The following is a 461,373-nucleotide window of genomic DNA, read 5'->3' as shown; positions in this document are numbered from 1 at the left end:
CGACACGCCACCATCAATATAATGTTGATGAGCCAGTTCCACTTCATGAGGATACAAACGTGGGATTGCACAAGTCGCAATCAGCACGTTGCGCCAGTCCGGGCCAAGAATCGGAAAATAGAAATCGCTCAATGTTCGGGTCGAGGTCACCGCTGCAAACGCTTTTCGCTGACCAAGCACCTGACGGCCCATGTCCAAATCCAATCGATACGGATAATCACAAATCTTATCCAGTGCCCAGTCGAGATTTAAATACTGCTTACGCCGAATGTAACTAAACAGGTGGAAAAACTGCGGGTCAGTGGTTAAGTCGACAATAAAAGACTTACCCAACTCAGGTTGACGACACAAAAACGAGCTGATGTTCAGCGCGCCCGCTGACGTGCCAAAGAATTCTTCGAATGGATCGAAATTGGACATCATAAAGGCATCAAACACACCGGCGGTAAAAATCCCTCGCTGCCCGCCACCTTGAGCGACCAACGCGTTTTTTCCGCCGATAAATTTGGAGAGTCGAGTTAAATCGACCCGAGAGTCCAATTCAGAAACAGTTCCACTATTAATCATAAGCAGAACCCTTATTGCTTAACTTGTAATGGCGATGAGTCCAAAGCCAATCAATACTGCAAACACGGTCACAACGACGCAAAGTGCAAATTTGAAATCGCGTTCCATACACCACCTCCTTCGTGATATCGAAGTAATAACAGTGGTGCGACCCATGTTCAAGAATTGCTGGTTTTTCGTGCACGATTATGAAGTTACTATCACAATTACTCAACTAGCCCAGAAAAATTTCGAGGTTTGTCATGCGTAATCGCTATTTTGTGCTTGTTGCTCTGTCGCTCGTTGCTCCAGTGAAAGCCGCCGTCTACCTTACACCGTTTGTTGGTTATACCGTCGGCGGCGAAGTGGAAGACAGCCAGGGCAATGCCTATGACGTTAAACCTTCGGCAAGCTTCGCGCTGGCAGCTGAGATCCCCTATCAAACGGGTCGTTTCGGCCTGCTTTATGCCACGCAGCAGACCGACATTGACAACATCAACCACAGCGCTGCGATGCACTACCTGCAATTTCAAAGCAGTTTGTACTACCCGATCGACGAGGCATTCTCGAGCTATCTGGGCTTAGGGGTTGGCGCATCGTATGCCGATGTCGACTGGGCAGAGAATAAATACGGATTTTCAGCCAGCATTTTTACCGGACTGGAATATCGCTTCACCTCCAACATTGCTCTCAACACTCAACTGCGCTGGTTGGGGACGGTTGTCGACAACGATACGAGTGCTGTCTGCACTTCGGGTGACTCCACCAGCAAATGTCTAATTCACTTTAAATCTGACTGGATGAATCAGTTTTCTGCCAATCTTGGGATGACGATTCACTTCTGATGACATTGCGCGAGGAAGGTCAAAAATTGGAGAGATTCACTGAGGAGTGTATATTTTTCAGTCATACGCACTTTCATTAAATACAGTTATATCAATTGCATTAAGAGTTCTGACCAGTCGATTAATTTATTGATTTAATAATTTAACAAACATATAACTAATTAAAGAGCAAAAAAACAACAAAGAGGCCAACAACGCAGAACAAAATCACGTTTACAATCTATTGCCTTGTGCGAAAGATCTCTGTAGTCTCGAAACCAATGCGTAGCTGATTATTTCAGATTTCGCAAACACACATCGTAAAACTAAGAACAATATTCTGAGTTTTCTGTCAGCTAATAATATTTAAAACTAACTTTTTGCTGATTCATGGATGATAGAGCAAATTTATAACAATCAGACCACATTCTGATTGGTTATCACCTATCAATATGAAATAAGCAGCATAAGCTACAGAAAAGCTTCATACCTCAGGGAGTTGTAAAGGAGTAATCTATGAAGCGAGAACAATGGGGATCCCGTGCCGGATTTATTCTGGCAGCAGTCGGATCTGCGATCGGTTTGGGTAACATCTGGCGTTTCCCATACATGGCCTACGAGAACGGCGGCGGCGCCTTTTTCATCCCTTACCTGTTTGCCATGATCACGGCAGGTATCCCGTTCATGATCCTAGAATTTTCTATGGGTCAGAAAAACCGCGGTTCTGCACCAGCCACTCTGGCACGCATCAATTCCAAGTTCGAATGGCTGGGTTGGTTCCAAGTTGGTGTTGCAGCGGTGATCGCCGTTTACTACGTGGCGGTTATCGGTTGGGCAATCTCTTATTTCGGCATGTCTTTCGATCAAAGCTGGGGTACAGACACTAATGCTTTCTTCTTTAGTGATTATCTGGGTCTGGGTGACAACTCACCAACGAATCTGGGTGGCATTCAGTGGAAAATTGCGATTGCGATGACCATTGCTTGGGCAATCACTTATGCTGCTATCGTCGGCGGCGTGAAGTCCGGTATTGAGCGTGCATCGAAAATCATGATGCCAATCCTGTTCGTGATGGTTCTTCTTCTGATCGCTCGTATGATTTTCCTACCAGGTGCTCTGGATGGTGTGAACTACATGTTCGAACCTGATTTCAGCAAAATCTGGGATGTGAAAGTTTGGGCAGCGGCATACGGCCAGATCTTCTTTACCCTGAGTATCGGTTTCGCGATCATGCTGGCTTACTCTAGCTACCTGCCAGAGAAATCAGACATCACCAATAACGCGTTCATGACGGTACTGATCAACTGTGGCTTCTCAATTCTGGCCGGTATCATGATCTTCTCGGTTCTGGGCTACATGGCACAAGAACAGGGCAAGCCATTGACTGAAGTTGTATCTGCAGGTGTTGGTCTGGCGTTTGTGACTCTGCCAGCAGCAATCAACTTGTTGCCAGCGCCATACATCCTTGGCCCACTATTCTTCCTGGCACTAGTGGTTGCCGGCCTGAGCTCGCACATCTCTATCATGGAAGCGGTAACCTCTGCGGTTATCGACAAACTGGGTTGGAGCCGTAAGAAAGCTGCGAACATCGTGATTGGCGTAGGTTTCATCGTCTCAATGGCGTTTGCAACCAACGGCGGCCTGCTGCTGCTTGACTTGGTTGACCACTTCGCCAACAACGTGGGCATCATGGCAAGTTGTCTGGTTGAACTGGTTCTGATGACTTGGCTGATGAAGATCTCTGATGCACGTAAATACGTGAACTCCATTTCTGACTTCAGTGTGGGTGTGTGGTTCGATATCTGTCTGCGCTTTATCTCTCCGGTGATTCTGGCGATCATCGTGGCAACCAAACTAAGAACGCTATTGACTGAAGGCTACGGTGGCTACGACCTGACTCTGGGTTGGGTCATGATTGCAGCTCTGTTCGTCATTGGTGTGGCGATCAACCTAACCAGCCGTAAGGAGAACTACTAATGACGACTAGTGCTATCGTAATGATGATTATCGGTTTAGGCATTACTTGGGGTGGCGCAGCCATCTGTATCAAGAAAGCAATGAATAAACAGTAATTCCTGAAAAGGAGTAAAAAAGCCGGCACGTATGCCGGCTTTTTTGTGTTCTGCGATTAGAAACGGTAGGTAATACCCAGCGCCGCTCCCAGTTGCAATTCTGGACCTGAGTGCAAGTTGAGCTCAGGGTGCACCTGACCATACAGATTGAAGTTTTGGTTGATCTGCCAGTCCAAACCAAGTGGAACGCGCACACCAAAGTCATCATCCCATTCAGCCCAGCCGCCCGCGCCAACATACCAATCAAAAGGTACATTCGGGTTATTAAAGCTGCCGCGTTGAATAATGTAATCAAACGCTGCGCCATCATTTCCCAGAGTAAAACGGTATTGGTTGTTCACTTCCAGAACTGCGCTCAGTTGTTGGTCCACTGCCATGCCGACTTTCAGGCTGTTACCCTGCTGCGCAAAAGCCGTCAGCGGCAATCCCAAAAGCAGTGCCGTCATCCCTAATGTCTTCATATATTCATTTCCTGTATAGGTTTTGATGTCGGAACAAACTTTAGCCGAATGGCGTGGTTCCTATGTCAATCCAGAGTAAGGGGAAATCAAAGCTATTGTTGAAATGGCCAGACTTGACGGCCCGACACCAGAAAAAATAAAAGGAGACTACAGAGTCTCCTTTTACTTGAGAATAATGAAAGAGTCGTGATTAACCGTGGTTACGGATCCACTCATCCATTTCGGTTTTCAGATTATCGGACTTAGTACCAAAAATAGCCTGTACGCCTCCTGAAACTACAACCACACCTGCGGCGCCGAGCTTTTTCAGTTTGTCCTGATCAACTTGCTCGGTATCGGCAACGGATACGCGCAGGCGAGTGATACAGGCATCCAGGTTAGTAATGTTGGCTTTACCACCGAATGCCGCCACCAACTCACCAGCCAGCTCCGTGCCTTGCGCGGAAGATTCATCTGCCGCTTCATCTTCACGACCCGGCGTTTTCAGATCCAACGCTCGAATAACAAAAGTAAACACCACGTAGTACAGCACAGCATAGGCAACACCCAAACCCACCAACATTGGCATGTTCTCGGCGCGTGGCGACTGAACAACAAAGTCAATGAAACCGTTCGAGAAGGTATGACCATGTACCACACCCAGCGAATTGGTCAGCACATAAGCCAGACCAGCCAACACCGCGTGAATACCGTACAGAACCGGCGCGATGAACAGGAACGAAAACTCGATAGGTTCAGTAATACCAGTTAGGAATGAAGTCAGCGCCGCTGATGCCATGATCCCCATCACTTTGGCGCGGTTCTCAGGTTTGGCACAGTGCGCAATAGCAAACGCGGCAGCCGGCAAACCAAACATTTTGAACAGATAACCACCCGCAAGCTGACCAAAACCATTCCCCGCAGCGCGAGATGCATCGTCCGCCGTCAGGAAACACGTCATGATGCCGTGTACGGTTTCACCTGCACCGTTGACACACGTGCCCGCTTCGTAGAAGAAAGGAACATTCCAGATGTGGTGGAGACCAAATGGGATAAGAGAACGTTCAACCACACCGTAAATACCAAACGCCAGAACCGGGTTCTGATGTGCAGCCCAATCTGAGAATGTCGCGATAGCAGCGCCGATAGGTGGCCAGATAAAAGAAAGAATGACACCCAGAACAATCGACAGGAAACCCGTAATAATCGGCACGGCGCGTTTACCTGCGAAGAAACCGAGATACTCGGGTAATTGAATTTTATAGAAACGGTTAAATGCCCAGGCAGCGACGCCACCAGCAAGGATACCGCCCAGCACACCCGTATCGATTTTCTCGACACCCATCGCCATCGCCATCACTTTCAGTGTCGCGACCATGATGCCGTAACCTACGATGGCGGAAAGTCCGGATACACCGTCGTTATTGGTGAAACCTAATGCTACACCGACGGCAAACAGCAATGCCATCTGCCCAAATACCGAGCCGCCCGCTTGCTCCATCAAATTCGAAACAATGTCCGGCAGCCAGCTGAAATTGGCAGCACCGACCCCAAGCAAAATACCCGCAACTGGGAGCACCGATACTGGAAGCATCAGCGCCTTACCCACTTTTTGCAGGTTAGCAAAAGCGTTCTTAAACATGTTTATGCTCCTGATTAACTTATTGGAATAAATGGGTTCTAACGGCATACCCCCGTAGCCTAAATGTTAGCACCCAATAGAAATGTAACCACTCGGGGATTATATTTTTCGTCTCTAAATATAGTTTGATAACACTCAAACTTTATTCACTATGCCGAGCATTTGTTACAGAAATCTCTACCAGGTCTATTTAGGCGACGATATTAGGTTTAAAAGATGCGGAATAAGGACAATGGAATACAGGGGACATTCCTATTTAGGAACGAGAGTAGCAGGGGCATAAAAAAGCCCGCATAAAATGCGGGCTTTTCATTCATTAGTGCTCTAGCCTTGTTCGTGCTCGGGTTTCATGCAGAGGCTCAACGTCATACATGTAGAGTTGAATGGCCGAATAGGCCGCATACAAACCCAGTGTGGCACAGAAAAAAACAATCTTCTCTTTTTCGCGAGATAGGTAAGTCGACAAATCCTTAGGCTTTATCCACTGACCACTGTCGACTCGCAGCAGATATTTTCCCAGAGACTTCCCTATCAGGTTAAAACAGATAGCACCGAAACCGAGATATATGCCGATAAAGACCAACAGCATCAGCAGTACAATCAGTAACAGGACAGGCAACGCCATCGTATCGTTTAGCGATAAACCTCCAGTTTTTTCACTGAAGAACCCTGTTACGACTGCCAGCAGAACCGTCACCACCACCTGAGTGAACATCTTCGCCACCATGGCATCGATGATAAAGGCACCGGTTCTTCTGAATTTGTCACCAATACTCATTACTTACCAAGCAGAGAGTTGATTTGAGCTTTGTAACCTGCAGCTTCAGCGCCGTAGATTGCCTGGATACCAGTGTCGCCAACTTTAACCAGACCGCGAGCACCCAGCTCTTGAGTCCAGTAATCGTTACCTTTCACTTGTGCACCATCTTTAACAGTGATACGCAGACGAGTGATACATGCATCTACATCAACGATGTTTTCTGCGCCACCCAGAGCTTCGATCATGTCTTTTGCTTTCTGGTTGTCACCTGCTGAACCGCTTTTCGCTGCGTGGTAATCTTTCTTAGATACTACCGCTACTGCGCTGCCTTTACGACCTGGAGTTTTCACGTCGAACTTGATGATGAACCAACGGAATACGAAGAAGTAAATGAATGCGTAAGCGATACCCACTAGAGGGATGAAGTACCAGTGGTTTTCAACACCAGTTAGGCCTGGAAGCATGCCGAACAGGGTAAAGTCGATGAAACCGCCACTGAATGTCATACCAACTTTAACGTTCAGCATATCCATCAGCATGAATGACAGACCAGCTAGAGGAACGTGAATCGCGTAGTACAGTGCTGGAGCCAGGAACAGGAATGTGAATTCGATTGGCTCAGTAATACCAGTCAGGAATGCAGTCAGAGCAACAGAGAACAACAGGCCACCTGCCGCTTTCTTGTTCTCATCATCAGCCAGTGTGTACATCGCGTACGCAGCTGCTGGCAGACCGAACATCATGAATGGGAATTTACCAGTCATGAAGTTAGTTGAAGTGAATTGCGAGAAGTCACCCGTTGCCAGAGAAGCAAAGAAGATGTTCTGAGTACCTTTAACCACTTCACCAGCGATTTGAGCAGTACCACCGATCTCTGTCTGCCATAGTGGCAGGTAGAATACGTGGTGCAGACCAACAGGAATCAGAGAACGTTCGATGATACCGAAGATCAGAGACGCAATGTAACCGTGACCAGATGCAGTCATTTCACCCAGAGCAGCACCGATTGCACCGAATGCAGCACCGAAGAAAGGCCAGATGAAAGTCAGTACGATACCGTAGAACAGCGCAGCAAATGCACTGATGATCGGAACGAAACGCGCGCCACCAAAGAAGCCTAGGTAATCAGGCAGTTTTGCATCGTGGTATTTGTTGTGAAGAACAACAGTAACTGCACCTGCAATCAGACCACCAAATACACCCATACTCAGAGTGTTAGAGATACCCAGCATATCTGCCAGTACGCCCGGGTATTCGCTACCCATCAGTACTACAGTGTTGGTATCCAGGTTGATCATGCTTGCTACAACCAGAGTCTTAGCAATCGCCACGTTCATTACTAGGTAAGAAATCAGCGCTGCCAGTGCCGCAGCACCTTTCTCTGCACGAGCGAAACCTACAGCAATCGCCAGAGCGAACATAACAGGAAGGTTAGCGAATACGATACCGCCCGCTGCTGTCATAATTTGTAGGAAGCTGTTCAGAACAGTTCCGTCTTGAAGCACACCGATGTTGTACGCTTCGATCATTGTAGGGTTGGTAAAGCTCCCCCCGATACCCAGCATGATACCCGCTGCAGGCAGCAGTGCGATGGGTAACATAATGGATTGTGAAAGTTTACTAAAGAAACCTTTCATACATTTATGCTCCTGATAAAGTTATTAGAATTGTTGAGTTCTGACGGCACACCCCCGTAGCCATAGTGTCAGTGCTCAATGAAAATGTAACACAATATGCATTATATTTTTCGGCTCTAAATATATATTGATGCCCCTCAAGCTTTCTAGTTTGGAATGAAATTTAGTTTCAAAGTAATAGACAGATCACAATCCCCCGGCTCCTTTGAAATCCTTTACATTTCATCTATCTATCTGTTTTTATTGATATAAAAATTACTAAACATTAATTTTGCTTAGTGAATAAATTCGATCGCATTGTTATTTTTCGTAACAAAATTACATAAGGGTGAATTTGAGCCACATTTTCAACATTTTTCGTAAACAAGCGCAATTTTTAACTTACTCAGAATAAATAATAGAAAAAAAGAGAGCTCACGCTCTCTTTTTAGTCAAAGTTTTCTTTCTATCGCAAAAAAAGATTGTGGTAGTTTTGGGTGGTTTTTTCAGCAACTTCGCTTAATGAAACCCCTTTCAGTTGCGATATATATGCAGCAACCTCGACCACATAGGCTGGCTGATTCTGTTTTCCTCGGTGCGGAACCGGGGCAAGATACGGAGAATCCGTTTCGATCAACAGGCGATCCAACGGCAGTTGTTTCACCACGTCTTTCAGCTCTGTGGCTTGACGAAACGTCACGATCCCGGAGATCGAGATGTAAAAGCCGAGATCCATCGCCGCTTGTGCAAAAGGCAGATCTTCCGTAAAACAGTGAATCACGCCACCACATTGATCCGCACCACCTCTACGCAACATGTCCAGGGTATCCTGACGCGCATTACGGGTATGGATAATCAATGGTTTGTTGAGTGCAACCGCGGTGTCTATCTGCTGAGAAAAACGCAGCTTCTGAAGTTCTGCCGTTTCCGGTTGGTAGTGGTAGTCCAAGCCGGTTTCACCAATCGCGACTACTTTCGGGTGCTTGGCGTACTCGTGAAAACGATCCAGTTCAAAATCGCTCTCCACATCCAGCGGATGCACGCCACAAGAAGCGTGAACATTATCAAACGGAGTGATCATCTCCAGCATGTCCGGGAATGAGTCTAACGTCACACCCACTGACAGCAGCTGCTTCACGTTAGCCTGACGTGCTTTTTCAATCACATCTTCAATGCCGTTGTGTAAATCCTGATAATCGAGTTTGTCCAGGTGACAGTGTGAATCTACAAACATGCTTCCTCATTAAATTTCAGTAACCAATCGGTGATCATCAGCTCGCCATTCAGTCCGCTGAAAACGCGCAGTTGTTCAGACAGTTTAGCCAATGCTTCGGTCTGCTGCTGCAAAAGCGCGAAGCTGCAAGCCTTGGCGACGGCCAGGCAACCTGGCGTCATATGGTTTTGTGCCAGACTAAAGTGCGCTTTCTGGGCATCCGTCATCAGATACCACAACCAGTTTAAGCGGCTCTGCGGCTCACTGGCCGCGAGTTTGGCACATTCTAGTTGGCTGAGTATGTCGCCTTGAATTGCCTGAATAAACCTCGCTTCCAGTTCCTGATATTGTTTCATACCACCGGACGCAATGAATTCTCGGGTCAGCAGCGGCGCATTGCCATGAATGTGTGAAGCAAACGCGGGCACATCCTGTTGCAGTTCTCCCGCCAACCACTCCGCTACCAACGATGCAGACGGTTCTGCCACTGTGATTTGCTGGCAGCGGCTGACAATCGTCGGCAACAAATGATTGATACGTGAGGTCAGCAGCACAAAAACACACTTTTCTGCCGGCTCTTCCAATGTTTTCAGCAATGCGTTCGCCGCCGATTCATTCATCGCTTCAGCGGGCTCAATCACAATCAGGCGATAACCTGACAACTGTGAGGATTCCTGCGCCAAGCGATTACATTGACGAATCTGGTCAACACTGATGGTTCGCCCCTCTTTTTCCGGGCGAACAAGATGATAGTCAGGATGACTCCCCGACTGCATCAGATCGCAGCCGTGACAAAAGCCGCAGGGCTCACTGCTGTGGGTCTGACACATCAGTGCGCGGGCAAATTGCTCCGCCATTTGAAATGTGCCAAGTCCGGCTGGCGCTGAAATCAGAGTGGCCGAAGCAAAGCTCTGCTCATCCAGACGCTGCTTCCAGCTTTGCCAAGCGTCCGCCAACCAAGGATAGATGTGTTGCATGGTGATTCCTTAAGCGCTCTGCAACCAGTTTTCCAGAGCATGCTTGATATCGTGCGTAACCTGCTCAATGGTCTGCTCTGCATTGATGGTCACCACGGAGTCATCAGCGGCGGCCAATTCCAAATAACGCTCACGAGTACGCTCAAAAAAACTGATGTCCATCTTTTCGATGCGATCGAGTTCACCACGGCCACGGGCACGTTCCAAGCCGACTTTCGGATCGATATCCAGATAGAGTGTAAAATCGGGCTTAAATGCGCCGAGTGTGGTTTGTTTGAGGCTTTGCATGGTTTCACGTGCGATCTGGCGACCACCGCCTTGATAAGCCTGAGAAGACATGTCATGGCGGTCACCCACCACCCACTGTCCTTGTTTTAACGCAGGTTTTATCACGTTCTCGACCAATTGAACGCGCGCCGCATACATCAGCAGCAGTTCGGTCATATCCTGCAGAACTTCACCTTCATGCTCTTCTTTCACCAGCGCGCGCATTTTTTCTGCCAGCACTGTGCCGCCCGGCTCACGCGTGCGTGTGATGTTCTCAATGCCATGGGCATGGAGTGTCTCAACGACCGCTTGAATAGCCGTACTCTTACCTGCGCCCTCAAGGCCTTCTACTACGATATATTTTGAATTCATTACTGTTGTCTGAGCTGTTTTAAGTAAGCGCGTACCGCGCGGTTATGTTCTGTAAGATTCTTTGAAAACACATGACCACCGTTTCCACTGGCGACGAAATAAAGATACGCGCTCTGCTCTGGGTTCAATGCGGCGCGAATCGACGCTTCGCCAGGCATCGCAATCGGCGTTGGCGGCAATCCATTGATCACGTAGGTGTTGTACGGTGTTGGTGCACGCAGATCCTTTTTACGAATGTTGCCGTCGTAATTATCGCCCATACCGTAAATCACAGTTGGGTCTGTCTGCAGGCGCATTCTTTTATTGAGGCGATTGACAAACACCGACGCAATGCGTTCACGCTCCGATTCCACCGCGGTCTCTTTCTCAATAATTGAAGCCAGAATCAGTGCTTGGTATGGGGACGTCAACGGCAGGTTTTCCTGACGGGTTTCCCAAGCACTATTGAGAATGCCTTCCAACTTGCGGTGGGCACGCTTGAGAATATCGAGATCGCTGACCCCTTTAGTGAAATGATAGGTTTCCGCCAGAAACAGCCCTTCGAGTTTTGACTGCTCGATGCCCAATTGTTTGGCAATGTCCGCTTCCGAACTTTCGGTTAACGTATGCTTGAGCTGTTCATTTTGTTCAAGGATCGCCATCCATTCGCTAAAGCGGCTGCCTTCTACAAACGTAATCGCGAACTGATGCTCTTTGCCCGAAACCAACAATTTCAGCGCTTGTGCCAGCTTCATATCAGGCATCAGCTGATAAGTACCCGCTTTAATCTGTGTCAGTTCCGGATGGAAACGACGAACCAGTTTTTCAGCAAACTGAGAGTCTATCCAGCCATGTTTGGTCATGAGGGACAGTGCGCCATTGAGGCTAGTGCCTGACGGGATCGTCACCAGTTGTTCGCTTTGAATATCGAGAGGTTGTGACAAGTAAACATCCACTTGTTTAGTCACATAGAAGTACCCCACGGCTGCCAGAGCCAATAAGGTAAATAGCAGTGAAACGAGTTTTTTAATCACGAATTAAAGCTCTCCTGAAATCGTCGTGTGTAAAAACCGATGGAATAGTGCTGCCCGGCAAGCGCCGTTACCGGTGCGACTTCCATAATCGCATTAGAAATAAATACTTCGTCGGCATTGTCGAGATGGTCGAGCTCAAACTCACCAATCACCACTTTCAAACCGAACTTCGGAGCATCCTGAATAATAAGCCGCCGCGCAATACCAGACACGCCGGCATTATCGAGACTCGGCGTATACAACGTTTCCCCTTTTATCCAGAACAAGTTTGCCATGGTGGTTTCCACCAGATGGCCGTGAATATCCAGACAAACACCATCAGCAAACCCTGCTCTGTCCATTTCCCCTTTCAACAATACCTGCTCCAGACGGTTGTTGTGTTTGTGTCCGGCCAATAATGGATTGATACCCATACGATGGTGACACACGCCAAGGTGAAGTCCGTGTTGCTGCCAATCAGCATAGTGACCAGGGAAAGCAAAGTTGCTAATAGTAACATTGGGCTGAGTTAAATGCGCGGGACTGTAACCACGTCCGCCTTCACCTCGGCTGATGTGTAATTTAAGACCGGCTCTTTCGTCACCCAGGGTTGCAGCGTCCAACCAGGAACGAATTTGTGCCCAATCAGGCAGAGGAATGTCTAACAAATTCAGGCAGGCTTCCATGCGCTCAATATGATATGGCCAATGCTGAATGTCGCCCTGCTTAGTTAGGATGGTGGTAAAGCAACCATCACCATATTGGAAAGAGCGGTCTGCGATTGCGACCGTGTCACGGGGTTCACCGTTGTGCCAGAACATTTTTCTTCTCCCTGAAAAAAGAAACGGCTTAATGCTAAGCATCAAGCCGTTTCAACTCAAGTAAAGTTCAATGAAAATGCGGTGATTATACGCGCTTGAAGATCAGTGAACCGTTTGTGCCACCAAAGCCAAACGAGTTACACATCGCGTATTCCATGCCTTCAACTTTACGTGCTGTGTGCGGAACCAGATCCACGCCCAGACCTTCTTCTGGATTATCCAGGTTGATGGTTGGCGGAACGATTTGGTCGACCAGCGACAACACCGTAATGATAGCTTCAACCGAACCGGCGGCACCCAATAGGTGACCCGTCATTGATTTGGTAGAAGAGATCAGTACTTGTTTTGCACCGTCTTCGCCCAGAGCGCGTTTGATACCTTTCACTTCCGCTACGTCACCCGCTGGAGTAGACGTACCGTGCGCGTTCACGTAGCCGATTTGAGTACCTACTACTGCTGCATCACGCATCGCTGCTTCCATTGCCAGTGCGCCACCCGAACCATCTTCACTTGGTGAAGTCATGTGGTAAGCGTCGCCAGACATACCAAAGCCTACGATTTCTGCGTAGATTTTCGCGCCACGCGCTTTCGCGTGTTCGTATTCTTCCAGAACCATCACGCCTGCACCGTCACCCAAAACAAAACCATCACGGTCCTTGTCCCATGGACGAGAAGCTTTTGTTGGTTCATCATTGCGTGTAGACAGTGCTTTCGCCGCACCAAAGCCAGCCATACCCAGAGGGGTTGACGCTTTTTCGCTACCGCCTGCAACCATCGCTTCCGCATCACCGTATGCAATCATACGAGCTGCGTGACCGATGTTGTGTAAACCTGTAGTACATGCAGTTGAAATCGCGATGTTAGGACCACGAAGACCACGCATGATAGATAGGTTACCCGCAACCATGTTCACGATGGTTGAAGGTACGAAGAACGGGCTCACTTTACGTGGACCTTTCTCCATAAGCGCCTGATGACCTGTTTCGATCAAATCAAGACCACCGATACCAGAGCCGATTGCAACACCGACGCGTGGAGCGTTTTCTTCAGTGATTACCAGACCAGAATCGTCTAGCGCTTGGATACCCGCCGCAATACCGTACTGGATAAACAAATCCATTTTACGGGCATCTTTTTTAGACATGTACTCTTCGCAGTTAAAATCTTTTACCAGACCTGCGAAACGAGTTGAGAAATTTGTTGTATCAAAGTGTTCGATATTCACGATACCACTTTGACCAGCTAGCAGGGCTTTCCAAGAAGATTCTACAGTGTTGCCTACCGGTGACAACATACCCATGCCAGTGACAACGACACGACGCTTGGACACGATCATATTCTCCGGAAATGAAAATTCTATGAGAGATTATAGATGAGTGAGAAAAACTCAGGCGGCCAGAGGGCCGCCTGGGGAGAGACATTACTGAGCGCTGTTTACGTAATCGATCGCAGCTTGAACAGTAGTGATTTTCTCTGCTTCTTCATCAGGAATCTCAGTGTCGAATTCTTCTTCCAGAGCCATAACAAGCTCAACAGTGTCCAGAGAATCCGCACCTAGGTCTTCAACGAAAGAAGCTTCGTTTTTAACTTCTGCTTCGTCTACGCCTAGCTGTTCAACGATGATTTTCTTTACGCGTTCTTCGATGTTGCTCATTTTTCTTTTCCTTTACAGATTTCGCCTAATGCGATGATTCCGTAGTTTATTCGAACTAGTGAAAGTTGCAAGGGGGACCTTGCTGGTCAAACCACAAATTTGGCGATTTTAACCGAAATTCACACCATTTTTGACATATATCATGCACAAATCTTGCGCATTTCACTGACAAGTTTTGGACGAAGTCAACATTTTACTAAACCAGTTTCGTTCATTTCGCCCCAAACTTGGCCTTAAACCATGTACATTCCGCCGTTAACGTGCAGAGTTTCACCAGTAATGTACGCTGCTTCCGGAGATGCCAGGAATGCAACCGCGGATGCGATTTCACGTGGATCCCCCAAACGACCTGCTGGCACTTGTGCTAGTGTAGCAGTACGTTGGTCGTCATTCAGCGCTTTTGTCATATCCGTTTCGATGAAACCTGGTGCAACTGTGTTCACAGTCACGCCACGAGATGCAACTTCACGCGCCATTGACTTGGTAAAGCCAATTACGCCCGCTTTTGCTGCTGCGTAGTTCGTTTGGCCAGCGTTGCCCATTGTACCGACAACAGAACCAACGTTGATGATACGACCTTGACGTTTTTTCATCATGCCACGTAGTACAGCTTTAGACAGACGGAAGATAGACGTCAAGTTAGTATCCAGGATATCGGTCCATTCGTCATCTTTCATGCGCATTAACAGGTTATCACGAGTGATACCTGCGTTGTTCACCAGAATATCGATGCCGCCAAATTCGTCGTTGATGCTTTTCAACACAGACTCGATAGAGTCTACGTCTGTCACGTTCAACGCCAAACCTTTACCGTTATCGCCCAGATACGCGCTGATTGCATCTGCACCGCTTTCACTGGTTGCCGTACCGATTACTGTGGCACCACGTTCAACCAATAGTTCCGCGATCGCTTTACCGATACCACGGCTTGCGCCAGTTACCAGGGCAACTTTGCCTTCCAGATTCATGAAATTACTCATGTTTATTTCCTATTCTTACTTAACCGCTTCCAGTGAAGCGATGTCGTTCACTGCAGCTGCGTCTAGCGTTTTCACAATACGTTTAGTCAGACCAGTCAACACCTTGCCTGGGCCAACTTCAATCAGTTTTTCAATGCCTTGTTCTGCCATCTTTTCAACGCCTTCGGTCCAGCGAACTGGGCTGTGCAATTGACGAACCAACGCATCTTTGATTTTCGCTGGATCAGTTTCAGCGACTACATCAACGTTGTTGATAACAGGAATTTGTGGAGTGTTGAATGTCAGCGCTTCTAGCGCAACAGCCAATTTTTCAGCCGCTGGTTTCATCAGAGCACAATGTGAAGGTACAGAAACTGGCAGAGGCAGAGCACGTTTAGCGCCCGCTTCTTTACACAGTGCGCCAGCGCGTTCTACCGCATCTTTCTGGCCTGCGATCACCACCTGACCTGGTGAGTTAAAGTTCACAGGAGACACTACATCACCTTGCGCGGCTTCTTCACACGCTTTGGCAATAGCCGCATCATCCAGACCAATGATCGCGTACATTGCGCCTGTACCTGCTGGCACGGCTTCTTGCATCAGTTGACCACGCAGTTCAACCAGTTTGATCGCAGCTTTAAAATCAATCACACCAGCACAAACCAGTGCTGAGTATTCACCCAGGCTGTGGCCTGCCAGCACTTCTGGCTGCTCCAGGCCCAGCTCCTGCCATACACGCCAGATAGCAACAGAAGACGCCAGCAGTGCAGGTTGAGTACGGAAAGTCTGGTTGAGATCTTCTGCAGGACCGTTCTGAACCAGAGCCCAAAGGTCGTAACCCAGTGCATCAGACGCTTCTGCAAAAGTTTGTTTAACTACATCATACTGTTCGCCAAGCTCGGCAAGCATACCAACTGCCTGAGAACCCTGACCTGGAAATACGATAGCAAACTTGCTCATTGTTTTTTTCCTTAACTAAGAATGAATAAGGAGTCTCGCGACTCCTTAAAGTCTAATTTATTATTGAGCGGGCGTTAGAACTTGACTAACGCAGAACCCCAGGTGAAACCACCACCAAAGGCTTCTAAAAGCAGAGTCTGACCACGTTTGATACGACCATCACGTACCGCTTCATCCAGTGCCGTTGGCACCGTCGCAGCGGAAGTATTACCATGACGGTCAAGCGTGATCACCACTTGATCCAGCGACATTGATAGCTTTTTCGCTGTCGCAGAAATAATTCGGTAGTTCGCCTGATGTGGCACCAACCAGTCTAGTTCAGACTTATGCATGTTGTTGGCAGCCAGAGTGTCTTTGACCAGTTTTGAAAGCTGAGTCACAGCTACTTTGAATACTTCGTTGCCTGCCATGTACAACCATTTGTCGACATCACCACCGCGCTCTGGCACTTCCAGGCTCAGTAGATCGCCGAATTCACCATCGGCGTAAATGTGGGTCGACAAAATACCTGGCTCTTCACTGGCACCAACCACCACGGCACCCGCACCATCACCAAAAAGAATGATAGTGGAACGATCCGTCGGGTCACAGGTTTTTGACAACGCATCAGAACCAATTACCAGCACGTTTTTGCACATGCCGGATTTGATATGCTGATCAGCCACCGACAAACCGTACATAAAGCCGGAACATGCCGCTGCAAGATCAAACGCCGGACAGCCTTTGATGCCCAGTTTCGCTTGAACCTGACAGGCTGAAGATGGAAACGTATGGCTGCTACTGGTTGTGGCAAGAATGATTAAGTCGATGTCGTTTTTATCAATGCCCGCCATTTCAATGGCGTTTTGCGCAGCATAAAAGCCCATATCGGCTACGGTTTCATTTTCTGCGGCAATACGACGCTCACGAATACCGGTGCGCGTGACAATCCACTCATCACTTGTATCTACCATTTTCTCCAAATCTGCGTTAGTACGCACCTGAGATGGCAGGTAGCTGCCTGTACCTAAAATTTTGCTATACATGAAGACTAATAATGCCTCTCGAGTAAAACCGCTTCCAAACGATCGCTTATACGGCTGGGTACTTGTCGTTTCACTTCATGTACCGCTTCTGAAATTGCATTCACGACAGCGGATACATCAGCACTTCCATGACTTTTAATGACAATGCCGCGCAATCCTAGCAAACTTGCGCCGTTATACTGGTCGGGGTTCAATGTTTTTAGTTCAGTAAATAGCTCAGAAAACAGTTTTCTGGCAATCCAACCCTTTATGGATGAGGCTAAAAACTTACTTTTTAACTTATCGATAAAGAGTTGCGCAGTTCCTTCACACGTTTTCAGACATACGTTGCCGACAAAACCGTCACACACCACGACATCGGCGGTGTCTAACAGCAGTTGGTTACCTTCAATATAACCAATAAAATTCACGGCTTGGGTCTGATGGAGCATTTCTGCACAACGTTTGACAAGATCATTGCCTTTTATTTCCTCAGCACCGATATTGAGAATCGCAACTCGTGGCGGACGAGACAAATGCTGTTCTGCCAAAGCTGAGCCCATGACAGCAAACTGAAACAGCGAATCTGCATCACTGGAAACATTCGCACCGAGGTCCAACATCCAGGTTCTGCCGCCGAACGCAGTAGGCAGCGCAGAAACTAACGCTGGTCTGTCGATACCTGGTAATAATTTAAGACGGAAACGAGAAAGCGCCATCAAGGCACCGGTATTGCCGGCGCTGACACAAGCATCAGCTTGCCCTTCTGCAACCAAATCGATCGCCATGCCCATAGAGCTGCCATGACTGTTGCGAAGCGCGAGAGAGGGTTTCTCTGAGTTAGAAATAACTCGGTCACTGTGCAAAATACTCAAACGAGTGTTTGCTTCGTAACCTAGAAGTGAAAGTTGACGGGCGATCATGGCCTGATCACCAACGAGGGTCACTTTTAGCTCTGGGAAATGCGACAGTGCCTGCACGGCGGCAGGCACTGTGACGCGAGGACCGAAATCCCCGCCCATTGCATCAAGTGCAACGGTTAAATTATGCAAAGGTCAACCTTACTTGTTGATAACCTTTTTGCCACGGTAGTAACCGTCAGCAGTCACGTTGTGACGTAGGTGAGTTTCACCTGAAGTCGCATCTACAGATAGAGCAGCTGTAGTAAGCGCATCGTGTGAACGACGCATACCACGGCGTGAACGTGTTTTACGGTTTTGTTGTACGGCCATTGACCCTACTCCTATGTTATTGCTTAAAGATTTACTTCTTTAAACTTTTTAAAACATCGAATGGATTCGGCTTGTCTTCCAACACTTCGTCTGGAAGTTCACCAAACACCATATTGTCTGAATTAACGCTACAATCCGCTTCGTCATGCATTGCTACCTGAGGCAGATTAATGATGAACTCGTCTTCAACTAGCTGAATCAGGTCAACCTCACCAAACTCGTTCAGATCTACCAAATCGTACTCGTCCGGGGCGTCTTCTTCACTTTTCGGCCCGAAATACGGGGTGTAAGTGAATTCGACCTCACACTCGTGTGTGAAAACCTCATTACAGCGTTGACACTCTAAATCGACTTCGATGTTAGCTTTACCAGAGATAACAACGAGTCGCTGTTCATCAAGCCCAAATGACAATGAAACTTGTGCGTCGCGTTTAACGCCTGCAGTTGATTCCTCTAGGCGCTTAAAAAGACTCATTTGGATGATGCCATCGTAGTCAAGTCGTTTTGAAGCTGCTTTCGCCGGATCAACTGATCGCGGTATTTTTACCTTTTGCATAGGGCGCGAATATTATCTTCCAAAATAGGTTTAGTCAAAGAAAAAGGCAAAAAAGTTAGTTTTTTTTCCCTTTCCGCTGAGAGCATTATGAACAGCCAGTTTACTTGAGATATGCTGCTGCCAAACTCGCGATAATTGTAAATTAAAATGCAAAATTACCAACTAGTTTTAGCGTCCACATCCCCATTTCGTCAGCAACTTCTGAGCAAACTACATCTGCCCTTTTCCACAGCGACACCAGATTGCGATGAAACTCCGCACGTCGGGGAATCCCCTCAGCGACTGGTGCAACGTCTGGCAGAAGAAAAAGCCCGTTCATGCTCTGTAACTGCACCGAGTTTAGTGATTGGCTCTGACCAGGTTTGCGTGATCAACGGTCAAATCGTCGGCAAGCCACACACTCGAGAAAAAGCGATTGAACAACTGCTCAGCCAGAGTGGTCAGGCGATCACTTTTTACACCGGATTAGCACTGTACAACACTGAAACCGATCAAGCACAGGTTGTACTCGATACCTTTACTGTGCATTTTCGTCAGCTAAGCCGCGAAATGGCGACTCACTACGTCGATAGAGAACAACCTCTCAACTGTGCGGGCAGTTTTAAAAGCGAGGGACTGGGTATCGCTTTATTCGAGCGTTTGGAGGGCGATGACCCCAATACACTGGTTGGGCTTCCGCTGATCCAATTAGTCAAATTGCTGGAGAACGAATCCGTCTACGTATTGTAAACACGCTTCAGACTAAAAGGCTTGTCGTGAGACAAGCCTTTTAGTTCATCCCGCCTGACGCATTTTCGCCAGTGCTTTTTCCAACTTGGCGTCGAGCGGTGCATTGATTTCCATCTTCTCACCGCTGGCAGGGTGAACAAACTGAATATTGGCCGCATGCAGAAATAAACGGTCTATGCCGAATTGCGCTGTGTAAGCATCAAAGCGGCGGTCACCATAACGGTCATCCCACGCAATCGGATGGCCAACATATTGAGTGTGAACACGAATCTGGTGGGTTCGGCCAGTGATTGGGCTTGCCTGGATCAGCGTTGCCTGAGGGAACTTTTCCAGAATTTTGAAGCGGGTTTCCGACGGTTTTCCATTCGGGTTGACGCGCACAATACTGTTGACTTCATTCTTCAGCAGCGGAGCGTTGACCACTTTGCAGCTGTTTTTCCACTCGCCCATCACGAGTGCGAAGTAATACTTCTGTACGGTTTTCTCTCGAAACTGGCTCTGTAACTGACGCAGTGCTGAACGCTTTTTGGCAATCAACAGAATGCCGGACGTATCGCGGTCAATGCGATGCACCAGTTCAAGAAAACGCGCTTGCGGACGCAGAGCTCGCATTGCTTCAATCGCGCCAAATTTCAACCCGCTGCCGCCATGCACCGCAGTGCCTGACGGTTTGTTCAGTACCAACATATGGTCATCTTCATAGAGGATGCAATGCTCGAGCTCCGCAACTTTATTAAGCTTGGTGCTCGGTGCTGGTGCTTCGTCCTCTTTGATTTCCATCGTCACTGGTGGAACGCGTACGACATCGCCCGCTTCGAGTTTGTATTCCGCTTTGACGCGCTTTTTGTTCACGCGTACTTCGCCCTTGCGCAGAATTCGATAAACCACGCTTTTCGGGATAGTTTTTAATTGGTTGCGCAAAAAGTTATCAATGCGCTGACCAGCCATGTCTTCATCGATATCGATGAACTGGACTTCTGTTCTCATTTCGCTCATGGCGGCTATTCTAACCGTTATAGGATGAAATTCACATTTTTCTTCGTAACAGAAAAACGGCGTTTCAGCTTAAAATTCGCTCTAAATTGTTGAAAGTCACACCAATAGCACGCTTTGCACCGACAAATCGGCGTTGTTTTACTGATAGATTTCAAAACTTGTTTGCAATTTTCTCTGCGAATAATCAGCGTTCACTGACATTTTTTGTACAGAGTCTTAAAATTTTAAGCGCTTTCTAATAAAGCCGATTGCTGAGTTTACCAGTCGCTGCTATAGTTCACAGCTGCAATAATCGAACAGGTGATAAATTATTTTAACCGTTCTTTTGGCGCAGTTTTATGAGTAGTCGGCCGAACATCAATGTGCAGCACGTGGCGTAAGACACCATTGGTTGAGGCTTTCTTGTTGCTCTACTCATCGTCATTTCATGTTGAGTACTCTCCGCCTCTATGCGGATCACAGGCGTGTTGCATGCTTGTGATGACTGTCGTGCCCTCAGAGCATCCCCTCCAGCCGGGAGGCTGTAACGAATAAGCCATGGGATCAGGCACCGTGAAAACGAAACAAACGCAGCAAGAACAATAATCAAAATGAAAGAAAGAAAACGAGATTTTTAAATGAAAAGAATGTTAATTAACGCAACTCAGAAAGAAGAGTTGCGTGTCGCATTGGTGGATGGCCAGCGACTTTTCGATTTGGATATCGAAAGTCCTGGACATGAATCCAAAAAAGCAAATATCTACAAAGGTCGCATCACCCGCATTGAACCAAGTCTGGAAGCAGCATTCGTCGATTACGGCGCAGAAAGACACGGTTTCCTCCCTCTCAAAGAAATTGCCCGCGAATACTTCCCTGAAGGTTACAGTTACCAAGGCCGTCCAAGCATTAAAGAAGTGCTGACCGAAGGCCAGGAAGTGATCGTGCAAGTTGAGAAAGAGGAACGCGGTAGCAAAGGCGCAGCCCTGACCACTTTTATCTCCCTTGCAGGTAGCTACCTGGTTCTGATGCCTAACAACCCTCGTGCTGGCGGTATTTCTCGCCGCATCGAAGGTGACGAGCGCACTGAACTTAAGTCGGCGTTAAGCACGTTGGAACTGCCTCAGGGCATGGGCCTTATCGTGCGTACCGCTGGTGTAGGTAAAAGCGGTGAAGAGCTGGAGTGGGACCTGAATGTTCTGTTGAACCATTGGAGTGCGATCAAGCAAGCGTCGGATTCAAATCCTGCGCCATTCCTGATCCACCAGGAAAGTAACGTTATCGTGCGTGCGATTCGTGACTACCTGCGCCGTGACATCGGTGAAATCCTGATCGACAGCAACACCATCTACGAACGTGCGCTTGAGCACATCCGTTTGGTGCGTCCTGATTTCGTTAATCGCGTGAAGAAGTATGACGGTGAAGTTCCACTGTTCAGCCACTTCCAGATTGAAAGCCAAATCGAATCTGCATTCCAACGTGAAGTTCGTCTGCCATCTGGTGGTTCGATTGTTATCGACCCAACCGAAGCACTGACCTCTATCGATATCAACTCCGCCCGTGCAACCAAAGGTGGCGATATCGAAGAAACCGCTCTGAACACGAACCTGGAAGCAGCTGACGAAATCGCTCGCCAACTTCGTCTGCGTGACCTTGGTGGTTTGGTCGTCATCGACTTTATCGATATGACGCCAGTTCGCCATCAACGTGAAGTGGAAAACCGTCTGCGTGAAGCGGTACGTGTTGACCGAGCTCGCGTTCAAATTGGCCGTATTTCACGCTTTGGTCTGCTGGAAATGTCGCGTCAGCGTCTGAGCCCATCACTGGCTGAAGCAAGCCACCACATCTGTCCTCGTTGTACTGGTACAGGTGTCATTCGTGACAACGAATCTCTGGCTCTGTCTGTTCTGCGTTTGATCGAAGAAGAAGCCCTGAAAGACAACACCTCTCAGGTGCTGGCTGTCGTACCGGTTTCTATCGCATCTTACCTGTTGAACGAGAAGCGTCGTTCAGTGAACCACATTGAGCGCATTCAGGAAGTGAAAATCACGGTTGTGCCTAACTCAGATATGGAAACACCTCATTTTGAAGTGATTCGTGTCCGTGAAGGCGAAGAACAGAATATTCTGTCTTACCTGATTCCTCGCAAACTGGAAGCAATGAAAGAAGCTGAAGGTAAAGAGCCATCAGAATCTGAGATCAAACCAAAACGTATCGAAGAACCGGTACTGAAAGGTTTTGCTGCTCCAGCTCAAGCGGTTCCGGCACCTGCACCATCTCCGAAACCTCAGGTTGAAAAACCACAGGAAGTTAAGGAAGAAAAACCAGGTCTGTTCAGCCGCTTCTTGAAAGCCCTGTCGGGACTGTTCGCAGCACCAGCACAAGAGCCGAAGAAAGAAGAGCAAGACAAACCTAAAGCGAAAGGCAACGATGACCGTAACAAGTCTTCTCAGCCACGTCGTGACCGTAATGATCGCCGTCGTAACTCACGAGATAAGAACAAGCGTAAGCCAAACGACGAAACGAAAGATAAAGCTGGCGAGAACAAAGCGTTCGAAGATAAAGATACGCAGACGACCCGCAAGCAAGAGCGTAAGCCAAAGCAAGATCGCAATGACCGTGGTGAACGCGGTGAGCGTAATGACCGAGGCGAGCGCAACGAGCGTAGTGATCGTAACGAGCCACGTCGCAACAAGCGTGACGATGCAAAATCAGCCAAGCTGATGGAGCAAGGTCGTCAGCTGGCCGCGGATGCTCAACAAGAGCCGACGGATGCTCCTCGCAACGAAGCGAAGGAAGAAAAAGCAGCCGTAGTGAAAGAGCGTCGTCAACGTCGCAAACTGACTAAGCAGATTCGCGTTAAAGATCAGCAGGCTGCCGAGGAAGAGATCCTCAATGATACAACTCCAGTGGTAGATGCTGCGGTTGAGTCTGTGAAAGAGATCAACACCGAAGTTGCTGACACCGAAGGTCAAGAAGGCGATAACGATCAGAAACAGCGTCGTAACCGTCGTTCACCTCGCCACCTGCGTGCAAGTGGTCAGCGCCGCCGTCGCGGACGTGATCGCCGCCCTAATCCATTCCGCCTGCGTAAAGGCGGAGTTGCCTCTCCTGAGATGGCAATGGGTAAAGTCATGCCACGTTACGATTTGGCCAAACCTGCGCCAAAAGCACCGAAAGTTGAAGAGACTCCGGTAGCAGAAGTAAGCGTTGCTCTGGGTGGTGTTGCTTGTCCGGAAATGGCAATGGGTAAAGTGATCATTCGCCGTGAAACACCTGCTGTAGTCGCAGAAGCACCGATGGAAACACCTGTTGTTGAAGCGGTCGCGGAAATCGTGGCTCAACCTGAAGTGGTTGAAACAGTAGTCGCTCCGGTTGTCGTTGAAGCGCCAAGCGAAGAACCCGTTGCAGAACCAGAAGTGGTTGTTGAAGTTGCGGTAGCGGAACCAGTAGCTGCACCGATCGTCGAAGAAGCTCCGATTGTCGTCAGCAAACCAGTGGCTAAACCTGCTGTAACGTCTGGTCGCGCCTCGGCGCCAATGGCGAAAGCGCCTGGTACCAACGAACTGAAGGAAATCACTGTACTCGCAGCACCGTTCCGCAGTGAACGTTACCAATCTCGCGGTGCAGGTAGCCAAGCTGCCAGCAACCAAGCGAGCGCTACAATGACTAAGCCTCAGTTCTAACACCATCACGGTTAGATAATAAAAGCCCACCTCACGGTGGGCTTTTTATTGCTCAGAATGCATAATTCAAACTCAGCGTGCTGTAGATTTCATCGTGGCTCTTACCTGCCGCGACCTGCGAGTTGTAGATGTACTCAGTATCGAGCACCAACGCTAATTTCTCCGCTAGCTTGTTTTTCAAAAAGGCATTCGCAGTTGTCGTGGTATTCGAATCGCCATAGTCGACCCGCAACCCACCGCCAACATTCATTGCCGCTGTTAGTTGGGTATTACCGTTGACGAATGCGTTCGCAATCACATCGTCCTGACTCTCGTTCGGGCGAGTTTTATCGTAAGACTGGCGCTTGGAATAACGAAAACCAGGGCCGGCACCCATCTCAAGTTTTGATGTCTCATCGTCAATCAACGTCTTGCCTAAACCGGCCACAATCAGCGCTTGGTGACGGTAAGTCGCAAACTGATCGTGCTCGTATTTAGCGTTACTAAACCAAAACATATCGTCCGTCACGCTGTGTTTGATGTCGTAAATAATCCGATATTTGTTGGTCCCGTCGTCATCTGACTGATGAGAATAGTAAGTGGCTAATGATAACTGCTGCTTACGCTGCGCTTCATCGTACTTCAATGTCGCTCCCGAATTGACGGACATCGATGTGCTGTCGGTTTTAGAGAAAATAAAGCCTAACTTGGCATCGCCGCTCAATTTACTTGTTGATTTGCCACTGTCTGACTCTTGTGGTGCAGAAAAAGCGCCTGTTGAACCTACACAAAATAGCACCATCGCCGCAACAGTGTTTCCTTTGGCTGACATAACCTATCTCCAACTGAAAAAGCATAAAGCGGCCACTATATGACACCTAACACACTGCAACGTTAACTGACCGTCAAAAAAGGCAGAGGTAGGCCTGAAACACAGCCCGTTATCGGTTTACGTTATTACAGCTAGCGGGATATTTACCCGGTTAATTGTTGAACTTAATCACACTATTCAGTACCATCGCCGACTGAAAAACTGACACCCTTCTGCTGCTATTCTTTTTTTGTCACAATTTTGGCCTGTCGTCGGTGACTCATGTCATCGCACTTGCATTGGGCTTAGCGTCAGCACAGAGCATGTGTCTCCACTCATTTAACGACAGCGAAAAACTGAATACTCATGTTTGAATTCCCACAATTTTCTAAGCATTCGGTAAAAAATGACGTGCTATCGGGCTTAACCGTAGCGCTGGCATTGGTTCCCGAAGCCGTCGCATTTGCCTTCGTGGCGGGTGTGGATCCCATGGTTGGTCTTTACGCCGCCTTTATTGTCGGTCTGGTTACCTCAATTTTTGGCGGTCGTCCGGGCATGATCTCTGGCGCCACGGGTGCAATGGCCGTCGTCATGGTGAGTCTGGTCGCTTCACATGGCGTTCAGTACCTGTTTGCTGCCATCTTGTTTGCTGGCATGCTGCAGATTGCCGCAGGTCTGTTTAAGCTCGGTAAATTCATTCGTATGGTGCCGCATCCGGTGATGATCGGTTTCGTTAACGGTCTGGCGATTGTGATTTTCCTCGCCCAACTTGGTCAGTTCAAAGCGCCAGATATTAACGGCATGCTGACCTGGTTACCACAAGACCAAATGATGCTGATGCTGGGTTTGGTTGCTCTGACGATGGCCATCATTTACTTCCTGCCTAAAATCACCACGGCCGTGCCATCTTCGCTGGCGGCGATCGTAACGATTACGCTCCTCGTTCAGGGATTGGGGCTGGAAACTCGCACAGTAGTGGATTTCCTGCGTGCGATGTCGGGCAATGAGGCGGCAACGCTGGCGGGCAACCTGCCAAGCTTCTCGATTCCGAGTGTGCCAATGACACTGGAAACGCTGCAAATCATTCTGCCTTATTCTGTAATTCTGGCTGCGATCGGCCTGATTGAATCACTGCTGACCCTGACGGTGCTCGATGAGATGACCAACACGCGTGGTCAGTCTAACCGCGAGTGTATGGGCCAGGGTCTGGCAAACATCACGTGTTCAATGTTCGGTGCCATGGGCGGTTGTGCGATGATTGGTCAGTCGATGATCAACGTGAACTCAGGTGGTCGTGGTCGCCTTTCGGGTATTGTTGCCGCGGTAATGCTGCTGGTCTTTATTCTGTTTGCATCTTCTCTGATTGAGATGATCCCTCTAGCCGCACTGGTTGGCGTGATGTTTATGGTGGTAATTGGGACCTTTGAATGGGCAACATTCAAACTGGCACGCCGCGTACCAAAGCAAGACTTCTTTGTGATAGTGCTGGTTACCGTCGTGACGGTATTTACCGATCTGGCGATTGCGGTCGCGGTTGGCGTGATTGCTTCAGCGTTGATGTTTGCCTGGGAACACGCGAAACACATCTACGCCAGCAGCTACATCAATGAAGAAGGCTCAAAGGTTTACCAGATCAACGGTCCGATTTTCTTTGGCTCTGCAGCCAACTTCCTCGAACTGTTCGACGCACAGAGCGATCCACAAGATGTGATTGTTGATTTCGCCCAGTCGCGTGTTGCCGATCACTCCGCCATTGAGGCGATTGAAACCATTGCTGAACGTTACGCCAGTGTCGGCAAAACTCTTCATCTTCGCCATCTGAGTCAGGATTGTCGCGCCCTGCTACAAAAAGCAGGCAGCCTGGTTGAAATTAACGTTAAAGAAGACCCAAGCTACAAAGTGGCGACCGATGTGCTGGCTGGTTAAGCTGAGCATCAACAATTATCTGCGTCCCAAAGCCTCTCTCCTGAGAGGCTTTTTGTTTTTGCTGCTTTATTACCCATGAATTAACTTGCTGATACTCCATAGCTTTCATAGCATAGTGCCCTCGCTCTTTTCTCGGATACTTCATCATGACATGGATCTTCTTCACCTTTCTTGCCGCCTTCATGCAATCCTGGCGAAACGCCTTTCAAAGCCGTCTCTCCGGCGATGTGAAGACCGCAGGCGTTACTTTGGCACGCTTTCTCTGGGCTGGTCCTTTAGCGGCGCTTTATCTTGCCGTGCTCTATCAAGTTGAACCGATAGCCTTACCCACGTTTAACTCCTTGCTCGTTATCTTCATCGTGGGGGCATCATTGATGCAAATTCTCGCCACGGCATTGATGGTGAAACTGTTTAAATTCAATAATTACGCGGTCGGCGCCGGACTGGCCAAGAGCGAAGCGCTCGTGGCCGCTATTCTGGGGATGCTCTTCTTTGGGACCCACCTGAGCTTCCTTGGTTGGATCGGTGTACTGCTGGGTGGCATAGGCGTATTTATGTTGAGTGCTCAAGGTGGCTTTCGCCAACTGTCTCTGCCCACCATTGTGCTTGGCTTAGGAAGTGGCAGCGCGTTCGCCCTTACGTCGCTTTGGGTTCGTGAAGCTAGCCTCGCCCTTGGTCTGCCTTTTCCTCATAGTGCGGCCTGGGTGTTGCTGCTGGTGATTTCGCTACAAACCGTCCTCTTGGTCGGCTACTTGCTGGTGCGTGATATCCACACTCTCAAAGTCCTGTGGTCTAAGCCCAAACTGACGGCTCTTACCAGCGTCAGCAGTTGTGTGGGTTCCATTGGCTGGTTCAGCGCCATGTCATTGCAGGCGGTGCCTTACGTTAAAACTCTCGGGCAGGTCGAAATATTTTTTACTATGTTAATTTCCGTATTCTGGCTCAAACAGCGGGTACGGATTAAAGATGGTTTGGGTCTGATTCTGGTGGCCTTAGCCGCAGTCATGGTGATGTGGACTTAGTCATCCCCTCAAAGCGAAAAAGCCCCACCAAACGGTGGGGCTTGTCTTTTTCCCGATTATAAGTTTCGTGCTAGCGAAAACTTATCTCATTACGCTTCAGCTTTGTCTTTCTTCGCTTTAGGCGCAACTTTTGCTGCTTCTTGGTCTGCTTTTTTCTTGATTACAGTTGTACCTTCGAAAGTTTCACCTTCAACGAATGGTTTACCGTAGTAAGAAGCCAACAGTACTTCTTTCAGCTCGCTGATTAGAGGGTAACGTGGGTTCGCACCAGTACATTGGTCATCGAACGCTTCTACCGCTAGCTCATCAACTTTCGCCAGGAAGTCCGCTTCGTTCACACCTGCAGCCTGAATAGACGCTGGAATATCCAGAGCCAGTTTCAGCTCTTCCAACCAACCTAGCAGACGCTCAATTTTCTGAGCAGTGCGGTCGCCTGGTTGAGACAGCCCCAAGTGGTCAGCCACTTCAGCATAACGACGACGAGCTTGTGGACGGTCGTACTGAGAGAATGCAGTTTGTTTAGTTGGGTTGTCATTCGCGTTGTAACGAACTACGTTTGCCATCAGCAGTGAGTTTGCCAGACCGTGAGGTAGGTGGAACTCAGCACCGATTTTGTGCGCCATTGAGTGACATACACCCAGGAACGCGTTGGCAAATGCCACACCAGCAATAGTAGCTGCGTTGTGTACTTTCTCACGAGCGATTGGATCTTTCGCGCCGTTTGCGTAGCTTGAAGGCAGGTATTCTTTCAGCAGTTTAAGTGCTTGCAGAGCCTGACCGTCAGAGTATTCGTTCGCCAGTACAGATACGTAAGCTTCCAGTGCGTGAACTACTGCATCGTAACCACCGAAGGCAGTCAGAGACTTAGGCATGTTCATGACCAGGTTCGCGTCTACGATCGCCATGTTTGGAGTCAGTTCGTAGTCAGCCAGTGGGTATTTCGCACCAGTCTGATCGTCTGTCACTACCGCGAATGGCGTTACTTCTGAACCAGTACCTGAAGTGGTTGTGATACAAACCAGCTCAGCTTTTTGACCCATTTTAGGGAACTTGTAGATACGTTTACGGATGTCCATAAAGCGCATGGCCAGTTCTTCGAAGTGAGTTTCTGGGTGCTCGTACATTACCCACATGATCTTCGCTGCATCCATTGGTGAACCACCGCCCAGAGCCAGAATAACGTCTGGTTGGAAGCTACGCATTTGCTCTGCACCTTTCTTAACGATAGACAGAGTTGGATCCGCTTCTACTTCGTAGAATGTAGTCACTTCCATGCCTTGAGCTTTCAGCAGGCTCACTACTTCATCTGCGTAACCGTTATTGAATAGGAAACGGTCAGTTACCAGGAACGCGCGTTTCTTACCTTCTAGGTCGCCCAGAGCGACTGGAAGGCTACCACGACGGAAGTAGATTGATTTAGGTAGTTTGTGCCACAACATGTTTTCAGCTCGCTTCGCAACAATTTTCTTGTTGATTAGGTGTTTAGGACCTACGTTCTCAGAGATAGAGTTACCACCCCAAGAACCACAACCTAGCGTCAGAGATGGCGCAACGTTGAAGTTGTACAGGTCACCGATACCACCGTGAGTAGTAGGGATGTTCACCAGAATGCGAGCTGTTTTCAGACGGTCGCCGAAGTAACGGATACGGTCTGCGTTCACGTCTTGGTCAGTGTATAGGCCTGAAGTATGACCGATACCGCCGATTTCAACCATTTTCACTGCTTGGTCAACCGCATTTTCGAAAGAAGAAGCACGGAACATACCCAGTGTTGGAGACAGTTTCTCATGAGCGAATTCATCGTCGTAAGACACTTCACCGATACCTTCACCCACTAGGATCTTAGTATCCGCTGGTACTTTAACGCCGGCCATTTCAGCAATCTTAGTTGCAGGCTGACCTACGATTTTCGCGTTCAGAGCACCATCAATCAGAAGCACTTTACGCACTTTGTCTGCGTCTGCTTTGCTCAGTACGTGCGCTTTGTGAGTCGCGAAACGCTCTTTCACTTCGTCGTACACTTCGTCCATAACGATCACAGCCTGCTCAGAAGCACACACTACGCCGTTGTCGAAAGTTTTAGACATCAGAACTGATGCTACCGCACGCTTGATGTCAGCAGTTTCGTCGATAACTACAGGCACGTTACCCGCACCTACGCCGATCGCTGGTTTACCTGAAGAGTATGCCGCTTTCACCATGCCTGGACCGCCAGTTGCAAGGATCAGTGCAATACCTTCATGCTTCATCAGTGCGTTAGACAGTTCTACAGATGGTTGGTCAATCCAACCGATGATGTCTTTTGGAGCACCAGCAGCAACCGCTGCATCCAGAACCAGTTTCGCCGCATCGTTAGTTGAGTTCTTCGCACGTGGGTGTGGTGAGAAGATGATACCGTTACGAGTTTTCAGAGAAATCAGTGATTTGAAAATCGCAGTTGAAGTTGGGTTGGTGGTTGGGACAATACCACAGATGATACCTACAGGCTCAGCGATGGTCATGGTGCCCATGCTGTCGTCTTCTTCAAGAATGCCGCAAGTTTTTTCATCTTTGTACTTGTTGTAGATGTACTCAGATGCAAAGTGGTTCTTGATTACTTTATCCTCAACGATACCCATGCCTGATTCTGCTACCGCTTGTTGCGCTAGAGGAATACGAGCTTGGTTAGCTGCTAGAGATGCTGCACGGAAGATTTTGTCTACTTGCTCTTGAGAGTAAGTAGCAAATTCAGCTTGTGCTGCTTTTACGCGAGCCACAAGAGCATCAAGTTCAGCCAGGTTAGTTACAGGCATAATGAATCTCCTAAAATAGAAAAACGTTAAAAACTCTTTATTAAGTATGCGTCCTTGAGTTTTTTCTCATTTGGTCAACGATTTATCTAACGACAGACTTAGTAAATTGCTTTCATGGCTGAGTATAATATTTCAGTGTGTGAAAAAAATTGACTCAGATCAGTAATGAAAAAGTAATTACCCCTCAAGGGGTATAAGCCTATAGAAAAAATACCTAAGCGACTGATAATTATAACAAATAAAAACCATCACCCGGTGATAAAAAACTTCACCCTTGGGCCAAAAAAACTAAAAAAACTACAATACTTTGTAAAAAAGTTTCATTTTTAAACAACAACGCTACGTGTAACCGACGTTTAATGTGCTACTAAGAGTATATCTTGCTCCGTATCCCCCTCCACCACCACCCACTTTTTTTACAAAAAATGTGCTGATGTTAACAAACTGCGCGGAACACATACGCAATAAACACAATAGTGAAACAAAGCCTTTGCAACATTTGACCATAATTAGTTTTTTTTAATCATCAGACCAAAAACGCGATACTTTTTTTCATTCGTCCTTTTGCTATCTTTGACTTACATTACGCTTGCTTCATTTCAATCCCGTGATCGCCAAGAGACCCCTTAATGCATTTTGAGTTTGCTATCTTTCTACAGTTCTTTTTAGGTCTGGTTGCTGCTGTTAACCCGGTCGGTATCATGCCGATTTTCGTTTCTCTCACCGGTCACATGACGCCGGATGAAAAGAAAAAGACCGCGCGCACCGCTAACGTAGCCGTCGCTGTGATTCTGATTACCGCACTTCTGGGTGGTCAGATGCTGCTGGATATGTTCAGTATTTCTCTGGACTCATTTCGCGTAGCAGGTGGTCTGCTGTTACTGAGTATCGCCTTTTCGATGATGAGCGGTAAGCTGGGTGAAGATAAGCAAAACAAACAGGAAAAATCGGAATACATCAGCCGCGAGCAAATTGGCGTCGTGCCCCTTGCCATGCCTTTAATGGCTGGCCCTGGTGCCATCAGTTCGACTATTGTTTACGGATCACGTTATCCGGCTATGATGGATACCGCAGGCATCATTCTGACTATTTTGGTGTTCAGTGTAGCGTCCTGGCTGCTGTTTCGCTCTGCGCCATACATCGTCCGCCTGCTGGGTCAAACGGGCATCAACGTTATTACTCGTATTATGGGCCTGATCCTTGGTGCACTGGGTATCGAATTCATTACCAATGGTTTGCGCAGCCTGTTCCCAGGGTTAGCGTAAACGCTGGCGAGACGTTATGATATTGCAACGGATGAAACAGGTTGCAATATCATGCCCAACAACACACTCAGACATCAGCTTTACGTCATCATTTTCGGCACTCATACACGTGCCGGTCGACTGTTCGACATTGCTCTGATTGTCGCCATTCTGACTTCTATTTTTACCCTGATTCTGGAGTCGATTCCTGAAGTTTCAGCAGTATGGAAAACTGAAATTCGTTATATCGAATATTTCTTTACCGCTCTGTTTACTATCGAATATTTGCTGCGCCTTTACTGCTCGCCAAAGCCAACGGCTTACGCGAAAAGCTTTTATGGTGTGATTGATTTGTTGTCGATCCTCCCCACCTATTTCGCCCTGCTGTTCCCATCAGCCACATTCATGGGCGCGATTCGCCTGCTAAGGGTGATGCGGATCTTCCGAATCCTCAAGCTGGTGCGCTACCTGCAAGACTCCAACATTTTGATGCGTTCGTTACTTGGTGCCCGGCGCAAAGTCCTAATTTTCTTTAGCACAGTAGCGGTGTTGGTCACGATCTTTGGCTCGTTGGTGTATGTCATTGAAGGGCCGGAAAACGGTTTTACCAGCATTCCACAAAGTATTTACTGGGCGATTGTGACCATTACGACGGTCGGTTATGGCGACGTGGCGCCGCAAACGCCACTGGGAAAAGCCGTCGCTTCGCTCACCATGTTGCTGGGCTATTCGATTCTGGCGGTGCCTACCGGGATCATCACCGCCGAACTGAATCAGGAAATGAGCTCCCATCGCTCCTTGGTCAAATGTCCGAACTGTTCGTTGTCGGGACACGAATCTGACGCGTTGTATTGCAAACATTGTGGCAGCGAGCTGGCCGACCCGGATAAGCGGGTGGTGCCGGTATTGAGTGGGCACGATGAATATGAGGAGTTTGATAAAAATAAAGCGCCATAAAGGCGCTTTATTTTTTAGGAGAGAGTGCTTACTGTTTTTCAGCCAGAATGATGCGCAGTGTACGACGCAGAGGTTCTGCTGCGCCCCATAATAACTGGTCACCCACAGTGAAGGCGTTCAGGAAGTCATCGCCCATAGACATCTTACGCAGACGGCCTACTGGCACAGACAGAGTACCTGTGACTTTCGCTGGGCTCAATTCACGAGCGGTGATGTCGCGCTCGTTCGGGATAACTTTTACCCAATCGTTGTGCGTTGCGATCATCTCTTCAATTTCGTCCAGCGGTACATTCTGTTTCAGCTTGATGGTCAGCGCCTGAGAGTGGCAGCGCATCGCACCGATACGGACACAGGTACCGTCGATTGGTACTGGAGAGTTTTGCAGGCCCAGAATCTTGTTCGCTTCTACGCCAGCTTTCCACTCTTCTTTGCTCTGACCGTTGTCGCGTTTCACGTCGATCCAAGGGATCAGAGACCCTGCTAGCGGTACGCCAAACTGGTCTGTCGGGAAGCTTGAAGAGCGCATGGTTTCTGCCACTTTCTGGTCGATATCCAGAATAGAGCTTGATGGGTTTGCCAGCTCAGAGCTTACGGCATCATTGATCACGCCCATTTGCGAAATGAGTTCGCGCATGTTTTGTGCACCCGCGCCAGAAGCGGCTTGGTAGGTCATCGCGCTCATCCATTCCACCAGACCACGCTCAAACAGACCACCCAGGCCCATCAGCATCAGGCTAACGGTACAGTTACCGCCAACGAAAGTGTTGGTTCCACCGTGAATGCCTTGTTGGATTTGAGTCAGGTTGACTGGATCCAGAGTAATAATGGAGTCTTTGTCCATGCGAAGTGTAGACGCTGCATCAATCCAGTAGCCTTTCCAGCCTGCCTGGCGAAGTGCCGGGTACACTTTCTCAGTGTAGCTGCCGCCCTGACATGTAATAACCGCATCCAACTGCTTCAGGCTATCAATATCAAACGCATCTTGAAGTAAACCTGCTTCTTTGCCGAAGTTTGGCGCAGGGATACCGATTTGTGACGTACTGTAGAAAACGGGCTCAATCAGGTCAAAATCACGTTCTTCAACCATACGTTGCATGAGTACAGAACCAACCATGCCACGCCAACCCACTAAACCTACTCTCATCGCACTAACTCTCCGTGTATTCCAGTTAAAAATTCAATCCACCATCTATAAGTGGTTCAGGATAAAATCTCAAGCCTTTCTTCAGAAAAGTCGTAACTTTTTCTTTCGTAGCCCCTGTATTTACGGTCGTTTAGCTTTCAAGCCGTTAAAACCATTATATTTCTCAATTGTTCAGCGTTTGGTAATCAAATTTTCACTTAATTACCGAGCTTTTGTTACACGTATTTTTCACATTACAAATTATTTTGTTTCAAATAGTTTTCTCAATAACAACATTTAATCTCATCGGTTAACGGCCATAACGACACAAATCACACCAATTGAGTTTAATGTCGATATATTATTCCAACTCATGTACAGTTCCGCCGAATTCGTAAGGATGTTTACCTCTCCTTAGTATAACTACCCGATAAGAGGTTCCAATAATGACTCAAGCCCCCAAACGCTTACCTAGTCTGTTACAAGTGATTGTATCGCTGGGTCTGTTTTTACTCCTGGCTTTTTCGTTTACTGCTAAGCTCGATCTGCCTATTCAACTGGCTTTGTACATTGGCTGGTTCATCATTATTACGCTGGGCATCCGCCTTGGTCACAAGTACCAAGATTTGGAAAAAGCAGCACTCAGCGGCATTTCTAACGGTTTAGGTGCTGTTTTAATACTTTTAGCGGTTGGCGCGCTGGTCGGCACCTGGATTTCCGGCGGTATTGTACCAACAATCATTTACTACGGTCTGAAAGCTATCCATCCTTCCATCTTTTTGCTGGCGACCATGGTGATCTGTTCTCTGACGGCGCTGGCAACCGGCACCTCTTGGGGCGCAGCAGGCACAGCAGGTATTGCGATGATGGGTATCGGCCAGGGTCTCGGCGTTCCGGCACCAATCACCGCAGGCGCGGTGCTGTCCGGCTGTTACTTTGGTGACAAAATGTCCCCACTGTCTGACTCCGTGATTCTGGCATCTTCGATGTCTAACGTTGAGGTTGTGGAACACATCAAAGGCATGCTGCCGATCGCACTGATCAGCTACGTAATTACCGGCATCATGTTTACCTTGTTCGGCTTCCACTACGCGGGCAACGTGGACATGTCACAGGTTCAATCTGTGATTAATGCGATGGAAACACAATTCTACATTACGCCTTACTCGTTCATTCCGGTGTTGATCGTACTGGGGCTGCTGGCGATGCGTATGCCTTCATTCCCCGTGATCAGTTTTGGTTCTCTGCTTGGTATTATCTGGGCGGTGATGATTCAGGATGTCGACTTCCTGCAAGCATTCAATACTGCATGGGCACCGTTCAGCATCCAGTCAGGTGTCGATTTCATTGACGCAATTCTCAACCGCGGTGGTATGTCTTCCATGCTGGGTTCTGTCGCGGTTATCGTGTTCGGCCTGGGCTTTGGTGGACTGCTGGACAAAGTGGGGGTGCTGGAAACCATCGCCAAACTGTTTGAGCGTCGCGTCACCAGTCCTGGCTCGCTAGCGACCAGCACCATCGGAACAGCATTCATGGGCAACGTGTTTGGTTCTGCGATGTACGTCTCTCTGATCCTGACACCGAAAATCTGCGCCAAAAACTACGACCGTCTGGGGTACAAGCGTAAAAACCTGTCTCGCAATGCCGAGTTTGGCGGCACGCTGACATCAGGTATGGTGCCTTGGAGTGACAACGGTATCTACATGGCGAGTATTCTTGGTGTGGCAACGCTATCGTATGCACCGTTCATGTGGCTGAGCTTCGTGTGTATCCTTGTGACAATTTTCACCTCTTACATGGGTTGGTTTGTTGACAAGTGCGAGCCCACCGCCGAAGTGGCAGATGAAGCCGAACCGGAAGCGGTGCTGCAAAAGCAGTCTGCTTAACGCAAAAAAGAGCGCGATATTCGCGCTCTTTTTTTATCCGTTGTTGTCTGATTTCAACTGGCCCGCTTATTGAGAAAATAACGGGCACTTTCAATGGCCAGTTTGAGCTGAGATGTCAGTTGCTGTAGTTCAGGCTCAGAAGGCATGGTGTCCTGCTTTAGTTTCATTTCTATCGCCATGGCAATTTCACGCAGTCCATCAGCCCCTAAATTTCCAGCCACACCTTTCAGACTGTGTGCTTTGCGCAGCGCAGCTTGCGGATCGGTAGTTAACAATTGCCGTAAACTCTGGTCATCGTTGCGATGATCTTCAACAAACACTTCAAGCAACATATTCACCGAATCATGATCATCATTGAGCGATGACAGCATGCGCGCAATGTCGATGGCCGTCCCTTCTTCCGGCTGGGGAATCGGCTGAGGCTTAGTCATTATCGGCGTGACAATGTTGTGTTCCTTTTCCACCATTGTGACTACAGCGCTCGTTTCTTTGGCCGCCTCTTTTTTGCCCGCAGAATCGGCGGTGCGACCGCTGCGCATCATCAAGCCAACCAACAGTAACATTGCGATGGCGCTGCCGCCCATGCTCACAATCGTCAGGGTTTTAAACCGATCCTCATACTGAGCATTCACCGACATGATTTCATTGTGCACCCGATGACGCAGCAGCTTATCTACCAGATTGTCACCTTCGGCATAATGGCTGAGCAGCGTCGAGACCTTCGCAAGCGTATGTTGCAGATCATTTTTCGCGTCTTGTGGCAATGTCTCGGACAATTTCAATAAGGCATCAAAGGTACGATAGAGCTCAGGACTGCGCGCGCCCTCTGTGTAGAGCGCCTGCAACACATAAGCGCCAATCTTGAGATAATCCGCCTGAATATCCGGCTGTGATGCGTAACGCTCGCGCAAAGTCTGCAACCGCTCAACCAAATCGTTCACCGACAGTTCCACCGCCAGAAAACTTTGTGTTTGTTCGATAAAGCGGTCTGTTACGTAGAGAGTTTGCGTTAAATCGGGTTGAAACCAGTCGGAGGTCGAGTCTGCTTCCAATTGCAGCCGTAAGGAGTAGATCAACTGAATGTTGAGCGCCAAATCGTTGGCTCGCGTGGTTCGATAGGGCGCACTGAAATAGATGGTATTGCGCAGACCTTCAACGCTGTTTTCCAGTTCGTTGAGATTACGGCTGGTGGTTTCCAGAGCGCGGTATTGCAGCAAAACGAACAGCATCACCGCTCCCCATACGGCAATAACGGCGAGATACGACTTGTCCTTGAATAGCCCACTAACGCTGTTTGCTCTCATCCCTGCTCTCTGCATTACGATTTATTATTAAATACAAGCATATACTGAAATACAAAACCTGTCGTGACGCCACCAAAAAAGCCGAAAAAAAGAGCGCGATTGCGCTCTCTTTGATTTACTGCTTACGAGTCAGTTGATCACGTAAGTTTGGCGGTGTGCCTTTAATGGTCAGCGTGTCCGTTTCTGGATCGTAGAATACACGCTCACCCATCAACAGGCTGTCAAAGCTGATATTGAGGCCGCCACCAGCCCCCACGTATTTGGTCAGCTTGCGCACGGTGCTGCGATCACCCGGGAAACTTTCTTCCAGCTCATAGCCATGTTCGCGTGTGAAATCGAAGAAGCTGGTGCCATCAGTACTGGCTGGCAACTCGCCCGACAGTTCCTGAATCTGTACCTCTTCGCCCGCTTTAATCTGGTCGCTACAGTAATCGTAAACCTGCTTTTTGTAGCTGATCGCTTCGTCTTTTTCGAGCTTAGAATCGGTACAGAAATCTTCCACCGCCTGCATCAGCAGCTGGTTTTGCTGTTTTGGATCCAAACCGATATCCGCTTGTAGGAAGTCGAGGAAGAAATCCGCCACTTTACGCCCCACGCGGCCTTTAATGTAAGACAGGTAACGGTTGGAATCGCGATCCGTCTCGTAGCTCGACAAATCGATACGCGCGGCGATATCCATCTTGTTAATGTCGAGGTAATCGGTCGCGCTGATGTCGAGACCTTCAGTCACTTTCAGGCTTTGGTTCATCGGCAAAATACCGATAAACAGATAATCAGTAGCCAGCGACTGATATTCCGCCATCACCAGAATGCCTTCATCAGCAAACGGGTATTTCGCCAATTCATCTTTCAGACGCTGTGCGCTCAGTTGCGAAAATTCGTAAAAGTTTCGCTCACCTTTACGTAATTCCTGCAACCAGCTTTGAAAATCACTGTCAGACTTAAACGAACCGAACCCCTTACCCGCTTTCGCGTTGAACACGCGATGCAGTTCGGCCACTAGGTTTTCGGTTGAAGTATCATTATCGAGAGACTGAGCGCGGTAGTTAACCATCAACTCGTCATTATCGTTTTTGCGCAGTTGATGCAAAATGACATTGGAAAGGTGCAAACTCATAGTGAAATAATCATCGTACTGGTTTCAGTTGTAAGGCATAGTAGGTTATCATAAGCCGCTTTTACTATCATCATTAGAGTCTTTATGCCAATTACATCGAAATACAGTGACGAAAAAGTTGAAACTATCCTGACTGAAATCGCTGCCGTTCTTGATAAACATGATGCTTCTCCAGAGCTTACCCTGATGATTGCAGGAAACGTGGCGACCAACGTGTTGAACCAAAACGTTGCCTCAGCACAGCGCAAAGCGATTGCGGAGAAGTTTGCTCAAGCGTTAATGTCTTCGTTACAAGACTAATTTCATAGACAACACCGGATAAATAGAAAAATACATGGTAGATAGCGGAAACACATACGGCGAACGTGTGTCTCGTCTGGTTGGGTGGGGGCATTGGTTTGCCTTCTTCAACATTATCGCAGCAATGCTTATTGGCACACGCTACATCGCTCAGTCGCCGTGGCCGGATACGTTTCTGGGCCAATTTTACCTGACAATGTCCTGGGTCGGTCATTTCGGCTTCCTGGTTTTTGCCATCTATCTGTTAATTCTGTTTCCTCTCACGTTCCTGATACCGTCACGAACGTTGTTTCGGTTTATTGCCGTCTGTTTCGCCACATTCGGCTTAACCGTTCTGCTGATTGATACGCAGACCTATCAAACGATTAATCTTCACCTCACCCCGGTGGTGTGGGAATTGTTATTCAGCGACGACAGCAATGTCAGCGCCGATTTGCAACATCTGTTCGTGGTGCTGCCCCTGATTTTCTTGTTACAGCTCGGACTGTCGGAATGGGTCTGGCGCAAACAGCGTAAATTGTCACATAAGCGCATCGGCCGCCCGATGGCCGCCGTGTTCTTCATCAGTTTCATTGGTAGTCACCTGATTTATGTCTGGTCAGATGCGTACCTTTACACGCCGGTAACCAGCCAGAAGTCGAACTTCCCGCTCTCCTACCCGATGACTGCGAAGTCCTTCATGGAAAAACATGGCTTGTTGGATCGTGAGGAATACCTCAAGCGTCTGGAAGAGAAGAACCGCAGCAACGTGGATCTGGTCAGCTACCCGCTGGAAAAAATTCAGTTCGGCCGCCGCGCGAACAATCTCAACATTCTGATCGTGAGTGTGGATAATCTGCGTGCAGACGTGCTCACTAAAGACATGATGCCGAACATGACTCAGTTTGCGGAAAACAACCTGAACTTCACCAACCATTACAGCTCAAGCAACGATGCGTTTGGTATGTTCGGCCTGTTTTATGGCTTACCGAGCAGCTATGCCAGCAGCATCACAGTGCAAGGTACCGCACCTGTACTGGTGGATGTGCTCAAATCGCAGTCCTACCAGTTTGGCCTGTTCAGCGGTGATAACTTCAGTGACAGCCTTTACCAGGAAACCATTTTCCGCGGTATGCCGCTGTCTAAAGCACCGTTCGACCCTGACACCACATCTGACGAACAGACCATTCAACGCTGGGCCAACTGGGTCAGCGATAAAAGTGGCTCGCCATGGTTTGGCTTCCTGGAGCTCACGACCGTCGATAATTTCAGTAACTACGCAGACAGCAATTCCAAAGCCTCAGCGACCGAAAAGCTACGTAATAACTATCACCATTCAGTGAATGTCGCAGACCAGGAACTCGGGTTGCTGTTTGCCAAATTGCAAGAGATGGAACTGCTGGATAAAACCGTGGTGGTAATTACGTCTAATCACGGGACTGAATTCAACGAAACCAAAACCAACAGCTGGGGCGCGAACAGCAACTACAGCCGTTACCAGTTACAGGTGCCAATGGTGATTCACTGGCCGGGTAAAATTGCGGCGACCTTTACGCATCGCTCCAGCCATCTCGATCTGAGTGTGACGCTGTTGCAGGATCTATTGGGCGTTTCATCGAATCCGAATGATTTCAGCAGCGGCCGTAACCTGTTTAATGAAAATAAAAGAAAATGGATTCTGGCTGGCGATTCTCGTGAGCTGGCATTAATTACCGATAAAGACACCACGGTGATCGATAAGTTTGGTAACTTCAAACTGTTCGACGACAATTACCAACGTTTGAAAGACGCCAACCCAACTCTGCCAATTCTGATGCAAGGCCTGACCGAGTTGCAGCGTTTTTATTCAAAGGATAATTAAATCAGCGCGTTATCCAGCTTTCCAGTTGACGCACGGAATGAAAATGATTAGATTAATCCCATCGGACTGTAGCGCAGCTTGGTAGCGCACCGTCATGGGGTGTCGGGGGTCGGAGGTTCAAATCCTCTCAGTCCGACCATACACCTAGAGGGGAGTTTCCACATGGAAACTCCCCTTTTTCGTGTCACAAACTCCCAGAAATCCTACTCAGAACAACTTTTTGCGCTTAAACGCGCACAAATGCAGCAAACAGTTCAATTGGGGCTTTACAAGGTTTCCAGAGGCCGATAATATGCGCTTCAACAACGGAGAGATGGCTGAGTGGTTGAAAGCACCGGTCTTGAAAACCGGCGTACGTTAATAGCGTACCTAGGGTTCAAATCCCTATCTCTCCGCCACATTCGAAAAAGCCGCTGAGTCATCAGCGGCTTTTTTCATTTCTGCTTTGCCATTCTTTTCGTATCAATGCACTGAGCATTGCCGTTACCAATTCTCCGCGATACAAAGCTCATATCGCTGGCGAACTTCTCTTCACAACAAAAAACACTCACCGCGCAGTTGAGAGTTGACGTCACAATCCTGTTGGTGTCATTGTCGGTCATCGGGCTGCATGACCTCGGCCTGTTTATTTTTGTCGAACTGATGCGGAACCTGATTTACACCTTCAAACGCAGCTCAGACAGTTATCAGGTCAAATACAATAAGGAGAAAATACTGTGCTCAACCACGTTACTGCCTACGCCGGAGACCCTATCCTCTCGTTGATGGAAAAATTCATGGCGGACAGCCGCGAAGATAAAGTCAATCTGAGCATCGGCCTGTATTACGATGAAAACGGCAAGATTCCCACTCTGGACTCGGTGGCTGCCTCGCAGGAAAAACTGACTCAGGCAGAGAAGCAACCGTGCGTGTATCTGCCCATGGAAGGTCTGGCACCTTATCGTGCTGCCGTGCAATCGCTGGTATTTGGCACTCACCATCCGGCCCTGGAAACCCAGCGCGTTGCCACCATTCAGACTTTAGGCGGCTCAGGGGCACTGATGATTGGCGCAGATTTCCTCCATCACTACTTTCCACAATCGAAAGTATGGGTCAGCAACCCGACGTGGGAAAACCACAACGCAATTTTCGCCGGGGCCGGTTTCAACGTCGGCACTTACCCTTACTTCAACCCACAAACCAAAATGCTCGATTTCGACGGCATGATTGCCGCGCTGCGCCAACTGCCTGCACAAGACATCGTGCTGCTTCACCCCTGCTGCCATAACCCAACGGGCGTAGATCTGACCACAGCGCAATGGGACGAAGTGATTGACGTCATCAAGCAGCAGCAGTTGATCCCGTTCTTTGATATGGCTTATCAGGGTTACGGCGAAAGCATGGCCGACGATGCGTATGTGATTCGTAGGATTGCCCATGAAGAAGGCGTGGTGAGTTTTGTCTCCAACTCGTTCTCGAAGATTTTCTCACTCTACGGCGAACGTGTCGGTGGTTTGTCTGTGGTGTGTGGCAATGCTGAAGAAGCCTCGCGCGTTTTGGGTCAGCTAAAAGCGACTGTGCGCCGCAACTACTCCAGCCCGGCTAAATACGGCGCGACGGTGGTCTCTGGCGTGCTGTGCAGTGAAGCACTCAAAGCGCAATGGCTGAATGAAGTGGAAGGCATGCGCAGCCGCATTCTGACCATGCGTGAAGCATTGCACGACAAACTGAAGCAACTGCGCCCGGATCAAGATTTCAGCTTCCTGATTAAACAAAAAGGCATGTTCAGCTACACAGGCTTTAGTTCGGCGCAAGTCGATACGTTGCGCGAAACCCACGGCATCTACCTGATTGCGAGCGGCCGTATGTGTCTGGCAGGCTTAAATGCCGCGAACGTAGACAAAGTCGCCGCCGCGTTTGCTGCGCTGTAAGCACAACATCATCTCTGATCGGGCACGTCTGATCAGAGATGATTCACCTCTTCAGCATTACCCTGAATGTAACTGCCAAGGTGCGTGCTGAACCGCCCCTGTTGCACCAGTTCAATCAGTGGGCCTTGCAGCTCTTTAGGGTACATACGCATGGTCGGCAGCTTATCCAGCGGCACCCACTCCACCGACTGAATCGCTTCTTCATCATTCAATCCTTTGAGATTTTCGATGTGCGGCGTGCCCCGGTAACTATCGATGACATAGAAAAACTCGGCATGATAACGCTGCGGGTTGTGTTCAAGAAACTCGCGCACGCAAATCAGCTCACCCACTTCAACATCAATACCCGCTTCCTCACGAAACTCACGCTGAACACACGCTTTGGTGCTGCGGTCACCCACTTCAAACCCACCGCCGGGTGGAATCCAATATTCACCGGTAAAATCATGAATTTTCACCAACAAAATGGCGTCGTTTTCAATTAACAGGCCCGCGCCGCGAATACGATGTTCCATGGGTTACTCCTTGTGAACGTGAAATGCGGCTTTAAAAAGCTGCATGTGAATCGGCACCAGTGTCTGATGGTCGCTGCGATAGCCACCGCCAACCACACACGCCATCGGCAATTGATGCTGTCTGCCAAGGCGCATCATAAAGCAGTCGCGCTGAAAAATAGCATTGGTGGACACATTAAAGTAACCCAGTTCGTCATCCTGATGAATGTCGATGCCGGCGTCATAAATAATGAGGTCGGGGCGATGCAGATTGACGGCCATCTCCACTACCGCTTGAAAATGGCTTAGGAACTCGTCATCGTCCGCTTCACGGCTTAGCGCAATATCGATGTCGGATTCGGGCTTGCGCGCCGGAAAGTTTTTGTCGCAATGAAACGACAGCGTAATGATGTCGTCGCGCGCCGCACATAACGTCGCGGTGCCGTCGCCATGGTGCACATCACTGTCAACGATCAACACTTTGTCAATTCCGTCCAGCATCAAGGCCTGATGCGCTGCCAAGACCAAATCGTTGTACAGGCAAAAGCCGCTACCAAAATCGCGGTGCGCATGGTGATAACCGCCGCTAAGGTGAATCGCCACGCCATGTTCCACGGCCAGTTTAGCCGTCAGACAAGTGCCGCCCGCTGAAGTCAGCGTACGTTCAATCAGTGTTTCACTCCACGGAAAGCCGATACGGCGCATTTTCGCCGCAGGCAGCGAGCCGGAAGTCAGCGCATCGACGTATTCGCTGTCGTGAACCTGTTTGATCTCCTCGCACGTCAGCGCAGTGGGCGAGAAAAATTCAAAAGCGTGCGACCAGTCCGAGTCAGCCTGCATGCCGAGCAGTGCTTCATACAACAGGCGGTACTTGTTTATCGGATAGCGATGCCCTTGCGGCAGAGGCAACTGAGAATAAATAGAATGGTAGACCAGAGGGATCATAGCCGTGCCAGTACAATTTCGAATAAGCGAATGTTAACAGCTTGCGGCTAAAAAATCACAGCCCCCCTTTCCAGGTAGCGTTACGCCGCAGCCAGCCACCAGTGCGCAATACTCAGCATCAACGGAATGGTCACCAGTGATGCAGCCGTCGTGGTCAGTTGCGCTGTCGCGCAGAAGGCGCGCCGACCATACAGCTCACCCACAATCGCGTAGATACTCATCATCGGTACGGCAGTGATCACCACTAGCGTCATGGTCAATTCCGGTTCACCGGGCAGCAACCAACTCATCAACATCAGCGCCACCAAAGGGTGGATAATCAGTTTGCCAAGCATGGTCAGCGACAACGGTACCCAGCGGGTTTGTTTCATCATCACTCCGGCTAACGAGCCGCCGATAACAAACAGCGCAACCGATACGGCCGACGGTGCCAGCAGCGTCAGCGTCTGACGAATTACATCCGGGATCGGCACGGACAACACATTCCCACACACACCAACCACAATGGCGATCAGCAACGGGTTTTTCACCGTACGCCTGGCGACGCCAAGCAAGCGCTGACGCAATCCGGTTTGGGTGGTAATCGAGTGATAATCCATCAGCACAAAACAGACGGGCATGATGCACAGGTTCTCAATAATCAGCGCCATCGCAAAGCCGCTTACTGGTGGCGTATCCATCAATTGCAGCATGATGGGATAACCAACGAACGCACTGTTGGGGACCACCATGCCCGTCATCATCACCGCACTGTCGAGTTTGCTCTGCGCACCAGCTTTATTCAGCAGCCAATAGCCAAGTACCATTACGCTGACAGAGGTCAGCAGATACGCGAGCAGATAACGCAGATTGAACAGGTCATCCAAAGGCAGATCAATCAGGGTTTTGACGATGACCGCCGGCAGCGCAAGATACATAACATAGCGCCCCATCTCGGCAACAGATGTCGCAGAAATCAAGCGGCGGCGAACACATAAATAGCCAAGGAAGATGACCAGAAAGATGGGAAACACGACCGACAAAACGTTCAAAACAGCTTTCCTTATCGTTATAGAAACCTAGCGCGATGACGCGACACTGACCGAACTGACAGCGCAAAGACGCAGAGGGTGACACCGTGCGGCATCACCCTCAATTCATGATCACATTGCGTGGGCGAACGCTTAGTTACTGCGTTGTTGCTCGCGAGCCTGAGCAGCTAAGCGAATATGCGCATTGGGCTCACCATAGCCCTCATAATTTACCCGTTGCACCACTTCAAAGAACACACCGAAATGCTCTTTGGTGTAGAAGTGGAAAAAATGGCCATCGTCATTTTCATCGTACAGCACATTGTACTCCTGCATCGTGGTTAATAATTCAGGGTCAAGCTGAAAACGCGCATCCAAATCACGATAGTAGTTCGCCGGGATCGGCAAAATGCACTCTCTGGCGACCTTTTTCACCGTAGCAAAAATGTCTTCGCAGTTGAATGCGATTTGCTGTACGCCCGCTCCCTGCGAACGGTTAACAAATCGTTGCGCTGCGGAGTTACGTGCCGATGACGAGTTGAACGGAATGCGTATTTTTCCGTCCGGACTTTTCGCGACACGACTAGTGACCAGACCATTAATGTCGGTCAGATCCTGACTTGGTTCGATATCAAAGCCAAACAATGCCTTAAAGAAGAAGGTCGCTGAAAGCATATCGGTATCGAGAACCGTCTGGCCAACATGGTCGAATGCCTGCAAGCCGACCTGTTCGGTTTGCTCCTGATCGTGAGCCACCGGCACAAAATCGATATCAAAGAACTCCGGTTGCGATTGGCTGTCGACAAAGTAAATCAGTTGATCGCCGACACCTTTGATAGCCGGAATATTGAGCTCACCCGGCCCGGCCTGATTGTTAAAACGCGCGCAGCCGTAGTGCTTGGTGCGTTTGATCATCTGCGCGACGCTGCTGGTCCCTAATCCGAGAGCACACACCGAAACACCGTGAGACAAAAAGTACTGGTGCGCCTGACTCTTCGGCTCATGATTGAGTACCAAATTAATGTTGCCTTGGCGCATCAAATCGACATTTTTAGAGCGGTGACGATGAGTGACCGAAAAACCAAGCTGTTTAAACAAATCCACCAGTTGCTGGCCATCTTCCCCTTCAATTGCAAACTCGATAAACGCCAGTTCATCAATGGTCGGTTTAGGCACTTCCGGCTCTTTGAGCTGCTCACCAAGCCAAATCAGCGAACGCATGCCATCAATCGCTTTTTCAGTCGCCTGCGATGCGCGAAAGCCATCGTTAAAAATCTCATGCGAGATATAGTCGTGATAGCCTTTTTCCTTCAGACACTGCATGAACTCCAGAATCGGCATATCGCCCTGCCCCGGAAAACAACGGAAATGGCGGCTAAAATTGAGCACATCCATTTGCAGACTTGGCGCATCCGCCAGTTGCACCAACGCGATTTTGTCGGCGGTGATTTCGTTGCGCAGCGTATCGAGCGTGTTGTTGCGCGCGTACATATGGAAAGTATCGAGCAGAATACCCAAGTGGCTGTGGTCTGTTCGCTTGACGATGTCCCATGCCTGGTCGTAATCGTGCACGAAGCGTCCCCACGCCAGCGCTTCATAGCCAATCATGAAGTGCTCTTTTTGCGCCAGTTCGGCCAGTTCATGTAAATCCGCCGCGGCACGGGCAGGATCGTCAATCACGTGTGGCGAGACGTTAGAACAGATCATCAGTTTCGACGTGCCCAGCTCATGCATCAGCTCGAACTTTTTCCGTGCCTGATAGAAGTTCTGCTTACGCAGCGGTTCCGGCATGGCCTCAAAATTACGCAGCGGTTGCAGGGCAATGATTTCAAGCCCGAGACTTTCCGCCAACTGTCTGACCTGACGCGGCGTGAGCTCTGATTGCGTCAAATCGTTTTCGAAAATTTCCACGCCATCAAAGCCGGCATTCGCCGCCGCGTGCAGCTTCTCCACCAGCGAACCGGAAATACTGACCGTTGCAATTCCTGTTTTCATTTCTTTATCCTTAATTGGCGAGCCTGAAGGTATTACTCGGCGCTGATTTCACCACGTAGCGTATCGCTATCGACCGGACAGTCAGCAAAACACTCATACGCATCCACGCCTTGGTGGATAAAGAGTTCAAAGCCGCTGATCACACTCATGCCTTGTTGCTGAGCCAGCGCGATAAACTCGGTTCTGACCGGGGTATACACCGCATCAAACACCCAGCGTTGCGACTGAACCTGCTCCTCAGTAAACGCTGCGCCCGGCGTGGTGTAGTGCCCCACCGGCGTCGCATTCACTAAGCCATCACACTCCAACGCGCAGGCAGTCAGTGCATCGCGGCTCACGGCGCTGCACGAAATACCCGCCTGCTGCAAATCATCGATCAGTGCCTGCAAACTGGTGGGTTGTTCGTCGTAAATGTAAAGATGTTCCACCGCAAGCTGACCTAAACCAAAAGCAATCGCGCGGCCGACACCGCCGGCACCTTTCATCAGCACTTTGCCAGGGCTCTGCTCCGGGCACTCTTTGCGGTAAGAGCGGACAAAACCGCTGCAGTCAGTATTGGTGCCACGCAGCGTGTCGCCATCGATCAACAGCGTATTCAGCGCCCCCAGACGCTCACTGGTTTTGAATTTGCTTTGCACGATATTCCACGCCCACACTTTATAGGGATGAGTGATATTCACTCCCCGGTAGCCGCGCTGCTTGAGATCATTCAGCAACGCAAACAGCGCTTGCTCGTTTTCCAGTTCGCAGTCAAACAGTTCATACGTGGTGTTAATGTTGAGTTTTTTACCCAGTAATTCATGAAGTTGAGGGGACTTACTTTTTTGAATGTGTTGACCAATGAGTCCGAGTTTCATACGACGTTCCTCTTCTGTTTTCTCTGACACGCGGCAGCAGCTACCCGCAGCACGGCCACATAAGGGCTGTGCTGGGGTCATTACCGTTGTCTTAATAATGTATTCGGCGACGAGTTAGGTTATTTGGCGACGGATTTGCTATACAGGCATCGCCCTTTGTATTTCTTCCAAATCGGAGTTTGCGACAGATAGATGAGGGCAATCATCACCGCCAGCACGCTTGAAATCGGGCTGGTGAAAATTCCCTGAATCAAACCAATCACACTGTCCTGCTCCGCCAGCATGGCACGGCGCCAGTTCTGATCCATCAAGCTACTGAGGATCACGCCGAGAATGACGGGAGCAATCGGGTAATTGTACTGACGCATGAAGTAGCCCAGAATCCCGAAGGCCATCATCCACCACACATCCGTGATCGAGTTGTTGATGGCGTACGCCCCGACCACCGACAACACCACAATCAGCGGCATCAGGATGCCTTTCGGGCAACTGACCAGTTTGCTGAACACCTTGATGCCCGTCAGGCCAAAAATCAGCACGAAGATATTGGCCAGCGTCAGGTTACCGACGGTAAACCAGAAGATGCTTGGGTTCTCAGCCAGCAACAGCGGGCCAGGGTTCAGACCATGGATAAACAGCGCGCCGATAAAGACCGCCGTCACCGCATCGCCCGGAATACCCAGCGTCAGCATCGGAATGTAAGCGCCGCCGACGGCCGCGTTGTTGGCAGACTCCGGTGCCACCAGACCTTCCTTCGCGCCCTGACCAAACGGCACTTCCGGATTTTTGGTGGTACGTTTTGCGTAGTCGTAGGCCATCAGCGAAGCAATGTCCCCACCGGTGCCCGGCAGTGCGCCGACAATCACCCCCATCAGGGACGATTTGATACTCAGTGGCAGATAACGACGCACGTCCATCCAACCGGGAATGATTTTAGTCAGCTTCTGTTTAATCACGGTTTTATCGATGTTGTGCAGTTGGCTCAGCACTTCCGACAAACCGAACATGCCGATCATCACCGCAATCGGGTTGATGCCATCCCACAACTCGACAATACCGAACGTGAAGCGCTCTTCCGCCGTCATCGGGTCAAGACCAACCGTCCCGACCAGGATCCCCAGCGCGCCAGTAAACATGCCTTTAGCGAAGCTGCCGTTGGAGAGCGAACTGATGAGCATAATGCCCAGCATGCCGATCATCAGGTAATCACGTGGCTGAAACTGAATGGCAAACGTGCTGACCAGCGGCGCGGCAAACGAGAGCACCAGAATGCCGACGAAGCCGCCAATCACCGACATAATGGTGGTCAGGCCGATTGCGCGTCCGGCTTCGCCTTTTTCCGCCAGCGGATAGCCGTCCAGTGCAGTCGCAATCGCAGATGGCGCGCCCGGAATATTAAGCAGGATTGCCGTTCGCGACCCGCCGTACACACCGCCCATGTATACGCCCACCATCAGGCACAGCGCGTTATTAAGATCCCACGGGAAGGTAAACGAAATCAGGATCGAGACGGCCATGGTCACTGACAGTCCCGGAATCGCGCCGATATAAATGCCGAGAAACGTACCGAGCGCGGTGAGCGCCAGTAAGTTGAACGATGTCCAGGACATCAAGAAATAGTTGAGAGATTCCAACATGTTATGCGCCTCCCTTCATCAGTTGTGACAGATAAGAAAGCAGTTCTGCTTCAGGGAAAACCCCTTCTGGCAGAATAACCAGAAACACTAAACGGAAGACGATGTAGATCACCACCAACGCGACCAATGCCATACCGATGGCACTGGTTAAGCGGCGCTTATGCAGGAAATAGAGCGCGACAGTGAGAAAAATCAGCGCTGAAACAATAAAGCCGACGCTCTCAAGGCAGAGTGAAAATACCCCGATCAGCGCCATCATAAAGACGACATTACCCGGTAAGACATGTTTGAAAAACTGCGTCACCGCGGCTGGAACCGCCGCCTTCTTCCAGCTTTCCCACAGCGTGAGCGCTGAAAACACTAACATGATTGCAGCCGCACTCAGCGGAAATGAACCCGGTGAACTGAGTGTGTACAAATCAGAAATAAAAAAGGCTTGATACAGCAACACAAGGCTCAATACGACCATTAACGCGTTAAATACCAATTCACCCGGCTTTCTGGATTTAACATCCATGGCAAATCTCCTCGATAGTCCTTTTTATAAAGTGTGCGAAGCCACTGGCATGCTCCGGCATGCCAGGGTCGCAGTAACACTGTTACTTGCTGATCTTTTTAATATTGAATTCTTCAGGCGAGTGTTTGGCGATGCCAGAATCGTAGACAATCCACGAAGCGACAGAGCGGAACCGTTCCAGATAGTCGTTCGCCGCGTCTCCGGACAGCCCCAGGAAGGTAAAACCACGTTTCGTGACCAGATCTTTAAATTCTGCGCTGGCCGCAGATTGGTTGAAGGCTTGCGACAGCTTTTGCACAGCCTCATCCGGCGTGCCTTTTTTCACAAAGATGCCAAAGAATGAACTGTATGGTAGCTGCGAGGCGAGTTCCGGATAGAAGTCCGTCACCGGCTTAACCCCCGGCAGTTCCGGATTAGCGGTTTTGTCCATCAGACCGATGATCTTCATCTGCCCCGCACGCAGGTACTCTTTCGCCGGGCCATAAGAGGTCGGCATCACATCAATGGCGTTGCCCAGCAGCGCCGTCATCCCCGGACCATCGCCGTTGTATGGAATATTGGTGACTTCAAAGTGTTCCTGGTTTTGCAGAATCGCCAACAGAATCGATGGCAGACCGCCCGGCCCGGTTGAACCGACTTTGATCTCTTTCGGATGCGCTTTCGCGTAGTCGATGAACTCTTTCACGTTGTCGTAAGGCGCATCATTGCGCGCCACGATAATCGAAATACCCTGAGCCAGAATCGAAATCGGCACCATATCGCTGTAGTCGATATCAGCCAGTCCCATCACTTTATACAGCTGAGGGTTTTCAGCGCCCATCAGCAGTGTGTAGCCATCGGCGCCACGCGCGTTAACGTATTTGGTCGCAATCGCCCCGACCCCGCCGCTGCGGTTGGTCAGAATCACATCGGTACCCAGCAGCTTTTCTGCTTCCGGCGTCACCGAGCGCATGATGCTGTCCGTTGCACCGCCTGCGCCCCATTGAATGATGCCCTGAATGTTCTTGTTCGGGTAATCCGCGGCCATCGCCAGCGTCGACCCCATCATCATCGCGCCAACGGCAAGGCACTTGAAGTAAGAGTGTTTCATAATCTCGTCCTGTATTTATATTTTAATGAAATTAATGATTTAACTACTCAAGTAACAACAATCCGGCTCCCGTGTTGGAAATCGGTATATGGTAGTTGCTGTGTTTCACGGTCAGCTGCGGGTTGAGCACGCCGCGCATTCCGAGCCACATGATCAGCTCAGGTCCCTGAGAACCGGCCTGTTCAACCAAATCACGAATGGTCAGTTTGGTTAACGCTTCGGGTTCGTTAACAATCTTATCCATGCAATAAAGGTCAAATTCCTTGTTGATGAAGCCGGCACGCTCGCCATCCAGCTGATGCGATAAACCGCCGGTACCCAGCACCACCACTTTCAGATCTTTGTCGAAGCTGCGAATCGCATCGCCCATCGCTTTGCCAAGGTCGTAGCAACGTTTTGGCGAAGGCATCGGATGTTGTTCAACGTTGATGCACACCGGAATCACTTTGATGTGGTCGTATTGGTAACCGGGCCACATCAGTTGCATCGGTACCGTCAGACCATGATCGACTTTCATCTCCTGACAGATAGTGATGTCAAATTCCTTATCGACCAGTTCATTACAGATGTGCCACGCCAGTTCCGATTCACCACGAATGGTCGGAATCGGCTTTATCCCCCAGCCTTCATCCGCATTGTGGTACTCTTCCGCCACGCCGATAGCAAACGTCGGTTTACGGTCAATGAAAAATTCCAGACCGTGGTCGTTATAAAAAATCACTGCGACATCCGGTTGCTTTTCTGCCAGCCATTCACGCACGGGTGGATAAGCAGCAAAAAATGATTTCCAGTAGGGCGTGTCTTGCAGGCCTTCATCGATCGCTTTGCCGATTGCCGGAATATGTGATGTGGTGATCCCACCTAAAACTTGAGCCATCTGCTTATCTCCCTGCATCCACCAGCTTCTGTTTAAACGCTTCGACACTCATGCCTGTCTGCAATGCGCCGATATCCTGCATGTTCATGCCCAACGCTCCGGCGAACTTCGCCAGATAGTAAATGTTGCCACCCAGCTCAATCATGCGCAGCAGGTCGCGCTCGCGAACCGCCTGCTTCTGCTCGTCAGTCAGACCAAAGCGGTCGCAATAAGCCATTTCATCGCTGAAAAACGCTTCACGCGCAGACGCTTCGTTGAGCGAGTAACACATTTTGTTGAGGCCATAGCCCTTGCGCGCCATGTGACCATCGAAAAACGTGGTACCAAAAATGGGCACTTCATTTTTTACATACGCCATGCTCAGTTCCTCATTTCCAGTACAGTTTCATCGGGTTGGTCACCAGCAACGTTTGTTGCAGCGCTTCGGTTGGGGCAATGCGCGGAATCACATCCACCAGATGGCCATCATCCGGCATGTGCGATTTCATGTTCGGATGCGGCCAGTCAGTGCCCCACAACACTTGATTAGGGAAGTGTTCCACCAGATAGCGGGCAAATGGCACCACATCGCTGTAATCCGGCGGCGTTTGTGTCAGGCGCTCTGGGCAGCTCACTTTGGTCCAGATCTGTGGATTGTCTGCCAACAGCTGGGCGAATTTCTGGAAGTTCGGATGATCGACACCCAGTGCAACGTCCGGGCGGCCCATGTGGTCGATGACGATTTGTGTGTCCAGCTCAAGCAGGAATGGGGCGATGTCGTCAAAATCCTGCGCTTCGAAATAGACCACAATGTGCCAGCCAAACGGGCGGATTTTTTCTGCGATACCGAGGAACACCTCTTTAGGCGTCGCATCGACCAGACGTTTCACAAAATTAAAGCGTACGCCGCGCACGCCCAGATCATGCATGTGTTGCAGCTCTTGTTCGGTGATGTCGGGAGAAACCACCGCCACCCCACGCGCTAAATCCCCCGCGGTTTCGAGCGCGTCCAGCAGTGCGGCGTTATCGGTGCCATGGCATGACGCCTGCACAATCACATTGCGTGCAAAACCGAGATGATCGCGCAGTGCAAACAGCTGTTCTTTGGACGCATCACACGGCGTGTATTTACGCTTCGGCGAATACGGGAACTGATCGCCCGGGCCAAACACGTGGCAATGCGCGTCGACCGCCCCGGCTGGCGCGACGTATTGCGGCTTACTTGGGCTGGGATGAAAGGGTAAGTAGTCTTTATCCATGTTTCTCGTCCTTATTATTCTAATCTTTCGTCAGTTTCACGCGGGTGTGGGGGTTAACGGCCAAACACCACACCATCAAACAGTTTGCGAGCGGTTCGCAGAATGGCAGCGCTCTTGACGTTGTCGTTTCCATCCAGTGTCACCACCACACTGAGCTCTCCGCTCGGATGCTCAATGCTGAGAGTCATACGCTCACTCTTGTGTACCTTAGCGACTCGGGCCGCAGGCGACCCCGGCAGCAAACACGCGGTGGCCATGCTCACCGCTCCCAGGACACCAATCGCGTCATGGCAGCGGTGAGGAATAAAAGTGCGAGTATTGATGGCGCCGCCCGCTGAAGGCGCGCTCACGATACTCATTTTGGGCACGGACAATTCCGTCACATCACCCAGATTCATCATGGATCCGGCTTTGATCCGCAGCTGTTCCAGTTGTTGGCGCAGCTCTTGATTGCTTTCCAGCTCCTGCGGCGTTTCGCAGCCTGATAAGCCGAGTTCTTCGGCCAGCACCACCACCACCGGCATGCCGTTGTCGATCAGGGTGACCTGCAGCCCGTTGATCTCATCGACCGGATTGCCCGTTGGCAGCAGCGCGCCACAACTTGAACCTGCGGTGTCCTGAAACTCAATCTCAACAGGGCTTGCCATACCGGGAACGCCATCAATACGGGCTTCTCCCCGGTAACTTACCTGACCTTGCGGAGTTGGAATACGGCATACGGCAATTTGCTCCGTGTTTTCCATAAACACAGTGACATCCGTCACTCCGTCTTGCGCGGCGACCAGACCATGCTCAATGGCAAACGGTCCAACACCCGCCAGAATGTTGCCGCAGTTCTGCTTATCGGTGACCAGAGCCTGGTCAACGAACACTTGCAGAAACAGGTAATCCACATCCACGCCGGTACGTTCAGAAGGCTTTACCACCGCCACTTTCGAGGTCAGTGGATTCGCGCCGCCCATGCCGTCGATCTGTTTGGCATCCGGAGAACCCATGACATCCAGCAGAAAGGCGTCACGCGCTACGCGCTCCTGCGGCAGATCCGACGCAAGAAAATAGCCGCCTTTTGACGTTCCGCCGCGCATCCACATGCAGGGTGCACAAAGTGGCTGCTCAGACATACTTGAGGCCTTCTTTTTCCAAGCGGCCGCGCATCTCATAGATATCCAGCCCCAGTTCGCCATTGGCTAAACGCACGCGTTTGGCTTCTTCACGCGCTTCACGGGCACGGGCTTCTTCCAGAACCCAGGCCGCTTCTTCGCGGCGCACCACACAGACGCCATCGTCATCGGCAACAATCACATCGCCCGGGTTGATCACTTCATCGGCACACACAATCGGTACGTTGACCGACCCCAGAGTGGCTTTGATGGTGCCCTGCGCGAAAATATGTTTTGACCACACCGGGAAATTCATCTGCTTGAGTGTGCGGACATCGCGCACACCGCCATCAATAATGAGGCCAACCACGCCACGCGACTGCGCAGAGGTTGCCAGCAAGTCACCAAAGAAACCGTGGTTAGACGGCGACGTGGGCGCAAACACCAGAATGTCACCGGCCTTGGCTTGTTCCATGGCCACGTGCATCATCCAGTTGTCCCCTGCCGCGCCGGAGATAGTCAGTGCCGAGCCTGCCACTGAGACATCGCTGTAGATTGGGCGCATATAATCGGCCAGCAGGCCTTTGCGGCCCTGCGCTTCATGCACCGTTGCCACACCACATTTCGCCAGCCCGGCAATGATCTCCGGGTCAACACGTTCAATATTCTGCACTACGACGTTATTACTCATCGTTCTTACTCCTTGGTTACGCTTTGCTTAGCTGCGCGTCTAAGCGGCTGAAAACACGGCGCGCGTTGCCTTCGAAAATCTGCGATTTCTCTTCGGCACTCAGCTTGGTGTTGGCGTCGATATAACGTTTGGTGTCATCGAAGTAGTAGCCAGTTTCCGGGTCGATACCACGCACGGCACCAATCATTTCTGAGGCAAACAGAATGTTTTTGGTCGGGATCAGATCCAGCAGCAGGTCGATGCCTTTCTGGTGATAGACACAGGTATCGAAATAGATGTTGTTCAATACCGACTCTTCCAGCGGTGGCAGGCCCATGTCCTGCGCGATACCGCGGAAACGCCCCCAGTGGTAAGGCACGGCGCCACCGCCATGAGGAATGATGATTTTGAGTTCCGGGAAATCTTTGAAGACATCCGACATCAGCAGTTGGCTGAATGCGGTGGTATCGGCACCCAGATAGTGTGAACTGGTGGTGTGGAAACAGTGGTTACAGGCGGCACTGACGTGAATCATGGCCGGCACATCCAGCTCGACTAATTTCTCATAAAGCGGGTAAAAGCTGCGGTCAGCCAGTGAGGCATCTTGCCAGAAGCCGCCCGTGGTGTCGGGGTTGAGGTTACAGCCGATAAATCCCATCTCCTCCACACAACGCACCAGCTCAGGAATCGATTTGCTTGGCGTCACACCCGGTGATTGTGGCAACTGTGCGACCGGCGCAAAGTTTGCCGGGTAAAGGTCACAGACACGGCGAATCAGGTCATTCTGATGCTCGGTCCAGTAACGGCTGGTGTATTCATTACCGATGTGGTGTCCCATCCAGCTGGCGCGAGGCGAGAAAATCGTTAAATCGGTACCGCGCTCACGCTGCAGACGCAGCTGGTTGTTCTCGATACTTTCACGAATCTCATCATCGCTGATGTGAATGGCCCCTTTCTCGCCACGATAGGCCGGGTCTTGTTTCAGCGCCGCCTTTTGCGACTCACGGTAATCCGCCACCTGAGGCGGCGTGGTGGTGTAATGTCCATGACAATCAATGATCATACTTAGTCTGCTCCCTGGTCACTAAGCACTTGGGCTTACTCAATGCGTGGATCACAGTATTTACATCTTGATTACCTTTTGCCATTTCAATTTACACCAACGGTATTGGTTTTTGATATAGTGAGTTCATACAGGATAAAAACATTACGCATGATATGGACAAGATTCCCAACCTACGACACCTGGTCGCGTTTGTGGCGGTGGTCAAACATGGCAGCATCAGCAAAGCCTCGGAAAGCATCTTTCTCTCCCAGCCCGCCATCACCCAGGCACTGGCCAAAATTGAGAAGGAGCTCAAAGCTTCGTTGTTTGAAAGAAAGACGGATGGCATGAATCTCACGCCGGAGGGAGAACTGTTCAGCTTTCGAATTGAACGCGCGTTGGAAATGCTCAATCAGGCGATCAAAAAGAACTATCGGCTGGATAAAACCTCCGGCAGCCCCGGTTCTCCAAGCCTGTTTGCCGTCACCACCACTCAGCTTCGGGCGCTGGTTGCGGTCTCAGAAGCGCAGAACTACTCGGCCGCCGGACGCAATATTGGCGTATCGCAATCGTCACTCTATCGGGCGTGTAAAGATCTGGAAGAGTACATGGGCACCGTGCTGTTTGAAAAAACCAGCCTTGGCGTCAGCCCGAGTAAAGCGGCACAAAGCCTCAGCCGTGCTATCAAGCTGGCTTTTAACGAGATTAATCAGGGCATTGCCGAGATTGATGCCAACAACAACATCAGCTCCGGCAGCATCATCGTTGGTAGTCTTCCGCTGGCCAGAACCTGTATTTTGCCCAATGCAATCAATGAGTTTACTGAGATTCGTCCAGATTTTAACGTCAGTGTGCTCGATGGTTTGTACGAAGACTTACTTGAGCATTTACGCCGCGGCGAACTGGACGTTATCGTCGGCGCGCTGCGCTTTCCGATGCCCTCTTATGACGTGCACCAAGAGACGCTGTTTTTCACCTCGAACGTCATTCTGGCACGCAAAGGCCATCCGCTTGGCCAGCTGAAAAAGCCCGTGACACTGGATGATTTGTGCCGTTACGGCTGGGTGGTATCACGCAAAAACACCCCTGGCAGAACCATGTTCGAACAACTCTTTACCACTAAGGAGCACGTGCTGCCGCAGCAAATCATTGAAGCCAGTTCGCAGATGCTGGTGCGCGAAATTGTGGTCGGCAGCGACAAACTGACCATGCTGCCCAAGCATCAGGTGCACCGTGAACTGAGCGACGGTGCGTTTGAAATCATCCCGTATGATACCGAGCAGCAAAAGCGCGCCATCGGCATCACGATTCGTAAAAGCTGGCGCGGCACGACAGCGCAAGAAGCCTTCATTGATACCATTCGGAAAATCGGTCTTTCCCTGATCAAGCTATAAGAAATTGATATAGGCTATCCACTATTGGCTATTCAAAATTTGAATAGCCAATACTAAATTCTAATTATCCCCCTTCTTAACAGTTTGCTAACTTTTCTATCAACGAAAAGTTTTCAATACACTCCATTAACATAATTTTGATTCAAGGACTGTGTATGCCAAAGATATCGCGACTGGCCTTCATCGGTTTTGGTCACACCGCAGAACGCATGCTGAAGCTTGGGCTCAATCGCCCCGACCGCATCATTACCGCCTTCGACCCGAATGCGTTGCAGGACGACACCTGCAAAGCCCAGTTGGAACGGTTTATTTTCTGTGGCGTCCAGGGCTGCTTTTCTGTCGCGGATGCCATGCACAGCGCCCATCTGGTGCTGCTTTCAGACAGTGAACAAGACTTATCGCCTTGGCTGAAGGAGCTGAAAAGCCACATTCAACCCGGTCAGATCGTCGCGGATTTACGCACTCACGGCGACGACAAATCTCAGCTCAAACAAGGGGTCGAGGATTCGCAGGCCATTTACCTCGACGGCCAGCTGCAAGTCGATGGCAGTGAACTGGCGATTGCCAGCACTCAGACCGAAGCGATGCTGGATATGCTGAAATCACTGGAAGTCTCACCCCATCAGATTGCGGTCAGCCGCCGTGTTTAAACCACATTATAAAAAGGAAGAAGTATGAATATTTGTGTCGTTGGTGCCTCTGGAGCTTTTGGAACCAAACACCTTGAAGCACTCAGCCAGATTGATGATGTTCAGGTCACCGCGCTGGTGGGTAGCGAAGTCGATAAAATGACGGCGTTCGGCAAACAATATCCACACGCGGTGATCAGCGACAGCCTGAGCGAAGCACTGAAACTCGACAATGTGGATGCGGTGATTCTGGCAACGCCAACCCATCTGCATGCCAGTCAGGCGATTGAATGTCTCGAAGCAGGCAAACACGTACTGGTTGAGATTCCGATGGCCGACAACATCGAAGATGCACGCCGTTTGGTGGAAACTCAGCAGCGCACCGGTCTGGTGGCCGTGGCCGGTCACACTCGCCGCTTCAATCCGAGCCATCAGTGGATTCACAATAAAATTGCCGCGGGTGAACTGCACATTCAGCAAATGGATGTTCAGACTTATTTCTTCCGCCGCACCAACACCAACGCCAAAGGCGAAGCGCGTACCTGGACGGATCACCTGCTGTGGCACCACGCTTGCCATACGGTCGACCTGTTCCAGTATCAGACCGGCGAATCTGCCAGCCAGCTACAAGCCATGCAGGGACCGATTCATCCGCAACTCGGTATCGCGATGGACATGAGCATCGGCATGAAAGTGCCATCCGGCGCGTTGTGTACGCTGTCGCTGTCGTTCAACAACGACGGCCCGTTCGGCACGTTCTTCCGCTACATCTGTGAAGAAGGCACCTATCTGGCGCGCTACGACGACCTGTATGACGGCTACGAAAACCCGATTGACCTGTCAGGCGTTGCGGTATCCAACAACGGTATCGAACTGATTGACCGTGAATTCATCGCCGCCATCCGTGAAAAGCGCGAGCCAAACTCGTCCGTGCTGCAATGCCTGAGCGCGATGGAGACGCTGCACAAACTCGAACAGCTGCTGGAAAACAACGGGTAAGGTTATGAAACGCATCGGACAACTCACCAGTCGCGCCGTCGGATTAGGCTGTATGAATCTCTCACATGCCTACGGTCCGGCGACACCGGAAAAACAGGCAGCACAGCTTCTTAATCAGGCGCTGGATTTAGGGTACGACCATCTCGATACCGCGACGTTGTACGGTGCGGGAGCCAACGAGTCGTTGCTTGGCCGCGCAGTCATGCACCGTCGCCGCGAGTTTCTGCTCGCCAGTAAGTGCGGCATGTATATGGATGCACAGGGCAAAAAACGCATCAGCGGCGATCCGGCGCTAATTCGCCAGCAGTGTGAAGCGAGCTTACGCCGCCTCAACACCGATGTGATCGATCTGTACTACCTGCACCGCTGGGACAAAGTGATTCCGATTGAAGAGACCGTCGGTGAGCTGAGTCGCTTGGTGGACGAAGGTAAGATTCGCGAAATCGGTCTGTCTGAAGTCTCAGCGCAGACGCTGCGCAAAGCGCACTCGGTGCATCCGATTGCCGCGGTGCAGTCCGAATACTCACTCTGGACGCGCAATCCGGAAATTGCCCTGCTTGATGCCTGCCGCGAACTCGACACCACACTGGTGGCGTTCAGCCCGCTTGGCCGCGGCATGCTCACCGGCACGCTGAAAAGCACCGACGCGTTCACAGAGAAAGACATTCGCCGCGCTATGCCACGCTTTGATGAGAGCAATTTTGCTCACAACCTGGCACTGATTGAAGGACTGCAAGCGCAACTTGAGGAGTGGCAACAGGCCGGTTTATTGGAGATGAACCTGGCCCAGTTGTCACTGAGCTGGCTGAACAGCCAGCCCGTGGAACTGGTTTCGATTCCGGGCACCACCAATCTGGCGCATCTGGCTGAGAACATCGCGGCCAGCGAGCAGTCGCTCAGCGCAGAGATTGTATCGGCGCTGAGCGAGATGATTCACTCCGCCAATGTTGCCGGCCCACGTTACAACGCCGCGACACAAAAGGAAATTGATACCGAAGAATTCTGAGTAATACAGAACACTCGCAAGGAGGCGAACGACGGACATTCTGTCAGTCCGTCGGTGCCCGTCACCACGCCTGCTGCGAATCACCGGATTTACCACCGGACAAACGTGAAAACAAACAAAAGTATGGATGCGAATAATGAAAAAGATAACAACTCTTACCTACGCTTGTGCACTGGGCACTCTTATCGCTGCTTCATCCGCTCAGGCTGCTGACGTTACGCTGCGCTTTGGTCATTTCTGGCCTGCCGTCTCGGCGGCGCAGAAAGACATCTTTCAGGCTTGGGCGGATCAGGTGAAACAAGATTCCGACGGTCGCATCAAAGTCGATATCTATGCCAGCTCCATGCTTGCCAAGCCGCCTGCACAGTACGATGCCGTAAGTCACCAAATCATCGATGTGACGGCAACCGTTCAGGGCTACACAGCAAACCGTTTCCCGCTGACCCAAGTAGTGGAACTACCGGGCGTGGTCAAAACCGCAGTGCAGGGTTCGTGTGTGATTCAGAGTTTGTATAACGAAGGTTTGATCGCCTCAGAATACAAAGACACCAAGCCTCTGTTCCTGTTTACGCACGGTCCGGGCATGCTGCATACCAAAGATAAGAAGGTCGAAAAACCGGAAGATCTGGCTAACCTGCGCATCCGCCGCCCAACCTCCGTGGTGGCCAGTTTCCTGGAAAAAGTCAAAGCGCTGCCGGTCGGCATGCCTGCCCCAGACTCTTACCAATCGCTGCAACGCGGCGTGATTGACGGTGTGGCGCTGCCTTGGGAAGGCGCGACAGTATTCAAAATCAATGAACTGGCGAACAACCACACCGACATCGGTGGTCTCTACTCGCTGGCGTTTATCGTCACCATGAACAAAGACGTCTACAACCGCCTCGACCCGCAACTGAAAGCGGTGATCGACAAAAACTCCGGCATGTCCTGGTCACTGAAATCCGGCGAATCATTTGATGCACTGGACAGCAAGGGGATGGCGGAAGCGAAGAAGATGGGTGACAACATTTACACCGTGAGCGACAGCGACATGCAGAGCGAATGGAAACCGGTACTCGATTCCGTGACTCAGGATTACCTCGACGCTCTGGAAGCCAAAGGTCTGCCAGCGAAAGCGGTCTACAAACGTGCGATGGAACTGTCTTCGGGCAGCTGTGCGAATCCGGCCTGATGGCCGGACTCCGGGAGTTATCTCATGACTGTACTCAAGAATTTTATTAACCGGGTGTCCCAAGTGATGCATGTGTTCAGCGGCGTGTTCCTGATCGGAATGATGCTGGTAACGCTGCTCGATGTGGTGACACGCACGCTTTACGGTTTGAGTGATGGCGGTATCGAGTTGACCTTCGTCGGTGGTGTGGAACTGATTAAATACGGCTTGCTGTTTACCGTGCTGTTTACGCTGCCACAGTCGGTGGGTGACTCTCAGGTGGTAGTCGACCTGTTTACTGAGCAGATGTCTGACCGCAGCAAAACGTATCTGGAATCTTTCTATCTGCTTGGTTTTGCCCTGTTGGGGGCCGGTATGACCTACCGCTTCTATTTAGCAATTGAAGGCGCGGTGATGAGCGGCGAAACAACTCAGGATCTGATGATTCCGATGCCGTGGATCTACCGCATCGTGGTGTTCGCAACGACTGTGTTGACCCTGCGCTGCCTGATCCTGACCTGGGACATGATTCGTCATCATCAACCTAAACAGACCAGCGGAGAGCCGCAGTCGTCTTCGGCTTCACACTCCAATCATCAGCATAAAGAGGTGTTGTAATGGATGCGTCAATGATAGGTTTTATCTGCATCGCAATCATGCTGATTATGATCGCTTTTCGTGCCCCCATCGCGCTGTCGATGGCGGTGACCGGCTTCGTCGGCTTCGCGTCCATCGTCGCGTTTCAGCCAGCGGTGGCGATACTCGACAGCGCGCCGTTTGATGCGCTCTCGAACTACAGCTTCAGCCCGATTCCGATGTTCATTCTGATGGGAGTCTTTGCCTCTAAAGCCCGCATGTCGCAAGAGCTGTTCAATGGCGCAAAAACGCTGTTCGGTTCGTGGCGCGGCGGTATGGCACTGGCGGCCGTCACTTCGTGCGGTATCTTCTCGGCAATTTCCGGGTCTTCGCTCGCAACCGCGGCCAGTATGTCGCGCGTCGCACTGCCGGAAATGAAACGCAACGGCTACTCAGTCTCACTGGCGACGGGCACACTGGCCGCCGGCGGCACACTGGGCATCATGATCCCACCGTCGATCGCGCTGCTGCTGTACGCGCTGATCACCGAACAATCGGTCGGTGACATGTTCATCGCAGGCGTGATTCCAGGTCTGCTGGGTTTGGCGCTCTATTGCCTGGCCGTTGCTGTCACGGTGTGGATTTTCCCGAACCTGGCGACGCCGGGCGAGAAAACCACATTGATGCAGAAGATCATCGGTCTGAAAGGTCTGCTGCCGTTTACCGCCATCTTTGCGTTTATCATTGCCGGTATCTACGCAGGTTTCTTTACGCCGACCGAAGCGGCGGCCATTGGTGCTGCGCTGACACTGGTCATCGCGTTGATTCGCGGCATGACCTGGGCGATGTTCCTCGAAGCAGTGAATGAAACGCTGTCTATTTCGGCGATGATTTTCTTCATGATCATCGGCGCAGAAATCTTCGGTTTCTTCCTGTCGGTGTCACGTATCTCCTACTCACTGGTCGACTATGTACAGAGCCTCAATCTGTCACCTTACATGGTGCTGTTTGCCGTGCTGATGCTGTTCATTCTGCTGGGTTGTGTGATGGACAGTATTGCAATGCTGCTGCTTACCGTGCCAGTCGTTTTTCCGCTGATTCAAGCGGCAGGTTTTGACCCTATCTGGTTCGGTATCGTCGCAGTCATTACGGTGGAGGTAGGCCTCATAACCCCCCCGGTCGGCATGAACGTGTTTGTCATCAAATCGCTCGATAAAGACCTCAACATCACCGACATCTTTAAAGGCGTGATTCCGTTTGTCCTCTCCGACGTGGTTCGTCTCGGATTACTGATCGTGTTTCCATCACTGGCACTGGCGCTGTTACCTCATTAAAGGAGCTGAAAATGAAAACCTTAAAGACTCAAGTTGCCATTATCGGCTCCGGACCATCGGGGTTGCTGCTTGGCCAGTTGCTCAATAAACAAGGCATTGACAATATCATCGTTGAACGCAGCTCTGCGCCGCATGTGCTGGGTCGTATTCGCGCCGGCATTCTCGAACAGGGCTTTGTCGACCTTTTGCGTGAAGCGGACTGTCACCAGCGATTGGATGAAGAGGGCCTCGTTCATCATGGTTTCTTCATCAGTGTGGAAGGCAGAAAGCAGCACGTTGACCTCACTCGCCTGACGCAAGGCAAAGTGGTGACCTGTTACGGCCAGACCGAAGTCACCCGCGATCTGATGCAGGCGCGCGAGCAATCCGGCCAACGCAGTTTTTATTCCTCGCCGGTGACCAAGCTGCACAACCCGGAACACGGCCTCGCCAGCGTCGAGTTTGAAGCGGACGGCGAAACCTATCAGATCGAATGTGATTTTATTGCGGGCTGTGACGGCTACCACGGCATCTCCCGCCCGAGCATCCCCGATGAAATTCGTACTGAGTACGAGCGCATCTATCCGTTCGGCTGGCTTGGCCTGCTGACTGATACACCGCCGGTGTGCGACGAGCTGATTTACTGCAAACATTCACGTGGCTTTGCACTAGCGAGTCAGCGTTCTGAAACCCGCTCACGCTACTACCTGCAGGTGCCCAACAGCGAGAAAGTGGAAGACTGGAGCGATGAGCGTTTCTGGGAAGAGCTGAAACGCCGCCTGCCCGCCGCAGAAGCAGAGAAACTGCAGACCGGGCCGAGCATTGAAAAAAGCATCGCGCCGCTGCGCTCATTTGTGTGTGAACCGATGCAGCACCGTAATCTGTTTCTGGTCGGCGATGCTGCGCATATCGTGCCGCCAACGGGCGCGAAAGGCCTGAACCTTGCCGCTTCCGATGTCGCTGCGCTTTATCAGGTGCTGAGCGCTTACTACGCCGGTGAACCGCGCAAGGTCGTCGAGCAATATTCGGATGTGTGCCTGCGCCGCGTGTGGAACGCCGAACGCTTCTCCTGGTGGATGACCAGCATGTTGCATCATTTTGACAGTGAGTTGCAGGACCAACGCTCATTCGTCGAGAAGATGGCTGATTGTGAACTGGAATTTTACTTACACAGCGAAGCTGGCATGAAGCTCATCGCTGAACAGTACGTCGGTTTACCGTATGAACAGATTCAGCACTGCGACACAAAAAAGCCTCAGGCTGAGGCAGTCTGCAACTCTCGCTAACACTGATTACAAGGAAAAGACAACATGGCCAGAATTATTGGCGGTATTGGCGCCTCTCATTCACCGACCATTGGTTATGCAAAAGACACCAACAAGGACAACGATCCGGGTTGGAAGCCCATTTTCACTGGCTTCAAAGTGGTGCAGGAATGGGTAGAGCAACAGCAAATCGATGTGCTGTTCATGATTTTCAATGACCACATTACGTCATTCTTTTTCGACCATTACTCCCCGTTTGCGCTGGGGGTCGACGATGAGTACCGCACCGCGGACGAGGGCGGCGGCGCACGCCAATACCCGGCCGTCAAAGGCCATCTGGAACTGTCGCGTCACATCGCAAACTCACTGGTCGCAGATGAGTTCGATCTGTCTGTGTTTCAGAAAAAGCCGCTCGACCATGGCTGCTTTTCACCGCTGTCGATGATTTCGCCGCAGGCCAGTGGTTGGTCAGGCACCATCGTGCCGCTTCAGGTGGGCGTTTTGCAGTTCCCCATTCCGAACGCCAAACGCTGTTATAAGCTGGGTAAGAGCCTGCGCAAAGCGATTGAGAGTTTTCCGGATCCCGATCTGCGCGTAGCCATCGTTGCGACAGGCGGCCTGTCGCATCAGGTGCATGGCGAGCGCTGCGGATTCAACAACACCGATTGGGATCAGCGTTTTCTGGATATGCTGGAAGAGACGCCAGAAGCATTAGCCGACATTCGTCTGGCGGAATACGCCGAACTGGGTGGTATGGAAGGCGCAGAAGTCATTATGTGGCTCATCATGCGTGGCGCACTGTCCGACAAGGTAAAGAAGGCGCACAGCGCTACCTATCTGCCTTCGATGACCAACATCGCCACGGTGATCTTTGAAGATCTCGGCAACAGTTTTGACGACGCGCAGGCCGAGCAATACCGTCAGCACATTCAACATGAAATTGCGGGGGTAGAAAAACTGCCCGGCACCTACCCGTTTGGGCTGGAGAGTGCACATCGCGCCTATCGTCTGAATGACTTTCTGCATCGCCTGATTGAGCCTGCACACCGCGAGCGCTTTAAACAAGAACCCAAAGCTCTGTTTACAGAATTCGGTTTAACCAAACAGGAACAGACCATGGTGGCGGAAAAACAGTGGATTGACATGATTCGCTACGGCGTGAGTTTCTTCCTGCTGGAGAAACTGGGCGCAGTGGTGGGCGTGCCGAATCCGCATATCTACGCGTCTATGCGCGGCGAGGACATCGACACATTCCAGAAATCGCGTAACGTGTCGATGAACTACTCCGTCTCGGGCGGCAAATAATTTGCTCAAGGCTCACTCGACTCTCCCCTGAGTGGGCCTTTCTTCATCTCTTATCGTCACGCTAGGTGCGACTTTGTCCTTTCGGCTGACTTCGGTTGCTGCCGGGACGGCGTTTACGCTTAAACGCAGGACGTTCTACTTTCGGCAGTGAACGCAGTGATTCCGGTACTGGCCCTGTTTTGACCTGCGCCATCAGTTGATCAATACGTTGTTGTAGCGCCTGCATAAACGGCTGATAGGCCTGACCACGTTCGGCCATGGCTTGCAACTGATGCTCCCAGTGCGCCGTCATATCCGGATAGGTCGCATCCGATGGTAGCGCATGAATCAGGCCACGTCCGGCCGCCGAACTTTTAATCAGCTTACCTTCGCGTATGAGTAGCTGACGCTTGAACAGCGTATCGAGAATGCCCGCTCGGGTTGCTTCCGTCCCCAAACCATCGGTTTCGCGCAGAATTTTTTTCAGCTCTTTGTCTGCCACAAAACGGGCAATGCCCGTCATCGCCTGAAGTAACGTTGCCTCAGTAAAATGACGCGGCGGCTCGGTTTTGCGATCTTTGATTTCACCTTCACGGCACGTCAGCACCGTTCCTACCGGTAGCGGCGGTACGGTATCCACACCCTCTTCCTGTTCTTCTTTCTGACCCGTCAGGGTTTTCCAGCCAGCCGACAGCAGCTGGCGCCCTTTAGCGACAAACGTGCCGCCAGCGATGTCAAACACCAACTTGGCTTCGGCATACACCGCTGGCGGATAAAACTGCATCAGATACTGACGAGCAATCAGCTGATACACCTTCATTTCATAGCTGGAAAGCGCATTGACCGAGGCCTGCTTGGGCGTGGGAATAATGGCATGATGCGCGTCGACTTTGGCATCGTTCCACGCTTTGGATTTACGCAACAAATCGGCGTTAGCCACTGCGCTTGCCAGTTCGTTGGCATTATTGGCGATGGCCGCCGTCACGGAAGGCGCCTGCGCGAAATGTTCTTTGGGCAGGTAACGACAATCGGAACGCGGATAGGTAATCAGTTTGTGTTTTTCATACAGCGACTGACAGGTATCGAGCACTTGTTGCGCACTCATGTTAAAACGCTTCGCCGCATCGATCTGCAACGCCGACAATGAATAGGGCAGCGGCGCAGACTGCTTGGTCTGGTTCTGCTCCGACTCCACCACTTTGGCGGGTTGTCCGGCGATGCGACTGGCCACATTCTCGACCAGTTTACGGTTGAGCACGCGGCCCTCTTCATCCTGCCAGGGCTTGCAGGCGTCACTGGGCTTCCAGCGCGCGCGAATATCAAATGCGCCATTGGCATCCTGATAAGGAATCAGCGCATCCAGCGTGAAGTAATCGCGTGGCACGAAGTTTTCGATCTCTTCATCACGGCGCACCACCAACCCCAGCACCGGTGTCTGCACACGCCCGACCGAGAGCACACCCTGATAACCCGCTTTCTGGCCGAGCAACGTGTAAGCGCGCGACATGTTCATGCCATACAGCCAATCGGCCCGTGAGCGTGCCAGTGCAGACACAGAGAGCGGAATAAAATCGCGGTTGCTACGCATCGAGGTTAATGCACGCTTCACCGCTGGCAAGTTCAAGTCACTGATCAGCAGCCGCTCCATCGACTCTTTTTTGCTTTTGGCCACTTTGCAGTAGTCAATCACTTCATCCACCAGCAGTTGCCCTTCACGATCCGGGTCTCCGGCGTGGACAATTTGACTGGCTTCTTTCAGCAGTTTGCGCACCACGCTGAGCTGCTTACTGGCCGATTTGCGTGCACGCAGTTGCCACTGCTCGGGCACAATAGGTAGGTCTGACAGATTCCACTTTTTGTAACGCTCGTCGTAAGCATCCGGTTCCACCTGCTCAAGCAGATGACCGATGCACCACGTCACCACGTCACCATTGGCGCAGCGGATAAATCCTTGATCTTTCTTGTGCGGTTTTGGTAACGCATCGGCAATCGCGCGGCCAAGGCTGGGTTTTTCTGCAATGAAGAGACGAGTCATAGCGTTCAGTGTCTGACGACCAAAAAATTAAGGCCACATTATCGAATGTGGCCTTAATAAATCAAGTAAAACTGTGATTTTATACAGTATCTTTACTGCTCAGAATCACTCTTCGCTGCTTGCTGCGCGAGCGGCGGCTTCTTTGATCAGTGTCTGAAGTTCGCCTTTTTGGAACATCTCGATGATGATGTCACAACCGCCAATCAGTTCACCTTCAACCCAAAGTTGTGGGAACGTTGGCCATTGAGCGTACACTGGCAGTTCAGCACGGATATCCGGGTTTTGCAGGATATCAACGTAAGCAAATTTTTCACCACAAGCCATCAGTGCTTGTGAAGCTTGAGAAGAGAAACCACAGCTAGGCAGTTTTGGTGAGCCTTTCATGTACAGAAGGATCGCGTTCTCTTCAATTTGCTGTTTGATTTTGTCGATGGTTTCCATTGCTTCCTCTTAATGGATTTCAAGTTTCATGGCGCCCATTCTAAATCATTAGTAGAGAATAAAAAGCACATTATCATTATGGTTATAGCATCCGTTTCGCGGAATCGGCAAATTTACACAGTGCGCCTTGCCTTTCGCTTCTCATCGGCCTACTTTGCCTAGAGTCGCTTTCACTATCTTCGGATGGATAAACGATTTTTCTCAAGATTGGGGTTTTAATAAAGTAAAAACTTGCTAAAATAGATCGCAAGTCAGTCGTATCGACGAATATAAAATAACACTGGAAGCAATCGAAAGAGGTAACTCTTTCATCTATATGGAGAATCGAGCAATGGCATTTGAATTACCAGCTCTTCCTTACGCTAAAGACGCACTGGAACCACACATCTCTGCAGAGACTCTTGATTACCACCACGGTAAGCACCACAACACTTACGTTGTTAAGCTGAACGGTCTGATCCCTGGTACTGAGTTTGAAGGTAAAACTCTGGAAGAGATCATCAAGACTTCAACTGGCGGTGTATTCAACAACGCAGCGCAAATCTGGAACCACACGTTCTACTGGCACTGTCTGTCTCCAAACGGCGGCGGCGAACCAACTGGCGCAGTAGCGGATGCAATCAACGCAGCATTCGGTTCTTTCGAAGAGTTCAAAGCAAAATTCACTGACTCAGCAATCAACAACTTCGGTTCATCTTGGACTTGGCTTGTGAAGAAAGCGGATGGCTCTCTGGCTATCACTAACACTTCTAACGCAGGTACTCCACTGACTGAAGAAGGCGTCACTCCACTGCTGACTGTTGACCTGTGGGAACACGCGTACTACATCGATTACCGTAACGTACGTCCAGATTACATGAACGGTTTCTGGGCTCTGGTTAACTGGGAATTCGTTGCAGCTAACCTGGCTAAATAATCCTGTATAGGATAAAAAAGCAATCGATACTAAGCCTGCAATTTTGCAGGCTTTTTTTATTACTTTTCTCCGTCAACGCCCTAAAGCTTTCGCCACTTTGGCCGTTAAAGGGACATCAAACGGAGAACACCATGCAAGTACACACTTTAGATAAAGCTGGCCTGATTAACGAACTGCAGATCGGCACTGGCATCAGCCAGGCTGTTTTGCATGGGCGTCGTGCCGACTTTTCTTTATTGCTGGCTCTGTTCTCTAACGACGTACGTGATACCACTCCGGTTGAACACATCGAGCAAGTCGACACTACGGATTCACTGCTGCGCCAGCGTTTTGAACTGCAAGAGCCGCAGGCATTGCGTAATGACCAAAGTTCCTACCAGATTTCAGCTCGTCAGGCTGACTTGTTTCATCAGGGTGGATTGGCGAGCGCCAAACTGTCTCACTACCTCAAACCTGAAGCTCTGACCTATCTCCCTGAAGATACTCAAGATTTTCCAGAAGAGATCTATCTCAATCTATCAGGTCATGATCGCCGCCATCTGGCACAGAAAACACCGAAAACCCTGTTGCCATCAGACTTATACCCGCAACTGAACATGGCTTGGCGTCACGATCAACTGCGCGCACAAGCCTAGTCGCTCATCTTTGCAATTGTTTTCTCTGACTTTGCGTCAGAGTGTGAATGAGTGCAAAAAATCGTCACCCTTCCGCCAGTCAGACCAAGTTATTTGAAGTTATTCACATCGTACTCACAGCTATTCAACCATCCTATCCTGACCTGTTTCATAACGAAACAAGAGAGAAACATGGAAAAGGTGGGCACAAAATGAATATAGAAAGTGCACTGGTTCTGATTACTTCAGCAAGCTCATTGCTCGGTAGTACACTGGCCATCCATTTTGCGCGACTGGGTGCAAGAGTCATACTGTGTGACACCAACCAGCAAGGATTGCTCGAGACCTTTAAACGTTGCCGGGATATCTCCCATGAGGTCGAGCAGTACCATTTAGCCGATTACTCATTACACAGCATTCACAATATGCTCGATCACATTGAGCATACCTACCAGAGTGTGCCCGACGTACTGATCAATAACTGGCCCAATGCCCCGTTACCTTCCGTTGTGGATGAACATCCGGCTGAGCTGTTTATTCAGAAGTTGGCGTTGATGGCCTCATCGCTGTTTACCTTTGGTCAAGCCTGCTCAGAACGCATGCGTCATCGCTCCGCTAAAGGTGTGATTGTCAATGTACTGTCTTACAACTCACCGCAGGATATGCCGGGCATTGAAAATGCGACATCCATGGTTTCCGGCTTTACCCAAAGCTGGGCCAAAGAGTTGACGCCATTCAACATTCGAGTAGGTGGTGTGGTTCCGATGATTTCCGCTAATGACGAGAGCGTGCACTGGGCAGCGGTGAATGATGAGTTGATTCGCAACACCGAATACATTGTTGCCAATGAATACTTCAGTGGACGGGTGATGTCGGCTTAACCGCTATGGGTTAAGCCGGCTATCCATTAGAAATTTTCTTCCATATAGCTGTCGAGGTAATCTTCCTCAGCATCGTTGTAATCGTTTTTCTCTATCTCAGCGGTAAAATCACGGTGCTGCAGATAGACTTCACGAGTCAACGCGTAAGGATCTGGCGAATTGTCGAGCATCGCCTCTTGCGACACTAACGACGCACGGGTTTCCATGCCTTCCAATGCCCACTTACCGATGCTGGCCCATATGTTGAGATACGACAGTGGTACATACAAACCATCGACGACATCGGTAGTTTCACGCACGGTAAACGGCCCGTAACCCGGCACCATCACGTATGGCCCGTTGCCTACCCCATAATGCCCTGCAGCATCACTGAACGCTTTTTCATCGTGTTTGGTAATGCCCGCTTCCGATGCAATATCAATAAGACCCAAAAGACCAAAAGTGCTGTTAATCCAGAAACGGTTGAAGTGGTCGAGAGCTTTAGTGCCATTGCCCATCAGCAGGTTGTTCACCATGCTGGAAGGTTCATCCAGGTTCGCCAGGAAGTTGGCGATGCCATGACGTATCGGTTGCGGTACGTAGTCGACGTAAGCCAGTGAGACAGGACGCACCAGATACGGGTCGAGATAATCATAGTTAACGGTCCACATGGCACGGTTAAAACCTTCCAGTGGATCGTTCGAAGTAGTATCACTCGATGTGGTATTGGGTGTTGAGCTACAACCGACTAATACCAACATCAATATTGGGGATAGAATCCGTGCTAAGCGGCTAATCATTATTATTATCCATGCGTAAAGGCCGATGCATTCATCGGCCTTTATTTTAATTTAAAACAAACAGCTAGCGCTAATTAATACTGTTTATTAATCACAACTTCAACCGGTTCGCCCAAATTCACTGGCTGACTTTCACCAAACCAGTCGCCGTCTTTAGTCGACACGTTGCCATCAGTATCAATACGAACGCGTACCATGAGTGTAGACAGATCTGACAGTTTACGCCCTTGCATCATGCTGTTGTTATCGTCCAATACCACCGTACGCGGGAAGTTGCTCAACGGATAACGGGCAGCCGCAATCGGCATTGGCGCGCCATCGGCGCTGTGCACAGAGACGATAAGTACCGCGTTTTGTGGCAGGACAACATTGTCAGCCAGAGAAATGGTCACGGAGACCGATTTACCCTCGACAACGCCTTCACCCATTTTACGTTTGGCACTGTCAATACTGCGCGTCAGCATTTCGTAACGACTGTCATTCGGGCCAATCATTTTTTGCATCAGGCCCCAATATTGAATGGCTGACGGGTAATCGGCACGTTCGAACGCATCAAAGGCAAGCAGTGAGTAGACACGCAGGTCGACGTAATCGCGTTTAGCGAGACGTTGCAGAATCGAGCGAGCCTGAGTCTGGTCCATCTCATCATCTGACAACATCAGCGCCTGAGCGTACCCCAACTGAATGTCACCATCCTGAGGCTCCAGCGCATAGGCGTGTTTCATTGCGCCAATTGCGGTCTGCATGTCACGGTTTGCCATCGCAATACGCCCTAGCAACAGCCAGCCTGTCGAGTCTTCCGGTTGGTAATACAAGCGCGTGCGCAGAGAGAGCGTCAAGTCTTCCATTTCCTGATCCGTTAGCTCAACACCCTGACCTTGCGGCGCCATTAGCTTACGAGTCAGCAGCGGTAAGTCGGCACTCACTTGTTGCCAGTGCTCCACTTTATCGTAGTTACCAAATTTGGCGTACATTCCGTAGCTGAGCAGCACGACCAGCAAGACTGACGGCACCAGTACTGCTAACGTCGAGACCTGGCTCTGCTGCGTCGCCTGCTTATCGGCCGGAATATCGTCCAGCAGAGATTGTTTCAGGTCGGCAATCAGGTCCTGTTGGTTGTCCACCAGGCCCTCTGCCGTCTCTTCCTGCAGCTCATTTAAGCGGTCTTTATAGAAAGCTTTGTTGAGCTCATCGCGCAGTACGGTGTCGTTGTTGGCCTTTTTCTGAATCAGCGGAATGGCAATGAAGACGCAGGCAATAGCCACCAGGATAAGCGTCGAAATCCAAAATAACGTCATTATTGCTTATCTCCGTCTTTATCTTCTTCCAGCAGCGCCTTCAGACGTGCTTCTTTGTCCTTATCCCATTGAGCGTTGTTGCTTGTTGCAGCCGCTTTGCTGCGACGGCTGCGAATGACAATCACGCCAAAACCGATCAACAGCACAGATACCGGTCCGAGCCACAAAATCGCCGTACTGAGTGTAAACGGTGGGTTATACGTGACGAAGTTACCGTAGCGGGCAATCATGTAATCGACGATTTCGTCTTTAGATTTGCCCTCTTTTGTCATTTCATACACTTTATGACGCAGATCTTTCGCGAGTTCAGCGTTGGAATCCGCGATTGAGTTGTTCTGACATTTCGGACAGCGCAGCGTATTGCTCAACTCCTGAAACTGAGTTTCCTGCTCCGGCGTATCGAAATCGTACACATCAATCGCGGCCAGCGCAGTTAAGGAAACCATTAGTGCTGCCGCAGCAGCAAGTATCCAACGTTTCATCATTTGGCCTCCTGCAACAACTGGTTGTACATCGGTTCCAGCGTCTCTTTCCAGTTGCGAGGATTCACATCCCCCACATGGCGATAACGGATGACGCCATTAGCATCAATCAGGAAGGTCTCCGGCGCGCCATAAACGCCTAAATCAAGCCCCAGCATGCCATTGCCGTCAAACAAGCTAATCAGATAAGGATTGCCAAGATCGTTCAGCCATTTCACGGCTTTATCACGCTGATCTTTGTAGTTCATACCGATGATTTTTACGCCTTTACCTGCCAACTGGTTGAGGTATTGGTGTTCGGCATAACAGGTGGGACACCACGTGGCCCACACGTTGAGCAGTAACGGCTCACCTTTGAAAATCGATTGGTCATAAAGTTTGCCGGGTTCGACCAAATCTTCCAGACGAAACTGCGGCACAGCCTGCCCCACCAGCACTGATTCCAGTTTGGTTGGATCATCACCTTCGGAGTTTTTAACCAGTTGGGTAGCGAACACTGCAACTAACGCCAGAAATGCTGCCAGCGGAATAAACAAAATCTTCTTATTCATCAATCAAGCCTCCTGCTGAGCGTTTTTTCTGAAACGGTAGCGTTTGTCACTGATGGCCAACGCACCACCCAGTGCCATCAGCAAAGCACCAGCCCAAATCCAGCGAACAAATGGTTTGTAGTAAATTCGTACTGCCCATGCGTTGTTGTCATCCAGACGCTCGCCCATTGCGATATAGAGATCGCGGGTCAGACCGCGGTCAATGGCCGCCTCCGTCATCATCGAACGCGCAGTGCGGTAGAAACGTTTCTCAGCATGCAATGTATTAAGGTATTTACCATTTTGAGTGATTTCAAAATCGGCAATGTAACCGTCGTAGTTCGGACCATCTTTATCACGCAGGCCTTTGAAGAAGAACTCATACTCTTGCAGTTTGAAATGCTCGCCAGGAGCCAGACGGACATCACGTTCGATACTGTAGTTCTGGACCATCGCGATACCGATGATGGTCACAGCAAGACCAAGGTGACCCAGCATCATCGACCAGTGACTGCGTTGCAGTTTACCGATACCCGCCAGGAAGGTGTGACGATGCGTCGCACGCTCATACAGTTCTACTGCGTGCAGGCACACAATCCACAGCGCCATCACCCAACCCATGAAGGCCATTGAGCTGAAGTGTTCTGTCGTCAGTTGCACGATCAACGCGCCGAACAGCAGCGCAATGACGCCGGAAATCAGCATCGGTTTAATCAGTTTCGACAGGTTGTCACGCTTCCAGCGAATGAGAGGGCCGATCCCCAGCAGGAAGGCAAACGGCACCATCAGCCAGGCGAACAAAGTGTTGAAGAACGGTGCACCAATCGATACCGAGCCTAAACCCAACTGTTTATGCACCAGCGGTAACAGCGTACCAATCAGCACGACAACCAGCGCAGCGATCAACAACACGTTGTTAGCCAACAGAGCGTTTTCACGCGACACCAGCTCGAAATTACCACGCACACGTACCGATGAGCCTTTCAGCGCGAACAGCAACAGCGAACCGCCGATGACGAACACCAGGAAGCCAAGAATGAACATGCCGCGCGCCGGATCGGACGCAAATGCGTGTACCGAAACCAGAATACCAGAGCGCACCAGGAAGGTACCCAACAGGCTGAGCGAAAACGCGGAGATAGCCAGCAGCACAGTCCACGCTTTAAAGGTGCCACGTTTTTCGGTAACCGCCAGCGAATGCATCAGCGCGGTACCGGCCAGCCAAGGCATGAATGACGCGTTTTCCACCGGATCCCAGAACCACCAGCCACCCCAGCCAAGTTCGTAGTATGCCCACCAGGAACCGAGCGCAATACCTACGGTCAGAAACAGCCACGCAGCGGTTGTCCACGGACGTGACCAACGAGCCCAAGCGGTATCTAAGCGGCCGGTCATCAGAGACGCAATCGCAAATGAGAACGCGACCGAAAATCCCACATAACCCATGTAGAGCATTGGCGGGTGAATGATCAGACCTGGGTCCTGCAACAGCGGATTGAGGTCACGACCATCAATCGGAAAATGCGGTAAGGTGCGGGTGAACGGGTTCGATGTCACGATGATAAACAGCAGGAAACCGACACTGATCAAGCCCATCACGGCCAATACCCTTGCCACCGACTCCTGAGGCATACCGCGGCTCAACGTCGCCACCGCAAGCGTCCAGCCAGCCTGGATCAGCACCCACAGCAACAGCGAACCTTCATGCGCGCCCCACACCGCCGTCAGACGGTAATACCACGGCAATTGGCTGTTGGAGTTGCTGGCTACGTACTGCAACGTGAAATCGTTGGTGTAGAACGCCCACAACAGAATGCCGAACGACAACGCCAGCATCATAAACATGCCAATCGACAGCGGTCGCGCCGCATTCATCAGCACATGGTTGTTTTTGGACGCTCCGACCAGAGGAAGTACGCTGAGCAGCACGGCTAACGCCAGTGCCAGAATCAGCGCAAAGTGACCGATTTCCGCAATCATTTGGTACTTCCTTGCATTTGATCTTGTGAGTAGCTCATTGGCGAATGGTTTTTCTGCATCGCTTCGGCAATTTCAGGTGGCATGTACTCTTCGTCGTGCTTAGCCAGCACTTCGAAGGCTTCTACGGTCGTTGCGTCTTTCAGCACGCCCTGAGCCACAATACCCTGACCTTCACGGAACAGGTCTGGCAGGATACCTTCGTAGATCACTGTCACTGAAGGGCCTTTGTCATGCAGCAAAAAGCTCACTTTAAGAGAGCTAGGATCGCGTTTCACAGACCCGACTTCGACCATTCCACCGATGCGCAGGCGCTGGCCCACTTCCGGCTTTTTGCCATCTTTACCGTTCACCAGTTCACTCGGGGTGTAAAACAGGTCCATATTTTGATTCAGTGCGTACAGAACGAGACCGATGGTGGCACCTAAACCGATGAAAATCGCCAGCACAATACCGAGGCGCTTTTTGCGTCTTGGATTCATAGTGTGTTCTCCATATTTTTCGCTGCATCGATTCGTGCCTGACGCGCTACTTTAGCCTGGACTTCATTCAGTAGCGTTTGACCGCGGCGAACACTCGCCACCCACAAAATCAACATTGATAAGAAAGTAATACCAAAGGAACTCCACACGTAAGCCGCGTAGCCTCCCATTGCCCAGAAATCGCTCATAGATTCAAAGTGCATCTTATTTCCCTCTCTGTGACTGCGTTGCGGCCAGTTGAATCACCCACGGGCGGTGACTCTCTTTGCTGATGATTTCATTGCGCAGGCGAATCATCGCCAACGCGCCGAAGAAGAACGCGAAGCCGAATATGTTCAGCAGCAGCGGCCACAGCATATCGCTCGAAATCGAAGGTTTATCGAATTTGGTGATGGTGGCCCCCTGATGCAGGGTATTCCACCACTCCACGGAATAGTGAATGATTGGCAGGTTGATCACACCGACAATCGCCAGAATACCCGCCGCTTTGGCTGCGGTTTTCTGATCATCAAACGCGTGATAAAGCGCAATCACACCGAGATAGAGAAACAGAAGAATAAGTTCTGAGGTCAGACGTGCGTCCCACACCCACCAGGTACCCCACATCGGCTTACCCCACACAGCGCCCGTAATCAGTGCGATGAAGGTGTAGACTGCGCCGATGGGTGCCATCGCGGATGCAGCCATGTCCGACAGTTTTACCTGCCACACAATGCCGATAAAGGCAGCAATCGCCATCGACATGTAAACGCCCATCGACCAAATAGCAGCAGGCACGTGGATATAAATGATACGAAAACTGTCTCCCTGCTGATAATCAGAAGGCGCGTAGGCCAGTCCCCAGACTGTACCTGCGGATAAACACAACAGAGCTAAAATCGCAAACCAAGGTAGAAACTTACCGCACAGGCGATAGGCCGACTCTGGTTTGGCGTAGGGATGTAGCCATTTCCACATTGTTTACTCTCACTTTTACTTCAAGTACCGAATCTGAATTGTTCGGTTTGCAATTTATCTAACGGGAATTTTTCGTGCTTGATCGAGAACAACTAATTGACACTTACTCGCAACGCAGCACTGATCGCAAACGGTGTCAGGGTCAATGCGCCCATAAACATCGCCGCCAGAATCGCCAATTGTCCGTTGTACGCCATTCCCAGTGACGCCGCATCTATGGCTGATGTGGCGAAGATCAAAATTGGGATGTAGAGCGGTAAAACCAGCAAACTGAGCAGCACGCCGCCTTTTTGCAGCCCGACCGTCAAAGCCACACCGATTGCACCAATAAAACTGAGGGTTGGCGTTCCGAGCAGTAACGTCAGCACCACTGAAAACCAAGTATTCATATCCAATGACAACAGAATGGCCAGCAGCGGACTGATTAAAATCAACGGCACCCCCGTCAGCAGCCAGTGTGCCAATACTTTTGAAATCACCACCACAGGTAATGGGACTGGCATCAGCATCATTTGTTCCAGTGAGCCGTCCTGATAATCATCGCGAAACAGGCGCTCAAGCGAAAGTAATGCCGACAGCAATGCGGCAACCCAAACGATGCCAGGCGCAATACGGGACAATAAACTTGGATCAGGGCCAATGCTGAGAGGGAACAGCGTAATCACGATGATGAAAAACCACAGCGGGTTGAAAATGTCGGCCTGACGACGAAACGCGATCAGCAGTTCACGACGAATGATGGTGGTCATGGTCGATAGCATCAGGCGTCTCCTAACTTAATTTTGCGCAGTTTCGGATTGTCGGCGAACATATCCTGGTGGGTGGTCAGCACCACGATCCCACCTTGTTCGGCATGCTGCAAAAAGAGGGCTTCCAATACTTTCACCCCTTGTTTATCAATCGCCGTCAGAGGTTCATCAAGGATCCACAACTTCTGGCGGCTGAGCCACAAGCGAGCCAACGCCACGCGGCGCTGCTGCCCGGCAGACAGCTGTGCCACTGGCACATCTTCACGCCCGGCAAGCCCAACCTGAGTCAGCGCCTGGTACAAATCCTCTTCCTGCGTGCCAACGGCGTGTACCGCTTGATAAAAACGCAGGTTTTCTAATGCGGTCAGCTCTCGTTTTACACCCGTTTGATGGCCAAGAAACAGCAGCTCCTGATGGTAGCTGTCTCGATCCGCTTCGATGTTGACGTTATTCCAATGGATCTCGCCATCATCGCGGTCACCCAAGCCAGTCACAATGCGTAGCAACGTCGTTTTGCCAGTGCCATTACGGCCTTCAATTTGGACCAATTCGCCAGATTGAATGGTGAAAGACAAGCCTTCAAACAGCACTCTTTCATCACGAATCGCAGTGAGATTTTTTACTTCCAGCATGGGCTTCTGAATCAATAAATTGGGGCGCCCATATTACCACACCACGGAAGAGACTAAATAGAGTAAGGGTATTACGAGTCACGAAACTAAGTAAGAAACTGTTAATTTTTAATTATTTTCTGAAGCAATTAACCCTTTTTGGTTACATGCTTTCATAAATCCCAGCCAACAAAAAAGGAAGTCTCACGACTTCCTTTTTATCTGTTCACATCAGGCTAACGAGAAGGTTTGCGTGCCGGTCTTTTTTCTCCCGGCGCAGCCACCTTTCTTTCCGGATGACTGGTCAGCGGCGGTATCGCCTCTTTACCGGAGAGTTTCTTCTGTAACGAGAGCATCAGCTCCGCTTCGGCTTTTGGCAGTTCGCACTCTTCGATCAGCTCATTGATATCAGCACCCAACTTGACCATCTTCGATGCGCGGGTGTACAAACGGCCATCCGTGTCGGCGTTTTCCAGCTCTTTGAGGCGTTCATTGAGATGCAAGATAATGTCCTGCTGTTCTGAGACTTTCTGCCCCAGCCCGACCATCACTGAGCGCACTTCCAGAACCTGCTTATTGGATTTCTGAAGCTCTTTATCCAGATGGCGTAACTGTTGGCGGAAATAGTCCGCCTGTTTTGACGAACTTCGGCGCAGGCGAAACAGTGCCAAGAGCAGCAGCAAAACAATCAGTACACTGCCTCCTGCAATAACAGGAGGCGTTAACCAAGCCAGATCAGCCATTACAGATGAGCCATTTCATCCCATTCTTCATCGGTAAGCAGCTTGTTCAGGTCTACCAGGATCAGTAGTTTACCGTCACGGTTGCTTACACCCTGAATGAATTTCGAGCTTTCATCGGTGCCAACGCTTGGTGTGGTGTCAATTTCAGAAGAACGCAGGTAAACCACTTCGGCCACGCTGTCGACCAGAATACCAATCACTTGGCGCTCAGATTCGATGACGATGATACGGGTGTTATCGGTGATCTCACCTTGCATCAAACCAAAACGAGAACGAGTGTCGATAACGGTTACCACGTTACCACGCAGGTTAATGATACCCAGCACGTAATCTGGTGCACCGGGTACTGGCGCGATTTCGGTATAACGCAGCACTTCACGTACTTGCATTACATTGATGCCGTACGTTTCTTCTTCTAGCTGGAACGTCACCCACTGCAGCACTTCGTCGTTAGAGTGTTCTTTTCTCACTTCAACTTCGTTAGTTTGAGACATACCTTTTCCTCTCTAAGTCGTTTCCGACAAAAATGTATTATTTATCGAGTGCTTTTACATCAAGTCCTGCATTAAGCATAGCGATCAATGCTTCAACATGAACCAGAGCACACATTTTTTCTTTAACCATTCCAGCAAGCCAAGGGCGCTTACCCACTTGTTCCCGCCAGCGAACTTTTTCACTATTCAGCAGCTCGGTGCCTAATAGTTTAGTGCATGCCAACCCCCACATACTTTCGCCGAGCATGACGATGTACTGGTAGTCCGCTTTATAACTATCATCGCGTAGCTTTTCCGCCATCACCCACTTCGCCGTATCCACCACGTCCAGCTGTGCATCACGGTTAGTTTGCAGGCCAAGATACCAGCCCGGACGACCAATCAGGTGATTGAGAGAGCCTTTACGGTGAATACCTCCCAGCTCATCCAGCGGTACAGCAAAAGTCACCCCGTTGACGTCGAAGTAGAGTACTTGAAAGTTGTCGGCACGTACGGCGTTATCCCAACGACTGAGATCAAAACGGCCTGCCTCAGTTTGGGGTGTTTCATCAACCTCAATCTCAGCAGTCAGCTCTTGTTCTAAGCTGGTGCCGTTCAGCGCTTCGACTTCTACCAACGTTTCGACGTCAGGTTCCGCCACCAACACCTGAGGCTCAACAACGACCTCGGGTTCGATGTTCCATTCCTGAATCTCTTCCACCACAGCAGGCGCTTCAGCCTGAGCGATCTGAATGGTGTTCTGCTCCATCACCTCTTCAAGATCCAGCTCAGCAACCGGGTTGCTGTTTTCTAACTGGCTCAGCAGGCGCTGGACATCATCCAGGTTGGGCAAATCAATTTCTTCGAGCTCTTCTTCGAAGTAACTCTTTTCCGCCACCGATTGCATCATCGGCTCTAATGCGGGTTCTGGCTCAGGCTGACTCTGCGGCGCAAGATCCTGTTCACCCAGCTCTTCATCTAGCAGAGCAGTGAAGTAATCATCCAGCGCTTGTTCACTCGACAGCAACGGGCTACTCATTGATAGACAGCCTCTCTAAAAACAGAAGTAATTGCTTGTACGCAAAAACACCCCGGCTGCCTTCAGCAAAATGGGATGCCGGTAAACGTTTCAGGCTGGCATCGCGGAACTTGGTGTCAATAGGTACCGCCGACGTCCATACCTGATCCGGGTAATCTTTCTTGAGCTGGTTCAGTGTCTGCAATGAGGCGCGCGTACGTTTGTCGTACATGGTTGGCACGATGGTGACCTTAAACTCACGATTGCGCGACTTTTGCATAATTGCCAGCGTACGCACCATGCGCTCCAAGCCCTTCATCGCCAGAAACTCTGTCTGTACCGGGATCAAAATACGATCGCTGGCCGCCAGTGCATTAACCATCATCACGCCAAGAATGGGCGGACAGTCGATCAACACATAGTCATAACGTTGACGCAGCGCCAGCAAGGCACGTTTGAGAATCAACCCCATGCCACTGCGGTTTCCCATCACCCGATCCAGTGTCGCCAGCGACATGTGTGCCGGGATCAGGTCTATTCCTTCCACATCGGTACGCAGAATCAGAGGCTCAACCGTATGCTCGGTGTACTCGCGCAGCTGAAACAGGTCAAACAGGCTGGCCGGAACACCATCAGAGTCATAACCCAGATAAGTCGTCAGTGAAGCGTGCGGGTCCGTATCGACCAGCAAAACACGCTTACCTTGCTTGCTCAGCAAGCCAGCAAGCGTGATGGTTGTGGTCGTTTTACCGACGCCACCTTTTTGGTTTGCAACACTCCAAACAATCATTGCGCTTCCTTAGGCCAAACCGACTTCGACCAGCATGCGCTCTGCAATGCGATCCAGAGGTAAATCTTCACTCGAAATACCGGCTTTTGCGACGGCTTGCGGCATGCCATACACCACGCAACTCTCTTCATCCTGTGCCCAGATAGTCGCGCCTGCATTCTTGAGCATACGCGCACCTTCGCGGCCATCAGCGCCCATTCCGGTCAGTACCATCGACAACACTTTATCGCCGTAAACTTTGGACGCTGAACCAAAGGTGACATCTACACACGGCTTATAATTCATGCGCTCACCGCCATCAATAATGCGCAGCTTAGCCGCGCCAGGACGCCCTTCCAGCATCATTTGTTTACCGCCCGGCGCCAGATAAGCGACACCAGGACGCAGCACATCACCATCTTCCGCTTCTTTCACTTCAATCTTGCATAATGAGTTCAGACGACTGGCGAATGCGGCGGTAAAGGTCGCAGGCATGTGCTGAATCAACACAATCGGATGCGGATAATTTGCAGGTAGCTTGGTGAGAATCTTTTGCAATGCGACCGGACCACCCGTCGAAGTACCGATAGCTGTAAGCTGATATTTCTTACCGGAGGCTTTGAAACGCGTTGCCGCCGCAACGGGTCTGCTTGGACTCAATGACGGAGTCGTTGGCTGAGTCCGGTTAAGCAAACTTGAGCCAGAAGTTGGCGCAGGTGATGACACAGCCGGACGAGATACGACCGGGCGGCGCATAAACGCTTTCTTCGCGGCAATTTGCAACACGCGTTGTTGCAGCAGCGCAACCGCTTCGTCACGGTTACGCGCGATATCTTCAAATTTCTTCGGTAAGAAATCCAGCGCACCGGCATCCAGCGCATCCAGCGTCGCTTTCGCACCATCGTGCGTCAGCGATGAAAACATCAGAATTGGCGTCGGATTGGATGCCATGATCTCACGGACGGCAGTGATACCGTCCATGACTGGCATTTCAATATCCATCGTAATGACATCGGGTTTGAGACGCTGTGCTTTGTCCACCGCCTCTCTGCCGTTAGTCGCGACATCAATCACTTCTAAGCGCGATTCGGAGTTGATGATTTCACTCACACGACGTCGGAAGAAGCTTGAATCATCAACAACTAATACTCTAATCGCCATAGTTATCCTTATCTTAGGTGGTCAACTAGATTCGAGAAGCAGCAGCGTACTGTTTCAACAAATCCGGCACATCAAGAATGAGTGCGATATGACCATCACTGGTGATGGTTGCGCCCGCCATACCCGGCGTACCTTGCAGCAGTTTGTCCAGTGGCTTGATCACCACTTCTTCCTGCCCAATCAGAGCGTCAACCACGAAACCAACGCGTTGGCTGCCAATCTGGACGATCACTACATGGCCATGCCCTTTACGAGCTTGCACTTTACCTGCTTTTGGCGCCAGCCAGTTTTGCAGATAGAACAGTGGAATCGATTTATCACGAACGATGATGGTTAGCTGCCCATCAACCACGTTGGTGCGACTTAAATCCAGATGGAAAATTTCATTGACGCTCGCCAATGGCAGCGCGAATGGGTGACCGGCAACACCAACCATCAGCGTTGGAAGAATCGCCAGAGTCAGCGGCACTTTAATCGTGATCTTGGTGCCTTTGCCCATCTCAGAATCGATATCAATCGAACCGTTCAGTGTGTTGATGGCGGTTTTCACCACATCCATTCCTACGCCACGACCCGAGATATCCGAAATTTGCTCTTTACTTGAGAAGCCCGGCATAAAGATCAGGTTGAAACACTCTTTGTCGGACAGACGCGAAGCCGCATCTTCGTCCATCATGCCGCGCTTCACTGCGATACTGCGCAGTTTATTCGGATCCATACCGCCGCCGTCGTCGACGATCGCCAGCTCAATATGGTCCCCTTCCTGCGACGCAGAAAGAATCACTTTACCGGTACGTGGTTTACCCGCTTTAACACGAGCGTTCGGCATTTCGATACCGTGGTCAACCGAGTTGCGCACCAAGTGAATCAGTGGATCCGCCAGCGCTTCAACCAGGTTTTTATCCAGATCGGTCTCTTCACCGCGCATCTCCAGCACGATGTCTTTATTTAGGTTACGCGCCAAATCACGCACAACGCGAGGGAAGCGGCCAAAGACTTTCTTGATTGGCTGCATGCGGGTTTTCATCACCGCGCCTTGCAAGTCAGCAGTCACGACATCCAGGTTTGCGACCGCTTTCGACATCTCTTCGTCGTTGCTGTTGAGGCCTAGGCTCAGCAGACGGTTACGAACCAGTACCAGTTCACCAACCATGTTCATGATGGTATCCAGCGTTGACGTATCCACCCGAACTGTGGCTTCTGCCTGAGCTTTCTTCGCGCCACCCGCAGCGACTTCGCGTTTCTCGCTTGAATCATCAATCACTTTTGGTGCAGGTGCCGCTTTGGCCGCAGCCACTTTCGGTGTTGTCTGAGCCGCCGCCGGTGCTGGTTTCGCGGCTGGAGCTTTAGGCGCTGGCGTAGGTGCAGGCTTTGGATTTTCGCTTACCGGGCGAGTCGCCATCTCCAGCTCTTCGATAGAAGGGCCTTTACCCACACCGTGCAATTCATCCAGCAGCTTTTCAAACTCTTCGTCTGTCATCAAGTCGCTGTCTGAAGGCGACTTAGGCGCTGACGCTTTAGCCGTTGGCGCAGGTGCTTTTGGCTTTTCAGGTTCTGCCGGAGTATTGACAGACGGGCCTTTACCTTTGCCGTGCAGTTCATCCAGAAGACGTTCGAACTCGTCATCGGTGATATCGCCACCGGCATCACTACTGGCAGGCGTCGGCGCTGGCGTTTTGGGTGCCTGAGCGACAGGTTCAGCTTGTTGAGTGTCAGCACCTGGCGCACGGCCTTTGCCATGCAACTCGTCCAACAATTTCTCAAATTCGTCTTCTGTGATGTCGTCGATAGAATCAGCCGCAACGGCGCTCACCGGAGTACTGGCAACAACTTCAGGTTCAACAATCTCTTCGACCACATCTTCGATTACTGGCTCTTCAACCTCTGCATGAGCTTCATCTTCAGACTCAGGACGGCACAAGTGGTGCAGCTCGTCGAGCAGTTGCGGATCGGCAGGTTCAAGAGGTTCATGATCTTGCACAGCACGGAACTGTTCGTTAACGGTGTCCAGCGCGCGCAACATGGTATCCATCAGGCTCGGTGACACACTGCGCTGACCGTTTCGAAGAATATCGAACACGTTTTCAGCACCGTGACACGTTTCAACCAGTTCGGTCAGGGATAAGAAACCCGCACCGCCTTTTACGGTATGAAAGCCGCGGAAAATAGCGTTTAAAAGATCTCGGTCTTCCGGATTGTTCTCTAGCTCAACCAGCTGTTCTGAGAGCAATTCGAGAATCTCACCCGCTTCAACCAAAAAGTCCTGAAGAATATCTTCGTCTAAATCGTAGCTCATACGTTACCCCTAAAATCCAAGACTCGATAGCAAGTCGTCTACTTCGTCTTGAGATGAAACCGCGTCACTGCGTTCGTGAGGGTTGAGAATTGGTCCCTCAGGCTCAGTTGATGCTTTCTTGGCTTTATCTTGTTGTTCTATTTGATTGGTACCAAAGACTGTCAAAATATCGACCAGACGTTTTTCAACTTCATTCACCAGCGTGATCACGCGACGAATGATTTGTCCGGTTAGGTCCTGGAAGTCTTGAGCCATCAGAATTTCGGTTAATTGACCACGTAGCTCACTACTGTCACCTTCGATTTGGGAGAGAATATTATCGATACGGTGACACAGGGCTTTGAACTCACTCAGTTCAATTTTGCCATGCATCAGTTCGTTCCACTGAGGGCGAACCAACAGTAAGCTTTCGTGCAAACTGTCTGCAATCGGCATACAACGATCCACGGCATCCATGGTTTTGTTCGCTGCGACTTCGGTTTTTTCAATGACGTAATGCAATCTGTCTCGGGCATCAGGAATTTCGTCATTGGCTATCTGACTCATTCGCTCATCGATATGGAATTGATTCAGGGAATCGTGCAGATCGCGCGTCAAGGCGCCGATCTCTTGCAACATTGGGTTGCGTTCCGATTCATACAGCTGCTTAACCAGAAGGTTCGCGCTGTCCTGCTGTCCATTCTCAAGCAATTGAACGAGTTCTTTGGCTTGTTCTAATGAAATCATCCTGTAATTAGCCTTTCACGCGTTTGAATAGAGCAAACTTTTGTCTAAACGAAAGTTTTAGAGACGCTCGAAGATTTTTTCTAGTTTTTCTTTCAGAGTCGCCGCTCGCTGTGAATGGCTTAACGATGTAACCGTTAACGCCCGCTTGAGCTGCTTCGATGATCTGCTCACGTTTTGCTTCAGCTGTGATCATCAGGACAGGAAGATGTTTCAACTCTTCATCCGCACGAATGTTTCTCAGAAGATCAATGCCTTGCATACCAGGCATATTCCAATCTGTCACCACGAAATCAAATTCACCCTTTTTAAGCATAGGCAAAGCCGTCAAGCCATCGTCCGCTTCCTGAGTGTTGTTGAAACCCAGGTCACGAAGAAGGTTTTTTACAATACGGCGCATTGTTGAAAAATCGTCAACAATAAGGATTTTCATGTTTTTATTCAAAATTGCCTCCACTGAGTTCGAAATCAGTGATATTTAGTCGTTTTGTGTCCAGGAACTCAACTTGGTTCGCAGACGTTGCATTGCTTGGCTCAGTATTTGGCTCACGCGGGACTCACTCACGCCAAGTACTTCCCCAATTTCTTTCAAGTTTAGTTCTTCATCATAATAGAGCGAAAGTACTAAGGCTTCACGCTCAGGAAGCGATTTTATTGACTCAACCAATGCTTTACGGAACGATTCGTCGGCAACCCCTTTGAAAGGAGAGTTGTCTTCATCATCGTCCACAGGCGAAATGGCGTCATCCGTCACTCCCAGATCTTCAATTCCGACAATTCGCGAACAGTTTATGTCGGTTAACACGCTATGGTATTGATCTAACGACATACCCAGGTGTTTTGCGACTTCTGTATCGGACGGGTCACGATTTAGGATCCCTTCCAGTTCTGCAATTGCCTGACTGATTTCCCGGTTATGTTTGTGTACCGAGCGTGGCACCCAGTCGCCCCGCCGAATATCGTCGAGCATCGCGCCTCGAATACGAATACCAGCGTAGGTTTCAAAACTCGCACCTTTACTTCCGTCGTAGTTCTTTTGCGCTTCAAGTAAGCCGACCATGCCGGCTTGTATTAAATCTTCAATGAGTACACTAGGAGGTAAACGCCCGATTAAGTGATGAGCTATACGCTTAACCAATACGGAATATTTTTCCAGAAACAATTTCTGGCTATTGATATTGCCGTATTGATCATAAGTAAGCGCTTTATTCACCGAATGGTTCCCCTACTATTTCTGACCGGTTAAGCAGCCTTTCGACGAAAAATTCCAGATGCCCACTCGGGGTTCTCGGGATCGGCCAGGTTAAGGCCTTGTTCGCCAAAGAGCTGATCGCCAGCGATGCGGGTGAACGCGGATAAGCATCCACCACGATTTTCTGTCTTTTTACTGCCTGACGCACGTTGTCGTCCAGAGGAATACAGGCGACAAGTTCAAGGCTTACATTCAAGAAGCGCTCGGTGACCAGTGTCAGTTTCGCGAACAACTCTCGTCCTTCACGATAGCTTCTGACCATGTTGGCAACAATCTTAAATCGCTGAACCTGATGTTCTCTGCTCAAAAGTTTGATCAGTGCATATGCATCTGTGATAGAAGTGGGTTCATCACACACCACCAGCACAACATCTTGCGCAGCACGCGAGAAGCTGACCACCATGTCGGAGATACCTGCTGCAGTATCCACCAACAGAATGTCCATCTCATCTTCCAACGAACCGAAGGCACGAATCAACCCCACGTGCTGAGCGTGTGACAGCTCAGTCATGGATTGCGTACCAGAAGTCGCCGGGATGATTTTAATCCCATGTGGTCCTTCTACGATAGCATCTTTCAGCTCACATTCACCGGCCAACACATGGCCTAAGTTGCGCTTAGGACGAATGCCGAGCATCACGTCCACGTTCGCTAATCCCAGGTCAGCATCCAGCACCATGACTTTTTTGCCCTGGCGTGCCATGCAAATGGCCATACCCAGAGTCACATTTGATTTGCCCACACCGCCTTTACCACCAGTCACCGCGATGACTTTGGTTACAGAGGGTTGGGTTAAACGACGTAAGCCGCTTGCTTGGTCATATATCATTTTGTTTGTCATATCTGTCCGCCGCCTAGAATCTTTCTGAATCACTGTTCCAGTAGTGAGGTTCATTCTCTGTCGACTTCTCTAGCAACTCGTTTGCTTTCGCAACCATATATTTGGGCTGAGCAATCACTATATCTTCGGGTACACGCTGACCATTGGCGATGTACGCCACAGGCAACGAATTTTGAACTACAACACTAACAAATTCACCTAAGCTCAGGCATTCGTCGAGCTTGGTCATAATGCACCCTGAAAGAGGAATTCTTCTAAAGTGCTCAATGGTTTCCTGCAACACTTTGCGTTGCGCCGTGGCAGGTAACACCAGATAACTGTGGATGACTTCTCCACTCTCTTGCATGAGGGTATCGAGTTGCTCAGACAGGCGCACATCGCGCTGTCCCATGCCTGCTGTATCCACCAAAATTAGGCGACGATTGCGTAGCTGATATATTACATCGGCTAACTCTTTGGAATCTTTAGCAACTCTTACAGGACAACCCATAATTCTTCCATAAATGGATAATTGCTCATGGGCGCCGATACGGTAAGTGTCGGTTGTCACCAGGGCAACGTTGTCCGAACCGTATTCCATCGCCGCGCGTGCCGCCAGCTTCGCCACCGTGGTCGTTTTACCAACACCGGTAGGTCCAAGCAGCGCCACCACGCCGCCACGTTTGAGAATATCTTGCTTCACCACTGGAATCTGGTCTGAAACCAGACCCAGCAGTGCTTTCCACGCTTTTTGCGGTTGCGTATCTTCCGGAATGTAACAGGCCAGCTGGTCGGCCAGGTCCAGAGAGACACCCATACGTTCCAGACGTTTAATCAACATGGCACGCAGCGGTTCGCGACGTTCCACTTCCTGCCACATCAACCCAGAAACCTGATGTTCCAACAGGCGGCGAATAGAGGTCATCTCTTCACGCATATTTTCCAGCTCGTTGGCTGCCATTGGCGTGTCTTCTTCGCGCTGACGTTCGTAGCGCGACGGATCCAAACGCGGACGAGCCCGAGCCTCGGAACGTTCTTCAGCAATCAGTTTCGCCAGCGGAGAATCGCTGTTGAGCTGGCGGGCCAGCGAAGAGCGGCTCTCTGTCGTGCGAGTGTCAGTCTGACGCTTAAGCAAAGCCGACAGCGAGTCTTCATTCTCGGCGCGATACTGCGACTCTTCCTCATGCGCACCATTACTGTACTGCTTTAGCATGTTGGCAAAACGCTGAGTCATTGATGCGCCGTTGCTTGAACCATTGTTCAGGCTTACCCGGTCATCTTGCAGTTCGCGTCGGGAAGGCGTGCTTTGGAGCTTCGGTGACGCCTGAGTGCCGATGTGTCTTGGTTGTGAACCGTACTGTTTCGTCACCGCCGGAGCAACGGAGGTTGTTTCTCCATCCACCGCCGCCACGATTTCGACGCCACCCGCGACTTTTTTGTTTGACATGATCACCGCCTCCGCGCCCAGTTCTTCTTTAACCTGAAGCAGCGCTGTTCTCATGTCTTTGGCAAAAAATCGTTTAATTTTCAAAGCAGCTATCCATTATTTATGTGAGAAGGTTAGTTACCAACCGCCTGCACAATGCGAATTTGTTTTTCGTCTGGTATCTCTTGATACGACAGCACTCTCAGGTTTGGAATGGTGTTCTTGACGAACTTGGCCAATGTCGAGCGCAGCACACCGGATGTCAGCAGTACCGCAGGTTCGCCTTTCAGCTCTTGCTCCTGCGTTGCCTGACTCAATGCCATCTGCAGCCGCTCCGCCAATCCAGGCTCAATACCTGCCGATTCTCCCCCTGAAGCTTGCATGGTCTGATGCAAAATTTGTTCCAGCTCAGGGATCAGGGTAATCACCGGCAGCTCAGGCTCTATACCATTGATTTCTTGGACGATTAGACGTTTCAACGCAATCCGTACCGCGGCCGTCAGAATGTCGGGTTCTTGACTCTTACTGGAATACTCAGACAGGGTTTGCACAATGGTTCGAATATCGCGAATCGGAATGGCTTCGTGCAACAGGTTCTGCAGTACTTTAACGACCACACCCAACGCCAGTTGATCCGGAACAAAACCATCCACCAGACGCGGCGCAGAACGGCTCAGCATTTCAAGCAGATTCTGCACTTCTTCATGACCAATCAGCTGGGCAGCATTGTTGGTCAGCAGTTGACTCAAATGAGTCGCCAGCACGGTTGACGAGTCAACTACGGTGTATCCGAGCGCTTGCGCATGTTCACGTTGCTCTTCACGAATCCACACCGCTTCCAGCCCAAATGCCGGGTCATAGGTGTGTTCACCGTCAATCATGCCGTATACCTGGCCCGGGTTAATCGCCAGTTCCTGATCCGGGCGAATCTCCGCTTCACCCACGGCAACCCCCATCAAGGTGATGCGGTAACTGTTCGGCGTGAGTTCGAGGTTGTCACGAATGTGAACCGGCGGAATGAGGAAACCAAAATCTTGTGACAACTTCTTGCGCACGCCTTTTACCCGCTCAAGCAGTTCCCCGCCCTGATCGCGATCCACCAGCGGAATCAAACGATAACCCACTTCCAGACCAATCACATCGACAGGCTGCACATCATCCCACGACAACTCGCGTGGTGTTGGCGCTTCACCTTCAATTTTCGCGGGCAGTTTGGCATCGCTTTCGGCTTGTTTCTGTTTGCGCTGAATCATGTAGGCACTGCCCCCCGCCAAAATAGCCAGGGTCAGAAACGAAAAATGCGGCATGCCAGGTACAATCCCCATCACGCCAAGAATGGCTGAGGTAATCATCAGCGCTTTCGGATTGTCGAACAGCTGGAAAATGACCTGCTGTCCCATGTCTTCATCGGTATTTTGACGCGTTACCATGATCGCGGCACCGATGGAGAGCAGCAGCGACGGGATCTGAGCAACCAGACCGTCACCGATGGTCAGCAAGGTATAGATTTGAATCGCTTCGCCAAAGCCAAGACCATATTGAATCATCCCGATAGTAAGGCCACCGATAATGTTGATAAACAGGATCAGAATACCGGCTATCGCGTCCCCTTTGACGAACTTGGACGCACCATCCATCGAACCGTAAAAGTCCGCTTCTTTGGTGACTTCAAAACGGCGAGTACGCGCTTGCTCTTGATCAATCAGACCAGCGTTGAGATCCGCATCAATCGCCATCTGTTTACCCGGCAAGGCATCCAATGTAAAGCGAGCGCTTACCTCAGAAATCCGGCCCGCACCTTTGGTGACCACCATAAAGTTGATGATCATCAGGATTAAGAACACCACCAGACCGACAGCGTAGTTGCCGCCAATCACTACGTTACCAAACGCTTCAATCACGTTACCCGCAGCTCCCGGGCCTTCATGACCATAGAGCAACACCACCCGAGTTGAGGCGACGTTGAGCGCCAGACGTAGCAAGGTTGCAATCAGCAGTACGGTCGGGAATGCAGCGAAATCAAGTGGTCTGCGTGTGTAAACCGTTACCAGCAGCACCACCATCGATAAGGCAATATTGAAGGTAAAAAAGAGGTCGAGCAGAAATGCGGGCATCGGCAACACCACCATCGCCAACGTCGCCAGTACCATAACTGGCGCACCGATGGCAGGCATGCTGCGTTGAGGAATGTTGGGCAATTTGTCCGCAAATGGCAGTGTAAACTTCATAGGCCTGCAAGCTATTAGTGGTTGAGAATTCAGCGACGCAACAAGGCGTTAGCGCGATGATGCAATTTTTAGTCCATGAGAAACTGTCAAAAACTTGGCTGAGGGATAAATCTAAGGCCAGCGACCAATAAAAAAGGCTGCCCGCAGACAACCTTTTCTTTTCGCACCGTGCAAATTACGGGTGCACGTTCCAGGCGACTTTGCCCTGGCGCGATTGAGGGTCAAACTCAATGCACATCAAGCCCGAGGTCGGGAACATCGGCGGCACCATATCTGCTACAAATTCGGACGCCAGATAACCCACCAGCGGCAGGTGCGATACCAGCAGCAGCGTGTCTAATGCTTCCAGTTCAACCAGTGCCGAGACATAGTCAAACACCTCATCGGCCGAACCATACGGCGTGATGTCCTCGCATACCTGCACTTGTCTTGCCGCAAAATAGCGAGAGATTTCCTGCCAGGTTTGCTGAGCACGTAGATAAGGGCTGACCAGAACTTTATCGAAATGATGTAGGTCTTGCTGCTCAATACAGGCGCGGGCAACCGCGACCGATTCATTCCGACCTCGCTCCGTTAAAGCTCGCTCTGCATCACTGGCTGCATAGTGATGGGCCTCACCGTGACGCATGATAAAAATTTTCATTATGTATACCTATTTGCTCTTATACACAGGCAGTCTGAGGCTGCTTTGCCGCTGATTATAACAGCACCGTTCGTAAAGACTTAGACCGGGGTAACAGTCTATTAAAAAGTCATCTTTGGGACTAGAATGACATTCTGCTCAAAAAATCACAGACTTGAATTTGCGCCGTATCGTTTCAACGCCATACTTAAATCAAAGCCCTACCGGAGAACTTCTGTGCACATTAGCCCAAATGATTCAAATAGCTACCGACATCTGACCCTGTCCAATTCGTTGCGTGTGCTGTTGATCCACAATGAAAGTGCCCAGAAATCTGCAGCAGCCTTAGCGGTCAAAGTTGGCCATTTTGACGATCCGACGGACCGTGAAGGTTTGGCACATTACCTTGAACACATGCTGTTTTTAGGCACGCGAAAATACCCTAAAGTGGGCGAATTTCAAAGCGTAATTAATCAGCACGGTGGTACCAATAATGCGTGGACAGGGACAGAACATACGTGCTTCTTCTTTGATGTCTCGCCGAACGTGTTTGAAAAGGCACTCGATCGCTTCAGTCAGTTCTTTACCGCGCCGCTGTTTAATGCTGAGGCTCTGGACAAGGAGCGTCAGGCGGTCGACTCCGAATACAAACTGAAACTGAACGACGATTCTCGCCGCTTGTATCAGGTACAGAAAGCCACCATCAACCCGCAGCACCCGTTTGCGAAGTTTTCGGTCGGTAATTTGGAAACATTGGGCGATCGTGAAGGCAGCAATATTCGCGACGAAATCATCGCGTTCCATGAGCAACATTATTCGTCTGACCTGATGACGTTAGTGATAATGGGCCCGCAAAGCCTCGATGAATTGGCTCAATGGGCGAACGACAAATTTGCCGCCATTCCCAATCGCCATCTGGCGAACAAGACCATTACCGAACCGTTTGTGACTCCGGAACAAACCGGCGTGATGATTCATGTCGAACCACTCAAAGAGATTCGCAAACTCATCCTGAGCTTTCCGATGCCCAGCACCGACGCGTATTACCAGCGTAAGCCACTCTCCTATTTTGCCCATCTGATCGGCTATGAAGGTGAAGGCAGCCTGCTGCTGGCCTTGAAAGATAAAGGCTGGATTACCTCGTTGTCTGCCGGCGGCGGCGCCAGCGGCAGCAACTACCGTGAGTTTTCCATCAGTTGTACGCTCACTCCCCTCGGTCTGGAACATGTTGATGACATCATTCAAGCCATGTTTGAGACCTTAACGCTGATTCGTGAAAACGGCTTAGACGAATGGCGCTACATGGAAAAACGTGCGGTGTTGGAATCGGCATTTCGGTTTCAGGAAACCTCGCGCCCACTCGACATTGTCAGTCATCTGGTGATCAATATGCAGCATTACGCTGCGGAAGACACCATTTATGGCGACTACATGATGCAAGCGTACGATGACGCTTTACTCAACGAAATTCTGAGCTATCTGGTGCCAGAAAATCTGCGCGCGACCCTGATCACGCAAGGACAGGATTACAACAGCGAAGCCGACTGGTATTTCACCCCATACTCTGTGCACCCGTTCAGCCCGGAGCAGATGGCGAAATTTAATCAGCAGAGTGCATCTCTGCCGTTGCTATTGCCACCAGAAAACCCGTTCATCTGCGATCAGCTCGACCCTCGGCCGCTGGAAAACGAACAAGAAACGCTACCGAAAATATTACAGGATCTGCCAGGTTTCCGTTTGTGGCACCTGCAAGATACCGAGTTTCGCGTCCCTAAGGGCGTGATTTATATTGCCATTGATAGCCCACATTCCGTCGCCAGCACTCGCAACATCGTCATCACTCGTTTGTGTGTCGAAATGTTCCTCGACACGCTGGCCAAAGAAACTTATCAGGCTGAAATTGCGGGTATGGGCTACAACATGTATGCCCATCAAGGCGGTGTCACGCTGACTATCTCGGGCTTCAGTCAGAAGCAGCCTCAGCTGATGAAGATGATTCTCGACAAATTTGCCCGTCGCGAGTTCAGCGAGAAGCGCTTCGAAACCATCAAGCAACAACTGCTACGTAACTGGCGCAACGCCGCCCACGACCGGCCGATTTCACAGCTTTTCAACGCCATGACTGGCCTGCTGCAGCCCAATAACCCGCCATACGGCCAGTTGCTGGACGCGTTGGAAACGATTGAAGTCAGTGAACTGGCCGAGTTCGTTGAGAAGATCATCGCTCAATTGCACATCGAGATGTTTGTTTACGGTGACTGGCAGAAGCAGGACGCTCATGCCATGGCCGAAGTACTAAAAGACGCGCTGCGCGTCAAGAATCAAACCTATGAAGAGTCACTACGTCCGCTGGTGATGCTGGGCCACAATGGTACCTTTCAGCGCGAAGTCAGTTGCGATCAGGACGACTCGGCGATTGTGGTGTATTACCAGTCCAAAGACACCGAGCCGCGCAGTATTGCGCTCTACTCACTGGCAAATCACCTGATGTCGGCCACCTTCTTCCACGAAATCCGCACTAAGCAGCAACTGGGTTACATGGTTGGCACAGGTAATATGCCGCTCAACCGTCATCCGGGTATGGTGCTGTATGTGCAGTCGCCGAATGCTGCCCCCGCCGATCTGATTCGTTCCATCGACGAATTCCTCAATGCTTTTTACATGGTGTTGCTGGAGCTTAACGAATATCAATGGCACAGCAGTAAACGCGGTTTGTGGAATCAGATAGCGACACCGGACCCGACGCTGCGCACACGGGCTCAACGTCTGTGGGTTGCCATCGGCAATAAAGACTGGACGTTCGATCAACGGGAAGTGGTATTAGAAGAGCTGAAGCAGCTCAGCCGCTCCGACATGATTCGCTTTGTGGTTAACGAGCTTAAACCGCGGACCGCCAACCGTCTTATTATGCATACTCAGGGCAATGCTCACGAAGAGGCAGAGCCGCTGAGTCTGGGACAGGAAATCGGGTCGATTGAAGAGTTTCAGTTGCGCCCGAAAGCCTACGATCTCGGTTAACGTTCTGATTCAACAATGGCTTTGAGGGTATAGGGGTGCAGTTTAATACACACGCCCTGCCATTTGAACGCCACCGTTGGGTTGTTCAAGCGTTCACCCTCACCTTTCGGGCTCGAGAGTTTGGTTTTCACACCAAGTTCAGCCAACTGTGACCACTGCTGCGCCAGAGCGGGAAACTGCTGGTGTAGGTCAGCCAGAAAGTCATCCGCGGTCTGCGCTTCAGACGGCACCACAAACTCCACATGTTCCCAGCTCTGATCCGGATAAGTTTTCCCCGGTGCCGGATAAGGCAGTTCCAGGCATTCAATCGTCCATTGCGCCGCAGCCAATGGCTGGTCAAACGCAATGACAATGATTGGACGGCCGTTAATCTGCGCGCAGGAGATTTCCTCGCCCTCTTTTAGCCATTCCAGATGCGCCGCTTTGGCAAGATGCATTTCGTTGATTCTGAGTGCAATGTGGTCCAGCGTGTGGTTTGACAAATCGATATGCAAAAGCTCGGATAATTGCTGCATTTTATGCATGAATTCAGCGAGTTTGTCTTTCATTTGAACAGGATGAAGACCTGATTCCATCAGCGACTGAAGCATTTTAACTACCCAAAATAATGATTTGTCGTCGATGTTACCAAGATTCAATCGAAAAGTAGAAAATTTCGTAATTTTGTCCCTATAAGCCCAGTAATAAAATTGCTATCATGTGCGCCAATTTATGAACAAAATCGAGATATGCATTCACTACTGCCCAGTGAATAAAATGCATACCCAACCAATTCCCAGAATTGAAGGACACGCGTGTGAATATCCAAGCACTGATTAATGACAAAGTATCTCAGGCTCTTGAAGCCGCTGGCGCACCTGCAGGCAGCCCTGCAGCTGTTCGCCAATCCGCAAAACCACAGTTTGGTGATTATCAGGCCAACGGCGTAATGGGCGTTGCAAAACAGTTAGGTACTAATCCGCGAGAATTCGCGCAAAAAGTCATCGACGTGCTTGATTTAGACGGTATCGCGAGCAAAACCGAAATCGCGGGCCCAGGTTTCATCAACATTTTCCTGAGTGAAGAGTTCCTGGCTAAACAAGCCGATGCGGCCCTTGCTGATGAGCGTCTGGGTGTAGCGCAAGAAGCACAACAAACTATCGTGGCTGACTACTCAGCGCCGAACGTAGCCAAAGAAATGCACGTAGGTCACCTGCGTTCAACCATCATCGGTGACGCGGTGGTTCGTACCCTGGAATTCCTGGGCCACAAAGTCATTCGCGCTAACCACATCGGCGACTGGGGCACTCAGTTCGGCATGCTGATCGCAAACCTTGAGCGTGTGCAGCAAGAGTCTGGCGAAGTGTCGATGGAACTGTCTGACCTGGAAGCCTTCTACCGTGAATCGAAAAAGCTGTACGACGAAGATGCAGAGTTTGCGGAAAGAGCACGTAACTACGTAGTGAAACTGCAAGGCGGTGACGCATTCTGTCTCGACATGTGGAAGAAACTGGTCGACGTGACCATGATTCAAAACCAACGCAACTACGATCGTCTGAACGTATCATTGACTCGTGATGACGTCATGGGCGAAAGCATGTACAACGACATGCTTCCAGGCATCGTGGCTGACCTCAAACAAAAAGGTCTGGCCCAAGAAGATGACGGCGCGCAAGTGGTCTTCCTCGAAGAGTTCAAAAACAAAGACGGCGAGCCTATGGGTGTGATCATACAGAAGCGCGATGGCGGCTTCCTTTACACCACAACAGACATCGCCTGTGCGAAATACCGTTACGAAACGCTGGGCGCGGATCGTGTGCTGTACTTCATCGACTCTCGTCAGCACCAGCACCTGATGCAAGCGTGGACTATCGTGCGTAAAGCCGGTTACGTGCCTGAAGCCGTGACTCTGGAACATCACGCATTCGGTATGATGCTGGGCAAAGATGGGCGCCCATTCAAGACACGTGCTGGCGGCACGGTTCGTCTGGCAGATCTGCTCGATGAAGCCGAAGAACGTGCAAAAGCGCTGATCGAATCGAAAAACCCGGATTTAGACGCAGACGAGAAAGCAGAGATCGCCACCACGGTCGCGATGGCTGCAGTGAAATACGCAGACCTGTCTAAACACCGTACCACTGACTACGTGTTTGACTGGGACAACATGCTGGCGTTCGAAGGTAACACCGCGCCATACATGCAGTACGCGTACACACGTGTCGCGTCTATCTTCGCAAAAGCAGGCGTTTCACCAGACAACCTGACGGGTGACATCAAGATCACTGAAGAGAAAGAGAAAGCACTGATCGCCAAACTGCTGCAATTTGAAGAAGCGGTACAATCTATATCTCGTGAAGGTCAGCCGCACATTCTGTGTAGCTACCTGTTCGAACTGGCGGGTCAATTCTCTAGCTTCTACGAAGCTTGCCCGATCCTGATTGCCGAAGATGAGAGCCTGAAACAGAGCCGCCTGAAACTGGCTGCGCTGACCGCGAAGACCATCAAGCAAGGCCTGTCTCTACTGGGGATCAACACCCTAGAACGCATGTAATTGCAAAATTGAGAATATTCAAAGGCTGGCACATAGTGTCAGCCTTTTTTATTGGCGTATAATGGCCACTTCTGTCGCACTCCGACGGCATCAACCATTAACGGATCATCACCATGAGTTTCGAACTTCATCCTCAGTTAGCAAAAGATACCGATGTCATTGGCCATTTCCCTTTGTGTGTCGCTCTGCTGCATAAAGACGCAGCGGTGCCTTGGGTCATTCTGGTTCCGAAAAAGGCGAATCTGAAAGAGCTGCATCACTTACCGATGCATGAACAGCAGCAATTCCTGTTAGAGTCGCAAGCGGTGAACCAAGCGCTCGAAGCGCTGTTTCAGCCGGACAAACTCAATCTGGGTGCGCTGGGTAACATGGTTCCACAACTGCATATCCACCACATCGCCCGCTTCCAGGATGACATTGCCTGGCCAGGCCCAGTGTGGGGCAACACCAAAGGTGAACGTCGCAGTGAAGCAGAACAAGACTTGATGCTGACTAAACTGCGTAACGTGCTCTCGTTGAGCTCACTGTTCGTCAACGTTTAATAGCCATAAAAAAGCCGCGCGAAGCGGCTTTGTTCTTATCAACTACATGGTCACAGTTACGGATAAGCCCTGAGCCTGATTGAGCGAATATCGAATCCGGGTAACCTTCTGCGCGGCATTGGTGTCAATAAAACGAGAAATGACACCTTTTTTGATCCACACCGCGAGCATCGCGTCCACACCGTCTTCACTGAGCGCAAAACGTTTCGCGAGCTCTTTGCGCGAAATACCGCTCTGCGCCTCAATCGCTTGTTTTAGCTCAGTCAAAATCATGCCATCTGTACCTCAAGACGTTGCTGTTTACGTCCAGCCCGTTTAAGCAGGCTGTAAACCAGTGCACACCCCAGTAAAATACCGCCAATCCAGCTGGCACTGGTGACTGGCGATTCACTAAAGTGAGCAGCCTGGTTAAACAGCGCTGCGGATGCGTAAGCCAGCCCCATCGTCCACACCGCAATAAAGCGCGCATATCGCGTACCAAACTCACGCACATAAGCCCCCATCGCCGCCACACAAGGCGTGTAAAGCAGAATAAAGATCAGGTACGAGAACGCTGCATAGCCAGTGACAAAATGGTTGTTCAAGTTACCGAAGATGGAAGCATCCACTTCCTGATCTTGAGCCACCGATGCGCTGTCTGATAAATCACCGACTTCAATGCCTAATGGATCAGAGAAGTTCAGACCCATCAAGTTTTCAGGGATCGACATGACCGCATCTTGCAGGCTGCCTATCAGATCGTACTCGGCATCATCGCCTTGTGCTGAGGTGTAAAGGTTGTTCAGCGTCCCCACCACCGCTTCTTTGGCAAAAATGCCAGTAATGATACCCACAGTTGCCTGCCAGTTATCATGATTGATGCCAATCGGTTCGAACACCGGCGTCACCACTTGCGCCGCTTTAGAAAGCACAGAGTTGTCACTGTCTTCGTTGCCAAATGAGCCGTCGGTACCTACCGAGTTCAAAAAGCTCAGAATCGCCACCACAATCACGATGGTTTTACCTGCGCCAAGAACAAAACGTTTCAGCTTCTGCCAGGTTTTGATCAGCACGTTTTGCAGCGTAGGCACTTCGTAATCCGGCATCTCCATCACCAGATTGTCACTCGACCCCGGGAACAACGTTTTCTTCAGTACCCAACCAGTAAAGACTGCCGCAACAATACCCAGCAAGTACAAGGCAAACACGACATTCTGGCCGCTTTCCGGGAAGAACGCTGCGGCAAAGAGTGCGTATACCGGCAGACGCGCACCACACGACATAAACGGAGCCATAGATGCGGCTAACTTGCGTTCACGCTCTTGATCAAGCGTTCGCGTTGCCATGATCGCAGGCACGTTACAGCCAAAGCTGAGTACCAGCGGGACAAATGCTTTGCCCGGCAGGCCGATTTTCTGCATCACTTTATCCAGCACAAACGCCGCGCGCGACATGTAACCTGAACTTTCTAACACCGCCAGGAACAGATACAAACAGGCGATCACCGGAATAAAGGTTGCCACGGTTTGAATACCACCGCCGATACCATCAGCCAGAATGGTGACCAGCCAGACCGGCAGATGCCCATCCAACAGATAGTGACCACCATCCACCAGCAACGCACCAACCCCGATATCGAAGAAGTCGATAAAAGCACTGCCAATATTGATGGAGAACATAAACATCAGGTACATAACCACGAAGAAGAATGGCACACCAATCCACTTATTGAGGACAAAGCGATCCGCTTTTTCCGTAAAGCTGTGGCTCAATTTACCTTCGCTGCGACGCACTTTCTGGCAGAGTTGATGTAGATAGGTGTATTTACAATCGGCGACATGAAGGTCGATATCCATCGCACAAAGGCGTTGTTCGTTAGCGATCTGCTCGCGGTAAGTTTGCTCGAGGCTGTTGATCACCAACAGATCGTTTTCCAGTGAGCGAATCGCCAGAGCGCGAGCAGAAACTTCCTGATCCGAAAACAGCGGAGCGAGGCGAGCGATTGACGCTTCAAAGTCATCACCGTAATTTAAATCCAGCTGTTCAAGGGCAATGCCCTGCACCACAACTTTGTGAAGTTTCTCTTTAAATTGACGAACCTGACCTTTGTTATTGGCAGACAGTGTGAACACCGGACAACCAATCGCTTTCTCGAGCTTTTTCACATCAATGGTCTGACGCTCACGCTTGAGCGCATCCATTTTGTTCAGTACCACCACCATCGGGCGGCCAAGCTCACGCAGTTGTAATGTCATATAAAGGCTGCGTTCCAGACAAGTCACATCAACCACGTTGATAATCAGGTCGGCTGGATGGGTGAGCACCGCGCGTGACGCAATGGACTCATCAATGCTGTTGCTGTCATTGCCACTGTCGAGTGCATAAATGCCCGGAAGATCGGTGAGCCGGAACTCATCACCAGAATGCTGGTAACGACCCGTCTTTTTTTCCACCGTCACACCAGCCCAGTTTCCGACTTGCTGCTTAGCGCCAGTCAGACCATTAAACAGGGTGGTTTTGCCACTGTTCGGGTTACCAACGGTTAAAACGTTATACTGCATCACGCTTTCTCCACATCAATCGCTGCGGCAATACTTTCACGTACCGCAATGGACACACCGCGCACTTCAACCTGTAATGGGTCACCCATCGGAGCGCGGCGAATCAGTGTCACCTGAGTGTTTGGCAACAATCCCATCACCATGAGTTTTTTTCGTACATCGGTAGAAAGCCCATTGAGCGCCAGAATAAGGCCGGACTCTCCCGCATTTAAATCAGACAATTTCATCGTAGCCACACGCAATCGTATTGTTAATGAGAAATATTTTTATTAATGATGCGAATCATACGCCGCGAACTTACGTCTGTAATTGTGTGAAATCAAAGATTGCACGGATTGAACCGTTATTTTTGTTAATTACCTCTCGTCAAAAACGTCAATCTTGTCTTCTACATTGACTCAGTCTCGTCTTGATGTGATCACCATCAAATCACACAGAAAGAATTATTCATAAAAATCAATAATTTAAATATAAAACAGAAATTGGCGGTTTTCTCCGGTCACGCTGGCGTTAATTTTATAAGTAAAAAAAGTCCAGGTGGTTATAGTGACTCTCGTCGACAGGGAATTGTCCCTGAGATAGAAATTCCAGAGGTGATATGGCTTAGACCATATCACTCCGGCAGCAAGCGAAGGTGTCGTTGACACCCGTGGTATAGTCCCCCCGGCTATACCACGACATTTTTTTTCTTATCTTTTCACCCCGTCAGTTCAAGACTTTCTCACTCCCGCAATACCCAATGTGCAACATCTGGATACCCTGAACCTTCGTACACAAACTGTCTCTGTTCACGTGTGTTTGAGCGTAACTAAGAATCGTCGTTGAGGGAAATGCGGTTAGGAACAGCTTGAGCTACCCGTTTACCGCTCCAGTAACGGATAGCCTTTATCAGGAAGGTGAGTAGAAGCTAGTCTCAAACCAGCTCTTTATCCTCAATAAACTGCGTCGGCGATAAACCAAAATGATGTTTAAAACGCTGGCTGAAATAGGAAGGGTCATTGAATCCACAGTCAAAAGCCACTTGCGATACTTTCGCGCCCTCCAACAGAAACTGACAGGCTCTCTCCAAGCGATATTCTGTCAGGTATTCCTTAAAAGTTTTGTCTGTCACGGTTTTAAAGCGGCGCTGTAAGCTGCGTTCTGAGACAAACAACTGCTTGGCGGCTTCGGAGGTACTAAATTCAGCATCGGCATAATGCTTCGCGATCAACATGTCGACTTTAGCCAGCCACTGTTTGTCTTCCAAGTCTGAACTTGTCACTGCACTGAGCGCACTCTGCTCGGTTTGTTCTTCATCACAAGCCTGAGGCCAGGATAATTCCACCAGATTGCGTTCAGAAGAAGAAAAGACCACCAACTCCCCTCCGGAGACTTCTACCAACTGATTCAGAGAGACCGTCTGGTTGTCGCCAGATGCCACCATGAGAGATGACAAATCAGCGCCAGCGTCACCGCAATCAATCAAAGCGATAACGATGCGTTGCTCTCTGACTCGGCATTGAATTGTCAGAGTCTGATTGCGATACAAGCGCTTAATGGCATGAGCAAAAAGCGTGTTGAATATAATGTCCACGCCCCAATGCTTGAGCGCGGCAGCGGGAAGAGCTTCTGTGCAGTGGCGTTCAACTTTAATACCCGCCGCGGCAAACTCAGTCACCCATCCGGCCAACACCGTGTCAATCACATCCAGCATGTCGTGTTGCGCCAATTGAGGATGGTCATCTTTACCCAACACATGCAGCTGCTCAAAATCAGCCAGCAACGTCTCTGCAGTCAGCTTAAGTTCCTGCACCTGACCAGATTGCGCCTGACGAATCAATGCCATTAACGAAGGCTTCATTCCACGCAGCAATTTCTCCAGCCATAAATGGCGAACTTGGATCTGCTTGCGCAGCTGCTGATTGTTGCTTAATACCGCTTTGCTTTGGTGACGCATTTGGTTGGTTTTCAGCACCACCTGCTCTTTTAGCTCCCGGTTCATGGACGAAATGATACGTGAACGCCACCAGCTGAACAGAATCACGATCGCAATAAAGCCCACTGCATAAATGGTAATAGCAAGATTCGACAGGTACCAAGGTTTAAGTACTGTGAACGAAAGGCTGTCGCTCTGAGGCGGCATAAGATAGGCGTTCGCACTGCGTATGGATAACAGGTACTCACCAGGCATCAGTTGATCGAGTGCCAACTGTGTACCTTCTAAAGGCTGCCACTGCTCATTGTTCAGGCGAAACTCCAGCATTTGACTGCGCGCCTCAGGCAAAGCACCAAACTGAAAACTGACCGGACTGCCATAAGTCAACGCGATTTGTTCGGCGTTGCGGCTTCCCACCCGCAATGGACGATAGTCGACACTGATCTGACTGAAAATAAGCGGCGATGGTGGCAGCGTCGACTCGGCTAGCTCTTTGGCAGAGGCCTTGACTAAACCAAGCGTCGATGAAAACAGTAACGTTTCACTGACTGATGAACGGCCGGAAGTGCACACCCCGGTACGCAGCTCATTGCTCACCAACCCATAAGGTGTCCCGAAATGTTTTTTGATCGCCCCATTGGGGTCGTAAAGCGTAATCCCTTTGGACGAGCCTAACCACATGCCTTCACTGGTTTTAAGAATACATTTCAGACGGATGTTGTCATCAATCAGCGGCAGCGGTTCAATACCCGTCTCCGGATGAAGGAAATGACGTCGAAACGCGCCGTAAGTGCTGATAAACCACACCTCCCCACTCGCGCTCTCTTCGATGTCGATATTGGCGCCGTAAGCCGCACTCGCTTTGTCATAGCTGATTTGCTGGTTTGCCAGCGTATAAATGCCGTGATCCGTGCCGATGAGTAAGCCTGAGCTTTTCGTCGCCTTCAACGCGGTTACCTTGGACGTTTTGGCTGCTGCGGACATCCAGTCTGAGCCATAATCGGTCACTTCTCCACTCTTCAAATTCAACGACCACAGCGAGCTGTCGCTGCTTCCCCAAAGGACACTGTTGCTATCGAGTTCCAGATGCTGAATAGGTTTACGCAACAGGTCATTTGAATTAACGGCAACCGCCCCTTCCGACCGATTGAGGATGTATGAGTAAAGTCCTTGATTGGTCGCCAACCACAATTGTTCCCCCGTTTGGACCAAGTCATTGACACCATCCGGGTATATTCTCTGCTTGCGAAACCCTTTGAGGAAGTGAATCAGATACAGGCCATCTGAACGACTCATCAAAAACTGCCGCCCCTGATTGATCGAAAACAGATGCTTTATCTCTGTTTCCAAACTCGGCGCATCAATATCACGATTCAAAACACGGGTAAATTTCTGACTAAAACGAGAGAAATAGCGGATGCCTTTATCCGTCGCAATCCAGATCCCCCCTTGCTTGTCGTTGACTAACGAGTAAATTCGCCCGCTCGATAAGCCGTAGTCGTCTGCATTGTTGCCTTCCAATTTAACTGTGTTGCCCGTTTCAACGGAGTGGACCAAGAGACCGTTGTCGGTGCCAATCCAATATTCACTCTCAGTTTCAACGATAGAAAATACCGGAGCATTCCCGACTTTTTGCGGCTCTTGTTCCGGATGATTAATATCGATTAGCAATGCGCCATCGTCGGTTCCGACAACAAGCTGATCACGCCGGCGAGACATAAACATAGTCTCGACATAATCTTTTCCCGAACGTTGAACATGGGAAAAACTTTGCCCATTGGAAAGATAAACCCCGGCATTGGTCGCCAGTACCCATTTGGTGTAAATCATCTGCGCATCATTCACGACCACTTTACTGGCCTGATTGAGCTGAAAAAGCGTCATCAGAGAATAGGTTTGAAATTCCCCGGTTGCGATGTGGTAAGTGTAGAAATGGGTTTCGTCCGTGAGCCAGATGTAGCCTGCCGATGCCCCAATCTTTTCGATTGTTATCCCCGGCGTGAGGCTGAATACCAATTCGGGTTCACCAGGAGGGACGGTGCGATAGAGTTCATTATCCATGAACGTCCAAAATGCATTCTGCGCATAGGCGAGTTGTTGTGGATTACCGGCAAGCAGAGAACCTCGACGTGGCAGTACATTCTGGCCGTCATAGAAGACAACCCGGCCGTGCACGTCGTGAATCCAGATTCCACCCTCATCACCCAGGAACAGATCCTGAGCAATAAACACCTTGCCTTGCGACAACGTCGGCAACGGATAAAAGATAGATGGGCTTTTATCCTGCGCATTGATAGCGAATGTGAAGAGCGCTGACAGCAGGCTCAGGAGGAGCAATAATCGGGACAAAGCGGTTCCTTCAGCAACAAAAAGAAATGCCTGACGCCTTATTATTGAATAGTTAATTTGCGGCGCTAATTATAGCGTATTCTAGCCTTTCAGCGCCGCATGTGTACTTTCGTATTCATTAAATCTTGGTTTTTCTAGCTTGGATCACAGGAACAGATCACAAAAAAACCTTTCTTCTATCCTCTACTGTGACAAGCATTGAGCGTAACTGTCACTCAGTTGGTGCAGGAACGCAAAATAGCTTCCGGCTTTCACCGGAACTTGAGTGCCGAGCGGATCCAGCACACCGATGTGCGCGTGACTGCCTCGCACAACCGTTTCAATCACAGCAGGTTGAAACTGAGGTTCAGAGAAGACACATTTTGCCTGATTCTCAGCCAGAGATTTGCGGATCGCTATCAGTGTTTTAGCACCCGGTTTGCGATCCGGGCTAACGGTAAAGTGGCCCAAATTATTCAGGCCATAACGTTGCTCGAAATAGTCATACGCATCGTGAAATACGTAGTACGGCACCGACTTAACGTCAGCAAGTTGAGTACGTATCGCGCTGTCGGTTTCATCTGCTTGCTGAAGAAAGCGCTCTAAGTTGCTCGCATATTGCTTGGCATGTTCTGGATCCGTTTCACTCAGACGCTGCGCGATCGCGGCCGCCACCTGTTTAGCTTGTTCAATCCCCAGCCAGAAGTGCGGATCATGTGTGCCATGATGATGGTGGCCATCATCGTGCCCATGTTCGAGTTCTTCTGCACTGTAGGCGCGCAGATTGAGATCCGGAATACTGCTTAAGGTCAGCACGTTTGGATGACTACTCAACACTTTTTCCAGAAAAGGCTCTAAGTCCGGGCCAAACCAGATAACCAGCGAAGCCTGATGAATACGCTTTACATCTGATGGGCGAAGCGCATAATCATGCGGCGAAGCATTCGCAGACAACAACACATCAGGCTCAGACACTTCTGCCGTTAACTCATGGGTAATCATCTGAATTGGTTTTATGCTCGTGAGAATATCACTTGCCCAGGCCGAGCATGACGCGGTGACAAGTACAGTTAGTAAAGCAAATCTGGTTAGCATGATGGAGTTTTCTCAAGCTGTAGCGTTCATCGTTCCGAAATGTTACATTATAACATTACTAAAATGCAAATGAGTTCCTTTCATGTCACCGCTTATTGAATTGCAAGATATCTGTGTTGAGTTTGATCAACGCAGAGTTCTGGATAATGTCAGCTTGTCGATTGATCGAGGCAAGATAACAACGCTGATTGGCCCCAATGGAGCGGGTAAGTCTACGCTGGTTCGTGTATTACTGGGTCTGCATAGTCAGGATTCCGGCACGATTACCCGTGCGAAAAATCTCAAAATTGGTTACGTGCCGCAGAAGCTCAAGCTTAACGATACTTTACCGCTGACGGTAAAACGTTTTTTGCAGCTTGCCGGCAAATACAGCAAGCAGGAACTTAACGATGCCCTGCGTCTGGTTGGTGCTGAACATCTGCTCAACTTCGACATGCACAAGTTATCGGGTGGTGAAAACCAACGCATTCTTATTGCGCGCGCACTGTTACAACGCCCTGATCTGCTGGTGCTCGACGAACCCGCGCAAGGCGTGGATGTGCAGGGTCAAATCGACCTGTACGATTTAATCAACACCATTCGTCTGCGTTTTGGTTGCGCGGTCTTCATGGTGTCGCACGATTTGCACCTGGTGATGGCAAAAACAGACGATGTTATCTGTCTGCATCACCATATTTGCTGTTCAGGCGCGCCCGCCGATATTACGCAGCACCCAAGTTACATCGCCCTGTTTGGTCATCGTAGTCGAGAGACGCTGGCGTTTTATCATCATCATCACGATCACCATCATCATGATCTTGCGGGTCAACCAGTCAAAGGTGACGCGCAACAATGTTCCCATCATTCACATGGTCACCATCAACATGATTGAGTTTTTGCTTCCTTCGGTGCTGGCTGGCATCGGTATTGCCTTAATTGCAGGGCCACTGGGTTCGTTTGTCGTCTGGCGTCGTATGGCCTATTTTGGCGACACGCTAGCTCACGCTTCTCTTTTAGGATTGGCATTGGGCTTTCTGCTCGACATTAACCTTTATCTGGCAATGCTGGTCTGCTGTTTGGGCTTGGCTGTCATTCTGGTCACAATGCAGCGCCAACAACTGGTGGCAACCGACACTCTGCTGGGTATTCTGGCCCACAGTTCGTTATCTCTCGGCCTGATTGCGGTGAGTTTTCTCGACAATGTCCGTATCGACCTGATGAGCTACTTGTTTGGTGACTTACTGGCGGTGAGCCCTAGCGATTTAATCTTTATCTGGAGTGGGGTTATCGCTGTCGGTATCGCCGTCTATCTTTTTTGGCGCCCTTTACTTTCGACCAGTGTTAACGAAGAGTTGGCACAAGTGGAAGGCATCAATACGGATTTAATGCGTCTGATTTTGATGCTGCTGATCGGTTTGGTGATTGCCGTAGGCATGAAATTTGTCGGAGCACTGATCATGACTTCGCTGATGATTATCCCGGCAGCAACCGCTCGCCGTTTAGCCAGGACGCCAGAACAAATGGCGCTGTTTGCTTCCAGCATCGGTATTTTCTGTGTGCTGTCAGGCCTGACGCTGTCTTGGCAATTCGACACTCCGGCCGGGCCTTCGGTTGTCGTCAGCGCTACAGCGATGTTTATGCTCAGTCACTTCTTTAAACGCACTTAACCGTCATTTCTGCTGATTCGCAGACAATAAAAAACCCGGGTTAAGCCCGGGTTTTTCTATCAAGCAGTCTTACTTACCAGCCCGTCACTTCACGCAGTGCTTTGCCGATGTCTGCCAGACTTTTTACAGTTTTCACGCCAGCTGATTCCAGCGCAGCAAATTTCTCATCTGCTGTACCTTTACCGCCAGAAATGATTGCGCCAGCGTGGCCCATGCGTTTACCTGGAGGAGCAGTTACACCTGCGATGTAAGAAACCACTGGTTTAGTTACGTTCGCTTTGATGAATGCCGCCGCTTCTTCTTCCGCAGTACCACCGATTTCGCCAATCATAACGATTGCTTCAGTTTCTGGGTCTTCCTGGAACAGTTTCAGGATATCGATGAAGTTTGAACCTGGGATTGGGTCGCCACCGATACCAACACATGTTGACTGGCCAAAGCCTTCGTCAGTGGTCTGTTTCACCGCTTCGTACGTCAGAGTACCAGAGCGAGAAACGATACCGACTTTACCTTTCTTGTGAATGTGACCAGGCATGATACCGATCTTACATTCATCAGGCGTAATCACACCCGGACAGTTAGGACCGATCATGCGAACGCCGGTTTCTTCCAGCTTCACTTTCACATCGATCATATCAGTCGTAGGAATACCTTCAGTGATTGTGACGATCAGTTGAATACCTGCATCGATCGCTTCCAGAATCGCATCTTTACAGAATGGTGCCGGAACGTAGATTACCGTTGCTGTCGCGCCAGTCGCTTCTACCGCTTCACGTACGGTATTGAATACTGGTAGGCCCAGGTGAGTTTGACCACCTTTACCAGGAGAAACGCCACCAACCATTTGCGTGCCGTAAGCGATCGCTTGCTCAGAGTGGAATGTGCCTTGACCACCGGTGAAACCTTGACAGATTACTTTGGTGTCTTTGTTAATTAGTACAGACATTATTTGCCCTCCGCAGCAGCAACAACTTTCTGAGCTGCGTCAGTTAGCGACTCAGCTGCAATGATATCCAGACCTGACTTAGCCAGTACATCGCGACCCAAGTCAGCGTTAGTACCTTCAAGACGAACAACAACTGGTACAGTTACACCGACTTCTTTTACTGCGCCGATGATACCTTCTGCGATCATGTCACAACGTACAATACCGCCGAAGATGTTAACCAATACCGCTTTCACGTTGTCATCAGACAGGATGATCTTGAATGCTTCTGCAACGCGCTCTTTCGTTGCGCCGCCGCCTACATCCAGGAAGTTTGCAGGTTTGCCGCCGTGCAGGTTAACAATGTCCATGGTACCCATTGCCAGACCAGCACCGTTGACCATACAACCAACGTTGCCATCGAGTGCTACGTAGTTCAGTTCCCACTGAGCCGCGTGCGCTTCACGAGCATCTTCTTGTGAAGGATCGTGCATTTCACGCAGTTTTGGCTGACGGTACATCGCGTTTGAGTCGATGTTAATCTTACCATCCAGACACAGTAGGTTGCCTTCTGCGGTGATCACCAGTGGGTTGATTTCCAACAGTGCCAAGTCGTATTGAGCAAACATTTGGCCCAGACCCATGAAGATTTTCACGAACTGTTTGATCTGGTCGCCTTCAAGGCCCAGTTTGAAAGCCAGTTCACGGCCTTGGTATGCCTGAGGCCCTACCAGTGGATCGATCGCTGCTTTGTGAATCAGTTCTGGCGTCTCTTCTGCCACTTTCTCGATTTCCACACCACCTTCAGTTGATGCCATGAAAACGATACGGCGAGTTGCACGGTCTACAACCGCACCTAGGTACAGTTCGTTCGCGATGTTTGATGCTTCTTCAACCAGAATTTTTGCTACAGGTTGACCGTTAGCATCTGTTTGGTATGTAACCAGGTTTTTACCCAGCCATTTTTGAGCAAACTCTTTAACACCTTCTTTGGTGTCGTGCAGTTCTACGCCGCCCGCTTTACCGCGGCCACCAGCGTGAACCTGACACTTTACAACTTTCTTAGCAGTGCTGATGCGGCCAGCAGCTTCGAAAGCTTCTTGTGGAGTATCACATGCGTAGCCTTCTGGTACAGGCAAACCGAATTCTGCAAACAGCTGTTTGGCTTGGTATTCATGCAAATTCATTGTTTTATTCCGTTTGTATATTTTTATTCCATAGAGCCCATTGAATGGCTGAGCTTTACGTATGTAGGGTTACTCTTGAGCGAGCAGCCAATTGGCCTAAACCGGGCCGGATGTTGAGCGAATCCGGCCCTTTAGCCTCAACGCTTAGTTCACGAAGCGCCTCAGCATTACACGTCTAACAGCAGACGTGTTGGATCTTCCAGCAGCTCTTTCACTGTCACCAGGAAGCCTACAGACTCACGGCCGTCAATCAGGCGGTGGTCGTAAGACAGTGCTAGGTACATCATCGGCAGAATTTCAATCTTACCGTCAACAACCATCGCGCGATCCTGGATCTTGTGCATACCAAGAATAGCTGCTTGAGGTGGGTTGATGATTGGCGTTGACATCAGTGAGCCAAACACACCACCGTTAGTGATAGTGAAGTTACCACCAGTCAGTTCTTCAACCGTCAGTTTACCGTCGCGACCTTTGATCGCCAGATCCTTGATACCTTTTTCAATCTGAGCCATACCCAGCGTATCGGAATCTTTCAGTACCGGCGTGACCAGACCACGTGGCGTTGATACCGCGATGCTGATATCAAAGAAGTTGTGGTAGACGATGTCGCTGCCGTCGATAGACGCGTTGACTTCAGGGTAACGTTTCAGCGCTTCGGTGACCGCTTTCACGTAGAAAGACATGAAACCAAGGCGGATACCGTGTTTTTTCTCAAACACATCCTGGTACTGCTTACGCAGATCCATGATTGGCTTCATGTTCACTTCGTTGAATGTCGTCAGCATTGCCGTGCTGTTCTTCGCTTCCAACAGACGTTCAGCAACACGTTTACGCAGACGAGTCATCGGTACACGTTTTTCGCTGCGAGCAGCTACAGGAGCTGGCGCTGCAACTTCTTGTGCTGCCGCTGGCGCTGATTTATCAGCAGCCAGGTAAGCTTCGATGTCTTCACGAGTAATGCGACCACCAACACCCGTGCCCTTCACTTGACCCGCTTCCAGATTGTGCTCAGCCAGCAGACGGCGAACCGCTGGGCTTAGTGCATCGCTGGTTTCTTCAGTCAATGTCGCTTTGTGGCGTTTGTCTGGAGAAGATTCGGTTGCGCTTGTCGTGTCAGTCGTTGGTTCACCAGCTACCGCACCAGGTTTCAGGCGAGCCAGTAGCTGTTTAGACAGTACGGTCGCGCCTTCTTCTTCCAGAATCGCTTCCAGTACACCCGCTTCCGGTGCTGGAACTTCCAGAACTACTTTGTCGGTTTCGATTTCAACGATTACTTCGTCACGTGCAACAACGTCACCTGGTTGTTTATGCCATGTCGCTACGGTTGCGTCTGCTACTGATTCAGGTAAATCTGGAACCAGAATTTCAACTGTCATATCTGTGTCTTCCTTTTAGTTCTAGTTCTTAAGCTAGGGTCAGAGCGTCTTCAACCAACGCTTTCTGTTGTTTCAAGTGTACCGACATATAACCGACTGCTGGTGAAGCAGAAGCCGGGCGGCCCGCATATTTCAGTTCTGCACCCGCTGGGATAGCGGCACGGAAATTATGTTGGCTACAGTACCAGGCGCCTTGGTTTTGAGGCTCTTCCTGACACCAAACGTAATCAACAGCATTCGTGTATTGTGCAATCGCAGCCTGTACTTCATCCATTGGGAATGGGTACAACTGTTCAACACGGACAATCGCGACATCGTCTTGCTCGTTGCTGCGGCGTTGTTCCAGCAGGTCGTAGTAAACCTTACCTGAACAGAATACAACACGTTTCACTTTCGCCGGGTCTAGGTTATCCACTTCTGGAATCGCTGGCAGGAAGGTACCTTCAGCCAGATCTTCAAGCGTTGAAACACACAGAGGATGACGAAGCAGTGATTTTGGCGACATCACGATCAGTGGGCGACGCATCTTACGCACAACCTGACGACGCAGCATGTGGTAAACCTGCGCTGGCGTCGATGGAACGATAACTTGCATGTTTTGCTCTGCGCAAAGTTGCAGGTAACGCTCAAGACGTGCCGATGAGTGCTCTGGACCTTGACCTTCGTAACCATGAGGTAACAGCATCGTCAGGCCACACAGACGTGCCCATTTTTGCTCACCAGAAGAGATGAACTGGTCAATAACAACCTGAGCGCCGTTGGCAAAATCGCCAAACTGAGCTTCCCAAATTGTCAGACCACCTGGCTCCGCAGTCGCGTAGCCGTATTCAAATGCCAGTACTGCTTCTTCAGACAGTACAGAGTCGATCACTTCAAATGGACCCTGATTGTCATGAATGTTGCTCAGAGGGACATAAGTGCTCGCATCACTCTGATTATGCAGTACTGAATGACGGTGGAAGAACGTACCACGGCCAGAATCCTGACCTGAAATACGAATGCGCTTGCTGTCATCAACCAGCGTCGCATACGCCAACGTTTCCGCCATACCCCAGTCAAGGAGCTTCTCGCCAGATACCATCGCAACGCGATCGTTGTAGATTTTCTCTACGCGGCTTTGTAGCTTGTGACTTTCAGGGTACTGGCACAGACGTTGGCCCAATTCTTTCAGGCGCTCAATTGGGTATTGGCTCTGCCAGTCTTCATTCCAGTCATGGCCAAGGTAAGGTGACCAGTCAACAGAATGCATCGCCATAGGACGCCACTCTTTCACCACGACTTCGCCGCGATCCAGTGCGTCACGATATTCGTTCACCAACTGAGTGGCGGTTTCGATATCGCTTTCTTGACGATCAATCAGAACATCTGCATACAACTTACGAGGGGTTGGATGCTTTTTAATTTTCTGATACATCAGAGGCTGAGTTGCGTTTGGCTCATCCGCTTCGTTGTGACCATGACGGCGGTAACAAACCAGGTCAATCACAACATCGCGTTTAAATTCGTTGCGGTAATCCAACGCCAGACGAGTAACGAAAGCTACAGCTTCCGGATCATCGGAATTAACGTGGAAAATCGGAGCCTGAACCATTTTCGCAATGTCAGTACAGTACATGGTTGAACGTGTATCACGTGGGTTAGATGTCGTAAAGCCAACTTGGTTGTTGACTACGATACGCACCGTACCACCAACGCAGTATCCACGAGCCAGAGACATGTTGAATGTCTCAGCAACCACACCCTGACCTGCCACAGCCGAGTCACCGTGAATAGTGATAGGCAGTACTTTGCTACCGTCATCATCGCCCAGGCGATCCTGACGAGCACGTACCGAGCCCATAACTACCGGGTTAACGATTTCCAGGTGAGATGGGTTGAATGCCAGTGCTAAATGCACATCACCACCGGGAGTTGCGAAATCAGCTGAGAAGCCTTGGTGATATTTAACGTCACCCGTACCCCACGTTTCGTCGTGCTTGCCGGCAAATTCGTCAAACAGGTCTTGTGGTTTCTTACCGAGAACGTTAACCAACATGTTCAGACGACCGCGGTGAGCCATACCGATTACGACTTCACGCATGCCCGTTTTACCAGCATGACGAATCAGCTCTTTGGTCATTGGAACCATGGCGTCGCCACCTTCCAGAGAGAAGCGTTTTGCGCCTGGGAATTTCGCGCCAAGGTAGCGCTCAAGACCTTCTGCAGCAGTCAGTTCTTCGAGGAAAGTGCGTTTTTCATCTAGGGTAAAGGATGGCTGGCCTACTACTGGCTCCAGACGTTGTTGAATCCAACGTTTTTGCTCAGTGTCAGTCATGTGCATGTACTCTGCACCGATCGATCCGCAATAGATTTTATTGAGGGATTGATAGATGTCTTTCAACTTCATGGTTTCTTTGCCAATAGCAAACGAACCTACGTTGAAAGTCTCTTCCATGTCATCTTCGGTGAGATTGTGGAATGAAGGGTCCAATTCCGCCACGGTCGGGCGTTTCCACAAACCTAGAGGGTCCAATTGCGCAGCTTCGTGACCGCGGAAGCGGTACGCGTTGATAAGCTGCAGTACTTTTACTTGTTTTGCATCGACTTCAGGATCACTAACTTGGACATTGTAATGCTTTGTCTCTTGAGCGAGTCGTCGGAAGTAGTCACGGACACGTGAGTGCGGTTGTTCAACCACATTGTCGGGTTGCGCAGGCAGCCCTTCAAAAACACGTTTCCACTCCTCACTTACCAGATCGGGATCACTTAGATACAGTTCGTAGAGATCTTCTACATAAGTTGCATTGGCGCCAGCCAAGTGTGAAGACTCGAGCCATGCCTTCATCACGCCGTTGTGCATTATTTTCCCTTAACCAGTAGTTTTCACGTTTGCTTCGGTCTACGCCGAGCTATTAAAGGCAGGCCCGAAGGCCTGCAATTTTTTATCTATTAAACCGAGCGATTAACCAGCATCGACTTGATGTGACCGATAGCTTTCGTAGGGTTTAATCCTTTAGGACAAACACTTACACAATTCATGATGCCATGGCAACGAAAAACGCTAAATGCGTCATCAAGATTTGATAAGCGCTCATCTGTTGCGGTATCGCGGCTATCAATTAGCCAACGGTAAGCCGCAAGCAGACCTGCAGGACCGATAAATTTGTCTGGGTTCCACCAGAACGATGGACAAGACGTTGTACAACATGCACACATGATACATTCGTACAAGCCATCCAGATGCGCTCGTTCTTCAGGAGACTGCAGATTCTCGCGTGATGGTGGCAATGCATCATCGGCGATCAGGAACGGTTTTACTTTGGCGTAGTTGTCGTAGAACTGAGTCATGTCGACGATCAGGTCACGAACTACAGGCAGACCAGGCAGAGGACGAATCACAATTTTGCCGCCTTTCAGAGCAGACAACGGAGTGATACACGCCAGGCCATTTTTACCGTTCATGTTCAAGCCATCCGAACCACACACACCTTCACGGCATGAGCGGCGGAACGCGATGGTAGGATCCTGCTCTTTCAGAAGAATCAGAGCGTCAAGGACCATCATATCTGAGCCTTCTTCCACTTCAAGCACATAGTCTTTCATGTAAGGCTTTTTATCTACATCCGGATTGTAGCGGTACAGAGAGAAATTCAATTTCATCGTTCAGTCCTCCCTTAGTACGTACGTACTTTTGGTGGGAATGCTTCGCGGTGAACCGGTGACATGTTAACGTCACGCTTGCTCATCTGCTCAGTTTCCGGGTTGTAGATTGAGTGGCACAGCCAGTTTGCATCGTCACGTTCAGGGAAGTCGAAACGAGCATGCGCGCCACGGCTTTCTGTACGGTAGTTCGCCGCCACAGCAGTAGAGAATGCAGTTTCCATCAGGTTGTCCAGTTCCAGACATTCCACACGTTGCGTGTTGAATTCCTGAGACTTGTCAGCCAGATGTGCATCTTTCAGACGCTCACGAATCACTCGCAGTTCTTCCAGACCAGTTGCCATTGCGTCACCTTCACGGAATACCGAGAAGCTGTTTTGCATACAGCGTTGTAGGTCTTTACGGATTTGAACCGGATCTTCGCCGCCTTTACTGTTTTCCCAGCGCATGGTACGAGCCAGAGACGCTTCGATGTCAGATGCCGTTGCAGGACGAGCCTCTGCTTGTGCAGCCAGAGTTTCACCCAGATGCAGACCTGTTGCACGACCAAATACCACCAAGTCTAGCAGCGAGTTACCGCCCAGACGGTTAGCACCGTGTACAGATACTGATGCAATTTCACCACAAGCGAACAGACCTTGAACGTCTGCTTCACTGCCGTCAGCCAGTTGCTTAATTGCCTGACCAGAAACCTGAGTCGGAACACCGCCCATCATGTAGTGACAGGTTGGAATTACAGGGATAGGTTCTTTCACTGGGTCAACGTGTGCAAACGTACGAGACAGTTCACAGATACCAGGCAGACGTGATTCAAGAACGTCTTTGCCCAGGTGATCCAGTTTCAGTTTGATGTGTGGACCCCATGGGCCATCACAGCCACGGCCTTCACGAATTTCAATCATCATTGAACGCGCAACCACGTCACGACCCGCCAGGTCTTTCGCGTTTGGCGCGTAACGTTCCATGAAACGCTCGCCGTCTTTATTTAGTAGGTAACCACCTTCGCCACGACAGCCTTCTGTTACCAGAACACCTGCACCTGCGATACCCGTTGGGTGGAACTGCCACATTTCCATATCTTGCATCGGAACGCCTGCACGCAGCGCCATACCAACACCGTCACCGGTGTTGATATGCGCGTTAGTAGTTGAGGCATAGATACGGCCTGCACCGCCTGTTGCCAGTACAGTTGCTTTTGCTTTGAAGTAGCAGATTTCGCCAGTTTCCATGCAAAGCGCGGTACAACCCAGAATCGCGCCGTCTTGGTTCTTCACCAAATCCAGTGCGTACCATTCAGAGAAGATCGTGGTTTTGTGTTTTACGTTCTGTTGGTAAAGCGTATGCAGCAGAGCGTGACCGGTACGGTCAGCGGCTGCCGCAGTACGTGCAGCCTGCTCACCACCAAACTCTTTAGACTGACCACCAAATGGGCGTTGGTAAATAGTACCGTTATCGAAGCGAGAGAATGGCAGACCCATTTTCTCCAGTTCGATAACAGACTCAGGGCCATTCTTACACATGTATTCAATCGCGTTTTGGTCACCGATGTAGTCTGAACCTTTTACGGTATCGTACATGTGCCATTGCCAGTCATCTTTATGAGAGTTACCCAGAGCAACGGTGATGCCGCCCTGCGCTGACACGGTGTGCGAACGAGTAGGAAAAACTTTAGAAAGCAGAGCACAAGACAGGCCTTGCTCAGAGATTTGCAGTGCAGCACGCATGCCTGCACCACCAGCACCGATTACTACGGCGTCAAATTCACGAACTGGAATAGTCACTTACGCACCCCACAATACAAATAGGCCAGAGAAGAAGTATCCGAACAGCACTGCAACCACGACAAGCTGCAGCCCGCCACGCAGTTTTGAACACTTAACGTAGTCAGTCAGTACTTGCCACAGGCCGATCCAGCCGTGGATCAGTACGCACACTAACGCCAGCATTGTGAAGACTTTGGTAAACGTTCCACCAAAGAATTGAGTCCATGAAACGTAAGAGATATCAGTGAATGCACAGAAACTTACAATATAGATGGTGTAAAGAGTCATGATGATCGCACTGGCGCGAATTAATAGGAAATCATGAACCCCATTACGACCAAATGAGGAAACGTTCTTTACCATACCAAAACCCCCGCCAATAGAGATAGAACCGCTGTTGCACCGAAAGCAACTTTTGCACTCATTGCACCCGTGTCCAGCTCCTCAAAGTGGCCAAGGTCCATAAGTAAATGACGAATACCACCAGCAATGTGGTATGACAGCGCGGTCAGAATGCCCCACAGGATAAATTTCACGAAGAAGCCATTGACGATGTCACTCGCTTCCATGAAACCTACTGGAGAGGATAATGAGATGGATAGTAACCAAAGCAAAATACCGACCGCTACAAACGTAATAACCCCCGCCACGCGGTGAAGGATAGAAGCGATTGCTGTGATCGGAAAGCTAATGGTCTGCAGATCTAAATTAACAGGTCTTGACTTTCTTTCTTTCACGGGCTTGCTCACTCAGCTCCATTGAGCATTTATAGTTATGGATGAAATTTGGCCGCAAACCTACAAAAGTTAACATTTATTCAACAAATTCCCTGCGATTACTGGAACAAAATTGTAAAATAATTGTTAACAACAAGAATGGAAACATCACCTCACTTTTATTTCCAGCCTTGAATTTATAAGGTTTTCACCAAAATTTGCTACGCCAATATACGGCTGGCAACATTCTACAACAATTGATGTAACAATTTTTGCTACACAGAACAGATTTTTAACTTTATATGTATAAAAAATCAAAGTAAGTGCACACATCAGAGGAGAAAAATTGACTTTGATTAAGATCGGACGTACAAGAATGGCACACAAACATCCTGGACGGATTAAATAATAAACAAAGGAGATTGTTATGGCAGATAAGAAAGCGACCCTTCATATCGAAGGCAAAGCGCCAATCGAACTGCCGATTATGGACGGGACTATTGGCCCTCAAGTAATCGACGTTCGTAAATTAGGCTCAAACGGATACTTTACTTTTGACCCTGGTTTTCTTGCCACTGCATCTTGTGAATCTCAAATCACTTACATCGACGGCGCCAAAGGTGTTCTGCTACACCGCGGTTTCCCAATCGATCAATTAGCCAATAACGCCGATTACTTGGAAGTGTGTTACATCCTACTTTACGGTGAAGCCCCTAATCGCAAACAGTATGAAGAGTTTAAAAAGACTGTAACTCGTCACACTATGGTTCATGAGCAAATCGCGAGCTTCTTCCACGGTTTCCGTCGTGATGCTCACCCAATGGCTGTAATGTGTGGTGTAGTAGGTGCTCTCGCGGCCTTCTACCACGATTCACTCGACATTAATAACGACACTCACCGCGAAATCGCGGCGTATCGTCTGCTATCAAAAATGCCAACACTGGCAGCAATGTGTTACAAATACTCGGTTGGTCAACCGTTTATTTACCCTCGCAACGATCTGAGCTACGCAGAAAACTTCCTGCACATGATGTTTGCAACACCATGTGAAGAATACGAAGTAAACCCTGTGGTTGCTCGTGCGATGGATAAGATTTTCACTCTGCACGCAGACCACGAACAGAATGCGTCAACGTCAACAGTACGTCTGGCAGGTTCGTCTGGTGCTAACCCGTTCGCATGTATCGCTGCTGGTATCGCTTCTCTGTGGGGCCCGGCGCACGGTGGTGCAAACGAAGCATGTCTACGCATGCTGGAAGAAATCGGCAGTGTCGATAAGATTCCAGAGTTCGTTGAGCGTGCTAAAGATAAAGATGATCCATTCCGCCTGATGGGCTTTGGTCACCGCGTTTACAAAAACTACGACCCACGTGCAACCGTGATGCGTGAAGCGTGTCATGAAGTATTGAAAGAACTGAGCATTCAGGATCCACTGCTGGACGTTGCAATGGAACTGGAACGCATCGCTCTGTCTGACGACTACTTCATCGAGAAGAAACTGTACCCGAACGTAGACTTCTACTCAGGCATCATCCTGAAAGCGATCGGTATTCCGGTCTCTATGTTCACCGTTATCTTCGCGATGTCTCGTACTATCGGTTGGATTGCTCACTGGAATGAAATGCACAGTGATCCAAGCAACCGTATCGGTCGTCCTCGTCAGCTTTACACTGGTGAGAAGATGCGTGATTTCGTGCCACTTTACGAGCGCGAATAACAGCCCAGATGTTTTGTGTATAACGAAAAAGAGCGAGGGGAAACCTCGCTCTTTTTTTATTCTGTTTTTATTTGAATTACACCGGGTTATCGATATCGATAAACTCGACGTCAAACCCGTGCTCTGCGGCCAACCACTCCCCCAGCGCTTTCACACCATAACGTTCTGTCGCATGGTGACCTGCCGAGAAGTAATGAATGTTCAGCTCACGGGCAGAATACGTCGTACGTTCCGAAATTTCACCCGAGATAAAGGCATCCATCCCCTGCGCAGCAGCAAGTTCAATGTAATCCTGACCACCACCTGTACACCAGCCAACTTTCTTAATCAGCTTGTCCTTCAATTCAGGCGCGATATGCAAAGGTTGACGCTGCAGAGTATTTGCGATTCGCTGTGCTAAGGCTTCGCCTGTGATGGCTTGTTCAAAGCAACCAAACATCGCAACCGATTGAGGATGACCTTCTAAGCCACCTTCCACCTGAATACCCAGCAATTTAGCCAGTTGAGCGTTGTTTCCGAGTTCAGAATGAATATCGAGCGGAAGATGGTAGGCCAGCAAATTGATGTCATGTTTAATCAGCTGGCGAATGCGGTCGCCTTTCATTCCACGAATGGCTTCATGTTCACCTTTCCAGAAGTAACCGTGATGGACTAACAATGCGTCAGCCTTGAGTTCGATTGCTTTGTTAATCAGTGCTTTAGAAGCCGTCACACCCGTGACAATTTTTTTAATCTCTCGTCGGCCTTCCACCTGAAGGCCATTCGGACAGTAGTCTTTAATCTGTTGCGGAGACAATGTTTCATTGAGCAATGCTTCAAGCTGCAAATTATTCATCTTCTGTTCCATTGCATAATAGTAATGGCGAGGTTATAACAATTTCAGACCAAAATGTCGAAAACGATGCAGGCGGAATGATAAAAATATGGACTTAAAACAGCTGACGGAATGGGTTGCCACGACACCACCACTTTTCGAACCGTCTCCTCCCATTGTTGGGAAAACACCCTTTATTCGAAATCTCCACGCTGAATGGCCCGCTTATCAGGGCAATCAACGTCTCGGCTTCCTCTACCAGTATTTATGCCAACAACTGTTTACTGCTACTCCACGCTACAATGCCGTATCGGAAGAGATTCAGCTCAACGATGAAGGACGAACTCTGGGGTCGATTGATTTCATTGTCAAAAATCGCAAGACCGAGCAGTACGAACACTGGGAAGTCGCCGTTAAGTTCTATCTACTCCATCAGGGATTGTGGTATGGGCCCAACGCGCAAGACCGTTTAGATCTGAAACTGGCGCACATGCTTGAGCACCAACTGCCTCTTTCTGCCAGTGACGCCTTTATTGATGCCTACCCTTTGTGGGCGCATGCCGAACAAAACCTGCTCATGCAGGGACGTCTCTACATCAACCCCTTTGAACCGGAAACGGTACCATCGGATTGCCTTGGATTTGCACTCAATTCTTCGCAAATCAACGGCTACTGGTGCTATCAGGATCAACAAGACCAGATTGACGAACCACTCTATGCACTCACTAAAGCGCAGTGGCTGACTGGCTGCAGCGATGATTCAGAGCCATACCTTGGTGGTGACGAAGGATTTGTGCACTGCCAAACGCCATCCGGACGTTTCTGGTTTATTGTGCCAAGAAGCTGGCCGCTTGCAGAGCATGAGTTGATAGAATCCGCGTAAAGAAAAAGGCGACCACAAGGTCGCCTTTGTTATTTGCATTAACAATACTTACAGTCCGGCGTCTTTAAACACCTGATTGACGATTTCCTGCGCTTCCGCTTCGATCTGTTTCAGATGTTGCTCGCCTTTGAAGCTTTCGCAGTAAATCTTGTAGATATCTTCAGTACCAGACGGACGAGCTGCAAACCAGCCGTAATCCGTGGTCACTTTCAGGCCACCGATTGCAGCGCCGTTACCCGGAGCATGCGTCAAACGCGCGGTAATCGGGTCACCTGCCAAAGTCTGAGCAGAAACCATCTCAGCTGAGAGCTTTTTCAGCACCTCTTTTTGCGGGCCATTCGCGACAGCCTGAATACGGTTGTACTGCGATTCGCCGTGCTTTGCGGCCAGTTCATCGTAGTATTGTTGTGGGTTCTTACCCGTCACAGCGGTGATTTCCGCCGCAAGCAGACACAAGATGATGCCGTCTTTGTCCGTTGACCAAGGCGTACCATCTTTGCGCAGGAACGATGCTCCGGCGCTTTCCTCACCACCAAAACCGAATTTGCCACTGTACAGGCCATCAACAAACCATTTAAAGCCCACTGGCACTTCGCACAGTTCACGGCCAAGATCGGCCACCACTTTATCAATCATCGCGCTTGATACCAGCGTCTTACCAACCGCGACATCTTTACCCCATCCGTCACGGTGACGGTAGAGATAATCGATACACACCGCCAGGAAGTGGTTTGGGTTCATCAGACCTTTTGGTGTCACGATGCCATGACGGTCATAGTCCGGGTCGTTACCAAATGCCAGATCGTATTCATCTTTCAGCGCCAGTAGGCCTGCCATCGCGTAAGGCGACGAGCAGTCCATACGCACCACACCGTCTTTATCCAGCGACATAAACTGGAAGGTTGGATCAATCGCTTCACTCACTAAAGTGAGGTTCAGATTGTACGCCTGACCGATTTGACGCCAGTAATCAATACCGCTGCCGCCGAGCGGATCCACGCCCAGCTTCAGATTGGCTTTTTGAATCGCAGCCATATCAACCACGTTGACCAGATCGTTAATGTAAGGCTTCACCAAATCAACTTGTTTAAACAGCGGTGAGGCTTTAGCGTCGGTGATCGACACACGTTTTACGCCGCTCAAGCCTTCGGCAATCAGTTGGTTGGCGCGGTTTTCAATCGCCTGAGTCAGTTCACCTTCCGCCGGACCACCGTGCGTCGGGTTATATTTGATGCCACCGTCTTGCGGTGGGTTATGTGATGGCGTGATCACGATGCCGTCGGCTTTTTCAGCATGTTTCAGGTTGTGGGTCAGAATCGCATGTGAAATACCCGGCGTTGGCGTGTAACCATTATCTTGCTGCACAATCACTTCGATGCCATTGGCGACCAACACTTCAATCACGCTGCTGAATGCCGGTTCAGACAGGGCATGAGTATCTTTGCCGACATAGATTGGGCCGGCAGTACCTTGAGCGGCACGCACTTCAACCACCGCCTGCGCGATGGCCAGAATATGATTTTCGTTAAAGGTGGTTTTGTCTGCGCTGCCACGATGGCCAGAAGTACCGAACTCTACTTTATGTTTCGGATTGCTTGGGTCTGGCTGAAGAAGGTAGTAGTTTGCAACAAGTGCAGGAATATTATGCAGGTCTTGCTGTTGGGCTTTTTGTCCTGCACGCGGGTGCATTGCCATAAAGACATCCTTTCAAAATATAACGACAAATAAAAAACCTCATAATACGCAGTTTGGTTTGCATATTATGAGGTTTCAATCAGACTTTTCGTGCTCGATTGGTACAAATCAAATCGATTGGGTCACTTTCTCAATAATGTCTGCCGGGAAGTTCATGCGAATCATGACTTGCTCAATCATCTGCTGTTTGCGGCTGGTGTTATTGTTGGTGATGACCCAAAACGGTGTGTTTGGAATCGCTTTAGGTTTAGTCGTTTGACCACTTGCCAGCAGGGTTTGCTCGTTATCAGCAAAGTAAACGCGCTTACGGCCTTTCACCAGCGTCGCTTCAGAAAAAGCAGCAGCATCGATGCGATGAAGAGTAGAAAGAACCAGCATAAAACGATCAACCGCTTTTTTCAGACCGGCAAATTCGTCTGAAATCAAAAGAGAGCGCATTTCTTTTACGCCATCCAGTTTCGTTTCCTGACCAGCATCTTTACTCACCACTATACCTTTAGGCACCGCTGATGCCTTAGGAGCAACAGATGCGCTTTGGCCATCCACGTTCAACAGGCGGCGCAGAATATCCGATGCGCTCTCACCAATGTGAAGGGTTTGACCTGCAATGTAACGGTATAGATCCTCATCAACCTCAATTGTTTTCATTCGCTTTTCACAATCTCAATGTTTAAACTCTGGGGGATTATAGCGAGATCTTTGCCGAGACTCTACGTTAAACCCATTACTAATAAGATAAAATGTCAGCACTTCTGAATTACAAACTTGAAGGTGAGGGTCACACCGTTGTTTTGATCCACGGTCTGTTTGGCAGTCTGGACAACCTCGGGCTACTGGCTCGCGACCTGAAAAACGATCACCAGGTCCTGAGTATCGACCTGCGTAATCACGGTCAGTCATTTCATTCGGATGAACATAATTACGCACTGATGGCCGCCGACGTGGATCAATTGTTGACCGATCTGAACGTTCAACAAGCGACCATCATCGGCCATTCCATGGGTGGCAAAGTCGCAATGAAACTGGCTGACATCGCCGACGACAAAGTCGCCCAATTAGTCATTCTGGATATGGCGCCAGTCGCCTACACCGAACGACGCCACGAAAATGTGATTGCCGGACTTGAAGCCGTGTTGGAACAAAAGCCTTCATCACGCAGCGAAGCCATGGCGATTTTAGCCAAACATGTTGAAATTGATGGTGTGCGCCAGTTTTTGGGTAAATCGATGATGAATCAGGACAGTGTGATGGTGTGGCGTTTTAACGTCGCCGCGCTTAAAGCCAATTACGCCTATATTATGGGCTGGGAGCCTATCGCACGCTGTGACACCCCAACCTTATTTATTAAAGGCGGCGACTCCAACTATCTGACCGCCGAACATCAGCCACAAGTGCAGGCACAGTTCAGCCAAGCCAAAGCGCATGTCATTGCCAATACGGGTCACTGGTTACATGCTGAAAAGCCGACTGAAGTGCTGCGCGCGATTCGCAAATTTATCCTGTGAGGCAGCCCGCCTCACAGAGCAACCAGAGCGATTTTCTCTTCAAACAAGTGTGAAATCGGTTCTCATCCGCGCATTAACTTTGCCGTTTAACAATGGTATAGTGCGCGCAAGCAAATTGGCATAAAGGATAACCATGCTGTACGACTACATGAACATGCTCGAGTCCATCGGACTTGATCTGCTTTTTGCGTCTATTTTCTTCCTTATCGGGATGGCAATTAAAGACGTGTTAAAACAAGGTAATGTTCCGGCATTTGGCCGTCGTATTGTATGGCTTGTTCTGTTTTTAGGTTGTGCTGGCTTTATTGCCAAAGGCATTATCCAACTTAGTTGGGAAGGGACTGGCTTGGGCTGATGCCTGAGCGTTCAACCACCCGCCAACCCATTACAATTTAAAGGTAAAGACTCTATGGCAAGTGTAGGTATCTTTTTTGGTAGCGATACAGGTAACACCGAAGCTATTGCAAAGATGATTCAAAAACAACTCGGTAAAAAACTTGTTCACGTTCAAGATATCGCAAAAAGCAGCAAAGAAGACATCGACAACTTCGATCTGCTGCTGCTTGGTATCCCGACTTGGTATTACGGTGAAGCGCAATGTGACTGGGATGACTTTTTCCCAGAACTAGAAGCGATTGACTTCTCAACCAAGCTGGTTGCTATCTTTGGTTGTGGTGACCAAGAAGATTATGCAGAGTACTTCTGTGACGCGATGGGCACGGTACGTGACATCGTAGAAGCGAAAGGCGCAACGGTGGTTGGTCACTGGCCAACAGAAGGCTACGAGTTTGAAGCATCAAAAGCGCTGGTTGATGAGAACCACTTCGTGGGTCTGTGTATCGATGAAGACCGCCAGCCAGAACTGACTGAAGAGCGCGTAACCAAATGGGTTAAACAAGTTTACGAAGAGATGTGTCTGGCTGAACTTGAAGACTGATTAACGAAAAACCCCCGGCTATGGCTGGGGGTTTTGCTTTCTGGACTACCAGAGAATCCTGCCAATCAGTGGCGCAATCAGTACAGTCACCATACCCGCAATCATCATCACCACACTCGATACCACCCCTTCCGAATTACCAATCTGATACGCTTTGGCGGTTCCCGCACCGTGAGCAGAAGCCCCCAAACTGGCGCCTTTACCAAGGCGGGAGCGAATCGACAGCACGGTGAGAACGACTTCGCCCACCGCCATACCAATCACCCCAGTCAGCACCACAAACAGCGCCGTCAGATCGCTCTGACCACCAATCGATTTGGTCGCTTCAACGGCAAAAGGCGTGGTAATCGAGCGCATGGCCAAGCTCCGCTGCAACAATTCCGGTAGCTCTAGCCAACGGGCGAGTAATACGGTCGAGCCGACCGCCACGACCACAGAAACCATCACCCCAACAGAAAGTGACAACCAGTGGCGTTGAATCAAATAGCGGTTGTCGTACACCGGAATTGCAAATGCCACCGTTGCCGGACCAAGCATCCACAACAGCCAATGAGATTCCGCCATATAATCCTGATACGGAATGTGAAATCCCATCACCACCACCACCAGCAGCAACGGCGCCAACAGCAACGGCATCAGAAAAATCGTGCGTTTGCGACGATAGAGCAACTTGCTGCCATAATAGAACAGTAATGTCAGCAGCAGACACAGCACACTTAACAGCGAGGAATTCATACTCATCAACTACATACTCCGCAAATGGTTGCTTTTACGACGCGCCATTTTCAGCTCGAAGCGATAGAGTTTATCGACCACCCAGGCCGTTGAACCAATCACCGCGATCGTGCTTAAAATCAGCACCACCATGATTCTCAACCCTTCTTGCTTCATCAGATCCTGATAGTTCACCACAGCGACCACCGCTGGCACGAAAAACAACAGCATCTCAGCCAGCAACCAGGTTGCTCCTTTACGTAACCAATCCACATTCACGACGTGGGTGAATACTAACGCCAGCAGCAACAACATCCCCGTCAGATTAGCCGGGATCGGCAAATGAAACTCCTTAACCAGAAAATCTGCGATAAACCAAATCAACGCCAGCACCGCAATCTGGCTCAGCGTCATCAGGCTGTTTCCTACCCGTTTCATTTTTGCCCTTCGCTTGTTTTGTGAAATTAGTCACAGTATAAGCAAGCTTAAAACCGTCATAAAATGACTTTTTATTATCAAATTCATGCCAAAATGGAATGAACCTACTTACGGATATCGACGATGGACATCAAAGCACTGCGTTATTTTGTGGAACTGGTCAATGAACAAAGCTTTACTCGCGCATCAGAAAAGCTGTTTGTCACTCAACCGACCATCAGCAAGATGATTCGCAGCCTGGAACAGGAAGTAGGCCAACCGCTGCTGCACCGTGAAGGTCGCCGCTTCTGGCTGACCGATGCCGGAGACATCGTCTTTCAACGTGCGCAAGAAATTCTGGCACATATGTCGCAGCTCGAAGCGGAGCTGGTTGATCTGAATGAATTGCAGCGCGGACATCTACGCCTCGGGATCCCGCCCATGGTAGGACATTTGTATGCAGGACTGATCCGTCAGTACCGTCAGACCTATCCAGATGTCGAAATGACGATCGTCGAATATGGCGGACGCAAAATAGAACAAGCTGTTTCAGAGGGTGACCTCGATGTGGCCGTGACTATGTTGTCTCTCAATGCAGCGCAAAACCTCAACACATTGGAGCTCGACAGCTACCCAATTTGCGCCGTGCTTCCCGACTCAGCACCTTGGCGGGATATCGAAACCGTACATTGGCAGGATCTGAAAGAAGAACCGTTTTACATCTATACCCATGAATTTACTCTGAGCGAATACATCGACAAGTTATGTCAGGAGCAAGGATTCGTTCCACAGGTGGCGGCGCGCAGCAGTCAGTGGGATTTTCTGGTTGCGTTGGTGAAGAGTGGCGTCGGCGTCGCGTTTCTTCCCGAGCCTCTGTGTCATCGAATTCAGGGGGAAGGTGTGGTTGTCAAAAGAATGACGCCTTCCATTGACTGGCAACTTGGCGTCATCTGGCACTCTGATCGTTACGTATCGCGTACCGCAGATGCCTGGATCAGCTTGTGCCGCGGCTATCGCGATCGCAAATCACCAACGGCATAAATTCCAGCAATTCAGGACATCGACTGAGAGTCAACCAGTTCACTGCCCTCTGCGCTGTCGTCAGCTTCACGAAACTTCGGTTTCTTGCGCACATACAGCTTGCGATGTACTTCAGACACCACTTCACCATGGGCATTTTTCACATGGATGATGAACTCTGGGAAACATTTATCCCCGCAAGCGGTGGCGCTCAGAATCGCGTCCAACTGCTGCTGAGGAATCAGAAACTCAGCATATAAATCGGTGTGGCCGGGTTTGATAAAGTTAATGCTGGCCTCTTTGTCCCACACATAGTATTGCTCGCCTAAAATGCCCATGAGCATCAACGAGTAAACCGGGTCAGTCAGAGAGAAAATGCTGCCGCCATATTGCGAGCGGTTCGCATTTTTATTCCACCAGCGCAACTTGAGGCGCATGCGCGCTTCACGAAAATCTTCACTGATGGATTCAATCTTAATCCCCGCCCCCCAGAACGGCGGCCAGCTATTCAGCGCCCACTTCACAATATTTGGTTTATATAGCTTTGCCAGAGTTTTATTCATGCTTTCCGTGCCTTAGACTCTATCTCATTACGCTACGCCTCGACTCAAATGGATTGGGTCAATCAGCAAGGACGTAGACTTAACATCCGGTTAATGTTAAACAATTGTAACTGGTCAGAGCTCGTATCGCAGTGATATCGCGCGGCTTTACGAAAAATAATAGTAACCCCTTGAACTTCGTGGTTTATTGTTCGCTGTGACTAACCTATAATGTTGGACAACATTGACTTCTGTTAACTACCGCAGATCATCAACGGGAAAGTATATGTCAGACAATAACCAAGCGCTAAAGGATGCTGGTCTTAAAGTTACCCTTCCACGGCTAAAGATTTTAGAAGTATTACAGCAGCCTGAGTGCCAACATATTAGTGCTGAAGAGCTGTACAAAAAGCTGATTGATCTCGGTGAAGAGATTGGCCTTGCGACAGTTTATCGAGTCCTAAACCAATTTGATGATGCCGGTATCGTGACACGCCATCACTTTGAAGGCGGCAAATCAGTATTCGAACTGTCGACTCAGCATCACCATGATCACCTGGTGTGCCTCGACTGTGGTGAAGTGATTGAATTCTCAGATGACCTGATCGAACAGCGTCAAAAAGAGATTGCTTCACAATACAACGTACAACTGACCAACCACAGTTTGTACCTGTACGGCAAATGCGCGGACGGCAGTTGTAAAGACAACCCAGACGCTCATAAGTCGAAGAAATAACTATAAAAAAACCACCGCTAGCGGTGGTTTTTTTCATTCTGGCTGAAAGCCATTAGAAGTAATCACGAATCAACACTTCGGCAATCTGCACCGCGTTAGTCGCAGCGCCTTTGCGAACGTTATCCGCCACAACCCACATGTTGATACCGCTATGGTGGCTGATGTCGTTACGGATACGGCCAACCATTACATGATCTTTACCACCAGCATCACGTACCTGAGTCGGGAAATCTTCACCTTGGAACACTTCTACACCTTCCGTTTGTGACAGCAGTTCAATCACCTGTTCGGCATCAATCGGAGAGCTGGTTTCAACATGCAGCGCTTCCGCGTGACCAAAGAACACTGGCACACGCACACACGTTGGGTTGACCATAATTGAAGGATCGTTGAAGATTTTTTGAGTTTCCCAAACCATCTTCATCTCTTCTTTGGTGTAACCGTTATCCATAAACACATCGATTTGTGGAATACAGTTAAACGCAATTTGCTGACTGAAGGCTTTATTCTCTGCTGGGATACCGTTAAGTAGCTTCGCCGTCTGGCCAGCCAGCTCATCAATACCCGCTTTACCTGCGCCCGACACCGACTGGTAAGTCGTCACGTTGATACGCTCAATGCCTACCGCATCGTAAATCGGTTTCAATGCGACCAACATCTGAATGGTCGAACAATTCGGGTTAGCAATGATATTGCGGTTACGGAACTCAGCAATGGCTTCAGGGTTCACTTCAGGCACAACCAGAGGAATATCGTAGTCGTAACGGAAGTGCGACGTGTTGTCGATCACCACTACACCCGCATCAGCGGCAATTGGCGCCCACTGTGCAGACAAGTCACCACCAGCTGAAAACAACGCGATGTGTGCCTGTGACCAATCAAACTCTTCCACGTTTTGCACACGGACCGTTTTACCGTTGAAACGGTAAGTTTTACCTTCGCTGCGCTCACTCGCCAGCAGGTATAATTCACCGACAGGAAACTTACGCTCCTGCAGCACTTCCAACATCGTTTCACCGACGGCACCTGTTGCACCGAAGATTGCAACATTAAATACTTGGCTCATTCGTTACCTCAATTTTAAAACCTAATTTCGCCAGCGGCTCCAGATTACAGGTCGCATCGCCAACGAGTGTGATCGCGCTATACTCACGTCTGTCCCAATATTGTTTACGCATTTGGTCAAACGCGCCAGGTTTGTGTATTTCGCGACGGAACAGAGCGTCATCACGACGCACATCATAAATCAGTTGCGTTAAACTCAGCAGCGTTGCTTCATCCCAGGCTCTGTCCAGGGTCACTTCCGGCACAGGAGCCACCGGCAACAATGCTGACGGATTTGCCCACAGTGAATTTCCTAAGAATTCGCAATAGCTGTTAAAAATCATGGTGGTTCCGCGCGCTTTGCCTTCCAAGCCATAACCCGCAACATGCGGAGTGGCAAACGCCAACAGCGGCAGCAGTTCCATATCCACCTGCGGTTCAAACTCAAACACATCCAAAGCCGCAGTGAAGCCATCAGCTTTCTGCAGACGGGCTTTCAGCGCATCGTTGTCGACAATCGGACCACGAGCGGCGTTAATCAGAATTTGGTCACTACGCAGATTGTTCAGCACAGTGCTGTCAATCAGATGATGAGTTGGCCACTCACCTTCGCGGGTGATTGGCGTGTGCAGTGTGATCACATCGGACTCACTCAACAGGACATCCAACGGCGTAAATTCACGGCTGTCGCCTTGCGCTTGCTTGGGTGGATCGTTGAGCAACACATTGATGCCCATCCCGGTCAGGCACTCTGACAAGTAAGTCCCCACCTGCCCGGCGCCAATGATACCAACGGTTTTATCAAATACCGAGAAGCCCTGCTGCTGAGAAAGCACCATCAGCACGCTGAACACGTACTCCGCCACGCCGACTTTGTTGCAGCCCGGTGCAGCCGTAAAGAAAATACCACGCTCTTCCAGCAACGCCTGGTCAACATGATCCATACCTGCAGTGGCAGTGCCGACGAATTTCAGTTTGTTGGCTTTGCTAATCAGCGCCTCGTTCACTTTGGTTACAGAACGAATCATCAGCGCATCCACATCCACCAAGTCGTCTGCCGTTAAGGTTCGGCCCGGTTTCAGTACCACCTCACCCAGTTGGCTGAACAGCTCAACGGCATAAGGCATGTTTTCGTCGATCACAATTTTCATAACGGAGTTCACACTATTTGTATTGACAAGTTGTTGTGTTAGCGAGTTTGCAAGGCATTGTGCAGAAAAGCACTCCCGGTGTCGAGAGTTAAACGAGAGGAAATAAAAATGCCCGATGGCAATCTCGCCACCGGGCAATATCCAGAACAAAAGGATCCTATCCCGCTCTCCATGGGACAGAGTCTGCGTCTGTTCGACCAGCTAAGCTGATCAGTTCTGGAAACCTTTTACCTAAGGGTATGAGGTTATTAACCTTGGTACTTTTTGATCACTAGCGTTGCGTTAGTGCCACCAAAACCAAAGCTATTCGACATGACTGTCGTTAACTCTTGCTCACGCATTTCTGTCACGATATCCAGACCTTGCGCTGCGTCATCCAGGTTTTCAACGTTGATGCTTGGTGCAATAAAGCCGTGATGCAGCATCAGAGTTGAGTAAATGGCTTCGTGTACACCCGCCGCACCCAGAGCGTGACCTGTCATCGCCTTAGTTGCAGAGATTGCAGGGCTGTTGCCGCCGAATACTTGTTGAATCGCGCCAAGCTCTTTCACGTCACCTACTGGAGTAGAAGTACCGTGCGTATTCACGTAATCCACACCGTCAACGTGTTGCATTGCCATCTGCATACAACGCACTGCACCTTCACCAGAAGGAGCAACCATGTCGTAGCCGTCAGATGTCGCGCCGTAACCTACGATTTCACCGTAGATTTTCGCACCACGAGCCAGAGCGTGTTCCAGTTCCTCAACCACGACCATACCGCCGCCGCCAGAGATAACGAAACCATCGCGGTCTGCATCGTAAGTACGAGACGCTTTTTGTGGCATGTCGTTGTATTTCGTTGACAGAGCGCCCATCGCGTCGAACATCATGGTCAGTGACCAATCCAGCTCTTCACCGCCGCCTGCAAAAACGATGTCTTGTTTGCCCAGTTGGATCAGCTCCATCGCGTTACCGATACAGTGCGCAGAAGTGGCACATGCAGAGCTGATTGAGTAGTTCACACCACGGATTTTAAATGGAGTCGCCAGACACGCTGAAACGGTCGAAGACATTGTACGAGGTACCATGTAAGGACCAACACGCTTCACGCCTTTCTCACGCAGAGTATCCACCGCGACCACCTGGTTCATAGAAGACGCACCGCCTGAGCCGGCGATGATACCAGTACGATCGTTTGATACTTGCTCTGGAGTCAGGCCCGCATCCGCGATAGCTTGTTCCATAGATAGGTATGCGTACGCCGCAGCATCACCCATAAAACGCATCTGTTTACGGTCAATGTGCTCAGCAGGATTGATCTTCAGGTCGCCCCACACTTGAGAACGTAGGCCTTGCTCTTTGAACTGCTCAGAGGCATTGATACCTGATTTACCCGCTTTTAGAGACGCTAAAACTTCTTCGACGTTGTTACCGATACTTGAAACAATACCCATACCGGTGATTACGACTCGTTTCATGTGACATTCCTATAATTCAAAATTTCGCTAAATGATAACGAAGAAGAACAACAAAAGTGGTCAGCTTTCCCATAAATCCGTACAATCTCGGCCCATATTTCCGCCAGATATCATGGAATTCATCGATTATGACATCCATTACACACGCGCAGCTCGGCTGGAACGAAGTCGGCACCCCGGTTTCAGACCAGTTTGACGATGTTTATTTCTCCAACGTCAATGGGTTGGAAGAGACCCGCTATGTGTTTCTGACTCAGAATCATCTCCCGCAAAGATGGCATGAATATGACCAGCGCCGTTTTGTTGTCGCAGAGACAGGTTTTGGAACCGGCCTCAACTTCCTCGCCTTATGGCAATGGTTCGACAAGTTTAGACAGCAAAACCCGCAAGCGACACTGAAATCGTTACATTTCATCAGTTTTGAGAAATACCCGCTCAGCAAAAGCGATCTCATCAAAGCTCATGAGTCCTGGCCGGAACTGGCTGACTATGCCAAACAACTGCACGAGCACTACCCGATTGCCGTCCCTGAGTGTCACCGCATCGTGCTGGCAGACGGCGCTGTCACTCTCGATCTCTGGTTTGGTGATATCAAAGACTGCATGCCGAAAGTGCCAGTGCCTGATCACGGTATCGTTGATGCCTGGTTCCTGGATGGGTTTGCGCCGAGCAAAAACCCGGAAATGTGGAATCAGAACCTGTTCAACGGCATGGCTAAAATGGCCAAACAGGATTGTACCTGCGCCACCTTTACCTCGGCGGGTTTCGTCCGCCGCGGCTTAATCGAAGCTGGCTTTGCGATGAAAAAAGTCAAAGGTTTCGGCACCAAACGGGAAATGATTGCTGGCGCTCTGACCGAGAAACGGCCCGACAGTAACATTAAACCCTGGTATAAGCTCAATAGCTTAACTGACGTTAATGATGTCGCGATTATTGGTGGTGGCATTGCCAGTGCTGCGTTGGCCAAAGCACTCAGCGAACGCGGCATTCACGTCACCTTGTATTGCGAAGACAGTGAACCGGCGCAAGGCGCGTCAGGCAATCGTCAGGGCGCAGTGTACCCGCTGCTGAACGGAGAGCACCAAGGCGTCTCGCGCATCTTCGCTCCAGCGTTTCTTTACTCCCGTCAATTCGCGGAGAAAGCGGCGCAGCACATTCAATTTGATCATGACTGGTGCGGCGTCACCCAATTGATGTGGGATGACAAATCAGCAGTCAAACTCAACAAAATGCTCAACGGTGAATTTTCGGCAGAGTTAGTGACCAAACTCGACGCGAAGCAAACTTCAGCGATGATGGGGTTGCCTGTCTCGGTTGAGAGCGTTCATTATCCGTTAGGTGGCTGGTTGTGCCCAGCTCAGTTAACACAAGGTTTGTTAGCGAAGCTGAGCGAGGAAGGAAAATTAACCGCCTATTTCAATCACCGCGTGACTGCGCTGAATTGGGATACGAAGCTACGCTTGTGGCAGTTACAATTTGCCGAACATCAGGTTGCGCATCAGTGTGTGATTTTGGCCAATGGCCATCAGTTTGATGGCTTTGCACAAACTCAATCCCTGCCGCTGGGTAAAGTCAAAGGTCAGGTCAGCCACATTCCGACCAACGATACGCTTAAGCAACTCAAAACCGTATTGTGCTACGACGGCTATATGACGCCGCACAACCCGGCTTCCGGGACACATTGCATTGGCGCCAGCTACGATCGTGATCACCTCGATTGCGAATTTGACGCCGCTGCGCAAATCGAAAATGGCGCACGTTTAAGCCACTGTGTCACCGACCAGGCTTGGCCGGCACAGGTCGACACATCAGGTAACGAATCCCGTCAGGGCATTCGTTGTGTCAGCCGCGATCATCTGCCATTTGTCGGCAGTATTGGTGATATGGAAGCGATCCTCAACCAGTATCAGGATCTGGTAAAACAAAGCGAACAGGATGCCGAACCGGTTGCGAACTATCCGCAACTGTACGGCTTGCTGGGACTCGGCTCTCGCGGCCTGAGCTCCGCACCATTGCTGGCCGAAGTTCTGGCCTCCATCATTTGCGGTGACCCATTACCACTGCCTGTCGATGTGATGGAGACACTGCACCCAAGCCGCATGTGGGTACGACGTCTGCGCAAAGGCAAAGCCATCAGCGAAAAATAACCGCCGTCAGACAGCAAAAAGCCTCGCTACCGCGAGGCTTTTTCATATTCAATTCGAAGGGCTCACTTATGCCAGCTTCGCGACCGCTTGTTTCAGTTCGGCATTCACGGCTTCATCCGTTATTTTACCTGCTTCTAGATCAAAGACGTTATAGAAGTTGGGTACTGACACTGACGCTTTCACGTTGCCCGCAAAGAAAGGGGCTGAACCTACTGCTGCGGCCAAGACAGATTGCGCACCACCTGGGCCCGGTGACGTTGCCAGATAAACGGCAGGTTTGTTCTTGAACACTTCGCGATCGATACGGGTTGCCCAGTCAAACAGGTTTTTGTACGCCGCAGGGTAGTGGCCATTGTGCTCGGCGAAAGAAATCACAAACGCATCAGCCTGAGACAAATCGCGCAGGAAGCCCTGTGCGCCTTCAGCATGACCGATCTCTTTTTCCAGATCTTCACTGAACATCGGAACGTTGTAGTTGTTGATATCCAGAACCTGAACTTCAGCTCCGTCGATGAGATTGGCTGCATATGTTGCCAAAGCTTTGTTGATTGATGTTGAGCTAGTGCTAGCTCCAAATGCGATAACTTTCATGATGATAACCCTCAGTGCTCGTTTGATGTTGTTAGATTAAACATTCGCCACCAAGGTAACAATCGCAAAAATTATAAGGAGTCATTCAAATAAATTGAATGACTCCTTATAGGCAACCTTTAAGACTCGAATCAGGCCTGAGCGGCCAGTTCACGCCACAGATCAGAAACAATGACACGATCAGCCGGATTCAGTTCAGAGCGCGCCGCTTCCAGGCTCTGCTCAATGCGGTTTTTCAACTCTTCCACGTCCTGCACGCCGTCGTCTTCACACGCCGCTGCCGATAACGAGATATGACCACGCAGATAGCCACCAGCAAACAGTTCATCGTCTGATGCTGTTGCAATTCGGGTATCAATCAGCTCAAGGAGTTTTTCTTCAAATTCAATAATCATGCTTATCTCGTTACTTCACAATAAATTGGTCTGGAGCCAGTGGGGCAATGTGGTAGAAAGCACGCAGTGCGTTCGACAGCATGCTCACCCGCTGTGGTAGTCCTGCGTCTAAAATACTCAGTACTTCTTGATGTACCTTGCGCATAAACGCCAGTCGGTCAGGCTCAAAATCGCCGTTAAGGTTGTCACAACTGACCGTAAAAGGAAAGCCTGCACTCAGCGACAAAATCCACTCATACGCCTGCGGGCGAACTTCCACTTTCTCAAACTGCGCCTGAACCGCTTCGGTGCGGCCATCCGGCTCATACCAGTAGCCAAAATCTTCCAGCAGGCGCCGCTGTGGTCCGGCGACACACCAGTGAGCAATCTCATGCAACGCCGAAGCGTAAAACCCGCGTGCGAAAACGATACGGTGATGCGGCACTGTCTCATCGGCAGGCAGATAAATAGGCTCATCGCCCCCCAGTTCTAACTTAGTGTTGAACGGGGCAAAGAAAGTATCGTTAAAAATGGTGATTAAATCTGTGTAGTGGTGAGTCATAACATTACGGCTAAAGGTCGTCGACGCGGTGCATTCTCGCGATTTTTTCGTCCCGGGTAAAGGATTGCAACTAGGTTCATTAGTTTTAGTAATCCAGCAAACGGTTTCTTTGCACAAAATCTCATTCGTCAATCGCCCCCTTTCCCTCTACACTTGCGCCTTTTGCGGCGCACACGATTCATAGGGTCTTTTTCGATGCTTTTGAGTGTTTTATATATTATCGGGATTACCGCGGAAGCCATGACAGGCGCATTAAGCGCAGGCCGACGCAAAATGGATTGGTTTGGAGTCATGCTGGTTGCCAGCGCTACCGCGATTGGCGGTGGCACCGTTAGGGATATTTTGCTGGGTCACTATCCGCTCGGTTGGGTTAAGAATCCGGAGTTTCTGGCGATCACGTGTATCGCTGGTGTCCTGACCACCGGGATCTACAAATGGGTCATAAAACTCAAAGGATTGTTTATTCGTTTGGATGCGCTGGGGCTGATCGTGTTTAGTATCATCGGCACAAAAATCGCCATGGGGATGGGGCATCACGCGATGATCTGTATGGTTTCCGCGCTGGTGACGGGTGTGTTTGGTGGCCTGCTGCGCGATTTAATCTGTCGTCAACAACCGCTGGTGCTGCACGATGAGTTGTACGCCTCGGTGACACTGGTTGCCTCTGGCCTGTATCTGGCGATGTTGGAACTGGGCGTCAATGATGTTACCAGCACCATCGTGACCTTGGTGGTCGGCTATACGCTGCGCATGGCTGCCGTGCGTTTCAAATGGCGTTTGCCATCGTTCCATCTGGAAACGGAAAACTCACTGCACTGAGTTTATGCTGAACGATAAAAACGCCCTCATTTGAGGGCGTTTTATTTACAGATTCATTCCGGCATCAATCAGCAGTTTAGCATGGCGCATACCCAGTGAACCGTCATTGAGTAAAAAGCGAATCGACGGCACGATATCTTCCGGCATCAAGATACGCCCTAGCGGCGTCGATGCCATCCACTGATGCAATTCGGCAATTTGTGTATCGTCCATCCCCGATTTACCTTGAATTTCGGTGGCTGTCACTCCCGGTTGTACCGAGTTGATGCGAATCCCTCTGTCTGCCAGATCGAGGCTCATTCCGGCCATCAAGCCTTCGAGTGCCGATTTGCTGGCCATATAAAAACTGGAGTGCGCAAACGCTTTTTCCACCACCAGACTTGAGATCACCACCAGGCTCGCGCCACGGCTTAATACAGGCAGCAGCGCCTGTATCGTAAAGAAAGTCCCTTTGACGTTGATATCAAAGGTGTGATCAAACGCTTCTTCGCTGGATTCGCCGATGATGTTGGGCTGATACACACCAGCATTTAATACCGCGCCATCCAGTTGCCAGCTTTCTCGTTGCAACATGTCACCCAGAGCCTGAATATCAGACAGTTGACCGTTGTCTGCGACCACCCAGTGCAAATCTCCGGAGAGTGACTGGGCTACCTCAGCCAACTTTTCTGCACTTCTTCCCGTAATAATGACGCGATCTCCCTGCTCCAGGAGCGATCGGGTTGTCGCTAAGCCAATTCCGGCGCTACCACCGGTAACCAAATACGTTTTCTGTTTCATAAGCTCTCCTTAGTGGACAGCGACTAGAATATGCGCTTTTATACATTCCAATAAGGCACCAATAATTCAACTCAAAGTTTCCAAATGAGAACTTATGAACATCAACCAACGTATTCTGAATCTGCTTCCTTTGTTACATCAGGTGATTGAGCAAGGCAGCTTTCAACGAGCGGCTCAGCAATTACGCCTTCCGCGTTCGTCAGTCAGCAAGAAAATCGTCCAACTCGAAGAGCTGTTAGGCCAACCAGTGCTGCATCGGACGACGCGGCAATTGCGTCTCACCGAACTCGGCCAAGAATTGCTGGCGCTCAGCCATGGGTTACCCTCCTTGCTTGGAGACATTGACGCTCTGATTGACAGCGCCAGCTCTGCCCCATCGGGCACGGTAAAAATCAGTTGTGCGACCCTGTTTGGCCAGCAAGTGGTCATTCCTGAGATTCATGCGCTGCGCCAGTTGTATCCCAACATTACGCTTGAACTGAGTTTCGACGACAACTTTACCGATCTGATTGACCAACAAATCGATATCGCCATTCGCGTCGGACACCTGCCGGATTCACAACAGGTCGCCAAGAAAATAGGACACAAGCGACGTTGTTTCGCCGCCAGCCCCGGCTATCTCAGCCGCTTTGGTGTACCAACTCATCCTGAACAACTGACGAAGCATCAATGTCTTGTTTTTAAACCACGTAGTGGTGCTCACGACCACTGGTCGTTTCAGGAAAAAGGTGAGGATACGGTGGTTTCTGTTGCCGTACCTGCAAGTCTGGCGACGGATGACGTACGAAGTTTGATCGATCTCGCCATGCTGGATAACGGGGTTATCTATGCCGATCTGACGTTGTTACAGCCGTGGCTGGCAAAGGGAGATTTGGTTGAAGTGCTTAAGGAGTTTGTGCCTGCGGAACAAGAGCCGATTCAACTGCTCTGCATTGGGCGCTCCAGTCGTAGCCGGGCGGCAACGACAATCTGGGAGGAGCTGGCTAAGCGGCTACCTCCCAAATTAAACAGTAATGATTAAATCACTGGTGTTTCGGTGTGTACGCCGTGGTTCTGGCCACGGTGACGCAGCAGATGATCCAGCAGTACGATCGCCAGCATCGCTTCAGCGATGGGCACCGCACGAATACCCACACAAGGATCATGACGACCTTTGGTGATCAACTGAGTCGCTTCACCGGTGCGAGTAATTGTATCACCGGGAACCGTGATGCTTGATGTTGGTTTAAGGGCAATGTTTGCCACAACATCCTGACCCGTTGAAATACCGCCAAGAATGCCGCCGGCATGATTGCTGGCAAAGCCTTCCGGGGTCAGAGGATCACGATGTTGGCTACCTTTCTGATTCACCACATCAAAACCATCACCGATTTCTACGCCTTTTACCGCGTTGATGCTCATCAGTGCGTGAGCGATATCGGCATCCAGGCGATCAAACACTGGCTCACCGAGACCCACAGGCACATTAGTTGCCACAACCTGAATCTTGGCACCAATCGAATCACCTTCTTTTTTCAGGTCACGAATCAGTTGGTCAAACGCGTCAACTTTATCTACATCCGGACAGAAGAACGCGTTGTTGTCGATTTCATTCCAGTCCACTTTGTCGATCGACACATCGCCCATCTGTGACAGATAAGCGCGAATCTCAACGCCGAATTCCTGCTTGAGGTATTTCTTGGCAATGCCGCCAGCCGCTACGCGCATCGCAGTTTCACGCGCCGACGAACGGCCGCCGCCACGGTAATCACGAATGCCGTATTTCTGATGGTAGGTATAGTCCGCATGACCCGGACGGAACTTGTCTTTAATGTCGGAATAATCTTTGGAGCGTTGATCGGTGTTTTCAATCAGCAGACCAATTGACGTGCCTGTGGTTTTGCCTTCAAACACACCCGATAGGATTTTCACTTCATCCGGCTCACGACGCTGTGTGGTATAGCGTGACGTGCCAGGACGGCGGCGATCCAAATCCACCTGCAAATCTGCTTCACTGATCTCTAAGCCCGGAGGGCAACCGTCAACGATACATCCCAGTGCGATACCGTGACTTTCTCCGAATGTCGTCACTCGGAAATGTTGTCCGATACTGTTTCCTGCCATTACTTCCTCAAATTAGGTTTCCGCAAGCCTGAACGTTTGGCTCACGGTACACATTACAATTCTTCGTGGATTCATAGTCGCTTTATTACGAAATGATGTAAAGCCCCAAAATCGAACAATTTCGCGAGGTACAAAAAAGCCGGCGCAGTGGCCGGCTTTACCGTCTGTTTGCTTAGTCGCGGTAGAGCGAGAAATCGCTCGCACACTCAACCAGCTGTTCGCGGGTCAGCAGGAACACGCCGTGACCGCCGTTCTCGAACTCCAGCCAGGTAAATGGAATATGCGGGTATTGATCCATCAGGTGAATCATTGAGTTACCCACTTCACACACCAGAATACCTTTTTCAGTCAGATAGTGTGGCGCGTTCGCCAGAATGCGTCGCACCAGTTTCAGGCCGTCAGTACCCGCAGCCAGACCCAGTTCAGGCTCATGCTTGAACTCATCCGGCAGGCTGTTCATGTCTTCCTGATCCACATACGGCGGGTTCGTCACGATGATGTCGTACTGCTCTTTAGGCAGATCACGGAACAGATCCGAACGAATCGGGAAGACTTGCTGCTCCAGACCATGGTCCTGAATGTTCTGCTCTGCGACCTGCAGCGCGTCGGCTGAGATATCAATCGCGTCGACTTCCGCATCCGGGAAAGCGTGCGCACACGCAATCGCGATACAGCCACTTCCGGTACACAGGTCCATGATGCGGGTAGGTTCATTCACCAGCCAAGGTTCAAACTGAGCTTGAATCAGTTCGCCAATCGGTGAACGCGGCACCAGCACACGCTCATCAACGAAGAATTCCAGGCCACAGAACCAAGCTTTGTTCGTCAGGTAAGCCACTGGTGTGCGGTCTTTGATTCGCTTAATGACACGTTCAACCACGCGCAGGCGTTCGCTGCTGGTCAAACGAGAGTTCAACACATGAGGAGGCACGTCAATCGGCAAATACAGAGTTGGCAGGATCAGTTGAACCGCTTCATCCCATGCGTTATCGGTGCCGTGACCGTAAAATAAATTCGCAGCATTAAAGCGGCTAACCGTCCAACGAATCATATCTTGAAGCGTATGCAGCTCAGAAACCGCTTCATCTACAAAAATCTTATCCAAAATTGCCTCCGAAAAGCGCTACAATACTGCCAATTCCGATTAACAACAGAATATCTATTCCCTAATGAGCAAAAAAGACACCGATTTCAACGACGATCATGAATTCGATGCTGATGACGATTTCGCTTTATTTCAGGATGCAGTAAAGGGCGTTAAAAAGTTTTCGCAGGATACCATAATCCAGCAGCCAAACAGAAACCCCAAACAAAAAGAAATCCGCCGTAGCGCACGTGAAGCGAGCGACAACGACTTCTATTTTTCAGATGAGTTTGTTCCGGTATTGAGCGATGAAGGGCCGACACGCTATGCGCGCGGAGATGTATCGAAGTATGAAGTAAAAAGATTACGTCGTGGCGTGTACGTGCCGGACGTATTCCTTGATATGCACGGCATGACGCAACAGGAAGCCAAACGTGAACTGGGCGCGATGATCGCCTACTGCATTAAAGAAGGCGTGCATTGTGCCTGCGTGCAGCACGGCATCGGCAAGCACATTCTTAAACAGAAAGTGCCGCTTTGGCTGGCGCAGCATCCGGATGTGCTGGCATTCCACCAAGCTCCACTCGAGTTTGGCGGTGATGGTGCCCTGCTGGTGCTGCTGTCGATCCCGGAGAAATAACACAACGCCCCAAGTTTGGGGCGTTGTCGTTGATGGCGTTAGTAGCGCATATCCGGCGGAATCGGCATATTCTCTTCTTTGAGATGCGGACGCTGACCACCTTTACGGCGGTATTGTTTCAACTGGAACACGTACGCCAGCACCTGAGCCACCGCGACAAACAATCCGTCCGGAATTTCCTGCTCCAGTTCGGTGGTGTGATACAGCGCGCGAGCGAGCGGCGGTGCGGGGACAATCATGATTTCGTGCTCGCGGGCCACTTCGCGAATCTTCAGTGCCAGATGGTCTATACCTTTGGCCACAACGACCGGCGCTCTGTCGCTATTTTGTTTGTAGCGCAAGGCGACCGAGAAATGATCCGGGTTGGTAATGATGACATCGGCCTGCGGCACATCCGCCATCATACGACGCTGCGCCGCTTCTCGTTGCAGCATACGAATCCGGCCTTTGACTTCCGGCTTACCTTCGGTGTCTTTGTATTCGTCTTTCACTTCCTGTTTGGTCATTTTCAGTTGGTTGGCGTGTTGCCAGATCTGAAACGGCACGTCGATCGCCACCACCACCAACAGTGAGCAGCTAATCAGCAAGACGAAGTTAAGCAGGATATCCAGCGCGTGAAAGATGTTTTGCGGGAAGATATCTAGACTGAGCTGAAACAGATCTTCCTTTGACGCTTCAATCAGATAAAACGCCACGCCCGCCACCAGCAGTACTTTGAGAATGGATTTCAGCAGTTCCACCCAGCTTTGTAAGCCGAACATTCGCTTAAGGCCGCTGAGCGGGTTCATTTTCGACAGCTTGGGCATCGCCGCTTCCGCAGAGAAACTGACGCCGCCCACCCCTGCCGCACCAATCAGCGCCGCAATAAACAGGGTAATCAGAATCAGCAGCAGCGGCAGCAGTAAATTCACCATCGCACCGGAGACGATATCGAACAGCTTGTTGACGTCGAAAATCTCTTCGCGACTCAGGTTGAACAGGCGGCCCATGGCCGAATACAGCCCGCGCGCCAGTGCGTCACCAAACCACATCAGTGACAATGCGCCCACCACCAATACTGAGACCGACGCCAACTCCTTCGAACGCGCAACCTGGCCCTTTTCCCGAGCCTGTTGCAACCTTCGGGGCGTGGCCTCTTCGGTCCTTTCTTGTCCGTCTGATTCTGCCAATTCAGCCTCCTAAACGCGTCAACAATCGAGACGTATCAGGCGGCACACTTGCTGCTCGCCCTCTGTCCAGAATAGCTCATAGTGCGTATAGAGTCCGCTGATGATGTACCAACACAACAGCAGGCCAACCAGCAGCGCAAACGCAAAACCCAGTGAGAAGATGTTCAATTGCGGCGCAGCACGCGTCATCACACCAAACGACAAGTTCACGGTGAGCAGCGCGACAATGCCCGACAGCGACATACTCAGCGCGACCTTAAACATGATACCGAGCCACAAGGAGAGCTCGCGAAAATCGACTGCCGTCAGCGTTCCGGTACCAATCGGCAAGCTCTTGAAGCTCAGCACCAGAAGATGAATCATCTTAAGGTGACCATCACTGGCAAGGAAAAACAACGTGGCCAGAAACATAAACAACTGGCCCAGCAGCGGCGTGTTTTGTCCGTTGGCCGGGTCAACCATGGACGCAAAACCCAGGCTCGACTGCATACCCAGAATCTGACCAAGCATAACGAAGGTTTGAATCATAAACTGCGTCACCATGCCCATCGCTACTCCGATGATGAGCTGATTGAGCGTGGTCAGGAAACCGTTAAACGACAGCAGTTCAAGATCTTCAGGCACTTGCGGAATCGCAGGCATCACAGCCAGCGTGATCGCCAACCCCAGATAGAGGCGGATGCGGGTAGAGACAAAGCGTGCACCGGTGACCGACATCACCATCAACATGGCGGAGATGCGGGCATAAGGCCAGAAGTAGTTGGCGATGAAGTCGAGGACGACGCTGGTTGGGTACTCCATAAGCCGCCCTAATACAGCACCTGAGGTATACGCTCGACCATGGAGAAGAAGAATTCCATCATCATCTGCGTCATCCAGTGGGCAAACAGCATGAGCGCCAACAGTGTGACAATCAGACGTGGCAGAAAGCTCAGCGTCTGTTCGTTGATTGAAGTTGCCGCCTGAAACACCGCCACCACCAAACCAATCAACAAGCTTGGAACGATAATGGCACACACCATGATCAGCACCATCCACAGTGCATTACGGAACAGTTCAACAAAGACTTCAGGGGTCATGTGCTTCTCCCGCTACATGGCAAAACTGCCGGCCAGGGTCGAAAGGATGAGGTTCCATCCATCCACCAGCACAAACAGCATCAGCTTAAATGGCAATGAGACAATCATCGGCGAGAGCATCATCATACCCATCGCCATCAACACCGAGGCAACCACCAGGTCGATAATCAAAAACGGCAGGAACAACATAAAACCAATCTGGAACGCCGTTTTCAGCTCCGACGTAATGAAGGCCGGAATCAGGACCGCCATCGAAACATCTTCCGGGTTCTTCACATCAGAACCGGAAATGTTAACGAACGTCTCGAGATCTTTCACTCGCGTCTGCTTAAGCATGAACGCTTTCATTGGTTCCTGAGCAAGGTCAAAGGCCTGACGAGCAGAGATCTGCTCATTGAGATACGGCTGAATCGCCTGATCATTAATCTTATTCAGCACTGGCGACATAATGAAAAAGGTCAGGAATATCGCGATACCGATAATAACCTGGTTGGATGGCGTCTGCTGCAAACCCATCGCCTGACGCAGAATCGACATCACCACCACAATGCGGGTAAACGACGTCATCAGAATGACCATGGCCGGCAGGAAGCCCAGCATGGTCATCAACGCGAGAATTTGCAGGTTTACCGAATAGTCTTGGCCGCCATTTGGGTTGGTGGTCATGGTAAAGGCCGGAATACCGCCTCCGCCACTGCTGCTCCCCAATGCCATGGTGCGTGAATTACCCTGCTCTTTTTCCATCGCAGAGACCGTCATGTTTTCTGCACTGGCGGCGGTAGCCGGGATCGGCGTTTCCAGTTCCTGCTGCGCACTGGCCAGCGGCGCAAACAGCAGCGCGCTCAGCCACATCACTATCGCCAAGCGGTGCGTCAACACCGACAGCGCATTACTCAGACGTTTTTTTATCATGCTTTTTCAGTAGCTGAGCCAATTGATTTGAGAAAGGCGTTGACTCCAGCTCCTCCTGCTTGAGTGGCGTTTCCAGTTTTGAGATAAGTTGAATGGACTGCGAGGTCACACCAATCAGAAATTGTTCTTCTCCGGCCTGAACGATCATAACGCGTTCTTTGGTGCCAACTGGTAACTGACGAACCACGTTCAATCCCTTTTGATGACCAAAGGCCGGAACTCGCATCCGCTTGAGTAACCAGGCCATAAAAAGGATGAGCGCAATAACGAACAAAAGCGACCCGAATGTGGTCGCTAAGTCCAACTGTGAATTTTCCACCGCCAACGCTGGCGTGGAAACCAGAGCTAAGCCTATGAACTTATTCATAAGCTATCTCAGTTTCTTAATGCGTTCAGTCTGGCTGATAACGTCAGTGAGACGAATACCAAATTTATCGTTGACCACCACCACTTCGCCGTGAGCAATCAAGGTACCGTTAACCATCACGTCCAGCGATTCGCCCGCAATGCGATCCAACTCCACCACCGACCCCTGGTTCAATTGCAGCAGGTTACGGATACTGATTTTCGAGCGACCCACTTCCATGGAAATGGTAACCGGAATATCCATAATGGTATCGAGTTTACGGCGCTCATCATCTGAGATGGGTTTCGTGGTGTCTTTCAGTTCATCCAGTGGTGCGGCCAGAACTTCATCGACATCGATGTCCGGTGCATTGGGGTCTTCACCCAGCGCCGCTGCCCACTCGTCTGCAAGCCTTTGATCATCTGATTTTGACATCTTTGCTACCTATAGTTTTTTATTCTACCGTTTCTTCGTCTTCATCCTCGTCGTTGTCCAGTTCGGCAATTATGTCTTTGCCAAGGAACGCGAGGTCGGTTTTCACCACATCAGGGCGTCTGATTTTTTCGGAGACCTGAACCGCCAGTTTTTCTCCGGAACGTCCCATTTTTACGCGGAACGTCGGTAATTCTTCAACGAACATGGTGGCATGTTCGGGCATTTTAATTGGAATGATGTCGCCGACTTGCAGCTCCATCAGGTCACGCAACGCGAGATCCTGTTCCAACAGGTTAACGCGGAAGTTGACCGGCACATCCATGATCTCTTCACGCAGCGCCGAGCTCCAGCGCACGTCGGTTTCCATCTTGTCCGACTGAACACCCGCATCGAGCAGTTCACGGATCGGTTCAACCATGGAATACGGCATGACGATGTGGAAATCACCACCGCCACCGTCCACTTCAATATGGAACGAACTGACCACGATCACTTCGGTCGGACTGACGATGTTCGCCATGCTCGGGTTCACTTCCGAATCGAGGTACTCAAATTCGACCCCCATCACCGGCGCCCAAGCGTCTTTGTAGTCGCCAAACACAATCTTCAGCAGCAACTGAATCACGCGGCGTTCGGTTGGCGTGAATTCGCGCCCTTCAATCCGAGCGTGGTAGCGACCATCGCCACCAAAAAAGTTTTCCACCAAAATGAACACCAGACGCGCTTCCATCGTCACCAGCGCGGTGCCTTTCAGCGGACGGAAACGCACCATGTTCAAGCTGGTTGGAACGTACAGCGTGTTCTGATATTCACCGAACTTCATCATCTGTACGCCGTTGATCGACACTTCAGCGGTTTTGCGCAGCATGTTGAACAGGCTGATACGCATGTGCCGGGCAAAACGTTCGTTTATCAGCTCCAGGGTCGGCATTCGACCACGGACGATCCGATCCTGCGACGAGAAGTCAAACGAGACGGCACTGGTGTCTGAAGTATCTAACTCTTCTTCGGCTTCATCGACGCTGTCTACCCCGTGGAGCAGCGCGTCGATTTCGTCTTGGCTTAATAAATCAGTCACGTTTCACCTATTGCATTACAAAATCGGTAAACAACACCCGTTCAATCACAGGCTGCCCCACGACTTTGGTCATCGCCGCCTTAATGTCGTCAGTGGCTTTATCGCGCAATTCAATACGGCCTGTGGTGCTGCGCAGTTGCTCGACCGTTGCTGAAGCAAACGTCCCCAACAAAGTACTTTCAACCAATGGCGAATGGTAACGAGCTAAATCTTCATTTTTGCTGCCACGTACCATGAGTTGCACTTTAATCTGAACCATCCGATCGCGAGTATCACCACTGACATTAAAGACAAACGGCTGGGCAATGTTGACGTAAGACACCGGATCAACCGGCACTGCCGCTTCCTGAGCCGCTTCCGCCGGAGCATTTTCACTGCTGTCTGAGCCCATCAGAAAGAATGCAGCGCCGCCTCCGCCAAGCAATAACACCACGGCTGCGATGATAATAACCAACAGCTTCTTTTTGCTCTTCGGGGCTTCTTGTGGGAGTTCTTCAACAGCCATAACTTACTCTATGTCGTTATTTTCTATTTAGTTTAAGCGTAATAACTGATTCCATCACGCTTTGATGCCACATTCAAATCAAGTTTGACGTCTGTATCAAGATTTTCTTCACCGCCAAAGTGTTCATTGCCTGCGGTTTGACCACTCTGACCTCCGCCACCTGCGGCGTAGCGCTGTTGCTGTCCCGAGTTCTGCTGTTGAACAGAGGTATCCGCCAGCTGTACGCCTTGTTGGGCGAGCATCTCTCTCAGCCTTGGCATCGAGTGTTCCAGCGCATCACGCGCCTGCTGGTTGGATACGGTAAACTGCACGCTGGCACCATCACCATGCATGTTCATGCGAATGTGTAAACGACCGAGTTCAGGCGGATCCAAGCGAATATCCACATGCTTAAGGTTTTTCGACATCATGACCTGAACGCGCTCTGCCATATCATCGGCGCTCATCTCCTTGCTGAGATGCAAAGGAGCCGATTGCTGAGGCTGCATCTGGTCGGCACGCAAGGTTTGAGTCGCGCTCAGGCCTTGCTGACCCGCAGCCGCCGCCACCTGATGCGCCAATTGGCCATCACTGCCGTGTGCTCCACGCAGATCTTCGATGCCACCCAAACCTTTGGCACCTAACGCGGCTTTCAATGCTGCCGGGTTGAAGGCTTCGGTTTTGGCCATCATCTCCGGCGTCAACATCGGGTTAAATTGTGCCGCCGCTGGATTAAGCGGGGAAGCATTCTGCGCCTGATTTAAAGGTTGTCCCGCAAGATCCGCGCTGACTGCTGATTGCGCTTGAGTGACCGCTTGTTGAGCTGGCTGTAGTTGATGCAGAGGCTGCTGCGCAGTCGCCCCATGTTGAGTGGCCATGGCTATCTGCGCCTGTAATGCCGGTTTTGCTTTGGCGGCGAGATCGGTATCAGTAAAATCGGCCGACAGCGGTCCACCCGGCATGCTTGCCTGAGCTTGATCTACGTTGGCTTTGGCCCATGGCACCGCTGCCGCTTCCATCGGTGATAACGGCATCGCATCAGTATCCGTCAAGGGTGCGGTTTGCGAAGCTGGTGTGCTGGCAGGCTGCGCAGCCATCATTGCAGCAAGTTCGCTGTCACTGATGGCGTGCACGTTTTTGTCGACTTTCGCCTGTTGATCCACAGAAGGAGCCAAGGTGTCATCATCTAGGGCAGTACCAGAGGCTACCATGGTGCCAGATAAAGGTTTCGCGGCCGGAGGCAACTGTACCTCAACGTCCATATCTTTGGTGACGTCTGCCTCTTGGGCAGATTTTGCTGCCACAAACTGAGGGTTGGATAACTGAGCAGAGAAAGGCAGATCAGAGGTCTCGCTTGAATCGACAGGCGCCGCTTTAGCTGCAGCAGAGTGCTTTGTTTGCGTCGTCAACTCAACACTTTGTTCCTCGGCAGCCGTCGCCTCATGAGGCAAAGTCTTGCCGTTATGTTTGGCCAGTGCCTGATTCGCTTTCTGCAAGCGTCCGAGCAGTTCATCACCATCACTCATCGCCTGAGCCGTTTTTGTCTGAACATCCTGCTCAGTGGCGTTGGCATCTTTGGCAATAAAAGGTTTTAAATTCTCTGGAATTTCAGCAACTTCGGCCGCCGATTGTTCACCATCAGCGGAGGCAGAGCTTGCTTTGGTGTCGGATTCGCTGTTGCCTTGTTGCAGGACGGCATCGGCGCTTTTAGCTGCATTTTCGGCCTCAACCGCCTTACCAGCTTGGCCTGATTTGCTGTTCGCTGCCACAGATTCGCCGTCACTCCCCTCTGCACTCGATTTTGAGCCGAACAGTAAAGCAGACAGTTTACTCAGGAACCCGCTGTTATCTCCGGCTTCGCCCTCTGTAACACTTTGTCCTGCGGCACCTTTAGCCACACTGGTGACTTTGGTGTTATCGACTGAAGAGGTTGAATTGACATTCATATTCACTAGCTCGCATTTCGTACTGCACAGAACGCTACCGCAACACAGACTGCCAGTAGCACAGAGTTTTCAAACTTACTGCTTGTACTTTTGCAAAAAGCACGCCAATACAAATTAATCCCAACGGGAATCAGCGAAAGTTGGAACCAGTGCGACGTCGGTTGAAGCTGAGCGTCGAAAATTCGTCCATCAGTTTCTGCTCACGTTTTTCCTGCAGGCGGGCTTTCTCTGTCTGCTTTTTCTCGATGAGCCACTCGTAGGAGCGGCGCTGCTTACGTACGGCCATCCAGTGCTGCTCACAATTCTCAACCTGAGTCTTGAAGTGCTGCTCCGCATTGCGCTGCTTCGCCAGTGTTTCATCGAGCTGAGTCAGAAATCGGTTGAGGTGACCGTACTGGCTGGCCGTGAGCCCCGCCTGACCACGTTCAACCAGTTGCTGGCAGTACTCAAGGCGATACTGCTCAATCTGTTTAAGCTGGTGATAGTAGCCGTCGAGCTCGCTGCGCGCTTTGCTCAGAGCCATCACCGCTTTATCTTCATTATCCCGAGCCTGGTCGAGCAGGAATTCCAACGCGTTGTCCATTCAGTTACCCCACACTGAGCACATTTTTAAGCATGCTGATGCACATCTCGTACGGCACCGAATCTTTCATGCCTTGCTGCAGATAGTTATCCAGTTTAGGTTTGAGAGTAAACGCGCTGTCAATCGCCTTATCAGTGCCCGGTTTATAAGCACCGATCGAGACCAAATCCTGATTTTTACGGCAGATAGACAGAATTTGTCGTACCGCCTTTGACATCAGAACGTGTTCATCGGTGGTGATTTGCGGCATCACCCGGCTGACGGATTTCTCCACGTCAATGGCTGGATAGTGGCCAGCATCGGCCATTTCACGCGACAACACGATGTGACCATCGAGGATCGCTCGCGAGGCATCGGCAATCGGATCCTGCAAATCATCGCCTTCGGTCAGTACGGTAAAGAATGCCGTAATCGAGCCTTGATGTGGACCGCCGTTACCAGCTCGCTCCACCAGCGCTGGCAGTTTCGCAAACACCGATGGCGGGTAACCTTTGGTCGCTGGTGGCTCCCCCACCGAGAGCGCGATTTCACGCTGTGCCTGAGCAAAACGAGTCAGCGAGTCCATCAGCAACAGCACATCCAAGCCCTGGTCACGGAAATACTCGGCAATCGTCAATGCCGTCTGACACCCTTTCAGGCGCATCAGCGGCGAGGCATCAGCAGGTGCTGCGACCACAACGGAGCGTTGGCGGCCATCGACACCCAAAATTTCTTCAATAAATTCTTTAACTTCTCGGCCCCGTTCACCAATCAGCCCGACCACCACCACCTGTGCGGTGGTGCCGCGGGTCATCATGCCGAGCGTGACCGATTTACCCACACCAGAGCCGGCAAACAAGCCGATACGCTGACCTTTGCCCACCGTGAGCAAACCGTTAATGGCTTTAATCCCTACATCGAGCGGTTCACTGATCGGCTTACGTGCCAGCGGGTTAATCGGTTGAGCATTGAACGATGCGCGTTGGTCGGTATAAATCGGCCCCAATCCATCGAGGGGGTTGCCCACCCCGTCAATCACGCGGCCAAGCAGTTCCATCCCGACGGGCAGTCCCGCCTCTTCCGTCAACGGCGTGACTTTGGCCCCCGGCAGCACACCTGTGATTTGCTCGCTCGGCATCAGAAACAGGCTGTCTCCGGAGAAACCCACCACTTCGGCTTCCATTTCACCGGACATAGTCTGCACCCGGCACAACGAGCCAATTGGCGCGCGGCAGCCAGTCGCTTCCAGTGTCAAGCCGACGACGCGAATCAGTTTGCCCGAGGCAATCGGACGGCTGGTCAGCCCTTCGGTTTTGTACTGTGCTAAACGGTCAGCCAATGACAGCATTATTCATTACCCTGTTGATGACGATTGGTGCCACAGAAACTGTGCAAAACATTGCGAATGCGATCTTCCATTCGGTAATTAACACTCGACTCACCCGCTTCAATCTGAACATCGCCACGATTGAGCGCTGGCTCACTGACCAGCGTCCAGTTGCGCAGATCGAGTTCCTGTTCGCCGTAAGCCTGTCGAATGATGGCGCAATCTTCCGGATTGAGTTTGAGTGTAATGGCGTGACCGGAAATAGGCAGCGCCTCGACCGATGCTTTGACCGTATCGAGGATCACCTGAGGATTGGTTTGCACCTCGACATGCACCACTTCTTTGACCAGCGTGAGCACCATGTCGACCAACTGCTTTTCAACCTGAGCATTCATCAGCTCCAGTGGTTGGGCAAACTGGTTCGCCAGGCCGATAAAGGTTTGCACGTGCTCTTCAATCACTGACTGACCCGCTTGCAGACCTTCTTCTTTGCCCGCCGCCAAGCCTTCTTCGTGACCCGCCTGAAAACCGGCGTCTTTGCCTTGCTCAAAACCTTGTTGATAACCTTCAGCCTGACCTTGTTCGATACCTTCCTGATAAGCAACCTGCTTGATCAGTTCGATGTCTTGTTCTGTTAGCTGAACTGGCTCTTCGTTTTCCGGTTCATCGAAACTCGGCATCCAGCTCGGGTCGTAGTTCATTGCCGTTTCACGGGCTTGCTTGTGCGTTTCCGCGCCATAGTCCGGCAGGCCCCACTTTTTCGGAGGCTCCACTGTGTTATCCGAACCGAGACGAATAAAACCGCGTTTTCTTTCACCTGACATGGTACATCCTACCCAAAGATAAAAAGGGCCTGCTGATTAAGCGGGCCCTTGGCATTACAAGAATTCGTCTGCCCCGCCAGACAACATGATTTCTCCGTTGTCGGCCATACGGCGGGCAATCGCCAAAATTTCTTTCTGTGCGGCTTCCACATCCGAGACCTTGATTGGCGGCATCGCCTCCAGGTCGTCTTTCATCAGTTCAGCAGCACGTTTCGACATGTTCTTAAAGATCTTGTCACGCAGCGCATCGTCGGCACCTTTGAGTGCTTTTTGCAGCACATCTTGCGGAACGTCGCGCAGCAGTTTCTGAATACCCTGATCGTCGACTTCGACCAGGTTTTCGAACACAAACATCAGATCCTGAATCTGCGTTGCCAGGTCTTCGTCCTGATCGCGCATCTGGTCCATCAACACGCCTTCGATATTGTTGTCCAGATAGTTCATGATGTCGGCTGCCGCTTTCAGACCACCAATCTTCGCCGCTTGCGCGCCCGCTTGACCGGCAAACTGTTTCTCCATGATTTCGTTCAACTCGGCCAGTGCCGATGGTTGAACTTCTTCCAGGTTAGCAATACGCATCATCAGATCGAGGCGGTCACGTTCGGAGAACTGCGCCAGAATTTCCGCAGACTGATCCGGGTCGAGATACGACAGAACGATGGTTTGAATTTGCGGGTGTTCGTTAACAATAATGCTGGCGACCTGACGTGGGTCCATCCATTTCAGTGAATCCAGACCTTTCGAGCCGGTACCCAACAGAATTTGATCCACCAGGTTGTTCGCTTTGTCTTCACCCAGAGCAGCAATCAGCGCGTTACGCATAAAGTCTTCGCTGCCCATACCAATATTGGTGTATTTCTGAATGTCTTCCAGGAAGGCACGGTGCACCGCACTCACTTTGTCCTGACTCAGATCTTTCGCTCGCGCCATGGCACTACCCACGCGCTGAACCTGCTTCGGTTCTAAATGGCGAATAATCCCGGCGGCGTCTTCTTCATTGAGACTGAGCAGCAGAATCGCCGCTCGCTCTTCACCGGGAATACTCGAGATGTCTACAGATGATTCGACCACTTCTCCACCATCTTTCTTTACAATTTCGTTAGGCATTTTGCATCCAGTTCTTCACAACTTGAGCCGCAAGTTCAGGCTCGTTGGCCACCAGAGCACGTACTGCTTTGAGTACATCCTCGTCCTTGTGCAGATTTGGCAGGTCAATACCTGAACCAAACTCGAACAGTTCTCCACCTTCAATATCACTGCCGATTAAGCTGGTTTCACCACCCATCCCCATAGGCAAGCCATCCGGACCGTACAGCTGCTCGTCGTCTTCTGCTGCCGGGTTGAGCAGTTTCTTCATCGCCGGACGCACCAGCACCAGAACCACCACGATGATCACCAGTGCACTTGCCAGCCAACGAATCCAGTCGCTGAAGTTCGGGTTGTCCCAAATCGGCACATCAGCCATTTGTTCAACTTCCGGCTCAGCAAACTGCATGCTCAATACGTTCAGCAAGTCACCACGGTTTTCGTTGTAACCCACGGTACCAATCAGTACCTGACGGATGGAACTGAGTTCGCTTTCGCTCAGCGGCGTATACGTAATTTCACCCGTGTCCGGATTCACGTTGGCGCGGTTTTTCACCGCAACCGCAACGGTTTGACGGTTGATCACGCCCGTTTGCTTACGCTCGTGGCTGATGGTGGTGTCGAGCTCAAAGTTGCGCGTCGCTTCTTTATGCACCGAGCCCTGACCCATGACTGAACCGTCTTTCATCTGTGCCACGTCTTGTGGGATCGAGGCATCGGCTGGTGGCTGGTTGCTCAGTGCACCTGGCACACCTGCCACTACGTTGCCGTTGTTGTAATCTTCCAGCGTGTATTCACTGCGGGTCGATGGCGTGTTGGGGTCAAAACGTTTACGAGTCTGTTCAATGGCGCTGAAGTCGAGTTCAATATCAACCTGTGCGGTGTAGTTGCCAAGACCCAGAATCGGAATCAACACGGAGTCGATTTTGTCACGCAGGTTTTGCTCCTGCTTGCGCTCCATCTCCTGCTCTTTACGACGTGCAGAAGAGACCGGATCCTGAGAACCCGAGCTGAGTAGTCGACCATGTTGATCGGTCACGGTCACGCGGGTCGGGGTCATGCCCGGAACCGCACTGGCGACCATATCGACAATTGAGTCCACTTCTTCTTGTTTGAGGTTGGTGCCTGTACGCAATGTCAGAAAGACCGATGCCGACGCTTCCTGATTGTGACGGACAAATACGCTTTGCTTTGGCAGCGCCAAAAGTACGCGAGCTTTGTTGACCTGACGCATCTCTTCAATGGCTTTACCGAGCTGACGTTCACGACTCAGCTTAAGGCGTTCCTGTTCAAGACGTTGAGAAACACCAAAGCCCATGTCTTGCAGCAGAATGTCATCACCGGCTTGGCGGGACTGATTGAGTCCGGCACGCACCATGTTCAGTTTGAGGCTGTTGTAGTCGCTGTTCGGCACCAGAATGGTGTTGCCATCCAGCTTGTATTCTTGTTTCTGCTGATCCAGATAATCCAGTACCGGAATCAGTTCTTCCGTCTCATAAGCACCGAGTGGACGCATTTCCGGCTCTTTGACCCAGAAAAACAGCATCACAATCAAAGCAACACAGATAGAGATCGACAGCACCAGCACAATCTGACGCAACAGGTCGAGATCGCCCATTGCGAAATCAAGTTTGGAGGAGCTCTTTTCGTCCATATCCGGGTTTTGTACGCCGCCGTCCAGATCAGTGCTGGACAGCAGTGAATGGTCACCACCGTTGGACAATGCCAGATCCGTTGTTTGCTTATCTTCAGCCACAGTTCACACCCTACACTTACACTGGCATGTTCATCAGTTCTTTATACGCATCAACAAGTTTGTTGCGTACCTGAATCGTGGCTTCAAAGGCCACACTCGACTTATTACGCGCAATCATAACGTCCGACAGCGACACACCTTCGTCACCACGGTCAAATCGCATCTGTAAATCGCTGGAAGTTTTCTGCAATCCGTTCACATTATTGATGGCCTGAGTGAGCATATCGCCAAAGTCAGCGCCAACTTTTTGTCCTGTTGCTGCCGGACGGCTGTTGGCAGCTTCTACCATCATCGCCTGCATTTCGCTTTGTAAGCCGTCTAGTCTCATCATTACCTCTGATGCCAATTCTTTGACTCAAACCAATCTCTGGTTACTATTGCAGCAATTAATGTGCCACTCTCCGTACGGGACTCCGTTAACCGGGAATATCAATGCCTGCATCGCGCATTTTAGCCAGTTTATAGCGTAATGTGCGAGGACTAATCCCAAGCTTTTCAGCCATTTCTTTGCGCCGACCGTGACATTCCACCAGAGTTTCCATGATGATGGCGTATTCCTGATCGCGCAGCTCACCGCCCAGACCCGCGCCGCTGCTGATTGCTTTGGCAAAATCCACTTCAGCGACCGGTTTGATTTCCGGTGTGGCCACTTCTCCGCTCTCGACAACCTGTTGCAAGCTCGACGCATCCTGCCAATCAAGGCCTTCCAGCAGAATGTGCTCCTGATCGATGTTGTCTTGCTCGCTCAAAATCAGCGCGCGCTGAATGACGTTGTCGAGTTCCCGTACGTTACCCGGCCAGTTGTAGGCAAGCAGCTTGCCAATCGCCGCGGACGAGACTTTCGGGACCGCCAGACCGAGCTTTTTACAATGCCGCTCAACCAGATGATTGGCCAGCGGCTCAATGTCACCTTTACGCTCGCACAGCGCAGGCCAGGCGATTGGGAACACGTTCAGGCGGTAGTACAGGTCTTCACGGAATTTTTTCTCTTGAACATACGACTTAAGATCACGGTTACTGGTTGCCAGCACGCGCACATCAAGTTTGACGCTCTTGCGGCTGCCAAGACGCTCCACCTCACGTTCTTGCAGCACACGCAGCAGTTTCGCTTGCAGGTTGAGATCCATTTCGCTGATTTCATCCAGCAGAATCGTTCCGCCCTGAGCCTGTTCAAACTTACCCGGACAGGCCTGAACTGCGCCAGTAAACGCACCTTTTTCGTAGCCAAACAGGGTGGCTTCCAACATGTTGTCCGGAATCGCCGCACAGTTGATCGCGACAAACGGACCATCTTTGCGCGGTGACGCGTTGTGAATGTAACGCGACATCACTTCTTTACCCGAACCACTAGGGCCCAGAACCATCACGTTGGCATCCGTTTTAGCCACTTTCTCTGCTAAGGCCAGTAGTTTCAGGCTCTTCTCATCCGCGACCACCGCATCACCGTTATCGTCAGATTTAACGGGTGCATATCGGCTCACCATGTTCAGCAGCACTTCCGGCGCAAAAGGTTTCGCCATGTAGTCAATCGCGCCTTCTTTCATCGCCGAGACTGCATCTTCGATGTTGGCGTATGCCGTCATCAGCAGCACAGGCAAGTTCGGCCAATGTTGTTTAATGTTACGCAGCAGCGCCAGACCACCCATGCCTGCCATCTGCACATCAGACACTACGATATCCACCGGATAGGTTTTCAGTTTGACCAAAGCGTCCTCGGCGCAATCGGCCTCCAGCCATTCGTAGCCAGCCAGAGCCAGGGTGTCTACCAGGGCTTCGCGTAGACCTTCGTCATCTTCAACGATTAAGACTTTGCTTTGAGCCATCATCATTCTCCAGTGTCTGATTGAGAAATTGGTGGTTGACGATCCAGAGGCAGGCACATGGTAAAACACGCACCATCCCCCGGTTCAGAAATCAACTCGAGTCGGCCGTCGTGAGCACGACAGACCATTTGTACAACCGCAAGACCCAGGCCCGTGCCCTGAGAGCGGGTAGTAAAGAAAGGCTCCATGATTTTTTGCTGCAGCTCTTTCGCAACTCCCGGACCATTGTCCTGCACAGAAATTTTTAGCTCGCCGTTTACCGGACGGAAAAAGACATCGATTTGCGCGCCTTTGCCAACAATCTGAATCGCGTTCATGACCAGATTACTCAGCGCTGATGCAATCGCATTGACGTTGCCCAGCAAGATCGTCTCTTCCTGCTCGACTTCCTGACCGTAATCGATGCCATTATTTTTGACCGCCGTTTCGATCATCGGCATAAATTCGGTCACCAGTTCCGCCAGCGAGAACGGCTTAATCACTTTGTTATCGCCACCTTTGGCGAACAGCAACATATCGTTGACCTGCTTTTCCAGATCGTGCAGACGATCGAGCAGTTTCGTCTGAAAACGCTCGCGGGTCGGCTGCGGTAAATTCGGTGCTGACAGATTGGCAGCATAAAGCATGGCACTCGACAAAGGCGTGCGGACCTGATGCGCCAGCGAGGCCACCATACGCCCGAGCGATGACAGACGCTGCAGGTCACTGATACGCGACTGCAACAAACGCGTCTCGGTCAGGTCGGTAATCAGGATCAACTGGCCCGTTGCCGATGCGGAAATCGCCAGACGTACTTTGCGTCCGTTCCGCAGTGAAATCTCATGGCCGTCATCTTCACGCGGCGCAAACGCAGTATGAATCACGGTATACCAGCGCTCGCCCACCAGCGGGACTTCTAACAAGCGGCGCGCTTCCGGATTGGCTTCACGAACAATACCCTGGGTATCAAGCAAAATAACGCCGGCTGGCATCACATCCAGCACCTGTTGGTAACGCTCGACCTGATGTTCCAGAGAGTCTAAATGTGAATGCTGTTCTTGCGCTGCGTCGTCCATCGTCGAAAATCTGCCTTTAAATACAACAATAGCCTGACACGCAAGATACATGCCAGGCTATTTACATTTATTTTCAATAACTTACTGCAATGACAATAAATTGACTCACCAATTATGAGGTTTAAGATCAACGTTGCATATTGTACTTGCGCATCTTTTCAACCAGTGTAGTACGACGCATACCCAGCATATCCGCGGCGCGAGCGACGACTCCACCCTGCGCTTCCAGCGCCTGGTTGATCAGGTTCACCTCAAGGTCGGCCAGTAACTCTTTAAGGTTGACCCCTTCCGGTGGCAACGATTGCGGCGCATCCATACGGCCATTGAGTTCTTCTTCCGGCTCGAAACTGAAATCTTCTGAGAAAATCTCTGCCAGCACATCACGCTCCTGCTCTTCCACCGAGCTGAAACGGCTCGGCTCAGGCTGGAATTCGGGAATATCACTGTAACGATATTTAGTCGGCAAATGGTTCACATCCACCAGACTATTCGGATAGAGGATAACCATTCGTTCCACGAGGTTAGCCAGCTCGCGCACATTGCCTGGCCAGTCGTGTTCCATCAATGAGTTGATTGAACGCGGCGTAAAGCAAATCGGCATGCCCCCTTCCGCTTCGAGACGAGTCATCAATTCCTGCAGTAAAAGCGGGATATCTTCTTTCCGCTCTTTTAATGCCGGCATCTCGATTGGGAACACATTGAGGCGATAGTAGAGATCTTCGCGGAAACGCTGGTCTTCAATCATCGATTCCAAGTCGCGATGCGTCGCCGCAATCACACGAACATTGGCTTTAATCGTGGAGTTGCCTCCTACGCGCTCGAAACAGCGTTCCTGCAATACGCGCAGCAGTTTGACCTGCATGCTCATCGGCATGTCGCCAATTTCGTCCAGGAACAGCGTGCCACCTTCAGCCAGTTCAAAACGGCCTTTACGAGCGGTTATTGCTCCGGTAAACGCGCCTTTTTCGTGACCAAACAGTTCGCTTTCCAGCAATTCAGCGGGAATCGCGCCACAGTTGATTGGCACAAATGGACCACCGCGACGGGAAGAATGATAGTGAATATTGCGGGCAACCACTTCTTTACCCGTGCCCGATTCGCCGAGGATAAGCACATTGGCTTCGGTACCGGACACCTGTTCAATCAGATGGCGGACTTCCTGAATGCCATGGCTCTGGCCAACCAAGCTGCGGAACAGGGTATTTTTACGCGCTGTCGCCAGCACCTGAATACCTTTGCGTCCAAGGAACTCTTTGCAGTGTCTGAGCGCTTCGCTCAACTGAGGATAATTTAACGGAAATTCTAGCTCACCCACGAATTGCGGGAACTCTTCCAGAGAGTATGGCTGCTTATTAGCTACCAATAGAGGGATATGATTGGCTTTTGAAAGCGTTTCGGACAGAGACTCAGATAACGTTTGAGCACTGATCGAACCAAGAATGCAACCAGCCCAAACAGCAGACCAGTCAATCTGATCCAACTGTGAAGACTCAATCACCTCACATTGTTCCCCTACAAATTCTAATATGGTACTGAGACTCAGACGAATAGACGGATCGTCCTCGATCACAAGTAGTTTTGCTAAACCTTGCATAGGTGAGAATATTTGCCTTAATTCTGGGATGTTGTGGTTGTACCGTTGAAAATCATCGGCAGGCTTTTTAAATTTTAGTATTTGCCTGACTAAACGATAGACAATTTATGGAATTCAGCAACAAAAAAAAGCCACTTGGCTAGTTAGTGGCTTCTATTCTATTTAATTAAAAAAATAAGGCAACCAAGCAATTAGCTGGTGTGATGTCAGTTGAAAGTTTCAGAAATAACTCACAGTCCCACTTCTGAAGCAGTCAAATTGTGATATTCCGCAGGGATTTGGTCCCACGCTGACTTGATCTCACGAATAATGTCGATTACGTCATCCAGTGGCTGAGGATCGTTTTGATGGTTCGCCGCCGTGATTTGGGTGATCATGAACTCGTACAGCTGATCCAGATTCTGTGCGATATCGCCACCGTCATCCATTGAAAGACAGCTGCGCAGGCTGATGATGATGTCTAACGCCTTACCAAGACGTTCGCCTTTCACCGGAATGTTGCCCTGAGCCATTGCTGCTTTGCCCTGAATCAGGCGTTCGATGGCACCGGCCATCAGCATTTGTACGATTTTATGCGGTGAGGCCGCACTTAGCTGGCTATCCACTGATACTTTTTTGTACGCCTGTAAAGAACCACGCATAGTCTTCCTCTTTATAAAAACTTTTTGTATTGCTGAACCGATTTATTGCCGTGGCGATATTTATGGAGCGTTTTGCCTATCGCGGCGGTTTTTGACTGCATCAATTCAACAAGGAGTTGTGTATCTCGTACGGCACTACGCCATTCATCTGAACGAGCGAAGTCCGGGTTGTCTGACACGTAGGTCAGTAAGTCATGCAATAACTGTTCTCTGTTATCGACCAGCGCTGTGATTTCTTCAGTATTAATGTCGTCGACTGCAAGCTTATCTTTTAATTGGTGATTTAAATCACACAACGCTTGAAGTGTACCTTTCATATTACTGTCCTAGCGCATTCATCATGCTGGCAAGCTGCGATTGCATTTTGCCGGTGGCATCCTGCATGGCCGAAAACTTAGAATGAGTCCGTTTCTCTAAACTGTCCATGCGGCGATCCAGTGCAGACTGATCGTCAGACAAACGACGCGTCTGCTCACCGAGGCTCTTCTCGCGGGTACGAATTGAACCCGTCACACCGGTCATGCTTTGAATGGCATCTTCTACCCGTTTTGCAAAACCACGGTTGCCACCAAAAAAATCCCCCAGCTTAGTGAAATTGTTATTCAACTGGCGGTTGAGCATATCATAGTTGATTTCCAGCGTCCCTTGACGCGTGGTGGTGATACCAAATTCCGTCAGGCTTTTGAGCTCGTCCGGTGCCTGGTCAATCGATGACGAGAACACCGACTTGAGACGTGAGTCCGCACTGCGCACAATACTGTCGCCCGCGAGCGGGCCGGCTTGTCCGGTGCGAGGGTCAACACTGCTCAGTTCCTTACTGACCTGAAAGAACTGGTTATAGGCCGCAACGAATTGTTCAATATCACCGCGCACACTGTCGCGGTCATACTCAATGCCGATTTCCGCGGGCTGTTCAACGTTGTTGGTTTTGCCTTTTAAGGTCAGATCCACGCCGTCAATCGCATCTTCAATCACGTTGTTGTGGCTGGACAGCTTGGCCACACCATCCAGCAGCACCAGCGAATCCTGACCCGCTTGTACCTGACTCATCCCTTTGTAGGCATCGAATGCTTCTTGCGCCGCTTTAAGTTCAGACTGCACTTGCTCGGCTTTTTCGAGCGCTTCACGCTCTTCAGGTGCCATCTTCGCGCGCTCAGCCTGCTTAGCTTGCTCCGGCGTCATTTTGCCGCTTTTGACCGCAGCATCAATCGCCGCCTGCTCTTTAGCCAGTTTAGCATCCAGTCTTGCTTGCGCTTCTTTCGGAGTCACATAAGAGGCGGTCAGTGTCCCTGAAGCGGTGTTGCTCCACCCCGGCACATCCGGTGCTTTCTCTAGCGCTTTGTCATCAAGTTCCGGTTCAGGTTCAGAATAAGAGTCCAACAACGTCCCGGACGCCGTTTCAGTCCAACCCGGAATGCGATCTTCTGGTTTGAGATATTTGTTAACTTGACTGCCTGCGGCCGCGGCCGCTTTTAACGCCGAGTCCGGCAACTCGCCCGGGCTGCCATCCGGTTTTGGTTGACCGTTAGCGGCGGTTTGCGCCACGTTATCGATCTGCTCGGCGACGGATTTATCCACTTCACGTGCGGCATCACCAATTTTTTCTGCCACTTTAGCGGCAATTTTTTGCTGCTCTGGTGTCAAAGGGGCAAGGAGTTGCTGCGCCTGAGCACGGGCTTTTTCCAGATCTTTGACCCGATCTTCTAACGTTTTGTATTCGAGATGTTTGAGCGCATCGCCTGCTTGCGCGTCTGCGCGGATACTGATGCGATGATCTTTACCTGAGACATTGGAAGCCACGATCAGGCGAGGGCCGTCAACGTCATTGATGACGGAAGCACGAACACCTGGGTTGGCTTTTTCGCCGTTGATACCACGAACGATATCAATCAGCTTGGAATCGGAGCGTACATCGACGCTGAAAGATTTGTCGCCAAGCGAAATATGCAGCTTACCCGGACCAAACTTTGCGTCTTCCGGTAATACGTCGGACGCCAGTTTATGGCTTTGAGCAAGCTGCAACACATCGACTGCGTATTTGCCTGCGATTGCATCTGTGGTTGCGGTCGCTGAGACGACCTTGTCGTCAGAAGTATCGACTTTACGCACCGCGAAAGCCTTCTCCTGACGAAAGTTCGTCATTAGATTCTTCATCGTATCCAGCGACTCTCTGAGTCTGCCGTAGGCACTGATGCTCGAATCAATTTCGGTTCGCTTATTGTCAATGCTTTGCTGCTTAGGCACGCGCTCCGCATTCACAATTTTGCTGACCATTGAATTGATATCAAAGCCAGTGTTCATCCCCATTGGGCCTAAACTCATCCAATCACCTCAAAAAATACGATTACGCCTTCACCACTAACAGGCCCGATTTATGGTTCTGTTCCTTGGCTAGACGCCGCAATACTTCAAGCATTTCCTCTTCTGGGATTTGACGAATAATGTCGCCGGTTTTAGCTTCATAAATCGTCACCACTTCCCGTCCGGATTCTTCATCCACTCTGAACGCCAGTCCCTTGTTGATTGAAGTCACGAAGTCATTCATTCGTTCAACCATTTTTGCCCGTTGCTCTTCGTTAAGACGTTCCCGTTCCCGGGATTGTTCAACGGCGGCTTCCAGCGTCTGGTCCTGGCTGCGTTTCAGCTGTTCAGTAATGTGCTCCGAGACTTTTTCAGTCCGTCGCACTGAACGGTAGTCTTCCTTCGAATCGGAAGCGCTTTTCACGCTCTCATTTTCTGAAGCAAGTTTAATGCCACTTTGCGAGCCGTAAGGCTGGATGTTCGACGTGTATGATGATACTTCCATAACAATCTCCCCTCCACCTTATAGGTAGCACTAATACCACTACCCATTAAGCTCTTTTAACCGTATGGAATTACCCTAACAGGCTAAGAGCTGCAGATGGTGACTGCTTCGCTTGTGCCAGTACAGAAGTACTCGCTTGTTGCAGAATCTGCGACTTAGTCATCGCTGTGGTTTCACGGGCGTAGTCAGTATCTTTGATACGGCTGCGAGACGCGTTCACGTTTTCGTTGATGTTATCTAAGTTGCTGATTGCGTGGCCAAAACGGTTCTGGAACGCACCCAGAGACGCACGCTGGCTGTCCACAGACTTCAGAGCGCCATCCAATACGGCTACTGCTTCCTGAGAACCGGCAACGCTGGTCACATCGATATCTTTAACGGTCACGTCCTGCGCAGCACCAAAGCCGATTTCAGAACCCAGATCGCCGCCGATAGTCACATCGCCAGTCACTTTTTGTGAAGATGCGAACAGTTGCAGTTTGCCGTCTTCACCGACCGATGCTTTTACGTCATCGCTCTGACCGTTGATGTACGTTGCCACTTCTTCCAGATCATCACCTTTTTTCGCAGTGATGGTCAGTTCGCGGGCTTCGCCTTGTTTGTCAGTATAATTCAGAGTCAGGTCTTTCGCGTCGCCGACTGTCCAGTCTGCCGCTTTGCCTTCCTGTGCACGGTAAGATTTACCGCCCATCGCCGCGTTGTCTGAACGCAGGTTACCCATAGTCAGGTTCACTGCTTCGCCAGAGTCTGCGCCGATTTGGAATGATTTGCTGCCGAATGTGCCGTTCAGCAGTTTGTTACCACCGAAAGAGGTTGTTTCTGCAATACGGTTCAGCTCATCGTTCAGGGCTGAAACTTCTTCCTGAATCGCTTTACGTTCAGAACTTGAGTTCGAGCCGTTAGACGATTGCAGCGCCAGGTCACGCATACGTTGCAGAATGTTGGTGCTCTCATTCATTGCACCCTCAGCGGTTTGTGCAATAGAGATACCATCATTGGCGTTACGTACAGCCATGTCCAAACCACGACTTTGAGAAGATAAGCGGTTTGAAATCTGTAAGCCTGCAGCGTCGTCTTTCGCGCTGTTAATGCGGTAGCCCGAAGACAGACGTTCCATAGACTTCTGTACGCCGTCAGCTGCACCGTTTAGGTAACGCTGGGCGGTCATCGCCGAAACGTTAGTATTTACGTTGATTGCCATATTGTTGATCTCCTTAGGCGGATAGTTAGCGTGCCTTCGAGTCTCTCACCTCTCGTCGGCACACCTCATTTCTCTCGTATCCTTTAACGGCGAGAGATTCATATCCTTTAGGAAAAAAATTGGCTTTTTTTTAATTAATTTCGATTTGAACGAAAAACGTGATGGCAAACACAAAATTTCAGGCATAAAAAAATCCAGCCGAAGCTGGATTTTTCTGTTTAGTGTTGGGGATTAACCCAGCAGGCTCAGTGCTGCTTGTGGCGCTTGTTTTGCTTGAGCAAGAACAGAGCTTGATGCCTGAGAAAGAATCTGAGACTTGGTCAGTGCCGTTGTTTCTTTCGCGAAATCAGTATCTTTGATACGGCTCTTAGACGCATTCACGTTTTCGTTAATGTTGTCCAAGTTGCTGATCGCGTGGTTGAAACGGTTCTGGAACGCACCCAGTTCTGCACGGTGGCTGTCTACATATTTCAGCGCGGCATCCACAATCGCAACTGACTCTTGAGCACCACCAACGCTGGTCACGTCAATGTTGTCGACTGTCACTTGCTTGCCTTCTTTCATGCCCAGCTCACCAGCCAGACCGCCGCTGAACGATACGTCGCCAGAAACTTTGTTGTTACCTGCGAAGACTTGTAGTTGGCCTTTTTCGTTCACAGACGCTTTTACCATGTCTGTCTGACCGTTGATGTAAGTCGCCAGCTCTTCGATGTCATCGCCCGCTTTCGCGTTGATGTTGATCGACTGCTCGTTACCTTTGTCATCGTTCAGAGTGATGGTCAGGTCGTTTTTACCTTGCTCAACGATCCAGTTTTTGTCTTTCGCGTTTTCAGCCTGGTAGCTTGTACCACCCATCATACGGTTGTCGCTGCGCATGTCTTTCAGAGACAGCATCACGGCTTCACCGTTGTCCGCACCAATCTGGAAAGATTTGGTTTGGAATGTGCCGTTCAGCAGCTTGTTACCACCGAATGAAGTGGTTTCTGCGATACGGTTCAGTTCGTCGTTCAGTGCAGTTACTTCTTCCTGAATCGCTACGCGCTCTGATTTAGAGTTTGAGCCGTTAGATGATTGCAGAGACAGGTCACGCATACGTTGCAGGATGTTGGTGGTTTCGTTCATCGCACCTTCTGCAGTTTGCGCAATTGAAATACCGTCATTCGCGTTACGTACTGCTACATCCAGACCGCGGCTTTGTACGTTCAAGCGGTTAGAAATTTGCAGACCTGCAGCGTCATCTTTTGCGCTGTTGATTTTAAAGCCAGAAGACAGACGTTCCATTGACGTTTGCTGAGCGCTGCTTGCGCTGTTCAGGTAACGTTGTGCTGTCATTGCTGATACGTTGGTATTTACATTCACTGCCATGGTGATTTCTCCAATTGATTTTCCGATGTTTCCGGTTTCCGACGTCTCGGAAAACCAAGTAGTTCTCTCAAAGTTACTTTCTTTAACGGCTCGGCCTGAAAAACCTTTAGGAAATTTTTAAGATTTTTTTGAAAAAACTTCCATTGGCAGAGCAAACGTGATGAAAGAAAGAAAATAGGTAAAAAAGTCATTTTTATTGCTAAAGCTTTTACAAAGCGCGTCGATACAACTCAGTTTCACTTAGCCGCTAAGCAGCGTCAGCGCTACGTTTGGTTGATTTTTCGCCTGCGCCAATATTGATGTCCCCACTTGTTGCAGAATCTGTTGCTTGATCATTTGCGTGGTTTCTTTGGCGTAATCGGCATCTTTGATTCGGCTGTTCGATGCAGCGAGGTTTTCATGCACGTTGTCCAGGTTGCTGACCGCATGTCCAAAGCGGTTTTGCAGCGCTCCCAGCTCCGCACGATGGCTGTCGACATACTTCATTGCCGTATCCAGCACTGAGACTGCGCGCTGGGCACCGCCAACAGAGGTAATGTCGAGGTTATCGACGGCTTCATAGCCTTTAAGGTTCATCTGCAATTCGTCCGCTAGACTGCCGCTGAAAGACAAGGTGCCTGCGGTTTCTTTGCCTGCCATATAGATTTGCAGCTGGCCTTTCTCATTAACCGATGCAGACACTTTATCCGTCTGTCCGTTGATGTAAGTGGCTAACTGTTCTATATCGTCTCCCTGCTTGGCGTGAATGTGAATTTGCTCATCCTCACCCCGCGCATTGACATACGAAATGGTTAATTGGTTACGCCCTTGCCCCACCTGCCATTGGCTGTCGGCCTCGCCGGCAGCCACATAACTAAATCCGCCCATATTGAGGTCATCAGAGCGCATGTTCTTGAGCGACACCTGCACCGCTTCTCCGGATGATGCGCCAATTTGGAATGAGGTTTGACCAAACGAACCGTTGAGCAATTTTCGACCACCAAAAGAGGTTGTTTCGGCGATTCGGTTCATTTCATCGTTCAAAGCCCCCATTTCTTCCTGTAATGCTACGCGCTCCGCTTTACTGTTCGAGCCATTGGCCGACTGTAATGAGAGATCTCGCATGCGTTGCAGTAAGTTGGTGGTTTCTTGCATCGCGCCTTCAGCGGTTTGCATGATGGAAATGCCATCGTTGGCATTGCGTACAGCCACATCAAGGCCGCGCATCTGGGATTCAAGGCGATTGGAAATTTGCAGCCCTGCCGCATCGTCTTTGGCGCTGTTGATCCGTTTACCGGAAGACAACCGCTCCAACGACTGATTGAGCAAATCGGTCGCGGTGTTTAAATGCCGCTGCGCGACCAGCGCTGAGACATTAGTGTTTACCGTGATAGCCATGTGCGTGACAGAGTCCTTGGGGTTATTTCTCTTCTAGCAGGACTATCGGCCGGGAATGGGGAATCTTTAGAACAAAAAAGCCAGGCTGTGAGCCTGGCTTTGGGAGTCTGAACGCCAACTACGCTTTGAGGCTGAGTGCTTGCAGCATCTCTTGTGATGGCGCAAAGAAGTATGCCCCCGTCACCGCCTGCGTAAAACGCAGCAGTTGGTCAGTTTTACCATCGGTCACGCCGTACATACTTTCCATCATGGTTTTGATGTTGTGCAGTGTGTGGCAGTAGGCAATAAACAGCAGGCCATGATCGCCACTGGCGCTGCCATACGGCAGACTGTGGCGCAGAATTTTCAGCCCTTTACCTTCTTCTTTAATATCGACGCGGCCAACGTGTGACGCAGCGGGAACATTGTCCAGTTCCACCGAATCCGGTTTAGTACGGCCAATCACTTTTTCCTGCGCAGAGACGTTGAGGCGGCTCCACGCTGGCAGATTGTGCACAAAGCGCTGCACCATCACATAGCTGCCGCCAGCGAACTCACCGTCCGCCACAATCGCGACTTCACGACGTTTTTCCTCTTTCGGGTTTTCAGTGCCATCGATAAAGCCCGTCATGTCACGGGCGTCCAGATAGCGGAAACCGTAGGTTTCATCAACGACATCAACATCTTCAGCGATTTCGGTCAGACATTTACGCATGACATAAAACAGCAGGTCGTGGCGCTTTGAGTGGCAATGGATCAGTACGTCGACATCGGTACTCGGTGCCATAGTGCTGCCTTCGCCCAACACCGGGAAATCGATCAGCTCTTCTGGCATCGGGGCTTCAAAGCGTTGCCAGAAAGCTTTGGTGAAGGCGACAGAGAGCGTCAGTTCTGCGCCCGGTTGATTGGCATTCACTTCATCCACCAGAGCAGGCAGTGCTTGCAACTGAGCAAGAACCTGTGCGTGGTTGCGTTTAATTTTTAATATGCTGTACAGAGCAAATGGCTCCGCTTCTGGCAAAATAGCCGACTGTGGCGTTGACATGTTAAGTCCTCACTTTTTCTTTTTTGCTCAGTGTGTACCCGATACGACAAAGGGTATGCTTCAAATTCATTCTACGTCTTGATACCGATCATGGCTTAGCCATCAGCGGCGACAAAAAACAGTCACGCACACTGCGGCTGCGATAAACGTATAAAATTAACCATAATAAAATCAACAAGGTAAGCGCATTCGCCCAATGAAAAGCTCCGTGTTGCAGGTAGACATGGTAGCCCGTCTGAATAAACTGCACGCTCGCTGTCAGCAGCGTCAGCCAGCGCCCGGTTCGAAACAACGCATTAATCCAACGCCGCTCCGGATGACGCAGACTGATCAGCCACATTAGTGCAATCCCCGGCACGCCCGCCACCAGCCCGATGTAAAGCGCCGCATTACCGGGATAAACGAAACTCAGAATCTGCGAACCACTGTCGCGGCTCACGCCTGCAACCACGAACACAATCCAGGCTCGCGCCAGAAACAGCCATCCCAGCCACAACCAGGTTGGAGCCTTGAGATATCCGTGGGTATCATATTGTTCGATGGTGTAACGCACGTTGTTCTTTCGCTGTTGGTTATTGCCTTCCACTTTAGCGCAATGATTTCAAATAGCTATACGTGAGTATGAGATTTTGGTGACAAACTGCGACCGTGATACTCTAGGCAAAACTTAAGGGACACCAAGCATGACCAATAAAATTGTTCCATCGCCACAAACCCAACAAGAAGCGATGAAAGTAGCGAAGGCGACTCAAAAGCCGGGCCAGACCAAAGAGCAGACCAAGCTGATTGCACAAGGCATTGAAAAAGGCATTGCGCTGTATAAAAAACAGCAAAAAGAAAAACACCGCCAGGCCGATCGCGCTCGTAAAAAAGCACTGAGAACCAAACAACCTGCCATACACGAAGACATTGATTCCGAGATTGGTTACGAAGACGAAGTAACGCTATCCAAAAACCTGCAATGGCTGCCGTGGGGGCTGCTTATCGCCAGTTGGGTCGGTTTCATTCTGTTCTGGATGCAAAACAGCGCGCAATAGTGCTCCGGCAAAGCAAGCACACTCTCCCTCCGTTTCCAGAGTTGTTACCTGACGCACGTGACACGTCACTGGAAACGATTACAATAAGACCAACTCTAGCGATAACGTGCTTTGCATGAAGGCGTTCTGCGTTGAAAACTCGCAGTGAATCTCATTTATCGCCCAGAAACCATTCATTGTTTGCGGTCCGCCAGAAGAACAGTGTTTAATTTACCTAATGCATTGATAAAGGTTGAATTTCCATGGCTACCATTAAGGATGTCGCGAAAGCGGCTGGTGTATCCGTTGCTACCGTTTCCCGTGTCATCAATAAATCGCCGAAAGCCAGTCAGGCGTCAATTGATTCCGTGACCAAGGCGATGCAAGAACTGGGTTATCGCCCCAATGCTGCTGCGCGAGCACTGGTTAGCCAAAGCACCAATACGATGGGCGTGCTGGTTTCTGATGTGTCAGACCCATTTTTCGGCACCTTAGTCAAAGCCGTCGATACTGTCGCTCGTCAGAATGGTAAACATCTGTTGGTGGGTAACGGTTATCACAAGGAAGAGGATGAACGCCGCTCGATTGAGCTGCTGATCAATAACCGTTGTGATGCACTGGTGATTCATTCCAAAGCCTTGTCGGATGAAGAGCTGATTGCGTTCGCCAAAGAGGCGAAAGGGATGGTAGTGATCAACCGTCACATTCCTGGCATGGAAGATCGCTGTATTTCCCTCGACAACCATAAAGGGGCGTTTCTCGCGACCGAGTTTCTGATTCGTCAGGGCCATAAGAAAATTGCCTGCATCGCGTCCAGTCACTCGATTGCCGATGCCAATGAACGGGTTACTGGTTATCTGGATGCGCTCACAGCCAATCATCTCGATTTACCTGAGACCTACATCGAGTACGGTGAACCGAGCAGTGAAGGCGGAGAACAAGCCATGCTGTACCTGTTGACCAAAGGTATCGATATCACAGCGATCGTCGCTTACAACGACAACATGGCCGCTGGCGCCCTATCGGTCATGGAAGAAAACGGCATCGAATCGCCAGGGCAGATTTCGATTGTCGGTTTCGATGACGGCTTGATTGCCCGCTACGTAAAACCGCGCCTGACCACCGTGCGTTACCCGATTCAGATGATGGCGGAAAATGCCGCTCAATTAGCGCTGCAACTGGCCAAAGATGAAAGCCTGGTCGATGACAGTCCGAAACGCTATTCGCCAACCATGGTAAAACGCGACTCGGTTAAATCACTCAACGACTAAGCGGAAATCGAAGAAAAACAAAAGGCTTACCCAAAAGGTAAGCCTTTTTCTCTCCCATCGCATTATCCCTGAATTGCAGGGAAAAGATCCCCATAGGCAAAACGTAAGCTGTGCCGATTTACCACTCCCCCAAGCGTAAATCCGCCTGAGCACGCTGATGGAGTCCTGACCAGCGGCTCACCTCTGAAGCTCCCGTTTGCCATGGGAAAATGACTTCGTGAACACAGGCATCAACCGACACCCGCTCGAACGCCACGATAGCAATTCAAGTGACGATCACTCGAATTCTTTTACCAGGCCAGCACCTTCTTTGGCCTGACACACATAAATGGTTTCTTTCAAGCCAGTTGCGGCCTGATATTGCTGCTCGATAGCGACTTTGACATCGTTGACCAACGCAGGTGGTACCAGCGCTACCACGCACCCACCGAAGCCGCCTCCAGTCATACGTACGCCGCCTTGCTCACCGATCACGGCTTTGACAATCTCAACCAGGGTATCGACCTCTTTGACGGTAATTTCAAAATCATCACGCATGGACGCATGTGATGCAGCCATCAGTTGGCCCATGGTTGCCATGTCGTTGGCACGCAGTGCATCCGCCGCGGCTAACGTGCGATCATTTTCCGTAATGATGTGACGCGCGCGCTTAGCCACCACTTCGCTCAACTCACCCTGACGACGCGTAAACTCTTCAATCGTTACATCACGCAATGCTTTCACGCCAAAAATACACGCCGCTTCTTCGCACTGCTGGCGACGGGTGTTGTATTCACTGTCAACCAGGCCACGCTGCTTATTGGAGTTGATAATCACAATCGCCATATCTTCCGGCATCGATACCGCTTGCGTCTCCAAACTGCGGCAGTCGATCAGCAGCGCATGATTCTCCCGCCCTTCGGCAGAAATCAGCTGATCCATGATGCCGCAATTGCAGCCGACGAACTGGTTCTCGGCCTGCTGGCCATTGAGTGCCACCTCGGCTTGCGAGATATCCAGCGCAAACAGCTCTTTAAACGTCTGACCGATGACCACTTCCAACGCCGCTGAGGAGCTTAACCCCGCGCCTTGCGGCACGTTACCGCTCACTGCGATGTCGGCGCCGCCGAGGGCATAACCACGTTCAAGCAGAAATTTCACCACGCCGCGAATGTAGTTGGCCCACATTTTTTCCGCTTGAAATTCAATTGGCGCGTCGAGCGCAAACTCATCCTGCGCATTGGCATAATCGACCGCAATGATGCGTACGCGGTTATCATCACGCTTGGATGCCGCCACCACGGTTTGGTAGTTAATCGCACATGGCAACACAAAACCGTCGTTGTAATCGGTGTGCTCACCAATCAGGTTAACCCGGCCCGGCGCCTGAATAACATGGCTCGGCGCAAAACCCAGGACGTGTTCGAAAGAGCGAATCACGTTTTGAATCAGTTCAGACATAGGACTTTCCACAATTCTCTTCACGAGTACCACCACGGGGTACTCTGGTGTTTATTCGTTATTAAGGCTGTTCTTTGTAGTGAACATCGCTCAGTTCACGCAGGCGCTGCGCGGCCTGTTCCGGAGTTAAATCTCGCTGAGTTTCTGCCAGCATTTCATAGCCCACCATAAACTTACGCACGCTCGCGCTGCGCAGCAGCGGCGGATAGAACAGTGCGTGTAACTGCCAGTGTTCTATCTCACTGCCGTCGTCAAAAAACGGCGCATAATGCCAGCCCATTGAGTACGGGAATGAGCACTGGAACAGGTTGTCATAGCGACTGGTCAGTTTTTTTATCGCCAGGGCTAAATCGTCGCGCTGATCATCGTTCAGTTCACTCATGCGGCGAACGTGGGTTTTCGGCAGCAGCATGGTTTCAAATGGCCACGCAGCCCAATATGGGACCACTGCCAGCCAGTGCTCGGTTTCCACCACAGTACGTGAACCATCGGCCAATTCCGCTTGCACATAATCCACCAGCAGATTGCTGCCCTGCTGATCGAAGTAGGCTTTCAGGTGTTGGTTTTTACGCTCAATTTCATTCGGCAGAAAGCTGTTGGCCCAGATCTGGCCATGCGGGTGCGGCTGAGAACACCCCATCGTCTCGCCTTTGTTTTCGAATGCTTGTACCCAGACATACTCTTTACCAAGTGCTTCAATCTGCTCGTTCCAGGTATCAATCACACCGCGAATCTGCGCCAATGGCAGCTCAGGTAGCGTTTTGCTGTGATCCGGTGAAAAGCAGATCACGCGGCTCAGCCCACGCACCCCTTGAATTTTAAACAACGGACTGCGGGATGGCGGTGCGTCCGGCGAATCTGTCATCAGCGCGGCAAAATCATTGTTGAAGACGTACGTACCGGTGTAAGCCGGGTTCACGTCGCCCGACACACGCGTATTTCCCGGGCACAAGAAACAGTGATGATCGTAGCTTGGCAGCTCTGCAGTTGACGGTTTTTCATCCTGACCGCTCCAAGGGCGTTTCGCGCGATGCGGAGAAACCAACACCCATTGCCCGCTCAACGGGTTATAACGGCGGTGTGGGTGATCCACCGGATTGAATTCTATCGTCGACATTTGTGTCATGACCTCTGTTTAAACGTCGTATCCCTGAGGATTATTTGATTGCCAGCGCCAGGTATCCGCCGTCATGTCTGCCAAGCTCAGTTTCGCCTGCCAGCCCAGTTCACGCTGCGCCTTTTCAGTACTGGCCCAACACTCGGCAATATCGCCCGGACGACGCGGACAAATTTCATAAGGCACCGCCTTGCCACACGCCTGGCTGAAGGCATTGACCATATCCAGTACGCTGGAGCCTTTACCCGTACCCAGGTTATAAATATGCAGACCGGCTTGTGTGCCGACCGCCTGCAACGCGGCGATGTGACCATCGGCCAGATCCATCACATGAATATAGTCGCGAATGCCAGTGCCATCCGGTGTCGCGTAATCATTGCCAAACACCGCCAGTTTTTCACGACGCCCCACGGCAACCTGAGCAATAAACGGCATCAGGTTATTCGGAATGCCTTGGGGGTCTTCCCCCATGGTGCCTGACGGATGCGCGCCAACCGGATTAAAGTAACGCAGCAGAGTGATGCTCCACTCGGGTTCAGCAACCACTAAATCTGCCAAGCACTGCTCCACCATGTACTTGCTGCGGCCATACGGGTTGGTGGTCGCGCCTGTTGGAGAAGTTTCGGTGATAGGTACAATTTGTGGGTCGCCATAAACGGTCGCCGACGAACTGAACACCAGACTTTTCACGCCCGCTTTGCGCATGCTGCGCACCAGAACTAACGTGCCGTTGACGTTGTTGTCGTAGTACTCAATCGGCTTGCTGACTGACTCCCCCACCGCTTTGAGGCCGGCAAAGTGAATCACGGCTTGTACGTCGTGCTTGGCAAAGACGGAATCCAGGAACGCTTCATCACGAATATCACCCTGATAAAATGCCGGGCGCACCCCCGTTAAGGCTTCAATTCGATTCAATACTTCTGCTTTTGCATTGCACAAGTTATCGACCATGATTGGGGTCATCCCCGCCGCAATCATCTGCACACATGTGTGGCTGCCGATGTAGCCCATACCGCCAGTGATTAGAACGTCCACCTGTCACCTCTCCGCTGATTTGAATTGCATTGAGTCTATCAGCAGCCCAGCGCCGACTTCTGTGATTACACTCTCAAAGTGAAAACGTTTCCACAAACATTCACACCGAGGTGACTCTGCTATTATTGGAATTAGATACTACTGAAAAATAAGAGGAAGGCCATTAGGGCAAACGTTTCCAGAAAACAACATGCCTGCATTGAGCGGTAACCAAACCACACAATACAGACTGAACACGGTGAATGAACGACTTTACGGAAGGGAAGAAAGAAGAAAGCCAGCACAGGCTGGCTTGTTATGCACTAAATCCTAAACTCGCGGCGATATCACATCTGCGATCCAGAACCCATTGACTGTCAAAGGGCCCCCAATCTGACAACTGATAATAGCCGTCATTGTGGCGCCGACCGTCCTGAACGAACATCAGTTCAATGCCGATCCCCGGCAGGGCTTTAAGTACGTCCTGAATAGTACGACGAGGCCACCCCGTTTTCTCGATTAACTTCGGAACATTAGGCCGTTCCAGACTTTCAACAAGCAAGGCTAAATAAAGGCGCCTTGCAAAAACAGGACTCAATTCCATTGATTACCTCCTAATCTGTGCAAGGCACATTATTTCTGTTTTGCCAGTAAGTTTGTTGAGTTCGATCAATAACTCTCCAATCCTAGTCAATAGCCGTGGATTTTTTTTATTCAGTAAAATATCTGCATCACACTTTTGTCAGATGACAGGCTTCCTGTTAGGATTTGGCAAACACCAAAATAAGCAGCATTCAAAGGATTTTTATGACCATCACGATGTACGGTATCCCCAACTGCGACACGATAAAAAAAGCGCGCAAATGGCTGGAAGCACAAGGCGTTAATTACCAGTTTCACGACTACCGCAAAGACGGTATCGATGCAGCGCTGGTGAGTGAGTTTTGTCAGGCTCTGGGCTGGGAAAATGTGCTCAACAAACGTGGCACCACTTTTCGCCAACTGAGCCAAGAGCAGAAAGACACCCTCAACGCTGACACCGCCATCGCCCTGCTGGTTGAACAACCTGCGATGATCAAACGCCCGCTGCTGCGCGTTGATGGTGATCTTCATCTAGGCTTCAAAGCCGAGCAATACGCTTCTCTTTTCTCTTAATACAAGGATTTCAAGGATGACAGACAGCCCTGTACTGGCTCTCGCAAAAGATTTAATCAGCCGCCAATCAGTGACGCCGGTCGACGCCGGTTGCCAGGACTTGATGATTGAGCGTCTTAAAGCACTCGGATTTGAAATCGAAATGATGGTGTTTGAAGACACCACCAACTTCTGGGCCCGCCGTGGCACGCAAGCACCGCTGTTTGCGTTTGCTGGTCACACAGACGTGGTTCCGGCTGGCCCTCTGGCTCAGTGGCACACTCCACCGTTTGAGCCAACCGTGATTGATGGTCATCTGCATGGCCGCGGCGCTGCGGACATGAAAGGCTCACTGGCATGCATGGTGGTGGCCGTGGAACGTTTTATCGCTGAGCATCCGGATCATACTGGCTCGATTGCGTTTCTGATTACCTCGGATGAAGAAGGCCCGTTCATCAACGGTACCACGCGTGTGGTGGATACCCTGATGGCCCGCGATGAGAAAATCGATATGTGTGTGGTGGGGGAACCTTCAAGCACACATGCCGTTGGCGATGTGGTCAAGAACGGCCGCCGTGGCTCCATCACGGGCGATCTGACCGTAAAAGGCGTGCAAGGTCACGTGGCTTACCCGCATCTGGCCAACAACCCGGTTCATCAAGCACTACCTGCATTGGCAGAGCTGGCCGCAACCACCTGGGATGAAGGCAACGAATACTTCCCGCCAACCAGTTTCCAGATCCCGAATCTGCAGGCCGGCACTGGCGCGTCAAACGTGATTCCGGGCGAGTTTCATGTGCAGTTTAACTTCCGTTTCAGTACCGAGCTGACCGATGACGAAATCAAACGTCGCGTACACTCAACACTGGATGCGCACGGCCTGGAATACGACCTCAAATGGACGCTGAGCGGTCACCCGTTCCTGACCGACACTGGCGCGCTGCTCGATGCGGTGGTAAAAGCGGTGGGTGAAGTGAATCATCAGGAACCACAACTGCTAACGACAGGTGGAACGTCTGACGGCCGCTTTATCGCGCAAATGGGAGCGCAGGTGGTTGAACTGGGTCCGGTAAACGCCACCATTCACAAAGTGAACGAGTGCGTCAACATTGCCGATCTGGAAAAACTGACCGACATGTATCAAAAAACTCTGGAGAATCTACTCGCCAAATGATGACACCTGAGCAGCTGACCGGACAAACCGCGTCGCACCTTGTTGAAGTGATGGTGGGCCAGAAGGCATTTCTGGTTCATCCGCAAGTCAGCGCGGATCTGCTGTCTCTGAAACAGGCGGCGGATGAGGCGGGTTTTGTGTTCAACATTGCCAGTGGTTTTCGTCCGTTTGAACGCCAACTGGCGATTTGGAACCGAAAAATGTCGGGGGATACCGCCATTTTGGACGTCAACAGTCAGCCGCTCGACACTAGCCACTGGTCTGAAGCCGACAAAGTGCACGCCATTTTGCGCTGGTCTGCCCTGCCCGGTGGCAGCCGTCATCATTGGGGGACTGATTTTGATGTGTTCGATCGCAGTGCTCTGCCCCCGGGCGAAACATTGCAGCTCGAACCCTGGGAATATCTCGAGGCGCATCAGCGTCCGTTTTATCAATGGTTGAAGACTAACCTCGCCCGCTTCGGCTTCTTCTTTCCGTATCGGGAGAAAGGCTCAGGGGTGGCATTTGAACCATGGCACATCAGTCATCGCATCGTCAGTGAACAGTGTCTCCAAGCGCTGACACTGCCGGTATTGGCACAGCAATTGGCGTCAGCCCCCATTTTAGGCAAGCAGTGCGTGCAACAAGACCTTGGTCAGATCTACACTCAGTACATCACTCAGATCAGCCGAGGTGAAAGTGTATGATGGATTTTCTGTTTAATCCGTGGGTGATCACCATCGTTATCGTGTGTGTGTTCGTCGGCAACATAGCTGCACTTAAGTACACTGCGACGATGAAACTGGGTCAGATGGGTAAGAAGAGCGATCTCGACAAACTCAATGAGCTCGACAAGCAAAATCAGTCATCCGCTTCTGATAAAGAAACAAAAAAGGGACGCTAGCGTCCCTTTTCAATTTGGCTTTCCTGCCCGCTTACTGCTGAGCTGTTTTTTTCTCATCAACGATGGCGGCCAACACTGGCACCATTTCTTTCAGCAATTCTTCCTCAACCGGTTTACCCGCTGAGTTGGTCACGTTGATGGAAGTACGGTTACCCAAATCACCAAACAGGAAGGTGTAAGTGCCTGACCCTAGGTTCATTGGTTTCACGCCGATATCATTCCAGAATTCGTCATCTGGCGACGCGTATTTTGCTTTCATCGTACCTTGAGACTGGTTACGTTCCTCAATCTTGAAGCCCATCTTAGGCAGTAGATCAGGCAGACGTTGCCACAGCACATCATAAGGAGTACGGGCGATGATCACCGGGAAGCCACTGCGGTCTGAACCCATGGTAACCGGAATCTGTTTAACCAGCTCTTGCGCTTTACGCGCCGCTTCAGCTCGCACATCCTGATCGTAACGAGACGTCACCAGGTTAGTCATAAAGGCGTTGTAGCGCTCTTTGTTGGTCGCAGTCACCGGCTTCTGTTTGCCGCCTTCACGCCAGTCAATCAGAGAGATCTTAAATCCGTAGCGGTTGTTGGCTTCAACGCGGCTCAACTCGTAGCGGCTACCCATTTCCGTATCTTCGTCTTCGGAGACCCAAGTCACCCAATCAGTTTCGATATGGTTAGCGTTTTCCTGTAGCGCTTTGATGTTGTGCTCTTGCATCATGGTCTTCGCCACCTGCCACACTTTGTCCGCTTCATCTTTACGGATCATCCACAAAGTGACTTCGCCATTCTGGCGTTCAGCACGAGCGCCGGGAATCAGTTCCAGCACTTGCTGCGGCGGGCGAATATCAACCACTGGGCCGATGCCACCTTTAAAATCACCTTGGGGAATATCGTAATCGGGATAAAACTGCGGCGTTGCGTCTTGCGGCAAAACCCACTGTTTGAAATCTTTCGTATCCAGGTAGGCAAAATCATTTTTGGCTTGGCGGCGTTGCGTCGGAGTGCTCGAACAGGCACTCAAAACCAAAACAGCCAGTGATCCAACCACCAGCTGGCGCGATAACTTCATTGAAACTCCTAAAATTTGCCGAGGCATGAAAACCTCGGCATTGTAATGGATAGCGCCTTATAAAATACAGGCTTCTGTCATTGCTTGGGCAACAAGTGGGCGCGCTTGTTCAGAGAGTTCCGTTAAAGGTAGACGCAGATCACCTTCTGCAATCAGACCCAGCTTGTGTGCTGCCCATTTCACTGGAATTGGGCTCGACTCGACAAACAGGCCTTTGTGCAGTGGCATCAGGCGTTGGTTGATGACTTCTGCTTCATCAAATTTACCTTCCAGTGCCAGGTGCATCATTTTTGCCATATCGGCAGCAGCGACGTTATTCGTTACTGAAATCACACCCTGGCCACCCAGTTTCACAAACTCCAGACCGGTTGCATCGTCACCGCTGAGCAGTACGAAATTGTTACCACACAGTTCGCGGTGCAACGCCACGCGGCTTAAATCACCTGTTGCATCTTTGAGTGCGACAATGTTTTTTAGTTCCGACAAACGTGCAACAGTTTCTGGACGCAGGTCAACTGCGGTACGGCCTGGTACGTTGTAAAGGATGATTGGAATATCGGTTTCTTGTGAAATCGCTTTGTAGTGCTGGAACAAACCTTCTTGAGTCGGTTTGTTGTAGTAAGGCGTTACGCTCAGGTAGCCGGCAATGCCTGTGTTGTTCAGCAGACGGCTGAACGTCACGGATTCGTGAGTAGCATTAGCTCCGGTACCGGCGATCACCGGAATACGGCCGTCCGAGAACTCGACGGTCTTTTCAACAACTTTGACATGCTCTTCGATAGTGAGTGTGGATGACTCACCGGTTGTTCCTACAGAAACAATGGCGTCAGTACCGGCTTCGATGTGGTAGTCTACCAGCTTCTTCAGGCTAAGATAGTCAACCTCACCGTCGTGGTTGAAAGGTGTAATTAACGCGACGATACTTCCTGAAAACATGTCTATCTCCCTAGATTGATAACTTCTGCATGGTACTGCATGGGGCTTGAAAAACACAAGGGGGGAAATTCGCTTAAACAGCCCTTATGAGTGAATATTTATCAGATGTTAGACTTTAGGCCAACTCTGCCTTTTGCTACCGGGTTATACACCCCTTGAAAATCCCCTTGTCAGACACACGTGATTTTGTGAAAACGCATACAGAAAAACACGTTTTGTTCCGCTCTTTCTATACTTTAACTGTGTTAACATGCCGAAAAACACTAAGCGAAGCGACTCTATGACTCAACATTTAGTGATCACCGCCGTGGGTACTGACCGGCCAGGGATTTGCAACCAAGTAGTCAAACTGGTAACCCAGGCTGGCTGTAATATTATCGACAGCCGAATTGCCCTGTTCGGAAATGAATTCACCCTCATCATGCTGGTTTCCGGCAATGCCAACAGCATCACCCGCGTGGAAACTCTGCTGCCCCTGTTAGGTCAGGAGCAGGATCTGATCACCATGATGAAGCGCACGTCGCCGCATGCTCAGCAGGCCAACGCGTACACGGTGGAAGTCTATGTCGAATCGGATGACAAACCCGGTCTGACAGAAAAGTTCACCCAGTTCTTTGCTGATCGCAACATTGGCATGGCATCACTCAGCGCGCAGACGATCGATAAACTCAAGCTGGAACGGGAAACCAACCAGTTCCAAATCGCGATTACAGCGCACGTTGATAGTGACTACAATCTGATGCAGTTGCAGGAAGAATTTGATGCTTTGTGTCAGACGTTTGATGTACACGGGTCGCTTAATTTCATTAAAAACAGCTTATAAAAACGAAAGGAAGAACCATGAATACACTCAAGGCAGGTTCGCCAGCTCCGGCTTTCTCTCTTCTCGATCAGGACGGCAACACCGTTTCGCTGTCTGATTTCGCCGGCAAAAAAGTCCTGTTCTACTTCTACCCGAAGGCCATGACTCCGGGTTGTACTGTGCAAGCGCAAGGCATGCGTGATGTGAAAAGTGAATTGGATGCCCATAACGTGGTGGTCTTAGGTGTGAGCATCGACCCGGTAAAACGTTTGGGTAAGTTCATCGAACGTGACAACCTGAACTTCACTCTGCTGTCTGACGAAGATCACGCTGTCGCTGAGCAATTCGGCGTGTGGGGCGAGAAGAAGTTTATGGGCAAGGTGTATGATGGCCTGCACCGCATCAGTTTCCTGATTAACGAAAACGGCGTCATCGAACACGTTTTCGACAAGTTTAAAACCAAAGACCACCACGAAGTGGTTCTGGATTATCTGAACAACAAATAATCACCACACCACTATTTCGTGCGATTGCTTAAATGATTAAATTGCATAAATAATCAAAAAGGCCAGTCTTAAAGACTGGCCTTTTTCGTTACGGATTGCGGAAACTACACGATGAATTTATTCAGGATCGCATCCTGCTCACGCACGTTTTCGGTCTGCACTTGCATTGCGATGTTGGCCTCTTCCGCTGACTCAGAAACCTGAGTCGACAGATCTTTGATCTTCACGGTGTTGTTGTTGATCTCTTCCGCCACCAGGCTCTGCTCTTCAGCCGCCGAGGCAATCTGGATATTCATATCGCTGATTTGTTGAATCGCATTCCGGATACGTTGCAGTGCCGCATCCGCCAGTTGCGATTTCGCCACCGCATCTTCCGCCGTCGATTTACTCTCGTTCATCGCCACCGACACCGAGCTCGCGCCCGCTTGCAGTTGCTCAATCATGCTGCGAATTTCAGTCGTGGATTGCTGTGTACGCTGCGCCAGCGTGCGCACTTCGTCGGCAACTACGGCAAAACCACGACCTGATTCACCAGCACGCGCAGCTTCGATGGCCGCGTTCAACGCCAGCAAGTTAGTCTGGTCAGCAATATCGTTGATCACTTTCAAAATGGTTTCGATGTTCGCCGTCGCCGATTCGAGGCCGCGTACTTCTTCCACCGCCATTTCGATGTGCGCCGATAAGCGGTCAATCGACTTAGTGGTGTCGCTGACCACGCGTGAACCTTCAACCGTTGCATCGTCTGCTTCTTTCGCTGCTGACGCGGCACCCTGGGCATTATTGGCCACTTCGGTTGCCGTCACTGCCATCTCGTGCATCGCCGTGGCCAGTTGTTCCAGCTCTTGCAACTGAGCACGCATCGCTTCAGCAGAGCCGTGCACGGTGCCCATCGTTTGCTCCGCTCCGCGCATGATCTCTTCACCGATCGCTTTCGACTGCTTAATCTGATGTTGCAGCGTTTCGGTAAAGATATTGAACCCCTTCGCCAGTTCAGCAAACTCTTTGTCGGTATCGGTGCTCAAACGTTTCGTCAGATCGCCCTGACCCGACGCCACATCCTGAATCGCATCATTGAGTACGCCCAAGGGACGCATCAGCACTTTGATCAGCAGGCTCAGACCAATCACGCTCAGTACCAGACCAATAACAGTGTAGATGATGGAGCTGTTACGCAGATCGGAGACCGCAGCAAACGCAATCGACTCATCGATAATCGCACCGATGTACCAGTTCTCGCTTGGTACCAGAGTAAAGTTGACCATAAACGGATGACCATCAATCTCAATGCGCTGCGTTCCTTCTTTCAGTTGCACCTGAGGGAGATAGGTATTGAGCTTCTGACCGTTGTTTTTGGTGTCAGGGTGCGCAATGGTAGTGCCGTCAGCGGTCACGATAAACAGGTAACCAGCGTCAAACAGGTTGATCGAGTTAACCAGATCCGCCAACTTGGTTAGCTCCAGATCGTAGAACATTGCCGCTTTGAACTGTCCGTTCTCATAAACTGGGGTACCAATCGAAATGATGGTTTTCTTGGTCGAGACGTCGACATAAGGATCGGTAACGGTCAGTTTGCCGACTCTCTTCGCATCGACGAACCAAGGACGTTTACGCGGGTCGTAATCGGCGCCCGGTTCCCAACCGTCGTCATTTTCGACCACGGTGCCGTCGGCATCATAGCCCAAACCCACCGCTAGGAAGCTGCTCTTGAGCTTTGGTTTCTCAAGCACATTTTTCACGTAAGAACGATCTTCGGGGTTAAGCTCCAGCACTTCTGTCATCGACTGGGCCAGCGCTTTTTTGCTGGTCATTTCTGATGTGATGGTGTTTTTCACCCCAGCCACCATTTCTTTCAGGCTGCTGTTGACCAGAGACTCAACTTCCGAGCGAACGGTGCTGAGCTGTTGAATAGATAAAAGTAAAATAACGATTAATAGTAGCGCGGATGATGCAGCCACAATTTTTTGGCTAAATCTCATAGTTTCCCTCAACTCACAAGCTCTAAGTGGATTTCCATTTTTTATAGTTATTAGTTGTTATATCGACTAGCCAAATCGAAACTTGAGGAACAGTAACATCCCTTAACCTATATTTTACTCAATAATTTTGATCTCGCTTCACGAATGCTAAAAAACAAACGCCCCATCAAAAAATGATGAGGCGTTCATGTAACAAGCAGATAAGGCTAAGCGTTAGGCTGCGGTGGCTCTTCTTCAATACTTGGCAGGGCGTTCCACACTGCTTTCACCAAAGTTGCCAATGGAATGGCAAAGAATACACCCCAGAATCCCCAGAGTCCGCCAAAGACCAGCACTGCGACGATAATCGCCACCGGATGCAGGTTCACCGCTTCAGAAAACAGCACTGGCACCAGCACGTTACCATCCAGAGCCTGAATGATGCCGTAGGCGATCAACAGATAATAGAAAGGTGGTGTCATTCCCCACTGGAACAAGCCGACAATCGCCACCGGAACGGTGACCGCTGCCGCCCCAATGTATGGAATCAACACGGAGAAACCCACAGCGACTGCCAGCAACACTGAATAGCGCAGATCCAAAATGGCAAACGTCACATAGCTGACCCCACCGACAATCAGGATCTCCAGCACTTTGCCGCGAATATAGTTTGAGATTTGCTGGTTCATTTCGTCCCAGACTTTGGTCGCCAGCTTACGGTTGCGCGGTAACACACCACGCACCATGCTCAGCATTTCCTGTTTATCTTTAAGCAGGAAGAACACCAGCAGCGGCACCAGAATCAGATACACCGCTAATGTGGCGATGCTGACCAGTGAAGCCAACGAACCTTTCACGACCGACTCGCCCATTCCCAACGCTTTATTTTTCGCGTTGATCATGATGGATTCAACAATTTGCAGGTTGGCCAGTTCAGGATAACGTTCCGGCAACGTAGCAATAAACTTCTGCAGGCCGTTATACATGTTCGGAATGTCGTTCACCAGATTGACGATCTGCTGCCAAATGGTGGGCACGAGGCCAAACACCGCCAGCAACATCAGGCCGGTAAAGATCAAAATCACCAGAATCACCGACAGCGTGCGCGGGATTTTCATACGGCACAATTGCACCACCGGCCATTCGAGCAGATACGCCAGCACAATCGCCACCAGCAAAGGAGCAATCAGATGACCAAAGAAGTAAATCGTGATGAAGCCAAAAAACAGAATAGCGACAAGGCTGACTGCATGGGGATCGGAGAAACGTCGTTTATACCAACGACTCACCATTTCAAACATTGGAGGCTGTCTCCTTTATGACATGAAGCGAGAAATGCTCAGTGAACGTCTGGCTCTGACAGACAAATTGCTGTCTTAGCAAGTAGGATTCGATATCGCGCTTGGAACTTGGGTCGCTAAGCAGAATGGTCACCGATTCACCATCTTGCAGCTGTGCGGTGTGACGTTTCGCAAGTAATAACGCCATTGGGCAACGCTGCTGACGCAAATCGAGAATATTCGGTTCCATTCTGTCGCTCAATCCTTAATATAGGTGAGACATTGTATAGCCTTTTACGCTGGGTGCCAGTTTTTCTCTCCCGCTAAAAATCGTTACAATTCATTGCTTACTTATTCCTATCCATCGGTGAGGTGATAGGGAAACCAATCCATTCTGACAATGTCTTATATCCAAACGACCTGAAGTTGCAGATAGGCGATTGAACAGAGCCGCCCCGCTGTAACTTCGTGAAGAACTGGGGATAGTGGAAGATGATTTTGGAGTATCACCTATAACTATGATAGTAAAACGTACTCGCTCATTCGTGTGCCTTTGCCTTGCTGCCGCTCTGGCGACGCCTTCGCTGACCTATGCTGACACCATTGAGCTGCCGGATATCGGCACGGTGGCCGGTTCGACCCTGACCATCGATCAGGAGCGCATTTACGGCGATGCTTACATGCGTATGCTGCGCAACAGCCGCCCGGTCATCAATGACCCGGTGCTGAACGAATATATCGACTCTTTGGGCCATCGTCTGGTTGCCAACGCCGACGATGTGAAAACCCCGTTTACCTTTTTTATGATTCGCGACCGCGACATCAACGCCTTTGCCTTCTTCGGCGGTTATGTCGCGCTGCACTCCGGGCTGTTTTTGCATGCGCAATCGGAGAGTGAACTCGCCTCCGTCATGGCGCACGAAATTGCGCACGTGACCCAGCGCCATCTGGCGCGCAGTATGGAAGATCAGGCGCGCCGCTCTCCGGCAACCATTGCCGCTTTGGCAGGCTCTCTGCTGTTGGCGATTGCGGCCCCGGAAGCGGGGATCGCCGCGATCACCGCCACAACGGCGGGCAACATGCAAAGTCAGATCAACTACACACGCGCCAACGAAAAAGAAGCGGATCGCTTCGGTATTGCCACTCTGGCCAAAGCCGGATTTGACGTCAATGCCATGCCACGCTTCTTTGGCCGTCTGGCGGATGAATACCGATACGCCAGCAAACCGCCACCGATGCTGCTGACTCACCCGCTGCCGGAAGACCGGATCACCGACAGCCGCGCCCGCGCCCAGCAATACACACCGGTGCGTCTGCAACCATCACTCAACTATCATCTGGCGCGCTCGCGAATTGTGGCCCGCTATGCAGGTATCGACAGCGATGCCGCTCTCGACTGGTTTAACCGCACGCAGAAAAAGGCCGAGCCTTCACTGCACCCGGCTTTTGAATACGGCAAAGCGCTGGTTTATGTCGATACCAAACAGTACGCCAAAGCAGAACCCCTGCTGGATGCGCTGCTGAAAAGCGACCCTTACAACGGATTCTATCTCGATGCGGTGTCCGACCTTTATCTCGCCACCGATCGTCCGGAAAAAGCACAAGCGTTATTGAGCGCGGCTCTGAAACAGAAGCCGAATAACGCCGTGCTGACCATCAATTACGCCAATGCGATGATGAAGGAAGAAAAATACGCCGACGCGATTCGCACTCTCCAACGTTACACGCACGATAACCCGAACGATACCAATGGCTGGCAACTGTTGTCCGAAGCCAATATTCGTTTGGGTAACAGCGCGGAAGATTTGGCCGCCCGCGCCGAAATTTTTGCCCTCAAGGCCAACTGGAACAAAGCCATTCAGTTTTATACTCAGGCCAGCCAGTTAGCCAAGCTGGGCAGTTTAGAACAAGCGCGTTACGACGCACGCATCGACCAATTGATGGTGCAGCGTGACCGATTCTTGTCACTCCAATAACAAAAAAGCGATGAAGGAAAAATTATGTCAGTCGTGATTTATCACAACCCTCGATGTTCAAAAAGCCGTGAAACACTGGCATTGCTGGAAGAGAAAAACATTCAGCCACAGGTCGTCAAATACCTTGAAGAGCCACTGAGTGTGGCGCTGCTGAAAGAACTCTATGCTCAACTGGGTCTGACTCAGGTTCGCGACATGATGCGCACCAAAGAAGATCTGTACAAAGAACTGAATCTGGCGGATGTCAGCCTGTCTGATGACGCTTTGTTTGCCGCTATGGTTGAAAACCCGAAACTGATTGAACGCCCAATCGTCGTAGCCAACGGCAAAGCGCGTCACGGTCGCCCACCGGAGCAGGTACTGGACATTCTATGAGTTGTCGTCTGGTTGTGCTGTATTACAGCCGACATGGTGGTACACAGGCGCTGGCGCGCCAGATTGCCCGAGGCATTGAATCGGTAGCGGGCTGTGAAGCTGTGCTGCGTACCGTACCTGAGCTGACGGAACGAGACGGCCTGACTGACGATCCTTGTCTGACGTTGGATGAGCTTCGTCACTGCGATGGTCTGGCGATGGGCAGTCCGGTGTGGTTTGGCAATATGGCCGCTCCGCTCAAGCATTTCTGGGATCAAACGACGCCGTTGTGGCTCAGTGGCGATCTGATTGATAAACCCGCGTGTGTGTTTACCACCTCATCGACACTGCACGGAGGTCAGGAAACCACTCAGCAAACCATGATGATGCCGCTGCTGCATCACGGCATGCTGGTGCTGGGGATCCCCTACTCAGAACCCGCGCTGCACACCACAACGGCTGGCGGCACGCCTTATGGCGCGAGCCATGTTTCAGGGCACAATGACCGTATTACCAGCGATGAAAGCACGCTGGCTCAAAGTTTAGGAAAACGCCTTGCAGTGATTGCAAGCCAATTAAAGGAAAAACCATGAGCGTCGAAATGTCGCCACGCACCACGCTGTTTCGCTGGCTTGCGCTTGGCGGGAACTTGTCTCTCTTAGGCTGGATTGCCTTGTGGCAACTGGAGTTATCTCCTCATCCACACATCAACCCGGTGACGCTGACTGTTGCCTGGCTGATTCCCCTGCTGCTGCCGTTACCCGGCATTCTGGCAGGAAAGCCATACACCCATGCGTGGGCCAACTTCATTCTGATGTTCTACTTTCTCCACGCCTTTACCATTTTGTATGTTGATGGCGGCGAACGGTTGCTGGCAGCGGTTGAACTGTTGCTGACTCTGGTCGCCTTCATGGGTAACATTCTCTATGCCCGTCATCGCGGCAAAGAACTGGGACTCAAACTAACCAAGCTGTCGGAAGTAGAAAAACAAGAACGGGCCCGTTTTGATAACAAGCAGTAGCCTCCTGTTTTTGAACAACTTGTGATAAAAAAAGCGCCTCTTCAGGCGCTTTTTTATGTTCCGCTTGTTAACCCAGCCATTGAAAATAGAGCGTATGGATGGTCGGTTCGGATGGCGCGGTTTCTGGCTGCACTTCTGTCGCGGCTTCAACCGGAGTTAATACAGGTTCCACATTTTGAACAGGCGGCTCAATCGTCTCTCCGGCAGGCACTGCCGCATCATCAACCACCGGAACTGCATCAGATGGCGCCACTTCAGGTTCCGGCATCGGTTCGATCGGCGCTTCGCCTTTCTCCACTCGTCCCATACGCAGTACTTCCTGCTCAAATTCACTTTCGCTGGTCAGCAGATGCACTTTAAACGTCACATTATTACCCTGAATTTTCAGAATATCGAGTGACGCTACTGAGCTCAGACGTTTCAGATTCTCTTCCAGCGTGAAGAAAGAGATAGCACCGTTCACAGGTTTGAATGATGCCAGCACAGCTTCTGAGGATTCGCTGCTGACCAACACGGCATTTTTCTTCGCGTAGTAATCACTCAGCTCATCCACCATGTCTGCGGCCGCGCTGTCGCCAGAGGCCTGGCCGCTGATTGGGCTTTTTGGTGCCGCAATCATGTTGGCCGCATTTTGGTCGTAGAGTGTCCAGCGCAGATTCGAGCCTTGTGCACGCACCACCAACACCGCGTCGGTCGGATAGCGTTGACTTGCCAAACTGATTGGCTGGGAAAATCCGCCCCAGAGATCAGACACCTGCACCCCGGTGATATCATCAAAATCACCGACAGGTACTGTGATTGGCAAACCACGCAACTGCGCGCTGGCTTTCAGTTGATTGAGCAACGATGTATTCGCATGCTCCCAGCTGATACTGCGATCGTAATTGGACTCTTCCACCAACCACACCAGCAGATTGGCACGATTTTCCGGCCAGAATGGCAACTGTGCCTGAGTCAGCAAAGTACGAATATGCGGACCACTAAAGCCCATACGAATCGTTTTGGTGTCGCCTTGCTGGCCATAGCTGATCTGATTCAGATACTGAGAATTCTGGCGCAGCGCTTTTTGAATGACATCGTTGGTGACCGACTCTTTATCGCCCGTGGCGCGGACGATAACTTGCTGCATGCCGTTGATTCGTGCAGCCGCATCCGCATTGTCTTGCTGCTCATCAATCACGACTTCTGTTTGATATAAATTGACTTTCGTCAGCGCAAACGCGGGCAGACTCATCAGCCCGACCATCAACAAAGCTAAGTAGCGCATAGTGTTCCTAGGTCCTCAATTGTGAAGGTTGATGATAAGCAACTATCCCCCTTCGGGCAAGGAAACGCCGCCAGTATCGCGTCAAAAATTCCCCAATTTACACAATGGTATTTCGCCGGAGTAAACTAAAAATAATCAAAATTTTGATCCAGTTTAAATGGCAATCGATTGCAAAAGTGATAGAATCCCGCGAATTTTGTTCAGTATCAGGGAAAATACAATGAAAAATGCCATTCAAGGCGCACAGATGCTATTTGTCGCATTTGGTGCTCTGGTTCTTGTACCGTTGTTAACCGGTCTTGATCCTAACGTTGCACTTTTCGGTGCTGGTATCGGCACCCTCCTCTTCCAAATCATTACTCGCCGCTCCGTTCCAATCTTTCTTGCTTCTTCTTTCGCTTTCATCGCTCCTATTATGTACGGTATCCAAGCTTGGGGTATTGCTGCAACCATGGGCGGCCTGATGGCAGCTGGTGCGGTCTACATCATTCTGGGTGTGGTGATTAAAGTGCGTGGTGTGGAGATCATCCACAAGTTGCTGCCACCTGTGGTTGTGGGTCCGGTGATTATGGTGATCGGTCTGGGTCTGGCTCCTGCTGCGGTCAACATGGCACTGGGTAAAACCGGCGACGGCTCGGTACAACTGGTCAACGGTGATGCGGCATTGTGGATTTCATGCGTATCGCTGCTGGTGACGATTGTCATCAGCGTGTTTGCAAAAGGTTTCTTCAAACTGCTGCCAATTTGTGGTGGTATCGCGGCGGGTTACGCACTGTCTCTGTACTTCGGTGTGGTCAGCTTTGCGCCAGTTCAACAAGCCGCGTGGTTTGCACTGCCAAACTTTACTTTCCCTGAATTTAACATTAACGCCATTCTGTTCATGATCCCGGTTGCGATTGCACCGGCGGTTGAACACGTAGGCGATATGCTGGCTATCTCTAACGTCACCGGCAAAGACTACATCAAGAAACCTGGTCTGCACCGCACTATCGCGGGTGACGGGGTGGCAACGATGGCAGCCACTTTCCTTGGCGCGCCACCAAACACGACCTACAGTGAAGTCACTGGCGCTGTGATGCTGACCAAAGCCTTCAACCCAGCCATCATGACCTGGGCAGCCGTGACAGCCATTGTTCTGGCGCTGGTGGGTAAACTGGGCGCGCTGCTGCAAACCATTCCGGTTCCGGTTATGGGCGGCATCATGATTCTGCTGTTCGGTTCTATTGCCACAGTGGGCCTGAACACGCTGATCAAAAACCACGTGGATCTGCACAAATCACGTAACCTGGTGATTGTTGCAGTGACGCTGGTGTTTGGTATCGGCGGTATGGCTTTCGGTATCGGTGAGTTCAGTCTGCAAGGCGTGAGCCTGTGCGGTATTATCGCGATTATCCTGAACCTGGTTCTGCCACATGACTTGGGCGAAAACCACATTGTTGATAATGCACAAATGGAAGAAGGTCAGAACTGATCGCTTCCTGAATACAAGAACGGCCTCATCTGAGGCCGTTTTTTTATGTCACACGCTTAAGCGTCCTGACACAGGTCGACAAACTGTGCGCGGGTCAATAAGGCCAAATCCTTTGGCGCTAACTCAATTTCCAGCCCGCGTTTACCCGCGCTGACACACATAGTTGGCAGGGCCTCTGCGCTGATGTGAATGAAGGTCGGCAACGCTTTCTTTTGTCCGAGAGGGCTGATGCCTCCCACCACATAACCCGTTGTCTTCTGAGCAATGTCCGGATTCGCCATATCGGCCTTTTTCGCTTTTGCCGCTTTGGCCGCGAGTTTTAAATTCAGTTTCTGCTCCACCGGAATCACCGCGACAGCCAGATTCTTCTCCTCACCATTGAGACAAAACAGCAGTGTTTTGAATACTGTTTTAGGATCCTGTCCCAATGCCTGCGCGGCTTCTAAACCGTAACTGCTGTGGTTGGGGTCGTGCTCGTACTGGTGAATGGTGTGAGAAACTTTCTTTTTCTTCGCAAGATTAATCGCTGGAGTCATGGTGAATCGGTCCTTTATACCAATCAGGATAAGCCCATCCGGGCCTATAGTGATTCGTACCAATGAGATAAAAAACAGGCGATGCGCCAAAGCACATCGCCTGTTAGTTAAAGGGATTCAACGAGTTGAGTCAACGCTTTCCTGATAGCAAAACGTTTTCGTTACTTATAAACAATCTCGCCTGCTGGTGCGAAGCGGTTAACATCAACCGGGCTGTTCGCTTCCAGGTAATCTTTCAGCACTTCCGCGTCCACGAAACCTGTGTTCACAAAACCCGGGTGATCAGTGATTTTCGGATAACCGTCACCGCCCGCAGCGTTGAAGCTTGGCACAGTGAAGCGGTAGTTCTCATCCAGACGCAGCTGTTTGCCACCGATGAACACATTCGACACTTTGCCTTCTGCCACCGTCATTGTGATGCCGGCAAATTGTGCATAAGCACCAGAGTCCACTGGCTTGGTTGCCACCACATTAAGGTAGTCCATCACTTCCTGGCCCGTCATGTCCACATAGCTCACGATGTTGCCAAATGGCTGTACTTTCAACACGTCTTTGTAGGTCACATCACCAGCAGGAATGGAATCACGCACGCCGCCTGAGTTCATGATGGCAAAATCCGCTTTAGCGCGTTGCATGTGCGCCATCGCGATCATTCGGCCCAGATTGGTTTGTTGGAAACGCACCACATCGCGGTCGCCTTCCAGCTTACCGTTGGTTTCTGCAATCTTGACATTCAGCTGAGCCGAACCTTTTTCCTGATATGGGCGCAGGAACTCGAGCATCGCTTGGTCTTCTTTGATTTCAGACGTTGCAAATACGCGCTTGCTTTCACCATTGACCTTCACTTTTTTCTTCAGGTTAACCGGGATCAGGTTGTAACTCACCATATTCAGTTCACCGTTACGGAATTCGTAATCGGCACGGCCCACGTATTTACCCCACTCGTATGCCTGAACGATGTAAGTCCCGTTTTGAATGTCCGGTTTACACTCGTCACCCGGAACGAAGTTTTTCTTCACCAGGTTCGGGCCTTCCATACAGACCGGCTCTTGCGAGTGACCGCCAACGATCATATCCAGTTCACCCGCAGGCAGGAAGCGCGCCAGTGCTACGTCGCCCGGCGCATTGATGCCGTGTTCGCCATTTTGGTAGTGCCCCATGTGCGTTACGGCGATGATCAGATCCGGATGCTCGTTATCTTTAAGCTCTTCGATCACTTTTTTCGCTTCCGCTTTTGGATCGCGGAAATCGATGCCACCGATGTATTCCGGGTTGCCAATCTTAGCGGTGTCTTCCGTCGTCAGACCGATAACCGCAATCTTGATGCCCTGCTTGTCGAAAATGTGATAAGGCTGGAACAGGCGTTTGCCCGTCGCCTTGTCGTAAATGTTAGCCGACAGCATAGGGAAGTTTGCCCACTCTTCCTGCTTAAACAGGACTTCAAGCGGGTTATCGAATTCATGGTTACCGATCGCCATCGCGTCGTAGCCAATCTGGCTCATACCTTTAAAATCAGGCTCTGCATCCTGCAGGTCAGATTCTGGTACACCAGTGTTGATGTCACCGCCCGACAGCAGCAGCACACTGCCGCCTTGCGCTTCAACATCGGCACGAATCTGGTCAATCAGGGTCTTACGCGCAGCCATGCCGTATTCACCGTAGTTATTTTGCCAGAAGCGTCCATGATGGTCATTGGTATGCAGAATGGTCAATTTGTACGTTTTGTCTTGTTGCCATTCATGCGCTGGCTGCGAAGCACAACCAGCCAGCGACGCAATAATCGCTGCACTTAACACGGATTTCAGGAGTAAGCCTTGTTTCATTGTCATACCTTTCAACTGATGGGGGTCCACTGCTTTTCTATTCAAATTGTAGTCAGCTGGCGTGCACTTGGAGCGTACACCCAGCGCCAACCGACTGATAAAACATGAACTAATTTAAAGTAAGCTTGATGATGTGACAGCTTGGTTTCATAACTATGTGAAACTCATCACTATAAACAGCCACACTTAATGCGTTAGATTATCGACAAAAAGTGGCTGGCAATGTGAAGATGAAGGAATTTTCGCCAATTGTCTGCGCACAAGCGGCAAAAACGAGCACGCAAGCGTTTACTCAACAAGCCGAATAACAGGCACAAAAAAACCGCCCGAAGGCGGTTTTTCTCATTCCGTTAGCGAATGTCGATTGGCGCGAAGCTTTTCACCAGATCGTCCAGCGCTTTCATCTGTGCCAGGAATGGCTCCAGTTTATCCAGTGGCAGCGCTGACGGACCGTCACATTTCGCCTGATCCGGATTTGGATGCGCTTCAATAAACAGACCCGCAATACCCGTTGCCAGGCCCGCTTTCGCCAGTTCAACAGTTTGCTCACGGCGACCGCCTGAAGCTGCGCCCGATGGGTCACGCATTTGCAGTGAGTGCGTCACGTCAAAAATAATTGGGCTGCCGTTGGACGCTTTTTTCATCACGCCAAAACCCAGCATATCGACAACCAGGTTGTCATAGCCGTGGCAAGAACCGCGTTCACACAGAATCACTTTCTCGTTGCCACACTCTGCGAATTTTTCCACGATGTTGCCAACCTGACCCGGGCTCATAAACTGAGGTTTCTTCACGTTGATCACCGCGCCGGTTTTCGCCATCGCTTCCACCAGATCCGTTTGACGCGCCAGAAAAGCTGGCAGTTGAATCACGTCCACCACGTCCGCAACCGGTTGGGCCTGTGCTTCGGTGTGTACGTCAGTGATGATTTTTACGCCGAAGGTATCTTTCAGTTCCTGAAAGATTTTCATGCCTTCTTCCAGACCTGGACCACGGTAAGAGTGCACCGAACTGCGGTTCGCTTTATCAAACGAAGCTTTGAATACATAAGGAATGCCCAATTTGTCCGTCACCTGAACGTAGTGCTCACAAATACGCATCGCCATATCGCGGGATTCCAGCACGTTCATGCCTGCAAACAGGGTAAACGGCTTGTCGTTGGCTACCGGAATATCACCGACGTGAACAATTTTCTGTTCCATTCTCTTTTCTCTTCGTTGTGATTAATGCAAGGTCACATGATTGTGACTGAGTGCATTGAGTTGAGTTTTCAATAATTTTGCTGCCGGATCGTCCGGACACTGATCAATAAAATACTGATAATCCGTCAGCGCGATCTGGTGGCACTCCAGTTGCTGGTAGATAAAGCCACGGTCGCGAATTTCGTACGGGTCATCCGGAACAAACGTCAGTGCCAGATCGGTACATCTCAGTGCCAGAGTATAGCGCTCTTCGCGCAGCAGGGCACTTTTCACCAGCGCAAGCCAACGACCAATAATGGTCGGGTGATCGGCGGGCTTCAAATGCTCCGCTTTGAGTTTGGTCAGCGGCCCTTTGTGGCCAATCAACCACGCCTGCAAAGTATGGCGGGAAACGTACTCCCCGGAAAACGGGTTAATATAAAGCGGCGTTTCGCCCGGCCAGCTTAGCTCCAGCAGGAACTGAGTCGGAAAGGTAATACCTTGCAGCGGAAAGCCCAGTTGGCGACCGAAATAGAGCAGCAGCGCGCCCAGGCTGACCGGAATGCCTTTTCGACGCTCCAGTACTTTATCAATAAACGCATTGTGGGATTCGTAGTACGCTTCGCGGTCACCACTAAAACCCCACTCAAAATAGAACAGGCGCAGAAACGATTCAAAACGCTGCTTCTCGTCACGTTCGTTAACCAGAGTCAGCTCCGCGTCATCCAGTAATCGTTTCAGCTCGATGCGTGCCCAGCCGACCCGGGTATCAGGATTGATGGCCTTATTCAGCGCAAGAGCACCATCCACCAGCTCCATCGCATCAAAATCTTCATCAAACAAATCCAGCATCACACAACTCTATCTGTGAATTTCATTAAAACAGGCTATCCGCTTAGCCAAAGAACATCGGTACTTTCGTTACGGCAATCTTGCCGGCAATCGCCAGCCAGCCCAGCGCCCCAAAGAAGGCAAACGTGCGCAGCAGTTTGTTGCGACCCAGTTTCAGCGCAAAGAAGCCCAGTGCGATGTAAGCCAGTACGCTGGTCAGTTTGTCCGTCATCCATGGCGCAGCAGCGGTAAACGGCACAAAACCCGTCACAAAGATCAGGCCGATACCGGATAGCAGCAGGAAGGTGTCCACAATATGAGGAAACACTTTCAGGAATTTGTGTTGGCGTAACTCTGAGTCCATCATCATCAGAACGTAACGCACCGACAGCAGCAGAGCGCTCAGGCCGATCGTCAGCAAATGAAAATGTTTTAATCCTTCGTACATTGTCTTCCTCGTTAGTAGTTATATTGGCCCAGCGTAACGCGATCGTTACCGGCATAATCCTGCTCGGTGACCACCTGCTGATAGCCCAGTGCCTGCATGATGGTTCTCACGCTGGCACCTTGATCGTAGCCATGCTCAAACGCCAGCCAGCCGCCGTTTTGTAAGTAATCTCGGCCAGCGTCGCTGATGTGTTTGATGTCGGCTAAACCGTTGTCAGCCGCAACCAGCGCAGTTTTCGGCTCAAAGCGAACATCGCCCTGCACCAGATGCGGATCGTTTTCTTCGATATAAGGCGGGTTGGAGACTATCAAAGCAAACTTTGTACCGCGTGATAAGGGTTCAAACCAACTGCCCTGCAAAAACGTGACGTTGGTTATGTGCAAACGGTTAGCATTGTCAGTAGCCAGTTGCCGCGCTTCATCACGCAGGTCGATGCCCACCACGCGGCGGTGAGGCAACTCTGACGCCAGCGCCAACGCAATCGCGCCCGTGCCAGTGCCTAAATCGAGAATATCGCCTTCAAGTGTCTGCGCTTTTTCCAGCGCCACTTCCACCAAACGTTCAGTGTCAGGACGAGGGATCAGGGTAGACGGCGAAACTTTCAGTGGCAGAGACCAGAATTCACGCTCACCGATAATGTAGGCGACTGGCTCACCGGTGATCCGGCGCTGCAGCAAAGCATCAAACATCGCCTGAATTGGCGCGTCGAGCACTTTGTCTGGCCAGGTGAGCAAATAGGAACGCGGTTTATCCAGTGCGTGGCAAAGCAGCACCGCGGCATCCAATGACGGCGAGTCGCTGCCGCTTTGCGTCAATTGCAAAGTCGCCGCCTTAAGGGCGGCTTCTATGGTCAAAGACATCGATCAGTTTTGCTCAGCCAGAGCAGCCAACAGGTCAGCCTGGTGCTCTTGAATGACAGGATCCACCAACGATTGCAGATCGCCTTCCATCACTTCGCTCAAACGGTAAACCGTCAGGTTGATGCGGTGATCAGACACGCGGCCTTGCGGGTAGTTGTAAGTACGAATGCGGTCACTGCGATCGCCCGAACCCAACAAGTTACGACGAGTATCAGAAATTTCCGCCGCACGCTTCGCCTCTTCCGCCTGAGCAATACGCGCTGCCAGTACCGACATCGCCTTGGCCTTGTTTTTGTGCTGTGAACGTTCGTCCTGACACTCAACGACAATACCGGTTGGTAAGTGGGTAATACGAATCGCAGAATCGGTGGTGTTAACGTGCTGACCACCCGCACCTGAAGAGCGGAATGTGTCAATTTTCAGATCCGCCGTACGGATTTCCGGAATTTCTGCTTCTGGCACTTCTGCCATCACTGCAACAGTACACGCTGACGTGTGTACGCGGCCTTGAGATTCCGTCGCCGGAACACGTTGCACACGGTGGCCACCAGATTCAAATTTCAAAATACCGTACGCGCCGTCGCCGTTCACTTTTGCGATCATTTCTTTATAGCCGCCGTGTTCCGCTTCGTTCGACGACATAACTTCGATGCGCCAACCGCGTTTTTCTGCAAAACGGCTGTACATACGGAACAGGTCACCAGCGAAGATGCCCGCTTCATCGCCGCCCGCACCAGCGCGGATTTCGAGGAAACAGTTGCGGTCATCGTTCGGATCTTTGGGCAGCAGCAGAATTTGTAGCTCATCGCTCAAGCGCTCAATCGCGGCTTTAGCCAGTTTGATTTCTTCTTGCGCCATTTCGCGCATTTCTGCGTCGTCTTCTTTGGCCATCTCTTCAGCTGCAATCAGATCTTCCTGCGCTTGCTGGTAAGCCTGAAAACAGTGAGTGATCTCCTCAAGCTGTGAGTACTCTTTTGACAGAGCACGGAACTTGTCCTGATCACCGATAACCGCTGGATCGCCCAGCAGATGTTGAACCTCTTCATAACGCTCAACCAGGGATTCAAGCTTTACTAAAATCGACGCTTTCATAGTTTCTTCTTTAAACGAATAAGGAGTAGATGTTTATTGTGGGTCATCAAGACCCAGACTTTGTCTGATAATGGCCAGTTTAGCTGGCTCGCCCTGCTCCGCGGCGGTTTGTAGCGCGCGCGTCGGAGTGTGGATCAGTTTGTTGGTCAGTTTGTTGCTCAGTTCAATCAGCAGCTTTTCCGCATCGCCGCCTGCCGCTAACGCTTGTAAACTCTTACTCAGCAAATCTTCACGGATTTCATTGGCCGCTTTACGGTAGTCACGAATACTGTCGACCGCTTGCAGCGAACGCATCCAGGTCATGAATGCCGCGCTCTCTTCGCTGACAATCGCTTCGGCCTGAATCGCTTCGACCTTACGCTGCTCAATATTACTATCAACGATAGACTGCAAATCATCCACCGAATAGAGATAAGCATCGTTCAAATCACCGACCTGGGATTCGATATCACGCGGTACGGCAATATCGACCAGCAACATAGGCTGGTAACGACGCGCTTTAAGGGCGGTTTCCACCATACCTTTGCCGATGATCGGCAGCGGACTGGCGGTTGAACTGATCACAATATCGGCGTATGCCAGATAGTCGGGAATTTCGTTGAGGGCAATCACTTCCGCATCAAACTGCTGCGCGAGATTCATGGCCCGCTCACGAGTGCGGTTAGCCACGATCATACGTTTGCAGTTGTGCCCTGCCAGATGTTTGGCCACCAATTCGATGGTTTCTCCGGCACCAACCAGCATGACAGTGGCATCGGAAAGTGATTCGAAAATGTGTTTTGCCAGTGTGCAGGCGGCATAGGCCACCGACACTGCGCTGCCACCAATCTCCGTTTCAGTACGGACACGTTTGGCAACAGAAAACGCTTTTTGGAATAACTTTTCCATTGAGGAGTCAACGGCACGGCTTTCCCGCGAGTCAGCATACGCCTGTTTGACCTGGCCCAGAATCTGCGGTTCGCCCAGCACCAGAGAATCCAGGCCGCACGACACACGCATCAGGTGGCGAATGGCCGCCTGCTCTTCATGTACATAAAGGCTGGGTTTAAGATCTTCGGCACTGACCTGATGAAACTGAGACAACCATTCGATCACTTTATTCTTGCACGAAGATTTCACATCACAGTAGATCTCGGTCCGGTTACACGTCGACAGGATCACGCTCCCGTTGACGAATGAACTGTCAGACAGCTGCCCCAGAGCTTCAGACAACTTGTCTGGGCCAAAAGCAACTTTTTCTCGCAATTCAACCGAAGCCGTATTGTGATTGATTCCAATAGCAAGCAAGGACATCTATCGAGGGTTCTCTGGTAAGAAATGGACTAGGCGCAGAATTTTACTTGATGACCCTGTTTATTGAAAGGGTCAACGGGATTTGTTTTCCCGAGTTCGTGATATCAATGATATAGTGAAGGCCGTTTGACCGTTTTGACTGGATAAATAACGAGCATTTTATGACGCTTAAGCCACGTATTTACCTGATCGTTGCGCTGCTGATGACCCTATTTGGCTGTAGCAGCGTGCCGGAACCCATCGCCGATGTGAAGTGGCAATCCCACCAGGCGCGCCTGACCAGCATTGCGCAGTTTAAATTGGTTGGCAAACTCGGTTATATCTCCCCGGAGCAGCGCCAGTCCCTCAATTTCCAGTGGCAAAAATCAGCCGAGAACAGCCAGCTGCGCCTGACCAATTTCCTTGGCCAGACAGTACTCAATCTGACCATTTCACCGCAGGGCGCGCGAGTGGAAACCTATGATGAGCAAGTGTTCACCGCTCCAAGCGCTCAGCTTCTGGTACGCCAGCTGACCGGGCTTGATATTCCGGTTGATCTGCTGCAGGACTGGATCCTCGGTCTGCCGTCTCAGGCTGACAACTACGCCTTGAATGCCAACAATACGCTGGCAACGTTAGATAAACACGCTGGCAGCTACAGTTGGCATGTTGATTACGCCCGCTATCGTGAATACCCGTGGCAGCAATCTAACCTGCCATTGCCGGACAAGCTCAAACTGACTCAAAACCAGACTTCAATTAACCTCGTGATCTCAAAATGGACACTGACGCCATGATTTCAGGCCCGATACTTAATACGCCGACAAGCTGGCCTTCGCCAGCCAAGCTCAATCTTTTCCTCTACATCACTGGCCGCCGCACCGATGGTTACCACGAGCTGCAAACCCTGTTTCAGTTTCTCAATCATGGCGATACGCTGACGATCACGGCCAACACCAGTGGTGAAATCGAACTGACACCGGAACTGCCGGGCGTAAAAACCGAGGAGAATTTAATCTGGAAAGCCGCCACCGCGCTGCAACGCGCCAGCCGTTGTTCTTTCGGTGCAAAGATTGAACTCAATAAAGTGCTGCCGATGGGCGGGGGTATTGGCGGCGGTTCATCCAATGCTGCCACGGTGCTGGTTGCGCTCAACTTCTTGTGGCAAACCCACCTGAGTGATGATGAACTGGCACAAATCGGTCTCGCGCTTGGCGCAGACGTTCCCGTGTTTGTGCGTGGTTTTGCCGCGTTTGCTGAAGGCGTCGGTGAACAACTCTCTCCTGTTGAAGTGCAGGAGAAATGGTACTTAGTCTTGCGTCCGGACGTTTCGATCGCGACCAAAGATATCTTCAATCATCCACAACTGACAAGAAACACAGTGAAGCGAGATCTGGCAACGCTTCTTGACACTTGTTACGAAAACGATTGCGAAAAAATTGTCCGAATGCTTTACCCAGAGGTTGATAAGCAACTTTCATGGCTGCTACAATACGCGCCGTCAAGATTGACCGGGACGGGATCTTGCGTTTTTGCTGAATTTTTGAGCAAGAAAGAAGCGGAAGCTGTCCTTGCCGAACTCCCTGACAACGTCTCTGCGTTTATTGCCCTTGGGCGCAATGTTTCACCGCTGAAAGAGACGCTGGCTGATTACCAATCGGCCCACACCCAATCTATTTAAAAACTGGACGCAACCCTGAGGTTTCCACCGTGCCTGATATGAAGCTATTTGCTGGTAACGCCACACCCGAACTAGCCCAACGTATTGCTGAACGTCTCTACATTTCTCTTGGTGATGCGACTGTTTCCCGTTTCTCTGACGGCGAAGTCGCAGTACAAATCAATGAAAATGTTCGTGGTAGCGATGTATTCATTATTCAATCAACTTGTGCACCAACCAACGACAACCTGATGGAGTTGGTGGTAATGATTGATGCAATGCGCCGTGCTTCAGCAGGCCGTATTACTGCTGTAATCCCTTACTTTGGTTATGCTCGTCAAGATCGCCGTGTGCGTTCAGCCCGTGTGCCAATTACTGCAAAAGTTGTTGCAGATTTCCTTTCTAACGTCGGCGTTGACCGCGTTCTCACTATCGACCTGCACGCAGAGCAAATCCAAGGCTTCTTCGACGTACCAGTAGATAACATTTTCGGTACTCCAGTTCTGCTGGAAGACATGAAAGCACGCAGCCTGGAAGATCCAGTGGTGGTTTCTCCGGATCTGGGTGGTGTTGTTCGTGCACGTGCAACGGCAAAAGCGCTGGGTGACATCGACATCGCTATCGTCGACAAACGTCGTCCACGTGCTAACGTGTCTGAAGTGATGAACCTGATCGGTGATGTTGAAGGTCGCGACTGTGTGATCGTTGACGACATGATCGACACTGGTGGTACGCTGTGTAAAGCGGCTGAAGCACTGAAAGAGCGAGGAGCAAAACGTGTCTTTGCTTACGCAACTCACGCGGTATTCTCAGGCAACGCTGCAAAAAACATCAAAAACTCTGTGCTTGACCAAGTGATCGTGACTGACTCTATCACTCTGTCAAAAGAGATGGCAGCAACAGGCAAAGTAACTCAACTGACTCTGTCTACCATGCTGGCTGAAGCGATTCGTCGTATCAGCAACGAAGAATCTATCTCAGCGATGTTTAACTAATAAGCTTCGCTCAGATTTCCTCTTCTGAATTGGGCGCTTCATCTTCGGATGAGGCGCTTTTTATTTCTCAGCGCATGAGAAAAAGCAGAGTATCGCCCCGCGCGTCTTTTCTGTGCTATCATACCGCGCTTTTTCGTTTCCGAAGGGATCCTAGCCTTGAGTCAACCAATTAAATTACTTGTCGGTCTGGCCAATCCGGGGCCGGAATACGCCAATACACGACACAATGCCGGCGCATGGGTCGTGGAAGAACTGGCTCGCATTCACAACGTGGTGCTGAAAAATGAGCCGAAGTTCTTTGGTTTAACCGGTCGTATTATGGTCAACGGCGAAGATCTGCGTTTGCTGATCCCCACTACGTTTATGAATTTATCCGGTAAAGCCATTGCCGCCCTGGCAAAGTTTTATCAGATCAACCCCGAAGAGATTATGGTCGCTCATGATGAGCTGGATCTGCCTCCGGGCGTTGCTAAGTTTAAAAAAGGTGGCGGCCATGGTGGTCACAATGGGTTGAAAGACACCATTAGCAAACTGGGCAACAACAAAGAATTTTACCGTCTGCGGATTGGCATTGGCCATCCGGGACACAAAGATAAAGTAGCAGGCTATGTGTTAGGCAAAGCTCCCGCCAAAGAGCAGGAGTGTCTGGATGCCGTGGTGGATGAATCCGTTCGCTGCCTCGACATTTTAATTAAAGATGGCCTCACCAAAGCGCAAAACCGCTTACACACGTTCAAAGCTGAATAAGGTTACAGTCATGGGTTTTAAATGTGGCATCGTTGGTCTTCCAAACGTTGGTAAATCAACACTTTTTAATGCACTCACTAAAGCAGGTATCGAAGCGGCAAACTTCCCGTTTTGTACTATCGAACCAAACACTGGTGTGGTACCAGTACCGGATCTGCGTCTGGATGCGCTGGCAAAAATCGTAAATCCTGAACGTGTTCTGCCAACCACCATGGAATTCGTAGACATCGCAGGCCTGGTAGCCGGCGCGTCAAAAGGTGAAGGCTTGGGTAACAAATTCCTGGCAAACATTCGCGAAACTGACGCGATTGGTCACGTTGTACGCTGTTTTGAAAACGAAAACATCGTGCACGTAGCAGGTAAAGTATCTCCTATCGAAGACATCGAAGTGATCAACCTGGAACTGGCAATGGCTGACCTTGACAGCTGTGAACGCGCCATTCAGCGTCAAGCCAAGCGTGCAAAAGGTGGCGACAAAGACGCGAAATTCGAACTGACCGTGCTAGAAAAACTGCTGCCAGTTCTGACTGAAGGTGGTTCTGCACGTACCGTTGCGCTGTCTAAAGAAGAGCTGGCAGCCGTTGGTTACCTGAACTTCCTGACTCTGAAGCCAACGATGTATATTGCAAACGTGGCAGAAGATGGTTTTGAAGACAACCCATATCTGGATGCGGTGCGTGAGTTCGCAGCCCAAGAGAACAATGTGGTTGTTCCAGTATGTGCGGCGATTGAATCTGAGCTGTCTGAACTTGAAGAAGACGAGCGCGATGAGTTCCTGGCTGATCTCGGGATCGAAGAACCAGGTCTGAACCGTGTGATCCGCTCAGGTTACGATCTGCTTAACCTGCAAACTTACTTCACCGCAGGTGTAAAAGAAGTGCGCGCTTGGACCATTCCTATCGGCGCCACCGCTCCTCAGTCTGCAGGAAAGATCCACACAGACTTCGAACGCGGCTTTATTCGTGCCGAAGTAATCGGCTATGACGATTACATTCAGTTCAATGGTGAAAGTGGCGCGAAAGAAGCCGGTAAATGGCGTCTTGAAGGTAAAGATTACATCGTAAAAGATGGCGACGTAATCCACTTCCGTTTCAACGTATAAGCGCCCGAAAATACGATTGCTCAAAAGCCAACCAAAGGGTTGGCTTTTGTTGTTTCTGGCGCGAGGAAATCTGAAAAATCAGGCACAGATAAAGGTAATGAATCTGTTGTTTTGGTAGCAGTTTTTGATCACAAACACGCCTCTTTGTTTAAAAAAAACCCGAACAGTCAGTTTCAGGGAATTTATTCAAAAAAACTATTGACGCTCCTGAACCATATCCGCATAATGCGCTCCGTTCTCAGCGATAAGGCAACTTAAAGCCAAGGACAAAATTGTTGGCTACGTAGCTCAGCTGGTTAGAGCACATCACTCATAATGATGGGGTCACAGGTTCGAATCCCGTCGTAGCCACCATTTCCTAAGTACTTTTCGCATGGCAACATGACAAAGTCTTTAGGAAATAATGCGGAAGTGGCGAAATTGGTAGACGCACCAGATTTAGGTTCTGGCGCCGCAAGGTGTGAGAGTTCAAGTCTCTCCTTCCGCACCATATTCAGATAACGAAAGTTATCGCTGTAGGTCTATCGCCAAGCGGTAAGGCAGCGGCTTTTGATGCCGCCATTCCCTGGTTCGAATCCAGGTAGACCTGCCATATTACACCTTGTCTGAGGTTATCAGACACATACTGAATTTGCGGTGGTGGCGGAATTGGTAGACGCGCTAGCTTCAGGTGCTAGTGTCCGTTAGGACGTGAGGGTTCAAGTCCCTCCCTCCGCACCAAATTCAGTATATTTGTAGGTCTATCGCCAAGCGGTAAGGCAGCGGCTTTTGATGCCGCCATTCCCTGGTTCGAATCCAGGTAGACCTGCCATAATTCTTTAAGTTTCAATACGATGTAAAAACTATTGGAACTACAGACGAGATTGTATTATAGTTTCTCGCTCTGAAAAGATGGCTACGTAGCTCAGCTGGTTAGAGCACATCACTCATAATGATGGGGTCACAGGTTCGAATCCCGTCGTAGCCACCATTTATTTCGAGTTAACAACTTAAGTTGCGACTCTGAATACCGGGACGCGGAAGTGGCGAAATTGGTAGACGCACCAGATTTAGGTTCTGGCGCCGTAAGGTGTGAGAGTTCAAGTCTCTCCTTCCGCACCATCATCCCGATATTCTAAAAACTGTTTCTGCGGAAGTGGCGAAATTGGTAGACGCACCAGATTTAGGTTCTGGCGCCGCAAGGTGTAAGAGTTCAAGTCTCTTCTTCCGCACCATATTCAGATAACGAAAGTTATCGCTGTAGGTCTATCGCCAAGCGGTAAGGCAGCGGCTTTTGATGCCGCCATTCCCTGGTTCGAATCCAGGTAGACCTGCCATATTACACCTTGTCTGAGGTTATCAGACACATACTGAATTTGCGGTGGTGGCGGAATTGGTAGACGCGCTAGCTTCAGGTGCTAGTGTCCGTTAGGACGTGAGGGTTCAAGTCCCTCCCTCCGCACCAAATTCAGTATATTTGTAGGTCTATCGCCAAGCGGTAAGGCAGCGGCTTTTGATGCCGCCATTCCCTGGTTCGAATCCAGGTAGACCTGCCATTACAACGATGATTCGATATACCAAGTCGGGTTATCTAAAAAATATGATGCGGAAGTGGCGAAATTGGTAGACGCACCAGATTTAGGTTCTGGCGCCGCAAGGTGTGAGAGTTCAAGTCTCTCCTTCCGCACCATCTATTCCCTAGTTGATTAAACTGAAGAATAGAAATGGCTACGTAGCTCAGCTGGTTAGAGCACATCACTCATAATGATGGGGTCACAGGTTCGAATCCCGTCGTAGCCACCATTTCCTAAGTACTTTTCTCATGGCAACATGAAAGAGTTTTTAGGAAAAATGCGGAAGTGGCGAAATTGGTAGACGCACCAGATTTAGGTTCTGGCGCCGCAAGGTGTAAGAGTTCAAGTCTCTTCTTCCGCACCATATTGATGATAAGCTGAAAATTTTTCAGCGTTATCAAAAAGCTGTATGACAATCCAAAAAGTTCTGGTTATAATCCAGCAAGGCTTGTCACTATAGATAGCTTAAAAGAGTTATTACTGAATTTGCGGTGGTGGCGGAATTGGTAGACGCGCTAGCTTCAGGTGCTAGTGTCCGTTAGGACGTGAGGGTTCAAGTCCCTCCCTCCGCACCAAATTCAGTATCTTGTAGGTCTATCGCCAAGCGGTAAGGCAGCGGCTTTTGATGCCGCCATTCCCTGGTTCGAATCCAGGTAGACCTGCCATTACAACGATGATTCGATATACCAAGTCGGATTATCTACAAAAATGCGGAAGTGGCGAAATTGGTAGACGCACCAGATTTAGGTTCTGGCGCCGCAAGGTGTAAGAGTTCAAGTCTCTTCTTCCGCACCATACAGACAAACCCAGCTTCGGCTGGGTTTTGTTTTATCTGCCCTTTTGTTTCTCACGCTAATCGTATTCTCATTCCCTCGACTTAATCTGCAAAACAAACAGTTACGATCAGACGCATAAAAAAATCCAGCCGAAGCTGGATTTTTACACTTAACGTTGTATTTGTGTTGTATTAACCAAGCAGAGCCAATGCCGCCTGAGGCGCTTGTTTCGCTTGTGCCAATACTGAACTGGATGCCTGACCCAGGATCTGAGACTTCGTCAATGCCGTCGTTTCTTTGGCAAAGTCGGTGTCTTTGATACGGCTCTTAGATGCATTCACGTTTTCGTTGATGTTGTCTAAGTTGTTGATCGCATGATTAAAGCGGTTCTGGAATGCCCCCAGTTCCGCACGGTGGCTATCCACAAACTTGAGCGCAGCGTCGACCACAGCAACCGATTGTTGCGCACCGCCCACACTGGTCACATCAATAGTATCCACCGTGATGCCCTTGCCTTCCTGCATCCCTAGCTCACCCGCCAGGCTACCGCCAAACGAAGCATTGCCATCTACCTTGTTGTTGTCGGTGAATAGTTGCAGCTTACCGTCTTCATCAACCGAGGCTTTCACCATGTCAGTCTGACCATTGATGTAAGTGGCCAGCTCTTCGATGTCATCCCCTGCTTTCGCATTGATTTCAATCGTTTTCTCACCGCCAAACTTATCATTCAACGTAATCGTCAGGTCATTGGCACCCGACTGCACACTCCAGTCTTTGTCTTTTGCATTTTCCGCTTTGTAGCTGGTACCGCCCATCATGCGGTTATCGCTGCGCATGTTGTTCAGGCTCAGCATGACCGCTTCACCGTTATCCGCACCGATCTGGAAGGATTTGGTTGCAAACGTGCCGTTCAGCAGCTTATTACCACCAAATGAGGTCGTTTCCGCGATGCGGTTCAGTTCATCATTCAGTGCAGTGACTTCTTCCTGAATCGCAACACGTTCAGATTTTGAGTTTGAACCGTTAGACGATTGCAGAGAAAGGTCACGCATACGCTGCAGAATATTGGTGGTTTCGTTCATCGCACCTTCAGCTGTCTGGGCGATGGAGATACCATCATTTGCGTTGCGTACAGCGACATCCAAACCACGACTTTGAACATTCAGTCGGTTAGAAATCTGCAGGCCTGCTGCATCATCTTTTGCGCTGTTGATTCGATAACCCGAAGATAGGCGTTCCATCGACGATTGTTGCGCGCTGGTAGCACTGTTCAGGTAACGTTGGGCTGTCATTGCTGACACGTTAGTATTTACATTAACCGCCATAATGGTGTCTCCTATTTGATTTTCAGACGTAGCGGAACTTCACGAACGGCTTCCGACGTCTCGGAAAACCAAGTAGTTCTCTCAAAGTTATCTCTATTAACGACTTAGCGAGAAATTCCTTTAGAGAAAAAATGGTTTTTTATCAAAAAATAGCCAATAGCAATGAAAACTGAGAGTGGAGCCCCAAAACCCTATAAAAGGCGGAAAAAGTACTAAAGAATTAGCGCAGCCTGTCGGTGCAGCAAAGTGCATATAAAAATGTAAGCCGGCGACACGGGTTCAGCGGAGAAATAGGATGTGCGGGTAAATAGCAGACAAAAGAAAAGCCCCTTTCCTTTGAGAGAACCGGGGCTAGGGTAGTAGCCATCGCCAATGTGGAGATCACGAGAAATGAACACAAGTGGCTGACCATATGAGTATGACCATCAGATATCAAAAAGCAGGGTTAGTTTGAGAGAGCTTTTTAACAACCAATCATCATACTTTGCCAAGGCAGCTTCATTACACACTCACGTCTGAGCTTATTAATGAAGCACCCCAGGACTACTGCAATAGTGAAATTGCAGAGTTTGGCAACTGTTTCGCTTGGGCAAGAATCGAGGTACCTGCCTGTTGCAGAATTTGTGCTTTGGTAAGCTGAGTGGTTTCTTTCGCAAAGTCAGTATCTTTGATACGGCTCTTCGATGATTCCACGTTTTCCTGGATGTTCGCCAGGTTACTGATACTGTGGCTCAGACGGTTTTGCTTCGCGCCCAGATCCGCACGCTGTGAGTCCACGTATTTCAATGCTGCATCAATGATGCCCACTGCGTTTTGTGAACCACCGACGGTTGTAACGTCGATATCCTGAACGGTGGTGTATTTACCGTTGTCGGTACTCAGACCCAGCTGAGAGGCCAGACCACCCGAGATGCTCAGGTCTTCCGCCAGTTGTGGCTGTGCAACGAAAATCTGCAGTTTGCCATCCTGATCGACAGACGCCTTAAAGATGTCGGTCTGACCATTGATGTAGGTTGCCAGCTCTTCGATGTCATCACCCGCTTTCGCGTTGATGTTCAGCGACACGGGTTCACCGTCTTTACCCGTGAATTCAAACTTCAGGTCGCGCGCATTGTCCGGCACACCCCAGTTTTTATCTTTGCCCTGTTCAGATAGGTAAGACATACCACCCATGCGGTTATCATCCGCGCGAATGCTGGTCAGGCCCATGATGATTGCTTCACCAGAACTCGCACCGATCTGGAATGAGGCTTCGCCAAACGAACCGTTAAGCAATTTACGACCACCAAACGACGTGGTTTCTGCGATACGGTTCAGTTCGTCTTGCAGCGCCGTCACCTCTTCATTCAGCGCTTTACGCTCTGACGTTGAGTTAGTGCCGTTCGCTGACTGCAGCGACAAGTCACGCATACGTTGCAGAATGCTGGTCGATTCGTTCATCGCCCCTTCGGCAGTCTGCGCAATCGAAATACCATCGTTGGCGTTACGCATTGCGACATCAAGACCGCGAGATTGCGCTGTCAGACGGTTAGAGATCTGAAGGCCAGCCGCATCATCTTTCGCACTGTTAATGCGGTTACCTGAAGACAGGCGTTCCATCGAGGTGTTCAGCTCGTTAGATGCCTTATTCAGATAACGCTGAGCGGTCATTGCCGACACGTTGGTATTTACGTTAATGGTCATAGTTTGCTCTCCTATCGAGTTCGCAAGCTTTTTGCGAAGCGGTCAGCTTTACTCTCTCTTGGAAGCACTGACCGTGAATAACTTGCTAAACACGCCACCTGGCGTATTTAAAACTGGTTGTATCAACTCTGATATTATCAATTCAATTAATGTGCCAACTTTCAAAAAATAATCACACAAAGCTTTAAGCCAATAATTATCAATAAGTTAGCTTGCTCATTTTTTCTCTTGAACATCATAATCAACAGAGAAAATATCAGCGGCAATCGGCATTTGCCGCGTTTTTGCCGCTCAGCCTGTCAGATAAAGCGGTTAAAATGCCGCCTCAATCAGGCTAATTTCCATTCAACAACAACTCCCTTCGCACATATGGCATGGCACATAAGGCGTTGAAGGTTAGATGTAGTTAAACAGAGTTAAATCTTTGGTTTTACCAAACGCTTGCTGGGATGCCTGCAGTGCGCGCGAGTTCTCGTTGAACTCAATCACTGCTTCGGCATAGTCCAGATCTTCAAACTGGCTTTTCGATTTGGCCAGACTGATTTTGAAATCTTCGTGCTGTTCTTCCTGAATATCGAGCGTACTCAGACGAGCACCGATATCCGTGCGCCCTTTGTTCATGTGAATAAAGGCGGTATGGAACTCTTCTGTCATTTGTTGCAACTTGGCCGTTGCCGAGGCGTCCGAGACGGAAGCTTTAGAAAACTTAATCGCATCTTTGAAGGTGTCGAACACACTGAACGACTTACGCGGCGTTAAGGAAATCGTATCGCCTGCAGTCAGCTGTCCTTTAACGTGGATGGTCAAGTCTTCATATTGAATGCCGGTTTTCGGATTGAATTCATCTGCGGCCACCACTTTGCCGTTGCGTTCCAGCTGATAGCCGTACTTACCATTGGTCATATCGACAAAGGTGACTTTGTATTTGCCGTTATCATCAGGATTGCTGTTGTTGGCTTTCTCCAGCAGCAGCTCAGAGCCTTCCTGCAATTGATAGTCCGGCGCATAATCCCCAAACGGGTTTTCAATTTCCATAAACAGCTTGCTGCCCGGCGTGTTGAACGGGATCTCAAGGCTATTGGAAATTTTCATCTTGCGCTGGTAATCATCGCCGCCATACGAAACGTTGCCGGCATTGTCGCGAAAGAACGGCTGTGTGGTTGGCTTGGTACCGGCAAAAATATAGTTGCCAGACTCATCCTGCACGTTAGCCAGGTTGAGAAAGTTGTTGGCGATCTCTTCCAGTTCACGCGCACGGGCGCCTCGGTCCTCCGGTGACAACGAGCCGTTGATCATTTCCATCACGTTACGTTTTGCCTTGTCGGTAAAATCTTCCGCGTTAGAGACGATCACCTCCTGATGTTCCAGACGGTTACGCACCAGTACAATCGCGTCCATATACTGACGCAGTTGCTCTTCCTGCTGAGAAACATTCTGAATGTAGTGCGTCGCCAGCGGGTTATCCGCCGCTGACAGCAATTTCTTACCTGACGCCAGTTGCGCCTGGTTGTGATGAATTTTCGATTCCTGACGGCGCAGATCATTCTGCACGGCCTGATAGTTGTGGAAGCTGGAAATACGATTAAACATTTATCTGCCTCCCCTATTTCAGTGCCAAAATGGTGTTGAAGGTGTCGTTTGCCGCCTGAATAATGCGTGACGACGCCATATAAGCTTGTTGAAACTTCATCATGTTGGCCGCTTCTTCGTCGAGGTTGACCCCGGAAACCGAAGCAATGCGTGATTCTGCCGACTCTTTTTCCAGACGCGCGACATCTGATAAGCGAGAAGCGGTGGAGAGTTTCAAACCGAAATCAGTATTCAGGTTGTGGTAAAGATCGATGATGGTCGATTTCTTGCCATCGACATTCTTATCGCTCTGGACGTTGATCATCTTGCGCAGGTTGCCGTTGTCACCGTCGGATGGGACAAGGTTTGCCGTGAACTTGTCATCGGCAATTGCACCACGTGACAGCGAGAAAATGGTCTCTTTACCGTCACTGTTCTGCTTAGGAATGGTCAGCGTCAGCTCTTCCTGATTATCTTCAAACGTGTAAGGCTGAGTGACCAATACCTTGCCCGTTTTATCCTGCACACGAACCTGCATTTCACCCGTCGGGTTGCCGTCGCTGCCTTTAACCTGCACCACGTAGGCCTCAAACTCTTTCACATCGCCCGCCTGGTCGATGTTGAACTTGGCCGAGCCTTGAGCAAACGCAGTGGACGCCTCATAACTCTGAGCGGCAATTTTTGACGCATCGTCGATAGCCATACGCATGGTTGCCGCTCCGTTACGGGTCGGACAAATAATCACGCGTTCACCGGTCTTCGGTTCATTGTTGATTTGAATTCGCATGCCATCGATATCGATATGACCACGCTCAACAGCGACTTTACTCTGTTCGCCATTCGGCATCGTCATGATGTAGTCGTCGCCGTTGTAGGTCAGTGAATACTCGCCACCTTTTAACTGGCTGATATCTTGGATATAAACCGCCAAATCCGCTTCAGAGTTACTCGAGGTCACCACACGTGAACGCGCGACCACATCAGAGTTCACATCGGTAAAAATATCCGAGCCAATGTCGCCGCGCAGATCGAGGCCCTGATGCTGCAACTTGTTCACTTCAAAGGAAAATGATGTGGCCAGGCGACCAATTTCATCCAGCAGACCGGGTATGTGCTTGTCACGCATATCCATCAGCGCGCCGATTTTGCCGCCGATGTCGCGAGCCGTAATCGGTTTGATACCCTTCCCCTCCACCATCGCCAAGCGGCGCTGATGAATGTCCGGATAACCATCAATCATTTTCAGTTGGCTGGCTTCGGTGCCAGAGACCAGCGTGTGGCCGTTACCAATGTGTACGTTAAAACCTTCCGCATTTTTACGCGGAGTCACGGTCACTTTGGTGTATTGAGACAGCTCGGCCACCAGCTTTTCGTGCTGGTCCATCAAATCGTTGTGTGGGCCTGGAGTGCGCATCATTAAACGCTGCAAGTCACGAATTTCCACTGCCAATTGGTTGATGCGTTCAATGCCCACATCAAGACCTTTGTTAGTCACATCAAACTGGCGACGCACCGTCTCGTGGAAATCGTTCATGTTCTGACTGATCAGCCCGGCTTTTTCTAACACTACTTTGCGCGCGCCCACATCATTCGGCGAATCCGCCAGTGTTTTCACCGAGTCGAACCATTCATTGAGGTTTTCAGGGATTTTTTTCGAGGCCACCGACGACAGTAGCTTGGACAGCATATCGAGGTTTTCCTCGTCGTCGCGCTTAAACGAATGGTCGGTGGTGGCAAGGTTCAGCTCTTTAACGGCAAACTGATCCCAAGAGCGGCGAACATTTTCCACATGCACGCCCATACCGTAGGTTTCCCCACCGTACTGGCGAGGCATATTGGTCCCTTGGATCACAGACTGACGGCTGTAACCCTCTGTATTAACATTAGAAATGTTATGACCAGTGGTGTTGAGTTGTCTCTGAGCCGTAAGTACGCTTTGCGCACCAACATTCAGAAGATCAGACGCCATAATGCCCCCAAAAACCTAGAAAACCACCGGTATAAACCGGCACCTAGACTCAATGAAGCAATATGTATGCCAAGCAAATATTGGGGTGCTAAGATAAGGAAAAATAAGGAAGTTATCTGAAGAGAGAAGAAAGTCATCAGCCGGCAAGATAACCGGCTGAGGCAGTGATTATAACTCGTCCATCTGTTCGATTTGCGCTTTCACGCGCAGCACCTTGTCGGCGTACTGCGGATCGGTCGCATAACCCGCCTGATGAATGCCGCGAATGAAATCTTCATCGCTGCCACCATGGCGCAGGGCCGTGGTGTAACGCGGATTATTGGCCAGGAAACGTACATAGTCGTTAAAGCTGTCCTGATAATTGGAATAAGAACGGAATGCGGCTTTTTCCATCACCGGAGTCTGATCCTGATATTCCAGTGTTTGAGTGGCCACTTTGGCACCGTGCCAGCTGCGGTCGGCCTTGATGTTAAACAGATTGTTGCTGCTACCACGGGCGTTTTTCACCACTTTCTGGCCCCAGCCTGTTTCCAGTGCCGCCTGAGCCAGCAGCAGCGTGGAATCGACGCCTAGCGCTTTTGCCGCTTTATCAGCGAACGGCTTCAAGGACGCCACGAAAGACTGCGGCGAATCAAAAGAACCTTTCGCTGCAGGTGCATTCTCTTCGCCAGCCGTAACACTTGCCGCCTCCGTTGCCGGGTCGCTTGCCGGTTGATTTTCCGCCATCTCACGGGAGTGTTCCACACGGCGCATCGCTTCCTGGAAATTGTCTTCGCCCGTCGTGTTGGATTTCTCCGCCGTCGACAATTGCGCCACAATCATATCCGCCAGCCCCAGTGAACCTGACGCGCTGAGTTGGCTGGTCATCTGCTCGTCCAGCATCTGACGGTAAAAATCTTCGTTTTGGCTGTTGAACATGTCGGACTTGAAGCTGGAGTTCGCATCACGCATCGACTTCAGCATCATGGTGGTAAAAATCGCTTCGAACTGACGCGCCGCGGCTGTCAGCGCTTCTTTTTCCGATTTTTCATCACCGGTAACGGCCTGCTTACGCAGCGTATCTAAGCTGGCAATATCGTGAATGAAGCCAATGTCGTTAGGATTGTTAACCATGCTGCGCTCCTTAAATGATGATCAGTTGGCCTTCAATGGCACCCGCTTGCTTCAACGCTTGCAGAATCGCCATCAAATCAGAAGGAGCGGCGCCCACTTCATTCACCGCACGAACCAGATCATCCAGTGTCACGCCTGGTTCCAGTTTGAACATCTTGCCCTTTTTCTCGGTCACTTCGATGGTGGAATCCGGCACGATCGCCGTCTGACCGCCAGAAAACGCATTTGGCTGGCTGACATTCAGATTCTCTTTGATCGCCACCGTCATGCCGCCATGAGTCACGGCTGCTGGTTTCAGACGTACGTGTTGTCCTACGACAATCGTGCCAGTACGCGAATTGACGATGATTTTGGCTGAACCTTCCGCTGGGTCAAACTCCAGGTTTTCAATCGCTGACAGGAATGCCACGCGCTGGCCCACATCACGCGGCGCACGCACACGAACAGACGTCGCATCAACCGCCGAAGCCATTTGCGGCCCCAGGAACCCATTGACCGCATCAGCCATGCGCTGCGCAGTGGTGAAATCTGATTCCAGCAGGTTGAAGGTAATGAAGTCACCACGACCAAACGGCGTTGGTACTTCACGTTCAACAATCGCACCGGCAGAGATCATGCCAACGGTTGGGTTATTGCCGACAATTTTTGAGCCGTCTGCGCCGCTCGCGCTGAAGCCGCTCACCACAAGATTCCCCTGAGCCACCGCGTACACCTGACCATCCAAACCTTTCAGGAAGGTTTGCATCAGCGTACCACCACGCAGGCTCTTGGCAGAACCGATCGACGACACCGTGACGTCCACCGTCTGACCTTGTTTAGAAAAGGCAGGTAAGTCTGCGGTTACGATAACCGCGGCAACGTTTTTCGTTTTTGGTTTGGTGCCCTGCGGCAATTGGATGCCGAAACTTTGCAGCATGGCGTTAAAGCTTTGATCGGTAAAAGGTGTTGACTCACCTGTGCCCGGCAAACCTGTGACCAGACCATAGCCCACAAGTTGGTTACTGCGCACACCTGCTACTTGAGCAACATCTTTGATGCGCGCAGCCTGAGCGGAGGCGGCGACCAGCATCATCAATAACAAAGTGAGTCTTTTCATTGTGGATTACCTGTCTCGTGTAAAAAACAATGGGGCCAAATCAGGCCCCATCGATACTTATGCTGTCAAAACTTCGACCATCGGGTGCGATTTACAAAGAGACATTAAAAAATCGTGCCAAGAATCCAGGTTCTTGCATATCTTGGTTGGTTCCGGTGCCAGAATACTGAATTCGGGCATTGGAAATGCGGTTCGACGCAATGGTGTTATCGAAGTCGATATCATCCGGGCGAATCGTGCCGCTCAGGCGAATGTACTCGTCACCAGTGTTCAGACTCAGCCATTTTTCCCCGCGAATCACCAGGTTACCGTTGGCTAAAATCTCGATCACTTCAACGGTGATGGAGCCCGACAAGCTGTTACTCTGGTTGGCCTGCGCACTGCCTGAGAACTTGTTGTCATTTTTCAGCGCGTAGGAAAAATTGTATTCACCGACGTTGAGTTCTTTGCCGCCGACACTGAGCGGATCCATTGACGCGTCATTTTTCTTTTTCAGATCCGCATCGGCACTTTTGGCCGCTTTGGTACTTTCATTCAACGTCACGGTTATGATGTCGCCAATGCCACGGGGTTTGGAATCATCATACAAGCTGTTAGCACGCGATAGGTTGAACAACGAGCCGGTTTCTGCCGCGTAGTGCTCTGGCTTTTCTTTAGGATGAATCGGTGCCCAGGCGGGATCACCGGCAACCGGATCCGTACGGTTACGCAGGGTATCAACTAAGCCGGTAGTGCTGCTGTCTGCCGATTTATCCCCTTCCACTGCATCGACAACGGTTGTGCCTTGGGCAACATCGGCCGTCTCAATCGGCTCTTGTAGCAAACTACATCCCGACAGGAGTGAAATAAGAGTTAGGCTGAGTATACGTTTCATCGCGGCATTCTCTTGCTAATTAGTACTTAGAGCTGTTGGTTTACGTAGCTCATCATTTTGTCGACGGCCGAGATCACTTTTGAGTTCATCTCGTACACGCGCTGTGCTTCAATCATGTTGACCAACTCTTCGGTCACGTTCACGTTGGAGCTTTCCAGCATTGACTGACGAACGTTGCCCAGACCATCAATACCCGGAACCCCTTCCTGAGGGTCACCACTGGCACCCGTTGGCAAGTAAAGGTTCTGACCAATCGGTTCCAGACCGCCCGGGTTAATGAAATCAACGGTGGTGATCTGCCCCAGAACCTGGTTGTCCTGCTGGCCACGCACACGTACCGACACTTCACCGTCGTTACCCACAGTGATCGAGATGGCGTCATCCGGGATCACAATTTCCGGTTGCAGCGGGTAACCCGAACCTGAGGTGACAATCACGCCTTCATCGTTCAGCGTGAACTGACCGTTGCGGCTATAGCCAATGTTGCCGTCTGGCATCAGGATCTGGAAGAATCCGTCCCCTTCAATCATCATGTCCAGACTGTTGGTCGTGGTTTGAGCATTGCCGTTGGTGTGGACTTTTTGCGTTGCCACCACTTTCGAACCCGCGCCCAGCATCAGACCGCTCGGCAGTTCTGTGTTCTGTGACGACTGACCGCCAGGCTGGTTAATATTCTGATAGAACAAATCTTCAAACACCGCGCGGCTTTTCTTAAAGCCGACGGTGGAGGCGTTAGCCAGGTTGTTCGAGATCGTCGCAATGTTGGTTTGCTGCGCGTCTAGGCCTGTTTTACTTACCCATAGTGCCGGTTGCATCGTTATCTCCTAGTCGGTTAGCTCATACGAAGCAGAGAGTCGGACGACTTGTCCATGTCTTCTGCGGTGCTCATCATTTTGACTTGCATTTCAAACTGACGTTGCAGGTCAATCAGGCTGGTCATTTCGCCAACGGCGTTGACGTTACTGCCTTCTACTGCACCGGTCAGAATCTTCACGCTGGCATCTGCATCGTATGCTGCGTTCGGGTCTTTTGCTCGGAAAAGGCCATTCACATCTTTAAACAACGATTGATTATCCGGACGAACCAGCTTGATGCGATCGACGATTTCCATGGCATCTGCCGGAGCGCCTTGCGGGCGAACAGAAATAGTACCGTCGTTGCCGATTTCCACTTTAGCCAGCGGCACTGGCAATGTGATTGGCGCACCGGTTTCACCCAACACCGGATGACCATTGCCGTTCAACAGCAGGCCATTGGCATCAATATTCAAATTGCCGTTGCGGGTCAGCCCTTCTTTGCCGGTTTTATCCATCACGGCAATCCAGCCATCACCCTGAACGGTAATGTCTAAATCACGGCCCGTCGTGATCACACTGCCTTGCTGGAAATTGTGCCCAGGACGCTCGGTCATACTGAACACACGGCTTGGCAGGCCATCACCGTACGCTTGCATTGAGCGTGCTTGTTCCAAATCGGCACGAAAACCTGTTGTGCTGACGTTGGCCAAGTTGTTTGCTCTCAGCTGCATCGCTTGCATGTTTTGTTTTGCGCCACTCATGGCAAGAAACAATGCACGGTCCATAATTTGCTCCAGAAATCGTTGGTTAAGAGCAATAAAGCAATTGGCGTGCCAAATTTAAAATGTGTTTTTAATCAAGGAGTTTTGATAATTTTGAAGTGAGAAAGCGAGGATTTGCCGCGGCAAGGTGGCAAGCTGGCAATCCTATCAGACCGACGTTGCCGCCGGTCTGACAGACCAGATGATGAGATTATCGAATCTGTAGGATGTTTTGTTGCAGTTGGTTGTGAACTTCAAGCGCACGAGAGTTCGCCTGGAAGTTACGCTGCGCAGAGATAAGATCCACCAGCTCTTGAGTCATATCGATGTTTGACTGTTCCAGCGTACCGTTGTTAATGGTACCGAAAGACCCTTTGTTTGATTCACCCCAGATCTTGTCACCCGAGAACTGCGTTGAATCCCACTGAGTACCGCCTTTCTTATCCAGACCTTGCTCGTTCGGTACACGCACCAGTGCCACACGGCCCAGAGTAATGTTTTCACCGTTCGAGTAAGTGCCGAGAACGCTGCCGTTTTCGTCAAAGTCAATCTTCGTCAGGAAGCCTGTCGTTGCACCGTCTTCATCAAACTTCGTCAGTTCAAATGGCGCAGCAAACTGAGTTGCCGCATCCAGACCGAATGACAGAACCTGATTCACATCCGCACCGTTCAGGTTGACTGGGTTTGCACCACCACCCAGAGGCTCAGACACGATTGGCTGACCGTTGTTCAGGCTTGCCAGCGTACCGTCATTATTGAACTTCATGGTGTGACCTACCTGGCCCGATGCAGTAGTCGCGTCACCACCGGTAATATTGAGTGGTTTCTCGCCTTCTTTATCAGTCACTGTGTAGTAGGTTTGCCATGTGTTTGGCTGAGTCTGATCTTTCAGGTAGTACGTGGTCAGTTTGTAAGCCTGCCCCATCGAGTCATAAATGGTCGATGACGTTGAGCGGTTGTATGTATCCGGATCCGTGTAATCAAACAGCGTTGGATCTTTCAGATCACCGTTAGCCGGAAGGTTCACACCGACTTCAATGTTTGAGGTCTGTTTCGGCTTACCAAACTCCGCAGGAATGTTCATGGGTGCCGGCTCGTAAGAAAGCACATCACCAGTATCCGGGTTGACCTGATAGCCCAGCAGGTATTCGTCGTTTGACGTCACCATGTAGTTGTTCTTGTCGAGGTGGAAAGCACCGTTACGAGTCAACTCATTTTGTTGTGGCACCAAACGATCTTTAGCGACGGCGAAAAAGCCGGTACCCGAAATGCGCAGGTCCATTGGGTTGTTAGTATAAATACTGGAACCCTCGTGGAATTGTTGCGCCACTTTGTTCGCCTGAACACCGCCACCTGGAGTGGTTTTAGCGTTAGTAAACAAAGAGTTCGAGTACACATCACCAAATTCAGCACGCGACTCTTTAAAGCCAAAAGTATTGGCGTTCGCAATGTTGTTACTGGTTGTGTTCAGATCTAACTGAGCTGCGGACAAACCGCTAAGAGATACATATGACATTCCAAATTCTCCTATCTAGCTAGCATGATTATGCTTTGCCAACTTCTAGTACTTCAGCAAGTCGAACTGGCGATTCAAAACCAGCCAGATTGAGCAGTACGTTACCATCACCTTTACCCAGAAGAACGCTGTTGACGTTTGCGTAGGTCGAAACCTCAAAATCTTTGCTTTCTCCATCCAGCAAACCCGAAGCTTTCACTTTGTATTTGCCACCCGGCAATGGATTACCGTTTTGATCTTTGCCGTCCCATTCGACACGGCTATCTCCGCTTGGTTTGGCGCCAACGTCAAACGTTCGCACCAATTGGCCTGCTTCGTTCTCAATGCGGACAAACAAGTTGTCGACCGATTGAGGAAGCTTCACCATCGCCGCCATGCCGGCGTCATCCTTTTTCACCCCTGCAGAACCTGGTACCAGCACATCACGACCTACCAGTGATGAAGCCTGCAGAGCTTGATTCGACGTCATTGACGAGTTGAGGTTCTCAAACTGAGAATTCATCTTGCCAATGCCATCCACCGTCGCAAATGAGGCCATTTGCGCGATCATCTGGTCATTGCTAACCGGCTTAAAGGGATCTTGCTGAGCGAGTTGCTTCGTGAGCAACGACAGGAAATCTTCTTGTTTGAGATCCTGCTTACCCGTTGTCTCGGTTGGCTTATTCTTCTCTTGAAGAGCCTTCAGCTGGTCAACATAGGACAAGCCGCTTTGACCAACGTTATTAATTCCGGCCATTCGCTACCTCCTTATCCTTATTGACCCATCTGCAGCGTACGCAGCAGCATTTGTTTACTCGCATCCGCAACCTGGACATTAGTCTGGTATGAACGAGATGCCGAGATCATATTGGCCATTTCTTCCATCACGTTAACGTTAGGCTTGTAGATATACCCTTCGTCGTTCGCAAGTGGGTGGTCAGGGTTAAACTCCGCACTCAGCGGTTTATCGCTTTCTACGATACCCAATACTTTCACTGGCACATTCGGGTCGCGGTTAAAACGTGCCTTACTTAACTCAGCGCCGAACACGGCATGGCGAGCTTTGTAAGTGTCCTTAGCAGAGCTACTTACGCTGTCCGCGTTAGCCAGGTTGCTCGAGGTGGTATTTAGACGAACAGATTCAGCACTCATTGCAGAACCAGTCACATTGAACACATTAAATAAGCTCATCTAATTATTCCCCTTTAATCGCTTTCGTTAAGTTCTTGAATTTACTTCCTAAGAAGTCGAGTGACGCTTGGTGACGCAGTTGGTTTTGCATAAACAAGTTACGCTCCAAATCCACGTCAACCGTATTGCCGTCACCGGTATCAGGTTGAGTAGGAACGCGGTAAAGCATTTCCCCTGTCACTGTCGTTGAGGCAGGAATGTGCCGACCGTCCGTGCGGCTAAGACTGATGCTTGCCCCTGAACTTGCCGCCTGCAATGCCTTATGAAAGTCCATTCCTTTCGCTTTGAACCCTGGCGTATTCGCTTGCGCAATGTTGGTCGCAATGACTTCTGCATTACGTTCGCGAACACCCACCGTGTACTGGTGTATGCCGAGTGCGTTGTCAAAAGAAATAGCCATGTTTTGCCTCTTCGATAAGAACTGACCGTTACTAATGATTTAAAAGCAATTAGCGTACCAACTTTTCATCAATACCCAATTCGCGCTTAAACCACCCTTAGCTAGCAAAGAGCAAGCCGACTTGCCTGAGTTTGGAATGTCTCACTTCAGGTATAGCGTATCGAAGCAGGCAAAGAAAGGGATGAAGAGGTCGGTCTCACCAGTCTTGAACAAAGCAGAACATAAAAATGAACATCGCATCTGTCCGAGCGGCAAACAAAAAGCCCGGCGATTGCCGGGCTTGATATTGAAATTGCATTTATTTCAGTTTGTAGATGATGCCAGGGTTACAGCGAACCATCTCAAAGCGGTCTGTGAGGCCAGTGAGAGACTCCGATGCTCCTAGTAGCAGGTAGCCCCCCGGGTTCAGGCTATTAGCCATCTGATTCAACACTTTGGATTTCATCTCCGGAGAGAAGTAAATCAACACGTTACGACAAAAGATAATGTCAAACTTACCCAACAGTGCGTAGCTTTCCATCAGGTTCTGCGGACGGAAATTCACCAAACGTTTAACGTTGTCTTTCACTTTCATGCGCCCATCGCCAGCATCTTCAAAGAAGGTGCGGCGACGCTCAGGAGAAAGACCACGCCCCAGCGCCAGATTGTCGTACACACCGGCACGACACATATCCAGCATGCTGGCGGAAATATCGGTCGCAGTGATCGACACGCTAGGCAGTAATCCCGGACGACGTTGCTGAACTTCCAACACAGTCATCGACATTGAGTACGGCTCCTGACCCGATGAACTCGCGGCCGACCAGATTTTGATCGGACGTTTGTTCTTCGCCATTTCAGGTAACAAGCGTTCGGCCAACACAGTAAATGGGTAAGTATCTCGGAACCACAACGTCTCATTGGTCGTCATGGCATCCACGGCTGCCACACGCAATTCGCGATTTCTGCCAGTCACGACGTCACGCAGCAAGTCAGACAGAGACGCCAACTTATATTTGCTCACGAGCGGACTGAGGCGACTTCTCACCAGATACTGTTTGCTGTCGCCCAGTACGATACCGCACTGCGACTCCAGGAACCGGCAAAAGTCACGATATTCTTGATCGCTTATAGTTATCGCAGTCATTCAGTTCTCTTTATTCTACTAGTGCAGCTTTCACCGCATTACCAAGCTCATCCGGGTTAAATTTCGCGATAAAGGAGTTCGCTCCTACGCGTTCAACCATAGCTTGGTTAAATACGCCACTCAGCGAGGAGTGGAGAATTACATACAAATCTTTCAGGGCACTGTTGCGGCGAATTTCCGCCGTCAGAGTATAGCCATCCATTTCCGGCATTTCGATGTCGGAAATAACCAGCGAAATTTGGTCGTAGATGCTGCCTTCTTTTGCCATGCTGAGCAATTTCTCGTAAGCATCTTTGCCGTCTTTGGTAAGAATGACTTCAAAACCGATGGACTCAATCGCTCGTTGTACCTGTTTACGTGCCACGCTAGAGTCGTCGGCAATCAGAATACGGCGAACAATCTGTTTTTCCTGCTCGGCGTGAGCAATCTCTTCCCCGATACGCGAATCCATGGATTCATCCACCGGCGCGATTTCGGCCAGAATCTTCTCGACGTCGAGAATTTCCACCAGCTCATTATCAATATTGGTCACGGCAGTCAGGTAGTTCGCTTTACCGGCACCATCTGGCGGCGGCAGAATCGCTTCCCAACGCATGTTGATAATACGTTCAACCGAACTCACCAAAAACGCCTGAATCGTGCGGTTGAATTCTGCAATTACCACAAAGCTTTTCTCGACATCCGTCGTCGGACGGCCACCAATTGCCAGGCTCAGATCAATCACAGATACCGTTTGACCGCGAATGTGAGCAACCCCTTTTACAAGACGGTGCAAATTCGGCATGGCGGTAAGCTTTGGGCACTGGAGGACTTCTTTTACTTTAAATACGTTAATACCGTAACGTTGGCGCCCGTTCAGACGGAAAGTTAATAATTCCAGTCGGTTTTGACCGACAAGTTGCGTACGCTGATTCACAGAATCAAGAATACCCGTCATAAGCTCATCTCCATCTCAAACTTTTATACGAAAAAAGTGATAGTCTACTTAAGGCTATGAAGAAACCAGAGAAACGAACAATGCTTTCGAATACCCGTGTATGCCCACATACCAAATGTAAGTGTAGAGCTTTCTATCACTTTTTTTATAACTCTATCGGCTTTTTGTTATTTTTCTTTAGCCTTTCTGTGCACTCTGCAACTCCAGAGCAAATCGTAAAGATTCAAGAGGCGGCACAAAGCCATGTGCTCAGTACTGTCGACAAGCCTGTCGGGGGTGTACTGGTGGTGAATGCTGCCAATATTGACGAGCGTATTTTTGCCACCGATTGTCCCGAACCTTTGAGTACATCTTCATCGTCCAACAACGGCTCAGCCAGTGCGATTACCGTATTAGTTGAATGTACGGCAGACAATTGGAAAGTCTATGTTCCGGTCAAACTGACCATGACGGTTCCCATGGTGACTGCCCTGACTCCGATCACTCGCGGCCAGATCATTACTGAGCATGACGTTACGATCAGTATGGTAGATCTGCTGCGCTTCAGACGGCAAGGTTTTTCCTCGCAAGATCTGGTGGTCGGAGCAAAAACGAAAAAAAAACCTCAAGTTAGGTGATGTCATTGAACAAAACGACATCTGCGTTGTGTGCCGCAACGAAAGCGTGATAATTCGTGCGGTCAGTACCGGGATGAGCATCACAACCAAAGGCACCGCCTTGTCCGATGGCACCTTCGGCGAACAGATAAAAGTGAAAAATGATAAATCTAACCGTATAATAGATGCACAAGTCAGCGGAATTGGTGAAGTCACGGTGCAATTTTAGCGGTCTTACTTCATAGTGCAGAAATATTTGCGCATTGGTGAAATAAAAAGCTAAAGTTCGTCTTCGTTCAGTCGATATTGACGGTACAAGTTCAAAGTTTTTAAAAGGCTCAATTATGGCAGGCATTGATAACATACGTTCAGGCAACTCGTTAGCGACGACTAACCGAGCACCTGCACGTTCAGAATCCAATGCATCTTCATCGACTTCCGGTTCCGTAAGACAGAGTTCTGGCCCGCAACATGATGCGGTGTCCCTCAGCTCACAAAGCAGAGCTCTCGGTGAAATGCACAACGAGATGGCGAGTAAGCCAAGTTTCGATAGTGCGAAAGTCGCAGCGATCAAAGAAGCGATCGCAAACGGCTCTTATGTTGTGGATGCCGATAAACTGGCTGACAACATGATCAAGTTTGAGAAAGAACTGGGCGGTTTTTAACGTCCCGGTTTGGCGATAAGGCGATTGAGTAATGGCAGCACTGAAAGACTTAGTCGAATTCCAGTTAAAAAACGCGCAAGAGTTGTCTGCGTTACTGGAACAAGAAAAAGTAGCGATCACCAGCCGGATTTCGGCGGATATTGAAGCGCTTGCCAAACAGAAAATCACCTTGGTGAATCAGTTACAACAAACCGATCAACGCATCTCCAACCATCCTCATGTAACGAGCCTGACAGAGGATGAATATTTGGACAATCTGGTGAAACAGATTCGCACGATCGTGTTCGACTGCCAGCAAGCCAATGCCGTGAACGGTGAAGCGCTTGCCAGAGCGCAACTGAGTTTCAACAAGCTGAATAACCTGATGCAGCAGAGCCATGGCAAAGTCGGGATGACCTACAACGCCACTGGCCAGACACATACGGTGTCGACGCTGGGGACCAACATCAAAGCCTGATCAGATTACGAAGATAAAAAAAGCGGCAAACATTGCCGCTTTTTTGCTATCTGGAGAGGAGAGATTTCAGAATAGAGTTTGCTGACGTTTTTCCGGTACCTGCTGCACTTCACCGTAGTCACGCAGACGGTCCATCTTGCGGATATCAAGTCGCAGTTCAGTGACATAGCTGTCGCCGACTTTGTAGCTGCGTACCACTTCCGCCCCGCGAATTACGCCGTCAACCGCACCGGATGTCAGCTCCGTTCCCAAACGCTGATCCTGCAGTTCTGCGCGTCCGCTGACTCGCATACCATAAACCTGTTCGGCCAGTTCACGATAGGCATCGATTTTCGAAGCACGCATCGCTCGCACCTGTTTTTCTTCATCGTCACGGCCTTTCTGCTCGCTGATGCTTGCATAGCCAACGGCGGTCAGCCAGTCATCCGGACGCATGGTTTGTAGCGGCTGGCAACCAGACATCACCAGCGCTGCAATCAGGAGAAATAACCACTGTTTCATCATCGTCTCCTATGGGCGCAAAATCACGGTGTATGGCTGAGTAATGGTTGGGTCTGAACGAATCAACACACCATCCTGAGTACGAATGCTGTTCAGAGTATCCAAGTCGCGGCCGATACGATCCGCTGGCAAGAAGCCCTGCGCCGTTGCCACCACAATACGTGATTGCATTCCCACCACTCGGGCGTTGATCAGCACACCGCCTTCCTGACGCAGCATCGTTCCGGTCAGTACGTATTGCACTTCCTGCTGCTGCGCGAGATCTTTCCAATCACGACTGAATGCAAAATCGCCCTGCTGGGTGACCTGAATCGACCCCGTCGTTTTGTAGTCGACAACTTTAAAGCCGCGACGCTGGAACTGATAAATAAAACCTTCAGAAACTGAGTTCCCCAGCCAGTTAGTGGTATCCATGTTTTGCAGATCCACAAATGACGTCACCGCAATCGGCGTACGCGCCGTTACACTGGTGTTTGACTGAACCAGATCTTCTGTCAGGCTATCAACGAAGAAATCCAACGTATGACGCGGACTCTCCATCAACATAAACTGTGAACCATTGTATGGCTCTTTACCGTTATAAATCGGGGCATAGGCACAGGCCGTTAAAAATAACGCCGGCACTAAAGGAAGCCATTTTTTCATTCTCTTCATCTCCAGATATACTAAGGCATTAGTTCAATTTCACTCTCTCAGATGAAACTGGAACACTCTTTGCTTTTCTAAATCTGCGACAACTCAGAAATGCAAATGCCTACATCAGCTAAGATTTGAAAAGCAAAATTTATACCTAACTGGTAAATCATGATGAAAAAAAATATTTCCTCTTTAATTTCAATGCTTTTTTTAAGCCTTTGGATTCCTACGACTCAAGCCGCCTGGTATGAAGTGACCGGGACTGCCACCATTGTGTCGTCGGAAGATTCAGCGCGGCTCCACGCATTGGAAGACGCCATTTATAAGGCGGTAAATTTTGCCGGGGCAGATATTGGCAGTATCAGTAACCTGATGCCACTGCTGGAAACTGACCGTCAGGAGTACTTGTTTACCAACCATGAAGTACGTTACATCCTGATCGAAGATCGTAAAGTCAGAGGCAATGTTATGCAGGTTCGGGCCCGAATTGATCTCTATCCATCGGCAACAGCTTGCCACGTCGATCAATATAAAAAGACCTTTTTGGTCGGTAATATCGATGTCGCCTCTCCGCAACAAGCGGTAATGGGCCAAATTTATGACATCGGTGATGATTTTGCGCATGTGGTTGACCGACAGATCGCTCAGGAGTCACACAGTTTTGTTTCCGTTGGTACCACCAATTACGATATCGATGCACGTAACCCGGAACGGATCAAAATGATCGCACAGGATTCCGGCGCACAGTACATCATCGGCGGCGTGATCACCGACTTAACCGCAACCGTCGATCAAAAACTGCTGCAAGACGATGTGATCAACCGTCAGTTTGCGCTGGAGATGCGTGTTTACGACGGAAAAACCGGCAATGAAGTGTTCAAACACAATTACCGTGAAGTGGCGAGCTGGCCCTTCGCCAAAACCAGCCAGGTGGATACGCGCAGCGCGCGCTTCTGGGCATCGACTTACGGCCAGATGTTACTGCGCGTCAGCCGTAACGTCATGCTCGACTTAGAGTCTGAAATTTCCTGCAAGATCACTTTGCCGGAGGTAGTGGCAAAATTTGGCAACACCATCACGATGGACCTTGGCCGCATTCACGGTGTCAAGACAGGTGACAAGCTACAGTTGTGGCATACCGGAGCCTTTATTGATCAACGTGGCTTACCGCGCAACAAAGTCACCCAGAGTGATATTACGCTCACCGTAACGCGCGTGTACGAGAACGACGCTGAACTGACCATCGACCAACCTGAACTGGCTTCCAGTATCCAAATTGGCGATGTAATGCACAAACAGCTCTAGTCATGGCGGCAAGATATTAACTTATTCAAATAATTGAGTAAGATAACCCTCTCAGCTCCCGTGGCACAGCTGGATAGCGCGGCCCCCTCCTAAGGGGCAGGTCTCAGGTTCGAATCCTGTCGGGAGCGCCAAATATAAAGCCCTGATGAATCTGCGTTCATCAGGGCTTTTTTATTCGCTGTTTCAAAGTTACAAGCGAAACTTAAACTGCCCCAGCAGGTGTAAGGCTGTGTTGGGCACCGTCGCTTTGCCATAGTCCAAATCAATCTCGGCGTAAGAATAGGTAACCTTGCCTTCAAGAGAAAACAGCACCGAATCGCTCACGACAAATTCGCGCTCCAAGGCCAGTTGCGTAGTCACGCCGCCTAACTGATAGCCGCCGTGGCTGCGTTGATTATCAACCGTGACATCGGGATGCGGAATAACCACGCCAAACCCCGCGCGAACATTCCATCCCTGGGTATAAACGGCTGCGTAGTTGAGATACAACAGGTTATAGCCATCGGTGATTTCGAAATTTTGTACCCGGTCATCAAGGTCGGAAGCGTTGGCGTACAACTTGTGATGAATGAATTCGACTTCCCAAGCGGTATCGTCTTTCCAATATCCCGTACGAAGGTTGTAATAAGGAGGGCTGTTAAACGGTTTGGTATTAAGGCTAACGGAGTTCGACTCAATACGCTCCCCGTTGTCCATTTTAATGGTAATGGATTCCTGCAAGTTCAGCGCTCCACCCAATCCGAATGAGGCTTCCCATCCTTCTTTGGCTGAGACGCTAAACGAGCAACATAAGGCAGTAACGAACAGTGTGGCTTTATGCATAGTTTCTCCTACAACAAGCCACACTTTGGTTTAACTGCTCATTTCGTGCGGCATGAATCCAGAATACTCATCGTTTCGTCTTTGGCAGAGGTCGTCACGTTCGCGAAGTCCAACAAGGTGTGGAACAGATTGTCGTGCGACAGAACATCCTGCGATTTGTCTTTCACACAGGTCTTATCAATTCCATAAGTCTGAGCAAAACCCTCATCCAACCATAGCATCCAGGGCACACTCGTTTGCTCTTTCGGAGCCAAAGCGTAAGGTGTACCGTGCAAGTATAAACCATTCTCTCCCAAGGATTCACCGTGGTCTGAGATATACATCAACGCAACGTTGTATTTATCACGATATTGCTGCAGCTTCTCGATCAGTTTGCTCACCACAAAATCGGTATACGCGATGGTGTTATCGTACACATTGGTGATCTCTTCGTCCGTACAGTTTTCGATATCAGCGCGATTGCAGGACGGTTTGAATAGCTCATGCTGCTTCGGATAACGCTTCCAATACGTTGGACCATGACTGCCGATAATGTGCAGCACATACAGTTGATCATTGCCGTTTGCACTGCCAATTTCACTGTCCAAATCGTACAGCAGAGCCTCGTCATAACACACGTCAGAATCGCAGAATTGCGGGTAATCAGCAGGCTGAATCATCGTCTTCGGTAGATTTTTTGCTACCGCTTTGTCACCGCCGTCGTTGTCTTTCCACAGAACAGACACTCCTGCACGTTGAATAATGTCCAACACGTTATCCTGGGAATTTGCTACGGACTTATTGTAATGCTCACGATTCATGTTTGAGAACATACAAGGCAGAGAGTGGGCCGTTGCTGTTCCGCATGAAGAAACCTCACCAAACGAAATCAGATTGTATTTTTCAGTGTAAGGCGTGGTGTTTCTGTTATAGCCATTGATACCCAAATTCATCGATCGCGCTGTCTCTCCCAACACCAGAATGGTCAATTCGGGTTTACCGTTAGCACTGACTAACTTTTGCGCATCCATCCCAATCTGCTTGTATTCCAGCGGCGTGGAAAGGTAGGTTTTATCGAGATATTTGACGGTGTAGTAAATGTGGGAAGGCACGATCAGTTTGTTCAGATAGGCGTTGTTGCGTCCGACTGACGCATAGTCTTTATACGCTGCAACAAAGACGATAGCGATGACCGCTAAAGCCCCCAACACCAGAGCGAACCTTTGTAGTACGCGCACTTTGAACGAATGTTTCTTTTCGAACTCCACCATCCACAGAAGCAGCGTCGGCAACGCACCGAGCGCGACAAAATAAATCACCGCCTTAAATGACAGGTAGGAACTGGCTTCTGCGGTATTGGTTTCGAAGATGTTTTCAATCATCGAGTAGTCGAAGATCACACCATAGTTAAGCGTGGCGTAACTGGCCAGCGCGGAGGTGATGATCAATACGGTGAAGATAAGCTTGGTCAGATAAGGGATCGTAAAGAGTGAAAATACCACCACAAATGCTGCGGATAACAACACAGGAGCACTATAGGCAAATAAGCCGGAGCCGGTTTGCGCAGCTAAGGTGATAATTTTTGAGCTCACTGCATAATTGAGCACAAAACCGAAGTAACAGGCGATGATTAATACAAACCAAGAACTGCTGATGAGAAGCTTTGGTGTTTTCAGGACGCGGGAATTGTTCATAACAGAATAATGCCCCACACAACAGCAGCATTCGCGAGAGCAACAAACACAGCGGCAGAACCAATATCTTTTGCTCGACCACTCAACTCGTGATACTCCGTTCCAACACGGTCGACGATCGCTTCAACCGCTGAATTTAATAATTCGGTAATTAATATGATAAATAATGAACCAATCAATAGGACTTTTTCTATATTGGTCACATCTAAAAGTAGACTTACGGGAGTAAGAATAAGCAGCAATGCCAATTCTTGACGAACAGCCGCTTCATGTTTCAGCGCCGCTTGAAATCCTTGGAAGGAGTACTTCGTTGCTTTAATGATACGACGAAGCCCTTTGTCACCAGGCTTACCTGATTTAATCATGTCCATGAGTTACAACCTAAAAATTTAATGATGCATAGAGGCCGACGCCATCGTCGCTAAACGTCGGTACGACGACAAAATTGGTCACTGACATTCTCATGCCAGTAATGGCATATTGAATTCCGGTAGCCAGAGCCGCACCAGCGATGACATCTCTCCAATAATGGTATTCACTTTCTACCCGCGAATATCCCACCACCCCAGTCGCGATATACGCAGGGAGTCCATATTGCCAACCGTAACGAAATTGCAGGTAAGCCGCCCCTTGCGCTGCGCTGGATGTATGGCCGGACGGGAAACTATGGTCACCACCATTAGGTCTTTCTTCATTGATGGTAAACTTAAGTAAATGCGTTGCCGCAGAGGTCCAGATTGCGCCTTCAACCAATTGCCCCAACCCGTTAAAATCACCATAACCTATCGAGATAACACCAGCGACAGCAGGAACCGCAACTTGCAGAATATCGCCGGTTTTTTCCAACTGCTCGGAAGCGACAGCAGAAGACACGTGAGCCATATTTCCAATGACCAGTGATAGAAGTACTTTTTTTAAAAAAGGCGAAGATTTAAGCGGAACAACACTATTTTCAAGGAGCAAGAAAGCGACCAAATTATTAATTCGGTTTCCGTACACGTTTATTATTTCCATTTGTTTACGACTGACTAATTTGTATTCACATCTAGTGTGATTATTATTTTAGAGTAAAAAACTAAACGGCCGGATACTAATTTTTTGCCATATAGAAATCAAGGAACTTCTGACACTTTCCTGACATTAACTTTAATTCAACCCCATGAATTTATTTTAATACTCAGAAAATATTTAATTTAATATTAAGTATTTTATAAACAATTATGTGGCATAAAACACAAATAAAATGCAATAAATTGCACAAGGAAAATTAAAAGCCCGTAAACCCAACGTTAATTATATTATTCACTTGGACAGTATATTAACTTTGAAATAGCAGAATTTATAAATAAACCTCTCAACTAAAATATAAAACTGAGTGAACATCACTGTTATCACGCTATTCAAATCGTTGCGTAATATGAGTCATTCTTTCGCATAAACCTGACATGCCGCTGATGTTCCCAAGTCAGATTCCTCTACTCTGTGGCTACTATTCTTTCTGTTTTCTTCTACTATTACTATTAACAAATCTATCCATAGCAAACGTATGACAAAGAGTAACCTGGAAACCAACACTGGTCACCGCTTTATCTCGAAAGCCAAAACGGCCTATAAGATTCATATTCATACTCCCGATGACAAAGTGCTGCACCGGTCGGTCGGCTACATCCGTATCGGTGAACGCAAAGGATTGAAGAAAGCGATTAAGCTGCGTAACGAATTGGGACGTGAAATGTGGGGACGCCATTGGCGACGCATTCTTAAAGATCCGTTTTTGATGACCCGTCTGCCGCACAGCTTAGAGCCCAAGATCATCTATAAGCCGCGCCCAACGCTTGATAATCCGGACTGTCGTGATGCCTGCTACATTGCTGCCTGGCGCAACTACGACGACAAGGGGCATTGCACGTTCAAAAGTGTCGTCTGCTCCATCAACAAACACGGTAAACTCGCCGCCTACACGAAAACCAAAAAAGCGTTACTGGACGCGCATAAAGATTGCCTGGATATTCTGGTTTACATGGGCAGGCTCAATAGTATCGATCTCAAATAGCCCCACGTTCTGCAGAATCAAGAGACAAAAAAAGCCCACCATTATGGTGGGCTTTTTGATGGAGGAAGATTACTCTTCGACTTGGTATTCAAACGCAGGAATGACAATTTCCACGCGGCGGTTTTGTTCACGACCTGCGGCGGTAGCGTTTGACGCAATCGGACTGCTTTCCCCTTCGCCTTTGGCCGAGATACGTGCAGCATCAACGCCTTTTTCTTGCAGCGCGTCAGACACGGCCTGAGCACGCTTCTCTGACAGTTTCTGGTTGTAAGCTTCTGAGCCCGATGAATCGGTGTGGCCTGTGATTTCAACGTTCGCCTGCGGATGAGCGTTCAGGAAGGTGACCAGATCGTTCAACTGCTCTTTGCCTTCCTCACTCAACTTAGCGCTGTTGTGAGCAAAGCTCTTGCTGTCCAGTTTTTGGAACTCAACCGTTTTGGTCACCATTTTAGGCTCGGCCGCCATAGGCTCTTGCACTGGCTCTGATTGCGCAACGGGTTGCTCCTCAACCATCATTGGCGCGGGTTGGTTATCGTTGCCACCAAAGCGGTATACCAGCCCCAGTGTTGTCGTGTGTGCTTTCGCACGTACGATGTCATTGTTCATGTCACTCAGGTATTGGTACTCAACCCGAACACCCAGGTTACTGGTCGCTGCGTATTCGACACCTGCGGCACCTAAATATGAATTGTCGTAAACATCGCCATAACGAACGCGAGCTGCACCGACCTTACCGTACAGGTCCCATTTCTCCGTCAGAGCGTAGCTCAGTTTCGGCGCCAGCGTGTACGCTTGAATGGTGTCGTGATTCAGACCAGCACCATTAAATTTACCCAGGTAATCGTACCCACCTTCCACAGCCAGCCAGTCGTTGAAGTTATAGCCCAATAATGCGCCCGCGGTTGTCCCGTCCAGATCGCATGAATCGGTGTTGTTACATGCATCATCTAACCATGTTTTACCCACTTTACCGCCAAGATAGACGTCAGCCATCGCGGCCGAAGAGGCAACAAGCAGAGATGCGGAAACCATTGCTGCTAACTTTTTCATAAAAACTTCCTTCCGATCATTATTGTGATTGTATGGTGCGAGACCAACGCTACCCCTTGCAGAGTAAGGCTTACGTCTACCCGTCTTTTGCGGGCCACCAGCAGTAACTATAATGAATCCGGCCGAAAGCGACACAGGCCGACTGTTAATCTTTTGTCACGTAACTGCGAATTTTCATAAATAAACCGGTTACAACCAATTGATAACGCTAAAATTAGAACAAAAAAAAGCCGCAGCGTGAATACTGCGGCTTTTTCGTCACTTTGGAAATTATTGAGCGTTTGCTTCACGCTCTTCAATAAATGCCAGTGCCATCTTGATTCGAGCAACAACACGCTCCTGACCAATCAGGTTCATCACGGCATCAACTGATGGAGACTGACCGCCACCTGTTACTGCTACACGCAGCGGCATGCCGATTTTACCCATACCGATTTCCAGCTCAGCACACACATCCGCAATCACCTGGTGCAGCGCTTCGGTGTTCCACTCTGTCAGCGCTTCGATTTTGCTTAGTGCCAAAGCCAATGGCTCTTTTGCAACGCCGCGCAGGTGTTTCTTCGCCGCATCCGCATCGAACTCAGAGAAATCTTCGTAGAAGTAACGTGACTGCTGTGCCAGCTCAACCAGCGTATGGCAGCGCTCACCCACCAGCTTAACGATTTCAGCCAGAGCAGGACCGTTCGCTTGGTTGATGCCCTGATGGTCAAAATGCCATTCCAGGTGTTTAGCGACGTATTCAGGCTCTGAAGTCTTGATGTAGTGGTTGTTCAGCCACAACAGTTTGTCGGTGTTGAATGCCGACGCAGATTTTGAAATCGCGTTCAGGCTGAACAACTCAATCATCTCTTCACGCGAGAAGATCTCCTGATCGCCGTGACCCCAACCCAGACGTACCAAGTAGTTGATCAGAGCTTCTGGCAGGTAACCTTCGTCGCGGTATTGCATAACTGATACAGCGCCGTGACGCTTAGACAGTTTCGCGCCGTCATCGCCCAGAATCATTGCACAGTGTGCAAATGTCGGGATAGTGGCACCCATCGCTTTGTAGATGTTGATTTGGCGAGGTGTGTTGTTGATGTGGTCTTCACCACGGATGACGTGCGTGATACCCATATCCACGTCGTCAACCACAACACAGAAGTTGTAAGTTGGTGAACCGTCGGTACGACGAATGATCAAATCATCCATTTGGTCGTTACGGATTTCGATACGGCCACGGATTTGGTCATCAAAAACCACGCTGCCTTCTTTCGGGTTGCGGAAACGGATACAGCAAGGATCACCCTCTTTTGCCGCTTCGTTGACCGCTTTAATTTTCGGATGGTTCGCATCGTAGCGAGGCATCTCTTTGTTCGCTTCCTGCTCAGCACGGATTTCGTCCAGCAGGTCTTTTGGCGCGTAACATTTGTAGGCTTTGTCTTCAGCCAGCAGTTGCTCAACCACTTCGTTGTAACGATCAAAACGTTTTGTTTGGTAGTAAGGACCTTCATCCCAGTCCAGACCCAGCCAAGTCATCCCTTCCAGGATGGCGTCCACTGCTGCCTGAGTCGAACGCTCTAGGTCAGTGTCTTCAATACGCAGTACAAATTCACCGCCTTGGCTTTTCGCGTAGAGCCAAGAGTAAAGTGCGGTACGAGCACCACCTACGTGAAGATAGCCAGTCGGGCTAGGAGCAAAACGAGTTTTAACCGTCATTATGATTTACCTTTATCAGAAACGTCTGCCGAGAGTTCAGCACGAGCGAAATTTTGGGCAGTATTCTAGCACCCACATCTCCCATATCACAACGTTGATTCAACATATTAGCACCACCTTTTCCCGCTACTGACAGCAAGAAATTCTGCAATCGCTGCCCAAGGCTTGACCTTGCCGCAAGGGTAAGGTTTATCCTTTCTGACATAACGTCTTGGAGGGAAGAAACATGAGCCACTTTGCTTTACCTTTGTCCGGTTTAAATTGTATGGGCTGCGCGCGCAAACTGGAGCGCCAACTCAACGCCGACTTTACGGTTCAGATTCAAGACCTGTCCCCCACTTTTATCGAATTTGACGTAGATGCGCCACTCGATAGCGTGCTCGATAGTGTTGAATCATTGGGTTATGAAGCGGGTGAGTTACTGCACTTTGATTTGCAGGGGCTCAGCTGCGGCGGCTGTGTCAGCAAGCTGACCAAACAGCTCGAGCAGTCGGATCAGATTGCGCGTCTGACGGTCAGTAAGACGGCACTTTCTCTGCGTACATCATTAAGTGCCGAAGCCATCATCGCACTGGTGGCCGAAGTCGGTTATCAGGCGACGCTGCCTGACGAAGGCACAACAACGAACGAAGTCTCAGAACCAGAAACCTCGCCAGCGGGAATGACTGAGTCAATCACACCCGTTGCGACCGTTGAAGCCAAAGCACCAGCAATAAATGACACTCAAGTTAGTACACACTTACTGATCAAAGGCATGACCTGCGCCAGCTGTGTCTCTTCGGTCGAAAAAGCGCTCAGCTCAGTAGCGGGTGTGAGTAAAGCGCAGGTCAATCTGGCTGAGCAAAGTGCACTGGTCATCGCCGACCATGAAGTCAGCGCCGAGCTGGTCAACGCCGTCAAACAAGCGGGTTATCAGGCCGAACCGGTCGATGACCCAGCCGAGCAGCAACAAAAACAACAAGCGCAGCTCGAACAGGTACAAAAAGAGCACAAACGCAGCGCTATTCTCGGCCTGATCATTGGTGTGCCATTAATGGCCTGGGGCGTATTCGGTGGCAACATGATGATTCGAGCCACCAGCGATCAGCTCGCTTGGGGCGCTGTCGGGGTCTTGTGTCTGGTTCTGCTCGCCACCGCAGGACGCAGCTTCTTTGCCAACGCTTGGCAAGCACTCACTCACGGCCGCGCGACTATGGATACTCTGGTCGCCCTTGGTACAGGTGCCGCCTGGTTCTATTCGATGTTGGTGGTGCTGTTTCCCGGCTGGTTCCCGGATGCGGCTCGCCATGTCTATTTCGAAGCCACGGCGATGATCATCGGTTTGATCTCACTTGGTCACTACATTGAAGCCAAAGCCAAAGCGCGAACCACACAATCGCTGCAGGCGCTGATCAACCTGCAACCTCAACACGCCACACAAGTGACTGAAAGCGGAGACCGCATCATCGCGGTAGAACAAATCACGCTTGGTATGACGTTGCGAGTCAAGCCCGGAGAGAAATCGCCGGTCGATGGCAAAGTATTGCAAGGGGAATCTTACGTCGATGAATCCATGCTGACCGGTGAACCGATTCCGGTACACAAAGCAGCTGGCGATTCAGTGTCGGCGGGGACAATTAACCAAGACGGAAGCCTGCTGATTGAAGCGACTGGCATCGGCTCACAAACCATGTTGGCGCGCATTATTCAGATGGTGCGTCAGGCGCAGAGCAGCAAACCGGCGATTGCCAAAATGGCCGACCAAATCTCCGCGGTCTTCGTACCAACGGTGGTCGCAATTGCCGTCATTGCCGCAGCCGTGTGGTTCTGGGTTGGGCCAGATCCGAAAGCAAGTTATATGCTGGTCATTGCCACCACGGTACTGATTATCGCCTGCCCTTGTGCTCTGGGTTTGGCGACCCCACTTTCGGTCACCGTCGGGGTGGGTAAAGCCGCAGAAATGGGCATTCTGATCCGTGATGCCAACGTGTTGCAAACCGCCAGTCAGATTGACACTGTTGTGTTTGATAAAACCGGTACGCTGACCGAAGGCAAACCCGTCGTGCAGCAAGTGGTCACCTATGGCATTGACGAAGCGGAACTGCTGAGCCTGACCGTGGCGCTGGAACAACACTCAGAGCACCCACTGGCCAAAGCCATCATTCAGCACGCCAGCGAATTGTCGATTGCGCCTGTTGCGATTACCCAGTTCGAAAATCTGCGCGGCAAAGGCCTGCAAGCGCAATATATGGATCATTCAATTCAGATTGGTTCACTGGATCACTTCACGCACCTTGGCGTCAATCTGCAAGGAGCCGAAACCGACATGCAGCGTTTTGCCGAGCAAGCATGGACACCAGTTGCTGTTGCCCGCGATGGTCGCCTGATTGGTTTGATTGGTATTGCCGATCCCGTGAAAGAGAGCGCGATTAAAGCCGTGCACGCGCTGAATGAGTCGGGGATTCGCACTGTGATGCTGACTGGCGACCACCTGAGTGTGGCCGAGGCGATAGCCAAACAGTTGGGCATCCAACAGGTCATCGCACAAGTGCTACCGGATGAAAAAGCGCAGCATATCGAAACCTTACAGAGCCAGGGACGACGCGTGGCAATGATTGGTGATGGCATCAACGATGCGCCTGCACTGGCTCAGGCGGATATCGGTATCGCCATGGGCAGCGGCAGTGACGTTGCGATCGAAAGCGCGCAGATGACGCTGCTCAACTCCTCACCGCTGTCTGTGGTGAGTGCGATAGAGCTGTCCAAAGCCACCGTGAAAAACATGAAACAGAATCTGTTGGGTGCCTTTATCTACAACACGTTAGGCATTCCGATTGCTGCAGGCGTGCTCTACCCGGCGTTTGGATTTTTGCTCAGCCCGGTCGTTGCCGGTGCAGCAATGGCGCTGTCTTCCATTACGGTCGTCAGCAATGCCAACCGACTGCGTTTGGTGAAAACCCGTTTTCACTCCTAATGTTGTCGTATTGCTCTGGTCCATCTGCACATGCATTGGGCCGGGGCCCACTCAAACAATCCGCTTATTTAAGAGGCTTATTATGAAAACATCATCTCTCGGCATTGCGCTGCTAGCGGTTCTTTCCAGTCAGGCATTTGCCACTGATGTGATTAACCACAAATCTCCTTACTGCGGTTGCTGCGGCGAATGGGGCAAGCATATGGAAGAACAAGGATTTACGGTTAAAGAAGTGCTGCATAAAGACATGAATGGCATTAAACAAAAGCTGGGTATCACGCCTGAACTGGCTTCCTGCCATACTGCCGAAATCGACGGTTATGTGTTCGAAGGCCACATTCCGGCCGAAGACATTAAAGCGTTTCTCGCTAACCCGCCGAAAAATGCCGTTGGCTTAGCCGTACCGGGGATGCCAATGGGTTCGCCGGGCATGGAATACGGCGACCAGAAAGATGCTTACGTGGTGTATGCCTTTAACGAAAAAGGCCAGGTGTTCAAATACCGCCAATATCAGGGCAAGATGTAAACACCGCCGTTGAGCAAAATAAAAGGCCTCCCATTCGGGAGGCCTTTGTCGTTTCAATTACCGCCTTAATTTAGCGTCGTTATACGGCTGGCTCGTTCACCGCTTGCCGAAAGCGAACGAATCCAAACTTTACCAGCCACCGCAGGGGCTTTCGCGGCGTCATAGTTCAACCACGTTTCACCATCCAGCGAGTACTGCAGAGTCACCCCCGGGAATTGAACGTTCATGGCCAAATGTCCGTTCTCGATTGTCGCCCCGGGAACAGGGAGGCGGTAATCAATGCCCGATTTCTCCAGTTTCGCCAGTTCACGCTGGCCAAGGATGTTAGCGAATCGGTTCCAGTCTGCATTCAGCGCATTGCGATTCACCTGTTTCGTGTCTTGTGAGTATTCCACACCCACTTTGTAGTCGTTCTCCCATGAGGCTCGGTGCCATGCACGCTCTGCTGCTGCCAGCACGCGTGGGAAGACCATGTATTCATACTGCTCGTCGCTGCGCACGATTTCCGACCACAACTGAGCAGACAGGCCATAGAAAGGTTTACCGCTGAACTCCCCTTTGCCACTGAAGCCGTTACCATCGCGATCCACTGACGTTTCAGCATTTTGCGGCAAGTTTTCCGGTGCAAAACCAAACAGCTTGCGGGTATCGGTCGCACGGGTTGCCCAGTAGTAGCCGCTCTCTTTCGGGTCAACTTCGTACGGCATGTCCATGTAGACATAGTCCGGGTTGGAAACAATCACGTCGTAGCCTTTCTGCGCGTATTCGTAGGCAGAAGACGTGCCGCCCCAGTACAGTACATCCCAGAAGTTAACGCGGGTTGATTCGGTCGCAAACGAGTTGGCACCGTCACTGTGTTTCAGGCCATCTTGCCATGCCTGGAAATGAGGAATACCGTGTTTCACCACTTGCTTCGATACCTGCTCAGCAAAGTGGCTTGGCAGATGCTCAAAGTCACTCACTGCGCCGCTGGCGATCAATGCCTGACACTGCGGAGACTTGGCAAACGGTTTATCCTGTTGCGACAGGTCAATATTCCCTTTCCAGCTCACTTTGTCGGTCGCATTGATATCCTGGAATCCGGCGCCTAATTTGATGTTCTTCGCTTCATCACCGCCAAAATGCCAGGTCGTCAGCGGCATCCCCGCTTCCTGATGCATTGCGGCCACTTCGGCGATCACTTTGTCGACAAAGCGCTCTGAGGAATCAAGACAAGGGTTAATAAAGCTCTGGCGATTGTAGAACTGCACCGTTGTCACGTTAGATGTATCGTTTGGATCCATCAGACGGTATTGATTTGCAGCCGCCTCATCGCCTTCTTTCATCAGGCGCTGGTAGCGGGCTTCCATTGAGACCACCGCTGCACGCGCATGTGCCGGCATATCAATTTCCGGAATCACTTCGATGTGACGTGCTTTCGCGTATTTCAGGATCTCAACGTAATCGGCCTTGCTGAAGTACCCGGAACCAAAGTTAGAACTATCCGGACCAGAGCCCAGCTGTGGAAGTACACACTCAGTCTCACTCAAATCAAAGCAGCGCTGTGAGCCGATATCGGTCAATTCTGGCAGACCCGGAATTTCGATACGCCAGCCTTCATCATCCGTCAGGTGCAGGTGAAGTTTATTCATTTTGTACGCGGCCATCTGATCCAGTGTTGCGAGAATCGCCTGTTTGGAATGGAAGTTACGCGCCACATCGACCATCACGCCGCGGTAAGCAAAGCGCGGTGCATCTTTCACGCTCACCAGCGGTAGCTGCTCAGCCTGATTGCTATCTACCAGCCCTAACACTGACTGCATGGCATAAAACACACCCGCCTCGTCAAAGGCACGAATGATGATTGCTTTTGGCGTCACTTGCAGAGTGTAAGCGCCGGATTTGGCCATCTCGCCTTTAAATGAAGCAGGATCAACACGCACATCCGTGGCAAGCTTACCGGTCAGGTTCACCCCTAACAGATTCGCTCGCTCCGTCAGCGCTGCATTTTGCGCCGAGTCCAACACCTGGTTGTTCCATGCGATACCGTCGGCAATCGACACGGAACCGGATTGCGCCGTGATGTGCGACGGAGTCGGGATCAACGCGGCGGAAACGTCTTGCAGTGCCACGTCCTGGTTTTTGGCAAAGCGGGTCGCGGCAGTGGCGAAGATATTGTTGTCGCCAGGCGTACGCTTCAGGTTATCCCCTTCCAGACCGCTGACGAACTGAGACACTTGCTCGGTATCCAGCGAGACAATACGTTTTGGCTCGGCATCGGGTGCGGTGACGAAGGCCCCCGGCAGGAAATCAGTTTCAAACAGTTGCCAGTATTCGCCCGTCAAAGGCAACACCACGGTTTCGCCCGCGGCAAAGCCATCAAACTTCTCGGTTGGTTCCAGCTTGTGCAGATCACCCGTGACACGAGTAATTTTGAACTGGTCGTTGTCGACATTCAGGATCAGTCGAATACTGTGGAAATAGATCGCCCAATCTTTGGAATTGACCGCATCCCCCTGATTCACCAGAGTCATATTCACCTGATTACAAGAAGCCCATTCAGCACCCAGATCCTGACACGCCAAACCATCGTCCGCACCATGATTAGTGACAACGGTGTAGTGAACATCCAGATTATCCGCCAACGAATTCACCACAGATTGAGACGACGAATTCATCGCCGAACAGCCTGCCAGTGTTGCGACTACCGCAACCGCAATCATACTTTTCTTCAACATGATAACTTACCCTACTCACTTGATGAGAAACGCACAACCGATAAGAAACCAACCCGGGTGCTTCCTTTCATCTCTCAATACGACATCGGCCAACGGCCATACCTAACAAACAGCGTCACCATATCGTGAGTTATTTTTTAGCGTAAAATTATTCATCAAAGGCAGTGATCCCGTTCAAGTTTTAGATTTATAGATAAAAATAAAAATCCAAATATCAATAACTTAATCATTACGTCAAAATCGACAGTTCTAATTTAACGAGAATATTGGAAGAAAAATCACGCACTTTGAGCTGCATTTCACCCTGTGGGGTGAGTTGCATCACATTCTCTTTACCGCCAGAAAGGGGGTGGATGCCATGACAAAAAGGAATCTGTGAAGTGTGTCGAACGATTTTATTCGTCAAATTCGTCTAAAGTTCTTTAAAGTAACGTTTTTAGCGTCGTATTTTCGCAACGAAAAGGAATTGAAATGCACCGAATCACTCGCGGGATTATTGGGCTCATCTGGTTATTTGCATCGGCATTGCATGCCGAACCGCTCTACTGGCAAGCAACAAACGGTTCATTGCAAATCACGTTGTTGGGCGCTATCCACGTGGGAGCGCCTTCTATGTACCCTTTACCTAAACCCATTTACAAAGCGCTCAATCAAGCTGATGGCCTGATCATTGAAGCCGATGTCAGAAAGGATCAGAACGTCGTTTATCCGCAGAATCAACCCAGTAGCAAGCAAGTACTGACTAAAGAACAATTGTTTATGCTGGATAAAATCGCCAAACAACTGGAGTTAGAGCCACTCGGTTTACGTCAGGCACCGCCATGGCAATCAGCCCTGTCGATTCAGTTTCGCCAGCTTCAGCAGCTCGGCTTCAACCCTGGAGAAGGCGTCGATTTAACCCTGATGTACAAAGCGACCGCCAATAACATTGCCGTCATTCCGCTCGAAACGGTCCAGTTTCAAATTGATGCATTGACACGCCAGCCGGATGCGGGAAAAGAAATGTTGACTGAAATCATTGATGACTGGGAAAAAAGTGAAGCAATGACCCGCTGCATGATAGACAGTTGGGTTGCTGGCGATCAGCAGAATCTGGAAAATATGATGAAGCTGAACGAATACTCCAATGAGCTGGAGCAAACGTTGGTGACCAACCGCAATCGCGATTGGGTCAATAAGCTCACCTCCGGCCAGTTCCTGCCCAATCCGAATGGCCGCTACCTGATGGTGGTCGGCGCTTTGCATCTGGTTGGCCACGACAATGTGCTCGAACTCCTGAGCCAAAGAGGCTTTACCGTTACCCGCCTCAATCAGGCAAAAAAAGCGGGCTGCCAGTTCTACTAACACCAAAGCAATATATAAACCTCCACAGACATTGAGGTTTATATATAGAAAATAATAAATGCCAAATACGAAAAAGCCCCAGCATTGCTGCTGAGGCCTTAAATAGGGTCGGTGAAGAGGAATTCGATCGGACTGGCGTTCCAGCCCACGACCAAAGTCGCTACCCCGCCAAGCTGAAACGCCAAATACGAAAAAGCCCCAGCATTGCTGCTGAGGCTTTAAATAGGGTCGGTGAAGAGGTATTCGATCGGACTGGCGCTCCAGCCCACGACCAAAGTTGCGCCCCCTGCCAAGCTGAAACGCCAAATACGAAAAAGCCCCAGCATTGCTGCTGAGGCCTTAAATAGGGTCGGTGAAGAGGGATTCGATCGGACTGGTGCTCCAGCCCACGACCAAAATCGCTGCCCCGCCAAACGGAAACGCCACAAACGAAAAAGCCCCAGCATTGCTGCTGAGGCCTTAAATATGGTCGGTGAAGAGGGATTCGAACCCCCGACCCTCTGGTCCCAAACCAGATGCGCTACCAAACTGCGCTATTCACCGAGAACGCTGGGTATATTACGGATTCTGTTTCGTGACGCAAGTGCTTTCCATGAAATTTTTTCGAAACACTGCTCGTTCGCCTAAAACTCAATCAACCACGTAAAAAATGTGACTAAATACACACCAACGTAAACATTCTGGCAACCTATGCAACACAATTGATCCAGATCAGTGTCGTCATGCTGAGCAACTTTTACCTTAGCCCTGTCTTCGAACGCTTTGGAGGAAACATGGACTTTTGGCTGGATCTCCTATTTGGTAATGCTGTGGGGCTATCATCAATGATAGTAATCTTTGGCGCTTTGGGTCTTATGCTGTTTTACGGCGGTTTCTTCGTCTACAAAGTCATGAACGACAAATCTCCTCACTAGATCGCTTAGCACCTATTGAAAAATAGAGTGACGCTATGCACCGGAGTAGATTACTTGTCTACTCCGGTTTTTTATTGCCTGTAAATGATCATATTGTCCGTTCGGTAGGTATAATTCCGGCATTCCACCGCTATTTCGAGATGCCATTATGTCTCAGGATGATTTCGATCTGTTCCAGCAGATGATGGGCGATGTTAAACCCATCAAACACGATACCGCTGAACTCAAGAAAAACTACAGCGTGAGTGAAGCTCAGTTAGCAAAACGAGAAGCTGCCGTTAGCCTCTCTGACGGCGACCCGGATTATCTGTCTATCGATCACGCGCCGATGATAAAACCGGACGATTTGATTGAGTTCAAACGCGACGGCGTTCAGGACGGGGTATATCGTAAACTGCGTCTGGGCAAATACCCGATTCAAGCCCGATTGGATCTACACCGCAAAACGCTAAAAGAAGCCCGGGATGAAGTGGTTTCCTTCCTCAAACAATGCATGACCATGGATATTCGGACGGTGATGATCGTACATGGCCGTGGTGAGAAATCGAATCCCCCCGCATTGATGAAGAGCTTTGTTGCCAACTGGCTGAGCCAGATTCAGGACGTACAATGCGCGCACAGTGCGCAGCGCTTTCATGGTGGCAGCGGCGCCGTGTACATTCTGCTGAAAAAAAGCGCGGATAAGAAAAATGAAAACCGCGAGCGCCACCAGAAACGACTTGGCTGAAGCGGGTTAACTGGTACAATGCGCGCTCTTTCGGCAGCAAACCTGCCTATTTATTAGCCATTCCGTTGTGAAACGTTAGGAGAACCTATGTCGCAATCAACCGAAAAACGTTTGAACAAATACATCAGTGAAACTGGATTTTGTTCTCGCCGCGAAGCAGACAAGCTGATCGAACAAGGTCGCGTGACCATTAACGGCCAGTTACCAGAGATGGGCACCAAAGTGACCGATAATGACGAGGTGTGCATCGACGATAAACCTGTGCGCAGCAAAGAAAAGCCAGTCTATATTGCACTGAATAAACCCACCGGTATTACCTGTACCACGGAACGTGACATTCCGGGCAACATCGTGGATTTCATCGGTCACCACAAACGTATTTTTCCCATTGGGCGTCTGGATAAACCATCAGATGGCCTGATTTTTCTCACCAATGATGGCGACATTGTCAACAAGATCCTGCGCGCCGGCAATAACCACGAAAAAGAGTACGTGGTGCGTGTTGATAAACCCGTGACACCAGACTTTATCAAACAGATGTCTTCCGGAGTCAACATTCTCGACACTGTAACTCTGCCATGTAAAGTGACGCAGGAAACCAAATTCTCATTTCGCATCGTACTGACTCAGGGTCTCAACCGTCAGATTCGTCGTATGTGTGAAGCACTGGGTTACGAAGTCTTCAAGCTGCGCCGTGTACGCATCATGAACATTTCACTCGATGGGATTCCAAACGGTAAGTGGCGCTATCTGACCGACGCAGAAGTCGCAGAAATTCTGGCAATGTGTGAAGATTCAAGCGGTACGGAAGAGGCATCACGCGTTGACAGCAAGGGCGCACGTATTCGCAAAGCGACCGATGCCAAGCTGTTTGACAGCCGTGAAGAGAACCAAACCTCAAAAGCACGTCGTAACCCGAAAACTTTCCGCGGCCACAATGCTGACGAATTTCGTCATGCGCCGAATTCCAAGAAAGGCAAAGGGCGCACTGATCGTTCCGAACACAGCCGCACTGAGCGAAAACCAAAGACATTTGTTTCTCATGCCGCGGGCAAACCGAACGGTAAACCTGCTGCCGATCGTAAAGGCGGCACACTGAGCCTGAAGAAATAAATCGTAGTTAAAGAAAAAGGGAGCATTACGCTCCCTTTTTACTTTCTGTCACTCAAGCTATTACTTGGTACCGAAGATTTTATCGCCGGCGTCGCCAAGACCAGGAACGATGTAACCTTTGTCGTTCAGCTTCTTATCGATCGCTGCCGTATACAGTTCTACGTCCGGGTGCGCCTTTTCCAGCGCTTCGATACCTTCAGGGGCCGCCACCAGAACCAGTACTTTGATTTGGTTGCAGCCTTTTTCTTTCAGCAGGTCGATGGTCGCAATCATAGAACCACCCGTTGCCAGCATTGGGTCAACCACCAGCGCAATACGCTCTTCGATGTTGGATGCCAGCTTGTTGAAGTAAGGAACGGGTTCCAGCGTTTCTTCATCACGGTAGATACCCACCACACTGATACGAGCGCTTGGAATGTGTTCCAGTACGCCATCCATCATGCCAAGGCCTGCACGCAGAATTGGCACAACTGTGACTTTTTTACCTTTGATTTGGTCAACTTCAACCGGGCCGTTCCAGCCTTCGATGGTCACTTTCTCAGTTTCAAAATCCGAAGTTGCTTCATAAGTTAGCAGGCTACCGACTTCGGTTGCTAACTCACGAAAACGTTTTGTGCTGATATCACCTTCTCGCATCAGGCCAATTTTATGTTTCACTAGAGGGTGTTTAACTTCAACAACTTTCATTTCCATCTCCGGCATAATTTAAACAAACCTTCGGATTATACACCTATTTCCCAGGCATGTTGACGTTTCTCCACCCTTTTTGCCTTACTTTGCCTGCATTTTGCCCGCTCAGTCGTTTGTAGCACGTCAATGTTATCGCCACTCATGCTCCAATCCGGCCAGAAGGCTCGTCTTTTCTGAGGGAAAACCCAGCAGGCTGTCAATAATATCTCCGCGAAAAGAGAACGAAAAAAACTGACGCAAACGTTTTCCTTTTTGATTTAAGCCCTGTAGAATAGCGCCGTTTTCATATCCAACTAGATCGAGGACTTTCCCCGTGAGCGGCAACAACACTTCTCTTAGCTACAAAGATGCAGGCGTAGATATCGATGCAGGCAATGCGCTTGTTGAACGAATTAAAGGTGCAGTAAAGCGTACTCGTCGCCCTGAGGTAATGGGTGGCATTGGTGGCTTTGGTGCATTGTGTGAACTCCCAACAAAATATAAACACCCTGTACTGGTATCAGGTACAGACGGTGTGGGCACTAAACTGCGTCTTGCTTTGGATATGAAAAAGCACGACACCATTGGTATCGATCTGGTAGCAATGTGTGTGAACGACCTAATCGTACAAGGTGCTGAGCCATTGTTCTTCCTGGACTACTACGCAACAGGCAAACTGGACGTCGACACTGCAGCTGACGTAGTATCTGGCATCGCAGACGGCTGTGTTCAGGCAGGTTGTGCACTGATTGGCGGCGAAACGGCTGAAATGCCTGGAATGTACGAAGGCGAAGATTACGACGTTGCTGGTTTCTGTGTCGGCGTAGTCGAAAAAGAAGACATCATTGATGGCAGCAAAGTAGCGGTTGGCGATGCATTGATCGCTGTCGGTTCAAGTGGCCCACACTCAAACGGTTACTCTCTGGTTCGTAAGATTCTGGAAGTATCGGGCGCAGATAAAAACGAAATGCTGGAAGGCAAAACCATCGGTGAACACCTTCTGAAACCAACCAAAATTTACATTCAATCTGGTTTAAAACTGATTGCTGAGCATGACATTCATGCGATTTCTCACATCACTGGCGGCGGCTTCTGGGAAAACATTCCTCGCGTTCTGCCACAAGGCACCAAAGCGGTGATCGACGGTAGCAGCTGGGAATGGCCGGTGATCTTCCAATGGCTGCAAGAGAAAGGCAACGTCAACACGCACGAAATGTACCGCACGTTCAACTGTGGCGTGGGTCTGGTGATTGCACTGCCAAAAGATCAAGCGCAAGCAGCGGTTGAACTTCTACAACAGGAAGGTGAAAACGCGTGGGTGATCGGTGAAATCGCAGCAGCTCAGGAAAACGAAGAGCAAGTAGAGATCAAATAATCCATGAAGAGTATTGTTGTTTTAGTTTCGGGAAATGGTTCCAATTTACAAGCGATTATCGATGCTTGTGAAACAAGTATTCATGATGGCAAAGTAACGGCTGTTTTTTCAAACAAAGCAACTGCTTATGGCTTAGAGCGAGCTAAACAAGCAGGGGCGGCTCCGGTCTTTATTGATCCGAAAGCGTATGAGACTCGTGATGCTTTCGATTACGCGTTAATGCAGCAGATCGATGAATATCAGCCGGACCTGATCGTGCTGGCTGGTTACATGCGAATTCTGAGTAATGAATTCGTTCGCCATTACCTTGGCCGCATGATTAACATCCACCCATCACTCCTGCCTAAGTACCCAGGCTTGAACACTTACCAGCGTGCGATTCACGCTGGTGATGAAGAGCATGGTACCAGCGTCCATTTCGTGACTGAGCAGCTTGATGGTGGCCCGGTGATTCTTCAGGCTCGAGTGCCTATTTTTGATGAAGACACCGTCGATACGCTGACCAAACGCGTTCAATCTCAGGAGCACCGCATCTACCCGCTGGTTACACAGTGGTTTGTTGAAGGGCGCCTGGAAATGAAAGAAGGCAAAGCGTATTTGGATGGCCAGCCGCTCGGCATACATGGTTATGCAGACGAATAAGTCTCACTGAACACAAAAAAGGGTTGATATCATATCAACCCTTTTTCTTTGTCTTTTTCGCTATTCCAGCGGCGCTTTCGGGGACTGATCACCCGGCCGACCAGGTACAAACTCAATATCATTGAGCATGCCAACATTGCTGTCGATCAGTTCACCGAAATGGAACAGGTTGTATTCGCCTGGCTTCATACGTTGCCAGACTTCATTACCAGTCAGTGGCTGAGTGGCAATCACCGACACCACGTCATTGGGTGTGGTTTCTTCCTGGAAGTTAATCTCGACATCTTCATCCAGCAACGCGGCATGGCCAAACGGGGCACGGCGAGTAATCCAGTAAAGATGATTGGTGCAATAGCTCATCACGTACTCACCATCCGACAGCAGCATATTAAATACGCCTTTCTCTCGTAATTGGTCACACAGCTTAGCGACGAAGGCAAACACCCCCGCCATATCCTGAGGAATATCCGGATAATGCTTTTCTAACTCATCCAGCAACCAACAGAATGCTGCTTCACTGTCTGTCTGCCCAACCGGGCGATGACGGCCTGACGGCAAATCCTGATAACCAGTGAGCTGGCCATTGTGGGCGAACGTCCAATAGCGTCCCCACAACTCTCGGGTAAACGGATGGGTATTTTCCAGATTGACACCGCCACGGTTCGCCTGACGAATGTGGCTGATCACCGCACAACTCTTGATAGGGTAATTCTGAACCAGCTCAGCAATTTTTGACTGACAACTCGGGGTGGGATCTTTAAAAGTGCGAAAGCCTTTACCTTCATAAAAGGTGATACCCCAACCATCACGGTGCGGGCCAGTACGGCCGCCGCGCTGCATTAAGCCGGTAAAACTGAAACAGATATCGGTAGGTACATTGGCGCTCATGCCGAGCAATTCACACATGGTTTAAGCCACTCCTTCATTAAACCACTTAGTCACTATAGCAGCCATCAGCCCCCCGGAAACGAGTTCCGGGGAAGCATGATTATTCCATCTCTTTTTCAATCAACTGAATCACGATGTGGATAATCTTGATGTGAATTTCCTGAATGCGGTCGGCGTAACCAAAGTGTGGAACACGAATTTCCACGTCCGCCAAACCCGCCATTTTACCACCATCTTTACCCGTCAGAGCGATGGTTTTCATGCCTTTCGCTTTGGCCGCTTCAATCGCTTTAAGGATGTTGCCTGAATTACCAGAAGTCGATAGGCCAAACAGTACGTCGCCTTTCGAGCCTACGGCTTCAACGTAGCGAGAGAATACGTAGTCATAGCCGAAATCGTTGCTCACGCAAGACAGATGGCTTGGGTCAGAAATCGCGATACCAGGGTAACCCGGACGGTTTTCACGGTAACGACCTGTCAGTTCTTCCGCAAAATGCATCGCATCACAGTGAGAACCACCATTACCGCAAGAGAGTACTTTACCGCCCTGTTTGAACGAGTCAGCAATCACTTTTGCTGCCGCTTCAATTTGTGCGATGTTGTGATCATCGCTCAGAAACTTGTTCAGAACGTCGGCAGCTTCGGTTAATTCACTTTTAATCAGATCCTGGTACATAGGTATTTTCTCTTTGTTAATCTGCTGGCAGACAAACTCTCGTAGAAAACAAGAGTTTCGTTAAGCTGAGTTTACCCAAACGATTTCCTCTGTCGATAGCCAGCGTCCAATCTTTGCAAGATTCGAACGCCGATCAAGCAGCAAAACTCTCGCTCAGAGCACAATTTAGAATTTTTGCTCTATTAAGATCACTTTTTAAGCACAGCAAGGTTTTACATTTTATTAATACTTTGATTACACTCTAACTGGTAAGACCACCCAATATGTAAATCAAATTCCGGTCTGAACAAGGATAAAAATATGGACATCTTGCTCTCAATCTTAGGTTTCGTGGTCGTGTTAAGCGGCTGCCTGTACCACAGAACCTCGTTAATGACTGCCCTAGCCGCGCTGACATTCACCATGCTGGTGCTGTCTCTGTTCGGCCCGGTAGGTATCATCGGCTGGGCGCTGTACCTGGCTGCAGTGGCCGTTTTGGCTGTACCGTCAATTCGTCAGAGCCTGATCAGTGGCAAAACACTGAAAGTTTTTAAGAAAGTCCTGCCTGCCATGTCGCAGACAGAAAAAGAGGCTCTCGATGCCGGCACCGTATGGTGGGAGGCAGAGCTGTTTAAAGGCAAGCCGGACTGGCAACAGCTGAGCAAAATCAAGGCACCGACCCTATCTGCGGAAGAGCAGGCTTTCCTTGATGGCCCGGTCAACGAAGTGTGTGCCATGGTGAGCGACTATCAGGTCACCCATGAACTGGCGGATCTTCCTCCGGAAGTGTGGCAATACCTGAAAGATCACAAGTTCTTCGCCATGATCATCAAGAAACAGTACGGTGGTCTGGAATTTTCGGCTTACGCGCAATCCTTGGTACTGCAAAAACTCACTGGCGTATCGGGCGTGCTGTCATCTACCGTCGGCGTGCCGAACTCTCTGGGCCCGGGTGAACTGCTGCAACATTACGGCACTGAAGAACAGAAAGATTACTATCTGCCACGTCTGGCCGAAGGCAAAGAGATTCCATGTTTTGCTCTGACCAGCCCGGAAGCGGGTTCCGATGCTGGCTCGATTCCGGATTACGGTATCGTTTGTAAAGGCGAATGGGAAGGCAAAGAAGTACTGGGTATGCGCCTGACCTGGAACAAACGCTACATCACGCTGGCACCCGTGGCGACCGTACTGGGTTTGGCATTCAAACTGCGTGACCCGGACGGACTGCTGGGTGAGCAAAAGGACATCGGTATTACCTGTGCTCTGATCCCAACCCATCTCAAAGGCGTGGAAATCGGTAACCGCCACTTCCCGCTGAACGTACCGTTCCAGAACGGTCCAACCCGCGCACAAGATCTGTTTGTGCCGCTGGATTTCATCATCGGTGGACCAGCCATGGCAGGCCAAGGCTGGCGTATGCTGGTGGAATGTCTGTCTGTAGGTCGCGGTATCACCTTACCGTCGAACTCAACTGGCGGCATCAAAAGCGCAGCCATGGCGACGGGTGCCTATGCCCGTATTCGCCGTCAGTTCAAACAGCCAATCGGCCACATGGAAGGGATTGAAGAGCCATTGGCACGTCTTGCTGGTAACGCTTATGTAATGGATGCGGCGAGCAACCTGACCGTTGCCGGGATTGATGCGGGTGAAAAACCATCGGTCATTTCAGCGATTGTGAAATACCACTGTACACATCGCGGCCAGCGTTCAATCATCGATGCTATGGATATTGTCGGCGGTAAAGGCATTTGTCTTGGTCCATCAAACTTCCTCGCTCGTGGTTACCAAGGTGCGCCGATTGCGATCACGGTAGAAGGGGCCAATATTCTGACCCGTTCCATGATCATCTTTGGCCAAGGTGCGATTCGCTGCCACCCTTACGTACTGAAAGAGATGGAAGCCGCCTATTCACAAAGTTCAGATGCGGTTGAACAATTTGATGCGGCTCTGGCTGGCCATGTCAGCTTCACCATGAGTAATCTGGTACGCAGTATTTGGTTTGGTCTGACCGACGGTTTCGGCTCAGCAGCACCAAGCAAGGATGCCACCAAACGCTACTACCAACAGCTCAACCGTTACAGTGCTAACCTCGCCCTGCTGGCCGACATTTCGATGGCGGTACTGGGTGGTTCATTGAAACGTAAAGAGCGCCTGTCAGCCCGTTTGGGTGATATTCTGAGCCAACTTTACCTGAGCTCAGCAACGCTGAAACGCTTTGAAAACGATGGCCGTCCGACTGAAGATTTGGCGCTGGTGCATTGGGGCCTGCAAGACAGTCTGAAACAGACTGAAGTGGCTATCGATGAGTTCCTGGCTAACTTCCCGAATAAGTTCATCGGCAAAGCACTGCGTGTTCTGATCATGCCATTTGGCCGCGTACGCAAAGCGCCAAACGACAAACTCGACAGCAAAGTAGCACAAATCATTCAAACGCCGAGTGCAACTCGTTCACGTATCGGTCGCCATCAGTACCTGGAACCAACAGCGCACAATGCGGTGGGCAAAATTGAACTGGCGCTGAATGTGATCCTGCAAGCGGAACCTGTGTTCGACAAAGTGTGTAAAGCGCTCAATGAACGTCGTCCGTTCACACGTCTGGACGAAGTTGCACAACTTGGTCTGGAGCAAAAACTGATCAGTGAACAGGAAGCAGAACTGCTGATTGAAGCTGAGCAACACCGCCTGTACACCATCAATGTTGACGATTTTGCACCGCAGGAACTGGCGGCAAAAAAGTCCCAACCCAAGCTGGTCGAGGTCGCGTAACCACGCGCAAGAAGACCAGCCAGACAGCGAGTAAATAAGCGCTGCTGAGCAACAAAAAAGGAGGCTGAATGCCTCCTTTTCTTTTTATTATCCCTAAATAATCAAGCCATTACTTCTTCGGCATGTTGAGCTGCATTTCCGGTATCGCCTCTTTGCTGGCGCGCAGTTTGCGTCTGATAAACCAGCCTATCAGCACCAGAACCAGCACAACCACGTTACCGATCGCGATATACATGATGCTACGCTGACGCGCTTCTTCGCGCATCTGAATCATCAATTTTTCCTGCGCAATCTTACGCTGCTTGGCCGCTTCTTCTTCCTGCATACGACGCGTGGTTTCAATATCAATTTCGTCCACCACCCCGTAGGTGTGCTCTTTGATAGGGAAGTATAGCGGGCGCTGCGTCGCCAGATCGGTGGCGTACAACTTACCATACCAAGAGTAATTACCCAGTTCGCCAGTGTAAGGCACAGTCAGCGCCACTTTGAGCGAATCTTTATCCGCCTGACCTTCGGTCACGTATTGGGCTTTCTCCGGATTGGAGTGCTCCACATGGGCAGCGAGTGATCCAGGCTGAATCATGCCCTGCTCGCCACTGAAGATAATCTGGTGTGGCTGACCATCTTCACGCGACTGAATAAAAGTGGTGGAAATCGGACTTGGATAGACCAGCACTTCCTGCTCTTGAGCGCGCAAAAATACGCCATTACCGGAGGTAATTCGTACGCGATATTTTCCCGGTTCTGGCGTGATCGGCAGCGCGACAGTGAAGACACCATCGCCCGGCTTTTCATCCAGCCCTTGCCCGTCATCGGCAAACTCACCGATCACCATCGGCACCGGACGCGCTTCTTTCACCAACTGGTCTTCGTTTTCGACGTATTTGGTGAAGGTCACCTTCAGGTTGACGCGGTCAAGAAAATCGCGCAGTAGCAGCGGCTTATTATCGGAAGTCAGGCGCGCGGTGTATTTGATTTCTTCGCCCTGATAAAGACGATTAGGAAAGGCATCTGCCGATAGCTGTAAATGAGAGATCAGCTTGATGTTGTTCTTGGGCGAAACTTTTCCGACGGCCTGCCATGGGCCCGGCATTGGATTATCGATGGAAATGATATCCATCGACGACTCTTCATACCAACGCACATTATCCGGGCTACGCCAGGCGTAATATTTCTTGCCATCCGGACGCACAAGCACCACAGGCTGAGAATTCTTCTCCCGGTAGACGACAAACGTAATCTGAGAGATGGTCGGGTCGACACGGAACCGGTTATCCAACAGGGACATACTTGACTCATTGCTGGCAAATACGCCCGTACAGAGCAGCAATCCCCATAAAGCCAATCCCATCCTCAACATAGTTTCTCCTACTGACGCCAGAGGCAAGTGCCACTTTTTTCTACAATATCCAGACGATCCTGGTGTGCTTGTATTTCATCGGCCGTAGCGCGTAAAACCTTTAGCGCTTTTCGTCCTTGCGATGCACGTTTTATCGCCCCCGCTCCCACTCCGCTCTCCTGCGACCCGGCAGAAAACTGTAGCGACGTCTGACCACCGGTCATCAGCAGATAAACATCCGCCAGAATCTCGGCATCGAGCAATGCCCCGTGCAGAGTACGATGTGAGTTGTCGATACCGTAACGTTCACACAATATGTCGAGGTTGTTGCGCTTGCCCGGGAAGATTTTCTTCGCCATGGCCAGCGTATCGGTCACCTTACACAACTGATCCGTTTTCGGCGCCTGAGTACTCAGTTTACTGAATTCATAATCCATAAAGCCGACGTCGAAGGGCGCGTTGTGTGCGACCAATTCCGCGCCGCGGATGAAGTCGAGAAACTCGTCGTGCACATCCTTATATTCCGGCTTATCAACCAGAAATTCATCTGTAATACCATGAACTTCGATCGCTTCCGCCTGAATGGGGCGGTCTGGCTTCAGATAGACGTGAAAGTGACGTCCGGTCAGCTTACGGTTGATGATTTCCACCGCACCGATCTCAATGATGCGGTGACCTTCGTAGTGCGGGCCGCCTTCGAGGTTCATACCCGTGGTTTCGGTATCGAGAACCACGATGCGACTGTATTCAGAATTGTTGCTAGTATTCATTAGGATATGTGTGTCAGACTATGCCAATTGTGTGCGAAACCCAATAGTATCAAATAATCATGAAGAAACAGGTGGAAATTTTCACTGATGGTTCTTGTTTAGGCAACCCGGGACCGGGTGGCTATGGCGTTGTCATGCGCTACAAACAAGTCGAGAAAACCCTGGCGAAAGGCTACCGCCTGACCACCAATAACCGCATGGAAATGATGGCGGCTGTTGTGGCGTTAAGAACACTCAAAGAGCCGTGCCATGTCATTCTGACCACCGATAGCCAGTACGTGCGCCAAGGCATTACGCAGTGGATTCACAACTGGAAGAAACGTGGTTGGAAAACAGCCGACAAAAAACCGGTGAAAAATGCCGATTTATGGCAGGCATTGGATATAGAAACCGCCCGTCATCAGGTGGAATGGCACTGGGTCAAAGGTCACGCTGGTCATCGTGAAAACGAAATGTGTGACGAATTGGCGCGCGCGGCGGCAGAAAACCCAACCGAAGACGACGTTGGCTACCAACCTGAAAACTGAGGCTACTTAGAACTGGTTTTCGACTGCGAACCAGATTTCACCCGATAATTAAGCCCGACTGGTGACAAACGTCGTTTGATACGCCAGTGAGGCTTGATTGGCTTTAGTGGATAAGTCCGCTTACGGGCGACAATAAAGTACAGGCTGCCAAACGGCGCGCCGCACTCACCCAAGCTATTTTCCAGCCAGGTCCACAAAGGGCGATATTTCTGCATCGGAAACAGCGCATACTGGTCACATTCAATTACCTGATAATTCAGCACTCCCAGCCAGTCTTTAATCCGGCTGGGGGTAAACATACGTCCGCTCCAGGGCAGATTGTGTTTCCGCCACGGCATCAAACTCGCCAATCCGGTTAAGCTGATCGGATTAAATCCGGTCACAATAATGTAGCCATCATCAATCAACACCCTGTCGACTTCCCGCAATATACGGTGCGGATCGTTACAGTAATCCAGCTGATGCGCGACAATCACTGCATCAATGCTTTTTTCCAGAAACGGCAAGTCATACGCATCGGCTATCACGTTGTGCAAAGGGTTCTGGATATCGAGCTGAACTTGGTGTTGAATATTACAATTACAACTGACGAGTTCGCAGCTCAGGCCACCCAGTTTCAGCATATGATAACCGAACAATTTCGGGCACCATTCATCGAGCCGGGTTTGAATCGACTCACTGACCCATTGGCCGTTTTTCAATTGAGACCAGGAATGGGGTTTCTCAAGTTTTTTTTCACTGCGTGCTGGTTTCATTGCTAACTCGCTTCACCACGGTGACCGGAGATAACTCATGTTACATATCAAAAGCATACCCGCATTTAATGATAATTACATCTGGCTGATTCAAAATAGCGATCGCCGTTGTGCCGTGGTCGATCCGGGAGATGCAACACCAGTGTTGGACTACTTGTCCCAGCATGAACTGACACTGGAAGCCATTCTGATCACCCATCATCACAACGACCACATCGGTGGCGTACCGGAACTGGTGCGACAATATCCGAATGTCGATGTGGTTGGCCCGTCTCAGGAACCGATTCCAACCCTGACTCACCCGGTTGATGCGGGCGATCAAATCGAGTTGTTTGACGAGCGTTTTATGGTGCTGGGGTTGCCGGGGCACACACTCGGCCACATCGGTTATGTCGGTGACGGAAAGCTGTTCTGTGGTGATGTACTGTTCTCTGCCGGTTGTGGTCGCGTGTTTGAAGGCACCATGGAGCAAATGTTTACGTCGCTGAGCAAACTGGTTGCCCTGCCAGAGGAGACCGAGGTCTATTGCGCGCACGAATACACCGCCAGCAACGTCGCATTTGCGATGGCGGTTGAGCCGGATAATGAACAGTTACAAATTTATCGTGATGAAGTGATTCGACTGCGTGGGCAAGGTCACTCTACCCTGCCAAGCACCTTGCGACGCGAAAAATGGGTCAACCCATTCCTGAGAACGCAGGAACCGAGCATCATGAAGTCTGTCGCCAACCGCACCGAGCAAACGGATGCGTTATCAATATTTACCGCATTACGTGAGTGGAAGAACGAATTTTGACGTTTTCTTGCTTGTCATGTCATTAATACGGAAAGTATTATCACCAGCCAAGAATAAAAAAGGCTGTCTTACATGCGAGTACAATTCAGCTGGGTAATTGCACTACTATTAGCCGGATGCCAACTTACCCAGCCCTTGAGTCAAAATACATCAGAGACCAACGAGGAAAACACCCCAGCACCCCAAGTGACAACACCGACCAAAACGAAAAAAACACCGGTCGTTGTCCAGCCAAAAGTGCTGACTCCTCAGGAACAACAAGACGTATGGCAACGCATTGCCATGCAGCTTCAGCTCCCGATCCCGGAAGACAAAACCGTCGACTACTACCGGACGTGGTACATCAAACACCCAGGTCATTTGGAAACCGTCGCCAAGCGCGCCGAACCTTTTCTGTATCTGATCACAGAGAAAATCGAACAACGCAATCTGCCACTCGAACTGGCACTGCTGCCAATTGTTGAGAGCGCCTTTGATGCTTTTGCTTATTCGCACGGCAGCGCTGCGGGGTTATGGCAGTTCGTTCCGGGCACCGGAAAAATGTACGGACTGGAACAAAACTTCTGGTACGACGGCCGCCGCGATGTGGATGCCGCCACCGATGCCGCGCTTGATTACCTGACGTACCTCAGCAACCGTTTTGACGGCGACTGGTACAACGCCATCGCGGCTTATAACAGCGGTGGAGGCCGAGTTTCCAGTGCCATTCGCAAAAACACCAGTCAGGGTAAGCCGACCGATTTCTTCTCGCTTGATTTACCCCAAGAGACCAGTGGTTATGTGCCGAAACTGCTCGCGCTTGCAGACATCATTGCCAATCAGGAACGTTATGGTGTCTCACTTCCTGCGATTGCCAATAAACCAGTGCTGAAATTGGTGGATCCGGACGAGCAGTTGGATCTGGCGATCGCAGCCAATTACGCCGGTATCAGCGTGAAGGAGCTGCAAAGCTACAATCCGGCTTACAACCAATGGGCAACTGCACCAGACGGACCTTTCCAACTGCTGCTGCCCATCGACAAGGTCGAGCGTTTTGAGCAGCAAGTCGAAGCCAACCGTGGCAAAGGCATGAAGCTGGTACGGTACAAAGTACAAAACGGTGATACGCTGAGTGTGATTGCAACGAAACACTCCACGACCACCAAAGTGATTCAGACCGCCAACAATCTGTCCGGCACCTCAATTCGCGTCGGTCAGTACCTCATGATTCCCACCTCCGTCAAAGATGAGAAAGCCTATGCGCTGAGCGCGAGCAATCGTCTGGCCAAGACTCAATCATTGGCGCGCGGAAAATACAAACTCACGCATACCGTACGCCCGGGTGACAGTCTGTGGACCATCGCTCGAGCCAACAATGTCTCCCATCAGGCCTTAGCCAAATGGAACGGAATGGGCCCGCGTGACACGCTGCGTGTTGGACAAAAACTGGTGATTTGGAAAGACAGCACCGATGGTGCCATCATCCGTACCGTGTTTTATCAGGTACGTAATGGCGATACGCTGAGTGACATTGCGGCACGCTTTAGCGTCAAAACGCACGATATCGTCAAATGGAATGATCTGGCCAACCAGAAGTATCTTAAGCCGGGTCAGAAACTGAAACTGTACGTCGATGTGACTAAGGTCAGTGTATGAAACCTTCCGCAAACCCGCTCATTATGTTGGTGGACATTTTCCGTTCACCGAGCGATTGTTTCGCCGCGCTCTACCAGCGCGGTATGTGGGGCTGGCAAACCTACATTGTACTCATGATCACGCCATTCCTGTTCTGGGGCGCGTACTTTGACAATGTCAGCTTTGACTGGCTCAAGCAAGGGCTGGAAGCTCAGTTGGCAACTACCAACCCGGCGCAGTTAGCCCTGCTGGAACCCAACACGCTGATGGCAAGTGAAATCATCAGTGATATCGTCAGCCGCACGCTGACGATTCTGGTCTTAGCCTTGTGGTTTCGTTTGGCAACTAAGCCTGTGCAACCGGCAATGGGCTTTTGGAAATGGTTTGCCGCCAGTACGGTGGTGATTTTTCCGGCAGTACTCGGCGATCTGGCCAGCTACGCCAGTTTGATCCTCAAGCACGGTCAGGTGATGAATTATGCGGCTGACCTCAACAGTCTTAACGGCCTGCTCAAACTGCCTCTCACCAGTGACTGGTCGCAGTTTGCCAGTGCATTTCCGCTCTTACTGCCATGGTATATCGTGCTGGGTTATGCGGCAGTCGGTACCTGGACACCGTTAGAGCGCGGTCAGGCACTCGTGATAGCTACTCTGCCGTGGATTGCCTTCTACCTTATCTGGGCGCTCTATATCCTGATAAGCTGAACTCAAGTAACAATGGATTATGATCAGAAGCGTCCGATTCGGGCGCTTTTGCTTTTTTCAGCGTCAGTTGTTTGTAAAACACATGATCGAGCGGCAAACCGTTAATAAATCGCGCGCGATTATCCGGGCTAAAAATCGCTTCTTTCATTGCCAAAGCACTGAGTGCCTCCGCCAGCACCTGAGTCCGCTTTTCACTCCAGCTATTAAAGTCGCCGGCAACAATCACCGGCCCTTTGTGCTGGCGCAACTCCTTAATCAGCGCGCTGAGCTGCTCACGATACTCTTCTGTGCCATAAGCAAAATTGACCGCATGCAGATTAACCACCGCCAGTGTTTGCCCGTTACTCAGCGCGTACAGCGCATAGATACCGGATTTCGGCAAACGCAGCCACGGCTCCATTTCAGTGTAACCACAGGCCAGTTGCGGCATGCTGCGCGATAAATTCAAAACCCCGGCAGATTCCCCCAGCACCTGAAATGCATTCACCCGAGTTCCTGCCCAGTTGTGCTCCGCTATCCAGCGTTGCAGTGCGGCAGTCATGCTCGCTTCTTGCAGCAACACCAACTGCGCATCGCGACTAAAGCGGCTCAGTTCTGAGTCCCAGTGCTCACGGTTCTGCTTATAAATGTTCCACACCACCAGCTTAAGCGTGCCGTTCTCATCAAGGGCTGTGGGCTGCGGATCGTGATAGCACACTAACGGCTGATTTTCGTTGTTCTCACCGAGCGCAAACAGCTGTGGCTGTGCAGGCACAGTAAACACCAGCGAAAAACTCACCACCGTTAACAAAATCAGTGAAAGCGGCAATAACCAGAGAAGACGTTTTCTCATCAGCAGCAGAACTCCGTCAATCGACAACGAGCCAACGATAGCACCGGGAAAATATCTGGCTCAAGCAAAACCCGCCTAAATCCGGTCAACAGAAAGAAAAAAGGAGCCAAAGCTCCTTATTTTTTTAATCACGTTTTAGATTAGATCGCGTCTTCATCTTCTTCGCCGGTTCGAATACGAATAACACGCTCGACGTCAGTGATGAAGATTTTACCGTCGCCAATCTTACCGGTCTGGGCTGTCTCAATGATGGTGTCGACGCATTGGTCTGCCACATCTTCGTTCACGACGATTTCTAGTTTCACTTTTGGCAGGAAGTCGACCATGTATTCCGCACCGCGGTACAGTTCAGTGTGGCCTTTTTGACGACCAAATCCTTTCACTTCAGAAACCGTCATACCCGTGATACCAACTTCCGCCAGCGCTTCACGGACATCATCGAGTTTAAATGGCTTGATAATGGCTTCGATTTTTTTCATGTTCATCCCTTAAACTTCGTTTTGTTGCTGGCATTATCTGCTAGCCGTTGTAAACAATCAATAAAAAGCCCAAGCAAGGCTTGGGCTCTCTCACAAACTGTGGTGCAAAAATTATTTCAGGCTAGCAAAATATGCAGCCAGGTTTGCAATGTCATCATCGCTCAACATCGATGCCTGAGCTTGCATCACAGGAGCCAGACCGCCGTTACGCTCTTTGTTTTTGTACGCTTTGATAGCCGTCACGATGTATTGTTCGTTCTGGCCTTTCAGGTTTGGATAACCCGGAATAACCGCGATACCATCTGCACCGTGACACGCTGCGCACACCGCCGATTTTGCTTTCCCTGCTGCCGCATCGCCTGCAACTGCGTTACCTGCTAATAGCGTCAAACCCAACATCATTCCCATTGCGACTTTATTCATTGCTCACCCTTATTTGTCCATAGTGATTATAAGTGTTTATGAATGCGATTTTGGCATGAAAAAACGTCACTTGTCCCAGATGAGTTCACAATCTTGCCCACTGAAGTCACGATCTATAAATAAATTTGCAACCGCTACCACTTTATTCTGATGCATCACAATCGGCGTCCGTCGTCTCAGCCAACTCGGTACCTGATATTCCTGAAACAGTTTCTTTAATTTACGCGAACCCGCTCGGCCAACCGGGCATGCAGACAAACCTTCCGGATTAAAAGTTACCCAGAACGGAGCATCGTCGGCTGGCAAGCGAAGGTTCCCCTGCGCACTTGTCACCAGCATCAGACTGCCCAGATTGTCAGGCAGCCGCAATCGGCACTCGGACAATAGCGGTTGCTGCCAAGCGGACACATCCTGCATCAGTGGCACACAATACAAACGTTGATGGAAACGGCGAATTTCGCACTCGCCCAGTTTGAGTTTGGGATTGGCATCGTCTTCGGCTTGAGCCACTTCGCGCCACAGGACTTCTAATTGCACGCGGCTCGGCATCGGCTGCCCCTGAGATGCCAGCCAGTAACGCAATAATTGGCGGCGCAGTGCATCGCTGTGCGGCAGCAGCGCAGCAACCGACAAACTGTCGTCACTTTGCGTAGCTGCGTTAAGCGCATCGTTAAGCAGTTCAGCCAGTAATTCATCCTGCTCCGCACACAGCTGCGCGCTGCGTTGCACGGCGTGACGGATTCCCGGCCAGCGTTCACTTAACACGGGGGTCACACGGTGACGCAGGAAATTTCGCTCGTAGCGCTCATCCTGATTACTTTCATCTTCGACCCATTGCAACTGCTGCTGTCGGGCGAATTGTTCAATCTGCTCCCGGGAAACACTCAATAGCGGGCGCAACAACTGACCGTTTGCAAACGGCGCTTGCTGCGCCATGGATGCCAAGCCTTTCGGACCACTGCCACGTTTCAATGCCAGCAAGAACGTTTCCAATTGATCATCGGCATGCTGACCGAGCAACAGAAGGCGGTTGCTCTCCATGTAGGTTGCCAAAGCTTTATAGCGCGCATCACGAGCCAGCTTTTCAATGCTTTCGCCACTGGCAGTATCCAAGCTGACCCGTTCAATTGAGAGCGGAATGTTAACCGATTTGCACCATTGCTGGCAGCGCTCTGCCCATTCATCAGCATGGCGGCTCAAACCATGATGAACATGGACCGCCTGCACGCTGATGGCACGCTCATTTCGGTAGCGAGCTAAAAGTTCCAGCAACACTCGCGAATCAACGCCACCACTGAAGGCGAGCACAAAATGGCGTGATGATTGAGCATCAAGTAATTGACGAGTATGAGCGTACAAATCCATGGCAATGTCGGTTGAGTATGAAGAACCGTTTGAGTATACCGCAAAGCAGTAACGTAGGTAGCGCAGTACATTGAACCACGCGAAAAACAAAAGGGCCGGACACTGTCCGACCCTCGAGCTAATTGCATGCTGAACTTAGCAGTAACCGTAGTTCATCAGGCGTTGGTAGCGACGCTCCAGCAGCGATTCGTGATCCAGTTGCTCCAGATCCGCCAGCTGACGCAGCAGCGTTGCTTTCATATTTTCTGCCATCTTAACGTGGTCGCGGTGCGCACCACCCAGTGGCTCTTCGATCACTTCGTCGATCAGTTCCAGCTCTTTCAGACGAGGAGCAACCAGACCCATCGCTTCCGCTGCTTGCGGTGCTTTATCCGCATCACGCCACAGAATCGACGCACAACCTTCTGGCGAAATCACTGAGTAAGTGGAGTATTGCAGCATGTTGACGTAGTCACCCACACCGATTGCCAGTGCACCACCTGAACCGCCTTCACCGACAACGTTACAGATCACTGGCACTTTAAGGCCAGCCATCACTTTCAGGTTTTTCGCGATCGCTTCAGACTGGCCACGCTCTTCCGCACCCACCCCCGGGTATGCACCCGCCGTGTCAATAAAGGTGATGATTGGCATGTTGAAACGCTCAGCCATTTCCATCAGACGCAGGGCTTTACGGTAACCTTCAGGTTTTGGCATACCGAAGTTACGTTTTACTTTTTCACGAGTTTCGCGGCCTTTCTGATGACCAATCACCATCACAGGACGACCATCAAGACGCGCCATGCCACCCACGATCGCTTTATCGTCAGCAAACGCACGGTCACCGGCCAGTTCATCGAACTCAGTAAACATGTTGTTGACGTAATCCAGAGTGTAAGGGCGTTGTGGATGGCGAGCCATCTGTGCCACTTGCCATGCACCTAAATCACTGAAAATTTTCTTTTTAAGCTCTAGGCTTTTCTTTTCTAGCTGTTCGATCTCTTTTTCAAGATCTACGGAAGTATCACCGCCATGACGAGACACGTCACGAAGCGCCTGAATCTTAGCTTCCAGTTCTACAATAGGTTTTTCAAATTCTAGAAAATTTAGGCTCATCTACCGATCCTTTTTTACTCAGCTCGCAATGGCGCAGCTGAATTTTAGTTAAATTCGAGTTCTACCTGGTCGTTGCCAAGTAACTGTTTTAATTCGTCTAACAATGTATCGCTTGGAGTCACACGCCATTCAGTGCCTAACGTCAGACGTGCTCGCGCATCAGGGCGCTGGTAGTATACATTGACAGGGACAGTCCCTGCTCGGTGAGGCTCTAAGATCTGACTAAAGCGCTCAAAAAACTGCTCATCAATCTGCGATTGTTCAATCGAGATAGATAAGCCTCGGGCATATTTTTCACGCGCGCTGCCCAAGTCCATGACTTCGCGCGCCGACATTTTAAGGCCACCATTGAAGTCATCAAAGCTGACCTGTCCGGAAATCACCAGAATTTTATCTTTTTCTAACAATTCTGCATACCGATCCAGCGCATCGGAGAACAGCATGACTTCCATTCGGCCACTGCGATCGTCAAGCGTCATCAACCCGATACGGTTGCCGCGCTTGGTGGTCATCACCCGCGCTGCAATCACCAGACCAGCCACCGTCAACGACTGATCGCGACGTGTCGGCGTCGCTTCATTCAATCGACAACTGGTGTACTTATTCAGTTCCTTCAGGTAGGCATTAATGGGATGCCCGGTCAAATAAAGTCCGAGCGTCTCCCGCTCCCCTTCCAGCCAGACTTTCTCCGGCCATTCAGGAACCTGAATGTATTTCTGTTCAACTTCTTCCGGTGCGTCAGTGAGCACACCAAACATGTCTGCCTGACCAAACGCTTCCGCCTGATGGTGCTGGCTTGCCGCTTTCACCGCATCATCCAGCGAAGCCATCATTGCAGCACGATGCGGCCCCAAACGGTCCAGTGCACCAGCCAGAATCAATTTTTCTATCACACGTTTGTTGACCTTCTTAATGTCAATGCGTGCACAGAAATCAAACAAATCTTTAAAGTAACCGCCCTTGTTGCGCGCTTCGAGGATCACTTCAATCGGGCCTTCACCTACCCCTTTAATCGCACCGATACCGTACACAATTGCGCCGGAATCGTCGACATTAAAGCGGTACAGCCCCGAATTGATATCCGGCGGCAATACCTTCAGCCCCATGCGCATGCATTCATCAACCAGGCCCACCACTTTCTCGGTGTTATCCATATCGGCGGTCATTACCGCCGCCATGAACTCAGCCGGATAGTGCGTTTTCAGCCACAGCGTTTGGTACGATACTAAAGCATAGGCTGCTGAGTGCGATTTGTTAAAGCCGTATCCAGCAAATTTCTCTACCAGATCGAAGATTTTCATTGCCAGTTCGCCGTCAACACCGTTGTTTTCGGCACCGGACTGAAACACCTCGCGCTGCTTGGCCATCTCTTCCGGCTTTTTCTTACCCATCGCACGACGCAGCATGTCCGCACCACCAAGCGTATAGCCTGCCAGTACCTGAGCAATCTGCATGACCTGTTCCTGATACAGGATGATGCCGTAGGTTGGCTCCAGAATCTCTTTCAGTGACTCGTGCTGCCACTTTTCATCCGGGTAAGAAATCGCTTCACGACCGTGTTTACGGTCGATAAAGTTGTCCACCATACCTGATTGTAGAGGGCCCGGACGGAACAGGGCCACCAGTGCGATGATGTCTTCAAAACAGTCTGGCTGCAGGCGTTTGATCAGCTCTTTCATGCCGCGCGATTCAAGCTGGAATACCGCGGTGGTTTCCGAATTTTGCAGCACGCGGAATGAGGCCGGATCCGCGAGCGGAATCGATTCGATTCGCACTGGCGGTTCACCCGCTTTTTCACGGCGTGGGTTAATCAAACCCAGCGCCCAGTCAATAATGGTGAGTGTACGCAGACCAAGGAAGTCAAACTTCACTAAGCCAGCATATTCGACGTCGTTCTTGTCGAATTGGGTAACCGGATGGTGACCTTCCGAGTCACAATAGATCGGCGCAAAGTCGGTGATGGCCGTTGGCGAGATCACCACACCACCCGCGTGTTTACCCGCGTTTCGAGTACACCCTTCCAGAATGCGACACATATCGATCAGTTCTTTAACTTCTTCGTCTGCGTCGTAAAGCTCTTGCAGGGCCGGCTCCGCTTTGAATGCTTTTTCCAGCGTCATGCCCGGATCCGGCGGAATCATTTTCGAAATGCGATCCACAAAACCAAACGGATGGCCAAGCACTCGGCCCACATCACGGATAACGGCTTTCGCCGCCATGGTACCGAAGGTGATGATCTGCGATACCGCATCGCGGCCATACATTTCAGCAACGTGATCAATCACCTGATCGCGTTTATCCATGCAGAAGTCGACGTCGAAATCGGGCATCGATACCCGTTCCGGGTTAAGGAAACGTTCGAATAGCAGATCATATTCCAGCGGATCAAGGTCGGTGATTTTCAGCGCGTACGCCACCAGCGAACCCGCGCCAGAGCCTCGCCCTGGCCCCACCGGAATATCATTGTCTTTCGACCACTGGATGAACTCCATTACGATCAGGAAGTAACCGGGGAAGCCCATCTGGTTGATTACCTGAAGTTCGATCTCCAGACGTTCATCGTATGCCGGACGGCGTTCCGCGCGAACAGCCGGATCTGGGAACAGGAACTCCAGACGATCTTCCAGACCTTCGCGCGATTTTTTCACCAGGTATTCGGTTTCAGCCATGCCTTCGGTCGGGAACGCAGGCAGGAAGTACTCCCCCAAACGGACCGTGACGTTACAACGCTTAGCGATTTCAACGCTGTTTTCCAGCGCTTCCGGAATGTCGGCAAACAGCTCGCACATTTCCTCTTCGCTGCGAAGGTACTGTTGCGGGCTGTAGTTTTTCGGACGGCGGGGATCTTCTAAGGTAAAGCCATCGTGGATGGCGACTCGGATTTCGTGCGCATCAAACTGGTCAGGGTCGATAAAGACCACATCGTTGGTTGCCACCACAGGCAGTTCTGCCTGTTCCGCAAGCTCCAACGCAAAGTGAAGATAGCTCTCTTCGTCCGCACGCCCGGTTCGCACCAATTCCAGATAGAAGTTGTCAGCAAAATGGGTCTGATAAAACTCGACGCACTTCTCTACTAGGGCTTGGTTGCCTTTGAGCAGCGCACGGCCAATTTCACCATTTTTACCGCCGGAAAGAATAATCAGTCCTTCGGCGTATGTGAGCAGCCACTCTTTATCGATTACTGGCTGATGTTGCACGTGTCCGCGCAGGTAGGCATCGGAAATCAGTAACGTCAGGTTTTTGTACCCGACGTTATCTTTGGCCAGTACGGTGATACGAGTCAGTTCATCACCAAATTCATCGGAGCGTACAGAAAAGTCAGCACCAACGATCGGCTTGATACCACAACCATGCGCTGTGCCATAAAATTTCACCAAGCCACACAGGTTGGTAAAGTCGGTCAGAGCCATTGCCGGCATGCCCATTGCGGCCACTTTCTTCACCAGTGGCGGCACTTTTGACAGGCCATCAACCATGGAGAAATCACTGTGAATGCGTAAGTGGATGAACTTTGGATCTGACATTCAATTCTGTCCTGGAGTACTGAGATTTGTTACTGGCGGTTATTCTACGTGAATCTGAGCGGAGTTACAGAGCTTATTCCAGCCCAAGTACCCGTTTTACCGGGCCAAAACTCCGACGATGCTGCTCAATGACACCATGTTGCTCAATCGCATCAAAATGCGCTTTGGTGGGATAACCTTTGTGTTTGGCAAAACCAAACTGCGGATAGGCTTTATCCAGCTCTTCCATTTCTTGGTCGCGCACAACTTTGGCAATGATCGAGGCAGCGCTGATCTGTGCCACGCGTAAGTCACCTTTGACCACCGCTTGAGCGTCCATCGGCAGTTGCGGAATCTTATTGCCGTCCACCAGCACTAAGTCTGGCTTGATCGCCAGCCCTTGCACCGCACGCTGCATAGCCAACATGGTCGCCTGAAAGATGTTTAACTCATCAATCTCTTTTGGGCTGCAACGCCCGACCGACCATGCCAGTGCCTTTTCCTGAATTTCCGGCAGCAGCGCCAGACGTTTTTTCTCCGACAATTTTTTTGAATCGTTCAAGCCTTCAATCGGGTTATTCGGATCCAAGATCACCGCCGCGGTGACCACATCGCCGACCAACGGGCCACGGCCCACTTCATCCACTCCGGCAATCAGGTGATAGCCGCCAGGAATTTCAAACGGAGGCAGTTCTTTTTCAGGTTTCTTAGCCATGATGTTTACTATCAGAATCAGTGTTGAATTAAATTAAGCACCGCGTTGGCGGCTTGTTCATCGGCGCCCTTGCGAATCCAGTGATGCATTTCGTCAAATTTTTCCAGCATCTCGCGGTTGTCGCTATCCAGCAGGCGACACACTTCGTGATACAGATTGTCGACCGTGCAATCATCCTGCAACAGCTCTTTCACCAGCTCTTGGTCAGCCAGAATGTTCGGCAGCGACACATATGGCGTTTTCAGCAGACGCTTAGCCAGAAAGGCAGTAATCGCATTGACGCGATAGCCAACCACCATCGGGCGTTTGAGCAACATGCACTCCAGCGCGACCGTGCCCGAAGCCAGCATCACCGCATCCGACGCAGTGATGACATTGCGCGCGGTGTCGTCTACCAGCACAAAATTGAGTTCTGGAGCGTGTTGCTGCCATGCGGCTTCAAACTGTTCACGGCGTTTTGGGTTGACCAGTGCCACTACAAAACCCAGATCCGGGTAACGTTGCTGCAAACGCTGACATGTTTCGATAAACGGTTGCGCCAGCATTTTCATTTCACCACCGCGACTGCCCGGTAGCACTGCCAACCAGCGTTTATTGTTATCGAGACCTAACAGCGCTTGCGCCGCAAGTCGGTCAGATTCAAACGGAATGGCGTCAGCCAGCGTGTGACCGATAAACTCGCAAGGCACATTAAATTTGTCGTAGAACGCTTTTTCAAACGGCAGAAATGCCAGCACCAGATTGGTAGCAGCTTCGATTTTGAAGATACGTTTTTGGCGCCATGCCCACACCGATGGGCTGACGTAGTGGACGGTTTTGATACCCGCTTGTTTCAAGTCGAGTTCCAGGCGCAGGTTGAAATCCGGCGCATCGATACCGACAAACACATCCGGCGGATTGGTAGTGAAGTACTTTACCAACTCCGCTTTCACTTTCAGCAGACGCGGCAGACGGCCCAGCACTTCCACCAGCCCCATCACAGCCAGCTCTTCCATATCAAATAGCGACTGGCAGCCTTGCGCGATCATTTTCGGGCCGCCGATGCCGACAAACTCAGCATTCGGGTAACGAGCCTTGACCGCTTTGATGAAGCCTTCTCCCAACGTGTCGCCGGATAATTCGCCCGCGACGATGCCAATGCGTAATGGTCTATCCACGCCAAACGTCCTCTTTAAGCCTTGATGTGTGTTATGGAAAACCACCTGAAAAAGAGGCTGTCCATAAAACACAAAAGACCGCCCGCTGCCGGGCGATCTTTTATAGGTGCGTATTCAGCAAAGCTTAGCGAATGATGCCACGCTCTGAAGTCTCCAGCATGGTGATGAAGCGCTGAATCGATGGCCATTGCTCTGCCATCTCTTTCAGCACTGGCAACGCTTCCGCCTGAGTTTTACCTGAACGGTAAATCTCTTTGTAGGCTTTTTGCAGTGCACGGATTTCGTCTTTTTCAAAACCGTTACGCTTTAAGCCAACCAGGTTCAGACCGAATGGCGTAGCGTGGTTACCTTGCGCCAATACGTATGCCGGTACGTCTTGAACAACAGCGGAACAGCCACCGATGTAGGCAAATGCCCCTACGGTACAGAACGGATGAATCGCCGACAGCGCCATCACGCCCGCATTGTCTTCCACGGTCACATGACCGCCAAGAATGGCGTTATTGCCGATGTGCGTGTTGTTACCGACAATCACATCGTGTGCAATGTGCGCGTTAACACACAGCAGGTTGTCATCACCGACGACGGTTTGCGCTTTATCCTGCACAGTACCACGATGGATCTGTACCGCTTCACGAATCACGTTGCGATCGCCAACGATCACACGCGTATCTTCGCCGCCGTACTTCTTGTCCTGGTTCTCTTCACCAATCACAGCGTGCGGGAAAATACGGTTATCTTTACCAATCACAGTGTTGCCTTTAATCACAACATGTGACATTACCTCTGTGCCTTCACCAATAGTGACACCAGATGTAATGTAGGTAAACGGCCCAACCGTTACGTTAGCGCCAATCACTGCGCCTTCTTCGACCACCGCCATTGGGTGGATTTGTGCCGTTTCGTGGATCATATTAAAACTCTCTACGTGCGCATTTCAGTTCTGCAGAACACACTACGTCACCATCAACTTTGGCTACGCCGTTGAACAGCGCAATACCGCGACGCTCTTTCAAAAATTCCACTTCAATGATCAGTTGGTCGCCAGGGCCAACCGGTTTGCGGAATTTCGCGTTGTCGATGCTCGCGAAGTAGTACAGTTCATTTTCTTTTGGTGCACCAAAAGTTTTGAATGCCAGCAGGCCAGTAGCCTGAGCCATGGCTTCCAGAATCAGTACGCCAGGGAAAACAGGGAGCTGAGGGAAATGACCGGTAAACTGAGGTTCGTTCACTGAAACATTTTTAAGACCAATCAGGTATTTACCTTCTTCAAAATCTGTCACGCGGTCAATCAGCAAAAATGGATAACGGTGAGGAAGAAGCTCCTGAATTTCAGTGATATTCATCATTTTCTTTTCAGTAGTCAAAGTCATATTCCTATTTATAAATACGTAAAATTGTTTAGGGCATTATAGACGAAAAAGACTCGCACATTGCGAGCCTTTTTGACAAAAACACGGAATTAAGAGTCCGATTTTTGCTCAAGCAGCTTCTCTACCGCTTTCAAACGCTTATTCATTTCGTCGATGCGATGAACACGCGCGGCTGTCTTACGCCATTCTTTGTTGGTTTGCAGCGGAATACCGGAAGAGTACATCCCCTTCTCGTCAATGCTGCGCATGACCATACCCATACCAGTGATGGTAACACCATCGGCAATTTCAATATGGCCATTCACAACAGAAGCACCACCAATGATGCAATATTTACCGATCTTGGTGCTGCCGGCGACAATAGTACCACCGGCCATGGCCGTACCATATCCGATGTGCACGTTGTGCGCGATTTGCATCTGGTTGTCGAGAATGACGTTATCTTCAATCACGGTATCATCCAGCGCGCCACGGTCGATAGTGGTACATGCACCGATTTCAACACGGTTACCGATACGCACAGAACCCAGCTGCGGAATCTTAATCCACTCACCGCGTTCGTTGGCGTAACCGAAACCATCAGAACCAATTACAGTCCCCGACTGAATCAGGCAACGTTCACCCACCACCACATTGTGGTAAATGGTCACGTTCGCCCACAGCTTGGTATGATCGCCCAGCTTGGCATTTTTACCGATAAAGCAGCCAGCACCAATGATCACGTTATCGCCCAGTTCAACACCAGATTCGATCACGGCATTGGCGCCGATTGACACGTTGTTCCCTAACTTAGCGTCGTCAGCCACCACTGCGCTCGGTGCAATACCGCCCGCCGCAGGTGCTGGTGTGGTGTCCAGTGCTTGTGTCACTTTTGCAAACGCCACGTACGGGTCAGCAACAACCAGTACGTTTACCGGACATAAGTCTCGCTCAGAGGCCTTCACCATGATGACGGTCGCTTTACACTCAGCGAGGTGTTTACTGTATTTTGGGTTCGACAGGAAGGTAATGTCCCCTTCCTGTGCGCGATCCATCGGCGCTACACCACTGACAACAGCAGTGCTGTCACCGTGTAGCTCGCCCCCAGTAATCGTTGCCAATTCGGCTAAAGTTAGTGTTGTCATAATGCTTTAATTATTTGATTGTTTTGATTACTTTTTCTGAAATGTCGTACTCAGGCTTGCCGTACTGCATTGCGCTGATATCAACAATCATATCGTAGCCTTCTTTCTCAGCCACTTTCTTCACCGCATCTTGGATCACTTTAAACAGCTTCTGTTTCTCTTCCGATTCACGGCGAGCCGATGCTTGTTCCAGTGCCTGAGCTTTGATTTTGTAAGCGCTGTCCAGTTGACCAATTTCGATACGCAGTTTTTCCACGTCATCCTGACTCATCAGCTCAGAATCACGCTTCAATTTTTCAATTTTCGTTTTTGCATCTGCTTTGATGCTTTGCAGCTCCGCCGCTTTGTCTTTGAATTCATCTTGCATTTTCTTCAGGACAACTTCGCGCTGTGGCAGGGCCTGAAAAACTTGCGCAGTGTTAATGAATCCCACTTTTTGAGCCGCTTCAGCAGCTTGAGCAAAAAATGATGAGCTAAGAACAATAAGGCTAACACCTGCTGCTTTGATGATGTGTTTCAAAATAGTTTCCTCTATTAGAAGGTTCGTCCGATAGTGAAAGTGAAGAATTCTTCGTCGTCACCTTCGTATTTCTTAATAGGTTTCGCCAGAGAGAAGACCAGAGGCCCCATTGGCGACATCCATTGCAACGCTACACCGTACGAAGAACGGTAGTTGGTTGGATCTGAGTAGTCGTAGTAGTATTTGTCACCATAATCTGCCCCGCTGCTGCGGTAGTCAAATTCGGTATCCCAAACACTGGCCATATCGTAGAAAATACTGGTACGAACCTGACTACGCGCTTCATCCGAAGCGAACGGCGTCGGCACAATCAGCTCGACACTGGCCAATGCAATCGCGTTACCACCAACCGAATCATCGGTTGCGGTATCGGTACCATTGTTGGAACCTGAGTAATCACGGTACACCGCTTTTGGACCCGCTGTGTTAGAGCCAAATCCGCGTAATGTTGTAAAACCACCCGCATAGAAGTTTTCATAGAACGGATAGAGGTTATCTTTCCCGTCTGTCTGACCATAACCGTTACCGTAACCCAGGCGGCCACGCAGTAACAGCGTAAACTCATGCTTTTTAGTTAGCGGAACATACTGGCGCACATCGTATTGCAGTTTGAAGTACTTCGCATCCGAACCCGGAACTGTGATTTTGCCCGACGCACGCTGGTAGTTACCAGCCGTTGGGAAGTAACCTTTGTTGAGGTTATTACGCGTCCAGGCAATGTTCATATCGAAATCGTTAGTCAGTAGACTACCGTCTGAATCGATATTGCTCTCTTGAGCTTTAAGGAACTGTTCCACTTGCAGATACGGCGTCAGGTTACCGATCTTGTTGTGCGTGTAACCCACACCAAATTCAAAACGGTTCAGTTCATCGAATGGAAAACCCCAGGTCAGGCTGGTACCGTAGCTTTCGTTGGTATAGTCGACGATGCCCGCTTCCGATGCTTCAAACTGGTTATAGAAAACTTTACCGCCCAGGCTGACACCATCGAGGTTCCAATACGGGTCACGATATTCCAGCGTAATGTTCTTCTGGTAATCGTTCGTGGTCGCGTTGATGCCCACACGGTTACCGCTACCAAGGAAGTTATCCTGAGTCAGACCGACCGTAAAGCTTACGCCCGATTCCGTACCGTAACCGACACCAAAGTTTACGCTGCCTGAGTTCGCTTCTTTCACCGTGTAAACCAGATCGACCTGATCATCGGTACCCGGTACACGAACAGTCTGAACGTCAACGGTTTCGAAATAGCCCAGACGGTTCAGACGCGCCTTACCAGTATCGATAGATTTCGAGTTCAGCCAAGAACCTTCCATCTGGCGCATCTCACGGCGCAGAACTTCGTCACGGGTCGCATTGTTACCGACAAAACGAATATCGCGTACATACATACGCTTACCCGTTTCAACATGCACGACCAGTGACACCTGCTGTGTTTCATCGTCAAATTCAGGAATCGTGCGCACTTGTGGGTACGCATAACCCGCTTCGCCCAGCACACGCTTGACACTTTCTTCCAGTTGAGTCACCGATGAACCACGGTAGGTTTCACCCATTTCAAACGGAATCAGCGACTTAAATTCGTCTTCTTTACCAATCAATTCACCGCGGAACTGAACATCTTTCACCGTATAAGGTTTACCCTCATTGAGATTCATGGTGATGTAGACGCCTTTTTTGTCCGGCGAAATAGCAACTTGCGTTGAATCAACCTGAAACTTCAGGTAACCGCGATCGAGATAGAAAGTGCGCAGTGCTTCGATATCGCCTGCCAACACCTGTTTCTGATATTTGTCGTCCGACAGGAAGTTCCACCACGCGACATCCACTTTCAGATTGAAGCGTGACAACAGCTCCTGATCGGAAAACACTTCGTTGCCAATAAAGTTGATTTGCTGGATTTTAGCCGAGACACCCTCGGTAAAGACAAACTTCAGGTCCGCGCGGTTACGCGGCAGTGGCGTCACCACGGCTTTTACAGTGGCGTTGTATTTACCAACGCTGTAGTAGAAGTCTTCCAGACCTTTTTCAATGTTGCTGAGCTTGGTGCGATCCAATGCTTCACCAACACGGATTCCGGATGCATCAAGGTTTTGCTGCAACTGTTCTTCTTTGATCGCCTTGTTGCCGGAGAAAGAGACGCTCGCAATGGTTGGGCGCTCTTTCACCTGAACGACTAAAGTCTCATCGTCGCGCAGAACTTTAACATCTTCAAAGTTACCCGAGGCATACAAAGCCTTGATGATTTCAGCAACGTCCTGAGAATCAACGGTATCGCCAACACGGACCGGCATTTTTAACAATGCGGCACCCAGAGCAACACGCTGTAACCCTTGAATCTGAATGTCCTGCACAACAAAATTTTCGGCACTATTCGCCGACACGCTTGTTGCGAGCAGCGTCGCGAACAGGATTTTTTTCATTGCCATATTTGTTTTAGTTATTCCTTACTACAACCTTTGCCTAATGCTTATCAATCACAGGCGAGTAAAATCGTTAAATATTGCCACGGCCATCAGAGAGAAGATGATCATACCGCCGATGCGATAACCCATTTCCTGCACTTTTTCCGGAACCGGACGACGAATAATGGCTTCAATCGCGAAAAATAGCAGGTGACCACCGTCCAGCATCGGTAACGGCACCAAGTTAATGATGCCCAAGTTGACGCTGATCAGCGCCAAAAAGCCGAGGAAATAGACCAGACCATAATCCGCCGTTGCACCTGCGCCTTTCGCGATAGAAATGGGGCCGCTCAGGTTATTCAACCCTACATCGCCGACTATCAATTTCTTCAGCATGCTGACGGTCAGATCAATCACCTGGCCAGTTTTTTCAAATGCTTTTCCGAACGATTCAAATACACCAAATTGCAGCTCAAATCGATAACTTTGCGGCCAATCTGCGACTTTAGGTGCGATTCCCGCAAAACCGATCACTTTTCCTTGAGACAGCTTTTTAGCATTAGGGGTTAAAGACAACGACAGCGATTCTTGCTGGCGTTCAATATCAATCACTAATGCCTGGTCAGGATGCGTCTGAATCGCGTCAATCACCTGTTGCCAATCTGTGATCGGCTGGCCATTAATGTGAGTCAACACATCGCCGACCATCAGCCCAGCACGAGCACCAGCGCCTTCAGCCTCTACACTCGTCAGCTCCGCAGAGATTTGCGGTGTAAATGGCTTAAAGCCAAGCGCTCCCATAGCAGACTCTGTTTCAGGATCAAAGTTCCACCCACTGAGGTCAAAAGTTTTGATTTCGTCGACGCCGACACCATTTGGCGATGAAACCGTCACGGTCATACGTTGATCGCCAATATGAGAAATCAGCCCCATATTGACCGATTCCCAATCCGGTGTTTCAGTGCCAGAGACCGCTTTGATTTCCATGCCCGGTTCAAGACCTGCATTGGCGGCAATAGAATACGGCGCAACATTACCCACTACTGGTTTAACGGCAGGTACACCAATCATAAACACTAGCCAGTAGGCAAAGACCGCAAAGAAGAAGTTAAAGGCAGGGCCTGCGCTGACAATAGCAGCTCGCTTCCAGAGCGGCTTTTTATCGAAAGCAAACTGCTGGTCTTGCGGGCTAACGTCATCCACCCGGCCATCGAGCATCTTGACGTAGCCACCCAGAGGAATGATGGAAATACTGTATTCAGTACCATCTTTGCCAAGGCGTTTCCAAATCGACTTACCAAAACCAATCGAAAACTTCTCAACTTTGACGCCACACTTTCTCGCCACCCAGAAATGACCATATTCGTGCACGGCAACCAAAATGCCCAGTGCAACAATAAAGGACACCAGGTTCCACAAAATGCCACTCATAATAATCGCTCTTTCAACTCTTGAGATGCCAGACTACGAGCCATTGTATCGAGCTCAATCAGGCTTTCCAAGGTATAGGAATGTAACGGACTGTTGGTTCCACACACTTTAGACAACACACGTTCATTGATAGTTGCGATATCGGTGAAACGGATCTGACCACGCAGGAAAGCATCCACCGCCACTTCGTTGGCGGCATTCAGAGACGTCGTCGCATGCTGACCTTCATAACAGGCATCAATGGCCAGTTTGAGACACGGATAGCGCGCATAATCCACATCGAGAAACGTCAGTTCACTCAAGCGGGTAAAATCAAGCGGTTTCACTCCGGCATTCACACGCTGAGGATAGGCCATGGTCAAGGCTATCGGTGTTGCCATGTCCTGTTCACCCAACTGGGCTATGACTGAACCATCGCGGTATTGCACCATTGAATGAATCACAGACTGAGGGTGAATCAGCACTTTCAATTGCTCGGGCGCCGCATTGAACAGCCATTTGGCTTCGATAAACTCAAGACCTTTATTCATCATCGTCGCGGAATCGACCGAAATTTTCGGCCCCATTGACCAATTCGGATGTGCAATCGCCTGCTCAGGAGTCACATCTTTCAGTGTTTGAATATCACTGTAACGGAACGGACCACCAGAGCCGGTCAGCAGAATGTGGGACACGCCACTTTGCTGTAAATCACAGCGACCAAGGCGGGTTTGAATTTCGACTGGTAGACACTGAAAAATCGCATTGTGTTCACTGTCGACCGGCATCAGCTCTGCGCCATGCTGTTCAACGGCATCGATAAACAACTGCCCAGACATCACCAATGCTTCTTTGTTCGCCAGCAGTACACGCTTACCCGCTTTTACTGCCGCCATAGTGGGCAGCAACCCGGCCGCACCGACGATCGCGGCCATGACAGTATCAACTTCGTCACACGCGGCAACCTGGCACATTGCGTCCTGGCCAAACATGACCTCAGTCGACAATTGCAAAGCACGAAGCTCGGCCGCGAGCTGCTGCGCAGCGTCAGCGGTTGCCATGACGGCGTACTTCGGTCGCCAGCGCAGACACAAGTCGCGCATTTTGGCGACGTTGCCACCTGCCGCGAGCGCGACCACAGTAAATTGTTCAGGATTCTCTGCAACTACTTTAAGCGTGCTGGCTCCGATTGAACCTGTCGCTCCCAGAATCGTTAATTTACGCATAGCAAAAACCGTCGTGATTGAGTACGGGCAGCCAAATGGCTACCCACACATTAGAACATAAAGTAGAGAAGAGCGAACACAGGGAAGGCCGCAGTCAGGCTGTCAATGCGATCGAGAATGCCGCCATGCCCGGGAATAATATTGCTGCTGTCTTTGATTCCAGAAACACGCTTAAACATGCTCTCAACCAAATCTCCCAGCACAGAGATCACCACCGTCAACAGAATCGTCAGCAGCATGATGCTCAGTGAAGAAAACTCTATCGCAAACCAGTCAGCGAATAACCAGCCAACGATCATCGCCGCAATCACACCGCCAACTAAACCTTCAATAGTTTTGTTCGGACTCACTGCTGGCGCCATTTTGTGTTTACCCAGACTTTTTCCCGAGAAATACGCACCACTGTCCGCGGCCCAGACAATCAAACACACAAATAGAACCAGTTTGGCGCCGTGGTAGAAATCCGTTTCCATCCCTTCTGCACGTAAAAACACTACGCTCCAGAAAAATGGCAGTAACGTCAGTAAACCGAACAAATGGCGCGCAGGATTTGATTCCTCCCACCAACGTCGGGAACGGGGAAAAGTAATGGCGAGAAAACTGGAGTACAGCCACCAGATGGTACCGATAGCCAGAATAGCAAAGTGAGTGCCATTAAGTGTTGCAAGCGACTGAACTGCCGGAGAAATCAGAAAAAAACTCGCACCGCCAACTAAAATAGCCGGCAGCAGAGCAATATAACGCGATGTGTGCTGAACAAATTGGGTCCATTCCCAAAATCCCAATAAAGTCACAACTGCCAAGGCCAGAATAAACCAAGGAAGTGGCAGGAAGAAAATGCCTAAAATGACCAAAGGTGCAAGTATGAGCGCTGTAATTATTCTTTGCTTCAAACTTAGAAATCCTATTTTATGATTCCATCAATGCCTTAACTTGCTCACCGGTACAACCAAATCGGCGCTCACGATTTACAAACCAAGTCACTGCTTCAATTAAACTGTCTTCACCAAATTCTGGCCAGAACACTGGCGTAAAATACATTTCTGCGTAGGCCAGTTGCCACAGCATAAAGTTACTGATCCGGCATTCACCGCTGGTACGAATCAACAGATCCACTTCCGGAATATCAGACATGGTGAGATGTTCGGTGATCAACGCTTCGTCAATCTCTGACGGGTTGATTTCACCACGCGCCACTTTGACCGCGATGTCACGAGCGGCCTGAGTAATGTCCCATTTACCGCCATAGTTCGCGGCAATGTTGACCACTAACCCGGTGTTATTCGCCGTCAGAGCTTCTGCCTGAGCGATCTTCGTTTGTAGACGCTCACTGAAACGGCTCTTATCACCAATAATACGAAGACGTAGGTTGTTCTTGTGCAATTTTTTGACTTCGGTAGACAGAACTGTGATAAACAGCTCCATTAACACACCAACTTCTTCTTCAGGGCGGCGCCAGTTTTCGCTACTGAATGCAAACAGAGTAACGGCTTTGATCCCTAGTTTCGCAGCAGTGGAGATGGTTTTTCGGACAGCGGCTACACCATTTTTATGACCAAAGACACGGGGTTTGCCTTGTGCTTTCGCCCAGCGGCCATTGCCATCCATGATGATTGCAATATGCTGAGGAAGAACATCTGAAGTGAGTTGCGAATTTTGCATAGAGACGTAGTGACGATAAAAAGATGATGAAGGGTAGCATAAAAAAACGCTGTGCTGCGAGCACAGCGTTTTTTTCACTGGCATGACGGGAGAATTAAACTTCCATCAGCTCTTTTTCTTTAGCAGCAAGCACTTCATCAATGCGTTTAACTGCAGCGTCAGTCAGCTTCTGAATCTCGTCTTGTGCTTTGTGCTCGTCATCTTCAGAGATTTCTTTGTCTTTCAGCAGCGCTTTTAGATCACTGTTCGCATCACGACGAATGTTACGTACCGCTACACGGCCGCCTTCAGCTTCACCACGTACGATTTTAACCAGGTCTTTACGGCGTTCTTCAGTCAATGGTGGCAGTGGAACGCGAATAACTGTGCCTGCTGACATTGGGTTCAAACCCAGATCCGACATCAGGATCGCTTTTTCAACTTTAGGTGTCAGTTCTTTATCAAACACGGTGATCGCCAGAGTACGCGCGTCTTCTGCGACTACGTTAGCGATTTGGTTAAGAGGTGTTGGAGCACCGTAGTACTCAACAGAGATGCCAGATAGCAGGCTTGGGTGCGCACGACCAGTACGAACCTTTTGCAGGTTGTTCTTCAGTGCTTCAACACTTTTGTCCATACGCTCTTGAGCGTCTTTTTTGATCTCATTAATCACAATTTCACCTTAATTCTTATTTCATCTCGAGAGTGATTATACTGCGGAGCTGATCAACGTGCCTTCCGCTTCACCCATCACCACGCGACGTAGTGCGCCTGGTTTGTTCATGTTGAAGACACGGATTGGCATTTTGTGGTCACGAGCCAGCGTGAACGCTGCCAAATCCATCACTTTCAATTCTTTATCAAGTACATCGTTGTATGCGAGCTTATCATACAGTTGTGCGTCTGGGTTGGCTACCGGGTCTGCACTATAAACTCCGTCTACTTTCGTCGCTTTGAGAACTACGTCTGCTTCAATTTCGATACCACGCAGACAGGCTGCTGAATCAGTGGTAAAGAATGGGTTGCCTGTACCAGCAGAGAAAATCACTACGCGGCCCTGGCGCAGTTGGCTGATAGCATCTGCCCAGTTGTAATCGTCACACACGCCTTTCAGAGGAATCGCCGACATCACACGTGCGTTCACGTAAGCACGGTGCAGCGCATCACGCATTGCCAGACCATTCATTACTGTTGCCAACATACCCATGTGATCACCAACGACGCGGTTCATACCTGCTGCTGCCAGACCGGCACCACGGAACAAGTTACCGCCACCGATAACAACGCCAACCTGAACACCAAGTTCTACCAGTTCTTTCACTTCTTGAGCCATACGGTCAAGAACGGCTGGATCGATACCAAAACCTTCTTCGCCTTGAAGCGCTTCACCGCTAAGTTTTAACAGAATACGTTGATATGCTGGTTTAGGGTTCGTTGTCATGGACTTTACCTTCCAAAGAGAGTTGTTGATTAACAGTCATGGATACACTTAACCATTTAAGCGCATTCATCACGGTTAATCTCGCCTTAGTCGTGAAAAGACCGCAGCCATGGCCACGGTCTTTTTCTGAGCATTCTCGCTAAGGATTAACCTTTTTGAGCTAGTGCTACTTCTTCAGCGAAGCTTAGGCCTTCAGCTTTCTCGATACCTTCACCCACTTCCAGGCGAACGAATGTAGAAACTGACGCACCTTTTTCTTTCAGGACTTCGCCAACAGATTTCTTAGGTTCCATCACGAAAGGCTGACCAGTCAGAGAAACTTCACCGGTGAATTTCTTCATGCGGCCTTCAACCATTTTCTCTGCGATTTCTTTAGGCTTGCCTTCGTTCATCGCGATTTCAACTTGAACTTCACGCTCTTTTGCTACTACGTCAGCTGGTACGTCTTCTGGGTTTACGTACTCAGGACGTGATGCTGCAACGTGCATTGCGATGTGTTTCAGAGTTTCAGCGTCGCCTTCACCAGCAACAACTACACCGATTTTCTCGCCGTGACGGTAAGAAGCCAGTGCAACACCTTCAACGTACTGAACGCGACGGATGTTTACGTTTTCGCCGATTTTCGCTACTAGAGCAACGCGAATTTCTTCGAATTTAGCTTGTAGTTCTTCAACGGTTGCTTTCGTTGCCAGAGCGTCTTCAGCTACTTGGTTAACGAATGCAGTGAAGTTAGAGTCTTTTGCTACGAAGTCTGTTTGGCAGTTCACTTCAAGAAGAACCGCTACGCCGTTTGCTTCTTTAATTGCGATAGTACCTTCAGCAGCAACGTTACCTGCTTTTTTAGCAGCTTTAGCAGCGCCTGATTTACGCATGTTTTCGATCGCAAGCTCGATGTCACCGTTAGTTTCAACAAGCGCTTTCTTACATTCCATCATACCTGCGCCAGTACGTTCGCGCAGTTCTTTTACTAGAGCAGCAGTAACAGCCATTCTCTATTCCTCAGTTTGATTCTGGATATGGTAAAAATTAGGGGCCTACATTTTCGGCCCCCAATGCTAACTATAACTTAGCTTATGCTTCAGCTTTGTGGCACATAGAGCTAAGTGTAACTCAGAGCCGCTATTATTCAGCTTCTACGAAACCGTCTTTGTCAGCAACTGCCGCTACGTCTTTGTTACGGCCTTCGCTTACTGACTCTGCTGCTGCGTTCAGGTATAGCTGAACTGCACGGATTGCGTCATCGTTACCTGGGATAACGAAGTCAACGCCGTCTGGGTTAGAGTTAGTATCAACAACCGCGAACACTGGAATGCCCAGGTTGTTTGCTTCTTTAATTGCGATGTGTTCGTGATCAGCGTCGATTACGAATAGAGCGTCTGGTAGGCCGCCCATATCTTTAATACCACCAAGAGACTTCTCTAGCTTCTCCATTTCGCGAGTACGCATTAGAGCTTCTTTCTTAGTCAGCTTGTCGAAAGTACCGTCAGTAGACTGGATCTCAAGATCTTTCAGACGCTTGATTGATTGACGAACAGTTTTCCAGTTAGTCAGCATACCGCCCAACCAGCGGTTGTTAACGTAGTACTGGTTGCTTGCAAGAGCAGCTTCTTTAACAGCTTCAGATGCAGCGCGCTTAGTACCTACGAAAAGAACTTTACCTTTCTTCTCGCCAACTTTAACTAGCTCAGCAAGAGCTTCGTTGAACATTGGTACAGTTTTTTCTAGGTTGATGATATGAACTTTGTTACGAGCACCAAAGATGAATGGCTTCATTTTTGGGTTCCAGTAACGAGTCTGGTGACCGAAGTGAACACCAGCTTTCAGCATATCGCGCATTGATACAGTTGCCATTATATAATCCTCTATGGGGTTAGGCCTCCACATCCCCCATGTCTCCGACTTCTCAGCTTAGCTGGAAGCACCCCGGAACACGTGTCGGAATGTGTGTGATTTAAAGTTTAATGTTAGTGGACTCGACGCTGCTTCGCCAAAATGAAGAAAACAGACCGAGATTCCGGCGCGCTTTATATCATATTTGGCCCTTGTGTGGCTAGAAAAAATTACCTTTTTCTCCGAACAGCGAGCCGTAAAGCCCGCTCATTTGGCGTGCAGTTTGGCTCTCTGTTTTGCCTGCATCTCCGCGAGTGAAGCGACTCTAATTCTCATTCTTACTCGCCTCACTTCTTGCGCTTCCCTCTTCCACTGTTACAATAACGCCATTAGCACAACCTGTGCCTAGAGTTAGTAGAGAAAGCCGATGTCTGTAAAAATTAAGAATGCTGAAGAAATTGAAAAAATGCGCGTAGCGGGCCGTTTGGCAGCTGAGGTTCTGGAAATGATTGAACCTCATGTAAAAGCGGGCGTAACGACCGAAGAACTGGATCAGATTTGTCATAAGTACATCACTGAAGTTCAAGGCGCAATTCCAGCACCTCTCAACTACCACGGTTTCCCTAAATCTATCTGTACTTCAATCAACCACATCGTGTGTCATGGCATTCCAGCGACTGGCGACAGCAACTTTGGTCAGCTAGTGCGCCCTGGCGTACTGAAAGATGGTGACATCCTGAACATCGACATTACCGTAATTAAAGATGGTTACCACGGTGACACGTCAAAAATGTTCCAAGTGGGTGACGTTGCGCCGGCAGACAAGCGTCTGTGTCTGGTGGCTCAAGAGTGTCTGTACCTGTCTCTGAAAAAAGTGAAGCCAGGCGTACAACTGGGTGAAATCGGCACGACGATTGAGAAGCACATCAAGACCAACAACAAGAACAACCCGAGCACTAAATTCTCTATCGTGCGTGATTACTGTGGTCACGGCATTGGTGCCGAATTCCACGAAGAGCCACAAGTTGTACACTACAAGAACAGCGACCGCACTGTGCTGCGTGAAGGCATGATTTTCACCATCGAACCGATGATCAACGCAGGTAAATTTGGCTGTCGTCTGGATGATGAAGATGGTTGGACAGTTTACACCGCTGACGGTAAAAACTCAGCACAGTGGGAGCACACCATTCTGGTGACGAAAGACGGCTGCGAGATCCTCACGCTGCGCAAAGAGGAAAGCATTCCTCGCGTATTCCACAACGCATAACCACATTCACATCATCCCTGCTTCGGCAGGGATTTTTTTATCTGCGCTCCCAAGGCCAGCCATTACGGCGGCGCATCTTGAGCACACTTGGGATTATCTGTTAGATTCAGTCTCAGTATCTTTTGAAAGACTTGCACGGACCGCATTGTATGCCCTATTTATCTCCGCTGAGTTTCAGCGATGAACAACTGACCATCAGCGAGCTCAAGCAACAGCTGGAGCACTTCGCTCAATATCAGAAAGACGAGTTCCTCAATCACAACCCGGTCACCGACTTGGTGCTTGGCCGCGCAGAGTACATGGATCTGTTACTGCGCCGTTTGTGGCAATCTTTTGGTTTCGCCGAGATACAAGACCTGAGTCTGGTCGCGGTCGGAGGCTATGGCCGTGGAGAACTGCATCCACTGTCAGACATTGACATTCTGGTGGTGTCAAAAGACAAACTCAACGACAACATCGCGTCCAAAATCAGCGAGTTCATCACCTTTCTATGGGACTTGCGTCTGGAAGTTGGTCATGCCGTACGTACTGTGGCTGAGTGTGCGGATATCGGTCGTGAAGATTTGACGGTGGCGACCAACTTGCAGGAGGCTCGCCTGCTGTGTGGCAGCGAAGAGACATTCCACCGTCTCAAACTGGTGATCCATTCAGAAACCTTTTGGCCAAGTGAAACCTTTTACCGCGCCAAGATTCAAGAACAACGTGAACGTCACGCCCGTTATCACGACACCACTTACAATCTGGAACCGGACATCAAGTCCACACCGGGTGGCCTGCGTGATATTCATACTCTCAGCTGGGTTGCTCGTCGCCATTTTGGCGCTACTACGTTGTATGAAATGAGTCGCTACGGCTTTCTGACCGACGCTGAGTTTCGTGAGCTGGTGGAGTGCCAGGACTTTTTATGGCGCGTTCGCTTTGCACTCCATCTGGAGCTCAAGCGGTACGACAACCGCCTGACCTTTGCTCATCAGGCGCAGGTTGCCGAACATTTGGGCTTTACCGGCGAAGGTAACCGTCCGGTCGAAATGATGATGAAAGAGTTCTACCGCACGCTGCGCCGCGTAGCAGAACTCAACAAGATGCTGCTCAAACTGTTTGATCAGGCCATTTTGAACAATGGTGAAGAGAGCGAGCCTGAAATCCTTGATGACGATTTCCAGCGTCGTGGCAATCTGATTGAAGCGCGCAAACCGGCACTGTTTCAGGCACGTCCGGAAACCATTCTCGACATGTTCCTGCACATGGCCAACGACTCCACGATTGAAGGTGTATCACCTTCGACGATGCGTCAGTTGCGCACGGCACGGCGCCGCCTGAACAAGTTTCTGCATACCATTCCGGCAGCTCGCGAGAAGTTCATGGAGCTGGTACGCCATCCGAATGCTCTGCACAAAGCGTTCAGCCAGATGCACAAACTCGGCGTTCTGGCAGCCTATCTGCCGCAGTGGAGTCAGATTGTGGGTCAAATGCAGTTTGACCTGTTCCACGTCTACACCGTGGATGAACACAGTATTCGCCTGCTGAAACACATTCATGTTTTCTCAGATATGAAAAATCATGAAAAGCATCCGATTTGCTGCGAAGTCTACCCTAAAATTCAGAAAAAAGAGCTTTTGATTCTGGCAGCCATCTTCCACGACATCGGTAAAGGTCGTGGCGGCGATCACTCTGAAATCGGAGCAACCGAAGCGTACGATTTTTGTATCGAGCACGGATTATCAAAACCGGAAGCGAAATTGGTGGCCTGGCTGGTTCAAAACCACTTGTTGATGTCGGTCACCGCGCAGCGCCGGGATATTTACGATCCGGACGTCATCATTGAGTTCGCGAAAAAAGTGCGTGATGAAGAGTATCTGGAGTATCTGGTGTGTTTGACGGTTGCAGATATCTGCGCAACCAACCCGGAACTGTGGAACAGTTGGAAACGTACTCTGCTGGCCGAGCTGTTTTATTCGACGCAGCGCGCGCTGCGCCGCGGGTTGGAAAACCCGGTCGATGTACGCGATCGCATTCGTCACAACCAGCAAATGTCGTCTGCCCTACTGCGCAAGGAAGGCTTTAGTAGCCGCGAAATTGATTTGCTGTGGCAACGCTTTAAAGCCGACTACTTCCTTCGCCATACGCACAAACAAATCGCCTGGCACTGCACCCACCTGTTGCGCCACGATGATCCGACTCAACCACTGGTCATGGTAAGCAAGAAGGCGACCCGGGGCGGCACGGAAATCTTTGTCTACACCAAAGACCAGCCCGCGCTGTTTGCCACCGTGGTGGCGGAACTCGACCGTCGTAATCTCAACGTCCATGACGCTCAGATCATGACCAGCAAAGACGGTTACGTACTCGATACTTTTATGGTACTGGATCAGAATGGTCAGGCGATTGAAGAATCGCGCCACAAAGCCTTGAGTAAACATCTGGTACACGTGCTGGAAGACGGCCGCCCGACCAAGATTAAGACCCGTCGTCTGCCGCGCAACTTGCAGCACTTTAAGGTGAAAACTCAGGTCGACTTCCTGCCAACCAAGAGTAAGAAACGTACGCTGATGGAATTCGTGGCGCTCGATACGCCGGGACTTCTCGCCACCGTCGGTGCGACCTTTGCAGAGCTGCATCTCGATTTGCACGCGGCTAAGATCACCACCATCGGTGAGCGCGCAGAAGACTTGTTCATTCTGACTGGCGCACACGGCGCCCGATTGAGTGAGGAAGAGGAGTTGGCCCTGCGCGAAAGGCTGATTGAAAACGTTTCCGAATTGGCGCCAAGCTAAGTGGCACAAAGGAATAGCGATCTTGTCCACAACTTAAGCGTATGGGTAGAAACTAAGCTATCTACCACAGGATTAGACTGCTACATTGAATTCAGGTCATTGATGTAACAAAAATAATATAGAGGTCGCTTATGTTTCCACACCTCACGGGTTTAGGGATTACAGATCCAACGCAGATTGAACGCTATTCATTGCGTCAGGAAGCGCACAAGGATGTCTTAAAAATCTATTTCAAAAAGCAGAAAGGTGAACTGTTTGCCAAGAGTGTAAAATTCAAATACCCAAGGCAAGTTAAGAATGTGCTGGTTGACAGCGGTAGCCATCAATACAAAGAGGTCACAGAGATTAACCGTAATCTGACCTTAATCATCGATGAGCTGAACCAAATCACCAAGCATGTTCAGATTACACAAGTGGACGTGAAACAGAAGATCCTGAGCGACTTGCGTCACCTGGAAAAGGTGGTTGCCAGCAAAATTGCGGAAATTGAATCCGATCTGGAAAAACTGTAATACCATTCATTCGATAAAAAAGGTTCCCACTTGGGAACCTTTTCTTTTATGTTTAGCTTAACCAACCAGCCCAGTAGCCGACCAGAGCCAGCGCTAGCGCAGACATCACGCCTGCAACCAGATCGTCAAGCATGATCCCCAGTCCGCCGTGCACGCGTTTATCGAGCCAGCCAATCGGCCAGGGTTTGACCATGTCGAAAAAGCGAAACAACACAAAACCCGCAAGCAGCCATTTCCATTCAAACACTGGCAGTTGTAACATCGGCACAATCAGCATGGTGATCCAGAATCCGGCAAATTCATCCCACACAATTGAGCCGTGATCATGCACCTGCATGTCATCCGATGTTACCTGGCAGATCTTAATCCCAATCAGGCTGGCTGCAATAACGACAACGATATACAGCGTGAGCGGCAGTTGCGCCAGCAACAGGTAAAAGGGCACAGACGCCAGAGTTCCCATAGTGCCCGGCACTACAGGAGACAAACCGCTGCCAAATCCGGTGGCGAGCAGATGCCATGGATTTGTCATCGACAAACGAGATTTCGGATTGGTCATTCTGATTCCTTAAAGTGATCGTATCCGCGCAGATTCCAGTCCAGCTTTTCGCCGTTGTTATGCAATTCAAATGTGCCTTGCGGGCGAATCTGGCCAATACACGTCACTTTGGTACCGCAGTGCGCTAATGCACTGTCCAGCGAACCTTTGTTCTGCTCGGGTACGGTAAAACACAGCTCATACTCTTCACCGCTGGTGAGAGCGTATTTCTGTGCGGTTTGAATGTGGCCGACAAACTGACGCAGTTCCTGAGACATCGGCAGAGTACTGACATCCAGGCTGACGCCAACATTGGATTGACGCAGAATATGACCCAGGTCGGAAATCAGACCATCCGATATATCGATGGCTGACGACGCCAGATTGAGCAGTGCCTGCCCCACCAAAATACGTGGTGTCGACAGGTAATGGCGCTTTTCCAACTCCGGCGCAAACGGCTCATGGCGTTTAGCCTCGTCCAGAATCACATCCAGCCCCGCTTTGCTGTCACCAAGCTCTCCCGTGACATACACCCAATCGCCGACTTTGGCTGTGCTGCGCAGCAACACTTTATCCTGCGGCACGAATCCCTGCACTGTCAGGGTAATGCTGAGCGGGCCTTTGGTGGTATCGCCACCAATGAGCTGAATGTTGTAGTAATTAGCCAGGTCAAAAAATGCCGTGCAGAACGGCTCCAACCAGGCTTCATCAATTTCAGGCAACGTCAGTGCCATGGAGACCCAAGCCGGGGTTGCGCCCATGGCCGCCAGATCGCTTAAATTGGATACCAGCGCTTTGTGTGCCACCCAAGCCGGGTTGGCATCGACCAGAAAATGAATGCCAGCCACCATGGTATCGGTGCTGATAGCAATGCGCACATTATCTGGCGCTTTGACAACCGCACAATCATCGCCGAGAGCGAGATGCACGTCTTTACGTTGTGGTTGGCGTGAAGAAAAGTATTTGTCGATTAGGTTAAATTCACCAAACATCGGAAATTCCAAGTCTTTCAGAACAGAGAAGAGTGTAGCAGCGAAATAAAAGAGGTCAGCGTATGCTGACCTCTTTATTGTAAAGCGAATTACGATTTTTTGCGTACATGAGGTGCGGCTTTATCCAGTACCCCGTTCACAAATTTGTGGCTGTCTTCTGCAGCGAAAACTTTAGCCAGTTCAATCGCTTCGTTAATCACAACTTTGTAAGGTACATCTTCACGACGCGTCATTTCGTACATTGCAAGGCGAAGCAGAGCAAGCTCCATCATATCCAGGTCTTGCATTGGACGAGACACGAACGGACGTAATTTACTGTCTAGCTCTGTGTGGTTAAGCACTACACCCGCTAAAAGATCACGGAAGTATGCAACGTCAGTCTCTGGAGCAGCAAGTGCTGGTTCAGACGCATGATGCTCTTCTTCATCATACTTACCACCTGATAAGAATTGCTCTTCAATAGTCGCAACATTATCTTTAGTAATTTGCCACGAATAAATAGCTTGTAGCGCAAATTGACGTGCATTACGACGTGCGGCTGGTTTCACACTGGCCCCCATTAGGAATCAATTTCAGAAAGAACGTTAATCATCTCAAGTGCGCTCAGTGCAGCTTCTGCACCTTTATTACCAGCCTTGGTTCCTGCGCGTTCAATAGCTTGATCGATTGTATCAACAGTCAGAACACCAAATGCTACCGGAATGCTGAATTCCATAGACACTTGTGCCAGACCTTTATTCATTTCACTACAAACATAGTCAAAGTGAGGCGTACCACCACGAATTACTGAACCTAGCGACACGATAGCGTCGAATTTACCGGTTTTAGCAACACGTTGCGCAGTCAGAGGAAGCTCTACTGCACCTGGGCAACGAACGACAGTGATGTTTTCGTCGCTTACTTGGCCGTGACGTTTCAGAGTGTCGATGGCACCAGACAGCAGACTTTCGTTAATAAAACTGTTGAAACGAGAAATCACAATCGCAACTTTTGCATTTGGTGCTGGGAAACCACCTTCGATCACTTTCATAAGCTTTCCTTTAACTCTGTTCATCAAGTGAGAATCGCCGGATTCTAGCACAAATTTGTGAGCGATATCTAATGGAAATTTGACACGCTATTTGCATACCAGCAAGCAGCTCAACCTGAGAACAGCATTGAATCTGAATTATTAATAGAGCACAGCGACTTGCCGCTCAGGCCGAGCGGCAAACTGTAGAGGAATTATTCGCAGACGTATTCGACCACATTGAGGCCAAAACCGCCCAGCGCATGGTATTTCTTGTTGGCAGACGACAGCAGACGCATATCACTGACACCTAAGTCCGCCAGAATCTGCGAACCAACGCCAACACGGCGTGATGTGCCCTGCTTTTTGGCCATCGCTGGCGCTTCGCCTTTGTCTTGCTGTTCAAACATTTTCACGCGGTGCAGCAGCAGTTCAGATGACTCTTCGTTCCCCAGAATGACCAGCACGCCGCCTTCCTTGCCAATGCGTTTCATCGCTTTGTCCAAAGTCCAGCTACGCTCAGCGCTGCGATCACTGCGCAGCAGGTCAGTAAAGGTGTCTTGCAGATGCACGCGCACTAAAGGAGTCTGAGTTTTCGGATCGCCTTTTTTCAGCGCAAAGTGAATTTGGTTATCGATCACATCCCGGTAGGTCACCAGTTCAAACTCACCATACTCAGTGGGTAGTTTGCACTGCGCAACACGTTCAATCGTGGTTTCTGTGTTGTTGCGGTACTCAATCAGATCCGCAATGGTGCCCAGTTTGATGTCATGTTTTTCAGCAAACACTTCCAGATCCGGGCGACGCGCCATGGTGCCGTCATCATTAAGGATCTCAACAATCACAGACGCTGGCTCAAGACCTGCCAGACGAGCTAAGTCGCAGCCTGCTTCCGTATGGCCCGCGCGAGTCAGTACGCCACCATCCTGTGCCGCCAGCGGGAAAATGTGCCCCGGCTGCACAAGGTCCGATGCTTTGGCATCTTTCGCCACCGCCGCCTGCACAGTGCGCGCGCGGTCTGCAGCCGAAATGCCCGTGGTTACACCTTCAGCCGCTTCAATCGACACGGTGAAGTTGGTGGTATATTGCGCGTTGTTATCCTGAACCATTGGTGGCAAACCTAAATTACGGCAGCGCTCTTTGGTCATTGTCAGACAAATCAGGCCACGCCCATGGGTCGCCATAAAGTTAATAGCGGCTGGGGTAATATGCTCAGCGGCCATGATCAGGTCGCCTTCGTTTTCACGGTCTTCATCATCCATCAGGATGACCATTTTACCTTGGCGAATATCATCGATAATTTCTTGAGGCGTACTAATTGGCATGATTCTCGTCCTATTTTCAGGCACGCACACTGGTGTCAGTGTTACGCGAAACCATTTTGTTGTAAGAATTCCATTGTAATGCGAGACTCTGGCTGTTCATCACGTCCGCCATTCAGCAGACGCTCCAGATAGCGAGCCAGTACATCAACTTCCAGATTTACTTTGCGGCCAACCTGGAAATGATCGATTGTTGTTTCTTGCGTGGTGTGCGGCACGATGGTCAGCTTAAAGGCATTTTTGCGCAGATCATTAACCGTCAGGCTGATGCCATCGACAGTAATGGATCCCTTTTCAGCCACGTACTTGCTCAGTTCAGCAGGCATGGCAACCCAGAGTTCGATCGCACGACCAACCGGGTTACGCTCAACGATTTCACCGACGCCATCCACATGACCAGACACAATGTGGCCACCAAAACGCGTGGTGGGCAACATGGCTTTTTCCAGATTGACTTTATCGCCCACTTTGTAGTCGGCAAAGCCGGATTTTTTCAGTGTTTCCAGCGATAAATCAGCGCTATAGCTGTGCGAGTTAAACTCAACGACGGTCAAACACACGCCGTTGGTTGCAATACTGTCGCCAAGCTTTACATCGCCCATATCCAGTTTGCCCGCATCGACCGAGATGGTGATGTCCTCGCCTTTTGGCGTAATCGCCGTCAGCGTACCGACAGCTTCGACAATTCCAGTAAACATAGTTTATTCATCTTTCAGTTCAGGCGTCGCCACGACGCGAATATCCGGGCCAACCATTCGGCAATCCTGAATATTGAGATTCAGAACCTGCTGCATATCGGTCAGCCCTAAAGCACCAAACAAGCCGCGTCCGTCGCTGCCCATGATTTTCGGTGCCAGATACAAAATCAGTTCATCCACCAGTTGTTGCTCAAGCAGAGACTTGGCCAGCGTCGCGCCAGCCTCTACCCAAATATGGTTGATGTTATGGTGCTTAGCCAGATCAGCCAGTGTCTCAGCCAGGTTCAGTTGCTCATGCTCATCAAGTGCAACACAGACATCAGCTTGCTCACCCGCGACACGAAGCACGGCCCCATCATGAGCATACAGCTTGAGGTCGCCATGCAATTGGTGTTGGCGATCAAGGATGACACGTATCGGCTGGCGCAGTTCTTCCTGCAGATACTCAGCCTGTACGCCAGTCGGAAGCTCCGCCCAACGCACGCTCAGCGATGCGTTATCAGCCAGTACAGTCTGACTGGTCGACAGCACCGCTCCTGCTTTCGCACGGTAAGCCTGCACATCCTGGCGAGCCTGTTTTGACGTAATCCACTGGCTGCGGCCATTGGCCAGTGCCGTTTGGCCGTCCAGACTGGCAGCCATTTTCAGTTGTACAAATGGCATACCTGTTTTCATGCGTTTGATGAACGCAGGATTGAGTGCCAGCGCATCAGCTTCAAGCAGGCCAACCTGCACATCAATTCCGGCATCACGCAGCATCTGAATGCCACGCCCGGAGACTTGCGGATTGGGATCTTGCATTGCGCAAACCACTCGCGCCACGCCCGCTTTAATCAGGCCTTCTGCACAAGGAGGCGTGCGACCGTAATGAGAACACGGTTCGAGCGTGACATACGCCGTTGCACCAACCGACTTCTCGCCCGCCATACGCAGCGCATGTACTTCAGCGTGTGGCTCACCTGCGCGAAAGTGGAAACCTTCGCCAACGATGGACTCGCCCTGGGTAATCACGCAGCCGACATTTGGATTGGGCGCCGTTGTGAAACGCCCGCGCTGAGCCAGTTTGATCGCGCGGGACATCATTTGATAATCAAAAGAGGTAAATGTAGGCATAGTCAGATAATGATCAATCTTCGAGTTTGGCAATCTCTTCGCCAAATTCCCGCACGTCTTCAAAGCTGCGGTACACGGAGGCGAAACGAATATAAGCAACTTTATCCAGCTCTTTGAGCTGTTCCATCACCAGATTACCGATAAGCTTGCTCGGGACTTCACGTTCCCCCGTCGCTCGAAGCTTCGATTTGATGGTGCTGATGGCCAGTTCAATCGCATCGGCACTCACCGGGCGTTTTTCCAGTGCGCGTTGCAGACCACCAATCATTTTATCTTCATCGAACGGTTCACGGTTTCCGTTGGATTTAATCACCCTTGGCATCACCAGCTCCGCGGTCTCAAAGGTGGTAAAGCGCTCATTACAAGCCAGACATTGGCGGCGGCGGCGCACTTGATGGCCATCGGCTACCAAACGTGAGTCGATCACTTTTGTATCGTTCTCAGAACAAAAAGGACAATGCATATCACCTCCATAACAAGGCTTTCAGTGTACCGGAATTAGTTTGGCGAAGAAAAGGAAAAGGGGCTAAATCGCCCCTTTTGTCTACAACTTACGCTTATTTTGTTAACTACGTGACAAGTAGTTCGCTTTGCCCACCCACTTGTAGCTGGTCAGCTCTTCCAGCCCCATCGGGCCGCGAGCATGCAGTTTCTGGGTTGATACCGCCACTTCGGCGCCCAAGCCAAACTGCGCGCCGTCAGTAAAGCGCGTCGATGCATTGACATACACCGCCGCAGAGCCTGCCGAGTTGATGAAACGTTCAGCGTTCACCAAGCTGTTGGTCATGATGGCATCGGAGTGACTGGCGTTGTGCTCGCGCATGTGGTCAATCGCTTCGTTAACGTCACGCACCACTTTGACGCCCAATGTGTAGCTGAGCCATTCGGTATCAAAATCACCCGCCTGAGCATCACGAAGTTCAGTCGCCGCGCTCATCAGCGCTTTTGCTTTTGGCTCAGCAACAAAGGTCACTTTGCCGTTGAGTTTTGCCACCAGTTTTTCCAGCAGAGGCTGAGCAATCGCTTCATGCACCAGCAGCGTATCCAACGCATTACACGCCGACGGACGTTGTACTTTGGCGTTCTCAATCACGTCCACCGATTTATCCAGGTCGGCACTCTCATCAACGAAAATATGGCTGATACCAAACCCGCCGATGATGACCGGAATCGTGCTGTTTTCTTTACACATTTTGTGTAGGCCCGCACCACCACGCGGAATAATCATATCCACGTAATCGTCCAGTTTCAGCAATTGCGTCACCAGTTCACGATCCGGCTTTTCGATGTACTGCACGGAGGCCGCAGGTAATTGTGCTTTTTCCAATGCGGACTGAATCACTTTGACCAGTTCCATGTTGGAGAAGAAGGTCTCTTTGCCGCCACGCAGAATCGACGCGTTACCGGTTTTCAGGCACAGCGCGGCAATATCGATAGTGACGTTTGGACGCGCTTCGTAAATCACTCCGACCACACCAAGTGGCACGCGACGACGCGACAGCGACATACCGTTTTCCAGCACTTTGCTGTCGATTTCGCTGCCCACCGGGTCGTTGAGGCTGATCACGTTACGCACATCGTTGGCAATCGCGTTCAGACGCGATTCATTCAGCAACAGTCGGTCCAGCAACGCATCGGTCAGGCCCGCTTCGCGGCCCAGTTGAATATCTTTGGCGTTTGCCGCCAGAATCTGTGCTGCGTTCGCTTCCAGCTCATCAGCAATGATCGCCAGAGCTTGGTTTTTCTGTGCCGTCGAGGCGGTGGCGAGTTGAAAAGCGGCGTCTTTAGCCGCTTTTCCCATTAAGGTTAAATCCACTTTCTCTCTCCCTATTCCTGGATCACGACCATGTCGTCGCGGTGAATCACTTCGGAGCCATAATCGTAGCCCAGAATATCGATAATCACTTTGCTGTGTTTGCCAGCAATTTTAGCCAGATCGTGACTAGAATAAGCAGCAATGCCGCGAGCCACTAAATGGCCATGGCCGTTGGTCACACGCACCACTTCGCCACGGGAAAATTCCCCCTGCACACGTACCACGCCTTTGGCCAGCAAACTGCTGCCTTTGGTCATTACCGCGCGTACCGCACCCTCATCAATAAAGATGTCACCTGAAGCTGCAGGTCCCGCCAGAATCCAGCGTTTACGGTTTTCGAGCGCTTCTTCCAATGGCAGGAAGCGCGTGCCTTGTGGCGTTTCGCTCAGCGAATCAAAGATCACGTTCGGCGCTCGGCCCGCTGCAATAATCACTTCGATGCCAGCGCGGCGTGCAATATCAGCTGCCTGTAACTTGGTCGCCATACCACCAGTGCCCAGTGTCGTGCCACTGCCGCCAGCAATTTTACGCAAGGTGTCATCGATGGTTTTGACTTCTTTAATCAGCTCAGCATTGGGGTCTTTGCGAGGATCGGCGGTAAACAAACCTTTCTGGTCAGTCAGCAGCAATAATTTGTCTGCACCACATAAAATACCCACCAGCGCTGACAAGTTATCGTTGTCACCGACTTTGATTTCGTTGGTCGCCACCGCATCGTTTTCATTGACGATAGGAATGATGTCATTGGCTACCAAGGCATTAATGGTGTCACGCGCATTAAGAAAACGCTCACGGTCTTCCAGATCAGCACGGGTCAGCAGAATCTGACCAATTTTGATGCCGTAGATGGAAAAGAGCGATTCCCAAGCCTGAATCAACTGACTTTGCCCCACGGCTGCCAGCAGTTGTTTGCTGGAGATCGCGTTGGGCAGTGCGGGGTAACCAAGATGTTCACGGCCTGCTGCAATGGCACCAGACGACACGATCACGACTGAGTGACCTTGTTTTTTCAGCTCAGCACATTGACGCGCCAATTCGACCATATGCGCACGGTCGAGCGCCAACGTACCACCGGTAAGAACACTGGTTCCTAGTTTCACGATGACAGTTTGTGAAACTTTTCCGCTTTGTTGATTCGTTTTCATGATTTCTTCTGTGATGGAAAACATTTAAGAGAGGATGTTTTAGCAATCAACTGCGTAATGCACAAGCAGAAAAAGGTGCTAAAAAGCACCTTTTTGATTCACTGGTCAATCAGACGGGTAAAACTAGACGAATTCGATTGACTGATCGTGGAAAGATAACGACAGAGCGAAACGTTCTTTTAACGTTTTCTCTAACTTTTTATGAAATTCTTCCTGGGTTCGATTGACTTCCGGTAGCGCATGCTCAGGCAGCTTATCGGTATCCCATTCCCCGGCTAGGTTGTATCGTCCGATATGATACTTAGCCTCAAACCCCTCTGACGTCGGACTCAGTTCCATCCACCATCCCCAGAATTCACGTTTCTCTGGCGATTTTTTATCGTTTACACAAAATGCAAGGCAATCAAACAGATAGAACCCTTCTTTGCACTGTCCTTCGCGCAAATAAGGACCAATAGCTTTCATTGCTGACAACAAACGATAATGGGTAGGACTTTTCGTCACCTCTGACATATTGACTCTCCGTTTCAATGTTAAGAATGACTATTATTTTTAATAATCATATGTTTAAAAAAACATACATTCATCACTCTTAACTAAATTAGGGCAAATGTCACCTACAGAGTTCGTCTTCCAGCCAGTTTATCGCTAAATCGAGGGATTGCTCATATCCTTGTGTAATTGTCTTACTCTTAATTTGCTTCGCTTTTCCGCCCTGACTAAAGATCGCCACCAGCTGGTTATCGCTGTACGGCGACACCGGATCGCCTTCCAGCCCCATAGCGAGAATCGGCACTTTGGTGCGACGACTGGACAGGAAGCCCTGTACTTTCAGCGACCAGGCCATCATCTGCCCGGACAGGCTGTCGATATCCACGGCAGATTTGCCAAGGCGCGATGCCAGGACATCCAGATACATTTTGGTCATCAGCTTCATCTTGTTCGGTGAAACCAATACGTCATGAATTGGCGCTCCCAACGACACACAGGCGCGAATGCGTTCCGGCTCAAGAAACGAGAGGCGAACCATCGCATTGCCGCCAAAACGAAAACCGACCAGCCCGACACGGAAATGGTCTACCCATGGTAGTGTATTCAGTTGATTCAGTACGGCCTGATGCAGACATGAGGAATCTTCCGTGAGCGCCCAGTGCGAGCTGTGGCCAACAGAAGGCATATCAATGGTCAGCATGGCGATATCACGCTTAACCAGAAAATCGCGGAACAAGCGCCACATATCGGTCTGCAGGCTATCGAGCCCGGCACTGACGATCACCACAGGTTGCGGCTTCTCGGTATTGGAAAGGTGCAGGTGACCGACAATTTTTTTGTTCTGATACGGAAACTCGAGACGTTTGACCACGTATTTGGTCAGATTCGACGCTTCGGTGTACGCGTTATTGGCCAAGACCTGAGCCTGAATCGACAGGTTGTCATTTTTCAGATGCGGATAACCGGCAATACTGAAACAGAGCGATGCGGCGAACATTTCATCAGCGGCCTCTTCACCCTGCTTTTGCGACGCGCGCGCCTGATGGCGCATGCCTAACTTCGTCCATTCGTACGCCCAGTTACCACTGCGATACCCCATTACCGTATCCAGCCAACGCTCCTCAGTACGGGAGTGTTTCGAGGAAGCAATACGGGCCAGAACTTCTTCTTGTTCAACCGGGTCAATCCCCTGCCAGGCCCATTGCAGACGGCGCAAGTTACGATACCAGGCGTAGCCATCCTGCTCTTTCTTCTGTTCGAGGAAATCCTGACTGCTTGGCATGTACTGGGTGAGAGAGGACGTTTCTTTGGCTTGTTTGTGCTTTTGGAACAAAGTCTCAGAAAGGTTTTTACTGATTTCTTCAGACATAACGCGTCTCTGTTAAGAGGAATGGCCTAATAGTAATAAAAAAAATGGCCCTATACAGGGCCATTATCAAATAAAGTTGAGAATCACGGTTTATTTTTGTTTACGGTTGACGGGTTCAACGTAAGACAACACCATGTCCCAAGGCTGTTCAATCCAAGTATCTTGCGGGATATCAACAACGTACTGATCCACCAGGTCACGACCTGCAGGCTTCGCGCATACAGTCACAAACTTAGCTTTCGGGTACATTTCACGAATTTTACGTGCAGTATCACCACTGTCTACCAGGTCATCAACAATCAGGAAACCTTCGCCATCGTGCTCAGGCGCTTTCAGAACGCTCATGTCACGCTGATGATCGTGGTCGTAGCTCGAGATACACACGGTATCCACGTAACGAATACCCAGTTCGCGAGCCAGAATCGCAGCTGGTACCAGGCCACCACGGCTTACACCCAGGATACCTTTCCATTGTTCTGCAGGCATTTGAAGTTCAGCCAGTTCACGGCAGTACTTCTGCATATTGTCCCAAGTGATAACGAATTTTCTACTCATTGTTATAGACCTAAAGTTTGGAAATGTTTTTTGCCAGTGTTACGCGGCAAGAATGTATTTGACTGCAAAGATGATCGCCATCACCCAGACGCTGAGTGATACGTTGCGACCTTTGCCACTCAGAAGCTTAATCAGCGCGTACGCGATGAAGCCCATTGAAATACCTTCTGCAATTGAGAAAGTCAGTGGCATCAGAAGACAGGTTACCACCGTCGGGGCCGCTTCTGTCAGATCACGCCAGTCAATGCTGACTAGGCCTGAAAGCATCAGAATTGCGACATAGAACAGCGCACCTGATGTTGCGTAGGCTGGGATCATACCCGCTAATGGCGAGAAGAATAATGCAAGTAGGAACAAAATACCAACCACAACTGCGGTCAGACCGGTACGGCCACCCGCCGCGACACCAGACACACTTTCTACGTAAGAAGTGGTGTTTGACGTACCCAGCAGAGCACCCACAGAAGTCGCGGTTGAGTCAGCCAGCAGCGCGCGGTTCAGACGTGGAATCTTGCCGTCTTCACCAATAAGGCCCGCTTTCGTTGCCACACCAACCAACGTACCCGCCGTATCAAACAGGTCAACGAACAGGAAGGCAAACACGACTGAAATCATACCTACTTCAAACACAGAAGAGAAATCCAGTTGCATGAACGTCGGTGCGATGCTTGGCGGAGCCGACATCACGCCGCCCCACTGCACGTCACCGAAAATCAGGCCCAGAGCGGTGATCGACAGAATGGCAATCATTACCGCGCCTTTCACGCCGCGGTGTACCAACGCGATGGTCAGGAAGAAGCCCAGAGCTCCCAGTACCGCAGGCAGAGAAGTAATCGCACCCAGAGAAACCAGAGTCGCTGGGTTGTCTACCACGATACCGGCATTTTTCAGCGCGATGAACGCCAGGAACAGACCGATACCCGCAGAGATACCCGTTCTGAGTGACATTGGAATCGAGTTAATGATCCACTCACGAATCTTAAACAGGCTCAGCAGAATGAACAGCACACCCGAGCAGAATACCGCCGCCAGTGCCACCTGCCAGGTGTAACCCATGCCCAGCACAACCACATAAGTGAAGAATGCGTTCAGGCCCATACCCGGAGCTTGTGCAATTGGGTAGTTCGCGATCAGACCCATGATGAAACAGCCAACCGCCGCTGCCAGACAGGTAGCAACAAAGACTGCACCACGATCCATTCCGGCATCTGAAAGAATCGCTGGGTTAACGAAAATAATGTATGCCATTGTCAGGAAGGTGGTGACCCCTGCAATGATCTCAGTGCGCACGTTGGTGCCATTTTCACTGAGTTTGAATAGCCTTTCCAGCATGTTCGAATCCTAATAAAGGTAAAAAGTAAACGGTTGCGTAATCGATTGGGCGCAGATTATAAAGTTATCAAATCACAAATTCCAGACGGAATTTGCATCGATTTTGCAGAAACTAAGAAAGAACTATGCACGGTTACACATAAATGGCAGGCGTTTCGACTAGAAATTAACCGACTTGAATGAGAGTTCAGAAATGAGAACAACCTCTCCCTTTTGCTTGGCTGCACATCAGAGAGAGGTTGTGAATATCAGAAGCGTACCATCGACTGGATTAGGAATTCATCACCTTATTAGGCAACCAGGTGACCAGATCCGGGAACAGCATACAGATCACCAAAACCACAAATTGCACCATGATGAATGGGGTGACGGATTTATACAGATCCATCATCGTGACCCCTTTCGGCGCGATGCCTTTGAGGTAGAACAGCGCAAACCCATAGGGCGGCGTCTGCACCGCAATCACAATGTTGAGAATCATCAATACGCCGAACCAGATGGGGTCATAGCCGAGCGACACGGCCACCGGAGTAAATATCGGCGCGCACATCAGCACAATAATGAATTCATCAATGATAAAACCGAGCAGCAGCATAATGACCTGGAACATCATGATGATCACAATCGGCGGCAGATCGAGATTCTGAGTAAAGCCCGAGACCATGCCCTGAATGCCCATCAACAGATGGAAATTACTGAACACCGACGCCCCGAGAATAATCCACATCGCGACACTCACCAGCATGGCGGTTTGCATGCCAGAACGCATCAGCAATTCCGGTTTAAAACGCTTAAACAGAATCGAGAGCAGAATCGCCCCCATCACGCCCAGCGCGCCGGATTCGGTTGGCGTCGCAATCCCGGCAATGATGCTGCCGAGTACCACCACAATCAGAGCAAATGATGAAGCGCCATCACGAATGGTTTTAAACAGCTCATAGCCTTTAGGCACTTCGATGTCATTATCGATATCCATCGGCGCACGTTCCGGACGCAGCTTACAGCTGATCACCACATAACTTATTAGCAGCACGATGGTAATCAGCGCGGGTACCATCGCGCCGAGAAACATCTTGCCGACCGAGTTCTGAGTGGACGACGCGAACATGATCATCGGAATGCTCGGCGGAATCAGAATGCCCAGTGAGCCGCCCGCCATAATAACCCCAAGCGCCAGCTTCTTATCGTAGCCACGTTCAAGCATAGGTTTGAGCGCAATCGAACTGGAGGTCATGATGCCCGCACCAATGATCCCTACCATGGCACCGATCATCGAACATACGCCGATCACGCTGATCGCCAGCGATCCTCGCACACGGCCGATAGCCAGTTGGCTGGCATTAAACATGGCATCGCCGATCCCGGAACGCGTCAAAATCTGTCCCATGTAGATATAGAGCGGGATCGCCAGCAAAATAAAGTTAAAGAAGGTGCTCTCGACGGTAGTCGGAATAATATTAAACAGCGACTCCCCCCACACCAGATAACCGACACCCATTGCGATCCCACCCAGCGCCAGACCAACCTGGGCACCAAGAACGAACGCGGTCAGGATACAACCCAACAGAAGCAGGGTTAACATCTCAATTCCCATTTGGGCTCTCCTTGTCAAAAACGGAATCCAGCTGGTCGTTATCGACCTTAAATGGCTGCTCAGTCAGATTGACGTGCTGGTGAACCTCACCATTCAATTCGCGGCCTTTGATCAAAAAGAACAGATTGGCAATCAGCTCCGTAGAATGCTGGGCAATAAAAATCACCGCAGAGACGGTAATCATCAGCCAGAAGTGATGCATGGCCGGAGCCCATTCACTCTGGGTTTTGTAGTTAAATTCGACACTTTCGATGAACATGCCGCCACAGGTTTTAGCCATCACGGCCAAGAAGCCCATCGCCAGAATGCTGGTCAGTACATCAAAAATGCGGCGTGTTTTTTCCGACACTTTGGCGTGAATAATATCGACGTTAATGTGCGCTTCGCGTTGCTGAGCATACGCGCCGCCTAATGCCGCAATGTAGCCAAACAAAAACAGCGATGTGTCATAGCCCCAGATAGTCGGGCGGTTCAGCACGTAACGGGCAAACACTTCGTAGAATACGATCGCGGCAAGCACGGGAAGCAAATACGACACTGAGCGTCCAATCAGACTGACGACGTATTTCGTGAACTGGCAATACCTCAGTAAAATGGCTTCAAGCATAGAAATCTCCCTATAAAAACAGGCGAACCCAAACGGGTTCACCTGCGTCGTCCATTATTGTTGCTCGAGAATATCCACCAGCTGCTTCGAGTACTTGTCTTCCGCTGCGTACTCTTTCGCCAGTGACATGCCCGCTTCTTTCCACGCTTTCAGATCCGCTTCTGAAGGCTGCGGGCTCCATTGCAGGCCTTTGGCCTCCATGTCTGCCACCGCTTGCGATTCCCACAGTTTTGATTTCGACATCTGTTCCTGAGCGTGCGCCGCCGTTGCCGCTTTCACGATTGCCTGCAAGTCGGCAGGCAGTTTGATCCACTCTTTCTTATTAACAATGATTGGCAGAACCTGCGCGCCCGCCAGTGGCACCGGGTACATGTATTTCGCCACTTCAACGTGGTTACCATCGCGGTGGTCAATCATGTTCGACCCGATTGATCCATCGATAACACCCGTCGCCAGCGAGGTGTAAATTTCGCTCCACGCCAGAGAAACCGGAGATGCCCCCAGATTGCGCAGGAACTTGCCGTACGCGCCTGGCGCACGAATCTTCAGGCCTTTGAAATCGGCAATCGAATTGATGGGCTGTTTGGTGATGATGTAAACCGGTGGCTGAATGTAAGGATCCAGCCATTCGAGGCCTTGCGAACCGTACGCTTCTTTAAGAATTTTTCCCCAGCCTTTGTCGTGGAACAGCGTGGTCAGTTCAGCCACATCCGACGTACCGCCCGGCAGGCCGACTTCTACCACGCCCGCCGGGAATTCACCGGCATGCATTGGCTGAAACGGTGCGCCCATAGTGATCAGACCCGATTTCACCGCATTCAGAATACCGCTGGTCCCGACGCCTTCACCGGAGTACAGCACCTGCACCGCAATGCGGCCGTTAGACATGGTCTCAATATTTTTTGCCAGGTCTTCATACACCTCACCAAACGCGGTGCCACGGCCGTATAAGTTCGCGAAACGCCAGTTGTACTGCGCGGCCATGGTCGCGGTCGAACACATCAGTGCACTGACCCCGACAGCCGCGGCCAGAACGGCTTTCGCCAGCTTGGTTCCCTTTACACTTAACATAGAAATTCCTCTTCCTGCATCGTTACACTTTTGTTATTGATTTGTTTCCCGACTCAATATGAAGAACGGAAAAGGAATGCGATAGTGCCAGTCGCGAAGTTGTTATGGTACCAGCCAGGCTTGCCGTTCTGGTACCAACGTTTGTGACCAACTGGTACTCAGTGCGACCCACTTTTTGTGTCTAACATGCAATCAACAGCCTACAAAAGAGACACAAATATGGAGCACATTGTTAACAAAACTCTGCTGAATGCGACCTGCGCCGCCAGTGATGACGCGATTGCGGTACTAAACCCCGCCACCGATGAGATTCTGGCCTACATTCCGTCGCTGGATACGCAAACCATTCATGAACTGATTGCCCGTTCGAAACAGGCACAGCTTGTTTGGCAGGAAAAAAGTGCAGCTGAGCGCTCAGTGATTCTCAAGCGTTGGTACGACTTGATGCTGGATAACGCCGACGATCTGGCACGCATCATGACACTCGAACAGGGTAAACCTCTGGCTGAAGCCAAAGGGGAAGTGATGTACGGCGCCTCATTCATTCAGTGGTTTGCCGAAGAAGGCAAACGTACCTATGGCGATACCATTCCGTCACCGGCTGGTAATAAACGTCTGCTGACCGTGAAACAACCGATTGGTGTCGCCGCCGCCATCACGCCATGGAACTTCCCGATTGCGATGATCACCCGCAAGGCCGCGCCTGCGCTGGCCGCTGGTTGCAGCTTCATCGTCAAGCCTGCCAACCAAACACCGCTGTCGGCTTATGCGACCGCCGAGCTGGCCTATCAGGCGGGGCTGCCTCAAGATCTGCTGATTGTGCTCAACAACCATTCATCGGTCGCGGTTGGCGATATTTTCTGCACTCACGAGGACATCAAAAAGCTGTCGTTCACCGGGTCGACTCAAGTGGGCCGCCACCTGATTACCCAATGCGCGGGCACCATCAAACGCACGTCGATGGAGCTGGGCGGCAACGCACCGTTTATCGTGTTTGATGACGCCGACATTGATGCCGCGGTGCAAGGGGCCATTGCCTCGAAATTCCGTAACGCCGGTCAAACCTGCGTGTGCGCCAACCGTTTCTATGTGCAGGATGCGGTGTATGACGAGTTCGTGACTAAATTTGTTGCTGCCGTTGCCGAGCTGAAAATAGGCAACGGCCTTGAAACCGGCGTCAATATCGGTCCGCTGATTGACATCAAAGCCAAAAACAGTGTGCTCGGTTACATCAACACCGCGGTCGAACAAGGCGCCAGCATTGCGCTGGGCGGAAAATCGGCTGGCGGACTGTTTGTTGAGCCGACCGTACTGACCAACGTGACGCAGGAGATGGACATTGTCCAGACTGAGCTGTTTGGCCCGGTCGCGCCAATCGTACGTTTCTCTCATGATGAGGAACTGGTGAGCTGTGCCAATGACACCATTTATGGCCTCGCCAGCTACTTCTACACCAACAATATTCACCGCGCTTTCCACATCGCTGAAAAACTGGAATACGGCATGGTCGGTATCAACGAAGGGCTGATTTCCAACGAAGTCGCGCCATTTGGCGGCGTGAAGCAGTCCGGTTTTGGCCGCGAAGGCGCCAAACAAGGCATCGACGAATACCTCAACATCAAATACCTCTGCTTCGGTGGCTTTTAAGCCGCCGAACGTAACCACAAGGACACGCAAACATGACAAATACGGAATGGCAAAGTCGCAAGGAAAAAGTCGTCGCGAAAGGCATGGCTAACCTGGCACCTATCTACGCAGCGAAAGCAGAAAACGCGCTGATCACCGACATTGAAGGTAAGCAGTACATCGATTTTGCCGCAGGTATCGCGGTCAACAACACCGGCCACTCACACCCACGCATCGTCGCAGCGGTAAAAGAGCAACTGGAGCAATTCAGTCACACTTGTTCCATGGTGACCCCTTACACCAGTTTTGTCGAACTGGCTGAGAACGTGGTCGACATTGCTCCGGGTAATTTCGACAAGAAAGCCGCATTTGTAACGACTGGCGCGGAAGCGGTGGAAAATGCGATCAAATTTGCGCGCGCTTACACCGGCCGTAGCGGCGTGATTGCCTTTAAAGGCGGTTTCCATGGTCGTACAAACCTGTGTATGGGCCTGACGGGCAAAACCGCACCGTACAAAATCGGCTTTGGCCCGTTCCCGAACGAAATCTATCACGTGCCTTACCCAAATGCGTACCACGGCATCAGCCAAGAGCAGAGCCTCAATGCGATTCAGGACCTGTTTGCCTGCGACATCGAGCCATCACGTGTTGCCGCGATCATTTTTGAACCGATTCAGGGTGAAGGCGGTTTCTACCAAGCACCGAACGCCTGGGTCAGCGCGATTCGCGAACTGTGTGACCAACACGGCATCGTGATGATCTGTGATGAAATTCAAACTGGTTTTGCCCGCACAGGCAAACTGTTTGCGTGTGAATACTTCGACGCCAAGCCAGATTTGATCACCATGGCGAAAGGGATTGCCGGTGGCTTCCCGCTATCCGGTGTGGTCGGCAAAGCGGAGATCATGGACTCAGCGACGCCGGGCGGCATCGGTGGCACATACGCCGGTTCTCCCTTAGCCTGCCGCGCCGCGCTGGAAGTGATTAAGATCATCAAAGACGAAAATCTGTGTGAGAAAGCGCAACACGTCGGTCTGCAATTTAAAGAAAGCTTGATCGAAATGCAGAAAGCGATCCCGCAAATCGGGGATATTCGTCAGGTCGGCGCCATGATTGCGATGGAACTCAATGATCCAACCACTGGCCAGCCACTTGCAGACCTGACCAAACAATTGGTATTAAAGTGTCATCACCAAGGTGTGATCTTGCTCTCATGTGGTGTTAAGGCAAACGTAATTCGTTTCCTTCCACCGCTGACCATTGAGTCAGAGCTGATCACGAAAGGCCTGGATATTATAAAAACGGAACTGCAGTCGTTAATCTGAGCGTCAACGATTTCCCAAGGAGATGTGCAGTCATGCACATCTCTTTTCGCTCCCCCTTCGTTGGTACTCATCGGATTCGACTGTTTGATGTGCAGGAAAGCTATGCTGTATCAATTTATTCATATCGACCCCCAGGATTCGCGTACGCTACAGGATCAAATTAAAAGCGACATCGCGAAAGCCATCTTTGCCGGATTTGTGCCCAAGCAAACCAGCATCATGTCATCCCGTCGTCTGGCGGAAAAACTCAAGGTCTCGCGCAATACTATTTTGCGGGTCTACGAACAGCTCGCCGAGGAAGGAGTGTTGGTGCCGATTGAACGTAAAGGCTACTACGTCAATCCGCAACTGGAACTGAGCGCTCCGGCGACCAATTCGACTTCGCCCTCCCCCGCCAGCAGCGGCGCTCTGGACTGGTTTAACTACCTGAATACCGAACACACCCGCTCGGATGTCGTCGTCAAAGATCTCAGCGACTACCCTTATTTGTTCGTCAACGGCATTGTCGACGAAGACCTGTTTCCGGTGTCGGAATGGCGTAAATGCAGCATTCAGTCACTCAATAAAAGCAACCATCGCAGCTGGACTTCCAATGATCACGACTACGAAGAGCTGATTGAACAAATTCGCACCCGCGTGCTGACCAAGCGCGGTATTTTTGTCTCCAAAGACAATATCGCTATCACACTTGGCTGCCAGAATAGCCTCTATTATCTGGCCAAATTGCTGGTCTCCAAACAGAGTACGGTCGCGATGGAAAACCCCGGTTATCCGGAAGCGCTGCATCAGTTTCAGGCACGGCGTGCCAACGTGCTGCCAATCGAAGTCGACCGTCAGGGATTGGTCGTGGACGAGCGGCTGGCGGCGTGTCATGTGGTGTACACCACGCCGAGCAACCAATTTCCCACCACGGTGCGCATGTCATCGGAGCGGCGCAAAGCGCTGATGGCCATGGCCGAGCAGCACGATTTTCTGGTCATCGAAGATGACTTTGAACACGACGTCAGCTTTATTGAAGACAGTTGCCCGCCACTGCGCTGCGAATATCACAGCGAGCGCATCATTTATATCTCCAGTTTTACCTCGAGCATCGCTCCGGGACTGCGTATCGGTTTTATCGTTGCCGCCGAACCGCTCATCGCACAAATCAAATCGCTTCAGGTGCGCACCCACAGCCTGCCGCCGAAAAGCAACTGCCAGACGCTGGCACTGTTTCTCAGCCTTGGCTATTACGATGTGTTGGCGCAAAAGCTGCTCAAGCGCTACCGCGATAAGTGGCTGACAATGGAAAAAGCGATGAACTATTACTTTCCGCAATCCGGTGCCGTCGCTTCGCTGGCAGGCACCGCATTTTGGATCGAATACAAACAGGGTTTTGATGCCGAGCGTTTTGAACGGCTGGCAGAAGAGCAAGGCATCCTGATCAACAATGGCGCCAAGTACTACTGCTGCGATCACAAGAACAACAGTTTTCGGCTCAGCTTCCAGTCGATTCGTACCGAAAACATTCGTGAAGGCATCAAGCAACTGGCGCGTATCGCCAAGCAGGTACTGCCTAATGAACGGCTAGAGGATTGCGAATCCGTCCCGCTCAACGGGCAACAAATCCGCACATTGTTTACCAATCAGACACTCCTGACCAAAGACTGCTTTAACATTCCCTACCGGATTACTCTGCAGGCCGACGGCAAGCTGATCGGCATTTCCGATCGTCCTAACGACGTGGATGAAGGTTACTGGTGGGTTGAGAATGACAAGTTTGTCTATCAGTGGCGTAACTGGCAGTTTTCCGACATTCGTTACATCACGATCGTCAGTGAACAGGGCGAGATCAAACGTTTTGATGAAGAAGGATACTTTATCGGCGAGGCGCGGATCGTTCGCTGATTGGTGGTTTTTTCCGGATCGCGGAGATAAAAAAACGCCACCTGAATACAGGTGGCGGTGAATCATATTAACCAAATTTGATTAAAAATAAATTCCAATATAGGGGTGAACAAAACTGTTCAAGTTGCAAGCTATCGCTTAGTAGCCAAAGCTTGACGGGTATGTAAAGCTGCCGGTAAACACAGATTTGTTTTTCCAGAACATTACAGAAGATAAACCTTTATTCATAACTATCACCATTAAAACCATACATTCTTGATTGATTTCTCGGTTCCCTGGAGGCGATAAATCGGACTCATCCTTTGAGCATTTTTTCTTCGCTTTCGAAGTTGGTTACAAATATACCACCAAGAAATTTTATTACAATACTTTTGGTGATAAAAATCACATAAATCCAATTAATTGATCCATGTCAGGTTAATTTGGTAATTAAATTACAAAAAACTCAGCTTGTTTTTTAATAAAATTACCAATAAGGCGCAATTGATTGCATTTAGTGTGAACAAGGTTACCACGATGATCCTCAAAGTGTGATAAATGGAAAACTATTGATCCGTAAATGCGCTACTCCCCACTTGCGCATAATGGTATGCTGTTGACCGTCACTATGTCATAGCCCGATCACAGTCTATTTCTCTAAAAATAGCGTCAAACACCTATCAATGATCGGGAAATATTACACAAAAGGAGTTATCTGTGTCTGAATTCCATTCTGAAATCAGCAAGTTATCACCTGCCCCTGTGTGGCAGTTTTTCGATAAGATTTGCTCAATTCCACACCCTTCAAAACACGAAGAAGCTTTGGCGCAATACATTATTGGCTGGGCCAAAGAACAAGGGCTGGATGTTCGCCGCGATCCAACCGGCAACGTTTTCATCAAAAAACCAGCTACCCCGGGTATGGAACATAAAAAAGCGGTCGTGCTGCAAGCGCACATCGATATGGTTCCACAAAAGAATGAAGACACAGATCATGACTTCGCTAAAGATCCGATTCAGCCATACATTGATGGCGAATGGGTCACCGCCAAAGGCACCACTTTGGGCGCAGACAACGGCATCGGCATGGCGACCTGTCTGGCGGTACTGGCATCCACAGAGATCAAGCACGGTCCACTCGAAGTGCTGCTGACCATTGATGAAGAAGCGGGCATGACAGGCGCATTCGGTTTGGAAGCCGGCTGGCTGGAAGGTGAGATCCTGCTAAACACCGACTCTGAACAGGAAGGCGAAGTCTACATGGGCTGCGCTGGCGGCGTGGACGGTGCATTAACCTTTGATATTCAGCGCGAAGCACTGCCAGCGGGTTACGTGACTCGTCAACTGACCCTGAAAGGGCTCAAAGGTGGCCACTCAGGTTGTGACATTCACACTGGTCGTGGCAACGCCAACAAGCTGATTGCGCGTTTCCTTGCGGGCCATGCGCAAGAGCTGGATCTGCGTCTGATTGAATTCCGCGGCGGCAGCCTGCGCAACGCAATCCCGCGTGAAGCATTCGTCACCGTGGCGATTCCTGCCGACAATCAAACCAAACTAGATGAACTGTTCACCACTTACACTGAGCTGCTGAAAGCCGAACTTGGCCGAGTGGAAACCAATCTGGTGACGTTCAACGAAGCGAAAGAAGCGGCTCTGGGCGTCTTTGCACTGGCGGACCAGCAACGCGTTATTGCGGCACTGAATGCTTGCCCGAACGGCGTGATCCGCATGAGTGATGACATCGAAGGTGTGGTAGAAACCTCACTGAACGTGGGTGTGATCACCACAGACGAACAGCAGATTAAAGTGTTGTGTCTGATTCGTTCACTGATCGACTCTGGCCGCAGCCAAGTGGAAAGCATGCTGACGTCTGTTGCTGAACTGGCAGGCGCGGATATTGTGTTTTCTGGTGCTTACCCGGGCTGGAAACCGGATGCCGATTCAGAAATCATGCACATCTTCCGCGATATGTATGAAGGCATTTACGGCCATAAACCAAATATCATGGTGATCCACGCAGGCCTTGAATGTGGTCTGTTTAAGAAGCCATACCCAGAAATGGACATGGTTTCGTTCGGCCCAACCATCAAATTCCCGCACTCTCCGGATGAGAAAGTGAAGATCGACACGGTCGGTCTGTTCTGGGAGCAAATGATTGCTTTGCTGGAAAATATTCCGGCTAAAGCGTAATCAAAAAGCCGGGGCCAAACCCCGGCTTTGTTTTGCTAAACTATCAATAATTTTTGTCGACACGAAAAATTTAATTCATTAGATTGAATTTATTGTTCGCTGCTAGAGTTCGCGTCCTTGAAGTTCCCAGAGTTATTCACCAAACTCTATTCAAGCGATAACTCCATTATGAAGTTGTATCGGGGATGCTGCTTAAGCCCAACTCTTTCGGGTAAATTCCTGAGCAGTATCTGAAATTCTCAAACTAATGAAATTGCGATGAAAGAAAAAATGATTGTCGGATGGCGAGAAACACTCAGCCTTCCAGGGTTAGGTATTGATAAAATTAATGCAAAAATCGATACCGGAGCCCGAACGTCTTGCTTGCACGCATTCAAGGTAGAGAGCTTTACCAAAGAAGAGGCTCTTTGGGTTCGTTTTTGGATCCATCCCTTGCAACATAATGTAGATAAAGTCACTGTGTGTGAAGCAGAAGTGGTGGACGAGCGTACGGTCCGCGATTCCGGTGGCCACGAAGAGACGCGATTTGTGATCAAATCAGACCTCTCTCTCGGCGGCGAAACCTGGTCAGCAGAGATCACGCTCACCAACAGGGAAAACATGGCGTTTCGCATGCTATTGGGCCGCACTGCCATGCACCACAGAATTGTTGTCGACCCAACTGAGTCGTTTTTAATCCCTTTCGAGGAGCCTAGATAATGAAAATTGGTATTCTGTCGCGTAATTCTTCGTTGTATTCAACCAAGCGATTGATTGAAGCATGTAAGCAACGCGGGCACGAAGTTAAAGTGATCGATGCATTACGCTGCTATATGAATATCAATTCAGATAAGCCCGAGATTCACTTCAAAGGTGAAGAGCTTGCGGGCTTTGATGCCGTGATTCCTCGTATCGGTGCATCAGTGACCTTCTACGGTACGGCGGTTCTGCGTCAGTTCGAGATGATGGGCGTGTACCCAGCCAACGAATCGGTCGCCATCAGCCGTTCGCGTGACAAGCTGCGTTCGATGCAATTGCTATCACGCAAAGGCATCGGTATGCCGATCACCGGTTTTGCCAGCAAACCTGATGATGTCAAAGACTTACTCGACATGGTGGGCGGTGCTCCGGTGGTGATTAAACTGCTTGAAGGCACCCAAGGCATCGGTGTAGTGTTAGCGGAAACCCGCAAAGCAGCGGAAAGTGTTATCGAAGCCTTTATGGGCCTGAAAGCCAACATCATGGTTCAGGAATACATTAAAGAAGCAGGTGGCGCAGACATCCGTTGTTTTGTGATTGGTGATAAAGTGATTGCCGCGATGAAACGTCAGGGCGCTGAAGGGGAATTCCGTTCCAACCTTCACCGTGGCGGTACCGCCTCGCTGGTAAAAATTACTCCACAAGAACGCAAAACCGCAATCGAAGCCGCCAAAGCAATGGGCCTGAACGTCGCGGGTGTTGACCTGCTGCGCTCAGATCGTGGTCCACTGGTGATGGAAGTAAACTCCTCACCGGGCCTGGAAGGCATCGAAGCAGCGACCGGTAAAGACATCGCAGGATTGATTGTCGAATTTATTGAGAAGAATGCGGCCAGTAAAAGGACCCGAACCCGTGGCAAAGGTTAATAGCAAGAATAAACCGTATCAGTTTCTGGGGGAGTCCATTCCCCCAGGAAGCAAAAAAGTCATAGAGCTGGAATCAGCCAAACTCTACACCCACTCACCGCTTTCTATTCCCGTTGAAATCATTCATGGCTCGGCCCCTGGCCCAGTGCTGATGGTCAACGCCGCTATCCACGGTGACGAGCTCAACGGCGTCGAAATTGTTCGCCAGCTCATCAACCTCATCGATCCGAAAAAGCTTAAAGGTACCCTGATCACGGTCCCGATCGTCAACGTGTTCGGCTTTATTCATAAATCCCGTTATCTGCCGGACCGCCGCGATCTCAACCGCTGCTTTCCCGGCAGTGAGAAAGGTTCGCTCGCCTCGCGTATGGCGCACACCTTCTTCTCTCAGGTAGCCCTCAACTGTGATTACATCATCGATCTGCACACTGGCGCGATTCATCGCACTAACCTGCCACAGATTCGCGCCGACCTGAGTAACCCGGAAACGCTGCGTGTTGCTCAGGCATTTGCGACGCCCGTGATCCTGGATTCGCCGCTGCGTAACGGCTCGCTGCGCAGTGAGGCGGAAAAATCGGGGATTACGGTCCTGACTTACGAGGCGGGTGAAGCGTTACGCTTTGAACCGATTGCCATCAGCGCCGGCATCGTCGGTATTAAACGCGTGATGCAGGCGATCGGCATGATGCGTGTCAGCCGGAAAAAGCTACCAACATCGGTGATTGCAAAATCCACCAGTTGGCTGCGTGCCGAAGCCGATGGTATCTTGCGCACCGTCGTCTCACTTGGCGACCGCGTTGAACGTGGTCAGGTCCTGGCTTACATCAACTCGCCACTGGGTAACGTCGAAGTGGAAATCAAAGCCAACAAAGGCGGCATCGTAATTGGCCAGCAAACGCTGCCACTGGTAAACGAAGGCGATGCCGTGTTCCATCTGGCCTACTTCAGCCAGCGTGATGATATGGTGGAACAAGTGGTGGGCGACTTTATTGAGGAAGTTATCGACACCGATTTGGAACCACTGACCACTGGTCAGTTGATGCCACCATCACCAGCCTGATGGATCCGAGATAGCAAAAAGCCCCCGATCAACGGGGGCTTTTTTATTGCTGTTACCAGAGCTTAACCAAATGAAGCCCAGATAACTGCGGCCACCAGCAATGGACACACAAAGCGTACATACCAAGGCCAGATTTTACCAAACAGGCTTTGCGTAAATTCTGGGAAGCCCTGCTCCAGCTCTTTAAACTTAGCGTTGCGGTTCCATACCCAGCCACCGAACAGACAGAACATCAGTGCGGCGGTAGGTTGCAGATACTGCGTTGCCGTTGTTGCTACCAAGCCAAACAGTGCTCCGAAGTTGTAAACAATCACCACGCTGAACAGTGCAATTACGCCACCCAATACCCAGCTGGTTGGCGTACGTTTGGTATTAAAGCGCTCGCCGACCAAAGCCACCGGGCACTCCAACATCGAAATCGACGACGTCAGCGCAGCAATCGTCAGCAGCAGGAAGAAGACAATCGAAAACAGCTGGCCAAACAGCCCAAGGCTATCAAACATGAGCGGCAGAACCGTAAATACCAAGGTATCGGAGCTGAGCAGTGAACCATCTTCCGCATAAATTTGTACGCCTTTGTGCATCGCGACAAACATCGCAGGCATCACCACCAGACCCGCAATAAACGCCACACCGGTATCGACCAAAGTCACGTTCATCGCCATCTTTGGCAGGTTCTCTTTCTTACTCAGGTATGAACCATAAATAAGCATCGAACAGCCACCAATGGTCAGAGAGAAGAATCCCTGCCCCATAGCCGCCAGAATCAGTTTGCGATCCCAGACTTTCTCAAAATCCGGTACCAGATAATGCTGCAGACCTTCCATCGCTCCTTGCTGCATCATGATATAGATGAACAACACTCCGAACAGCACGAACAGCGCAGGCATCAGCCGTGTCGACCATTTTTCGATCCCCTGCTTAACGCCACCTTGCACAATCAGAATAGTCAGAACGTAAAAAATGAGAGTACCAAGAAGGTTACGTTCTACCGAAAAGCCTTTTAACCACGCTGTGGCGCTTTCCAGACCGATGATATCCGTCACTGCGCCCAGCATGAAACAGATGATCCAGCCACCCACAATGCTATAAAACGCCAGTACGGCACTCGGTACACTCAGACCAATCCAGCCCACCAGACCACCAATACGTTTGGCAAACGCATTGCCCGTCAGCGAACGCATACTATCGACCGGGTTAGCCTGACCATAACGGCCAATGGCCATTTCGACGACCAGCATCGGGAAAGCGACGACGAAAATCAGAACCAGATAGACCAACAAGAACGCGCCACCACCATTGCTGGCCGCCTGTGTCGGAAAGCCCCAGATGTTACCAAGGCCAACTGCCGCGCCTGCTGCGGCTAAAATGAACCCAAGGCGAGAGCCAAAAGTTTCACGGGTATTATTCTGTGCCATTACCACTCACACATATCATCAAACTAGTTGGCTAGTACACTAATACAAACCAACAAAATACTCAATGAGTAATAGGATGGTTTGCCGGATAAACACGAGAATGACGGGAAGTTATATCGTAAATGTTAATTTACATGGTTATTCTGTTCATCTTTTGAACAAAAGTCGGTAATCACGTACTGAGCTCGTCCCAGCTCTTTGGCCTGATACAAGGCTTGATCCGCCTCGTGAAACAGTAACTGATAGGTTTCTCGACCCGGCTTACACGCCCTTACTCCGCCGATACTGATCGACAGGGTTGGTTTGAGTGGCGAGACGCTATGCTCGATCGCCAACTGATCGACATAGCTCATCATCTGTAACGCGAACTGATGTGGATCCAGTTCGTTGTCGCTCGCCAGCACCACACAAAACTCTTCGCCCCCAAAGCGAGCCACGACCTTCGCTCCGGCAAAAGAGACCTGATCAAGTGCGTTTGCCACTCGTTTTAGCGCGCGATCGCCTTCGAGATGGCCATAGTGATCATTGTAAAGTTTGAAATAATCCACATCGATCAGATACAGCACGATCCAAGGATATTGCTGCTCCACAATGAAACTGGTGAGCTCACTTTCCAGTTTACGCCGATTGGAAATACGGGTCAGTGGATCGTGTTCAGACTGCCAGCGCAGCTCCTCCCGGCTTTGCTCCAGCTCGGAAAAAATTTGGTTGATGGTCCGAGCGAACGCTTTCATTTCTCGTGAAACAAAAAAATGTTCATCCGGGATTTTGCCACCCGAAAGTTTGAATCGCTCCAACACTCGGTTGGCATCCGTGATGGGGCGAACCAGCGAATCGACCACCAGCAGGTTGATGAAATACATCAGCACTGAAAACGTCATCAAGGCGACAATTTCATCCGTTCGAATAAAAGTCGGCAGCTTAACCTTGTGCACCAGTTTGATAAGTACGCTGGAGTGACCGCTGAAGTCGAGCTTTTCCAGATAGCTGATATTGGGTTCGTGTTTGGGCATTGGTGCAAACGGCGCGCGGCTCAACACATCAATATCGATGCCAGTGGCCTGTTCAATGACGCTGGCGAACTGGCTGCGCACTTTCTTGACGAAAATCAGATAACCTTTATCACAGCCCGAACCTTCGCTATTACACACGCGCGAGGTCGCGGCCAGATACGGCTCCTGCCCCACCACCACAAAACGCACCGACGCTTCCACATAATCGCTGCGGGACCGTTTCGGCTCACTCAATATAATCGGAAAGTAAGGGACGAAGGGTTGGTAATCACCCACTCTACTCTGCTCAAAATCATACTTCATACCCCACACCAACTTTTCCTGCGGGGTAAAAATAAAAATACCATCCAGAGCTTTCGACTGAAATGCATGAATACCGATGCTGTCGTCGATGAATTCAGGATTGGGATGGGCAATGTAATCCGCCATATCATTCCAGGCCGCGTAGTCAGCCATGGAAGCGCCCATTTCCTGCTTCTCCAGTGCAATGATGGTTTCCACGCGCTTAGTCTCGGCCAGTTGCAACTGGCGTGCGTGCTCAAGCTCACGGTCAAACGACCAGAAGTATTTGAAGGCGAGATAAAAAGCCACAAAGCAGGCAACCACCGCCAGTGCAGTCAGCGCAGTTAACGAACGTAAACTGATATTGGAGAGAGTCATGGCACCTTTGCTAATTGTTCAGGACGATGAAAAAGAGCGCCGAAGCGCTCTTTTCAGTTTAGATGGTAAAAACTTGATAGTTCTTAAGTTCAGGAATTTTTTGATGGAGTTTCTGTTCTTGTTCAACCACGTCGTCCAGCGAATCGCACAATTCCCGGCGCTCTTTCTCAATGGTTTGCGAGTGTTCATTGAAACGCTCTTCCAAGCGAGTCTTGAGGTCAGCCATGGTATTGCCCAATTCGGTCAGATTGATACCGCCGTCTTTTTTCATCTTGGTGGCAATCGCATCAAACGCCCCCGTCAGGAACTCCTGGGTAAACAGGGCGCGAGCTTTATCAAAATCCTGCTGCCATTGTTGGCTCATCGATTCAAACGTATCTGCAGGCAGTACCCAGTCGCCGTTCTTGTTATAGCGGGCTTCGATATCCGCCACAAACGCTTTCAGGTTCTGCTTCACGCTGTCAAATGCCTGAGGCGAATCAATACTGGCAGCCACATCATCTAGAATATCGTTTGCCATTGCCAAACCATCACTGGCTACCTGACGCGCTTTCGGTAAAGCATTCGCCAGACTCTCACGGTACGACTCTACAGCTTGCTGCTGTTGAGGCGTCAGAGACTGCTTTTCACCGGACAAGTAGAGGTTGTTATTCTGATCCATCACGGCAGTTTGTCCGTTAGCAGCATGAATTTCTACATTCGAGCCACTGAGATGAATTTCGTTCTTCACGTCCACCTGTTGGCATTGTGCCGCCCATAATGAGGTACTGCACAGTAAAGAGGTTACTAAAACTAGTTTTTTCATCATCATTCCGGTCTGTGACATTGAGCTCTCTCCAAACAAAGTGGGCGCAATTGGCCAAGCGTTGAGTTCGATAAGTGCCGTTACCGCCCACTAGAGGGCAATCTTGCACTGATATCATGTTGTTAGTACAGGACGAGGCTAACCATACCCAAAACTGCGTCTCGCTAAGTTAACGGCTTGTCAGTTATTGATTCGCCATCGACCATTTAGCTGGCTGATGCGCAGAATAGGGGCAGAATCGTCAGATCGCAAGCGTTTAAAAAAAGCTCAGCTGACGAATCTGCTCCTCTGGCTTAAGCATCACGTTGAGGCCAAGCAGGCGAATCTCACGTCCTTTCTGACGTTTCAGCACTTCTGCCAACAAGGTTTTGAAGTCTTCCAGTTCCAACTCAGGATGAATATGTTCAATGGTGGTTTGCTGAAAATCAGCAAACTTGACTTTGATACCCTGTTTGATGATTGCCCGCTCCGGTGACGCCCGGGTTAATCGCTCATCCAACTCGGGATACAAACGTTGTTCGATGACCTGCCAACACTCTTCGTAAGTTGAGATATTTTCACTGAACGTACGCTCAACTCCGACCGATTTTCGTTCACGCTCCGTAATCACTTCGCGATTATCAATGCCCTGACTCTTCTTCCACAATGATGCCCCTAATCGGCCAAAGCGGCGCAGCAGTTCCCGATAGTCACTGTTCTTAATGTCCTCACACAGAAAAAAGCCTGCCTGATTGAGCTTCTCCAGACTCACTTTGCCGACCCCGGGAATTTTCCCCAGCGGCAGTTTGTCGACCACGCTCTGCACTTCATCCGGCGTCACAACATACAGACCATTGGGTTTATTGATATCGGAGGCCACTTTGGCCAGAAACTTGACTGGCGCAACGCCCGCAGACGCGGTCAGTTGCAGTTCATTCCAGATGTCACGTCGAATGGCTTCCGCAATCAGTGTCGCGCTGCCATGACAGGCGGTAGCCTCAGTAACATCGAGAAAGGCTTCGTCCAGGGACAACGGTTCGATAATATCGGTGTAGCGCTGAAAAATGGCGTGAATCTCACGCGAAACGGACTTATAGACTGACATACGCCCCGGCACAACCAGCAGTCCCGGACATAATTTGATCGCTTGCGCGGTCGGCATCGCTGAACGAATACCAAACTTTCGCGCTTCGTAGTTACAGGTACTGAGCACGCCACGCTGTTTTTCATGGCCGCCGACTGCCATAGGCCGACCTCGATACTCCGGGTTGTCACGCATCTCAACGGCCGCGTAAAAGCAGTCCATATCAATATGGATAATCTTTCTGATCCGCTCTGACATTGCCCACTCACTCAACCACTGTTTAAAAAAACAGTATATAAGCGATAGGACCGTTTGCAAAGACAGATGACAGCCTGCTATTTACGCAGCATGACATCCAGCTGATCCACCAGCTCTGCCCAGTCTGCATCTTCTTCAATGGCCTGACGCAAAAAACTGGCCTGCGCATCTGTCCAGAAGCTGGCTTTATGCAGCGGTGTGGTATCACGGTGATGACGGTGCGATGCAATAAAATGTTCGATTTCGCGCGATGAACTGCCCAGCCCCAACTGATCAAACAGTTCAGCCATACCATGTTGATGAAGTTCCATAATGCCTCCTGATGCCGCAACTATGCTTTGAGTATAGTGCCTGAGCTTCACGGGCAGCCGGAACTGGCTGGAAAAAAATAACCCAGCCGAAGCTGGGTTATGCAAATCCGAATTGGAATATTACGCGATGCGGTCTTTTTCCCACGCAGCAATACGCTCTGCACGCGCCGCTTCTCGTGCTTCACGCTTTTTACGCGCGTCACACGGTTCCGGGCAGTTACATACTTTTTCGATGCCAACCGCACCCAAGCCGCCACAGCTGCCTTTGACCACTTTCTTCTGGAAGATATAGCCCACTGCCATCGCAGCAATCACCGCCAGAAACACCCCAAAGGTAATCAGAAAGGTATTCATAATTCCAAGCTCACTCAGTTAATTATCGGTTGAGATACGGCTTAAACGCACTTGATGCGATTTCTTTGAATCCGTCGTCGGTTTTCACAATCATGAACACCGGAATATGATTCTGCTCCGCAATCTCAATCCCTTTTTCGTCACCCAGCACCATCAGTCCTGTCGCCAGGCCATCCGCTGTCATGCACGATTTATCCAGTACAGTCACCGATACTACACGGTTATGGATTGGACGCCCAGTCTGAGGGTTAATAATGTGCGAATAACGAACACCATCACGCTCAAAGTAGTTGCGGTAATCACCAGAGGTAGCAATCGCCATGTCACCCGGTTCAATAATTTCCTGGATGCTGCGCTCGTCTACGGTCGGTTTCTCAACCGCAATACGCCACGGCACACCATCACGATTCAAACCTTTCAGGCGAATCTCGCCGCCCACTTCCACCATGTAGTTGTGAATGCCCTGAGATTCGATGTAGTTCGCGACCACATCGACGCCCCAACCTTTAGCGATCGTCGACAGGTCCACATACAGATGCGGCAGGTCTTTGCTCAGTTTGTTGCCTTCAACACTCAGGTGATGAATACCGGTGTTGGCTTTACGCTCAGCGAGTTCTGCATCCGTCGGCACCACTTCAGGGCGCGCTTCCGGGCCAAAGCCCCACAGATTCACCAGCGGGCCAACGGTGACATCGAGCGCACCTTCTGTCAGACCATTGAGGCGAATCGCCTCTCTCACTACGGTCGCAGTTTGGTTCGACACTTCAAATGGGTCAATACCTTGATACTGGTTGAAACGACTCAGCTCTGAATCTTTGCGGTAAGTCGACATCTGATCGTTCACCTCTTCCAGTAAACGGTCGATCTCCTTATGCAGATCATCAGACGACGGCAAACCGTCTTGTTGAAGATATTTGATGTTGTAGCTGGTACCCATCGTCGGGCCACTTAAATGCACTTGCTGTGGTGGTTGTTCACAACCTGCCAGCAGCAGTAAAGAAGCTAACGCAACAAGCCAAGTTTTCACTTGTTTACTCCTCAGATAATGTAAATAGATATAGGAAAATCCGAATCCTGACGGCTGGAAGGCTCCTCGCCTTATTTACCTATAGCTACTCTGACTCACTTGAAAAAAGAATGGCTGACTCTAACGAGCCAGCCATGGATTTAGCAAATTATCGTGGATTAACCACCGAAGTCATCCAACAGGATGTTTTCGTCTTCAACACCAAGATCTTTCAGCATACCGATCACGGCTGCGTTCATCATCGGTGGACCACACATGTAGTATTCACAATCTTCAGGCGCTTCGTGGTCCTTCAGATAGTTTTCGTACAATACGTTGTGGATGAAGCCAGTGTAACCGTTCCAGTTGTCCTCTGGTTGAGGATCAGACAGTGCACAGTGCCACACGAAGTTATCGTTCTCAGCCGCCAGGCCATCGAAATCTTCTACGTAGAACATTTCACGTTTAGAACGCGCACCGTACCAGAACGACATCTTACGTTTAGACTTCAGACGTTTCAGCTGGTCAAAAATGTGTGAACGCATTGGTGCCATACCTGCACCACCACCGATGAAGACCATTTCTGCATCTGTGTCTTTCGCGAAGAACTCACCAAATGGACCAGAAATCGTACATTTGTCACCGGCTTTCAGAGACCAGATGTAAGAAGACATCTGACCCGGTGCAACTTCTGGGTTGTTTGGCGGCGGAGTCGCGATACGTACGTTCAGCATGATGATGCCAAATTCTTCCGGGTAGTTCGCCATTGAGTAAGCACGGATAATCGGCTCATCAACTTTTGATACGTAACGGAACAGGTTGAACTTGTCCCAGTCACCGCGGAATTTTTCCGGTACATCGTAATCTGCATACTTAACGGTGTGTGCAGGCGCTTCGATCTGAATGTAACCACCCGCACGGAATGGTACTGACTCACCGTCTGGAATCTGCAGCTTAAGCTCTTTGATGAATGTCGCTTTGTTATCGTTAGAGATAACGGTACATTCCCATTTCTTAACGCCGAAGATTTCTTCTGGAAGTTCAAGATCCAGGTCGTTCTTCACTGCAACCTGACAAGCCAGACGCTCACCTTCACGTGCTTCACCTTTAGTAATATGGTCAAGCTCGGTAGGAAGAATGTCGCCACCGCCAGATTTGATTTTTACGCGGCACTGACCACAAGAGCCACCACCACCACACGCTGACGATACGAATACACCAGCACCAGCCAGCGCACTCAGCAGTTTACCGCCAGGCTGTGTCACGATCGATTTTTCAGGATCGCCATTGATAGAGATTGTAATGTCACCTGTTGGTACCAGCTTAGATTTGGCGAACAGAATCACCAGCACTAGAGCCAGAACAATCAGAGTAAACATCACTACACCAAGAATAATGTCCATTGACTATTCCTTTATTGTTGCGGTTTACCCGACTTACAGTTGAACACCAGAGAAAGACATAAAGCCCAGCGCCATTAAGCCAGCAGTGATGAAGGTAATACCTAAACCACGCAGACCCGGAGGCACGTCAGAATACTTCATTTTCTCACGGATACCTGCAAGAGCGACGATAGCCAGCATCCAGCCTAAACCTGAACCGAAACCGTACACGACAGATTCAGCAAAGTTGTAGTCACGTTGTACCATGAAAGATACACCACCGAAGATTGCACAGTTTACTGTGATCAGCGGTAGGAAGATGCCCAGCGCGTTGTACAGAGGCGGGAAGAAGCGATCGAGGATCATTTCCAGAATCTGTACCAGTGCCGCGATTACACCGATAAAGGTAATAAAGTTAAGGAAGCTTAGGTCAACTCCCGGAGCCAGTGCATCTGGCTTCAGCACTAGGTTGTAAACCAGATTGTTTACCGGAACAGAGATAGTCAGAACCACTGTTACCGCAATACCCAGACCGAATGATGTCTTAACTTTCTTAGATACCGCCAGGAAGGTACACATACCCAAGAAGAAAGACAGTGCCATGTTCTCGATGAAAATCGATTTAACCAGCAAACTAATATAATGTTCCATGACGACCTTACTCCTTCGCTTCTACTTGTTCAGGTTTGAACGTGCGAATCGTCCAAATCATGAAACCGATCAGGAAGAATGCAGAAGGTGCTAGCAGCATCAGGCCGTTTGGCTGATACCAGCCGCCTTTGCTAATCAGAGGCAGTACTTCCATTCCGAACAGTTTGCCTGAGCCAAGTAGCTCACGGAAGAAACCAACAGAGATCAGTACGAAGCCGTAACCCAGACCGTTACCAATACCGTCGATGAACGATGGGATTGGTGCAGACTTCATCGCGAACGCTTCTGCACGGCCCATTACGATACAGTTCGTAATGATCAGACCAACGAATACAGACAGCTGTTTCGAAATGTCGTACAGATACGCTTTCAGGATTTGGTCAACCACGATTACCAACGATGCGATGATCGCCATCTGAACGATGATACGCACGCTGTTAGGAATGTGGTTACGGATCAGTGAAACGAAGAAGTTAGACAGTGCAGTAACGAACATTACCGCCAGAGTCATAACAAACGCCGTTTCCAGTTTGGTTGTCACTGCCAGTGCAGAACAAACACCAAGAACTTGTAGCGCGATTGGGTTGTTGTCCAATACTGGCGCTAGCACGCTCTTTTTAAGATCTTTTGCGCTAGACATTAGTTCAGATCTCCGTCACGGACTTTAGTCAGGAATGGACCAAAGCCCATATCACCCAACCAGAAGTCGAATGTGTGTTGAACGCCGTTACTGGTCAATGTTGCGCCTGATAGAGCGTCAACACCGTGTTCAGAACCTGCTGGAGCGCCACCTTTCACGACTTTAATCGCTGGTTTGTGGTTTTCATCAAACAGTTTCTTACCAACCCATTGTGCACGCCAAGCTGGGTTCTCAACTTCACCACCCAATCCCGGTGTTTCACCTTGTTGGTAGTAAGTGATGCCAGACACTGTGTTGCCGTCAGTTTCAACTGCAACAAACGCGTACATCATTGACCACAGACCGTTACCGTGAACAGGCAGGATCACTTTAGACACTTTGTCGCCATCTTTTACTAGGTAAACGATGCCAGTGTTCGCACGACGAATGATTTTCGCAACGTCTGCATTGGCAGGAAGCTTAATAGAATCCGCTGGATCTTTTGCTTCTTTACGTTGGTCAAATTTCGCTGCATCACCTTCAACAAAGTCGCCGGTTTTGAAGTCGATCAGACGAGGTTCGATGAACTTGTTGTACAAATCCTGAACCTTACCTTTCTCCGTGATACCAGCTACTTCAACGATCTTGCTTTGCTTATCCAGCACAGCATTCTCTTTTTGCTTATCACGCAGACCTACTGCCGCTGCCGATACAATGATTGAACAAACAAGGCTCAACCCGACAACAACAGCCAGCGTCTTTTTAATGCTGTCGTTATTACTTGCCATAGCGCGCTTGTCTCCGCTTGATGTTTTTCTCAACAACGATGTGGTCGAACAGAGGGGCAAATAGGTTAGCGAACAGAATCGCTAGCATCATGCCTTCTGGGTAAGCCGGGTTCACAACACGGATCAGAACACACATGAGACCAATCAGGATACCGTAAGCCCATTTCGCTTTGTTGGTAAACGAAGCCGATACCGGGTCAGTCGCCATGAAGAACATACCGAATGCAAAACCACCCAGAACCAGGTGCCAATGCCAAGGCATGTTGAACATTGGGTTAGTATCTGAACCGATCACGTTGAACAGGGTAGACAGAGCAATCATACCGATCATCACGCCTGCGATGATGCGCCATGAAGCGATACCCATGTAAACGATAAACGCAGCGCCGATAGCCAGAGCCAGAGTCGAAACTTCACCAATTGAACCTGGAATGTTACCGATGAACGCGTCCATCCAAGTGATTGCTTGGCCAGTTGCCGCGTTAACCAGTGCACCGTTACCACCTTGTGCCCATTGGCTCAGAGCAGTTGCACCAGAGAAACCATCCGCAGCAGTCCAAACCAGGTCACCCGAGATTTGAGCTGGGTACGCGAAGAATAGGAACGCACGGCCTGCCAGAGCAGGGTTCAGGAAGTTACGACCTGTACCACCGAAGACTTCTTTCGCTACAACAACACCGAAGGTAATACCCAAAGCGGCTTGCCACAGAGGAAGCGTTGGCGGAACAATCAGTGCGAACAGGATAGAAGTCACAAAGAAGCCTTCGTTTACTTCGTGTTTACGCACCATACAGAACAGCACTTCCCAGAAACCACCAACGATGAATACCGTTGCGTAGATAGGCAGGAAGTACGTCGCACCCAGAAGCATTTTGCTGCCCCAACCTGCGTCGGCGGCCAGTGTGCCACCCAGCATTTGAGTCAACCAGTAATGCCAGTTGCCACCAATGATTGCTGCAAGTTGATCGCCAGCATACATATGATTGAGTGCTGCAATTGCCTGACCACCAGCATTGTACATACCCCAGAACATTGCTGGGAATACTGCTAGCCAAACCATGATCATGATACGTTTCAAATCCACGCTATCACGAACGTGTGAGCTTTTTTTCGTCACCAAACCAGGAGTGTAGAAAACTGTCGCGACAGCTTCGTACAGGGCAAACCATTTTTCATGTTTACCACCCGGCTCAAAGTGATGCTCGATATCTTCAAGAAACTTTTTGAGGCCCATGAAAATTACCCTTCCTTCTCAATCTTGTCGAGGCATTCACGCAGTAGCTGACCGTACTCGTATTTACCAGGACATACAAAGGTACACAGCGCTAGATCTTCTTCATCCAGTTCCAGAGCACCTAAGCTTTGAGCACTGTCTAAATCTCCGGCACAAAGATCACGAAGCAACAGAGTTGGCTCCATGTCCAGCGGCATCACTTTTTCGTAGTTGCCGATTGGTACCATTGAACGATCACTACCGTTCGTTGTCGTGGTCATGTTGAACAACTGACCTTTGAACAGGTGACCCAGGAATGAGCGGGTTACAGAGAACTTGTTCTTACCAGGCATCGCCCAGCCAAGGAACTCTTTGTCACGACCTTCGCGTAATACAGAAACTTGCAGATGGTAACGACCCAGATATGCATGTGGACCTGTCGCTTTCGTTCCTGACAACACAGAGCCAGAAATCACGCGAACTTCGCCAGGCATAATTTCGTTGTTCGTTAGCTCTTCTAGGCTGGCACCTACAACAGTACGAATCAGACGAGGGTTGTTCACAACTGGACCTGCCAGCGATACAACGCGTTCGTTGTATAGCTCACCAGTCAGGAACAACTTACCAACCGCAATAACGTCTTGATAGTTAATGCTCCAAGCCACTGTTTCTGCATTTACCGGGTAAAGGAAATGCATGTGAGTGCCAGGAAGACCTGCAGGGTGAGGGCCGTCAAAGACGTGCTCTTCTACGTTTGACTGAGCAGAACGTGGCAGGCTGGTACCTTTTTTACAAACGTACACTTTGCCTTCAGTCAGAGCAGACAACACATCCAAGCCAGCAACGAAGGCTTCGGATTGCTCGTTGATGACCACAGTCGGCTCCGCTGCCAATGGATTGGTGTCCATTGCCGTTACGAAGATAGCCTTTGTGGTTGAATCAACTGCTGGAACCTTGCTGAACGGACGAGTACGCAGCGATGTCCAAAGACCAGATTCAACCAACTGAGTTTTCACCGCTTCACGGTCAAGACTCGCTAGCTGATTGGCTTCGTACTTGTTGAATGTCACCTGGTCATCACCTGCCACTTCAATCACAACGGATTGAAGAACACGTTTTGCACCACGGTTCACTTCAACAACTTTACCGCTGACTGGTGAAGTAAATAGGACACCCTTGTTCTTCTTGTCTTCAAAAAGAACTTGAGCTTTCTTTACTTCATCACCTACGCGAACATGCATTGTAGGACGCATGCCAACGTACTCTTCGCCAAGCAAGGCGACTTTTTTGATGGTTTTACCATCATTAATCACCTGGGAAGGAGTTCCTGCGATAGGAAGGTCCAAACCCTTTTTTATTGTAATCATACGCACTTGCACTACTTTTTTATCGGGAAAAAGATTCTTTCATTGCGTAAATTCGAGACGCACTAAACTCTGCTGGCTAATACGAGAACCGAAGCCACAACAGAGTTTAACTATCTCTAGACACGACATTTTCAGTGTCCGCTTCTGGCCGTTTGAAACGCCAAAACCGCAACATCCTTTTAAAAATCTCATCACATATATGAAGTGAGATTTATCAGGTGCGATAGTCTAGCATCTTTTGGGAACTTGATGCCATGACCAATGCCCTGATTGGCTGCTTTATTTGGAAGGAAATGAAGAAACTGGCCATAGTATTAACGATAATTTTGATGTATCGCACAATTAGTTATCGCGGCCAACAGTCGGCCTTACATCACAAAATTATTGATTAAAACAATAACTCAATGGGTTACTATTCCTTCCAATTGTTGAATCAGTGTTAAATATTTGCTCAAAAGTTCAACGTTCTGAGCCCTAATTCGCACCATGGACGAATTAGTGACCACCGCCCAAACACATCGGACTATCAGGCGCACCGTTTTCCAATTCATGCCACTCTTGCGGCGTGTAAGTATGAATGGCGAGTGCGTGAATGTGGTTAGAGAGCTCTTCCATCAGAGCCTGATTGACTAAACGATGACGCGCAATCAAACGTTGTCCGACAAAGCGTTCGCTGACCACTATCACCTTAAAATGGCTCTCAGAACCAGGGGCAACGTTGTGCATATAACTTTCATTCAGCACTTTAAGATAGTCAGGCTGAAAAGCATTGTGCAATTTGGTTTCAATCACTTCTTGAAGCATAGGTTTTCCTTGTCACACCACAACGAGTGAACAACACGATTTAGGAGATGGCGATAGTGTACTCGTGCCTCTCTGGAAGCGAAAGGTTTTGGTTTCATGATCTACGCCCATTTGAGAGAATAGGTCGGTTGATGATTTAATTTTATTCCAAATATGAAAACTGAGCTTACGCTTCACGACCGCACTCTGACACTGCATCGGTATCCCAAACGCAGTAATGAAACTCTACAAGCCTGGGATGCAGGTGACGAATACCTAATCAATCACGTACATGATCTGAACCTGCCTGTTGGCAGCCGTATCTTGATCCTGAATGACAACTTTGGCGCCCTGAGTTGCTGGTTTGCTCAGCATCACCAAGTCACAATGATGAGTGACTCGTTTATTGCCCATCAGGCAACCTTAAGCAACTTAGAACAGAATCATTGCACCCCGGTGACATTGCTGCGCACCTTCGATGCTATTCCTAACGATATCGATATAGTGCTGTTGCAGATTCCGCGCAATAACCGTCATCTGATTTGGCAGTTGAGCCAGTTGCGTGCAGCACTAGCTGAAGATTGCCCCGTCGTTGCCGTGAATAAAGCCAAGGAAATTCACAGTTCAACACTCAAACTGTTTGAAAAGCACTTAGGGCAAACCACGACTTCGCTGGCCTGGAAAAAGCATCGTTTAGTATTTTCTCAGCCCAACGGTCAGCCAGTTATCGATGTGTCACCGGATACCCGCTGGCAAGTGGAAGGCAGTGATATTGAGCTCAACAACCTGCCCAATGTGTATTCCGGCGAAAGCTTGGATCAAGGCGCGCGTTTTCTTCTGCCTCACTTACCCAGTGATGAAAATCTGAAACATTTTCTTGATTTGGGTTGTGGTAACGGCGTGCTTTCTGTTCGTATGGGACAACTCAACCCGGAAGCGGCCGTCACCTGTGTGGATGAGAGCTTCATGGCGGTAGAATCTGCTCGGCAGAATCTGGTCGCCAACCTGGGAAACGAAAGAAAGATTGAATGCATCGCCAACAATTGTCTGGATGGTTTTGAGCCGGCCACGACTGAGCTGGTCGTGTGTAACCCCCCTTTCCATCAACAGCAAGCCATCACCGACCATATCGCCTGGCAGATGTTCTGTGACTCAAAGCATGTTCTTCGCAAGGGAGGGAAATTATTGGTGATCGGTAATCGCCACCTCGGCTACGATGTAAAACTAGCAAGGTTATTTGGCCGTTCTCAAGTAAAGACTGTCGCCAGTAATAAGAAATTTGTTATCTTACAAGCTATTAAGCAATAAACATTTTGTAACATGCTCACTCAACGAAAGGAATTGACCATGAAGAAACTGGTTCTCGCGGCTTCTATCGCACTGTTGACTGCCTGTGCAGCGCCTCAGCAGCAACAAATTAACTTTATGCCTCAGCCTGTACTGAGCAACAGCGATATCGTGAAAGGCAGTACATTTACCCTTGTCAGCAAAGATGTTCGCTCTGCGCAATACGTAGCGCTGGTTGACAGTGGTCGTCACAACATCGAACCGGTTCATGCGAAACAAAACGTGCGTATTGCACTGGAAAATGCCCTGTCTGAGCAGTTTGGTTCTCAAGGTTTCCGCCTAACCGTCAACAGTGAAAACACACTAACGCTGGAAGTTCAAGAAGCACTCGTCAACGTAAAGCACTCTGTGTTTGAAAACGAAATGGATGCAAAAGTAACGCTAGAACTGACAGCGGAAACACCAAAAGGCAAAATGGTGAAAAGCTACAACGGAACAGCAAAACGTACTGCGCCACTAAGTGCCTCAGATGAAGACATCGAGATGGTACTGAATGACGTTGTGAATCTGGTCCTAAAAGAGATCGCCAACGACTCTGAATTGAAAACTTATATGAAGGATCACTTCCATGGCTAAGTTATGGCTCACTGCTTTGGCGCTGCTAAGCACCAGTGTTTGGGCTGGCCCGAAAGTCGAGTTTGACACTACGCTCGGTTCATTTACTGTCGAGTTAAACGACGAAAAGGCGCCGATCAGTAGTGCAAACTTCCTCAAGTATGTGGAAGACGGCAGTTACGTGGGTAGCCAATTCCACCGCGTTATTCCCGGCTTTATGGCGCAAGGTGGCGGTTTTGATGAAGACATGAACCAACTGAAAACCTATGCACCGATTAAAAACGAATCCAGCAACGGACTACGTAACGACACGGCGACCATTGCAATGGCACGTACGGCAAACCCAAATTCTGCGACTCGTCAGTTCTACATCAATCTGGTTGACAACGACTTCCTGAACAACGACCAACGTCCGCCGGGTTATGCGGTATTTGGTAAAGTGATTCAAGGATTTGAAGTCATTCAACAAATGGCCAAACAGCCTACACACTCGCTGGGCCGTATGGGCGATGTCCCTGTCACACCAATCGTGATCACTAAAGCCACGCTTATCAAGTAATGTCATTTGAGCTCTGACATTCGTCAGAGCTCACTCCTTAAGGAATGCTCCATGCCGAACGACCAAGTGCAAACCTGGAAAGAGACCGTTCTCAGCTATTTTGATCGCCGCCTGTTGTGGGTATTTATGTTGGGCTGCTCCAGTGGTTTTCCTTGGGTATTGATTGGCTCCAACATGTCAGGTTGGTTGAAAGATGCGGGGTTGACGCTCTCTGCTATCGGTTATTTTGGCAGCGTCTTCTCTGTCTATGCTATCAACTTTCTTTGGGCGCCATTGGTCGACCGGGTTAAGTTACCCCTGCTGACTCCCTTACTGGGCCAGCGCCGCAGTTGGATATTTCTATGTCAGTCAATGGTATTGGTCTGTACACTATTCATCGCAGGCGTAAATCCCGCCAACAATTTAATGGTCACTTCCATGTTGGCTCTCGGAATTGCCATTGCCTCGGCCACGCAGGACATTGCGGTCGATGCCTTTCGTATTGACTCGTTTCCCAAATCAGAACCGTCCAAGCTGCCCCAAGCTTCCGCTATGGCAGTCATAGGTTGGTGGACGGGTTACTCTCTACCGGGTTACCTTGCCTTTATCAACGCGGATGCAATTGGTTGGAATAAGGTCTACTACGGTATGGCGGCGATTGTCGTGATTCTGATGCTGTTCACTCTGTTGGTTGGTGAACCAAACACGCAACGTGAAGCGCTGCAGAAGCAAGCCGAATCTCGCCATGAACACTATGTTCATTCTCGCTTAATGCGTTGGCTCAGCGTCACCTTGTTTGAACCTTTCCTTGATTTCTTTCGCCGCAACGGGACCCAAGTCGCCCTGACATTACTCTTGTTCGTTTTCTTGTTTAAAATCGGCGAAGCGTTTCTCGGCAGAATGTCGATTGCGTTTTACAAAGAGGTCGGCTTTAGTAACGAACAGATTGGTTATTACTCCAAGCTTATTGGTTGGGGCATGACGATGCTGTTTACTTTTGTCGGCAGTATGTTCAACGTCCGTTTCGGAATTGTGCGTGGTTTGATGATTGGTGGTATCGCCATGTCAGCCAGTAATCTGATGTTTTCGTGGATTGCTCAAGTGGGACCGAATGAACATCTTCTGCTGGCCACGATTTTTGTCGACAACTTTACGACCGCGTTCTCAACCGTTGCGTTTGTCTCTTTCCTTACTGTCGTGACAGGACAAGCCTTTTCCGCCACCCAGTATGCGTTACTCGCGTCACTCGGCAACTTTGGCAGAACAGTACTTGCGTCATTCAGTGGTGATTTGGCGGAGTACTTAAATAACTGGTCACTGTTCTTTATTTTAACGGCAGTCATGGTGATCCCAAGCCTGATCATGCTCTATTCACTGCGCCACTATTTCACAGACATGTTAAACAGAGCACACCAGAAACACGAGGCTGAAATGGAATCGCTGAAGCAAAATGAATAAAGAAAGACCGCCAATCGGCGGTCTTTCTTTATTGAAGCATTACTTTTGTGCTAAACCTTTATCGTTCAGGTAGCCCATCATAAAGGGACGCGATTCCTGACTGAGCTTTGCGGTGATCTGTTCAGACCAACCTTGTTGTTTTGCGTTGCTTGAGCGGCTTTGGTAGTAGTCGATCATAGTTTGATCGTACTGCTCAATTAAGCTCAAATCTAACGGCTGATAACGGTTTTCATGCACGATCACTTGCGGACTTAAACGCGGTTTCAACTGAGGATCCTGATCCGGATGCCCCAAACACATACCAAACAAAATAGCGGTATAAGGTGGCAATTCCAGCAGGGCATCCACCTCTTTCGGAGAGTTACGCAGACCACCAATATAAACACCACCGAGTCCCAAAGATTCGGCCGCCAGCAAGCAGTTTTGTGCCATGATGCCAGAATCGATAGCGCCAATCAGAGTCAGTTCCATAAACTCTGGCTTCACATTAGGATTCATCGCATAGTGACGCTGGTAATCAATACAGAACACCAGAAACTCTGCGGCACTTTCTACATAAGCCTGATTACCGGCCAACTTCGCCAATTCAGCACGCTTTTGCTTATCGGTGACTCGAATGATCGACACCACCTGCAACAAGCTGGATGATGATGCAGAAATACCCGAGGCAATAATCGTATCTAATTGCTCAGGTGTTATTGGCAGCTCTTTAAATGCCCGAATCGAGCGGTGCCCCTGAATCGTGTCGATGACGCTGTTCATTCACACTTCCTTATGCTTAGTAATGTTCGCCGTTGTCGTAATATTCGTTTGGTTTGAGTGCGGTGAAAATCACAGCCACATTCACATCTTCTCCTAGCACCTCCCTTACCTGACGCGTGATAATAGCGGCAACTTGATCCTGTGTCTCTTGCCCACGATCAAACCACAATACTTCGACAAATGGATAGGCTGGCGAGACTTCGCCTTCAAAGAAAAATGTGGTGTAGATATACTCAAATGTGAAATCTCCACGAGGTGATTTCATTAGTGGCTGTAGTTCGTCAATCAAACTTTTAGACAGAACTTGTACGGTCTGCGGTTCAACCGCACGTAAACGAAAATGTGGCATAACGTGACTTCCTCTTTTTCCGAGCATCATAACAGCTAAGAAAATGAGGTTCGAGGTTACAGCCCTCAATTTGGCATCTATTTCATCAAGGGCTGTTAGCCATCAGGACAAATGACTGTCAAAGAAGATCAGCGTTTTACCCCATGCAGACTCAGCGGCTTCTTCATTGTAACGAGCGGTTGAGTCGTTGTGAAATCCATGGTTCACGCCAGGATACACGATTGCTTCATAAGGTACTTTGTTGGCTTGCAGCACTTTCTCATAATCAGGCCAAGACGCATTGACGCGCTGGTCCAGCTCCGCAAAATGAATTAATAGCGGTCCTTTGACGTTGTTGCGCAAGCTCTCCGCGGCTGGGGTACCATAAAAAGGTACCCCAGCATCGAGTTTATCCGGGATAGTGGCGGCAAGCATATTGACGACATAGCCGCCAAAGCAGAAACCGACCGCTCCCAATTTTCCAGAGCAACTCGGATGAGCTTTCAAAAATAGGGCAGCGGCAATGAAGTCCTCTTCAATTTTTGCTTTATCCATACTGCTTTGCATGGCGCGCCCATCATCATCATTGCCCGGATAACCACCCAGTGGATACAAAGCGTCAGGAGCAAAAGCGATAAAGCCATTCATTGCCAGACGCCTCGTTACATCTTCGATATAAGGGTTCAAACCGCGATTTTCATGCACTACGAGCACAGCAGGCAAGTTGCCTTTGATTTCAGTCGGCATCACCAGATAGCCACGCCCTTTGCCATGTCCTTTAGGTGAATCAAACTCGACATAAGTGGCCTTGATCTTCGGATCGTTGAACGACACTTGTTCTGCTAAAGCATAATTGGGTAATAATGCTGATGTCAGAACTGACATCGTAAAACCTAGTGCAACCAGGCCAGTTAGCCGCCTCATAAACTCACGACGGTCAATCAAGCCATGAGCGTATTCGTCGTACCAATCAAAAGCTTCCTGCGGGATTTCGCGGGCCTGATGCGCCGTTTCCAACGACTTGTCTGTTTGTATCTGCATAACCTTATCCTTGATATAAGCAAATGATTCACCTCAGTAACTCAAAGCTTAGGCGAATCCTGATAAGTTGCATCTCAGTGAGAGAAGTAATTAGTAACGATTTTTATCAAAGAGAAGAAATGGCAGATAAAGAAAAAGCCTCAGTCTTTCGACTGAGGCTTAGGATAGATGGCAGGGGTGGAGAGATTCGAACTCCCAACACGCGGATTTGGAATCCGCTGCTCTGCCAATTGGAGCTACACCCCTGTTGTTCGTGTTTAATGAGACGACTCTCGAATAAAGTGGCGGAGCGGACGGGACTCGAACCCGCGACCCCCGGCGTGACAGGCCGGTATTCTAACCAACTGAACTACCGCTCCGCACTGGTTAGACTCAAGAGTCTAAATTTAAAGCCTGGCGATGTTCTACTCTCACATGGGGAAACCCCACACTACCATCGACGCTGTTTCGTTTCACTTCTGAGTTCGGAATGGAATCAGGTGGGTCCAAAACGCTATGGTCGCCAAGCAAATTCTTAAAATTCGGAAAGCTGTTTTCGTTCTCACAACACATTCTTATGCGCTTAGCTTTGAGTCCAATACAAAACCCCTTGGGTGTTGTATGGTTAAGCCTCACGGGCAATTAGTACAGGTTAGCTCAACGCCTCACAACGCTTACACACCCTGCCTATCAACGTTCTAGTCTTGAACAACCCTTTAGGATACTTAAAGTATCAGGGAAGACTCATCTCAGGGCTCGCTTCCCGCTTAGATGCTTTCAGCGGTTATCGATTCCGAACTTAGCTACCGGGCAATGCGTCTGGCGACACAACCCGAACACCAGAGGTTCGTCCACTCCGGTCCTCTCGTACTAGGAGCAGCCCCCTTCAATCTTCCAACGCCCACGGCAGATAGGGACCGAACTGTCTCACGACGTTCTAAACCCAGCTCGCGTACCACTTTAAATGGCGAACAGCCATACCCTTGGGACCGACTTCAGCCCCAGGATGTGATGAGCCGACATCGAGGTGCCAAACACCGCCGTCGATATGAACTCTTGGGCGGTATCAGCCTGTTATCCCCGGAGTACCTTTTATCCGTTGAGCGATGGCCCTTCCATACAGAACCACCGGATCACTATGACCTGCTTTCGCACCTGCTCGAACCGTCATTCTCGCAGTTAAGCGGGCTTATGCCATTGCACTAACCTCACGATGTCCAACCGTGATTAGCCCACCTTCGTGCTCCTCCGTTACTCTTTGGGAGGAGACCGCCCCAGTCAAACTACCCACCAGGCACTGTCCTCACCCCGGATAACGGGGCTAAGTTAGAACATCAAACATACAAGGGTGGTATTTCAAGGACGGCTCCAACGCAACTAGCGTCACGTCTTCAAAGCCTCCCACCTATCCTACACATGTAGGTTCAATGTTCAGTGCCAAGCTGTAGTAAAGGTTCACGGGGTCTTTCCGTCTAGCCGCGGGTACACTGCATCTTCACAGCGATTTCAATTTCACTGAGTCTCGGGTGGAGACAGCGTGGCCATCATTACGCCATTCGTGCAGGTCGGAACTTACCCGACAAGGAATTTCGCTACCTTAGGACCGTTATAGTTACGGCCGCCGTTTACCGGGGCTTCGATCAAGAGCTTCGCTTACGCTAACCCCATCAATTAACCTTCCGGCACCGGGCAGGCGTCACACCGTATACGTCATCTTACGATTTTGCACAGTGCTGTGTTTTTAATAAACAGTTGCAGCCACCTGGTATCTGCGACTCTCATCAGCTCCATCCGCGAGGGACTTCACCATCAAGAGCGTACCTTCTCCCGAAGTTACGGTACCATTTTGCCTAGTTCCTTCACCCGAGTTCTCTCAAGCGCCTTGGTATTCTCTACCCGACCACCTGTGTCGGTTTGGGGTACGATTCCTTACAATCTGAAGCTTAGAGGCTTTTCCTGGAAGCATGGCATCAATGACTTCACTACCGTAGTAGCTCGACGTCGTGTCTCAGCCTTAGAGAGAGCCGGATTTACCTAACCCTCAAGCCTACGCACTTGAACCTGGACAACCGTCGCCAGGCCCACCTAGCCTTCTCCGTCCCCCCATCGCAATTGTAAGAAGTACGGGAATATTAACCCGTTTCCCATCGACTACGCCTTTCGGCCTCGCCTTAGGGGTCGACTTACCCTGCCCCGATTAACGTTGGACAGGAACCCTTGGTCTTCCGGCGGGGAGGTTTTTCACCCCCCTTGTCGTTACTCATGTCAGCATTCGCACTTCTGATACCTCCAGCATGCTTTACAACACACCTTCAACGGCTTACAGAACGCTCCCCTACCCAATACGATAAATCGCATTGCCGCAGCTTCGGTTTACAGCTTAGCCCCGTTACATCTTCCGCGCAGGCCGACTCGACTAGTGAGCTATTACGCTTTCTTTAAATGATGGCTGCTTCTAAGCCAACATCCTAGCTGTCTGAGCCTTCCCACATCGTTTCCCACTTAGCTGTAATTTGGGACCTTAGCTGGCGGTCTGGGTTGTTTCCCTCTCCACGACGGACGTTAGCACCCGCCGTGTGTCTCCCGGATAGTACTTACTGGTATTCGGAGTTTGCAAAGGGTTGGTAAGTCGGGATGACCCCCTAGCCTTAACAGTGCTCTACCCCCAGTAGTATTCGTCCGAGGCGCTACCTAAATAGCTTTCGGGGAGAACCAGCTATCTCCGAGTTTGATTGGCCTTTCACCCCTAGCCACAAGTCATCCGCTAATTTTTCAACATTAGTCGGTTCGGTCCTCCAGTTGATGTTACTCAACCTTCAACCTGCCCATGGCTAGATCACCCGGTTTCGGGTCTATATCCAGAGACTGAACGCCCAGTTAAGACTCGGTTTCCCTACGGCTCCCCTAAATGGTTAACCTTGCCACTGAATATAAGTCGCTGACCCATTATACAAAAGGTACGCAGTCACCCCACGAAGAGGCTCCTACTGCTTGTACGTACACGGTTTCAGGTTCTATTTCACTCCCCTCACAGGGGTTCTTTTCGCCTTTCCCTCACGGTACTGGTTCACTATCGGTCAGTCAGGAGTATTTAGCCTTGGAGGATGGTCCCCCCATATTCAGACAGGATAACACGTGTCCCGCCCTACTCGATTTCACTGAACATGCGCTGTCGGCTACGGGGCTATCACCCTGTTTCGCGGTCCTTTCCAGAACCTTCACCTGACGCATGTAAAGCTTAAGGGCTAATCCAATTTCGCTCGCCGCTACTATCGGAATCTCGGTTGATTTCTTCTCCTCGGGGTACTTAGATGTTTCAGTTCCCCCGGTTCGCTTCATTAACCTATGTATTCAGTTAATGATAACTGCTTATGCAGTTGGGTTTCCCCATTCGGAAATCTCAGACTCAAGTGGCTGTTACTGCCTAATCTGAGCTTATCGCAAGTTACTACGTCCTTCATCGCCTCTGACTGCCAAGGCATCCACCGTGTACGCTTAGTCACTTAACCATACAACCCGAAGGAGTTTCGGGTTGTTGTTAAACAACCTAGGTGTCACACATTTATTTTTCATGAGTGTGTGACTGATTTTGCCGGACTCAATTTGAAGACTTACTGAAACAGTAAGCTTCGATACCAAGCACACTTGAATGTGTTTGTTGGTGTATTCCGTTAGGAATACATTGAGAACTTTACAAACAATCTTAAAAGATTGTTTTGTCAGCTTTCCAAATTGTTAAAGAGCTAGATTCGTATCTCTTTCGAGTTGAACCATTTCTAAGAACACTTAATAAATGTGCTTAAAGATGGTGGAGCTAAGCGGGATCGAACCGCTGACCTCCTGCATGCCATGCAGGCGCTCTCCCAGCTGAGCTATAGCCCCACGAATCTCTTAAACTAAACCGTATCAATCTGTGTGAACACTCATCGCAATAATCATTCGTATAAGGAGGTGATCCAGCGCCAGGTTCCCCTAGCGCTACCTTGTTACGACTTCACCCCAGTCATGAACCACAAAGTGGCAAGCGTCCTCCCGAAGGTTAAACTACCTGCTTCTTTTGCAGCCCACTCCCATGGTGTGACGGGCGGTGTGTACAAGGCCCGGGAACGTATTCACCGTGACATTCTGATTCACGATTACTAGCGATTCCGACTTCATGGAGTCGAGTTGCAGACTCCAATCCGGACTACGACGCACTTTTTGGGATTCGCTCACTTTCGCAAGTTGGCCGCCCTCTGTATGCGCCATTGTAGCACGTGTGTAGCCCTACTCGTAAGGGCCATGATGACTTGACGTCGTCCCCACCTTCCTCCGGTTTATCACCGGCAGTCTCCCTGGAGTTCCCGACATTACTCGCTGGCAAACAAGGATAAGGGTTGCGCTCGTTGCGGGACTTAACCCAACATTTCACAACACGAGCTGACGACAGCCATGCAGCACCTGTCTCAGAGTTCCCGAAGGCACCAAAGCATCTCTGCTAAGTTCTCTGGATGTCAAGAGTAGGTAAGGTTCTTCGCGTTGCATCGAATTAAACCACATGCTCCACCGCTTGTGCGGGCCCCCGTCAATTCATTTGAGTTTTAATCTTGCGACCGTACTCCCCAGGCGGTCTACTTAACGCGTTAGCTCCGAAAGCCACGGCTCAAGGCCACAACCTCCAAGTAGACATCGTTTACGGCGTGGACTACCAGGGTATCTAATCCTGTTTGCTCCCCACGCTTTCGCATCTGAGTGTCAGTATCTGTCCAGGGGGCCGCCTTCGCCACCGGTATTCCTTCAGATCTCTACGCATTTCACCGCTACACCTGAAATTCTACCCCCCTCTACAGTACTCTAGCCTGCCAGTTTCAAATGCAATTCCGAGGTTGAGCCCCGGGCTTTCACATCTGACTTAACAAACCACCTGCATGCGCTTTACGCCCAGTAATTCCGATTAACGCTCGCACCCTCCGTATTACCGCGGCTGCTGGCACGGAGTTAGCCGGTGCTTCTTCTGCAGCTAACGTCAAAAGATACCGCTATTAACGATACCTCCTTCCTCACTGCTGAAAGTACTTTACAACCCGAAGGCCTTCTTCATACACGCGGCATGGCTGCATCAGGCTTGCGCCCATTGTGCAATATTCCCCACTGCTGCCTCCCGTAGGAGTCTGGACCGTGTCTCAGTTCCAGTGTGGCTGATCATCCTCTCAGACCAGCTAGGGATCGTCGCCTTGGTGAGCCCTTACCTCACCAACTAGCTAATCCCACCTGGGCATATCCTGACGCGAGAGGCCCGAAGGTCCCCCTCTTTGAGCCGAAGCTATCATGCGGTATTAGCCATCGTTTCCAATGGTTATCCCCCACATCAGGGCAATTTCCCAGGCATTACTCACCCGTCCGCCGCTCGCCGCCCAACAAATCCCCCGAAGGTTCAATGTTGTCGCTGCCGCTCGACTTGCATGTGTTAGGCCTGCCGCCAGCGTTCAATCTGAGCCATGATCAAACTCTTCAATTAAAGTTTTGGCTCAATGAATACTGATAACATTACTAATGTAATGTTGAATTGACTGTGCTCGATACCGAAGTATCAAATTGGTCACTCAGTTCATTGATAAATCTTTTGCGATTATCATCAACGAGTGCCCACACAGATTGATAGGTTTAAGTTGTTAAAGAGCTTTGCTTTTCGAAGCTTTCTTCTCAAAGCGGACGGCCATTTTAGCGAGTTAACTTAGCGAGTCAACAACTTTTTTATTTAATTTTCTTTAGGTTAAGAAATCAAATTTGCCGTCTTACTTGCCCTGCTTTCTTATTCAGAATTGCCTGACAACGGATGCGCATTATAGGGAGGAAAAAACACTTGGCAATAGCAAATCAGCCAAAAAATTCGCTTTTCTGACTGACCGCCTAAATTAACGCCAAGTTGAGTTTTAAGTGAGCAAAACGCCTCTGTCAGACGCCTAACTGTGCGACTTTCTGGTTGAGATGATGGATAGACTCTCTGACCTTAACGACTAATTCTTCGTAGTCTTCTTCATTGTTATGTTTATACACCAGCTTGCCATTGACAAAGCTCGCCTGAATTTTGGCAGGCTCACCACAAGCAATTGGAGCGATGATTTCCGAATGACATCCCGCCATACGCGGCTGCTGAATGTCGTACAACACCAAATCGGCTGCTGCGCCAATTTCGATGCGTCCCAGATTGTGTAGACCGAGTATCGACGCACCACCAGCAGTTGCCCAATCGAGAACACCGTCTATTGTGGTAGCCGAAGCGCCATGCTGGCTTCGATGAAGTAACCAGGAAAGGTTCAACTCCTGCAACATTGAGCCCGATTCCGCAGACGCTGAGCCATCAACACCCAATGAAATCGGCATTCCCGCTTTGGCCATATTAATAACCGGAGCAATTCCGCTCCCCAAGCGGCAATTGGATGTCGGGCAATGTGCAACGCCCGTTTTGGTTTCCGCGAGCAAGGCAATATCGGCAGGGCCAGCTTTAACCAAATGTGCAAACCACACATCCTCACCCAGCCAATCGCAGCTTTGCGCATATTCCACTGCTGTTTGGCCGTATTTAGTCAGCGCCTGCTGTTGATCAAACTCTACCTCCAGCAAGTGAGAGTGTAAGCGTAACTGATGACTGCGCGCGTACTCAGCAAGAATCTTTAAATCCGACGGTGCCGCAGAATGCACAATCGTAGTTGGAGCGACCACTAAACGACGCATTGGGTTATCGCCGCTTTGATGATAGCGCTGACGAGTTTCTTCCAAACGTTTAATCATCAGATCCAGTGGTTCTGGCTCGACGCCGGCTTTAAGCAATCCTTTATGGGTTCCCTTCACGGTCGCGCCACCACGACACAACACTAGCCTAATGCCCATCTCTTCTGCCGCCTGCCACACGGCAGCTTCGACTTCCTGCGAACTCTTCGCGTGATAGAGATAATGATGGTCTGCGCAAGTGGTCGCACCGGAGCGCAGCAGCTCATAGAAACCCAGTTTTGCGGCATGGTACATCACGTCCGGTGTGATTTGCGGCCAGTATCGATACGGGACATGAGCCAGCCAGTCCCCCAAGCCATCATTTATTCCCGCCGGAATGCCTTTCAATAGTGACTGCGCGATGTGGTGGTGCGTGTTGACAAAGCCGGGGTAAATGACACACCGATTGGCGTCCACTAGCTGCTCTCCCTCCGCAGGCTGCAAATCACAGCCCAACTCAGTAATCACTCCGTCACCGATACGGATGTCCTGGCAATCGGACTGGGAAGAATAAATAGCGCGTGCGTGCTTGATGAGATAGTTCATAGCGACTTCCTTTATATAGAGGCTGAATCCGATGTTCAGCATGTCTATGAGCAATGTCCCGGAGATCTCCCCTGACCGCTTCTACTCATCATTGATTTCACACTGTATACAATGCAATTCACAGACCATCACTGAAACACTTGCTCTTTCGTTGTTGCAAACAGAGCAGGCACCGTATTAGTGCAAAATTTGCTCACCGAATGTGCAATGCGTCATTTAATCAGTTTTTACCATGAACAAATTGTATACAACAAACACAACCACATGCACTTCCCAGCACCCATGCCATAAGGTTTTGTTAATAACACGTTAATCAATTTAAATCTCCGCTCCTAGCTGTGGCACACACTTTGCTCAAACAGTAATGACAATTCGTGAGTAGAAGCGGTTAGGTGCCGGGCGGCATCGGGACATTGCTCATAGTTAATAGAAGACGTTGTAAAACAACCTTCAAGAAGTGCAAAGGAAGACACGGAGTAACTATGAAGACAGCCATTTCAAAAATCAAAACCCTCACCCTTTCTCTGTCGCTGGCGTGCTGGTCAGCAAGTAGTTGGGCCACCGACAAAGTGACCTTTCAGCTGGACTGGTTACCCGGAGGGGACAAGGCTCCCGTTTATGTGGGTGTTCAACAAGGATTTTTCGCTGCAGAAGATCTCGATGTCACTATTTTAGGGGGTAAAGGTTCTACGGATGCCATCACTAAGGTGGCGACAGGCACCGCAGATATCGGCTCATCTGATATCGTGGCTTTGCTGGTTGCCAAAGCTAATGACAACGTACCGGTCAAAGCCATCTATTCTCTGTTCAGCAAAGCACCATATGCGTTTTATGTTCTGAATGATTCCTCAATCAACAGCATTAAGGACGTCGCGGGCAAAACCATCGTGACATCACCCTTTACCTCCGCCAACGTATTTTTACCATTGATGCTGAAAAAGAATGGCGTCGATGAACAGAGCGTCAAAGTGCTCAAAGCCGATCCCGGAGCTCTTAACCCCATGCTGCTCACCGGGCAATCCGATGTCATGATCTCCTGGATGACCGATGCGGTGAAAAACCAACAACAAGCACAACAGGCAGGTAAGCAACTGACCATCCTGCCTTGGTATGATGCAGGGCTGGAATTTTACTCCTCTTCGATTATTGCCAGTGATCGCTTCCTCAACGATAAGCCAGAGGTCGCCCGTCGCTTTCTGTCCGCCTACGCCAAAGCGGTCGCTTATACTTGGGCCCACCCTGAACAAAGCGCAGCAGACGTTCATAAAATGGTACCGGATGTCGATGCCGAACAAGCCAGTGACACCATTAAATCGATTCGCGGCCTGGTGATGAACGAAGTCAGCGAACGCGACGGCGTGGGCGTATTTACTCCAGCTCGGCTGGCGGAAACCTGGAAATGGACCGCAGAAGCGCAAAACATCTCACTGGACAAGCTCGATCCTGAAACCGCGATCTCACGCGATTTTTATTGAGGAGAGTACGATGCAGCCATTCGTTTCTTTCCGCGATATAGGTCATACCTATCAAACGGAACAAAGCCAGGTGACCGTACTGAATAAGGTCAACTTTGAGATCAGCAAACACGAATTTGTCGCGATTGTCGGACCGTCTGGCTGCGGCAAATCAACACTACTGCGCCTGCTGTCCGGATTGATACAGCCAACCGAAGGCCAAATCCAAGTCTTTGGGCATGCGGTCTCTGGACCACGTGAAGACATCGGCATCGTCTTTCAGAAACCGACGCTGCTGCCGTGGAAAAATGTGCTGGATAACGTCCTTTTTCCTCTGCAGCATAAATTTGGCCACGTCAGCCCGAAAGATCGCCAATTGGCCACTGAGCTTCTGGAAAAAGTCGGTCTGAGTGATTTTGCCACCAGTCTGCCAAATCAACTCTCCGGCGGGATGCAGCAACGGGTTGGGATTGCGCGGGCGCTGTTGCTCAACCCCGACATTCTGATAATGGACGAACCGTTCTCGGCCCTTGATGCGTTAACCCGTGAAGAGATGGGCTTTGAACTGCAACGCCTGTGGATGGAAAAACCCAAAACCGTTCTGTTTATCACCCACTCTATTTCGGAAGCGGTGTTGCTGGCGGATAAAGTGCTGGTGATGGGACCTCGCCCAAGCACGGTTCTGGAAGAAATCGTGATTGACCTGCCACGTCCGCGCACCATCAATACCCTGAAGGAGACGGATTTCGGGCGCTATACCACACGGATTCGTGAGTATTTTTATCGGCCACCGCATGACGCCTCTTCCACCGCAAATGCTGAGAAAATTACACCGCTGCGTCGCACTGTTGCCTGAGCCCACCAGTACTAAGGATTCACTATGAAAGGATTACTCGCTAAGCGGTCGCAAAACTGGCTGCCGCTATTAGCCATTCTGACGCTGATCCCCATTTGGGAAGGCGTGTGCCGTCTGTTTGCAGTGCCGACTTTTATTCTACCGGCCCCATCCGACATCGCGCTGGCATTTACCCAAGTGTCCGCCGAACGCTGGCTAGACAATCTTTGGGCCACGCTGAGGATTGCTCTGTTTGGTTTTGCGCTATCGTTCGCGCTCAGTATTCCGCTGGCAATCATGATGGTCAATTCTAAGTTTTTGACCCGTGCCATCTTCCCGCTGCTGGTTGTGATTCAATCCACGCCCGTGGTGGCGATAGCACCGCTGCTGATCGTGATATTAGGCACTGGCGATGCCCCGCGTCTGGCTATCACCTGTCTGATCACCTTTTTTCCTCTGGTCGTTTCTGCTACCACAGGCATGCTGGCCACGCCGCCGGAACTGATTGAGTTATCGCGCTCACTCAACGTCAGCAACCATAAAACCATCTGGCAAATTCGCCTGCCTTACGCCATTCCGCACATTTTCAGCGGAGTCAAAGTTGCGATTACGCTGGCCGTCATCGGCTCGGTCATTGCAGAATTTGTCGCCGCCGAAAAAGGGCTCGGATATCTGGTGCAGTTTTCAACCTCGTATTTCAAAATCCCCCAGGCCTTTGCGGCACTGGTATTTCTCTCCATCGTCAGCATGGTGCTGTTCAAATCGGTCAGTTGGATTCAAAAAGGCTACTTTGCCTGGAGCCTGAGTGATGAAGAAAAACAACGTTAGGAAGATAACATGCTAAATCCAACCATCGATTACCGTTTTCTTCGCCACAGTTTTGCGCTGGCAGAAGACGCCAAATCGCGCGGCATTCACCCTTTTGCGGCCGTACTGGTCGATGCCAACGGCGAGATATTACTGGAGCAAATCAACGGCTATCTGCCTGATTTGGATATGACAGGCCATGCCGAACGACTGATCATGACGCAAGCGAGCAAGTTATATCGGCCCGATTTTCTCAACCAATGCACGCTGTACGTATCCGCCGAACCCTGCGCAATGTGCGCCGGTGCGATTTACTGGGCTGGCGTCGGACGTGTTGTGTATGGCTTGAGCGAGACACGTTTGAAAACACTGACCGGCAATCATCCGGAAAACCCGACTTTGGCGCTGCCGTGCCGAATCGTATTTGAATCCGGACAGCGCACAACAGAAGTGCACGGACCACTCTTGGAAGAAGAAGCCGAACAAATCCAGTACGACGCCTGGTAATCCATATCGTTCATCTTAACCCCGGAGTAGAAGCGGTCTGCAATCATCGACGATTGCTGGACATTGCTCCAATCACAAGCACATTGCTTAATTGGAGAAATCACAATGACTCAACAAGCGTATCAACTCGACGAACTGAACTTTGAAACCACTATTGGCGGCCTTGGCGCTGAGGCTGAACTCAGCGCCATTCCATTGATTGACCTGTCTGACTTTCCCCTACGCCGAACAGAGATAACCGAGCAGTTATGGCAAGCCGCCACGGAAGTCGGCTTCTTTCAACTGGTCAATCATGGCATTGCCCTCAGCGAGATTGAACAAGCGTTTACCCTCAGTGAGCAGTTCTTTGCGTTGCCTGTCGAACAAAAACAGCGCTTTCCGCTCAAAGCGAGGCTCAATGCTGGCTGGGAATTTCGTCAGCAAGTTCGCCCATCTACAGGTTTGGCAGATCAAAAGGAATCTTATCAAATCACCCTTCCGCACATGGAAGCATTGTGGCCAGAGCAAGAATTAGTGGCCGATTTTCAGTCACATCTACTGAGTATGGAATATCAGGCATGGCAGCTAGGGATGAAGATTCTCTCTTGCTTTGCCGACAAGTTAGGCTTTGAGCGCGATTTCTTTACCCGAGCCCACCAGCGTGATTCGGAGCATTATCTGAGTACGTTACGTATGCTGCATTACCTGCCGATGAGCGACATTCCCGCCATTGGCGATTATTGGCGCGCGGGAGCGCACACCGACTTCGACTGTTTAACCATGGTGTTTCAGCAGGAGAATCAAGGCGGGCTGCAAGTGGCGGCAGGCAAAGACGCCAAGCAGAATTTGCTGTGGAGTAATGTGATTCCTCAGGCAGGAATCATTACCTGCAATATCGGCGACATGCTGATGCGTTGGAGCGATGACTTATTGAAGTCGACCCTGCATCGGGTGCGCATGCCGACCGCAGAAGAAAATCAGGGCTCACGCTACAGCATGGCGTTTTTCTGTCAGGCTAATCGCGATCAGATTATTCAGGGGCCGCAGCAGGTTTATCCGCCGATCACCGCTCAGGATTATCTGAAAATGCGCCTCAACGCCAACTTTGCATGAGAGACAATCGCTCATAAAAGAAAAGCCACGCGATGCGTGGCTTTTACTTCGACTACGGATTATTGCGCTGCGGTAATGTTGCCATCTTTCACGTCCAGTTTGATTGGCGTTCCCGGCAGAAATTGTCCAGCCAGAATCGATTTCGCCAGCGGGTTCTCCACATTCTGTTGAATCGCCCGTTTCAATGGACGCGCACCGTATACCGGATCGAATCCGACCTGAGCGATCAGCTCCAGCGCCTGGTCGCTGACTTGTAGCTCAAAGTCTTTTTCCAGCAGACGTTTACGCAGACGTTCCAACTGAATCGAGGCAATGGACTTGATGTGCTCACGACCCAGAGGATGGAATACCACTGTCTCATCCACACGGTTGAGGAACTCGGGACGGAAATGTTTACTCACCACTTCCATCACCTGTTCTTTGATGCCCTGGTAATCCAGTGACGCAAAGTTTTCCTGAATGCGTGACGAGCCCAAGTTCGATGTCATGATGACCACCGTATTGCGGAAATCAACGGTGCGTCCCTGACCATCGGTCAGTCGGCCATCATCCAGCACCTGCAACAGAATGTTGAACACATCCGGATGTGCTTTTTCCACCTCATCCAACAAAATCACGGAATACGGTTTACGACGTACCGCTTCGGTCAGATAGCCGCCCTCTTCATAACCGACATAACCTGGAGGCGCACCCACCAGACGAGCCACCGAGTGTTTCTCCATGAACTCCGACATATCGATCCGCACCATGGCATCTTCGCTGTCGAACATGAAGTTGGCGAGGGTTTTACACAGTTCCGTTTTACCCACACCGGTTGGACCTAAGAACAGGAACGAACCAATTGGACGGTTTGGATCCGACAGGCCCGCACGGCTACGACGAATCGCATTCGCGACCACTTCGACTGCTTCAATCTGACCAATCACACGTTGGTGTAACACGTCTTCCATGCGCAGCAGTTTTTCTTTTTCTGCTTCGAGCATTTTGGCCACTGGAATACCGGTCTGTTTAGAAAGCACTTCGGCAATCTCAGCATCGGTGACTTTGTTACGCAGTAGCGTCATCTCTTGCATTTCTGCTTGCGCGGCCAAGTCGAGTTGTTTTTCCAGCTCGGGAATGCGGCCGTATTGCAACTCAGACATGCGGCTTAAATCGCCGGCACGACGCGCTACTTCGAGATCCAAACGCGCTTGTTCCAGTTCCGATTTGATGTGCTGAGTGCCTGACAACGCGGCTTTTTCCGCGTTCCACACTTCTTCCAGCTCGGCGTAATCCCGCTCTTTTTCCTGCAACTCTTCGTTGAGAATGTTGAGACGTTTTTCACTCGCTTCGTCATGTTCATTGCTCAGCGCTTGCTGCTCAATTTTCAGTTGAATGATCTTACGTTCCAGCTTATCGAGCGCTTCCGGTTTTGAGTCCATCTGCATACGAATGCTGGATGCCGCTTCATCGATCAGGTCGATGGCTTTATCCGGTAACTGACGATCCGAAACATAACGATGCGACAAGCTGGCAGCCGCAACGATCGCCGGGTCGGTAATTTCTACGTGGTGGTGCAGCTCATAACGCTCTTTCAGGCCACGCAAAATCGCCACGGTATCTTCCACGCTGGGTTCGTCCACCAACACTTTTTGGAAACGACGCTCAAGCGCCGGATCTTTTTCGATGTACTGACGGTATTCATCCAGAGTAGTCGCGCCGACGCAATGCAGTTCACCACGCGCCAAAGCGGGTTTGAGCATGTTACCGGCATCCATCGAACCTTCACCTTTACCCGCGCCCACCATGGTGTGCAGTTCATCGATGAACAGAATGATATTGCCTTCTTCTTTCGCCAGTTCGTTCAACACCGATTTCAGGCGTTCTTCAAACTCACCGCGATATTTGGCGCCGGCGACCAGCGCGCCCATGTCCAGAGACAGGACACGACGACCACGCAGACCTTCGGGCACTTCGTTATTGATGATGCGCTGCGCGAGGCCTTCAACGATGGCGGTTTTACCCACCCCTGGCTCACCAATGATTACCGGGTTATTTTTGGTGCGGCGCTGCAGAACCTGAATCGTGCGGCGAATTTCATCATCGCGACCAATCACCGGATCCAGTTTGCCCTGTTCAGCTCGCTCGGTCAGATCGATGGTGAATTTCTCCAGCGCCTGACGCAGCTCTTCTGCATTCGGATCATTAACCTTCTGGCCACCACGGATCTTTTCGATCGCTGCGGTGACTTTTTTCTCAGTCAGACCGAAATCTTTCAGTAGTTGGCCCAGAGGACCTTTGTCTTCCAGTGCCGCCAACAGGTAAATTTCAGACGAGATATAGGCGTCCTGACGCTTTTGCGCCACTTTGTCACATAGGTTAAACAGTGTGCCCAAACCACTGGACAGTTGAACATCGCCGCCAATGCCACTGACTTTCGGTAGACGATCCAGAATTTCGCCCAGTTTGGAACGCAGCTGCATTGCATCCACATCCAACATAGTCAGCAGTGGACGAATCGGACTCCCGGTCTGATCGAGCAACGCCACCATCAGGTGCACAGGTTCGATGTACTGATGATCACGCCCGAGCGCAAGTGACTGAGCGTCAGAAATCGCTATTTGGAATTTACTGGTAAATCTGTCAAGACGCATAACAACCTTCCTAACCTCGTCTGAGATAAACTAACAACGTTAAGAAAGATGGTTACGCAGAGGGAAATTTTCAAGTGAAGACCATTAACTTTATCTGGTTTAATTTTCATCAATCCAGATAAAACTGGCCTGACGGCCGGTCACGCCATCGCGGCGATAAGAATAGAAAAGGTTGGCGTCCTGATAGGTACAGAGTCCGTTATCAAACACACGCTCAATACCCAGTTTGGCTAAACGCAGGCGAGTCAGGTGATTCATGTCTGCCCACCATTTTCCTGCTTGTTTACCCGGCTTAAACGCCAGATGCGCGTTGTCATCGTGAGCACTGAACGCTGCCAGCACATCATCACCGACTTCAAACGCCTGTGGGCCAATCGCGGGGCCCAGCCACACTAACACATCTTCGTTTGCAAACTGGCTTAGCGCATTTTCGACAATGCCCCCCGACAATCCACGCCAACCAGCATGCACCGCAGCAACCTTTGTCCCTTGCGTGTTGGAGATCAACACAGGCAGGCAATCGGCGGTCATCGCAGAGCACACCACATTGGGAGCCGTCGTCCAAACCCCATCCGCATCGAGTACCTGGGATGTCGGCGCGCCAACTTCAAGTACGACCGTCGAATGAGTCTGGTTGAGCCAAATCGGTGCACTTGGCATGCCTGCGTCATGTTTTAGCTGGTCGCGATTACGCTCAACGAACTTCGGATCATCCCCAACGTGCATGCCCAGATTCAAACCCGCATATGGCGGCTGAGAAAAGCCACCCACTCGGGTTGAAGAGAGCGCCTTCACCGAAGTCGGTGCTGGCCAGTTGGGGAGAATCCAGCTCATCAATCAGTACTCTTCCGAATGGTTCAGTTTGGCATCTTCGCGCAGCGCTTCTGTCATGACGACCATGTCATCCGGCACTGGCGCGTGGAATTCCAACTCTTCACCAGTGATCGGATGGGCAAAACGCAGCATAACCGCATGCAGAGCCTGACGATCGAAACCGCGAATCATGTCAGTCAACTCTTGCGTTGCACCTTTAGGAATGCGTGCGCGGCCACCGTAAGCGGTATCGCCAAGCAGTGGGTGTTGCAGGTATGCCATGTGGACACGAATCTGGTGTGTACGACCCGTTTCCAGACGCAGACGCAGACGCGTATGCTCACGGAAATGCTCGGCCACACGATAGTGCGTTACGGCAGGTTTACCCAGCGGGCTCACCGCCATCAGGGTACGTTTGGTTGAATGACGGCCAATTGGCTTATCGATCATGCCGCCCGCCGTCATTTTACCGATCGCAATCGCTTCGTACTCACGAGTAATGTTACGTTTTTGCAGTTCACGTACTAAGCGCGTTTGCGCCGGAACTGTCTTCGCCACCACCATCAGACCGGTAGTGTCTTTATCCAGACGATGCACGATACCCGCACGTGGCACTTCTGCAATCGGCGGGTAATGGAACAGCAAAGCATTCAGCACTGTACCATCCGGCGTGCCTGCCCCTGGGTGAACCACCAAGTCTCGCGGTTTGTTGATGACGATGATGTCGTCATCTTCGTAGACGATATTCAGCGGAATATCCTGAGCTTCCCAGCGTTGTTCATCTTCCAGTTCAGCCTGAACTGTAATCGCTTCACCACCCATCACTTTGGTGCGTGGTTTGGTCACGACGGTGCCGTTGACCATGACTTTGCCTTCCAACAACCATTCTTTCAGGCGTGAACGGGAAAAATCGGTAAATAATTCAGCCACAGCTTGGTCTAAACGCTGACCAAGCTGGCTCTCTTTTACTGTATGAGTTAATTCAATCTGCTGAGCCATATCGAACTTTTTTAAAAACCGTGAGACTAATAGCCACTAGTGTGGAAAAATATGGCGTCATTGTATCTGTTACTGCCAAGAAAGTAACGAAACGTTTTGCGGAGCACCAAAGCTCCAAGTGTATAAGCTTTAATTGCAAGGAACTCACTCCTGACATGAAATACCAAACTTTATCAGGCTTACTCGCGTTATCTCTATTGGCTGGCTGTTCGAGCAACAAAGAGATTGTCCCGGATGTCCCGCCGGCACAGTTGTACACCGAAGCTCAGACCTCGCTGCAAGGTGGTAACTGGATGACAGCAATCGAGAAGCTTGAAGCTCTGGATTCCCGTTACCCGTTTGGTGCGTATTCCGAGCAAGTGCAGTTAGATTTAATTTACGCCTACTACAAAAACGACGATCTGGCGTTGGGTCTGGCTACCATTGAACGTTTCACCCGCCTGAACCCGACCCATGAAAAAATGGACTGGGTTCTCTACATGCGCGGTCTGACTCACATGGCGCAGGATCGTAACTTCATGCACGATCTGTTTAACGTCGATCGTGCCGATCGCGATCCAGAGCCAGTCAAAGCGGCCTTTGCCGATTTTAAAAAGCTGCTGCAACGCTACCCGAACAGTCCATATGCGGAAGACGCACAGCGTCGCATGTTCGCGTTGAAAAACCGCCTGGCCGATTATGATCTCGCGACGGCGGACTTCTATCTGCGTCGCGAAGCGTGGATTGCCGCTATCAACCGCACTCAGGAACTGCAAAAAACCTATCCTGATACCGAAGCGGCGCGCAAATCACTCGACATTCAGTTGCAAGCTTACAAAGAGTTAGGGCTGGAAGAATCGGTGAAACGCACCCAGCAATTGATGGAACTGAACCCAGAGTAACCCCGTCAAATTAACCATCAACAAGGCCACGCTAATGCGTGGCTTTTTTATTGCCCTTCATTGCCGATTTTTCCGTTTGTTCATAAACTTAATGCCAGCAAAATATGCAAAGGAGCCGCATTTTGCGAGTATGTAAACTGGGACTGTTGAGCCTACTCTATTGCTTAAGTTTACCGGTCAGTGGCCTGGAGTTGTCGCCGCTGACGAATCAACCTTATGTCGGTGATTGGCCTGTATTGAAAGAGAAAGGCACCATTCGGGTCGTGGTGTCGGCAGATTTAGGTTTTTACTACGTGGAAGGCGGCAGACCAAAAGGGATTGGCGCAGAACTGCTGTACCATTTTGAGCAGAGCCTGAAAAAGCAATCGCCCTATGTTCATGTGCAGGTCATTCCCGTATTGAGAGATGAACTGATCCCCAGTGTCGAAGCAGGCTTTGCCGACCTCGCCGTCGCTAATCTGACCGTTACCCCGAGCCGCTTAGAACACGTTGACTTCAGCACTCCGTTGACCAAAGAGATTGAAGAATTCGTGGTCACTGACAAGACCTATCCTGAACTCATCAACATCGCGCAGTTAAGCGGCAAAGAGATCTGGCTGCGTGAAAGCTCCAGTTATCTGGAGAGCATCAACAAGGTGAATGCTGCTTTGAGCGAACGCAATCTGGCACCAGTTCGCCTTCATTTTATTGAAGAGGCACTGCAGGATTACGAATTGCTGGAAATGGTCAACGCCGGACATATTTCTGCTACCGTACTCGACAGCCATAAAGCAGAAATGTGGCAGCACGTGATGGAAAACATTCAGATACACAGTGAAATGCCGCTCCGGGAACATGGTCAGATTGCTTGGGCGATGCGCAAGAATAGTCCGAAATTGCAAGCGATGGTCAATCAGTACTTAAAGACGGTCAAATCGGGCACCCTGCTTGGCAACGTGATTTACAGTAAGTACATCGACGATACTCGCTGGCTGACTAAAGTGCTTAACCCGCAGAAACTGGCCAAGCTTGGCCAACTGCGGAAAATGTTCACCCACTATTCCGAGATGTACGAATTTGAATATCTGATGATGGCCGCTCAGGGTTTTCAGGAGTCCGGCTTTGATCAGCGTAAAGTCTCGCACAAAGGCGCGGTAGGCATCATGCAGGTCCTACCCAGCACCGCCAAAGATCCCAACGTCAACATTGCCCATATAGAGAAAGCAGAAAACAACATTCATGCGGGCATCAAGTACATGCGCTTTATTAAAGACCGCTACTTCTCTGAACCAGAGATAAGCCCCGATGATCAAGTGTATTTCGCGCTCGCAGCCTACAACGCAGGCCCGGCCAACATCAATCGAATGCGCAGATTGGCAAAAAAACACGGTTTTAATCCCAATGTGTGGTTCAAAAATGTCGAAGTGATCACCCGCCGTAATATCGGTAAAGAGACGGTGCGCTATGTTTCGAACATCAGTCGTTACTACGTGGTGTACAAACAGTTGGATGCGTTACAACGAGTGAAACAAGAAAACACTGCGGCAAATTCAGAGTTATCGCTGAACACAGAATCGGTTCAACAGTAAAAGCCGATCAACTGCACAAAATAACTTGCTCAGGATTCATACAGGGGAATTTAACGGGCCGAGACAAGGCCCTAAAAATGGGGAGATTTTCAGTCGATTACCTTTCCAATTTAGCCACATAAGGCAGAATCTCAAGCTTTTTTTATCGTTTCTCTCATCACTCTTTGCGTAAGATCACGTTTGGTTTCAAAGGCAAAAATACACGCTACAAAAGTGACTTAGATCACATTCTTTTAGCATGGGATAGGTAATCTGGAGTTAACCCACAAGGGATGCAACAGAGGAAAAAGCACTATGCAAATGAATATTACTGGTAAAAACATCGAAATCACCTCTGCAATCCGCAATCACATTGAGAGTAAGTTTAAGAAACTAGAAAAATGGCAAGTGGACATCATCGGATGTCAGGCAAGTTTCAGTGAGGAACCCAACAAGCAGAAAAAATTTGAAGCGACCGTCAGCATTCCAAAAGGACAACTCATCGCTTCCGCTGTACACGATGATCTGTATGCCGCCATTAATGAGGTAGAACAAAAACTCGAACGCCAATTGAATAAACTTCGTCACAAACCAGAAGCACGTCGAACCGACAAACCAGAGCTGGAAGAAGAAGTGGAAGAATAAAGTAAACGGTTTCACAGATAGCGCCTTCGGGCGCTATTTTTTTGCTTGACGCTCCCACCCCGCTTGCTTATTGTGTGGACTTCTCAATAACATTTTCTACGGAAAACAATGACGCTTAACTCCCTGTTCTTTTTTGACTTCTTTTTTCTCCAATAACCTTGGGGGCGTGCTCGTTTACGAAAGAAAAGTCAAAAACGAACAGAAAGCCTCCCACTGGGAGGTTTTTTTATAAGGATAATTTGCATGACAGACAAACAGTACTCGCTCGAAGAGATTCGATTGCGCTTAAATGAACTTGATGACCAACTGCTGAGCCTGTTCTCAGAGCGCCGTAAACTCAGCATTGAAGTAGCAAAGAGCAAAGTCGAAACATCCAAACCCGTGCGCGACGCCGCACGCGAGCAGCAACTGCTTGTCAAACTGATCCACGCGGGTAAAGACAAATACCAGCTTGATGCTCAGTACATCACCAAACTATTCCACACCATCATTGAAGATTCGGTTCTCCTGCAGCAGGCTTACTTACAGAATCTGGCTAACCCACAAAGTCGCAAACCATTGGCTCGTGTGGCGTTTCTTGGCTCTAAAGGCTCCTACTCACATCTGGCCACTCGTGAATACTTCAGCCGCAAAAATACCGAGCTGATTGAACTCAACTGTGAGCAGTTCAAAGAAGTCACCCGAACCGTAGAGTCCGGCCATGCCGACTACGGCGTACTGCCGATTGAAAATACCAGTTCCGGTTCAATCAACGAAGTGTACGACCTTCTGCAACACACCACGCTGTACATTGTCGGTGAAATCACTCAGCCGATTGAGCACTGCCTGGTTGCGACGAAAGACATTCGCCTGGAAGACCTCAAAGTGTTGTATTCACACCCACAGCCACATCAGCAATGCAGCGAATTCCTAAGCCGCCTGAAAGGCGTCAAGCTGGAAACTTGCGCGAGTACGGCCGATGCAATGAAGAAAGTACAGGAACTGAATCGCACAGATGTTGCTGCGATTGGCAATGCATCAAGCGGTAAACTTTACGGCCTGCAAGCCATTCAGGGCAACATCGCCAATCAGACCGAAAACCATACCCGCTTTATTGTGGTCGCGCGCAAACCGGTTGAAGTCTCACCGCAAATCCCGGCTAAAACCACGCTAATCATGTCCACCTCGCAAGAAGCGGGCTCATTGGTCTCCACGCTGTTAGTGCTGCAACGTTACGGCATCAACATGACTAAGCTGGAATCACGCCCAATCATGGGGAACCCATGGGAAGAGATGTTTTACGTCGATCTGGAGGCACATCTGGATTCCGAAGAGATGCAGCAGGCTCTGGTTGAACTGACGCGCCTGACTCGTCACCTCAAAGTGCTGGGCTGTTATCCAAGCGAAAATGTGAAGCCGACTCAGGTTAAGCTTGCTGAACGATAACTGAATCATACATTTCGCTGCAAACGCTGGTAGTTGCATATCCAATCCCTATAATGACCACTGCAAATTTAACGAGTGGTCATAAGTGCACTGCCGGCGGATACGTTCGTCGCATTTGAGTGTCGCAGAACAAGGATATCGTTCCGGTAGTGGCCGGACGAACTCAAACGGATGACAAAAACTATTCTCTCGGCACTGTTAGGGCTCAGTCTCCTGTCGGTGCCCGTCAAGAGTTCCGAACTCAATGTTTACTTGTGGGAAGATACCCTTTCACCACGGGTCATTGACGCCTGGAACCAAGCCAATCCTGATAGCGCGATTCATCTGTATCACTTCGATAACGACGATGAACGCAGCCTGTTGATGCTGAAAAGTATTCAACTGCCGTTTGATATTGTGGTGCTGGATAATGTCTCCGCACACATCTTCTCTCGCCAGGATGTGTTTGAAGATCTCTCGACTTTGCCCCATCGCAACAATAATGCCGAGAAATGGAACCAGGCGTGCGGCTCTCATGCCGTCCCCTATTTTTGGGGCTATGTAGGCATTGCTTATCGCAAAAGCAAATTGCCGGCACCGCCGACTCAATGGTCGCAACTGGTCAATATCAGTGATGATATGAAAGGCCATGTCGGGCTGATTTCTGACAGCGTCGAAACTTTGCTACCCGCTCTCTATACCCTCGGATACTCGCCGATCACCGAATCAGTGGAGGCATTGAAAGCGGCTTATCAGGCACTTGAACAATCCAACCCAAATATCTTGACCTACGAATATGCATTAAGTTACGTTCGAAGCCATGCCAAAACTGATAACTTATATATGGCATTGGCGTACAGTGGCGACCAATACTCGTTAAACCGCTTCTATGAAAACGATGACTGGGGCTTTAGCCTGCCGGAAGGGCGACCTTACCTGTGGGTAGACTGCATGGCAGTCAACAGTCATTCCGTGAACAAACAGGAGGCCAAAGCGTTTCTTGATTTCCTGATGCTGCCTGAAATCGCAGCCATGAACGCCGAAGATATACAAGCCGCTACGCCCAACCTGAGTGCCATCTCATTGATGACGGAAGAGTATCGCAACGACTCAAGCCTGTTTCCCTCACCCTACTTGATTGACCGGGGCATCATTGACAGCGAGATTTCACCGGGCAACCTAAACGTCAGAGCTAAAATAATTAACAGTGTGATCAACCAACATGAAGCTCAACCATAGAATTCTTCTGCTGATTGCTCCGGTGATTCTGCTCAGTGCAGCAGCGTCCAGCTATATTATTTACAGCAGTCAGAAAGACGCACTGCTTAAAAAGACCGATAGCTACCTGCAGCTAAATATGGAGAAACTGGCCAGCCATTTCAGACAAACCAGCGCTCTGGTCAATAGCTATTCGTTCACCCTCGCCAAAAGCGACATCATTCGCCACTATTTCTATTACGAACACAATCCCTATCGCGAACTGGAACTGGTGGATAACCTGCACGAAACCATCAGTATTCTGCAACCGAACGATTCCCAGTACGTCGCGCTCTCCATTCTCGATGGTAACCGCAAGATCCTGTATTACGCGGAAAACAGCTACGACCCGTTTGCACAAATGGATCCGTTGGTGAAACAGTTCGTCGACCAGCGCTTTAATCAGACCGGTAAAACTTCCGACATCAGCTACACCGAAAACTCCGCAGGTGAAGGCATTTTGGTTCGCTACGACGCCCTTGATACCAAAACCCTGCAAACGCCGCTGAGTTATAACCGCAATGAAGTGTTCTTTATTGTAGTGTATGTCGTATTGGATAAGTTCAACGCCCTGCGTCAGCAGATTGAGTTCGACAACCGAAGCCAGATTTTCTTTCAGGATCATCCTCCGGAAAATCCGCAAAAACTGACTCAAAGTGTTGAACTGCAACCCGGTATGTATGCGATTCTCGACCCGGCGCCGATGTTACTGCGTACCCATCTGGATCAGATATACAAAGAACTGACTCTCTCTTTTGGTATGTCGGCACTCATCACGGTGCTGTTGCTGCTGATTCTGCTCTATAAGTACATGATTAACCCGATTTTGCGCCTCGATAAGCAGCTTCAGGAAGTCGAAAACAAACAACGCAAAAATATCGAAATTCTCAACGGCAGTGATGAACTCAGTCGTCTTTCTTCGCGCTTCTACGCGATGTACACCGAGCTTGATACCACCTATCAGCGTACCAAGACGCTTGCCGAATATGATCACCTGACCAAGCTGGCAAACCGTCGTCAGTTTCAGGTTCAGGCCGAACGCACCTTGCAGGAAACGCCGCGCAACAGCCATATCTGGGTGCTGTATATCGACCTCGACAACTTCAAATATGTGAACGACAAATACGGTCATCAGATTGGTGATTCGTTGTTGGTCAGCTTCGCCGATCACGTGCGCCGGTTATGCGAGGAGTTCAAACTGCGGGACTTCACCTACAGTCTGGCTGCCCGCCTTTCCGGCGATGAGTTTGCTATTCTGCTCTGCGCTCCCAACCGTAAAAATGACAATGCCAATCAGTTTGCCCAGCGCCTGCTCGATCCGATTCAAAAACACGACGACTCGCCTTTGGGGCATTTCCCGATCACCGCCAGTATCGGTATCGCGACCTATCCGGAAGATGGCGATCATATCGAGAAATTGTTACTCAATGCCGATACTGCGATGTATCAGGCTAAGAACGCAGGTAAAAACCAGATCGCGCACTATTCACAGCAGCTCGATGAGATTGTTCAGCGACGCAACAATATTGAACGGGCGCTGCGACTGGGCAACTTTGACCAGGAATTCAGTCTGGTCTATCAGCCTTATTTCACCTGCTCCGGGCATAAAGTGGCCGGATTTGAAGTGCTCTTGCGTTGGGAATCCGAGCAACTGGGCGAAGTATCGCCGGATGAATTTATTCCGATTGCTGAACAGACCGGATTGTTTGGCCTAATCGACCGCTGGGTGGTTGAATCTGCCTTTGCCGAGCTCAATACTTTACGCAATCTGTTTACCCAGCCTGTGCAGATTTCGATTAACCTGTCGTCGGCAGAACTCGACTCTCAGCATTTGGCGCAGTTTATCCACCAGCAGGCTCAATTGCACCAAGTCACGCCGCGTTGGGTCGATTTTGAAATTACCGAAACCTTTGCCGCCGACTCCAAAAGCTTCTCTCTTTTGCATGAACTGTCGCGCATGGGGTATGGCCTCACGATTGACGATTTTGGCTCTGGCTACACTTCTATTGCCCAACTGGTGCAGTATCCAGTGCACAAAATTAAGTTTGATCGGGCGTTTTTAGATACACTGATCGCCACCAACAAACAGAAAGTCATCAAGCCACTCATCGACCTATGCCATTCGCAACGCATGAAAGTGACGGCGGAAGGTATTGAAAGCGAAGAGATGCATCAGTGGCTCGCCAGCTATCGATGCGACTACATGCAAGGTTTCTTCTTTGGCAAGCCGATGTCGCTGAGTGAAGTGCGAGCGTGGCAGCAACAATACGAGATTACAGAACTCTATGAAAAAGGTGATCATTGCTTCTCTTAACCCTGCCAAAATCCGTGCAGTGGAAAGTGCTTTTTCAACCGTATTCCCTGATTACCACTATGTTTTTCAGGGGGTGAGCGTACCCAGCGAAGTGGCCGATCAGCCCATGAGCGATCATGAGACTAAGCTCGGCGCTCTCAACCGCGTCCGCAATGCCAAGCAGAGTATTACCGATGGCGATTTTTATGTCGGTTTAGAAGCGGGTATTGATGGCGACGTGACGTTTGCCTGGATGATCATTGAATCGGCCACACAACGCGGTGAATCACGCTCGGCCAGCCTGATGCTGCCACCTGAAGTCCTAAGCAAACTGGCGGATGCCAACGAGCTCGGCGACGTGATGGACGAAGTGTTCGGCACCGATAACATCAAACAGAAAGGCGGCGCGATTGGTTTGCTGACACAGCACCACCTGACCCGCAGCTCGGTTTACCATCAGGCTTTGATTCTGGCGCTGATCCCGTTTACCAACCCAGAACATTTCCCGAACAATCTGTAGAAAATTGACGGGGAACCAAGACAATAAAGCCAGCCCGAAGGCTGGCTTTACTTATTTCAGAATCAACTGACTCAACGTTTCTCTGTCGCTGTCGGAGCGCGACTTCAACTCATTTGAGCCCCGAGTAATCGTCGCGATACCCACGCCCAGCATCTGACTCACCTGGCGCTGTGACATCTCGCCTTTTAACAGTTCGCAGAGAATATTGACCCTGGCCACCAGCGCTTCGCGCTCGTCCGGGGTCATTAACATCGTTAACAGCATCTCATGCTGCCCTTGGTCTGCGGCTTGTTTTACTAATGTCATCAGCTGCGACCAGTCACTGTACTCAGGTTGTTGTGACATGATTGTACTCGTTGAGTGATACATGCCCTCTATTGTAGAGATCACTCAAGCGGAATCAATATTTTGTCTTAACCTCATGCTCATTTAAAAACGCACCATCGACTCCCATCAGGTCCCGATAGTAAGTTTCAAACATCAGAATGTTCTGCACATAGCCACGCGTTTCGGAAAACGGTATGGCTTCAATGAACGCGTAAGCATCCAGTTTGCCATCCGTTTCTTTACGCCAGCGGTCAACCCGCTGCGGGCCGGCGTTGTAGGCGGCAAACGCAAAGATACGGTTGTTGTCGTACTTTTCCAACAAGCTGTTGAGATAGTGACTGCCGATTTCAATGTTCTTGCCCACCTGATACAAATCGTCCGCGTTATCGTAGCTGAGCTGATACTTCTTCGCCGTATAACGCGCCGTGGCTGGCATGATTTGCATGATACCGCGCGCGCCCACAGGCGAACGGGCTTCGCTATCCATTGCACTCTCCTGACGGGCAAGCGACATTAGCATGATCGGGTCAATGCCGTGCTTTTCGCCATAGAAGTTAAACCACCACTGGTGTGCCATCGGAAAGCGCAGCGCCATATTGTCCCACATGCGCGCTGAAATCGATGCGGTGACTGTCAGGTGATGCCAGCTCTTGCTTGCGGCATACGCTGCCAGCATCTCTTTTTCTGCCAGGCTGACGCGGCTCAGCAGCCAGCTCCATTCACTTTTCGCCGCGGCAATTTTGTCACGATCGATCAGCTCCTGAATTCTCACCAGCGAAGTCTGATATGGCTGTACTTTGTTTTGATCAAGCTCCAGCGTCGAAACCGGATACTTCACCGACTGCTGCACCGCTTTGGCGGCTGCGACACTGTAGAAATTGCGCTCGCCCAAAATCGCCTGCAACCGTTTTGCTCCCGCGTCTTGTTGCCCCAGCGCCATTTCACTGCGCCCGAGCCAGTATTGCCAACGTGTCGTCGCTTGCTCCGTGTTCGGTAACTGGCCAATCCAATCAGCAACACCCTGCCAATCGAGATTGCGTAGCGCCACACGGATGCGGGTTTCAATCAAATCAACGTTCTCACTGCCAGCAATCACACCATCACGCCATTGGCGAAGTTCAAGCGGCTCGACATCCATCATTCGCCGCGCAATATACTGACCACTGCGCGCCTGTTGCGAGGCACTCCAGCGCTGAGCGTTGACCACATTGGCCAGCAGACTCTGCGCTTTCAGCACATCAATACGTGCCAGCTTTTCCAGTGCCAGTTCTGCCTGTCGGTGCGCCAGCGCATCTTTCGGATGCCGCTGAGCAAAAGCCACCACGGTTTCTGGCTTGTCGTATAGATCGATCATCTCCTGCGCGATGTTAGCGCTGGCTTTACTATCAAGTTTTTTCACCAAATATTTCATCAGCGCCCGGTTGCGACCTTCAAACGCGAGCACCATACGCTCTAAGACCAGAGCATCCGTTAAACCGCCCTGTTTATCCCAGGCATCAAACAGCGGGTCACACGCATCCGCGACACTGCCACCACTGAGCCACAAACGTTTCGCGCCCGCATACGCTTCGGCACGTTTGCCTGTTTGCAGTTTGGCGTTGTAGTAATAACAGCGGTACGTCTCACCATTGGGTTCATTGGGAGAGAATTGCAACAAGGTTCCCCACTTCTCCTGCTTCGCCAATGCATCCAGATATGGGGCGCTGATGCGGTTGGAAAAGGGGAAATCGTCATGCGTATCGATAAACGCCCGCACCGCGATGGGCGGTTTGGAGCCGAGATCAATCAGAAAACTGCGATAGTCGAGGTAAGGCGTTAATGGATAGTCGGCGATCTTGCGCCGATTCTTTTTAAACGCGTCGACATTTTTATCGTCAAGCCATTGCTGGGCCTGATCGTAGAGATCACGTTGAGCATCCAGATCCAAAGAGCTCGAAAACGCTGTGCCGCTGATCAATGAACTGAACATCAACATTGACGATACAAGACGATGCGGCTTTGAAACCCACCAAAGCGTCATGGCTCTTATTCCTTTAAAGCTAAATTAACCGACGTTCATTACGCTAATTCTAGCGCTAAATGTAAAGCAGCCAGATGTAAACTTGATGTAAATAATGAGACAGAGAATAAAAAGCCAGCATAGGTTGCAAAGTAAGTATTCACTATTTGAGTGCTACATCATTTACGCTGGAAAAGCGCTGGCCCTAGTAACAAATGGCATTGCTTTAGTATAGAATGTCGACTTTATTCTGTTGGAAAGATTAGGAACGATCGGCAATGGCTGAATACGTATATACCATGTCACGGGTGAGCAAAGTTGTGCCACCTAAGCGTCAAATTCTGAAAGACATTTCCCTGAGTTTCTTCCCAGGGGCAAAAATCGGTGTTTTGGGTCTGAACGGTGCGGGTAAATCGACTCTGCTACGTATCATGGCGGGCATCGACACCGATATCGATGGTGAAGCTCGTCCACAACCAGGTCTGAAAGTAGGTTACCTGCCTCAGGAACCTGTGCTGGATGAATCAAAAACCGTTCGCGAAGTGGTTGAAGAAGCTGTCTCTGATGTGGCTGGCGCGCTGAAGCGTCTGGACGAAGTCTACGCGGCATACGCCGAAGACGGTGCAGACTTCGATGCACTGGCTAAAGAGCAAGGCGATCTGGAAGCGCTGATCCAAGCGAAAGATGGCCACAATCTGGAGAACGCGCTGGAGCGTGCAGCTAACGCGCTGCGCCTGCCAGAATGGGATCAGAAAATTGCCCATCTGTCAGGTGGTGAACGCCGCCGTGTCGCTATCTGTCGTCTGTTGCTGGAAAAACCAGACATGCTGTTGCTCGACGAACCAACCAACCACCTGGATGCGGAATCCGTGGCTTGGCTGGAACGCTTCCTGGTTGATTACTCCGGTACTGTTGTGGCCATTACGCACGACCGTTACTTCCTGGACAACGCTGCTGGCTGGATTCTGGAACTTGACCGTGGTGAAGGTATTCCATGGCAAGGTAACTACACCTCTTGGCTAGAGCAAAAAGATGCGCGTCTGCAACAAGAAGCATCTCAAGAAAGCGCTCGTCAAAAGACCATTGAGAAAGAACTCGAGTGGGTTCGTAAAAACCCTAAAGGTCGCCAAGCAAAATCAAAAGCGCGTATGGCTCGCTTTGAAGAACTGCAAAGCACGGATCACCAGAAACGTAACGAGACTAACGAACTGTTCATTCCGCCTGGCGAGCGTCTGGGTGACAAAGTGATCGAAGTGAAGAACCTGAGCAAGTCATTTGACGGCCGCGTTCTGATCGATGACCTGTCATTCAACATGCCAAAAGGTGCGATTGTCGGCATCATCGGTGCCAACGGTGCAGGTAAGTCGACACTATTCAAGATGCTGAGCGGCGTTGAGCAACCCGATTCGGGCACTATCGAAATGGGTGACACCGTCAAACTGGCGTCAGTGGATCAGTTCCGTGATTCAATGAACGACAAGAACACCGTGTTCCAGGAGATCTCGGAAGGCGCAGACATCATCAAGATCAACAACTTTGAAATTCCAGCGCGTGCGTACTGCTCTCGCTTTAACTTCAAAGGTTCGGATCAACAAAAAGTGATCGGCGAACTGTCTGGGGGTGAGCGTAACCGTGTGCACCTGGCGAAACTGCTGAAAGCTGGCGGCAACGTACTGCTGCTCGATGAACCAACCAACGACCTGGACGTAGAAACGCTGCGTGCACTGGAAGAAGCGCTGCTGGAGTTCCCTGGCTGTGCCATGGTTATCTCGCACGACCGTTGGTTCCTCGACCGTATCGCGACCCACATCATTGACTACCGTGATGAAGGTCAGGTTAACTTCTACGAAGGTAACTACAGCGAATACATGGAGTGGCTGAAGAAAACGCTTGGCCCTGAAGCGGCAGAACCACACCGCATCAAATACAAACGTATTTCTAAGTAATTCCACCCCGGAATGTTCAAAGGCCGCTTTAAGCGGCCTTTTTTATTGCCGTGTTTCGCGATCACTCATTCGGTGTAATGTCACTACGTTTGCTATGCTTGAAAAGCTTGACCAGCCAGTAAAGTGAGAACGCTATGATTGAACGTCGCCGATTTTCCCGCATCATCTATCAGGCTCCGGCCACCCTTTTTCAGGGAGACTATCAGCTGGCGACCTGTATTCAGGACTTGTCTTTGCACGGACTGCTGCTTTGGGCGGTCGATGAACCGGATTTAGATCCGGCCCGACTGGTCGATGTCACCTTTCTGTTGCCCGACAGCGACATCAATATCGCGCTGACTGCGCGCCTGATCAGTCAGGATGAACGCATTCTGCGCCTAAAAATCGATCATATTGACATCGACAGCATCAGTCATCTGAAACGTCTGGTCGAGCTCAATGTGGGTAGTGATAGTCTGCTGCATCGCGAGATGGAATATCTGGCCGACTTAGGAGACAGCGAAGCAGAGTAACTGACAGGCGAAAAAAAGCGCTGCCGAAGCAGCGCGAATTACCGGGGGAGATTAGCCTCGATGAATCGAGTCATTTGCTTGTTTTAATAAATTCTGGCTCTCTAGCATGAACTGCTGAGAGTAGTCGCCAAACCATTGGCTGACTTTTTCAAAATTCTGCACAAACCCCTCTTTGTCGTGTTCGGCAATCAGTTTTACGGCTTCACCAAAGTTACGGTAGAAGTGCTGAATCATTTCTACGTTCTCTTCCGACGAGAGAATAATGTCGCCATACAAATTCGGATCCTGACCAAACAGGCGCCCGACCATCGCCAGCTCAAGACGGTAAATCGGAGAACTGAGTTTCAGCAACTGGGCCAGATTCGGGTTCACTTTCGACAGGTGAAGACCGTAAGCGAACGACGTAAAGTGACGCAATGCCTGAATCAGAGTCATGCCGTGATCGTGCTCCGCCGCATCAATCTGGCACAGGCTCGCGCCCCAGATACCAAATTGTTTCAGCAACCACTGATAATGCTCTTCGCCACGACCGTCACAGTACACCACTACCTGCTTCGCCATGCTCGGCACATCCGGACCAAACATCGGATGTAAGCCGACTACCGGGCCTTTGTGCACATTGAGCATGGCTTGCAGCGGTTTAGACTTAATCGACGTCAGGTCGCACAAAATGCAGTCTTCAGGCAGATTGGCCAGTTTTTCAATCACACCCAAGGTGAGGTGAATTGGCACGGTGACCACCACCAAGCCTGCGTCGCTGAGCATTTCATCGGCGCGATCCCAGTCTTTACTGCCCAAGACTTTAACCTGGTAACCTGACAGTCTGAACATGCGACCAAACAGGCCACCCAACTGGCCGTTACCGCCGATGATTACCACCGAACGCAGTTCAGGGTTGAGGCATTTAAAGCCGGAGTCTTTTTCACTGGCGTATGACTCACGCATCGTGCGGCGCAGAATATCTTCAATGAGTTGCGGCGGAACGCCTTTACGCTCAGCTTCTTCACGGCGAGAAGCCAGCATGGCCGCTTCTCGGTCGGGAACATAGATAGGCAGGCCATGTTTACTTTTGACCTCCCCCACCTTCTCCACTAATGCCAGGCGACGAGCCAACAGTTCCACCATCTGCTTGTCGACAGCATCAATCTGATCACGCAATTCATTCAGTTCTACGGCCATGGGCAATCCTTTACTTAACCTTTGAGGCGATTTTCTAAAAATGGAATCAGCTCTTGATGAGCGTGGCGTAATAATGCCTCAGTTGATGCCCAATTAATACACGCATCCGTGATAGACACGCCGTACGCCATTTGATCAAGCGGCAGGTCAGACGACTGGTTACCTTCATTGAGGTGACTTTCAATCATCAAACCGATAATAGACTGATTACCTTCACGAATTTGGTGAATCACATCTTCAGCGACCAGCGGTTGGCGGCGGTAATCTTTACGCGAGTTCGCATGGCTACAATCGACCATCAGTGCAGAATCAAGTCCCACTTTCGCCAGCTCTTCTTCACACTCAGCGACGGACACTGAATCGTAGTTCGTTTGTTTGCCACCGCGCAGAATCACGTGACCATTCGCATTGCCTTGAGTGGTCAGCAGTGCAACCTGACCTTCACGGTTGATTCCCATGAAACGGTGGCTGGATGACGCAGCCTGCATCGCGTTGATGGCGGTCGACAAGCTGCCGTCTGTGCCATTTTTGAAGCCGATTGGCATCGACAGGCCACTGGCCATTTCACGGTGAGTTTGCGATTCCGTGGTACGTGCACCAATCGCAGCCCAGCTGAAGGTATCTGCCAGGTACTGCGGACTGATCGGGTCCAGAGCTTCCGTCGCCAGAGGGATTTCCATCTCAGCCAGTTCCACCAGCAGTTGGCGACCGACATGCAGGCCATGCTCAATATCAAAAGTGCCGTCGAGATGCGGGTCGTTAATCAGCCCTTTCCAGCCCACGGTAGTGCGTGGTTTTTCGAAGTACACACGCATGACGATGTAGAGTTGATCTTTCAGTTGTTCTGACAGTGCTTTCAGGCGCTTGGCGTACTCTTTCGCCGCTTCCACATCGTGGATAGAACACGGGCCACACACAATCAGCAGGCGATGATCACGTTTGTGAATAATGTCTGCGATAGTCTGACGTGATTCACGGATAAAACGGCGCGCGTTGTCACTCAGCGGCAACTTATCCTTGAGTGCATCCGGAGTAATCAGTATCTGTTCATCAACAATGTTGATATCGCTTAATTCACTTTTTTTCATCGCATCACCTGTATAAATTAATTTACACTCACGTTATCTCTGAGCGTTTAAACCGAATAACCAACAAATTAACAGCCTTTAAAAACAATGCAAGTGTAAATTTTAAAAAACATATTGTGTAAAAATTAATTTACACACGTCATTTTCGAATCTTAATACCTAAACTAACGAATGAAGCGTGTTTTATTCGCTCTATCTCCCCTAAAATATCCCTATTCACACCCTTTCTCTGACCTGCCAACCGCAGACCATAGAAAGTGGTGATAAACATGAGGTTGAAGGCCGGGCATTATCGTCACGCACTCAATGAAGAAAGGTATATGGATTTAGTTCTCTCTCTGTTGCAGCAGATGTGTGTGTATCTGGTTCTGGCTTACATGCTGAGCAAGACCCCCATCTTCTTACCGCTGCTCAATATTTCGCGCCGCTTGAACCACAAGCTTAGCGTCTACGTGCTGTTTTCTCTGTTCTGCATCATGGGCACCTACTTTGGTCTGCAAATCAACGATGCGATTGCCAACACGCGGGCGATTGGCGCCGTAATGGGCGGTCTGTTCGGCGGGCCATTCATTGGTTTTGCGGTCGGCTTTACCGGCGGGATTCATCGCTATACGTTAGGTGGCTTTACCGATGTGGCGTGCGCGGTCTCGACTACGGCCGAGGGCATCATCGGCGGCTTGCTGCATACGTATTTGCTGCGCAAAGGCAAAGGCCGTTTGCTGTTCAGCCCCAGCGTGGTGTTTGCCGTCACGCTGTTTGCCGAAATTGTGCAGATGCTGCTTATCTTGTTGATCGCTGAACCGTATGACGAAGCCTACGCGCTGGTCTCCACCATTGCAGCGCCGATGATCATTGCCAACTCTGTCGGCGCGGCGCTTTTCATGAGCATTCTGCAGGATCGTAAAACCATCTTTGAAGAGTACTCCGCCACGTTTTCACGCCGTGCACTGAACATTGCTGAGCGTTCGGTCGGCATTTTAGCCGCGGGGTTTAACCCGCAGAATGCCGAGAAGATAGCGCGCATCGTGTATGAGCAAACCAACGTCGGCGCGGTATCGATTACCGACCGCGAGAAGATTCTCGCCTTCGTGGGCATCGGCGATGATCACCATAAACCCAATACACCAATTTCTTCGCAAAGCACGCTGGATGCCATTGCGCGTAACGCGATTATTTATCTTGATGGCAAAGAGCACCCGTATCAGTGTTCTTTGTCGAAAACCTGTAAACTCGGCTCGGCGCTGATCATTCCGCTCCGCGCAGGTGATCGGGTTATCGGCACCATTAAGCTGTACGAACCGAAACGTAAGCTGTTTTCGACCATCAATATGTCGATGGCCGAGGGTATCGCGCAGATGTTGTCGAGCCAGATTCTGTATGGTGAGTATCAGGAGAAACAGATACTGCTGTCGCGCGCGGAAATCAAACTGCTGCAAGCGCAGGTCAATCCGCACTTTCTGTTTAACGCGCTCAATACCATCAGCGCGGTGATCCGCCGCGATCCCAACAAAGCGCGCGAGCTGATCCAGCATCTGTCGCAGTTTTTTCGCAGCAACCTCAAACAGAACATCGGCACCGTAACGCTCAAAGAAGAGCTGGCGCATGTCAACGCCTACCTGACGATTGAAAAAGCGCGCTTTAGTGACCGCCTTGATGTCGACATCGATATCGACGAGGCGCTGCTGGAGCGCAATGTGCCCAGCTTTACCTTGCAGCCCTTGGTCGAGAACGCCATCAAGCACGGCACGTCCAATCTGCTGGAAGGCGGCAAAGTGCGTATCTACAGTATTGAAGAGGAGCACGGGCACCGGATTGTGGTGGAAGATAACGCTGGCAGCTACCAAGCGCCGAGCGAAGATCATGATGGCCTCGGCATGCAAATTGTTGCCAAACGCCTGACCTACAAATTCGGTGCTGCCTCTGCGCTCAACATCGAAGTGGAACACGATAAATACACGCGAATGAGCTTCCTCATTCCGCATAAAGGAACGTATTAATGTTATCTGCACTGGTCATTGATGACGAGCTCTTCGCTCGGGAAGAACTGACGGAATTGCTGGAAGAGAGCGGCGAAATCGAGGTCATTGGCGAAGCCAACAACGCCATCGAAGGGCTGAAAAAAATCAACCAGCTCAAACCAGAGGTGGTGTTTCTGGATATTCAGATGCCGCAAATCACCGGCATTGAACTGCTGGGTATGCTCGACCCGGACACCATGCCCAAAGTGGTGTTTGTCACTGCCTACGACCAATATGCGCTGCAAGCATTTGAAGATAATGCGTTTGATTACCTGCTCAAACCGATTGACCCGACAAGGCTGGAAAAAACCATTCAGCGCCTGGTGCGCAGCATGAGTAAACCCCAAGACTACTCGGTACTGGCGCCGAGCAACCTCGATCAGGTGCCGTGCATTGGCCTTAACCGCATCGTGATTGTACCGACAATTGATGTCGAGTTTGCCTTCAGCGATATCAGTGGCGTGCACGTGCAAACCCATCAGCAGCGTGCCACCAGCCAGTTAACGCTCAAAATTCTGGAAGAGAAAACGCCTTTGGTGCGCTGCCATCGCCAGTATCTGGTCAACACTAAAGCGATCAAAGAAATCAAATTACTGGAGAACGGGTTGGCAGAGATCATCACCCGCTCGGGGCATCAGGTGCCGGTCAGTCGCCGCTATCTGAAGGAGCTTAAAGAGAAGCTGGGCTTCCACTAGATATTGTCTACTAAGCACTTGCGATGAAAAAGGCTCCCTAGGGAGCCTTTTCTTTGTCGTCTAACTGTGCGCGTCAATCAGACGCTGCATGGCTTGAGAAGCCAGCTTCCAGCGCTCGGTCGCTTTCAGTTCACTGAAGGTGAAATTCTGCTGTTTGAGCAAAGGCAGTGCCTGCGGCACTTCACTGATCGGCAGCTTATCCAGCACCGCTACCGCCGATTCGCGTTTATTGCACATCAGCACCATATCGCAACCGGCATCCAGCGACTGCTGCGCGCGCTCTGCCGGGCCACCCATGATCGCCGCGCCTTCCATGCTCAGATCATCCGAGAACACAATGCCTTTAAAACCCAGTTCCTGACGCAAAACCTGTTTGAGCCAATAGGGAGAACCGCTGGCGGGCTGGGCATCATAGTGCGGATAAATCACGTGTGCTGGCATCATGGCATCCAGAATGCCGGCCTCAATCTGCGCGCGGAAAATCGCCATATCGGCAGCAATGGAATCACGCTCATCGTAAGGTGTTTCCAGATGCGAATCGGCAATCACCGCACCATGGCCGGGAAAGTGTTTACCTGTGGTTGCCATACCGACAGATTTCATCCCGCGCATGTAAGCGCTGCTGTAAGTCAGTACGCTTTGCACATCATCGCCAAAGGCGCGGTTGCCAATCGCACGGCAGTCAAAGCCTTTATCCAGTACGGGCGCAAAGCTGAGATCGATATCGTGCGCGATCAGTTCCGCCGCCATCAACCAGCCACCATCTTCGGCCAACTGCTCGCCATTGTCGCTGCGCGCGTAGAGTTGCGCCGCGGGGATCTTACTGAAACCGTCACGAAAACGCTGCACGCGGCCGCCTTCCTGATCCACACCAATCAGGATCGGACGCTTCGCCGCCTGACGAATCGCTTTGTTCAGCGCCAGTAACTGCTGGTTGTCGTGGTAGTTACGAGCAAACAGAATGACACCGCCAACGGTAGGATGCGCCAGTATTTCGCGGTCTTCCGCCGTCAGTTCACAACCTTCGACGTCTAGCCATAACGGTCCCATTTTTTCCCCTTAATTCATCAAGATGGATTGTCAAAATTTGTCACAGCAAATGAGGTTATTCAGTTTGTTTTTCAATTACAATGAGTTTTAAGGACTTAGCCCTCGGAAACGAGAAATCTGACAATCGGATAACAGAATGACTGAACGCGAACTGTACATAGGTATCATGTCCGGCACCAGCATGGACGGCGTCGACACGGCGCTGGTCGCCCTGACGGGTAATCAGATTGAACTGCTGGCACACGATTTTCTGCCGATGCCTGCTGACCTCAAACAGCGCCTATTGGCGGTATGTCTGGGCCAGGAAACCAATTTGCAAGAGATTGGCACGCTGGATCACTTGCTCGGTCATCTGTATGCCGATGCGGTGTTCAAGCTGCTTGAGCACAGCGGCCATCACGCCAGTCAGATTCGCGCGCTAGGTAACCACGGTCAGACCGTGTTCCACCAGCCAAACGGCGATACGCCGTTCACCCTGCAAATTGGCGACGCCAATATTCTTGCTGTACGCACGGGCATTACCACCGTGGCGGATTTTCGTCGTAAAGACATCGCGCTGGGTGGCCAGGGCGCGCCACTGGTGCCAGCGTTCCATCGCACGATTTTTGATGTGCGCGATTCCAGCGTGGTGGTGCTCAATATCGGCGGCATCGCCAACGTGTCGGTACTCAAACCCGGCGGTAACGTGATTGGTTATGATACCGGCCCCGGTAACGTATTGATGGATGGCTGGTGCCAGCGCCACATTGGTCAGGCTTATGACAGCAATGGTGATTGGGCACGCAGCGGAAAACTCGATACCGCGCTGCTCACCACGCTGCTGAATGACGACTATTTTACTAAACCTGCGCCAAAAAGTACCGGGCGCGAATGGTTCAACCTGCCATGGCTGGACAACAAACTGGCCGCTCACGATGCCTCTGCCATCGATGTGCAGCGTACCCTGTGTGAACTCACCGCACGCAGCATCGCCAATGATGTGCAGTGCTTTGCTCAAGGTCCGGCACCTGAGCTTTTGGTGTGCGGCGGCGGCGCGCAAAACGCGCTGTTAATGGAGCGATTACAATCCTTGCTGCCGGGGTGGCAAGTGGCTCCGACCACCGCCAAAGGCGTCGATGGCGATTATATGGAAGCGATGGCGTTTGCCTGGCTGGCGCAACGCCGCATGCACAATCTGCCGAGCAATCTTCCCAGCGTCACTGGCGCCGCACGCTTTACCTCACTCGGTGTGATTTATCCGGCCGACTAGGCCACGCTTTGTATTTTTGAAATGACAGATATGGACAACCACCATGACGAACGATGCTCTGCTCGCTGCCCTTTCCCATCTGGTTTCTGAAGGTCGTAATCCCGACACCATGGATATCGACCTGCTTTCTTCGCAGGAAATCGTGCAGCGTCTCAATCAACAAGACAAATTAGTTCCATTAGCCGTTGAGAAAGTCCTGCCACAAATCGCACTGGCGGTCGATAAGATTACCGAAGCCTTCAAGCAAGGTGGACGCCTGATTTACATGGGCGCAGGCACCAGCGGCCGTTTAGGTGTGCTCGATGCCTCTGAATGCCCGCCAACGTTTGGCGTCTCGGATCAGATGGTGATCGGCTTGATTGCGGGCGGACGCGACGCGATGTTTACCGCCCAGGAAGGCGCTGAGGATTCTCCGCTGCTGGGTATCGATGATCTCAAAGCGATTGGCTTTAGCGCGCAGGACGTGTTGGTCGGCATAGCAGCCAGTGGTCGCACGCCGTATGTGATTGGAGCACTGGAATACGCCAACGATCTGGGCGCCGTCACCGTGGCGCTATCATGTAACCCCAACTCGCCGATTGCCGAATTGGCCAGTATCGCCATCAGTCCGGTGGTCGGCCCGGAAGCGTTAACCGGTTCAACTCGTTTGAAATCGGGCACCGCCCAGAAACTGGTGCTCAATATGCTCACCACCGCCAGCATGATTCGCCTTGGGAAAAGCTATCAAAACCTGATGGTGGACGTGAAAGCGACCAACAAAAAGCTGGTCGCACGCGCCGTAAGAATTGTTATGCAAGCAACAGATTGTGACCGCCATACCGCCGAAGCGCTGCTGGCCGAGAGTGACAACAATGCCAAGGTAGCGATTCTGATGCACCTGACTGGTGTTGATGCCGCGCAAGCCAAAGCCAAACTGTCCGACTCCGACGGTTTTCTGCGCCGCGCGATGGAAGAGGAAGAAAACGAGAGCCGTTAACGGCTCTCCTGGCTTTTCTTGATCAGGGCAACCACCGTTTCGCCCTCTTTAGCGCTGAAATTGGCGACATCGGCACACATCTGAATCCGACCACGATGGTCGACTACAAACAGCGGCAGGACATAACTCTCTTTGTGCTGCTGCTGATAATCGTCAAAAGTGAAGTTTTCGCTCAGTTTGGTGTGCTTGATTTCACCGCCCTGATTCAGCAGGCTGGCCAGTTTTTTATAACTCACCTCGCCACCTAAAAATGGCAGCCCGTGATACTCCTGCGCCACGGTGTGTTTATCACTGTTGTTACCATTGGCATTGTCATGCAGACAGAACACGCGCTTGTCACCAAAGTCGGACAGAAACTGCATACACGCCATGATATTGAAGTGTTTATCCGGACTGAGAGCCAACACGTGGCCAATCCCAATCAGGTTAAGATATTCGTCAGCGTGACTGGAGATCGGATTGCCATAATAATGCTCCAGCCCCGCCATGCGCGCCTGGCGAATGTAATCCCAGTTGGAATCGGTCAACACCACTCGACAGTCGTATTTGGCAATCGCCGCACCAATCTGACGCGCCACATCATTCGCACCGAGGATCAGGAAACCTTTCGGCGCTGGTTCAGCCACTTTCAGTGCTACGGCAACGGGTCTAGCCGTCACGCTTTGTAGCACCACGGTACCGATAATGACCATAAACGTCAGCGGTACCAGCAAGTTGGCTTCCGCCATACCAAACGAATCAAGCTTAATGGCAAACAGTGACGATATCGATGCCGCGACAATCCCGCGCGGCGCAACCCAGGCCAGAAACGCTTTCTCTTTCCACTGCAAACTGCTGCGCAGCGTGGCGAGAAAAATCGACAGCGGACGCGACACTAATTGCATCACCACAAACAAGGCCAACGCACTCCACCCCAGCACAGCGAAGTCGTCCACTTCAATCCGCGCCGCAAGCAAAATAAACAGCCCGGTGATGAGGAGGACGGTGAGGTTTTCCTTAAAGTGCAGAATATGCTGAATATTGACATCTTTGGCATTGGCCAGCCACATGCCCATGATGGTCACAGTGAGCAACCCGGATTCTGACTCCAGCGCATTGGATGCGGCAAACACGCCCAACACCACGCTCAGAACCGCAAACGGCTGCAGATATTCCGGCAAACCACCGTTGCGCAGCACATACGCCACTGCCGCGCCAGATAACACTCCCAGCCCAACGCCGACCAGCAAAATCAACCCAAACACGTGCAAGCTGTGTGCTTCACTGCTGGAGACAATAAACTCGTACACCATCACCACAAACAACGCGCCGAGCGGGTCAATCAGAATCCCTTCCCAGCGCAGAATATTGGAGAGTTTGGCGTTCGGGCGCACGGTGCGCAGCAACGGCACGATCACCGTTGGGCCGGTGACCACGGTCAAGCTACCAAACAGCAACGCAAGCGGCCAATCAAACCCCAAAAGTGCATGCGTCGCAAACGAGGTGACGCCCCAGGAGATGAGCGCGCCAAGTGACACAATGCTCCACACGGTGTTGCTTACTCCGCGAATCTCTTTGAAATTGAGGGTCAAACTGCCTTCAAACAGAATCACGGCAACCGCGAGTGAAATCAGCGGAAACAGCAACTCGCCTAACAGTTGCTGCGGATTAAGCAGTCCGGTCACTGGCCCGGCGACAATTCCCGCCAGTAACAAAAACAAGATGGCTGGCAGACGCAGTTTCCACGCCAGCCACTGACATCCCAGCCCCACGACGCCGACCGCCGCTAACGCCAGAGCGATATATTCTTCATGCATGGCTATTGTTACTCAGCGTCGATTAGTTGTTGTATTCGTTCCAACCGCGCTGCCACTCCATACGGAATTTCTGCGCTTGTTCGGTGCCTTCGCACACCCCTTCGTAGTACTGGCCGTTGACGCCCATCTGGTAGGCAAAGTTCGGGTTGCAGTACTCGTTAACTCCCTCGACGTAGCCCTGATTGTAATCGGCCTGATTGGCTTGCCCCAGTTCCGCCAACGCTTTGTTAGAACGCTGAGTATGTCCTGTTGCACCATCTTTATAGCCTATTTGATACCAGTCGCCCTGTTTAGCCAGTTCACTGTCACTGGCCGCGCAGCCCATCAGCCCAACCACGACCAACATCATCATTATTTTTTTCATTATTTACCTTTACTTAGCCATCGGATGAATCGTTCACCCTTAAAAATAGGCAATAACCACTGACTCTGCGTCACTTACCGCTAACCAATCGTTAAAAACCACTCAGCGGCGTTAAACACCACTTAATTCACTATACGACCACTGACCCGGAAACCCAATGAAGCTCGCTTATTGATAATTTAGTATCCAGTCTGAGCTTAATTCATTAACACCTAATTCAATAACAAAGGACAAACGCTATGTTGTGGTTTCTAACCTGTGTCGCTGCCTTGATTGGCGGTTACTTCATCTACGGCGCGTTCGTGGAGAAAGTATTTGGCATCAATGAGAAACGCCAAACCCCTGCCCACACGAAAACCGACGGTGTCGACTACGTTCCTATGTCTACGCCAAAAGTCTATCTTGTTCAACTACTTAATATTGCTGGTGTCGGCCCTATTTTCGGTCCGATCATGGGTGCACTGTATGGACCTGCCGCCATGCTGTGGATCGTGATTGGCTGTATCTTTGCCGGCGCAACACACGACTACTTCTCAGGCATGCTGTCAATCCGTAACGGCGGCGCCTCTGTTCCTTCTCTGTCCGGCCGCTACCTGGGCAATGGCGCAAAACACTTCATGAACATTTTTGCCATTGTTCTGCTGCTGCTGGTTGGTGTGGTTTTCGTTTCGGCGCCTGCAGGCATGATCACTAACCTGATCAACGAACAAACCAGCATGACAGTCAGCATGTCGACGATGGTCGTGATTATCTTTGCTTACTACATCATCGCTACCATCGTGCCAGTGGATAAAATCATCGGTCGTTTTTACCCACTGTTCGGCGCGCTACTGATTTTCATGTCAGTTGGCCTGATCACTGCAATCGCAGTGTCAAGCGAGCACCAGATTCTGGGCGGTTTTGAAGTCAGCGACATGCTGCAAAACATGAACCCGAACGACATGCCACTATGGCCTGCGCTGTTCATCACCATCGCTTGTGGAGCTATCTCAGGTTTCCACGCCACTCAGTCACCACTGATGGCACGTTGTATCGAGAATGAGAAGAACGGTCGCTTCGTATTCTACGGCGCAATGATCGGTGAAGGTATCATCGCTCTGATCTGGTGTGCGATTGCTCTGTCATTCTTCGGCTCACTGGACTCTCTGTCTGAAGCAGTGAAAAACGGCGGCCCTGGTAACGTAGTTTACAGCGCATCGTTTGGCCTGCTGGGCGTATTTGGCGGTATCATCGCGTTCCTGGGTGTGGTTATCCTGCCAATCACTTCAGGTGACACGGCGTTCCGTTCAAGCCGTCTGATCCTGGCTGAATACTTCAACATGGAACAGAAAACACTGCGTAACCGTCTGCTGATGGCGATGCCTCTGTTCGTGATTGGTGGCATCCTGACCCAAGTAGACTTCGGTATCATCTGGCGCTACTTCGGTTTTGCTAACCAGACAACAGCCGTAATGATGCTGTGGACTGCGTCGGCTTACCTGCTACGTCACAACAAACTGCACTGGATCACCACCATTCCGGCAGCGTTCATGACCACGGTATGTATTGCCTTCATCCTGAACAACAGCTCTCTGGGCTTTGGTATGCCAATGCAAATCTCCACCATCATCGGTGTGGTCGCAACGCTGGCAATTACCCTGTACGTAATTAAAATTTCCAAAGGCAAAGGCGAAACTGAACTGGCTGACGAAGACAAACCTTCGGGCGTCACCGAAACCGCTTAACCCTGCCACACACGCATAGCAAAAGGGCTCCCGATGGGAGCCCTTTTTTATTGATTCGTTGGATTGAATCTGCCCTCTGATACAGCAGATACAATCATCAAACTTGCTTAGTCAACCTGCTTTATTTGCAGCTCTTTGGGTACTTCAAAGAACATGTTTTCTTCCCGTCCCAGCACTTCATCCACTGAGGTTGCCCCCAGCTCTTTTATGCGGTTCAGAATCTGATTCACCAGTTCTTCTGGCGCAGAAGCGCCCGCGGTGACACCTATCTTGCTTACACCGTCGAACCACTCCGGATGAATGTCTTCCGGACAGTCCGTCAGATAACCCGGCGTTCCGAGTTTCTCGGCCAGTTCTTTAAGGCGGGTCGAGTTCGATGAGTTCTTGGAGCCAACCACGACCATCACATCCACTTCCTGAGCCAGAATACGCACCGCATCCTGACGGTTTTGTGTTGCGTAGCAGATGTCATCTTTGCGCGGCCCTTGAATCTCAGGGAACACTTCACGCAGCTTATCAATCACGTCTGCGGTTTCATCAACCGACAGCGTCGTCTGACTCACATAATGCAGGTGCGATGGATCTTTAACTTTGCTTTGCAGTGCAACCACATCTTCCGGCTTTTCAACCAGATACATACCACCCGTATCACTGGCGTATTGGCCCATGGTACCTTCGACTTCCGGGTGACCGGCGTGGCCAATCAGGACCACTTCCATATTACGGCGGCTGGCACGAGCCACTTCCATGTGCACTTTGGTTACCAACGGGCACGTGGCATCAAATACCGTCAATGCACGTTCTTTGGCTTCCTGGCGCACCGCTTGCGAGACCCCATGAGCAGAGAAAATCACAATGTTGTCGTCTGGCACTTCGTGCAGCTCTTCAACGAAAATCGCACCGCGCTGCTTCAAACCTTCAACCACAAAGCGGTTGTGCACCACTTCATGACGGACATAAATCGGAGGCTGATACATTTCAAGTGCACGCTCAACGATGCTGATGGCGCGATCAACGCCGGCACAAAAGCCGCGCGGGTTTGCTAACAGTATTTTCATGGATTTGCTCATGGTTCTCTTTCTGGCTGGCTATTCTACGGCAAGTTATTCAACAGACAAAATTTCAACGTCGAAGATCACATCTTGTCCGGCTAACGGGTGGTTGAAATCCACCGTCACTGAATCGCCAGCGATGTTGGTAATGATGCCCGGAATTTCCATACCGTCCGGTCCGCTGAACCCCATAATGGTGCCGACTTCCACTTCGGCGTCACCGACAAAGCGGGCACGATCCATATGATGGATGTTGTCTGGGTTAGGTGCGCCAAACGCGTCAACCGCCGCCAGTTCAATGGATTTACTTTCGCCCTCTTGCATGCCCAGCAGGCACTGCTCGAAGTTGTCGCTCAGACTGCCATCGCCGATCACCAGTTTGGCCGCTTTACCAAAGTTGTGAGTGCTGTCGGCCACTGAGCCATCTTTCAGCTTGATGGTAAAGTGCAGCGTTACCGCTGAGTTCTGAGTAATAGTTTTTAAATGTGTCGTCGTCACGTTCTGGCTTCCTTAATGCAAATCGAAGGTCATACCTTCGTCAATGTTCCCCTCATTTCTTACGGTGATGAGGTTGGTACAGAGTGGATTGAATCTAAACTGCTTGATAACAAAAAGCGCCCCCCGAATCAACGGGCGGCGCTTAGGGTTATTTCGGCTTAATCACTTACGCCGTCTGCTTTTTACCGCGAAAACCATCCAAAATGATCATCGCAGCACCAATACAGATGGCGCTGTCAGCGAGGTTAAACGCTGGCCAGTGGTAAGTGCCCCAGTAGAAGTCGAGATAATCGACCACAAATCCGTGCACTACCCGGTCGAACACATTGCCTACCGCACCACCGATAATGAGTGCATAAGCCATGTTATTCCATTTGTCGCTGGACGGTAGGCGGCGCATCCAGAAGGCCAACAGGCCAACCACAGCAAACGCGATACCGGTAAACAACCAGCGCTGCCAGCCTGCCTGATCACTCAGAAAGCTAAATGCGGCGCCGTAGTTATGCACGTACAGCAGATTGAAAAACGGCAGAATCTCGATGCGATTCTCCCAGCCATACCCCATGCTGTTCATCACCACCAATTTGATAGCGATATCAGCGACAAAAACAAGGAGAGCCAGCCATAGCCAGCGAACTCCCGATTGTTTAAGCGTTAATGCTTGCTGTGTCATGCAGTTCCTTTAAGCAAACTTGCGAACTTCGCCTTCACCGTCAACGTTCGACACACAACGACCACAAATAGTTTCATGGCCTTTGATGGTGCCCACGTCTGGGGTGTAGTGCCAGCAGCGATCACACTTCTCAGCTTCCGTTTTGTTCACTTGAACAAACAGACCGTCGATGTCGGTTGCCTGAGCCGCGTCGCTCTTCTCAGCCAGCGGTTTCACGTTCGCTTTTGAAGTCAGCAATACAAAGCGCAGTTCATCTTCCAGCTTGTTGATTTTGGCTGCCAGCTCGTCGCTTGCAAACAACGTCACTTCCGCTTGCAGAGAACCACCGATGGTTTTCTCATTACGCGCATTTTCCAGCAACTTGTTCACCGCACCACGAACTTTCTGAATATCAGTCCAGAATTCGTTGTTCAGCTCTTCACCTTCAGCCAGACCAAACAGACCTTCGTACCACTCATCAGCAAATACGAATTTACCGCGAGCTTCGCCGTTGGCTTGGTTAGTCGGCATTTCGTTCCAGATTTCATCGGCAGTGAACGACATGATTGGAGCCATCCAGCGAACCAGCGCTTCTACGATGTAGTACAGTGCAGTCTGACAGCTGCGCTGCGCGTTGCCGCCCAGCTTCGCGGTGTACTGACGGTCTTTGATTACATCCAGGTAGAATGAACCCATTTCAACCGAACAGAAGTGCATCAGACGCTGAACCACAGCGTGAGTGTTGTACTCTGCGTACGCTTTGACGATCTCTTGTTGAGCAGCCATTGCACGGGCAACCGCCCAACGATCCAGTGCCACCATCTCGTCAGCCGCAATGATGTCGGTTGCCGGGTTGAAGCCGTTCAGGTTCGCCAGGAAGAAACGTGCCGTGTTACGAATACGACGGTAAGAATCCGCGCTGCGTTTCAGGATTTCGTCTGAAACCGCCACTTCGCCCGTGTAGTCAGTTGATGCCACCCACAGACGCAGAATGTCTGCACCCAGTTTGTTGGTCACGTCTTTTGGCGCAACCACGTTACCAATCGATTTCGACATCTTACGGCCTTGGCCGTCAACCACGAAACCGTGCGTCAGTACTTCTTTGTAAGGTGCTTTGCCCTTCATCGCGATCGATGAAATCAAAGAAGACTGGAACCAGCCACGGTGTTGGTCAGAACCTTCCAGGTACATATCCGCTTCCGCGCCATGGAACTCTTCACGGTTATCAACCACCGCATAGTGAGTCACACCTGAATCAAACCAAACATCCAGGGTATCCAGTACTTTTTCGTACTGTTCAGCGTCATCGCCCAGCAGCTCAGCGGCGTCTACATCCCACCAAGCCTGAATGCCTTTCTGTTCAACCAGTTGAGCGACTTTTTCAATCAGCTCAGAAGTCTTAGGATGCAGCTCTGCGGTTTCTTTGTGAACAAACAGAGCAATTGGCACGCCCCATGTACGCTGACGTGAGATACACCATTCAGGACGGCCTTCCACCATACCTTCGATACGGCTTTGACCCCAATCCGGCATCCATTTCACGCCTTTAATCGCGCTGAGTGCGTTCTCACGCAGACCCGCTTGATCCATCGATACGAACCATTGTGGTGTCGCACGGAAGATGATAGGTGTTTTATGGCGCCAGCAGTGTGGGTAGCTGTGCTCGTAAGCATGGTGATGCAACAGTGCGCCGTGCTCTTTCAGCACTTCAATCACAGCATCGTTGGCTTTAAATACATGTTGACCCGCAAACAGTTCAGTATCTGGCAGATAAACACCGTTTGAACCCACAGGGTTGGCGACTTCCAGACCGTATTTCTGACCGACTGCAAAGTCTTCCTGACCGTGGCCAGGAGCCGTGTGAACCACACCTGTACCAGAATCTGTGGTGACGTGATCGCCCAGAATTGCCGGTACAGTGAAGTTGTAGAACGGATGGTTGAACTGAGACAGTTCCAGATCCGCGCCTTTGGCAAAACCGAGGAAATGGAAATGTTCGACACCCGCACGATCCATCACAGATTTCGCCAGTTCAGACGCAACGATGATACGCTCCGGTTGCTCACCTTCGATTTGGATCAGCACGTATTCCAGATCGTCACGCAGACATACTGCGCGGTTTGCCGGCAGTGTCCATGGAGTGGTGGTCCAGATAACGATGGATACGTCACCTTTACCTTCGTGACCTTCGGTCAGGGTAAATTTAGACAGCAGCGCCGCTTCGTCGGCCGTTTTGAAACGAACGTCGATAGACGGAGACACTTTATCTTTGTATTCCACTTCCGCTTCAGCCAGCGCACTACCACAATCGGTACACCAGTGAACTGGTTTGAAACCTTTCAGCAGGTGGCCGTTGTCGGCAATTTTACCCAGCGCGCGAATGATGTTCGCTTCGGTTGAGAAATCCATGGTGCGGTACGGTTTGTCCCACTCACCCAAGATACCCAGACGCTTGAAGCCTTCTTTCTGGCCTTCAACCTGACCCGCTGCGTACTCGCGACATTTTTCACGGAATTCAGCCGCGGTCACTTTCTGACCAGGCTTGCCCACTTTCTTCTCTACCATCAGTTCGATTGGCAGACCGTGGCAGTCCCAACCCGGGATGTAAGGTGCGTCAAAACCTGAAAGTGTTTTGGATTTAATAATAATGTCTTTAAGAATCTTGTTTAGTGCGTGACCAATGTGAATATCACCGTTGGCATATGGAGGGCCATCGTGCAATACGAAAGATTTTTTGCCTTTTTTTGCTTCACGGATTGCACCGTAAAGATCTTCTTTGTACCAACGTTCAAGCATTTCTGGCTCACGTTTAGCCAGATCGCCGCGCATTGGAAACCCTGTTTCAGGTAAGTTCAGGGTATCTTTATACTCACTCATCGATTCTTAATTCCGTTATATTGGGCGAAGTTAGACATTATGTTAGCCGGTGGAATCATCCGGTTAACCCTTAAGCTGACGCAGCCACACCCTTGCTGCCTCAGCATCCAATTCTATTTGTTGTTTGAGTGCTTCAAAGGACTCAAACTTATGTTCGTTGCGCAGTTTATGTAAAAGTGCGACTTCCAGCTGTTTGCCGTACAAATTGCCATGAAAGTCGAATAAATGCACTTCTAATTGTTGGCGAACCCCATTTACCGTCGGACGCTGGCCAATATTGGCTACACCGCCGACAGGTTGCTCACCTAACCCATATGCTTCCACCACGTACACACCAGAAACTGGCGACACACAACGCTTGAGCGGAATATTGGCCGTCGGAAAACCGATGGTCCGTCCGAGTTTACGCCCGTGAGACACGCGCCCGCTGATACTGTAATCGCGGCCTAGCATGTCTGCGGCCACGGCCAGTTCATCAGCGGCTAAGGCCTCACGAATTGCCGTACTGCTGACACGCAGTTTCTGTAAACAGAAGCTCTGGGTACTCACCACTTCAAAGCCGTATTCACGTCCTGCCTGTTCCAGCATAGCAAAGTTACCTTTGCGCCCCTGGCCAAAGCAGAAATCGTCGCCAACGACCAAAAACTTAACACCCAAACGAGTGACCAACAAGTCACGGATAAACGCCTGTGCATCAAGGTTGGCGAAGTGATGGTTGAAGTTCACACACAATAGACGATCAATATCCAGTTTGCCGAGTTGGACAAACTTATCTCTCAATCTTGTTAACCGAGCCGGAGCCTTATCTTTTAAGAACAGCTCCATAGGTTGCGGTTCAAAGGTCATCACGACCGAAGGCAGGTTCAGCGATTTCGCTCGCTCAGAGACCTGATCTAATACCTGTTGATGTCCCAAATGGACACCATCGAAGTTACCTATGGTCAATACACAGCCATGATGGCGTGGTTTGATGTTATGAATACCGCGAATCAATTCCATTGGAATACGCTTAAAACCTATAGTTCTCAATTATCTTGGTGTGAAACCGACGGATTATAACCTAATCAGCGTTAATCTGTCGCCGCTTTTAAATCTTTTAAACGGACGCCCAGCACCAGGGCGGTGACTAAATATACAATCGCGCCGAGTGCGATCAGCCCTGTCAGCGTCAGAGCCCGTTGCGTCAGCCCCCAACTCAGCCAGACCGACATCGATTCCATCTGCCACAAAATGGCCGCGACCATCGCACCGCCAGCGATCAACAGTCGGATAATATAGCCAACCGTGCGCGCGCTAATCACGTAAACACCTTGTTTGTGCAAACCGCGATACAGCAGTGCCATATTAATAAAGGCCGACAATGCCGTTGCCGCCGCCAGACCGACATAACCATAGAACCAACCAAAGATAGCGTTAAACACAATATTGCTCAGCATCGCGATGATACCAAAGCGCACAGGTGTTTTCGTATCCTGACGCGAGTAGTAGCCCGGCGCCAACACTTTGATCAGCATGAAATTGAGCAACCCCGCTGAATACGCCAGCAGCGACATCGACGCCATGTGCACGTCATCAGGAGTAAACTCGCCGCGCATAAACAGCACCATTAACATCGGTTTCGCCAACACCATCAAGCCAAGCATGGCAGGCACACCAAGCAGAATCACCATCCGTACGCCCCAGTCCATGGTATGGGCAAAGCCATCGCTGTGAGCATCTACATGCTTGCGCGACAGCGCGGGCAGTATTACGGTTGCAATCGCAATACCAAACAGCCCGAGCGGAAATTCCAGCAAACGGTCGGAATAATAGAGCCAACTGATGGAACCCGTTTGCAGAAAACTCGCCACAAACGAATCAAATAACAGGTTGATTTGACTCACCGAAACCCCGAATAGCGCTGGAATCATCAGTGTGCGAATTTTCACCACCCCAGGATCTTTCCAGCCCCATTTTGGTCTGACTAACACGCCAGCTTTGATCAAAAAAGGTAGTTGGAACAAAAACTGAACCAAGCCGCCTAAAAATACACCAATTGCCAAACCAATCTCAGGCTGATCCAGTAGCGGCGAGATATACCATGCCGACAGAATCATCATGACGTTGAGAAAGACGGGCGTAAAGGAAGAGACCGCGAACTTACCCAGCGTGTTCAGTACCGCGCCTGACAGTGCGACAAAGGTAATGAACCATAAATAAGGAAAGGTAATTTTTAACAGCAGACTGGCGAGCTCAAACTTCGGCGCCGCCGGGCCATCATTGAGCCAATCCAGAAACCACCCCGCACCAAACAGCGCAGTTACCACGCCAGAGAATACCACGCCCAATACAGTCACGATGGTGACCAATACCCCCAGCGTGCCCGCTGCACGGGCAATCAGTTCACGGGTTTTATTGATATCCCCTGACGCATGATATTCCGTCAGGACCGGAACAAAAGCTTGAGAAAAAGCCCCTTCTGCAAACAGACGGCGCAGGAAGTTGGGAATGCGGTTGGCAAAAAAGAATACATCAGCGCTGGCGCCTGCACCCATCAGGTTGGCGACGACAATGTCGCGCACCAATCCCAAGACGCGCGAAATCAACGTCATGGCACTGACAATCATGCCTGACTTGAGTAAGCGTTTACTCACGGTAACCTCGAAAAATACGCTAAAACAACATTATCTTTCTTCACCGGGAAATAATGTCAGTGAGAGATCAGATAAGTATTAGCATTGGCAAAAAAATACTGTTAGAATCCCCGCCATCTTAACCGCGAAGACCTTCCGATTCCAAACTTGTTTGGCCTAGATGGGTTTTTGCACAAATCATTTGACAATTAAGTGCAAATAGGGGATATTTCCGGCCCTTAAATTGTCACCGAACTAAAGTTTTTGGGAGTTAGACCCTTGGCAAACTGTAAATCTGCTAAGAAGCGCGCTATCCAATCTGAGAAACGTCGTCAGCACAATGCTAGCCGTCGTTCTATGATGCGCACTTACATGAAGAAAACTGTTGCTGCAATCGCTGCAGGCGACAAAGAAGCTGCAACTGCTGCATTCGCAGTAGTTACACCAATCCTAGACCGTATGGCAACTAAAGGCCTTATTCACAAGAATAAAGCAGCTCGTCATAAGTCTCGTTTCGCTGCTGCTATCAAAGCTCTGTAATTTGAGCCTGATATCCCAGTGATAAAAAAAACCGGCATTCGCCGGTTTTTTTATTGCTTGTGTTTGCAGAAAACCAAAGTTCTTACTCTTTATTCTTTGTAACTATCGTTATAGGCGTAGTGAACAGAATAAAAACTTCAGTCAGACATCCTTGTCAGCTCTTGCAGTATAAATTGTGAAGCAATTCGATCATCGATTTCACTTCATCACTGCTGAGTGTGTAGTACACGGTTTGCGCTTCTTTGCGCGTCTCCACTAAGCCATCCCTTCTTAGCCAAGCCAGGTGTTGCGATAACGCTGATTGACTCAGTTCCAGCTTGCCACACAATTCCCCCACGGAAAGTTCCTGGTTGTGCAACAAGCAAAGAATCTGCAGACGTCTCTCATTCGCCATGGCTTTTAGTAACACCACTGCTTGGGCGGAGTTCTTTTCCATTTCTTGTAGGTTCACGAGTAAGCCCCCTTGAAATAACCGCTTAAGCGCTACTCTCGCACATCATGTTAGTGCCTGATTGCCTTCCTTCAGCGGCAAGTTACCTCGCAACGCCCATTATTATGGTGGTTCATGATCGGATGAACGATCAGACAGCAACGAACACAGAGTATGCCTAAATATGCCGATCACGTTTTCCTGTCATTACAAGACAACAGAATGCGTTTTAATCGGTTGGCGTGATAGTAATCTATTTATTAACAGTAATAAAACGCTCATTCAAACAAATTACTAAAATCTGCATCACAGACATTCTTTACCGCAGGATGTTGAATCATTCGTTCTGCGAATATCACATAATACTCTTCTTTAATTTCTTCGATCCGACTGATGAGTTGCAGCGATAGATCCTGCTCCATTTCGTTCATGTACAGCAGCGGTGCCATGAAAATCACATCCGGATGGTAACGTGCGAAAGCTTTCATCAGTGCAGCATCGTCGAACTCGCCGAGAATATTAGGTTGAATGCCCTGTCGGTCGAACCACTGGCGGACTTTGCGCCCCATGGCGGTGCGGCTACCCGGAATCAATAACTTATGCTCTTCCAGTACTGCGGGATAACGCCCCTTTTCAACATGGCCACTGGAGAAAAAGCCCATATGGCTTTCACCCAGTTTCTTACTAAATAAGCCCGGACTCTGGCTGGAGTCGACAGGACAATCGGACAAAATCATATCCAGCTTATGCTGAGACAACTGCTCAAGCAGCATTTCGTGGGTCGACTCAAAGCAGCGTAAGTGAATGCTGTTGTCATCCGGCACCGTCGTCATCAGTATTTTGCTCACCAGACGCTTGGACAGCGCATCTGCAACACCAACATCAAACAACACATTGTTACGTTGACTGTAATTGACGATATCGAGCATTTCGTAACTGAGGCCGAACATACGGTCCGCATACTTGAAAACCAATTGGCCCAGCTCGGTTGGTTCAATGCTGCGGCCGTTGCGTTTAGTCAGTTTGCCTGCCATACGATCTTCCAGCGCTTTAATTTGGCCGGTCACCGTTTGAGGAGTAAGAAACAGCGCGTCGGCAGCCTTAGTGACGGAACCCTGCTTGCACACCATCCAGAAGTAATAAAGGTGGTTGTAATTGAGATGAGACATCGAAAGCCACTCGTGATGAACAGAGTCTTGGTTATAGCAAATGAACCGACATGTCGCAATTACATCGAAATATACGAACGATACATGAATAAATGCCTTATTTTTCCGAATTACTGATTTTCCAATATGACAATTCTGACACACTCTGCTCACGATTCGTCTGTAAAACAGAGTTTAAACCCGTTCTTACCCAACAGACAAAACTGATAATAAAATGATACAAAACAAAAACTTAAAATCAAACATCAAAATAAAACCTGCCCATAAAACAGCCTAATTAACAATTCTCTCGTTTTGTTTCAGCATTGTCATATTACTGAAATATTTAACCTCTACTATCGCGCACAGATTCAACAACAGACCGAAGACGTAATAAAAAGGTCAATGGAGAAAACAATGATAAACCAAGCGACTACCACTGCCGCGCCAATCTCAGCGACTACGCGTTGGCTGCGCTGGGCAAACTTGGCTTTCATGCTGTATTTGCTACTGCTTGCGGTAGCGATGGTGGGCAGCGGATTTAAATGGGCAACGGGCGATCAAGCAAAAGTCCTGTTTGAATTTGCTTCACACCCGGTTGCGGGCTTGATGATCGGTTTGGTTGCCACGGCGCTGATTCAGTCATCCAGTACGGTCACCTCTATTATTGTTGGTTTGGTGGCTGGCGGCCTGCCAGTTGAAACCGCAATTCCTATGGTTATGGGTGCCAACATCGGTACTACCGTTACCAACACTCTGGTCAGCCTGGGTCACATGCGCTGTAAAGAGGAATTCAAGCGTGCTTTTGCCAGCGCCACTATTCATGACTTCTTTAACTTGCTGGCCGTATTCATCTTCCTACCACTGGAAATGATGTTTGGCATTCTGGAAAAAATTTCTCACTGGTTGGTTTCACCATTGTTGGCAACGGGCGACATGAGCCTGAAAGGCTTCGACTTCATCAAACCGATCACCAAACCTGTGATTGGCGCACTGAAAGGTCAGCTGTCTACATTTGGTGACACATTCGGTGGCGTGGCTCTTATCTTACTTGGTATTGCCACTATCTTTGTTGCGATAACCGTGATGGGTAAACTCATGAAGAGCCTGATGGTTGGCCGTGCGCGTGACATTCTGAAGAACGCAATTGGTCGTGGCCCTCTGCATGGTATTGCGTCGGGTACAATCGTGACGGTTCTGGTTCAGTCTTCATCGACTACCACCAGTCTGATGGTACCGCTGGTTGGCTCAGGCGTACTGAAAGTACGTGACGTTTACCCATTCACGCTGGGCGCGAACATCGGTACTTGTATTACCGCTCTGCTGGCAGCAACAGCCGTATCGGGTGAATTCGCGGTATTTGCACTGCAAATCGCTCTGGTCCACCTGACATTTAACGTGCTGGCGACACTGCTGATTTACGGCGTTCCGTTCCTGCGTGAACTACCACTCAAAGGTGCAGAAGCGATTTCAGAATGGGCAATTAAGAGCAAAGCTGTGGTTGCAGGTTACCTGCTGTCGGTATTCATCGTGATTCCGGGTATGATTCTGGCGTTCAGCTCTTAATCCGGACGAATAAGAAAAGCGCCCTTCGGGGAGCTTTTTTGTTTTCTGCAACCATAAAAAACGCCGGCACAGCCAGCGTTTTTACTATCTCATCACTACACCGAAAACGGATATTGAATCGGATCGTGGAACTCGTAACCGGTCACTTCAAAATCATCCAACGTTACCCAAGTTTCCAAATCGTGTAGCGATTTGATTTTCGGGTTGATGTGGAACTGAGGCGCAGCCAGTGGCTCACGTTTCAGTTGTACATCACGCATTAATGCCAGTTGATCTTCATAGATGTGTGCGTTAACGATCTTATGAAACGCCTGACCCGGTTTCTTACCCGTGATCTGCGCCATAATCGCCAGGAACACATAGACCTGAACCATGTTAAAGTTCAACCCCAGCGGGACATCACACGAGCGTTGCGTACTATTGAGATACAGGGTGTCGCCAAGCAGCGAGAAGTGGTGGCTGTACATACAAGGACGCAAGCAGCCCATATGAAACTCACCCGGGTTGTAGAAATTGAGAATTTCGCCGCGATCATCAACGCCACGCGTCAGGTCATCGACAATTTTCTTCAACTGGTCAATATGACCGCCATCCGGCTTAGCCCACGCGCGCCCCTGTACTCCGTATACACGGCCCATATCGTCTTCACCTTTACGGTGCGGGTTGTTGAGCCACGCGTCATTCAGGTTAGCATTGGCATCCCAGGTTTTGGTGCCCAGTGCACGGAAATCCGCAGCATTATCATAACCGCGAATGTAGCCCAGCAGCTCAGCCACCGCGGCTTTCCAGAAACTCTTACGTGTCGTCACCAGTGGAAACTGGTTATTGGCCACATCATAAGTTAAATCGGCATTGATCACGGTCAGGCAACGTTTGCCTGTCCGCTCATTTTCCACCCACACACCTTCATCGACAATGCGCTGGCAAAGATCTAAATACTGTTTCACTTCGAACCCTTACTTTGCGGCGACGCTGTCTTTATACAGGCCACGTTTGTAAGCCCATACCATCAGCAGCACGCCAGCAATAATCATTGGTGTTGAAAGGATTTGTCCCATTGAGATGATACCGCCGAACAGGCCTAATTGGGCATCCGGCTCTCGAACAAATTCAACCAGGAAGCGGAATGTACCATATCCGGCGAGGAATAGCCCGGCTACCGAACCCAGCGGACGCGGCTTCTTAATGAACCAATTGAGGATCAGGAATAGCACAATCCCTTCTAAAACAAATTCATACAGTTGTGACGGATGGCGAGGCAGCGGTCCTGCATTCGGGAAAATAATCGCCCATGGCACATCCGTGACACGTCCCCACAGTTCACCGTTCATAAAGTTGCCCAGACGGCCCATGCCAAGACCAAACGGCACCAGCGGCGCCACAAAGTCGGCCACACCAAAGAAGGTGCGCTGATTTTTATGTGCGTACCAGAACATAGCGGAGATCACACCCAGCAGACCGCCGTGGAACGACATGCCACCAGTCCAGACTTTAAACAAGTAAAGAGGATCGGCTAAGAACAGATCGAAGTTATAGAACAGCACGTAACCGATACGGCCACCAATGACCACCCCCAGGAAGCCGGCAAACAGCAAGTCGGAAACCTGCTCACGAGTCCAGCCGCTACCGGGTTTGTCAGCACGACGGTTCGCCAGCCACATGGCAAACATAAAACCAATCAGATACATCATGCCGTACCAGCGCACAGAAATCGGCCCAATAGAAACTAAAACGGGGTCAATGTTTGGAAATTCAAGATAGCCCTGAGACATAAATAGTGTTCTCTTCTCTTTTAAAATCAGATCATTGCATCAACATGGTGATGGCAACGAACATAAGGAATACCGCGAAGAAACGTTTAAGCACCTTAGTTGGCAACTGAGTTGCCAGCTTGGCACCGATACGAGTGGTTAGCATGGAGGTGGAAGCAATTGCCACCAGCGCAGGTAAATACACATAACCCACACTGTACTGCGGCAGGCCTTCAGCATGGTAACCGTGCAGAACAAAGCCCAGCATGCCGGAGATAGCAATCATAAAACCGCATACCGACGACGAACCCACAGCCTTACGCATTTCCACACCATGATGATTGAGGAAGGGCACCGACAGCGAGCCGCCACCAATACCCGCCAGACTCGACACCACACCGATACCGCCGCCGTACACAGTGGTCATCACCGCTCCGGGCATCGGCTTGGTGTGCGTGGCACGAATGGAGCGAAACATTTGCAGCGCCAGCACCAGTACAATCACGCCAAACACCTTCGGCAGGTACTGATTGGGGATCCACTCTGCAATCACCGAACCGAGAAAACCGCCAACCAATACACCAGGCAGCAGCCATTTGACGACAAACATATCCACGTTGCCGAGTTTGAGATGATTGAGTGCCGATGAGCCCGACGTGACGATAATCGTCGCCAGCGACGTTGCCAGCGCAAGTTGCATCACAATATCAGGGGAAATACCTGCCTGAGGCAGCAGAAACAGTAATGCCGGTACGACGACCAAACCACCGCCGATGCCCAGCAAACCTGCCAGCACACCGACTACCGACCCTAACACCAACAACAGGGCCATTAATTCGATACTCACATTCTGTTCCTATTTTTTTCCCGCTCTCACAAAGCCGGCGAAGCCTTTGTCTTCGAAGTGTGTGAGCATCATATTATAGATATCATGACCGTACGGTTGCATCAGCGCTTTGTCAGCAAGTACGCGCAAATCGTTTAAATCAGAGTGACGCACTAAGTACTTCACCCGCGCGACGTTCGACGTGTTCATACTTAAGGTGGTGTACCCTAACCCAATCAACAGCAAAGAGCCAATCGGATCACCCGCTAACTCACCGCACACACAGACGGGAATCTGGTACTGCTCGCAGGTTTGTTGAATCTGCTTCAATGCCATGACCACCGCCGGGTGCATCGATTCATAGACATCAGCCACACGGGAATTGTTCCGGTCAACGGCGAGCAGATACTGAGTTAAGTCGTTAGTGCCAACGGAAACAAAGTCAATTTTGTCGGCAATCAGTGGCAACAGATACAACATTGATGGCACTTCCACCATGATGCCGATTTCCGGCATCACCACCTTATCATCCAGTTTGAGGGTTTCCTCATACGCTTGGTGAATCAGTTTCAGCGCATCATCGAGCTCTTTGGTGCCTGAAATCATCGGCAGCAGAATGCTGAGATTGTTGTATCCGCTGCTGGCACGCATCATCGCCCGTAATTGGATCAAAAAGATATCTGGGTGATCGAGAGTAAAGCGAATCCCGCGCCAACCGAGGAACGGATTGTCCTCTTCTATCGGCAGATATGGCAGAGGTTTATCGCCGCCGATGTCCAGCGTACGCATCACCACCCGCTTGCTCGGGTAGGCTCCCAACACCGTGCGATATTGCTGAATTTGCTCCTCTTCCGACGGGAAACGGTGCTGCAACAAGAATGAAATTTCAGTCCGGTACAGCCCTACGCCATCCACGCCCTGGTTGATAGCAATATTGGTATCAGCACTCAAGCCCGCATTGAGCAGCAATTCGATGCGTTTACCATCTTGTGTAAACGCCGGTTCCGAAATGGCTTCGTTAACCATTTTCGACAGCTCTCGTTCTTCGCTGGCTAACGCGCGATATTCAGAGAGGATCTGCTTGGCTGGCGAGATAAACAGCTTGCCGCTGTAACCATCGACAATGCCCTTTTTACCGTTGATCTGTTTGAGGTTAACTGACACGCCCATGATGGCGGGAATGCCAAGCGCGCGCGACAAAATGGCAGCGTGCGAGTTGGCCGCCCCTTCGAGCGAGACGACAGCCAGCAGTTTATCTTTAGGTAAAGCCGCCAGAATGGACGCCGTGAGTTCACGCACGACCAGAATAATAGGCTTGTCCAGCTGTTGCTGCTCATGCTCAGTGTTGTAGAGGAAAAACAGCAGACGCTGACCAAGCTCACGCACATCCTGAGCACGCTCACGCAAATAAGCATCGGACATGCGGGCAAAACGGTTGGAATAGGTTTCGACCACCTGACGCAGTGCCCAGTCGGCGCGATCGCCTTTTTGAATCTGCGCTTTAAGATCTTTACGCAGCATCGGATCGTTCAACAGGTGGGTAAACAGATCGAAGATCGCCAGCGCTTCTTTGTTGATTTCGCTGTCGAGCTTCTTACGCATCTTGCGAAAATCACTCAGAGCATTTTCAATGGCGCGCGTCAGCCACTCGTGCTCACGCTCGATATCCAGCGTCGACGCCGGATAAACATCCGCAAGTTGAGGTTGTGAGTCATCCCACCAGAGTTCGCCAATCGCGACACCAGAAGAAGCAGGAATACCGCTGATGGCTTGCTGCTTTTTCGTCAGCAGCCAGTGACCTTGTGTTTGCGCATGTGCAACGATCACCGCCAGCTGCGCTGCCAGCGTGACCAGGAAAGAGACTTCCATCTCACTGAACAGGCGCGGTGATTTCTGCTGAACAACCAGCACACCTAACACTTGTTTGCGGTAGATAATCGGAGTGCCGAGAAAAGAGTTATACACCTCTTCGCCCAGCTCTTTGAAATATTTAAAATTGGGGTGTTTAGACGCTTCAGCCAGGTTGATGGGTTCGGCAGAACGCTTCACCAAACCAACCAGACCTTCATCGAAATCGATCAGAATTTTGTCGCCTTTGAATTTCAGACCTTGAGTAGCCATCAATTCCAGGCGATGCATCTCTTCGTTTGCTAAATAGACAGTACAACATTCAGTATTCATCGCACTGCATGTCTGTTTTACAAAAATATCCAACGCCTGATAGACATCTTCAACTTTTGAAACCTGTTCAACTATATCCCTTAGCTGAGAGAGCATCTCTATCCTCTTCGATTTTTGCGCTTACCTTTTACTTTACGTTCTTTAAACGGCATCGCCAATGACGCAAATTCTTTCATCGCCCGACGATAAACGTCACGTTTGAAAGAGACCACTTGTCTCACCGGATACCAGTAACTCACCCAGCGCCAACCATCAAATTCAGGGGCATTACCACGCTGCATGTTGATTTTTGATTCATCACATTCCAGACGCAGTAAGAACCATTTCTGTTTTTGTCCAATACAGACAGGCTGCGAATCCCATCGCACCAAACGTTTTGGCAACTTGTATCTTAGCCAATGCCGACTGGTCGCAATGATTTTGACGTCCTTCTTCGTTAAGCCAACCTCTTCGTAAAGCTCCCGAAACATCGCCTGCTCAGGAGATTCACCCTCATCAATTCCACCTTGCGGGAATTGCCATGAGTGTTGCCCGTATCGTTTCGCCCAGAATACCTGACCATGGTTGTTACAAATCACAATACCCACATTGAGTCGGTAACCATCGCCATCTATCACTGGCAAACCTCTAGTAAAATCTTAATTGCTTTGATTTTTCCACATATCCCCAACGGGAGCAAACTTACTAATGTGATTCACACGATATTTATTGCGGATAACATTCAAATTGAATAAGTTTTGCTCAAAACTTAAGTTATCAACAGAAGAGTGCGACATAGACCACATTTATTCACGTTTTCTGTGAATAACCATGTGCAGAAGCTCGTGAACTGTGCAAAAAATCCGTCATACTAGTCACATCGCATTGCTATCACCAGCAGAAAAAAAAACAAATTTATTGTTAAAAATCATAATTTAAAACATAAATCAGCGAATAAGCTTGATTGAAAAATGATGAAAGATCATTCGCCCACTTAAAGCGCTCAAAGATCCACCAATCACGCTGTTATCCACACACATTGGAGAAAATGCGCTTTTCCAGCACACTAGCCTCCCAGCGAATCGTACAAAAACCCCTGTTTATGCATACATATCACATTAATTTCGTTTACTTTAGTGACTCAACTGTGGATAACTCGTTAATAGTAGATCTTTTACTCACATTGATCATTCTTTCTCCACGATCCTCACCCGCCGAAAATTTGCTACAATCGCCTTTTTTCTAACGGCACTTTTTATGAAACCAGAACCCCAGAGCGAACAAGAACTGCTAGAGCGCGCGCAACTCATTGCGGGAGCGAACTTTGCGGATCTGGCCAGTGAAGCCGAAATGACAGTGCCGCCCGATCTACGCAAAGATAAGGGCTGGGTTGGTCAATTACTGGAATGGCATTTAGGTGCCTGTGCCGGGAGCAAACCTCAGCAGGACTTTGAGCAACTGGGGATTGAACTTAAAAGCATCCCGATCAGCTATAGCGGGAAGCCGCTGGAAACCACCTTCGTCTGTGTTGCGCCACTGACCGGAGTGCACGGCCTGACTTGGGAGCAAAGCCATGTGCGCAACAAACTGTCGCGCGTGCTTTGGATACCGGTTGAAGGCGAGCGGGAAATCCCGCTGGCTGAGCGCCGAGTGGGCTCCCCTTTAATCTGGAGCCCGTCTGCGGAAGAAGAAGCACAGCTCAAAGCGGACTGGGAAGAGTTGATGGAATTTATCGTGCTGGGTAAAGTATCCGAAATCAGTGCGCGCCACGGAGAGGTGCTGCAACTGCGCCCCAAAGCTGCCAACGGTCGGGTGAAAACCGAAGCCTATGGCGCAAATGGCCGGCCAATCCAAACCTTGCCGCGCGGTTTTTACTTACGCACCCAGTTTACTGCCCGCATTCTCGAGACCTACTACGCCTGAACCGCATCGATTGATGACTAACGCAGCGGTAACGGAATATCGCTGAACTTCTGACTCCCGGCGAAACCACACTCCTCATATGAGCAACTCATACGCAAATAAGCCTGAGTCAGCCCCAAACGCGACAGCTGAGCTTTGGCGGCATTCAATGACGAAAAATGCAGAGGCTGACCTCTGTCGAGCAGCGGCTCGATATGGTGTTTCACCTCAACGCCCAGCGTATAATGAGTCGCATCAGCACACCCAATGACGTAGGCTTTAGGCGGAACAAAGCCCGGTTTGTGTGCCGCGTTCATCCACTTGTTGAGTTGTCGTTTATGCATCGCTTCACCTCCTGTTACTCAGTGTAGTCGAGCATTTCAATAGCTCCAGCCCTTGTTCCATCGCTACCGAATGACACAAATTTCATTTCCTTTCCGACCATTTCTTCGCTTATAGTGAAATTCATATCAAAAGCCGCTTTAGTTTCAATAAGCTATAAGTGGTGTGTTCCGAACACAAACAAGGAAGTGCTATGCAATATACCAAACTGCCTCACTCGAGCCTTGAAATCAGTAAACTGTGTCTTGGTACCATGACGTTTGGCGAGCAGAATACGCAGGCTGAGGCCTTCAGCCAGTTAGACTATGCGCTGGAGCGTGGCATTAATTTCATCGACACGGCAGAGATGTATCCGGTACCCCCAAAAGCCGAAACTCAGGGTAAAACCGAAGAGTTCATCGGGAACTGGTTGGAAAAATCCGGTAAGCGTGAAAAAGTCGTTCTGGCGACCAAAGTCGCGGGGCCACGCAACGTTCCCTATATCAGAGAAAATATGGCGCTCGATCATCGTCATATTCATCAAGCGATCGACGACAGCCTCAGCCGCCTGAAAACCGACTACATCGACCTTTATCAACTGCACTGGCCACAACGCCAGACCAATACCTTTGGTCAGCTCAATTACCCTTATCCGGATCAGCAGGAAGAAGTCACTCTGATTGAAACTCTGGAAGCGCTCAGTGATTTAGTCCGCATGGGCAAAGTGCGTTACATCGGTGTGTCCAACGAAACACCGTGGGGGCTGATGACGTATCTGCGTCTGGCTGAAAAACACGACTTGCCGCGTATGGTCTCGATTCAGAACCCCTACAACCTGCTCAATCGCAGCTTTGAGGTGGGCTTGTCTGAAATCAGCCACTATGAGGGTGTCAAACTGCTGGCTTATTCACCAATGGCATTTGGCGTGCTCAGCGGCAAATACCTCAATGGCGCCCGCCCGACGGGTGCGCGTTGCAGCTTGTTCGAACGTTTTCAACGCTACTTCACGCCACAAGGCTTGAAGGCGACGGAAGCGTACGTCAATCTGGCCAGAGAGTTTGGCCTCGATCCAGCCCAGATGGCGTTGGCGTTTGTTAATCAGCGTCCGTTCGTGGCTTCCAACATCATCGGCGCCACCAACCTGCAACAGCTGAAATCCAACATTGATAGTCTGGAACTTGAGTTGAGTGAAGAGTTACTGCTTAAGATTCAGGAAATTGGCACACTCTACTCCAATCCCTGCCCTTAGGGTTTAAGCGGGGCTGGCGCAGCAGCCAGCCCCGCTTGTTTACGTCGGTATTCGCGCACTTAAGACACGACGGATATGACGCACACGGCGGTCCGCTTTGATCGCATCAGGTACGCTGCTGCCCATTGGACGACCGTCCACTTGCAAGCCGATATCTTTCAGTAAATGTTCGTTGTGCCATGGAATATCAAATGCACTACGACGTACTTTTCGTTTCCATTCACGTTCTTCACGACGCAGATCAGCACGTACCAATAGAGTGGCTAGTTGTAGATAAACAGAATGACGCATGATTTTTCTCCAGTTTAGAAAATTAAGACTGGAAAAATGGCGCTACTTCGCTGAATTGATTGGGATTACCCCTGCTAGCTGCCATTTTCCGCAGCCTGTCAGAGGTTACGGATTAATTAGATATCTTTGCTCTTGTTATCATCGCAACGACGATCGGCAGACATGGGTGCTGCGGTCGCGGTAGATGAACCGTTAATAGAAGCGCAAAGGGTATGAATCGATACGAAATGTTTCATAATGCGCCTCCAAGCAAAAATCATTAATCCAAAAAGAAGTGTGTTTTCAGTGAGCTAGACTCACGGTTAAATTCTATGCAACTGAGTATTATCTTCAACCTTTAATTAACACTTAGCGAAAAAACAACCAATATCGCCAGCATTTTGCGTAATAACAGAAAGATATAATGTATTCATCGGAGTAATAACCAAATATGCAACATATTTGTTTGTGTTCATGCCATGCCAACCCGATATTGTGTGCTGAAATGAACAAGCCACCCGTAGGTGGCTTGGCTAAGCATCAGAACGTGCCGTCGGTAATCAAGTTATGCTTGTTGAGCAAACGGTACATAGTCGCGCGGGATACCCCCAGCTCTTTCGCCGCTGTCGAGACTTGTCCTGAATGTGACTCCAATACCAGCAGCAATGCATCACGCTCCGAACGTTCGCGAATGCTTTTCAGGCTGCGTTTGCCATCGCCGCGCTTTGGCAAATCCAGATGTGCCTCTTCCAGCATGATAGTATCGGACATCAACACAACCCGTTTAAGTTGGTTCATCAACTCACGAACGTTACCTGGCCAGTGGTAACGAGTCAGCGCGCGCATTGCGTCTTCCGAAAAGCTGCGAGCTTGTGCGTTGTACTCTTTGGAGTATTCCCGCAAAAAATGCTTCGCCAGTACCGCAACATCCGCCGCGCGCTCTTTCAGACTCGGCACATTGATGCGCAGCACGTTAATGTAGTGATAAAGCTCTTCATTGAAATCGCCGTCGATTAGCGCTTTCTCAATGTCCGATGAATTCGCGGCCAGCACTCGAACATCAACAGCTTTACTGCCATTTGACGTATCTACCGTACCTTCCTGCAGAAAACGTAGGAGGTTCAGCTGTTGGCTTTTAGGCAGCGTCAGAATGTCATTGAGCAGCAGCGTTCCGCCATCAGCTTGCAGCAGCAACGGCGCGACAGAATCATCATCACAACCAATACCAAACAGCTCACATTCAATCCGCTTTTCTGACATGGCTCGGCAGTTAACCGAAACAAACGGCTTTTGCGAACGAGAAGAGGTTTTATGAATGGCCTTCGCTACGGTTTCTTTACCAGAACCATTTTCACCGTAAATCAGAATGCTGACGTCCGTCGGCCCGATACGTTTAATTTGGTCACGCAAACGCTTCATCGGGATCGAGTCACCAATCAGCCCCATGTCTCCGTTGGAGCCATAATGCGGCCAGACTTTTTTCTCAAGCTTTAACATGCCAAGCTGGTGGCCAATTGTGCTGAGTAGTTGAGTGTCCGGGATCGGCGCGGTAAAGAAGTCGATACAGAAGTTCACAATGAACTGGCAAATCGTATCGGAACTGAGCTGAGATTCGCGAATAAACGCCAGCCAGCGAACTTGCTTATGGCTGCTCACCAGATTCGCAATGCCATTGAGGCTAAATTCATCATGGCTTAAATCGACAATACCAATACATGGCCCTGTTTCAGCAAACAGCAGATCCGCTTTGCGCAAGTCCGCACACTGAGTACATCGCCACCCCACTTGTTCTAATACCGAAAGCCACGGCTCGTAGGTACCACCAACGACGATTAACGAGCCTGGCACGGAGTCCATACGGAATTGAGTGCCCATCAACTGAATCCTTATTGTTATAAAATTATTTTGCAGTGCTACTTATTTGGCACCTTCACCACTGACGTTACATTAACGAGACTTGTGGTTAGAATCTGTCTCAAATGTAAGACTAGAAAGGAATTAGAAAACTTTCTACTACCGCTCAGGATTAAGCCACATCCCTTGGCAAATAAACAGTGGGGATAACCCCTCATATATGGAAGTTATTACTGCTTAAATAAAAAAAGCCGCCATAAATGGCGGCTTTTGAACTCACTATCAGCAATTATAGTTGAGGACGCATCGCTGGGAACAAGATCACATCACGAATGGTGTGAGAGTTGGTGAACAGCATCGCCAGACGGTCGATACCGATACCTTGGCCTGCGGTTGGTGGCAGACCGTGTTCCAGTGCAGTAATGTAGTCTGCATCGTAGAACATCGCTTCGTCATCGCCCGCATCTTTTGCATCTACCTGAGCCTTGAAGCGCGCATCTTGGTCTTCCGCGTCGTTCAGCTCAGAGAAGCCATTTGCAACTTCACGACCGCCAATGAAGAACTCGAAACGGTCAGTGATGAATGGGAAATCATCGTTACGACGTGCCAGTGGAGAAATGTCCGCTGGGTAGCCAGTGATGAAAGTTGGCTGAATCAGTTTAGGTTCAGCCGTTTCGCCGAAGATCTCTTCCAGCAGCTGGCCACAAGTCCAGAACGGTTCCACTTCAACATGAACAGATTTCGCAATCGCCACCATGTGCTCACGATCCTGCACTTTATCGTAATCCAGAGCTTGGATTTCAGCGTGGTTCGGATTGTAGTGTTTGATCGCTTCCAGCATGCTCATACGTGCGTACTTGCCGCCAAACTCAACCATTTCATCGCCGTAAGGCATTGAAGTTGAACCCAGCACGTTCATCGCAACCGTGCTCAGCATCTCTTCAGTCAGATCCATCAGATCTTCGTAATCAGAGTACGCTTGGTAGAATTCCATCATGGTGAATTCTGGGTTGTGACGAGGAGACAGACCTTCGTTACGGAAGTTACGGTTGATTTCAAACACACGGTCAAAACCACCGACAACCAGACGCTTCAGGTACAGTTCTGGCGCGATACGCAGGTACATATCGATATCCAGAGCATTGTGGTGAGTCACGAATGGACGTGCAGAAGCACCACCCGGGATCACGTGCATCATTGGCGTTTCCACTTCCAGGTAACCCTTAGAAGTCATGAAGCTACGGATTGCACTCACCAGCTTAGAACGAATGATGAAAGTGTTACGTGAATCTTCGTTCACGATCAGATCAACATAACGCTGACGGTAACGCATTTCCTGGTCGGTCAGACCGTGGAATTTTTCTGGCAGAGGACGCAGTGCTTTGGTCAGCAGCTCGTACTCATCCATGTTCACGTACAGGTCACCTTTGCCGGATTTGTGCAGCGCGCCTTTCACACCGATGATGTCACCGATATCCAGGCCTTGATACTGCTCTTTAAGCGCTTTTTGCACATCTTTAGATGCGTAAGCCTGAATGCGGCCTGAAGTCTCTTGAATAACCAGGAATGGACCACGTTTTGCCATTACACGGCCTGCGATGGCAACAACATGATTCAGCGCTTCCAGTTCTTCTTTGCTCTTTTCACCGAACTCAGCTTGCAGATCACCCGCTAGGCTGTCACGACGGAAGTCATTTGGGTGACCGTTCGCCTTACAACTCTTACGAATGTGCTCTAACTTGCTGCGACGCTCTGCAATCAGTTTGTTTTCTTCTTGCGCGATTTGTTCTTGATTCGTTTCGTTTTGAACAGCATCAGTCATTTTGCATGTACCCTGTTTTGTCGGTAAAAAGCTTAAAGACCTGATTTCAGGCTAGCTTCGATAAATTTGTCTAAGTCACCGTCAAGAACCGCTTGTGTATTACGGTTTTCAACGCCGGTACGTAAATCTTTGATTCGAGAATCATCTAACACGTATGAACGGATTTGGCTACCCCAGCCGATGTCCGATTTCGCGTCTTCGTTAGCCTGTTTCTCAGCGTTCTGCTTTTGCAGTTCAAGCTCAAACAGTTTCGCACGAAGCTGTTTCATCGCCTGATCTTTGTTCTTGTGCTGAGAACGGTCGTTCTGACACTGTACAACGGTGTTGGTTGGAAGGTGGGTAATACGTACCGCAGATTCCGTGGTGTTAACGTGCTGACCACCCGCCCCCGAAGCGCGGTACACGTCGATACGCAGATCCGCCGGGTTAATGTCGATCGCGATGTTTTCATCAATCTCTGGGTAAACAAACGCAGACGCAAATGACGTGTGACGGCGACCGCCTGAGTCAAATGGTGATTTACGAACTAAGCGGTGAACACCGGTTTCTGTACGCAGCCAACCGTAAGCGTAATCGCCGACGATGCGAACGGTCGCCGATTTCAGGCCAGCCACGTCACCTTCCGATACCTCGATCACTTCAGTTTTGAAGCCCTTGGCATCTGCCCAACGCAGGTACATACGCAGCATCATGGATGTCCAGTCCTGCGCTTCCGTACCGCCAGAACCCGCTTGCAGGTCCAGGTAGCAGTCAGAGGAGTCGTGGTCGCCGGCGAACATGCGGCGGAATTCCAGCTGTTCCAGCTTAGTTTCCAGCTCGTCCAGTTCAGGGCCGATTTCGTCGAATGTTTCCTGGTCTTCGGCTTCAATCGCCAGTTCCAGTAAACCTTCTACATCATCGACACCTTGATCCAGCTGGTTAATGGTTTCAACAACCGCTTCCAGAGCTGAACGTTCTTTACCCAGCGCTTGTGCACGCTCAGGTTCGTTCCAGACATCCGGTTGTTCAAGTTCTGCGTTGACTTCTTCTAGACGCTCTTTCTTGGCGTCATAGTCAAAGATACCCCCTCAGGACGTTTGTGCGCTCTGACACATCCTGAATGCGGTTTTTAATTGGATTGATTTCAAACATGTTTGATTTTGACTTTATGAATAGAATTTAACCGCAGAATTCTACTGAAAAATGTGACGAAGATACAGGAAAAATTCGCCTCTCTGCGCAGGGTTTTTATCTGCTCAGACGGAAAATCGCCGCAAATAAAAAAGGCGGATGACACCGCATCCGCCTTTGCTTTCAATCTAACAATTAGGCTGTTTTCTGTTGCAGCTCTTCGCGCACAGAACCGGCAACGAAAAACATACACACCAGTGCCGCGAAGGTTGGCAGCACCCAGCCCATGCCAACATCAAACAGTGGCAGAACTTCAAATGCTGAAACATCAATGCCGACGACTTTCGCCGCATCGATCAGTGCGAACAGGAACGCCACCAGCGTGACGACGCGAAATGCCGCTTTCGGGTTTGGCAGTTTATGACGCACGAACGCCAGCAGAACCAGAGCAATCGCCACTGGGTAAAGGGCAACCAGAACCGGAATAGACAGTGCGATCAGTTGTGCCAGACCTACGTTAGCCACAATTGCACACGCCACACCGTTGATGACAACCCAGGCGCGGTAAGGCACTTTAGTCAGCGAACTGAAGTAATCTGAACACGCCGAGATCAGGCCAATTGCGGTAGTCAGACACGCCAGCAGAACGATAGTCGACAGAACCACCTGGCCGTATGGGCCAAACAGCGCCTGCACGTATTGGCTCAGAATGAAGCCGCCGTTGTCTGCACCGCCTGCAATCGCCGAGCTGGTTGCGCCGAGATAGAACAGAGACACGTAAACCGATGCCAAACCAAATGCAGCAATGAACGCTGAGCTGATGAGATACTTGGTCGTGGCACGCGCTTCAGTGATACCTTTGCTGCGCAGCGCGTCAACAATCAGCATACCGAACATCAGTGCCGCCAGAGTATCCATGGTGTTGTAGCCTTCCAGGAAACCTTTGGTGAACGGTTGAGTCGCGTATGGACCAGACGCTGGCATCCACTCGCCTTGCGGATCCATAAACACGCCCACCGCCAGAACGATCAGGCCGATGAACAACGCTGGCGTCAACAGTTTACCGATCAGATCGATCAGACGACCTTGTGACCAGGAAAAAAACATCGCGACAACAAAAAACAGTACTGAGAACGCAGTCAGATGCATTTGCGAAGTTTCAGCAAACAGCGGGCTGACCGCCATTTCATATGCCACCAGACCTGTACGCGGAGCCGCAAAAGCTGGACCGATAATGATAAAAATCAGCACCGCAATCAGAGTGGCTACTTTAGCCGGAAGATCTTTCGTCAGGTGTTGCCAGCTACCACCAGCAATCGCCACCGCGATGATCGAAACCAGAGGAAGGCCCACGGCCGTGAGCAGGAAACCGCCCATCGCTGGCATCAGGTTTTCGCCCGCCATCTGGCCGGCCAAAGGAGGAAAAATGATGTTCCCTGCGCCCAAAAAGAACGCGAAAAGCATAAAGCCTAAAGCGGCAATATCTGTTAGTTTTAACGTCTGCTTCACAGATAACCCTTATTAAAATGTCATGAATGTTGTGTATGCATTAGGCGGGGAATCTTAAGCTCCCAACCTTAAATTAGGGGGCGAATAATGACGAAACCATTGGCTTTTCGCAATAGCAAAGCCAAAAACACTACATTAATTTATAATCTTCGCCAAAAAGCAGTGAAATCCACCGATTGTTAAAAAATAGACAGAACGATATTTCGATCATTAGCACCTACAAAACCACAACAGTCAGCACAAAAAACCACACAATAAAATAACAACAGACATAATTACTTAATGATTGGATGAAATCGATATTTTCATGAAAAGTAGCACGTTAAAGACTAAAGGCTTCAAATTTAAGCAATTTGCCATTGAGGGTGGGCAAAGTGGTATGCCGGTCAGTACTGACGGTGTCATGCTCGGTGCGTGGGCATTTTCAAAGCCGCCACAACGTATTCTCGACATCGGCACGGGGACCGGATTGCTTGCTCTGATGTGTGCCCAGCGTTTTCCAAACGCGCAAATTGAAGCCGTCGATATCGACCCGCATGCGTTTGCGGCCGCCAGTTGCAATGCGCAACAGTCACCGTGGTCGGCACGCATTCATGTTTCTCACCAAGACATTCTCGCCACTCAGAGCAATGCCGCGTTTGATGCCATCATCTGTAACCCACCGTATTTTAATGACGGCCTTCAATCTCAGCATGCGCAGCGGGCAACCGCGCGCCACACTGATACGTTAAACCACAGCGATTTGCTCGGTGCGATGGCGCGTCTGCTTGCGCCAGAAGGCAAAGCCAGCCTGATTCTGCCCATCGTGGAGGGCGAACAATTGATTACGCTGGCCACACAACAAGGCTGGCATCTGGCACGGCGCTGCGACGTGCAACCTTCAGCGCGCAAACCTGTACACCGCTTATTGTTTGAGCTACAAAGAGAGCCATGCCAAACGCAACTCAGCACGCTCATTATTCAGGATGGCGCAGACTACAGTGCCGACTTTATCACCTTAACTCGAGCTTTTTATCTGAAGATGTAGAAATTAAAGATGTGATCTGGTCGATGATCCATCTATAATGTGCGCCCTTTAATTTAGACTGATCAGCCCAGCGCTCGCGGAGTAAATAACAGTGATCAAAACCTTTGCTGACCTAGAACTGGACCCAAATCTTCTTGAAGCTATCGAGGAAATGGGCTTCGAACGCCCGACTCAAGTTCAAGCCGAAGCGATTCCCCAAGCCCTGGACGGCAGAGATGTATTGGCATCCGCTCCGACCGGTACCGGTAAAACCGCCGCGTTCGTGATCCCAGCGCTGCAATTCCTGCAGGATTTCCCACGCAAGAAAGCGGGCCCGGCCCGTATTCTGGTGCTGACTCCGACTCGTGAGCTGGCGATGCAGATTGCAGAGCAGGCACGTGAACTGGCGAAGTACACCAAGCTGAACATTTTCACCATCACCGGTGGTGTGCAGTATCAGGAACACGCTGACATTCTGGCAACCACGCAAGATATCGTGGTCGCAACGCCGGGTCGTCTGCTGGAATACATCGAAGCGGAACGTTTTGACTGCCGTGCGATTGAATGGCTGATCCTGGACGAAGCGGACCGCATGCTGGACATGGGTTTTGGCCCGGTGGTCGATCGTCTGTCAGCAGAGTGTCGCTGGCGTAAACAGACGCTGCTGTTCTCAGCAACATTGGAAGGTCGTGGCGTCGAAGGTTTCACCGCGGATCTGCTCAAAGAGCCAGCCGAAGTCAACGCTGAGCCGCCACGTCGTGAGCGCAAAAAGATTTCTCAGTGGTATCACCGTGCCGACGACATGAACCACAAACTGGATCTGCTGAAAGCGATTCTGACGCAGCAATCAGAGCGTGCGATCGTCTTCTTCAAAACACGTGAGCGTCTGGCGGAAGTCCGTGCGGTGCTGGAAAGCGCGCAAATTGCCTGTTCGTGGATTCAGGGTGAAATGCCACAGGATCGTCGTAACAACGCCATCAGCCGCTTCCGTGACGGCAGCGTTAACATTCTGCTGGCGACCGACGTTGCTGCACGTGGTATCGACGTACCGGATGTGAGCCACGTGATCAACTTCGATCTGCCACGCAGCGCGGATGTGTACCTGCACCGTATCGGTCGTACTGCTCGTGCGGGCAAGAAAGGCATCGCGATATCTCTGGTAGAAGCCCACGACCAACCAATGATGGACCGTGTAGCGCGCTACCTGAAAGAAGACATCAAAGAGCGCTATGTCGATGGCATGCGTCCTAAACACAAAAAACCCGTGTTTAAGAAAAAGAAAAAAGACGACAGCAAGAAAAAGACGGCCACGAAAAAGCCTGTCAGCAAAAAAAGCAGCGCAAAGAAGAAGAAAAAATAATTCTGACTCTTAAGATCGAAAAAAGCCGATGCACAGCATCGGCTTTTTTATAACCGTCGAATACCGCGCCCCCCTACAGGCTGACGCGGTCAACACTCTTAGTGTTCGCGGGTCGCGCGGAATGTCACTTCCGGAGAACGTTCCTGAGCCAAGTTGAGGTTCACCATGGTTGGCGCGATGTACGCCAGGTTATCACCACCGTCCAGCGCCAGGTTACTCTGGTTCTTACGTTTGAACTCTTCGAATTTCTTCACATCGCTGCATTCTACCCAGCGAGCCGTCGCTACGTTCACGCCTTCGTAGATCGCTTCCACGTTGTATTCTGATTTCAGACGCGCCACGACCACATCAAACTGCAGCACACCCACCGCGCCTACGATCAGATCGTTGTTTTGCAGCGGACGGAACACCTGCACCGCACCTTCTTCCGACAACTGAACCAGACCTTTCAGCAGCTGTTTCTGCTTCAATGGGTCTTTAAGGCGAATACGACGGAACAGCTCTGGTGCAAAGTTAGGAATGCCCGAGAACTTCAGTGATTCCCCCTGGGTAAAGGTGTCACCAATCTGAATCGTACCGTGGTTGTGCAGGCCGATGATATCGCCCGCAAACGCTTCTTCTGCGCGTGAACGGTCGCCTGCCATGAAGGTGACTGCATCAGAAATGCTCACCTGTTTGCCCAGACGTACATGGTTCATCTTCATACCCTGCTTGTAAGTGCCGGATACGATACGCATGAACGCGATACGGTCGCGGTGTTTCGGGTCCATGTTGGCCTGAATCTTAAACACGAAACCACTGAATTTTTCTTCGGTCGCTTCGACTTTACGCTCGTTTGCTTCACGTGGCAGTGGCGCCGGAGCCCACTCTGTCAGGCCGTCCAGCATGTGATCAACACCGAAGTTACCCAATGCCGTACCAAAGAATACCGGCGTCAGTTCACCTTTCAGGAACAGTTCGCGGTCAAACTCGTGTGAGGCACCCAGCACCAGTTCCAGCTCTTCACGCAGTTGCATCGCCAGATCTTCACCCACTTGAGCATCAAGCTCTGGGTTATCCAAGCCTTTGATAATGCGCTCTTCCTGAATGGTGTGGCCTTGGCCGGTCGCATACAGCACGGTTTCATCACGATGAATGTGATATACGCCTTTGAACTCTTTACCACAACCAATCGGCCAGCTCACAGGCGCACACGCGATGCTTAACTCGTTTTCCACTTCATCGAGCAATTCCATCGGATCGCGGATTTCACGGTCGAGTTTGTTCATGAACGTCACGATCGGCGTATCACGCAGACGGGTGACTTCCATCAGTTTGCGGGTACGATCCTCAACACCTTTTGCCGCGTCGATCACCATCAGACACGAGTCTACCGCCGTCAGGGTGCGGTAAGTATCTTCGGAGAAGTCTTCGTGTCCCGGGGTATCAAGCAGGTTAACCAGCGCATCGCGGTAAGGGAACTGCATCACAGAGGTGGTGACCGAGATGCCCCGTTCTTTTTCCATCTCCATCCAGTCTGATTTCGCGTGCTGTGCTGAACCACGGCCTTTGACCGAACCGGCCGTTTGAATCGCGCGTCCGAATAGCAACACTTTTTCAGTGATGGTTGTTTTACCCGCATCCGGGTGCGAGATGATGGCGAAAGTACGACGCTTGGATACTTCGCCCACAAAAGGTGTAGTAGACATGAAACGGATCTTCTCTTGATGCTAAAACGGGGACTAAAGCCGCGCCCTAGCCTTTCGGTTCAAATTTGCGCGGTATTCTCGCTGATCTTGGCCTTGGGAGCAACTTTAAGACACGAATGGAATAAAAGCTGAGTTTTTACTTTGCCATTAATTTCTCTGCAATTATGGACTATAACTGATAAGGAAGAACAGGGAATGCTCAACCTCTATGACCAGATTCAAGCAGATACATTCATTAGCGTTTCGCCAAGCCAAGACCGTCTTTCTGGTCTCCGTACTATTGGGGTTGTGCTTCAGCTTCTATCATACGCTGGTCGACCTGCATCAGGAGCGCGGGCGAATTGAGGAACACTACCATTTTCGCCTGATGCAAAGCTATGCGAATGCCAGCCAAGCCGCGTACCATCTCAATCATTTACTGGCAGAGCAAGTAGCCACCAGCCTGATGACCGACCCCGGTATTTACCGCGTGGCGATCGTCGATGATTTTGGTGACGATCTGGCGCGCATGGAACAGGAGGTCAAACCGCAGGGCGTGTTTATTCAGTTACTGTCGCGCTATCTCACTCCCGATGTACCAACATTTCAGGCTGACCTGCATCAACCCAATTCCAACGTAGTGGTAGGGACATTAACGTTTTCCATCGACGGCAGCTCGATCGCCAAAGATTTCATTGCCAAGACGACACGGGTGTTGTTGTTCGATCTGCTGCGCAACATTTTGCTGACGTCGATTCTGCTGGTGTTCTTCTACCGTAAGTTGTCGCTGCCTATTACCACACTGATCAACTGGGTGCGCTCACTACCGGATACGCCACACAACATTTCGCCGCCGCCACTGAATCAGGAGAGCGAGCTGAGCGAACTTGCTTCTTCGTTTCAAACCCTGTGGCATGAACGGGAACTGGCCGAAGCCAAACTCAACCAGCTCGCCTATTACGACAGTCTCACAGGGTTGGCCAACCGCAGCCTGTTGCTACAGATGTTGAGTAAATCCCTCGATCAAGCTGAGCAAACGCAGCAGAGTGGTGTGCTGTTTTACCTCGATCTGGACCGGTTTAAAACCATCAATGATTCGCTCGGCCACACCATTGGCGACAAGCTGATCAAAGCGATCGCCACCCGTCTGCAAGCGTGGGCTAAACACGACTATATTGCCGCGCGTATCGGCGGTGATGAGTTTGTGGTCTTGATCCCCACTCTGCCCAATGACCGGGTGGAGAACGTCGCCAAGCAGTTGCTGGCGCTGATTTCCAACCCGTATTCGATTGATGATCACCAGCTCTACTGCTCCGTCAGTATCGGCATCTCGATGTTCCCGTCACTGGGCACCACCAACATCGATATTCTGCGTCAGGCCGATACCGCGCTCTACCGGGCCAAAGTCTGCGGTCGCAACAAATACGTGTTTTATGAGCCGGAAATGCAGGCTCAGGTGGAATCATTCCTCGAAACAGAAAAAGGCTTGCATGAAGCGCTGAGCCGCAATCAGTTTGAGCTCTACTATCAGCCACAGGTGAACCTCAATCATCAGATCATCGGCGTGGAAGCACTGATTCGCTGGAATCATCCACAGAAAGGGGTACTGCCTCCGGGCGCGTTCATGTCGATTGCAGAAGAGACCGGGCAGATACTGCAAATCGGCAATTGGATTATTGAACAGGCGTGCTATCAGTACGCGCAGTGGAAGAAAGACGGCGTGCTGCCTGACGAGTTTCAACGCTTGGCGATTAACATCAGTCCGCTGCAATTTGCTCAGGATTCGTTTGTCGATCACATCCACGAGACATTGCATCAGGCTGGCATCACTGGTGAACACATCGAACTGGAGATCACCGAAAACCTGCTGCTGGAAAATGTAGAGAGTGCGATTGAAAAAATGGCGCGCCTGAAAGAGTTTCAGCTCAACATTTCCATCGATGATTTCGGTACCGGCTACTCCTCGCTGCGCTACCTGAAACATCTGGCGGTCGATGTCTTGAAGATCGACCGTTCATTCGTGACACAGTTGCATCTTGATGACAGCGATCAGGCGATTGTCGATACCATCATCATGATTGCCCGCCGACTGGGGCTGGAAGTGATTGCCGAAGGAGTAGAAGATACTTTTGAACTCAATGCGCTGAAAGCGCTGGGATGCGAGCAGTTCCAAGGTTATCTGTTTGACAAGCCGCTCAACGCGAAAGAGATGGCTCAGCGTTTCACTCACAACCGCTATCATGAGCTGCTGGAACCAGTAGCAGCCCGCCAGTTTGGCCTTAAATGATCACAGAAACAGATAGCTCATGATGATCGCATCTTCGTGCCCATTGGCCGTAGGGTAGTAGTTCACCCGGCGGTCAATATCGTTAAATCCAAGCTCCGAATAGAGAGCATAGGCGCGTTGATTGCTTTCGCGCACCTCCAACCAGGCACTCTCCGCGCCCGCTTGCTCACAGATCTCCAGAAAATACTCGGCCAATTGGCGACCATAGCCTTTGCCCTGCTGCTGCGGTTCAACGGCGATATTGAGCAGTGTCACTTCACCGACAATATTCTGCGCGTAGAAATAGCCCACCAGCGTCTCATCCACCAACATAACGTAATGACAGGCCCCCCGACTGGATAAATCACCAATCATGTTTGCTGACCAAGGATGGGTATGGGCACGTTGCTCAATCTGATACACCGCTTGGGTATGCTGCGGTGCCATTGGCATAAACTGAATCGTCATTAAGATTGTGCTCCGTATGAGCAAATTTGCTGCCATAAATCACGGCGATGTTGGGTATGACCGTCAATCTCAGCCAGCGCTGGTGAGATCAGACGATTCGCAGAAGTGTCAGCAGCCACGTCACAGCCGGCAAACCATATCCACTCCAGGCCAGCCAGTTCAAGCTGAGACAGTTGATGCGGGTAGACATGTCGTGCTGCACTCAACGGTAAATGGAAACTCTTCAACACACGCTCAAACAGTATCGCTTCTGCTGCCGTTGGGTGGCTGGCGCAGACCAACAGCAAGCGGCAACCTTCGTCCAGTGGTGCTAGCGTCGGCTGATAGCCCTGCAGACGTTCCGGATGTACCAGTTCCCAGCTCTGAATGCCCATGGCGTGTAAGTATTGCTGTTGGTGATCAGACATGTTGAGTTGCTCGTAATTTCAATGCGCGTCATGCTAACAAACTTCCGCGAATCCACTCAAGAAGCACAGCGCGAAAAAGCGAAAAAACAAAGGAGCCCACAGGCTCCTTCACATCGTTGCTTTGGAAAATGGTGCGCCGTTTATGCCAAGTCGGAAAACTCTGGGCAGTACTGAATTTCGCCACTGCGCCCTTTCAGTTCATCGTCCCACAACGCGACAATCTGGAACGCACCAGCTGGTACATCCCACTGACAGCGAAAACCCTGCTCATCGGCAGCCGTAAAACCAAAACGGGAATAGTAGGCCGGATCCCCCAGAACAACACACGCCGGGTACCCCAGTTCACCCAGTGAAGCCAGACCTTCGTACACCAATTCTGCACCCAGGCCCTGCTTACGGTATTCAGCCTTCACGGCGAGCGGAGCAAGCCCCTGCCAGTTAAGATCTTCACCGTTGAGATGCACCGGGCTAAACATGGCATGTCCAACCACTTCGCCCTCATCATCACACGCGACCAATGACAAAGTCCGATGGCCGTTTTCGCGTAATGCCATGACCAGATTGGCTTCAGCCTCGGTGTCAAAGACCTCTTTCAGTAAGCGGTCGACGGCCAGAATGTCCGCAGGAGCCTCAGTTCGAATAAGCATTCACTACCTCATTGTGTGTATTTGGCGTTTGCATGCCTTTATGCACAAAATCGGCGAGTTGGTGAAGTAAAATTTGCAATGCTTTGGGTAATTGTTCCAAATCCACACTGTCCATCAAATTTTTCACTTCCAGTCCCAGTTCTGTGTCACCTTCAATCGACAGGCGGCGCTGGAAAAATAAGGTATCCGGATCTTCTTTGCGTCCGGCAATCAGAATCAGGTCATTCAGATCGCCACTAAAACTCACATCTTCGTGCTTCACATTATCAGCCACGATAAGATTGTCATTCTCATAACTGATAAACCAGCGTAAATTCAGGTCACGAATTTCGACTTTCAGCCATTTATCTTCAAGAAATTCGAAGTCTCCATCGTCTAGCGCTTCATGAAAGGCGAGTTTGAGCCCATCCAGCAAGGCTTTTTTTTGCACAGATTTGGGCAATAAGTGGATTGGAGATCTCAAAATTGATGCGGCATTTTGAACTAGTTGAGTACGAATCTTGTTAATCACGCGCGTTATCCGTTACCTTTAATTTAAGTGTGTCTCATCATAATGGATGTATTTGCGCCGATTCCTGTTATGCATCAAAAAACCCGTACCCTGATGCACCTTTTCAGTAGCGGGAATCAAAGTTATAGTTAATATCTCTTGTAAGAGTAACAAGTTCAATGAATAGTACGCGCTCTGGACGGTTGGTAGTATCTTGATGCTTTCGCACATGCCCTCGCAAAATATACAGCACTGGTTTGCAAAAATTACGTCGAATAGTCCGTTCTTTTTTGCACTGCTTAATGACCAACATCAGTATGTTCTGGTCAATGAGCGCTATTGCGATATCGCCGGCCTTCCTGCTGACGACTTGATTGGTATGAACGACACTCAGGTTTTGGGTGAACACTTCTACCAGCATCTCCAACCGTATTACTCTCGTGCGTTTAACGGAGAAACTCTCGAAGCGGAAGTGACGCTGCATGAACTCGATCTAGAGACCAGCCTGCACTTTTCGCTGTCCCCGATACTCAACGACAATCAAGTTGAATATGTGGTGTTTCACGCCATAGACACCTCCGAAAAACAGATCCTAATCCGCTCGCTGGAAGAGTCGGAGAACAAGTTCTCGACCCTGACTACTCTGCTGCCGGATGGCTTACTGTTGGTGGAAGACGACTGCATCATTTCTGCCAACCCATCATCCGCTCGTTTGCTCGGTTTTGATGACACGTCCGATCTTCTCGGTGAAGAGCTGTCACGCCTGTTTATTGATGAGAAAACCAAAGCCGTATTTACTACGCCAATCGGGCTGCTGTTGTCTGAAGCCCCTCTGGTTTGCCTCACAGGTCCGCGCTGCGGCTTTGAGCGTAAAGTTCAGCTGAACGCTGGCACTACTCGTGTTCTGGGCAGCAATTCTCAACTGATCCTGATTCAGGATGCGTCGCAGGCGACTAAGCAGCTGTCCGCGACGACCCAAACGGATATGCATATCGATACCTTAACCGGTTTGTATAACCGTTTGGGCTTTACCAAACGTCTGGAACAACTGATTCAGAACGATACTCCGCTGGTAATGCTCTACCTCGACATTGATAACTTCAAGAATATCAATGACTCGCTGGGGCATCACATCGGCGACAAAGTCATTAAAGAAGTCTCTTCACGCCTTAAACGTCTGCTGCCGCCACAAGCGGTGTTGGGCCACCTCGGCGGCGATGAATTCGGTTTGATCCTGCCAGAGCCCGAACATAACCGTTCGGCGGAAATGCTGGCGGAGCGCATTATTTCGCTCATCAACCAACCGTTCGATCTGCACCACTTCAGTAAACGTCTCGCCTGTTCTATTGGCAGCGTCCGCTACCCGGGCGACGGCAATGATGCACGCGTGTTGCTGCAAAACGCCGACACCGCGATGTACGAAGCCAAAGACCGCGGACGTAACCGTCTGATCAAGTTCAATGATCAAATGAATAAAGAAGCGCGCATGCGCTTGTGGCTGGAAATTGAACTGCAAAAGGCACTGCAGCAAAATGGCCTCGAAGTGTGGTACCAACCGAAAGTGAACGCGCGTGATTTCAGTATCAACGGCGCCGAAGCTCTGGTGCGCTGGAAACACCCGGTTGAAGGCTATATCAGCCCGGGGGCCTTCATTCCGGTGGCGGAAAAAGCAGGCTTGATTGAACATCTTGGCCGCGTGGTGATGCGCGATGTGTTTGCGACCGTCAAACGCTGGAAACAGCAAGGTATTCTGCCAGGCCGTGTGGCGATCAATATTTCGCCCGAGCAGTTTGGCAACCCACAACTGATTGATTACCTTGAGAAGCTGTTGCGTACCACCGCTTTGGATCCAAACTGCATCACCTTTGAGCTGACTGAGAGCGCAATGATGAGCGACAGTGATCATACGCTGCAAATGCTCAATGCCATCAAAAAACTGGGGTTCTCGCTGTCAATTGACGACTTCGGTACAGGCTATTCATCGCTCGCTTATCTGGCCCGATTCCCGATTGATGAGCTGAAAATAGACCGCGCATTTATCACCGACATCGACACACTGCCCAAGCAGGTCACGGTGATTGAAAACATCATCAATTTGGGTAAATCACTCAATCTGACCGTAGTGGCAGAAGGGGTTGAAACCCAACAGCAAGCGACACTACTTTCCAACCTGAACTGCCATTCCATTCAGGGTTTCCATTTCTATCGGCCTCAACCAAAGCACGAAGTGGAAGAGCTGTTTTCGCAGCATCGACGCCACCGTAAATCACTCTAAGTGAGTAATTTCGCCTTTATTGAGTGAAACCTGCCTTACATCAAATCCGGTATTCATAATTCTTCATAAAATGCGGGCACTTTTCCTTAGAAAACAGTACCCGAGCAATGGAACTTCTCTGTCCCGCAGGTAACTTGCCTGCTCTCAAAACGGCCATTGATTGTGGCGCCGACGCGGTCTACATCGGTTTTAAAGATGACACCAACGCGCGTCACTTCGCCGGCCTTAACTTCAGCGGTAAAAAGCTGGATAAAGCGGTTCAGTACGTGCATGACCAAGGTAAAAAAATCCACGTTGCGCTGAATACCTTTGCGCACCCGAACGGTTTTGAACGCTGGACAAACGCGGTGGATCAGGCTGCAGATTTGGGTGTTGATGCCCTGATCGTCGCCGATGTGGCCATTCTTGATTACGCTGCCCAGCGTTACCCCGACATGGAACTGCACCTCTCCGTGCAGGCCTCAGCCACCAACGTCAAAGCGGTAGAGTTCTACAAGCAGAATTTCAACGTGAAGCGTGTTGTTCTGCCCCGCGTACTGTCGATTCACCAGGTCAAACAGCTATCACGCAACATTCCGCAAGATGTTGAATTGGAGGTGTTTGCCTTTGGCAGCCTGTGCATTATGTCGGAAGGTCGCTGCTATCTGTCGTCGTACATGACCGGCGAATCACCGAATACCGTCGGTGCGTGCTCACCAGCCAAATACGTGCGCTGGCAGGAAACCGCGTCCGGTCTTGAATCGCGCCTGAATGAAATCCTGATCGACAAATATTCAGCCGGAGAGAATGCGGGCTACCCTACGCTGTGCAAAGGCCGCTTTGTGGCCGAACTCGATGGCGAACAAAAGCGCTATCATGCACTGGAAGAACCCACCAGTCTCAATACTCTTTCACTATTGCCAGAGCTGTTTGCTGCAAATGTCGCGTCAGTGAAAATCGAAGGACGTCAGCGCAGTCCGGCTTATGTCGAACAAGTGACCCGAACCTGGCGTGCCGCCATCGACCGCTATCTGGCTAACCCGGGAGCTTATCAGGTAGAAGCCGCGTGGAACGCTGCGCTGGCCAATGTTTCGGAAGGCACGCAGACCACACTGGGCGCCTATCATCGCCAGTGGCAATAATCGAAGTGGAGAATGCAATGAAATACGCCCTTGGTCCCCTGCTCTACTTCTGGCCTAAACAGGACGTTGAGCAATTTTATCAACAAGCTTGTGTCAGCGATGCGGACATCATTTATCTGGGAGAAACCGTCTGTTCGAAGCGTCGCGAAATGAAACCGCAACACTGGCTGGAGATCGCCAAAGCGCTGAGTGCAACCGGTAAGCAGATCGTGCTCTCAACCATGGCTCTGCTCGAAGCACCAAGCGAAATCAATGTGATGAAGAAGTACATTGATAACGGCGATTTCGCCGTGGAAGCCAATGACATGGCCGCGATTCAAATGGCCAGTGAAAAAGGCATTCCGTTTGTAGTCGGCCCAGCGATCAATACTTACAACGCCCATGCGCTGAAACTGTTTCTCAAACAAGGGATGACGCGCTGGTGTATGCCTGTGGAACTCTCTCGCGACTGGCTGGCGAACGTTCTCGAACAGTGTGAACAGCTGGGCATCCGTGGAAAGTTTGAAACCGAAGTGTTCAGTCACGGTTACCTGCCTCTGGCCTACTCTGCGCGTTGCTTTACCGCGCGCGCCGAGAACCGAGCCAAAGATGAGTGTGAAACCTGCTGTATTAAATATCCCACCGGCATTCAGGTTCACAGTCAGGAAGGTCAATCGGTATTCAATCTCAACGGTATTCAGACTCAATCGGGGTACTGCTATAACCTCATCAACGATCTGCCTGCGATGAGCAGTCTGGTGGATGTGGTGCGGCTCAGTCCATTGGGGGTGGAAACCTTCGGCCATCTCGAGCGTTTTAAAGCCAATGAACAGGGCCAGAAGCCCCAACCGCTTGAGCATCACCAATGCAACGGCTACTGGCATCAACTGGCGGGTTTAGAAATTAAAAATATCTGACTAAAAAGGCTGAAGTTCTACTTCAGCCTTTTGGTTTCTTTGCACGTCAATTCACTAAGCATAAGCAGGTACAGACGTTTTTCCTAAGCGTGAGACATCACGCCACAGCATCACACCGACCACGCAGCTGAGCGCGATATTCGACAGCGGAAACGCAATCCACACTCCGGTAATGCCGTACAGCTTCGGCAAAATATACAGAAACGGTAACTGAACCATCATGTTGCCCACGGTGACAAACATCGCCTTGCCGCCATGATTGGTTGCCTGATAGTAAGCGGCACTGACCACCAAAAAGCCATCCAGAAACAGGGCGAACATATGCAGTTTGAGCGCAAACACCGCGCCTTCCATCAAACGGGGATCGTTTGAGTTAAAAATGCCGATAACCTGTTCGGGGAACAGATTTATCATCAGCACAAACACCACCCCGCCCAGCACTGCAATACTCATGGCGACTTTCAGCAAGCGGCGAATGTTGTCGTACTGACGCGCGCCATGGTTAAAGCTCGCCAGCGGCTGCATCCCGTTAGCAATACCTTCCACGGTGAGATAGTACACGGTGACGATATACCCCAAAATGGCATACGCGCCGACCATGACGGCATTGCCGTACTGAATGATCAGGCTGTTGTGCAGCGCCACCATGGTTGAACCGTAGGCATACATAAAAAAGCTGGAAACTCCAATGGCAAAGATCTTCGGCAGATAGCGCCACTCCATGGTAAGACAAGCGCGCGTCAGACGCAGTTTGGCACGCTTTGAGAAGAAGTAGCTAAAACCAAGACCGGTGACGATCAGCTGCGAAATCGCGGTCGCAATCGCCGCTCCGGTTAACTCCCATTGCAACCAGGCAATCAGCACGTAATCGAGCACGATATTGCACAGCGCGCCCACCACCATCAGCAATGTGGCTAAATTCGGACTGTCGTCATTGCGCAGCAAAAATGGCATTGCAATCGACCCCAGAGTGAAGACACAACCGATGATCAGGATTTGCAGATACTGCATGCCCAATTCAAACGTGCGCCCTTGAGCGCCTTGCCAACGCAAAAAGTCATCAGCGAAGAACCACAATATCGTAGCAACGATCGGCGCCAACATCACCAGCGTCAGCAACCCCGTCGCAAGAATGCGTTTGGCACTGTGGAGATCTTTTTCGCCTTGTTTAATCGAGGCCAATGCTCCGGTGCCCACCCCGACCAGCATTCCCATCCCCAGAATCGTACCAATCACTGGCCAAGCCACGTTGATTCCAGCTAAACCTTCCGCGCCCACATAGTGGCCGATAAAGATGCCATCCACGACCTGATAAAGGCCGTTCACCAACATGGCTGCAACGGTCGGAATCGCGTAACGCAGAAACTGACGATAGATAGACGTATTCATATTCAACCACTCATTAATATAATTAGCCTAGCTAACTAAAAATATAAAAAATTAACGCAATGCTTTACTCAATAACATACCAAGAACTGCCGACTCCTCATCACTGAGATGTTGTGACACCCGGTTGGCCAGAATTTGATACACCTTAGCTTCTGATTCAAGGTGCTCTTCCGCCAGCTCGGTCAGCTCAAAACGATGTGAGCGGGCATCTTCGCTGCAACGAGTCCTTCTAACTAAGCCTTTTCGTTCTAAGCGCTTGACCATATTAGAAGCAGAAGGTTTAGTCACTTCCAGTTCCGCGGCAAGATCTGTCAGCCGAATCGCTTCCTGCGCTCCCTGAATCACTTTTAAGTAGTCATACTCATTAAAACTGAGCTGCGCGATTGGGTCTTCTTTACTGTACTTTCGCCACACTTTTGCCGTGAAACGTTCCAGTTTTTCCAGTTGAATGCCTAAACTCATGAATCTTGCCACTTGGTTAGATAGGCTAACTATTTTGCCTAAACTTAAAACAACAGGCAATAAAAAAGCCGCCTTATCAGCAGCCTTTTTATCTTAGTGATGGAATGTCACATTAAGATGACAACTTATTCAGCTTCAGACTTTGCCTTGGCCAATTGAACATCGCGCAAGTGTTGGTAGATGCGGCCAAGTTCAATGAACGAGTAGCGATGCTCGACGTACTCATACACGTTGAAGGAAATCGCCAGCTTATAGAGTGAGACTGCGTGAGCATAGTCACCTTGCATCTGATAGCGTTTGCCAAGATAGAAATACGCTTCGGTCAGGTGCTGTGCCAGTGCGCTGTTATCACGAGTACCGCCCAGCACAGCTTTGAAAGCCTGCTCCTCAGAGACTTCATTCAGCATCAGAGCTACCAATACCCAGCCCCATTGCTCATCATGTTGTTGATAGCGTGCCATCAAATCCTGACGAGCTTGTTCAGGATACTGCTCGCTTTGAATAATATACAGCCAGAGCGCGCGAAACGGGTCGCTCGGATCCTGCTGAAAATGTTTGGTAATTTCTTCCAGAGCCAGCTCCGGACGCTCTCCGTAGTAAAGGGCAATTGCGCGGTTACGGGCGGCATAGAAGTTTTCCGGATCGAGTTCCAGCGTGGAATCAAACGATTCATAGGCTGCATCAAACTCGCCTGCTTCGGTGTAATACACGCCGAGCAGATTGAAGATATCCGGTTGCGCCGGATTGAGAGAAAGTGACTGAGTAAAATCCAGACGAGCCAAATCTCTGAGGCCGACACTGTCGTAGTAATTGCCGCGTTCGAATAACATTTTCGCGCGTACTTCGTCGCTCAAATCCGTACGTTGCAACAGTTGAGTTAAGCGGGCAATCTGTACTTCCTGCTGAACACTGGCTTGCAATGGAATCGCCATCGGTGGATATACCCATTGGGTATTTTGCGTCGAAGACTTAGTGGCACAACCTGCCAGAATCATCAGCGCTACGCTGACCGTTGCGGTTCGAAACCATTTCACAAATCGATACTCCTGTTTATCCCGCATTAAAAAAGGGAGCGAATGACGCTCCCTTTATAACATGCTTTGGCGTTAAAAAGCGAAAACAGATCGCGCTTTAACCCAGACAGTGACGCTTATTCAGCTTCTGGTGCATCCTGTGCAGCCATCGCTTCTTCAGCTGGTTTTTCAACCGCTTCTTTCATGCTCAGACGTACACGGCCTTGACGGTCGATTTCCAGAACTTTAACTTGTACTTCTTGGCCTTCAGACAGTACGTCAGACACTTTCTCGATACGCTTGTCAGCGATTTGAGAAATGTGTACCAGACCATCTTTACCAGGCAGTACCGTTACGAATGCGCCGAAGTCAGCCAGACGTGCCACTTTACCCGTGTAGATCTTACCCACTTCAACTTCTGCAGTGATCTGCTCGATACGACGAATCGCATCTTGCGCTTGCTCACCTGAAGTTGCCGCGATCTTGATCGTGCCGTCATCTTCGATTTCAATGGTGGTGCCTGTTTCTTCAGTCAGCTGACGAATCACTGCGCCACCTTTACCGATCACGTCTTTGATCTTGTCTGCGCTGATCTTCATGGTGTGGATACGTGGAGCGAATTGAGAGATATCGTCACGAGCACCAGAGATAGCTTGATCCATTACAGACAGAATGTGCAGACGTGCACCTTTCGCCTGGTTCAGAGCGATCTGCATGATCTCTTTCGTAATACCTTCAATCTTGATGTCCATCTGCAGTGCAGTCACACCGTTTGAAGTACCCGCTACTTTAAAGTCCATGTCGCCCAGGTGGTCTTCGTCACCCAGAATGTCAGACAGAACGACGAAGTCATCTTCTTCTTTCACCAGACCCATTGCGATACCCGCAACCGATGCTTTGATTGGCACACCCGCGTCCATCAGAGCCAGTGAAGAGCCACATACAGACGCCATTGAAGACGAGCCGTTTGATTCAGTGATTTCAGATACTACACGCACTGTATATGGGAATTCATCGATAGAAGGCATAACCGCAGCAATACCGCGTTTTGCCAGACGACCGTGACCAATTTCACGACGCTTAGGAGAACCCACAAAACCCGTCTCGCCCACACAGTATGGAGGGAAGTTGTAGTGCAGCAGGAAGTGATCTTTCTTCTCGCCAGTCAGTTCGTCGATGATTTGCGCGTCACGTTGAGTACCCAGAGTCGCCGTAACCAGAGCCTGAGTTTCACCACGAGTAAACAGAGCACTACCGTGAGTACGTGGCAGAACGCCAGTACGTACGTCCAGTGCACGAACCATGTCTTTTTCACGGCCATCGATACGTGGGTTGCCAGCGATGATGCTGCGACGTACCACAGTTTTTTCCAGGTCATGGAAGATAGTGTGGATTTCTTTTGGATTCAGTTCTTCGTCTTCAGCCAGCAGCTTCGCGCTGACTTCAGCACTGATTTCGTGGATGCGGTCATAACGCGCCATTTTCTCAGTGATTTGGTACGCTTCAACCAATTGGCTTTCAGCCAGCTCAGCAATCTTCGCTTTCAGCTCAGTGTTTTCTGCTGGCGCTTCCCAATCCCATGCAGGAGTCGCAACTTCTGCTGCGAATTCGTTGATCGCTTTGATCACGGTTTGTTGTTGATCGTGACCAAATACAACCGCAGACAGCATCTCTTCCTCAGACAGAACTTCTGCTTCAGATTCAACCATCAGAACGGCAGATTCAGTACCAGCAACCACAAGGTCAAGCTTCGATGTTGCAAGCTCAGCGTTGCTTGGGTTCAGAACCAATTGACCGTTGATGTGACCAACACGCGCAGCACCGATAGGACCATTGAACGGAATACCAGAGATCGCTAGCGCAGCAGAAGTACCAATCATGGTCACGATGTCAGGTTGCACGTCTGGGTTAACAGACACAACGGTCGCAATCACTTGAACTTCGTTTTTAAATGCATCTGGGAACAGCGGGCGGATTGGACGGTCGATCAGACGTGCAGTCAGCGTTTCGCCTTCAGAAGGACGGCCTTCACGCTTAAAGAAGCCGCCAGGGATTTTACCTGCAGCGTAGGTACGCTCTTGGTAGTTTACTGTCAGAGGGAAGAAATCTTGGCCTTCAACGGCTTCTTTCTTACCAACCACGCTCACGAATACTGCTGTATCGTCCATGGTTACCATTACAGCTGCCGTTGCCTGACGAGCCATAACGCCAGTTTCCAGTGTCACGGTGTGGTTACCGTACTGGAATGTTTTTACTACTGGTTTTTCAAACATTGAGTTTTTCCTTTTCCAGGGCATACCTGGATGAATCGATTGAAGACTCAAAACATCACCAATCGCGACTAGTAAAAACTGACTGATTGCCCAATCTGCTTTTAATAGCCGCGACCTGTTGGCCGACTTACGGTGACTGTAATGCCTTGAGTTTAGATAATGCTGACTTCATCAAGTCAGACGGCGGGTAGTATAAACTACATTGCGAAAGATGTGCCAAATTTAGATAACAAAAAAGGGGCATATAGCCCCTTTTTAAACAAACTGTACTATGCAGCCACTGATTAGCGACGTAGGCCTAGACGTTTGATTAGGTCTTGGTAACGAGACAGGTCTTTACCTTTCAGGTAATCAAGAAGTTTACGACGGCTAGAAACCATGCGTAGCAGACCACGACGGCTGTGGTGATCGCCTTTGTGCGCTTTGAAGTGACCTTGTAGGTGGTTGATAGAAGCAGTCAGTAGAGCTACTTGTACTTCTGGTGAACCAGTGTCGCCTTCGCCACGTGCGTATTCAGCAACGATTGCTGCTTTAGTTTCTGCATTCAGAGACATAATTCTCTCCTAAAGAGTTAAGTTTATATTTGTGCCAGCCAATCTCTGATTCAGCCGACACGAGGAGCGCGAATTATAGGGAATTATTCCCCTTCGCACAAGATCAAAAAAGACGGTTACTCGGCGTCTTTCGGGTAAACCACCAGACGTTTCGGCGCAATTTTGCCATCGTCGTTCATTTCACCCACGCCCAGGAAGAGTTTCTCCTCTCCGCCAGTCAAACGGACGAAGCAATCACTTGGCGCGCCAAAGACTTGCACCGCTTGACCGTGTTGTACCATGTGCACCAGTTCAGGTACCAGATTCACCTCTGGCAAATCCTGCACTGCGGTATCCATTGGTAGCAGCAACGCATCTAAAATCTCGTAAGGTGAGCGATCTTCGCGTTGTGCTTGCTCAACCATTTCGTTGAGTTGCTCCAGCGTGACCATATTTTCGTACGGGTACTTTGCCACACCAGTGCGGCGCAGCATCGTGACGTGAGCACCACAGCCCAGCATTTCGCCTAAATCGTCAACGATAGTACGAATGTATGTGCCTTTTGAGCAATGCACTTCCATCTCCACTTCATCGCCTTCAAAGCGATGCAGGACAATGTCGTACACTGTAATCTTGCGCGCTTCACGCGGCACTTCAATACCTTGGCGTGCGTATTCGTACAACGGACGTCCTTGATATTTCAGCGCAGAAAACATCGATGGCACCTGATCGGTTTCGCCACGGAATGATTCAATCTTGGCCAGCAATGTTTCGCGCTCGACATGCACCGGGCGTGTTTCCACCACTTCACCGTCAGAGTCTGAGGTGTCGGTGCGCTCACCTAACTTGGCAATCACGCGGTAGCGTTTGTCGGAGTCGAGCAGGAACTGGGAGAACTTGGTCGCTTCACCGAGACAAATCGGCAGCATACCAGTTGCCAGAGGATCCAGAGCACCTGTGTGTCCGGCTTTCTCGGCGAAAAACAGGCGTTTCACTTTCTGTAAAATGTCGTTCGACGAAATGCCCGTTGACTTATCCAGTAACAGAACACCGTTGATCGCACGGCCTTTACGACGACGCGCCATTACTCTTCGTCCTCACGACCCGCATCTTTTTGCTTGCGCTTGTCCTGACTCACCACTTCGGTCACCAGGTTTGACATGCGCATACCTTCCACCAGGGTGTTGTCGTAGTGGAAGCGAATTTCCGGCGTCAGACGCAGACGAATGCGTTTACCCAGCATCATACGGATGTGCACTTCGTGCTCACGCAGCGCATTCAGGCACGATTCAGGTGTTTGCTCACCTACGCACAGGAAAGTGACGAAAACTTTGGCGTAAGCCAGATCGCGAGACACTTCAACGTCAGAAATGGTCACCATACCCAGACGGGAATCGCGCACTTCGCGTTGTAGAATCATCGCTAATTCTTTTTGTAATTGCTGTGCCACACGTTGAGTACGGCTAAATTCTTTTGGCATATTCTTTTCTCACTGATAGAAAGAATGGGGGGATGGTTTACCCAGCCCCCCATGGTGTATTCAACAACCTAAACTTGCCGATAATGCAATTTTAGTTGGTTAGTCGATGGTGCGTTGAATCTCAACGGTTTCGAACACTTCGATCTGGTCGCCTACGCGAACGTCGTTGTAGTTCTTAACGCCGATACCACACTCGTAACCATTCTTAACTTCTGCTACGTCGTCTTTAAAGCGACGCAGAGATTCCAGTTCGCCTTCGTAGATAACAACGTTATCACGCAGTACGCGAATTGGGCTATGACGTTTAATGGTACCTTCAGTCACCATACAACCTGCGATTGCACCCAGTTTCGGTGACTTGAACACGTCACGAACTTCAGCAAGACCAATGATTTCCTGCTTGAATTCTGGAGCCAGCATACCGCTCATCGCTTGTTTCACTTCGTCGATCAATTGGTAAATGATCGAGTAGTAGCGAAGGTCGATGTTTTCTGCGTCAAGAGTACGACGAGCAGACGCATCTGCACGAACGTTAAAGCCGACTACGATAGCATTTGATGCAGCTGCCAGTACGGCATCTGTCTCAGTAATACCACCGACGCCAGAACCCACGATGTTCACTTTCACTTCTTCAGTAGACAGTTTCAGTAGTGAGTCAGCGATCGCTTCAACCGAACCTTGTACGTCCGCTTTCAGAACGATGTTCAGTTCAGCAACGTCACCAGCAGCCATGTTCGAGAACATGTTTTCCAGTTTCGATTTTTGCTGACGAGCCAGCTTCACTTCGCGGAATTTACCTTGACGGTAGTTCGCTACTTCACGTGCTTTACGCTCGTCACGAACAACAGTTGCTTCGTCACCTGCAGCAGGAACGCCTGACAGACCCAGGATTTCTACAGGGATAGAAGGACCTGCTTCTTCTACTTCGTTACCCAGTTCGTCACGCATTGCACGTACACGGCCATATTCTTGACCACACAGTACGATGTCGCCTTTGTGCAAAGTACCGGACTGAACCAGAACCGTTGCAACCGGACCACGACCTTTATCCAGACGTGATTCGATAACCACACCAGAAGCCATACCGTCTTTCACTGCGTGCAGTTCCAGAACTTCAGCTTGCAGCAGAATCGCTTCTAGCAGTGCATCGATGTTGGTACCCTGTTTTGCAGAGATGTGAACGAACATGTTCTCACCGCCCCACTCCTCAGGCATAACATCGTAGGCAGCCAGTTCGTTTTTCACGTTGTCTGGGTTTGCCGCTTCTTTATCGATCTTGTTTACCGCAACAATCAAAGGTACGCCAGCCGCTTTCGCGTGCTGAATCGCTTCAACTGTCTGTGGCATTACGCCATCGTCCGCTGCAACCACAAGAACAACGATATCCGTTGCCTGAGCACCACGAGCACGCATTGCAGTAAATGCCGCGTGTCCAGGAGTATCCAGGAAGGTAATCATACCGTTTGGTGTTTCAACGTGGTAAGCACCGATGTGCTGAGTAATACCACCCGCTTCGCCTGACGCAACGTGCGTACGACGAATGTAGTCCAGTGTTGACGTTTTACCGTGGTCAACGTGGCCCATGATGGTTACTACCGGAGCACGTGGCACAGACTCAAATTCGTCATCACGGTCAGACAGAACGGCTTCTTCCAGCTCGTTTTCTTTACGAATGATAACTTTGTGGCCCATTTCTTCCGCAACCAGTTGAGCAGTTTCCTGATCAATCACTTGGTTGATGGTTGCCATGGCACCCAGTTTCATCATCACTTTGATGACTTCAGTCGCTTTCACTGACATCTTCTGAGCCAGTTCAGACACGACGATAGTCTCGCCGATCACTACATCAGATTTTGCAACGACAGCACTCTTGTCGAAACCATGTTGCATTGACGTAGGCTTGCTGATACGACCTTTACGACCGGCTTTACCACCACGAGTACGAGAAGAATCACGTTCTTGTTTATCATCGCGAGAAGACATTTTTCTCTTGTTCGCTTTGGTAGAACGACGGCTTGAACCTTCTTCACGACGGTCTGCTTCATCTTCGGCTTCACGAGCGTAGCGTGAAGTCGTTACGTGGTAATCTGTATCTTCTTGCATATCACCCTTTTTCTCTTCTTCAGCAGACCAACGCTCTTTGTTTAATTCGGCCAATTCACGCGCTTTTTCAAGCTGACGGCGACTTTCCTCTTCCGCCTTACGTTTCGCTTCTTCTTCCTGGCGACGTTTTAGCTCATCGGCCTCTTTTCGCGCTGCTTCTTGCTTCGATTTATCTTCTGCAGAACGCTCACGTTTTGCTTCTTGAGCTTCACGCTTCACTTTATCGTCAGCGTCGCGTTTAGCTTTCTCTTCCGCGTCACGTTTTGCTTTTTCTTCCGCTTCACGTTTCGCTGCATCAGCAGCTTCACGTTTCAGTGCTTCTTCAGCTTCGCGTTTCGCTTGTTCTTCCGCTTCACGGTTTGCTGCTTCTTCAGCTTCACGTGTCGCTTCATCTTCGATTGTACTGCGCTTAACATACGTACGTTTTTTGCGCACTTCAACCTGAACATTCTTACTTTTACCGCCACCGGCATTTACGCTCAGTGTACTGCGGGTCTTACGCTGGAGTGTTAAACGAGTTGGCTCAGCCGTTGATGCTTCGCCATGTTCTTTGCGCAGATGGGAGAGAAGCTTCTGCTTCTCGTCCTCGGTTACGCTGTCTGAACCTGATTTTTTCATACCAGCATCAGCAAGTTGCTCTAATAAGCGGTCAACTGGAGTACCAATTTCTTCACTCAGTGCTTTAACTGTAAGTTGTGTCATGCCGCTTCCTCCCCTTGCTGAAAATTATGCGTCTTCGCCGAACCAACAAATGTTGCGAGCCGCCATAATTAATTCGCCCGCACGCTCTTCGGTTAGGCCTTCAATACCTTCAAGATCGTCGATACCCTGGTCTGCCAGATCTTCCAGTGTCGCAACACCTTTCGCAGCCAGTTTGAACGCCATTTCGCGCTCTAGGCCTTCCAGTGCCAGCAGATCTTCTGCAGGCTCCAGGCCGTCAAACGATTCTTCTTGTGCCAATGCGATGGTAGTCAGCGCATCTTTGGCACGGTTACGTAGTTCTTCAACCAGATCTTCATCCAGGCCGTCTACTTCCAGTAGCTCATTCACTGGAACGTAAGCGATTTCTTCCAGAGTCGAGAAACCTTCTTCAACCAAAAGCTCCGCAAAGTCCTGTTCGATATCCAGGTACTTCATGAAGTTTTCGATAGAAGCCATTGACTCTTCTTGGTGTTTCTTCTGCAGATCTGCCACTGTCATAACGTTCAGTTCCCAACCAGTCAGTTGAGATGCCAGGCGTACGTTCTGACCGTTACGGCCGATTGCCTGTGCCAGATTGTCTGCTTCAACAGCGATGTCCATGGCGTGTGCATCTTCATCAACGATGATCGACGCTACATCCGCTGGAGCCATTGCATTAATCACGAATTGCGCTGGGTTATCATCCCAAAGCACGATATCGATACGCTCGCCGCCCAGCTCGCCTGAAACAGCCTGAACGCGCGCGCCACGCATACCAACACACGCACCCACAGGGTCAATACGTTTGTCGTTGGTTTTCACAGCGATCTTCGCACGAGAACCCGGATCGCGCGCAGCGCCTTTCAGTTCAATCAGCTCTTCACCGATTTCTGGCACTTCAACACGGAACAGTTCTGCCAGCATTTCTGGCTTAGAACGAGTAACGAACAGTTGGAAACCACGCGCTTCTGGCGCCACTTTGTACAGCAGACCACGTACGCGGTCGCCTGGGCGGAAGTTTTCACGTGGCAGTTGGTCTTCACGTAGGATGACCGCTTCTGCGTTGTTACCCAGATCCAGAATCACAGTGTCACGGTTTACTTTCTTCACCACACCTGTGATCAGTTCGCCTTCATTGTCGATGAACTGTTCAACGATTTGTGCACGTTCAGCTTCACGCACTTTCTGTACGATAACCTGCTTCGCCGTTTGAGTCGTGATACGGTCAAACGTTACTGATTCGATTTCATCTTCGATGTAGTCGCCCAGTTTGACTGATTCATCATCGTAAACCGCCGCTTCTAAAGAGATTTCTTTAGTTGGGTTTTCTACTTCATCAACAACCAGCCAGCGACGGAACGTATCGAACTCACCGGTTTTACGGTCAATAGCAACACGAACATCGATTTCGATTTCATATTTCTTCTTTGTTGATGTAGCCAGCGCAGTTTCCAGCGCTTCAAAAATACGCTCACGAGGTACCGCTTTCTCGTTAGAAACCGCCTCAACAACCGCTAAAATTTCTTTACTCATTGTTATAGCCTCTAAGACTTAAAATTTAGGGATCAGGTTAGCTTTTGAAATGTTGCTGAGAGCGAAATGTTCTTCCTGCCCTTCAACCATGACATTGATGGTTTCACCGTCGGCGCCAAGGATTTCACCTTTCCACTTGCGGCGGTTACCCACAGCCATTTTCAACACGATGCTGACCTCGTGACCTTTAAATTGTTCATAGTGTGCAGCTTTAAAAAGTGGTCTTTCTAAACCAGGTGAAGAAACTTCAAGGTTGTAAGCCACTGTAATTGGATCTTCAACATCCAACACTGCACTCACTTGATGACTTACTTCTGCACAGTCATCCACGGTAATTCCGTTTTCGTGATCGATATAGATACGTAGCGTTGAGTGCTGTCCTGCACGGACAAATTCTAATCCAACTAACTCATAACCTGATGCAGCAACTGGAGCGTCAAGCATTTCAGTAAGTTGTCTTTCTAAACCAGTCATTTAAACCACTCCAGAAACAAAAAAAGGGCATAGAGCCCAATTTAAATTCCAAGCAAGCACCTGAATTTTCGGATGAAAAATTCAGATAACAAAAAACCCCGAAAGTCGGGGTTTTTTGTTGCTGGACCCTGATAAATTGAGAATTTCTTCTCAACTGCAGTGAGGTTAACACTGCCAAACTTGCATCCGTAACCCTAGAGGTTAGATGGTTGCGGGGGCCGGATTTGAACCAACGACCTTCGGGTTATGAGCCCGACGAGCTACCAAGCTGCTCCACCCCGCGTCCGACTTGTAAGCAATTATACGCTCTACAAGGTGATTTACAAGTTTGTAAATATGGTGCCGAGAGAGGGACTCGAACCCTCACACCTAGGGCGCTAGCACCTCATGCTAGTGTGTCTACCAATTTCACCATCTCGGCATAACCTGACTTATCGCTTTCGATAAGTTAGTGAGGAATTTCGTCGCTTGATTTAGCTGGAGCTTCACTCACTGTCTCAGCAGCTTTCTGTTGAATCACCTGACCTTGCGATGGGTCAACCCATTGTGATTCAGTCTTATGCGTAGACATATTGCCTAGCACCAAGCTGATGATAAAAAATACGGTTGCAAAAATTGCAGTCATTCGGGTTAGGAAGTTACCTGAGCCGCTCGCGCCAAACACTGTGTTTGAAGCACCAGCACCGAAAGAGGCTCCCATATCTGCGCCTTTACCTTGTTGAATCAACACCAGGCCAATGATACCAACCGCTGCCAACAGGTAAATCACAAGTAGAACTGTAAACATTACTTCCACCTATGTTCCAAATTGTTGAGCCAGCGCCGTTCAATCATTCGACTTGAACAAGGCTAGCGACCTCCTCTTCGAAGGCGGAGGCAATACTAACGAATGCAAGTTTGACTGACAAGCGGAATTTTCGAAAAAAGTCGAGTTTATGAATCAAACGGTCAAAAAAGGTTCAAAGAAAGCGTAATCAAAAACTTGCCCGATTTGCCGACCATTTTTCAATAACCTAGCGTATCGGGCAAGTAGCGACCTGAGTTTAGCAGTTCACTTTTACCGCTTCAGCAATTTTCAACGCAGATGTTTGCACCAGCGCAGCATCTTCACCTTCAACCATCACGCGAATCAAAGGCTCTGTGCCTGATTTACGCAGCAGAACACGTCCTTTATCACCCAACTCAGCTTCCACTTCTTTAACTGATGCAATCACCGCTTCCGCTTCCAGAGGATTGTTGTCGCCACTGAAACGTACATTTTCCAGCACTTGCGGATAAAGGGTCATGCCTTTGGCCAGCTCACTCAACGTCATTTCGCTCCCCACCACAGAGGCTAACACCTGCAGCGCCGCCACAATGGCATCACCTGTAGTGACTTTATCCAGCAAAATAACATGGCCTGAGTTTTCAGCACCAATCAGCCAACCTTTTTCCTGCAGTTTTTCCATGACATAACGGTCACCGACCGCAGCCCGAATGAATGGAATACCCAGCTGTTTCAGACCATTTTCCATACCAAGATTGGTCATCAACGTACCGACAACGCCGCCTTTCAGCTCGCCACGGCGTAGCGCATCGCGAGCAATAATGTAGGCAATCTGATCGCCATCGACTTTATTACCCAGTTCATCAACCATGATAATGCGGTCACCATCACCGTCAAAGGCAAGGCCAAGGTCAGCTTGTTCATCAACAACCCGTTGTTGCAGCGCACGCACATCCGTCGCGCCCACTTTATCGTTGATGTTCAGACCATCAGGCTCAACACCCATTGCGATGACATCGGCACCCAGCTCTTTAAATACATTCGGTGCAATGTGGTAGGTGGCGCCGTGCGCACAGTCGACCACAATTTTTAATCCAGCCAGGCTCAGCTTGGAGGGAAATGTGCTCTTACAAAATTCGATATAGCGACCAGCAGCATCGACCAGACGCGAGGCTTTACCCAGCTCCGCCGATTCAACGCACTCAATCTGTTTGTCCAACTCTGCTTCAATCGCCAACTCGATATCATCTGGCAGTTTGGTGCCTTCGGATGAGAAGAACTTAATGCCGTTATCGTAGTACGGGTTATGTGATGCAGAAATCACAATTCCCGCTTCTGCGCGGAAAGTTTGAGTCAGATACGCCACCGCCGGTGTCGGCATTGGTCCTGTAAAAATGGCTTTCAAGCCAGCGGCTGCCAAGCCTGCCTCAAGCGCAGACTCCAACATGTAGCCAGAAATACGGGTATCTTTACCTATGATGACTTTCTTAGTGCCTTGCTTAGCCAGCACTCGTCCAGCCGCCCAGCCAAGCTTTAATACGAAATCCGGTGTAATTGGATATTGGCCAACTTTGCCACGTACACCGTCAGTACCAAAATAACGTCTTTGATCAGACATGATGATTCCTTAGTTTTTATAATATGCTGTTTTTGTTCATCGTTTCGATGATAGTCATCGCTTCCAGTGTCTCTTCGACATCATGCACACGAATAATCTGCGCACCTTTCATCGCAGCAATCGATGCACAAGTCACACTGGCGACCATACAATCCGCGGGTTTTTTATCTAACAATTTAAAAATCATAGATTTGCGTGACATACCAGCCAAGACAGGCAAGCCAAAACGATGGAACTGTTCCAAGTTCGCCAGCAGATGATAATTGTGTTCGATGGATTTACCAAAGCCAAATCCAGGATCGAGGATAATATTCTCACGAGCAATACCTGCTGCCTCACATGCAGCCATACGCTCCAGAAGAAACGCTTCGACTTCAGCCATTAGATCGCCATATTGCGGATTTTGCTGCATGGTCTTCGGCTGGCCTTTCATGTGCATGATGCATACAGGAACTTTCGCGGTCGCGGCGACTTCAAGCGCACCCGGCTCGGTCAATGAACGAATATCATTGATCAAATCAGCGCCCGCAGCCACAGACTGACGCATCACTTCTGCTTTACTCGTATCCACTGAAATCCACACATCCTGATTGCGCTCACGAATGGCTTTTACAATTGGGATAACTCGCTCAAGTTCTTCTTCTAAACTAACTTCCGGCGCGCCTGGCCTCGTCGATTCGCCACCAATATCGATGATACTGACACCGGCTGCGATCATCTTTTGCGCTCTTTCCAGCGCTTTGTCCAGCGTGGTGTAGCTGCCACCGTCAGAGAAAGAATCCGGCGTGGTGTTGAGAATACCCATTACATGTGGGCGATCAAGTTCGAGAGTTTTAGTTGCAGTTTGTATTTTCATAAGTCCCTGAAAATAGATTTGGCCTGAAACAGAAAACCCCGAACAAGTCGGGGTTTTAATATAAGAGAAGGATTACTCTGCGTCTTTCTTGTCAGCTGGTTGTGCTGACTCTTGGTCTGTGGTTTGCTCATCAGACGGAGCAGCAGTAGCAGCCGGCTCTTCGGCTTTCACTTCTGGCTCTACTTTATCCTGAGGCGTCGCATTCGCACGGTCTCCCCAACCCGCAGGTTCACGAATATCTTCTTTGCGAGCCATCAGATCATCGATCTGACCCGCATCAATCGTCTCATACTTCATCAGTGCATCTTTCATTGAATGCATGATATCCATATTGTCGATCAGAATTTTGCGTGCACGCTCGTAGTTGCGATCGATGATCTTACGAACTTCATCGTCTATCAGTTTCGCGGTGTCATCTGACATGTGCTTAGTCTGCGTTACACTGCGGCCTAAGAATACTTCGCCTTCTTCTTCCGCATACAGCATAGGGCCCAGTTTTTCCGAGAAGCCCCATTGCGTCACCATCTTACGCGCAATATCTGTCGCACGTTCAATGTCGTTAGACGCACCCGTAGACACTTTTTCAACGCCGTAAATCAGTTCTTCCGCCAAACGACCACCATACAGGCTGGAAATCATCGACTCGAGATGCTGTTTAGACATACTCACTCGGTCTTGCTCTGGCAGATACATAGTCACACCAAGAGCGCGACCACGTGGAATGATCGACACTTTATAAACAGGGTCGTGCTCAGGAACCAAGCGACCAACAATAGCGTGACCCGCTTCATGGTAAGCCGTCGATTCTTTAGTCTCTTCAGACATCACCATTGAACGGCGCTCAGCACCCATCATGATTTTGTCTTTGGCCAGTTCAAACTCAACCATCGAAACGTTGCGTTTGTTACCACGAGCAGCAAACAGAGCCGCTTCGTTCACAAGGTTCGCAAGATCAGCCCCCGAGAAACCTGGCGTACCACGAGCAATCAGCGAAGGTTCCACATCGCCAGCCAGCGGTACTTTACGCATGTGTACTTTCAGAATTTGTTCACGACCACGAACATCGGGTAGCCCAACAACAACCTGACGGTCGAAACGGCCAGGACGCAGCAGTGCAGGGTCAAGTACGTCCGGACGGTTGGTTGCAGCGATAACGATAATACCTTCGTTACCTTCAAAACCATCCATTTCAACCAGCATCTGATTCAGGGTTTGTTCACGTTCATCGTGACCACCACCGACACCCGCACCACGTTGGCGACCTACAGCATCGATCTCGTCAATAAAGATGATACATGGTGCGGCTTTTTTCGCTTGCTCGAACATGTCACGCACACGAGAGGCACCGACACCAACAAACATTTCAACGAAATCAGAACCGGAGATTGTGAAGAATGGGACTTTCGCTTCACCGGCAATCGCTTTAGCCAGCAAGGTTTTACCAGTACCTGGAGGACCCACCATCAGAACACCCGTCGGAATCTTACCGCCCAGTTTCTGGAAGCGGCTCGGATCACGCAGATAATCCACTAGTTCTTTCACGTCTTCTTTGGCTTCGTCACAACCAGCGACATCACCAAACGTGGTTTTGATCTGCTCTTCGCTCATCATGCGAGCTTTGCTCTTACCAAAGGACATTGCGCCTTTGCCGCCGCCGCCCTGCATTTGACGCATGAAGAAAATCCATACACCGATAAGCAGAATCATCGGGAACCAAGAGATAAAGATGGTGCCCAGTAAACTTTGCTCTTCCGGAGGTGTGCCTTGAACTTTGACGTTCTGATTAATCAGGTCATCCAGCAACTTCTGGTCATACACTGGCATGTAAGTGACGTAGCGAGTACTTCCACCACGACGGGTGAAAGAAATTTCACTGTTATTGAATTGAGCTTCCTGAATCTGGCCTTGGCCAACTTCCTGTACAAATGTGGTGTAATCGATGGTTCTGCCGTTACTGTCACCAGGGCCAAAGCTCTGGAACACAGACATCAGTACGACCGCAATCACAAGCCACAGAATTAAATTTTTTGCCATGTCACTCAAGGTGTAAGCCTCGCGATAACTAGTTGTAATTAAAGGTAGGGTACTACAGTTTGTAGGCTGTAGCCATAGTGTTAACTTTTCCCACTATGGGCAAAATAGTTAACCTTTGTAACCGGTGGCGACGATGTAGACTTCGCGGGAACGCGCCCTTGAAGAATCGGGTTTACGGATTTTAACCGCTTTGAACATGTCTCGGACATCCTTGACATACTGGTCAAACCCTTCGCCCTGGAACACTTTGACCACAAAACTACCATTAGGTGAAAGAACTTGTCGACACATATCTAAAGCTAATTCCACCAGATACATAGCTCGTGGTTGGTCCACGGACAGGTTACCCGCCATATTTGGCGCCATATCAGACATTACTACGTCAACCATATCCGGTTGGATCCGTTCCAGCAGCGCATCCAATACCGCTTCCTCACGGAAGTCGCCCTGCAGGAATGAAACACCAGCAATGGAATCCATCGGCAAAATATCGCAAGCAATCACTTTCCCCTCGTCACCAACGATTCCAACTGCATATTGCGACCAGCCCCCTGGCGCGGCGCCTAAGTCGACGACTGTCATGCCTGGCTGCAATAATTTATCTTTACTTTGAATCTCTTCTATTTTGAAGATAGCACGTGAACGATAACCTTTCTTTTTAGCTTCGTTTACGTATTTGTCGTCAAAATGTTCTTTCAACCAGCGGCCGGAGCTCGCCGAATGCTTCTGTTTACTCATTCGATTCCTAACTTAGCAGCCTCTATCTGAGAAAGTATGGTAGAAAATATAGTCTTCCAAGATAGATGGCGTTAAAATGTGTTTTTTCAACCCTAATAGTAAAGAAAATTGGGCGCGTAATGAACCTAAGCAACAAACAAAAGCAGCATCTAAAAGCCCTGGCACACAATTTAAAACCGGTTGTGCTGATGGGTGGCAACGGACTTACTGAAGCTGTTTTGGCGGAAATCGAAATTGCGCTTGACCACCACGAACTGATTAAAGTGAAAGTGGTATCAGAGGATCGCGAAACTAAACATCTGATTGTAGATGCAATTGTTCGTGAGACCGGAGCAGAGAAAGTTCAGGTAATCGGCAAAGTATTGGTTCTTTTCCGTCCGTCTGAACAACGTAAAATCGAACTGCCACGCAAGTAATTTCGGTTACTTAAGATTACAAAAAGGTCGCATGATGCGACCTTTTTGATTATTAGTGTCTGCGTTTCGCGTGTTTTATAGATAGTCGACGCGGTCGATCTCAAACACCTTTTCACCACCGGGTGTCGAGATAGTCACTTCATCGCCTTCCATCTTACCAATCAGCCCACGTGCAATTGGCGAACTTACAGAGATGCGGCCAGATTTGATGTCTGCTTCATCTTCGCCCACGATTTGGTACGTTTTCTCTTCATCAGTATCAACGTCAATCAGAGTCACGGTTGAACCAAAGATGATTTTGCCAGTGTTTTCCAGTTTGGTGACGTCAATAACTTGAGCCACTGACAGCTTGAATTCGATATCGCGAATTTGCGCTTCACAGATGCCCTGCTCTTCACGAGCGGCATGATACTCTGCGTTTTCTTTTAGATCGCCCAATTCGCGCGCTTCCGCAATCGCTTCTGAAATCTTCGGACGAAGCTTAAGTAGTCTATCCAGTTCTTCACGCAGCATCTTTTCGCCGCGAAGTGTCATCGGAACTTTTTCCATTTTATACCTCTATGCCAAAGCTATCTTTGGACAATACAAAACTACCCAACCCCTAAAAAAGGATTAGGTAGTACTCGATGAATCATTTGCAGATTAGTGTAAACAAACATGCCGATGAAATCATCCAAATTCAAGTTTTGCGACCAGAAATTGAGATTAAGCCCAACCTGTAAGATTCTGCGTGATCTGCTGCACAATTCATTTGTTTAGAATTTCCGCTAAAACACGTAAAAAAAGATAAAGAATTCAACTTTCTTTACCATTTAAAACCTTTCACAAAACCAAACAAAAACATTTAAAAACAACAACTTGATATTTTTTTATTGGCAATAAAACACTGTTCATAAGCTGGATTTATATCATTTTACTAACTGATTGAGGAACTTTGAGGGTACAAATTGAGCCACGAACGCTTTGAATGTTCTGTGTGAATACTAATATGTAAGAGGTATTCAACTAGACACATTTAAATATTCGCCGCACGTTAGATAAAACAACGTGGCTGAATTATTACTTATGGACAGTAAACTAGGACTTAATAAGATGAAAAAGACTCTGATTGCTCTTGCGGTCTCAGCTGCAGCAGTGGCTACTGGCGTAAACGCTGGTGAACTATACAACCAAGATGGTACTTCTCTGGCGCTAGGCGGCCGTGCTGAAGCACGTCTGTCTCTGAAAGATGGCAAAGCAGACGACAAAACTCGTGTGCGTATCAACGTTCTGGGCAAAACTCAAATCAACGACAGCCTGTACGGTCTTGGTTTCTACGAAGCTGAACTGACTACTAACGATGGCGGCGATATCGACAGCGATAGCGATAACCTGACTAGTCGTTACGCATACGCTGGAATCGGCGGCAACTTCGGTGAAGTATCTTACGGTAAAACTGAAGGCTCACTGGGTGTAATCACTGACTTTACCGATATCATGGCTTACCACGGTAACTCTGCAGCAGACAAACTGACTGTTGCTGACCGTGCGGACAACATGATTGCATACAAAGGCCAGTTCTCTGACCTAGCTCTACGTGCAACTTACCGTTTTGCAGACCGTAGCGATGACGGTTCAACTTTCTCTGATAACAAACAAGATGGTTACTCTCTGTCTGCTATCTACGCAATCGGCGACACTGGCGTGAAACTAGGTGCTGGCTACGCTGACCAAGACAAAGCTAACGAATACATGCTAGCAGCGTCTTACACCGTTTCTGATTTCTACTTCGCAGGTCTGTTTACTGACGGTGAGAAACAAGATTCAAACCGCAACAAGTACGACTACACTGGTTACGAGCTAGCAGCAGCTTACACTCTGAACCAAACTGTATTCACTACTACTTACAACAACGCTGAAACTGAAAGTGAAACTTCTGCTGACAACCTGGCAGTAGACGCGACTTACTACTTCAAGCCTAACTTCCGTGCTTACGTATCGTACAACTTCAACCTGATTGACAAAGGCGATACTATCGGTACTTCAACTGGTAAAGGCACTGCAACTAAAGTTGACGCTGAAGACGAAATCGCACTGGGTCTGCGTTACGACTTCTAATTTGACATTCATCTGTCAATCGCAAAACGCCTGCTTACTAGCAGGCGTTTTTCTATCTCGCTATACTCTCTGTCACCATTTCCCCAGTGATCAGGCGTTATGTCTTTATTTCAACCCCGACAATTCTGTGTCGTTTCCTTCTCCCTGTACTGTGTTTTCTTTTCCGTAGCGGGTTCGGCGCAGCTAAACACGCAATCTTTACCGAACGGCGCTCGCACTGGGCTGCTTATCCAGTCGCTCAATAACGCAGAGCCGAGTGAACGTCTGCAAACCGGAGAGTATTTTCCGCCAGCCAGCACATTAAAAGTGATCACCGCATTAGCGAGCCAGTTAGAGTTAGGGCCGGATTTTCGCTTTGAAACGACATTAGCCGTTTCCGGAAATAACGCAGCGCTGGTGTTCAGTGGAGATCCCACGCTCAAAACCGACGATGTGAAAACACTGCTCAGAGCACTCAAACAACAGCAAGGATCGACCATCACGGGCGACTTATGGCTTGATAATCGCCGCTTTACCGGATACGAGCGCGCGGTCGGTTGGCCCTGGGACGTCATGGGCGTATGTTACAGTGCTCCGGTCAGCACGATTAATCTTGATGGAAACTGCATTCAGGCATCCATTTATACTCAGGATGATGGCCGAACCCGCGTATTCGTTCCTGAGCATTACCCGGTACATGTGATTTCCGAAGCCCGCAGCGTGAGCGATACCGAACAACAAAGCCAGCATTGCGATTTAGAGCTCACCACATCACCGGAAAACCATTATCGTCTCGCAGGCTGCCTGCCCAGTCGAACAAAGCCTCTACCGCTGAAATTCGCCGTGCAGAATACAGATTTGTATGCTCAGCGTCTGGTGTATAAATTGCTCAATCAATTGGGCATCACTTTAAAAGGTGAAGTAAGAATTGGCGCTCTGCCCGGAAAAACCGCTCAAGTGATTGCCACTCACCAATCCGAAAGCCTGACTCAGCTATTGGATACCATGCTTAAAGATTCTGACAATCTGATTGCTGACACGCTGACCAAAACGCTAGGACACCATTTTTTCCTTCAACCAGGCAGCTTTACCAACGGTACCGAAGCGATCAAACAGATCATTTTTGCGCGTACAGGCATTTCACTGGCTGACGCACAGCTCACCGACGGATCCGGCTTATCACGCAACAACCGAATTCGTCTCGACAGCATGCGCCAGATCCTCATCTACGTCTGGCAACACGATCAGGAATTAGGGCTTATCGATTTGCTTCCTGTTGCTGGTGAGAGTGGCACACTCAAATATCGCCGCAGCATGCGCAGCGATGAAGTGAAAGGCAAGATCAAAGGTAAGAGTGGTTCGCTGTACGGTACACACAACATGGTTGGTTTCGGACTGGACAAACAGGGCAAGCCGGAGACACTGTTTATTCAGTATGTCACCGACTATTTCCCGCCAGAGTCCCAAACTGAGCTTCCGGTCGAAGCCCCCATTACTCAGTTTGAGTCCGGATTTTATCATCAGGTTCTCAGCCTAAGCCAAGCACATGATTCACGACAGTAAAGTAGATCCACATCCCTGAGATATCGACGATCGATGCCAATACCGGGCTGACCAACACCGCCGGATCCAGCTTACAAGCCCGGGCGATGATCGGCAGAATGCCGCCCAGTGTGGTTGAGATCGTCACTTGAATAAACAGCGCAATGGCGATCGCCAGCGCAATGCTATTCAAACTGAATCCCCCAGCCGCATTCGGATCGCTGAACAGCAGAATGCGGCCAATCATGACCAGCGAAATGGCCAATGCGATACACAATGCCACCCGGCTCTCTTTCCACAGCACACTCATCCACTGCCGCTTTTTAAGCTCGCCCGTCGCAAGAGCACTGATCACCAATGTAGCTGCCTGACTGCCAGTGTTACCGCCCGCAGCCGCGATCACAGGCATATACACCGCCAGCAATACTAACTGACTCAACGTGTCTTCATAGTGCGAAATGATCAGGCCTGACACAATACCCAGCAAAGCCAGCGAAATGATCCATCCGATACGATGTTTCACATGCTCCATCACACTGGTCTTCAGATAGCTGTGCGACGTCTCCACCTCTGAGTGAATGAAACCCAAGCGGTGGGCATAGTGACGAGCACGTTTATCGTGATCTTCTTTATCCAGCAAGTTCAGCAAATGCTGGACATAGCCAACCGAACAGTGGTGCAAAATCGCCACCGCTTCATCAATCGGCATAACCGTCAGCAAATGTACTTGCGTTTGTTCATCGTATTGCAAAAATGCGTTACGCGCAGCGCCGATTTCCTCTTGAGAAAAATAGGCATTGTTTTCAATGTAGTAGTTGTTCATTACCGTCATGGCGAATCTCCCGATTGGCATAGGTAACGACCATCGATAAGCAGGCATCAACAGCGTTTCACACGTCATTACGTGTGACATACCAAGGCTTATCAACTAGAGGAATGGAGAAAAATAGAGAGGAATTTGAGAAAAGGTTCCCTACCGCGCAGGCAGGGCGAACAAGCCAATACCAACAGCGGGTTATTTTTCTCCCTTCATACTAGGGGGATGGTCGGTATTGTTCATGTTAGTCTCCGAAATTACGCGGCATTTAAAGCAGCGCGGGGATTGTAGCAAACCAAAACCTAAAAAACAGTCAAATCAGCGTAAATTTTCTCAGCACCTCGACATCTGGTTAAATCGCTTCGATACTGTTTATAACGCGATGAAAATCATAGGATTCACGTTATTGATGAACCGAATAAAACGCAAAGGTTATCAGTGTGTCGGTATCACCTGTGTGATTCTGGGTGCCATCGGCGCCACCGTACCGCTTCTGCCCACCGTGCCCTTTTTGCTGCTGGCTCTGTACTGCTTTGGCGTATCGTCACCGAGATTTCAGCAATGGTTGCTGCAACACAAAAGGCTGGGCCCGTTGGCTAGGCGGTTACACCATAAACAAGGATTTACCCGGGCGGAAAAGTGGCAGTCGCTGACCGTCATTTGGCTGTCCATGGGGAGTGTGTGGTATTTCATGGCACAGAATACCCACTGGCAATATGCGATTGCAGCACTGCTGCTGTTTGAAACTTGGTTTATCCTGCGCTTAAAAACCTATATCGCTCCAAACCACCCCACAAAAAAAGCGCCCTGAGGCGCTTTTCATTTAATCGTTGTGGTAACCGTCAATTACTTTACCGTTACTCGTGCAAACTTACGCTTACCAACTTGATAAACCGATGTGCCTACCTCAGGAACCAGTTTCGCGTCATCCAGTTTTTCACCGTCTTGCTTTACCGCACCTTGCTTGATCATACGCAGAGCGTCCGATGTTGAACCAACCAGGCCTGCGTCTTTCAGCAGGTTAGCAATCGCGATACCCGCTTCAAATTCAAACTCCGGCATTTCATCCGGCATCGCACCTTTCTGGAAACGGTTAATAAACTCTTGCTCTGCCGCATCCGCATCCGCTTCTGAATGGAAGCGAGCAATGATCTCTTTCGCCAGCAGGATTTTGATATCACGAGGGTTTTTACCGTTCGCCACATCTGCTTTAAATTGCTGAAGTTCTTCCAGAGGACGGAAAGACAGCAGCTCATAATAGCTCCACATCAGATCATCCGAGATCGACATGATTTTACCAAACATTTCACTTGGCGCTTCGCTGACACCAATGTAGTTGTTGGCTGACTTCGACATTTTCTTCTCGCCGTCCAAACCAACCAGTAGAGGCATCATCAGCACAACTTGTGGCTTCTGGCCGTTTGATTTTTGCAGCTCACGCCCCATCAGCAAGTTGAATTTCTGGTCAGTACCACCCAGCTCAACATCGGTTTCCATCGCGACAGAATCGTAGCCTTGCAGCAGTGGATACATAAACTCATGAATCGCAATCGGCTGACCGTTCGCATAACGTTTTTTGAAATCATCACGCTCAAGCATACGCGCTACCGTTTGGTTCGCCGCCAGACGAATCATACCTTCCGCTCCCAGTTCAGACAGCCATTCTGAGTTGAACTGAATCTTGGTTTTTGCAGGGTCCAGAATCTTGAACACCTGTTGCTTGTAAGTTTCCGCGTTGCGCAGTACATCTTCGCGAGTCAGCGGCGGACGCGTGGTATTTTTACCTGTTGGGTCGCCAACCATACCAGTGAAGTCACCGATAAGGAACGTCACATCATGGCCTAAGTCCTGGAAAGTACGTAGCTTGTTCAGGATTACCGTGTGGCCAAGGTGAATGTCCGGAGCCGTTGGATCCGCACCCAATTTGATACGCAGAGGACGGCCTTCTTTCAGCTTGGCAATCAGTTCTTCTTCCGGAATCAGCTCCTCGACACCACGCTTAATCTCAGCTAAAGCAGCTTCAATACTCGCCATTCTTGTTCACTCCCACAGATTTGGCAAAAATTTAATAGTTCGACATCTTACTTGAATAGCGATGAATTTTGAAACCAGTTAGACTAACGAACTAGCGTTTTTGTTAATTAATCATTGAACGAACCCGAGTATGCTTTCTATTTTTGCTCGTCTTCCGTGGATTCATCGGGCGTTAATTGCCCTGTTCAGTGCGTTGATCGTCATCGCCCTGTTTTTTCTGCCGAATCCGGAGGCACTGAGAAACGATTCCAACCGGCTCCAGGTCGGACACCATTATCCGCTTGCTATTAATAGTGAAGCGCTCTCTCCCGGTGCAACCATTTTGCCTTCTGCCGTTTTGCGTTGGGAGAAACACACTGTCCACTCAGGGGAAAGTGCTGCTGTTCTGTTTCAGCGTATCGGCCTATCTTCCCGTCAGTTATATGAGCTGACCTCCAGCAACGACGATATCAACAATCAGTTGTCACGCTTAAGACCTGGTGATGAATTACAGTTTGGCTTTGATGAGAATAACGATCTGATTCAGCTCAAACGCAAAATCAGCGCGTACGAAACCTTCTCTGTAACCCGTTCAGAATCGGGTTACACGTCCGAATTTGATAAAAAAGACATCTTCTACCAATACAATTATGCGGAAGCAGAGATCACGTCTAATTTCTGGAATGCTGCCGTCAGTGCTGGTTTGTCGGCGAACCAAATCATGGAGTTGGCAGGCATTTTTGGCTGGGACGTCGATTTTGCTCTCGATATTCGTAGCGGCGATACATTCAAATTGCTGTATCAGGAGAAAGTCGTTGAAGGTGAAGTGATTGGCCGGGGTAACATCATCGCCGCTATGTTCACCAACCAAGGCACCACGTTTACCGCAATTCTGGATGACAATACGGGCAACTATTACGATGAAAACGGCCGTGCGATGAAAAAAGCATTCCTACGTTCTCCGCTCGATTTCCGCCGCGTTTCGTCCAACTTTAATCCGCGTCGCTTACACCCTGTAACTGGTCAGGTGAAAGCGCACCGTGGCACTGACTATGTTGCCCCTGTCGGCACGCCGATTTGGGCAGCTGGTGACGGCGTGGTAGAAAAATCCAGCTACAACCAATTTAACGGTAACTACGTTTTCATTCGTCACAGCAACACCTACATCACAAAATATCTGCACCTGACGCGCCGCACTGTTAAAACGGGTCAGCGAGTAAAACAGGGACAGGTGATCGGTACGCTGGGGGGAACAGGTCGAGTCACTGGTCCGCACCTGCATTACGAGTTTCTGGTTAATGGGGTTCATAAAAACCCGCGTACAGTCGAACTGCCGCAATCAAAATCACTCAACGGGAAAGCCAAAGAAACCTTCATTGCTAATGCAAAAATTCGGCTACAAAAACTCTCCCGCTACAGTGAGCTGCTGTATGCAAAAAACTAACACCATCGAAACCGGAGCTTGCTCCGGTTCATTTTTTCTCCCGACCAAGCATCAACATGCACGGTGTCAGGACCAAAGTCAGAAGAGTAGCAAACGCCAAACCTCCGGCCACAGCCGTCGCCAGTTGCGACCACCATTGTGTGCTCGGCGCGCCAAATTCAATCTTCTGATTAATTATATCGATGTTCATCTCCAGCACCATCGGCAGCAAGCCCAGAATCGTAGTGATCGTCGTCAGCATCACCGGACGCAGGCGCTGCACGCCAGTACGCAATATGGCTTCCTGTTTACTTAAGCCACGTTTGCGCAGCTGGTTGTAGGTATCAATCAGTACGATGTTGTTGTTGACCACGATCCCGGCCAACGCAATCACACCAATACCCGACATAATCACGCCAAACGGCTTGTGGAAGATAAGAAGCCCGGCAAACACCCCCACGGTGGAAAACAACACCGCACTCAGAATCAAAAAGGCTTGATAGAAACTGTTGAATTGGGTGATCAGAATCAGCGCCATCACCACCAGAGCCACCACGAAAGCGGACTGTAAAAACGCCGCTGAATGCTCCTGCTCTTCATTTTGCCCGCGCAGACGAAAATCAACACTGGATGGCAACGATAATTCTGACAGTGCTTGTTCTATTTTGGGGAGCTCCAACGCCAAGTTATAACCTTCGTTCAGATCAGCCATGACATTGATGACCCGGCGACCATCGACCCGCTTGATAGTGTCCTGCTTGTGATCCGGCTTGATGGACGCGAAGTTAGTGATCGGAACCAAACCAGCCTGCGTTTTCACCCTTAGCTGGTCAAAGCGGCCAATATCACGCTGCTGCGCCGGATAGCGAACCAGAATATCTACTTCTTCATTGGCATCATCCGGCAGATAGTCGCCAATTTTGAGGCCATTAGTCACAAACTGAACCGTATTCCCCACCAGCGTGGCATCCGCCCCAAAACGTGAAGCATCGTCACGACGAATATCGATTCGCCAGTCAATACCAGGCTTGTTACTGCTGTCGCTGATGTTGGTGAACGCCGGATTAGCATCTGCCCAAGCTCTGACCTGTTTAGCGGCGGCATTGAGTTCATCAGGACTGCGCGCTGAAAGTTCAATAACCAAGTCGTGTTCACTTGGCGGACCAGCATCAGGAAACTTGTACTCGATCTCAACGCCAGCAAATTGATCCGTGACCTGTTTGAGTTCTTCAATGATGGTCTTCACTTTACGCCGATACTGCCAATCAACTGGCGTTATCTGAATCTGACCGATACCATCATCCACGCCCGTGCGGGTGTAAACACTTTCAAACTCGTCATGGCCCAGCATTACCAGCTCAATTTCGCGCATGATGGTATCTTTTTCTTGAATCGATAAATCACCATAAGAGCGCACTTTAACGGTAAAAAACGGCGGATCCACTTCAGGAAAAAATTCGGCCCCAAGGCCCGCTTTGGCGTAGGTGACGCCCACTCCTACCGCCATCAGGATGGCGGCAAGCAGAATCTTAACCGGATGACGGATCGCGACGGCAAGCGTCAGGTAGTAGAGCTTGGTAATCCCCGTTGCCTGTTCAAACTCACCGTTTTGTAGCGCGATCATGCGCGCCTGATTTTGCGCAGACACATGTTGCGGCTTACCGATCAGGCTGCCCAATACCGGAACAAACAACATCGCCATAACCAGCGATGCTGCCAACGTTGCAATTAACGTCAGTGGTAAAAATTTCATAAACTCGCCAGTAATGTCCGGCCAGAACAACAAAGGGGCAAACGCGGCCAGCGTGGTAGCCGTGGACGCAGTGATGGGCCAGGCCATGCGTTTGGCTGCATCACGATACGCTTCGCTGCGTGGCATGCCTTCCTGCATGCGCCGATCCGCAAACTCCGTCACCACGATGGCTCCATCCACCAGCATGCCGACGGCCATGATGAGTGAAAACAACACGATGATATTGACGGTCAAACCAAACACCGACAACACCAAAAGCCCTGTCAGGAAAGACCCGGGAATCGAAACCCCGACCAGAAATGCGGTGCGGACACCCAGGATAGCGATAATGACGATAACCACCAGAATGATGGCGGACAGAATGTTGTTCTGCAGATCATTAAGCATCAACTGAACGTCTTTGGACTCATCCCAGGTATATTTCACCAACAGGTTGCTCGGCCAGTCTTCACGCTTTTGCGCTTCGCGAAGTACCGTTTTTACCAGTTCAACCGTTTCGATGATGTTCTCTCCGGCGCGTTTTTTCACGTCCAGCACCAGCGCCGATTTCCCGTCAAGACGGGCGAAACTTTCCGGGTCGCGAAATGAGCGGCGTACCGTCGCGATATCGCCAAAAGTAATGACTCTTTTGCCCTCAACTTTGACGGGCAACTCCAACACATCTTTCAAGGAATCAAAGACGGAAGGCACTTTCACCGAAAAACGGCCGTAACCGGTATCAACAAATCCGGCCGCGACAACACGGTTGTTGAGCGCGATCAGATTATAAATATCGCCCTGATCGAGACCATAACTTTCCATCAGCAGAGGATCGACCACGATCTCTACGATATCCTCTCGATCGCCGGCAATATCGACTTCCAAGACCTGACGATAGCTTTCGAGTTTATCCCGCAAAGCTCGGGCAATTTGTACAATGCCCCGCTCTGGTACTGTGCCATACAGAACGACCGACAACACGGGTTGCTCAGAGGCCAGAGTCACTTCGTTTACCACAGGTTCGTCACTATCGGCGGGCAGTTTGGGCTTAGCGAGGTCAACCGCGTCACGTACGTCAGCCATCGCTTTGTTGAGGTCTACCCCAACGTTAAACTCCAACACGATGGATGCATAACCTTCCGCCGCATTGGCCGTCATCTCCTTGATGCCTTCTATTGAGCGTAATTCCTGCTCGAGAGGGCGCACGATCAAACGTTCCGCATCATCCGGCGAGATGCCCTGATGGGTGACCGAGACATAAATGATTGGAATAGTGATATCCGGACTCGATTCCTTGGGAATCGTAAAGTAGGTCAACACGCCAGCCACAAGAATAAACACCAGCAGCGTCAGCATAGTTCGCGCCCGGGACAACGCGGCGTCAATCAAAGTAAACATGGCGTTCTCCTATGGATTGACAGGTTGCGAAACCGCAATTACGCGATCACCATCGCGCACAAATCCTTGCCCACGGGTAACGATATCAACGCGGTCACCCAAGCCCGTCAGCCACACGCCGTCTTGCTCGGCTTTGACCAATTGAATCGGCACGAAATGCACGATATTGTCCACCAGCGTTTTAACCCCGAGATTGCCTTCCGCATCCAGCGCCAGCATCGCAGGAGTCACTTTAACCGCAGGTTGAACGGCCAGATTCAGTTCCACTTCAGCACTCACACCTGCCGGCATGGCATCTCGTGGATTGGGGACTTCCACTTCAATCGCAAAAGTATTGGTGGCAGGGTCCGAAACCCGTGCCAGATAGCGAATTGTGCCTTCACTCTGCGCGCCATCAATAAAACGTACAACGGCCTTTTGTCCGACCGACAGGCTCTGAATGTGGCGCTCACTGACGTTGGCTTCGATCACCAAAGGATTGAGTTCAATTAACGTGGCAATGGGGTCACCGATGCCAACATAATCCCCCTGCTCGATAGGCAACAATTCAACCACGCCGCTAAAGGGTGCACGAACCTGAGTGTGGCGCAGTGCAAGCTCAACCCGGCTGACTGCGGCTTTCGCTTCCGCCAGCGCCGCAACAGCATTGGTGTAAGCCACTTCACCTTGTAGACCTCGGTTTTTGAGCGACTTTGCAGCCTGATATTCTTGGTCACGAACCCGTAATTGTGCTTTGGCCTGCTCGAGTTGAGCGGCCAAATCGCCTTTTTCAATCCGGGCAATCACCTGATCACGTGTAACAGATTGACCTTTGTTGACCGCCAGTTCCAAAATTCGGCCGCTAAATTCTGCCGCCAAACGAGCTTGGCGATTCGGCGCTGTGCGCCCATAAAGGTCGATTTTCTTTTCAGTAGGCTGCGCGTGAAAGGTTTGATACTGCACTCGCGCGAGAGGGATAGCTTCCGTTTTTGGCTCGCTACGCTCTTCGGCATTGGTGGCACCGAGGCTAAGCCAAACGGAAAGAATAATGATTAGAAATGCAGAAAAAAACCAAGGTCGTTGTGTTAACCAACGGCCGATTGGCAGGCGCCCTGACGTAGGGTGAGACATAAATAATCCCTTATAATTATATCCCTACGCAACGGCCTCAATACGTAGGCGAGTCAGCCGATAAGCACGACTGACTCTGGCATCTGTGGTCTGAGATCAGACACTGAATGATGCACCGCAACCACAAGTAGTTGTCGCGTTCGGGTTGTTTACAAAGAAGCGTGAACCTTCCAGGCCCTCAGTGTAATCAACCACACCGCCGATCAGATATTGCAGACTCATCGGGTCAACCACTAGGGTCACGCCGCTGTTTACGATCGTGGTGTCTCCGTCATTGACATTTTCGTCAAAGGTAAAGCCGTACTGGAAACCACTACAACCGCCGCCGGTAATATACACGCGCAGTTTCAGTGCAGGATTTTCTTCTTCAGCGATCAGTGCTCTTACGCGTGTTGCCGCTGCATCCGAAAAGGATAATGGTACATTTACTTCGCTCACGACGACCTCTCTCACTCGTGTATGTGCCCGCGCTTAAGTCATTTCAGGCTCAGCGTCAGGTCTGTCTAATTATGCTGTTGCCACGATTATCCAATACCTGACTTATCCGTTCAAGTATTAGCCGGAATTTCAGCATCTCCGAGTGTAAAGTATTAGCCAAGCGAATGATTTAACGCCCTTTGTATACCAGACTCGCTCATTGACTCTGTGAATGGGCGCAGAAAATTGGGGAAAATATTTCGTCTCGCGTCGCATAAGCGTACAATGCAGCCCACATTGGTCCGAGCAATCATCAAGAGGAACTATCCATGACCAAATCAGAAGATCTTTATCAAAAGGCACAAACCAGAATTCCAGGCGGCGTAAACTCTCCAGTGCGCGCATTCAATGGCGTAGGCGGTTCTCCACTGTTTGTTGACCGTGCAGACGGCGCCCTGATTTTTGATGCTGACGGTAAAGCTTACATTGATTATGTGGGTTCATGGGGTCCGATGATTCTCGGTCACAACCACGCTGTGATTCGTGAAGCGGTTATTAACGCAGCCCATCGTGGCCTGAGCTTTGGTGCGCCGACCGAAATGGAAATTGCGATGGCAGAACTGGTGTCGGAACTGGTGCCATCAATGGAACAATTGCGTATGGTGAACTCAGGTACTGAAGCAACCATGAGTGCGATTCGTCTGGCTCGTGGTTACACTGGCCGTGACAAAATCATCAAATTCGAAGGCTGTTACCATGGCCATGCCGATAGCCTGTTAGTAAAGGCTGGCTCAGGTGCTCTGACTCTGGGCCAACCAAGTTCTCCGGGCGTACCAGCAGACTTTGCTAAATACACGCTGACGGCGCGCTTTAACGATCTCGATTCAGTTCGTGCGCTATTTGCAGCCAACAAAGGCGAAATCGCGTGTATCATCGTCGAACCTGTTGCGGGTAACATGAACTGTATTCCACCCGTTGAAGGCTTCCACGAAGGACTGCGTGAAATCTGTGATCAAGAAGGCGCGCTGCTGATTTTTGATGAAGTGATGACAGGTTTCCGCGTTGCGTTGGGTGGCGCTCAAGCGCATTACAACATCAAACCAGACTTGACCACATTGGGCAAAGTGATTGGCGGCGGTATGCCAGTCGGCGCATTCGGTGGCCGTAAAGACGTGATGCAATACATTGCGCCAACCGGTCCGGTTTATCAAGCGGGTACCTTATCTGGTAACCCAATTGCAATGGCAGCGGGTTATGCGTGTCTGTCTTTGCTGAAAGAAGAAGGCAACGAAAAACGCCTGGCAGCGAAAACTAAACAACTGGCCGACGGCTTCAAAGAGCTGGCGGACAAACACGGAATTCCACTGCTGGTTCACCAAGTCGGTGGTATGTTCGGCTTCTTCTTCACCGATCAAGGCAGCGTTACCTGCTACGAAGATGTGGCTAAGTGCGATGTAGAACGCTTCAAGAAGTTCTTCCACCTGATGCTGCAACACGGCGTTTATCTGGCACCTTCTGCTTTTGAAGCAAGCTTTACTTCGCTGGCACACGGCTCTAAAGAAATTGATGCGACACTCGAAGCCGCGGACCGCAGCTTCGCTATTCTCGCTCAGGAAGCGTAAACACTCGCGAAAAAGACTAAAGGCTGCACACGCAGCCTTTTTTATATCTCAAACGTAGTATCTGGTCGTTTACTGCCAATTGATGACAACCAACACAACCAGCACGCCAATGACAATACCAAGCCAAGGCAGACGGCGACGTTTCGCCAGCTTGCTTTCACAACCTTTATCGTTATCGCAACATCCCATTTCCTGCTCCTCATTGCTAACTGCCTGAAATGCAGCCATTATAAACCCAATTGATTATCACATGGGACCGCTACCGTGCCTGAAAAACTGAAAATATCCTCCAGTCACTGGGTTTTGATCGTTGCTTTATTGGCAGCGGCGTTCACCTGTTACCTACTGGTCAAGCCTTACGTGAACTCAATTGTGATGGCGTTCATCATCTCACTTCTGATGTTCCCTATCCATGAGAAACTGGAATCCAAGCTGCCTTCACACAAAAACTTGGTTTCGCTGCTGTCGTGCATCATTCTGACCTTCATTATCGTCATTCCACTACTGTTTGTCTTCGGAGCGATTGTTCAGCAAGGGTCAAAATTTTCACAAAACGTCTATCAATGGGTAACGCACGGCGGTATTCAAACGGTATTTAACCATCCTTGGGTGGTCAAAGGGTTGTCGCTGGCCAACCATTACTTACCGTTTGATGAAATAACGCCGCAACAAATCGCACAAAGAGTCGGACAATTTGCGACTTCATTTGGCACTAATCTGGTTGGTATCAGCGCAAAAATTCTCGGCGATGCCACCAACTTCCTGATGGATTTTCTGTTGATGCTGTTTGTCCTGTTCTTCCTGCTGCGCGATCACGACAAAATCATCTCTGCTATTCGCCATATTCTGCCGCTGTCACGCAGCCAGGAAGACAAACTGCTGTCTGAAATCGAACAGGTGTCGAAATCGGCAGTGATGGGATCATTTTTAACCGCCATCGCTCAGGGTGCCGCGGGTGGTTTGGGGATGTGGATGGCCGGGTTCCCGGGTCTGTTTTGGGGCACCATGATGGGCTTTGCCTCTTTCATTCCGGTGGTCGGTACGGCATTAATCTGGATTCCAGCTACGATTTATCTGTTTGTTGTCGGCGATACCACCTGGACGATTTTCCTCGCCGTGTGGAGTATTGCCGTGGTCGGATCCATCGACAACCTGCTGCGTCCGTTCCTGATGCAGGGTAGTGCCGGTATGAATACGCTGATGATTTTCTTCTCTCTGCTCGGAGGGATTCAGTTGTTTGGTTTAATTGGCCTGATTTATGGGCCACTTATCTTTGCCATTACCATCGTGCTGTTTAACATTTACGAAGAAGAGTTTCAGGGCTTTTTGAACAACCAAGACAACAGCTGATCCTCAACGTAAAGCAGATAAAGCACTTCAAGCACCGGGCTGATTATGCGAAAATCAGCCCCCCTATTTTGTGTCGAGTCTGTTATGTCCAATTACATCGCTCCAAGTCAGATCGCGCAGCGCCAGCTGGCCTACTTTGAAGGTAAACATGTACTGATTGCCGGAGAAGCAGAAGACCTGTTTCCATTAGAACTGGCCAAACATTGCGCGTCTGTGTCCGTATTTACCACCAACTATGGTTACTATCGCCAGTTGCAAGGCAAGTCGGCACTGAACTGTTACTTTGGAGCCGAACTGGTCGACGAGATCGACGCCGACATGGTGCTGCTGTATTGGCCAAAAGCCAAGTTGGAAGCAGAATACTTGCTGGCGATGCTGATGGCAAAGCTGGGCGAAAATACAGAGATCGTCGTGGTCGGTGAAAATCGTTCCGGAGTGAAAAGCATTGAGAAAATGTTCGCACCGTACGGATTGATTCAAAAGTATGACTCTGCACGTCGTTGCTCATTTTACTGGGGCCAATGCACGCAAAGCGTAAAACCATTCAACCTCAACGATTGGTTTAAGTCCTACCCAGTTCAGTACCAGCAATACAACCTCACTATTCGCAGCCTACCCGGCGTATTTAGTCATGGTGAGTTTGACATTGGCAGTCGTTTGCTACTCGACACACTACCAGCCCTGCGCGGAAAAGTGCTGGATTTCGGCTGTGGCGCCGGAGTACTGGGGTGTGTCATGGCCACTCTCAATCCGGAAATTGAGCTGGAGATGTGTGACATCAGCGCGCTGGCTATTCGTTCAAGCCAGGAAACACTCGCTGCCAACGGCCTCAGCGGCCGCGTCTTTGCGTCAGACGTTTATTCAGATACCGCCTCTGATTATCAGTTTATCGTCACTAACCCACCATTCCACGCAGGTCTGGACACCAGTTATAACGCCACAGAAACCTTGCTGGCCAAAGCCCCGGCGTATCTCAAACCTCGTGGGCAACTGATGGTTGTCGCCAACAGTTTTCTCAAATATCCGCCGATCATCGAACAAGCGTTTGGTAATTGCGAGACGTTAAATAAGACCAATAAATTCACGATTTATCACGCACAGAAATAATTCCCGCAACGCGAAATTGCCGTTTTTAGCGGTAATTTCGCCACTATCCGACCGAAAACTGCGTCCATGCCCACGCTTTGAACCCAACTTACTTGTCAAAGTAAAAAAACTCGTTAATTTCGTTATTTCAGGTACTTCTTGTCATTCACTTAACTCATTCGTGCTTTCTGCACGGATCAGTGCCACCAAAGTAACGCCTTTTCTATGTTTAGGTTCAATCGGAAGCAAAAGTTTAAGCGCCTGCAGAATACTCTTATGCTGGCGTTCCTGGTTCTCAGCATCACCCCTCTGACGGTGACGGCAATCTTTTTCCTTCAATCTCACAGTAAAGACTTGCAGGAACAAAGCACATCGCATCTTCTGTCAGTGCGGGATACCAAACAGCAGCAAGTAATCGACTACCTCACGGCTAAAGAGTCTGAAGTGATGGGCTTTGTCCGCTCAGAACTTGCTTACGCCAGTGGCGGTCGCTTCTATGGATTGGTCAACGCATTTCAGCGCTTGGGAGTCGATATCGTTCAGGCGCGCGAGCATGCGCAGCAACGTTATGTACCGGGTTCCGGCGACCAAATCAAAACCTCCGTGTTACCAGAGTCGAGCAGTTACGTCGGCAGCGAACGCTATCGCTTGTTGCATAAACGCTACCACTGGGCGTATATGGAACTGCTTAAGCGTTCCGATTTTGACGATATTCTGTTGGTCGATATCAACGGAAACGTGGTGTATTCCATTTTTAAAAATGCCAACTACGGCACCAATCTGCTGACGGGAAAATTTAAAGACAGTAATCTGGGTCAAACCTTCCGCCAACTAGAACAGCAGGTCAGCGAACACCGTAAAACCAATGAAGATTACACCCCTGTCGTACTGTCTGATTTTGTTGATGAAAATGGCCGTCAATATGCGTGGATGGGCGCACCAATCATTCAGCAAGGCTACTTGCACAGTTATGCGATGTTCCGCCTGCCCAATAATGGCATTACCAAGCTGATTGCAGATACCAACAGCACCTCTTCAATGCGCACTCTGTTGGTCGGCCAGGATCATCGCTCGCGTACCCTCGCTTACGAGCAACCAGAGATCGATAAGAGTACTCAAGTGATTGATTGGGCGCTGAACGGCAGTCGTTCTGTTGGCACTTATACTAATCAGGCCGGGGAAAAAACCATCGCCGCTTACGCCCCTATCAACCTCAAAGATTTGCATTGGGCACTGGTGGTTGAACTACCAGAAAAAGAGGCCTTTGCGCGCGTCCGTCAGTTGGAGAAGCTGTTCATCTTTGCCATGCTGACCGCAATTATTTTGGTGGTGATCGCCTCACATTATCTGTCTAACTTCATTACATCTCCGCTCCTTAAACTGACCTGGGCAGCGGAGCGTGTCTCCGCTGGCGACTTGGATGAAACCATGATCAACACCGATCGGCGTGATGAAATTGGTCGGTTGGCGGTGAGTTTTGAACGTATGCAACGCTCTATTCGCGAGAAGATGCAACTGATTAAGGCGCAGAATAAAGAGTTGGAAAGCAATATTCAGATCATTCGTAAACAGAACGATGAATTGCAGTTGGCCAACAAACTGAAAGATGAGTTTCTCGCCACAACTTCGCATGAACTCAGAACGCCTTTACATGGCATGATCGGTATTGCCGAGGCGCTGATTTCCGGCGCCAATGGTCCAATTAATGCGGCACACAAGTATCAGCTCGACATTATCATCAGTAGCGGTCAACGACTGGCCACTTTGGTGGATGACTTGCTCGACTACCACAAAATGCGCTACGGCAATCTCGACATCAACAGGACTGCGGTTAATCTGTCCAATGCCACGCGTTTGGTGCTGGAACTGTCTAATCATCTGTTGGGCAAAAAGCCAATCCGCATTATTAACCAAGTCGCCGAAAATCCGGTGTGGGTATCTGCCGATGCCCAGCGTTTGGAACAGGTGTTGTATAACCTGATCGGCAACGCCATCAAATACACCTCGGAAGGTAAGATTGTCATCTCAGCCAATCAAGTGGATAACCATATTCGCGTTCAGGTCGTGGATACCGGGCAAGGTATTCCGGCCGAACAGCTGGAACACATTTTTGAACCTCTGATTCAAGCCGGACATGACACTAGCCGCTATCGTCAGGGGGCAGGACTGGGACTCTCCATCAGCCGTCAGTTAATTGAGTTGATGCATGGCTCGCTGTATGTCAGCAGCCAACCTATGGTTGGCACTACCTTTAGTTTCACCCTGCCAATCGCGTCAGAACAAGAGATTGCTGCCGCACAACTGACGCAGCTACCCCATTTCCAGGCTCCTGAATTTACGGAACTGGATCTGCCTGAGAATCATAGCATTCCGGAAAATCCGAACGGCCCACTGCTGTTAGTCGCGGATGATGAGCCGGTTAACTTACGTGTTCTGGACAGCTTCCTGCGTTTAGAAGGCTATCGTGTACGCACCGCACAGGATGGCAATGAAGTGTTGAAAGCTGTGGCTGAAGAGAAACCAGAGCTGCTATTACTCGACATCATGATGCCCGGTATGAGCGGTTATCAGGTTTGTGAAGAGCTGCGTAAAACGTATGATCACGCTCAATTACCAGTAATTATGCTGACCGCTCTGAATCAAACCGACGATCGCGTACGAGGCTTTGAAGCGGGTGCCAACGACTACCTGTCCAAACCTTTCAACAAACAGGAACTGGCTGCACGTATTATCGCGCACCTGACAGCAAGCAAAGCAGAACAACGTCGGATTGAAAACGCCGAGTTGCAGAAAGAATTGAAGCACCGCGCGATGGTTGAGGCCAGTTTGCTGGAAACACAAGGACGTTTGTTGGAACAGCTGGAATCGGCACCGGAAGCCATTGTTTGTATTCGTGAAGATCACAAAATCCGCTTTGCCAATGAAGCTGCTTCGCGCCTGTTTAAACGCAGTCAGGAGCAAATCAAGCGTTCTAACGCAGATGAGTTGATCGCTCCGAAGTATCTGCTGGTCGAACAGGAACATTATTGCGGCAACGTCGATATTTTTGTTGATGATATTCGGCAACACGTCAATGCTGATGTCCTCCGTCTGCCAGAAGGCGCCGGATTACAGGCAATGTATATCTTTAATGTGGGTGGCAGCATTAACGCTGCGCGTATTCATAACCTTGAAACCGCCGTTGAAGCCCTGTCGAGCTATGCCTTTGAAGGCGACAAGGATAAGCTGCAGCAACTCAAAGAACTGGGGGGAGAATTTACCCGTCTGGCAGACAAAGCCTCAGGTGACAGCCAATCTAAGCAGGACTTGATGCGCGCCGTCTTGGTGGATGCGATGACATCAGCCCTCAACTATTGGGAGAAAGTCTCCGGGCAAAGCAAATTCACGTTCGCAGAACAAAGTGGGTTATGGCGCGTCTATCTGGACCGAAGCACGCTGCAGACCCGCACACTCGACAAGTATCTGCGTATCGAAACACTGCCTAAAACACCGCGGTGGCGCACGGTACTCAATTCGCTGGATTACATTCTCGACCACTGCCAGGAGCAGGGGCCTGAACGTACCTACATTGAAGTACAACGCGACAAACTGCAAAAGCTGCTCACCTCTGAATAAGAGACCAAAAGCCCGCCTTCTGGTGGGCTTTTTACTACCTAAAATCTGACGACAGATCTCTCATGACGGTTACGGTCTACTGAAATATTTCCTCTCCATTACTAACGGCGGACGCGCTTCATTTTTACGTCGAAATAAACCTTATCCAATAACGTAAACTGAACACAAAACACGTCAATCAAGCCACCAAATGGGTCGTTCTATTCCCTTTCCTGAAGCGGATAACACAACTTTGCGAAACGAATCACAACAATTCGCCAGATTTAATTTCTGAGGAAAAATTACATCAAAAACCTCACAGTGAGCAAGATCTCACTAACTAAAAAAACCAAACAAAGCCATACACAAAGAAAATCATAACGATAGTAAACACTCACACACATTAGGTAATCGAAAAATTTATGTGACCGACGCCACTGCTTACTTTTCAGTCACGCAGAAAGTTTTTTAGTCAATTTTGACGTTTGTGACGGCAAGCTTGGATGTTTTGACGTTTTTAACGGGAAATGAAATTGATAAATTCCTCCACAAGGTGTTTCCTTACCTCTGTCAAAGGCCTACAGGCCACTCATGTTATCGGGTACCTCCGACCTGGTAACACCCAATGAGGTAGGTCCTTGTGAGTGTTGATCAAACGATAGCACTCGACTCCATTTGTGAAATAAAAGCAAATAGTAAGGAACAGCTATGCTTGCCAATATTAAGAAAACCGCACTTGCAGCCGCAGTTATTGCTGCAGCAACCAGCGTTTCAGCTCCGGCATTTGCCCGTAGTGAGCTAACCATCGTGCCAGATTTCTACCCTACAATGGTGCGTAACTTTAACCCGTACTTAGCCACAAACCTACGTACCACCACTGACTTCATCTACGAGCCGCTGGTTGTTTTTAACGAAATGCATGGCAACACTCCGGTAATGCGTCTGGCAGAAAGCTACAAAATGTCTGACGATCTGATGAGTGTGACATTCGACATTCGTAAAGGCGTGAAATGGTCTGATGGTCAGGCATTTACTGCAAACGATGTGCTTTACTCGTTCAATCTCCTGAAGAACAAACCAGAGCTTGATCAACGTGGTATCAACAAATGGGTAACCAGTGTTGAGAAAATCGATGACTACAAAGTTCGTTTCCGCCTGACAGAAGCCAACTCTAACGTCCCTTATGAAATTTCTCAGGTGCCAATCGTTGCTGAACATGTTTGGAAAGAAGTGAAAGATCCAACCACATTCACTAACGAAAACCCAGTAGGTACGGGGCCATTTACAGAAATCGACACCTTTACTCCACAACTTTACATTCAGTGCCGCAACCCGAATTACTGGGATGCTGCAAACCTGGAAGTCGACTGTCTGCGTGTTCCTCAAATCGCCAACAACGACCAACTACTGGGTAAAATTGTCAACTCTGAGCTCGACTGGACATCATCATTCGTTCCGGATATCGACCGCACTTACGCAGCAGCGAACCCGAATCACCACTACTGGTACCCAGCGGCGGGCACACAGGCATTCGTAGTTAACTTCAAAAACCCAGATCCAGCGAAGAAAGAAGCACTGGATAACGTAGATTTCCGCCGTGCGTTCTCAATGGCACTTGACCGCCAGACTATCATCGATATCGCCTTCTATGGCGGCGGTACCGTGAACGACTTTGCATCTGGTTTGGGTTACGCGTTCAAGTCTTGGTCTGATGAAACGGTTCACAACAAGTACAAAGGCTTCAACACCTACGACGTCGATGGATCTAAAGCACTGCTGGCTAAAGCAGGCTTCAAAGACATTAACGGTGACGCTTTCGTTGAAACACCATCAGGCAAGTCGTTTGAACTACTGATTCAATCGCCAAACGGTTGGACTGATTTCAACAACACCGTACAACTGGCAGTAGAACAGCTACAAGAAGTGGGCATCAAAGCGAAAGCGCGTACGCCAGAATTTGCAGTCTACAACCAAGCGATGCTGGAAGGGACCTACGACGTAGCGTACACCAACTACTTCCACGGTGCAGACCCATACACTTACTGGAACAGTGCGTACAACTCAGCACTACAGAAAGGCGACGGTATGCCTCGCTTCGCAATGCACTTCTTCAAAAACAACAAACTGGATGGCCTGCTGGACAGCTTCTACAAAACAGCAGACAAGAACGAGCAGATGGAAATCGCACACGGTATTCAGAAGATCATTGCTGAAAACCAAGTTACGGTTCCTGTGATGTCTGGCGCTTGGATGTATCAGTACAACACGACTCGCTTCACTGGTTGGTGGAACGAAGAAAATCCTAAAGGCCGTCCAAGTGTTTGGGCTGGTATCCCTGAGCGTCTGCTACACGTACTGGATCTGAAACCAGTTAAGTAAACGTTCTATCTTTGCGGCGCACCCATTGTGCGCCGCTGATTAAAATCCCCTTGCTTAGTAGTCAATATGGCGCTCGTCGTCAGGGGATTTCTCGCTCTCAATTTTCGCAAGGAGCGACCTGAACCGGAGTTCAGGAACAGACTGGGTGAGTAAGGTGTGTGAGTTATGGGTTATTTTTTAAGACGTTTGTCGTTCTACTTTGCCGCGTTGCTGGTCGCCGCAACGCTCAACTTTGTTATTCCGCGGGCAATGCCTGGTGACCCGGTTACCATGATGTTTGCTAACGCCACAACGCAAGTAACACCAGAACGTATCGAAGCGATGCAAAAATTGCTCGGTTTCGTTGATGGTCCTTGGTATGTGCAATACGCGACTTATATGAAAAGTATCTTCAGCTGGGAGCTGGGGACTTCTATCAAATTTTATCCACTGAGTGTGAATGAACTGCTAGGCGGGGCGTTTGGTTGGTCGTTGTTCTTAGCGGGTACGGCCGTGGTGATCTCGTTTTCGATTGGCTCAATTCTGGGCATTTTCGCCGCCTGGAAACGGGGGAGCAACTACGACACCTTCATCACCCCAGGCATGCTGGTCATCCAAGCGGTGCCCCAAGTGGTCATTGCTATGCTGGCTATGTTTACCTTTGCGATAGGCCTTGGTTGGTTCCCAACCGGCTACGCCTACACTGCAGGGACAACCCCTGACTGGACCAGTTGGGCATTCATCAAAGATGTCGGCTACCACGCTGTGCTGCCCTTGATCTGTGCATCCATCGTCCAAATCGGCGGTTTTCTGGTCAATATGCGAAACAACATGATCAACCTGCTGGCAGAAGATTACATCACGATGGCGAAAGGCAAAGGACTGAGCGAAAACCGAGTGGTCTTTAACTACGCTGCTCGCAATGCCCTGCTGCCAAGTGTCACCGCTCTGTCTATGTCTCTGGGGATGGCTATCGGCGGCCAGCTCATTATTGAAATCATCTTTAACTACCCGGGGCTGGGCACCGTACTATTCAACGCAATCACCGCTCGTGACTACCAAGTTCTGCAAGGGCAACTTCTGATCATGACGCTGTTTATGCTGTTCTTTAACCTACTGGCGGACATGTTGTACGTCGTGCTCGACCCTCGCCTGCGCAAGGGAGGTAAATAATCATGAAAGCTCTTTGGAAACTACTGCGCGGCAACCGTGTTGCCATGGTGGGTGTCACTATTCTGAGCATCTTCCTGTTCATTGCACTGGCAGCCCCGCTGATTACTAAACATGCCCCAGATAAACGTACGGGTAACCCACATGAATATCCGGCTTTTGTCGTGAAAGCAGCCAAAGCCAATCCTGATGGTTGGGTGGCAGAGAATCTCGCGACCGATCGCCGCACGATGGCGTTGTCGAAAAATGCCGACCACACGCTAGGCACCACCCGTATGGGCCGAGATGTATGGTCACAAGTTGCTTACGGGGCGCGCGTCTCGCTGGCAGTTGGTTTTGGTGCCGGCATTACGGTCTGTTTTCTGGCAACCGTACTTGGGGTATCCGCTGGTTACTTTGGTGGGCGGGTTGATGACTTTCTAACAGCAGCGATGAACATCATGCTGGTCATTCCTCAGTACCCTCTGTTGTTTGTGGTTGCGGCTTTCATCGGAGAAGCAGGCCCGTTAACCATCGCCCTAATCATCGGCTGCACATCCTGGGCCTGGGGGGCGCGTGTGGTTCGTGCCCAAACTCTGGCTCTGCGTGAGAAAGAGTTTGTCAAAGCTGCCGAAGTGCTGGGTGAATCCTCTTGGCGCATCATTTTCGTTGAGATTCTACCGAACCTGATTTCGATTGTCGGCGCAAGTTTCATCGGCTCAGTGATGTACGCCATCATGATGGAGGCAACGATCTCCTTCCTGGGACTCGGCGATCCGAACACCATTAGTTGGGGCATCATGCTTTACAACGTACAGACCTCATCGTCCATGCTTATCGGCGCTTGGTGGGAACTGTTGGCACCATGTATTTCTCTGACATTACTGGTCACCGGTCTGGCACTGCTGAACTTTGCCGTGGATGAAATTGCCAACCCGCAACTGCGCTCTCATAAAGGGATGAAGCGCTGGAAAAAACTGGCGGCACGGGACAAGCAGGCGCGTAAACCAGAGCCTGCACCACAAACAGCCATCTGGAGCGGAGACAAATAATCATGACAGCACCACTTATCTCGATCCGCAACTTATGTGTGGACTACATTACCGACGCCGGCGACGTGCGCGCCTGCAACAACGTCAGCTTTGATATCGCACCAGGTGAAGTGTTTGGCCTGGCAGGCGAATCTGGTTGTGGTAAATCAACCGTCGCCTTTTCGTTGATGCGCCTGCATAAGCCGCCCGCGTTCATCACCGGGGGGGAGGTAATTTTCAATGGTGAAGACATTCTTAAATACAGCGATGACCGTATGCAGTCATTCCGCTGGAGCCAGATGTCAATGGTGTTCCAGAGCGCAATGAACGCACTCAACCCCGTTCTGACCATGGAAGAGCAATTTTGCGACGTGATCATGCGCCACACCACCATGAATCGTCAGCAGGCTAAACGCCGCGCGGAAGGCCTACTGGAAATCGTGGATATTCACCCTAGCCGCCTGAACGACTATCCGCACCAGTTTTCTGGCGGCATGCGCCAGCGTCTGGTGATCGCCATCGCACTGGCACTAAATCCGAAGATGATCATTATGGATGAGCCAACCACAGCGCTGGATGTGGTGGTACAGCGCGAGATCCTGCAAAAGATCTACGCCCTGAAAGAGGAATTCGGTTTCTCAATTCTGTTCATTACGCACGACTTATCTCTGATGGTCGAGTTCTCAGATCGCATCGGCATCATGTACTCCGGCGAACTGATTGAAGTGGCGCCGTCCAAAGAAATTCTGCAAAGCCCTTATCACCCATATACCAAAGGCCTTGGCAGTTCGTTTCCACCTTTAACCGGACCGAAAACTCGCCTGACGGGGATTCCGGGTAACCCGCTCAACTTGCTGGAAATTCCACAGGGCTGTCGCTTTCAGGCGCGGTGCGATCGAGTACACGAAGCGTGTACCAAAATCCCGACCAGCTTGCGTCAGATTGAGCCGGGGCGTTTATCCAACTGCCACCTGTATGGTGCGCCAATTGCCCAAGTGAAACTGTAAGTCCGGTAGAGACAGAATTTCTGGAGTTTAATATGAGTAAACCATTCGGCGAACTACTGGTGGAAGGCAAAAATCTGGTTAAGGATTTTCCGATCAACAGTAACGCACTCAAACAACCGATGATGCGTGCGATCAACGACGTGTCATTCAAGATGTATAAAAGCCGCGGTTTGTCCGTGGTGGGAGAATCCGGTTCGGGCAAATCCACCACCGCGAAAATGATCGCCAAAATGTATGCGCCAACGTCGGGTGAGATCGAGTACAAAGGCCGCGATATTCAAACGATCAAGTCTCGTAGCGATCTCATGCTTTACCGCGAAGGCGTTCAGATGGTATGGCAGGATCCGTTCGGTTCTCTCAACCCGACCCATACCATTTTTCACCACATTGCTCGCCCGTTACTGATCCATAAAAAGGTGAAGCCCGGCAACAAAAAGGAGCTTCAAGAACGCGTCTACGATCTGCTGGAACAGGTTGGTCTGATCCCACCCAAAGAGACCGCAGCCAAATATCCGCATCAGCTTTCCGGTGGTCAGCGTCAGCGTGTCAATCTGGCTCGCAACATCGCCGTCGGCGCAGAAGTGGTACTGGCAGATGAGCCGACCTCCATGCTGGATGTTTCCATCCGTGCCGGCGTACTTAACCTGATGGAAGAGATGAAATTCGAGAAGCAGATGTCGTTGCTGTACATCACGCACGACATCGCGACTGCACGTTATATCGCGGAAGATCTCGCGGTGATGTACGTCGGTCACATGGTTGAATGGGGCGATACCGAAGCAATCATTCACGATCCTCAGCATCCATACACTCAGTTGCTGGTTTCTGCGGTGCCGGATCCGAAGAAGTCGATTCACGAAAAACTGAAAGGCAATAAAGGTGAAATCCCGCTCTGGACACCAGATTCCGTCGGTTGTCCGTTTGCCGGTCGCTGTTTGCACGCTTCCGACAAATGCCGTGAGCAGCTTCCGGGCATCACTCAGTTGTCTGACAACCACTTTGTTCGCTGTTACCTGTACGAAAACTAAGCCTGAGCGCCCGTTCTGCGGGCGCCAATTCACTCGGAGACGTTGAATGCAGTTACTCATCAACCACATCGGCTATGAAGCTTCCGGCCCTAAACACGCGGTTTTGTTAACGCATGTGGCTCATCTGCAAGTGGAAGAAGCCTTATTGGTCTGCGCCCGCACTCACCAAACGGTTGAGCGCATCGCATTTGCATGTGGTGGCCAGGTTGCAAACTGGCATCTAGGGTATTTTCATCGTATTGATTTTTCACATATTCGTCGTGAAGGCGACTTCTATCTGTGTGTCGAAACTGCGCAGTCACAACCATTTACGATTGGCAACGGAGTTCTGATGCAGCGTACATTTTCCGATGTGCTGCACTACTTTAAGTCGCAACGCTGCGGCGGCATTTTCGATCAACAAGACAAGCACGTACCGCTTCTGGGCACCTCAACCACTGCCGATGTGCACGGAGGCTGGTACGACGCTTCTGGTGACGTCAGTAAGTATTTAAGTCACCTTTCTTACGCCAACTATTTGAACCCACAGCAAACACCTATGGTGGTCTGGAACATATTCAAAAGCTTGGCGCTTTTAGACAATCACTCGGGTTTTGCACCGTTTTCCCGCACTCGCCTCAAGGAAGAAGCGTTGTTTGGTGCTGATTTTCTGCTTCGTATGCAAAATCCCGAGGGATTTTTTTACATGACTGTCTTTGATCAATGGAGCAAAGATACGGCGCAACGGGAGATTTGTGCCTACGCCACCCAGCAAGGTGTGAAGTCCGATGCCTACCAGGCTGGCTTTCGCCAGGGGGGAGGCATGGCGATCGCGGCATTGGCAGCAGCGGCTCGCCAAAGCGTGGGAGGGGATTTTACCCCGCAGCATTATCTGGCGGCAGCCGAGCATGGCTACTGGCATTTGAAAGAGTGCAATGAGCGCTACCTAGATGATGGTGAAGAGAACATCATCGATGAGTACTGCGCGCTGATGGCGACTTGTGAACTGTTTACTACGACTCAGCAGCCTGACTACCTGCATCAGGCCCGAGAGTGGGCTACTCGCCTGCTGGCGCGTCAACACAGTGATGAACAACAGCACTATTTCTGGTCGGCTAATCGTGACGGTTCTCGTCCCTATTACCATGCCGCAGAAGCGGGCCTGCCCGTGATCGCTCTGTGCCAATATCTGACGATTGAAACCGAACACAGCGCACGCCACAACGCGCTGGAGATTCTACATCGGGCTTGTGAGTTTGAGCTCAGCATTACGCGTGAAGTACACAATCCGTTTGGTTATCCACGTCAGTACGTGAAAGACCTTCACGGCGGCAAACGTAGCGCATTTTTCATTACTCATGACAACGAAAGCGGCTACTGGTGGCAAGGAGAAAATGCGCGCCTCAGTTCACTGGCCGCGATGGCCTTTGCCGTTCAGGATTACCTCACCGACGACGAGCTAAAACACGGCATGCTGACACTCGCACACAATGCGCTCAGTTGGATTGTCGGCCTCAACCCATATGACATGTGCATGCTCGACGGCCATGGCCGTAACAATCCGGACTACCTGCCTCATTTAGGGTTCTTCAATGCCAAAGGCGGCGTGTGCAACGGCATCACCGCAGGTTTCGAGGATGAACAGGACATTGCCTTCAACCCGCAACCACACGATCAGGATATGTTGCAAAACTGGCGCTGGGGTGAGCAATGGATTCCACACGGAGCCTGGTATCTGCTGGCCATCGTTCATCAATTTGATTTTTTCTCAACCCCACGAGGTGGCGCATGAGTCTCTACTACGCTGGTATTGATGGCGGTGGTACCTCCTGCCGAGCGCGCATTCGCGATGGACAAGGTCATCTGATTGGTGAAGCTAAAACCGGCAGTGCCAACATACTGCTCGGTGTTGAAAGCGCGCTGCAATCCGTCATCAGTGCCATTACGCTGGCTGCCCAACAAGGTGGCCTGAATGAAGGTTGCTTTGACCAACTGCACGTGGGTCTGGCACTGGCTGGCGCAGAACAAAAATCCGCTTGGCAAGCATTTATGCAACTGCCTCATCCGTTTGCTTCTCTCACGCTCAATACCGATGCCTATGGTGCTTGTCTCGGCGCACATAACGGAAACGATGGCGCGATCATGATCGCAGGCACTGGTTCATGCGGCATTTTACTGCAAGATGGCCACCAGCATGTGGTAGGCGGACGTGAATTCCCGATCTCCGATCAGGGCAGCGGCGCAGTGATGGGATTACGCCTGATTCAACAAGTGTTGCTGATTGAAGATGGGATCTATGCGGCGACGCCACTCAGTCAGTTTGTCATGCAGCATTTTGAACACGATGTTGATGCCATTGTGGCTTGGTCTAAATCAGCTTTACCCCGTGACTACGGTCAGTTTTCTCCGCAGATTTTCGCGTTTGCGAACCAAGGAGATGAACTGGCGATTTCGCTACTCAAACAGACAGCGGCGGACGTTGAAATGTTTTTGCACGCCCTGCACCGCAAAGGGGCACAGCGAATCTGCCTGATGGGCAGCATCGCAGAACGTATTCTCGCATGGTTATCCCCTCCCGTTCAGCAATGGATCGCCGCACCGCAAGCGGATGCGATGGAGGGCGCATTAATGTTTGCCGGTAAAACCGAGCATAATTTGTATTAAGGGTTGCTCATGAACTATCGAATAGATTTCGCAGTGTTGTCGGAACACAAACAGTTCTGCCGTTTTGGTCTGACACTGCACAACCTCAGTGATCAGGACTTAAAGGACTGGAGTCTGCACTTTACCATTGATCGCTACATTCAGCCCGACAGCATCAGCCATGGCGAGATCAATCAGGTAGGTAGTTTCTGCTCGCTCGTTCCCGCTCAAAGTGTGATTAAAGCTAACGGCCATTTCTATTGTGAATTCAGCATCAAAACGGCGCCGTTTCATTACTACACTGACGGCATCAAAGCTGCGTTTGTGCAACTGAACCAGCGTGAGCCTGTCATCCGTCACGATGTCATCGTCACGCCAATCGCACTGGCATCGCCGTATCGTGAACGCAGCGAAATCCCTGAGGTCAACGCCGCCCCGCTGAGTCTGTTGCCCAAACCCAATCATGTTGAACTGCTGGATGGTCAATTTATTCTCACTGCCGCCAGCCAGATCTCATTGCAATCGTCTTGTGCAGAAACGGCAGCAACCTGGCTAAAACAAGAACTCACACGTCTCTACCATTGGCAACCGCACCCGATTGGCAGTGCTGATATTGTGCTACGCACCAACCCAACCCTGGATGAAGGTGCCTATCAGGTATCGGTTGATCGCAAAGGCGTTCGTTTAGAAGCCAGCAGCCACGTGGGCTTTGTTCACGCCAGTGCGACGTTACTGCAATTGGTTCGCCCGGATGGCGACAGTCTGCGTGTGCCACACATCGCAATCAAAGACGCACCGCGCTTTAAATATCGCGGCATGATGCTTGATTGCGCGCGTCATTTTCATCCGCTGGAACGCGTTAAACGTCTCATCAACCAACTGGCGCATTACAAGTTCAACACCTTTCATTGGCATCTGACCGACGATGAAGGCTGGCGTATTGAAATCAAAGCCCTGCCTCAATTGACCGACATTGGCGCCTGGCGCGGCGTCGACGAGGTGCTGGAACCACAATACAGCCTGCTGACCGAAAAACACGGTGGCTTTTACACCCAAGATGACATCCGCGAGGTGATCGCTTACGCCGCAGAGCGCGGTATCACGGTAATTCCGGAAATTGATATCCCCGGTCATAGCCGTGCGGCGATCAAAGCGTTGCCGGAATGGCTGCTCGATGAAGACGACCAATCACAATATCGCAGCATTCAGTACTACAACGACAACGTGTTATCGCCTGCCCTTTCAGGCACCTACCGCTTTCTTGATCTCGTGCTGGAAGAAGTCGCCGCGCTGTTTCCGAGTAACTTCATTCACATCGGCGCCGATGAAGTGCCGGATGGTGTGTGGGTCAACAGCCCGAAATGTCAGGCGTTGATGGTAGAACATGGCTATACCGAGGCCAAAGAGTTGCAAGGTCACCTGCTGCGCTATGCGGAGAAAAAACTCAAATCGCTCGGCAAACGCATGGTGGGTTGGGAAGAGGCCCAGCATGGCGATAAAGTCAGCAAAGATACCGTGATTTATTCTTGGCTGTCAGAGCAAGCCGCTCTGAACTGCGCACGTCAGGGCTTTGATGTCATTTTGCAACCGGGCCAGTTTACTTACCTCGATATAGCTCAGGACTACGCGCCGGAAGAACCGGGCGTGGACTGGGCAGGCGTGACGCCGCTGGAACGTGCCTATTGCTACGAGCCGCTCGCCGAAGTGCCGGAACAGGACCCACTGCGCAAACGCATTTTGGGGATTCAGTGCGCGCTGTGGTGTGAACTGGTCAACAACCAAAACCGCATGGACTACATGATTTATCCGCGCTTAACCGCATTGGCGGAGGCCGCCTGGACGCAGAAATCGCAACGCGACTGGCACGATTATCTGGCGCGTCTCAAAGGCCATCTACCTTTGCTTGATCAACAAGGCATCCGTTACCGGGCGCCATGGAAAGCATAACCCAACACGTTTTCTCTAGCATCGACATTGAGTGGCGCCAGTGCGCCACTGTTTAAAAAGGAAATTACCATGAAATACGGCTATTTCGATAACGACAATCGCGAATACGTCATTACTCGTCCCGATGTTCCTGCGCCTTGGACGAACTATCTGGGTACGGAAAAATTCTGCACCGTCATCTCGCACAATGCGGGTGGTTACTCTTTCTATCATTCTCCTGAGTACAACCGTGTGACCAAGTTCCGCCCGAACTTCACGCAAGATCGTCCAGGACATTACATCTATCTGCGCGATGATGAAACTGGTGATTTCTGGTCAGTCTCTTGGCAGCCCGTTGCCAAAAACCTCGACGACGCGAAGTACGAAGTACGCCACGGTTTGTCATACTCAAAATTCCGTTGTGATTACAACGGTATTGTGGCCACTAAAACATTGTTCGTGCCGAAAGGTGAAGATGCTCAGGTGTGGGATGTCGAAATTGAAAACACCTCGGATAAACCTCGCACCATCAGTGCATTCAGCTATGTTGAGTTCTCCTTCAGTCACATCGCCTCAGACAACCAGAACCACCAGATGTCGCTCTACTCTGCGGGCACCGAATACAACAATGGTGTGCTGGAATACGACCTGTACTACAACACCGATGATTTCCTCGGTTTCTACTACCTGACCGCGACGTTTGATGCCGATAGCTACGATGGTCAGCGTGATGCGTTTCTCGGTATGTACCGCGACGAAGCCAACCCGATTGCCGTTGCCAACGGTCGCTGCTCGAACAGCGCGCAAACCTGTTACAACCACTGCGGCGCCCTGCACAAACAGTTTGTGCTGCAACCGGGGGAAAAAGTCCGTTTTGCGGTGATTCTGGGTGTCGGGAAAGGCAACGGCGAAAAACTGCGTGCAAAGTATCAAGACCTCAGCCAAGTCGATATGGCGTTTGCGGGCATCAAACAACACTGGGACGAACGCTGCGCGAAATTCCAGGTCCGTTCACCGAATGAAGGCCTCAACACCATGATAAACGCTTGGACTCTGTACCAAGCGGAAACCTGTGTGGTGTGGTCACGCTTTGCCTCGTTCATTGAAGTCGGTGGCCGTACTGGCCTCGGTTATCGCGATACCGCGCAAGATGCGATCTCCGTCCCGCACACTAACCCGGCGATGACCCGCAAGCGTCTGGTGGATCTGCTACGCGGCCAAGTTAAAGCAGGTTATGGTCTGCACTTGTTTGATCCTGACTGGTTCGATCCAGAAAAAGCCGATGTCAAACCGTCAAAATCACCAACGGTGGTACCGACGCCATCGGATGAAGATAAGATCCACGGCATCAAAGATACCTGCTCTGATGATCACCTGTGGATCGTGCCGACCATTCTTAACTTCGTCAAAGAGACGGGCGATCTGAGCTTTATTGACGAAGTGATCCCTTACGCTGACGGCGGCGATGCGACCGTGTATCAACACATGATGGCAGCATTGGATTTCTCAGCGGAATACGTCGGTCAAACCGGCATTTGTAAAGGACTGCGCGCCGACTGGAACGACTGTCTCAACCTTGGCGGCGGCGAGTCTGCGATGGTGTCGTTCCTGCACTTCTGGGCACTAGAAGCGTTTTTGGAACTGGCACGTCATCGCGACGACGCGGCGGCGATCGACAAGTATCAGGCGATGGCCAACGGCGTGCGCGAGGCATGTGAAACTCATTTGTGGGATGACAATGGCGGCTGGTACATTCGCGGCCTGACCAAAGATGGCGATAAAATCGGCACATTTGAACAGCAAGAAGGCAAAGTTCACCTTGAGTCCAATACGCTGGCCGTTTTGTCTGGTGCAGTCTCACAACAGCGCGGCGAAAAAGCGATGGATGCCGTGTATCAGTACCTGTTCTCCCAATACGGTTTACACCTCAACGCGCCGTCGTTTGCAACGCCCAATGATGACATCGGTTTTGTCACCCGCGTATACCAGGGCGTAAAAGAGAACGGTGCGATTTTCTCGCATCCTAACCCGTGGGCGTGGGTCGCCGAAGCCAAACTCGGCCGCGGTGATCGCGCAATGGAATTCTACGATGCGCTCAACCCATATAACCAGAACGACATCATCGAAACCCGCGTGGCCGAGCCGTACTCTTACGTGCAGTTCATTATGGGCCGCGATCATCAAGACCACGGCCGTGCCAACCATCCTTGGTTGACGGGGACTTCCGGCTGGGCTTACTACGCAACCACCAACTTCATTTTGGGGGTACGCACCGGATTTGACACGCTAACAATTGATCCGTGTATTCCAACTTCGTGGCCGGGCTTTGACGTCACCCGCGAATGGCGCGGCGCGACTTATCATATTGAAGTGCAAAATCCACATGGTGTGAGCAAAGGCGTACAGTCCATTCTGGTCAATGGCGAATCCGTGGACGCAGTTCACGCGCAACCAGCGGGCAGCGTAAATCAGGTGACCGTGATTTTAGGTTAATCCGCTTTAGGGTGCCGCGCTGGCGGCCCCACATAAGGAGATACAGCATGATTCAATTTGGTACCGGTGGTTGGCGCGCCTTTATCGGCGAAGAGTTTACCAAAGACAACGTTCGCCTGGTTGCTCAAGCGGTAGCCAACATTATCAATCAGGAACAAGTGGCTGAGCGCGGTTTTGTCATCGGCTATGACCGCCGCTTTTTGTCTGACAAAGCGGGGCGCTGGTTTGCCGAAGTATTGGCGGGCAACCAGATCACCGTCAGCTTCATCAATAAGTTTGTTCCCACCCCTGTGGTGATGTTTAAGGCCAAAGAGATGAACTGCGCCTACTCGGCATGCATCACGGCATCGCATAACCCGGCAGACTACAACGGCATCAAAGTGTTTATTGAAGGCGGACGCGACGCTGACGAAGTGATCACACAAAAGATAGAGCAACAAGTTTCAACACTGTGCGCCACCGACGTGCGCAGTGAGGACTTTGATCTGGCGGTCGCCCAAGGCAGGATTCAGGTAATCAACCCGATGAATGAATTCGTCGATTCGATCATCGACTTTATCGATATTGAAGCGATCAAACGCGCCAATCTGCGCGTGCTGATTGATCCGATGTTTGGCGTGGCAAAAAACGCACTGCAAACCGTGTTGATCAATGGCCGTTGCGATGTCGACGTGATCAACGATGGTAAGAACCCTGATTTTGGTGGTTTGATGCCGTCACCCAGCGCAGCAACGCTCTATCGCCTACAACATCTGGTCAAAAATCAAGGATACGATATTGGCATTGGTACCGATGGGGACGCTGACCGTCTGGGCATTATTGATGAGAAAGGTAACTTCATTCATCCCAACGAAGTTCTGCTGCTGTTGTATTACTATCTGCTTGAATACAAAGGCTGGAAAGGCTCTGTCGTGCGCAATATCGCCACCACCCACCTGCTGGACAAAGTGGCCACCGATCATGGAGAGAAGAGCTTTGAGGTTCCGGTAGGCTTTAAGCACATCAGTTCCCAAATGGAAGCCGACGATTCGCTGATTGGCGGTGAAAGCTCGGGCGGTCTGACCATTCGCGGCCACATCAAAGGCAAGGATGGCGTATTCGCGTCGAGCTTGCTGGTGGAAATGATCAGCGTGACGGGTAAAAAGCTTTCTGAGCTGTTGAGCGAAATATACAGCCGCTACGGTTATGCCTACACCGCCGAGGGCGATTGCAAATTCAAGCCGACCCAGAAAGCGGAGATCTACGCAAAGATTTACGTAGAGAAACAGTTACCAGAGTTTGAGTTTGAAGTTGAAAAAGTCAGCTATGAGGATGGCGCTAAAGTCTATTTTCGTAATGGTGGCTGGGTGATTGCCCGCTTCTCCGGCACTGAGCCTTTGCTGCGTATCTTTGCCGAAATGCAGGACAAAGAGACAGCAGAGCGCGTTTTACAGCAGATGAAACAGTTTCTGTCTCTGTAATGCAAGTACGATAAAAAAGCCCGGTTTAACCGGGCTTTTTCTTATTAGGCAAAGGCCAGAACGCCTTGAGTATCAATACTAACGGCCACGGTCTGACCAACCGAC

The 461,373-nt window shown here is 50.2% G+C and carries 419 protein-coding genes, 26 tRNA genes, 3 rRNA genes, 2 pseudogenes and 1 other annotated feature (2 of these 451 only partly in view); of the genes and pseudogenes, 159 read left to right on the top strand and 291 right to left on the bottom strand.

Annotation, left to right across the window (positions count from 1 at the left end):
• Positions 1–567, bottom strand: partial view of a patatin-like phospholipase family protein gene (locus DYA43_RS04160; RefSeq protein ID WP_020329888.1) — the 5' portion only. 621 nt of this gene lie to the left of the window's left edge; 567 of the gene's 1,188 nt are visible here — the first part of the coding sequence; it begins with the start codon at positions 565–567; the stop codon falls past the left edge of the window.
• A gap of 18 nt (positions 568–585) precedes the next feature.
• On the bottom strand, positions 586–675 hold the full coding sequence (gene cydH, locus DYA43_RS04155; RefSeq protein WP_032081448.1) for a cytochrome bd-I oxidase subunit CydH: 90 nt from the start codon (positions 673–675) through the stop codon (positions 586–588).
• Positions 676–809: 134 nt separating this feature from the next.
• Between cydH and DYA43_RS04150 the strand changes: the two genes are divergently transcribed.
• From DYA43_RS04150 to DYA43_RS04140, 3 genes are all read left to right on the top strand, one after another.
• On the top strand, positions 810–1,391 hold the full coding sequence (locus tag DYA43_RS04150) for a putative outer membrane beta-barrel protein (RefSeq protein WP_024374738.1): 582 nt from the start codon (positions 810–812) through the stop codon (positions 1,389–1,391).
• 495 nt (positions 1,392–1,886) lie between these two features.
• Entirely contained in the window at positions 1,887–3,347 is a 1,461-nt protein-coding gene (locus DYA43_RS04145) for a sodium-dependent transporter (RefSeq protein ID WP_024374739.1), read from the top strand.
• The gene (locus DYA43_RS04140) at positions 3,347–3,442 is read left to right on the top strand and encodes a MetS family NSS transporter small subunit (RefSeq protein ID WP_104408473.1); all 96 of its coding nucleotides are present in this window, start codon (positions 3,347–3,349) and stop codon (positions 3,440–3,442) included. Before DYA43_RS04145 ends, DYA43_RS04140 begins: the two co-directional genes overlap by 1 nt.
• Positions 3,443–3,498: 56 nt before the next feature.
• Here the strand turns inward: DYA43_RS04140 and DYA43_RS04135 are convergent, their stop codons facing one another.
• The 17 genes from DYA43_RS04135 to yceD all read right to left on the bottom strand — a co-directional run bounded on the left by DYA43_RS04135 (position 3,499) and on the right by yceD (position 18,907).
• Positions 3,499–3,903 (bottom strand): hypothetical protein, encoded by a 405-nt coding sequence (locus DYA43_RS04135; RefSeq protein WP_020329885.1) that lies wholly within the window; start codon positions 3,901–3,903, stop codon positions 3,499–3,501.
• A gap of 190 nt (positions 3,904–4,093) precedes the next feature.
• On the bottom strand, positions 4,094–5,524 hold the full coding sequence (ptsG, locus tag DYA43_RS04130; protein WP_047462629.1) for a PTS glucose transporter subunit IIBC: 1,431 nt from the start codon (positions 5,522–5,524) through the stop codon (positions 4,094–4,096).
• A gap of 316 nt (positions 5,525–5,840) precedes the next feature.
• Entirely contained in the window at positions 5,841–6,302 is a 462-nt protein-coding gene (locus tag DYA43_RS04125; RefSeq protein WP_061056272.1) for a hypothetical protein, read from the bottom strand.
• Entirely contained in the window at positions 6,302–7,921 is a 1,620-nt protein-coding gene (locus tag DYA43_RS04120) for a PTS transporter subunit EIIC (RefSeq protein ID WP_020329882.1), read from the bottom strand. Before DYA43_RS04120 ends, DYA43_RS04125 begins: the two co-directional genes overlap by 1 nt.
• Positions 7,922–8,366: 445 nt before the next feature.
• Positions 8,367–9,134, bottom strand: coding sequence for a TatD family hydrolase (locus DYA43_RS04115; protein ID WP_020329881.1), 768 nt, complete (start codon positions 9,132–9,134; stop codon positions 8,367–8,369).
• A complete protein-coding gene (gene holB, locus DYA43_RS04110) occupies positions 9,125–10,090 on the bottom strand; it encodes a DNA polymerase III subunit delta' (protein WP_061056271.1) in 966 nt (321 codons plus the stop codon). The genes DYA43_RS04115 and holB overlap by 10 nt, the downstream gene beginning before the upstream one ends.
• Before the next feature lie 9 nt (positions 10,091–10,099).
• Positions 10,100–10,729, bottom strand: coding sequence for a dTMP kinase (gene tmk, locus DYA43_RS04105; protein ID WP_061056270.1), 630 nt, complete (start codon positions 10,727–10,729; stop codon positions 10,100–10,102).
• Positions 10,729–11,742 carry an endolytic transglycosylase MltG gene (gene mltG / locus DYA43_RS04100; protein ID WP_061056269.1) on the bottom strand — a complete coding sequence of 338 codons (1,014 nt, stop codon included), beginning with the start codon at positions 11,740–11,742 and terminating at the stop codon, positions 10,729–10,731. The genes tmk and mltG overlap by 1 nt, the downstream gene beginning before the upstream one ends.
• Positions 11,739–12,542, bottom strand: a complete 804-nt coding sequence (gene pabC / locus DYA43_RS04095; protein WP_055452495.1) for an aminodeoxychorismate lyase — start codon at positions 12,540–12,542, stop codon at positions 11,739–11,741. The genes mltG and pabC overlap by 4 nt, the downstream gene beginning before the upstream one ends.
• A gap of 85 nt (positions 12,543–12,627) precedes the next feature.
• A complete protein-coding gene (gene fabF, locus DYA43_RS04090) occupies positions 12,628–13,872 on the bottom strand; it encodes a beta-ketoacyl-ACP synthase II (protein WP_055452503.1) in 1,245 nt (414 codons plus the stop codon).
• A 90-nt stretch (positions 13,873–13,962) separates the two neighbouring features.
• Positions 13,963–14,196 carry an acyl carrier protein gene (acpP, locus tag DYA43_RS04085; protein WP_014204679.1) on the bottom strand — a complete coding sequence of 78 codons (234 nt, stop codon included), beginning with the start codon at positions 14,194–14,196 and terminating at the stop codon, positions 13,963–13,965.
• A gap of 233 nt (positions 14,197–14,429) precedes the next feature.
• The gene (gene fabG, locus DYA43_RS04080) at positions 14,430–15,164 is read right to left on the bottom strand and encodes a 3-oxoacyl-ACP reductase FabG (RefSeq protein WP_024374330.1); all 735 of its coding nucleotides are present in this window, start codon (positions 15,162–15,164) and stop codon (positions 14,430–14,432) included.
• A gap of 27 nt (positions 15,165–15,191) precedes the next feature.
• Positions 15,192–16,115 carry an ACP S-malonyltransferase gene (gene fabD / locus DYA43_RS04075; protein ID WP_020433355.1) on the bottom strand — a complete coding sequence of 308 codons (924 nt, stop codon included), beginning with the start codon at positions 16,113–16,115 and terminating at the stop codon, positions 15,192–15,194.
• Positions 16,116–16,189: 74 nt separating this feature from the next.
• Entirely contained in the window at positions 16,190–17,140 is a 951-nt protein-coding gene (locus DYA43_RS04070) for a beta-ketoacyl-ACP synthase III (protein ID WP_020329871.1), read from the bottom strand.
• A 5-nt stretch (positions 17,141–17,145) separates the two neighbouring features.
• A complete protein-coding gene (gene plsX, locus DYA43_RS04065; RefSeq protein WP_061056268.1) occupies positions 17,146–18,171 on the bottom strand; it encodes a phosphate acyltransferase PlsX in 1,026 nt (341 codons plus the stop codon).
• Positions 18,172–18,180: 9 nt separating this feature from the next.
• On the bottom strand, positions 18,181–18,351 hold the full coding sequence (gene rpmF, locus DYA43_RS04060) for a 50S ribosomal protein L32 (protein ID WP_014204674.1): 171 nt from the start codon (positions 18,349–18,351) through the stop codon (positions 18,181–18,183).
• Between the two features lie 31 nt (positions 18,352–18,382).
• Positions 18,383–18,907: a 23S rRNA accumulation protein YceD gene (yceD, locus tag DYA43_RS04055; protein WP_032080140.1), complete on the bottom strand. Its 525-nt coding sequence runs from the start codon at positions 18,905–18,907 to the stop codon at positions 18,383–18,385.
• A 147-nt stretch (positions 18,908–19,054) separates the two neighbouring features.
• On the opposite strand from yceD, the gene DYA43_RS04050 reads away from it, so the two are divergent.
• Entirely contained in the window at positions 19,055–19,636 is a 582-nt protein-coding gene (locus DYA43_RS04050; RefSeq protein WP_020329868.1) for a Maf family protein, read from the top strand.
• 45 nt (positions 19,637–19,681) lie between these two features.
• On the opposite strand, the gene rluC is transcribed toward DYA43_RS04050, so the two are convergent.
• On the bottom strand, positions 19,682–20,632 hold the full coding sequence (gene rluC, locus DYA43_RS04045) for a 23S rRNA pseudouridine(955/2504/2580) synthase RluC (protein ID WP_061056267.1): 951 nt from the start codon (positions 20,630–20,632) through the stop codon (positions 19,682–19,684).
• A gap of 617 nt (positions 20,633–21,249) precedes the next feature.
• On the opposite strand from rluC, the gene rne reads away from it, so the two are divergent.
• Positions 21,250–24,294 carry a ribonuclease E gene (gene rne / locus DYA43_RS04040; RefSeq protein WP_104408472.1) on the top strand — a complete coding sequence of 1,015 codons (3,045 nt, stop codon included), beginning with the start codon at positions 21,250–21,252 and terminating at the stop codon, positions 24,292–24,294.
• A gap of 52 nt (positions 24,295–24,346) precedes the next feature.
• Here the strand turns inward: rne and DYA43_RS04035 are convergent, their stop codons facing one another.
• Positions 24,347–25,105 (bottom strand): DUF481 domain-containing protein, encoded by a 759-nt coding sequence (locus DYA43_RS04035; protein ID WP_052193086.1) that lies wholly within the window; start codon positions 25,103–25,105, stop codon positions 24,347–24,349.
• Between the two features lie 345 nt (positions 25,106–25,450).
• On the opposite strand from DYA43_RS04035, the gene DYA43_RS04030 reads away from it, so the two are divergent.
• Entirely contained in the window at positions 25,451–27,010 is a 1,560-nt protein-coding gene (locus tag DYA43_RS04030; protein ID WP_024374336.1) for a SulP family inorganic anion transporter, read from the top strand.
• Between the two features lie 146 nt (positions 27,011–27,156).
• Positions 27,157–28,032: a DMT family transporter gene (locus DYA43_RS04025; protein WP_061056265.1), complete on the top strand. Its 876-nt coding sequence runs from the start codon at positions 27,157–27,159 to the stop codon at positions 28,030–28,032.
• An 89-nt stretch (positions 28,033–28,121) separates the two neighbouring features.
• Here the strand turns inward: DYA43_RS04025 and adhE are convergent, their stop codons facing one another.
• Positions 28,122–30,824 carry a bifunctional acetaldehyde-CoA/alcohol dehydrogenase gene (gene adhE, locus DYA43_RS04020; RefSeq protein WP_020329862.1) on the bottom strand — a complete coding sequence of 901 codons (2,703 nt, stop codon included), beginning with the start codon at positions 30,822–30,824 and terminating at the stop codon, positions 28,122–28,124.
• A 629-nt stretch (positions 30,825–31,453) separates the two neighbouring features.
• On the opposite strand from adhE, the gene DYA43_RS04015 reads away from it, so the two are divergent.
• Together DYA43_RS04015 and DYA43_RS04010 are read left to right on the top strand one after the other, a co-directional pair.
• Positions 31,454–32,089, top strand: coding sequence for a YchE family NAAT transporter (locus tag DYA43_RS04015; RefSeq protein ID WP_020329859.1), 636 nt, complete (start codon positions 31,454–31,456; stop codon positions 32,087–32,089).
• 51 nt (positions 32,090–32,140) lie between these two features.
• Positions 32,141–33,025, top strand: coding sequence for an ion transporter (locus DYA43_RS04010; RefSeq protein WP_032081010.1), 885 nt, complete (start codon positions 32,141–32,143; stop codon positions 33,023–33,025).
• A 28-nt stretch (positions 33,026–33,053) separates the two neighbouring features.
• Here DYA43_RS04010 and asd read toward each other — a convergent pair whose 3' ends face one another.
• Positions 33,054–34,169 carry an aspartate-semialdehyde dehydrogenase gene (gene asd, locus DYA43_RS04005; protein WP_020331300.1) on the bottom strand — a complete coding sequence of 372 codons (1,116 nt, stop codon included), beginning with the start codon at positions 34,167–34,169 and terminating at the stop codon, positions 33,054–33,056.
• Between the two features lie 425 nt (positions 34,170–34,594).
• On the opposite strand from asd, the gene nhaC reads away from it, so the two are divergent.
• The gene (gene nhaC / locus DYA43_RS04000) at positions 34,595–36,034 is read left to right on the top strand and encodes a Na+/H+ antiporter NhaC (RefSeq protein WP_061056264.1); all 1,440 of its coding nucleotides are present in this window, start codon (positions 34,595–34,597) and stop codon (positions 36,032–36,034) included.
• A 53-nt stretch (positions 36,035–36,087) separates the two neighbouring features.
• On the opposite strand, the gene DYA43_RS03995 is transcribed toward nhaC, so the two are convergent.
• Together DYA43_RS03995 and yejK are read right to left on the bottom strand one after the other, a co-directional pair.
• Entirely contained in the window at positions 36,088–37,338 is a 1,251-nt protein-coding gene (locus DYA43_RS03995) for an Hpt domain-containing protein (protein WP_051154360.1), read from the bottom strand.
• 115 nt (positions 37,339–37,453) lie between these two features.
• Positions 37,454–38,455, bottom strand: coding sequence for a nucleoid-associated protein YejK (gene yejK, locus DYA43_RS03990; RefSeq protein ID WP_024374226.1), 1,002 nt, complete (start codon positions 38,453–38,455; stop codon positions 37,454–37,456).
• An 84-nt stretch (positions 38,456–38,539) separates the two neighbouring features.
• On the opposite strand from yejK, the gene DYA43_RS03985 reads away from it, so the two are divergent.
• From DYA43_RS03985 to DYA43_RS03965, 5 genes are all read left to right on the top strand, one after another.
• Positions 38,540–38,755 carry a YejL family protein gene (locus DYA43_RS03985; RefSeq protein ID WP_020331296.1) on the top strand — a complete coding sequence of 72 codons (216 nt, stop codon included), beginning with the start codon at positions 38,540–38,542 and terminating at the stop codon, positions 38,753–38,755.
• A gap of 34 nt (positions 38,756–38,789) precedes the next feature.
• Positions 38,790–40,595, top strand: a complete 1,806-nt coding sequence (locus tag DYA43_RS03980) for a DUF3413 domain-containing protein (RefSeq protein ID WP_038157969.1) — start codon at positions 38,790–38,792, stop codon at positions 40,593–40,595.
• 62 nt (positions 40,596–40,657) lie between these two features.
• A tRNA-Pro gene (locus DYA43_RS03975) sits at positions 40,658–40,734 on the top strand.
• A 168-nt stretch (positions 40,735–40,902) separates the two neighbouring features.
• Positions 40,903–40,993: transfer RNA gene (locus DYA43_RS03970), tRNA-Ser, on the top strand.
• Between the two features lie 318 nt (positions 40,994–41,311).
• On the top strand, positions 41,312–42,505 hold the full coding sequence (locus tag DYA43_RS03965; RefSeq protein WP_081094753.1) for an amino acid aminotransferase: 1,194 nt from the start codon (positions 41,312–41,314) through the stop codon (positions 42,503–42,505).
• Between the two features lie 32 nt (positions 42,506–42,537).
• Here DYA43_RS03965 and DYA43_RS03960 read toward each other — a convergent pair whose 3' ends face one another.
• From DYA43_RS03960 to DYA43_RS03895, 14 genes are all read right to left on the bottom strand, one after another.
• A complete protein-coding gene (locus tag DYA43_RS03960; RefSeq protein WP_020331290.1) occupies positions 42,538–43,020 on the bottom strand; it encodes an NUDIX domain-containing protein in 483 nt (160 codons plus the stop codon).
• A gap of 3 nt (positions 43,021–43,023) precedes the next feature.
• Positions 43,024–43,944 carry a histone deacetylase family protein gene (locus tag DYA43_RS03955; protein ID WP_061056262.1) on the bottom strand — a complete coding sequence of 307 codons (921 nt, stop codon included), beginning with the start codon at positions 43,942–43,944 and terminating at the stop codon, positions 43,024–43,026.
• 80 nt (positions 43,945–44,024) lie between these two features.
• Positions 44,025–44,975, bottom strand: coding sequence for an AEC family transporter (locus tag DYA43_RS03950; protein WP_020331288.1), 951 nt, complete (start codon positions 44,973–44,975; stop codon positions 44,025–44,027).
• A gap of 132 nt (positions 44,976–45,107) precedes the next feature.
• Positions 45,108–46,949, bottom strand: coding sequence for a bifunctional sugar phosphate isomerase/epimerase/4-hydroxyphenylpyruvate dioxygenase family protein (locus DYA43_RS03945; RefSeq protein WP_061056261.1), 1,842 nt, complete (start codon positions 46,947–46,949; stop codon positions 45,108–45,110).
• A gap of 32 nt (positions 46,950–46,981) precedes the next feature.
• Positions 46,982–47,806 (bottom strand): shikimate dehydrogenase family protein, encoded by an 825-nt coding sequence (locus tag DYA43_RS03940; protein ID WP_061056260.1) that lies wholly within the window; start codon positions 47,804–47,806, stop codon positions 46,982–46,984.
• A 119-nt stretch (positions 47,807–47,925) separates the two neighbouring features.
• Positions 47,926–49,443 (bottom strand): tripartite tricarboxylate transporter permease, encoded by a 1,518-nt coding sequence (locus DYA43_RS03935; protein WP_020331285.1) that lies wholly within the window; start codon positions 49,441–49,443, stop codon positions 47,926–47,928.
• Position 49,444: 1 nt separating this feature from the next.
• Positions 49,445–49,960: a tripartite tricarboxylate transporter TctB family protein gene (locus DYA43_RS03930; RefSeq protein ID WP_020331284.1), complete on the bottom strand. Its 516-nt coding sequence runs from the start codon at positions 49,958–49,960 to the stop codon at positions 49,445–49,447.
• Positions 49,961–50,042: 82 nt separating this feature from the next.
• Positions 50,043–51,050: a Bug family tripartite tricarboxylate transporter substrate binding protein gene (locus DYA43_RS03925; protein WP_061056259.1), complete on the bottom strand. Its 1,008-nt coding sequence runs from the start codon at positions 51,048–51,050 to the stop codon at positions 50,043–50,045.
• A 43-nt stretch (positions 51,051–51,093) separates the two neighbouring features.
• Positions 51,094–51,927: a class III extradiol dioxygenase family protein gene (locus DYA43_RS03920; RefSeq protein WP_020331281.1), complete on the bottom strand. Its 834-nt coding sequence runs from the start codon at positions 51,925–51,927 to the stop codon at positions 51,094–51,096.
• A gap of 4 nt (positions 51,928–51,931) precedes the next feature.
• Complete coding sequence (locus DYA43_RS03915) at positions 51,932–52,285, bottom strand: protocatechuate 4,5-dioxygenase subunit alpha (protein WP_020331280.1); 354 nt, start codon at positions 52,283–52,285, stop codon at positions 51,932–51,934.
• A 10-nt stretch (positions 52,286–52,295) separates the two neighbouring features.
• Positions 52,296–53,165 carry an amidohydrolase family protein gene (locus tag DYA43_RS03910; protein ID WP_061056258.1) on the bottom strand — a complete coding sequence of 290 codons (870 nt, stop codon included), beginning with the start codon at positions 53,163–53,165 and terminating at the stop codon, positions 52,296–52,298.
• 53 nt (positions 53,166–53,218) lie between these two features.
• Entirely contained in the window at positions 53,219–54,286 is a 1,068-nt protein-coding gene (locus tag DYA43_RS03905) for a 4-oxalomesaconate tautomerase (protein WP_061056257.1), read from the bottom strand.
• Positions 54,279–54,956, bottom strand: coding sequence for a 4-carboxy-4-hydroxy-2-oxoadipate aldolase/oxaloacetate decarboxylase (locus tag DYA43_RS03900; RefSeq protein WP_020331276.1), 678 nt, complete (start codon positions 54,954–54,956; stop codon positions 54,279–54,281). Before DYA43_RS03900 ends, DYA43_RS03905 begins: the two co-directional genes overlap by 8 nt.
• Positions 54,957–54,972: 16 nt before the next feature.
• A complete protein-coding gene (locus DYA43_RS03895; protein WP_061056256.1) occupies positions 54,973–55,998 on the bottom strand; it encodes an amidohydrolase family protein in 1,026 nt (341 codons plus the stop codon).
• Positions 55,999–56,153: 155 nt separating this feature from the next.
• Between DYA43_RS03895 and DYA43_RS03890 the strand changes: the two genes are divergently transcribed.
• From DYA43_RS03890 to DYA43_RS03850, 9 genes are all read left to right on the top strand, one after another.
• Positions 56,154–57,374, top strand: a complete 1,221-nt coding sequence (locus DYA43_RS03890; protein ID WP_020331274.1) for a LysR family transcriptional regulator — start codon at positions 56,154–56,156, stop codon at positions 57,372–57,374.
• Between the two features lie 155 nt (positions 57,375–57,529).
• Positions 57,530–58,024, top strand: a complete 495-nt coding sequence (locus DYA43_RS03885; RefSeq protein ID WP_020331272.1) for a hypothetical protein — start codon at positions 57,530–57,532, stop codon at positions 58,022–58,024.
• 24 nt (positions 58,025–58,048) lie between these two features.
• Positions 58,049–59,002: a Gfo/Idh/MocA family oxidoreductase gene (locus DYA43_RS03880; protein ID WP_061056255.1), complete on the top strand. Its 954-nt coding sequence runs from the start codon at positions 58,049–58,051 to the stop codon at positions 59,000–59,002.
• Between the two features lie 4 nt (positions 59,003–59,006).
• The gene (locus DYA43_RS03875; protein ID WP_055453155.1) at positions 59,007–60,008 is read left to right on the top strand and encodes an aldo/keto reductase; all 1,002 of its coding nucleotides are present in this window, start codon (positions 59,007–59,009) and stop codon (positions 60,006–60,008) included.
• Positions 60,009–60,144: 136 nt separating this feature from the next.
• Positions 60,145–61,179 (top strand): TRAP transporter substrate-binding protein, encoded by a 1,035-nt coding sequence (locus tag DYA43_RS03870; protein ID WP_020331269.1) that lies wholly within the window; start codon positions 60,145–60,147, stop codon positions 61,177–61,179.
• Between the two features lie 24 nt (positions 61,180–61,203).
• Positions 61,204–61,776, top strand: a complete 573-nt coding sequence (locus DYA43_RS03865; RefSeq protein WP_038128948.1) for a TRAP transporter small permease — start codon at positions 61,204–61,206, stop codon at positions 61,774–61,776.
• Between the two features lie 11 nt (positions 61,777–61,787).
• Entirely contained in the window at positions 61,788–63,068 is a 1,281-nt protein-coding gene (locus tag DYA43_RS03860; RefSeq protein WP_225869426.1) for a TRAP transporter large permease, read from the top strand.
• Positions 63,069–63,079: 11 nt separating this feature from the next.
• Entirely contained in the window at positions 63,080–64,333 is a 1,254-nt protein-coding gene (gene pobA, locus DYA43_RS03855) for a 4-hydroxybenzoate 3-monooxygenase (RefSeq protein ID WP_020331265.1), read from the top strand.
• 24 nt (positions 64,334–64,357) lie between these two features.
• Complete coding sequence (locus tag DYA43_RS03850) at positions 64,358–65,617, top strand: gallate dioxygenase (protein WP_061056254.1); 1,260 nt, start codon at positions 64,358–64,360, stop codon at positions 65,615–65,617.
• A gap of 61 nt (positions 65,618–65,678) precedes the next feature.
• Here DYA43_RS03850 and DYA43_RS03845 read toward each other — a convergent pair whose 3' ends face one another.
• Together DYA43_RS03845 and DYA43_RS03840 are read right to left on the bottom strand one after the other, a co-directional pair.
• Positions 65,679–67,631 carry a DNA topoisomerase III gene (locus DYA43_RS03845; protein ID WP_061056253.1) on the bottom strand — a complete coding sequence of 651 codons (1,953 nt, stop codon included), beginning with the start codon at positions 67,629–67,631 and terminating at the stop codon, positions 65,679–65,681.
• A 105-nt stretch (positions 67,632–67,736) separates the two neighbouring features.
• Positions 67,737–68,072: a Grx4 family monothiol glutaredoxin gene (locus tag DYA43_RS03840; protein ID WP_020331262.1), complete on the bottom strand. Its 336-nt coding sequence runs from the start codon at positions 68,070–68,072 to the stop codon at positions 67,737–67,739.
• 331 nt (positions 68,073–68,403) lie between these two features.
• Between DYA43_RS03840 and sodB the strand changes: the two genes are divergently transcribed.
• The 3 genes from sodB (at position 68,404) to DYA43_RS03825 (ending at position 70,483) form a co-directional block, all read left to right on the top strand.
• Entirely contained in the window at positions 68,404–68,988 is a 585-nt protein-coding gene (gene sodB, locus DYA43_RS03835) for a superoxide dismutase [Fe] (RefSeq protein ID WP_020432486.1), read from the top strand.
• A 131-nt stretch (positions 68,989–69,119) separates the two neighbouring features.
• Positions 69,120–69,623 (top strand): VC2046/SO_2500 family protein, encoded by a 504-nt coding sequence (locus DYA43_RS03830; RefSeq protein ID WP_061056252.1) that lies wholly within the window; start codon positions 69,120–69,122, stop codon positions 69,621–69,623.
• A gap of 191 nt (positions 69,624–69,814) precedes the next feature.
• Complete coding sequence (locus DYA43_RS03825; RefSeq protein ID WP_020331259.1) at positions 69,815–70,483, top strand: SDR family oxidoreductase; 669 nt, start codon at positions 69,815–69,817, stop codon at positions 70,481–70,483.
• A 26-nt stretch (positions 70,484–70,509) separates the two neighbouring features.
• On the opposite strand, the gene DYA43_RS03820 is transcribed toward DYA43_RS03825, so the two are convergent.
• From DYA43_RS03820 to sixA, 23 genes and pseudogenes are all read right to left on the bottom strand, one after another.
• Positions 70,510–71,262 carry an MlaA family lipoprotein gene (locus DYA43_RS03820; RefSeq protein WP_038128945.1) on the bottom strand — a complete coding sequence of 251 codons (753 nt, stop codon included), beginning with the start codon at positions 71,260–71,262 and terminating at the stop codon, positions 70,510–70,512.
• Between the two features lie 74 nt (positions 71,263–71,336).
• Entirely contained in the window at positions 71,337–72,560 is a 1,224-nt protein-coding gene (ccmI, locus tag DYA43_RS03815) for a c-type cytochrome biogenesis protein CcmI (protein ID WP_047458560.1), read from the bottom strand.
• The gene (locus tag DYA43_RS03810; protein WP_032081019.1) at positions 72,560–73,042 is read right to left on the bottom strand and encodes a cytochrome c-type biogenesis protein; all 483 of its coding nucleotides are present in this window, start codon (positions 73,040–73,042) and stop codon (positions 72,560–72,562) included. Before DYA43_RS03810 ends, ccmI begins: the two co-directional genes overlap by 1 nt.
• Positions 73,042–73,593 carry a DsbE family thiol:disulfide interchange protein gene (locus tag DYA43_RS03805; protein WP_020331252.1) on the bottom strand — a complete coding sequence of 184 codons (552 nt, stop codon included), beginning with the start codon at positions 73,591–73,593 and terminating at the stop codon, positions 73,042–73,044. Before DYA43_RS03805 ends, DYA43_RS03810 begins: the two co-directional genes overlap by 1 nt.
• Positions 73,594–73,596: 3 nt before the next feature.
• A complete protein-coding gene (locus DYA43_RS03800) occupies positions 73,597–75,552 on the bottom strand; it encodes a heme lyase CcmF/NrfE family subunit (protein ID WP_020331251.1) in 1,956 nt (651 codons plus the stop codon).
• Positions 75,549–76,031, bottom strand: a complete 483-nt coding sequence (gene ccmE / locus DYA43_RS03795) for a cytochrome c maturation protein CcmE (RefSeq protein ID WP_020331250.1) — start codon at positions 76,029–76,031, stop codon at positions 75,549–75,551. Before ccmE ends, DYA43_RS03800 begins: the two co-directional genes overlap by 4 nt.
• Positions 76,028–76,234 (bottom strand): heme exporter protein CcmD, encoded by a 207-nt coding sequence (ccmD, locus tag DYA43_RS03790; RefSeq protein WP_020331249.1) that lies wholly within the window; start codon positions 76,232–76,234, stop codon positions 76,028–76,030. Before ccmD ends, ccmE begins: the two co-directional genes overlap by 4 nt.
• 1 nt (position 76,235) lies before the next feature.
• Positions 76,236–76,988: a heme ABC transporter permease gene (locus DYA43_RS03785; RefSeq protein ID WP_024373800.1), complete on the bottom strand. Its 753-nt coding sequence runs from the start codon at positions 76,986–76,988 to the stop codon at positions 76,236–76,238.
• A gap of 92 nt (positions 76,989–77,080) precedes the next feature.
• A complete protein-coding gene (gene ccmB / locus DYA43_RS03780) occupies positions 77,081–77,749 on the bottom strand; it encodes a heme exporter protein CcmB (RefSeq protein WP_061056251.1) in 669 nt (222 codons plus the stop codon).
• Positions 77,749–78,369 (bottom strand): cytochrome c biogenesis heme-transporting ATPase CcmA, encoded by a 621-nt coding sequence (gene ccmA, locus DYA43_RS03775; protein ID WP_032080981.1) that lies wholly within the window; start codon positions 78,367–78,369, stop codon positions 77,749–77,751. Before ccmA ends, ccmB begins: the two co-directional genes overlap by 1 nt.
• Positions 78,370–78,584: 215 nt before the next feature.
• The gene (locus DYA43_RS03770; protein ID WP_061056250.1) at positions 78,585–79,091 is read right to left on the bottom strand and encodes a DUF2802 domain-containing protein; all 507 of its coding nucleotides are present in this window, start codon (positions 79,089–79,091) and stop codon (positions 78,585–78,587) included.
• Entirely contained in the window at positions 79,091–79,585 is a 495-nt protein-coding gene (locus tag DYA43_RS03765) for a chemotaxis protein CheW (protein WP_020331244.1), read from the bottom strand. The genes DYA43_RS03770 and DYA43_RS03765 overlap by 1 nt, the downstream gene beginning before the upstream one ends.
• Before the next feature lie 37 nt (positions 79,586–79,622).
• Complete coding sequence (locus DYA43_RS03760; RefSeq protein WP_061056249.1) at positions 79,623–80,603, bottom strand: chemotaxis protein CheW; 981 nt, start codon at positions 80,601–80,603, stop codon at positions 79,623–79,625.
• Positions 80,596–81,372, bottom strand: coding sequence for a ParA family protein (locus DYA43_RS03755; RefSeq protein ID WP_032080978.1), 777 nt, complete (start codon positions 81,370–81,372; stop codon positions 80,596–80,598). The genes DYA43_RS03760 and DYA43_RS03755 overlap by 8 nt, the downstream gene beginning before the upstream one ends.
• A gap of 9 nt (positions 81,373–81,381) precedes the next feature.
• Entirely contained in the window at positions 81,382–82,512 is a 1,131-nt protein-coding gene (locus DYA43_RS03750; protein WP_061056248.1) for a protein-glutamate methylesterase/protein-glutamine glutaminase, read from the bottom strand.
• A 25-nt stretch (positions 82,513–82,537) separates the two neighbouring features.
• Complete coding sequence (locus tag DYA43_RS03745) at positions 82,538–84,808, bottom strand: chemotaxis protein CheA (protein ID WP_061056247.1); 2,271 nt, start codon at positions 84,806–84,808, stop codon at positions 82,538–82,540.
• A gap of 9 nt (positions 84,809–84,817) precedes the next feature.
• A complete protein-coding gene (locus DYA43_RS03740) occupies positions 84,818–85,534 on the bottom strand; it encodes a protein phosphatase CheZ (protein ID WP_020331236.1) in 717 nt (238 codons plus the stop codon).
• Between the two features lie 57 nt (positions 85,535–85,591).
• Positions 85,592–85,964 (bottom strand): annotated as a pseudogene (gene cheY / locus DYA43_RS03735) (chemotaxis response regulator CheY).
• 45 nt (positions 85,965–86,009) lie between these two features.
• A complete protein-coding gene (locus tag DYA43_RS03730; RefSeq protein WP_020331234.1) occupies positions 86,010–86,744 on the bottom strand; it encodes an RNA polymerase sigma factor FliA in 735 nt (244 codons plus the stop codon).
• Positions 86,737–87,624 carry a MinD/ParA family protein gene (locus tag DYA43_RS03725; RefSeq protein WP_020331233.1) on the bottom strand — a complete coding sequence of 296 codons (888 nt, stop codon included), beginning with the start codon at positions 87,622–87,624 and terminating at the stop codon, positions 86,737–86,739. Before DYA43_RS03725 ends, DYA43_RS03730 begins: the two co-directional genes overlap by 8 nt.
• 13 nt (positions 87,625–87,637) lie before the next feature.
• Complete coding sequence (gene flhF, locus DYA43_RS03720; protein ID WP_061056246.1) at positions 87,638–89,134, bottom strand: flagellar biosynthesis GTPase FlhF; 1,497 nt, start codon at positions 89,132–89,134, stop codon at positions 87,638–87,640.
• A gap of 29 nt (positions 89,135–89,163) precedes the next feature.
• Positions 89,164–91,257, bottom strand: coding sequence for a flagellar biosynthesis protein FlhA (flhA, locus tag DYA43_RS03715; protein ID WP_024374691.1), 2,094 nt, complete (start codon positions 91,255–91,257; stop codon positions 89,164–89,166).
• A 175-nt stretch (positions 91,258–91,432) separates the two neighbouring features.
• Positions 91,433–91,900, bottom strand: coding sequence for a phosphohistidine phosphatase SixA (gene sixA, locus DYA43_RS03710; RefSeq protein WP_032080972.1), 468 nt, complete (start codon positions 91,898–91,900; stop codon positions 91,433–91,435).
• Between the two features lie 216 nt (positions 91,901–92,116).
• Here sixA and DYA43_RS03705 point away from each other — a divergent pair, with 216 nt between their 5' ends.
• A complete protein-coding gene (locus tag DYA43_RS03705; RefSeq protein ID WP_061056245.1) occupies positions 92,117–94,897 on the top strand; it encodes an insulinase family protein in 2,781 nt (926 codons plus the stop codon).
• Here DYA43_RS03705 and DYA43_RS03700 read toward each other — a convergent pair.
• On the bottom strand, positions 94,894–95,487 hold the full coding sequence (locus DYA43_RS03700; protein WP_061056244.1) for a VOC family protein: 594 nt from the start codon (positions 95,485–95,487) through the stop codon (positions 94,894–94,896). The genes DYA43_RS03705 and DYA43_RS03700 overlap by 4 nt on opposite strands.
• Positions 95,488–95,693: 206 nt before the next feature.
• Here DYA43_RS03700 and argS point away from each other — a divergent pair, with 206 nt between their 5' ends.
• Both argS and DYA43_RS03690 read left to right on the top strand, forming a co-directional pair.
• Entirely contained in the window at positions 95,694–97,427 is a 1,734-nt protein-coding gene (gene argS, locus DYA43_RS03695; protein ID WP_061056243.1) for an arginine--tRNA ligase, read from the top strand.
• Positions 97,428–97,540: 113 nt separating this feature from the next.
• On the top strand, positions 97,541–97,969 hold the full coding sequence (locus DYA43_RS03690) for an HIT family protein (RefSeq protein ID WP_061056242.1): 429 nt from the start codon (positions 97,541–97,543) through the stop codon (positions 97,967–97,969).
• A 42-nt stretch (positions 97,970–98,011) separates the two neighbouring features.
• Here DYA43_RS03690 and DYA43_RS03685 read toward each other — a convergent pair whose 3' ends face one another.
• From DYA43_RS03685 to znuA, 5 genes are all read right to left on the bottom strand, one after another.
• A complete protein-coding gene (locus DYA43_RS03685) occupies positions 98,012–98,242 on the bottom strand; it encodes a FeoC-like transcriptional regulator (protein WP_061056241.1) in 231 nt (76 codons plus the stop codon).
• Positions 98,239–100,509 carry a Fe(2+) transporter permease subunit FeoB gene (gene feoB / locus DYA43_RS03680; protein ID WP_061056240.1) on the bottom strand — a complete coding sequence of 757 codons (2,271 nt, stop codon included), beginning with the start codon at positions 100,507–100,509 and terminating at the stop codon, positions 98,239–98,241. Before feoB ends, DYA43_RS03685 begins: the two co-directional genes overlap by 4 nt.
• Positions 100,509–100,736, bottom strand: coding sequence for a FeoA family protein (locus DYA43_RS03675; protein WP_020331223.1), 228 nt, complete (start codon positions 100,734–100,736; stop codon positions 100,509–100,511). The genes feoB and DYA43_RS03675 overlap by 1 nt, the downstream gene beginning before the upstream one ends.
• 686 nt (positions 100,737–101,422) lie before the next feature.
• The gene (locus tag DYA43_RS03670) at positions 101,423–104,773 is read right to left on the bottom strand and encodes a helix-turn-helix domain-containing protein (protein WP_061056239.1); all 3,351 of its coding nucleotides are present in this window, start codon (positions 104,771–104,773) and stop codon (positions 101,423–101,425) included.
• Between the two features lie 183 nt (positions 104,774–104,956).
• On the bottom strand, positions 104,957–105,847 hold the full coding sequence (gene znuA, locus DYA43_RS03665) for a zinc ABC transporter substrate-binding protein ZnuA (protein WP_047458529.1): 891 nt from the start codon (positions 105,845–105,847) through the stop codon (positions 104,957–104,959).
• 82 nt (positions 105,848–105,929) lie between these two features.
• Between znuA and znuC the strand changes: the two genes are divergently transcribed.
• Both znuC and znuB read left to right on the top strand, forming a co-directional pair.
• Entirely contained in the window at positions 105,930–106,718 is a 789-nt protein-coding gene (znuC, locus tag DYA43_RS03660; RefSeq protein ID WP_061056238.1) for a zinc ABC transporter ATP-binding protein ZnuC, read from the top strand.
• Positions 106,711–107,493, top strand: coding sequence for a zinc ABC transporter permease subunit ZnuB (gene znuB, locus DYA43_RS03655; protein ID WP_061057191.1), 783 nt, complete (start codon positions 106,711–106,713; stop codon positions 107,491–107,493). The genes znuC and znuB overlap by 8 nt, the downstream gene beginning before the upstream one ends.
• Positions 107,494–107,566: 73 nt before the next feature.
• Here the strand turns inward: znuB and sucD are convergent, their stop codons facing one another.
• The 8 genes from sucD to sdhC form a co-directional block, all read right to left on the bottom strand.
• Complete coding sequence (gene sucD / locus DYA43_RS03650) at positions 107,567–108,439, bottom strand: succinate--CoA ligase subunit alpha (protein ID WP_020331217.1); 873 nt, start codon at positions 108,437–108,439, stop codon at positions 107,567–107,569.
• Positions 108,439–109,605: an ADP-forming succinate--CoA ligase subunit beta gene (sucC, locus tag DYA43_RS03645; RefSeq protein WP_020331216.1), complete on the bottom strand. Its 1,167-nt coding sequence runs from the start codon at positions 109,603–109,605 to the stop codon at positions 108,439–108,441. Before sucC ends, sucD begins: the two co-directional genes overlap by 1 nt.
• Positions 109,606–109,772: 167 nt before the next feature.
• On the bottom strand, positions 109,773–110,981 hold the full coding sequence (gene odhB / locus DYA43_RS03640) for a 2-oxoglutarate dehydrogenase complex dihydrolipoyllysine-residue succinyltransferase (RefSeq protein ID WP_020430728.1): 1,209 nt from the start codon (positions 110,979–110,981) through the stop codon (positions 109,773–109,775).
• Between the two features lie 28 nt (positions 110,982–111,009).
• Positions 111,010–113,820 carry a 2-oxoglutarate dehydrogenase E1 component gene (sucA, locus tag DYA43_RS03635; RefSeq protein WP_020331214.1) on the bottom strand — a complete coding sequence of 937 codons (2,811 nt, stop codon included), beginning with the start codon at positions 113,818–113,820 and terminating at the stop codon, positions 111,010–111,012.
• 89 nt (positions 113,821–113,909) lie between these two features.
• A complete protein-coding gene (locus tag DYA43_RS03630; protein WP_020430725.1) occupies positions 113,910–114,620 on the bottom strand; it encodes a succinate dehydrogenase iron-sulfur subunit in 711 nt (236 codons plus the stop codon).
• A 14-nt stretch (positions 114,621–114,634) separates the two neighbouring features.
• Positions 114,635–116,401, bottom strand: a complete 1,767-nt coding sequence (sdhA, locus tag DYA43_RS03625) for a succinate dehydrogenase flavoprotein subunit (RefSeq protein WP_020331212.1) — start codon at positions 116,399–116,401, stop codon at positions 114,635–114,637.
• A complete protein-coding gene (gene sdhD / locus DYA43_RS03620; RefSeq protein WP_020331211.1) occupies positions 116,402–116,746 on the bottom strand; it encodes a succinate dehydrogenase, hydrophobic membrane anchor protein in 345 nt (114 codons plus the stop codon).
• Positions 116,740–117,132, bottom strand: coding sequence for a succinate dehydrogenase cytochrome b556 subunit (sdhC, locus tag DYA43_RS03615; protein WP_024373827.1), 393 nt, complete (start codon positions 117,130–117,132; stop codon positions 116,740–116,742). The genes sdhD and sdhC overlap by 7 nt, the downstream gene beginning before the upstream one ends.
• A 394-nt stretch (positions 117,133–117,526) precedes the next feature.
• Between sdhC and DYA43_RS03610 the strand changes: the two genes are divergently transcribed.
• Positions 117,527–118,816 carry a citrate synthase gene (locus DYA43_RS03610; protein WP_020331209.1) on the top strand — a complete coding sequence of 430 codons (1,290 nt, stop codon included), beginning with the start codon at positions 117,527–117,529 and terminating at the stop codon, positions 118,814–118,816.
• 76 nt (positions 118,817–118,892) lie between these two features.
• Here DYA43_RS03610 and DYA43_RS03605 read toward each other — a convergent pair whose 3' ends face one another.
• Complete coding sequence (locus DYA43_RS03605) at positions 118,893–119,651, bottom strand: Nif3-like dinuclear metal center hexameric protein (RefSeq protein ID WP_061056237.1); 759 nt, start codon at positions 119,649–119,651, stop codon at positions 118,893–118,895.
• An 88-nt stretch (positions 119,652–119,739) separates the two neighbouring features.
• Here DYA43_RS03605 and DYA43_RS03600 point away from each other — a divergent pair, with 88 nt between their 5' ends.
• On the top strand, positions 119,740–120,513 hold the full coding sequence (locus tag DYA43_RS03600) for a DUF1853 family protein (RefSeq protein ID WP_020331207.1): 774 nt from the start codon (positions 119,740–119,742) through the stop codon (positions 120,511–120,513).
• Positions 120,514–120,561: 48 nt separating this feature from the next.
• On the opposite strand, the gene pgm is transcribed toward DYA43_RS03600, so the two are convergent.
• The gene (gene pgm / locus DYA43_RS03595; RefSeq protein WP_061056236.1) at positions 120,562–122,208 is read right to left on the bottom strand and encodes a phosphoglucomutase (alpha-D-glucose-1,6-bisphosphate-dependent); all 1,647 of its coding nucleotides are present in this window, start codon (positions 122,206–122,208) and stop codon (positions 120,562–120,564) included.
• Positions 122,209–122,316: 108 nt separating this feature from the next.
• Positions 122,317–122,856 carry a replication initiation negative regulator SeqA gene (seqA, locus tag DYA43_RS03590; protein WP_020331205.1) on the bottom strand — a complete coding sequence of 180 codons (540 nt, stop codon included), beginning with the start codon at positions 122,854–122,856 and terminating at the stop codon, positions 122,317–122,319.
• Positions 122,857–122,948: 92 nt separating this feature from the next.
• Between seqA and DYA43_RS03585 the strand changes: the two genes are divergently transcribed.
• The 3 genes from DYA43_RS03585 (at position 122,949) to fldA (ending at position 124,650) form a co-directional block, all read left to right on the top strand.
• On the top strand, positions 122,949–123,713 hold the full coding sequence (locus DYA43_RS03585; RefSeq protein ID WP_020430714.1) for an alpha/beta fold hydrolase: 765 nt from the start codon (positions 122,949–122,951) through the stop codon (positions 123,711–123,713).
• Positions 123,714–123,846: 133 nt separating this feature from the next.
• Positions 123,847–124,068 carry a DUF2788 domain-containing protein gene (locus DYA43_RS03580; RefSeq protein ID WP_020331202.1) on the top strand — a complete coding sequence of 74 codons (222 nt, stop codon included), beginning with the start codon at positions 123,847–123,849 and terminating at the stop codon, positions 124,066–124,068.
• Between the two features lie 54 nt (positions 124,069–124,122).
• Positions 124,123–124,650, top strand: coding sequence for a flavodoxin FldA (gene fldA / locus DYA43_RS03575; protein WP_020331201.1), 528 nt, complete (start codon positions 124,123–124,125; stop codon positions 124,648–124,650).
• Between the two features lie 45 nt (positions 124,651–124,695).
• Here the strand turns inward: fldA and DYA43_RS03570 are convergent, their stop codons facing one another.
• Both DYA43_RS03570 and DYA43_RS03565 read right to left on the bottom strand, forming a co-directional pair.
• Positions 124,696–125,385: an LrgB family protein gene (locus tag DYA43_RS03570; RefSeq protein WP_061057190.1), complete on the bottom strand. Its 690-nt coding sequence runs from the start codon at positions 125,383–125,385 to the stop codon at positions 124,696–124,698.
• Between the two features lie 9 nt (positions 125,386–125,394).
• Positions 125,395–125,802, bottom strand: a complete 408-nt coding sequence (locus tag DYA43_RS03565; RefSeq protein ID WP_038128935.1) for a CidA/LrgA family protein — start codon at positions 125,800–125,802, stop codon at positions 125,395–125,397.
• A gap of 123 nt (positions 125,803–125,925) precedes the next feature.
• Here DYA43_RS03565 and DYA43_RS03560 point away from each other — a divergent pair, with 123 nt between their 5' ends.
• Positions 125,926–126,822, top strand: a complete 897-nt coding sequence (locus DYA43_RS03560; RefSeq protein WP_020331198.1) for a LysR family transcriptional regulator — start codon at positions 125,926–125,928, stop codon at positions 126,820–126,822.
• An 11-nt stretch (positions 126,823–126,833) separates the two neighbouring features.
• On the opposite strand, the gene DYA43_RS03555 is transcribed toward DYA43_RS03560, so the two are convergent.
• The gene (locus DYA43_RS03555) at positions 126,834–127,364 is read right to left on the bottom strand and encodes a DUF4442 domain-containing protein (protein ID WP_020331197.1); all 531 of its coding nucleotides are present in this window, start codon (positions 127,362–127,364) and stop codon (positions 126,834–126,836) included.
• 265 nt (positions 127,365–127,629) lie between these two features.
• Between DYA43_RS03555 and fcrX the strand changes: the two genes are divergently transcribed.
• Complete coding sequence (gene fcrX, locus DYA43_RS03550; protein ID WP_020331196.1) at positions 127,630–128,079, top strand: ferric iron uptake transcriptional regulator FcrX; 450 nt, start codon at positions 127,630–127,632, stop codon at positions 128,077–128,079.
• A gap of 52 nt (positions 128,080–128,131) precedes the next feature.
• On the opposite strand, the gene DYA43_RS03545 is transcribed toward fcrX, so the two are convergent.
• The 3 genes from DYA43_RS03545 to fabB all read right to left on the bottom strand — a co-directional run bounded on the left by DYA43_RS03545 (position 128,132) and on the right by fabB (position 131,734).
• Positions 128,132–129,145, bottom strand: coding sequence for an aspartate-semialdehyde dehydrogenase (locus DYA43_RS03545; RefSeq protein ID WP_020331195.1), 1,014 nt, complete (start codon positions 129,143–129,145; stop codon positions 128,132–128,134).
• Positions 129,129–130,274 (bottom strand): 4-phosphoerythronate dehydrogenase, encoded by a 1,146-nt coding sequence (locus DYA43_RS03540; protein WP_020331194.1) that lies wholly within the window; start codon positions 130,272–130,274, stop codon positions 129,129–129,131. Before DYA43_RS03540 ends, DYA43_RS03545 begins: the two co-directional genes overlap by 17 nt.
• 248 nt (positions 130,275–130,522) lie before the next feature.
• Positions 130,523–131,734 carry a beta-ketoacyl-ACP synthase I gene (gene fabB / locus DYA43_RS03535; protein ID WP_024373835.1) on the bottom strand — a complete coding sequence of 404 codons (1,212 nt, stop codon included), beginning with the start codon at positions 131,732–131,734 and terminating at the stop codon, positions 130,523–130,525.
• Positions 131,735–131,862: 128 nt separating this feature from the next.
• Between fabB and mnmC the strand changes: the two genes are divergently transcribed.
• Entirely contained in the window at positions 131,863–133,881 is a 2,019-nt protein-coding gene (mnmC, locus tag DYA43_RS03530; protein ID WP_061056235.1) for a bifunctional tRNA (5-methylaminomethyl-2-thiouridine)(34)-methyltransferase MnmC2/FAD-dependent 5-carboxymethylaminomethyl-2-thiouridine(34) oxidoreductase MnmC1, read from the top strand.
• 66 nt (positions 133,882–133,947) lie between these two features.
• Here the strand turns inward: mnmC and DYA43_RS03525 are convergent, their stop codons facing one another.
• The 3 genes from DYA43_RS03525 to DYA43_RS03515 all read right to left on the bottom strand — a co-directional run bounded on the left by DYA43_RS03525 (position 133,948) and on the right by DYA43_RS03515 (position 135,408).
• On the bottom strand, positions 133,948–134,472 hold the full coding sequence (locus DYA43_RS03525) for an NADPH-dependent FMN reductase (RefSeq protein ID WP_020430705.1): 525 nt from the start codon (positions 134,470–134,472) through the stop codon (positions 133,948–133,950).
• A 131-nt stretch (positions 134,473–134,603) separates the two neighbouring features.
• Positions 134,604–134,867: a YfcL family protein gene (locus DYA43_RS03520; RefSeq protein WP_020331191.1), complete on the bottom strand. Its 264-nt coding sequence runs from the start codon at positions 134,865–134,867 to the stop codon at positions 134,604–134,606.
• Between the two features lie 10 nt (positions 134,868–134,877).
• The gene (locus DYA43_RS03515) at positions 134,878–135,408 is read right to left on the bottom strand and encodes an elongation factor P hydroxylase (protein ID WP_047458510.1); all 531 of its coding nucleotides are present in this window, start codon (positions 135,406–135,408) and stop codon (positions 134,878–134,880) included.
• A 195-nt stretch (positions 135,409–135,603) separates the two neighbouring features.
• Between DYA43_RS03515 and DYA43_RS03510 the strand changes: the two genes are divergently transcribed.
• Positions 135,604–136,227 (top strand): trimeric intracellular cation channel family protein, encoded by a 624-nt coding sequence (locus tag DYA43_RS03510; RefSeq protein WP_020331189.1) that lies wholly within the window; start codon positions 135,604–135,606, stop codon positions 136,225–136,227.
• Between the two features lie 45 nt (positions 136,228–136,272).
• On the opposite strand, the gene DYA43_RS03505 is transcribed toward DYA43_RS03510, so the two are convergent.
• Complete coding sequence (locus DYA43_RS03505) at positions 136,273–137,007, bottom strand: SDR family NAD(P)-dependent oxidoreductase (RefSeq protein ID WP_061056234.1); 735 nt, start codon at positions 137,005–137,007, stop codon at positions 136,273–136,275.
• Positions 137,008–137,101: 94 nt separating this feature from the next.
• Between DYA43_RS03505 and DYA43_RS03500 the strand changes: the two genes are divergently transcribed.
• Positions 137,102–138,028, top strand: coding sequence for a LysR family transcriptional regulator (locus DYA43_RS03500; protein ID WP_032080953.1), 927 nt, complete (start codon positions 137,102–137,104; stop codon positions 138,026–138,028).
• On the opposite strand, the gene aroC is transcribed toward DYA43_RS03500, so the two are convergent.
• Together aroC and prmB are read right to left on the bottom strand one after the other, a co-directional pair.
• Positions 138,025–139,110: a chorismate synthase gene (aroC, locus tag DYA43_RS03495; RefSeq protein ID WP_020430698.1), complete on the bottom strand. Its 1,086-nt coding sequence runs from the start codon at positions 139,108–139,110 to the stop codon at positions 138,025–138,027. The genes DYA43_RS03500 and aroC overlap by 4 nt on opposite strands.
• 172 nt (positions 139,111–139,282) lie before the next feature.
• Positions 139,283–140,215: a 50S ribosomal protein L3 N(5)-glutamine methyltransferase gene (gene prmB / locus DYA43_RS03490; RefSeq protein ID WP_024373496.1), complete on the bottom strand. Its 933-nt coding sequence runs from the start codon at positions 140,213–140,215 to the stop codon at positions 139,283–139,285.
• Between the two features lie 64 nt (positions 140,216–140,279).
• Here prmB and smrB point away from each other — a divergent pair, with 64 nt between their 5' ends.
• Positions 140,280–140,834: an endonuclease SmrB gene (gene smrB / locus DYA43_RS03485; RefSeq protein WP_020331184.1), complete on the top strand. Its 555-nt coding sequence runs from the start codon at positions 140,280–140,282 to the stop codon at positions 140,832–140,834.
• A gap of 38 nt (positions 140,835–140,872) precedes the next feature.
• On the opposite strand, the gene flhB is transcribed toward smrB, so the two are convergent.
• From flhB to DYA43_RS03350, 27 genes are all read right to left on the bottom strand, one after another.
• The gene (gene flhB, locus DYA43_RS03480; RefSeq protein ID WP_038128931.1) at positions 140,873–142,003 is read right to left on the bottom strand and encodes a flagellar biosynthesis protein FlhB; all 1,131 of its coding nucleotides are present in this window, start codon (positions 142,001–142,003) and stop codon (positions 140,873–140,875) included.
• A gap of 18 nt (positions 142,004–142,021) precedes the next feature.
• A complete protein-coding gene (gene fliR, locus DYA43_RS03475) occupies positions 142,022–142,804 on the bottom strand; it encodes a flagellar biosynthetic protein FliR (RefSeq protein ID WP_020331181.1) in 783 nt (260 codons plus the stop codon).
• Positions 142,805–142,812: 8 nt separating this feature from the next.
• The gene (gene fliQ, locus DYA43_RS03470; RefSeq protein ID WP_020331180.1) at positions 142,813–143,082 is read right to left on the bottom strand and encodes a flagellar biosynthesis protein FliQ; all 270 of its coding nucleotides are present in this window, start codon (positions 143,080–143,082) and stop codon (positions 142,813–142,815) included.
• A gap of 12 nt (positions 143,083–143,094) precedes the next feature.
• Positions 143,095–143,934: a flagellar type III secretion system pore protein FliP gene (gene fliP / locus DYA43_RS03465; RefSeq protein WP_161624203.1), complete on the bottom strand. Its 840-nt coding sequence runs from the start codon at positions 143,932–143,934 to the stop codon at positions 143,095–143,097.
• A gap of 37 nt (positions 143,935–143,971) precedes the next feature.
• Positions 143,972–144,361 (bottom strand): flagellar biosynthetic protein FliO, encoded by a 390-nt coding sequence (gene fliO / locus DYA43_RS03460; protein WP_020430693.1) that lies wholly within the window; start codon positions 144,359–144,361, stop codon positions 143,972–143,974.
• Positions 144,362–144,364: 3 nt separating this feature from the next.
• Positions 144,365–144,775, bottom strand: coding sequence for a flagellar motor switch protein FliN (fliN, locus tag DYA43_RS03455; RefSeq protein ID WP_020331177.1), 411 nt, complete (start codon positions 144,773–144,775; stop codon positions 144,365–144,367).
• A 19-nt stretch (positions 144,776–144,794) separates the two neighbouring features.
• Positions 144,795–145,853, bottom strand: a complete 1,059-nt coding sequence (fliM, locus tag DYA43_RS03450; protein WP_020331176.1) for a flagellar motor switch protein FliM — start codon at positions 145,851–145,853, stop codon at positions 144,795–144,797.
• A 7-nt stretch (positions 145,854–145,860) separates the two neighbouring features.
• Positions 145,861–146,358 carry a flagellar basal body-associated protein FliL gene (gene fliL / locus DYA43_RS03445; protein WP_020331175.1) on the bottom strand — a complete coding sequence of 166 codons (498 nt, stop codon included), beginning with the start codon at positions 146,356–146,358 and terminating at the stop codon, positions 145,861–145,863.
• Positions 146,359–146,390: 32 nt separating this feature from the next.
• Complete coding sequence (locus DYA43_RS03440) at positions 146,391–148,283, bottom strand: flagellar hook-length control protein FliK (protein WP_061056233.1); 1,893 nt, start codon at positions 148,281–148,283, stop codon at positions 146,391–146,393.
• Between the two features lie 130 nt (positions 148,284–148,413).
• Entirely contained in the window at positions 148,414–148,866 is a 453-nt protein-coding gene (fliJ, locus tag DYA43_RS03435) for a flagellar export protein FliJ (RefSeq protein ID WP_020331173.1), read from the bottom strand.
• A gap of 4 nt (positions 148,867–148,870) precedes the next feature.
• Positions 148,871–150,193, bottom strand: a complete 1,323-nt coding sequence (gene fliI, locus DYA43_RS03430) for a flagellar protein export ATPase FliI (protein ID WP_020331172.1) — start codon at positions 150,191–150,193, stop codon at positions 148,871–148,873.
• Positions 150,193–150,996, bottom strand: a complete 804-nt coding sequence (fliH, locus tag DYA43_RS03425; protein ID WP_020331171.1) for a flagellar assembly protein FliH — start codon at positions 150,994–150,996, stop codon at positions 150,193–150,195. Before fliH ends, fliI begins: the two co-directional genes overlap by 1 nt.
• Before the next feature lie 54 nt (positions 150,997–151,050).
• Complete coding sequence (fliG, locus tag DYA43_RS03420) at positions 151,051–152,103, bottom strand: flagellar motor switch protein FliG (RefSeq protein ID WP_020331170.1); 1,053 nt, start codon at positions 152,101–152,103, stop codon at positions 151,051–151,053.
• Positions 152,096–153,838: a flagellar basal-body MS-ring/collar protein FliF gene (gene fliF, locus DYA43_RS03415; RefSeq protein WP_020331169.1), complete on the bottom strand. Its 1,743-nt coding sequence runs from the start codon at positions 153,836–153,838 to the stop codon at positions 152,096–152,098. The genes fliG and fliF overlap by 8 nt, the downstream gene beginning before the upstream one ends.
• Before the next feature lie 16 nt (positions 153,839–153,854).
• Entirely contained in the window at positions 153,855–154,166 is a 312-nt protein-coding gene (gene fliE / locus DYA43_RS03410; RefSeq protein ID WP_020331168.1) for a flagellar hook-basal body complex protein FliE, read from the bottom strand.
• 88 nt (positions 154,167–154,254) lie between these two features.
• Positions 154,255–155,661 carry a sigma-54-dependent transcriptional regulator gene (locus DYA43_RS03405; RefSeq protein ID WP_055452757.1) on the bottom strand — a complete coding sequence of 469 codons (1,407 nt, stop codon included), beginning with the start codon at positions 155,659–155,661 and terminating at the stop codon, positions 154,255–154,257.
• A gap of 2 nt (positions 155,662–155,663) precedes the next feature.
• Positions 155,664–156,716: a sensor histidine kinase gene (locus DYA43_RS03400; protein ID WP_020331166.1), complete on the bottom strand. Its 1,053-nt coding sequence runs from the start codon at positions 156,714–156,716 to the stop codon at positions 155,664–155,666.
• 127 nt (positions 156,717–156,843) lie between these two features.
• The gene (locus DYA43_RS03395) at positions 156,844–158,310 is read right to left on the bottom strand and encodes a sigma-54 dependent transcriptional regulator (RefSeq protein ID WP_024373502.1); all 1,467 of its coding nucleotides are present in this window, start codon (positions 158,308–158,310) and stop codon (positions 156,844–156,846) included.
• 230 nt (positions 158,311–158,540) lie between these two features.
• Positions 158,541–158,951: a flagellar export chaperone FliS gene (fliS, locus tag DYA43_RS03390; protein ID WP_020331164.1), complete on the bottom strand. Its 411-nt coding sequence runs from the start codon at positions 158,949–158,951 to the stop codon at positions 158,541–158,543.
• An 11-nt stretch (positions 158,952–158,962) separates the two neighbouring features.
• Positions 158,963–159,268, bottom strand: a complete 306-nt coding sequence (gene fliT, locus DYA43_RS03385) for a flagellar protein FliT (protein ID WP_020331163.1) — start codon at positions 159,266–159,268, stop codon at positions 158,963–158,965.
• 1 nt (position 159,269) lies between these two features.
• Positions 159,270–161,273 (bottom strand): flagellar filament capping protein FliD, encoded by a 2,004-nt coding sequence (gene fliD, locus DYA43_RS03380; protein WP_061056232.1) that lies wholly within the window; start codon positions 161,271–161,273, stop codon positions 159,270–159,272.
• Positions 161,274–161,295: 22 nt separating this feature from the next.
• Positions 161,296–161,757 carry a flagellar protein FlaG gene (flaG, locus tag DYA43_RS03375; protein WP_020331161.1) on the bottom strand — a complete coding sequence of 154 codons (462 nt, stop codon included), beginning with the start codon at positions 161,755–161,757 and terminating at the stop codon, positions 161,296–161,298.
• A 70-nt stretch (positions 161,758–161,827) separates the two neighbouring features.
• On the bottom strand, positions 161,828–162,958 hold the full coding sequence (locus DYA43_RS03370) for a flagellin (RefSeq protein WP_020331160.1): 1,131 nt from the start codon (positions 162,956–162,958) through the stop codon (positions 161,828–161,830).
• Positions 162,959–163,189: 231 nt separating this feature from the next.
• A complete protein-coding gene (locus tag DYA43_RS03365) occupies positions 163,190–164,323 on the bottom strand; it encodes a flagellin (RefSeq protein ID WP_061056231.1) in 1,134 nt (377 codons plus the stop codon).
• A 240-nt stretch (positions 164,324–164,563) separates the two neighbouring features.
• Positions 164,564–165,700, bottom strand: coding sequence for a flagellin (locus tag DYA43_RS03360; protein ID WP_061056230.1), 1,137 nt, complete (start codon positions 165,698–165,700; stop codon positions 164,564–164,566).
• A 118-nt stretch (positions 165,701–165,818) separates the two neighbouring features.
• Positions 165,819–166,724 (bottom strand): Dyp-type peroxidase, encoded by a 906-nt coding sequence (locus DYA43_RS03355; protein WP_047456768.1) that lies wholly within the window; start codon positions 166,722–166,724, stop codon positions 165,819–165,821.
• A gap of 88 nt (positions 166,725–166,812) precedes the next feature.
• On the bottom strand, positions 166,813–167,277 hold the full coding sequence (locus DYA43_RS03350; RefSeq protein WP_038128963.1) for a DUF2919 domain-containing protein: 465 nt from the start codon (positions 167,275–167,277) through the stop codon (positions 166,813–166,815).
• A gap of 130 nt (positions 167,278–167,407) precedes the next feature.
• Between DYA43_RS03350 and DYA43_RS03345 the strand changes: the two genes are divergently transcribed.
• Together DYA43_RS03345 and DYA43_RS03340 are read left to right on the top strand one after the other, a co-directional pair.
• Positions 167,408–167,761 carry a DUF2956 domain-containing protein gene (locus DYA43_RS03345; RefSeq protein ID WP_061056229.1) on the top strand — a complete coding sequence of 118 codons (354 nt, stop codon included), beginning with the start codon at positions 167,408–167,410 and terminating at the stop codon, positions 167,759–167,761.
• A gap of 242 nt (positions 167,762–168,003) precedes the next feature.
• Entirely contained in the window at positions 168,004–169,011 is a 1,008-nt protein-coding gene (locus DYA43_RS03340; RefSeq protein WP_061056228.1) for a substrate-binding domain-containing protein, read from the top strand.
• A 276-nt stretch (positions 169,012–169,287) separates the two neighbouring features.
• Here DYA43_RS03340 and galK read toward each other — a convergent pair whose 3' ends face one another.
• The 4 genes from galK to DYA43_RS03320 all read right to left on the bottom strand — a co-directional run bounded on the left by galK (position 169,288) and on the right by DYA43_RS03320 (position 173,186).
• Positions 169,288–170,451, bottom strand: a complete 1,164-nt coding sequence (galK, locus tag DYA43_RS03335) for a galactokinase (protein ID WP_061056227.1) — start codon at positions 170,449–170,451, stop codon at positions 169,288–169,290.
• A 61-nt stretch (positions 170,452–170,512) separates the two neighbouring features.
• Complete coding sequence (locus DYA43_RS03330; protein WP_061056226.1) at positions 170,513–171,568, bottom strand: UDP-glucose--hexose-1-phosphate uridylyltransferase; 1,056 nt, start codon at positions 171,566–171,568, stop codon at positions 170,513–170,515.
• Between the two features lie 18 nt (positions 171,569–171,586).
• Complete coding sequence (gene galE, locus DYA43_RS03325; protein ID WP_061056225.1) at positions 171,587–172,603, bottom strand: UDP-glucose 4-epimerase GalE; 1,017 nt, start codon at positions 172,601–172,603, stop codon at positions 171,587–171,589.
• Between the two features lie 295 nt (positions 172,604–172,898).
• Positions 172,899–173,186, bottom strand: coding sequence for a winged helix-turn-helix domain-containing protein (locus DYA43_RS03320; RefSeq protein ID WP_020331146.1), 288 nt, complete (start codon positions 173,184–173,186; stop codon positions 172,899–172,901).
• 203 nt (positions 173,187–173,389) lie between these two features.
• On the opposite strand from DYA43_RS03320, the gene DYA43_RS03315 reads away from it, so the two are divergent.
• The 4 genes from DYA43_RS03315 to DYA43_RS03300 are packed head-to-tail and all read left to right on the top strand — an operon-like array spanning position 173,390 to position 175,773.
• A complete protein-coding gene (locus tag DYA43_RS03315) occupies positions 173,390–173,737 on the top strand; it encodes an ArsC family reductase (RefSeq protein WP_020430665.1) in 348 nt (115 codons plus the stop codon).
• A 16-nt stretch (positions 173,738–173,753) separates the two neighbouring features.
• On the top strand, positions 173,754–174,890 hold the full coding sequence (gene dapE / locus DYA43_RS03310; protein ID WP_020331144.1) for a succinyl-diaminopimelate desuccinylase: 1,137 nt from the start codon (positions 173,754–173,756) through the stop codon (positions 174,888–174,890).
• Positions 174,890–175,576, top strand: a complete 687-nt coding sequence (locus DYA43_RS03305; protein ID WP_024373510.1) for a M15 family metallopeptidase — start codon at positions 174,890–174,892, stop codon at positions 175,574–175,576. Before dapE ends, DYA43_RS03305 begins: the two co-directional genes overlap by 1 nt.
• A complete protein-coding gene (locus DYA43_RS03300) occupies positions 175,576–175,773 on the top strand; it encodes a DUF2897 family protein (protein ID WP_024373511.1) in 198 nt (65 codons plus the stop codon). Before DYA43_RS03305 ends, DYA43_RS03300 begins: the two co-directional genes overlap by 1 nt.
• A 31-nt stretch (positions 175,774–175,804) precedes the next feature.
• Here the strand turns inward: DYA43_RS03300 and bamC are convergent, their stop codons facing one another.
• On the bottom strand, positions 175,805–176,839 hold the full coding sequence (gene bamC, locus DYA43_RS03295) for an outer membrane protein assembly factor BamC (RefSeq protein WP_020331141.1): 1,035 nt from the start codon (positions 176,837–176,839) through the stop codon (positions 175,805–175,807).
• Between the two features lie 57 nt (positions 176,840–176,896).
• Complete coding sequence (gene dapA, locus DYA43_RS03290) at positions 176,897–177,775, bottom strand: 4-hydroxy-tetrahydrodipicolinate synthase (protein WP_020331140.1); 879 nt, start codon at positions 177,773–177,775, stop codon at positions 176,897–176,899.
• Positions 177,776–178,055: 280 nt separating this feature from the next.
• On the opposite strand from dapA, the gene DYA43_RS03285 reads away from it, so the two are divergent.
• Both DYA43_RS03285 and bcp read left to right on the top strand, forming a co-directional pair.
• Positions 178,056–178,598: a glycine cleavage system transcriptional repressor gene (locus DYA43_RS03285; protein WP_020430660.1), complete on the top strand. Its 543-nt coding sequence runs from the start codon at positions 178,056–178,058 to the stop codon at positions 178,596–178,598.
• Positions 178,599–178,615: 17 nt separating this feature from the next.
• Positions 178,616–179,083, top strand: coding sequence for a thioredoxin-dependent thiol peroxidase (bcp, locus tag DYA43_RS03280; RefSeq protein WP_020331138.1), 468 nt, complete (start codon positions 178,616–178,618; stop codon positions 179,081–179,083).
• A gap of 104 nt (positions 179,084–179,187) precedes the next feature.
• Here the strand turns inward: bcp and DYA43_RS03275 are convergent, their stop codons facing one another.
• From DYA43_RS03275 to DYA43_RS03265, 3 genes are all read right to left on the bottom strand, one after another.
• On the bottom strand, positions 179,188–181,059 hold the full coding sequence (locus DYA43_RS03275; RefSeq protein ID WP_020331137.1) for a methyl-accepting chemotaxis protein: 1,872 nt from the start codon (positions 181,057–181,059) through the stop codon (positions 179,188–179,190).
• 206 nt (positions 181,060–181,265) lie between these two features.
• Positions 181,266–182,339 (bottom strand): AI-2E family transporter, encoded by a 1,074-nt coding sequence (locus DYA43_RS03270; protein WP_020331136.1) that lies wholly within the window; start codon positions 182,337–182,339, stop codon positions 181,266–181,268.
• Entirely contained in the window at positions 182,332–182,568 is a 237-nt protein-coding gene (locus DYA43_RS03265; protein WP_020331135.1) for a sulfurtransferase TusA family protein, read from the bottom strand. Before DYA43_RS03265 ends, DYA43_RS03270 begins: the two co-directional genes overlap by 8 nt.
• Before the next feature lie 268 nt (positions 182,569–182,836).
• On the opposite strand from DYA43_RS03265, the gene bepA reads away from it, so the two are divergent.
• Genes bepA through DYA43_RS03245 form a run of 4 tightly spaced genes read left to right on the top strand, consistent with a single transcriptional unit; the run spans position 182,837 to position 185,669 of the window.
• Positions 182,837–184,294 carry a beta-barrel assembly-enhancing protease gene (gene bepA / locus DYA43_RS03260; protein ID WP_020331134.1) on the top strand — a complete coding sequence of 486 codons (1,458 nt, stop codon included), beginning with the start codon at positions 182,837–182,839 and terminating at the stop codon, positions 184,292–184,294.
• 24 nt (positions 184,295–184,318) lie between these two features.
• A complete protein-coding gene (gene arsC / locus DYA43_RS03255; protein WP_020430654.1) occupies positions 184,319–184,669 on the top strand; it encodes an arsenate reductase (glutaredoxin) in 351 nt (116 codons plus the stop codon).
• A complete protein-coding gene (wrbA, locus tag DYA43_RS03250) occupies positions 184,666–185,241 on the top strand; it encodes an NAD(P)H:quinone oxidoreductase (RefSeq protein WP_020331132.1) in 576 nt (191 codons plus the stop codon). The genes arsC and wrbA overlap by 4 nt, the downstream gene beginning before the upstream one ends.
• Positions 185,238–185,669, top strand: a complete 432-nt coding sequence (locus DYA43_RS03245) for a DUF2069 domain-containing protein (protein WP_020331131.1) — start codon at positions 185,238–185,240, stop codon at positions 185,667–185,669. Before wrbA ends, DYA43_RS03245 begins: the two co-directional genes overlap by 4 nt.
• Before the next feature lie 67 nt (positions 185,670–185,736).
• On the opposite strand, the gene DYA43_RS03240 is transcribed toward DYA43_RS03245, so the two are convergent.
• Positions 185,737–186,936 carry a DUF2066 domain-containing protein gene (locus DYA43_RS03240; protein ID WP_061056224.1) on the bottom strand — a complete coding sequence of 400 codons (1,200 nt, stop codon included), beginning with the start codon at positions 186,934–186,936 and terminating at the stop codon, positions 185,737–185,739.
• A gap of 220 nt (positions 186,937–187,156) precedes the next feature.
• On the opposite strand from DYA43_RS03240, the gene DYA43_RS03235 reads away from it, so the two are divergent.
• Entirely contained in the window at positions 187,157–188,407 is a 1,251-nt protein-coding gene (locus DYA43_RS03235; protein WP_020430647.1) for a uracil-xanthine permease family protein, read from the top strand.
• A 56-nt stretch (positions 188,408–188,463) separates the two neighbouring features.
• Here DYA43_RS03235 and ybaK read toward each other — a convergent pair whose 3' ends face one another.
• The 8 genes from ybaK to hemA form a co-directional block, all read right to left on the bottom strand.
• Positions 188,464–188,943, bottom strand: a complete 480-nt coding sequence (ybaK, locus tag DYA43_RS03230; protein WP_020430646.1) for a Cys-tRNA(Pro) deacylase — start codon at positions 188,941–188,943, stop codon at positions 188,464–188,466.
• 161 nt (positions 188,944–189,104) lie between these two features.
• The gene (gene ushA, locus DYA43_RS03225; protein ID WP_020331750.1) at positions 189,105–190,766 is read right to left on the bottom strand and encodes a bifunctional UDP-sugar hydrolase/5'-nucleotidase UshA; all 1,662 of its coding nucleotides are present in this window, start codon (positions 190,764–190,766) and stop codon (positions 189,105–189,107) included.
• 350 nt (positions 190,767–191,116) lie between these two features.
• Positions 191,117–191,968, bottom strand: a complete 852-nt coding sequence (gene kdsA / locus DYA43_RS03220; RefSeq protein ID WP_020430645.1) for a 3-deoxy-8-phosphooctulonate synthase — start codon at positions 191,966–191,968, stop codon at positions 191,117–191,119.
• A 21-nt stretch (positions 191,969–191,989) separates the two neighbouring features.
• Complete coding sequence (locus DYA43_RS03215) at positions 191,990–192,799, bottom strand: SirB1 family protein (RefSeq protein WP_061056223.1); 810 nt, start codon at positions 192,797–192,799, stop codon at positions 191,990–191,992.
• A gap of 43 nt (positions 192,800–192,842) precedes the next feature.
• On the bottom strand, positions 192,843–193,226 hold the full coding sequence (locus DYA43_RS03210) for a SirB2 family protein (protein WP_020331747.1): 384 nt from the start codon (positions 193,224–193,226) through the stop codon (positions 192,843–192,845).
• 11 nt (positions 193,227–193,237) lie between these two features.
• Entirely contained in the window at positions 193,238–194,086 is an 849-nt protein-coding gene (prmC, locus tag DYA43_RS03205; RefSeq protein ID WP_061056222.1) for a peptide chain release factor N(5)-glutamine methyltransferase, read from the bottom strand.
• 3 nt (positions 194,087–194,089) lie between these two features.
• Positions 194,090–195,178 carry a peptide chain release factor 1 gene (gene prfA, locus DYA43_RS03200; RefSeq protein ID WP_020331745.1) on the bottom strand — a complete coding sequence of 363 codons (1,089 nt, stop codon included), beginning with the start codon at positions 195,176–195,178 and terminating at the stop codon, positions 194,090–194,092.
• A gap of 33 nt (positions 195,179–195,211) precedes the next feature.
• Entirely contained in the window at positions 195,212–196,471 is a 1,260-nt protein-coding gene (gene hemA / locus DYA43_RS03195) for a glutamyl-tRNA reductase (protein ID WP_020331744.1), read from the bottom strand.
• 161 nt (positions 196,472–196,632) lie between these two features.
• Between hemA and lolB the strand changes: the two genes are divergently transcribed.
• The 22 genes from lolB (at position 196,633) to DYA43_RS03085 (ending at position 203,302) form a co-directional block, all read left to right on the top strand.
• Positions 196,633–197,247 carry a lipoprotein insertase outer membrane protein LolB gene (gene lolB / locus DYA43_RS03190; RefSeq protein ID WP_020331743.1) on the top strand — a complete coding sequence of 205 codons (615 nt, stop codon included), beginning with the start codon at positions 196,633–196,635 and terminating at the stop codon, positions 197,245–197,247.
• Positions 197,248–197,258: 11 nt separating this feature from the next.
• Positions 197,259–198,131: a 4-(cytidine 5'-diphospho)-2-C-methyl-D-erythritol kinase gene (ispE, locus tag DYA43_RS03185; protein WP_061057189.1), complete on the top strand. Its 873-nt coding sequence runs from the start codon at positions 197,259–197,261 to the stop codon at positions 198,129–198,131.
• Between the two features lie 29 nt (positions 198,132–198,160).
• Positions 198,161–199,105: a ribose-phosphate pyrophosphokinase gene (locus DYA43_RS03180; protein WP_020331741.1), complete on the top strand. Its 945-nt coding sequence runs from the start codon at positions 198,161–198,163 to the stop codon at positions 199,103–199,105.
• A gap of 156 nt (positions 199,106–199,261) precedes the next feature.
• Positions 199,262–199,852, top strand: a complete 591-nt coding sequence (pth, locus tag DYA43_RS03175) for an aminoacyl-tRNA hydrolase (protein ID WP_020331740.1) — start codon at positions 199,262–199,264, stop codon at positions 199,850–199,852.
• A gap of 10 nt (positions 199,853–199,862) precedes the next feature.
• Positions 199,863–200,954: a redox-regulated ATPase YchF gene (gene ychF, locus DYA43_RS03170; protein WP_020331739.1), complete on the top strand. Its 1,092-nt coding sequence runs from the start codon at positions 199,863–199,865 to the stop codon at positions 200,952–200,954.
• Positions 200,955–201,231: 277 nt separating this feature from the next.
• Positions 201,232–201,308 (top strand) — tRNA-Met (locus tag DYA43_RS03165).
• Positions 201,309–201,359: 51 nt separating this feature from the next.
• Positions 201,360–201,444 (top strand) — tRNA-Leu (locus tag DYA43_RS03160).
• A gap of 27 nt (positions 201,445–201,471) precedes the next feature.
• Positions 201,472–201,546 (top strand) — tRNA-Gln (locus tag DYA43_RS03155).
• 41 nt (positions 201,547–201,587) lie between these two features.
• A tRNA-Leu gene (locus tag DYA43_RS03150) sits at positions 201,588–201,674 on the top strand.
• Between the two features lie 16 nt (positions 201,675–201,690).
• A tRNA-Gln gene (locus tag DYA43_RS03145) sits at positions 201,691–201,765 on the top strand.
• A gap of 82 nt (positions 201,766–201,847) precedes the next feature.
• Positions 201,848–201,924 (top strand) — tRNA-Met (locus DYA43_RS03140).
• A 46-nt stretch (positions 201,925–201,970) separates the two neighbouring features.
• Positions 201,971–202,055, top strand: a tRNA-Leu gene (locus DYA43_RS03135).
• A 28-nt stretch (positions 202,056–202,083) separates the two neighbouring features.
• Positions 202,084–202,168: transfer RNA gene (locus DYA43_RS03130), tRNA-Leu, on the top strand.
• A 27-nt stretch (positions 202,169–202,195) separates the two neighbouring features.
• A tRNA-Gln gene (locus tag DYA43_RS03125) sits at positions 202,196–202,270 on the top strand.
• Positions 202,271–202,311: 41 nt separating this feature from the next.
• Positions 202,312–202,398 (top strand) — tRNA-Leu (locus DYA43_RS03120).
• A 16-nt stretch (positions 202,399–202,414) separates the two neighbouring features.
• Positions 202,415–202,489, top strand: a tRNA-Gln gene (locus DYA43_RS03115).
• Between the two features lie 49 nt (positions 202,490–202,538).
• A tRNA-Leu gene (locus DYA43_RS03110) sits at positions 202,539–202,623 on the top strand.
• Positions 202,624–202,659: 36 nt separating this feature from the next.
• A tRNA-Met gene (locus tag DYA43_RS03105) sits at positions 202,660–202,736 on the top strand.
• Between the two features lie 50 nt (positions 202,737–202,786).
• Positions 202,787–202,871 (top strand) — tRNA-Leu (locus tag DYA43_RS03100).
• 124 nt (positions 202,872–202,995) lie between these two features.
• Positions 202,996–203,082, top strand: a tRNA-Leu gene (locus DYA43_RS03095).
• A 15-nt stretch (positions 203,083–203,097) separates the two neighbouring features.
• A tRNA-Gln gene (locus DYA43_RS03090) sits at positions 203,098–203,172 on the top strand.
• Between the two features lie 45 nt (positions 203,173–203,217).
• A tRNA-Leu gene (locus DYA43_RS03085) sits at positions 203,218–203,302 on the top strand.
• A 172-nt stretch (positions 203,303–203,474) separates the two neighbouring features.
• Here the strand turns inward: DYA43_RS03085 and DYA43_RS03080 are convergent.
• The 15 genes from DYA43_RS03080 to DYA43_RS03005 all read right to left on the bottom strand — a co-directional run bounded on the left by DYA43_RS03080 (position 203,475) and on the right by DYA43_RS03005 (position 219,619).
• Entirely contained in the window at positions 203,475–204,608 is a 1,134-nt protein-coding gene (locus DYA43_RS03080) for a flagellin (RefSeq protein ID WP_020331735.1), read from the bottom strand.
• A gap of 543 nt (positions 204,609–205,151) precedes the next feature.
• Entirely contained in the window at positions 205,152–206,291 is a 1,140-nt protein-coding gene (locus DYA43_RS03075) for a flagellin (RefSeq protein WP_020430641.1), read from the bottom strand.
• A 396-nt stretch (positions 206,292–206,687) separates the two neighbouring features.
• The gene (gene flgL / locus DYA43_RS03065) at positions 206,688–207,881 is read right to left on the bottom strand and encodes a flagellar hook-associated protein FlgL (protein ID WP_061056221.1); all 1,194 of its coding nucleotides are present in this window, start codon (positions 207,879–207,881) and stop codon (positions 206,688–206,690) included.
• A gap of 13 nt (positions 207,882–207,894) precedes the next feature.
• Complete coding sequence (gene flgK / locus DYA43_RS03060) at positions 207,895–209,829, bottom strand: flagellar hook-associated protein FlgK (RefSeq protein WP_061056220.1); 1,935 nt, start codon at positions 209,827–209,829, stop codon at positions 207,895–207,897.
• 168 nt (positions 209,830–209,997) lie between these two features.
• Entirely contained in the window at positions 209,998–210,942 is a 945-nt protein-coding gene (flgJ, locus tag DYA43_RS03055; RefSeq protein WP_061056219.1) for a flagellar assembly peptidoglycan hydrolase FlgJ, read from the bottom strand.
• A 10-nt stretch (positions 210,943–210,952) separates the two neighbouring features.
• Entirely contained in the window at positions 210,953–212,038 is a 1,086-nt protein-coding gene (locus DYA43_RS03050) for a flagellar basal body P-ring protein FlgI (protein ID WP_020331729.1), read from the bottom strand.
• Positions 212,039–212,129: 91 nt separating this feature from the next.
• Complete coding sequence (gene flgH, locus DYA43_RS03045; RefSeq protein ID WP_038129485.1) at positions 212,130–212,912, bottom strand: flagellar basal body L-ring protein FlgH; 783 nt, start codon at positions 212,910–212,912, stop codon at positions 212,130–212,132.
• A gap of 26 nt (positions 212,913–212,938) precedes the next feature.
• Positions 212,939–213,727, bottom strand: coding sequence for a flagellar basal-body rod protein FlgG (flgG, locus tag DYA43_RS03040; RefSeq protein WP_020331727.1), 789 nt, complete (start codon positions 213,725–213,727; stop codon positions 212,939–212,941).
• 17 nt (positions 213,728–213,744) lie between these two features.
• Positions 213,745–214,494, bottom strand: coding sequence for a flagellar basal-body rod protein FlgF (gene flgF, locus DYA43_RS03035; protein ID WP_020331726.1), 750 nt, complete (start codon positions 214,492–214,494; stop codon positions 213,745–213,747).
• A 187-nt stretch (positions 214,495–214,681) separates the two neighbouring features.
• Complete coding sequence (gene flgE / locus DYA43_RS03030; RefSeq protein ID WP_020331725.1) at positions 214,682–215,986, bottom strand: flagellar hook protein FlgE; 1,305 nt, start codon at positions 215,984–215,986, stop codon at positions 214,682–214,684.
• A gap of 28 nt (positions 215,987–216,014) precedes the next feature.
• A complete protein-coding gene (flgD, locus tag DYA43_RS03025) occupies positions 216,015–216,722 on the bottom strand; it encodes a flagellar hook assembly protein FlgD (RefSeq protein WP_020331724.1) in 708 nt (235 codons plus the stop codon).
• Between the two features lie 17 nt (positions 216,723–216,739).
• Positions 216,740–217,156, bottom strand: coding sequence for a flagellar basal body rod protein FlgC (gene flgC / locus DYA43_RS03020; RefSeq protein ID WP_020331723.1), 417 nt, complete (start codon positions 217,154–217,156; stop codon positions 216,740–216,742).
• A 4-nt stretch (positions 217,157–217,160) separates the two neighbouring features.
• Positions 217,161–217,556 (bottom strand): flagellar basal body rod protein FlgB, encoded by a 396-nt coding sequence (flgB, locus tag DYA43_RS03015; RefSeq protein ID WP_061056218.1) that lies wholly within the window; start codon positions 217,554–217,556, stop codon positions 217,161–217,163.
• Positions 217,557–217,854: 298 nt separating this feature from the next.
• Positions 217,855–218,682: a protein-glutamate O-methyltransferase gene (locus DYA43_RS03010; protein ID WP_020331721.1), complete on the bottom strand. Its 828-nt coding sequence runs from the start codon at positions 218,680–218,682 to the stop codon at positions 217,855–217,857.
• Between the two features lie 10 nt (positions 218,683–218,692).
• A complete protein-coding gene (locus DYA43_RS03005) occupies positions 218,693–219,619 on the bottom strand; it encodes a chemotaxis protein CheV (RefSeq protein WP_020331720.1) in 927 nt (308 codons plus the stop codon).
• A 56-nt stretch (positions 219,620–219,675) separates the two neighbouring features.
• Between DYA43_RS03005 and flgA the strand changes: the two are divergent.
• The 3 genes and pseudogenes from flgA (at position 219,676) to DYA43_RS02990 (ending at position 221,337) form a co-directional block, all read left to right on the top strand.
• Positions 219,676–220,444, top strand: a pseudogene (flgA, locus tag DYA43_RS03000) (flagellar basal body P-ring formation chaperone FlgA).
• 115 nt (positions 220,445–220,559) lie between these two features.
• A complete protein-coding gene (gene flgM, locus DYA43_RS02995) occupies positions 220,560–220,880 on the top strand; it encodes a flagellar biosynthesis anti-sigma factor FlgM (protein ID WP_024373303.1) in 321 nt (106 codons plus the stop codon).
• Between the two features lie 31 nt (positions 220,881–220,911).
• Entirely contained in the window at positions 220,912–221,337 is a 426-nt protein-coding gene (locus DYA43_RS02990) for a flagella synthesis protein FlgN (protein ID WP_020331717.1), read from the top strand.
• Between the two features lie 66 nt (positions 221,338–221,403).
• Here the strand turns inward: DYA43_RS02990 and flgP are convergent, their stop codons facing one another.
• Entirely contained in the window at positions 221,404–221,841 is a 438-nt protein-coding gene (gene flgP / locus DYA43_RS02985; RefSeq protein ID WP_370445971.1) for a flagellar assembly lipoprotein FlgP, read from the bottom strand.
• A gap of 6 nt (positions 221,842–221,847) precedes the next feature.
• Complete coding sequence (locus DYA43_RS02980) at positions 221,848–222,483, bottom strand: FlgO family outer membrane protein (RefSeq protein WP_020331715.1); 636 nt, start codon at positions 222,481–222,483, stop codon at positions 221,848–221,850.
• Between the two features lie 162 nt (positions 222,484–222,645).
• On the opposite strand from DYA43_RS02980, the gene DYA43_RS02975 reads away from it, so the two are divergent.
• Both DYA43_RS02975 and DYA43_RS02970 read left to right on the top strand, forming a co-directional pair.
• Positions 222,646–223,779 carry a flagellar assembly protein FlgT gene (locus tag DYA43_RS02975; protein ID WP_032079835.1) on the top strand — a complete coding sequence of 378 codons (1,134 nt, stop codon included), beginning with the start codon at positions 222,646–222,648 and terminating at the stop codon, positions 223,777–223,779.
• Between the two features lie 54 nt (positions 223,780–223,833).
• Positions 223,834–223,910, top strand: a tRNA-Arg gene (locus tag DYA43_RS02970).
• A gap of 58 nt (positions 223,911–223,968) precedes the next feature.
• On the opposite strand, the gene DYA43_RS02965 is transcribed toward DYA43_RS02970, so the two are convergent.
• The 4 genes from DYA43_RS02965 to DYA43_RS02950 are packed head-to-tail and all read right to left on the bottom strand — an operon-like array spanning position 223,969 to position 227,273.
• On the bottom strand, positions 223,969–224,601 hold the full coding sequence (locus DYA43_RS02965; RefSeq protein ID WP_024373306.1) for a hypothetical protein: 633 nt from the start codon (positions 224,599–224,601) through the stop codon (positions 223,969–223,971).
• 38 nt (positions 224,602–224,639) lie between these two features.
• On the bottom strand, positions 224,640–226,274 hold the full coding sequence (locus tag DYA43_RS02960) for a phosphoethanolamine transferase (protein WP_061056216.1): 1,635 nt from the start codon (positions 226,272–226,274) through the stop codon (positions 224,640–224,642).
• Entirely contained in the window at positions 226,271–226,645 is a 375-nt protein-coding gene (locus DYA43_RS02955) for a diacylglycerol kinase (RefSeq protein ID WP_020331710.1), read from the bottom strand. Before DYA43_RS02955 ends, DYA43_RS02960 begins: the two co-directional genes overlap by 4 nt.
• Before the next feature lie 10 nt (positions 226,646–226,655).
• Positions 226,656–227,273 carry a phosphatase PAP2 family protein gene (locus DYA43_RS02950; RefSeq protein WP_225869425.1) on the bottom strand — a complete coding sequence of 206 codons (618 nt, stop codon included), beginning with the start codon at positions 227,271–227,273 and terminating at the stop codon, positions 226,656–226,658.
• A 547-nt stretch (positions 227,274–227,820) separates the two neighbouring features.
• Between DYA43_RS02950 and DYA43_RS02945 the strand changes: the two genes are divergently transcribed.
• Positions 227,821–228,327, top strand: coding sequence for a hypothetical protein (locus DYA43_RS02945; RefSeq protein WP_020331708.1), 507 nt, complete (start codon positions 227,821–227,823; stop codon positions 228,325–228,327).
• 69 nt (positions 228,328–228,396) lie between these two features.
• Here the strand turns inward: DYA43_RS02945 and DYA43_RS02940 are convergent, their stop codons facing one another.
• Both DYA43_RS02940 and gltX read right to left on the bottom strand, forming a co-directional pair.
• Positions 228,397–229,377 carry an OmpA family protein gene (locus DYA43_RS02940; protein ID WP_061056215.1) on the bottom strand — a complete coding sequence of 327 codons (981 nt, stop codon included), beginning with the start codon at positions 229,375–229,377 and terminating at the stop codon, positions 228,397–228,399.
• Positions 229,378–229,647: 270 nt separating this feature from the next.
• Complete coding sequence (gltX, locus tag DYA43_RS02935) at positions 229,648–231,075, bottom strand: glutamate--tRNA ligase (protein ID WP_020331706.1); 1,428 nt, start codon at positions 231,073–231,075, stop codon at positions 229,648–229,650.
• 226 nt (positions 231,076–231,301) lie between these two features.
• On the opposite strand from gltX, the gene DYA43_RS02930 reads away from it, so the two are divergent.
• Together DYA43_RS02930 and DYA43_RS02925 are read left to right on the top strand one after the other, a co-directional pair.
• Positions 231,302–234,028 (top strand): heavy metal translocating P-type ATPase, encoded by a 2,727-nt coding sequence (locus DYA43_RS02930; RefSeq protein WP_061056214.1) that lies wholly within the window; start codon positions 231,302–231,304, stop codon positions 234,026–234,028.
• Positions 234,029–234,110: 82 nt separating this feature from the next.
• Complete coding sequence (locus tag DYA43_RS02925) at positions 234,111–234,554, top strand: DUF411 domain-containing protein (protein ID WP_020331704.1); 444 nt, start codon at positions 234,111–234,113, stop codon at positions 234,552–234,554.
• Positions 234,555–234,619: 65 nt separating this feature from the next.
• Here DYA43_RS02925 and DYA43_RS02920 read toward each other — a convergent pair whose 3' ends face one another.
• Positions 234,620–237,271 carry a beta-N-acetylhexosaminidase gene (locus tag DYA43_RS02920; RefSeq protein WP_061056213.1) on the bottom strand — a complete coding sequence of 884 codons (2,652 nt, stop codon included), beginning with the start codon at positions 237,269–237,271 and terminating at the stop codon, positions 234,620–234,622.
• Positions 237,272–237,742: 471 nt separating this feature from the next.
• Here DYA43_RS02920 and DYA43_RS02915 point away from each other — a divergent pair, with 471 nt between their 5' ends.
• Positions 237,743–238,615 (top strand): TraB/GumN family protein, encoded by an 873-nt coding sequence (locus tag DYA43_RS02915; RefSeq protein WP_225869424.1) that lies wholly within the window; start codon positions 237,743–237,745, stop codon positions 238,613–238,615.
• Between the two features lie 466 nt (positions 238,616–239,081).
• On the opposite strand, the gene DYA43_RS02910 is transcribed toward DYA43_RS02915, so the two are convergent.
• Positions 239,082–239,158 (bottom strand) — tRNA-Pro (locus DYA43_RS02910).
• Between the two features lie 230 nt (positions 239,159–239,388).
• On the opposite strand from DYA43_RS02910, the gene DYA43_RS02905 reads away from it, so the two are divergent.
• The 3 genes from DYA43_RS02905 (at position 239,389) to rluF (ending at position 241,369) form a co-directional block, all read left to right on the top strand.
• Positions 239,389–239,529 carry a DUF3149 domain-containing protein gene (locus tag DYA43_RS02905; RefSeq protein ID WP_004724828.1) on the top strand — a complete coding sequence of 47 codons (141 nt, stop codon included), beginning with the start codon at positions 239,389–239,391 and terminating at the stop codon, positions 239,527–239,529.
• A gap of 148 nt (positions 239,530–239,677) precedes the next feature.
• Positions 239,678–240,256, top strand: a complete 579-nt coding sequence (gene smrA / locus DYA43_RS02900; RefSeq protein ID WP_061056212.1) for a DNA endonuclease SmrA — start codon at positions 239,678–239,680, stop codon at positions 240,254–240,256.
• Between the two features lie 87 nt (positions 240,257–240,343).
• Positions 240,344–241,369, top strand: coding sequence for a 23S rRNA pseudouridine(2604) synthase RluF (rluF, locus tag DYA43_RS02895; protein WP_055452175.1), 1,026 nt, complete (start codon positions 240,344–240,346; stop codon positions 241,367–241,369).
• Positions 241,370–241,429: 60 nt separating this feature from the next.
• On the opposite strand, the gene upp is transcribed toward rluF, so the two are convergent.
• Positions 241,430–242,056, bottom strand: coding sequence for a uracil phosphoribosyltransferase (upp, locus tag DYA43_RS02890; protein ID WP_024373315.1), 627 nt, complete (start codon positions 242,054–242,056; stop codon positions 241,430–241,432).
• A gap of 316 nt (positions 242,057–242,372) precedes the next feature.
• Here upp and purM point away from each other — a divergent pair, with 316 nt between their 5' ends.
• On the top strand, positions 242,373–243,413 hold the full coding sequence (gene purM, locus DYA43_RS02885) for a phosphoribosylformylglycinamidine cyclo-ligase (RefSeq protein WP_055452174.1): 1,041 nt from the start codon (positions 242,373–242,375) through the stop codon (positions 243,411–243,413).
• A gap of 3 nt (positions 243,414–243,416) precedes the next feature.
• Positions 243,417–244,055 carry a phosphoribosylglycinamide formyltransferase gene (gene purN, locus DYA43_RS02880; protein WP_020331695.1) on the top strand — a complete coding sequence of 213 codons (639 nt, stop codon included), beginning with the start codon at positions 243,417–243,419 and terminating at the stop codon, positions 244,053–244,055.
• Positions 244,056–244,115: 60 nt separating this feature from the next.
• Here the strand turns inward: purN and DYA43_RS02875 are convergent, their stop codons facing one another.
• Both DYA43_RS02875 and lpcA read right to left on the bottom strand, forming a co-directional pair.
• The gene (locus DYA43_RS02875) at positions 244,116–244,961 is read right to left on the bottom strand and encodes a class II glutamine amidotransferase (protein WP_020331694.1); all 846 of its coding nucleotides are present in this window, start codon (positions 244,959–244,961) and stop codon (positions 244,116–244,118) included.
• Positions 244,962–245,043: 82 nt separating this feature from the next.
• The gene (gene lpcA / locus DYA43_RS02870) at positions 245,044–245,619 is read right to left on the bottom strand and encodes a D-sedoheptulose 7-phosphate isomerase (protein ID WP_020331693.1); all 576 of its coding nucleotides are present in this window, start codon (positions 245,617–245,619) and stop codon (positions 245,044–245,046) included.
• Between the two features lie 300 nt (positions 245,620–245,919).
• Between lpcA and fadE the strand changes: the two genes are divergently transcribed.
• On the top strand, positions 245,920–248,364 hold the full coding sequence (gene fadE / locus DYA43_RS02865; protein ID WP_020331692.1) for an acyl-CoA dehydrogenase FadE: 2,445 nt from the start codon (positions 245,920–245,922) through the stop codon (positions 248,362–248,364).
• Between the two features lie 109 nt (positions 248,365–248,473).
• On the opposite strand, the gene DYA43_RS02860 is transcribed toward fadE, so the two are convergent.
• Positions 248,474–249,724, bottom strand: coding sequence for a TIGR03503 family protein (locus DYA43_RS02860; RefSeq protein WP_061056211.1), 1,251 nt, complete (start codon positions 249,722–249,724; stop codon positions 248,474–248,476).
• An 8-nt stretch (positions 249,725–249,732) separates the two neighbouring features.
• Positions 249,733–250,473, bottom strand: coding sequence for a DNA polymerase III subunit epsilon (gene dnaQ, locus DYA43_RS02855; protein WP_061056210.1), 741 nt, complete (start codon positions 250,471–250,473; stop codon positions 249,733–249,735).
• 59 nt (positions 250,474–250,532) lie between these two features.
• Between dnaQ and rnhA the strand changes: the two genes are divergently transcribed.
• Positions 250,533–251,000 (top strand): ribonuclease HI, encoded by a 468-nt coding sequence (rnhA, locus tag DYA43_RS02850; RefSeq protein ID WP_020331689.1) that lies wholly within the window; start codon positions 250,533–250,535, stop codon positions 250,998–251,000.
• 2 nt (positions 251,001–251,002) lie between these two features.
• Here the strand turns inward: rnhA and DYA43_RS02845 are convergent, their stop codons facing one another.
• Positions 251,003–251,755, bottom strand: a complete 753-nt coding sequence (locus DYA43_RS02845) for a class I SAM-dependent methyltransferase (RefSeq protein WP_061056209.1) — start codon at positions 251,753–251,755, stop codon at positions 251,003–251,005.
• 37 nt (positions 251,756–251,792) lie between these two features.
• Between DYA43_RS02845 and gloB the strand changes: the two genes are divergently transcribed.
• The 3 genes from gloB (at position 251,793) to DYA43_RS02830 (ending at position 254,869) form a co-directional block, all read left to right on the top strand.
• Complete coding sequence (gene gloB, locus DYA43_RS02840; protein ID WP_020331687.1) at positions 251,793–252,551, top strand: hydroxyacylglutathione hydrolase; 759 nt, start codon at positions 251,793–251,795, stop codon at positions 252,549–252,551.
• 72 nt (positions 252,552–252,623) lie between these two features.
• The gene (locus tag DYA43_RS02835; protein WP_024374721.1) at positions 252,624–254,186 is read left to right on the top strand and encodes a lytic transglycosylase; all 1,563 of its coding nucleotides are present in this window, start codon (positions 252,624–252,626) and stop codon (positions 254,184–254,186) included.
• A complete protein-coding gene (locus DYA43_RS02830) occupies positions 254,183–254,869 on the top strand; it encodes a YIP1 family protein (RefSeq protein ID WP_020331685.1) in 687 nt (228 codons plus the stop codon). Before DYA43_RS02835 ends, DYA43_RS02830 begins: the two co-directional genes overlap by 4 nt.
• Here the strand turns inward: DYA43_RS02830 and DYA43_RS02825 are convergent.
• The 21 genes from DYA43_RS02825 to rpsB all read right to left on the bottom strand — a co-directional run bounded on the left by DYA43_RS02825 (position 254,838) and on the right by rpsB (position 277,429).
• Complete coding sequence (locus DYA43_RS02825; protein WP_061056208.1) at positions 254,838–255,701, bottom strand: endonuclease/exonuclease/phosphatase family protein; 864 nt, start codon at positions 255,699–255,701, stop codon at positions 254,838–254,840. The two genes, DYA43_RS02830 and DYA43_RS02825, sit on opposite strands and share 32 nt — an antisense overlap.
• A gap of 140 nt (positions 255,702–255,841) precedes the next feature.
• Entirely contained in the window at positions 255,842–256,180 is a 339-nt protein-coding gene (gene glnB / locus DYA43_RS02820; RefSeq protein WP_020331683.1) for a nitrogen regulatory protein P-II, read from the bottom strand.
• Between the two features lie 111 nt (positions 256,181–256,291).
• Positions 256,292–256,603, bottom strand: a complete 312-nt coding sequence (locus DYA43_RS02815) for a c-type cytochrome (RefSeq protein WP_020331682.1) — start codon at positions 256,601–256,603, stop codon at positions 256,292–256,294.
• A gap of 66 nt (positions 256,604–256,669) precedes the next feature.
• The gene (gene tilS / locus DYA43_RS02810; RefSeq protein WP_061057186.1) at positions 256,670–257,968 is read right to left on the bottom strand and encodes a tRNA lysidine(34) synthetase TilS; all 1,299 of its coding nucleotides are present in this window, start codon (positions 257,966–257,968) and stop codon (positions 256,670–256,672) included.
• 135 nt (positions 257,969–258,103) lie between these two features.
• Positions 258,104–259,063, bottom strand: a complete 960-nt coding sequence (gene accA / locus DYA43_RS02805; RefSeq protein WP_020331678.1) for an acetyl-CoA carboxylase carboxyl transferase subunit alpha — start codon at positions 259,061–259,063, stop codon at positions 258,104–258,106.
• A gap of 44 nt (positions 259,064–259,107) precedes the next feature.
• Positions 259,108–262,587 (bottom strand): DNA polymerase III subunit alpha, encoded by a 3,480-nt coding sequence (gene dnaE, locus DYA43_RS02800; protein WP_061056207.1) that lies wholly within the window; start codon positions 262,585–262,587, stop codon positions 259,108–259,110.
• 73 nt (positions 262,588–262,660) lie between these two features.
• Complete coding sequence (rnhB, locus tag DYA43_RS02795; RefSeq protein ID WP_032082561.1) at positions 262,661–263,281, bottom strand: ribonuclease HII; 621 nt, start codon at positions 263,279–263,281, stop codon at positions 262,661–262,663.
• Between the two features lie 17 nt (positions 263,282–263,298).
• Entirely contained in the window at positions 263,299–264,438 is a 1,140-nt protein-coding gene (gene lpxB, locus DYA43_RS02790) for a lipid-A-disaccharide synthase (protein WP_061056206.1), read from the bottom strand.
• Positions 264,439–264,562: 124 nt separating this feature from the next.
• A complete protein-coding gene (gene lpxA, locus DYA43_RS02785) occupies positions 264,563–265,351 on the bottom strand; it encodes an acyl-ACP--UDP-N-acetylglucosamine O-acyltransferase (protein ID WP_020331672.1) in 789 nt (262 codons plus the stop codon).
• A gap of 1 nt (position 265,352) precedes the next feature.
• Positions 265,353–265,784: a 3-hydroxyacyl-ACP dehydratase FabZ gene (gene fabZ / locus DYA43_RS02780; RefSeq protein WP_004724879.1), complete on the bottom strand. Its 432-nt coding sequence runs from the start codon at positions 265,782–265,784 to the stop codon at positions 265,353–265,355.
• Between the two features lie 116 nt (positions 265,785–265,900).
• A complete protein-coding gene (gene lpxD / locus DYA43_RS02775; RefSeq protein ID WP_061056205.1) occupies positions 265,901–266,935 on the bottom strand; it encodes a UDP-3-O-(3-hydroxymyristoyl)glucosamine N-acyltransferase in 1,035 nt (344 codons plus the stop codon).
• Positions 266,936–266,945: 10 nt separating this feature from the next.
• The gene (locus DYA43_RS02770) at positions 266,946–267,455 is read right to left on the bottom strand and encodes an OmpH family outer membrane protein (protein WP_020331670.1); all 510 of its coding nucleotides are present in this window, start codon (positions 267,453–267,455) and stop codon (positions 266,946–266,948) included.
• Between the two features lie 14 nt (positions 267,456–267,469).
• A complete protein-coding gene (bamA, locus tag DYA43_RS02765; protein WP_061056204.1) occupies positions 267,470–269,884 on the bottom strand; it encodes an outer membrane protein assembly factor BamA in 2,415 nt (804 codons plus the stop codon).
• A 48-nt stretch (positions 269,885–269,932) separates the two neighbouring features.
• Entirely contained in the window at positions 269,933–271,291 is a 1,359-nt protein-coding gene (gene rseP / locus DYA43_RS02760; RefSeq protein ID WP_020331668.1) for a sigma E protease regulator RseP, read from the bottom strand.
• Positions 271,288–272,496: a 1-deoxy-D-xylulose-5-phosphate reductoisomerase gene (ispC, locus tag DYA43_RS02755; RefSeq protein ID WP_061056203.1), complete on the bottom strand. Its 1,209-nt coding sequence runs from the start codon at positions 272,494–272,496 to the stop codon at positions 271,288–271,290. Before ispC ends, rseP begins: the two co-directional genes overlap by 4 nt.
• A gap of 50 nt (positions 272,497–272,546) precedes the next feature.
• Positions 272,547–273,389: a phosphatidate cytidylyltransferase gene (locus tag DYA43_RS02750; protein ID WP_020331666.1), complete on the bottom strand. Its 843-nt coding sequence runs from the start codon at positions 273,387–273,389 to the stop codon at positions 272,547–272,549.
• Between the two features lie 16 nt (positions 273,390–273,405).
• Entirely contained in the window at positions 273,406–274,158 is a 753-nt protein-coding gene (gene uppS, locus DYA43_RS02745) for a polyprenyl diphosphate synthase (protein WP_024373548.1), read from the bottom strand.
• 94 nt (positions 274,159–274,252) lie between these two features.
• On the bottom strand, positions 274,253–274,810 hold the full coding sequence (frr, locus tag DYA43_RS02740) for a ribosome recycling factor (protein ID WP_020331664.1): 558 nt from the start codon (positions 274,808–274,810) through the stop codon (positions 274,253–274,255).
• A 36-nt stretch (positions 274,811–274,846) separates the two neighbouring features.
• A complete protein-coding gene (pyrH, locus tag DYA43_RS02735) occupies positions 274,847–275,578 on the bottom strand; it encodes a UMP kinase (protein WP_004724892.1) in 732 nt (243 codons plus the stop codon).
• A 146-nt stretch (positions 275,579–275,724) separates the two neighbouring features.
• Positions 275,725–276,567: a translation elongation factor Ts gene (gene tsf / locus DYA43_RS02730; RefSeq protein ID WP_061056202.1), complete on the bottom strand. Its 843-nt coding sequence runs from the start codon at positions 276,565–276,567 to the stop codon at positions 275,725–275,727.
• Positions 276,568–276,700: 133 nt separating this feature from the next.
• The gene (gene rpsB, locus DYA43_RS02725) at positions 276,701–277,429 is read right to left on the bottom strand and encodes a 30S ribosomal protein S2 (RefSeq protein WP_020331662.1); all 729 of its coding nucleotides are present in this window, start codon (positions 277,427–277,429) and stop codon (positions 276,701–276,703) included.
• A gap of 406 nt (positions 277,430–277,835) precedes the next feature.
• Here rpsB and map point away from each other — a divergent pair, with 406 nt between their 5' ends.
• From map to DYA43_RS02710, 3 genes are all read left to right on the top strand, one after another.
• A complete protein-coding gene (gene map / locus DYA43_RS02720) occupies positions 277,836–278,678 on the top strand; it encodes a type I methionyl aminopeptidase (RefSeq protein WP_020331661.1) in 843 nt (280 codons plus the stop codon).
• A gap of 149 nt (positions 278,679–278,827) precedes the next feature.
• On the top strand, positions 278,828–281,452 hold the full coding sequence (glnD, locus tag DYA43_RS02715) for a bifunctional uridylyltransferase/uridylyl-removing protein GlnD (RefSeq protein WP_024373549.1): 2,625 nt from the start codon (positions 278,828–278,830) through the stop codon (positions 281,450–281,452).
• A gap of 131 nt (positions 281,453–281,583) precedes the next feature.
• Positions 281,584–281,964: a DUF3461 family protein gene (locus tag DYA43_RS02710; RefSeq protein ID WP_020331659.1), complete on the top strand. Its 381-nt coding sequence runs from the start codon at positions 281,584–281,586 to the stop codon at positions 281,962–281,964.
• Positions 281,965–282,016: 52 nt separating this feature from the next.
• Here the strand turns inward: DYA43_RS02710 and pgpA are convergent, their stop codons facing one another.
• From pgpA to DYA43_RS02625, 17 genes are all read right to left on the bottom strand, one after another.
• On the bottom strand, positions 282,017–282,523 hold the full coding sequence (gene pgpA / locus DYA43_RS02705; protein ID WP_020331656.1) for a phosphatidylglycerophosphatase A: 507 nt from the start codon (positions 282,521–282,523) through the stop codon (positions 282,017–282,019).
• Positions 282,520–283,494 (bottom strand): thiamine-phosphate kinase, encoded by a 975-nt coding sequence (gene thiL, locus DYA43_RS02700; protein WP_061056201.1) that lies wholly within the window; start codon positions 283,492–283,494, stop codon positions 282,520–282,522. Before thiL ends, pgpA begins: the two co-directional genes overlap by 4 nt.
• Positions 283,495–283,583: 89 nt before the next feature.
• The gene (gene nusB / locus DYA43_RS02695) at positions 283,584–284,054 is read right to left on the bottom strand and encodes a transcription antitermination factor NusB (RefSeq protein ID WP_004724908.1); all 471 of its coding nucleotides are present in this window, start codon (positions 284,052–284,054) and stop codon (positions 283,584–283,586) included.
• A complete protein-coding gene (ribH, locus tag DYA43_RS02690; RefSeq protein ID WP_004724909.1) occupies positions 284,054–284,524 on the bottom strand; it encodes a 6,7-dimethyl-8-ribityllumazine synthase in 471 nt (156 codons plus the stop codon). Before ribH ends, nusB begins: the two co-directional genes overlap by 1 nt.
• Before the next feature lie 194 nt (positions 284,525–284,718).
• Entirely contained in the window at positions 284,719–285,828 is a 1,110-nt protein-coding gene (gene ribBA / locus DYA43_RS02685) for a bifunctional 3,4-dihydroxy-2-butanone-4-phosphate synthase/GTP cyclohydrolase II (RefSeq protein WP_020431928.1), read from the bottom strand.
• Between the two features lie 41 nt (positions 285,829–285,869).
• Positions 285,870–286,523: a riboflavin synthase gene (locus tag DYA43_RS02680; protein WP_020331651.1), complete on the bottom strand. Its 654-nt coding sequence runs from the start codon at positions 286,521–286,523 to the stop codon at positions 285,870–285,872.
• 3 nt (positions 286,524–286,526) lie between these two features.
• Complete coding sequence (ribD, locus tag DYA43_RS02675) at positions 286,527–287,636, bottom strand: bifunctional diaminohydroxyphosphoribosylaminopyrimidine deaminase/5-amino-6-(5-phosphoribosylamino)uracil reductase RibD (protein WP_061056200.1); 1,110 nt, start codon at positions 287,634–287,636, stop codon at positions 286,527–286,529.
• A 13-nt stretch (positions 287,637–287,649) separates the two neighbouring features.
• Positions 287,650–288,099: a transcriptional regulator NrdR gene (nrdR, locus tag DYA43_RS02670; RefSeq protein ID WP_020331649.1), complete on the bottom strand. Its 450-nt coding sequence runs from the start codon at positions 288,097–288,099 to the stop codon at positions 287,650–287,652.
• A gap of 102 nt (positions 288,100–288,201) precedes the next feature.
• Positions 288,202–289,452 carry a glutamate-5-semialdehyde dehydrogenase gene (locus tag DYA43_RS02665; RefSeq protein WP_024373553.1) on the bottom strand — a complete coding sequence of 417 codons (1,251 nt, stop codon included), beginning with the start codon at positions 289,450–289,452 and terminating at the stop codon, positions 288,202–288,204.
• Positions 289,453–289,463: 11 nt separating this feature from the next.
• A complete protein-coding gene (gene proB, locus DYA43_RS02660) occupies positions 289,464–290,597 on the bottom strand; it encodes a glutamate 5-kinase (RefSeq protein WP_038157346.1) in 1,134 nt (377 codons plus the stop codon).
• 123 nt (positions 290,598–290,720) lie between these two features.
• Positions 290,721–291,110, bottom strand: coding sequence for a sigma factor-binding protein Crl (crl, locus tag DYA43_RS02655; RefSeq protein WP_020431937.1), 390 nt, complete (start codon positions 291,108–291,110; stop codon positions 290,721–290,723).
• A gap of 100 nt (positions 291,111–291,210) precedes the next feature.
• Positions 291,211–292,458 carry an esterase FrsA gene (gene frsA, locus DYA43_RS02650; protein WP_020331645.1) on the bottom strand — a complete coding sequence of 416 codons (1,248 nt, stop codon included), beginning with the start codon at positions 292,456–292,458 and terminating at the stop codon, positions 291,211–291,213.
• A 90-nt stretch (positions 292,459–292,548) separates the two neighbouring features.
• On the bottom strand, positions 292,549–293,013 hold the full coding sequence (gpt, locus tag DYA43_RS02645; RefSeq protein WP_020331644.1) for a xanthine phosphoribosyltransferase: 465 nt from the start codon (positions 293,011–293,013) through the stop codon (positions 292,549–292,551).
• A gap of 39 nt (positions 293,014–293,052) precedes the next feature.
• Positions 293,053–294,345, bottom strand: a complete 1,293-nt coding sequence (locus DYA43_RS02640) for an NCS2 family permease (protein ID WP_020331643.1) — start codon at positions 294,343–294,345, stop codon at positions 293,053–293,055.
• Positions 294,346–294,616: 271 nt separating this feature from the next.
• Positions 294,617–295,939, bottom strand: a complete 1,323-nt coding sequence (locus DYA43_RS02635; protein ID WP_020431940.1) for a TRAP transporter large permease — start codon at positions 295,937–295,939, stop codon at positions 294,617–294,619.
• The gene (locus tag DYA43_RS02630; protein ID WP_061056199.1) at positions 295,929–296,546 is read right to left on the bottom strand and encodes a TRAP transporter small permease subunit; all 618 of its coding nucleotides are present in this window, start codon (positions 296,544–296,546) and stop codon (positions 295,929–295,931) included. Before DYA43_RS02630 ends, DYA43_RS02635 begins: the two co-directional genes overlap by 11 nt.
• 54 nt (positions 296,547–296,600) lie before the next feature.
• Complete coding sequence (locus DYA43_RS02625) at positions 296,601–297,617, bottom strand: TRAP transporter substrate-binding protein (protein WP_061056198.1); 1,017 nt, start codon at positions 297,615–297,617, stop codon at positions 296,601–296,603.
• Positions 297,618–297,836: 219 nt separating this feature from the next.
• Between DYA43_RS02625 and DYA43_RS02620 the strand changes: the two genes are divergently transcribed.
• The 3 genes from DYA43_RS02620 to DYA43_RS02610 all read left to right on the top strand — a co-directional run bounded on the left by DYA43_RS02620 (position 297,837) and on the right by DYA43_RS02610 (position 302,455).
• Positions 297,837–299,264 carry an NAD-dependent succinate-semialdehyde dehydrogenase gene (locus DYA43_RS02620; protein WP_061056197.1) on the top strand — a complete coding sequence of 476 codons (1,428 nt, stop codon included), beginning with the start codon at positions 297,837–297,839 and terminating at the stop codon, positions 299,262–299,264.
• Positions 299,265–299,296: 32 nt separating this feature from the next.
• Entirely contained in the window at positions 299,297–300,568 is a 1,272-nt protein-coding gene (gabT, locus tag DYA43_RS02615; protein WP_020431946.1) for a 4-aminobutyrate--2-oxoglutarate transaminase, read from the top strand.
• A 102-nt stretch (positions 300,569–300,670) separates the two neighbouring features.
• Positions 300,671–302,455, top strand: coding sequence for an aminotransferase-like domain-containing protein (locus DYA43_RS02610; protein WP_061056196.1), 1,785 nt, complete (start codon positions 300,671–300,673; stop codon positions 302,453–302,455).
• Positions 302,456–302,593: 138 nt separating this feature from the next.
• Here DYA43_RS02610 and vcdP read toward each other — a convergent pair whose 3' ends face one another.
• Positions 302,594–302,683: a small protein VcdP gene (gene vcdP, locus DYA43_RS23340; RefSeq protein WP_481146076.1), complete on the bottom strand. Its 90-nt coding sequence runs from the start codon at positions 302,681–302,683 to the stop codon at positions 302,594–302,596.
• Positions 302,684–303,151: 468 nt separating this feature from the next.
• Here vcdP and DYA43_RS02605 point away from each other — a divergent pair, with 468 nt between their 5' ends.
• From DYA43_RS02605 to DYA43_RS02590, 4 genes are all read left to right on the top strand, one after another.
• Complete coding sequence (locus tag DYA43_RS02605) at positions 303,152–304,624, top strand: aminoacyl-histidine dipeptidase (protein ID WP_020331634.1); 1,473 nt, start codon at positions 303,152–303,154, stop codon at positions 304,622–304,624.
• A 258-nt stretch (positions 304,625–304,882) separates the two neighbouring features.
• Positions 304,883–305,323 (top strand): ATP-dependent zinc protease family protein, encoded by a 441-nt coding sequence (locus tag DYA43_RS02600; RefSeq protein WP_020331633.1) that lies wholly within the window; start codon positions 304,883–304,885, stop codon positions 305,321–305,323.
• Positions 305,323–306,228: a 30S ribosomal protein S6--L-glutamate ligase gene (gene rimK / locus DYA43_RS02595; protein WP_020331632.1), complete on the top strand. Its 906-nt coding sequence runs from the start codon at positions 305,323–305,325 to the stop codon at positions 306,226–306,228. The genes DYA43_RS02600 and rimK overlap by 1 nt, the downstream gene beginning before the upstream one ends.
• Positions 306,188–307,288 (top strand): succinylglutamate desuccinylase/aspartoacylase family protein, encoded by a 1,101-nt coding sequence (locus DYA43_RS02590; protein WP_104408469.1) that lies wholly within the window; start codon positions 306,188–306,190, stop codon positions 307,286–307,288. The genes rimK and DYA43_RS02590 overlap by 41 nt, the downstream gene beginning before the upstream one ends.
• A 62-nt stretch (positions 307,289–307,350) precedes the next feature.
• On the opposite strand, the gene DYA43_RS02585 is transcribed toward DYA43_RS02590, so the two are convergent.
• From DYA43_RS02585 to bolA, 14 genes are all read right to left on the bottom strand, one after another.
• Entirely contained in the window at positions 307,351–308,706 is a 1,356-nt protein-coding gene (locus tag DYA43_RS02585) for a sodium-dependent transporter (RefSeq protein ID WP_032080577.1), read from the bottom strand.
• A gap of 125 nt (positions 308,707–308,831) precedes the next feature.
• Positions 308,832–310,379, bottom strand: coding sequence for a sensor domain-containing diguanylate cyclase (locus DYA43_RS02580; protein ID WP_061056195.1), 1,548 nt, complete (start codon positions 310,377–310,379; stop codon positions 308,832–308,834).
• Between the two features lie 58 nt (positions 310,380–310,437).
• A complete protein-coding gene (locus DYA43_RS02575; protein ID WP_061057184.1) occupies positions 310,438–311,184 on the bottom strand; it encodes a YggN family protein in 747 nt (248 codons plus the stop codon).
• Positions 311,185–311,440: 256 nt separating this feature from the next.
• Entirely contained in the window at positions 311,441–312,505 is a 1,065-nt protein-coding gene (gene dinB / locus DYA43_RS02570) for a DNA polymerase IV (RefSeq protein ID WP_080650565.1), read from the bottom strand.
• A gap of 77 nt (positions 312,506–312,582) precedes the next feature.
• Positions 312,583–312,816 (bottom strand): DUF2789 domain-containing protein, encoded by a 234-nt coding sequence (locus tag DYA43_RS02565; protein WP_020331625.1) that lies wholly within the window; start codon positions 312,814–312,816, stop codon positions 312,583–312,585.
• 120 nt (positions 312,817–312,936) lie between these two features.
• Positions 312,937–313,170 carry a (Na+)-NQR maturation NqrM gene (gene nqrM / locus DYA43_RS02560; protein ID WP_020331624.1) on the bottom strand — a complete coding sequence of 78 codons (234 nt, stop codon included), beginning with the start codon at positions 313,168–313,170 and terminating at the stop codon, positions 312,937–312,939.
• Positions 313,171–313,192: 22 nt separating this feature from the next.
• Positions 313,193–314,197 carry an FAD:protein FMN transferase gene (locus DYA43_RS02555; protein ID WP_020331623.1) on the bottom strand — a complete coding sequence of 335 codons (1,005 nt, stop codon included), beginning with the start codon at positions 314,195–314,197 and terminating at the stop codon, positions 313,193–313,195.
• A gap of 158 nt (positions 314,198–314,355) precedes the next feature.
• A complete protein-coding gene (gene nqrF / locus DYA43_RS02550; protein WP_020331622.1) occupies positions 314,356–315,579 on the bottom strand; it encodes an NADH:ubiquinone reductase (Na(+)-transporting) subunit F in 1,224 nt (407 codons plus the stop codon).
• Between the two features lie 33 nt (positions 315,580–315,612).
• A complete protein-coding gene (gene nqrE, locus DYA43_RS02545) occupies positions 315,613–316,209 on the bottom strand; it encodes an NADH:ubiquinone reductase (Na(+)-transporting) subunit E (RefSeq protein ID WP_020331621.1) in 597 nt (198 codons plus the stop codon).
• A 7-nt stretch (positions 316,210–316,216) separates the two neighbouring features.
• Positions 316,217–316,849, bottom strand: coding sequence for an NADH:ubiquinone reductase (Na(+)-transporting) subunit D (locus DYA43_RS02540; protein WP_020331620.1), 633 nt, complete (start codon positions 316,847–316,849; stop codon positions 316,217–316,219).
• The gene (locus DYA43_RS02535; RefSeq protein WP_061056194.1) at positions 316,849–317,616 is read right to left on the bottom strand and encodes a Na(+)-translocating NADH-quinone reductase subunit C; all 768 of its coding nucleotides are present in this window, start codon (positions 317,614–317,616) and stop codon (positions 316,849–316,851) included. Before DYA43_RS02535 ends, DYA43_RS02540 begins: the two co-directional genes overlap by 1 nt.
• Positions 317,606–318,850, bottom strand: coding sequence for an NADH:ubiquinone reductase (Na(+)-transporting) subunit B (locus DYA43_RS02530; RefSeq protein ID WP_020431962.1), 1,245 nt, complete (start codon positions 318,848–318,850; stop codon positions 317,606–317,608). The genes DYA43_RS02535 and DYA43_RS02530 overlap by 11 nt, the downstream gene beginning before the upstream one ends.
• 5 nt (positions 318,851–318,855) lie before the next feature.
• A complete protein-coding gene (locus DYA43_RS02525) occupies positions 318,856–320,196 on the bottom strand; it encodes a Na(+)-translocating NADH-quinone reductase subunit A (protein ID WP_051141209.1) in 1,341 nt (446 codons plus the stop codon).
• A 495-nt stretch (positions 320,197–320,691) separates the two neighbouring features.
• The gene (bolA, locus tag DYA43_RS02520) at positions 320,692–321,000 is read right to left on the bottom strand and encodes a transcriptional regulator BolA (RefSeq protein ID WP_020331616.1); all 309 of its coding nucleotides are present in this window, start codon (positions 320,998–321,000) and stop codon (positions 320,692–320,694) included.
• 153 nt (positions 321,001–321,153) lie between these two features.
• On the opposite strand from bolA, the gene DYA43_RS02515 reads away from it, so the two are divergent.
• The 4 genes from DYA43_RS02515 to DYA43_RS02500 are packed head-to-tail and all read left to right on the top strand — an operon-like array spanning position 321,154 to position 324,877.
• Positions 321,154–322,287, top strand: a complete 1,134-nt coding sequence (locus tag DYA43_RS02515) for a methyltransferase (protein WP_061056193.1) — start codon at positions 321,154–321,156, stop codon at positions 322,285–322,287.
• A gap of 39 nt (positions 322,288–322,326) precedes the next feature.
• Positions 322,327–322,902 carry a YajG family lipoprotein gene (locus DYA43_RS02510; protein ID WP_032080584.1) on the top strand — a complete coding sequence of 192 codons (576 nt, stop codon included), beginning with the start codon at positions 322,327–322,329 and terminating at the stop codon, positions 322,900–322,902.
• Complete coding sequence (locus tag DYA43_RS02505) at positions 322,895–323,440, top strand: peptidylprolyl isomerase (RefSeq protein WP_020431967.1); 546 nt, start codon at positions 322,895–322,897, stop codon at positions 323,438–323,440. The genes DYA43_RS02510 and DYA43_RS02505 overlap by 8 nt, the downstream gene beginning before the upstream one ends.
• A 51-nt stretch (positions 323,441–323,491) precedes the next feature.
• Positions 323,492–324,877, top strand: coding sequence for an AmpG family muropeptide MFS transporter (locus tag DYA43_RS02500; RefSeq protein ID WP_061056192.1), 1,386 nt, complete (start codon positions 323,492–323,494; stop codon positions 324,875–324,877).
• Between the two features lie 39 nt (positions 324,878–324,916).
• Here DYA43_RS02500 and nfsA read toward each other — a convergent pair whose 3' ends face one another.
• From nfsA to DYA43_RS02450, 10 genes are all read right to left on the bottom strand, one after another.
• Complete coding sequence (gene nfsA / locus DYA43_RS02495) at positions 324,917–325,639, bottom strand: oxygen-insensitive NADPH nitroreductase (RefSeq protein ID WP_061056191.1); 723 nt, start codon at positions 325,637–325,639, stop codon at positions 324,917–324,919.
• Positions 325,640–325,655: 16 nt separating this feature from the next.
• Positions 325,656–325,988 (bottom strand): DUF1904 domain-containing protein, encoded by a 333-nt coding sequence (locus tag DYA43_RS02490; RefSeq protein ID WP_020331609.1) that lies wholly within the window; start codon positions 325,986–325,988, stop codon positions 325,656–325,658.
• A gap of 102 nt (positions 325,989–326,090) precedes the next feature.
• Positions 326,091–327,008, bottom strand: coding sequence for a dienelactone hydrolase family protein (locus DYA43_RS02485; RefSeq protein WP_047460106.1), 918 nt, complete (start codon positions 327,006–327,008; stop codon positions 326,091–326,093).
• A gap of 169 nt (positions 327,009–327,177) precedes the next feature.
• Positions 327,178–327,254: transfer RNA gene (locus DYA43_RS02480), tRNA-Trp, on the bottom strand.
• 36 nt (positions 327,255–327,290) lie between these two features.
• A tRNA-Asp gene (locus DYA43_RS02475) sits at positions 327,291–327,367 on the bottom strand.
• Positions 327,368–327,399: 32 nt separating this feature from the next.
• Positions 327,400–327,515, bottom strand: a 5S ribosomal RNA gene (rrf, locus tag DYA43_RS02470).
• Positions 327,516–327,608: 93 nt separating this feature from the next.
• Positions 327,609–330,496 (bottom strand): 23S ribosomal RNA (locus DYA43_RS02465).
• A gap of 297 nt (positions 330,497–330,793) precedes the next feature.
• Positions 330,794–330,869: transfer RNA gene (locus tag DYA43_RS02460), tRNA-Ala, on the bottom strand.
• A gap of 62 nt (positions 330,870–330,931) precedes the next feature.
• A 16S ribosomal RNA gene (locus DYA43_RS02455) occupies positions 330,932–332,484 on the bottom strand.
• The 16S, 23S and 5S rRNA genes sit together here with 3 tRNA genes alongside, the layout of an rRNA operon.
• A gap of 437 nt (positions 332,485–332,921) precedes the next feature.
• Positions 332,922–334,283, bottom strand: coding sequence for an amidohydrolase family protein (locus DYA43_RS02450; RefSeq protein WP_061056190.1), 1,362 nt, complete (start codon positions 334,281–334,283; stop codon positions 332,922–332,924).
• A gap of 482 nt (positions 334,284–334,765) precedes the next feature.
• Here DYA43_RS02450 and DYA43_RS02445 point away from each other — a divergent pair, with 482 nt between their 5' ends.
• From DYA43_RS02445 to DYA43_RS02425, 5 genes are all read left to right on the top strand, one after another.
• Positions 334,766–335,758 carry an ABC transporter substrate-binding protein gene (locus tag DYA43_RS02445; RefSeq protein ID WP_061056189.1) on the top strand — a complete coding sequence of 331 codons (993 nt, stop codon included), beginning with the start codon at positions 334,766–334,768 and terminating at the stop codon, positions 335,756–335,758.
• 10 nt (positions 335,759–335,768) lie between these two features.
• On the top strand, positions 335,769–336,593 hold the full coding sequence (locus DYA43_RS02440) for an ABC transporter ATP-binding protein (protein ID WP_061056188.1): 825 nt from the start codon (positions 335,769–335,771) through the stop codon (positions 336,591–336,593).
• Positions 336,594–336,617: 24 nt separating this feature from the next.
• Complete coding sequence (locus tag DYA43_RS02435; protein WP_020332123.1) at positions 336,618–337,400, top strand: ABC transporter permease; 783 nt, start codon at positions 336,618–336,620, stop codon at positions 337,398–337,400.
• Positions 337,401–337,409: 9 nt separating this feature from the next.
• Positions 337,410–337,886 (top strand): nucleoside deaminase, encoded by a 477-nt coding sequence (locus tag DYA43_RS02430; protein WP_047461312.1) that lies wholly within the window; start codon positions 337,410–337,412, stop codon positions 337,884–337,886.
• Positions 337,887–337,991: 105 nt separating this feature from the next.
• Positions 337,992–338,978, top strand: coding sequence for an isopenicillin N synthase family dioxygenase (locus DYA43_RS02425; RefSeq protein ID WP_061056187.1), 987 nt, complete (start codon positions 337,992–337,994; stop codon positions 338,976–338,978).
• Positions 338,979–339,037: 59 nt separating this feature from the next.
• On the opposite strand, the gene clpB is transcribed toward DYA43_RS02425, so the two are convergent.
• The 3 genes from clpB to rluD form a co-directional block, all read right to left on the bottom strand.
• Entirely contained in the window at positions 339,038–341,611 is a 2,574-nt protein-coding gene (gene clpB / locus DYA43_RS02420; RefSeq protein WP_061056186.1) for an ATP-dependent chaperone ClpB, read from the bottom strand.
• A gap of 99 nt (positions 341,612–341,710) precedes the next feature.
• Positions 341,711–342,445 (bottom strand): peptidoglycan editing factor PgeF, encoded by a 735-nt coding sequence (gene pgeF, locus DYA43_RS02415; RefSeq protein WP_020332117.1) that lies wholly within the window; start codon positions 342,443–342,445, stop codon positions 341,711–341,713.
• A 3-nt stretch (positions 342,446–342,448) separates the two neighbouring features.
• A complete protein-coding gene (gene rluD, locus DYA43_RS02410; protein ID WP_020332116.1) occupies positions 342,449–343,423 on the bottom strand; it encodes a 23S rRNA pseudouridine(1911/1915/1917) synthase RluD in 975 nt (324 codons plus the stop codon).
• 155 nt (positions 343,424–343,578) lie between these two features.
• On the opposite strand from rluD, the gene DYA43_RS02405 reads away from it, so the two are divergent.
• The 7 genes from DYA43_RS02405 to yjjX all read left to right on the top strand — a co-directional run bounded on the left by DYA43_RS02405 (position 343,579) and on the right by yjjX (position 351,970).
• Entirely contained in the window at positions 343,579–344,304 is a 726-nt protein-coding gene (locus tag DYA43_RS02405) for an outer membrane protein assembly factor BamD (RefSeq protein WP_020332115.1), read from the top strand.
• Positions 344,305–344,426: 122 nt separating this feature from the next.
• Positions 344,427–345,872, top strand: a complete 1,446-nt coding sequence (locus DYA43_RS02400) for an MltF family protein (RefSeq protein ID WP_172465276.1) — start codon at positions 344,427–344,429, stop codon at positions 345,870–345,872.
• 294 nt (positions 345,873–346,166) lie between these two features.
• The gene (hpf, locus tag DYA43_RS02395; protein WP_020430586.1) at positions 346,167–346,496 is read left to right on the top strand and encodes a ribosome hibernation-promoting factor, HPF/YfiA family; all 330 of its coding nucleotides are present in this window, start codon (positions 346,167–346,169) and stop codon (positions 346,494–346,496) included.
• A gap of 110 nt (positions 346,497–346,606) precedes the next feature.
• Positions 346,607–346,726, top strand: a sequence feature (Phe leader region).
• 13 nt (positions 346,727–346,739) lie between these two features.
• Entirely contained in the window at positions 346,740–347,921 is a 1,182-nt protein-coding gene (gene pheA / locus DYA43_RS02390; protein ID WP_020332112.1) for a prephenate dehydratase, read from the top strand.
• A gap of 171 nt (positions 347,922–348,092) precedes the next feature.
• Complete coding sequence (locus DYA43_RS02385; protein WP_061056185.1) at positions 348,093–349,139, top strand: polyamine ABC transporter substrate-binding protein; 1,047 nt, start codon at positions 348,093–348,095, stop codon at positions 349,137–349,139.
• The gene (locus tag DYA43_RS02380; RefSeq protein ID WP_020430580.1) at positions 349,123–351,471 is read left to right on the top strand and encodes a putative bifunctional diguanylate cyclase/phosphodiesterase; all 2,349 of its coding nucleotides are present in this window, start codon (positions 349,123–349,125) and stop codon (positions 351,469–351,471) included. The genes DYA43_RS02385 and DYA43_RS02380 overlap by 17 nt, the downstream gene beginning before the upstream one ends.
• A complete protein-coding gene (gene yjjX / locus DYA43_RS02375; RefSeq protein ID WP_061056184.1) occupies positions 351,443–351,970 on the top strand; it encodes an inosine/xanthosine triphosphatase in 528 nt (175 codons plus the stop codon). The genes DYA43_RS02380 and yjjX overlap by 29 nt, the downstream gene beginning before the upstream one ends.
• 51 nt (positions 351,971–352,021) lie before the next feature.
• Here yjjX and trpR read toward each other — a convergent pair whose 3' ends face one another.
• Positions 352,022–352,315: a trp operon repressor gene (gene trpR, locus DYA43_RS02370; protein ID WP_020332108.1), complete on the bottom strand. Its 294-nt coding sequence runs from the start codon at positions 352,313–352,315 to the stop codon at positions 352,022–352,024.
• Between the two features lie 55 nt (positions 352,316–352,370).
• A complete protein-coding gene (gene sltY, locus DYA43_RS02365) occupies positions 352,371–354,317 on the bottom strand; it encodes a murein transglycosylase (RefSeq protein ID WP_020430578.1) in 1,947 nt (648 codons plus the stop codon).
• Between the two features lie 257 nt (positions 354,318–354,574).
• Between sltY and ettA the strand changes: the two genes are divergently transcribed.
• Together ettA and DYA43_RS02355 are read left to right on the top strand one after the other, a co-directional pair.
• Positions 354,575–356,242, top strand: a complete 1,668-nt coding sequence (ettA, locus tag DYA43_RS02360; RefSeq protein ID WP_020332105.1) for an energy-dependent translational throttle protein EttA — start codon at positions 354,575–354,577, stop codon at positions 356,240–356,242.
• Between the two features lie 134 nt (positions 356,243–356,376).
• Positions 356,377–356,754, top strand: coding sequence for a PilZ domain-containing protein (locus DYA43_RS02355; RefSeq protein ID WP_020332104.1), 378 nt, complete (start codon positions 356,377–356,379; stop codon positions 356,752–356,754).
• Between the two features lie 51 nt (positions 356,755–356,805).
• Here the strand turns inward: DYA43_RS02355 and tyrA are convergent, their stop codons facing one another.
• Positions 356,806–357,933, bottom strand: a complete 1,128-nt coding sequence (gene tyrA, locus DYA43_RS02350; RefSeq protein ID WP_020430575.1) for a bifunctional chorismate mutase/prephenate dehydrogenase — start codon at positions 357,931–357,933, stop codon at positions 356,806–356,808.
• 14 nt (positions 357,934–357,947) lie between these two features.
• On the bottom strand, positions 357,948–359,021 hold the full coding sequence (locus DYA43_RS02345; RefSeq protein ID WP_047461292.1) for a 3-deoxy-7-phosphoheptulonate synthase: 1,074 nt from the start codon (positions 359,019–359,021) through the stop codon (positions 357,948–357,950).
• A 320-nt stretch (positions 359,022–359,341) separates the two neighbouring features.
• Between DYA43_RS02345 and DYA43_RS02340 the strand changes: the two genes are divergently transcribed.
• Both DYA43_RS02340 and btsR read left to right on the top strand, forming a co-directional pair.
• Positions 359,342–361,018, top strand: coding sequence for a sensor histidine kinase (locus DYA43_RS02340; RefSeq protein ID WP_024373699.1), 1,677 nt, complete (start codon positions 359,342–359,344; stop codon positions 361,016–361,018).
• Complete coding sequence (gene btsR / locus DYA43_RS02335; protein WP_020332100.1) at positions 361,018–361,734, top strand: two-component system response regulator BtsR; 717 nt, start codon at positions 361,018–361,020, stop codon at positions 361,732–361,734. The genes DYA43_RS02340 and btsR overlap by 1 nt, the downstream gene beginning before the upstream one ends.
• A 60-nt stretch (positions 361,735–361,794) precedes the next feature.
• On the opposite strand, the gene nagZ is transcribed toward btsR, so the two are convergent.
• The gene (nagZ, locus tag DYA43_RS02330; protein ID WP_020430570.1) at positions 361,795–362,784 is read right to left on the bottom strand and encodes a beta-N-acetylhexosaminidase; all 990 of its coding nucleotides are present in this window, start codon (positions 362,782–362,784) and stop codon (positions 361,795–361,797) included.
• A gap of 136 nt (positions 362,785–362,920) precedes the next feature.
• Between nagZ and DYA43_RS02325 the strand changes: the two genes are divergently transcribed.
• Positions 362,921–364,033 carry an anhydro-N-acetylmuramic acid kinase gene (locus DYA43_RS02325; RefSeq protein WP_061056183.1) on the top strand — a complete coding sequence of 371 codons (1,113 nt, stop codon included), beginning with the start codon at positions 362,921–362,923 and terminating at the stop codon, positions 364,031–364,033.
• 43 nt (positions 364,034–364,076) lie between these two features.
• Positions 364,077–365,009, top strand: a complete 933-nt coding sequence (gene murQ, locus DYA43_RS02320; protein ID WP_061056182.1) for an N-acetylmuramic acid 6-phosphate etherase — start codon at positions 364,077–364,079, stop codon at positions 365,007–365,009.
• Here murQ and DYA43_RS02315 read toward each other — a convergent pair.
• Together DYA43_RS02315 and DYA43_RS02310 are read right to left on the bottom strand one after the other, a co-directional pair.
• Positions 365,006–366,805 (bottom strand): cation:proton antiporter, encoded by a 1,800-nt coding sequence (locus DYA43_RS02315; RefSeq protein ID WP_020430565.1) that lies wholly within the window; start codon positions 366,803–366,805, stop codon positions 365,006–365,008. The genes murQ and DYA43_RS02315 overlap by 4 nt on opposite strands.
• Positions 366,806–366,827: 22 nt before the next feature.
• The gene (locus tag DYA43_RS02310) at positions 366,828–367,169 is read right to left on the bottom strand and encodes a DUF2799 domain-containing protein (RefSeq protein WP_024373695.1); all 342 of its coding nucleotides are present in this window, start codon (positions 367,167–367,169) and stop codon (positions 366,828–366,830) included.
• 239 nt (positions 367,170–367,408) lie between these two features.
• On the opposite strand from DYA43_RS02310, the gene DYA43_RS02305 reads away from it, so the two are divergent.
• Positions 367,409–368,893: a carbon starvation CstA family protein gene (locus DYA43_RS02305; protein ID WP_024373694.1), complete on the top strand. Its 1,485-nt coding sequence runs from the start codon at positions 367,409–367,411 to the stop codon at positions 368,891–368,893.
• Between the two features lie 107 nt (positions 368,894–369,000).
• Here DYA43_RS02305 and ispH read toward each other — a convergent pair whose 3' ends face one another.
• The 6 genes from ispH to murJ all read right to left on the bottom strand — a co-directional run bounded on the left by ispH (position 369,001) and on the right by murJ (position 376,605).
• Positions 369,001–369,963 carry a 4-hydroxy-3-methylbut-2-enyl diphosphate reductase gene (gene ispH / locus DYA43_RS02300; RefSeq protein ID WP_032081028.1) on the bottom strand — a complete coding sequence of 321 codons (963 nt, stop codon included), beginning with the start codon at positions 369,961–369,963 and terminating at the stop codon, positions 369,001–369,003.
• A 33-nt stretch (positions 369,964–369,996) separates the two neighbouring features.
• Entirely contained in the window at positions 369,997–370,443 is a 447-nt protein-coding gene (gene fkpB, locus DYA43_RS02295) for an FKBP-type peptidyl-prolyl cis-trans isomerase (RefSeq protein ID WP_020430561.1), read from the bottom strand.
• 166 nt (positions 370,444–370,609) lie between these two features.
• The gene (lspA, locus tag DYA43_RS02290) at positions 370,610–371,116 is read right to left on the bottom strand and encodes a signal peptidase II (RefSeq protein ID WP_020332090.1); all 507 of its coding nucleotides are present in this window, start codon (positions 371,114–371,116) and stop codon (positions 370,610–370,612) included.
• A 9-nt stretch (positions 371,117–371,125) separates the two neighbouring features.
• Positions 371,126–373,972: an isoleucine--tRNA ligase gene (ileS, locus tag DYA43_RS02285; RefSeq protein WP_020430560.1), complete on the bottom strand. Its 2,847-nt coding sequence runs from the start codon at positions 373,970–373,972 to the stop codon at positions 371,126–371,128.
• Positions 373,973–374,035: 63 nt separating this feature from the next.
• Complete coding sequence (gene ribF, locus DYA43_RS02280) at positions 374,036–374,971, bottom strand: bifunctional riboflavin kinase/FAD synthetase (RefSeq protein WP_020430559.1); 936 nt, start codon at positions 374,969–374,971, stop codon at positions 374,036–374,038.
• A gap of 71 nt (positions 374,972–375,042) precedes the next feature.
• Positions 375,043–376,605 carry a murein biosynthesis integral membrane protein MurJ gene (murJ, locus tag DYA43_RS02275; protein ID WP_020332088.1) on the bottom strand — a complete coding sequence of 521 codons (1,563 nt, stop codon included), beginning with the start codon at positions 376,603–376,605 and terminating at the stop codon, positions 375,043–375,045.
• 258 nt (positions 376,606–376,863) lie between these two features.
• Here murJ and rpsT point away from each other — a divergent pair, with 258 nt between their 5' ends.
• Complete coding sequence (gene rpsT / locus DYA43_RS02270; RefSeq protein ID WP_004728884.1) at positions 376,864–377,124, top strand: 30S ribosomal protein S20; 261 nt, start codon at positions 376,864–376,866, stop codon at positions 377,122–377,124.
• A gap of 154 nt (positions 377,125–377,278) precedes the next feature.
• Here the strand turns inward: rpsT and DYA43_RS02265 are convergent, their stop codons facing one another.
• Both DYA43_RS02265 and nhaR read right to left on the bottom strand, forming a co-directional pair.
• A complete protein-coding gene (locus DYA43_RS02265; protein WP_038129795.1) occupies positions 377,279–377,575 on the bottom strand; it encodes an ArsR/SmtB family transcription factor in 297 nt (98 codons plus the stop codon).
• 257 nt (positions 377,576–377,832) lie between these two features.
• The gene (gene nhaR / locus DYA43_RS02260) at positions 377,833–378,723 is read right to left on the bottom strand and encodes a transcriptional activator NhaR (protein WP_020332086.1); all 891 of its coding nucleotides are present in this window, start codon (positions 378,721–378,723) and stop codon (positions 377,833–377,835) included.
• Between the two features lie 396 nt (positions 378,724–379,119).
• Between nhaR and DYA43_RS02255 the strand changes: the two genes are divergently transcribed.
• Complete coding sequence (locus DYA43_RS02255) at positions 379,120–380,268, top strand: Na/Pi symporter (RefSeq protein WP_020332084.1); 1,149 nt, start codon at positions 379,120–379,122, stop codon at positions 380,266–380,268.
• A gap of 95 nt (positions 380,269–380,363) precedes the next feature.
• On the opposite strand, the gene DYA43_RS02250 is transcribed toward DYA43_RS02255, so the two are convergent.
• The 5 genes from DYA43_RS02250 to rppH are packed head-to-tail and all read right to left on the bottom strand — an operon-like array spanning position 380,364 to position 385,643.
• On the bottom strand, positions 380,364–381,215 hold the full coding sequence (locus DYA43_RS02250) for a thymidylate synthase (RefSeq protein WP_020332083.1): 852 nt from the start codon (positions 381,213–381,215) through the stop codon (positions 380,364–380,366).
• Between the two features lie 9 nt (positions 381,216–381,224).
• Positions 381,225–382,040: a prolipoprotein diacylglyceryl transferase gene (gene lgt / locus DYA43_RS02245; protein ID WP_020332082.1), complete on the bottom strand. Its 816-nt coding sequence runs from the start codon at positions 382,038–382,040 to the stop codon at positions 381,225–381,227.
• A 31-nt stretch (positions 382,041–382,071) separates the two neighbouring features.
• Positions 382,072–382,866, bottom strand: coding sequence for a sulfite exporter TauE/SafE family protein (locus DYA43_RS02240; protein ID WP_020430552.1), 795 nt, complete (start codon positions 382,864–382,866; stop codon positions 382,072–382,074).
• Between the two features lie 9 nt (positions 382,867–382,875).
• Positions 382,876–385,122, bottom strand: coding sequence for a phosphoenolpyruvate--protein phosphotransferase (gene ptsP / locus DYA43_RS02235; RefSeq protein ID WP_061056181.1), 2,247 nt, complete (start codon positions 385,120–385,122; stop codon positions 382,876–382,878).
• Positions 385,123–385,124: 2 nt separating this feature from the next.
• Complete coding sequence (gene rppH / locus DYA43_RS02230; protein ID WP_020332079.1) at positions 385,125–385,643, bottom strand: RNA pyrophosphohydrolase; 519 nt, start codon at positions 385,641–385,643, stop codon at positions 385,125–385,127.
• A gap of 619 nt (positions 385,644–386,262) precedes the next feature.
• Here rppH and mutH point away from each other — a divergent pair.
• Complete coding sequence (mutH, locus tag DYA43_RS02225; RefSeq protein WP_061056180.1) at positions 386,263–386,928, top strand: DNA mismatch repair endonuclease MutH; 666 nt, start codon at positions 386,263–386,265, stop codon at positions 386,926–386,928.
• Positions 386,929–386,945: 17 nt separating this feature from the next.
• Here the strand turns inward: mutH and DYA43_RS02220 are convergent, their stop codons facing one another.
• Complete coding sequence (locus DYA43_RS02220) at positions 386,946–387,251, bottom strand: DUF6482 family protein (protein WP_061056179.1); 306 nt, start codon at positions 387,249–387,251, stop codon at positions 386,946–386,948.
• Positions 387,252–387,442: 191 nt separating this feature from the next.
• On the opposite strand from DYA43_RS02220, the gene DYA43_RS02215 reads away from it, so the two are divergent.
• On the top strand, positions 387,443–388,477 hold the full coding sequence (locus tag DYA43_RS02215) for an NADP(H)-dependent aldo-keto reductase (RefSeq protein ID WP_020430547.1): 1,035 nt from the start codon (positions 387,443–387,445) through the stop codon (positions 388,475–388,477).
• 39 nt (positions 388,478–388,516) lie between these two features.
• Here DYA43_RS02215 and DYA43_RS02210 read toward each other — a convergent pair whose 3' ends face one another.
• The 5 genes from DYA43_RS02210 to brnQ all read right to left on the bottom strand — a co-directional run bounded on the left by DYA43_RS02210 (position 388,517) and on the right by brnQ (position 395,042).
• On the bottom strand, positions 388,517–388,768 hold the full coding sequence (locus tag DYA43_RS02210) for a hypothetical protein (protein ID WP_020332074.1): 252 nt from the start codon (positions 388,766–388,768) through the stop codon (positions 388,517–388,519).
• Positions 388,769–389,287: 519 nt separating this feature from the next.
• Positions 389,288–390,622: a cyclic-di-GMP-binding transcriptional regulator VpsR gene (gene vpsR, locus DYA43_RS02205; protein WP_020332072.1), complete on the bottom strand. Its 1,335-nt coding sequence runs from the start codon at positions 390,620–390,622 to the stop codon at positions 389,288–389,290.
• Positions 390,623–390,890: 268 nt separating this feature from the next.
• A complete protein-coding gene (gene lysS, locus DYA43_RS02200) occupies positions 390,891–392,423 on the bottom strand; it encodes a lysine--tRNA ligase (protein ID WP_061056178.1) in 1,533 nt (510 codons plus the stop codon).
• 32 nt (positions 392,424–392,455) lie between these two features.
• Positions 392,456–393,554 (bottom strand): peptide chain release factor 2 gene (gene prfB / locus DYA43_RS02195; protein ID WP_100268275.1). Its coding sequence is split into 2 segments (ribosomal slippage): positions 392,456–393,478 and positions 393,480–393,554, totalling 1,098 coding nucleotides; the frame shifts between segments, so codons are not numbered across the junction.
• Positions 393,555–393,728: 174 nt separating this feature from the next.
• Positions 393,729–395,042 carry a branched-chain amino acid transport system II carrier protein gene (brnQ, locus tag DYA43_RS02190; protein WP_061056177.1) on the bottom strand — a complete coding sequence of 438 codons (1,314 nt, stop codon included), beginning with the start codon at positions 395,040–395,042 and terminating at the stop codon, positions 393,729–393,731.
• 307 nt (positions 395,043–395,349) lie between these two features.
• Between brnQ and DYA43_RS02185 the strand changes: the two genes are divergently transcribed.
• Together DYA43_RS02185 and srmB are read left to right on the top strand one after the other, a co-directional pair.
• A complete protein-coding gene (locus DYA43_RS02185; RefSeq protein WP_061056176.1) occupies positions 395,350–396,069 on the top strand; it encodes a tRNA1(Val) (adenine(37)-N6)-methyltransferase in 720 nt (239 codons plus the stop codon).
• 91 nt (positions 396,070–396,160) lie between these two features.
• Positions 396,161–397,408 (top strand): ATP-dependent RNA helicase SrmB, encoded by a 1,248-nt coding sequence (gene srmB, locus DYA43_RS02180; protein WP_020332066.1) that lies wholly within the window; start codon positions 396,161–396,163, stop codon positions 397,406–397,408.
• 98 nt (positions 397,409–397,506) lie between these two features.
• On the opposite strand, the gene prfC is transcribed toward srmB, so the two are convergent.
• Positions 397,507–399,096 (bottom strand): peptide chain release factor 3, encoded by a 1,590-nt coding sequence (gene prfC / locus DYA43_RS02175; protein ID WP_020332065.1) that lies wholly within the window; start codon positions 399,094–399,096, stop codon positions 397,507–397,509.
• A gap of 208 nt (positions 399,097–399,304) precedes the next feature.
• On the opposite strand from prfC, the gene DYA43_RS02170 reads away from it, so the two are divergent.
• Entirely contained in the window at positions 399,305–401,362 is a 2,058-nt protein-coding gene (locus DYA43_RS02170) for a putative bifunctional diguanylate cyclase/phosphodiesterase (RefSeq protein WP_061056175.1), read from the top strand.
• Here DYA43_RS02170 and rimI read toward each other — a convergent pair whose 3' ends face one another.
• From rimI to ubiT, 4 genes are all read right to left on the bottom strand, one after another.
• Entirely contained in the window at positions 401,363–401,809 is a 447-nt protein-coding gene (rimI, locus tag DYA43_RS02165; protein WP_061056174.1) for a ribosomal protein S18-alanine N-acetyltransferase, read from the bottom strand. It lies immediately after the preceding gene.
• Entirely contained in the window at positions 401,809–402,216 is a 408-nt protein-coding gene (locus DYA43_RS02160; protein WP_055452132.1) for a DNA polymerase III subunit psi, read from the bottom strand. Before DYA43_RS02160 ends, rimI begins: the two co-directional genes overlap by 1 nt.
• 140 nt (positions 402,217–402,356) lie before the next feature.
• Positions 402,357–402,863, bottom strand: coding sequence for a GNAT family N-acetyltransferase (locus DYA43_RS02155; RefSeq protein ID WP_061056173.1), 507 nt, complete (start codon positions 402,861–402,863; stop codon positions 402,357–402,359).
• Positions 402,847–403,374 (bottom strand): ubiquinone anaerobic biosynthesis accessory factor UbiT, encoded by a 528-nt coding sequence (gene ubiT / locus DYA43_RS02150; protein ID WP_024374250.1) that lies wholly within the window; start codon positions 403,372–403,374, stop codon positions 402,847–402,849. Before ubiT ends, DYA43_RS02155 begins: the two co-directional genes overlap by 17 nt.
• A gap of 208 nt (positions 403,375–403,582) precedes the next feature.
• Between ubiT and DYA43_RS02145 the strand changes: the two genes are divergently transcribed.
• The 3 genes from DYA43_RS02145 to DYA43_RS02135 all read left to right on the top strand — a co-directional run bounded on the left by DYA43_RS02145 (position 403,583) and on the right by DYA43_RS02135 (position 407,645).
• Positions 403,583–405,628, top strand: a complete 2,046-nt coding sequence (locus DYA43_RS02145) for a putative bifunctional diguanylate cyclase/phosphodiesterase (protein WP_024374249.1) — start codon at positions 403,583–403,585, stop codon at positions 405,626–405,628.
• Positions 405,629–405,735: 107 nt separating this feature from the next.
• Positions 405,736–406,749 carry a ubiquinone anaerobic biosynthesis protein UbiU gene (gene ubiU / locus DYA43_RS02140; RefSeq protein ID WP_024374248.1) on the top strand — a complete coding sequence of 338 codons (1,014 nt, stop codon included), beginning with the start codon at positions 405,736–405,738 and terminating at the stop codon, positions 406,747–406,749.
• A 17-nt stretch (positions 406,750–406,766) separates the two neighbouring features.
• Complete coding sequence (locus DYA43_RS02135; RefSeq protein ID WP_061056172.1) at positions 406,767–407,645, top strand: U32 family peptidase; 879 nt, start codon at positions 406,767–406,769, stop codon at positions 407,643–407,645.
• A 54-nt stretch (positions 407,646–407,699) separates the two neighbouring features.
• Here DYA43_RS02135 and DYA43_RS02130 read toward each other — a convergent pair whose 3' ends face one another.
• The 17 genes from DYA43_RS02130 to rlmE form a co-directional block, all read right to left on the bottom strand.
• On the bottom strand, positions 407,700–409,034 hold the full coding sequence (locus DYA43_RS02130; RefSeq protein WP_024374246.1) for an MATE family efflux transporter: 1,335 nt from the start codon (positions 409,032–409,034) through the stop codon (positions 407,700–407,702).
• Positions 409,035–409,085: 51 nt separating this feature from the next.
• Positions 409,086–409,496 carry a MarR family winged helix-turn-helix transcriptional regulator gene (locus DYA43_RS02125; RefSeq protein ID WP_020332054.1) on the bottom strand — a complete coding sequence of 137 codons (411 nt, stop codon included), beginning with the start codon at positions 409,494–409,496 and terminating at the stop codon, positions 409,086–409,088.
• A 125-nt stretch (positions 409,497–409,621) separates the two neighbouring features.
• The gene (gene nlpI / locus DYA43_RS02120; protein ID WP_061057182.1) at positions 409,622–410,530 is read right to left on the bottom strand and encodes a lipoprotein NlpI; all 909 of its coding nucleotides are present in this window, start codon (positions 410,528–410,530) and stop codon (positions 409,622–409,624) included.
• 116 nt (positions 410,531–410,646) lie between these two features.
• Entirely contained in the window at positions 410,647–412,782 is a 2,136-nt protein-coding gene (gene pnp / locus DYA43_RS02115) for a polyribonucleotide nucleotidyltransferase (RefSeq protein WP_055452129.1), read from the bottom strand.
• Positions 412,783–413,066: 284 nt separating this feature from the next.
• Positions 413,067–413,336, bottom strand: coding sequence for a 30S ribosomal protein S15 (rpsO, locus tag DYA43_RS02110; protein WP_020332050.1), 270 nt, complete (start codon positions 413,334–413,336; stop codon positions 413,067–413,069).
• Positions 413,337–413,452: 116 nt separating this feature from the next.
• Positions 413,453–414,400 carry a tRNA pseudouridine(55) synthase TruB gene (gene truB / locus DYA43_RS02105; protein WP_020332049.1) on the bottom strand — a complete coding sequence of 316 codons (948 nt, stop codon included), beginning with the start codon at positions 414,398–414,400 and terminating at the stop codon, positions 413,453–413,455.
• Positions 414,400–414,795: a 30S ribosome-binding factor RbfA gene (rbfA, locus tag DYA43_RS02100; protein WP_020332048.1), complete on the bottom strand. Its 396-nt coding sequence runs from the start codon at positions 414,793–414,795 to the stop codon at positions 414,400–414,402. The genes truB and rbfA overlap by 1 nt, the downstream gene beginning before the upstream one ends.
• A gap of 99 nt (positions 414,796–414,894) precedes the next feature.
• Entirely contained in the window at positions 414,895–417,600 is a 2,706-nt protein-coding gene (infB, locus tag DYA43_RS02095; protein ID WP_020332047.1) for a translation initiation factor IF-2, read from the bottom strand.
• Positions 417,601–417,624: 24 nt separating this feature from the next.
• Complete coding sequence (gene nusA, locus DYA43_RS02090; RefSeq protein WP_020332046.1) at positions 417,625–419,112, bottom strand: transcription termination factor NusA; 1,488 nt, start codon at positions 419,110–419,112, stop codon at positions 417,625–417,627.
• A gap of 18 nt (positions 419,113–419,130) precedes the next feature.
• Positions 419,131–419,586, bottom strand: coding sequence for a ribosome maturation factor RimP (rimP, locus tag DYA43_RS02085; RefSeq protein WP_020332045.1), 456 nt, complete (start codon positions 419,584–419,586; stop codon positions 419,131–419,133).
• Positions 419,587–419,792: 206 nt separating this feature from the next.
• Positions 419,793–419,869: transfer RNA gene (locus tag DYA43_RS02080), tRNA-Met, on the bottom strand.
• Positions 419,870–419,923: 54 nt separating this feature from the next.
• Positions 419,924–420,007 (bottom strand) — tRNA-Leu (locus DYA43_RS02075).
• Between the two features lie 27 nt (positions 420,008–420,034).
• Complete coding sequence (secG, locus tag DYA43_RS02070; RefSeq protein WP_024374244.1) at positions 420,035–420,373, bottom strand: preprotein translocase subunit SecG; 339 nt, start codon at positions 420,371–420,373, stop codon at positions 420,035–420,037.
• Positions 420,374–420,629: 256 nt separating this feature from the next.
• Complete coding sequence (glmM, locus tag DYA43_RS02065; protein ID WP_055452128.1) at positions 420,630–421,970, bottom strand: phosphoglucosamine mutase; 1,341 nt, start codon at positions 421,968–421,970, stop codon at positions 420,630–420,632.
• Between the two features lie 16 nt (positions 421,971–421,986).
• Positions 421,987–422,826: a dihydropteroate synthase gene (gene folP, locus DYA43_RS02060; RefSeq protein ID WP_061056171.1), complete on the bottom strand. Its 840-nt coding sequence runs from the start codon at positions 422,824–422,826 to the stop codon at positions 421,987–421,989.
• A gap of 72 nt (positions 422,827–422,898) precedes the next feature.
• Positions 422,899–424,860 (bottom strand): ATP-dependent zinc metalloprotease FtsH, encoded by a 1,962-nt coding sequence (ftsH, locus tag DYA43_RS02055; RefSeq protein ID WP_061056170.1) that lies wholly within the window; start codon positions 424,858–424,860, stop codon positions 422,899–422,901.
• Between the two features lie 108 nt (positions 424,861–424,968).
• Entirely contained in the window at positions 424,969–425,598 is a 630-nt protein-coding gene (rlmE, locus tag DYA43_RS02050) for a 23S rRNA (uridine(2552)-2'-O)-methyltransferase RlmE (protein WP_061056169.1), read from the bottom strand.
• Between the two features lie 119 nt (positions 425,599–425,717).
• Here rlmE and yhbY point away from each other — a divergent pair, with 119 nt between their 5' ends.
• Positions 425,718–426,014, top strand: coding sequence for a ribosome assembly RNA-binding protein YhbY (gene yhbY / locus DYA43_RS02045; RefSeq protein WP_004728967.1), 297 nt, complete (start codon positions 425,718–425,720; stop codon positions 426,012–426,014).
• Between the two features lie 75 nt (positions 426,015–426,089).
• On the opposite strand, the gene greA is transcribed toward yhbY, so the two are convergent.
• Positions 426,090–426,563 carry a transcription elongation factor GreA gene (gene greA, locus DYA43_RS02040; RefSeq protein WP_020332039.1) on the bottom strand — a complete coding sequence of 158 codons (474 nt, stop codon included), beginning with the start codon at positions 426,561–426,563 and terminating at the stop codon, positions 426,090–426,092.
• Positions 426,564–427,106: 543 nt separating this feature from the next.
• On the opposite strand from greA, the gene DYA43_RS02035 reads away from it, so the two are divergent.
• Both DYA43_RS02035 and dacB read left to right on the top strand, forming a co-directional pair.
• A complete protein-coding gene (locus DYA43_RS02035) occupies positions 427,107–428,111 on the top strand; it encodes a porin (RefSeq protein ID WP_061056168.1) in 1,005 nt (334 codons plus the stop codon).
• Between the two features lie 99 nt (positions 428,112–428,210).
• Positions 428,211–429,653, top strand: a complete 1,443-nt coding sequence (gene dacB / locus DYA43_RS02030; protein WP_061056167.1) for a serine-type D-Ala-D-Ala carboxypeptidase — start codon at positions 428,211–428,213, stop codon at positions 429,651–429,653.
• On the opposite strand, the gene DYA43_RS02025 is transcribed toward dacB, so the two are convergent.
• Complete coding sequence (locus tag DYA43_RS02025; RefSeq protein WP_047459038.1) at positions 429,619–430,464, bottom strand: magnesium transporter; 846 nt, start codon at positions 430,462–430,464, stop codon at positions 429,619–429,621. The genes dacB and DYA43_RS02025 overlap by 35 nt on opposite strands.
• Before the next feature lie 394 nt (positions 430,465–430,858).
• Here DYA43_RS02025 and DYA43_RS02020 point away from each other — a divergent pair, with 394 nt between their 5' ends.
• A complete protein-coding gene (locus DYA43_RS02020; RefSeq protein WP_081094747.1) occupies positions 430,859–431,260 on the top strand; it encodes a YbaN family protein in 402 nt (133 codons plus the stop codon).
• Between the two features lie 35 nt (positions 431,261–431,295).
• On the opposite strand, the gene tyrS is transcribed toward DYA43_RS02020, so the two are convergent.
• A complete protein-coding gene (tyrS, locus tag DYA43_RS02015; protein WP_020332034.1) occupies positions 431,296–432,483 on the bottom strand; it encodes a tyrosine--tRNA ligase in 1,188 nt (395 codons plus the stop codon).
• Positions 432,484–432,613: 130 nt separating this feature from the next.
• Here tyrS and shyC point away from each other — a divergent pair, with 130 nt between their 5' ends.
• Positions 432,614–433,906 carry a peptidoglycan DD-endopeptidase ShyC gene (gene shyC, locus DYA43_RS02010; protein ID WP_020332033.1) on the top strand — a complete coding sequence of 431 codons (1,293 nt, stop codon included), beginning with the start codon at positions 432,614–432,616 and terminating at the stop codon, positions 433,904–433,906.
• A gap of 28 nt (positions 433,907–433,934) precedes the next feature.
• Here shyC and DYA43_RS02005 read toward each other — a convergent pair whose 3' ends face one another.
• From DYA43_RS02005 to erpA, 3 genes are all read right to left on the bottom strand, one after another.
• Entirely contained in the window at positions 433,935–437,015 is a 3,081-nt protein-coding gene (locus DYA43_RS02005; RefSeq protein WP_061056166.1) for an efflux RND transporter permease subunit, read from the bottom strand.
• Positions 437,016–437,024: 9 nt separating this feature from the next.
• Complete coding sequence (locus DYA43_RS02000; protein WP_061056165.1) at positions 437,025–438,125, bottom strand: efflux RND transporter periplasmic adaptor subunit; 1,101 nt, start codon at positions 438,123–438,125, stop codon at positions 437,025–437,027.
• Between the two features lie 96 nt (positions 438,126–438,221).
• Entirely contained in the window at positions 438,222–438,563 is a 342-nt protein-coding gene (erpA, locus tag DYA43_RS01995; RefSeq protein WP_020332030.1) for an iron-sulfur cluster insertion protein ErpA, read from the bottom strand.
• 308 nt (positions 438,564–438,871) lie between these two features.
• On the opposite strand from erpA, the gene hemL reads away from it, so the two are divergent.
• Entirely contained in the window at positions 438,872–440,164 is a 1,293-nt protein-coding gene (gene hemL / locus DYA43_RS01990; RefSeq protein WP_061056164.1) for a glutamate-1-semialdehyde 2,1-aminomutase, read from the top strand.
• Positions 440,165–440,233: 69 nt separating this feature from the next.
• Here hemL and DYA43_RS22935 read toward each other — a convergent pair whose 3' ends face one another.
• A complete protein-coding gene (locus DYA43_RS22935) occupies positions 440,234–440,392 on the bottom strand; it encodes a hypothetical protein (protein WP_154184033.1) in 159 nt (52 codons plus the stop codon).
• Between the two features lie 36 nt (positions 440,393–440,428).
• Between DYA43_RS22935 and DYA43_RS01985 the strand changes: the two genes are divergently transcribed.
• The 13 genes from DYA43_RS01985 (at position 440,429) to DYA43_RS01925 (ending at position 461,268) form a co-directional block, all read left to right on the top strand.
• Positions 440,429–441,514: an AI-2E family transporter gene (locus DYA43_RS01985; protein ID WP_061056163.1), complete on the top strand. Its 1,086-nt coding sequence runs from the start codon at positions 440,429–440,431 to the stop codon at positions 441,512–441,514.
• Between the two features lie 84 nt (positions 441,515–441,598).
• Positions 441,599–442,621 (top strand): 16S rRNA (guanine(1207)-N(2))-methyltransferase RsmC, encoded by a 1,023-nt coding sequence (gene rsmC / locus DYA43_RS01980; protein ID WP_020332026.1) that lies wholly within the window; start codon positions 441,599–441,601, stop codon positions 442,619–442,621.
• 204 nt (positions 442,622–442,825) lie between these two features.
• A complete protein-coding gene (locus DYA43_RS01975) occupies positions 442,826–446,215 on the top strand; it encodes a hybrid sensor histidine kinase/response regulator (RefSeq protein WP_061056162.1) in 3,390 nt (1,129 codons plus the stop codon).
• 687 nt (positions 446,216–446,902) lie between these two features.
• The gene (locus DYA43_RS01970; RefSeq protein WP_061056161.1) at positions 446,903–448,573 is read left to right on the top strand and encodes an ABC transporter substrate-binding protein; all 1,671 of its coding nucleotides are present in this window, start codon (positions 446,903–446,905) and stop codon (positions 448,571–448,573) included.
• A 165-nt stretch (positions 448,574–448,738) separates the two neighbouring features.
• Positions 448,739–449,725, top strand: a complete 987-nt coding sequence (locus tag DYA43_RS01965; RefSeq protein WP_020332023.1) for an ABC transporter permease — start codon at positions 448,739–448,741, stop codon at positions 449,723–449,725.
• Between the two features lie 2 nt (positions 449,726–449,727).
• A complete protein-coding gene (locus tag DYA43_RS01960) occupies positions 449,728–450,753 on the top strand; it encodes an ABC transporter permease (protein ID WP_061056160.1) in 1,026 nt (341 codons plus the stop codon).
• Between the two features lie 2 nt (positions 450,754–450,755).
• Positions 450,756–451,739, top strand: a complete 984-nt coding sequence (locus tag DYA43_RS01955; RefSeq protein WP_020332021.1) for an ABC transporter ATP-binding protein — start codon at positions 450,756–450,758, stop codon at positions 451,737–451,739.
• 32 nt (positions 451,740–451,771) lie between these two features.
• Positions 451,772–452,767, top strand: coding sequence for an ABC transporter ATP-binding protein (locus DYA43_RS01950; protein WP_061056159.1), 996 nt, complete (start codon positions 451,772–451,774; stop codon positions 452,765–452,767).
• A gap of 46 nt (positions 452,768–452,813) precedes the next feature.
• Positions 452,814–454,538 (top strand): glycoside hydrolase family 9 protein, encoded by a 1,725-nt coding sequence (locus DYA43_RS01945; RefSeq protein ID WP_061056158.1) that lies wholly within the window; start codon positions 452,814–452,816, stop codon positions 454,536–454,538.
• Complete coding sequence (locus DYA43_RS01940) at positions 454,535–455,410, top strand: glucosamine kinase nucleotide-binding domain-containing protein (RefSeq protein ID WP_061056157.1); 876 nt, start codon at positions 454,535–454,537, stop codon at positions 455,408–455,410. Before DYA43_RS01945 ends, DYA43_RS01940 begins: the two co-directional genes overlap by 4 nt.
• A 9-nt stretch (positions 455,411–455,419) precedes the next feature.
• Positions 455,420–457,336: a beta-N-acetylhexosaminidase gene (locus tag DYA43_RS01935; RefSeq protein WP_061056156.1), complete on the top strand. Its 1,917-nt coding sequence runs from the start codon at positions 455,420–455,422 to the stop codon at positions 457,334–457,336.
• A 69-nt stretch (positions 457,337–457,405) separates the two neighbouring features.
• Positions 457,406–459,808 carry a glycoside hydrolase family 94 protein gene (locus tag DYA43_RS01930; protein ID WP_061056155.1) on the top strand — a complete coding sequence of 801 codons (2,403 nt, stop codon included), beginning with the start codon at positions 457,406–457,408 and terminating at the stop codon, positions 459,806–459,808.
• 47 nt (positions 459,809–459,855) lie between these two features.
• On the top strand, positions 459,856–461,268 hold the full coding sequence (locus DYA43_RS01925) for a phosphoglucomutase/phosphomannomutase family protein (RefSeq protein WP_061056154.1): 1,413 nt from the start codon (positions 459,856–459,858) through the stop codon (positions 461,266–461,268).
• A 44-nt stretch (positions 461,269–461,312) separates the two neighbouring features.
• On the opposite strand, the gene DYA43_RS01920 is transcribed toward DYA43_RS01925, so the two are convergent.
• Positions 461,313–461,373: the 3' end of an ABC transporter ATP-binding protein gene (locus tag DYA43_RS01920; RefSeq protein WP_020332013.1), read on the bottom strand. Its footprint extends 971 nt past the window's final position; 61 of the gene's 1,032 nt are visible here — the last part of the coding sequence; its start codon lies beyond the right edge, outside the window — the gene reads right to left on this strand; its stop codon occupies positions 461,313–461,315.

Origin of the sequence: Vibrio fluvialis, from assembly GCF_900460245.1 — a bacterium.
Taxonomy (GTDB): Bacteria; Pseudomonadota; Gammaproteobacteria; order Enterobacterales; family Vibrionaceae; genus Vibrio; species Vibrio fluvialis.
This window is presented reverse-complemented; position numbering and strand designations above follow the sequence as displayed.

Coding starts and splice junctions, on each gene's coding strand:
- cydH (WP_032081448.1), bottom strand. CDS start 675: ATGGAACGCGATTTCAAATTTGCACTTTGCGTCGTTGTGACCGTGTTT.
- DYA43_RS04150 (WP_024374738.1), top strand. CDS start 810: ATGCGTAATCGCTATTTTGTGCTTGTTGCTCTGTCGCTCGTTGCTCCA.
- DYA43_RS04145 (WP_024374739.1), top strand. CDS start 1,887: ATGAAGCGAGAACAATGGGGATCCCGTGCCGGATTTATTCTGGCAGCA.
- DYA43_RS04140 (WP_104408473.1), top strand. CDS start 3,347: ATGACGACTAGTGCTATCGTAATGATGATTATCGGTTTAGGCATTACT.
- DYA43_RS04135 (WP_020329885.1), bottom strand. CDS start 3,903: ATGAAGACATTAGGGATGACGGCACTGCTTTTGGGATTGCCGCTGACG.
- ptsG (WP_047462629.1), bottom strand. CDS start 5,524: ATGTTTAAGAACGCTTTTGCTAACCTGCAAAAAGTGGGTAAGGCGCTG.
- DYA43_RS04125 (WP_061056272.1), bottom strand. CDS start 6,302: ATGAGTATTGGTGACAAATTCAGAAGAACCGGTGCCTTTATCATCGAT.
- DYA43_RS04120 (WP_020329882.1), bottom strand. CDS start 7,921: ATGAAAGGTTTCTTTAGTAAACTTTCACAATCCATTATGTTACCCATC.
- DYA43_RS04115 (WP_020329881.1), bottom strand. CDS start 9,134: ATGTTTGTAGATTCACACTGTCACCTGGACAAACTCGATTATCAGGAT.
- holB (WP_061056271.1), bottom strand. CDS start 10,090: ATGCAACACATCTATCCTTGGTTGGCGGACGCTTGGCAAAGCTGGAAG.
- tmk (WP_061056270.1), bottom strand. CDS start 10,729: ATGAATTCAAAATATATCGTAGTAGAAGGCCTTGAGGGCGCAGGTAAG.
- pabC (WP_055452495.1), bottom strand. CDS start 12,542: ATGTTCTGGCACAACGGTGAACCCCGTGACACGGTCGCAATCGCAGAC.
- acpP (WP_014204679.1), bottom strand. CDS start 14,196: ATGAGCAACATCGAAGAACGCGTAAAGAAAATCATCGTTGAACAGCTA.
- fabG (WP_024374330.1), bottom strand. CDS start 15,164: ATGAATCTGGAAGGCAAAGTTGCCCTGGTAACTGGCGCAAGCCGTGGT.
- fabD (WP_020433355.1), bottom strand. CDS start 16,115: ATGAGCAAGTTTGCTATCGTATTTCCAGGTCAGGGTTCTCAGGCAGTT.
- DYA43_RS04070 (WP_020329871.1), bottom strand. CDS start 17,140: ATGTATAGCAAAATTTTAGGTACAGGCAGCTACCTGCCATCTCAGGTG.
- rpmF (WP_014204674.1), bottom strand. CDS start 18,351: ATGGCCGTACAACAAAACCGTAAAACACGTTCACGCCGTGGTATGCGT.
- yceD (WP_032080140.1), bottom strand. CDS start 18,907: ATGCAAAAGGTAAAAATACCGCGATCAGTTGATCCGGCGAAAGCAGCT.
- DYA43_RS04050 (WP_020329868.1), top strand. CDS start 19,055: ATGCAAAATTACCAACTAGTTTTAGCGTCCACATCCCCATTTCGTCAG.
- rluC (WP_061056267.1), bottom strand. CDS start 20,632: ATGAGCGAAATGAGAACAGAAGTCCAGTTCATCGATATCGATGAAGAC.
- rne (WP_104408472.1), top strand. CDS start 21,250: ATGAAAAGAATGTTAATTAACGCAACTCAGAAAGAAGAGTTGCGTGTC.
- DYA43_RS04035 (WP_052193086.1), bottom strand. CDS start 25,105: ATGTCAGCCAAAGGAAACACTGTTGCGGCGATGGTGCTATTTTGTGTA.
- DYA43_RS04030 (WP_024374336.1), top strand. CDS start 25,451: ATGTTTGAATTCCCACAATTTTCTAAGCATTCGGTAAAAAATGACGTG.
- DYA43_RS04025 (WP_061056265.1), top strand. CDS start 27,157: ATGACATGGATCTTCTTCACCTTTCTTGCCGCCTTCATGCAATCCTGG.
- adhE (WP_020329862.1), bottom strand. CDS start 30,824: ATGCCTGTAACTAACCTGGCTGAACTTGATGCTCTTGTGGCTCGCGTA.
- DYA43_RS04015 (WP_020329859.1), top strand. CDS start 31,454: ATGCATTTTGAGTTTGCTATCTTTCTACAGTTCTTTTTAGGTCTGGTT.
- DYA43_RS04010 (WP_032081010.1), top strand. CDS start 32,141: ATGCCCAACAACACACTCAGACATCAGCTTTACGTCATCATTTTCGGC.
- asd (WP_020331300.1), bottom strand. CDS start 34,169: ATGAGAGTAGGTTTAGTGGGTTGGCGTGGCATGGTTGGTTCTGTACTC.
- nhaC (WP_061056264.1), top strand. CDS start 34,595: ATGACTCAAGCCCCCAAACGCTTACCTAGTCTGTTACAAGTGATTGTA.
- DYA43_RS03995 (WP_051154360.1), bottom strand. CDS start 37,338: ATGAGAGCAAACAGCGTTAGTGGGCTATTCAAGGACAAGTCGTATCTC.
- yejK (WP_024374226.1), bottom strand. CDS start 38,455: ATGAGTTTGCACCTTTCCAATGTCATTTTGCATCAACTGCGCAAAAAC.
- DYA43_RS03985 (WP_020331296.1), top strand. CDS start 38,540: ATGCCAATTACATCGAAATACAGTGACGAAAAAGTTGAAACTATCCTG.
- DYA43_RS03980 (WP_038157969.1), top strand. CDS start 38,790: ATGGTAGATAGCGGAAACACATACGGCGAACGTGTGTCTCGTCTGGTT.
- DYA43_RS03960 (WP_020331290.1), bottom strand. CDS start 43,020: ATGGAACATCGTATTCGCGGCGCGGGCCTGTTAATTGAAAACGACGCC.
- DYA43_RS03955 (WP_061056262.1), bottom strand. CDS start 43,944: ATGATCCCTCTGGTCTACCATTCTATTTATTCTCAGTTGCCTCTGCCG.
- DYA43_RS03945 (WP_061056261.1), bottom strand. CDS start 46,949: ATGAAAACAGGAATTGCAACGGTCAGTATTTCCGGTTCGCTGGTGGAG.
- DYA43_RS03940 (WP_061056260.1), bottom strand. CDS start 47,806: ATGAAACTCGGACTCATTGGTCAACACATTCAAAAAAGTAAGTCCCCT.
- DYA43_RS03935 (WP_020331285.1), bottom strand. CDS start 49,443: ATGTTGGAATCTCTCAACTATTTCTTGATGTCCTGGACATCGTTCAAC.
- DYA43_RS03930 (WP_020331284.1), bottom strand. CDS start 49,960: ATGGATGTTAAATCCAGAAAGCCGGGTGAATTGGTATTTAACGCGTTA.
- DYA43_RS03925 (WP_061056259.1), bottom strand. CDS start 51,050: ATGAAACACTCTTACTTCAAGTGCCTTGCCGTTGGCGCGATGATGATG.
- DYA43_RS03920 (WP_020331281.1), bottom strand. CDS start 51,927: ATGGCTCAAGTTTTAGGTGGGATCACCACATCACATATTCCGGCAATC.
- DYA43_RS03915 (WP_020331280.1), bottom strand. CDS start 52,285: ATGGCGTATGTAAAAAATGAAGTGCCCATTTTTGGTACCACGTTTTTC.
- DYA43_RS03910 (WP_061056258.1), bottom strand. CDS start 53,165: ATGGATAAAGACTACTTACCCTTTCATCCCAGCCCAAGTAAGCCGCAA.
- DYA43_RS03905 (WP_061056257.1), bottom strand. CDS start 54,286: ATGTCTGAGCAGCCACTTTGTGCACCCTGCATGTGGATGCGCGGCGGA.
- DYA43_RS03900 (WP_020331276.1), bottom strand. CDS start 54,956: ATGAGTAATAACGTCGTAGTGCAGAATATTGAACGTGTTGACCCGGAG.
- DYA43_RS03895 (WP_061056256.1), bottom strand. CDS start 55,998: ATGATCATTGATTGTCATGGACATTACACCACCACGCCGCCTCAGGTG.
- DYA43_RS03890 (WP_020331274.1), top strand. CDS start 56,154: ATGGACAAGATTCCCAACCTACGACACCTGGTCGCGTTTGTGGCGGTG.
- DYA43_RS03885 (WP_020331272.1), top strand. CDS start 57,530: ATGCCAAAGATATCGCGACTGGCCTTCATCGGTTTTGGTCACACCGCA.
- DYA43_RS03880 (WP_061056255.1), top strand. CDS start 58,049: ATGAATATTTGTGTCGTTGGTGCCTCTGGAGCTTTTGGAACCAAACAC.
- DYA43_RS03875 (WP_055453155.1), top strand. CDS start 59,007: ATGAAACGCATCGGACAACTCACCAGTCGCGCCGTCGGATTAGGCTGT.
- DYA43_RS03870 (WP_020331269.1), top strand. CDS start 60,145: ATGAAAAAGATAACAACTCTTACCTACGCTTGTGCACTGGGCACTCTT.
- DYA43_RS03865 (WP_038128948.1), top strand. CDS start 61,204: ATGACTGTACTCAAGAATTTTATTAACCGGGTGTCCCAAGTGATGCAT.
- DYA43_RS03860 (WP_225869426.1), top strand. CDS start 61,788: ATGATAGGTTTTATCTGCATCGCAATCATGCTGATTATGATCGCTTTT.
- pobA (WP_020331265.1), top strand. CDS start 63,080: ATGAAAACCTTAAAGACTCAAGTTGCCATTATCGGCTCCGGACCATCG.
- DYA43_RS03850 (WP_061056254.1), top strand. CDS start 64,358: ATGGCCAGAATTATTGGCGGTATTGGCGCCTCTCATTCACCGACCATT.
- DYA43_RS03845 (WP_061056253.1), bottom strand. CDS start 67,631: ATGACTCGTCTCTTCATTGCAGAAAAACCCAGCCTTGGCCGCGCGATT.
- DYA43_RS03840 (WP_020331262.1), bottom strand. CDS start 68,072: ATGGAAACCATCGACAAAATCAAACAGCAAATTGAAGAGAACGCGATC.
- sodB (WP_020432486.1), top strand. CDS start 68,404: ATGGCATTTGAATTACCAGCTCTTCCTTACGCTAAAGACGCACTGGAA.
- DYA43_RS03830 (WP_061056252.1), top strand. CDS start 69,120: ATGCAAGTACACACTTTAGATAAAGCTGGCCTGATTAACGAACTGCAG.
- DYA43_RS03825 (WP_020331259.1), top strand. CDS start 69,815: ATGAATATAGAAAGTGCACTGGTTCTGATTACTTCAGCAAGCTCATTG.
- DYA43_RS03820 (WP_038128945.1), bottom strand. CDS start 71,262: ATGATTAGCCGCTTAGCACGGATTCTATCCCCAATATTGATGTTGGTA.
- ccmI (WP_047458560.1), bottom strand. CDS start 72,560: ATGACGTTATTTTGGATTTCGACGCTTATCCTGGTGGCTATTGCCTGC.
- DYA43_RS03810 (WP_032081019.1), bottom strand. CDS start 73,042: ATGAAACGTTGGATACTTGCTGCTGCGGCAGCACTAATGGTTTCCTTA.
- DYA43_RS03805 (WP_020331252.1), bottom strand. CDS start 73,593: ATGAATAAGAAGATTTTGTTTATTCCGCTGGCAGCATTTCTGGCGTTA.
- DYA43_RS03800 (WP_020331251.1), bottom strand. CDS start 75,552: ATGATTGCGGAAATCGGTCACTTTGCGCTGATTCTGGCACTGGCGTTA.
- ccmE (WP_020331250.1), bottom strand. CDS start 76,031: ATGAATCCAAGACGCAAAAAGCGCCTCGGTATTGTGCTGGCGATTTTC.
- ccmD (WP_020331249.1), bottom strand. CDS start 76,234: ATGCACTTTGAATCTATGAGCGATTTCTGGGCAATGGGAGGCTACGCG.
- DYA43_RS03785 (WP_024373800.1), bottom strand. CDS start 76,988: ATGTGGAAATGGCTACATCCCTACGCCAAACCAGAGTCGGCCTATCGC.
- ccmB (WP_061056251.1), bottom strand. CDS start 77,749: ATGCTATCGACCATGACCACCATCATTCGTCGTGAACTGCTGATCGCG.
- ccmA (WP_032080981.1), bottom strand. CDS start 78,369: ATGCTGGAAGTAAAAAATCTCACTGCGATTCGTGATGAAAGAGTGCTG.
- DYA43_RS03770 (WP_061056250.1), bottom strand. CDS start 79,091: ATGGCTGATCTGGCTTGGTTAACGCCTCCTGTTATTGCAGGAGGCAGT.
- DYA43_RS03765 (WP_020331244.1), bottom strand. CDS start 79,585: ATGTCTCAAACTAACGAAGTTGAAGTGAGAAAAGAACACTCTAACGAC.
- DYA43_RS03760 (WP_061056249.1), bottom strand. CDS start 80,603: ATGAGTAGCCCGTTGCTGTCGAGTGAACAAGCGCTGGATGATTACTTC.
- DYA43_RS03755 (WP_032080978.1), bottom strand. CDS start 81,372: ATGATTGTTTGGAGTGTTGCAAACCAAAAAGGTGGCGTCGGTAAAACG.
- DYA43_RS03750 (WP_061056248.1), bottom strand. CDS start 82,512: ATGGCGATTAGAGTATTAGTTGTTGATGATTCAAGCTTCTTCCGACGT.
- DYA43_RS03745 (WP_061056247.1), bottom strand. CDS start 84,808: ATGAGCTACGATTTAGACGAAGATATTCTTCAGGACTTTTTGGTTGAA.
- DYA43_RS03740 (WP_020331236.1), bottom strand. CDS start 85,534: ATGATTTCATTAGAACAAGCCAAAGAACTCGTTCAATTGCTTGAGAAT.
- DYA43_RS03725 (WP_020331233.1), bottom strand. CDS start 87,624: ATGACAAACAAAATGATATATGACCAAGCAAGCGGCTTACGTCGTTTA.
- flhA (WP_024374691.1), bottom strand. CDS start 91,257: ATGAAGTTTACACTGCCATTTGCGGACAAATTGCCCAACATTCCTCAA.
- sixA (WP_032080972.1), bottom strand. CDS start 91,900: ATGAAAATTTTTATCATGCGTCACGGTGAGGCCCATCACTATGCAGCC.
- DYA43_RS03700 (WP_061056244.1), bottom strand. CDS start 95,487: ATGCTTCAGTCGCTGATGGAATCAGGTCTTCATCCTGTTCAAATGAAA.
- DYA43_RS03690 (WP_061056242.1), top strand. CDS start 97,541: ATGAGTTTCGAACTTCATCCTCAGTTAGCAAAAGATACCGATGTCATT.
- DYA43_RS03685 (WP_061056241.1), bottom strand. CDS start 98,242: ATGATTTTGACTGAGCTAAAACAAGCGATTGAGGCGCAGAGCGGTATT.
- feoB (WP_061056240.1), bottom strand. CDS start 100,509: ATGCAGTATAACGTTTTAACCGTTGGTAACCCGAACAGTGGCAAAACC.
- DYA43_RS03675 (WP_020331223.1), bottom strand. CDS start 100,736: ATGAAATTGTCTGATTTAAATGCGGGAGAGTCCGGCCTTATTCTGGCG.
- znuA (WP_047458529.1), bottom strand. CDS start 105,847: ATGCTAACCAGATTTGCTTTACTAACTGTACTTGTCACCGCGTCATGC.
- znuC (WP_061056238.1), top strand. CDS start 105,930: ATGTCACCGCTTATTGAATTGCAAGATATCTGTGTTGAGTTTGATCAA.
- znuB (WP_061057191.1), top strand. CDS start 106,711: ATGATTGAGTTTTTGCTTCCTTCGGTGCTGGCTGGCATCGGTATTGCC.
- sucD (WP_020331217.1), bottom strand. CDS start 108,439: ATGTCTGTACTAATTAACAAAGACACCAAAGTAATCTGTCAAGGTTTC.
- sucC (WP_020331216.1), bottom strand. CDS start 109,605: ATGAATTTGCATGAATACCAAGCCAAACAGCTGTTTGCAGAATTCGGT.
- odhB (WP_020430728.1), bottom strand. CDS start 110,981: ATGACAGTTGAAATTCTGGTTCCAGATTTACCTGAATCAGTAGCAGAC.
- sucA (WP_020331214.1), bottom strand. CDS start 113,820: ATGCACAACGGCGTGATGAAGGCATGGCTCGAGTCTTCACACTTGGCT.
- DYA43_RS03630 (WP_020430725.1), bottom strand. CDS start 114,620: ATGAAATTGAATTTCTCTCTGTACCGCTACAATCCGGATGTAGATAAA.
- sdhD (WP_020331211.1), bottom strand. CDS start 116,746: ATGGTAAAGAACGTTTCCTCATTTGGTCGTAATGGGGTTCATGATTTC.
- DYA43_RS03610 (WP_020331209.1), top strand. CDS start 117,527: ATGGCAGATAAGAAAGCGACCCTTCATATCGAAGGCAAAGCGCCAATC.
- DYA43_RS03605 (WP_061056237.1), bottom strand. CDS start 119,651: ATGAATAATTTGCAGCTTGAAGCATTGCTCAATGAAACATTGTCTCCG.
- DYA43_RS03600 (WP_020331207.1), top strand. CDS start 119,740: ATGGACTTAAAACAGCTGACGGAATGGGTTGCCACGACACCACCACTT.
- pgm (WP_061056236.1), bottom strand. CDS start 122,208: ATGGCAATGCACCCGCGTGCAGGACAAAAAGCCCAACAGCAAGACCTG.
- seqA (WP_020331205.1), bottom strand. CDS start 122,856: ATGAAAACAATTGAGGTTGATGAGGATCTATACCGTTACATTGCAGGT.
- DYA43_RS03585 (WP_020430714.1), top strand. CDS start 122,949: ATGTCAGCACTTCTGAATTACAAACTTGAAGGTGAGGGTCACACCGTT.
- DYA43_RS03580 (WP_020331202.1), top strand. CDS start 123,847: ATGCTGTACGACTACATGAACATGCTCGAGTCCATCGGACTTGATCTG.
- fldA (WP_020331201.1), top strand. CDS start 124,123: ATGGCAAGTGTAGGTATCTTTTTTGGTAGCGATACAGGTAACACCGAA.
- DYA43_RS03570 (WP_061057190.1), bottom strand. CDS start 125,385: ATGAATTCCTCGCTGTTAAGTGTGCTGTGTCTGCTGCTGACATTACTG.
- DYA43_RS03565 (WP_038128935.1), bottom strand. CDS start 125,802: ATGAAACGGGTAGGAAACAGCCTGATGACGCTGAGCCAGATTGCGGTG.
- DYA43_RS03560 (WP_020331198.1), top strand. CDS start 125,926: ATGGACATCAAAGCACTGCGTTATTTTGTGGAACTGGTCAATGAACAA.
- DYA43_RS03555 (WP_020331197.1), bottom strand. CDS start 127,364: ATGAATAAAACTCTGGCAAAGCTATATAAACCAAATATTGTGAAGTGG.
- fcrX (WP_020331196.1), top strand. CDS start 127,630: ATGTCAGACAATAACCAAGCGCTAAAGGATGCTGGTCTTAAAGTTACC.
- DYA43_RS03545 (WP_020331195.1), bottom strand. CDS start 129,145: ATGAGCCAAGTATTTAATGTTGCAATCTTCGGTGCAACAGGTGCCGTC.
- DYA43_RS03540 (WP_020331194.1), bottom strand. CDS start 130,274: ATGAAAATTGTGATCGACGAAAACATGCCTTATGCCGTTGAGCTGTTC.
- fabB (WP_024373835.1), bottom strand. CDS start 131,734: ATGAAACGAGTCGTAATCACCGGTATGGGTATTGTTTCAAGTATCGGT.
- mnmC (WP_061056235.1), top strand. CDS start 131,863: ATGACATCCATTACACACGCGCAGCTCGGCTGGAACGAAGTCGGCACC.
- DYA43_RS03525 (WP_020430705.1), bottom strand. CDS start 134,472: ATGAAAGTTATCGCATTTGGAGCTAGCACTAGCTCAACATCAATCAAC.
- DYA43_RS03520 (WP_020331191.1), bottom strand. CDS start 134,867: ATGATTATTGAATTTGAAGAAAAACTCCTTGAGCTGATTGATACCCGA.
- DYA43_RS03515 (WP_047458510.1), bottom strand. CDS start 135,408: ATGACTCACCACTACACAGATTTAATCACCATTTTTAACGATACTTTC.
- DYA43_RS03510 (WP_020331189.1), top strand. CDS start 135,604: ATGCTTTTGAGTGTTTTATATATTATCGGGATTACCGCGGAAGCCATG.
- DYA43_RS03505 (WP_061056234.1), bottom strand. CDS start 137,007: ATGAAACAGAAAACGTATTTGGTTACCGGTGGTAGCGCCGGAATTGGC.
- DYA43_RS03500 (WP_032080953.1), top strand. CDS start 137,102: ATGAACATCAACCAACGTATTCTGAATCTGCTTCCTTTGTTACATCAG.
- aroC (WP_020430698.1), bottom strand. CDS start 139,110: ATGGCAGGAAACAGTATCGGACAACATTTCCGAGTGACGACATTCGGA.
- smrB (WP_020331184.1), top strand. CDS start 140,280: ATGAGCAAAAAAGACACCGATTTCAACGACGATCATGAATTCGATGCT.
- fliR (WP_020331181.1), bottom strand. CDS start 142,804: ATGGAGTACCCAACCAGCGTCGTCCTCGACTTCATCGCCAACTACTTC.
- fliQ (WP_020331180.1), bottom strand. CDS start 143,082: ATGACCCCTGAAGTCTTTGTTGAACTGTTCCGTAATGCACTGTGGATG.
- fliP (WP_161624203.1), bottom strand. CDS start 143,934: ATGTGGCTGAGCGCGCTGCTGTTTGCGCCGCTGGCCAGTGCGCAGCAG.
- fliO (WP_020430693.1), bottom strand. CDS start 144,361: ATGAATAAGTTCATAGGCTTAGCTCTGGTTTCCACGCCAGCGTTGGCG.
- fliN (WP_020331177.1), bottom strand. CDS start 144,775: ATGTCAAAATCAGATGATCAAAGGCTTGCAGACGAGTGGGCAGCGGCG.
- fliL (WP_020331175.1), bottom strand. CDS start 146,358: ATGGCTGTTGAAGAACTCCCACAAGAAGCCCCGAAGAGCAAAAAGAAG.
- DYA43_RS03440 (WP_061056233.1), bottom strand. CDS start 148,283: ATGAATGTCAATTCAACCTCTTCAGTCGATAACACCAAAGTCACCAGT.
- fliJ (WP_020331173.1), bottom strand. CDS start 148,866: ATGGACAACGCGTTGGAATTCCTGCTCGACCAGGCTCGGGATAATGAA.
- fliI (WP_020331172.1), bottom strand. CDS start 150,193: ATGCTGTCATTGGCTGACCGTTTAGCACAGTACAAAACCGAAGGGCTG.
- fliH (WP_020331171.1), bottom strand. CDS start 150,996: ATGTCAGGTGAAAGAAAACGCGGTTTTATTCGTCTCGGTTCGGATAAC.
- fliG (WP_020331170.1), bottom strand. CDS start 152,103: ATGCCTAACGAAATTGTAAAGAAAGATGGTGGAGAAGTGGTCGAATCA.
- fliE (WP_020331168.1), bottom strand. CDS start 154,166: ATGAGACTAGACGGCTTACAAAGCGAAATGCAGGCGATGATGGTAGAA.
- DYA43_RS03405 (WP_055452757.1), bottom strand. CDS start 155,661: ATGGCTCAAAGCAAAGTCTTAATCGTTGAAGATGACGAAGGTCTACGC.
- DYA43_RS03400 (WP_020331166.1), bottom strand. CDS start 156,716: ATGGACGACGCAGCGCAAGAACAGCATTCACATTTAGACTCTCTGGAA.
- DYA43_RS03395 (WP_024373502.1), bottom strand. CDS start 158,310: ATGCAAGGTTTAGCAAAACTACTTGTGATCGAGGACGATCCGTCTATT.
- fliS (WP_020331164.1), bottom strand. CDS start 158,951: ATGCGTGGTTCTTTACAGGCGTACAAAAAAGTATCAGTGGATAGCCAG.
- fliT (WP_020331163.1), bottom strand. CDS start 159,268: ATGAAAGGTACACTTCAAGCGTTGTGTGATTTAAATCACCAATTAAAA.
- fliD (WP_061056232.1), bottom strand. CDS start 161,273: ATGAGTTTAGGCCCAATGGGGATGAACACTGGCTTTGATATCAATTCA.
- flaG (WP_020331161.1), bottom strand. CDS start 161,757: ATGGAAGTATCATCATACACGTCGAACATCCAGCCTTACGGCTCGCAA.
- DYA43_RS03370 (WP_020331160.1), bottom strand. CDS start 162,958: ATGGCAATCAACGTAAATACTAACGTTTCGGCGATGACCGCCCAGCGT.
- DYA43_RS03365 (WP_061056231.1), bottom strand. CDS start 164,323: ATGGCAGTGAATGTAAATACCAACGTATCAGCAATGACAGCACAACGT.
- DYA43_RS03360 (WP_061056230.1), bottom strand. CDS start 165,700: ATGGCTATCACGGTAAACACTAATGTCTCAGCGCTGGTCGCGCAGCGG.
- DYA43_RS03355 (WP_047456768.1), bottom strand. CDS start 166,724: ATGTCAACGCCACAGTCGGCTATTTTGCCAGAAGCGGAGCCATTTGCT.
- DYA43_RS03345 (WP_061056229.1), top strand. CDS start 167,408: ATGACCAATAAAATTGTTCCATCGCCACAAACCCAACAAGAAGCGATG.
- DYA43_RS03340 (WP_061056228.1), top strand. CDS start 168,004: ATGGCTACCATTAAGGATGTCGCGAAAGCGGCTGGTGTATCCGTTGCT.
- galK (WP_061056227.1), bottom strand. CDS start 170,451: ATGTCTGAACTGATTCAAAACGTGATTCGCTCTTTCGAACACGTCCTG.
- DYA43_RS03330 (WP_061056226.1), bottom strand. CDS start 171,568: ATGTCGACGATAGAATTCAATCCGGTGGATCACCCACACCGCCGTTAT.
- DYA43_RS03320 (WP_020331146.1), bottom strand. CDS start 173,186: ATGGAATTGAGTCCTGTTTTTGCAAGGCGCCTTTATTTAGCCTTGCTT.
- DYA43_RS03315 (WP_020430665.1), top strand. CDS start 173,390: ATGACCATCACGATGTACGGTATCCCCAACTGCGACACGATAAAAAAA.
- dapE (WP_020331144.1), top strand. CDS start 173,754: ATGACAGACAGCCCTGTACTGGCTCTCGCAAAAGATTTAATCAGCCGC.
- DYA43_RS03305 (WP_024373510.1), top strand. CDS start 174,890: ATGACACCTGAGCAGCTGACCGGACAAACCGCGTCGCACCTTGTTGAA.
- DYA43_RS03300 (WP_024373511.1), top strand. CDS start 175,576: ATGGATTTTCTGTTTAATCCGTGGGTGATCACCATCGTTATCGTGTGT.
- bamC (WP_020331141.1), bottom strand. CDS start 176,839: ATGAAGTTATCGCGCCAGCTGGTGGTTGGATCACTGGCTGTTTTGGTT.
- dapA (WP_020331140.1), bottom strand. CDS start 177,775: ATGTTTTCAGGAAGTATCGTCGCGTTAATTACACCTTTCAACCACGAC.
- DYA43_RS03285 (WP_020430660.1), top strand. CDS start 178,056: ATGACTCAACATTTAGTGATCACCGCCGTGGGTACTGACCGGCCAGGG.
- bcp (WP_020331138.1), top strand. CDS start 178,616: ATGAATACACTCAAGGCAGGTTCGCCAGCTCCGGCTTTCTCTCTTCTC.
- DYA43_RS03275 (WP_020331137.1), bottom strand. CDS start 181,059: ATGAGATTTAGCCAAAAAATTGTGGCTGCATCATCCGCGCTACTATTA.
- DYA43_RS03270 (WP_020331136.1), bottom strand. CDS start 182,339: ATGTTTGAAATGGTGAGTCGTTGGTATAAACGACGTTTCTCCGATCCC.
- DYA43_RS03265 (WP_020331135.1), bottom strand. CDS start 182,568: ATGGAACCGAATATTCTCGATTTGCGTCAGCAGCGTTGCCCAATGGCG.
- bepA (WP_020331134.1), top strand. CDS start 182,837: ATGATAGTAAAACGTACTCGCTCATTCGTGTGCCTTTGCCTTGCTGCC.
- arsC (WP_020430654.1), top strand. CDS start 184,319: ATGTCAGTCGTGATTTATCACAACCCTCGATGTTCAAAAAGCCGTGAA.
- wrbA (WP_020331132.1), top strand. CDS start 184,666: ATGAGTTGTCGTCTGGTTGTGCTGTATTACAGCCGACATGGTGGTACA.
- DYA43_RS03245 (WP_020331131.1), top strand. CDS start 185,238: ATGAGCGTCGAAATGTCGCCACGCACCACGCTGTTTCGCTGGCTTGCG.
- DYA43_RS03240 (WP_061056224.1), bottom strand. CDS start 186,936: ATGCGCTACTTAGCTTTGTTGATGGTCGGGCTGATGAGTCTGCCCGCG.
- DYA43_RS03235 (WP_020430647.1), top strand. CDS start 187,157: ATGAAAAATGCCATTCAAGGCGCACAGATGCTATTTGTCGCATTTGGT.
- ybaK (WP_020430646.1), bottom strand. CDS start 188,943: ATGACTCCAGCGATTAATCTTGCGAAGAAAAAGAAAGTTTCTCACACC.
- ushA (WP_020331750.1), bottom strand. CDS start 190,766: ATGAAACAAGGCTTACTCCTGAAATCCGTGTTAAGTGCAGCGATTATT.
- kdsA (WP_020430645.1), bottom strand. CDS start 191,968: ATGGAACAGAAAATTGTTCACGTCGGTGATATTCCGGTAGCCAACGAC.
- DYA43_RS03215 (WP_061056223.1), bottom strand. CDS start 192,799: ATGCTGGATTTGTTTGATGAAGATTTTGATGCGATGGAGCTGGTGGAT.
- DYA43_RS03210 (WP_020331747.1), bottom strand. CDS start 193,226: ATGTACGAAGGATTAAAACATTTTCATTTGCTGACGATCGGCCTGAGC.
- prmC (WP_061056222.1), bottom strand. CDS start 194,086: ATGTCTTTGACCATAGAAGCCGCCCTTAAGGCGGCGACTTTGCAATTG.
- prfA (WP_020331745.1), bottom strand. CDS start 195,178: ATGAAAGCGTCGATTTTAGTAAAGCTTGAATCCCTGGTTGAGCGTTAT.
- hemA (WP_020331744.1), bottom strand. CDS start 196,471: ATGTCCTTGCTTGCTATTGGAATCAATCACAATACGGCTTCGGTTGAA.
- lolB (WP_020331743.1), top strand. CDS start 196,633: ATGACGCTTAAGCCACGTATTTACCTGATCGTTGCGCTGCTGATGACC.
- ychF (WP_020331739.1), top strand. CDS start 199,863: ATGGGTTTTAAATGTGGCATCGTTGGTCTTCCAAACGTTGGTAAATCA.
- DYA43_RS03080 (WP_020331735.1), bottom strand. CDS start 204,608: ATGGCGGTTAATGTAAATACTAACGTGTCAGCAATGACAGCCCAACGT.
- DYA43_RS03075 (WP_020430641.1), bottom strand. CDS start 206,291: ATGACCATTAACGTAAATACCAACGTGTCGGCAATGACCGCTCAGCGT.
- flgL (WP_061056221.1), bottom strand. CDS start 207,881: ATGTTTAATCGTATTTCCAGCTTCCACAACTATCAGGCCGTGCAGAAT.
- flgK (WP_061056220.1), bottom strand. CDS start 209,829: ATGGCGTCTGATCTTCTGAATGTTGGTGCGCAAAGCGTACTTACGGCT.
- flgJ (WP_061056219.1), bottom strand. CDS start 210,942: ATGGTTAACAATCCTAACGACATTGGCTTCATTCACGATATTGCCAGC.
- DYA43_RS03050 (WP_020331729.1), bottom strand. CDS start 212,038: ATGAAAAGACTCACTTTGTTATTGATGATGCTGGTCGCCGCCTCCGCT.
- flgH (WP_038129485.1), bottom strand. CDS start 212,912: ATGAAACGTATACTCAGCCTAACTCTTATTTCACTCCTGTCGGGATGT.
- flgG (WP_020331727.1), bottom strand. CDS start 213,727: ATGCAACCGGCACTATGGGTAAGTAAAACAGGCCTAGACGCGCAGCAA.
- flgF (WP_020331726.1), bottom strand. CDS start 214,494: ATGGACCGTGCATTGTTTCTTGCCATGAGTGGCGCAAAACAAAACATG.
- flgE (WP_020331725.1), bottom strand. CDS start 215,986: ATGTCATATGTATCTCTTAGCGGTTTGTCCGCAGCTCAGTTAGATCTG.
- flgD (WP_020331724.1), bottom strand. CDS start 216,722: ATGGCCGGAATTAATAACGTTGGTCAAAGCGGCTTGTCCTATGTTGAC.
- flgC (WP_020331723.1), bottom strand. CDS start 217,156: ATGAGCTTATTTAATGTGTTCAATGTGACTGGTTCTGCAATGAGTGCT.
- flgB (WP_061056218.1), bottom strand. CDS start 217,556: ATGGCTATTTCTTTTGACAACGCACTCGGCATACACCAGTACACGGTG.
- DYA43_RS03010 (WP_020331721.1), bottom strand. CDS start 218,682: ATGACTGCGATAACTATAAGCGATCAAGAATATCGTGACTTTTGCCGG.
- DYA43_RS03005 (WP_020331720.1), bottom strand. CDS start 219,619: ATGACGGGTATTCTTGATTCTGTGAATCAGCGTACGCAACTTGTCGGT.
- flgM (WP_024373303.1), top strand. CDS start 220,560: ATGGCAGGCATTGATAACATACGTTCAGGCAACTCGTTAGCGACGACT.
- DYA43_RS02990 (WP_020331717.1), top strand. CDS start 220,912: ATGGCAGCACTGAAAGACTTAGTCGAATTCCAGTTAAAAAACGCGCAA.
- flgP (WP_370445971.1), bottom strand. CDS start 221,841: ATGATGAAACAGTGGTTATTTCTCCTGATTGCAGCGCTGGTGATGTCT.
- DYA43_RS02980 (WP_020331715.1), bottom strand. CDS start 222,483: ATGAAAAAATGGCTTCCTTTAGTGCCGGCGTTATTTTTAACGGCCTGT.
- DYA43_RS02975 (WP_032079835.1), top strand. CDS start 222,646: ATGAAAAAAAATATTTCCTCTTTAATTTCAATGCTTTTTTTAAGCCTT.
- DYA43_RS02965 (WP_024373306.1), bottom strand. CDS start 224,601: ATGCATAAAGCCACACTGTTCGTTACTGCCTTATGTTGCTCGTTTAGC.
- DYA43_RS02960 (WP_061056216.1), bottom strand. CDS start 226,274: ATGAACAATTCCCGCGTCCTGAAAACACCAAAGCTTCTCATCAGCAGT.
- DYA43_RS02955 (WP_020331710.1), bottom strand. CDS start 226,645: ATGGACATGATTAAATCAGGTAAGCCTGGTGACAAAGGGCTTCGTCGT.
- DYA43_RS02945 (WP_020331708.1), top strand. CDS start 227,821: ATGACAAAGAGTAACCTGGAAACCAACACTGGTCACCGCTTTATCTCG.
- DYA43_RS02940 (WP_061056215.1), bottom strand. CDS start 229,377: ATGAAAAAGTTAGCAGCAATGGTTTCCGCATCTCTGCTTGTTGCCTCT.
- gltX (WP_020331706.1), bottom strand. CDS start 231,075: ATGACGGTTAAAACTCGTTTTGCTCCTAGCCCGACTGGCTATCTTCAC.
- DYA43_RS02930 (WP_061056214.1), top strand. CDS start 231,302: ATGAGCCACTTTGCTTTACCTTTGTCCGGTTTAAATTGTATGGGCTGC.
- DYA43_RS02925 (WP_020331704.1), top strand. CDS start 234,111: ATGAAAACATCATCTCTCGGCATTGCGCTGCTAGCGGTTCTTTCCAGT.
- DYA43_RS02920 (WP_061056213.1), bottom strand. CDS start 237,271: ATGTTGAAGAAAAGTATGATTGCGGTTGCGGTAGTCGCAACACTGGCA.
- DYA43_RS02915 (WP_225869424.1), top strand. CDS start 237,743: ATGCACCGAATCACTCGCGGGATTATTGGGCTCATCTGGTTATTTGCA.
- DYA43_RS02905 (WP_004724828.1), top strand. CDS start 239,389: ATGGACTTTTGGCTGGATCTCCTATTTGGTAATGCTGTGGGGCTATCA.
- smrA (WP_061056212.1), top strand. CDS start 239,678: ATGTCTCAGGATGATTTCGATCTGTTCCAGCAGATGATGGGCGATGTT.
- rluF (WP_055452175.1), top strand. CDS start 240,344: ATGTCGCAATCAACCGAAAAACGTTTGAACAAATACATCAGTGAAACT.
- upp (WP_024373315.1), bottom strand. CDS start 242,056: ATGAAAGTTGTTGAAGTTAAACACCCTCTAGTGAAACATAAAATTGGC.
- purN (WP_020331695.1), top strand. CDS start 243,417: ATGAAGAGTATTGTTGTTTTAGTTTCGGGAAATGGTTCCAATTTACAA.
- DYA43_RS02875 (WP_020331694.1), bottom strand. CDS start 244,961: ATGTGTGAATTGCTCGGCATGAGCGCCAATGTACCTACCGATATCTGT.
- lpcA (WP_020331693.1), bottom strand. CDS start 245,619: ATGTACCAGGATCTGATTAAAAGTGAATTAACCGAAGCTGCCGACGTT.
- fadE (WP_020331692.1), top strand. CDS start 245,920: ATGGACATCTTGCTCTCAATCTTAGGTTTCGTGGTCGTGTTAAGCGGC.
- DYA43_RS02860 (WP_061056211.1), bottom strand. CDS start 249,724: ATGTTGAGGATGGGATTGGCTTTATGGGGATTGCTGCTCTGTACGGGC.
- dnaQ (WP_061056210.1), bottom strand. CDS start 250,473: ATGAATACTAGCAACAATTCTGAATACAGTCGCATCGTGGTTCTCGAT.
- rnhA (WP_020331689.1), top strand. CDS start 250,533: ATGAAGAAACAGGTGGAAATTTTCACTGATGGTTCTTGTTTAGGCAAC.
- DYA43_RS02845 (WP_061056209.1), bottom strand. CDS start 251,755: ATGAAACCAGCACGCAGTGAAAAAAAACTTGAGAAACCCCATTCCTGG.
- gloB (WP_020331687.1), top strand. CDS start 251,793: ATGTTACATATCAAAAGCATACCCGCATTTAATGATAATTACATCTGG.
- DYA43_RS02835 (WP_024374721.1), top strand. CDS start 252,624: ATGCGAGTACAATTCAGCTGGGTAATTGCACTACTATTAGCCGGATGC.
- DYA43_RS02830 (WP_020331685.1), top strand. CDS start 254,183: ATGAAACCTTCCGCAAACCCGCTCATTATGTTGGTGGACATTTTCCGT.
- DYA43_RS02825 (WP_061056208.1), bottom strand. CDS start 255,701: ATGAGAAAACGTCTTCTCTGGTTATTGCCGCTTTCACTGATTTTGTTA.
- glnB (WP_020331683.1), bottom strand. CDS start 256,180: ATGAAAAAAATCGAAGCCATTATCAAGCCATTTAAACTCGATGATGTC.
- DYA43_RS02815 (WP_020331682.1), bottom strand. CDS start 256,603: ATGAATAAAGTCGCAATGGGAATGATGTTGGGTTTGACGCTATTAGCA.
- tilS (WP_061057186.1), bottom strand. CDS start 257,968: ATGGATTTGTACGCTCATACTCGTCAATTACTTGATGCTCAATCATCA.
- accA (WP_020331678.1), bottom strand. CDS start 259,063: ATGAGCCTAAATTTTCTAGAATTTGAAAAACCTATTGTAGAACTGGAA.
- dnaE (WP_061056207.1), bottom strand. CDS start 262,587: ATGTCAGATCCAAAGTTCATCCACTTACGCATTCACAGTGATTTCTCC.
- rnhB (WP_032082561.1), bottom strand. CDS start 263,281: ATGGCTAAGAAACCTGAAAAAGAACTGCCTCCGTTTGAAATTCCTGGC.
- lpxA (WP_020331672.1), bottom strand. CDS start 265,351: ATGATCCACGAAACGGCACAAATCCACCCAATGGCGGTGGTCGAAGAA.
- fabZ (WP_004724879.1), bottom strand. CDS start 265,784: ATGAATATCACTGAAATTCAGGAGCTTCTTCCTCACCGTTATCCATTT.
- lpxD (WP_061056205.1), bottom strand. CDS start 266,935: ATGACAACACTAACTTTAGCCGAATTGGCAACGATTACTGGGGGCGAG.
- bamA (WP_061056204.1), bottom strand. CDS start 269,884: ATGGCAATGAAAAAAATCCTGTTCGCGACGCTGCTCGCAACAAGCGTG.
- rseP (WP_020331668.1), bottom strand. CDS start 271,291: ATGAGTGGCATTTTGTGGAACCTGGTGTCCTTTATTGTTGCACTGGGC.
- ispC (WP_061056203.1), bottom strand. CDS start 272,496: ATGCGTAAATTAACGATTCTGGGAGCGACAGGTTCAATCGGAGCCAGC.
- uppS (WP_024373548.1), bottom strand. CDS start 274,158: ATGCAAAATTCGCAACTCACTTCAGATGTTCTTCCTCAGCATATTGCA.
- pyrH (WP_004724892.1), bottom strand. CDS start 275,578: ATGACAACGAACCCTAAACCAGCATATCAACGTATTCTGTTAAAACTT.
- tsf (WP_061056202.1), bottom strand. CDS start 276,567: ATGGCTGTTACTGCTGCTCTAGTAAAAGAACTGCGCGAACGTACTGGC.
- rpsB (WP_020331662.1), bottom strand. CDS start 277,429: ATGGCAACTGTATCAATGCGCGATATGCTGAAAGCTGGTGTTCACTTC.
- map (WP_020331661.1), top strand. CDS start 277,836: ATGTCTGTAAAAATTAAGAATGCTGAAGAAATTGAAAAAATGCGCGTA.
- glnD (WP_024373549.1), top strand. CDS start 278,828: ATGCCCTATTTATCTCCGCTGAGTTTCAGCGATGAACAACTGACCATC.
- DYA43_RS02710 (WP_020331659.1), top strand. CDS start 281,584: ATGTTTCCACACCTCACGGGTTTAGGGATTACAGATCCAACGCAGATT.
- pgpA (WP_020331656.1), bottom strand. CDS start 282,523: ATGACCAATCCGAAATCTCGTTTGTCGATGACAAATCCATGGCATCTG.
- thiL (WP_061056201.1), bottom strand. CDS start 283,494: ATGTTTGGTGAATTTAACCTAATCGACAAATACTTTTCTTCACGCCAA.
- nusB (WP_004724908.1), bottom strand. CDS start 284,054: ATGGGGGCCAGTGTGAAACCAGCCGCACGTCGTAATGCACGTCAATTT.
- ribH (WP_004724909.1), bottom strand. CDS start 284,524: ATGAAAGTGATCGAAGGTGGTTTCCCAGCACCAAATGCAAAAGTTGCG.
- ribBA (WP_020431928.1), bottom strand. CDS start 285,828: ATGCCAATTAGTACGCCTCAAGAAATTATCGATGATATTCGCCAAGGT.
- DYA43_RS02680 (WP_020331651.1), bottom strand. CDS start 286,523: ATGTTTACTGGAATTGTCGAAGCTGTCGGTACGCTGACGGCGATTACG.
- ribD (WP_061056200.1), bottom strand. CDS start 287,636: ATGCCTACATTTACCTCTTTTGATTATCAAATGATGTCCCGCGCGATC.
- nrdR (WP_020331649.1), bottom strand. CDS start 288,099: ATGCATTGTCCTTTTTGTTCTGAGAACGATACAAAAGTGATCGACTCA.
- proB (WP_038157346.1), bottom strand. CDS start 290,597: ATGAAAACGAATCAACAAAGCGGAAAAGTTTCACAAACTGTCATCGTG.
- crl (WP_020431937.1), bottom strand. CDS start 291,110: ATGTCAGAGGTGACGAAAAGTCCTACCCATTATCGTTTGTTGTCAGCA.
- frsA (WP_020331645.1), bottom strand. CDS start 292,458: ATGTCTGAAGAAATCAGTAAAAACCTTTCTGAGACTTTGTTCCAAAAG.
- gpt (WP_020331644.1), bottom strand. CDS start 293,013: ATGAGTAGAAAATTCGTTATCACTTGGGACAATATGCAGAAGTACTGC.
- DYA43_RS02640 (WP_020331643.1), bottom strand. CDS start 294,345: ATGCTGGAAAGGCTATTCAAACTCAGTGAAAATGGCACCAACGTGCGC.
- DYA43_RS02635 (WP_020431940.1), bottom strand. CDS start 295,939: ATGGGAATTGAGATGTTAACCCTGCTTCTGTTGGGTTGTATCCTGACC.
- DYA43_RS02630 (WP_061056199.1), bottom strand. CDS start 296,546: ATGCTTGAAGCCATTTTACTGAGGTATTGCCAGTTCACGAAATACGTC.
- DYA43_RS02625 (WP_061056198.1), bottom strand. CDS start 297,617: ATGTTAAGTGTAAAGGGAACCAAGCTGGCGAAAGCCGTTCTGGCCGCG.
- DYA43_RS02620 (WP_061056197.1), top strand. CDS start 297,837: ATGGAGCACATTGTTAACAAAACTCTGCTGAATGCGACCTGCGCCGCC.
- gabT (WP_020431946.1), top strand. CDS start 299,297: ATGACAAATACGGAATGGCAAAGTCGCAAGGAAAAAGTCGTCGCGAAA.
- DYA43_RS02610 (WP_061056196.1), top strand. CDS start 300,671: ATGCTGTATCAATTTATTCATATCGACCCCCAGGATTCGCGTACGCTA.
- vcdP (WP_481146076.1), bottom strand. CDS start 302,683: ATGAATAAAGGTTTATCTTCTGTAATGTTCTGGAAAAACAAATCTGTG.
- DYA43_RS02600 (WP_020331633.1), top strand. CDS start 304,883: ATGAAAGAAAAAATGATTGTCGGATGGCGAGAAACACTCAGCCTTCCA.
- rimK (WP_020331632.1), top strand. CDS start 305,323: ATGAAAATTGGTATTCTGTCGCGTAATTCTTCGTTGTATTCAACCAAG.
- DYA43_RS02590 (WP_104408469.1), top strand. CDS start 306,188: ATGCGGCCAGTAAAAGGACCCGAACCCGTGGCAAAGGTTAATAGCAAG.
- DYA43_RS02585 (WP_032080577.1), bottom strand. CDS start 308,706: ATGGCACAGAATAATACCCGTGAAACTTTTGGCTCTCGCCTTGGGTTC.
- DYA43_RS02580 (WP_061056195.1), bottom strand. CDS start 310,379: ATGACTCTCTCCAATATCAGTTTACGTTCGTTAACTGCGCTGACTGCA.
- DYA43_RS02575 (WP_061057184.1), bottom strand. CDS start 311,184: ATGAAAAAACTAGTTTTAGTAACCTCTTTACTGTGCAGTACCTCATTA.
- dinB (WP_080650565.1), bottom strand. CDS start 312,505: ATGTCAGAGCGGATCAGAAAGATTATCCATATTGATATGGACTGCTTT.
- DYA43_RS02565 (WP_020331625.1), bottom strand. CDS start 312,816: ATGGAACTTCATCAACATGGTATGGCTGAACTGTTTGATCAGTTGGGG.
- nqrM (WP_020331624.1), bottom strand. CDS start 313,170: ATGAATACCTTTCTGATTACCTTTGGGGTGTTTCTGGCGGTGATTGCT.
- nqrF (WP_020331622.1), bottom strand. CDS start 315,579: ATGGACATTATTCTTGGTGTAGTGATGTTTACTCTGATTGTTCTGGCT.
- nqrE (WP_020331621.1), bottom strand. CDS start 316,209: ATGGAACATTATATTAGTTTGCTGGTTAAATCGATTTTCATCGAGAAC.
- DYA43_RS02540 (WP_020331620.1), bottom strand. CDS start 316,849: ATGTCTAGCGCAAAAGATCTTAAAAAGAGCGTGCTAGCGCCAGTATTG.
- DYA43_RS02535 (WP_061056194.1), bottom strand. CDS start 317,616: ATGGCAAGTAATAACGACAGCATTAAAAAGACGCTGGCTGTTGTTGTC.
- DYA43_RS02530 (WP_020431962.1), bottom strand. CDS start 318,850: ATGGGCCTCAAAAAGTTTCTTGAAGATATCGAGCATCACTTTGAGCCG.
- DYA43_RS02525 (WP_051141209.1), bottom strand. CDS start 320,196: ATGATTACAATAAAAAAGGGTTTGGACCTTCCTATCGCAGGAACTCCT.
- bolA (WP_020331616.1), bottom strand. CDS start 321,000: ATGCTTCAAGAAGTGATTGAAACCAAATTGCACAATGCTTTTCAGCCT.
- DYA43_RS02515 (WP_061056193.1), top strand. CDS start 321,154: ATGAAAACTGAGCTTACGCTTCACGACCGCACTCTGACACTGCATCGG.
- DYA43_RS02510 (WP_032080584.1), top strand. CDS start 322,327: ATGAAGAAACTGGTTCTCGCGGCTTCTATCGCACTGTTGACTGCCTGT.
- DYA43_RS02505 (WP_020431967.1), top strand. CDS start 322,895: ATGGCTAAGTTATGGCTCACTGCTTTGGCGCTGCTAAGCACCAGTGTT.
- DYA43_RS02500 (WP_061056192.1), top strand. CDS start 323,492: ATGCCGAACGACCAAGTGCAAACCTGGAAAGAGACCGTTCTCAGCTAT.
- nfsA (WP_061056191.1), bottom strand. CDS start 325,639: ATGAACAGCGTCATCGACACGATTCAGGGGCACCGCTCGATTCGGGCA.
- DYA43_RS02490 (WP_020331609.1), bottom strand. CDS start 325,988: ATGCCACATTTTCGTTTACGTGCGGTTGAACCGCAGACCGTACAAGTT.
- DYA43_RS02485 (WP_047460106.1), bottom strand. CDS start 327,008: ATGCAGATACAAACAGACAAGTCGTTGGAAACGGCGCATCAGGCCCGC.
- DYA43_RS02450 (WP_061056190.1), bottom strand. CDS start 334,283: ATGAACTATCTCATCAAGCACGCACGCGCTATTTATTCTTCCCAGTCC.
- DYA43_RS02445 (WP_061056189.1), top strand. CDS start 334,766: ATGAAGACAGCCATTTCAAAAATCAAAACCCTCACCCTTTCTCTGTCG.
- DYA43_RS02440 (WP_061056188.1), top strand. CDS start 335,769: ATGCAGCCATTCGTTTCTTTCCGCGATATAGGTCATACCTATCAAACG.
- DYA43_RS02435 (WP_020332123.1), top strand. CDS start 336,618: ATGAAAGGATTACTCGCTAAGCGGTCGCAAAACTGGCTGCCGCTATTA.
- DYA43_RS02430 (WP_047461312.1), top strand. CDS start 337,410: ATGCTAAATCCAACCATCGATTACCGTTTTCTTCGCCACAGTTTTGCG.
- DYA43_RS02425 (WP_061056187.1), top strand. CDS start 337,992: ATGACTCAACAAGCGTATCAACTCGACGAACTGAACTTTGAAACCACT.
- clpB (WP_061056186.1), bottom strand. CDS start 341,611: ATGCGTCTTGACAGATTTACCAGTAAATTCCAAATAGCGATTTCTGAC.
- pgeF (WP_020332117.1), bottom strand. CDS start 342,445: ATGAGCTGGATTCTCCCCAACTGGCCAGCACCGACTTCGGTGAAGGCG.
- rluD (WP_020332116.1), bottom strand. CDS start 343,423: ATGGCTCAGCAGATTGAATTAACTCATACAGTAAAAGAGAGCCAGCTT.
- DYA43_RS02405 (WP_020332115.1), top strand. CDS start 343,579: ATGAAATACCAAACTTTATCAGGCTTACTCGCGTTATCTCTATTGGCT.
- hpf (WP_020430586.1), top strand. CDS start 346,167: ATGCAAATGAATATTACTGGTAAAAACATCGAAATCACCTCTGCAATC.
- pheA (WP_020332112.1), top strand. CDS start 346,740: ATGACAGACAAACAGTACTCGCTCGAAGAGATTCGATTGCGCTTAAAT.
- DYA43_RS02385 (WP_061056185.1), top strand. CDS start 348,093: ATGACAAAAACTATTCTCTCGGCACTGTTAGGGCTCAGTCTCCTGTCG.
- DYA43_RS02380 (WP_020430580.1), top strand. CDS start 349,123: ATGAAGCTCAACCATAGAATTCTTCTGCTGATTGCTCCGGTGATTCTG.
- yjjX (WP_061056184.1), top strand. CDS start 351,443: ATGAAAAAGGTGATCATTGCTTCTCTTAACCCTGCCAAAATCCGTGCA.
- trpR (WP_020332108.1), bottom strand. CDS start 352,315: ATGTCACAACAACCTGAGTACAGTGACTGGTCGCAGCTGATGACATTA.
- sltY (WP_020430578.1), bottom strand. CDS start 354,317: ATGACGCTTTGGTGGGTTTCAAAGCCGCATCGTCTTGTATCGTCAATG.
- ettA (WP_020332105.1), top strand. CDS start 354,575: ATGGCTGAATACGTATATACCATGTCACGGGTGAGCAAAGTTGTGCCA.
- DYA43_RS02355 (WP_020332104.1), top strand. CDS start 356,377: ATGATTGAACGTCGCCGATTTTCCCGCATCATCTATCAGGCTCCGGCC.
- tyrA (WP_020430575.1), bottom strand. CDS start 357,933: ATGGCCGTAGAACTGAATGAATTGCGTGATCAGATTGATGCTGTCGAC.
- DYA43_RS02345 (WP_047461292.1), bottom strand. CDS start 359,021: ATGAAAAAAAGTGAATTAAGCGATATCAACATTGTTGATGAACAGATA.
- DYA43_RS02340 (WP_024373699.1), top strand. CDS start 359,342: ATGGATTTAGTTCTCTCTCTGTTGCAGCAGATGTGTGTGTATCTGGTT.
- btsR (WP_020332100.1), top strand. CDS start 361,018: ATGTTATCTGCACTGGTCATTGATGACGAGCTCTTCGCTCGGGAAGAA.
- nagZ (WP_020430570.1), bottom strand. CDS start 362,784: ATGGGACCGTTATGGCTAGACGTCGAAGGTTGTGAACTGACGGCGGAA.
- DYA43_RS02325 (WP_061056183.1), top strand. CDS start 362,921: ATGACTGAACGCGAACTGTACATAGGTATCATGTCCGGCACCAGCATG.
- murQ (WP_061056182.1), top strand. CDS start 364,077: ATGACGAACGATGCTCTGCTCGCTGCCCTTTCCCATCTGGTTTCTGAA.
- DYA43_RS02315 (WP_020430565.1), bottom strand. CDS start 366,805: ATGCATGAAGAATATATCGCTCTGGCGTTAGCGGCGGTCGGCGTCGTG.
- DYA43_RS02310 (WP_024373695.1), bottom strand. CDS start 367,169: ATGAAAAAAATAATGATGATGTTGGTCGTGGTTGGGCTGATGGGCTGC.
- DYA43_RS02305 (WP_024373694.1), top strand. CDS start 367,409: ATGTTGTGGTTTCTAACCTGTGTCGCTGCCTTGATTGGCGGTTACTTC.
- ispH (WP_032081028.1), bottom strand. CDS start 369,963: ATGAGCAAATCCATGAAAATACTGTTAGCAAACCCGCGCGGCTTTTGT.
- lspA (WP_020332090.1), bottom strand. CDS start 371,116: ATGACACAGCAAGCATTAACGCTTAAACAATCGGGAGTTCGCTGGCTA.
- ileS (WP_020430560.1), bottom strand. CDS start 373,972: ATGAGTGAGTATAAAGATACCCTGAACTTACCTGAAACAGGGTTTCCA.
- ribF (WP_020430559.1), bottom strand. CDS start 374,971: ATGGAATTGATTCGCGGTATTCATAACATCAAACCACGCCATCATGGC.
- nhaR (WP_020332086.1), bottom strand. CDS start 378,723: ATGTCTCATCTCAATTACAACCACCTTTATTACTTCTGGATGGTGTGC.
- DYA43_RS02255 (WP_020332084.1), top strand. CDS start 379,120: ATGATAAACCAAGCGACTACCACTGCCGCGCCAATCTCAGCGACTACG.
- lgt (WP_020332082.1), bottom strand. CDS start 382,040: ATGTCTCAGGGCTATCTTGAATTTCCAAACATTGACCCCGTTTTAGTT.
- ptsP (WP_061056181.1), bottom strand. CDS start 385,122: ATGCTCTCTCAGCTAAGGGATATAGTTGAACAGGTTTCAAAAGTTGAA.
- mutH (WP_061056180.1), top strand. CDS start 386,263: ATGAAACCAGAACCCCAGAGCGAACAAGAACTGCTAGAGCGCGCGCAA.
- DYA43_RS02220 (WP_061056179.1), bottom strand. CDS start 387,251: ATGCATAAACGACAACTCAACAAGTGGATGAACGCGGCACACAAACCG.
- DYA43_RS02215 (WP_020430547.1), top strand. CDS start 387,443: ATGCAATATACCAAACTGCCTCACTCGAGCCTTGAAATCAGTAAACTG.
- DYA43_RS02210 (WP_020332074.1), bottom strand. CDS start 388,768: ATGCGTCATTCTGTTTATCTACAACTAGCCACTCTATTGGTACGTGCT.
- vpsR (WP_020332072.1), bottom strand. CDS start 390,622: ATGGGCACTCAATTCCGTATGGACTCCGTGCCAGGCTCGTTAATCGTC.
- lysS (WP_061056178.1), bottom strand. CDS start 392,423: ATGACTGATGCTGTTCAAAACGAAACGAATCAAGAACAAATCGCGCAA.
- DYA43_RS02185 (WP_061056176.1), top strand. CDS start 395,350: ATGAAAAGTAGCACGTTAAAGACTAAAGGCTTCAAATTTAAGCAATTT.
- prfC (WP_020332065.1), bottom strand. CDS start 399,096: ATGTCTACTACACCTTTTGTGGGCGAAGTATCCAAGCGTCGTACTTTC.
- DYA43_RS02170 (WP_061056175.1), top strand. CDS start 399,305: ATGACCAGATTCAAGCAGATACATTCATTAGCGTTTCGCCAAGCCAAG.
- rimI (WP_061056174.1), bottom strand. CDS start 401,809: ATGACGATTCAGTTTATGCCAATGGCACCGCAGCATACCCAAGCGGTG.
- DYA43_RS02160 (WP_055452132.1), bottom strand. CDS start 402,216: ATGTCTGATCACCAACAGCAATACTTACACGCCATGGGCATTCAGAGC.
- DYA43_RS02155 (WP_061056173.1), bottom strand. CDS start 402,863: ATGCTTATTCGAACTGAGGCTCCTGCGGACATTCTGGCCGTCGACCGC.
- DYA43_RS02145 (WP_024374249.1), top strand. CDS start 403,583: ATGCCCTCGCAAAATATACAGCACTGGTTTGCAAAAATTACGTCGAAT.
- ubiU (WP_024374248.1), top strand. CDS start 405,736: ATGGAACTTCTCTGTCCCGCAGGTAACTTGCCTGCTCTCAAAACGGCC.
- DYA43_RS02135 (WP_061056172.1), top strand. CDS start 406,767: ATGAAATACGCCCTTGGTCCCCTGCTCTACTTCTGGCCTAAACAGGAC.
- DYA43_RS02130 (WP_024374246.1), bottom strand. CDS start 409,034: ATGAATACGTCTATCTATCGTCAGTTTCTGCGTTACGCGATTCCGACC.
- DYA43_RS02125 (WP_020332054.1), bottom strand. CDS start 409,496: ATGAGTTTAGGCATTCAACTGGAAAAACTGGAACGTTTCACGGCAAAA.
- pnp (WP_055452129.1), bottom strand. CDS start 412,782: ATGTTTGAAAAACCAGTAGTAAAAACATTCCAGTACGGTAACCACACC.
- rpsO (WP_020332050.1), bottom strand. CDS start 413,336: ATGTCTCTGAATGCAGAAACTAAAGCAGCAATCGTTGCTGAATACGCA.
- truB (WP_020332049.1), bottom strand. CDS start 414,400: ATGGCGCGTCGTCGTAAAGGCCGTGCGATCAACGGTGTTCTGTTACTG.
- rbfA (WP_020332048.1), bottom strand. CDS start 414,795: ATGCCAAAAGAATTTAGCCGTACTCAACGTGTGGCACAGCAATTACAA.
- infB (WP_020332047.1), bottom strand. CDS start 417,600: ATGACACAACTTACAGTTAAAGCACTGAGTGAAGAAATTGGTACTCCA.
- nusA (WP_020332046.1), bottom strand. CDS start 419,112: ATGAGTAAAGAAATTTTAGCGGTTGTTGAGGCGGTTTCTAACGAGAAA.
- rimP (WP_020332045.1), bottom strand. CDS start 419,586: ATGACTGGTTTAGAAAGACAACTTACTGAAATGCTTGACGCTCCAGTT.
- secG (WP_024374244.1), bottom strand. CDS start 420,373: ATGTTTACAGTTCTACTTGTGATTTACCTGTTGGCAGCGGTTGGTATC.
- glmM (WP_055452128.1), bottom strand. CDS start 421,970: ATGTCTGATCAAAGACGTTATTTTGGTACTGACGGTGTACGTGGCAAA.
- folP (WP_061056171.1), bottom strand. CDS start 422,826: ATGAAAATACAAACTGCAACTAAAACTCTCGAACTTGATCGCCCACAT.
- ftsH (WP_061056170.1), bottom strand. CDS start 424,860: ATGGCAAAAAATTTAATTCTGTGGCTTGTGATTGCGGTCGTACTGATG.
- rlmE (WP_061056169.1), bottom strand. CDS start 425,598: ATGAGTAAACAGAAGCATTCGGCGAGCTCCGGCCGCTGGTTGAAAGAA.
- yhbY (WP_004728967.1), top strand. CDS start 425,718: ATGAACCTAAGCAACAAACAAAAGCAGCATCTAAAAGCCCTGGCACAC.
- greA (WP_020332039.1), bottom strand. CDS start 426,563: ATGGAAAAAGTTCCGATGACACTTCGCGGCGAAAAGATGCTGCGTGAA.
- DYA43_RS02035 (WP_061056168.1), top strand. CDS start 427,107: ATGAAAAAGACTCTGATTGCTCTTGCGGTCTCAGCTGCAGCAGTGGCT.
- dacB (WP_061056167.1), top strand. CDS start 428,211: ATGTCTTTATTTCAACCCCGACAATTCTGTGTCGTTTCCTTCTCCCTG.
- DYA43_RS02025 (WP_047459038.1), bottom strand. CDS start 430,464: ATGACGGTAATGAACAACTACTACATTGAAAACAATGCCTATTTTTCT.
- DYA43_RS02020 (WP_081094747.1), top strand. CDS start 430,859: ATGAACCGAATAAAACGCAAAGGTTATCAGTGTGTCGGTATCACCTGT.
- tyrS (WP_020332034.1), bottom strand. CDS start 432,483: ATGGCGAGTATTGAAGCTGCTTTAGCTGAGATTAAGCGTGGTGTCGAG.
- shyC (WP_020332033.1), top strand. CDS start 432,614: ATGCTTTCTATTTTTGCTCGTCTTCCGTGGATTCATCGGGCGTTAATT.
- DYA43_RS02005 (WP_061056166.1), bottom strand. CDS start 437,015: ATGTTTACTTTGATTGACGCCGCGTTGTCCCGGGCGCGAACTATGCTG.
- DYA43_RS02000 (WP_061056165.1), bottom strand. CDS start 438,125: ATGTCTCACCCTACGTCAGGGCGCCTGCCAATCGGCCGTTGGTTAACA.
- hemL (WP_061056164.1), top strand. CDS start 438,872: ATGACCAAATCAGAAGATCTTTATCAAAAGGCACAAACCAGAATTCCA.
- DYA43_RS22935 (WP_154184033.1), bottom strand. CDS start 440,392: ATGGCTGCATTTCAGGCAGTTAGCAATGAGGAGCAGGAAATGGGATGT.
- rsmC (WP_020332026.1), top strand. CDS start 441,599: ATGTCCAATTACATCGCTCCAAGTCAGATCGCGCAGCGCCAGCTGGCC.
- DYA43_RS01975 (WP_061056162.1), top strand. CDS start 442,826: ATGTTTAGGTTCAATCGGAAGCAAAAGTTTAAGCGCCTGCAGAATACT.
- DYA43_RS01970 (WP_061056161.1), top strand. CDS start 446,903: ATGCTTGCCAATATTAAGAAAACCGCACTTGCAGCCGCAGTTATTGCT.
- DYA43_RS01965 (WP_020332023.1), top strand. CDS start 448,739: ATGGGTTATTTTTTAAGACGTTTGTCGTTCTACTTTGCCGCGTTGCTG.
- DYA43_RS01960 (WP_061056160.1), top strand. CDS start 449,728: ATGAAAGCTCTTTGGAAACTACTGCGCGGCAACCGTGTTGCCATGGTG.
- DYA43_RS01955 (WP_020332021.1), top strand. CDS start 450,756: ATGACAGCACCACTTATCTCGATCCGCAACTTATGTGTGGACTACATT.
- DYA43_RS01950 (WP_061056159.1), top strand. CDS start 451,772: ATGAGTAAACCATTCGGCGAACTACTGGTGGAAGGCAAAAATCTGGTT.
- DYA43_RS01945 (WP_061056158.1), top strand. CDS start 452,814: ATGCAGTTACTCATCAACCACATCGGCTATGAAGCTTCCGGCCCTAAA.
- DYA43_RS01940 (WP_061056157.1), top strand. CDS start 454,535: ATGAGTCTCTACTACGCTGGTATTGATGGCGGTGGTACCTCCTGCCGA.
- DYA43_RS01935 (WP_061056156.1), top strand. CDS start 455,420: ATGAACTATCGAATAGATTTCGCAGTGTTGTCGGAACACAAACAGTTC.
- DYA43_RS01930 (WP_061056155.1), top strand. CDS start 457,406: ATGAAATACGGCTATTTCGATAACGACAATCGCGAATACGTCATTACT.
- DYA43_RS01925 (WP_061056154.1), top strand. CDS start 459,856: ATGATTCAATTTGGTACCGGTGGTTGGCGCGCCTTTATCGGCGAAGAG.